Origin of the sequence: Enterobacter quasiroggenkampii, assembly GCF_043972695.1 — a bacterium.
GTDB classification, from domain to species: Bacteria; Pseudomonadota; Gammaproteobacteria; order Enterobacterales; family Enterobacteriaceae; genus Enterobacter; species Enterobacter quasiroggenkampii.
Window position 1 is genome coordinate 2,007,696 of the sequence record NZ_CP143745.1, and the last position, 461,373, is coordinate 2,469,068.

General features: G+C 56.4%; 436 protein-coding genes, 4 tRNA genes, 1 pseudogene, 1 CRISPR repeat array and 1 riboswitch (1 of these 443 cut by a window edge). Of the genes and pseudogenes, 240 read left to right on the top strand and 201 right to left on the bottom strand.

The window, feature by feature from the left end:
• From glnQ to rhtA, 5 genes are all read right to left on the bottom strand, one after another.
• Positions 1–414, bottom strand: the 5' portion of a protein-coding gene (gene glnQ / locus V1572_RS09590; protein ID WP_023292945.1) for a glutamine ABC transporter ATP-binding protein GlnQ. Its footprint begins 309 nt before the window's first position; the window shows 414 of its 723 coding nt (coding positions 1–414); the start codon lies at positions 412–414; the stop codon falls past the left edge of the window.
• Complete coding sequence (gene glnP / locus V1572_RS09595) at positions 411–1,070, bottom strand: glutamine ABC transporter permease GlnP (protein ID WP_003858462.1); 660 nt, start codon at positions 1,068–1,070, stop codon at positions 411–413. Before glnP ends, glnQ begins: the two co-directional genes overlap by 4 nt.
• Before the next feature lie 93 nt (positions 1,071–1,163).
• Entirely contained in the window at positions 1,164–1,907 is a 744-nt protein-coding gene (gene glnH, locus V1572_RS09600; RefSeq protein ID WP_023310880.1) for a glutamine ABC transporter substrate-binding protein GlnH, read from the bottom strand.
• A 362-nt stretch (positions 1,908–2,269) separates the two neighbouring features.
• Positions 2,270–2,773: a DNA starvation/stationary phase protection protein Dps gene (gene dps, locus V1572_RS09605; RefSeq protein WP_008501171.1), complete on the bottom strand. Its 504-nt coding sequence runs from the start codon at positions 2,771–2,773 to the stop codon at positions 2,270–2,272.
• A gap of 299 nt (positions 2,774–3,072) precedes the next feature.
• Positions 3,073–3,960, bottom strand: a complete 888-nt coding sequence (gene rhtA, locus V1572_RS09610) for a threonine/homoserine exporter RhtA (RefSeq protein WP_008501172.1) — start codon at positions 3,958–3,960, stop codon at positions 3,073–3,075.
• 354 nt (positions 3,961–4,314) lie between these two features.
• On the opposite strand from rhtA, the gene ompX reads away from it, so the two are divergent.
• Positions 4,315–4,833, top strand: coding sequence for an outer membrane protein OmpX (gene ompX, locus V1572_RS09615; protein ID WP_395299898.1), 519 nt, complete (start codon positions 4,315–4,317; stop codon positions 4,831–4,833).
• A 515-nt stretch (positions 4,834–5,348) separates the two neighbouring features.
• Here ompX and V1572_RS09620 read toward each other — a convergent pair.
• Positions 5,349–6,932, bottom strand: coding sequence for a phosphoethanolamine transferase (locus V1572_RS09620; protein WP_063621229.1), 1,584 nt, complete (start codon positions 6,930–6,932; stop codon positions 5,349–5,351).
• A gap of 283 nt (positions 6,933–7,215) precedes the next feature.
• Positions 7,216–7,344: a manganase accumulation protein MntS gene (gene mntS, locus V1572_RS09625; protein ID WP_008501175.1), complete on the bottom strand. Its 129-nt coding sequence runs from the start codon at positions 7,342–7,344 to the stop codon at positions 7,216–7,218.
• Between the two features lie 183 nt (positions 7,345–7,527).
• On the opposite strand from mntS, the gene mntR reads away from it, so the two are divergent.
• The 6 genes from mntR to V1572_RS09655 all read left to right on the top strand — a co-directional run bounded on the left by mntR (position 7,528) and on the right by V1572_RS09655 (position 14,542).
• Positions 7,528–8,001, top strand: a complete 474-nt coding sequence (gene mntR, locus V1572_RS09630; protein WP_008501176.1) for a manganese-binding transcriptional regulator MntR — start codon at positions 7,528–7,530, stop codon at positions 7,999–8,001.
• Positions 7,998–9,107: an anion transporter gene (locus V1572_RS09635; RefSeq protein WP_395299899.1), complete on the top strand. Its 1,110-nt coding sequence runs from the start codon at positions 7,998–8,000 to the stop codon at positions 9,105–9,107. The genes mntR and V1572_RS09635 overlap by 4 nt, the downstream gene beginning before the upstream one ends.
• 101 nt (positions 9,108–9,208) lie before the next feature.
• The gene (locus tag V1572_RS09640) at positions 9,209–10,303 is read left to right on the top strand and encodes an HlyD family secretion protein (RefSeq protein WP_048222160.1); all 1,095 of its coding nucleotides are present in this window, start codon (positions 9,209–9,211) and stop codon (positions 10,301–10,303) included.
• A complete protein-coding gene (locus tag V1572_RS09645) occupies positions 10,300–11,871 on the top strand; it encodes a DHA2 family efflux MFS transporter permease subunit (RefSeq protein ID WP_048027030.1) in 1,572 nt (523 codons plus the stop codon). The genes V1572_RS09640 and V1572_RS09645 overlap by 4 nt, the downstream gene beginning before the upstream one ends.
• Positions 11,871–13,394: an efflux transporter outer membrane subunit gene (locus V1572_RS09650; protein WP_395299900.1), complete on the top strand. Its 1,524-nt coding sequence runs from the start codon at positions 11,871–11,873 to the stop codon at positions 13,392–13,394. Before V1572_RS09645 ends, V1572_RS09650 begins: the two co-directional genes overlap by 1 nt.
• A gap of 107 nt (positions 13,395–13,501) precedes the next feature.
• On the top strand, positions 13,502–14,542 hold the full coding sequence (locus V1572_RS09655) for an aldo/keto reductase (protein WP_395299901.1): 1,041 nt from the start codon (positions 13,502–13,504) through the stop codon (positions 14,540–14,542).
• A gap of 114 nt (positions 14,543–14,656) precedes the next feature.
• Here V1572_RS09655 and V1572_RS09660 read toward each other — a convergent pair whose 3' ends face one another.
• Entirely contained in the window at positions 14,657–15,760 is a 1,104-nt protein-coding gene (locus tag V1572_RS09660) for a succinylglutamate desuccinylase/aspartoacylase family protein (protein WP_395299902.1), read from the bottom strand.
• A gap of 299 nt (positions 15,761–16,059) precedes the next feature.
• On the opposite strand from V1572_RS09660, the gene V1572_RS09665 reads away from it, so the two are divergent.
• Genes V1572_RS09665 through V1572_RS09675 form a run of 3 tightly spaced genes read left to right on the top strand, consistent with a single transcriptional unit; the run spans position 16,060 to position 19,542 of the window.
• On the top strand, positions 16,060–17,436 hold the full coding sequence (locus V1572_RS09665; protein ID WP_196346024.1) for a glycoside hydrolase family 1 protein: 1,377 nt from the start codon (positions 16,060–16,062) through the stop codon (positions 17,434–17,436).
• Between the two features lie 51 nt (positions 17,437–17,487).
• Positions 17,488–18,810 carry a PTS sugar transporter subunit IIC gene (locus V1572_RS09670; RefSeq protein ID WP_395299903.1) on the top strand — a complete coding sequence of 441 codons (1,323 nt, stop codon included), beginning with the start codon at positions 17,488–17,490 and terminating at the stop codon, positions 18,808–18,810.
• A gap of 15 nt (positions 18,811–18,825) precedes the next feature.
• The gene (locus V1572_RS09675; protein WP_395299904.1) at positions 18,826–19,542 is read left to right on the top strand and encodes a GntR family transcriptional regulator; all 717 of its coding nucleotides are present in this window, start codon (positions 18,826–18,828) and stop codon (positions 19,540–19,542) included.
• Between the two features lie 46 nt (positions 19,543–19,588).
• Here V1572_RS09675 and ldtB read toward each other — a convergent pair whose 3' ends face one another.
• Positions 19,589–20,509 (bottom strand): L,D-transpeptidase, encoded by a 921-nt coding sequence (gene ldtB / locus V1572_RS09680; protein WP_032649383.1) that lies wholly within the window; start codon positions 20,507–20,509, stop codon positions 19,589–19,591.
• Between the two features lie 222 nt (positions 20,510–20,731).
• Between ldtB and V1572_RS09685 the strand changes: the two genes are divergently transcribed.
• Positions 20,732–22,327, top strand: coding sequence for an ABC-F family ATPase (locus V1572_RS09685; protein WP_032656351.1), 1,596 nt, complete (start codon positions 20,732–20,734; stop codon positions 22,325–22,327).
• A gap of 83 nt (positions 22,328–22,410) precedes the next feature.
• Here V1572_RS09685 and V1572_RS09690 read toward each other — a convergent pair whose 3' ends face one another.
• Together V1572_RS09690 and V1572_RS09695 are read right to left on the bottom strand one after the other, a co-directional pair.
• Positions 22,411–24,774 carry a TIM-barrel domain-containing protein gene (locus V1572_RS09690; RefSeq protein ID WP_395299905.1) on the bottom strand — a complete coding sequence of 788 codons (2,364 nt, stop codon included), beginning with the start codon at positions 24,772–24,774 and terminating at the stop codon, positions 22,411–22,413.
• Positions 24,775–24,791: 17 nt separating this feature from the next.
• Entirely contained in the window at positions 24,792–26,093 is a 1,302-nt protein-coding gene (locus V1572_RS09695; protein WP_045909413.1) for an MFS transporter, read from the bottom strand.
• Positions 26,094–26,381: 288 nt separating this feature from the next.
• Between V1572_RS09695 and V1572_RS09700 the strand changes: the two genes are divergently transcribed.
• Positions 26,382–27,455 carry a LacI family DNA-binding transcriptional regulator gene (locus V1572_RS09700; protein ID WP_045909412.1) on the top strand — a complete coding sequence of 358 codons (1,074 nt, stop codon included), beginning with the start codon at positions 26,382–26,384 and terminating at the stop codon, positions 27,453–27,455.
• Here V1572_RS09700 and V1572_RS09705 read toward each other — a convergent pair.
• From V1572_RS09705 to V1572_RS09720, 4 genes are all read right to left on the bottom strand, one after another.
• Positions 27,452–28,708: a DUF1479 domain-containing protein gene (locus tag V1572_RS09705; RefSeq protein WP_395299906.1), complete on the bottom strand. Its 1,257-nt coding sequence runs from the start codon at positions 28,706–28,708 to the stop codon at positions 27,452–27,454. The genes V1572_RS09700 and V1572_RS09705 overlap by 4 nt on opposite strands.
• Positions 28,709–28,857: 149 nt before the next feature.
• Positions 28,858–29,673, bottom strand: coding sequence for a Cof-type HAD-IIB family hydrolase (locus tag V1572_RS09710; RefSeq protein ID WP_115874571.1), 816 nt, complete (start codon positions 29,671–29,673; stop codon positions 28,858–28,860).
• Between the two features lie 167 nt (positions 29,674–29,840).
• Positions 29,841–32,273, bottom strand: a complete 2,433-nt coding sequence (locus tag V1572_RS09715; RefSeq protein ID WP_395299907.1) for a formate C-acetyltransferase/glycerol dehydratase family glycyl radical enzyme — start codon at positions 32,271–32,273, stop codon at positions 29,841–29,843.
• A 4-nt stretch (positions 32,274–32,277) separates the two neighbouring features.
• Positions 32,278–33,177 (bottom strand): glycyl-radical enzyme activating protein, encoded by a 900-nt coding sequence (locus V1572_RS09720; protein ID WP_048222177.1) that lies wholly within the window; start codon positions 33,175–33,177, stop codon positions 32,278–32,280.
• 128 nt (positions 33,178–33,305) lie between these two features.
• On the opposite strand from V1572_RS09720, the gene fsa reads away from it, so the two are divergent.
• On the top strand, positions 33,306–33,968 hold the full coding sequence (fsa, locus tag V1572_RS09725) for a fructose-6-phosphate aldolase (RefSeq protein ID WP_023326972.1): 663 nt from the start codon (positions 33,306–33,308) through the stop codon (positions 33,966–33,968).
• Between the two features lie 98 nt (positions 33,969–34,066).
• Here the strand turns inward: fsa and moeB are convergent, their stop codons facing one another.
• Complete coding sequence (gene moeB, locus V1572_RS09730) at positions 34,067–34,819, bottom strand: molybdopterin-synthase adenylyltransferase MoeB (RefSeq protein WP_395299908.1); 753 nt, start codon at positions 34,817–34,819, stop codon at positions 34,067–34,069.
• 1 nt (position 34,820) lies between these two features.
• Positions 34,821–36,053, bottom strand: a complete 1,233-nt coding sequence (gene moeA / locus V1572_RS09735) for a molybdopterin molybdotransferase MoeA (RefSeq protein ID WP_395299909.1) — start codon at positions 36,051–36,053, stop codon at positions 34,821–34,823.
• Between the two features lie 187 nt (positions 36,054–36,240).
• Here moeA and iaaA point away from each other — a divergent pair, with 187 nt between their 5' ends.
• Genes iaaA through gsiD form a run of 5 tightly spaced genes read left to right on the top strand, consistent with a single transcriptional unit; the run spans position 36,241 to position 42,463 of the window.
• Positions 36,241–37,179 carry a beta-aspartyl-peptidase gene (gene iaaA, locus V1572_RS09740; RefSeq protein WP_048027619.1) on the top strand — a complete coding sequence of 313 codons (939 nt, stop codon included), beginning with the start codon at positions 36,241–36,243 and terminating at the stop codon, positions 37,177–37,179.
• An 11-nt stretch (positions 37,180–37,190) separates the two neighbouring features.
• The gene (gsiA, locus tag V1572_RS09745) at positions 37,191–39,062 is read left to right on the top strand and encodes a glutathione ABC transporter ATP-binding protein GsiA (protein ID WP_395299910.1); all 1,872 of its coding nucleotides are present in this window, start codon (positions 37,191–37,193) and stop codon (positions 39,060–39,062) included.
• A 23-nt stretch (positions 39,063–39,085) separates the two neighbouring features.
• On the top strand, positions 39,086–40,624 hold the full coding sequence (gene gsiB / locus V1572_RS09750) for a glutathione ABC transporter substrate-binding protein GsiB (protein WP_023292928.1): 1,539 nt from the start codon (positions 39,086–39,088) through the stop codon (positions 40,622–40,624).
• 5 nt (positions 40,625–40,629) lie between these two features.
• Positions 40,630–41,550, top strand: a complete 921-nt coding sequence (gene gsiC, locus V1572_RS09755; protein WP_008501201.1) for a glutathione ABC transporter permease GsiC — start codon at positions 40,630–40,632, stop codon at positions 41,548–41,550.
• Between the two features lies 1 nt (position 41,551).
• Positions 41,552–42,463: a glutathione ABC transporter permease GsiD gene (gsiD, locus tag V1572_RS09760; RefSeq protein WP_021240948.1), complete on the top strand. Its 912-nt coding sequence runs from the start codon at positions 41,552–41,554 to the stop codon at positions 42,461–42,463.
• A gap of 63 nt (positions 42,464–42,526) precedes the next feature.
• Here the strand turns inward: gsiD and rimO are convergent, their stop codons facing one another.
• The gene (gene rimO / locus V1572_RS09765) at positions 42,527–43,852 is read right to left on the bottom strand and encodes a 30S ribosomal protein S12 methylthiotransferase RimO (RefSeq protein WP_008501203.1); all 1,326 of its coding nucleotides are present in this window, start codon (positions 43,850–43,852) and stop codon (positions 42,527–42,529) included.
• Positions 43,853–44,068: 216 nt separating this feature from the next.
• Here rimO and bssR point away from each other — a divergent pair, with 216 nt between their 5' ends.
• Together bssR and V1572_RS09775 are read left to right on the top strand one after the other, a co-directional pair.
• Positions 44,069–44,452 carry a biofilm formation regulator BssR gene (gene bssR, locus V1572_RS09770; RefSeq protein WP_395299911.1) on the top strand — a complete coding sequence of 128 codons (384 nt, stop codon included), beginning with the start codon at positions 44,069–44,071 and terminating at the stop codon, positions 44,450–44,452.
• A 106-nt stretch (positions 44,453–44,558) separates the two neighbouring features.
• Positions 44,559–45,677, top strand: a complete 1,119-nt coding sequence (locus V1572_RS09775; protein WP_048222190.1) for a PQQ-dependent sugar dehydrogenase — start codon at positions 44,559–44,561, stop codon at positions 45,675–45,677.
• On the opposite strand, the gene V1572_RS09780 is transcribed toward V1572_RS09775, so the two are convergent.
• On the bottom strand, positions 45,678–46,304 hold the full coding sequence (locus tag V1572_RS09780) for a glutathione S-transferase family protein (RefSeq protein ID WP_023326978.1): 627 nt from the start codon (positions 46,302–46,304) through the stop codon (positions 45,678–45,680). It abuts the gene before it with no gap.
• Positions 46,305–46,545: 241 nt separating this feature from the next.
• Between V1572_RS09780 and dacC the strand changes: the two genes are divergently transcribed.
• Positions 46,546–47,751 carry a serine-type D-Ala-D-Ala carboxypeptidase gene (gene dacC, locus V1572_RS09785; protein WP_395299912.1) on the top strand — a complete coding sequence of 402 codons (1,206 nt, stop codon included), beginning with the start codon at positions 46,546–46,548 and terminating at the stop codon, positions 47,749–47,751.
• An 87-nt stretch (positions 47,752–47,838) separates the two neighbouring features.
• On the opposite strand, the gene deoR is transcribed toward dacC, so the two are convergent.
• From deoR to V1572_RS09800, 3 genes are all read right to left on the bottom strand, one after another.
• Entirely contained in the window at positions 47,839–48,597 is a 759-nt protein-coding gene (gene deoR / locus V1572_RS09790) for a DNA-binding transcriptional repressor DeoR (RefSeq protein WP_008503427.1), read from the bottom strand.
• Between the two features lie 67 nt (positions 48,598–48,664).
• Positions 48,665–49,273 carry an undecaprenyl-diphosphate phosphatase gene (gene ybjG, locus V1572_RS09795; protein ID WP_069719551.1) on the bottom strand — a complete coding sequence of 203 codons (609 nt, stop codon included), beginning with the start codon at positions 49,271–49,273 and terminating at the stop codon, positions 48,665–48,667.
• Between the two features lie 7 nt (positions 49,274–49,280).
• Positions 49,281–50,009, bottom strand: coding sequence for a phosphatase PAP2 family protein (locus tag V1572_RS09800; RefSeq protein ID WP_045908450.1), 729 nt, complete (start codon positions 50,007–50,009; stop codon positions 49,281–49,283).
• A gap of 168 nt (positions 50,010–50,177) precedes the next feature.
• On the opposite strand from V1572_RS09800, the gene V1572_RS09805 reads away from it, so the two are divergent.
• Positions 50,178–51,410, top strand: a complete 1,233-nt coding sequence (locus tag V1572_RS09805; RefSeq protein ID WP_021240942.1) for an MFS transporter — start codon at positions 50,178–50,180, stop codon at positions 51,408–51,410.
• 59 nt (positions 51,411–51,469) lie between these two features.
• On the opposite strand, the gene V1572_RS09810 is transcribed toward V1572_RS09805, so the two are convergent.
• Both V1572_RS09810 and V1572_RS09815 read right to left on the bottom strand, forming a co-directional pair.
• The gene (locus V1572_RS09810) at positions 51,470–52,282 is read right to left on the bottom strand and encodes a Cof-type HAD-IIB family hydrolase (protein ID WP_395299913.1); all 813 of its coding nucleotides are present in this window, start codon (positions 52,280–52,282) and stop codon (positions 51,470–51,472) included.
• Positions 52,272–53,486, bottom strand: coding sequence for an MFS transporter (locus tag V1572_RS09815; protein WP_048222198.1), 1,215 nt, complete (start codon positions 53,484–53,486; stop codon positions 52,272–52,274). Before V1572_RS09815 ends, V1572_RS09810 begins: the two co-directional genes overlap by 11 nt.
• An 81-nt stretch (positions 53,487–53,567) precedes the next feature.
• Here V1572_RS09815 and V1572_RS09820 point away from each other — a divergent pair, with 81 nt between their 5' ends.
• On the top strand, positions 53,568–54,113 hold the full coding sequence (locus V1572_RS09820) for a TetR/AcrR family transcriptional regulator (RefSeq protein ID WP_045908446.1): 546 nt from the start codon (positions 53,568–53,570) through the stop codon (positions 54,111–54,113).
• On the opposite strand, the gene V1572_RS09825 is transcribed toward V1572_RS09820, so the two are convergent.
• From V1572_RS09825 to V1572_RS09845, 5 genes are all read right to left on the bottom strand, one after another.
• Positions 54,110–54,880, bottom strand: coding sequence for an SDR family NAD(P)-dependent oxidoreductase (locus V1572_RS09825; RefSeq protein WP_395299914.1), 771 nt, complete (start codon positions 54,878–54,880; stop codon positions 54,110–54,112). The genes V1572_RS09820 and V1572_RS09825 overlap by 4 nt on opposite strands.
• Before the next feature lie 118 nt (positions 54,881–54,998).
• Complete coding sequence (gene arsC / locus V1572_RS09830) at positions 54,999–55,430, bottom strand: glutaredoxin-dependent arsenate reductase (RefSeq protein WP_045908444.1); 432 nt, start codon at positions 55,428–55,430, stop codon at positions 54,999–55,001.
• Positions 55,431–55,442: 12 nt separating this feature from the next.
• Positions 55,443–56,732 (bottom strand): arsenic transporter, encoded by a 1,290-nt coding sequence (locus tag V1572_RS09835; protein WP_063621266.1) that lies wholly within the window; start codon positions 56,730–56,732, stop codon positions 55,443–55,445.
• A gap of 40 nt (positions 56,733–56,772) precedes the next feature.
• Positions 56,773–57,093 (bottom strand): metalloregulator ArsR/SmtB family transcription factor, encoded by a 321-nt coding sequence (locus tag V1572_RS09840; RefSeq protein WP_395299915.1) that lies wholly within the window; start codon positions 57,091–57,093, stop codon positions 56,773–56,775.
• Between the two features lie 254 nt (positions 57,094–57,347).
• On the bottom strand, positions 57,348–59,033 hold the full coding sequence (locus tag V1572_RS09845; RefSeq protein ID WP_014169303.1) for an aspartate:alanine antiporter: 1,686 nt from the start codon (positions 59,031–59,033) through the stop codon (positions 57,348–57,350).
• A 273-nt stretch (positions 59,034–59,306) separates the two neighbouring features.
• Here V1572_RS09845 and V1572_RS09850 point away from each other — a divergent pair, with 273 nt between their 5' ends.
• Complete coding sequence (locus tag V1572_RS09850) at positions 59,307–59,681, top strand: inner membrane protein YbjM (protein ID WP_048222222.1); 375 nt, start codon at positions 59,307–59,309, stop codon at positions 59,679–59,681.
• A gap of 30 nt (positions 59,682–59,711) precedes the next feature.
• Here the strand turns inward: V1572_RS09850 and V1572_RS09855 are convergent, their stop codons facing one another.
• Positions 59,712–59,981, bottom strand: coding sequence for a GrxA family glutaredoxin (locus V1572_RS09855; RefSeq protein ID WP_006809455.1), 270 nt, complete (start codon positions 59,979–59,981; stop codon positions 59,712–59,714).
• A 184-nt stretch (positions 59,982–60,165) separates the two neighbouring features.
• Here V1572_RS09855 and nfsA point away from each other — a divergent pair, with 184 nt between their 5' ends.
• From nfsA to rlmC, 9 genes are all read left to right on the top strand, one after another.
• On the top strand, positions 60,166–60,888 hold the full coding sequence (gene nfsA / locus V1572_RS09860; RefSeq protein WP_395299916.1) for a nitroreductase NfsA: 723 nt from the start codon (positions 60,166–60,168) through the stop codon (positions 60,886–60,888).
• Positions 60,889–60,957: 69 nt separating this feature from the next.
• Complete coding sequence (gene rimK / locus V1572_RS09865; protein ID WP_045908436.1) at positions 60,958–61,860, top strand: 30S ribosomal protein S6--L-glutamate ligase; 903 nt, start codon at positions 60,958–60,960, stop codon at positions 61,858–61,860.
• A gap of 63 nt (positions 61,861–61,923) precedes the next feature.
• Positions 61,924–62,400, top strand: a complete 477-nt coding sequence (locus V1572_RS09870; RefSeq protein WP_003858385.1) for a YbjN domain-containing protein — start codon at positions 61,924–61,926, stop codon at positions 62,398–62,400.
• Positions 62,401–62,751: 351 nt separating this feature from the next.
• Positions 62,752–63,864, top strand: coding sequence for a spermidine/putrescine ABC transporter substrate-binding protein PotF (gene potF, locus V1572_RS09875; RefSeq protein WP_045908435.1), 1,113 nt, complete (start codon positions 62,752–62,754; stop codon positions 63,862–63,864).
• A 143-nt stretch (positions 63,865–64,007) separates the two neighbouring features.
• Complete coding sequence (gene potG, locus V1572_RS09880; protein WP_021240929.1) at positions 64,008–65,141, top strand: putrescine ABC transporter ATP-binding subunit PotG; 1,134 nt, start codon at positions 64,008–64,010, stop codon at positions 65,139–65,141.
• A gap of 10 nt (positions 65,142–65,151) precedes the next feature.
• Positions 65,152–66,105: a putrescine ABC transporter permease PotH gene (gene potH / locus V1572_RS09885; protein ID WP_024907854.1), complete on the top strand. Its 954-nt coding sequence runs from the start codon at positions 65,152–65,154 to the stop codon at positions 66,103–66,105.
• The gene (gene potI / locus V1572_RS09890; RefSeq protein ID WP_008503447.1) at positions 66,102–66,947 is read left to right on the top strand and encodes a putrescine ABC transporter permease PotI; all 846 of its coding nucleotides are present in this window, start codon (positions 66,102–66,104) and stop codon (positions 66,945–66,947) included. Before potH ends, potI begins: the two co-directional genes overlap by 4 nt.
• Positions 66,948–67,012: 65 nt before the next feature.
• Entirely contained in the window at positions 67,013–67,486 is a 474-nt protein-coding gene (locus V1572_RS09895) for a YbjO family protein (RefSeq protein WP_045908434.1), read from the top strand.
• A 40-nt stretch (positions 67,487–67,526) separates the two neighbouring features.
• The gene (gene rlmC / locus V1572_RS09900) at positions 67,527–68,657 is read left to right on the top strand and encodes a 23S rRNA (uracil(747)-C(5))-methyltransferase RlmC (RefSeq protein ID WP_395299917.1); all 1,131 of its coding nucleotides are present in this window, start codon (positions 67,527–67,529) and stop codon (positions 68,655–68,657) included.
• A gap of 90 nt (positions 68,658–68,747) precedes the next feature.
• On the opposite strand, the gene V1572_RS09905 is transcribed toward rlmC, so the two are convergent.
• Entirely contained in the window at positions 68,748–69,197 is a 450-nt protein-coding gene (locus V1572_RS09905; protein WP_045908432.1) for a hypothetical protein, read from the bottom strand.
• Between the two features lie 116 nt (positions 69,198–69,313).
• On the opposite strand from V1572_RS09905, the gene V1572_RS09910 reads away from it, so the two are divergent.
• A complete protein-coding gene (locus tag V1572_RS09910) occupies positions 69,314–70,021 on the top strand; it encodes a response regulator transcription factor (RefSeq protein ID WP_025912904.1) in 708 nt (235 codons plus the stop codon).
• Positions 70,005–71,474 (top strand): sensor histidine kinase, encoded by a 1,470-nt coding sequence (locus V1572_RS09915; RefSeq protein WP_395299918.1) that lies wholly within the window; start codon positions 70,005–70,007, stop codon positions 71,472–71,474. Before V1572_RS09910 ends, V1572_RS09915 begins: the two co-directional genes overlap by 17 nt.
• A gap of 86 nt (positions 71,475–71,560) precedes the next feature.
• On the opposite strand, the gene artJ is transcribed toward V1572_RS09915, so the two are convergent.
• From artJ to V1572_RS09945, 6 genes are all read right to left on the bottom strand, one after another.
• On the bottom strand, positions 71,561–72,292 hold the full coding sequence (artJ, locus tag V1572_RS09920) for an arginine ABC transporter substrate-binding protein ArtJ (protein ID WP_021240923.1): 732 nt from the start codon (positions 72,290–72,292) through the stop codon (positions 71,561–71,563).
• A 173-nt stretch (positions 72,293–72,465) separates the two neighbouring features.
• Positions 72,466–73,134, bottom strand: coding sequence for an arginine ABC transporter permease ArtM (artM, locus tag V1572_RS09925; RefSeq protein WP_023310940.1), 669 nt, complete (start codon positions 73,132–73,134; stop codon positions 72,466–72,468).
• Positions 73,134–73,850 (bottom strand): arginine ABC transporter permease ArtQ, encoded by a 717-nt coding sequence (artQ, locus tag V1572_RS09930; RefSeq protein WP_025756069.1) that lies wholly within the window; start codon positions 73,848–73,850, stop codon positions 73,134–73,136. Before artQ ends, artM begins: the two co-directional genes overlap by 1 nt.
• Positions 73,851–73,856: 6 nt before the next feature.
• A complete protein-coding gene (gene artI / locus V1572_RS09935) occupies positions 73,857–74,588 on the bottom strand; it encodes an arginine ABC transporter substrate-binding protein ArtI (protein WP_008500032.1) in 732 nt (243 codons plus the stop codon).
• 19 nt (positions 74,589–74,607) lie between these two features.
• Complete coding sequence (gene artP, locus V1572_RS09940) at positions 74,608–75,336, bottom strand: arginine ABC transporter ATP-binding protein ArtP (protein ID WP_008500030.1); 729 nt, start codon at positions 75,334–75,336, stop codon at positions 74,608–74,610.
• Positions 75,337–75,562: 226 nt separating this feature from the next.
• On the bottom strand, positions 75,563–76,081 hold the full coding sequence (locus V1572_RS09945) for a lipoprotein (RefSeq protein ID WP_395299919.1): 519 nt from the start codon (positions 76,079–76,081) through the stop codon (positions 75,563–75,565).
• Between the two features lie 97 nt (positions 76,082–76,178).
• Between V1572_RS09945 and V1572_RS09950 the strand changes: the two genes are divergently transcribed.
• The 3 genes from V1572_RS09950 (at position 76,179) to V1572_RS09960 (ending at position 78,226) form a co-directional block, all read left to right on the top strand.
• A complete protein-coding gene (locus V1572_RS09950) occupies positions 76,179–76,502 on the top strand; it encodes a heavy metal-binding domain-containing protein (protein WP_023310944.1) in 324 nt (107 codons plus the stop codon).
• The gene (locus V1572_RS09955) at positions 76,499–77,329 is read left to right on the top strand and encodes an N-acetylmuramoyl-L-alanine amidase (protein WP_395299920.1); all 831 of its coding nucleotides are present in this window, start codon (positions 76,499–76,501) and stop codon (positions 77,327–77,329) included. The genes V1572_RS09950 and V1572_RS09955 overlap by 4 nt, the downstream gene beginning before the upstream one ends.
• 273 nt (positions 77,330–77,602) lie before the next feature.
• The gene (locus tag V1572_RS09960) at positions 77,603–78,226 is read left to right on the top strand and encodes a helix-turn-helix domain-containing protein (protein ID WP_045908427.1); all 624 of its coding nucleotides are present in this window, start codon (positions 77,603–77,605) and stop codon (positions 78,224–78,226) included.
• Here V1572_RS09960 and V1572_RS09965 read toward each other — a convergent pair whose 3' ends face one another.
• Positions 78,227–78,859 (bottom strand): hypothetical protein, encoded by a 633-nt coding sequence (locus tag V1572_RS09965; protein ID WP_069719538.1) that lies wholly within the window; start codon positions 78,857–78,859, stop codon positions 78,227–78,229.
• The gene (locus tag V1572_RS09970; RefSeq protein ID WP_262790402.1) at positions 78,859–80,424 is read right to left on the bottom strand and encodes an ExeA family protein; all 1,566 of its coding nucleotides are present in this window, start codon (positions 80,422–80,424) and stop codon (positions 78,859–78,861) included. Before V1572_RS09970 ends, V1572_RS09965 begins: the two co-directional genes overlap by 1 nt.
• A 21-nt stretch (positions 80,425–80,445) precedes the next feature.
• On the opposite strand from V1572_RS09970, the gene V1572_RS09975 reads away from it, so the two are divergent.
• The 16 genes from V1572_RS09975 to V1572_RS10050 all read left to right on the top strand — a co-directional run bounded on the left by V1572_RS09975 (position 80,446) and on the right by V1572_RS10050 (position 96,981).
• Complete coding sequence (locus V1572_RS09975) at positions 80,446–80,775, top strand: hypothetical protein (protein WP_395299921.1); 330 nt, start codon at positions 80,446–80,448, stop codon at positions 80,773–80,775.
• Positions 80,726–81,457 carry a type II secretion system protein GspC gene (gene gspC / locus V1572_RS09980; protein WP_048027121.1) on the top strand — a complete coding sequence of 244 codons (732 nt, stop codon included), beginning with the start codon at positions 80,726–80,728 and terminating at the stop codon, positions 81,455–81,457. The genes V1572_RS09975 and gspC overlap by 50 nt, the downstream gene beginning before the upstream one ends.
• Before the next feature lie 13 nt (positions 81,458–81,470).
• Positions 81,471–83,393 carry a type II secretion system secretin GspD gene (gene gspD / locus V1572_RS09985; RefSeq protein WP_045908423.1) on the top strand — a complete coding sequence of 641 codons (1,923 nt, stop codon included), beginning with the start codon at positions 81,471–81,473 and terminating at the stop codon, positions 83,391–83,393.
• 15 nt (positions 83,394–83,408) lie between these two features.
• Positions 83,409–84,887 carry a type II secretion system ATPase GspE gene (gene gspE, locus V1572_RS09990; RefSeq protein WP_048027124.1) on the top strand — a complete coding sequence of 493 codons (1,479 nt, stop codon included), beginning with the start codon at positions 83,409–83,411 and terminating at the stop codon, positions 84,885–84,887.
• The gene (gene gspF, locus V1572_RS09995) at positions 84,887–86,095 is read left to right on the top strand and encodes a type II secretion system inner membrane protein GspF (RefSeq protein ID WP_395299922.1); all 1,209 of its coding nucleotides are present in this window, start codon (positions 84,887–84,889) and stop codon (positions 86,093–86,095) included. Before gspE ends, gspF begins: the two co-directional genes overlap by 1 nt.
• A gap of 3 nt (positions 86,096–86,098) precedes the next feature.
• A complete protein-coding gene (gene gspG / locus V1572_RS10000) occupies positions 86,099–86,548 on the top strand; it encodes a type II secretion system major pseudopilin GspG (RefSeq protein WP_008500018.1) in 450 nt (149 codons plus the stop codon).
• A complete protein-coding gene (gene gspH / locus V1572_RS10005; RefSeq protein ID WP_048027127.1) occupies positions 86,548–87,033 on the top strand; it encodes a type II secretion system minor pseudopilin GspH in 486 nt (161 codons plus the stop codon). Before gspG ends, gspH begins: the two co-directional genes overlap by 1 nt.
• Entirely contained in the window at positions 87,026–87,409 is a 384-nt protein-coding gene (gene gspI / locus V1572_RS10010; protein WP_048222258.1) for a type II secretion system minor pseudopilin GspI, read from the top strand. The genes gspH and gspI overlap by 8 nt, the downstream gene beginning before the upstream one ends.
• Positions 87,406–88,035, top strand: coding sequence for a type II secretion system minor pseudopilin GspJ (gspJ, locus tag V1572_RS10015; protein ID WP_069719530.1), 630 nt, complete (start codon positions 87,406–87,408; stop codon positions 88,033–88,035). Before gspI ends, gspJ begins: the two co-directional genes overlap by 4 nt.
• Positions 88,032–89,042, top strand: coding sequence for a type II secretion system minor pseudopilin GspK (gspK, locus tag V1572_RS10020; protein ID WP_069719529.1), 1,011 nt, complete (start codon positions 88,032–88,034; stop codon positions 89,040–89,042). The genes gspJ and gspK overlap by 4 nt, the downstream gene beginning before the upstream one ends.
• Before the next feature lie 15 nt (positions 89,043–89,057).
• The gene (gspL, locus tag V1572_RS10025; protein ID WP_196346056.1) at positions 89,058–90,200 is read left to right on the top strand and encodes a type II secretion system protein GspL; all 1,143 of its coding nucleotides are present in this window, start codon (positions 89,058–89,060) and stop codon (positions 90,198–90,200) included.
• Positions 90,197–90,682 carry a type II secretion system protein GspM gene (gene gspM / locus V1572_RS10030; RefSeq protein WP_045908415.1) on the top strand — a complete coding sequence of 162 codons (486 nt, stop codon included), beginning with the start codon at positions 90,197–90,199 and terminating at the stop codon, positions 90,680–90,682. Before gspL ends, gspM begins: the two co-directional genes overlap by 4 nt.
• Positions 90,679–91,476: a prepilin peptidase gene (locus V1572_RS10035; RefSeq protein WP_111966995.1), complete on the top strand. Its 798-nt coding sequence runs from the start codon at positions 90,679–90,681 to the stop codon at positions 91,474–91,476. Before gspM ends, V1572_RS10035 begins: the two co-directional genes overlap by 4 nt.
• 258 nt (positions 91,477–91,734) lie before the next feature.
• Positions 91,735–94,449, top strand: coding sequence for a glycosyl hydrolase family 18 protein (locus tag V1572_RS10040; RefSeq protein WP_069719526.1), 2,715 nt, complete (start codon positions 91,735–91,737; stop codon positions 94,447–94,449).
• A gap of 135 nt (positions 94,450–94,584) precedes the next feature.
• Entirely contained in the window at positions 94,585–95,019 is a 435-nt protein-coding gene (iagB, locus tag V1572_RS10045; protein ID WP_048027141.1) for a type III secretion system invasion protein IagB, read from the top strand.
• Between the two features lie 150 nt (positions 95,020–95,169).
• Entirely contained in the window at positions 95,170–96,981 is a 1,812-nt protein-coding gene (locus V1572_RS10050; protein ID WP_395299923.1) for a glycoside hydrolase family 19 protein, read from the top strand.
• A gap of 113 nt (positions 96,982–97,094) precedes the next feature.
• Here V1572_RS10050 and V1572_RS10055 read toward each other — a convergent pair whose 3' ends face one another.
• From V1572_RS10055 to poxB, 4 genes are all read right to left on the bottom strand, one after another.
• Complete coding sequence (locus V1572_RS10055; RefSeq protein ID WP_032649241.1) at positions 97,095–98,108, bottom strand: NAD-dependent epimerase/dehydratase family protein; 1,014 nt, start codon at positions 98,106–98,108, stop codon at positions 97,095–97,097.
• 92 nt (positions 98,109–98,200) lie between these two features.
• Positions 98,201–99,637, bottom strand: a complete 1,437-nt coding sequence (locus V1572_RS10060) for a DUF2867 domain-containing protein (RefSeq protein ID WP_395299924.1) — start codon at positions 99,635–99,637, stop codon at positions 98,201–98,203.
• 10 nt (positions 99,638–99,647) lie between these two features.
• Positions 99,648–100,649, bottom strand: coding sequence for a low-specificity L-threonine aldolase (ltaE, locus tag V1572_RS10065; RefSeq protein WP_045908408.1), 1,002 nt, complete (start codon positions 100,647–100,649; stop codon positions 99,648–99,650).
• Positions 100,650–100,687: 38 nt separating this feature from the next.
• Positions 100,688–102,406, bottom strand: a complete 1,719-nt coding sequence (gene poxB / locus V1572_RS10070; RefSeq protein WP_023343670.1) for a ubiquinone-dependent pyruvate dehydrogenase — start codon at positions 102,404–102,406, stop codon at positions 100,688–100,690.
• 151 nt (positions 102,407–102,557) lie between these two features.
• Between poxB and V1572_RS10075 the strand changes: the two genes are divergently transcribed.
• On the top strand, positions 102,558–102,992 hold the full coding sequence (locus V1572_RS10075) for a DoxX family protein (RefSeq protein WP_045908406.1): 435 nt from the start codon (positions 102,558–102,560) through the stop codon (positions 102,990–102,992).
• A gap of 163 nt (positions 102,993–103,155) precedes the next feature.
• Positions 103,156–103,724: direct repeats of the CRISPR family, unit length 28 nt; unit sequence GTTCACTGCCGTACAGGCAGCTTAGAAA.
• 146 nt (positions 103,725–103,870) lie between these two features.
• Here the strand turns inward: V1572_RS10075 and hcr are convergent.
• The 4 genes from hcr to aqpZ all read right to left on the bottom strand — a co-directional run bounded on the left by hcr (position 103,871) and on the right by aqpZ (position 108,412).
• Positions 103,871–104,839 carry an NADH oxidoreductase gene (gene hcr, locus V1572_RS10080; protein ID WP_395299925.1) on the bottom strand — a complete coding sequence of 323 codons (969 nt, stop codon included), beginning with the start codon at positions 104,837–104,839 and terminating at the stop codon, positions 103,871–103,873.
• A 10-nt stretch (positions 104,840–104,849) separates the two neighbouring features.
• Complete coding sequence (gene hcp, locus V1572_RS10085; RefSeq protein WP_395299926.1) at positions 104,850–106,502, bottom strand: hydroxylamine reductase; 1,653 nt, start codon at positions 106,500–106,502, stop codon at positions 104,850–104,852.
• Between the two features lie 144 nt (positions 106,503–106,646).
• Positions 106,647–107,546, bottom strand: a complete 900-nt coding sequence (locus tag V1572_RS10090) for a lysine exporter LysO family protein (RefSeq protein ID WP_045908403.1) — start codon at positions 107,544–107,546, stop codon at positions 106,647–106,649.
• 170 nt (positions 107,547–107,716) lie between these two features.
• Complete coding sequence (aqpZ, locus tag V1572_RS10095) at positions 107,717–108,412, bottom strand: aquaporin Z (RefSeq protein ID WP_395299927.1); 696 nt, start codon at positions 108,410–108,412, stop codon at positions 107,717–107,719.
• Between the two features lie 290 nt (positions 108,413–108,702).
• Between aqpZ and V1572_RS10100 the strand changes: the two genes are divergently transcribed.
• The gene (locus tag V1572_RS10100) at positions 108,703–110,361 is read left to right on the top strand and encodes an ATP-dependent endonuclease (RefSeq protein ID WP_048222285.1); all 1,659 of its coding nucleotides are present in this window, start codon (positions 108,703–108,705) and stop codon (positions 110,359–110,361) included.
• Here the strand turns inward: V1572_RS10100 and V1572_RS10105 are convergent.
• On the bottom strand, positions 110,358–111,314 hold the full coding sequence (locus V1572_RS10105) for a VirK/YbjX family protein (protein ID WP_395299928.1): 957 nt from the start codon (positions 111,312–111,314) through the stop codon (positions 110,358–110,360). The two genes, V1572_RS10100 and V1572_RS10105, sit on opposite strands and share 4 nt — an antisense overlap.
• Before the next feature lie 159 nt (positions 111,315–111,473).
• Between V1572_RS10105 and macA the strand changes: the two genes are divergently transcribed.
• Together macA and macB are read left to right on the top strand one after the other, a co-directional pair.
• On the top strand, positions 111,474–112,589 hold the full coding sequence (gene macA / locus V1572_RS10110) for a macrolide transporter subunit MacA (protein ID WP_045908400.1): 1,116 nt from the start codon (positions 111,474–111,476) through the stop codon (positions 112,587–112,589).
• Positions 112,586–114,526, top strand: a complete 1,941-nt coding sequence (gene macB, locus V1572_RS10115) for a macrolide ABC transporter ATP-binding protein/permease MacB (protein ID WP_045908399.1) — start codon at positions 112,586–112,588, stop codon at positions 114,524–114,526. Before macA ends, macB begins: the two co-directional genes overlap by 4 nt.
• Before the next feature lie 70 nt (positions 114,527–114,596).
• Here macB and cspD read toward each other — a convergent pair whose 3' ends face one another.
• Positions 114,597–114,818 carry a cold shock-like protein CspD gene (gene cspD, locus V1572_RS10120; protein WP_008499993.1) on the bottom strand — a complete coding sequence of 74 codons (222 nt, stop codon included), beginning with the start codon at positions 114,816–114,818 and terminating at the stop codon, positions 114,597–114,599.
• A 267-nt stretch (positions 114,819–115,085) separates the two neighbouring features.
• On the opposite strand from cspD, the gene clpS reads away from it, so the two are divergent.
• The 3 genes from clpS to V1572_RS10135 all read left to right on the top strand — a co-directional run bounded on the left by clpS (position 115,086) and on the right by V1572_RS10135 (position 118,580).
• On the top strand, positions 115,086–115,406 hold the full coding sequence (gene clpS, locus V1572_RS10125) for an ATP-dependent Clp protease adapter ClpS (protein WP_006174393.1): 321 nt from the start codon (positions 115,086–115,088) through the stop codon (positions 115,404–115,406).
• Between the two features lie 27 nt (positions 115,407–115,433).
• Positions 115,434–117,713, top strand: a complete 2,280-nt coding sequence (clpA, locus tag V1572_RS10130) for an ATP-dependent Clp protease ATP-binding subunit ClpA (RefSeq protein WP_014831269.1) — start codon at positions 115,434–115,436, stop codon at positions 117,711–117,713.
• A gap of 417 nt (positions 117,714–118,130) precedes the next feature.
• Complete coding sequence (locus V1572_RS10135; protein ID WP_032674456.1) at positions 118,131–118,580, top strand: hypothetical protein; 450 nt, start codon at positions 118,131–118,133, stop codon at positions 118,578–118,580.
• A gap of 71 nt (positions 118,581–118,651) precedes the next feature.
• Here the strand turns inward: V1572_RS10135 and infA are convergent, their stop codons facing one another.
• The 5 genes from infA to trxB form a co-directional block, all read right to left on the bottom strand.
• Entirely contained in the window at positions 118,652–118,870 is a 219-nt protein-coding gene (gene infA / locus V1572_RS10140; protein ID WP_002211347.1) for a translation initiation factor IF-1, read from the bottom strand.
• Positions 118,871–119,154: 284 nt separating this feature from the next.
• Positions 119,155–119,859, bottom strand: a complete 705-nt coding sequence (gene aat / locus V1572_RS10145) for a leucyl/phenylalanyl-tRNA--protein transferase (RefSeq protein ID WP_045908398.1) — start codon at positions 119,857–119,859, stop codon at positions 119,155–119,157.
• A 45-nt stretch (positions 119,860–119,904) separates the two neighbouring features.
• Entirely contained in the window at positions 119,905–121,626 is a 1,722-nt protein-coding gene (gene cydC / locus V1572_RS10150) for a heme ABC transporter ATP-binding protein/permease CydC (protein ID WP_262820475.1), read from the bottom strand.
• Complete coding sequence (gene cydD / locus V1572_RS10155; protein WP_395299929.1) at positions 121,626–123,392, bottom strand: heme ABC transporter permease/ATP-binding protein CydD; 1,767 nt, start codon at positions 123,390–123,392, stop codon at positions 121,626–121,628. Before cydD ends, cydC begins: the two co-directional genes overlap by 1 nt.
• Positions 123,393–123,506: 114 nt before the next feature.
• Positions 123,507–124,475 carry a thioredoxin-disulfide reductase gene (gene trxB / locus V1572_RS10160; RefSeq protein ID WP_032638969.1) on the bottom strand — a complete coding sequence of 323 codons (969 nt, stop codon included), beginning with the start codon at positions 124,473–124,475 and terminating at the stop codon, positions 123,507–123,509.
• A 544-nt stretch (positions 124,476–125,019) separates the two neighbouring features.
• Here trxB and lrp point away from each other — a divergent pair.
• The 10 genes from lrp to V1572_RS10210 all read left to right on the top strand — a co-directional run bounded on the left by lrp (position 125,020) and on the right by V1572_RS10210 (position 139,044).
• Positions 125,020–125,514 carry a leucine-responsive transcriptional regulator Lrp gene (gene lrp, locus V1572_RS10165; protein WP_000228469.1) on the top strand — a complete coding sequence of 165 codons (495 nt, stop codon included), beginning with the start codon at positions 125,020–125,022 and terminating at the stop codon, positions 125,512–125,514.
• A 135-nt stretch (positions 125,515–125,649) separates the two neighbouring features.
• Positions 125,650–129,336: a DNA translocase FtsK 4TM domain-containing protein gene (locus tag V1572_RS10170; RefSeq protein ID WP_395299930.1), complete on the top strand. Its 3,687-nt coding sequence runs from the start codon at positions 125,650–125,652 to the stop codon at positions 129,334–129,336.
• 128 nt (positions 129,337–129,464) lie between these two features.
• A complete protein-coding gene (lolA, locus tag V1572_RS10175) occupies positions 129,465–130,079 on the top strand; it encodes an outer membrane lipoprotein chaperone LolA (RefSeq protein ID WP_024907806.1) in 615 nt (204 codons plus the stop codon).
• 9 nt (positions 130,080–130,088) lie between these two features.
• On the top strand, positions 130,089–131,432 hold the full coding sequence (rarA, locus tag V1572_RS10180; protein ID WP_008499984.1) for a replication-associated recombination protein RarA: 1,344 nt from the start codon (positions 130,089–130,091) through the stop codon (positions 131,430–131,432).
• Between the two features lie 92 nt (positions 131,433–131,524).
• Positions 131,525–132,817, top strand: a complete 1,293-nt coding sequence (serS, locus tag V1572_RS10185; protein WP_045908394.1) for a serine--tRNA ligase — start codon at positions 131,525–131,527, stop codon at positions 132,815–132,817.
• 210 nt (positions 132,818–133,027) lie between these two features.
• Positions 133,028–135,472 (top strand): dimethylsulfoxide reductase subunit A, encoded by a 2,445-nt coding sequence (dmsA, locus tag V1572_RS10190; protein WP_395299931.1) that lies wholly within the window; start codon positions 133,028–133,030, stop codon positions 135,470–135,472.
• Between the two features lie 10 nt (positions 135,473–135,482).
• Entirely contained in the window at positions 135,483–136,100 is a 618-nt protein-coding gene (locus V1572_RS10195; protein ID WP_021240882.1) for a DMSO/selenate family reductase complex B subunit, read from the top strand.
• A 1-nt stretch (position 136,101) separates the two neighbouring features.
• Positions 136,102–136,965 carry a dimethyl sulfoxide reductase anchor subunit family protein gene (locus tag V1572_RS10200; RefSeq protein ID WP_048027192.1) on the top strand — a complete coding sequence of 288 codons (864 nt, stop codon included), beginning with the start codon at positions 136,102–136,104 and terminating at the stop codon, positions 136,963–136,965.
• A gap of 276 nt (positions 136,966–137,241) precedes the next feature.
• A complete protein-coding gene (locus tag V1572_RS10205; RefSeq protein WP_008499979.1) occupies positions 137,242–138,390 on the top strand; it encodes an MFS transporter in 1,149 nt (382 codons plus the stop codon).
• A 123-nt stretch (positions 138,391–138,513) separates the two neighbouring features.
• The gene (locus V1572_RS10210) at positions 138,514–139,044 is read left to right on the top strand and encodes an anti-virulence regulator CigR family protein (RefSeq protein WP_048027194.1); all 531 of its coding nucleotides are present in this window, start codon (positions 138,514–138,516) and stop codon (positions 139,042–139,044) included.
• Between the two features lie 36 nt (positions 139,045–139,080).
• On the opposite strand, the gene pflA is transcribed toward V1572_RS10210, so the two are convergent.
• From pflA to ycaO, 4 genes are all read right to left on the bottom strand, one after another.
• A complete protein-coding gene (gene pflA, locus V1572_RS10215) occupies positions 139,081–139,821 on the bottom strand; it encodes a pyruvate formate lyase 1-activating protein (RefSeq protein ID WP_008499976.1) in 741 nt (246 codons plus the stop codon).
• A gap of 203 nt (positions 139,822–140,024) precedes the next feature.
• On the bottom strand, positions 140,025–142,307 hold the full coding sequence (pflB, locus tag V1572_RS10220; protein WP_023310992.1) for a formate C-acetyltransferase: 2,283 nt from the start codon (positions 142,305–142,307) through the stop codon (positions 140,025–140,027).
• 51 nt (positions 142,308–142,358) lie between these two features.
• The gene (focA, locus tag V1572_RS10225) at positions 142,359–143,216 is read right to left on the bottom strand and encodes a formate transporter FocA (RefSeq protein WP_008499974.1); all 858 of its coding nucleotides are present in this window, start codon (positions 143,214–143,216) and stop codon (positions 142,359–142,361) included.
• 406 nt (positions 143,217–143,622) lie between these two features.
• Positions 143,623–145,383: a 30S ribosomal protein S12 methylthiotransferase accessory factor YcaO gene (gene ycaO / locus V1572_RS10230; RefSeq protein WP_045417297.1), complete on the bottom strand. Its 1,761-nt coding sequence runs from the start codon at positions 145,381–145,383 to the stop codon at positions 143,623–143,625.
• 127 nt (positions 145,384–145,510) lie between these two features.
• Here ycaO and V1572_RS10235 point away from each other — a divergent pair, with 127 nt between their 5' ends.
• From V1572_RS10235 to V1572_RS10295, 13 genes are all read left to right on the top strand, one after another.
• The gene (locus tag V1572_RS10235) at positions 145,511–146,203 is read left to right on the top strand and encodes a DUF421 domain-containing protein (RefSeq protein ID WP_045908389.1); all 693 of its coding nucleotides are present in this window, start codon (positions 145,511–145,513) and stop codon (positions 146,201–146,203) included.
• A 162-nt stretch (positions 146,204–146,365) separates the two neighbouring features.
• The gene (gene serC, locus V1572_RS10240) at positions 146,366–147,454 is read left to right on the top strand and encodes a 3-phosphoserine/phosphohydroxythreonine transaminase (protein ID WP_045908388.1); all 1,089 of its coding nucleotides are present in this window, start codon (positions 146,366–146,368) and stop codon (positions 147,452–147,454) included.
• Positions 147,455–147,523: 69 nt separating this feature from the next.
• Positions 147,524–148,807: a 3-phosphoshikimate 1-carboxyvinyltransferase gene (gene aroA / locus V1572_RS10245; RefSeq protein WP_045908387.1), complete on the top strand. Its 1,284-nt coding sequence runs from the start codon at positions 147,524–147,526 to the stop codon at positions 148,805–148,807.
• A 184-nt stretch (positions 148,808–148,991) separates the two neighbouring features.
• Positions 148,992–149,675, top strand: a complete 684-nt coding sequence (gene cmk / locus V1572_RS10250; RefSeq protein WP_024907794.1) for a (d)CMP kinase — start codon at positions 148,992–148,994, stop codon at positions 149,673–149,675.
• A 111-nt stretch (positions 149,676–149,786) separates the two neighbouring features.
• On the top strand, positions 149,787–151,460 hold the full coding sequence (gene rpsA, locus V1572_RS10255; RefSeq protein ID WP_008499966.1) for a 30S ribosomal protein S1: 1,674 nt from the start codon (positions 149,787–149,789) through the stop codon (positions 151,458–151,460).
• Positions 151,461–151,630: 170 nt separating this feature from the next.
• Positions 151,631–151,918 (top strand): integration host factor subunit beta, encoded by a 288-nt coding sequence (ihfB, locus tag V1572_RS10260; RefSeq protein WP_008499965.1) that lies wholly within the window; start codon positions 151,631–151,633, stop codon positions 151,916–151,918.
• Between the two features lie 214 nt (positions 151,919–152,132).
• A complete protein-coding gene (locus V1572_RS10265; protein WP_395299932.1) occupies positions 152,133–154,397 on the top strand; it encodes a ComEC family protein in 2,265 nt (754 codons plus the stop codon).
• 35 nt (positions 154,398–154,432) lie between these two features.
• Positions 154,433–156,181 carry a lipid A ABC transporter ATP-binding protein/permease MsbA gene (gene msbA / locus V1572_RS10270; protein ID WP_045908385.1) on the top strand — a complete coding sequence of 583 codons (1,749 nt, stop codon included), beginning with the start codon at positions 154,433–154,435 and terminating at the stop codon, positions 156,179–156,181.
• Positions 156,178–157,155 (top strand): tetraacyldisaccharide 4'-kinase, encoded by a 978-nt coding sequence (lpxK, locus tag V1572_RS10275; RefSeq protein ID WP_111966982.1) that lies wholly within the window; start codon positions 156,178–156,180, stop codon positions 157,153–157,155. Before msbA ends, lpxK begins: the two co-directional genes overlap by 4 nt.
• A gap of 44 nt (positions 157,156–157,199) precedes the next feature.
• Positions 157,200–158,429: a winged helix-turn-helix domain-containing protein gene (locus tag V1572_RS10280; protein ID WP_069719502.1), complete on the top strand. Its 1,230-nt coding sequence runs from the start codon at positions 157,200–157,202 to the stop codon at positions 158,427–158,429.
• 45 nt (positions 158,430–158,474) lie between these two features.
• Positions 158,475–158,657, top strand: a complete 183-nt coding sequence (ycaR, locus tag V1572_RS10285) for a protein YcaR (RefSeq protein ID WP_006174474.1) — start codon at positions 158,475–158,477, stop codon at positions 158,655–158,657.
• Complete coding sequence (kdsB, locus tag V1572_RS10290) at positions 158,654–159,400, top strand: 3-deoxy-manno-octulosonate cytidylyltransferase (protein WP_008499959.1); 747 nt, start codon at positions 158,654–158,656, stop codon at positions 159,398–159,400. Before ycaR ends, kdsB begins: the two co-directional genes overlap by 4 nt.
• Before the next feature lie 142 nt (positions 159,401–159,542).
• On the top strand, positions 159,543–160,436 hold the full coding sequence (locus V1572_RS10295; protein WP_196352643.1) for a YcbJ family phosphotransferase: 894 nt from the start codon (positions 159,543–159,545) through the stop codon (positions 160,434–160,436).
• Here the strand turns inward: V1572_RS10295 and elyC are convergent.
• The gene (gene elyC / locus V1572_RS10300) at positions 160,413–161,192 is read right to left on the bottom strand and encodes an envelope biogenesis factor ElyC (protein ID WP_048027210.1); all 780 of its coding nucleotides are present in this window, start codon (positions 161,190–161,192) and stop codon (positions 160,413–160,415) included. The genes V1572_RS10295 and elyC overlap by 24 nt on opposite strands.
• A 124-nt stretch (positions 161,193–161,316) precedes the next feature.
• On the opposite strand from elyC, the gene cmoM reads away from it, so the two are divergent.
• The 7 genes from cmoM to V1572_RS10335 all read left to right on the top strand — a co-directional run bounded on the left by cmoM (position 161,317) and on the right by V1572_RS10335 (position 171,954).
• Positions 161,317–162,096 carry a tRNA uridine 5-oxyacetic acid(34) methyltransferase CmoM gene (gene cmoM, locus V1572_RS10305; RefSeq protein WP_032649174.1) on the top strand — a complete coding sequence of 260 codons (780 nt, stop codon included), beginning with the start codon at positions 161,317–161,319 and terminating at the stop codon, positions 162,094–162,096.
• A gap of 3 nt (positions 162,097–162,099) precedes the next feature.
• Positions 162,100–163,422 (top strand): chromosome partition protein MukF, encoded by a 1,323-nt coding sequence (gene mukF, locus V1572_RS10310; protein WP_008499955.1) that lies wholly within the window; start codon positions 162,100–162,102, stop codon positions 163,420–163,422.
• Positions 163,403–164,107 carry a chromosome partition protein MukE gene (gene mukE, locus V1572_RS10315; RefSeq protein WP_008499954.1) on the top strand — a complete coding sequence of 235 codons (705 nt, stop codon included), beginning with the start codon at positions 163,403–163,405 and terminating at the stop codon, positions 164,105–164,107. The genes mukF and mukE overlap by 20 nt, the downstream gene beginning before the upstream one ends.
• On the top strand, positions 164,107–168,558 hold the full coding sequence (gene mukB / locus V1572_RS10320; RefSeq protein ID WP_063621312.1) for a chromosome partition protein MukB: 4,452 nt from the start codon (positions 164,107–164,109) through the stop codon (positions 168,556–168,558). The genes mukE and mukB overlap by 1 nt, the downstream gene beginning before the upstream one ends.
• Before the next feature lie 178 nt (positions 168,559–168,736).
• Entirely contained in the window at positions 168,737–170,560 is a 1,824-nt protein-coding gene (gene ldtD / locus V1572_RS10325; protein ID WP_262796044.1) for a L,D-transpeptidase, read from the top strand.
• A 174-nt stretch (positions 170,561–170,734) separates the two neighbouring features.
• Positions 170,735–171,286, top strand: coding sequence for a YcbK family protein (locus V1572_RS10330; RefSeq protein WP_014169403.1), 552 nt, complete (start codon positions 170,735–170,737; stop codon positions 171,284–171,286).
• A 20-nt stretch (positions 171,287–171,306) separates the two neighbouring features.
• Positions 171,307–171,954, top strand: coding sequence for an MBL fold metallo-hydrolase (locus V1572_RS10335; RefSeq protein ID WP_008499950.1), 648 nt, complete (start codon positions 171,307–171,309; stop codon positions 171,952–171,954).
• A 48-nt stretch (positions 171,955–172,002) separates the two neighbouring features.
• Here V1572_RS10335 and aspC read toward each other — a convergent pair whose 3' ends face one another.
• The 4 genes from aspC to pncB form a co-directional block, all read right to left on the bottom strand.
• Positions 172,003–173,193: an aspartate transaminase gene (gene aspC, locus V1572_RS10340; RefSeq protein WP_045908377.1), complete on the bottom strand. Its 1,191-nt coding sequence runs from the start codon at positions 173,191–173,193 to the stop codon at positions 172,003–172,005.
• Between the two features lie 184 nt (positions 173,194–173,377).
• Complete coding sequence (gene ompF / locus V1572_RS10345) at positions 173,378–174,436, bottom strand: porin OmpF (RefSeq protein ID WP_045908376.1); 1,059 nt, start codon at positions 174,434–174,436, stop codon at positions 173,378–173,380.
• 605 nt (positions 174,437–175,041) lie between these two features.
• Positions 175,042–176,442 (bottom strand): asparagine--tRNA ligase, encoded by a 1,401-nt coding sequence (gene asnS, locus V1572_RS10350; protein WP_395299933.1) that lies wholly within the window; start codon positions 176,440–176,442, stop codon positions 175,042–175,044.
• A gap of 166 nt (positions 176,443–176,608) precedes the next feature.
• The gene (pncB, locus tag V1572_RS10355) at positions 176,609–177,811 is read right to left on the bottom strand and encodes a nicotinate phosphoribosyltransferase (RefSeq protein ID WP_048027215.1); all 1,203 of its coding nucleotides are present in this window, start codon (positions 177,809–177,811) and stop codon (positions 176,609–176,611) included.
• A 254-nt stretch (positions 177,812–178,065) separates the two neighbouring features.
• On the opposite strand from pncB, the gene pepN reads away from it, so the two are divergent.
• Entirely contained in the window at positions 178,066–180,678 is a 2,613-nt protein-coding gene (pepN, locus tag V1572_RS10360; RefSeq protein WP_048027217.1) for an aminopeptidase N, read from the top strand.
• Positions 180,679–180,784: 106 nt separating this feature from the next.
• Here pepN and ssuB read toward each other — a convergent pair whose 3' ends face one another.
• The 5 genes from ssuB to ssuE are packed head-to-tail and all read right to left on the bottom strand — an operon-like array spanning position 180,785 to position 185,025.
• Complete coding sequence (gene ssuB, locus V1572_RS10365; protein WP_045908373.1) at positions 180,785–181,555, bottom strand: aliphatic sulfonates ABC transporter ATP-binding protein; 771 nt, start codon at positions 181,553–181,555, stop codon at positions 180,785–180,787.
• The gene (ssuC, locus tag V1572_RS10370) at positions 181,552–182,343 is read right to left on the bottom strand and encodes an aliphatic sulfonate ABC transporter permease SsuC (RefSeq protein ID WP_023311016.1); all 792 of its coding nucleotides are present in this window, start codon (positions 182,341–182,343) and stop codon (positions 181,552–181,554) included. Before ssuC ends, ssuB begins: the two co-directional genes overlap by 4 nt.
• Before the next feature lie 9 nt (positions 182,344–182,352).
• Entirely contained in the window at positions 182,353–183,498 is a 1,146-nt protein-coding gene (ssuD, locus tag V1572_RS10375) for an FMNH2-dependent alkanesulfonate monooxygenase (protein ID WP_045908372.1), read from the bottom strand.
• The gene (locus V1572_RS10380) at positions 183,495–184,457 is read right to left on the bottom strand and encodes a sulfonate ABC transporter substrate-binding protein (protein WP_196346081.1); all 963 of its coding nucleotides are present in this window, start codon (positions 184,455–184,457) and stop codon (positions 183,495–183,497) included. Before V1572_RS10380 ends, ssuD begins: the two co-directional genes overlap by 4 nt.
• Positions 184,450–185,025: an NADPH-dependent FMN reductase gene (gene ssuE, locus V1572_RS10385; protein WP_008499940.1), complete on the bottom strand. Its 576-nt coding sequence runs from the start codon at positions 185,023–185,025 to the stop codon at positions 184,450–184,452. The genes V1572_RS10380 and ssuE overlap by 8 nt, the downstream gene beginning before the upstream one ends.
• A gap of 248 nt (positions 185,026–185,273) precedes the next feature.
• Between ssuE and pyrD the strand changes: the two genes are divergently transcribed.
• Together pyrD and zapC are read left to right on the top strand one after the other, a co-directional pair.
• On the top strand, positions 185,274–186,284 hold the full coding sequence (gene pyrD / locus V1572_RS10390) for a quinone-dependent dihydroorotate dehydrogenase (RefSeq protein ID WP_023618346.1): 1,011 nt from the start codon (positions 185,274–185,276) through the stop codon (positions 186,282–186,284).
• A 166-nt stretch (positions 186,285–186,450) separates the two neighbouring features.
• Positions 186,451–186,993 (top strand): cell division protein ZapC, encoded by a 543-nt coding sequence (zapC, locus tag V1572_RS10395; RefSeq protein ID WP_032651189.1) that lies wholly within the window; start codon positions 186,451–186,453, stop codon positions 186,991–186,993.
• Here the strand turns inward: zapC and V1572_RS10400 are convergent.
• Positions 186,990–188,099 (bottom strand): YcbX family protein, encoded by a 1,110-nt coding sequence (locus tag V1572_RS10400; RefSeq protein ID WP_045908369.1) that lies wholly within the window; start codon positions 188,097–188,099, stop codon positions 186,990–186,992. The genes zapC and V1572_RS10400 overlap by 4 nt on opposite strands.
• Positions 188,100–188,197: 98 nt before the next feature.
• On the opposite strand from V1572_RS10400, the gene rlmKL reads away from it, so the two are divergent.
• The 6 genes from rlmKL (at position 188,198) to rmf (ending at position 196,124) form a co-directional block, all read left to right on the top strand.
• Positions 188,198–190,306, top strand: a complete 2,109-nt coding sequence (rlmKL, locus tag V1572_RS10405; RefSeq protein WP_229225638.1) for a bifunctional 23S rRNA (guanine(2069)-N(7))-methyltransferase RlmK/23S rRNA (guanine(2445)-N(2))-methyltransferase RlmL — start codon at positions 188,198–188,200, stop codon at positions 190,304–190,306.
• 12 nt (positions 190,307–190,318) lie between these two features.
• On the top strand, positions 190,319–192,226 hold the full coding sequence (locus tag V1572_RS10410) for an ABC transporter ATP-binding protein (protein WP_196364796.1): 1,908 nt from the start codon (positions 190,319–190,321) through the stop codon (positions 192,224–192,226).
• A gap of 13 nt (positions 192,227–192,239) precedes the next feature.
• Positions 192,240–193,493: a membrane integrity-associated transporter subunit PqiA gene (gene pqiA / locus V1572_RS10415; RefSeq protein WP_008499934.1), complete on the top strand. Its 1,254-nt coding sequence runs from the start codon at positions 192,240–192,242 to the stop codon at positions 193,491–193,493.
• 4 nt (positions 193,494–193,497) lie between these two features.
• A complete protein-coding gene (pqiB, locus tag V1572_RS10420) occupies positions 193,498–195,138 on the top strand; it encodes an intermembrane transport protein PqiB (protein WP_024907768.1) in 1,641 nt (546 codons plus the stop codon).
• Entirely contained in the window at positions 195,135–195,701 is a 567-nt protein-coding gene (gene pqiC / locus V1572_RS10425; RefSeq protein WP_045908366.1) for a membrane integrity-associated transporter subunit PqiC, read from the top strand. The genes pqiB and pqiC overlap by 4 nt, the downstream gene beginning before the upstream one ends.
• A 255-nt stretch (positions 195,702–195,956) precedes the next feature.
• Positions 195,957–196,124 (top strand): ribosome modulation factor, encoded by a 168-nt coding sequence (gene rmf / locus V1572_RS10430; protein WP_013097261.1) that lies wholly within the window; start codon positions 195,957–195,959, stop codon positions 196,122–196,124.
• Between the two features lie 71 nt (positions 196,125–196,195).
• On the opposite strand, the gene fabA is transcribed toward rmf, so the two are convergent.
• Together fabA and V1572_RS10440 are read right to left on the bottom strand one after the other, a co-directional pair.
• A complete protein-coding gene (fabA, locus tag V1572_RS10435) occupies positions 196,196–196,714 on the bottom strand; it encodes a 3-hydroxyacyl-[acyl-carrier-protein] dehydratase FabA (RefSeq protein WP_008499931.1) in 519 nt (172 codons plus the stop codon).
• Between the two features lie 68 nt (positions 196,715–196,782).
• On the bottom strand, positions 196,783–198,543 hold the full coding sequence (locus V1572_RS10440; protein ID WP_196352640.1) for a Lon protease family protein: 1,761 nt from the start codon (positions 198,541–198,543) through the stop codon (positions 196,783–196,785).
• Positions 198,544–198,729: 186 nt separating this feature from the next.
• Between V1572_RS10440 and matP the strand changes: the two genes are divergently transcribed.
• Positions 198,730–199,182, top strand: a complete 453-nt coding sequence (gene matP, locus V1572_RS10445; RefSeq protein ID WP_008499929.1) for a macrodomain Ter protein MatP — start codon at positions 198,730–198,732, stop codon at positions 199,180–199,182.
• Positions 199,183–199,248: 66 nt separating this feature from the next.
• Here matP and ompA read toward each other — a convergent pair whose 3' ends face one another.
• Entirely contained in the window at positions 199,249–200,304 is a 1,056-nt protein-coding gene (gene ompA, locus V1572_RS10450; RefSeq protein ID WP_008499928.1) for a porin OmpA, read from the bottom strand.
• Positions 200,305–200,658: 354 nt separating this feature from the next.
• Positions 200,659–201,168: an SOS-induced cell division inhibitor SulA gene (sulA, locus tag V1572_RS10455; RefSeq protein WP_032637628.1), complete on the bottom strand. Its 510-nt coding sequence runs from the start codon at positions 201,166–201,168 to the stop codon at positions 200,659–200,661.
• A gap of 217 nt (positions 201,169–201,385) precedes the next feature.
• On the opposite strand from sulA, the gene V1572_RS10460 reads away from it, so the two are divergent.
• Positions 201,386–202,012 carry a TfoX/Sxy family DNA transformation protein gene (locus V1572_RS10460; protein WP_023618860.1) on the top strand — a complete coding sequence of 209 codons (627 nt, stop codon included), beginning with the start codon at positions 201,386–201,388 and terminating at the stop codon, positions 202,010–202,012.
• Here V1572_RS10460 and yccS read toward each other — a convergent pair.
• Both yccS and V1572_RS10470 read right to left on the bottom strand, forming a co-directional pair.
• Entirely contained in the window at positions 201,969–204,131 is a 2,163-nt protein-coding gene (yccS, locus tag V1572_RS10465) for a YccS family putative transporter (RefSeq protein ID WP_111966972.1), read from the bottom strand. The genes V1572_RS10460 and yccS overlap by 44 nt on opposite strands.
• A gap of 19 nt (positions 204,132–204,150) precedes the next feature.
• Positions 204,151–204,597, bottom strand: coding sequence for a YccF domain-containing protein (locus V1572_RS10470; RefSeq protein ID WP_023343701.1), 447 nt, complete (start codon positions 204,595–204,597; stop codon positions 204,151–204,153).
• A gap of 123 nt (positions 204,598–204,720) precedes the next feature.
• On the opposite strand from V1572_RS10470, the gene helD reads away from it, so the two are divergent.
• The gene (gene helD, locus V1572_RS10475; protein WP_395299934.1) at positions 204,721–206,775 is read left to right on the top strand and encodes a DNA helicase IV; all 2,055 of its coding nucleotides are present in this window, start codon (positions 204,721–204,723) and stop codon (positions 206,773–206,775) included.
• Between the two features lie 59 nt (positions 206,776–206,834).
• On the opposite strand, the gene mgsA is transcribed toward helD, so the two are convergent.
• Complete coding sequence (mgsA, locus tag V1572_RS10480) at positions 206,835–207,293, bottom strand: methylglyoxal synthase (RefSeq protein WP_008499922.1); 459 nt, start codon at positions 207,291–207,293, stop codon at positions 206,835–206,837.
• Between the two features lie 80 nt (positions 207,294–207,373).
• Positions 207,374–208,036 (bottom strand): curli synthesis inhibitor, encoded by a 663-nt coding sequence (csgI, locus tag V1572_RS10485; protein ID WP_045908361.1) that lies wholly within the window; start codon positions 208,034–208,036, stop codon positions 207,374–207,376.
• Positions 208,037–208,209: 173 nt separating this feature from the next.
• Between csgI and V1572_RS10490 the strand changes: the two genes are divergently transcribed.
• A complete protein-coding gene (locus tag V1572_RS10490; RefSeq protein ID WP_008499920.1) occupies positions 208,210–208,623 on the top strand; it encodes a CoA-binding protein in 414 nt (137 codons plus the stop codon).
• A 37-nt stretch (positions 208,624–208,660) separates the two neighbouring features.
• Here V1572_RS10490 and hspQ read toward each other — a convergent pair whose 3' ends face one another.
• Both hspQ and rlmI read right to left on the bottom strand, forming a co-directional pair.
• A complete protein-coding gene (gene hspQ / locus V1572_RS10495; RefSeq protein WP_008499919.1) occupies positions 208,661–208,978 on the bottom strand; it encodes a heat shock protein HspQ in 318 nt (105 codons plus the stop codon).
• Positions 208,979–209,038: 60 nt separating this feature from the next.
• Entirely contained in the window at positions 209,039–210,229 is a 1,191-nt protein-coding gene (gene rlmI / locus V1572_RS10500) for a 23S rRNA (cytosine(1962)-C(5))-methyltransferase RlmI (protein WP_045908360.1), read from the bottom strand.
• Positions 210,230–210,398: 169 nt separating this feature from the next.
• Here rlmI and V1572_RS10505 point away from each other — a divergent pair, with 169 nt between their 5' ends.
• Positions 210,399–211,208, top strand: a complete 810-nt coding sequence (locus tag V1572_RS10505; RefSeq protein WP_048027254.1) for a DUF4225 domain-containing protein — start codon at positions 210,399–210,401, stop codon at positions 211,206–211,208.
• Here V1572_RS10505 and V1572_RS10510 read toward each other — a convergent pair.
• Positions 211,205–211,519: a hypothetical protein gene (locus V1572_RS10510; protein WP_047071946.1), complete on the bottom strand. Its 315-nt coding sequence runs from the start codon at positions 211,517–211,519 to the stop codon at positions 211,205–211,207. The two genes, V1572_RS10505 and V1572_RS10510, sit on opposite strands and share 4 nt — an antisense overlap.
• 201 nt (positions 211,520–211,720) lie before the next feature.
• Here V1572_RS10510 and V1572_RS10515 point away from each other — a divergent pair, with 201 nt between their 5' ends.
• From V1572_RS10515 to yccX, 3 genes are read left to right on the top strand one after another with little or no spacing between them, the layout of a single operon-like run.
• On the top strand, positions 211,721–212,278 hold the full coding sequence (locus V1572_RS10515; RefSeq protein WP_395299935.1) for a kinase inhibitor: 558 nt from the start codon (positions 211,721–211,723) through the stop codon (positions 212,276–212,278).
• A 10-nt stretch (positions 212,279–212,288) separates the two neighbouring features.
• Positions 212,289–213,077 carry an AraC family transcriptional regulator gene (locus tag V1572_RS10520; RefSeq protein ID WP_262801897.1) on the top strand — a complete coding sequence of 263 codons (789 nt, stop codon included), beginning with the start codon at positions 212,289–212,291 and terminating at the stop codon, positions 213,075–213,077.
• 11 nt (positions 213,078–213,088) lie between these two features.
• Positions 213,089–213,370: an acylphosphatase gene (gene yccX, locus V1572_RS10525; RefSeq protein WP_196346086.1), complete on the top strand. Its 282-nt coding sequence runs from the start codon at positions 213,089–213,091 to the stop codon at positions 213,368–213,370.
• On the opposite strand, the gene tusE is transcribed toward yccX, so the two are convergent.
• The 6 genes from tusE to V1572_RS10555 all read right to left on the bottom strand — a co-directional run bounded on the left by tusE (position 213,367) and on the right by V1572_RS10555 (position 219,583).
• Positions 213,367–213,696, bottom strand: a complete 330-nt coding sequence (gene tusE / locus V1572_RS10530) for a sulfurtransferase TusE (protein ID WP_008499913.1) — start codon at positions 213,694–213,696, stop codon at positions 213,367–213,369. The genes yccX and tusE overlap by 4 nt on opposite strands.
• A 68-nt stretch (positions 213,697–213,764) precedes the next feature.
• Complete coding sequence (locus V1572_RS10535) at positions 213,765–214,316, bottom strand: LuxR C-terminal-related transcriptional regulator (protein WP_023617861.1); 552 nt, start codon at positions 214,314–214,316, stop codon at positions 213,765–213,767.
• A 10-nt stretch (positions 214,317–214,326) separates the two neighbouring features.
• The gene (locus V1572_RS10540) at positions 214,327–215,484 is read right to left on the bottom strand and encodes a CfaE/CblD family pilus tip adhesin (protein WP_395299936.1); all 1,158 of its coding nucleotides are present in this window, start codon (positions 215,482–215,484) and stop codon (positions 214,327–214,329) included.
• A 1-nt stretch (position 215,485) separates the two neighbouring features.
• Positions 215,486–218,203 carry a TcfC E-set like domain-containing protein gene (locus tag V1572_RS10545; protein WP_395299937.1) on the bottom strand — a complete coding sequence of 906 codons (2,718 nt, stop codon included), beginning with the start codon at positions 218,201–218,203 and terminating at the stop codon, positions 215,486–215,488.
• 72 nt (positions 218,204–218,275) lie between these two features.
• A complete protein-coding gene (locus V1572_RS10550) occupies positions 218,276–218,782 on the bottom strand; it encodes a CS1 type fimbrial major subunit (RefSeq protein ID WP_045908356.1) in 507 nt (168 codons plus the stop codon).
• Positions 218,783–218,857: 75 nt separating this feature from the next.
• Positions 218,858–219,583, bottom strand: a complete 726-nt coding sequence (locus V1572_RS10555) for a fimbrial protein (protein ID WP_231597078.1) — start codon at positions 219,581–219,583, stop codon at positions 218,858–218,860.
• 327 nt (positions 219,584–219,910) lie between these two features.
• On the opposite strand from V1572_RS10555, the gene V1572_RS10560 reads away from it, so the two are divergent.
• On the top strand, positions 219,911–220,666 hold the full coding sequence (locus V1572_RS10560) for a transcriptional regulator (RefSeq protein ID WP_395299938.1): 756 nt from the start codon (positions 219,911–219,913) through the stop codon (positions 220,664–220,666).
• On the top strand, positions 220,663–221,139 hold the full coding sequence (locus V1572_RS10565; protein WP_069719488.1) for a hypothetical protein: 477 nt from the start codon (positions 220,663–220,665) through the stop codon (positions 221,137–221,139). Before V1572_RS10560 ends, V1572_RS10565 begins: the two co-directional genes overlap by 4 nt.
• Positions 221,140–221,193: 54 nt before the next feature.
• Here the strand turns inward: V1572_RS10565 and yccA are convergent, their stop codons facing one another.
• Entirely contained in the window at positions 221,194–221,853 is a 660-nt protein-coding gene (gene yccA, locus V1572_RS10570; protein WP_021240844.1) for an FtsH protease modulator YccA, read from the bottom strand.
• A 270-nt stretch (positions 221,854–222,123) separates the two neighbouring features.
• Here yccA and V1572_RS10575 point away from each other — a divergent pair, with 270 nt between their 5' ends.
• Both V1572_RS10575 and V1572_RS10580 read left to right on the top strand, forming a co-directional pair.
• A complete protein-coding gene (locus V1572_RS10575) occupies positions 222,124–223,752 on the top strand; it encodes an ABC transporter substrate-binding protein (RefSeq protein ID WP_395299939.1) in 1,629 nt (542 codons plus the stop codon).
• A 130-nt stretch (positions 223,753–223,882) separates the two neighbouring features.
• A tRNA-Ser gene (locus tag V1572_RS10580) sits at positions 223,883–223,970 on the top strand.
• Between the two features lie 64 nt (positions 223,971–224,034).
• Here the strand turns inward: V1572_RS10580 and V1572_RS10585 are convergent.
• Entirely contained in the window at positions 224,035–224,439 is a 405-nt protein-coding gene (locus V1572_RS10585) for a GNAT family N-acetyltransferase (RefSeq protein ID WP_048027271.1), read from the bottom strand.
• A 314-nt stretch (positions 224,440–224,753) separates the two neighbouring features.
• Between V1572_RS10585 and V1572_RS10590 the strand changes: the two genes are divergently transcribed.
• Positions 224,754–225,011 (top strand): YjhX family toxin, encoded by a 258-nt coding sequence (locus V1572_RS10590; RefSeq protein WP_021240841.1) that lies wholly within the window; start codon positions 224,754–224,756, stop codon positions 225,009–225,011.
• 106 nt (positions 225,012–225,117) lie between these two features.
• Here the strand turns inward: V1572_RS10590 and V1572_RS10595 are convergent, their stop codons facing one another.
• From V1572_RS10595 to V1572_RS10615, 5 genes are all read right to left on the bottom strand, one after another.
• Positions 225,118–225,954 (bottom strand): alpha/beta fold hydrolase, encoded by an 837-nt coding sequence (locus V1572_RS10595; RefSeq protein WP_045908349.1) that lies wholly within the window; start codon positions 225,952–225,954, stop codon positions 225,118–225,120.
• Positions 225,955–226,109: 155 nt separating this feature from the next.
• Complete coding sequence (locus tag V1572_RS10600; RefSeq protein WP_008499867.1) at positions 226,110–226,328, bottom strand: acyl carrier protein; 219 nt, start codon at positions 226,326–226,328, stop codon at positions 226,110–226,112.
• A gap of 17 nt (positions 226,329–226,345) precedes the next feature.
• Positions 226,346–227,779 (bottom strand): AMP-binding protein, encoded by a 1,434-nt coding sequence (locus V1572_RS10605; protein ID WP_395299940.1) that lies wholly within the window; start codon positions 227,777–227,779, stop codon positions 226,346–226,348.
• Positions 227,776–228,894, bottom strand: a complete 1,119-nt coding sequence (locus V1572_RS10610) for an MBOAT family O-acyltransferase (protein ID WP_196365005.1) — start codon at positions 228,892–228,894, stop codon at positions 227,776–227,778. Before V1572_RS10610 ends, V1572_RS10605 begins: the two co-directional genes overlap by 4 nt.
• Positions 228,895–229,022: 128 nt before the next feature.
• Positions 229,023–230,159, bottom strand: coding sequence for a D-alanyl-lipoteichoic acid biosynthesis protein DltD (locus V1572_RS10615; protein ID WP_045908346.1), 1,137 nt, complete (start codon positions 230,157–230,159; stop codon positions 229,023–229,025).
• A 278-nt stretch (positions 230,160–230,437) separates the two neighbouring features.
• Between V1572_RS10615 and V1572_RS10620 the strand changes: the two genes are divergently transcribed.
• Positions 230,438–230,525 (top strand) — tRNA-Ser (locus tag V1572_RS10620).
• A gap of 69 nt (positions 230,526–230,594) precedes the next feature.
• Here the strand turns inward: V1572_RS10620 and V1572_RS10625 are convergent.
• On the bottom strand, positions 230,595–231,476 hold the full coding sequence (locus tag V1572_RS10625) for an AraC family transcriptional regulator (protein WP_048222395.1): 882 nt from the start codon (positions 231,474–231,476) through the stop codon (positions 230,595–230,597).
• A gap of 228 nt (positions 231,477–231,704) precedes the next feature.
• Here V1572_RS10625 and V1572_RS10630 point away from each other — a divergent pair, with 228 nt between their 5' ends.
• From V1572_RS10630 to V1572_RS10645, 4 genes are read left to right on the top strand one after another with little or no spacing between them, the layout of a single operon-like run.
• Positions 231,705–233,543, top strand: a complete 1,839-nt coding sequence (locus tag V1572_RS10630; protein WP_395299941.1) for a DUF2264 domain-containing protein — start codon at positions 231,705–231,707, stop codon at positions 233,541–233,543.
• Positions 233,540–234,820: an oligosaccharide MFS transporter gene (locus V1572_RS10635; RefSeq protein ID WP_063621329.1), complete on the top strand. Its 1,281-nt coding sequence runs from the start codon at positions 233,540–233,542 to the stop codon at positions 234,818–234,820. Before V1572_RS10630 ends, V1572_RS10635 begins: the two co-directional genes overlap by 4 nt.
• A gap of 13 nt (positions 234,821–234,833) precedes the next feature.
• On the top strand, positions 234,834–236,024 hold the full coding sequence (locus tag V1572_RS10640; RefSeq protein WP_334762597.1) for a glycoside hydrolase family 88 protein: 1,191 nt from the start codon (positions 234,834–234,836) through the stop codon (positions 236,022–236,024).
• Between the two features lie 22 nt (positions 236,025–236,046).
• A complete protein-coding gene (locus tag V1572_RS10645) occupies positions 236,047–236,646 on the top strand; it encodes a DJ-1/PfpI family protein (RefSeq protein WP_126534784.1) in 600 nt (199 codons plus the stop codon).
• Between the two features lie 123 nt (positions 236,647–236,769).
• On the opposite strand, the gene V1572_RS10650 is transcribed toward V1572_RS10645, so the two are convergent.
• From V1572_RS10650 to hpxO, 3 genes are read right to left on the bottom strand one after another with little or no spacing between them, the layout of a single operon-like run.
• Positions 236,770–237,705 (bottom strand): PDR/VanB family oxidoreductase, encoded by a 936-nt coding sequence (locus V1572_RS10650; RefSeq protein ID WP_395299942.1) that lies wholly within the window; start codon positions 237,703–237,705, stop codon positions 236,770–236,772.
• Positions 237,706–237,716: 11 nt separating this feature from the next.
• Positions 237,717–238,754: a molybdenum cofactor-independent xanthine hydroxylase subunit HpxD gene (gene hpxD / locus V1572_RS10655; RefSeq protein ID WP_395299943.1), complete on the bottom strand. Its 1,038-nt coding sequence runs from the start codon at positions 238,752–238,754 to the stop codon at positions 237,717–237,719.
• A gap of 14 nt (positions 238,755–238,768) precedes the next feature.
• On the bottom strand, positions 238,769–239,923 hold the full coding sequence (hpxO, locus tag V1572_RS10660; protein WP_395299944.1) for an FAD-dependent urate hydroxylase HpxO: 1,155 nt from the start codon (positions 239,921–239,923) through the stop codon (positions 238,769–238,771).
• A gap of 239 nt (positions 239,924–240,162) precedes the next feature.
• On the opposite strand from hpxO, the gene uraD reads away from it, so the two are divergent.
• Both uraD and uraH read left to right on the top strand, forming a co-directional pair.
• Positions 240,163–240,663: a 2-oxo-4-hydroxy-4-carboxy-5-ureidoimidazoline decarboxylase gene (gene uraD, locus V1572_RS10665; protein ID WP_395299945.1), complete on the top strand. Its 501-nt coding sequence runs from the start codon at positions 240,163–240,165 to the stop codon at positions 240,661–240,663.
• Positions 240,660–240,983: a hydroxyisourate hydrolase gene (gene uraH, locus V1572_RS10670; protein WP_063621334.1), complete on the top strand. Its 324-nt coding sequence runs from the start codon at positions 240,660–240,662 to the stop codon at positions 240,981–240,983. Before uraD ends, uraH begins: the two co-directional genes overlap by 4 nt.
• Here uraH and guaD read toward each other — a convergent pair.
• Together guaD and V1572_RS10680 are read right to left on the bottom strand one after the other, a co-directional pair.
• Positions 240,963–242,282, bottom strand: a complete 1,320-nt coding sequence (guaD, locus tag V1572_RS10675; RefSeq protein ID WP_069719478.1) for a guanine deaminase — start codon at positions 242,280–242,282, stop codon at positions 240,963–240,965. The two genes, uraH and guaD, sit on opposite strands and share 21 nt — an antisense overlap.
• 100 nt (positions 242,283–242,382) lie before the next feature.
• Positions 242,383–243,879 carry an NCS1 family nucleobase:cation symporter-1 gene (locus V1572_RS10680; RefSeq protein WP_008499855.1) on the bottom strand — a complete coding sequence of 499 codons (1,497 nt, stop codon included), beginning with the start codon at positions 243,877–243,879 and terminating at the stop codon, positions 242,383–242,385.
• Between the two features lie 144 nt (positions 243,880–244,023).
• Between V1572_RS10680 and V1572_RS10685 the strand changes: the two genes are divergently transcribed.
• The 3 genes and pseudogenes from V1572_RS10685 (at position 244,024) to puuE (ending at position 246,429) form a co-directional block, all read left to right on the top strand.
• The gene (locus V1572_RS10685; RefSeq protein ID WP_048222414.1) at positions 244,024–244,740 is read left to right on the top strand and encodes a GntR family transcriptional regulator; all 717 of its coding nucleotides are present in this window, start codon (positions 244,024–244,026) and stop codon (positions 244,738–244,740) included.
• Positions 244,740–245,609: pseudogene (locus tag V1572_RS10690) on the top strand (aspartate/glutamate racemase family protein); the annotation flags it as partial. The gene V1572_RS10685 and the pseudogene V1572_RS10690, both read left to right, overlap by 1 nt.
• Positions 245,530–246,429 (top strand): allantoinase PuuE, encoded by a 900-nt coding sequence (gene puuE, locus V1572_RS10695; RefSeq protein WP_395299986.1) that lies wholly within the window; start codon positions 245,530–245,532, stop codon positions 246,427–246,429. The pseudogene V1572_RS10690 and the gene puuE, both read left to right, overlap by 80 nt.
• A gap of 115 nt (positions 246,430–246,544) precedes the next feature.
• Here the strand turns inward: puuE and hpxZ are convergent, their stop codons facing one another.
• The 4 genes from hpxZ to hpxW are packed head-to-tail and all read right to left on the bottom strand — an operon-like array spanning position 246,545 to position 250,104.
• Positions 246,545–246,931 carry an oxalurate catabolism protein HpxZ gene (gene hpxZ, locus V1572_RS10700; protein ID WP_395299946.1) on the bottom strand — a complete coding sequence of 129 codons (387 nt, stop codon included), beginning with the start codon at positions 246,929–246,931 and terminating at the stop codon, positions 246,545–246,547.
• Positions 246,928–248,325 (bottom strand): AtzE family amidohydrolase, encoded by a 1,398-nt coding sequence (locus V1572_RS10705; RefSeq protein ID WP_252077332.1) that lies wholly within the window; start codon positions 248,323–248,325, stop codon positions 246,928–246,930. Before V1572_RS10705 ends, hpxZ begins: the two co-directional genes overlap by 4 nt.
• Positions 248,322–248,510, bottom strand: a complete 189-nt coding sequence (hpxX, locus tag V1572_RS10710) for an oxalurate catabolism protein HpxX (protein ID WP_008499849.1) — start codon at positions 248,508–248,510, stop codon at positions 248,322–248,324. Before hpxX ends, V1572_RS10705 begins: the two co-directional genes overlap by 4 nt.
• Before the next feature lie 10 nt (positions 248,511–248,520).
• Positions 248,521–250,104 carry an oxamate amidohydrolase gene (gene hpxW, locus V1572_RS10715; protein ID WP_395299947.1) on the bottom strand — a complete coding sequence of 528 codons (1,584 nt, stop codon included), beginning with the start codon at positions 250,102–250,104 and terminating at the stop codon, positions 248,521–248,523.
• 144 nt (positions 250,105–250,248) lie between these two features.
• On the opposite strand from hpxW, the gene hpxU reads away from it, so the two are divergent.
• The 7 genes from hpxU (at position 250,249) to hpxK (ending at position 256,597) form a co-directional block, all read left to right on the top strand.
• On the top strand, positions 250,249–251,088 hold the full coding sequence (gene hpxU, locus V1572_RS10720) for a MurR/RpiR family transcriptional regulator HpxU (protein WP_048027314.1): 840 nt from the start codon (positions 250,249–250,251) through the stop codon (positions 251,086–251,088).
• Between the two features lie 192 nt (positions 251,089–251,280).
• The gene (locus V1572_RS10725; RefSeq protein WP_008499846.1) at positions 251,281–252,063 is read left to right on the top strand and encodes a transporter substrate-binding domain-containing protein; all 783 of its coding nucleotides are present in this window, start codon (positions 251,281–251,283) and stop codon (positions 252,061–252,063) included.
• A 4-nt stretch (positions 252,064–252,067) separates the two neighbouring features.
• Positions 252,068–252,733, top strand: coding sequence for an amino acid ABC transporter permease (locus V1572_RS10730; protein ID WP_395299948.1), 666 nt, complete (start codon positions 252,068–252,070; stop codon positions 252,731–252,733).
• Positions 252,733–253,389: an amino acid ABC transporter permease gene (locus tag V1572_RS10735; RefSeq protein WP_071882588.1), complete on the top strand. Its 657-nt coding sequence runs from the start codon at positions 252,733–252,735 to the stop codon at positions 253,387–253,389. The genes V1572_RS10730 and V1572_RS10735 overlap by 1 nt, the downstream gene beginning before the upstream one ends.
• A complete protein-coding gene (locus V1572_RS10740) occupies positions 253,370–254,107 on the top strand; it encodes an amino acid ABC transporter ATP-binding protein (protein ID WP_023327069.1) in 738 nt (245 codons plus the stop codon). The genes V1572_RS10735 and V1572_RS10740 overlap by 20 nt, the downstream gene beginning before the upstream one ends.
• A 13-nt stretch (positions 254,108–254,120) precedes the next feature.
• Positions 254,121–255,362 (top strand): alanine--glyoxylate aminotransferase family protein, encoded by a 1,242-nt coding sequence (locus V1572_RS10745; RefSeq protein WP_048027317.1) that lies wholly within the window; start codon positions 254,121–254,123, stop codon positions 255,360–255,362.
• The gene (gene hpxK / locus V1572_RS10750; RefSeq protein WP_262779572.1) at positions 255,359–256,597 is read left to right on the top strand and encodes an allantoate amidohydrolase; all 1,239 of its coding nucleotides are present in this window, start codon (positions 255,359–255,361) and stop codon (positions 256,595–256,597) included. Before V1572_RS10745 ends, hpxK begins: the two co-directional genes overlap by 4 nt.
• Here hpxK and V1572_RS10755 read toward each other — a convergent pair.
• The 5 genes from V1572_RS10755 to V1572_RS10775 all read right to left on the bottom strand — a co-directional run bounded on the left by V1572_RS10755 (position 256,594) and on the right by V1572_RS10775 (position 263,918).
• Positions 256,594–257,844 carry an MFS transporter gene (locus tag V1572_RS10755; RefSeq protein ID WP_048027321.1) on the bottom strand — a complete coding sequence of 417 codons (1,251 nt, stop codon included), beginning with the start codon at positions 257,842–257,844 and terminating at the stop codon, positions 256,594–256,596. The genes hpxK and V1572_RS10755 overlap by 4 nt on opposite strands.
• Positions 257,845–257,892: 48 nt before the next feature.
• Positions 257,893–259,449 carry an MFS transporter gene (locus V1572_RS10760; protein ID WP_395299949.1) on the bottom strand — a complete coding sequence of 519 codons (1,557 nt, stop codon included), beginning with the start codon at positions 259,447–259,449 and terminating at the stop codon, positions 257,893–257,895.
• Between the two features lie 39 nt (positions 259,450–259,488).
• The gene (locus V1572_RS10765) at positions 259,489–260,853 is read right to left on the bottom strand and encodes a glycoside hydrolase family 28 protein (protein ID WP_395299950.1); all 1,365 of its coding nucleotides are present in this window, start codon (positions 260,851–260,853) and stop codon (positions 259,489–259,491) included.
• Positions 260,854–261,073: 220 nt separating this feature from the next.
• Complete coding sequence (locus V1572_RS10770; RefSeq protein ID WP_395299951.1) at positions 261,074–262,753, bottom strand: hypothetical protein; 1,680 nt, start codon at positions 262,751–262,753, stop codon at positions 261,074–261,076.
• A 163-nt stretch (positions 262,754–262,916) separates the two neighbouring features.
• Complete coding sequence (locus tag V1572_RS10775; protein ID WP_395299952.1) at positions 262,917–263,918, bottom strand: magnesium transporter; 1,002 nt, start codon at positions 263,916–263,918, stop codon at positions 262,917–262,919.
• A 60-nt stretch (positions 263,919–263,978) separates the two neighbouring features.
• Positions 263,979–264,148: riboswitch (M-box (ykoK) riboswitch) on the bottom strand.
• A gap of 159 nt (positions 264,149–264,307) precedes the next feature.
• Between V1572_RS10775 and V1572_RS10780 the strand changes: the two genes are divergently transcribed.
• A complete protein-coding gene (locus V1572_RS10780; RefSeq protein ID WP_048222448.1) occupies positions 264,308–264,811 on the top strand; it encodes a DedA family protein in 504 nt (167 codons plus the stop codon).
• A gap of 1 nt (position 264,812) precedes the next feature.
• On the opposite strand, the gene V1572_RS10785 is transcribed toward V1572_RS10780, so the two are convergent.
• The gene (locus V1572_RS10785) at positions 264,813–265,562 is read right to left on the bottom strand and encodes an SDR family oxidoreductase (protein WP_395299953.1); all 750 of its coding nucleotides are present in this window, start codon (positions 265,560–265,562) and stop codon (positions 264,813–264,815) included.
• Between the two features lie 100 nt (positions 265,563–265,662).
• Here V1572_RS10785 and V1572_RS10790 point away from each other — a divergent pair, with 100 nt between their 5' ends.
• Complete coding sequence (locus V1572_RS10790) at positions 265,663–266,022, top strand: helix-turn-helix domain-containing protein (protein ID WP_063621345.1); 360 nt, start codon at positions 265,663–265,665, stop codon at positions 266,020–266,022.
• A 1-nt stretch (position 266,023) separates the two neighbouring features.
• On the opposite strand, the gene V1572_RS10795 is transcribed toward V1572_RS10790, so the two are convergent.
• Positions 266,024–266,818 (bottom strand): SDR family NAD(P)-dependent oxidoreductase, encoded by a 795-nt coding sequence (locus tag V1572_RS10795; protein ID WP_395299954.1) that lies wholly within the window; start codon positions 266,816–266,818, stop codon positions 266,024–266,026.
• 124 nt (positions 266,819–266,942) lie between these two features.
• On the bottom strand, positions 266,943–267,386 hold the full coding sequence (locus V1572_RS10800; protein ID WP_063621346.1) for a winged helix-turn-helix transcriptional regulator: 444 nt from the start codon (positions 267,384–267,386) through the stop codon (positions 266,943–266,945).
• A gap of 152 nt (positions 267,387–267,538) precedes the next feature.
• Between V1572_RS10800 and agp the strand changes: the two genes are divergently transcribed.
• Positions 267,539–268,780: a bifunctional glucose-1-phosphatase/inositol phosphatase gene (agp, locus tag V1572_RS10805; protein ID WP_104948910.1), complete on the top strand. Its 1,242-nt coding sequence runs from the start codon at positions 267,539–267,541 to the stop codon at positions 268,778–268,780.
• Positions 268,781–268,815: 35 nt separating this feature from the next.
• On the opposite strand, the gene V1572_RS10810 is transcribed toward agp, so the two are convergent.
• Both V1572_RS10810 and wrbA read right to left on the bottom strand, forming a co-directional pair.
• Positions 268,816–269,043, bottom strand: coding sequence for a YccJ family protein (locus tag V1572_RS10810; RefSeq protein ID WP_008499832.1), 228 nt, complete (start codon positions 269,041–269,043; stop codon positions 268,816–268,818).
• Between the two features lie 20 nt (positions 269,044–269,063).
• Positions 269,064–269,660 carry an NAD(P)H:quinone oxidoreductase gene (gene wrbA / locus V1572_RS10815; RefSeq protein ID WP_008499831.1) on the bottom strand — a complete coding sequence of 199 codons (597 nt, stop codon included), beginning with the start codon at positions 269,658–269,660 and terminating at the stop codon, positions 269,064–269,066.
• A gap of 391 nt (positions 269,661–270,051) precedes the next feature.
• On the opposite strand from wrbA, the gene V1572_RS10820 reads away from it, so the two are divergent.
• Complete coding sequence (locus V1572_RS10820; protein ID WP_023311077.1) at positions 270,052–270,222, top strand: general stress protein; 171 nt, start codon at positions 270,052–270,054, stop codon at positions 270,220–270,222.
• A 117-nt stretch (positions 270,223–270,339) separates the two neighbouring features.
• The gene (locus tag V1572_RS10825) at positions 270,340–271,260 is read left to right on the top strand and encodes a DMT family transporter (RefSeq protein ID WP_395299955.1); all 921 of its coding nucleotides are present in this window, start codon (positions 270,340–270,342) and stop codon (positions 271,258–271,260) included.
• Positions 271,261–271,366: 106 nt separating this feature from the next.
• Here V1572_RS10825 and rutG read toward each other — a convergent pair whose 3' ends face one another.
• From rutG to V1572_RS10870, 9 genes are all read right to left on the bottom strand, one after another.
• Positions 271,367–272,689 carry a pyrimidine utilization transport protein G gene (gene rutG / locus V1572_RS10830; RefSeq protein ID WP_395299956.1) on the bottom strand — a complete coding sequence of 441 codons (1,323 nt, stop codon included), beginning with the start codon at positions 272,687–272,689 and terminating at the stop codon, positions 271,367–271,369.
• A 21-nt stretch (positions 272,690–272,710) separates the two neighbouring features.
• Positions 272,711–273,205: an NADH-dependent FMN reductase RutF gene (rutF, locus tag V1572_RS10835; RefSeq protein ID WP_023327078.1), complete on the bottom strand. Its 495-nt coding sequence runs from the start codon at positions 273,203–273,205 to the stop codon at positions 272,711–272,713.
• Between the two features lie 9 nt (positions 273,206–273,214).
• Positions 273,215–273,805 carry a malonic semialdehyde reductase gene (locus V1572_RS10840; RefSeq protein WP_395299957.1) on the bottom strand — a complete coding sequence of 197 codons (591 nt, stop codon included), beginning with the start codon at positions 273,803–273,805 and terminating at the stop codon, positions 273,215–273,217.
• Positions 273,806–273,814: 9 nt separating this feature from the next.
• The gene (gene rutD / locus V1572_RS10845) at positions 273,815–274,615 is read right to left on the bottom strand and encodes a pyrimidine utilization protein D (protein ID WP_395299958.1); all 801 of its coding nucleotides are present in this window, start codon (positions 274,613–274,615) and stop codon (positions 273,815–273,817) included.
• A gap of 7 nt (positions 274,616–274,622) precedes the next feature.
• Positions 274,623–275,009, bottom strand: a complete 387-nt coding sequence (gene rutC / locus V1572_RS10850) for a pyrimidine utilization protein C (protein ID WP_008499822.1) — start codon at positions 275,007–275,009, stop codon at positions 274,623–274,625.
• An 11-nt stretch (positions 275,010–275,020) separates the two neighbouring features.
• On the bottom strand, positions 275,021–275,710 hold the full coding sequence (gene rutB, locus V1572_RS10855; protein WP_045908308.1) for a pyrimidine utilization protein B: 690 nt from the start codon (positions 275,708–275,710) through the stop codon (positions 275,021–275,023).
• Positions 275,710–276,801, bottom strand: coding sequence for a pyrimidine utilization protein A (rutA, locus tag V1572_RS10860; RefSeq protein WP_023617762.1), 1,092 nt, complete (start codon positions 276,799–276,801; stop codon positions 275,710–275,712). Before rutA ends, rutB begins: the two co-directional genes overlap by 1 nt.
• Before the next feature lie 317 nt (positions 276,802–277,118).
• Complete coding sequence (locus V1572_RS10865; protein WP_395299959.1) at positions 277,119–277,736, bottom strand: hypothetical protein; 618 nt, start codon at positions 277,734–277,736, stop codon at positions 277,119–277,121.
• A gap of 178 nt (positions 277,737–277,914) precedes the next feature.
• Complete coding sequence (locus tag V1572_RS10870; protein WP_395299960.1) at positions 277,915–279,432, bottom strand: hypothetical protein; 1,518 nt, start codon at positions 279,430–279,432, stop codon at positions 277,915–277,917.
• 648 nt (positions 279,433–280,080) lie between these two features.
• On the opposite strand from V1572_RS10870, the gene rutR reads away from it, so the two are divergent.
• Positions 280,081–280,719, top strand: a complete 639-nt coding sequence (rutR, locus tag V1572_RS10875) for an HTH-type transcriptional regulator RutR (protein ID WP_008499819.1) — start codon at positions 280,081–280,083, stop codon at positions 280,717–280,719.
• Here rutR and V1572_RS10880 read toward each other — a convergent pair.
• Positions 280,716–281,111 (bottom strand): lysozyme inhibitor LprI family protein, encoded by a 396-nt coding sequence (locus V1572_RS10880; RefSeq protein WP_021240804.1) that lies wholly within the window; start codon positions 281,109–281,111, stop codon positions 280,716–280,718. The genes rutR and V1572_RS10880 overlap by 4 nt on opposite strands.
• 101 nt (positions 281,112–281,212) lie before the next feature.
• On the bottom strand, positions 281,213–285,175 hold the full coding sequence (putA, locus tag V1572_RS10885) for a trifunctional transcriptional regulator/proline dehydrogenase/L-glutamate gamma-semialdehyde dehydrogenase (protein WP_262810308.1): 3,963 nt from the start codon (positions 285,173–285,175) through the stop codon (positions 281,213–281,215).
• Positions 285,176–285,598: 423 nt separating this feature from the next.
• Here putA and putP point away from each other — a divergent pair, with 423 nt between their 5' ends.
• Together putP and V1572_RS10895 are read left to right on the top strand one after the other, a co-directional pair.
• Positions 285,599–287,107, top strand: a complete 1,509-nt coding sequence (putP, locus tag V1572_RS10890; RefSeq protein WP_045908304.1) for a sodium/proline symporter PutP — start codon at positions 285,599–285,601, stop codon at positions 287,105–287,107.
• Positions 287,108–287,222: 115 nt separating this feature from the next.
• On the top strand, positions 287,223–287,642 hold the full coding sequence (locus tag V1572_RS10895; RefSeq protein ID WP_045908303.1) for a DUF3574 domain-containing protein: 420 nt from the start codon (positions 287,223–287,225) through the stop codon (positions 287,640–287,642).
• A gap of 70 nt (positions 287,643–287,712) precedes the next feature.
• On the opposite strand, the gene V1572_RS10900 is transcribed toward V1572_RS10895, so the two are convergent.
• Positions 287,713–288,897, bottom strand: coding sequence for a NupC/NupG family nucleoside CNT transporter (locus tag V1572_RS10900; protein ID WP_111966927.1), 1,185 nt, complete (start codon positions 288,895–288,897; stop codon positions 287,713–287,715).
• A gap of 251 nt (positions 288,898–289,148) precedes the next feature.
• Between V1572_RS10900 and efeU the strand changes: the two genes are divergently transcribed.
• The 4 genes from efeU to phoH all read left to right on the top strand — a co-directional run bounded on the left by efeU (position 289,149) and on the right by phoH (position 293,728).
• A complete protein-coding gene (gene efeU, locus V1572_RS10905) occupies positions 289,149–289,982 on the top strand; it encodes an iron uptake transporter permease EfeU (RefSeq protein ID WP_032648962.1) in 834 nt (277 codons plus the stop codon).
• Between the two features lie 40 nt (positions 289,983–290,022).
• Positions 290,023–291,150, top strand: coding sequence for an iron uptake system protein EfeO (efeO, locus tag V1572_RS10910; RefSeq protein WP_045908300.1), 1,128 nt, complete (start codon positions 290,023–290,025; stop codon positions 291,148–291,150).
• 5 nt (positions 291,151–291,155) lie between these two features.
• Positions 291,156–292,439 (top strand): iron uptake transporter deferrochelatase/peroxidase subunit, encoded by a 1,284-nt coding sequence (gene efeB / locus V1572_RS10915; RefSeq protein WP_395299961.1) that lies wholly within the window; start codon positions 291,156–291,158, stop codon positions 292,437–292,439.
• A gap of 500 nt (positions 292,440–292,939) precedes the next feature.
• Positions 292,940–293,728, top strand: coding sequence for a phosphate starvation-inducible protein PhoH (phoH, locus tag V1572_RS10920; RefSeq protein ID WP_008503509.1), 789 nt, complete (start codon positions 292,940–292,942; stop codon positions 293,726–293,728).
• 153 nt (positions 293,729–293,881) lie between these two features.
• Here the strand turns inward: phoH and V1572_RS10925 are convergent.
• The 3 genes from V1572_RS10925 to V1572_RS10935 all read right to left on the bottom strand — a co-directional run bounded on the left by V1572_RS10925 (position 293,882) and on the right by V1572_RS10935 (position 295,675).
• Positions 293,882–293,969 (bottom strand) — tRNA-Ser (locus V1572_RS10925).
• 147 nt (positions 293,970–294,116) lie between these two features.
• Positions 294,117–294,794 (bottom strand): isochorismatase family protein, encoded by a 678-nt coding sequence (locus V1572_RS10930; RefSeq protein ID WP_048027360.1) that lies wholly within the window; start codon positions 294,792–294,794, stop codon positions 294,117–294,119.
• 20 nt (positions 294,795–294,814) lie between these two features.
• Entirely contained in the window at positions 294,815–295,675 is an 861-nt protein-coding gene (locus V1572_RS10935; protein WP_048027361.1) for a pirin family protein, read from the bottom strand.
• Positions 295,676–295,784: 109 nt separating this feature from the next.
• Here V1572_RS10935 and V1572_RS10940 point away from each other — a divergent pair, with 109 nt between their 5' ends.
• Positions 295,785–296,690: a LysR family transcriptional regulator gene (locus V1572_RS10940; RefSeq protein WP_032651284.1), complete on the top strand. Its 906-nt coding sequence runs from the start codon at positions 295,785–295,787 to the stop codon at positions 296,688–296,690.
• Between the two features lie 134 nt (positions 296,691–296,824).
• Here the strand turns inward: V1572_RS10940 and V1572_RS10945 are convergent.
• Positions 296,825–296,912, bottom strand: a tRNA-Ser gene (locus V1572_RS10945).
• A gap of 232 nt (positions 296,913–297,144) precedes the next feature.
• On the opposite strand from V1572_RS10945, the gene ghrA reads away from it, so the two are divergent.
• The 4 genes from ghrA to V1572_RS10965 all read left to right on the top strand — a co-directional run bounded on the left by ghrA (position 297,145) and on the right by V1572_RS10965 (position 300,060).
• On the top strand, positions 297,145–298,083 hold the full coding sequence (gene ghrA / locus V1572_RS10950) for a glyoxylate/hydroxypyruvate reductase GhrA (protein WP_395299962.1): 939 nt from the start codon (positions 297,145–297,147) through the stop codon (positions 298,081–298,083).
• An 84-nt stretch (positions 298,084–298,167) separates the two neighbouring features.
• A complete protein-coding gene (locus tag V1572_RS10955; RefSeq protein ID WP_008500850.1) occupies positions 298,168–298,905 on the top strand; it encodes a phosphatase in 738 nt (245 codons plus the stop codon).
• A gap of 21 nt (positions 298,906–298,926) precedes the next feature.
• On the top strand, positions 298,927–299,481 hold the full coding sequence (locus V1572_RS10960) for a molecular chaperone (RefSeq protein ID WP_045908295.1): 555 nt from the start codon (positions 298,927–298,929) through the stop codon (positions 299,479–299,481).
• 96 nt (positions 299,482–299,577) lie between these two features.
• Positions 299,578–300,060 carry a DUF1097 domain-containing protein gene (locus tag V1572_RS10965; protein WP_139125294.1) on the top strand — a complete coding sequence of 161 codons (483 nt, stop codon included), beginning with the start codon at positions 299,578–299,580 and terminating at the stop codon, positions 300,058–300,060.
• A 43-nt stretch (positions 300,061–300,103) separates the two neighbouring features.
• Here the strand turns inward: V1572_RS10965 and csgG are convergent, their stop codons facing one another.
• Genes csgG through csgD form a run of 4 tightly spaced genes read right to left on the bottom strand, consistent with a single transcriptional unit; the run spans position 300,104 to position 302,445 of the window.
• Positions 300,104–300,937: a curli production assembly/transport protein CsgG gene (csgG, locus tag V1572_RS10970; protein WP_045357119.1), complete on the bottom strand. Its 834-nt coding sequence runs from the start codon at positions 300,935–300,937 to the stop codon at positions 300,104–300,106.
• Between the two features lie 26 nt (positions 300,938–300,963).
• On the bottom strand, positions 300,964–301,377 hold the full coding sequence (csgF, locus tag V1572_RS10975; RefSeq protein WP_023311106.1) for a curli production assembly/transport protein CsgF: 414 nt from the start codon (positions 301,375–301,377) through the stop codon (positions 300,964–300,966).
• A gap of 23 nt (positions 301,378–301,400) precedes the next feature.
• Complete coding sequence (csgE, locus tag V1572_RS10980) at positions 301,401–301,790, bottom strand: curli production assembly/transport protein CsgE (RefSeq protein WP_008500845.1); 390 nt, start codon at positions 301,788–301,790, stop codon at positions 301,401–301,403.
• 4 nt (positions 301,791–301,794) lie between these two features.
• Entirely contained in the window at positions 301,795–302,445 is a 651-nt protein-coding gene (csgD, locus tag V1572_RS10985) for a biofilm master transcriptional regulator CsgD (RefSeq protein ID WP_021240790.1), read from the bottom strand.
• A 764-nt stretch (positions 302,446–303,209) separates the two neighbouring features.
• Here csgD and csgB point away from each other — a divergent pair.
• The 5 genes from csgB (at position 303,210) to ymdB (ending at position 305,682) form a co-directional block, all read left to right on the top strand.
• Positions 303,210–303,665, top strand: a complete 456-nt coding sequence (gene csgB, locus V1572_RS10990) for a curli minor subunit CsgB (protein ID WP_048027369.1) — start codon at positions 303,210–303,212, stop codon at positions 303,663–303,665.
• A 41-nt stretch (positions 303,666–303,706) separates the two neighbouring features.
• Entirely contained in the window at positions 303,707–304,159 is a 453-nt protein-coding gene (gene csgA, locus V1572_RS10995; RefSeq protein WP_008500842.1) for a curli major subunit CsgA, read from the top strand.
• Between the two features lie 61 nt (positions 304,160–304,220).
• Positions 304,221–304,553 (top strand): curli assembly chaperone CsgC, encoded by a 333-nt coding sequence (gene csgC, locus V1572_RS11000; protein WP_104948888.1) that lies wholly within the window; start codon positions 304,221–304,223, stop codon positions 304,551–304,553.
• Positions 304,554–304,713: 160 nt separating this feature from the next.
• Positions 304,714–305,034, top strand: coding sequence for a type 1 fimbrial protein (locus V1572_RS11005; RefSeq protein ID WP_325841551.1), 321 nt, complete (start codon positions 304,714–304,716; stop codon positions 305,032–305,034).
• Between the two features lie 105 nt (positions 305,035–305,139).
• Positions 305,140–305,682, top strand: coding sequence for an O-acetyl-ADP-ribose deacetylase (gene ymdB, locus V1572_RS11010; protein WP_045908290.1), 543 nt, complete (start codon positions 305,140–305,142; stop codon positions 305,680–305,682).
• Positions 305,683–305,716: 34 nt separating this feature from the next.
• Here the strand turns inward: ymdB and mdoC are convergent, their stop codons facing one another.
• Positions 305,717–306,856 (bottom strand): glucans biosynthesis protein MdoC, encoded by a 1,140-nt coding sequence (gene mdoC, locus V1572_RS11015; RefSeq protein WP_395299963.1) that lies wholly within the window; start codon positions 306,854–306,856, stop codon positions 305,717–305,719.
• Between the two features lie 254 nt (positions 306,857–307,110).
• Here mdoC and mdoG point away from each other — a divergent pair, with 254 nt between their 5' ends.
• The 3 genes from mdoG (at position 307,111) to V1572_RS11030 (ending at position 311,497) form a co-directional block, all read left to right on the top strand.
• Entirely contained in the window at positions 307,111–308,664 is a 1,554-nt protein-coding gene (mdoG, locus tag V1572_RS11020) for a glucans biosynthesis protein MdoG (protein WP_395299964.1), read from the top strand.
• Entirely contained in the window at positions 308,657–311,185 is a 2,529-nt protein-coding gene (gene mdoH, locus V1572_RS11025; RefSeq protein WP_045908288.1) for a glucans biosynthesis glucosyltransferase MdoH, read from the top strand. Before mdoG ends, mdoH begins: the two co-directional genes overlap by 8 nt.
• Positions 311,186–311,269: 84 nt before the next feature.
• A complete protein-coding gene (locus tag V1572_RS11030; protein WP_008500835.1) occupies positions 311,270–311,497 on the top strand; it encodes a YceK/YidQ family lipoprotein in 228 nt (75 codons plus the stop codon).
• A 6-nt stretch (positions 311,498–311,503) separates the two neighbouring features.
• On the opposite strand, the gene V1572_RS11035 is transcribed toward V1572_RS11030, so the two are convergent.
• The 3 genes from V1572_RS11035 to V1572_RS11045 all read right to left on the bottom strand — a co-directional run bounded on the left by V1572_RS11035 (position 311,504) and on the right by V1572_RS11045 (position 314,262).
• A complete protein-coding gene (locus V1572_RS11035) occupies positions 311,504–311,878 on the bottom strand; it encodes a MysB family protein (RefSeq protein WP_008500834.1) in 375 nt (124 codons plus the stop codon).
• Between the two features lie 96 nt (positions 311,879–311,974).
• Positions 311,975–313,192, bottom strand: a complete 1,218-nt coding sequence (gene mdtG, locus V1572_RS11040) for a multidrug efflux MFS transporter MdtG (protein WP_048222502.1) — start codon at positions 313,190–313,192, stop codon at positions 311,975–311,977.
• A gap of 143 nt (positions 313,193–313,335) precedes the next feature.
• On the bottom strand, positions 313,336–314,262 hold the full coding sequence (locus V1572_RS11045; RefSeq protein WP_045910183.1) for a Kdo(2)-lipid IV(A) acyltransferase: 927 nt from the start codon (positions 314,260–314,262) through the stop codon (positions 313,336–313,338).
• A gap of 221 nt (positions 314,263–314,483) precedes the next feature.
• On the opposite strand from V1572_RS11045, the gene V1572_RS11050 reads away from it, so the two are divergent.
• Positions 314,484–315,533, top strand: coding sequence for a rhodanese-related sulfurtransferase (locus tag V1572_RS11050; protein ID WP_008500831.1), 1,050 nt, complete (start codon positions 314,484–314,486; stop codon positions 315,531–315,533).
• A 41-nt stretch (positions 315,534–315,574) separates the two neighbouring features.
• On the opposite strand, the gene V1572_RS11055 is transcribed toward V1572_RS11050, so the two are convergent.
• The 9 genes from V1572_RS11055 to mdtH form a co-directional block, all read right to left on the bottom strand.
• Positions 315,575–316,153: a YceI family protein gene (locus V1572_RS11055; protein ID WP_045401851.1), complete on the bottom strand. Its 579-nt coding sequence runs from the start codon at positions 316,151–316,153 to the stop codon at positions 315,575–315,577.
• A 1-nt stretch (position 316,154) separates the two neighbouring features.
• Complete coding sequence (locus V1572_RS11060; RefSeq protein WP_048224381.1) at positions 316,155–316,721, bottom strand: cytochrome b; 567 nt, start codon at positions 316,719–316,721, stop codon at positions 316,155–316,157.
• Between the two features lie 207 nt (positions 316,722–316,928).
• Positions 316,929–317,042, bottom strand: coding sequence for a DUF2770 family protein (locus V1572_RS11065; RefSeq protein WP_048339068.1), 114 nt, complete (start codon positions 317,040–317,042; stop codon positions 316,929–316,931).
• A 60-nt stretch (positions 317,043–317,102) separates the two neighbouring features.
• Positions 317,103–318,221 (bottom strand): N-methyl-L-tryptophan oxidase, encoded by a 1,119-nt coding sequence (gene solA, locus V1572_RS11070; protein ID WP_395299965.1) that lies wholly within the window; start codon positions 318,219–318,221, stop codon positions 317,103–317,105.
• Positions 318,222–318,337: 116 nt separating this feature from the next.
• Positions 318,338–318,592 (bottom strand): biofilm formation regulator BssS, encoded by a 255-nt coding sequence (gene bssS, locus V1572_RS11075; protein ID WP_008500827.1) that lies wholly within the window; start codon positions 318,590–318,592, stop codon positions 318,338–318,340.
• Between the two features lie 273 nt (positions 318,593–318,865).
• Positions 318,866–319,111: a DNA damage-inducible protein I gene (dinI, locus tag V1572_RS11080; protein ID WP_008500826.1), complete on the bottom strand. Its 246-nt coding sequence runs from the start codon at positions 319,109–319,111 to the stop codon at positions 318,866–318,868.
• 74 nt (positions 319,112–319,185) lie between these two features.
• A complete protein-coding gene (gene pyrC, locus V1572_RS11085) occupies positions 319,186–320,232 on the bottom strand; it encodes a dihydroorotase (protein ID WP_395299966.1) in 1,047 nt (348 codons plus the stop codon).
• A 126-nt stretch (positions 320,233–320,358) separates the two neighbouring features.
• Entirely contained in the window at positions 320,359–320,919 is a 561-nt protein-coding gene (locus tag V1572_RS11090; protein ID WP_045910186.1) for a lipoprotein, read from the bottom strand.
• Positions 320,920–321,042: 123 nt separating this feature from the next.
• The gene (gene mdtH / locus V1572_RS11095; protein WP_063621367.1) at positions 321,043–322,251 is read right to left on the bottom strand and encodes a multidrug efflux MFS transporter MdtH; all 1,209 of its coding nucleotides are present in this window, start codon (positions 322,249–322,251) and stop codon (positions 321,043–321,045) included.
• A gap of 236 nt (positions 322,252–322,487) precedes the next feature.
• Between mdtH and rimJ the strand changes: the two genes are divergently transcribed.
• The 4 genes from rimJ to murJ all read left to right on the top strand — a co-directional run bounded on the left by rimJ (position 322,488) and on the right by murJ (position 326,323).
• Positions 322,488–323,072 (top strand): ribosomal protein S5-alanine N-acetyltransferase, encoded by a 585-nt coding sequence (gene rimJ / locus V1572_RS11100; RefSeq protein ID WP_008500822.1) that lies wholly within the window; start codon positions 322,488–322,490, stop codon positions 323,070–323,072.
• Positions 323,073–323,081: 9 nt separating this feature from the next.
• Positions 323,082–323,732, top strand: a complete 651-nt coding sequence (locus V1572_RS11105) for a YceH family protein (RefSeq protein WP_048222512.1) — start codon at positions 323,082–323,084, stop codon at positions 323,730–323,732.
• A gap of 2 nt (positions 323,733–323,734) precedes the next feature.
• Entirely contained in the window at positions 323,735–324,658 is a 924-nt protein-coding gene (locus tag V1572_RS11110; protein ID WP_248221132.1) for a Gfo/Idh/MocA family protein, read from the top strand.
• A gap of 129 nt (positions 324,659–324,787) precedes the next feature.
• Positions 324,788–326,323: a murein biosynthesis integral membrane protein MurJ gene (gene murJ / locus V1572_RS11115; protein ID WP_023311131.1), complete on the top strand. Its 1,536-nt coding sequence runs from the start codon at positions 324,788–324,790 to the stop codon at positions 326,321–326,323.
• A 59-nt stretch (positions 326,324–326,382) separates the two neighbouring features.
• On the opposite strand, the gene flgN is transcribed toward murJ, so the two are convergent.
• The 3 genes from flgN to flgA all read right to left on the bottom strand — a co-directional run bounded on the left by flgN (position 326,383) and on the right by flgA (position 327,859).
• The gene (gene flgN / locus V1572_RS11120) at positions 326,383–326,808 is read right to left on the bottom strand and encodes a flagella biosynthesis chaperone FlgN (protein WP_008500818.1); all 426 of its coding nucleotides are present in this window, start codon (positions 326,806–326,808) and stop codon (positions 326,383–326,385) included.
• A 4-nt stretch (positions 326,809–326,812) separates the two neighbouring features.
• Entirely contained in the window at positions 326,813–327,106 is a 294-nt protein-coding gene (flgM, locus tag V1572_RS11125; protein ID WP_008500817.1) for a flagellar biosynthesis anti-sigma factor FlgM, read from the bottom strand.
• Positions 327,107–327,199: 93 nt separating this feature from the next.
• Positions 327,200–327,859, bottom strand: coding sequence for a flagellar basal body P-ring formation chaperone FlgA (flgA, locus tag V1572_RS11130; protein WP_008500816.1), 660 nt, complete (start codon positions 327,857–327,859; stop codon positions 327,200–327,202).
• Between the two features lie 157 nt (positions 327,860–328,016).
• Between flgA and flgB the strand changes: the two genes are divergently transcribed.
• The 11 genes from flgB (at position 328,017) to flgL (ending at position 337,871) form a co-directional block, all read left to right on the top strand.
• Positions 328,017–328,433 (top strand): flagellar basal body rod protein FlgB, encoded by a 417-nt coding sequence (gene flgB, locus V1572_RS11135; protein WP_008500815.1) that lies wholly within the window; start codon positions 328,017–328,019, stop codon positions 328,431–328,433.
• 3 nt (positions 328,434–328,436) lie between these two features.
• Positions 328,437–328,841, top strand: coding sequence for a flagellar basal body rod protein FlgC (gene flgC / locus V1572_RS11140; RefSeq protein ID WP_008500814.1), 405 nt, complete (start codon positions 328,437–328,439; stop codon positions 328,839–328,841).
• Between the two features lie 11 nt (positions 328,842–328,852).
• Positions 328,853–329,563 carry a flagellar hook assembly protein FlgD gene (flgD, locus tag V1572_RS11145; RefSeq protein ID WP_032650840.1) on the top strand — a complete coding sequence of 237 codons (711 nt, stop codon included), beginning with the start codon at positions 328,853–328,855 and terminating at the stop codon, positions 329,561–329,563.
• Positions 329,564–329,589: 26 nt separating this feature from the next.
• Positions 329,590–330,798 (top strand): flagellar hook protein FlgE, encoded by a 1,209-nt coding sequence (flgE, locus tag V1572_RS11150; RefSeq protein WP_008500812.1) that lies wholly within the window; start codon positions 329,590–329,592, stop codon positions 330,796–330,798.
• 20 nt (positions 330,799–330,818) lie between these two features.
• Complete coding sequence (locus V1572_RS11155; protein ID WP_008500811.1) at positions 330,819–331,574, top strand: flagellar basal body rod protein FlgF; 756 nt, start codon at positions 330,819–330,821, stop codon at positions 331,572–331,574.
• A gap of 11 nt (positions 331,575–331,585) precedes the next feature.
• Positions 331,586–332,368, top strand: a complete 783-nt coding sequence (gene flgG / locus V1572_RS11160; protein WP_008500810.1) for a flagellar basal-body rod protein FlgG — start codon at positions 331,586–331,588, stop codon at positions 332,366–332,368.
• A gap of 57 nt (positions 332,369–332,425) precedes the next feature.
• Positions 332,426–333,124, top strand: coding sequence for a flagellar basal body L-ring protein FlgH (gene flgH / locus V1572_RS11165; RefSeq protein WP_032666985.1), 699 nt, complete (start codon positions 332,426–332,428; stop codon positions 333,122–333,124).
• 12 nt (positions 333,125–333,136) lie between these two features.
• A complete protein-coding gene (locus tag V1572_RS11170; protein WP_029740346.1) occupies positions 333,137–334,234 on the top strand; it encodes a flagellar basal body P-ring protein FlgI in 1,098 nt (365 codons plus the stop codon).
• Positions 334,234–335,187 (top strand): flagellar assembly peptidoglycan hydrolase FlgJ, encoded by a 954-nt coding sequence (flgJ, locus tag V1572_RS11175; protein ID WP_021240767.1) that lies wholly within the window; start codon positions 334,234–334,236, stop codon positions 335,185–335,187. Before V1572_RS11170 ends, flgJ begins: the two co-directional genes overlap by 1 nt.
• Before the next feature lie 75 nt (positions 335,188–335,262).
• Entirely contained in the window at positions 335,263–336,903 is a 1,641-nt protein-coding gene (flgK, locus tag V1572_RS11180) for a flagellar hook-associated protein FlgK (RefSeq protein ID WP_045910192.1), read from the top strand.
• Between the two features lie 14 nt (positions 336,904–336,917).
• On the top strand, positions 336,918–337,871 hold the full coding sequence (gene flgL, locus V1572_RS11185; RefSeq protein ID WP_048027417.1) for a flagellar hook-associated protein FlgL: 954 nt from the start codon (positions 336,918–336,920) through the stop codon (positions 337,869–337,871).
• 75 nt (positions 337,872–337,946) lie between these two features.
• On the opposite strand, the gene V1572_RS11190 is transcribed toward flgL, so the two are convergent.
• The gene (locus tag V1572_RS11190; RefSeq protein WP_395299967.1) at positions 337,947–339,161 is read right to left on the bottom strand and encodes an MFS transporter; all 1,215 of its coding nucleotides are present in this window, start codon (positions 339,159–339,161) and stop codon (positions 337,947–337,949) included.
• Between the two features lie 145 nt (positions 339,162–339,306).
• On the opposite strand from V1572_RS11190, the gene V1572_RS11195 reads away from it, so the two are divergent.
• Complete coding sequence (locus tag V1572_RS11195) at positions 339,307–340,209, top strand: LysR family transcriptional regulator (protein WP_395299968.1); 903 nt, start codon at positions 339,307–339,309, stop codon at positions 340,207–340,209.
• 48 nt (positions 340,210–340,257) lie between these two features.
• Here V1572_RS11195 and rne read toward each other — a convergent pair whose 3' ends face one another.
• Positions 340,258–343,377 carry a ribonuclease E gene (gene rne / locus V1572_RS11200; protein ID WP_395299969.1) on the bottom strand — a complete coding sequence of 1,040 codons (3,120 nt, stop codon included), beginning with the start codon at positions 343,375–343,377 and terminating at the stop codon, positions 340,258–340,260.
• A gap of 572 nt (positions 343,378–343,949) precedes the next feature.
• Here rne and rluC point away from each other — a divergent pair.
• Positions 343,950–344,897: a 23S rRNA pseudouridine(955/2504/2580) synthase RluC gene (rluC, locus tag V1572_RS11205; protein ID WP_252073556.1), complete on the top strand. Its 948-nt coding sequence runs from the start codon at positions 343,950–343,952 to the stop codon at positions 344,895–344,897.
• 79 nt (positions 344,898–344,976) lie between these two features.
• On the opposite strand, the gene V1572_RS11210 is transcribed toward rluC, so the two are convergent.
• Positions 344,977–345,561: a Maf family protein gene (locus V1572_RS11210; RefSeq protein WP_069719450.1), complete on the bottom strand. Its 585-nt coding sequence runs from the start codon at positions 345,559–345,561 to the stop codon at positions 344,977–344,979.
• A gap of 140 nt (positions 345,562–345,701) precedes the next feature.
• On the opposite strand from V1572_RS11210, the gene yceD reads away from it, so the two are divergent.
• The 14 genes from yceD to ptsG all read left to right on the top strand — a co-directional run bounded on the left by yceD (position 345,702) and on the right by ptsG (position 358,027).
• Positions 345,702–346,223, top strand: coding sequence for a 23S rRNA accumulation protein YceD (gene yceD / locus V1572_RS11215; protein WP_014883375.1), 522 nt, complete (start codon positions 345,702–345,704; stop codon positions 346,221–346,223).
• A gap of 16 nt (positions 346,224–346,239) precedes the next feature.
• Entirely contained in the window at positions 346,240–346,413 is a 174-nt protein-coding gene (rpmF, locus tag V1572_RS11220; RefSeq protein WP_003857964.1) for a 50S ribosomal protein L32, read from the top strand.
• 80 nt (positions 346,414–346,493) lie between these two features.
• Complete coding sequence (plsX, locus tag V1572_RS11225) at positions 346,494–347,528, top strand: phosphate acyltransferase PlsX (protein ID WP_063621375.1); 1,035 nt, start codon at positions 346,494–346,496, stop codon at positions 347,526–347,528.
• Between the two features lie 6 nt (positions 347,529–347,534).
• A complete protein-coding gene (locus V1572_RS11230) occupies positions 347,535–348,488 on the top strand; it encodes a beta-ketoacyl-ACP synthase III (protein WP_008500797.1) in 954 nt (317 codons plus the stop codon).
• Positions 348,489–348,503: 15 nt separating this feature from the next.
• Positions 348,504–349,433: an ACP S-malonyltransferase gene (fabD, locus tag V1572_RS11235; RefSeq protein WP_395299970.1), complete on the top strand. Its 930-nt coding sequence runs from the start codon at positions 348,504–348,506 to the stop codon at positions 349,431–349,433.
• A 12-nt stretch (positions 349,434–349,445) separates the two neighbouring features.
• The gene (fabG, locus tag V1572_RS11240; protein WP_008500795.1) at positions 349,446–350,180 is read left to right on the top strand and encodes a 3-oxoacyl-ACP reductase FabG; all 735 of its coding nucleotides are present in this window, start codon (positions 349,446–349,448) and stop codon (positions 350,178–350,180) included.
• 154 nt (positions 350,181–350,334) lie between these two features.
• The gene (gene acpP / locus V1572_RS11245) at positions 350,335–350,571 is read left to right on the top strand and encodes an acyl carrier protein (protein WP_003857954.1); all 237 of its coding nucleotides are present in this window, start codon (positions 350,335–350,337) and stop codon (positions 350,569–350,571) included.
• 91 nt (positions 350,572–350,662) lie between these two features.
• Positions 350,663–351,904 (top strand): beta-ketoacyl-ACP synthase II, encoded by a 1,242-nt coding sequence (gene fabF, locus V1572_RS11250; protein WP_045910201.1) that lies wholly within the window; start codon positions 350,663–350,665, stop codon positions 351,902–351,904.
• Between the two features lie 120 nt (positions 351,905–352,024).
• Positions 352,025–352,834, top strand: coding sequence for an aminodeoxychorismate lyase (gene pabC / locus V1572_RS11255; protein WP_063621377.1), 810 nt, complete (start codon positions 352,025–352,027; stop codon positions 352,832–352,834).
• 2 nt (positions 352,835–352,836) lie between these two features.
• Entirely contained in the window at positions 352,837–353,859 is a 1,023-nt protein-coding gene (gene yceG / locus V1572_RS11260) for a cell division protein YceG (protein ID WP_395299971.1), read from the top strand.
• Entirely contained in the window at positions 353,849–354,490 is a 642-nt protein-coding gene (gene tmk, locus V1572_RS11265; protein ID WP_048027446.1) for a dTMP kinase, read from the top strand. Before yceG ends, tmk begins: the two co-directional genes overlap by 11 nt.
• Complete coding sequence (gene holB / locus V1572_RS11270; protein WP_395299972.1) at positions 354,487–355,491, top strand: DNA polymerase III subunit delta'; 1,005 nt, start codon at positions 354,487–354,489, stop codon at positions 355,489–355,491. The genes tmk and holB overlap by 4 nt, the downstream gene beginning before the upstream one ends.
• A 10-nt stretch (positions 355,492–355,501) precedes the next feature.
• Positions 355,502–356,296, top strand: coding sequence for a metal-dependent hydrolase (locus tag V1572_RS11275; protein WP_045910206.1), 795 nt, complete (start codon positions 355,502–355,504; stop codon positions 356,294–356,296).
• A gap of 297 nt (positions 356,297–356,593) precedes the next feature.
• On the top strand, positions 356,594–358,027 hold the full coding sequence (gene ptsG, locus V1572_RS11280) for a PTS glucose transporter subunit IIBC (protein WP_008500788.1): 1,434 nt from the start codon (positions 356,594–356,596) through the stop codon (positions 358,025–358,027).
• Positions 358,028–358,171: 144 nt separating this feature from the next.
• On the opposite strand, the gene fhuE is transcribed toward ptsG, so the two are convergent.
• Positions 358,172–360,361 (bottom strand): ferric-rhodotorulic acid/ferric-coprogen receptor FhuE, encoded by a 2,190-nt coding sequence (gene fhuE, locus V1572_RS11285; protein ID WP_395299117.1) that lies wholly within the window; start codon positions 360,359–360,361, stop codon positions 358,172–358,174.
• 350 nt (positions 360,362–360,711) lie between these two features.
• Between fhuE and hinT the strand changes: the two genes are divergently transcribed.
• The 8 genes from hinT to V1572_RS11325 all read left to right on the top strand — a co-directional run bounded on the left by hinT (position 360,712) and on the right by V1572_RS11325 (position 366,800).
• The gene (hinT, locus tag V1572_RS11290; RefSeq protein WP_008500786.1) at positions 360,712–361,071 is read left to right on the top strand and encodes a purine nucleoside phosphoramidase; all 360 of its coding nucleotides are present in this window, start codon (positions 360,712–360,714) and stop codon (positions 361,069–361,071) included.
• A 1-nt stretch (position 361,072) separates the two neighbouring features.
• The gene (locus V1572_RS11295; protein ID WP_045910208.1) at positions 361,073–361,447 is read left to right on the top strand and encodes a YcfL family protein; all 375 of its coding nucleotides are present in this window, start codon (positions 361,073–361,075) and stop codon (positions 361,445–361,447) included.
• 10 nt (positions 361,448–361,457) lie between these two features.
• Positions 361,458–362,105, top strand: coding sequence for a penicillin-binding protein activator LpoB (gene lpoB / locus V1572_RS11300; RefSeq protein WP_045326975.1), 648 nt, complete (start codon positions 361,458–361,460; stop codon positions 362,103–362,105).
• Positions 362,086–362,910, top strand: a complete 825-nt coding sequence (thiK, locus tag V1572_RS11305) for a thiamine kinase (protein WP_045910209.1) — start codon at positions 362,086–362,088, stop codon at positions 362,908–362,910. The genes lpoB and thiK overlap by 20 nt, the downstream gene beginning before the upstream one ends.
• An 11-nt stretch (positions 362,911–362,921) precedes the next feature.
• On the top strand, positions 362,922–363,947 hold the full coding sequence (gene nagZ / locus V1572_RS11310) for a beta-N-acetylhexosaminidase (RefSeq protein WP_262796568.1): 1,026 nt from the start codon (positions 362,922–362,924) through the stop codon (positions 363,945–363,947).
• A 34-nt stretch (positions 363,948–363,981) separates the two neighbouring features.
• Positions 363,982–364,524, top strand: coding sequence for an alpha/beta hydrolase YcfP (ycfP, locus tag V1572_RS11315; protein ID WP_008500781.1), 543 nt, complete (start codon positions 363,982–363,984; stop codon positions 364,522–364,524).
• Between the two features lie 238 nt (positions 364,525–364,762).
• Positions 364,763–366,067 (top strand): NAD(P)/FAD-dependent oxidoreductase, encoded by a 1,305-nt coding sequence (locus V1572_RS11320; protein WP_008500780.1) that lies wholly within the window; start codon positions 364,763–364,765, stop codon positions 366,065–366,067.
• 193 nt (positions 366,068–366,260) lie between these two features.
• Positions 366,261–366,800: a glycine zipper 2TM domain-containing protein gene (locus V1572_RS11325; RefSeq protein WP_008500779.1), complete on the top strand. Its 540-nt coding sequence runs from the start codon at positions 366,261–366,263 to the stop codon at positions 366,798–366,800.
• A 59-nt stretch (positions 366,801–366,859) separates the two neighbouring features.
• Here the strand turns inward: V1572_RS11325 and comR are convergent, their stop codons facing one another.
• Positions 366,860–367,495 (bottom strand): TetR family copper-responsive transcriptional repressor ComR, encoded by a 636-nt coding sequence (gene comR / locus V1572_RS11330; protein WP_028015740.1) that lies wholly within the window; start codon positions 367,493–367,495, stop codon positions 366,860–366,862.
• Positions 367,496–367,739: 244 nt separating this feature from the next.
• Between comR and bhsA the strand changes: the two genes are divergently transcribed.
• Positions 367,740–367,997, top strand: coding sequence for a multiple stress resistance protein BhsA (gene bhsA, locus V1572_RS11335; protein WP_045910210.1), 258 nt, complete (start codon positions 367,740–367,742; stop codon positions 367,995–367,997).
• Between the two features lie 75 nt (positions 367,998–368,072).
• On the opposite strand, the gene V1572_RS11340 is transcribed toward bhsA, so the two are convergent.
• The 3 genes from V1572_RS11340 to V1572_RS11350 form a co-directional block, all read right to left on the bottom strand.
• Positions 368,073–369,038, bottom strand: coding sequence for a L,D-transpeptidase family protein (locus V1572_RS11340; RefSeq protein ID WP_048027456.1), 966 nt, complete (start codon positions 369,036–369,038; stop codon positions 368,073–368,075).
• 483 nt (positions 369,039–369,521) lie between these two features.
• Positions 369,522–372,968 (bottom strand): transcription-repair coupling factor, encoded by a 3,447-nt coding sequence (mfd, locus tag V1572_RS11345; protein WP_395299118.1) that lies wholly within the window; start codon positions 372,966–372,968, stop codon positions 369,522–369,524.
• 149 nt (positions 372,969–373,117) lie between these two features.
• Positions 373,118–374,191, bottom strand: a complete 1,074-nt coding sequence (locus V1572_RS11350; RefSeq protein ID WP_395299119.1) for an acyltransferase family protein — start codon at positions 374,189–374,191, stop codon at positions 373,118–373,120.
• A 256-nt stretch (positions 374,192–374,447) separates the two neighbouring features.
• Here V1572_RS11350 and lolC point away from each other — a divergent pair, with 256 nt between their 5' ends.
• Genes lolC through cobB form a run of 5 tightly spaced genes read left to right on the top strand, consistent with a single transcriptional unit; the run spans position 374,448 to position 379,386 of the window.
• Complete coding sequence (lolC, locus tag V1572_RS11355) at positions 374,448–375,647, top strand: lipoprotein-releasing ABC transporter permease subunit LolC (protein WP_069719443.1); 1,200 nt, start codon at positions 374,448–374,450, stop codon at positions 375,645–375,647.
• Positions 375,640–376,341, top strand: coding sequence for a lipoprotein-releasing ABC transporter ATP-binding protein LolD (gene lolD / locus V1572_RS11360; RefSeq protein ID WP_008500772.1), 702 nt, complete (start codon positions 375,640–375,642; stop codon positions 376,339–376,341). The genes lolC and lolD overlap by 8 nt, the downstream gene beginning before the upstream one ends.
• A complete protein-coding gene (lolE, locus tag V1572_RS11365; RefSeq protein ID WP_045352893.1) occupies positions 376,341–377,585 on the top strand; it encodes a lipoprotein-releasing ABC transporter permease subunit LolE in 1,245 nt (414 codons plus the stop codon). The genes lolD and lolE overlap by 1 nt, the downstream gene beginning before the upstream one ends.
• Before the next feature lie 53 nt (positions 377,586–377,638).
• Entirely contained in the window at positions 377,639–378,550 is a 912-nt protein-coding gene (gene nagK / locus V1572_RS11370) for an N-acetylglucosamine kinase (protein WP_395299120.1), read from the top strand.
• Between the two features lie 14 nt (positions 378,551–378,564).
• The gene (cobB, locus tag V1572_RS11375) at positions 378,565–379,386 is read left to right on the top strand and encodes a Sir2 family NAD+-dependent deacetylase (protein WP_021240739.1); all 822 of its coding nucleotides are present in this window, start codon (positions 378,565–378,567) and stop codon (positions 379,384–379,386) included.
• A gap of 45 nt (positions 379,387–379,431) precedes the next feature.
• Here cobB and V1572_RS11380 read toward each other — a convergent pair whose 3' ends face one another.
• Positions 379,432–381,363 (bottom strand): methyl-accepting chemotaxis protein, encoded by a 1,932-nt coding sequence (locus V1572_RS11380; protein WP_126534331.1) that lies wholly within the window; start codon positions 381,361–381,363, stop codon positions 379,432–379,434.
• A gap of 237 nt (positions 381,364–381,600) precedes the next feature.
• Between V1572_RS11380 and V1572_RS11385 the strand changes: the two genes are divergently transcribed.
• The gene (locus tag V1572_RS11385; protein WP_045910215.1) at positions 381,601–382,830 is read left to right on the top strand and encodes an EAL and HDOD domain-containing protein; all 1,230 of its coding nucleotides are present in this window, start codon (positions 381,601–381,603) and stop codon (positions 382,828–382,830) included.
• Between the two features lie 47 nt (positions 382,831–382,877).
• Here V1572_RS11385 and potD read toward each other — a convergent pair whose 3' ends face one another.
• From potD to potA, 4 genes are read right to left on the bottom strand one after another with little or no spacing between them, the layout of a single operon-like run.
• The gene (gene potD, locus V1572_RS11390; RefSeq protein ID WP_063621387.1) at positions 382,878–383,912 is read right to left on the bottom strand and encodes a spermidine/putrescine ABC transporter substrate-binding protein PotD; all 1,035 of its coding nucleotides are present in this window, start codon (positions 383,910–383,912) and stop codon (positions 382,878–382,880) included.
• Positions 383,909–384,700, bottom strand: coding sequence for a spermidine/putrescine ABC transporter permease PotC (gene potC, locus V1572_RS11395; RefSeq protein ID WP_008500765.1), 792 nt, complete (start codon positions 384,698–384,700; stop codon positions 383,909–383,911). Before potC ends, potD begins: the two co-directional genes overlap by 4 nt.
• Positions 384,697–385,554, bottom strand: a complete 858-nt coding sequence (gene potB, locus V1572_RS11400) for a spermidine/putrescine ABC transporter permease PotB (protein ID WP_045910217.1) — start codon at positions 385,552–385,554, stop codon at positions 384,697–384,699. Before potB ends, potC begins: the two co-directional genes overlap by 4 nt.
• On the bottom strand, positions 385,538–386,680 hold the full coding sequence (potA, locus tag V1572_RS11405; protein WP_167213168.1) for a spermidine/putrescine ABC transporter ATP-binding protein PotA: 1,143 nt from the start codon (positions 386,678–386,680) through the stop codon (positions 385,538–385,540). The genes potB and potA overlap by 17 nt, the downstream gene beginning before the upstream one ends.
• A gap of 237 nt (positions 386,681–386,917) precedes the next feature.
• Between potA and pepT the strand changes: the two genes are divergently transcribed.
• Together pepT and V1572_RS11415 are read left to right on the top strand one after the other, a co-directional pair.
• Positions 386,918–388,141, top strand: a complete 1,224-nt coding sequence (gene pepT / locus V1572_RS11410; protein WP_126534332.1) for a peptidase T — start codon at positions 386,918–386,920, stop codon at positions 388,139–388,141.
• A gap of 99 nt (positions 388,142–388,240) precedes the next feature.
• Positions 388,241–388,732 carry an REP-associated tyrosine transposase gene (locus tag V1572_RS11415; RefSeq protein ID WP_262796096.1) on the top strand — a complete coding sequence of 164 codons (492 nt, stop codon included), beginning with the start codon at positions 388,241–388,243 and terminating at the stop codon, positions 388,730–388,732.
• A gap of 90 nt (positions 388,733–388,822) precedes the next feature.
• Here the strand turns inward: V1572_RS11415 and V1572_RS11420 are convergent, their stop codons facing one another.
• The 8 genes from V1572_RS11420 to rluE form a co-directional block, all read right to left on the bottom strand.
• Complete coding sequence (locus V1572_RS11420; RefSeq protein WP_021241031.1) at positions 388,823–389,944, bottom strand: cupin domain-containing protein; 1,122 nt, start codon at positions 389,942–389,944, stop codon at positions 388,823–388,825.
• A 91-nt stretch (positions 389,945–390,035) separates the two neighbouring features.
• On the bottom strand, positions 390,036–391,499 hold the full coding sequence (phoQ, locus tag V1572_RS11425) for a two-component system sensor histidine kinase PhoQ (RefSeq protein ID WP_045417076.1): 1,464 nt from the start codon (positions 391,497–391,499) through the stop codon (positions 390,036–390,038).
• On the bottom strand, positions 391,500–392,171 hold the full coding sequence (phoP, locus tag V1572_RS11430; RefSeq protein ID WP_024908594.1) for a two-component system response regulator PhoP: 672 nt from the start codon (positions 392,169–392,171) through the stop codon (positions 391,500–391,502).
• Between the two features lie 123 nt (positions 392,172–392,294).
• On the bottom strand, positions 392,295–393,665 hold the full coding sequence (gene purB / locus V1572_RS11435; RefSeq protein WP_045910223.1) for an adenylosuccinate lyase: 1,371 nt from the start codon (positions 393,663–393,665) through the stop codon (positions 392,295–392,297).
• A gap of 19 nt (positions 393,666–393,684) precedes the next feature.
• Positions 393,685–394,314 carry a high frequency lysogenization protein HflD gene (gene hflD / locus V1572_RS11440; protein WP_008500756.1) on the bottom strand — a complete coding sequence of 210 codons (630 nt, stop codon included), beginning with the start codon at positions 394,312–394,314 and terminating at the stop codon, positions 393,685–393,687.
• Between the two features lie 28 nt (positions 394,315–394,342).
• Complete coding sequence (mnmA, locus tag V1572_RS11445; protein WP_021241033.1) at positions 394,343–395,455, bottom strand: tRNA 2-thiouridine(34) synthase MnmA; 1,113 nt, start codon at positions 395,453–395,455, stop codon at positions 394,343–394,345.
• A 40-nt stretch (positions 395,456–395,495) separates the two neighbouring features.
• Positions 395,496–395,969: an NUDIX hydrolase gene (locus V1572_RS11450; RefSeq protein ID WP_032674552.1), complete on the bottom strand. Its 474-nt coding sequence runs from the start codon at positions 395,967–395,969 to the stop codon at positions 395,496–395,498.
• 9 nt (positions 395,970–395,978) lie between these two features.
• A complete protein-coding gene (gene rluE, locus V1572_RS11455; protein ID WP_045910226.1) occupies positions 395,979–396,632 on the bottom strand; it encodes a 23S rRNA pseudouridine(2457) synthase RluE in 654 nt (217 codons plus the stop codon).
• A 117-nt stretch (positions 396,633–396,749) separates the two neighbouring features.
• Here rluE and icd point away from each other — a divergent pair, with 117 nt between their 5' ends.
• The 3 genes from icd to V1572_RS11470 all read left to right on the top strand — a co-directional run bounded on the left by icd (position 396,750) and on the right by V1572_RS11470 (position 398,745).
• A complete protein-coding gene (gene icd / locus V1572_RS11460) occupies positions 396,750–398,000 on the top strand; it encodes an NADP-dependent isocitrate dehydrogenase (RefSeq protein ID WP_008500752.1) in 1,251 nt (416 codons plus the stop codon).
• A 77-nt stretch (positions 398,001–398,077) separates the two neighbouring features.
• Positions 398,078–398,425 (top strand): DUF1304 domain-containing protein, encoded by a 348-nt coding sequence (locus V1572_RS11465; RefSeq protein ID WP_126534335.1) that lies wholly within the window; start codon positions 398,078–398,080, stop codon positions 398,423–398,425.
• Positions 398,426–398,499: 74 nt separating this feature from the next.
• Positions 398,500–398,745, top strand: a complete 246-nt coding sequence (locus V1572_RS11470; RefSeq protein WP_248221150.1) for a DUF2543 family protein — start codon at positions 398,500–398,502, stop codon at positions 398,743–398,745.
• Between the two features lie 290 nt (positions 398,746–399,035).
• On the opposite strand, the gene V1572_RS11475 is transcribed toward V1572_RS11470, so the two are convergent.
• A complete protein-coding gene (locus tag V1572_RS11475; RefSeq protein WP_395299121.1) occupies positions 399,036–400,535 on the bottom strand; it encodes an EAL domain-containing protein in 1,500 nt (499 codons plus the stop codon).
• 236 nt (positions 400,536–400,771) lie between these two features.
• On the opposite strand from V1572_RS11475, the gene V1572_RS11480 reads away from it, so the two are divergent.
• The 3 genes from V1572_RS11480 to V1572_RS11490 all read left to right on the top strand — a co-directional run bounded on the left by V1572_RS11480 (position 400,772) and on the right by V1572_RS11490 (position 404,475).
• Positions 400,772–402,292 (top strand): EAL domain-containing protein, encoded by a 1,521-nt coding sequence (locus V1572_RS11480; RefSeq protein WP_395299122.1) that lies wholly within the window; start codon positions 400,772–400,774, stop codon positions 402,290–402,292.
• A gap of 165 nt (positions 402,293–402,457) precedes the next feature.
• Positions 402,458–403,942, top strand: coding sequence for a diguanylate cyclase (locus V1572_RS11485; RefSeq protein WP_395299123.1), 1,485 nt, complete (start codon positions 402,458–402,460; stop codon positions 403,940–403,942).
• A gap of 284 nt (positions 403,943–404,226) precedes the next feature.
• The gene (locus V1572_RS11490) at positions 404,227–404,475 is read left to right on the top strand and encodes a GlsB/YeaQ/YmgE family stress response membrane protein (protein WP_008500746.1); all 249 of its coding nucleotides are present in this window, start codon (positions 404,227–404,229) and stop codon (positions 404,473–404,475) included.
• Positions 404,476–404,604: 129 nt separating this feature from the next.
• Here the strand turns inward: V1572_RS11490 and V1572_RS11495 are convergent, their stop codons facing one another.
• The gene (locus V1572_RS11495) at positions 404,605–404,703 is read right to left on the bottom strand and encodes a YoaK family small membrane protein (protein WP_014883431.1); all 99 of its coding nucleotides are present in this window, start codon (positions 404,701–404,703) and stop codon (positions 404,605–404,607) included.
• A 45-nt stretch (positions 404,704–404,748) separates the two neighbouring features.
• Positions 404,749–405,777, bottom strand: coding sequence for a sensor domain-containing diguanylate cyclase (locus V1572_RS11500; RefSeq protein ID WP_032664129.1), 1,029 nt, complete (start codon positions 405,775–405,777; stop codon positions 404,749–404,751).
• Between the two features lie 309 nt (positions 405,778–406,086).
• Here V1572_RS11500 and V1572_RS11505 point away from each other — a divergent pair, with 309 nt between their 5' ends.
• Together V1572_RS11505 and V1572_RS11510 are read left to right on the top strand one after the other, a co-directional pair.
• Positions 406,087–406,341: a DUF333 domain-containing protein gene (locus V1572_RS11505; RefSeq protein ID WP_395299124.1), complete on the top strand. Its 255-nt coding sequence runs from the start codon at positions 406,087–406,089 to the stop codon at positions 406,339–406,341.
• An 80-nt stretch (positions 406,342–406,421) separates the two neighbouring features.
• Complete coding sequence (locus V1572_RS11510) at positions 406,422–406,727, top strand: periplasmic protein (RefSeq protein WP_045401563.1); 306 nt, start codon at positions 406,422–406,424, stop codon at positions 406,725–406,727.
• On the opposite strand, the gene V1572_RS11515 is transcribed toward V1572_RS11510, so the two are convergent.
• A complete protein-coding gene (locus V1572_RS11515) occupies positions 406,728–407,072 on the bottom strand; it encodes a DUF488 domain-containing protein (RefSeq protein WP_395299125.1) in 345 nt (114 codons plus the stop codon).
• Between the two features lie 101 nt (positions 407,073–407,173).
• Between V1572_RS11515 and V1572_RS11520 the strand changes: the two genes are divergently transcribed.
• A complete protein-coding gene (locus V1572_RS11520; RefSeq protein WP_045910233.1) occupies positions 407,174–407,881 on the top strand; it encodes a CTP synthase in 708 nt (235 codons plus the stop codon).
• A 31-nt stretch (positions 407,882–407,912) separates the two neighbouring features.
• Here the strand turns inward: V1572_RS11520 and V1572_RS11525 are convergent, their stop codons facing one another.
• Entirely contained in the window at positions 407,913–409,100 is a 1,188-nt protein-coding gene (locus V1572_RS11525; protein WP_048027504.1) for a CynX/NimT family MFS transporter, read from the bottom strand.
• A 99-nt stretch (positions 409,101–409,199) separates the two neighbouring features.
• Between V1572_RS11525 and V1572_RS11530 the strand changes: the two genes are divergently transcribed.
• Entirely contained in the window at positions 409,200–409,991 is a 792-nt protein-coding gene (locus V1572_RS11530; protein ID WP_275990994.1) for a helix-turn-helix domain-containing protein, read from the top strand.
• Here V1572_RS11530 and V1572_RS11535 read toward each other — a convergent pair.
• Positions 409,975–410,421 (bottom strand): DUF441 domain-containing protein, encoded by a 447-nt coding sequence (locus V1572_RS11535; protein ID WP_008500737.1) that lies wholly within the window; start codon positions 410,419–410,421, stop codon positions 409,975–409,977. The genes V1572_RS11530 and V1572_RS11535 overlap by 17 nt on opposite strands.
• Positions 410,422–410,566: 145 nt before the next feature.
• Between V1572_RS11535 and yoaI the strand changes: the two genes are divergently transcribed.
• Positions 410,567–410,671 (top strand): small membrane protein YoaI, encoded by a 105-nt coding sequence (gene yoaI, locus V1572_RS11540; protein WP_010430055.1) that lies wholly within the window; start codon positions 410,567–410,569, stop codon positions 410,669–410,671.
• Between the two features lie 20 nt (positions 410,672–410,691).
• Here yoaI and V1572_RS11545 read toward each other — a convergent pair whose 3' ends face one another.
• The 3 genes from V1572_RS11545 to yeaG all read right to left on the bottom strand — a co-directional run bounded on the left by V1572_RS11545 (position 410,692) and on the right by yeaG (position 414,583).
• Positions 410,692–411,192: a YbaK/prolyl-tRNA synthetase associated domain-containing protein gene (locus V1572_RS11545; RefSeq protein WP_008500735.1), complete on the bottom strand. Its 501-nt coding sequence runs from the start codon at positions 411,190–411,192 to the stop codon at positions 410,692–410,694.
• A 99-nt stretch (positions 411,193–411,291) separates the two neighbouring features.
• Entirely contained in the window at positions 411,292–412,575 is a 1,284-nt protein-coding gene (locus tag V1572_RS11550) for a YeaH/YhbH family protein (RefSeq protein WP_032651499.1), read from the bottom strand.
• Between the two features lie 73 nt (positions 412,576–412,648).
• On the bottom strand, positions 412,649–414,583 hold the full coding sequence (gene yeaG, locus V1572_RS11555) for a protein kinase YeaG (protein ID WP_008500713.1): 1,935 nt from the start codon (positions 414,581–414,583) through the stop codon (positions 412,649–412,651).
• Positions 414,584–415,013: 430 nt separating this feature from the next.
• On the opposite strand from yeaG, the gene V1572_RS11560 reads away from it, so the two are divergent.
• Positions 415,014–415,760, top strand: a complete 747-nt coding sequence (locus tag V1572_RS11560) for a MipA/OmpV family protein (RefSeq protein ID WP_045910236.1) — start codon at positions 415,014–415,016, stop codon at positions 415,758–415,760.
• Positions 415,761–415,838: 78 nt separating this feature from the next.
• Here V1572_RS11560 and V1572_RS11565 read toward each other — a convergent pair whose 3' ends face one another.
• Complete coding sequence (locus tag V1572_RS11565; RefSeq protein WP_248221155.1) at positions 415,839–416,723, bottom strand: D-hexose-6-phosphate mutarotase; 885 nt, start codon at positions 416,721–416,723, stop codon at positions 415,839–415,841.
• A gap of 72 nt (positions 416,724–416,795) precedes the next feature.
• Positions 416,796–417,791, bottom strand: a complete 996-nt coding sequence (gene gapA, locus V1572_RS11570) for a glyceraldehyde-3-phosphate dehydrogenase (protein ID WP_006809136.1) — start codon at positions 417,789–417,791, stop codon at positions 416,796–416,798.
• Between the two features lie 341 nt (positions 417,792–418,132).
• Here gapA and msrB point away from each other — a divergent pair, with 341 nt between their 5' ends.
• On the top strand, positions 418,133–418,546 hold the full coding sequence (gene msrB, locus V1572_RS11575; RefSeq protein ID WP_008500710.1) for a peptide-methionine (R)-S-oxide reductase MsrB: 414 nt from the start codon (positions 418,133–418,135) through the stop codon (positions 418,544–418,546).
• A gap of 41 nt (positions 418,547–418,587) precedes the next feature.
• Positions 418,588–418,860, top strand: coding sequence for a YeaC family protein (locus V1572_RS11580; RefSeq protein ID WP_023327144.1), 273 nt, complete (start codon positions 418,588–418,590; stop codon positions 418,858–418,860).
• 51 nt (positions 418,861–418,911) lie between these two features.
• Here the strand turns inward: V1572_RS11580 and V1572_RS11585 are convergent, their stop codons facing one another.
• From V1572_RS11585 to sppA, 4 genes are all read right to left on the bottom strand, one after another.
• Positions 418,912–420,165, bottom strand: a complete 1,254-nt coding sequence (locus V1572_RS11585; protein ID WP_395299126.1) for a glycoside hydrolase family 18 protein — start codon at positions 420,163–420,165, stop codon at positions 418,912–418,914.
• A 220-nt stretch (positions 420,166–420,385) separates the two neighbouring features.
• The gene (pncA, locus tag V1572_RS11590) at positions 420,386–421,027 is read right to left on the bottom strand and encodes a bifunctional nicotinamidase/pyrazinamidase (RefSeq protein ID WP_167212768.1); all 642 of its coding nucleotides are present in this window, start codon (positions 421,025–421,027) and stop codon (positions 420,386–420,388) included.
• A gap of 9 nt (positions 421,028–421,036) precedes the next feature.
• Positions 421,037–422,053: an asparaginase gene (gene ansA, locus V1572_RS11595; RefSeq protein WP_008500705.1), complete on the bottom strand. Its 1,017-nt coding sequence runs from the start codon at positions 422,051–422,053 to the stop codon at positions 421,037–421,039.
• Positions 422,054–422,116: 63 nt separating this feature from the next.
• A complete protein-coding gene (gene sppA, locus V1572_RS11600) occupies positions 422,117–423,973 on the bottom strand; it encodes a signal peptide peptidase SppA (RefSeq protein ID WP_045910239.1) in 1,857 nt (618 codons plus the stop codon).
• A 167-nt stretch (positions 423,974–424,140) separates the two neighbouring features.
• Between sppA and V1572_RS11605 the strand changes: the two genes are divergently transcribed.
• The 3 genes from V1572_RS11605 to V1572_RS11615 all read left to right on the top strand — a co-directional run bounded on the left by V1572_RS11605 (position 424,141) and on the right by V1572_RS11615 (position 427,770).
• A complete protein-coding gene (locus V1572_RS11605; protein WP_045910240.1) occupies positions 424,141–424,692 on the top strand; it encodes an NAD(P)H nitroreductase in 552 nt (183 codons plus the stop codon).
• Positions 424,693–424,808: 116 nt separating this feature from the next.
• Positions 424,809–425,852, top strand: coding sequence for a selenide, water dikinase SelD (selD, locus tag V1572_RS11610; protein WP_008500702.1), 1,044 nt, complete (start codon positions 424,809–424,811; stop codon positions 425,850–425,852).
• A 4-nt stretch (positions 425,853–425,856) separates the two neighbouring features.
• A complete protein-coding gene (locus tag V1572_RS11615; protein ID WP_045910241.1) occupies positions 425,857–427,770 on the top strand; it encodes a DNA topoisomerase III in 1,914 nt (637 codons plus the stop codon).
• 115 nt (positions 427,771–427,885) lie between these two features.
• Here V1572_RS11615 and gdhA read toward each other — a convergent pair whose 3' ends face one another.
• The gene (gene gdhA, locus V1572_RS11620; protein ID WP_008500700.1) at positions 427,886–429,229 is read right to left on the bottom strand and encodes an NADP-specific glutamate dehydrogenase; all 1,344 of its coding nucleotides are present in this window, start codon (positions 429,227–429,229) and stop codon (positions 427,886–427,888) included.
• Between the two features lie 229 nt (positions 429,230–429,458).
• On the opposite strand from gdhA, the gene V1572_RS11625 reads away from it, so the two are divergent.
• A complete protein-coding gene (locus V1572_RS11625) occupies positions 429,459–429,737 on the top strand; it encodes a DUF1496 domain-containing protein (RefSeq protein WP_045910243.1) in 279 nt (92 codons plus the stop codon).
• Here the strand turns inward: V1572_RS11625 and V1572_RS11630 are convergent.
• A complete protein-coding gene (locus tag V1572_RS11630) occupies positions 429,694–430,113 on the bottom strand; it encodes a pyrimidine (deoxy)nucleoside triphosphate diphosphatase (RefSeq protein ID WP_045910244.1) in 420 nt (139 codons plus the stop codon). The two genes, V1572_RS11625 and V1572_RS11630, sit on opposite strands and share 44 nt — an antisense overlap.
• 75 nt (positions 430,114–430,188) lie before the next feature.
• Here V1572_RS11630 and V1572_RS11635 point away from each other — a divergent pair, with 75 nt between their 5' ends.
• Together V1572_RS11635 and V1572_RS11640 are read left to right on the top strand one after the other, a co-directional pair.
• Entirely contained in the window at positions 430,189–430,758 is a 570-nt protein-coding gene (locus V1572_RS11635; protein WP_262805302.1) for a carboxymuconolactone decarboxylase family protein, read from the top strand.
• Positions 430,751–431,368 (top strand): CDP-alcohol phosphatidyltransferase family protein, encoded by a 618-nt coding sequence (locus V1572_RS11640; protein WP_048027512.1) that lies wholly within the window; start codon positions 430,751–430,753, stop codon positions 431,366–431,368. Before V1572_RS11635 ends, V1572_RS11640 begins: the two co-directional genes overlap by 8 nt.
• Here the strand turns inward: V1572_RS11640 and V1572_RS11645 are convergent.
• From V1572_RS11645 to xthA, 6 genes are all read right to left on the bottom strand, one after another.
• Complete coding sequence (locus V1572_RS11645) at positions 431,365–432,672, bottom strand: sulfurtransferase (protein WP_248221159.1); 1,308 nt, start codon at positions 432,670–432,672, stop codon at positions 431,365–431,367. The genes V1572_RS11640 and V1572_RS11645 overlap by 4 nt on opposite strands.
• A 73-nt stretch (positions 432,673–432,745) precedes the next feature.
• Positions 432,746–433,366 carry an ATP-binding cassette domain-containing protein gene (locus tag V1572_RS11650; protein WP_395299127.1) on the bottom strand — a complete coding sequence of 207 codons (621 nt, stop codon included), beginning with the start codon at positions 433,364–433,366 and terminating at the stop codon, positions 432,746–432,748.
• Complete coding sequence (locus V1572_RS11655) at positions 433,366–434,895, bottom strand: thiamine ABC transporter permease (protein ID WP_395299128.1); 1,530 nt, start codon at positions 434,893–434,895, stop codon at positions 433,366–433,368. The genes V1572_RS11650 and V1572_RS11655 overlap by 1 nt, the downstream gene beginning before the upstream one ends.
• Positions 434,868–436,028: an ABC transporter substrate-binding protein gene (locus V1572_RS11660; RefSeq protein ID WP_395299987.1), complete on the bottom strand. Its 1,161-nt coding sequence runs from the start codon at positions 436,026–436,028 to the stop codon at positions 434,868–434,870. Before V1572_RS11660 ends, V1572_RS11655 begins: the two co-directional genes overlap by 28 nt.
• Before the next feature lie 15 nt (positions 436,029–436,043).
• Positions 436,044–436,727: a TVP38/TMEM64 family protein gene (locus V1572_RS11665; RefSeq protein WP_395299129.1), complete on the bottom strand. Its 684-nt coding sequence runs from the start codon at positions 436,725–436,727 to the stop codon at positions 436,044–436,046.
• Between the two features lie 6 nt (positions 436,728–436,733).
• Positions 436,734–437,540 carry an exodeoxyribonuclease III gene (gene xthA / locus V1572_RS11670; protein ID WP_032667291.1) on the bottom strand — a complete coding sequence of 269 codons (807 nt, stop codon included), beginning with the start codon at positions 437,538–437,540 and terminating at the stop codon, positions 436,734–436,736.
• 433 nt (positions 437,541–437,973) lie between these two features.
• On the opposite strand from xthA, the gene V1572_RS11675 reads away from it, so the two are divergent.
• The 7 genes from V1572_RS11675 (at position 437,974) to ves (ending at position 445,685) form a co-directional block, all read left to right on the top strand.
• Positions 437,974–439,194, top strand: a complete 1,221-nt coding sequence (locus tag V1572_RS11675) for an aspartate aminotransferase family protein (RefSeq protein WP_032674580.1) — start codon at positions 437,974–437,976, stop codon at positions 439,192–439,194.
• Positions 439,191–440,225, top strand: coding sequence for an arginine N-succinyltransferase (gene astA / locus V1572_RS11680; protein WP_008500686.1), 1,035 nt, complete (start codon positions 439,191–439,193; stop codon positions 440,223–440,225). Before V1572_RS11675 ends, astA begins: the two co-directional genes overlap by 4 nt.
• Positions 440,222–441,709, top strand: coding sequence for a succinylglutamate-semialdehyde dehydrogenase (gene astD / locus V1572_RS11685; RefSeq protein ID WP_395299130.1), 1,488 nt, complete (start codon positions 440,222–440,224; stop codon positions 441,707–441,709). Before astA ends, astD begins: the two co-directional genes overlap by 4 nt.
• Complete coding sequence (astB, locus tag V1572_RS11690; protein WP_111966877.1) at positions 441,696–443,021, top strand: N-succinylarginine dihydrolase; 1,326 nt, start codon at positions 441,696–441,698, stop codon at positions 443,019–443,021. The genes astD and astB overlap by 14 nt, the downstream gene beginning before the upstream one ends.
• 10 nt (positions 443,022–443,031) lie before the next feature.
• A complete protein-coding gene (astE, locus tag V1572_RS11695; RefSeq protein WP_069719422.1) occupies positions 443,032–443,997 on the top strand; it encodes a succinylglutamate desuccinylase in 966 nt (321 codons plus the stop codon).
• Between the two features lie 338 nt (positions 443,998–444,335).
• Positions 444,336–444,830: an ATP-independent periplasmic protein-refolding chaperone Spy gene (gene spy / locus V1572_RS11700; protein WP_008500682.1), complete on the top strand. Its 495-nt coding sequence runs from the start codon at positions 444,336–444,338 to the stop codon at positions 444,828–444,830.
• Positions 444,831–445,127: 297 nt separating this feature from the next.
• Positions 445,128–445,685 (top strand): environmental stress-induced protein Ves, encoded by a 558-nt coding sequence (gene ves, locus V1572_RS11705; protein ID WP_021241069.1) that lies wholly within the window; start codon positions 445,128–445,130, stop codon positions 445,683–445,685.
• Here the strand turns inward: ves and cho are convergent.
• The gene (gene cho / locus V1572_RS11710; RefSeq protein WP_229225705.1) at positions 445,663–446,541 is read right to left on the bottom strand and encodes an excinuclease Cho; all 879 of its coding nucleotides are present in this window, start codon (positions 446,539–446,541) and stop codon (positions 445,663–445,665) included. The genes ves and cho overlap by 23 nt on opposite strands.
• A 180-nt stretch (positions 446,542–446,721) precedes the next feature.
• On the bottom strand, positions 446,722–447,546 hold the full coding sequence (nadE, locus tag V1572_RS11715) for an ammonia-dependent NAD(+) synthetase (RefSeq protein ID WP_032651538.1): 825 nt from the start codon (positions 447,544–447,546) through the stop codon (positions 446,722–446,724).
• Positions 447,547–447,767: 221 nt separating this feature from the next.
• Here nadE and osmE point away from each other — a divergent pair, with 221 nt between their 5' ends.
• The 7 genes from osmE to chbG all read left to right on the top strand — a co-directional run bounded on the left by osmE (position 447,768) and on the right by chbG (position 453,618).
• Positions 447,768–448,109: an osmotically-inducible lipoprotein OsmE gene (osmE, locus tag V1572_RS11720; protein ID WP_008500677.1), complete on the top strand. Its 342-nt coding sequence runs from the start codon at positions 447,768–447,770 to the stop codon at positions 448,107–448,109.
• 285 nt (positions 448,110–448,394) lie between these two features.
• On the top strand, positions 448,395–448,712 hold the full coding sequence (chbB, locus tag V1572_RS11725) for a PTS N,N'-diacetylchitobiose transporter subunit IIB (protein ID WP_008500676.1): 318 nt from the start codon (positions 448,395–448,397) through the stop codon (positions 448,710–448,712).
• A 79-nt stretch (positions 448,713–448,791) separates the two neighbouring features.
• Positions 448,792–450,150 carry a PTS N,N'-diacetylchitobiose transporter subunit IIC gene (gene chbC / locus V1572_RS11730; RefSeq protein WP_023311283.1) on the top strand — a complete coding sequence of 453 codons (1,359 nt, stop codon included), beginning with the start codon at positions 448,792–448,794 and terminating at the stop codon, positions 450,148–450,150.
• A gap of 46 nt (positions 450,151–450,196) precedes the next feature.
• Entirely contained in the window at positions 450,197–450,544 is a 348-nt protein-coding gene (gene chbA, locus V1572_RS11735; RefSeq protein WP_032639846.1) for a PTS N,N'-diacetylchitobiose transporter subunit IIA, read from the top strand.
• 29 nt (positions 450,545–450,573) lie between these two features.
• Positions 450,574–451,392 (top strand): transcriptional regulator ChbR, encoded by an 819-nt coding sequence (chbR, locus tag V1572_RS11740; protein WP_029740446.1) that lies wholly within the window; start codon positions 450,574–450,576, stop codon positions 451,390–451,392.
• Between the two features lie 109 nt (positions 451,393–451,501).
• On the top strand, positions 451,502–452,857 hold the full coding sequence (locus V1572_RS11745) for a 6-phospho-beta-glucosidase (RefSeq protein ID WP_045910256.1): 1,356 nt from the start codon (positions 451,502–451,504) through the stop codon (positions 452,855–452,857).
• Between the two features lie 11 nt (positions 452,858–452,868).
• Complete coding sequence (gene chbG, locus V1572_RS11750; protein ID WP_048027527.1) at positions 452,869–453,618, top strand: chitin disaccharide deacetylase; 750 nt, start codon at positions 452,869–452,871, stop codon at positions 453,616–453,618.
• An 88-nt stretch (positions 453,619–453,706) separates the two neighbouring features.
• Here the strand turns inward: chbG and katE are convergent, their stop codons facing one another.
• Entirely contained in the window at positions 453,707–455,956 is a 2,250-nt protein-coding gene (gene katE / locus V1572_RS11755; RefSeq protein WP_048027528.1) for a catalase HPII, read from the bottom strand.
• Positions 455,957–456,123: 167 nt separating this feature from the next.
• On the opposite strand from katE, the gene cedA reads away from it, so the two are divergent.
• On the top strand, positions 456,124–456,399 hold the full coding sequence (gene cedA, locus V1572_RS11760; RefSeq protein ID WP_258526576.1) for a cell division activator CedA: 276 nt from the start codon (positions 456,124–456,126) through the stop codon (positions 456,397–456,399).
• A 48-nt stretch (positions 456,400–456,447) separates the two neighbouring features.
• On the opposite strand, the gene V1572_RS11765 is transcribed toward cedA, so the two are convergent.
• From V1572_RS11765 to hxpB, 3 genes are all read right to left on the bottom strand, one after another.
• Positions 456,448–457,839 carry an L-cystine transporter gene (locus V1572_RS11765; protein ID WP_045336125.1) on the bottom strand — a complete coding sequence of 464 codons (1,392 nt, stop codon included), beginning with the start codon at positions 457,837–457,839 and terminating at the stop codon, positions 456,448–456,450.
• A gap of 127 nt (positions 457,840–457,966) precedes the next feature.
• Positions 457,967–458,557: a metal-dependent hydrolase gene (locus tag V1572_RS11770; protein WP_032644865.1), complete on the bottom strand. Its 591-nt coding sequence runs from the start codon at positions 458,555–458,557 to the stop codon at positions 457,967–457,969.
• Positions 458,558–458,658: 101 nt separating this feature from the next.
• Positions 458,659–459,330: a hexitol phosphatase HxpB gene (gene hxpB / locus V1572_RS11775; RefSeq protein ID WP_048027532.1), complete on the bottom strand. Its 672-nt coding sequence runs from the start codon at positions 459,328–459,330 to the stop codon at positions 458,659–458,661.
• A gap of 148 nt (positions 459,331–459,478) precedes the next feature.
• Between hxpB and V1572_RS11780 the strand changes: the two genes are divergently transcribed.
• Positions 459,479–460,015 (top strand): YniB family protein, encoded by a 537-nt coding sequence (locus V1572_RS11780; protein WP_048027534.1) that lies wholly within the window; start codon positions 459,479–459,481, stop codon positions 460,013–460,015.
• 36 nt (positions 460,016–460,051) lie between these two features.
• Here V1572_RS11780 and V1572_RS11785 read toward each other — a convergent pair whose 3' ends face one another.
• Entirely contained in the window at positions 460,052–460,912 is an 861-nt protein-coding gene (locus tag V1572_RS11785; protein WP_008500662.1) for a fructosamine kinase family protein, read from the bottom strand.
• Between the two features lie 105 nt (positions 460,913–461,017).
• Entirely contained in the window at positions 461,018–461,308 is a 291-nt protein-coding gene (gene ghoS, locus V1572_RS11790) for a type V toxin-antitoxin system endoribonuclease antitoxin GhoS (RefSeq protein ID WP_048027535.1), read from the bottom strand.
• Between the last annotated feature and the right edge of the window lie 65 nt (positions 461,309–461,373).

Below are 461,373 nucleotides of genomic sequence, written 5' to 3' on the forward strand. Positions count from 1 at the left end.
GGACAGCTCGGAAGGGTAGTGGTGCGCGCGTTCAGCCAGGCCGACTTTCGCCAGCAGATCTTTGGCCAGCGCTTCTGCCGCCGCTTTGTTGGCGCCGCGCACGCGCAGGGGGCCAAACATCACGTTCTCCAGCGCCGTCAGGTGCGGGAACAGGTAGAACTGCTGGAACACCATGCCCGCTTCCTGACGAATCAGACGGTCATCCACTTTCGGGTCATTCACCTTCAGACCGTCGACGATCAAATCGCCGCTGGTGATCTCTTCCAGCTTGTTGATGCAGCGCAGCAGGGTCGACTTACCGGAGCCGGATGGCCCGATAATGACCACCACTTCACCCTGCTGGATGTTCAGATCGATATTGTGCAGCACCTGGGTTGGGCCAAAGTGCTTGGAAACGTTTTTAAATTCAATCACAGGATTTTCATCCTTCTTTCAAGACGACGCAGAACGAAGCTCAGAACCAGAGTAATGATCAGGTAGACCACGGCCACCGCACTCCAGATTTCCAGCGCGCGGAAGTTGCCAGCAATGATCTCCTGCCCCTGACGGGTCAGTTCGGCCACGCCGATAACAATGAACAGCGACGTATCTTTAATGCTGATGATCCACTGGTTACCCAGCGGTGGCAGCATGCGACGCAGCGCCAGCGGCAGAATAACGTGGCGGATCGTTTCGCGACGCGAAAGGCCTAATGCCAGACCGGCTTCACTGAAACCTTTATGAATCGACAGCACCGCACCGCGGGTGATTTCCGCAATGTAGGCGCCTGAGTTGATCATAATGGTGACGACGGCTGCGCTGAACGGGTCGATGCGCAGGTCAGTGAACGCCATAGGCAGGGCGAAGTAAATGAACATGACTTGCACGACAATGGGGGTGCCGCGGATCACTTCGATGAAAACCAGTGCGATGTGGTTTGCAATCCAGCCACCGTAGGTACGGGCGAAACCGGCGACAAGACCGATAATCAACCCGCCAACCAGACCCAGGACCGAAATCCACAGGGTCATTTTAGCGCCTTCAAGCAAGAGTGGAATGGCAGGCCAGATGGCGCTCCAGTCAAACTGCATGATGTATTCCTGTATACCGTGGTGAAAAACGAAAAACGTAGGCCCGGTAAGCGGCAGCGCCACCGGGCGTTACAAACCTGAATTCAGGTGAAATTATTTAGGCTCGGTACCGAACCATTTTTTGTAGATTTCGTTATAGGTGCCGTTCTCTTTCAGCGTTTTCAGCGCGCCGTTAACTTTCGTGCGCAGGTCGTCGCTGCCTTTCGGGAACGCGATACCGTACTGCTGGGCTTCCAGAGACTCGCCAACGGCTTTGAACTTGCCGTTACCGGCTGTTTTGATGAAGTACAGGATGTTCGGCGTGTCGTGCAGAACAGCGTCAGCACGGTTGGTGCCGAGTTCCATGTACGCGTTGTCGATGTTCGGGAACTGACGCAGGTCTTTGGTTTTGATATTGGCTTTCGCGTAATCAACCGAACCGGTGCCGCTCTTCACTGCCACCACTTTGCCGTCGAGATCTTTCACGCTTTTTACGTCGTTATTATCGGCTTTGACCATCACCAGCAGGCCGCTTTTGTAGTAGCCATCAGAGAAGTCGATCGCTTTTTTACGTTCGTCGGTAATGGTGATACCCGCCAGCGCCAGATCAACGTTCTTGGTTTGCAGTGCCGGAATAATGCCGCTGAAGTCCATCGGCTTCAGGGTGTAATCCAGTTTGAGTTCTTTTGCGACGGCGGCCCACAGATCCACATCGAAACCAACGTATTTATCACCCTGTTTGAATTCAAACGGAACGAACGCCGTGTCGGTCGCCACAACCAGTTTGTCGGCAGCCTGAGAGGACACCGCAAAAGCCAGGGTAAGTGCAGCCAGTGAAACTTTTAATACAGACTTCATAGCATTTCCTTTTATATCCACGGGGCGATCCCCTGCGAGAACAGGTGGCACAATGAAAAAATCGTGCCAACTTTACAAGCTATTGTTTTGCAAAGGGGATGATGTCATGCATTGCACAATAAATGGGGCAATGAGGTCTTATTGCACCAAAGTGGAGCACTGTTTTGGTGCGCTTCGTTTGGCTCAACTGACGGGGAGATATTTAGCGTAAATTCTGACGAAAAAACAATCTTCCGTTAACGGTTGTGTGAGGTGATTATTACAATTTCTTCACTTTTGCACGTTCTCAGGCAAAAAACGTGCACCATAGATGTGCAAAACCCTCACCGAAGGGCGAGGGTTTGATAGAAAATTCGTATGAATTATTCGATGTTAGATTCGATGAACCACAGGAACTGATCCAGATCGCGGGAGGCAGCGGTGAAGATGTCTGCGGTATCTTCGTCTTTCGCTTCGCTAATCGCTTTGCGCACATCGTTCGCCACAATCGCATAGCGGTCCGCCAGCTCTTTCAGGTGATCCTGAACGGTATGGATATCCAGCGGATAGCTTTTCAGCGGGGTTTTGCTGTTGATCACCTGCGTGGTGCCCAGCGCCACGCCGCCTAACTGAACGGCACGCTCAGCCATCGTATCGAGGTGGGTAACCAGTGCTGTGCGGAAGCCATCCAGCATTTCATGAACGGCAATAAAGTTTGCACCGCGCATATTCCAGTGGGCCTGTTTGGTGATCAGCGAAAGATCGATGAACTGGATCACCTGGCGATTCAGCAACTCAATGGTCGCTTTTTTGTCGCTGTCCGATACATCGTTACGGGTATAAAGCAGATTAGACGCTTTCGTTTTCACCAGTTTAGCGGTACTCATAATCTCATATCCTCTTGATGTTTATGTCCCAGGTAATTACGGAACTAAGTATAGCACCGGATTTTTTCTCTGCGGTTTGGCTGTGCCTATCGGTTTAATAGCGAGAAGGAGGTTGAGAATTTAATTTATTGAAAATACTGGATAATTTATAAATTGATACAGATCAATCTTAATTGCTGAATGGGGAAGTTAACGCAGAGGAATATTTTGCTGGCAGGCGTGAGTGTGTAAGAAATTATAACGCCTGTGTTTCTGGCCTTTATTCTGCATGGCGTGGAAGCCATGCAGAATATATGGCCTTAGTTGATATCCACTTTCTCAACTTTTGGCTCCGGGCGCATGGTAAGCGTCGAGCCCATTGATGCCGCGATAATCGAGCAGAGCGCCAGCGTCTGGGTCAATGTCAGGGTTTCGCCGAGAAACACCATCCCGGAAATCGCGGCAAGTGCAGGCTCCATGCTCATCAGGGTGCCAAATATGCGTGTCGGCAGACGCGTCAGCGCAATCATCTCCAGAGAATAGGGGAGTGCGGTAGAGAGAATCGCGACCGCCAGACCGATGGGCATGACGGACCATTGCCAGATAGACTCTGTCGCCTGCGCCATGCCGATGGGCACAAACACGATGGCCGCAATCAGGGAACCCAACGCGACGGTCGCCGGACCGTGCTCTTCCCCTGCGCGCTGGCCGGTGAGGATATAGACAGCCCAGCAGGCACCTGCGCCCAGCGCCAGCGCTGCGCCCGTCAGATCAATCTCAGAAACGCTCTGGCCCAGCGGCAGCAGGAACCATAAGCCCAGTACGGCCAACACGACCCAGATAAAATCGACCGGACGTCGGGAGGAGAACAGCGCCACCGCCAGCGGGCCGGTAAACTCCAGCGCGACGGCAATACCCAGCGGTATCGTCTGGATGGAGAGGTAGAACAGGTAGTTCATTGCCCCCAGGGAGAGTCCATAAAACAGCAGCGGTAAACGCTGCTCCTTTTTGAAGCGCAGACGCCACGGTTTAAAAATGACCACCAGTATTGCCGTGCCCAGCACAATACGCAGGGCGGTCACCCCGGGCGCGCCAACCAGCGGAAAAAGCGATTTTGCCAGCGAGGCGCCGCTTTGAATGGACAACATGGCAATGAGTATGACGGCTACCGGCAACCAGACCGACGACGTGCGGGATAACCCAGGCATCCTTTCTCCTGTCAGCTTATGTCAAATGAGGTAAAGGTTGCAGTGTAAAGGAAATATGCGGCTACGGTTGAGGTACTGTTGAAAAAAAAGCAGGTGAAATCCGTAAAATGGTTAAGCGCTGGTGGATTTATCGCCTGTAAGATTAGGAATAATCTGGATGAATGTAACTGCGCAGACGCGCACTATGCGCATTTAGTAGTGAAAATTACATGTGATTTGAAAGAGATAGCTGATGCTGGAAACGTTCTGTTACAGGAAAGGTTTCATTAGACATCACGAATCACAAAGAGTTTCGCAAATTTTTTTGATATATTTAAAACTTACGGACTTACTTGGATCACATTTGAGGTGGTTATGAAAAAAATTGCATGTCTTTCAGCACTGGCCGCTGTACTGGCTGTTTCCGCAGGTACCGCTGTAGCTGCTACTTCTACTGTTACTGGTGGTTACGCTCAGAGCGACTATCAGGGCGTGATGAACAAAGCTAACGGTTTCAACCTGAAGTATCGTTACGAGCAGGATAACAACCCACTGGGCGTGATCGGTTCTTTCACCTACAGCGAGAAAGATCGTTCTGAAAACGGCGCATACAACAAAGGCCAGTACTACGGAATCACCGCGGGCCCAGCTTACCGTCTGAATGACTGGGCAAGCATCTACGGTGTTGTAGGTGTTGGCTACGGTAAATTCCAGCAGACCGAAAACGAAGGTCTGAACCGCACTGCAAGCAACAGCGACTACGGCTTCTCCTATGGCGCAGGCCTGCAGTTCAACCCAATCCAGGACGTTGCTCTGGACTTCTCCTATGAGCAGAGCCGTATCCGCAACGTTGACGTTGGCACCTGGATCGCGGGCGTAGGTTACCGCTTCTAATCACTTCGGTGATTAAATAAAAAATCCGCCCACTGTGGCGGATTTTTTTTTATTTTGTTCCCTCCCGCTGTGGGGAAAGGTCCCTGGTAACTTTAAACCAGAAGCGATTCAGGTTTTGAAGTGAAATGATTAACCTTCAGCGATGCTATGGTCCGGCTGTAAATCGCCGAAGCGTTTCCGTAAGGCCGGGGCGAGGCGCAGGGATGCGCCGAGAGGGCGTGGCCTGCAGGGATGCAGGCTCATGCCCGACCCGATAGCCTGAAGGAATAAGCTGAGGGTACCGCGAAGCGGCGATTTACCGCCGGGAGCCCGGGTTGCCAGGGTGGTGGCGACTGAGCCACCCTGGCACGTTCACCGGTGATGTCGTTACAGAGTAGCAAGGAACATAAAGTGAACGGAATGACCACCAGAGCCGTATGTTCCCCCTCACCCCATCCCTCTCCCTCAAAGGAGAGGGAGTCGTCCGTGCAGGCCTCAGCCCTGTAGGAGAGGACCAGGGTGAGGGCATCAGACTGCTACTTACTCTTAATATCAAAAATATCCGTACCCAGATGGTTGTAGTCAACTTTCTGTAACTTGAAGTTGGTAACGTACACTTGGGGAGCTTTCTTGTTAGAGACAAACGGGTAAGCGTTTTTTATCTGCCCGGCGGTAATCCCCGTCCACTGCGAGAAAAACTGCAGGAAATCATTCGCTGAACGACGCGCTTTAATAACGCGATGCGTTTTATCGTCACTCGACAGCACCATAAACGGCACCTGGAAGTTCTGCTGGAACTTGTCATCGTGCGCCAGGTACTGCACCTCTTTCCCGCGCTCCTTAAACGCCAGTCCGTGATCCGAGAAATAGACCAGGGAGAAGCTGTCGCCCGTATTGCGCAGCTGATCGTAGAGCTTGCTCAGCAGGTCGTCGGTTTGCGTCATGGTGTAGAGATAGCAGGAGGTCTCTTTGGACTGCACGAACTCCGCGTACTTGCCGCCGGTCCGATCGCAGGCCTGCGGGTGCGACCCCATCAGATGCAGGACGATCAGCTGAGGCTGGGTGCGCGGGGTGGCGAAGACCTGCGCCGTCATTTTCAGCAGCGCTTCGTCTTTGGTATTTTTGTCGGCTTCAAAATCGCCGTTTTTCAGGAATTGCACTTCGTCAGCCCGTTTGGCGATGCTGGCGATGGCCGTATCGTATTCGCCAATTTGCCCCTGATTCGAGAACCACCACGTCTGAAAACCTGCGCGGTTTGCCAGGGTGACGAAATTATCCTGATACTGCGGTTTGCCATCCACCACCCGGTTAAGGGTCAGGCCGAGCGATTTCTGCGTTGAGCCGCTGGCCGCGACATAATCGGTAAACAGGGTGCCTTTGACCGAACTGGCAAACGGGGTGTTATCCCAGTGGCCGCCAAACGCCCCCATTGCATCGCGACGCGCGCTTTCGCCAATCACCACCACATAGGTGTGATATTTCGGCTTAACGGCCAGCACGTTCCAGGTGTCTTTCATATTGGAAAGTTCAGCCATGCGGGCCTGTTCGTCGAGAACCTCTTTATTATTTACAACGACGTCTTTCACGAAGCGGAAAACCGGATAGCCGATGTTAATAAGTCTTAGCTTACCGTCCCAGGGAATATTCTGGATGGGGGCGACAAACGCCACGGCAACGCTGAATACCAGACAGAGTATGTCGATCTTACCCCAGGATTTTTTCTCGCCCGGCTGACGACGGATGGCGATAACGCCCAACGCGAAGATAAAGAGCCCGACCACGTAGCTGTACCACGGGAAGATCGTCAGGATCTCTGTCGACTCTTCCATATTGGTCGAGTGCAGCGCCAGCAGGGTATTAAAGTTTGGCGAGCCGTACGCCTGACCAAACGGGAAATAGAGTGCCGCAACCAGCGAACAGATGCCGATTAATGCTTTTTGCGCGCGCGGCGCGGCTCGCCACAGCACATGCAGAATGCAGGTGAAGGCCACCGCGTAGAGCAGACTAAAGGGATAACCGAGCGCAAAGTTAATCAGTAATGACTGCAAAAAGTAAAACCCCGTCCACGGGCTTAAGGCCCGGCTGCGGGTCACAACGGTATCTATCAGGGTTAAATTCATAGGTCACTATCATGGATGAAAACGCCATGTGCTCACCCTGGCGTCAAGGGTCATAACCTGCCTGACAGTGCGTGGAGAGGGAATGAGGGTCCGCTTCAGCGAGCCGCAAATTGTGCAGGGCTGCAAGAAGATAGTGCGAGCGCTAAATAATATCAACAGTTGCTAAGCAGATGTTTTGCGAAGGGGATTGCAAATCCGTAAAAAAGATCGGGAATAGGGCGGCTGGAAGCCAGTTTACAGCGAAAATGTGACGGGAAAATGAAGCGGCGTACCGCGACGCCGCTTAGTGGGAAGGTTTGTCATCCTGATGCGGTTTGCCGTTAAACATATCGCACAGCATGTTCAGCAGCATTAAGCGCACTTTAAAGGGTGAGTGGGTAAACACGGTCATGCACCTCTTGAATTCGTTCATAAGACCTCCTGATTTTTGATCCCTTCGATCCGTGAAGGGTGACTGCATTACATACAGATATAGCACAGGCTATATTGTATAGCTATGGCTATTTCGTTAATTTTTTGTGCTTGTGGAGGGATGGTTTACAATGTGCGCTCTCGATACCGGGCGCTGGAAGCGTCACCCCACTGAGGAAGTACAATGAACCGTCGCGCAGGTAAGCCAACCATTAAAAAAACGACGCAACTGGTGAATGTTGAAGAGCATGTCGAAGGTTTTCGCCAGGTCCGTGAAGCGCACCGGCGTGAACTGATTGATGATTATGTTGAACTCATTTCCGATCTGATTCGTGAGGTCGGGGAAGCGCGTCAGGTCGATATGGCCGCCAGGCTGGGGGTATCGCAGCCAACTGTCGCAAAAATGTTAAAACGTCTCGCCTCCGTGGGCCTAATCGAAATGATCCCCTGGCGCGGGGTCTTTCTGACGCCAGAAGGGGAGAAACTCGCGCAGGAGAGCCGCGAGCGCCATCAGCTTGTCGAGAATTTTTTGCTGGTGCTGGGCGTTAGCCCGGAGATTGCCCGCCGGGATGCGGAAGGAATGGAACACCACGTCAGCGAAGAGACGCTGGTGAAGTTTCGTGAGTTTACGCTTAAATATGGTCCCTCCGCTGAATGAAAATCCCTGGACTGCAGGCCCTGGCACGCGATCGTTTCTTCCATCTCTTATTACTCATTGGCGCAGGATTAAGCCTCTTTGTGCCGTTTGCGCCGCAGGCCTGGCCCGCTGCCATTGACTGGCGCACCATCATTACCCTGAGCGGCCTGATGATGCTCACCAAAGGGGTCGAGCTGAGCGGCTATTTTGACGTGCTGGGCCGTAAAATGGTGCGCCGCTTTGCCACCGAGCGCAGGCTGTCCCTGTTTATGGTGTTTTCCGCCGCGGTGCTGTCGACGTTTCTGACCAACGACGTGGCGCTGTTTATCATCGTGCCCCTCACGCTCACGCTGCGTAAGCTTTGCGAGATCCCGGTCAGCCGGCTGATCATCTTTGAAGCGCTCGCCGTTAACGCCGGTTCTCTGTTAACGCCTATCGGCAACCCGCAAAATATCCTCCTCTGGGGACGTTCCGGGCTGTCGTTCGCCGCCTTTACCTGGCAGATGGCGCCGCTGGCGCTGGTGATGATGCTGTCGCTGCTGGTGGTGTGCTGGTTTGCGTTTCCGGATAAAAAACTGCAATACCACAGCGGCACCACGGGCCCGCAGTGGCAGCCGCGTCTGGTCTGGAGCTGTCTCGGGTTATACATCGTCTTTCTGTTCGCGCTCGAGCTGAAGTATGAGCTGGCGGGTGTCCTGCTGGTCGCCGCAGGCTTTGTCGTCCTCGCGCGGCGCGTGCTGGTCAGCGTGGACTGGACGCTGCTGCTGGTCTTTATGGTGATGTTTATTGATGTGCATCTGCTTATCCAGCTTCCGGTGCTGCAAAACGTGCTCCACAGCGTCAGTACGCTGTCTCAGCCGGGACTGTGGCTGACGGCGATTGGCCTGTCGCAGTTTATCAGCAACGTGCCGTCCACCATTCTGCTACTCAACTATGTTCCGCCGAACACGCTGCTGGCCTGGGCGGTGAATATCGGCGGGTTTGGGCTGTTGCCCGGCTCGCTGGCCAACCTGATTGCTCTGCGCATGGCCAACGACCGTCGTATCTGGTGGCGCTTCCATCTCTGGTCGATACCGATGCTGGTTTGGGCCGCGGCGATCGGTTTCGGAATATTCCTTCTCATATAGTGCGCAATTTGTCAGTTTTTCCTGGCAAACGTATAGCAACGTCCTAGCTTTAGTGAACGGCATAGTGTGATGCCGCTCACTGACAGGACCGTTGCTGAACTATGGCTGAAGATCAAAATAAGCCTGCTGACGAGCAGGACAAAAATAATAATGAGCGTAAGCGCCCGGGCAAAAAACCGTTAATTATCCTCGGCATTGTCGTGGTGGTGATGGTTGTCGTGGCGCTGGTCTGGTGGTTTTTAACCCGTAACGAAGAGACGACTGACGACGCCTTTACCGACGGCGACGTGGTGACGATTGCCCCGAAAACGGCAGGCTACGTCACCGAGCTGCGGGTGCGCGATAACCAGCGCGTGAAAAAGGGCGATCTGCTGGTGGTTATCGATCCGCGGGATACCACCGCGCAGCGCGATCAGGCTCAGGCCCAGCTTGGGCTGGCTATCGCGCAGCTGCATCAGGCCCAGGCGCAGCTCGCGCTCTCCAAAGTGCAGTATCCCGCCCAGCGTGACGAAGCCAAAGCGCAGGTGCTGAAAGCGCAGGCCGATCTGGCGAACGCGCAGGCGGAGTACCGTCGCCAGCGCGGTGTCGACCCGCGGGCAACCACCCAGCAAAGCATTGATTCCGCGAACGCTCAGCTGCGCAGCGCGCAGGCGGGGCTGGCCAGCGCCCAGGCGCAGCTGGAGGTGGCAGAGCAGGTCCAGTTGCAAATCCGCCAGCAGGAAACCAACGTTGAAGCGCGCGAGCGTCAGGTCGATCAGGCGAAAGCGCAGCTGGAAACGGCCAATCTGAACCTCTCTTACACCGAAGTCCGCGCCCCGTTCGACGGGTTTGTCACCAAACGCAACGTGCAGCCCGGCACGCTGGTGCAGGCGGGAACGGCGTTGTTCTCCCTGGTTTCGCCGAACGTGTGGGTGGTGGCGAACTTCAAAGAGTCCCAGCTTGAGCGCATGAAGCCCGGCGATAAAGTCACCGTGTCGGTCGACGCGTGGCCGGATATGGCGCTTGAGGGCCACGTTGACAGCATCCAGCAGGGCAGCGGCTCGCGCTTCTCCGCCTTCCCGGCAGAAAATGCCACCGGTAACTTCGTCAAAATTGTGCAGCGCGTGCCGGTCAAAATCGTGATTGATAAGGGGCTCGATCCGAACAAACCGCTGCCGCTGGGGCTGTCGGTTGCGCCGAAGGTGACGGTGGAATGACGGATCACAGCCACGACAGCTGGAAGCCCGCCAGCAACCCGTGGGCGGTGGCGATTGTCGTCACCCTGGCGGTGTTTATGGAAATTCTGGACACCACTATCGTCAACGTGGCGCTGCCCCACGTGGCGGGTTCGCTCTCGTCCAGCTATGACGAATCCACCTGGGTGTTAACCAGCTACCTGGTCGCGAACGGCATCGTGCTGCCCATCTCGGCGTTTCTGAGCCGCGTCTTCGGCCGCAAACAGTTCTTCCTGATCTGCATCGTCATGTTTACCGTCTGCTCGTTCCTCTGCGGCATCGCCACCGAGCTGTGGCAGATCATCCTGTTCCGCGTGATGCAGGGCTTTTTTGGCGGCGGACTACAGCCCACGCAGCAGTCGGTACTGCTCGACTACTTCAAGCCGGAGGACAGGGGCAAAGCCTTTGGGCTCTCGTCCATCGCGATTATCGTTGCACCGGTCCTCGGCCCGACGCTGGGGGGCTGGATCACCGACAATTACTCCTGGCGCTGGGTGTTCTTTATCAACATCCCGGTGGGAATTGTCACGGTGCTGGCGATCTACCAGCTGCTGGAAGATCCGCCGTGGGAGAGCAAGTCAAAAGAGAAGCTGACCATCGACTGGACGGGGATCGGCCTGATTGCCCTGGGGCTGGGCTGCCTGCAGGTGATGCTTGACCGGGGGGAAGATGAGGACTGGTTCTACTCGAACTTTATTCGTACCTTCGCGGTGTTAACGCTTATCGGCATTATCGGTGCCATTTACTGGCTGGTGTATGCCAGAAAACCGGTGGTGGATCTGCACTGCATGAAGGACCGCAACTTTGCCATCTCCAGCCTGCTGATGGCGGGGATGGCGATGATTTTGTACGGCAGTTCCGTGGTGATCCCGCAGCTGGCGCAGCAGGACCTGGGCTATACCGCCACCTGGTCCGGCCTGGTGCTGTCGCCCGGGGCGGTGCTGATTGTGCTGACTATACCGCTGGTGCTGAAGCTGATGCCGGTGGTGCAGACGCGCTGGATTATTGCCTTTGGCTTTACCTGTCTGGCGGTGTCGTTCTTCTGGTCGCGCACGCTGACCCCGGATATCGACTTCGAGACGCTGGTGCTGTTCCGCAGCGCCCAGTCGCTGGGGCTGGGGTTCCTGTTTGTGCCCCTGACCACCATTGCCTTTATTTCGATTCCAAGACGGCTGAATGCCGATGCGGCAGCGCTGTTCACCATGTTCCGTAACGTCGCGGGCTCGGTCGGGATCTCGCTGTCGACGGCGGCCATCACTGAACGATCCCAGGCGCACAGCGCGCATCTGGCGTACCACGCCTCGCCGTTTAACGAGCAGTTCCAGCAGGCGATACGCGAAAGCGCCCAGGCGATCCAGAACTTCACGACCCAGGTGGGAGACCCCACCGGCATCGCCACCGGACGCCTGTACCAGACCATGATCGAGCAGTCGCGCTTTTTGGCCTACATCGACGTCTTCACCATCCTGAGCGCCGTGGCCTTGCTATTGATTCCGTTTTGTTTGTTGCTCTCGCCGGTTAAGAGCGAGGGGAGTGCAGGAGCACATTGATGATACACAGACGTTTACACCCCCTGATGATAATGATGCTGCTGGCAGGCTGCGCCGTCGGGCCGGACTATCAACCGCCCGCGCCGCCTGCCGTTACGCACTGGAACGATAAGGGCGACAGCGCGGTAAAATCGCAGACGATCTCCGCCGCGACCAACTCGCGCTGGTGGAAGACCTTCGGCTCGCCACAGCTCGACAGCCTGGTGGAACGCGCCATCGCCGGGAACCTGACGCTGCAGCAGACGGTGCTGCGCATCGCCGGCGCGCGCGAACAGATTAACCAGGCGGGCGGGGCATTTTATCCGTCGGTGAACGGCAATCTGCAGGCGACGCGCCAGCAGCTCGGGCTGGAAGGGGAGCTGAAATCCCACGGCGTGTATGACCAGGTGGATAGCATCGATCCCGCTCTCAAGGGCGCACTGGGACCGCTGACGCAGCCGATCAACCTCTACCAGGGCAGCTTCGACGCCCAGTGGGAAATCGACCTGTGGGGCAAGGTGCGTCGTCAGGTGGAAGCCGCCGAAGCGCAGCAGAAAGCGGCTATCGAGCAGCGTAACGACGCGCTGGTGTCGCTGGAGGCGGAAGTGGCGCGCGCGTGGCTCCAGCTGCGCGGGGCGCAGAGCGTTATCGCCACGCTGAACACCCAGATTAAAAGCGCGCAGCAGACGCTGGATCTGACCGAGAGCCGCCAGCGCGGTGGGCTGTCGCCGCAGATGGACGTGGAGAATGCGCGTGCACAGCTGGGTAACCTGGAGGCGCAGCTGCCGCAGTACCAGGCGCAGGCGCGTCAGGCGATGAATGGCCTGGCAATCCTCCTGGGCAAGCCGCCGGGGGCGCTGGATGCGGAATTACAAAGCGTGCAGCCGATGCCTGCGCTGCCGGATATCGTGCAGACCGGCATTCCGTCGACGCTGGCACGCCGCCGTCCGGACGTGCGTGAAGCGGAGGCGAATCTTCATGCCGCCACGGCGCAAATCGGCGTCTCGGTGGCGGAGCTGTTCCCGAGCTTTACCCTCTCCGGGCAGTTTGGCCTGCGCAACAGCGAAACCAACTGGCTGACCGACTGGAGCAGCCACTTCTACAGCTTTGGCCCGCAGGTCTCCATTCCCATCTTCCAGGGCGGTCGGCTGGTCTCCAGCGTGAAGGTGGCGCGCGCGCAGCAGGGGGCGGCGGTGCTGGACTATCGTCAGACGGTGCTCACCGCGCTTGGCGATGTCGAAAATGCGCTGGTGAGCTATCGCACAGACCAGCAGCGTGAAGCGGGTCTCGCAAAAACGATCGACGCTTTGCAAAACGCCTTTGATTTAGCCAGCGACAGCTACCGCCAGGGGATCGCCAGCTTTATCGACGTGCTGGACGCCCAGCGGCAGTTGGCGCAGGCCGAGCAGCAGCGCGCGCAGGCGCAGGTGCAAAGCGCACTCGATCTGGTGGCGCTCTACAAGGCGCTCGGCGGCGGCTGGGAGCCGTATCAGCAGGTGCAATTACCGGACTACAGCGTATTTGGCGACGCCCCGCGCGGATAAATTTTCAGAGGATTGGGCAAGAAACGGACAGGAACGCCACATTCGCGATGGCTGAGGGGCGGGTATAACTATCGGGTACCCCTTAAACGACATGCGAGGATTATCTTATGCGTTATCAAAAACTGGGCAACACCGGTCTGTTCGTTTCTGAACTGTGCCTCGGCACCATGACCTTCGGCGGTGAAGGCGGCATGTGGGGCAAGATTGGTCAGCTCCAGCAAAGCGAAGCAGAACAGCTGGTGGGCCGCGCGCTGGATGCCGGGATCAACTTTATCGATACCGCGGACGTTTACTCGGAAGGGCGTTCGGAGGAGATCACCGGCCAGGCGCTGAAAAACCTGAAAATCCCCCGCGAGAACGTGGTCGTCGCGACCAAAGTGTTCGGCGAAACCGGAACGGCAGGGGTGAACTCGCGCGGCAGCTCGCGCTATCACATCATCAGCAGCGTGAAGGAGAGCCTGCGCCGCCTGCAGCTCGATCATATCGATCTCTATCAGCTGCACGGCTTCGACCCGGCCACGCCGATTGAAGAGACGCTGTATGCGCTGGATAACCTGGTGCAGCACGGCCACGTACGCTATATCGGCGTCTCAAACTGGGCGGCGTGGCAGATTGCCAAAGCGCTGGGCATTTCCGAGCGTCTCGGGCTGGCGCGTTTCGCATCCCTCCAGGCGTATTACACCATCGCCGGACGCGATCTTGAGCGCGAGCTGGTGCCGATGATGCAGAGCGAAGGCGTCGGGCTGATGGTCTGGAGCCCGCTGGCAGGTGGCCTGCTGAGCGGAAAATATGGTCGCGACGGGCAGAGCGAAGCCGGTGGTCGTCGTCTGGAGTTTGATTTCCCGCCGGTGAACAAAGATCGCGCCTTCGACTGCGTGGACGTGATGCGCATGATCGCCGAAAGCAAGGGTGTCTCCGTCGCGCAAATCGCGCTGGCGTGGTTGCTGCACCAGAAAGCGGTGACCAGCGTCATCATTGGCGCGAAACGCGTTGAACAGCTGGACGACAACATTGCCGCCACCGGGATCCGTCTCAGCGAAGACGAGCTTCAGCAGCTGGATGCGGTGAGCGCGCTGCCGCGGGAATATCCTGGCTGGATGCTGGAGCGGCAGGGTGAGTATCGCCGTAATCAGCTCGCGCAGCAGTAACACTCCGCATCAGGTAATTTTTTAATTTGTTTGCCCCTCGTTGCAGCAGTCGGCAAAAGCTGTTTATTTCATTAAGCATGCTTTTGCCGATTCAACGATGGGCTGTGGCGGCAATCAGCAACCGTCTTTGCAGGTTGCCGCTGGATTTTGCTCAAGGACTCTTACCAGCAGGGCTCGGGGTTCTCTAACTACATCTGTTCCAATTGACAGTACTTTGCCGTCCCGTTCTGCTGAATACTTCGCGACAACATCACCGAACGCATTTCGCTGCAAGGCGACCTCTTGTCCTGCTTTTACCGTGTCGCCGGGTTTAACGAAAACTTCCGCAAACCCACCTGTGGTTGCACGTATTGAACTGATAGCATTACCAATATACGTTTTATTGCTGCTGGCGGTTGCGCCGATTTTGCCTTCAATAACCTTGTAGTGGATCAGTACATTGAGGGCACCCTCTAAGCCCCGGGCAATCATATCCTGCTGGTAAATCCTCGGTTCTCCCGTCTCGGCCGTTATCGCCGGGATACCATTTTGAATAAAGGTTGTCTCCATTGAGCCGGCTTCGCCGGGATCTTTCTTAATTTGATCGGCCGGAAAAAGTTCTGCAATCGTCCGGGCATCCGCATTGCGGTAGTCGGCATAAATGAACAGCGGATAAGCCGTTCCGGTAGACTGGGTGTGATAGTCAATCGCCAGGTCTACATTTCCCTTGTAAACCTTATTCCACATCATCCATGCCTGACGCTCAGCAGAGTTACCCGTTTCTTTTCCTGGATGTACGCGGTTGTAGTCGATCGTCTCACCACCATCGGTTGAAACAGACCATGTCCGGGAAACCCTTTCAAGACCAGAACGGTTTGGGCCAATAATACCAATAACGCTTCCTTTCATTTTGGCGGGGTCCAGTTGTTCCATTACTTTTTGGACGATGCGAACCCCATTTAGCTCATCCCCGTGGACGCCCGCCTGCAGCAGAACTTTCTTCCCGTCCGTTTTCCCTTTTGCCACCATTATGGGGACATACCATCGCTGTCCCGTTCCTGTCTCAACCCCCTCGAACATGAAGCGATGTTGTCCTGCTGTAAGGTCAGCTACATCCAGAGCCGAGATAACAGGTACTCCCTGCACCTTATCACCCGTATACACCGTTGCCGCGTGAGTCATTGAGCATGACAACGCTAAGCTAAGAGCGAATGCGATACGGCTAGTAGATATCTTCATGTGCGTCATTTTCCATTTGATAGGGTTGAGATTTTTATTTTCCGGCCAGGGCCTGGGTTCATGCTCATTAAGTTAATAATGATTTTATGAGGCCAGCCAGTGGCACGATCGGGAAATGTGATTTTGCATAGGCTAACGCTCCGGCCTCAGGAAAAGGATTTGCGCGATCCATTTTCCTGCCCGGCTTCTTCTTTCCAACATACCTCACAAAAAACGATCCTCCTCTTTGATCGTTTTTACATCTTCGCCTATATGACTAGTCATGAATTTTTAAATGACTAGTCATATAGGAAGAGAACATGAAGAATCAGCTGCCAGCCAACTTTTTATGGGGCAACTCGGTCTCCAGCATGCAGACGGAAGGGGCCTGGAACGAAGGCGGGAAGGGGATGTCGGTGTATGACATTCGTGAAGCCGGGGAGAACGTCTCCGACTGGAAAGTCGCGACCGACTCCTACCACCGCTACCGGGAAGATTTCGACCTGATGCAGGATCTGGGCATGAACTGCTACCGCTTCCAGATCTCCTGGAGCCGCGTCTGCCCGCAGGGCGACGGCCCGTTCAACGACGAAGGCATCGCATTTTATGACCGCTTTATAGACGATCTGATCGCCCGCGGCATCGAGCCGATGATCTGCCTGTACCATTTCGACATGCCGCTCGCGCTGGCGCAGGAGTACAACGGCTTTATCGATCGCCGCGTGATGGACGCCTTTGTCCGCTACGGCAAAAAGATGATCGACTGCTTTGGCGACCGCGTGAAGTACTGGCTGACCTTCAACGAGCAGAATATTTTCCATATGCCGGAAGCCTTCCGCATTTCCGGCTATATGAAAGGCGAGAAAACCCTGCGCGAGCTGTACCTGCTCCAGCACCATACGATGGTGGCGCACATGGCGCTGACCGAATACCTGCACCAGACGAAACCGGGCCAGCTGATGGGCGGCATGCTGGCGCACCAGCTGATCTACCCGGCCACCTGCAAACCGCGCGATATCTTCTGCGCCCAGCAGTATGACGAATTCCTCAACCAGAATTTGCTGCGCGTCTTTGCCGGGCAGGGCTACAGCCCGGCGGTGATGGCGGTGGTGGAGCAGGAGGGCTTTGGCGATATCTACCGCGCAGACGATCTCGCGCTGCTGGCGCGCACCCAAAACGACTATATGGCCTTCAGCTACTACGCCAGCAAAACGCTGGACAGCGATGCGATCCCGGAAGGCACGCCGGTCAACTATTATCTGCTGCACGGCGAGAAAAATAACCCCTACCTGAAAGCCACCGAGTGGAACTGGCAGATCGACCCGCTCGGTTTTCGCACCATCATTACCCGCTATTACAACGACTGGCGCCTTCCGGTGTTTCCGATTGAAAACGGCATCGGCGTGATTGAGTCCTGGGATGGGGTGAACCCGATTGAGGACACCTACCGCATCGACTACCACCGGGCGCACATCGAGGCGATGAAAGCGGCGATGTTCGAGGACGGGGCAGAGGTCATTGGCTACCTCGGCTGGGGGTTAATCGACATTCTCAGCTCCCAGGGCGACATGCGTAAGCGCTACGGCGTGGTGTACGTCAACCGGGAAAACCACGACCTGAAAGACCTGAAGCGCGTGCCGAAGAAGAGCTACGCGTGGTTAAAACAGGTTATCCATACCAACGGACGCGAGATGTAAGCCGTACGCTGCCGGGCCGTTTTTGTGACTGATTGATGGGAACACGCCGCTATGTCTGAAACAAAAATCACACCGCACATGCAGTCCTTTGTCGATAAGTTTGTCGAGTTCTCGGCGCGCCTGGCAAACCAGGTGCACCTGCGCTCCCTGCGCGACGCCTTCGCCACGGTAATGCCCATTTTCATCCTCGCCGGTCTGGCGGTGCTGGTGAATAACGTGGTGTTTCCGTGGATGTTTAAGGGCGATACGCTGGCGCATTTTCAGGTGTGGGGCGAGGCGATTATCAACGGCACGCTGAACATCGCCGCGCTGCTGCTGGCCCCGATGATTGCCTGGTCGCTGGCGCGCAACAAAGATTTCGACAATCCGGTCTCGGCAGTGGTTATCGCCGTCAGCAGTTTTATCATTATGATGCCGATGCGCTTACAGATTACGCCCGTCGGCAGCGATACCACGGTGAACGTCACCCAGGTGCTGACGTTCGCTAATATCGGCTCCACCGGGATTTTCGCCGGGGTGCTGATTGGGCTGCTTTCAACGGAAGTGTTTATCGCTATTTCTCGGCTGAAGGCGCTGCACATTTCGCTCGGGGAAAACGTGCCCCCGGCGGTGAGCAAATCCTTTACCGCGCTGATCCCAACCATTCTCACGCTTTCCCTGTTCGCGGTGCTCGCGGCGGTGCTGGCAAACGTGCTGCATACGGACCTGATCCATCTCATTACGACCTTCATCCAGCAGCCGCTGCGGCTGATTAACACCAGCCTGCCGGGGACGATTTTCATCTACAGCTTCGGCAACTTCCTGTTCACGCTCGGTATTCATCAGTCGGTGGTCAACAGCGTGGTACTGGAGCCGTTCCTGCTGATCAATACCAACGAGAACATGCTGGCCTTCGCCAACGGCCAGCCCATTCCGCACATCATCAACAACATCTTCGTGCCGACCTTTGGCATGGTGGGCGGGACGGGCAGCACGATATCGCTGCTGATCGCCATCTTTATCTTCTCCCGACAACAGTCGGCGAAGCAGGTGGCGCGTCTCTCGCTGGCGCCGGGCCTGTTTAATATCAACGAGCCGGTGATCTTTGGCCTGCCGATCGTGTTTAACCTGCCGCTGATGATCCCATTCGTGCTGCTGCCCGCGATAGGTATTTACTTTGCCTGGCTCTGTACCACGCTGGGATTCATGTCGCGCTGCGTGGTGATGATCCCGTGGACCACGCCGCCGATTCTCAGCGCCTGGCTGGCCACGGCGGGAGACTGGCGGGCGGTGGTGGTGCAGTTGGCAATCATCGTATTTGGTGTATTCTTCTACCTGCCTTTCCTCAAAATTGCCGAGCGAGTGGCCTTGAAAAACAGCGGGATAGAAAACTAACAGAAAGGAAGGACGATGGCGGCGAAGTACATCACCATAGCGCGGGAAATCAAGAAACGCATTATCAGCCAGCAGTACGCCGCCCATGAACCGCTGCCGGACCAGTTTGCGCTGGCGGCGGAGTTCAGCACCAGCCGGATGACCATCCAGCAGGCGATGCGCCAGCTGATCGTCGAAGGGCTGGTCTATACCCGCCAGGGGCAGGGGACGTTCATCCGCAAAAATTTCCTCCAGCTTTCGCAGTGGGATCTCTCCGGCAGCGACTACTTTGGCGCGACCAAAACCTGGGCGCATCTGGGTACGGTTACGAGCCAGGTGGTGCATTTCGAACTGCGCTTCCCTAACGAAAAAGAGCAGGCGTCGCTGATGATTAACGCCGATGCGCCGATCTACGACTTCATTCGCCTGCGTTTGCTGAACGGCGAACCGATGTCGCTGGATTCCACGGTGATGCCGATGAATCTGGTGCGGGGCCTGACGAAAAACCATCTTGAAGGTTCAGTGTTTCAGTACGTTCAGGAGACCCTGGGGCTGAAAATTATGGGCTCGTATCGGGTGGTGCGGGCGCTTAAGCCCAGCGCGCTGGACAGAGAGCATCTGGTCTGCGAGGAAACCGATCCGGTACTGGAGGTGGAGCAGGTCATTTACCTGGAAGATGGCACGCCGCTGGAGTATGCCCACTGTCACTATCGGTACGACCACGGCGGGATTGTGATCGTGAATAACGGGTAAAAAAAAGCGGGCCTCGAAGCCCGCTTTTTTAATGCGCGTGACGTGATTAGTTCAGACGCACCGGCATACCGGAACGGTTCTGCACGGCCTGGTCAACAATCGCTGTTTCAACGTCTGGCTGAGACGTTACCGCCTGTACCGCGCTGTTCAGCGTAACAGGAACGACTTCGTTGTTGTTGATCTGGTCTTCGCTGGTGGACAGCGGGTTGTGCACTTCGATGTAGCGGCTGCCGTCTGGCTCAGACGTCGCTTTCACCGGTTCGTTGATGAACTGCACGCGCGTACCGACCGGCACGTTTTCGAATAGGAACTTGATGTCGTCGTTACGCAGGCGCACGCAACCGTGGCTCACGCGCAGGCCGATACCGAAGTTGGCGTTGGTGCCGTGAATCGCATACAGACGGCCAATGTACAGGGCATACAGACCCATCGGGTTATCCGGGCCTGCTGGCACAACGGCTGGCAGCGGTTCGCCCGCAGCGATGTATTCCGCGTGCATTTTGGCGGTTGGCGTCCAGGTTGGGCCCGCTTTCTTACGTTCAACTTTGGTGGTCCAGTTCAGCGGGGTGTCTTTACCCAGCTGGCCGATACCGATTGGCAGCACGATCACGGTGTTGGTGCCTTTCGGGTAGTAATACAGACGCATTTCGGCGCTGTTAATTACGATACCTTCATGAACGGTATCCGGCAGGATCAGCTGCTGAGGGATATTCAGCACGGTACCTGCTTTCGGCAGGTACGGGTCAACGCCCGGGTTCGCTTCCAGCATGTTAGACAGACCCAGCTGGTACTGCGCCGCGAAATACTCCAGCGGCTGAGAGTTACCTTCAGGAACCGTCACCACCTGGTTTTGACCCACCAGACGGCTTCCGTCGGTCGGCAGGGGATACGTCACCGCAGACGCGGTCTTACAAAAACCTACTACGGCTAACGCCGCCGCAAAAAGCGCTGTTAATTTCATGTTCATGTTGTGCGAGGTATCTAAGCCATTCTGGCGATGAGTTGATAAGTCTGAATCTGTGATGGGAGCGCATTATATGTGCATTCCCGCTCACTGGGAATTCAGATGTGTACGAAATCACATTTTTTTCGATTTTGTTAAAGTTTAGTGGATGGTTGCAACGCGGGATCTCAATTCGGAATTGTGGCATAATGCCGTGTTTATCACACTTTTCGCAGGAATCTCCCCGTGTTAGTTACCAGCAACGTCACTATGCAGTTTGGCAGTAAGCCGCTGTTCGAAAACATTTCCGTCAAATTTGGCGGCGGCAACCGTTACGGCCTGATTGGTGCCAACGGTAGCGGTAAATCCACCTTTATGAAGATCCTCGGCGGCGATCTGGAGCCGACCCTCGGCAACGTGTCGCTCGATCCGAACGAACGCATCGGTAAGCTGCGTCAGGATCAGTTCGCCTTCGAAGAGTTCACCGTGCTCGACACCGTGATCATGGGGCACGCGGAGCTGTGGGAAGTGAAGCAGGAGCGCGATCGCATCTATGCGCTGGCCGAGATGAGCGAAGAAGACGGCTATAAAGTGGCCGAGCTGGAAACGCAGTACGGCGAGATGGACGGTTACTCTGCGGAAGCGCGCGCGGGCGAGCTGCTGTTGGGCGTCGGCATTCCGGTTGAACAGCATTACGGCCCGATGAGCGAAGTCGCGCCAGGCTGGAAGCTGCGTGTGCTGCTGGCTCAGGCGCTGTTCTCTAACCCGGACATCCTGCTGCTCGACGAACCGACGAACAACCTGGACATCGACACCATCCGCTGGCTGGAGCAGACGCTCAACGATCGCGACAGCACCATGATCATCATTTCGCACGACCGTCACTTCCTGAACATGGTCTGTACGCACATGGCGGATCTGGACTACGGCGAGCTGCGCGTCTATCCGGGCAACTACGACGAGTACATGACGGCGGCCACTCAGGCGCGCGAGCGTCTGCTGGCGGACAACGCCAAGAAAAAAGCGCAGATTGCCGACCTGCAGTCCTTCGTCAGCCGCTTCAGCGCTAACGCTTCTAAATCGCGTCAGGCAACCTCGCGTGCGCGTCAGATTGATAAAATCAAGCTGGAAGAGGTTAAAGCCTCCAGCCGTCAGAACCCGTTCATCCGCTTCGAGCAGGACAAGAAGCTGTTCCGTAACGCGCTGGAAGTGGAAGCCCTCACCAAAGGCTTTGATGAAGGCCCGCTGTTTAAAAACTTCAACCTGCTGCTGGAGGTGGGCGAGAAGATTGCCATTCTGGGCGCCAACGGCGTGGGTAAATCTACCATGCTGAAAACCCTGGTCGGCGAACTGCAGCCGGACAACGGCACCGTGAAATGGTCCGAGAACGCGCAAATTGGTTACTACGCGCAGGACCATGAGTACGAGTTCGAAAATGACCTGACCGTCTTTGACTGGATGAGCCAGTGGAAGCAGGAAGGCGACGACGAGCAGGCGGTGCGCAGCATTCTGGGTCGTCTGCTGTTCAGCCAGGACGACATCAAAAAGCCAGCTAAAGTGCTCTCCGGTGGTGAGAAAGGCCGCATGCTGTTCGGCAAGCTGATGATGGAAAAACCAAACATCCTGGTGATGGACGAACCGACTAACCACCTGGACATGGAATCGATCGAATCGCTGAACATGGCGCTGGAGATGTATCAGGGCACCCTGATCTTCGTCTCTCATGACCGTGAGTTCGTCAGCTCGCTGGCGACCCGCGTGATCGAAATTACGCCAGAGCGCGTGGTGGACTTCACCGGTAACTACGAAGATTACCTGCGCAGCAAAGGTATCGACGGCTAAAAAAAAGCCCGGTGGCGCTTCGCTTACCGGGCCTACGGGTGACTTTGTAGGCCGGGTAAGGCGAAGCCGCCACCCGGCAATGTTCAGAGCACCCACTCACTCCTTTCAACCCCGTTCACCCGCAGCGTACGTTTTTCCCCCGCCGGTAATGACACCTTCAGCGCTTTCCACGCCGGACGATAATCTCCCCGCGCGTTCACCTTCAGGTTGATGGTTGCGCCGTCGCACACCATTTCCCATTCCACCCACAGCGCATTGCCGTTCTGATAGCCCCAGCTTTCACCGTCGTCTTCAAACAGCAGCCCGGAGGTAGTGCCGACGCCTTTCATCGGGAACAGCTTCAGCTCGCGGGCCGTATCTTTTTCGGCACTCACATGCGTGATGCGCTCGCTCAGCGGCAGACCGGCTCCGGCGCGCACCAGCAGCGGCAGTTTTTCCAGCGGCGCATCAAGGACGATGGATTGCCCGCCTGCATACCAGGCGTGGGTGTAAAAATCATACCAGCCCGTTTCGTTATCCGGCAGCCAGACCCGGCGCTCGCGCTGCCCGGCTTCGACGACGCTGGCGACCAGCAGGTCGCGGCCCAGCAGGAAGTCATCGCACTCTTCCAAGGTCTGCGCATCGTGCTCGTGGTCGAGGAAGGTCGGGCGCAGCATCGGCTCGTCGTCGGCGTGCGCCTGCCAGAGCAGGGTATAGAGATACGGCAGCAGGCGGTAGCGCAGCTCAATCGCGCCGCGAATGGCAGGCGTGACGCCCGGATACATCCACGGCTCGTTCACCGTGTGGTCATCGTTCCACGAGTGAATGGTAAAGCGCGGGTGCATCACGCCGTTCTGCACCCAGCGCACGAACAGCTCGGCGTCCGGCTTGTCGCCGGAGAAACCGCCCACGTCATGGCCGACGTTGAACAGCCCGGACAGGCTCATGCCCAGCCCCATGCGGATGTTATAGCGCAGCGTGTCCCAGTTGGTGCGGTTGTCACCGCTCCAGGTCTGAACGTAGCGCTGCATCCCGGCGCAGCCGGAGCGGGAGATGAGATACGGGCGTTTTTCCGGCGCAAAGCGCTGCTGCGCTTCCAGCGAGGCGCGCATCATCAGCAGCGGCATCACCGGGCGAATATGCTTGATGGCGATCTCCTTGCCGAAGCCAAAGCAGCGGGCTTCCCCGTCCCACACTTCATATTCGTTGTTGTCGTTCCAGGTGGAGTCGATGCCCATCTCCAGCAGCTGCGTGGTGACGCCGTTCTGCCACCACTGCACCGTCTGCGGGTTGGTAAAGTCGAGGTGCGAGCCTTCGTCATCCCAGAAGCTGGAGCGTTCGGGTGCATCGGTTTCTGAATCGCGAATAAACAGGCCGCTCTCCGCCACTTCGCTGTAGCGCGGATGATCCTGCAGCAGGCACGGCTTGATGTTTGCGGCCAACTTCAATCCCGCGTCGTGGAACGCCTGGCTCATCACCTTCGGCTGCGGCACCTTGTCATAGTTCCAGTTGAAGACGTAGCGCTTGCCGTTGATGGAGGTATAGCCGGACGAGAGCTGGAACGAATCGCACGGAATGGCGTGCTCTTCGCACAGGCGGATGAAGTTCATCAGCTGATTCTGCGCGTCCGGCGCGTCGGTGTAGTGCATGGTCGAGCCGCTGTAGCCCAGGCTCCATTTCGGTCCGAACAGTGTCTTACCTGTGAGGCGCACGAAGGCTTTGGTGACGTCCAGCACGCGGCTGCCGGTAAAGATGTAGTAGTCGATATCGCCCGCTTCCGCCTGCCAGCGGCGATAGGCAGTATGGTAGTTGTCGATTTCGTTACCCAGATCCAGCCAGCAGCTGCTCAGGTTGTCGTAGAACAGGCCGTAGCTCACGTCGTCGCGGCGGGTAAGGGTGAACGGAATGTGCTTGTACAGCGGGTCGGTGCTGGCGGCGTTGTAGCCCATGGCGTCGAGGTTGCGCATCTCGTAGCGTTTACCGTTGCGCTGCAGATCGCCCGCTTTCTCACCCAGGCCGTAGAAACGCTCGTCCTTGCGGCGGCTCAGGTAGTGCGCCACGCCGTCGCCGTGGGCGTTCAGCAGGTAGGCGCTGGTGGGACGGTCATTGACCAGCGGCTGCCACTCGCCCGCGTCATTGCGGTAGTGCCACTCCAGCCACAGCGGCTGGTGCACGGTGACGCGCAGCTGTTCGGTTGCCACGGTTAACGTGTCGTCCTGCTGCGTCAGCGTCCAGGCCGGGCAGGTGAAGCCGCTGACATCGTCACGACGGCGACCTTCCCACGGCACGTCTTGTTCCGGGGCGATGCTCCAGGTGCGGTCCAGCGCCAGCTCGCCTTTGCGTTTGATCAGCACGCGGAACAGATTCTCTTCCAGCACATACAGGCACAGGCGGTGCTGGTTATCGACCAGCAGTTCCAGATGGTTTGCCGACTGCGTATCAACGGTCCAGTTTTTCAGGGTTTTCATATGCAATACATCCACTATCAGGCGCGCTTGGCGCGACGTTCAGCAATAAATGCTACCAGGAAGAGAGCGCCAATCAGGTCAAAGAAGCCCATGGCGATAAAGAGCGGGTTAAAGCCGATTTTGTCGGCGGTCACACCGATTAACAGCGAGAACAGGAAGCTGGCGATCCACGCCGCCGAGCCGCGCATGCCGTTGACGGTCGCCATCTGGCCTTTGTCGAACGACTCCACGACCAGGGCGCTGAGCATGCAGGAGATGATCTGGTGCCCGAAGCCGCCGATGGAGATCAGCACGATGGTGATGTACGGGTCGCGGGTAATGGCCACGATGGCCAGCGAGATCATCAGGAACGCGCCCGTCACGGAGCTGGCGACGACAGAGTTCACGCGGGAGCAGCCGAACAGGCGGGTGTACAGACGCGTCAGGTAGCCGCTCGCCACGCTGCCAAGGTCAGCGGCGAGGAACGGCAGCCAGGCAAACATCGCAATCTGCTTCAGGTCCATGCCGTGCTCTTTGGCAAGGTACAGCGGCACCCAGAAGCTCAGCACCGCCCAGGCCGGTTCCGCCATAAAGGCCGGGATGGCGATACCGTAGAAGCGTTTGTTCTTCGAGACGGTTTTCAGCGCGGTCAGGAAGGGCAGTTTGACGGCAGGCGGTTCGTTATCCTGCTTGATAAACGCCAGCTCGTCCTTGCTCAGGTTCGGGTGCTGCTCCGGATTATGGTAGAACGCCCACCACAGGATCACCCACAGCAGCGCCAGCACGCCGGTAAACATGAACGCCCCCTGCCAGCCGAACGAGGCGTGAGCGAAGTAAATGATAGGCGGAGCCAGCATCGCGCCGATAGAGAAGCCTACGCCCGCCCAGCCGGCAGCAACGGGACGCTCTGATTTCGGGAACCATTCACCAATGGTTTTGGCGTTCGCCGGGGTAGCGGCGGCTTCGGAAGCTCCCATAAAGAAGCGCAGAATCGCCAGGTGCAGCCAGCTTCCGGCGCCCGCGTGGAAAATACACATCAGCGCCCAGATCCCGGCGCAGACCATAAAACCAATCTTCAGGCCAATGACGTCAATCAGCCAGCCGCACAGGGGCTGGAAAATGGTGTAGGCAATCTGGAACGCACCGACGATCCAGGAGTATTGCTCGGTGGTGATCCCAAGGCTCTCTTTCAGTTCCGGGGCGAGGATCCCGAGCGAGTTTCGGGTGATGTAGTTAACGGTGACGCCAAGTAAGAACAGCACCAGCACGTACCAGCGCAGGTTCTTGATGACGCGACGGGTTTTGCTTGTCGCAACGGTGTTATTGATGTCCTGACTCATTTTACTCTCCACAAGACGGACGGTAAGGGCACGGAGGTTCAGGTGTCACACAGATTTTTATGCCTTTGATTTCTATCCGTTTAAACTGCTTAAGTTGGTATACAACTAGTATGGAAGTTGTGTGACAGGTTCACCTTAAGGGAGAAAATGAGCGGGCAATAGTCTATTTTGTGCAAAATTTCTCATAACTGACGTAAACACTATGGCAGGATGGCATTGATGTCAGTTATTGCCTGACAAACACGCTATGAAAATTTTTTCATTTCGCAAATGGAGCCAGATCACAAAATGGACAAAAGGCTAAAAATCACCGAAATCGCTGCCCGCACGCAGCTCTCGATCAGCACCGTGTCACGCGTGCTGGCGGGGAAAGCGAATACCAGTGAAAAAGCGCGCGCAAAGGTGCTGGCGTGCGCGCGGGAGCTGGGCGTGATGGAGGGCATGGCGGCGGGACGGTTGCTGCTCAATAGCCTGGTGGTTTTTGCTCCTCAGCGCGCCTTCGACGAGCGGTCCGACATCTTTTACTACCGCGTGATCCAGAGCGTGAGTAAAGGCCTGGCATCCCACGATGTGCGCCTGCGCTACTGCGCGCTGGAAGAGAACGACAGCGACGCCCAGCTGTTTCTGGCGCGGATGAACGAGTCGGACACCCAGGCCGCCATTCTTCTCGGTATCGACGACCCGCATATCCACGATCTGGCTGTGGATGTCGGCAAACCCTGCATGCTGATTAACTGTCGCGACCGGCACATGCGTCTGCCTGCCGTTGCGCCGGATCACCGCGCCATTGGCGAGCGGGCAGCGGAATACCTGTTCGAGATGGGACACCGTGAGGTGATGAACGTGCTGTGCTTGCGTCGCTACACCATGGAGCTGCGCCTGTCGGGGATCCGCGACGCGTGGCAGTCTCACAACCTGGCGTTCAACGACAGGCGCGATCTGCTGGTGGTGCCCAGCTTCAGCGCGCGCGAAACGGAACAGGTGGTCAGCGCCTGGCTCAGCGAAATGCAGGGCAAGGATTTGCCAACCGCGTTCCTGGTCGGCGGCGATTTTATGGCGGCGGGGACCATCAGCGCATTACAAAACCACGGATTGCGCGTGCCGCAGGACGTGTCGGTGATGAGCATTGACGGGTTTAACCTGGCGGCGATCCAGGATGTGCCGCTGACGGCCGTGCATGTTCCCCGCGATGAGCTGGGGACGGAAGCGGTACACATGCTCCAGCAGCGGCTGATGCGCCCGGACGCGCCGGTGGGGACGTTACTGCTTAACGGCACCCTGACCGTACGAGAATCGGTACGGCGGATACGTCAGGGAAAACGACGCACCGCCGTCGAGCGGGAAGGGCTGTACGACAGTTAGACCATGCCCAGCGCGCGCTTGCCGTGGATGTTGAGATCGTTCACGGTAAAGCGGTCCTGCCAGCTCTTTTCATAATCTTCGCGTGGGAAATCCCCCGGCGATGCGCCGGTCTCCAGCGCTTCCTTGACCTTCTTCGCATAGGCGAGGTTTTTCTCGCACATCGGTGCGGCGGGGATATACATCACGTTGCCCCAGCCCTGCTGATTGTCCACCGGCGCGACGGAGTGGATCACATCGCAGTGCCACCACACGGAATCGCCCGCGTCCAGTGCCGGAATGCTGGTCAGCGCCTCGATCAGCAGCGGGTGCCACTTCTCGGAAACCGGCAGCACGCGCCCCGGCGCCACGCCGCACAGCTCGTCTTCCGGCACGTCGTCCAGCAGCGGACGCAGCAGAATGTACGCCATCGCTTCCGGGATCGGCACCACGTGCAGCAGTCCCTGGCCAGGGATCATGTCCGACAGCGCGGTCCAGCCCTGGAAGGTGCGGAACACCGAGCATTTGGTGGTGTTATCGACGGTATACTCTTCCACTTCGGTACGGTGCGCGGCGTTCCACGGATCGTACTTGTCGACATTGCCGTCAAACACGCGGGCAAAGACCTGCTGATAGGCCGGCAGCAGCCAGCGCTCCAGCGCACCGGAGTCGGTATGCGCGCCCAGCCCTTTCGAGGTGGTTCCCGGCGGACGGCGGCGGATACGATCCGGATAAATCACGCTCACGTCCGGGTCAAACCACTGCTTGCCGTTGCTCTCGAACGTCCACAAGCGGTTCAGGAACGACTGCACCTGCGCCATCTCTTCGCTCTGGCGCGCCTGCATCTGCGCCTGCGACCAGTAGATCGGGTAAATCTCCGGACGGGAAGCGGTCAGGGTGCCGAAGAAGTTATCGCCTGGCCCTTTGTACACCTCGTCAAACTTGTTCAGATCGAGGTAGTCGAGCATCGACTGATCCCACGCCAGCGCCTGCTCGCGCGGGAAGTGACCTTTAATCACCGCGCAGCCGCGGCGTTTAACGGCGTCGCGCTGCGCGTCGGTAATCGTGCCGTTTTTTACATCGGTAAACGGGATCACCGGCCAGACGGATTCACCTTTATTTTTAAGCGCGTTAATTTCCGCCACGCGGGTGGCAATGCTATCGCTGAGCTTGTTGAACACCGCCTGCACGTCGCCGATCTGCGCGCGTAACTCACGTTTCAACTGACGAATTGCCGCTTTGTGATCCGCCGGCAAGGTTTCACTGGTAAAGGTCATAACTGCCTCGCATCTTTCATTCGAAAGTAAAATTGTCTACAAGTGATACTTTAAGTTAAAAATAAGTTAATGCAAGTTTAAAAACTTGACGTGTGCCACAGGACGGAAAAAGAGTGAGAGGCCGGAGCCAGGCTCCGGCGAGGAAAGGATCAGGCGTCGAACGGGGAATGGTTGTCGAGCACGGCCTGAATGACGTTCAGCGCGCCCTGATGGTTGTTGTCGTCAGTGCTGTAGCGGCTGATTTCTTTGATGCTTTCCGCCGCGTTGCCCATCGCAAAGGAATATTTCACCAGCTTCAGCATCTCGGCATCGTTGCCGCTGTCGCCAATGGCCACGCACTCTTGCGGGGAGATTTTCCAGCGCTTCAGCAGACGGCTGATGCCGTTAGCTTTGTGCAGGCCGGGGATAATCAAATCGACAAAGCCAAAGCCGCTGGTGACTGGCTTCATGATGCCGTCCAGCGAGACGTGCAGCTTATCCACCAGATTGGGGATATCGCTGTCCGGCAGGTTCAGGGAGAACTTAAATAGCACGTCGTCAATTTCACGGTAATCGCTGATGCGCTTTAAGCGGTGGTAGTGCTTTGACATCAGCGCCACGAACGCATCCGGGGCTTTATCGCTGACGTACGCGCTCTCCAGCCCGCAGGCCACGAAGTTCAGCCCTTTATCTTTCAGCAGTTCGCCAATCACGATCTGCGATTCATGGCGGGTCAGCTCGCCGTGAAAAATCTGCTCCCCGCGATCGAACACCAGCGCGCCGTTTTCCGCCACGAAGGAGATCCGATCTTTGAGCTCCGGAAAGAAGGAGATGAGCTGGTAATACTGGTTGCCGCTGGCGACAACGAATTCAATGTCGCGGGCTTTAAGCTGTTCAAACTGTGCCTGGAAGCGGTCACGATCGTACTGCTTGGCATCATCAAGAAAAGTTCCGTCCATATCGGTGACGATAACTTTAACGGTCATACTGTGCTCCTGGGTCACTGCGTTTTGAAACATTCTAATAACAAGGTGACGGGGAGCACAAATTTAATTTCGAATGAAAGTCAGAAAGCCGGGTGGCGGCTTCGCCTTACCCGGCCTACGGGGAGACTCTGTAGGCCCGGTAAGCGCAGCGCCACCGGGCGTTTTTCTTACAGCGTATGTTCAGTACGGGCGATAATATCGTCCTGCGCATCCGGCGACAGGGCGGTGAAGAACGCCGAGTAACCCGCGACGCGCACCACCAGGTCACGATACTGGTCAGGGTGTTTCTTCGCCTCCAGCAGCGTGTCGCGGGAGACAATGTTGTACTGAATATGCCAGCCCTTATGTACCTCGAAGAAGGTGCGCAGCAGCACCATCAGCTTCTGGCGATCGCTGTCGTTTTCCAGCGTTGACGGGTTCAGCTTCTGGTTCAGCAGCACACCGCCGAGAATCGCCTCGGTAGGCAGTTTACCCACGGAACCGATGACTGCCGTTGGACCCAGGTGGTCGGTACCGGAAGCCGGGCTGGCCCCTTCCGCCAGCGGCGTGTGCGCCTTACGTCCGTCCGGTGTCGCCATCGTCGCCGCGCCAAACGGCACGTTCGCGGAAATCGAGGAGGTGCCCGCGTAGTAGTTACCGCCAATCGGGCCACGGCCGTGGCGTGGGTTGTGGTACTGCTTCAGCTCTTCAATATAGGTCTGATAGGCGCGGGTCAGCAGCATATCTACGCTGTCGTCATCGTTACCGTACTTAGGCGCGCCATTGATCAGACGCTGACGCAGCTGCTCGTGGGTCAGGCCATCGAAATCATCGGCCAGCGCCGCCGCCAGCTGCTGTTGGCCAATGACGCCGTGTTCGAACACCAGCTTCTTCACCGCTGCCAGGCTGTTGCCGAGGTTGGCGATCCCCACCTGCAGGCCGGAGACCCAGTCATACTTCGCGCCGCCCTGCTTGATGCTTTTCGCGCGCTCGATGCAGTCGTCCACCAGCGCCGAGCAGAGAATATCGTGGACGTTCTCCTCGAGCATGGTGTCCACCACGTACTCAATTTCGATGGATTGGCGGGTGTAGTAGCGGATCTGGCTATCCCAGGCCGCCATCACCTCGTCGAAATTGTCGAAGTTACCGGCAGAGAGCGCTTTCTCCTGCGGCAGGAACACCTTGCCGCTGGTGGCATCGCGGCCGCCTTCCAGCGCGGCCAGCATCACGCGGGCAAAGTTGATGAAGCTCATGCCGGTGCAGCGATAGCCCCACTTGCCGCCCACCGCGGTTTCGATACAGCCAATCGCCGCGTAGTCGTAGGCGTCGTCGCGCTCAACGCCGAGCTTGATGAATTCCGGGATCACGATTTCATCGTTGTTGAACGCGGGCATCCCGAAGCCGCAGCGGATCACCTGCACGCAGGCGTCGAGGAAGTCGTTGCTCATGCCCGCGTGGTAACGCACGCTCAGGTTCGGCTGGGTGGAGCGCAGACGGCCGCAGGATTCCAGAATCGCGTAGGAGAGCGGGTTCACCGCGTCCATCGGCTCGCCGTTGACCAGCTTCTGGCCGCCGATGGTGACGTTCTGGTACAGCGGGCTGCCGGCGGAGGCTTTGGAGTGCGAGCCGGAGCGGATCTTATTCACTTCAAGCAATTTCAGCCAGCAGCTGTGCAGCAGCTCAATGGCGTGTTCGCGATCCAGGCTCTGGTTCAGCTCCACGTCCCGGCGGTAGTACGGATAGAGATACTGGTCCATACGCGCGAAGGAGACGGAGTGGCCGTTGGACTCAATCTGCAGGATCAGTTGAATGAAGTAGCACAGCTGCAGCGCCTGCCAGAAGGTTTTTGGCGGCTCGTGAGCAATCACGTCGCAGTTTTCTGCCATCGCCAGCAGCTCGTCGCGGCGGCTTTCGCGGGTTTCGGTGGAGGCCATCTCGCGCGCCAGATCGGCGAAGCGTTTGATGTGCAGGCTCACCGCTTCCAGCACGATATCAATTGCCTTCAGGAACTGATCGCCGTGCAGGTCTTCCAGCACCGTCAGGTTGATGCGCGAGCGGCGCTCGGCCACTTTGGTGCGCAGGCCGTCGAGACCTTTCTCCAGCACCAGCGGGAAGTTCACCGCCAGGTGCGCGTCGCCGGAGGTCATGTTGCCTTCGGCTTTGATGATGCCGGTTTCCAGCAGGCCTTTCTGCTCGTCGGTGAACATGCCGTAGCAGCGGTCCTGCACCGTCTGGCCGCGCCACCACGGGCAGATCTCATGCAGCACACGCTTGTTCTCTTCGCTCACCGCAAAGCCCGCGCCCGGGCGGTCCGCCAGGTCGTCAATCTCTTTCTCAATCCAGGAGACGGTGTATTCCGGGAAGATCGGCGCGGCGCGCACTTCGCTGGCCTGGTTACCGATAATCAGCTCGTCGTGTTTGATCCAGATGGTACGCTCGGCCAGGTGATGCGCCAGCGCCAGGGCGCGACGGACCGGGATCGGCTTGTCCATGTGCTGCTGGTACATTTCGGTGTAATGCTGGGCGCGCTCGGTACAGACCGGCGGCTTAACGATATGCACCAGCGCCGTTTTGTGCGCCTTAATGCGCTCGCTGAGGGTATTGAGATTCAGGGTTGTCATAAGTTTATCCTCGTAAGGTCGCGGTTAACCCTTTCTGGCAGGCGTACTGCTGCGCGAAGTCCAGCAGGGCAGGGTTATCCAGCGGTTTGTCAGGGGCAGAGTAGGGTTGGCCGAGCAGGGTGTATTTGTTCATGCCCAGCGTGTGATACGGCAGAAAATGAATATCGTCGACGCCGAGCTCATCGGCAGCGAAGTTGGTGATGGCGGTGATGGAGGCTTCATCCGCGTTGAAGCCCTGGATCAGCGGCACGCGGATGGTGATCTTTTTCCCGGCGGCGGCCAGGCGTTTCAGGTTGTCCAGGATGCGCTTAGCCGAACCGTCCGTCCACTGCTTGAGCACGTCACCGTCGACGTGCTTCAGGTCGGCGAGGAACAGATCGACGTACGGTAATGACGGCTCGATATAGTGCCACGGCACGTGAAGGCAGGTTTCGACGGCGGTGTGGATCCCCTGGTCATGGCTGGCTTTAAACAGGGCCTGCGCCAGCTCGGGGTTCATAAACGGTTCGCCGCCGGAGAGGGTGATCCCGCCGCCGCTGCGGTCGTAGAAGGGTTTGTCGCGCAGTACGGTCGCCATGATCTCCTCGACCTGCCGTTCTTCACCGCAGACGGTCAGCGCCTGCGTCGGGCAGCAGTCGGTGAGGGCATTAAGCGTCTCTTCACTTAATTTCTCACGATGAATGACCATCCCGTTCAGCGCTCGTTCGATACAGCCCGGTGCCGCCTGCTGACACAGGTCGCAGCCGTCCAGGCACAGACGCGCATCAAACAGCACGTCACGCGTGCGGGAGCGGCTTTCCGGGTTCTGGCACCAGCGACAGCCCAGCGAGCAGCCTTTCAGGAACACCACGGTACGGATACCGGGGCCATCGTGGGTAGAGTAACGCTGAATATTGAAGATCATGTTTTCGCCTCTCATCTTGCATACGAAGATTAAATTACTTTCGAATGAAAGTTATCTTGATGCAGGTCAACTCTTGAGCAGGTTTTGTCGTGATAGGGTAAGTGCAGGCTAATTTTGAGGGTGACATCATGGAACTTTATCTCGACACATCTGACGTTGCGGCAGTCAAAAAGCTGGCGCGTATCTTCCCGCTGGCGGGCGTGACCACCAACCCAAGCATCGTTGCGGCCGGTAAAACGCCGCTCGACGAACTGCTGCCCGCGCTGCACGACGCGCTGGGCGGTAAAGGCCGTCTGTTCGCGCAGGTGATGGCGACCACCGCCGAAGGGATGGTGGAAGACGCGCGTAAGCTGCGCGCTATCATTAACGATCTGGTGGTGAAAGTGCCGGTAACCGCAGAAGGGCTGGCGGCGATCAAGATGCTCAAAGCGGAAGGGATCCCGACGCTGGGTACGGCAGTATACGGTGCCGCGCAGGGGATGCTGTCCGCGCTGGCGGGGGCGGAGTATGTGGCGCCGTACGTTAACCGCGTGGACGCGCAGGGCGGGGACGGGATCCAGACCGTGGTGGAATTACAGCAGCTGCTGACGCTGCATGCCCCGCAGTCAAAAGTGCTGGCCGCGAGCTTTAAAACCCCGCGTCAGGCGCTGGACTGCCTGCTGGCTGGGTGCGAGTCCATCACGCTGCCGCTGGACGTGGCGCAGCAGTTTATTACCTCTCCGGCTGTGGATGCGGCGATTGTGAAGTTTGAGCAGGACTGGCAGGGGGCGTTTGGACGGACGTCTATCTGACGCGGTTGCCGGGTGGCGCTAACGCTTACCCGGCCTACGATTTTCTCCCTCTCCCTGTGGGAGAGGGTCGGGGTGAGGGCATCAGGCCGCAGCAGGGTTTACCCTCCGCAAACCTCACACCCCGGGTTACGCATCAGCTTCATCTCGCGGAACTGGCAGGTCATCGCGTCATACATCACGATTTTACCCGCTGCGGGCGTGCCGTAATTCGCCAGCACTTTGATCGCTTCCATTGCCTGCAATGAGCCAATCACGCCGACGAGTGGCGCCATCACGCCCGCCTCAACGCAGGTCAGCGCATTCTCGCCAAAAAGACGGCTCAGGCAGCGGTAGCAGGGTTCACCCTCGGCGTACGTGAAGACGCTGATTTGCCCCTCCATGCGGATCGCCGCGCCGGAGACCAGCGGGGTTTTGTGAGCAAAACAGCCCGCGTTGAGCTGATTACGGACGGTGACGTTATCAGTGCAGTCCAGGACCAGGTCGTGCCGGGCAATCTGCGCGGAGAGCGCGTCGTCATCCAACATTGCGTCAATCAGCGTGAACTGAACGTGGGGGTTGATGCGCGCCAGCGCAGCCCTGGCGGATTCCACTTTCGGCTGGCCCACCGACGCGTCGCTGTGCAGCGTCTGGCGCTGCAGGTTGGAGACCGATACGGTATCGAAATCCAGCAGCGTCATGCTTCCCACGCCCGCCGCGGCAAGGTACTGCGCGGCGGCGCAGCCCAGCCCGCCCAGCCCGACGACCAGCACGCTGGCCGCCTTGAGCGCTTCCTGACCTTCGAAGTCAAACCCGCGCAGCACGATCTGGCGGTTGTAGCGCATCATCTCCTGGTCGCTCAGCTCCACCGTCATGTCAGCCTCCGAACAGGTGGTTAAAGCGCTCGACCTCAACCCATTCGCCGGCTTCCACGTTGCCGCGCTCGCGCTCCAGCACGATGAAGCAGTTGCCCAGACTGAAGGAGCTGAAAATGTGCGAGCCCTGATGTCCGGTGGTGCTCACTACGAGCTCGCCGTCCGCACCGCGGGTCAGAATGCCGCGCTGGAAATCGAGACGGCCCGGTGATTTTTTCAACCGCGTGGCGGCACGCACGCGCACGCGTTCCGGCAGCGGGCTGGCCTTGTTGCCGGAAAGCTTCGCCAGCAGCGGGATCGCCAGCTGGTAGAAGGTGAGTGCCGCCGAGACCGGGTTGCCCGGCAGGCCGCAGAACCAGCTGTGTGAAAGCTTGCCAAACGCGAACGGCTTGCCCGGCTTGATCGCCAGCTTCCAGAAGGCGATTTCACCCAGCTCTTCAAGAAGGGTTTTGGTGTAATCCGCTTCGCCCACGGAGACGCCGCCGGAGCTGATGACCACGTCGGCGGATTTATCCGCCTCGATAAACGCCGCGCGCAGTTGTTCCGGATCGTCAGGAATGATGCCGAGGTTAATCACCTCGCAGCCCAGCTGCTCCAGCATCAGGTGTACCGCCAGGCGGTTGGTGTCGTAAATCTGGCCGTCCTGCAGCGGCTGGCCCGGAAGCTGCAGCTCGTCGCCGGTGGAGAAAACGGCGACGCGCACTTTACGGATTACATCGATGTCCGCGATGCCGAGCGACGCCAGCACCGGCAGCTCCGCCACCGTCAGCTTTTGCCCGGCGGCAAAGACCGTCGCGCCGAGGGTAATGTCTTCGCCCGTGCGACGGATGTTCTGGCCCGCTTTGACGCTCGCGGTAAAACGCACGCCGTCGTCGGTCTGTTCGGTCTCTTCCTGCATCACCACGGCGTCGCAGCCTGGCGGAACCGGTGCGCCGGTCATGATGCGCACGCAGGTGCCCGCAGGCCATTCGCCGCTAAACGGCTGACCCGCAAAGGCTTTACCCGCCACCGGCAGGGCGTTACCCGTCTGGAGATCCGCCAGGCGTACCGCGTAACCGTCCATCGCGGAGTTATCAAACCCCGGCACGTTAAGCGGAGAGACGATATCGCGCGCGGCAATACGGCCAAAACAGCGCACGAGGGGCAGCGTCTCAACGTCATGCAGCGGGGAAACTCGGTCAAGCATCTGCGTGAGTGCCGTCTCAAGCGGCATCAGTCCGGCGGTAAAATCCATGGTGGGCTCCTGCGGAGTAACAACGAAAGCGTCCATTATGGCAGAAAAGTGCGGCTAACTGTATGACCGAAGGGTGCACGCTTTACATCACTGTTACGTCTTTCTATATTCAAAAATCATCTGAAGTTTCGTCGACGATAATGATATTTATAGAAAAAGCCGCAAAACAGGCTAACGGGTGATGCGAATGGTTAAGGCGGTAATCGCAATTCATGGCGGGGCCGGGGCAATCACCCGTGCACAGCTCACTTCTGAGCAGGAAAAACGCTACATAGACGCGCTGTACGCCATTGTGGAAACGGGCCAGAAAATGCTGGAAGCGGGCGAGAGCGCGCTGGATGTGGTCACCGAGGCGGTGCGTCTGCTGGAAGAGTGCCCGTTATTTAATGCGGGGATCGGTTCGGTCTTTACCCGGGATGAAACGCACGAGCTGGATGCCTGCGTCATGGACGGTATCACCCTGAAAGCGGGGGCCGTGGCAGGCGTCAGCCACCTGCGTAACCCGGTGCTGGCCGCGCGTCTGGTGATGGAAGAGAGCCCGCACGTGCTGCTGACGGGCGCGGGGGCGGAGAGGTTTGCCTTCGAACACGGAATGGAGCCGGTCTCGCCTGACCTGTTTTCCACGGAAGCCCGCTATCAGCAGCTGCTGGACGCCCGTTCGGCGGGCATGACGCAGCTTGATCATACTGCGCCGCTGGATGAGCGCAGCAAAATGGGCACGGTCGGCGCGGTGGCGCTGGATAAAGCCGGGAATCTCGCGGCGGCAACCTCCACGGGCGGGATGACCAACAAGCTGCCCGGACGCGTGGGTGATAGCCCGCTGCCTGGCGCGGGTTGCTATGCCAATAACGCGACGGCGGCGGTGTCGTGTACCGGCACCGGAGAAGTGTTTATCCGCGCTCTCGCGGCCTATGACATTACCGCGCTGATGGATTACGGCGGCTTAAGCCTGAGCGAGGCCTGCGAGCGTGTGGTGATGGAAAAATTACCTGCCCTGGGCGGCATCGGCGGACTCATTGCGGTGGATCGTGAGGGCAACGTGGCCCTGCCGTTCAACAGTGAAGGCATGTACCGCGCCTGGGGCTATGCCGGCGATGAGCCGAGCACGGGGATCTATCGTGAATAAGGGGGCAGCGCGTGCCGCACAGTGAAGAGCTGGACAACCGCGAAGTGCTGGCTGTCCATCAGCTGAATATTGCGTTTCAGGAAGAGCGGCAGTTCATCCCCGCAGTACAGAATTTATCGTTTTCGCTCAGGCGGGGCGAGACGCTGGCGATTGTTGGCGAGTCCGGCTCCGGGAAATCGGTCACCGCGCTGGCGCTGATGCGCCTGCTGGAACAGACGGGCGGTCAAATCAGCAGCGAGAAAATGCTGCTGCGCCGCCGTAACCGCCAGGTCATTGATTTAAACGAGCTGAGCGGCGCGCAGATGCAGGGCGTGCGTGGGGCGGATATTGCGATGATCTTCCAGGAGCCGATGACCTCCCTGAACCCGGTGTTCCCGGTGGGGGAACAAATTGCCGAGTCCATCCGCCTGCATCAGGGGCTGAGCGGCGATGAGGCGCTCAGGGAAGCCAGACGCATGCTGGAGCTGGTACGCATTCCGGAGGCGCAGGCCATTCTGGGCCGCTATCCGCATCAGCTTTCCGGCGGCATGCGCCAGCGGGTGATGATCGCCATGGCGCTCTCGTGCCGTCCCGCGGTGCTGATTGCCGATGAGCCGACGACGGCGCTGGACGTGACGATTCAGGCGCAGATCCTGCAGCTCATCAACGTGCTGCAGCAGGAGATGGAGATGGGGGTGATCTTTATCACCCACGATATGGGCGTGGTCGCCGATATCGCCGATCGGGTACTGGTGATGCACAAGGGCTGCGCGGTCGAAACCGGCACGGTTGAGCAGATTTTTCACGCGCCCGCGCATCCCTACACCAAAGCGCTGCTGGCGGCGGTCCCGCGTCTTGGGGCGATGAACGGCAGCGATCTGCCGCGTCGTTTTCCGCTGATTTCCCTGGCGGCGTCTGAGCCGCAGGAGGAGGAGCGCGAGCAGGACACCGTGGTGCCGGGCAAGCCCATTCTGGAAGTGCGCAATCTGGTCACCCGGTTTCCGCTGCGCAGCGGCGTACTGAACCGGGTGAAGCGCGAAGTGCACGCGGTGGAAAACGTCAGCTTCGATCTGTGGCCGGGCGAAACGCTGGCGCTGGTGGGGGAGTCCGGCTGCGGTAAATCCACGACCGGGCGCGCGTTGCTCCGTCTGGTGGCATCCCAGGAGGGCAGCATTACCTTTAACGGCGAGCGCATTGATACCCTTCCGGACAGCAGGCTGCAGGCGGTGCGGCGGGATATTCAGTTTATTTTCCAGGATCCGTATGCCTCCCTCGATCCACGCCATACGGTGGGGTATTCGATCATGGAGCCGCTGCGGGTGCATAACCTGCTCGACGGCGAGGCTGCGCAGCGTCGCGTCGCCTGGCTGCTGGAGCGCGTTGGCCTGAAGCCGGAACACGCCTGGCGTTATCCGCACGAGTTTTCCGGCGGGCAGCGGCAGCGTATCTGCATCGCCCGTGCGCTGGCGCTGAACCCGAAAGTGGTGATTGCGGATGAGTCCGTCTCGGCGCTGGATGTCTCTATCCGGGCGCAAATCATCAATCTGCTGCTGGATTTACAGCGGGATATGGGGATCGCCTTCCTGTTTATCTCGCACGACATGGCGGTGGTTGAGCGCATCAGCCATCGCGTGGCGGTGATGTTTATGGGGCAAATTGTGGAAATCGGTCCGCGAAGAGTGGTGTTCGAGAACCCACAGCACCCGTATACCCGCAAGCTCATCGCGGCGGTCCCGGTCGCCGATCCGGCGCATCGTCACGGCCAGCGCGTGCTGCTGCAGGATGAAATGCCGAGCAATATTCGTAAACGCGGCGAGGCCGTGGAGCGCGTGGCGTTGCGTGAGGTCGGGCCGGGTCATTTCGTGGCTCCCCCGCGTCAGGACAATGCTTTTTCGCGGTTATAACTTTCAACAGGCAGGAGAACATAATGGTTACATTTGTAGCGCGTAGATGGTTGTTAGCCGCGAGCGTGACGGCAGCCCTGGCCGCTGCCCCCGCGTTCGCTGCCAAAGATGTGGTGGTCGCCGTCGGCTCTAACTTCACCACGCTGGATCCGTATGACGCTAACGACACGCTCTCCCAGGCGGTGGCGAAATCGTTCTACCAGGGCCTGTTTGGCCTGGATAAAGAGATGAAGCTCAAAAACGTGCTGGCGGAGGGGTACACCGTTTCGGATGACGGGCTGGTGTACACCATTAAGCTCAAAACCGGGGTGAAGTTCCAGGACGGCACCGACTTTAATGCAGACGCGGTGAAGGTTAACCTCGATCGCGCCAGCAATCCTGAGAACAGCCTTAAGCGTTATAACCTCTATAAAAACATCGCCAAAACCGAGGTGGTCGACCCGGCGACGGTAAAAATCACCCTGAAAGAGCCGTTCTCCGCGTTTATCAATATTCTGGCGCATCCGGCGACGGCAATGATTTCCCCTGCCGCGCTGAAGAAATACGGCAAGGAGATCGGCTTCCACCCGGTCGGTACCGGCCCGTACGAGCTGGTCACCTGGAATCAGACCGATTTTGTGAAGGTGAAGAAATACGCGGGATACTGGCAAAAAGGGCTGCCGAAGCTGGACACCATCACCTGGCGTCCGGTAGTGGATAACAACACCCGTGCGGCGATGCTGCAAACCGGCGAGGCGCAGTTTGCCTTCCCTGTGCCGTATGAGCAGGCCGCCATTCTGGAGAAAAACAGCAAGCTGGAGCTGGTCGCCAGCCCGTCGATCATGCAGCGCTACATCAGCATGAACGTTACGCAAAAGCCGTTCGATAACCCGAAGGTGCGCGAAGCTATTAACTATGCCATTAACCGTCAGGCGCTGGTGAAGGTCGCTTTTGCGGGCTATGCCACTCCGGCCACCGGCGTGCTGCCGCCGGCTATCGCGTATGCGCAAAGCTATCAGCCGTGGCCGTACGATCCGGCTAAAGCGCGCGAGTTGCTGAAAGAGGCGGGCTATCCGAACGGCTTTAGCACCACGCTGTGGTCGTCGCATAATCACAGTACCGCCCAGAAGGTGCTGCAGTTCACCCAGCAGCAGCTGGCGCAGGTGGGTATCAAGGCGCAGGTGACCGCGATGGATGCCGGACAGCGTGCGGCAGAGGTCGAGGGGAAAGGGCAGAAAGAGAGCGGCGTGCGGATGTTCTACACCGGCTGGTCGGCCTCGACCGGTGAAGCCGACTGGGCGCTCTCGCCGCTGTTTGCCTCGCAGAACTGGCCGCCAACCCTGTTCAATACCGCGTTCTACAGCAACCCGCAGGTGGACAAAGACCTTGCTGACGCGCTGAAAACCACCAAACCGGAGGAGAAAGCACGTCTCTACAAGGACGCGCAGGACATCATCTGGAAAGAGTCGCCGTGGGTGCCGCTGGTGGTGGAGAAACTGGTGTCAGCCCATAACAAAGCGTTGACCGGGTTCTACATCATGCCGGATACGGGCTTTAGCTTTGACGATGCGGATTTAAAATAACGCCCATGCTGAACTATGTTTGTAAACGCCTGCTGGGGCTTATCCCGACGCTGTTGATTGTGGCGGTGCTGGTGTTTTTGTTTGTCCATATGCTGCCGGGGGATCCGGCGCGTCTGGTTGCCGGGCCCGAAGCGGATGCCACGGTCATTGAGCTGGTACGTAAACAGCTGGGTCTTGACCAGCCGCTTTATATGCAGTTTCTGCACTATATTGGCAACGTTCTGCAGGGTGACTTTGGTATCTCGATGGTCTCGCGTCGTCCGGTGTCGGAGGAGATCGCCACCCGCTTTATGCCCACGTTCTGGTTAACGATAGCCAGCATGAGCTGGGCCGTGGTGTTCGGACTTGGCGCCGGGATTGTGGCGTCCGTCTGGCGTAACCGCTGGCCGGACAAGCTCGGCATGGCGCTGGCGGTGACCGGCATCTCCTTCCCGGCGTTCGCGCTGGGGATGCTGCTGATGCAGATCTTCTCCGTTGAGCTGGGCTGGCTGCCCACCGTCGGGGCCGATACCTGGAAGCATTACATTCTGCCCTCGATGACGCTGGGGGCTGCCGTGTCGGCGGTGATGGCCCGCTTTACCCGCGCCTCGTTCGTTGACGTGCTGAGCGAAGATTATATTCGCACCGCGCGGGCGAAAGGGGTCAGCGAGAAGTGGGTCATTCTCAAGCACGGGTTCCGCAATGCGATGATCCCGGTCGTGACGATGATGGGGCTTCAGTTTGGCTTCCTGCTGGGCGGCTCTATCGTGGTGGAAAAGGTCTTCAACTGGCCGGGGCTGGGACGTCTGCTGGTCGATTCCGTCGAGATGCGCGACTACCCGGTGATCCAGGCGGAAGTGCTGCTTTTCTCGCTGGAGTTTATTCTTATCAACTTAGTGGTGGACGTGCTTTACGCCGCCATTAACCCGGCCATCAGGTATAAGTAAGATGCGATTGTTGAACTGGCGACGTCAGGCCGTTTTAAACGCCATGCCGGGGCTCAAACCGGACCACATCCGCACCCCGTGGTCTGAATTCTGGCGGCGTTTCCGCCGTCAGCCGGTCGCGATGACGGCGGGGCTGTTCGTGCTGCTGCTGATTGTGGTGGCGATCGTGGCGCCGTGGGTGGCGCCGTTTGATGCGGAAAATTATTTTGACTACGACCGCCTGAACGACGGGCCCTCGATGCTCCACTGGTTCGGCGTGGATTCGCTCGGGCGGGATATCTTTAGCCGGGTACTGGTAGGGGCGCAGATCTCGCTCGCCGCCGGGGTGTTCGCGGTGCTGATCGGCGCGGCCATCGGGATCGTGCTGGGGCTGGTTGCCGGGTATTACGAAGGCTGGTGGGACCGCATCATCATGCGCATCTGCGACGTGCTGTTTGCCTTCCCCGGCATTCTGCTGGCGATTGCTGTGGTGGCGATCATGGGCAGCGGCATGGCCAACGTCATCATCGCGGTCGCGGTGTTTTCGATTCCGGCCTTTGCCCGCCTGGTGCGCGGCAACACGCTGGTGTTGAAACAGCAGACCTTTATCGAGTCGGCCCGCAGTATGGGGGCCAGCGATGCGACCATCCTCTTCAGCCATATTCTGCCGGGGACGGTGTCGTCCATCGTGGTCTATTTCACCATGCGTATCGGCGTGTCGATTATCTCGGCGGCCAGCCTGTCGTTTCTGGGGCTAGGGGCACAGCCTCCGACGCCGGAGTGGGGCGCGATGCTGAACGAGGCGAGGGCAGATATGGTGATTGCGCCGCACGTGGCGATCTTCCCGAGTCTGGCGATTTTCCTGACCGTGCTGGCGTTTAACCTGTTAGGTGACGGGCTGCGCGACGCGCTGGATCCGAGGATAAAGGGGTAGTGCAGTGAAATGTGCCGGGTGGCGGCTACGCCTTACCCGGCCTACAAAAGCGGAGTGGGGTGATTAAACCCGGCTACCCCACAGGTCATATTCGTCGGCGTTTTCAACCTTCACGCGAATAATATCACCCGGCTTAACGTTGGTTTCGCCATTCAGGTACACCGCTCCGTCGATTTCAGGGGCGTCCGCCATGCTGCGGCCAATCGCGCCTTCTTCGTCAACCTCGTCGATGATAACCATGATCTCGCGACCCACTTTCTCCTGCAGACGCTCGGCAGAGATCTGCTGCTGCAACTGCATGAAGCGGTTCCAGCGCTCCTCTTTCACCTCTTCCGGCACCTGGTCCGCCAGCTCGTTGGCGGTTGCGCCTTCCACCGGGCTGTACTTGAAGCAGCCTACGCGGTCCAGACGCGCTTCTTTCAGGAAGTCGAGCAGCATCTGGAAGTCTTCTTCGGTTTCACCCGGGAAGCCGACGATAAAGGTGGAGCGCAGGGTCAGGTCCGGGCAGATCTCACGCCACTGCTTGATGCGCGCCAGCTGGCGGTCAACGGAGCCAGGGCGCTTCATCAGCTTCAGGATACGCGGGCTCGCGTGCTGCAGCGGGATGTCCAGGTACGGCAGAATCTTGCCTTCCGCCATCAGCGGGATGACGTCGTCAACGTGCGGGTACGGGTAGACGTAGTGCAGACGCGTCCAGATACCGAGTTTAGACAGCTGTTCGCACAGGCCCACCATGCTGGTTTTCACCGGCTCGCCGTTGTGGAAGCCGGAGCGGTGCTTCACGTCCACGCCATAAGCTGAAGTGTCCTGGGAGATGACCAGCAGCTCCTTCACGCCCGCGTCAGCCAAGCGCTTAGCTTCTGCCAGCACTTCGCCGATTGGACGGCTCACCAGATCGCCACGCATGGACGGGATGATGCAGAAGGTACAGCGATGGTTACAGCCTTCGGAAATCTTCAGGTATGCGTAGTGGCGCGGCGTCAGCTTCACGCCCTGTTCCGGCACCAGGCTCAGGAACGGGTTGTGTTTGGGTTTTGGCACGTAGTGATGAACATGTTGCAGCACCTGCTCGTAGCTATGCGGGCCGGTGATCTCCAGCACCTTAGGGTGCACTTCGCGGATCTGGTCTTCTTTCGCGCCCAGACAGCCGGTCACGATCACTTTGCCGTTTTCGGTCAGCGCTTCACCGATGGCTTCCAGTGACTCCTGGACCGCGCTGTCGATAAACCCGCAGGTATTAACGATCACCATATCGGCGTTGTCGTAGCTTGGCACCACGTCATAGCCCTCGGTGCGCAGTTCGGTCAGGATGCGTTCTGAATCCACCAGGTTTTTCGGGCAGCCCAGGGAGACGAAGCCGATTTTCGGCTGGTGCGTAACATTGCTCATAGGTTAAAAATTCATCAATTATGGAGTTATCAGGGCGGGATTTTACAGCGTATCGCGGGGGATTTATACACTCTTTGCAAGGCGGATGCGTCGGGCCGAGGTTGTAACATTGTAAATAATGTTAATCAGTTAATAAAAATTGATCCCAGGCATTAAACTGTACAAAAAATGTACTTATCCTGACTATGCACCATGGCTGACAGAGGAGGAAAGAGCATGACCGTTGACAGACTAAAACGCGATCTGCTGAACAAGCTGATCAACGCCCGAATCGACCTGGCCGCGTACCTGCAGTTGAGGAAGGCAAAAGGGTATATGTCAGTCAGCGAAAGCGAACATCTGCGTGATAACCTGTTTGAACTGTGTAATTTCATGCGTGAAAAAGCACCGATCCTGAAGGCGAACGGCGGCGAAAGTGAAGAGATCGCGCTGCGCCGTGCCGCCGAAGTGCTCTCCATTGCAGGGGTGTGTCTGATGAACGGACGCCACGACTGCCCGAACTTTATCGCCGTAAACGCGGAGAAGCTTGAAAACTGCCTGACAACGCTCTCTCTATGCATCATGTGTCTGAACGAGCACAAACAGCTCGAACAGCACTGATCCCGGGGGAGGCAACTCCCCCTTCTGCTTAAGCTTTTGTAAAAGTGATAACGCGCCCGGACGCAGTGGCTAATCTTTATGCCATATGCCGATAAAGGAGCGCGTTATGCCTCGATCCTCGCTGATTTCCCTGCCTGCGTTATTTATTTCGTTTTCACTTCTTGCTGCGCCAGAGGCAGTGAAGGTCGAGGTGCTGCAAAACAGACTCGATCACCCCTGGTCCCTGGCGTTCCTGCCGGATAATGACGGGCTGCTGGTGACCCTGAAGGGCGGTCAGCTCAAACGCTGGCAGACCGGAAAAGGGCTCTCCGATCCGATTGTCGGCGTACCGAAGGTCTGGGCAAACGGTCAGGGAGGATTGCTGGATGTGGTATTGGCGCCGGATTTTGAGAAGTCGCGCCGCGTCTGGCTGAGCTACGCCGAGGCCGGGCATGACGGCAAAGCCGGAACGGCGGTGGGCTATGGCCGCCTGAGCGACGACTATTCCCGCATCGAGGGATTCCAGGTGGCGTTCCGCCAGATGCCGAAACTCTCAACCGGTAACCATTTTGGCGGGCGGCTGGTGTTCGACGGCAAAGGCTCTCTCTTTATTGGACTCGGCGAGAACAATCAGCGTCCGACGGCGCAGGATCTGGATAAATTGCAGGGCAAAGTGGTGCGCCTCACCGAAGACGGGAAAGTCCCGTCGGATAACCCCTTTGTGAACACCCCCGGTGCGCGACCCGAAATCTGGTCTTACGGCATTCGCAACCCGCAGGGGATGGCGATGAACCCTTGGAGCGACACGCTGTGGCTGAACGAGCATGGCCCGCGCGGCGGGGATGAGATCAACATTCCGGAGAAAGGTAAGAACTACGGCTGGCCGCTGGCCACGCACGGCATTAACTACAGCGGCCTGAAAATCCCGGAAGCCAAAGGCGAGCATGTTGAGGGCACCGAGAAGCCGCTGTTCGTCTGGAAAGTCTCACCCGCGGTGAGCGGCATGGCGTTTTACAACAGTGACGTCTTCCCGCAGTGGAAAAACAAGCTGTTTATCGGCGCGCTGAAGGAGAAGGACGTGATCGTGCTGAGCGTGGAGGGAAACAAGGTGACGGAGGACGGGCGCATTCTGGGCGACCGGGACCAGCGTATTCGCGACGTGCGGGTGGGGCCGGATGGGTATCTGTATGTCCTGACTGACGAGACGGACGGGCAACTGTTGAAAGTCAGCCCGTCCGGCGCGTAATCAGGTGACCGGGATCATCACGACGTTACGGTAAGCCGGGCGATCGCTCAGCTGTTTAAGCCAGCGCTCAAGATGAGGGCGTGGCGTCCACTTCAGACCCATATTGGTCAGGTTCCAGACGAAGGGTGCCACGGCGATATCGCCTGTGCCGAACGCCTCGCCGGAGAACCAGGCGTGCTTCGCCAGCTCGTCATCCATCATCGCAAACAGATTTTCGCAGGCATCCTGCGCGGCGTGAATCGCGGGATAGTCGCGTTCAGCTTCCGGCGTGCGGATAAGCCCCATCAGGATCACGCGGTGGGTTGGGGACAGCGTCTGGTTCGCCCAGTCCATCCACTTTTCGCCCTGAGCGCGCCGGGCCGGGTTTTCAACCCACAGGCGGCCCTGACCGTACTGCGCGGCGAGGTAACGGACAATGGTGTTGGACTCCCAAAGCGTCGCGTCTGTTTCATCATCGCGCAGCAGCGGCACCAGGCCGTTCGGGTTCATGGCCAGATAGTCGGCCTCTTTGTTCACGCCGAACGCCATGCCAGCCATGATTTGATTGAACGGTAAATCCAGCTCTTCCAGCGTCCAGAGCACTTTCTTAACGTTGGTCGAATTATTCCTGCCCCACAGCGTAATCATATTTACTCCCGATGAGATGTGAATCCGAGTCAGCCTTTCGCCATGGTGAGATAAACCTAACAATTACGCAACAGAAGACAAAAAAATCGTCTTAATCAAAGCGTATCTGAATGTTATTGCATAAACTTTAATAACTTTACCCTCGTTGGGTTTCTTTAACGGTTTTAGTGCGCTATTACTCATCGCTTCTTGCGACACGGTGATGTGACGTAATTTTTGAATGGACACTCGGGTGGCATTTATGACGCGTAAAATGACTTCTCTGCGCAGCCTGGCGGCAGGCTCTGCGCTTCTTTTCCTGTTTGCACCAACGCTCTACGCAGCTGAACAGGCTGCGCCCGAAGCGCCGCCCGTGGATGCGCGCGCCTGGATCCTGATGGACTACGCCAGCGGTAAAGTGCTGGCGGAAGGGAATGCGGATGAGAAACTCGATCCGGCAAGCCTGACTAAAATCATGACCAGCTATGTGGTGGGCCAGGCGCTGAAAGCGGGCAAGATCAAGCTGGACGATATGGTGACCATCGGGAAGGACGCGTGGGCGACCGGCAACCCGGCGCTGCGGGGTTCTTCCGTGATGTTCCTGAAGCCTGGCGATCAGGTTTCCGTTTCCGATCTGAATAAAGGGGTGATTATTCAGTCGGGAAATGATGCGTGTATCGCGCTGGCCGATTACGTTGCCGGCAGCCAGGATTCTTTCATTGGTTTGATGAATGGCTACGCGCAAAAGCTGGGCCTGACCAATACAACCTTTAAAACCGTTCACGGTCTGGATGCGCCGGGCCAGTTCAGCACCGCGCGCGACATGGCGCTGCTGGGGAAAGCGCTGATCCACGACGTGCCGGATGAATACGCCATCCACAAAGAGAAAGAGTTTACCTTCAACAAAATTCGCCAGCCGAACCGCAACCGCCTGCTGTGGAGCAGCAACGTCAACGTGGACGGGATGAAAACCGGCACCACGGCGGGTGCAGGCTATAACCTGGTGGCCTCCGCGACCCAGGGCGACATGCGCCTGATTTCGGTGGTGCTGGGCACCAAAACCGACCGCATTCGCTTTAACGAATCCGAAAAACTGCTGACCTGGGGCTTCCGCTTCTATGAAACCGTGACGCCGATTAAGCCGGATGCCACGTTCGTCAGCCAGCGCGTCTGGTTTGGTGACAAGAGCGAAGTGAAACTGGGCGCGGGTGAGGCGGGCTCGGTGACCATTCCGCGCGGCCAGCTGAAAAACCTGAAGGCCAGCTACACCCTGACTGACCCGCAGCTTACGGCTCCGCTGAAAAAGGGCCAGGTGGTCGGGACGATTGATTTCCAGCTTAACGGTAAATCGATTGAACAGCGTCCGCTGATTGTGATGGAAGCGGTGGAAGAGGGCGGCTTCTTCAGCCGGATGTGGGATTTCGTGATGATGAAATTCCACGGGTGGTTTGGCAGTTGGTTTAGCTAAGTTTTTTGCCGGGTGGCGGCTTCGCCTTACCCGGCCTACGTTCGAGCCGTTGTAGGCCGGGTAAGCGCAGCGCCACCCGGCATAACCTCAATACATCAACTTCACCTGCTGCGCCTTCGCGTGGGCCACAATCTCGTCGTCCGGGCGGCAATCGCTGACGATGGCATCGAACTGCGCCAGCTCGCCCATTCTTGCCGAACGTACCTTACCAAACTTGCTGTGATCGACCACCAGCACATGGTACTGCGCGGCGCTCAACGCCCAGTGCTTGACCGGTAATTCTTCCAGATTAAAGCAGGTTGCCCCCTGACGCACATTGACGCCCGCGGCAGAATAAAACGCGATATCCGGGCAGAGATTGCTGAGCGTGTCCTGCAGGTTGAGCGGCTTAAAGATCGCGTTGCTGGCGTGAAACTCACCGCCGCAGAGGATCACCCGGCACTCGGGTTTCTCCTGAAGCGCCAGAAAGGTGTTCAGGGAGTAGCACACGGCAGTGAAAGGGATGCTGCTGTCGATGGCTTCGATAATCCACGGCGTGGTGGTACCGCAGTCAAAAAACAGCGTCTGGTGCGGCTGTACCAGTGAGGCCGCAAGCCGCGCGGCTTTGCGTTTCTCCTCCACCAGGCGTGTCTTCTGGTCGCTGATCAGATAATGGCTGGCGCTGCGTGGCTCAAGCACAATATATCCGCCCAGCAGCACGACGGGCGCGCTTTCGCTGTTCAGATCCCGACGAATGGTCATCTCTGAGACGCCGAGGAGGTTGGCGGCTTCCTTAAGATGCAGCTTATCGCTGCGCTTCAGCGCCTGAAGCAGCTGAGCAATGCGGTCATCGCGACGTGTTTCCATAGTTCCTCGGGATAAAAAAGTGAACCCCCGCAGGGCGGGGGTTCAAGTGTAACCTGTCAGGTCGGGGTTAGTCACGTATCCAGCCTTTGCGGATCGGGATAGCGAAAATGGCGCGATAGAGGGTAGAGAGCCCGCTATAAAGCGCCTCACCGATAAGGCTCCACAGGATAGCCGCGCTCACGCAGCCAATCAGCCCCACCAGGAAGCCGCCCACCATATCCAGCGGCCAGTGGACGCCCAGATAAACGCGAGACCAGGCGATGGCCACCGCGACCACCATCAGCACCGCACCTGACCATAGGCGATGCCAGAACAGGAAGGCCAGCGCAAAGGTGAAGATCACCGTCCCGTGATCGCTCGGGAAAGAGTCATCCGGCGCATGGTGCAGGAAGGTATAGCCCACGTGGGCAACAAAAGGGCGGGCGTGCGGGAACACATGACCCAGTACGAAGCTCACCAGAACGCTCACGCCCAGCGCCATCGCCACTTTGATCACCAGCTGGCGCTGCGCTTTCACCTGGCTACGAGGTCCCCACAGCCAGAGGATGGCGGCCAGCGCGGGCACGATGCTGATCAGATCTTTTGCCAGAAAGGTGGCAAAGTCGATCATCCACTCGGGCGAGGCCGGGGTGGCATTGATCAGATAGAACAGCTGATAATTCAGATTCTCTAGCATAGCGTTATCACTCTTTAGCAAACCGGGTGGAAACAAGGCCGTAGACCACCACCTGAGAAAACCAGACCCACCACCCAGCCCACAGGTTGTGAGAGAAAAAATGTGCCCCGCGCATGATCTGGCCATAACCCATCACCAGACCTAACACCACGCCCAGCGCGACGAAGCTCCAGGCGAGACGCGGACGCTCGCGCCAGAAGGCAAAAAACAGCCCCATCACCATAAAGCCGCTGGAGGCATGACCGCCGGGGAAACAGCGCCCCGGACCGCTGTCTGCAGGGACGGCGCTGAACAGGGGATAAGAGACAGCCTTACCGCCATATTCCACCAGGTCCCACGGGCAGCTGTGATGGCTCATGCTTTTCAGCAGGCCCACCACCAGCGCGCCAACGCCCATCAGCAGCGCCGCCGTCACCAGCCTTGCGTTACGCTTGTAAGCGCCGTAAAACAGCGCCACGGCGCCTAAGGCGATGGCGATGTACTTCGCCAGACGATGGTTGAGCAGATCCAGCAGGTGGTCTTTCTGCAGCGGGAAGCTCTGCGTCGCCGCGTCATACCAGAAGCCGGTTACCCATCTGTCGAGCGCTTCATTGCGCGATAGCCACGTAAACACCACGGCAAGGGCTATCAGTATGAAAAGCTGATAACCATAAAAGCGGGCCGGTAAGCGGTAAAGGCGTTTTGTCTTATTTGTCTGTAACTTAGACAATTCTGAACGACTGGAGGTGAGTGCCATAATTTGGGGTCGTTGACGAGTAATGGGGCTATCATAAATCTGTCAAATTAAGGAAACCTTAAACGAAGACGATATGTGCTTTATTTCTGTTTATCCTCGATAAATCACTATCTCGGGCTGCGGCATTTCATTACACTCGTCGCGATTTTGTCATTATAAAGAGATTGCATGTTAAACCGTTCTTCTTCAGGTTCACGTCTGGGTCGTCAGGCGTTGCTTTTCCCTCTGTGTCTGGTGCTCTACGAATTTTCTACCTATATCGGTAACGATATGATCCAGCCCGGAATGCTGGCCGTGGTGGCGCAGTACAACGCCGGAATCGAGTGGGTACCGACCTCCATGACCGCCTATCTGGCCGGCGGCATGTTTTTGCAGTGGCTGTTAGGCCCGCTGTCGGATCGTATTGGCCGTCGTCCGGTGATGCTGACGGGCGTGGTGTGGTTTATCGTCACCTGCCTTGCCACGCTGCTGGCGCAAAACATTGAACAATTTACCCTGCTGCGTTTCCTGCAGGGGGTGAGCCTGTGCTTTATCGGCGCCGTGGGGTATGCCGCCATTCAGGAGTCGTTTGAAGAGGCGGTGTGTATCAAAATTACCGCGCTGATGGCGAACGTGGCGCTGATCGCTCCCTTGCTCGGGCCGCTGGTAGGCGCCGCATGGGTGCATATGGCGCCGTGGGAAGGGATGTTTGTGCTCTTTGCGGTTCTCGCCGCCATCGCGTTCTTTGGTCTGCACCGGGCAATGCCGGAAACCGCCACCCGCATCGGCGAGAAACTCTCGCTGAAAGAGCTGGGGCGGGATTACAAAGAAGTGCTGAAGAATGGCCGCTTTGTGGCGGGCGCGCTGGCGACCGGGTTCGTTAGCCTGCCGCTGCTGGCGTGGATTGCCCAGTCACCGGTCATTATCATCAGCGGTGAAAAGCTGAGCAGCTACGAGTATGGCCTGTTGCAGGTACCAATCTTTGGCGCGCTGATTATCGGTAACCTGGTGCTGGCGCGTCTGACGTCACGCCGCACCGTGCGTTCACTGATTATCATGGGCGGCTGGCCGATTGCGGCCGGGCTGATTCTGGCGGCGGTGGCGACCGTTGCGTCATCACACGCTTATCTGTGGATGACGGCAGGACTCAGCATTTACGCCTTCGGGATTGGCGTGGCGAACGCCGGGCTGGTGCGCCTGACGCTGTTTGCCAGCGAGATGAGTAAAGGTACGGTCTCCGCGGCGATGGGGATGCTGCAGATGCTGATTTTTACCGTCGGTATCGAGGTGAGCAAGCATGCCTACGCGATGGGAGGCAACGGGCTGTTCAGTCTGTTTAACCTCGCCAACGGCGTGTTGTGGGTTGGCCTGATGGTGGTGTTCCTGAAAGACAAGCGCGTCGGAAACGCCCTGCAACCTTAACTGTTTATTCCCTCTCCCTGTGGGAGAGGGTCAGGGTGAGGGCACCAGACCGCACGCGATCAATTAAACGGATCTTCCCCATCCAGCACCTTCTCAATCACATCCAGCACGCCTTCCTCGTTATTATGCGGCGCTTCAAAACGCGCCGCCGCTTTGATATGCGGTCTGGCATTCGCCATCGCAAAGCTGAACCCGGACTGGCGCAGCATCTCCACGTCGTTGCCGCTGTCGCCGAAGGCCACCACGTCGCTGTTCTCTATCCCCCAGCGCTGCTGCAGGATCCGCAGGCCGTTGGCTTTATGCACGCCGGGGATAATCAGGTCGATACTGCCGTGACCGGTGGTGACGGGCACCATGATGTCGCTGAGTTTTTCATGCAGCAGCGCCTGAATACGCGGAATTTCATCATCGGATACGTTAAGCCCGAACTTGAAGAAAATATCGTTCAGGTTGCCGAAATCGCTGACCATTTCCAGACGGTGATAGTACTTTGCCGCGATGGCCTTAAAGCCCTCGTCATAGCACTTGAGCGTGTAGGCGCTGCTCTTCCCGCAGGCGATGATCTCGATGCCCGGCACGTCGTTTAACACGTTCGCGACGGTCTCGAAATGGGCTTTCGACAGTTCACCGTTGAAGACGTCTTCACCCTCACTCACGACCCAGCCGCCGTTTTCGGCGACGAATGAAATTTCGTGCGCAATCTCCGGGAAAAAGGAGATCAGCTGGTAGTACTGGTTGCCGCTGGCGACCACGAAGCGAATGCCTTGCGCCTTCATGCGCGCGTACTGCGCCAGAAAGCGCGGGCGATTGTAGGTCTTGGCATCACTCAGGAATGTGCCATCCATGTCGACGGCGATCAGTTTAACGCTCATATCCCTTCTCCAGTGTCGTGTGTTTCGTTTCCGGCTTTGCCACCGCGCGCGCCACCAGCGCCGCGACGATCACCAACCCTAATACCACCAGCATGGCGCTGCGCAGCCCGTAGTGCTCCCCGAGGAAGCCGAGCAGCGGCGGCCCGACCAGGAAGGCGAGATAGCCGGTTGTCGCCACCACGCTGACGCGCGTCGGGGCATCCGGGCCGGTGTCGCTGGCGGCGGAGATGGTCAGCGGGAAGCCGAGGGACGCGCCCAGCCCCCAGAGGATCACCGAGACGCCGGCAATCCAGTCCACATCCACAAAGATAATCATCGCGATACCCAGCCCGCCGAGCAGGGCGCTGGCGCGCACCACCGCCACGCGGCTGTAGCGGTCGATAAACCAGCCGCCGGTGAAGCGCCCGACGGTCATCCCCAGCGTAAACCCGGCGTAGATCAGCGAGCCGGAGGTTGGGCTAAAGCCGTGACCGTCCACCATCAGCAGCGGCAGCCAGTCGTTGGCGGACCCTTCCGCGAACGCCATCGCCAGCACCACCACGCCAATCAGCATCAGCTGATAATCACGGTAGAAGGGCAGTCCTTTTTCGGCCGAATGCTGTTCATCTGAGGCGTTCTTGCCGGTGCCGTCCGGGATCGCCCGGATGCCGGTCAGAATCGGAATAATGCACACCAGCGCCGCCAGCAGGATATGCAGATTCGCGGTCATGCCGAAGGCCGTCAGCGCCATCCCCACGCCCGCCCCGGCCAGCGTGCCGAGGCTATAAAAGCCGTGCATCATCGGCAGCACGGTTTTGTTCATCTCGCGCTCGACCGCCGCCCCTTCAACGTTTATCGCCACTTCCGCCGAGCCGAAGCTGCCGCCAAACACCGTCAACCCCAGCGCAAACAGCACCGGTGAGGCAAACCACAGCGCCACGCTCAGCACCATCATCCCGAACACCGCGAAGCACATGGTGGTGCGGATCACCGCCCGCGTACCGAAGCGCTTCACCAGCCATGCGGAGCAGAGGATGCCGCTCATGGAGCCTATCGACAGGCCGAACAGCACGATGCCCATTTCCGCGGTAGAAACGGACAAAATGTCGCGAATGGCGGGGGTGCGCGTGGCCCAGGAGGCCATCAGCAGACCGGGAATAAAGAAGAACATAAACAGCGCCCACATGCGGAGCTGCAGGGCTTTACGGGGAGAGGTCAGCGTCATTGGGGTAGCACCAGAAGTACAACAATAGCGACAACACTAGCAAGTTTGTGTACATTTGTACACAAACCAGGTGAGGAATTGATGAGCAGACCACCCAACGATCCGCATCGCCGGGAGAAAATCCTGCAGGCGACGCTCGACACCATTGCTGAACACGGTATTCACGCCGTCACGCACCGTAAAATCGCCACCTGCGCGGGCGTGCCGCTGGGGTCGATGACCTACTATTTCGACGGTATGGAGCCGCTGCTGGAGGAGGCCTTCACGTGGTTTACCCGCCAGATGTCGCAGCAGTACCGGGATTTCTTTGCGGGCGTCACCGGGCCGGAAATGGCGTGCGAATCCATCACTACCCTGATCCACAGCTCGCAGGTGACCACGCCGCACAACATGGCGCTGATGTATCAGCTTTACGCCTTTATGCACCGCAGCGCGGCGCTCAAAACGGTGATGCAGGACTGGATGAAGATGAGCCAGACCACGCTGGAGCAGTGGTTCGACCCGGTCACCACCCGCGCGCTGGATGCGTTTATCGAAGGGATGACGCTGCACTACGTCACTGACCGGACGCCCTTAACCCGCGAAGAGATCCGGGCCATGGTGGGCAGGATTGCGGGCGAGAGCTAGGTTGCGCCCGCGGTCATGTTGACGGTGGTTCCCGTCATTGCGCTTGCCGCATCTGAAGCCAGAAACGCAATCGTGTCTGCTACCTGCGCCAGCGTCGGCAGGCGATGCGTCAGGGTGCTTTGCGCGGCGCCGCCGAGAAACTGCCCGACCGTAATACCCATCGCCTGCGCCTTGGCGGCGAAAATGGCGCCCACATACGAACCCGACTGCACCGCGTCGGCTATTGCGTGCGAGCGCAGACACAGCACACGAATATTTTGAGTCCCCAGCTCAGCCGCAAGCGCCCGGGTAAAGGCTTCCGTTCCCGCGCAGCCGACGATATGTCCGAGGTGGCCCGCCATCGTCATGTTTGCGGCGGGGGCGACGACGGTAATTATGGTCCCGCCATGCTCGCCGCCCATGCGGGATGACACGGCTTTCGCAATGTTAAAGTACGCGGCCAGGAAAGGGTCGAAGCCCTGACGGAATTCGCCGAGCGTTAATGCCTCAAGACGTTTGCCCTGATCGTGCATAAAGCCCGTGGCGTTGACGACGATATCAATGCGGGCAAGGTCGGGGAGCGGCGAGGACTCCTCAAGCGCATCGAAAACAAACGTGCTGGCAGAACCGCCCGCGGCGCGAATGCTGCTGGCGGCCTGCTCCAGCCTGGCGTGGGTGCGTGCGGCGAGATACACCTCCGCGCCTTCACGCGCAAGAGCGTGTGCCGCAGCGCTGCCGATGGCGCCGCTGCCGCCGAAGATGACGGCGGTTTTGTTTTTAAGACCCATGCCTGCATACCCTCACCAGACTTAACCCTCAAAAGTATGTGCCGGGTTTCGGCGGATGCAACTCAGCCGTTGGGCGGGGTATGCGGTTGGCAGATCTTACCGTGCCATTATCAATGGGTTACTTTGGCGAGATTTTTTTCCCGCTGGCGTCGACCACCGCTTCGCCATCTTCTTTCGTAAATGCCCCTTTCTGCGCATCCGGCAGAATATCTAGGACGACTTCAGACGGGCGGCACAGGCGGGTGCCCAGCGGCGTGACCACGATCGGACGGTTAATCAGAATCGGGTATTGCAACATAAACTCGATTAGCTGGTCGTCGGTGAAGCTATCTTCGGCAAGGCCGAGCTGTTCATAGGGCTCCACGTTTTTACGCAGCAGATCCCGCACCGAAATGCCCATATCGGCAATCAGGGTGGTCAGCGTATCGCGCGACGGCGGGGTTTCCAGATAGAGGATAATCTCTGGCTCCGTGCCGCTGTTGCGGATCATCTCCAGCGTGTTGCGCGAGGTGCCGCAGGCGGGGTTGTGGTAAATGGTGATGTGGCTCATATCAGTGGCTCATTACAGTGTGAAGGAGAGACGTAGCGCCAGCGCGGCGAGCGTCACAAACAGGACCGGCAGCGTCATGATGATGCCCGTCCGGAAATAGTAACCCCAGGTGATCGTCATGTTTTTCTGCGCCAGTACGTGGAGCCAGAGCAGGGTGGCGAGGCTGCCGATAGGCGTGATTTTCGGACCCAGATCGCAGCCAATCACGTTGGCGTAAATCATCGCCTCCTTAATCAACCCGGTTGCCGTGCTGCCCTCAATGGAGAGCGCGCCAATCAGCACCGTGGGCATATTGTTCATTATGGATGACAGGAACGCGGTGATGAACCCGGTACCCAGCGTGGTGGCCCACAATCCGTGCCCGGCCAGGCTATTCAGTACGCCTGTAAGAGAGTCCGTCAGCCCGGCATTGCGCAGGCCATACACCACCAGATACATCCCCAGTGAGAAGATGACGATCTGCCACGGTGCGCCGCGCAGCACTTTTCCGGTATTTATCGCATGTCCGCGTTTTGCAACGGCAAACAAAACCAGCGCGCCCGCAGTCGCAATGGCGCTGACCGGAATACCCAGCGGCTCCAGCACAAAGAAACCGACGAGAAGAAGGAGCAGCACGATCCAGCCGGTTCTGAACGTTGGAAGATCGTTTATCGCGCGTGCAGGCTCACGCAGTTTCGCCAGGTCATATTCCGGCGGAATTTCCTTACGGAAGAACAGATGGAGCATGACCAGCGTTGCGGCAATCGCAGCGACATCAACGGGAATCATCACCGAAGCGTATTCGCTGAACCCCAGCGTGAAGAAGTCTGCCGAGACAATGTTGACCAGGTTCGACACAATCAGCGGCAGGCTGGCGGTATCGGCGATAAAACCTGCCGCCATCACAAACGCCAGCGTAGCCTGCTTGCTGAACCCCAGCGCCAGCAGCATGGCAATAACGATAGGCGTCAGGATCAGCGCCGCACCGTCATTGGCAAACAGCGCTGCGACGGCTGCGCCCAGAAGGATAATCCAGGTAAACAGCAATCGCCCGCGACCGTTCCCCCAGCGGGCGACGTGCAGCGCCGCCCACTCGAAAAAGCCGGACTCATCCAGCAGCAGGCTGATGATGATGACGGCAATAAACGTTGCCGTGGCGTTCCAGACGATATTCCAGACTACCGGTATATCGTTAATGTGAATCACGCCGCTGGCCAGCGCCAGCACGGCGCCGATGGTCGCGCTCCAGCCAATACTCAGTCCTTTGGGCTGCCAGATGACCAATACCAGCGTAAACAGAAAAATTGCCCCTGCCAGAAACATCGCTTACTCCGTTATATCTGTTTTTGTGAATGTGTTTGGGTTAGCACGAACCCGGAAGCCGGTTTTTCAACTTCATGCGCGTCTCTTCCCGCAGGCAGTTCCAGCTGGTGTCGATAACGGCTGCCGCCCATGCAGGCATGTTGGGAGAGAGACGGTAATGGACCCACTTACCCTCGCGACGGTCGATCACCAGCCCGGACTCGCGGAGCAGGGCCATGTGGCGTGAGACCTTCGGCTGAGATTCGGCGGTCGCGGAGCAGAGATCGCAGACGCACAGTTCGCCCGCTTCGCGGAGCAGCATGACGATGGCGAGCCGCGTTTCGTCGGAGAGGGTTTTGAAGAGCTGAAGCGGGTGGAGCATGGGAGTTCCTGCAGGTGTAATAATTTATATATGGATAATCATATATGTTTTGACTGCAGGAGAGAAGCAGAGATGAGAGGTACGGGAATTTCAGGCAACAAAAAACCCATCAACCTTGAACCAAAACGGCGGGGTTGATGGGCTCCACAAATTGGGGACATCAAAGAAAAGCAGTGGCACTAGTTATGACTGCCCCCTGATAAAAAAGTTCTGCGCGTAACAAAAATATTTTCCACTACGCGCATTCTTAGGAGTTATCCGAGTCCTGGCCAGATGATGATAATCAGCGTACCCGCCAGTGTCAGCAGCACGTTAGCGATAGCATACGTGCCCGCATACCCCAGCGCCGGAATGTTGCTACGCGCGGTGTCGCTGATGATTTCCATCGCAGGCGCACAGGTACGCGCCCCCATCATCGCCCCGAAGAGCAGGGCGCGGTTCATGCGCAGCACGTAGGCACCGAACAGGAAGCAGATGACCACCGGTACCAGGCTGACGATAAGTCCGGAAACCAACATCTGCCAGCCGACGGCGCCAAGGCTGTGACCAATCCCGCTGCCCGCGCTTAAGCCCACGCCCGCCATAAAGACCATCAGACCGAACTCTTTCACCATGTTCAGCGCGCCCTGCGGAATGTAGCCGAAGGTCGGGTGGTTCGCTCGCAGGAAGCCCAGCATGATCCCGGCGAACAGCAGCCCGGCGGCGTTACCGATGCCGAAACTGAAGTTGCTGAACTGGAAGGTGATCATCCCGATCATCAGGCCAACGATAAAGAAGGCGCAGAAGGCCAGCAGGTCGGTGACCTGGCTGTGAATGGAGATAAAGCCGATGCGGTCGGCCACGGTTTTCACGCGGCGGGCGTCGCCGCTGACCTGCAACACGTCGCCTTTGTTGAGCACCACGTTGTCGTCGATAGGCATCTCAATCTGGCTGCGGATCACGCGGTTGAGGAAGCAGCCGTGGTCGGTCAACTTCAGCTGCGCCAGGCGGCGGCCCACGGCGTTATGGTTTTTCACCACGATCTCTTCGGTGACGATGCGCATGTCGAGCAGATCGCGGTCGAACACCTCTTTGCCGTTACGGAAGCTCGGGTCGAGACGGGCGTGGGCGTCCGGGTAACCCACCAGCGCGATGTCATCGCCCATCTGCAGCACCGCGTCGCCGTCCGGGTTCGCCAGAATGCCGTTGCGGCGGATACGTTCGATGTAGCAGCCCGTCTGGCGGTAAATCCCGAGCTCACGCAGATTTTTGCCGTCAGCCCAGGCCACCAGCTCTGGCCCGACGCGATAGGCGCGGATCACCGGGAGATAGACTTTACGTTTGGAGTCGGTATCGAGACCGCGCTCGCGTGCGATTTGCTGGGCGCTGGTCTGTAAATCCTGGTGCTGCAGTTTTGGCAGGTAGCGTGCGCCGACAATCAGGCTCACCAGACCAATCAGATAGGTCAGGGCATAGCCGAGGCTCAGGTGGTCGAGTGCGGTAGAAAGCTGCGCGCCGGCCATGCCGGAATGGCGCAGGGTATCACCGGCACCCACGAGCACAGGGGTGGAGGTCATGGAGCCTGCCAGCATACCGGCCGTTAACCCGATATCCCAGCCAAACAGTTTACCCAGCCCTAAGGCGATCAGCAGCGCGCTGCCGACCATTACCAGCGCCAGCATCAGATAATTTTTGCCGTCGCGGAAGAAAATTGAAAAAAAGTTCGGTCCTGCTTCCACGCCAACACAAAATATAAACAGCATAAAACCTAAGTTGAGCGCGTCCGTGTTAATGCTGAAGTGCTGCTGGCCTAATAATAAGGAGACGACTAAAACGCCAATGGAATTACCAAGTTGAACTGAACCCAGGCGCAATTTACCCAGGCAAAGGCCCAGCGCCAGTACCACAAATAATAACAGGATGTAATTCCCATTTAACAAGTCTGCGACGTTTATATTCACGGAGGCTAACTTCTTGTTTACCAGTAAGTTGTTGAATGAAAGGACTTTTTGGGCTACTGTTTTCTGGGTCAGGGAAAGGCGTTAACGCTCCCTGTTTCCTGCTTTATTCCCTAAAACATTAGCTGGCGTGTAGTTTAATCGTATTAGCTACTGACAGCTACTGATTATCGCATCACCCTGTGCGTACTTTGGCAAGGATTGCCGCATTGCTTTATCTGACTGGGCGTCTACCCGACGAAAGTGTATTTGATAGAGATAAGTCAGGAGGATAGTTTGAACATTAAACGAAACTGGGCGGGGGTGATCAGCTGCTTTTTGCTGTTCACGGTCGTATGCATGTCGCTTGCTTTTAACGTGAAAGGGGCATTCAGGGCATCGGGTCATCCGGAGCTGGGGCTGCTCTTTTTTACGCTGCCGGGGGCTGCTGCCAGTTTTCTCTCCCGTAAAGGGGAGGTGGTGAAGCCGCTGCTGGGTGCCATGCTGGCCGCGCCGCTCTGTTTGCTGCTGATGCGCTTGCTCTATATCTCAACGCGGAGTTTCTGGCAGGAGCTGGCATGGTTGATGAGCGCCGTATTCTGGTGCGCCCTTGGCGCGCTCTGCTACTTATTTGTGCGCAGTCTGCTTCATAACCGGCGGCACCACAAATAAAAACGCCCTCTCGGTGAGGGCGTCTTCACATTACTGGGCGGCAAACAGGCCCAGATGCTCTTTGGCGTAGGCTTCAAAGTCGGTGCAGCCGCCGATGTGTTTCTGATCGAGGAAGATCTGCGGTACGGTTTCAACCGGCTTACCGACGGTTTTCTCGAGATCCGCTTTCGTGATGCCTTCCGCGTGGATATCCACGTAGCGGAAGTTGAAGTCATCGCGCTCTTCGGTCAGTTTCTCAGCCAGCTCTTTCGCGCGTACACAGTATGGGCACCCTGGACGACCAAAAATTACTGCAAACATTTCTCTCTCCTCAAAAAACAAGCCTGACGGCGAATAAGACATATAGTGCCCGATAACCTGCCGCCATTAAAGAAGGTTTCGCCTGTCGCTTTGATACAGTCAGGCTATGTTTCGCCAATTACATCGCGCAAATCATTGCCTATACTGGCTGCAATACGTATTAAGCAAGACAAAGAGAGACAAGATGACACCCACGATTGACCTGCTCCGTTCCCACCGTTCCATTCGCCACTTCACCGATGAGCCGATTACCGAGGCGCAGCGTGCCGCGATTATTGACAGCGCCAGGGCGACCTCAAGCTCCAGCTTCCTGCAGTGCAGCTCCATTATCCGCATCACCGACCCGGCCATGCGCGAGCAGTTGGTGACGCTGACCGGCGGGCAGAAGCATGTGGCCCAGGCGCCGGAGTTCTGGGTGTTCTGCGCTGACTTCAACCGTCATCTGCAGATCTGCCCTGAGGCCGAGCTCGGCCTGGCCGAACAGCTGCTGCTGGGCGTGGTGGATACCGCGCTGATGGCGCAAAACGCCTTCACGGCGGCGGAATCGCTGGGGTTAGGCGGCGTTTACATCGGCGGTCTGCGTAATAACATTGAAAGCGTGACCGAGCTGCTGAAGCTGCCAAAACACGTGCTGCCGCTGTTTGGCCTGTGCCTCGGCTGGCCGGCGGATAACCCGGATCTGAAGCCGCGCATTCCTGCGGCGATGCTGGTGCATGAAAACCACTACCAGCCGGTCGATCAGGACGTCCTGAATCAATACGATGAAGAGCTGGCGAACTACTACCTGACGCGCGGCAGCAATAACCGTCGCGATACCTGGACTGACCATATTCGTCGCACCATCATTAAAGAAAATCGCCCGTTTATTCTTGATTATCTGCACAAACAGGGCTGGGCGACGCGATAGTCCATTTATCCTGCGCCTGCCTGCGTATATGATACGCAGGCTTTTTCCATGTCTTCAGAGAGGTGCAGGGTGAAAATTGCCATATTGTCCCGGGATGGAACGCTCTATTCATGTAAGCGCCTGAGAGAAGCGGCGGCGAAACGCGGGCATCAGGTTGAGATCCTCGACCCGATGTCCTGTTATATGAACATCGACCCGGCCGCCTCGTCGATTCACTACAAAGGCCGCAAGCTGCCGCATTTTGATGCGGTCATCCCCCGCATCGGCTCCCAGATTACCTACTACGGCACCGCCGCGCTGCGCCAGTTCGAGATGCTGGGCAGCTATCCGCTCAACGAATCCGTCGCCATTTCCCGCGCCCGCGACAAGCTGCGCTCGCTGCAGCTCCTTGCCCGTCAGGGGATCGATCTCCCCGTCACGGGGATTGCCCATTCACCGGACGACACCAGCGATCTGATCGACATGGTGGGCGGCGCCCCTTTGGTGATCAAGCTGGTGGAAGGCACCCAGGGCATTGGCGTGGTGCTGGCGGAGACGCGTCAGGCAGCGGAGAGCGTGATTGACGCCTTCCGCGGGCTGAATGCCCACATTCTGGTGCAGGAGTATATCGAAGAGGCCAAAGGGCGCGACATCCGCTGCTTCGTCGTGGGAAACGAGGTGGTGGCAGCCATTGAGCGTCAGGCCAAAGAGGGCGATTTCCGCTCTAACCTTCACCGCGGCGGCGTCGCGCGTGTAGCCGATATCAGCGACCGGGAGCGGGAAATTGCCGTGAAAGCCGCGCAAACCCTGGGGCTGGACGTGGCGGGTGTAGATCTTCTGCGGGCGACTCGCGGGCCGCTGGTCATGGAGGTGAACGCCTCGCCCGGACTGGAAGGCGTGGAAAAAACCACAGGGGTCGATATTGCGGGTAAAATGATCTTATGGATCGAGCGTCATGCGACGCCAGGCTACTGTCTGAAAACGGGTGGTTAAATGGATTACCGCGCGCTTTTTGAGTACCCTATGCGAAGTTTTTATTAAAGAGGCTGCATCGCGATGGATTTACAGGTCGTACCTACACTGGATACGTTACGTCAATGGCTTGATGATGCCGGAATTACGTTCTTCGAATGCGATTCCTGCCAGGCGCTGCATCTGCCTCATATGCAGAATTTCGACGGCATTTTCGATGCCAAAATCGATCTGATTAACGACGTGATCCTTTTCTCCGCGCTGGCCGAAGTGAAGCCCTCCGCGCTGCTGGCGCTGGCCTCCGACCTGTCGGCCATCAATGCCAGTTCTTTGACGGTGAAGGCATTTCTCGACATACAGGATGATAATCTGCCAAAACTGGTCGTTTGCCAGTCTTTATTCTCCGGGGCAGGACTGTCGTTCAAGCAGTTCGCCTGGTTTATGCGCCTGAGCGAAGAGCAAATTTCGATGGTCATGATGGAAGCCAATGCACATCATCTGCTGTATAGCGCGGAAGATGATGCAGAGAATAATGATGCATCTCCCAATTTTCTTCACTAAGCCTGTCTGACTTTTGCGCAGTCGCTGCCATGGCGGCTGCAGAAGGCCATTTTTTCTGCTGCTTTTAACCTTCCTTTAAAGAATTATTCACCTCCCTGAAGGCCGTTTCGGCTTATCACGTAGACTTAACCTGCATAAAAAATTGATAAAAGGCGTTTTTTCGTCTGGGCTATAGCCGGAGACACGGGCTACAGTTATTCTTGCGATGCTTCAAAAAGCGAGCGGAAGCTGCCGGGTAAAGAGGTTTCTTTTTATTTTGAGCAGAGCGACAAACTATGCATGATTTTTGCATATATCCAGATTGCACAGTTTTAGTTCGTTTGTTAACGAGCTTTCAGAAGGAATAACACTATGATCGCCTTGAATAAAAAATGGTTATCGGGTCTGGTTGCGGGTGCTCTGATGGCCGTCTCTGCCGGCACGCTCGCTGCGGAACAAAAAACGCTGCACGTTTATAACTGGTCTGACTATATTGCTCCGGACACGGTGGCAAATTTTGAAAAAGAGACCGGCATTAAAGTGGTCTACGACGTGTTCGATTCCAACGAAGTGCTGGAAGGAAAACTGATGGCGGGCAGCACCGGGTTTGACCTTGTGGTGCCTTCCGCAAGCTTCCTCGAGCGCCAGCTGACGGCAGGCGTCTTCCAGCCGCTGGATAAGAGCAAGTTACCGAACTGGAAAAATCTCGATCCGGAAGTGCTGAAGCTGGTGGCCAAGCATGACCCGGACAACAAATACGCGATGCCGTATCTCTGGGCGACCACCGGTATCGGCTTTAACGTCGATAAAGTGAAGGCGGCGCTGGGCCCGGACGTGAAGCTGGACAGCTGGGACGTGGTGCTGAAGCCGGAAAACCTTGAGAAGCTGAAAAGCTGCGGCGTCTCCTTCCTCGATGCGCCGGAAGAGATTTTCGCGACCGTGCTGAACTACCTGGGCAAAGACCCGAACAGCAATAAGGCGGATGATTACACCGGCCCGGCGACCGATCTGCTGCTGAAGCTGCGTCCAAATATTCGTTACTTCCACTCGTCTCAGTACATTAACGACCTGGCGAACGGCGACATCTGCGTCGCGATTGGCTGGGCAGGGGACGTATGGCAGGCGGCAAACCGCGCGAAAGAGGCGAAAAACGGCGTGAACGTCTCTTACTTCATTCCGAAGGAGGGGGCGCTGGCCTTCTTTGACGTCTTCGCGATGCCGGCTGACGCGAAAAACAAAGACGAAGCGTATCAGTTCCTCAACTACCTGATGCGTCCTGAGGTTATCGCCCACATCAGCGACCACGTTTACTATGCGAACGGTAACAAGGCCTCCGTGCCGCTGGTGAGCGAAGAGATCCGTAATAACCCGGCTATCTATCCGCCAGCGGATGTGTTCGCCAAGCTCTTCACCCTGAAAGTTCAGGATCCAAAAATTGACCGCGTGCGTACCCGCGCGTGGACCAAGGTGAAAAGCGGTAAATAACGGCGTTTGGTATTGCTGCCCGGTGGCGCTATCGCTTACCGGGCCTCTACAACCCGTAGACCGGGCAAGCGTTAGCGCCGCCCGGCGATGCGCACCCTGACGGTGCGTTTGCACCAGTTTTGATCTCTACCGGAGAACACCCCGTGAATGACGCGATCCCCCGCCCGCAGGCGAAAGTCCGTAAAGCGCTGACCCCGCTGCTTGAAATACGTAACCTCACCAAATCTTTCGATGGCCAGCATGCCGTGGACGACGTCAGCCTGACGATCTATAAAGGCGAAATTTTTGCCCTTCTGGGGGCCTCTGGCTGCGGTAAATCGACCCTGCTGCGTATGCTGGCCGGTTTTGAACAGCCCACCGCCGGGCAGATCGTGCTCGACGGCGTGGATCTCTCCAGCGTGCCGCCGTATCAGCGCCCGATCAACATGATGTTCCAGTCCTACGCGCTGTTTCCGCACATGACGGTGGAGCAGAACATCGCCTTCGGCCTGAAGCAGGACAAGCTGCCGAAAGCCGAAATTACCGCGCGCGTGGCCGAGATGCTGAGCCTGGTGCACATGCAGGAGTTCGCCAAGCGTAAGCCGCACCAGCTCTCCGGCGGCCAGCGCCAGCGCGTGGCCCTGGCCCGCAGCCTGGCAAAACGCCCGAAACTGCTGCTGCTTGACGAACCGATGGGCGCGCTGGATAAAAAGCTGCGCGACCGTATGCAGCTCGAAGTGGTCGATATCCTTGAGCGCGTGGGGGTGACCTGCGTGATGGTCACCCACGACCAGGAAGAGGCCATGACCATGGCCGGACGTATTGCGATCATGAACCGCGGTAAGTTCGTGCAGATTGGCGAGCCGGAAGAGATTTATGAGCATCCGACCACCCGCTACAGCGCGGAGTTCATCGGCTCGGTTAACGTCTTCGAAGGGCTGCTGAAAGATCGTCAGGAAGACGGTCTGGTCATCGAATCGCCGGGGCTGCAGCATCCGCTTAAGGTCGATCCGGATAACTCGGTAGTGGATAACGTGCCGGTCTACGTCGCGCTACGTCCGGAAAAGATCATGCTCTGTGAAGACCCTCCTGCTGATGGCTATAACTTTGCCGTCGGGGAAGTGGTGCACATTGCCTATCTGGGCGATCTCTCTATCTATCACGTGCGCCTGAAAAGCGGGCAGATGCTCAGCGCGCAGTTACAGAACGAACATCGCTATCGCAAGGGACAGCCGACCTGGGGCGACGAAGTGCGCCTGTGTTGGGATGCAGACAGTTGCGTTGTGCTGACGGTATAAGGAGCGGCCAATGAGTACACTTGAACCTCCAGCCCGCGTCGAAAAGCCGGGCGGCTTTGCCCACTGGCTGACGCGCATGCAGATGAAGCACGGCCGCAAGCTGGTGATCGCCATGCCGTACGTGTGGCTGATCCTGCTGTTCCTGCTGCCGTTCCTGATTGTTTTCAAGATAAGCCTGGCGGAAATGGCGCGGGCGATCCCGCCTTACACCAACCTGCTGGACTGGGCCGACGGGCAGCTGACGCTGACCTTAAACCTGGGTAACTTCCTGCAGCTCACCGACGATCCGCTCTATTTCGAAGCCTATCTGCAGTCGCTGCAGGTGGCGGCGATCTCGACGCTCTGCTGTCTGGTGATGGGCTACCCGCTGGCGTGGGCGGTGGCGCACAGCAAGCCGTCAACGCGTAACATCCTGCTGTTGCTGGTGATTTTACCGTCGTGGACCTCGTTCCTGATCCGCGTTTACGCGTGGATGGGGATCCTGAAAAACAACGGCGTGCTAAATAACTTCCTGATGTGGCTCGGGGTTATCGATCAGCCGCTGACGATCCTGCACACCAATCTCGCGGTCTATATCGGCATTGTGTACGCCTATCTGCCGTTTATGGTGCTGCCGATCTACACGGCGCTGACCCGTATCGACTACTCGCTGGTAGAAGCGTCGCTCGATCTCGGTGCCCGTCCGCTGAAAACTTTCTTCAGCGTCATTGTCCCGCTGACCAAGGGCGGGATTATCGCCGGGTCGATGCTGGTCTTTATCCCGGCGGTGGGGGAGTTTGTGATCCCGGAACTGCTCGGCGGGCCTGACAGCATCATGATTGGCCGCGTGCTGTGGCAGGAGTTCTTCAATAACCGCGACTGGCCGGTGGCCTCGGCGGTGGCGATCGTGATGTTACTGCTGCTGATCGTGCCGATCATGTGGTTCCACAAGCATCAGCAGAAACAGATGGGAGATCACGGATGAACAACTTACCGGTAGTGCGCTCCCCGTGGCGAATTGCGATCCTGGTCATCGGCTTTACCTTCCTGTATGCGCCGATGCTGATGCTGGTGATCTACTCGTTTAACAGCTCCAAGCTGGTGACGGTCTGGGCAGGCTGGTCGACGCGCTGGTACAGCGAGCTGTTCCACGATGATGCGATGATGAGCGCGGTGGGGCTGAGCCTGACCATTGCGGCGCTGGCGGCGACCATGGCGTCCGTGCTGGGCACGATCGCCGCGCTGGTGATGGTGCGCTTCGGGCGTTTTCGCGGTTCAAACGGCTTCGCCTTTATGATCACCGCTCCGCTGGTTATGCCAGACGTGATCACCGGTCTCGCGCTGCTGCTGCTGTTCGTGGCCCTGGCGCACGCCATCGGCTGGCCGGCGGACCGCGGGATGCTCACCATCTGGCTGGCGCACGTCACCTTCTGTACCGCCTATGTCGCGGTGGTGATCGCCTCACGCCTGCGCGAGCTGGATCGCTCCATTGAAGAGGCGGCGATGGATCTCGGCGCGACGCCGCTGAAGGTCTTTTTCATCATCACGCTGCCGATGATTATGCCGGCGGTGATCTCCGGCTGGCTGCTGGCGTTTACCCTGTCGCTCGACGATCTGGTTATCGCCAGCTTTGTCTCCGGCCCGGGGGCGACGACGCTGCCGATGCTGGTTTTCTCCAGCGTGCGCATGGGGGTCAACCCGGAGATCAACGCCCTGGCCTCTATCATCCTCGGCGTGGTCGGAATTGTCGGATTTATCGCCTGGTATTTGATGGCGCGCGCGGAAAAACAGCGCGTGCGCGATATCCAGCGTGCAAGACGCGGCTGAAGGATTTAAAATTTCCAGTGATGTGCCGCGCATGACGCGGCACTGTTTTTCAGGGAAGTAAAACATTGGGATTATTAAAAAAATCACGTATTACGCACGCGCGTCCTAACGTACCTGCACTGGTTCAGGTGGCGGCGCTCGCCATTATTATGATCCGCTGCCTGGACGTGCTGATGATTCTGAATACCCTGGGTGTGCGCGGCATCGGTGAATTCATTCACCGCAGCGTGCAGACGTGGAATCTGACGCTGGTCTTTTTGAGCAGTCTGGTGCTTGTGTTTATCGAGATCTACTGCGCGTTTTCGCTGGTTAAAGGGCGCAACTGGGCGCGCTGGGTCTATATGCTGACACAGATTACCGCGGCGAGCTATCTGTGGGCCGCCTCGCTGGGCTACGGCTACCCGGAGCTGTTCAGCATTGCCGGTGAATCCAAACGCGAGATCCTGCGCGCGCTGTTTATGCAAAAACTGCCGGACATGCTGGTGCTCTTTCTTCTCTTCGTTCCGGCCTCCAGTCGGCGGTTCTTCCGCCTGCAATAATGTGTATAATCGCAGCCCTCGTGATTTTTAAGGTTTTCATATGCAGTGCGCACTCTATGCCGCCGGACGCTGCCGCTCCTGTCAGTGGATAGAACAACCGGTCTCTCAACAACTCACCGCCAAAATGGCCGACCTGCAACAGCTGCTGGCAGAACACGCGGTGGGCGAGTGGTGCGCACCCGTCAGCGGCCCTGAGCAGGGTTTTCGCAATAAAGCCAAAATGGTGGTCAGCGGCAGCGTGGAAAAACCGCTGCTGGGGATGCTGCACCGCGACGGCACGCCCGAAGACTTAACCGACTGCCCGCTCTATCCCGCTTCCTTTGCGCCGGTCTTTGCCGCACTCAAGCCGTTTATTGCCCGGGCAGGGTTAACGCCCTATAACGTGGCCCGCAAGCGCGGCGAGCTGAAATACCTTCTGCTGACCGAAAGCCAGATCGACGGCGGCATGATGCTGCGCTTCGTGCTGCGCTCTGAAACTAAGCTGGCGCAGCTGCGCGCGGCGCTGCCGTGGCTGCAGGAACAGCTTCCGCAGCTTAAGGTCATTACGGCGAACATTCAGCCGGTACATATGGCGATCATGGAAGGGAAGAAAGAGATTTTCTTCACCGACCAGCACGCGCTGGCGGAGAGCTTCAACGGCGTGCCGCTGTGGATCCGCCCGCAAAGCTTCTTCCAGACCAACCCGACCGTGGCAAGCAGCCTGTACGCCACCGCCCGCGACTGGGTGCGTGCGTTGTACGTTCACCACATGTGGGATCTGTTCTGCGGCGTGGGCGGGTTTGGCCTGCACTGCGCCACGCCGGAGATGCAGCTCACCGGGATTGAGATCTCTGGCGAAGCGATTGCCTGCGCGAAGCAGTCCGCCGCCGAACTGGGGTTAACGAATCTGCACTTCCAGGCGCTCGACTCCACGCAGTTCGCGACCGGCCAGGGCAACGTGCCGGAGCTGGTGCTGGTCAACCCGCCGCGCCGCGGCATCGGCAATGCGCTGTGTGACTACCTGAGCCAGATGGCGCCGGAATACATCATCTATTCCAGCTGCAACGCGCAGACCATGGCGAAAGACATTGCGCAACTACCGGGCTATCGCGTTGAACGCGTTCAGCTTTTTGATATGTTCCCGCATACCGCGCATTATGAAGTGTTGACGTTGCTGGTGAAAACGCACTAATCCTCAACATCGCCCGGTGGCGCTGCGCTTACCGGGCCTACGATCCGGAGTAGGCCGGGTAAGGCGTAGCCGCCACCCGGCTTTGTTTGCTCAACCCAGGAATGCGACTCCCGCCTCTGTTTTAAGCCAGCGTGGCGCTTTCAACTGGTCGGCAAAATAGCCTGTCAGCTCAAAGAGCAGATCACCCATCACGCGGGCTGACTCCGGCGCAAGTACCCCCCCTATTAAGAGTTGCGTAATCTCCTCACAATAACGGCACAGTTGATCAGGCTCCGCGTTGAATGCAGGTTCTCTTTCTGGGAAAACGTCCACCGTTAATCGTTCATACAAATGCTCCGGCACAGGTTCCAGCAGCATCGGGCGGAGCAAGGCAAGACAGGTGGCGAGGCGGCCACAGAGCGCGATTTTTCTGGCAGGATCGGTTTCTTCAACCAGCGCTTCGCAGTAGCGCTGGCAGTTGTCGGCCAGATCGGTGAAATCGGTATTGTGATTAACAGGAAGTGTGAGAAGTGTGTCTGAAAAAGACGAGACGATCGACATATAAACATCCTCAGTATGTTGGTTTGTTACCTTCCAAATCTTCAACAAAATGTGAACTCTTCATCCCGGCGAAATCAGGTAAGCTTACGTCATAAGAAATGAATGAAGGCTTACCCATGAAGCAGATCCTGCTGGTGGAAGACGACCACGATATCGCGGCGCTTCTGCGACTCAATTTAGAAGACGAAGGCTACGCCATCACCCACGAGCCCGACGGGGGCAACGCCCTGCAGCGTCTTGAAGCACAGACGTGGGATGCGGTGATCCTCGACCTGATGCTGCCCAACGTGGACGGTCTGGAGATTTGCCGCCGCATCCGTCAGATGACGCGCTACCTGCCGGTGATCATCATCAGCGCCCGCAGCAGCGAAACCGACCGCATCACCGGGCTGGAAACCGGCGCCGACGACTATCTGGCAAAACCGTTCTCCGTGCAGGAGCTGATTGCGCGTATCAAAGCACTGTTTCGTCGCCAGCAGGCGATGGGGCAGGCGCAAACCGACGGACACATTCAGGCGCACGGACTGACCATCGATCCGCTGGCGCGCAGCGTGCTGCTTCACGGCCAGGTGGTGGACCTCACCCCGCGCGAGTTCGAGCTGCTCTACTTCTTTGCCCGTCATCCCGGCGAGGTGTTCTCCCGTCTGGCGCTGCTGGAGCAGGTCTGGGGCTACCAGCACGAAGGCTACGAGCACACCGTCAACACCCATATCAACCGCCTGCGCATCAAGATAGAGAAGGACGCCGCCGAGCCGGAGATCATTCGCACCGTCTGGGGCAAGGGCTACAAATTTGCGGAGCCGCAGCATGATGCGTCGCTTTAGCCTGAGCCAGCGTCTGACGCTGCTCTTCATCCTGCTGATGATGCTCTGCGCCGCCGTCGCCTGCGCGGTACAGCTCTACAGCAGCATGCAGTACGGTAACGCAATGGTGCAGCGTTTGTCGGGTGGGCTGGCGCAGCAGATCGTCCAGCGCGAACCGATTCTTGACGCGCAGGGCCGGGTCGACCGCAGCGCGCTGAAACCGCTGTTTGGCCGGCTGATGACCTTTAATCCAAGCGTTGAGCTGTACGTTATCTCTCCTGACGGCGATATCCTCGCCGATGCCGCACCGCCGGGCCATATTCAGCGGCAAAAAATCGACCTGGCGCCGGTGCAGAGCTTCCTGAGCGGCACCACCATGCCGGTACTGGGCGACGATCCGCGCAGTCAAAATCAAAAAGTCTTCAGCGCCACGCCGCTGCGGCAGGACGGCGAGCTAAAAGGCTATCTGTACATTATTTTGCAGGGGGAGGAGTCAAACGCTCTGGCGGAAATGGCCTGGCACAAGGCGCTGTGGAGTACCGTCCTGTGGTCACTGCTGTGGGTCGCGCTGTTTGGGCTGCTGGCAGGGCTGCTGGTCTGGTACTGGGTCACGCGTCCGGTCAAACAGCTTACGGTGGAGGTCGCCGGGCTGGAGCAGGACAGCATGAGCGCAATCAGGCTGCTGGCGGCACAGACGCCGGACACGGCGGCAAAAGATGAAGTGGCGATCCTGCGCAACAGCTTTATCGAGCTGGCGCGCAAAATCACCCAACAGTGGGATCGGCTGGCCGACAGCGATCGCCAGCGTCGGGAGTTTATCGCCAATATTTCGCACGATCTCCGCACGCCGCTGACCTCACTGCTGGGCTATCTCGAAACCCTGTCGCTCAAATCCGCCACCCTGACGCCGCAGGAGCACCAGCAGTATCTCGCCACCGCGCTGCGTCAGGGGCAAAAAGTCCGGCATCTTTCGCAGCAGCTGTTTGAGCTGGCGCGCCTTGAACACGGCGGTATTAAACCCCAGCGCGAGCGGTTCGCAATGGCGGAGCTGATTTCCGACGTGGCGCAGAAGTTTGAGCTCACGGCCCGCACGCGAGAGGTCAATCTGCATATTGACGTGCCGGGGCCGCTGCCGATGGTAAACGCCGATGTGTCGATGATTGAACGCGTGGTGACTAACCTGCTGGATAACGCGATGCGCCATACGCCGGGCGGCGGAGAAATTCGCCTGGCGGTGTGGCAGGAAAATGAACAGCTGCAGGTCGAAGTGTCCGACAGCGGAACGGGCGTGGATGCCTCGCTGCGCGACGATCTGTTTCAGCGGCCGTCGGCGCTCAATACCCAGGCCTCGCGGGAGAATCGCGGCGGGTTGGGGCTGTTAATCGTGAAACGGATGCTGGAGCTGCACGGGGGCGGGATCAGGCTAATGGAGTCGGTGAGCGGGGCACGGTTCAGGTTCTTTGTGCCGTTATGAGAGAGTGCCGGGCGGCGCTGCGCTTTCCCGGCCTACAAATCCCCCCGTAGGCCGGGTAAGGCGAAGCCGTCACCCGGCAAAAGACATTACTGCGGGAACCACTGCTCGCTGATTTTCTGGTACGTACCGTCCGCTTTAATCGCTTTCAGCGCGCCGTTCAGTTTTTCCAGCAGGGCTTTGTTATCCGGACGTACCGCGATGCCGAGGCCCGTGCCGAAGTACTGTGGATCGGTCACTTTCTCGGTAGCCGTGCCCAGTTGCGGGTTGGTTTTGAGCCACTCGTTCACCACGGCGGTATCGCCGAAGACGCCGTCGATACGGCCATTTTTCAGGTCGATAATCGCGTTCTGGTAGCTGTCATAGGCCACGGTCTTCACTTCAGGATGTTTGTCCTGCAGGTATTTCTGGTGCGTGGTGCCGTTTTCCATCCCGATGCGTTTGCCTTTCAGCTGATCGAAAGAGGTATACGCGCCTTTCTTCGCAATCACCACCGCCGAGTTGGCGTAGTACGGGTCGGTGAACGCCACCTGCTTGCTGCGCTCAGGCGTGATGTCCATCCCGGAGATCACCGCGTCGTATTTTTTGAACTTCAGCGACGGGATCAGGCTGTCAAAAGCATGGTTAGTAAAGGTGCAGTCGGCCTGCATCTGTTTGCACAGCGCTTTCGCCAGATCGATATCGAAACCGACGATCTGGTTGCTGGCATCCAGCGACTCAAACGGCGGATAGGTGGCGGACACGCCGAAATTGATTTTATCCGCAGCGGATGCGCCAGCGGCGAAAGTGGCGAGTAATGCGGCCAGAACTAACTTTTTCATTGTAATGCTCCCGTCTGTCTTATTGATGCGCCGTGTCTGCGGCCTGGATGTACAATGCCAGTTAATGAATTTATATGCAATAAAAATGATTAAGTATTATTTTAATCACAAAAAAAAGCGGATAACCCATCAGGTTACCCGCTCCATGAATACCGTTTTATGCATTCGCGTGGTTAATTTCTGCGCTCAAACGCCAGCGCTTTACGCTCAATCAGGCGCATCATCAGCGTCAGCAGACCGTTCACCACCAGATACACCACGCCCGCCGCGCCGAACACCATCACGTCATAGGTGCGTCCATACAGCAGCTGTCCGTGTCCCATCACTTCCATCAGGGTGATGGTGTAGGCCAGCGAGGTGCTTTTGAACACCAGCACCACTTCGTTGGAATAGGAGGAGAGCGCGCGCTTAAAGGCGTACGGCAGCAGGATTGCCAGCGTGTCTTTCTTGCTCATGCCCAGCGCCCCGCAGGACTGCCACTGGCCTTCCGGGATGGCGCGGATCGCCCCGTAGAACAGCTGGGTGGTATAGGCCGCGCTGTTCAGCGAAAGGGCAATCAGGGCACACAGCCACGGCTCAGAAAGCAGATGCCAGATAACCGGATACTCCTGCAGCGACGGGAACTGGCCCGGGCCGTAGTAAATCAGGAAGATCTGCACCAGCAGCGGCGTACCGGTAAACAGGGTGATGTACCCGCGCACAATCCACACCAGCACCGGCGTTTTCAGCGTCAGGATGATGGTGAAGATGAGCGCCAGGATCAGCGCCACGATAATGGACGCCACGGTCAGCGTCAGGCTGGTGTGCAGCCCTTTCATCAACTCGGGAAAGTATTCAAGCATCAGCCTGGTCTCCGTTCAAAGCGCGTCGCTCGCAGGTCAATACGCTTGAGGATGTACTGACTGAGCAACGTGATCACCAGGTAGATCGCCGCCGCCACAATGTACCAGGTAAACGGCTCCTGGGTACGGGTGGCGATGCTTTTGGTTTGCAGCATCAAATCGTTAACGCTAATCAGGCTCACCAGCGCGGTATCTTTCAGCAGCACCAGCCACTGGTTGCCGAGCCCCGGCAGGGCATGGCGCCACATCTGCGGCATCACCAGACGGAAAAAGATGGCGGATTTCGATAACCCTAACGCCTGACCCGATTCCCATTGTCCCTGCGGCACGGCTTTCAGCGCACCGCGCAGGGTTTGCGACGCGTACGCGGAGTAGAGCAGGGAGAGGGCAATCACGCCGCACAGGAACGGGCTGACGTCGAAATTTTCAATCTGCATCTGCACCGGGATCTGCGCAAAGCCGAGATTAAGGGTGAAGCCGTCCGACAGCGTGAGCAGCAGCTGTGAGGAGCCGAAATAGATAAACAGGACCACCAGAATTTCCGGTAGCCCACGCAGCACGGTGACCAGCGCGGAGCCTGTCCAGGCGACGGGGAACCATTTCGCGGATTCCCACACCGCAAAGAACATCGCCAGCACGAGGCCGATAATCAGTGCGCAAACGGCAAGGCCGACGGTCATCCCGGCGGCGCTTGCTAAAGGAAAAATTTCATTCATCAGGAATTACTTCTGGAACCATTTTTTGTAGATGGTTTCGTAGGTGCCGTCTTTCTTCACTTTTTCCAGCGCAGCGTTGAATTTCTGCTGCAGCTCAGTGTTGCCCTGACGAACGGCAATCCCCAGACCGGTACCGAAGTAATCCTTATCGGTCACTTTGTCGCCCACTGGCGCCAGCTTGTCGTTGGCTTTCAGCCACTCGGTCACCACCGCGGTATCACCAAATACGCCGTCGATACGGCCATTTTGCAGATCCAGCTTCGCGTTCTGGTAGCTGTCATACGGAACGGTGGTGATTTCCGGATGCTTATCCATGATGAATTTCTGGTGCGTGGTGCCGTTCTGCACGCCCACTTTTTTGCCTTTCAGCTGATCGACAGAGGTGAATTTACCTTTCTGACCAATGAACAGGGCGGAGTTGTCGTAGTAAGGGGTAGTGAACAGCACCTGCTTTTCACGCTCGGGGGTGATGTCCATACCGGCCATCACGGCGTCGATACGGCGGAACTTCAGGCTTGGGATCAAGCTGTCGAACGCCTGGTTGCTGAAGGTACAGGTTGCATCGATCTCTTTACACAGGGCGTTAGCCAGGTCCACGTCGAAGCCCACAATTTTGTTATTCGCATCAATGGACTCAAACGGAGGGTAAGAGGCTTCCGTTGCGAAACGAATGGTCTGGGCTGCGGTAGCAGAAAGGGTAACGCCAGCAAGCAGCACGGCAAGTAATACTTTTTTCATTATATTTCCCCTGACACAATCAATGAGATAAATAGTTTTTGAAGGCATCGGTTTGCGGGTTAGCGAAGCAGCTCGCATCACCTTGCTCAACGATATACCCATTTTCCATGTAGACCACACGGCTGGCGGTTTTGCGCGCCACTTCCACTTCGTGGGTGACGATAACCTGCGTAATGTTGGTTTCCGCCAGCTCGCGAATGATGCTCACGATCTGGGCGGTGATTTCCGGATCCAGCGCCGCCGTCGGTTCATCAAACAGCAGCACCGCGGGTTCCATCATCAGCGCACGGGCAATGGCCACGCGCTGCTGCTGACCACCGGACAGGTGCAGCGGGTAGCGGTCGCTGTAGGGCTTAAGGCGCAGACGCTCCAGCAGCTTTTCGGCACGCGCAATCGCCTGATCCTTGCTTAACCCCAGCACGCGGCACGGGGCTTCAATCAGGTTCTGCAGCACGGTCAGGTGCGGCCAGAGATTGTATTGCTGGAAGACCATGCCGACGTTTTGACGCAGTTCGCGAATCGCCTTATCAGACGGCGTCTTCGCGAAATCAAAATGGTTACCGGCAATCGCCAGCGTACCTGAACGGGGCATCTCAAGCAGATTAAGAACACGCAGAAGGGAGCTTTTACCTGCACCGCTTGGGCCAAGCAAAACCAGCGTTTCGCCTTCCGGGCAGTTTAGCGTGATGTCAAACAGCGCCTGGTGTGCGCCGTAGAAGCAGTTAATGCCGTTTAGTTTAATACTCATCGGGGCAGTCTTTACTCATCCAGGCAATCTATAGCAATTGAGGCCGCAGATAGTACCGTTGACAGAATAGTTATGCAATATTTCTGCGTTAAAAGTTAAATATAACCCGTATTTACTCTTAAACATAGCACAAAATAGCGAACGGCAAGGTCGACGAGTATAAATGTCGGCATTCCGCAAGAAATGCCGGACATTTTACGGGGGTAACATTTTTATCATTGATGAATCAGCGGTTCTCAATCGACTGGCGAAGCGTGCCTGCCGGGGCATGAACGCTGCCGCCCACGTAGCGTACGTCGTCCACCGCCCAGCACTGTCCTTCACGGATCATCAGCACTTCGTCCTGCCAGGTTTGGGTGCCCTGCGTCAGCTTCACGCGCAGTGGAATATTACGGGCATCCGTGTTCGGGATGGTTGACGCGCTGGCCACTTCGGCGCTGTCCGGTACCGTGGTGCGACTGGAGAACGGATCGGATTTCAGCAGCGCGTTGTGCTGCGGATCGCGGGTGGCATCATTAAGCAGTTTTGCCAGACCATCGCTCAGATACGGGCGCAGGCCGGTGAGATCGTTGCTGCGGTGCTGGATGCGATAATCATAGAACTGCTGCGCCACGGTGTCCGGGCCGCCCTCAATGCAGGGGCCGCTGCGGGTACCAATATCCTTAAAGGCAGGCGTGACCGTGGTGGTACAGGCGCTGAGCACCAGCGCGCAGGGCACCAAAAGTGTTAAAGCTGAATAGCGCATGTTGATTTCCTTATTTATTAACTATCCTTTCAATCATAGCGTAACGAACCGATAATGCTGTGCCTAAGGCATTGAACGCTAAAGAAGGAGAGAAACCATGCAGTTTTCAACAACGCCAACCCTGGAAGGGCAGACAATTACCGAGTACTGCGGCGTGGTCACCGGCGAAGCGATTCTCGGCGCCAATATCTTCCGTGACTTTTTTGCCGGTATCCGCGATATCGTGGGTGGCCGCTCGGGTGCATACGAAAAAGAGCTGCGCAAAGCCCGCGAAATCGCCTTCAAAGAGCTCGGCGAGCAGGCGGAAGCCCTCGGCGCGGATGCGGTCGTGGGGATTGATATCGACTACGAAACGGTCGGTAAAGATGCCAGCATGCTGATGGTGAGCGTAAGCGGTACGGCGGTGAAAACCCTGCGATGACGCGTTTGTTTGCCACCCTCCTGCTGGCGCTGCTGCTGGCAGGATGCGTCACGGAAAAGGGGATTGTTGATAAAGGTGCCTACGAGCTGGATACGCGTCATCAGGCGCAGGCGGCTTACCCGCGCATCAAGGTGCTGGTGATCCACTACACCGCGGATGATTTTGACAGCTCGCTGGCCACGCTGACGGATAAAAACGTCAGCTCTCACTATTTGATCCCTGCCAGCCCCCCGGCGGCGGACGGCAAGCCGCGCATCTGGCAGCTGGTTCCCGAGAGCGAGCTGGCCTGGCATGCGGGTATCAGCTTCTGGCGCGGCACGAATCGCATCAACGATACCTCTGTCGGCATTGAGCTCGAGAACCGCGGCTGGCAAATGCGCGACGGCGTGAAAACGTTTACTCCGTTTGCGCCTGCGCAGATTGCGGCGCTGGTGCCGCTCGCCAAAGACATTATTACCCGCTACAACATCAGACCTGAAAATGTGGTGGCCCATTCGGATATCGCCCCGCAGCGTAAAGACGATCCCGGTCCGCTGTTTCCGTGGCAGCAGCTGGCTCAGCAGGGGATAGGTGCCTGGCCCGATCCTGCCCGCGTGGCGTTCTATATCAATGGACGGCCGCGCTATCAGGAGGTCGAACGAGAGGCGCTGCTCGATGTGCTGAAGCGCTATGGCTATGAGGTGCCGGACAACGCCACGGAACAGCAGCAGAAGAGGGTGATCTGCGCGTTTCAGATGCACTTCCGCCCCGCGCTGTGGAACGGTGTGGCTGACGTAGAAACCCTGGCCATCGCCGAGGCGCTTTTAGAGAAATACGGGCAGGGGTAGTCCTTCAGGACTGCCCCCTGACCAGGTCATATTACCTTATTTTCTATGAGATTAATCTTAAGTACATTCTCAATTCATTTTTAGTTAATTGACTTAAAAATACCCTCATTTAAGATAGACGTATAGCTTGCTAAGTAATAACAAAAAATAACACCTGCTTATTGCTCTTATTTCACTTCTTCCAGAAGTTTTTATCAGGATTATACGAATAGTTCGGTGGTTCCACCGTGGCCCCTTTTTATCTAAAATTAACATCTTAATTCGGGTATAACAATGTTAAGCATTTACGGCAGAAAATTGCGTCCGCATCATGAAATGGAAAACATTATTTCCGCAACAGAAGGATATGAAGAAAAAACGTTAAAGAAATGGCAAAAAATTACCACCGTCGACAATGAATTTATTCATGTTATCGTCAGCGGTGAAGTGGAATTTCGCCGCGAATCCGACGAGCTCTGTATGTTCACCCTGCAGGGGCAGTGCGTGTTTGGACTCTCTTCCATTTTTTATCATTCATCCCATATGTATGGCCTGGTCCGCTCGAATACCGTGGTGCGTTCGATTCCTAAAGACGCCTTTTCTCAGCTTATGACGGAGAAAGGCTTATGGCCTGAGCTTACCAAAGTGCTGGCCTGGTATATCTGCATGCTGAGCAAGCGTGATGACGTGCTGGTCGCCCGCAGCGCCTATTCTGTTGTGCGCGAGTTTTTGCTGGAGATTAATGAACTGATTGTCCATCATCAACGCGATATCAACGTTTATGATTATATTCAGGAATACACCAACCTGGCACGCAGCACCATTATCAAAATTCTCTCCGACCTGAAAAAAGGTCAATATATTGTGGTGGAAAAGGGTCGACTCCTTAACATCACCAACCTGCCTGAAAAATATTAACTATTCCAGCCGGTCTCCTTTTTCACTTAACGGAGACCGGGCATTTTCTTTATGTAATGTGCTGGCCTGAGCATTATCCTGCGTTTCGTCAACCGGCGGCGCGGGTATTTTGCCTTGCGAATAATCCTGCTCCTGTTCTTTTAACGCCTGCTTAAACAGCTCGGTTAATGAACCGTCGTCACCGTCCGTGCGGGCGGGGGCTGCATCGTCGTGCGCTTGCGTGCCGGGGAGGGTATCCCGCGAGGTATCATGCGGCACCGTGCCGTCCGGCGCCTGCTGCCAGTCGGCGTCGTCGCTGTTAATCGGCAGATCCTGCATGGCAGGGACGTCGGCCTGCACCGGCGCGGGTTTCGGGTGCGGATGCGGGAACGGCTTACTCACATACACGTAGTGCATGTCGGAAAGCTGCGTTTCAGGCTTCGCCACGTGCACTTTTTTTACCGGCTCCGGCGCAGGGTGGCGCAGTTGCCAGTAAACGTGGGCGTACAGCCCCGCCATCAGCATGACGCAGAGGCTTACTATTCCTAACAAGGCGTTAGAAACGATCTTTCTCAGGCTGGGCATGCGGTACGAAAACCAGACCGCTTCCCCGGAAACGTAGCTGCGCTGAGCCGCAAGACAGATGGTAGACATTAGGAATGCTTCTCCTGCGTTTTCGCGTCCGGCGCGGCGTGGGTGGTCTGAAGCAGCACGCTCGGCGTGGTGTTGGTGTCACGCATTAACTGCATCAGCGTATCTTCCCCGGGAATGCCGTCGACGCGCAGATGCATTTTTTGCTGGAACTCGCGGGTGCGTTTCATCATCTCCGCCGTCCAGGTTTGCGCGTGGGTTACCGGTTCGGCAAGGGCCTGGCTCAGCTGCTGGTCAAGCCAGGCCAGCTCTTTGCCGTCGCTGGCGGCGCTGATGGCGTCTTTGCCTTCCGGCGTCAGGCGGTGGAGCTGGGTATAGTTGCCGGTGGCATGCTGGTTAAACCAGTGACGGCTTACCTGCCAGGTGCGGTTGTTCATCAGCAGGTCAAGCGAGTTATCCCCGACGCGGGCGACCACGGCATAGTTAAGGTGGTTGCCGGTTTTCAGTTCACTCACCCACGGATACCCTTCCTGTGCCAGCGCATCCGGGGAAGCATTCCCCTGCTTACACATCAGGTTCACCTTCGCGGCGTTCTGGCACAGGGCATCCTCCGCCGAGGCGTCATACCCCCACATCAGATAGAGCTGGTGCATCGCATCCGGCTGGTTAACCACCTCGTTATCGATAACCGGCACCACCGGCGCCTGGACTTTTGGCGTCTGCTGTTTCCAGCTGGCAGGCACCGGCAGTTGAATCGGAAGTCTTGCACCGATCGAAGAGGTCAAATACCAGCCGCAGGCGGCGAACAGCACGGAGGCGAATAAGCCCACGGTAGCCAGGCGCTTACCGTGTTTTTTCGCGGGCAGGATCTCACCTGCCGCCAGGCGCAAATGACGCGGGCTGACCTGGGCTGCACGTTCGGTCCAGGCGGCAAGCATCGACAGGTGCGCCAGCTCGTTCAGCTTGCTGATATTCCCTTTGGTCAGGGCATGCATTTTACGCACCCGCGCAGGGGTTAACGGCGCGTGCTCACACCCGTGCGCTTCACACTGCGCCTGAACGTAGCTGAGAAACTCCCGGCAGGTAAGGGGACGCAGGATGTGACAGGTATGCGCATATTCACGCAGTTCAGGCTGCTGCATCAGCGCGGTATCCCGATCCGCTGGCCCCATCAGCACGACGGACAGGCGAAACTCCAGCTCCTGCGCACGCGTCAGCAGCAGAGCCAGCACCTCCCGACAGGTCTCTTTCATGGCATCGGTATGGCTAATCACCAGCACTTTCGTCCTGCTTTTCCCTCCCTGCCACTGGTGCAGGATGGTATCCACCGCCTGAAGGCGGTTTTTGCTCTCTTTCGTTCCCGGGTTGAGTTTATACAGCAGGCTACTGGCACTCAGTTTTGGAAACGCATTGATAGCAATAACGCCAGGGGAAGTGGATTTCAGGGCGTCGCTGAACTGGCCCAGCAGCGGGGCATCGTCAGCAAAGAGCCCAATAATCCCCGCCTGTTGGGTTTTCTCTTTCAGCAGGTTGAAAATATCCTGATGATACGGCACGAAGAAATCGCCCGAGGCGCGGGTGATTTTTCGAAAAGGCGGGTGATTAAATTTAAAATGACTCTGATACATAGCGACTTACCGTCTCTGGACATGAATAGCAATGGTCCGGAAAAGTACGGCAAGGCTGCATCATGGTCAATTTACGGACAGGGTAAAAATAACCTGTTGGCTACCTCTAACACCGCTCTTTTTGACGGTCAATCTTTTTCTTTATCAAAGTTAACGGCGAAGCAGGTGGTCGATTTTCAGGCCGCTAATTACTATTTATGCCACATATTGGCGCAGCATGATGCTGCTTATTTTCGCTTTGCTAAAGGCCAGATGAATAATGAGGTTCTCACTTCTTTCACGGTGGATAACGCCCTGTATTATGTTTGTATTGCTGATTTTTTGCGGTCAGCAAGGCTACGTCATTTTTAAAGATTATAAAAAAGTGACGAATAAGCTGGCGAACGCAGCGGCGAAACCGCAAAAAAGACGTCAGGAAGAAAAGGCTTTTTCACTTTTCACCGCCGCCGTGCGTCAGGATAGCCTGCCTGCGGCCGCGAAAGCCCCGCTCGCCGCCGAAATTGAGGGGATCGTCCGCAGCGACGATGCCTGGCTCTCCTTCGCCGTGATCAAAACGCCGGGGGGACAGAAGAGCTATCGCGAAGGCGAGGCGCTGACCGGTTTTAACGATGCCTTTATTCAGGAAATTAACAAAGACAATGTGGTGGTTAATTACGAAGGTGCTACGCAGGTACTGGCGTTAAATAAACCTGATTATTTTAAGGGCGGCGTAGACAGCGGTCCGGTAACCAAATCGACGAAAGATGCAGGTGCGGAAAGCGTGCATCTGGATGATTATCTGGTGTTAAAACCACTTATCGAAAAGGGCCAACTGGAAGGCTACAACATTAATCCAAGGAATGCCTCTGCCTTCTACAGCCATTCCGGGCTGGAAAAAGGCGATGTGGCGGTAAAAGTCAATTCTGTCGATATGACCGATGCAGCAAAGGCAAAAAATATTATTGCCAACTGGTCGAAAATGAAAGAAGCGGAGGTCGTCGTCAGACGTCACGCTCACCTTGAAAATATTCGGGTCAATGTTCTAAACAATTAACAAGTGTACAGACATGAAGAAATTTCCTTGGGCGTGCGTGGCGCTGACCGCATTGTCGTTATATTCCAGTTCGCTGCTTGCAGCTAACTTTAGCGCCAGCTTTAAAAATACCGATATCCGCGAGTTTATTGATACGGTAGGCCGCAATCTGAACAAAACCATTCTGGTCGATCCGTCCGTTCAGGGCACGGTGTCGGTCAGAACCTATAACGTTCTGACGGAAGATGAGTATTACCAGTTCTTCCTGAGCGTGCTGGACCTGTACGGCCTGTCGGTGATCCCGATGGATAACGGCATGGTCAAGGTGGTGCGCTCAAGCATTGCCCGCACCGCCGGTGCGCCGCTGGCCGACGGTAAAAATCCGGGCAAAGGCGACGAAATCATCACCCGCGTCGTGCGCATGGAAAACGTGCCGGTGCGCGAGCTGGCCCCGCTGCTGCGCCAGCTCAACGATGCCACCGGCATCGGGAACGTGGTGCACTTCGAGCCGTCCAACGTGCTGCTGTTGACCGGTAAAGCCTCGGTGGTCAATCGCCTGGTGGATCTGGTTCAACGCGTGGACAAAGACGGTATTCAGCGCCGCGAGATTGTGCCGCTGCGCTTTGCGTCCGCTAAAGAGCTCTCCGACATGTTGAACAACCTCAACAATGAAGAGCAGAAGGGGCAGAACGCGCCGCAGCTGGCCACCAAAGTGGTGGCAGATGACGAAACCAACAGCCTGGTGATCAGCGGCTCGGAAGACGCGCGCATGCGTACCCGCTCCCTGATCCATCAGCTGGATCGCGAGCAAAATAACGAGGGGAATACCCGCGTCTTCTATCTCAAGTATGCCAGCGCCACCAAGGTGGTTCCGGTCCTGACCGGCATTGGCGAGCAGCTGAAGGATAAGGCGGGCGCGCCGAAGTCGAAAGCCGCGCCTGCGTCCAGCGATCTGAACATTACCGCCGACGAGGCAACCAACTCGCTGGTGATTACCGCCCAGCCTAACGTGATGAACTCTCTGGAGAAGGTGATCGACAAGCTCGACATCCGTCGTCCACAGGTGCTGGTGGAAGCCATCATCGCGGAAGTGCAGGACGGTAACGGCCTGGATCTCGGCGTGCAGTGGACCAGCAAGCACGGCGGCGTACAGTTCGGCTCAACCGGCCTGCCTATCAGCCAGATTAAAAACGGCACCATGAAGGGGGCGAGCTTCACTGGCCTGGCGACCGGCTTCTTTAACGGCGACTTCGGTGCCCTGATGACCGCGCTCTCCACCGACGGCAAGAACGACATTCTCTCCACCCCAAGCGTGGTCACGCTGGATAACAAAGAAGCGTCGTTCAACGTCGGGCAGGATGTGCCGGTGCTCTCCGGCTCGCAGACTACCAGCGGCGACAACGTCTTTAACTCCGTTGAGCGTAAGACGGTCGGTACCAAGCTGAAAATTGTGCCGCAGATCAACGATGGCGACATGATCCACCTGAAGATTGAGCAGGAAGTCTCCAGCGTCGACAACAGCGCGACGGAGGACGCCAGCCTCGGCCCAACCTTCAACACCCGCACCATCAACAACGAAGTGATGGTACACAGCGGCCAGACGGTGGTGCTTGGCGGCCTGATGGAAAACGTCACCAAGCAGTCGGTTTCCAAAGTGCCGCTGCTCGGCGATATCCCGCTGGTTGGTCAGCTGTTCCGCTACACCTCGCAGGATACCTCGAAGCGCAATCTGATGGTGTTTATCCATACCACCGTCCTGCGCGACGACGATAACTTCAGCGCGGCGTCGAAAGAGAAATATGACCAGATCCGCGCCCGCCAGCAGCAGCGCGTGGAGGAGAAGAAGCTTGGTATTATTGAACCGTCCGACAGCGCGGTGCTGCCAGCCTTCCCGTCGGCCAGCGCCGCGCCGGCCACGACCCGCGCCAGCACGTCGCGCAATCCGTTTAAAAACTAAGGCGGAGGGCGCAACGTGGATGAACTTAGTAAAACGCTCTGCAGCAGCAGTTACGCAAAGGATAACGGCGTCCTGTTTTACAACAACGACGTCTACATTCGCGAGGATGCTCCCGCGTTTGCCCTGCTGGAGATGCGCCGGGTACTGGGACGCCCCTTCGAGCCGACGATCCTCGCCCCTGAGGCCTTTGAGGAGATGCTGGCCAAAATCTGGCAGCAGAGCAGCGGCGTCTCCCAGCAGCTGGTGGACGATATGGACGCGGATATCGACCTGATGGCGTTAACCGAGGAGATCCCGGATAACGAAGATCTGCTCGATAACGACGAAAACTCGCCGGTGATCCGCCTGATCAACGCCATTCTCGGCGAGGCGGTGAAGGACGGCGCGTCGGATATCCACATTGAAACATTCGAACGGACGCTGAGCATTCGCTTCCGCGTTGACGGCGTCCTGCGCCCGGTTCTCCAGCCTGCGCGCAAGCTCGCGCCGCTGCTGGTGTCGCGCATCAAGGTCATGTCAAAACTCGACATCGCCGAAAAACGTCTGCCGCAGGATGGTCGTATCTCCCTGCGCATTGGCCGCAAGGCCATCGACGTGCGCGTCTCGACCATTCCGTCCCAGTACGGCGAGCGCGTGGTGATGCGCCTGCTCGATAAAAGTAACCTCAAGCCCGACATCAACAAGCTGGGCCTGATTGATGAAGAGCTGGAGAAGTTAAAAGGGCTGATTGACCGCCCGCACGGCATCATCCTGGTCACCGGGCCCACGGGCTCCGGGAAAAGTACCACCCTGTACGCCATTCTCTCGGCGCTGAACGGCCATGAACGCAACATTCTGACCGTCGAAGACCCGATTGAATACGAGCTGGAAGGGGTGGGGCAGACCCAGGTGAACCCGCGCGTGGACATGACCTTTGCCCGCGGGCTGCGCGCCATCCTGCGTCAGGACCCGGACGTGGTGATGATCGGGGAGATTCGCGACGGCGAAACCGCGCAAATTGCGGTGCAGGCCTCGCTCACCGGTCACCTGGTCATGTCTACGCTGCACACCAACAGCGCCGCCGGTGCCATCACCCGTCTGCGGGATATGGGGCTGGAGTCGTTTTTAATCGGTTCATCGTTGCTCGGTGTCATTGCCCAGCGTCTGGTGCGTCGGCTGTGTACGCACTGCCGCACCACCAGTCCGCTGGACGCCAATGAAAAAGCGCTGTTCAGCTTCATGGAGACGCCGCCGAAAGCGATCTATCGCGCGGTGGGCTGCGAGCATTGCCGCCAGAGCGGCTATCAGGGACGTGCGGGTATTCATGAATTCCTGGTGGTGGACACCGCCATGCGTCGCGCCATCCATGAAGATAAAGATGAGATGTCCATCGAAACGCAGCTCTTTAAGCAGGCCTATAGCCTGCGCGAAAACGGGCTGCTGAAGGTGATCAGCGGCGTCACCTCTCTGGAAGAGGTGATGCGCGTCACCGCCGAGCGTGGAGGGGATGAGTAATGGCCCTCTACGCATGGACGGCAACGGATGCGGCGGGCAAAACCCGACGCGGCACACTGCAGGCCGAAGGGCAAAAGCAGGTTCGCCAGACGTTACGTGAGCAAAAGCTGATGCCCGTCAGCATCTCCGAAACGCGCGAGGCGGCGGCGTCCGGGAAAGCGAAAACCGGGGCGAAGCTCTCCACGCCGGTGCTGTCGATGTTTACCCGTCAGCTCTCCACGCTGGTCAACGCCGCACTGCCGCTGGAGAGCGCGCTGAAGGCGATCTCGAAGCAGACGGAGGACAAAAAGCTGGCGGCGATGGTGGTGGAGATCCGCGAGAAGGTGGTGGAAGGGCATACGCTGTTCGACGCCTTCAGCCAGTTCCCGCGCACCTTCGACAAGCTCTACTGCACGCTGGTGATGGCCGGTGAAAAAACCGGCCACCTCGGCGACGTGCTGGAGAAGCTGGCGGAGTACAACGAGCAGCGCCAGAAGATGAAGAGCAAGCTGACGCAGGCGATGGTCTACCCGATCACCCTGACGGTGGTGGCCATCGCGGTCATTAGCATTTTGCTGGTGGCGGTGGTGCCGCAGGTGATCGAGCAGTTCACCCACATGAAGCAGCAGTTGCCGATCACCACCCGCACGCTGATTGCGGTGAGCGATTTCCTGCAGGCGTACGGCATCTATATTGTCGGGATCCTGACCGGTGGGGTTATCGGCTTTAAGACCTGGCTCAGAAACGCTAAAAACCGCTTTCGCTGGCACAACTGGCTGGTGAATGGCTCGCCGATTAAAAAGCTGGTGTGCGCCATCAACAGCGCCCGCTATATTCGCACGCTCAGCATCCTGCAGGCGAGCAGCGTGCCGCTGCTCGAAGGGATGTATATCGCGATGGACGGTATCGAAAACCTCTACGCCCGGCAGGTGCTGGAGCAGGCGGCGGATACCGTGCGCCAGGGGGCATCGCTCTATGCCGCGCTGGAGCAGGCGAAATTATTCCCGCCCACCATGCTGTACATGATTGCCTCCGGTGAAGAGAGCGGCGAATTAGGCAACTTAATGGACCGCGCGGCGGAAAACCAGGAGTCGGCGCTACAGCATCGTATTACGTTAACGCTGTCGGTATTTGAACCGGCGCTGGTGGTCTCCATGGCGACGATTGTTTTATTCATCGTGCTGTCAATATTACAGCCGCTTCTGCAACTTAATAATATGGTAGGTTAAATCATGGCTATAAAAACAAAACGTCTGGCTCGCCAGGCGGGGTTCACCTTGCTCGAATTAATGGTGGTGATCGTTATTCTCGGCGTTTTAGCGAGTATGGTGGTGCCAAATTTAATGGGTAATAAAGAAAAAGCGGACGCGCAAAAGGCGACCAGCGATATTGTTGCGCTCGAAGGCTCGCTGGATATGTATAAGCTCGATAACCACCGCTACCCGACCACCGAGCAGGGCCTGCAGGCGCTGGTGACCAAACCTGAGATCGCGCCCATTCCCAACGGCTACCGCGCCGACGGCTATATTCGCCGCCTGCCGCAGGACCCGTGGGGCAACGATTATCTGCTCGTCAGCCCGGGTGAACACGGCGCCGTAGACGTCTTCTCTGCCGGTCCTGATGGCGAAGCCAATACCGCAGACGATATTACGAACTGGTCTCTGGATAAGAAAGAGAAATAATGAAGCGTCAACGCGGCTTTACGTTGCTGGAAATTATTCTGGCGCTGGTGATATTTGCCAGCTGCGCCATGATGGTTGTATCAACAATACCCTCACGCAGCGGTGCGGATATATTTGGTCAGCAATTAAAAGCCCTCGTTGATTATGGTTCAGACCGCGCGGTAATGGACGGAAATATTGTCGGGCTGGTCATCACTACCGATAACTATCAGCTGGTCACGCTCGACGATAAAAACGGCGAACGTCGCTGGGTGCCATTATCCGCAGGCCGTATTACCACGAAGGGCGATTTCCCGGAAGAGATGCACGTATCGCTTTCGCCTCAGCGTCTGGCGGCGACCGTCGAGGCCGACCCCCAGATCCTCTTTCTGCCGGACGGCGAGATTGGCCGTTTTACGCTGACGCTGCAAAGTTACGACAAACAGCATCACTTCCGCGTGGTGTCGCAGGGCGCTGCCCCGGTATCGGTAGAAAACGATGACTAAAGGCAAGGTTAAGCAAAACGGGATGACGCTCCTGGAGGTGATGGTGGCACTGGTCATTTTCTCCACCGCCGCGCTGGCGCTGATGAATTCCGTCTCCCTGAACGTACGCTTCACCCACGGGCTGGCCGAAACGCTGCAGGCCAGCTGGGTTGCGGAAAATCAGCTGGCAGAAGCCCAGCTTGGTAAAGCCGATTTTCCCGATGCCGAGGAGCAGGGGACGGAAATTATGGGGGGACGCAGCTGGTACTGGCACAAGCAGCGGGTGAAAACCGCCAATAGCGGCTGGGCCAATGCCATCCGCGTTTACGCCGAAGGTGATGAAAGCCAGCCGGTCATTTCGCTTCAGATTATCGGGCCGGGAGAAGAGAGCAAGTGAAGACGATCCGACGCCAGCGCGGTTTTACCCTGCTGGAGATCATGATTGCGCTGACCATTTTCGCGGTCATCAGCACCCTGGCCTGGCAAATTCTGGACGGCGCGATGCGCACCAGTTCAGCCACGGATGCCAGTGCGGCAAAGCTCAACCAGCTTCAGCGTGCCTGGAGCCTGATGGAGCGCGATTTTTTCCAGCTGCAGGCGCGGGCGCCGCGCAACGAGCCGGATCTGTTTTTGCAGGATGGTGATGCGGTTGAATTCACCACGCTGAACGGCGTGAGCGGCACGGTCCAGCTGGAGCGCGTGCGCTGGCGGCTGGAAGAGGGGCGCCTGTATCGCGACGTCTGGCCGGTGATTGACAGCCCGGCAGACGTCAAACCCGATGAAGTGCCGATTGTCAGCGAGGTGAAATCGATGCAGTGGCGGTTTTATCGCCAGGGCTGGCAAAAAAGCTGGGGTGAGTCCGCCCATCTGCCAGACGGCGTGGAGCTCACGCTGACCATGGAAAATGGTGAGACCTGGCGCTGGGTGTTTACCACGCCGGGAGACATGCCGGAAGCGGCGGCACCAGCGGCTGAAAATGCACCCGCCCCGCAACCTGCGCCTGCGCCGGACGTGAAGCCATGAGCCGGATACATCAACAACGCGGCGTTGCCCTGCTGGTTGTGCTGATCCTGTTGGTCATGATGTCGGCCCTGGCGGCCAAAATCAGCCAGCAGTTCTGCCGTAATTTGCAGAAAACCCACTATCAGATGAGCCAGCAGCAGCTGCGCTGGGCAATGCAGGCGCAGGAAAAGGTGGTGAAAGATCGCCTGCAGAGCGACGCCAGCGGCGAGAGCAAACCGCTCGACCCGGAGGGCGACTGGCACCAGCCGCTGGAGACGCAGGGTGAAGACTATACGGTGGTCAGTCAGGTCGAGGACGCGCAGGACTGCTTCAACGTCAATAACCTGCTGGCCGCAGACAAAGTGGCTCAGGATCAAACTGCGTCAGCCGTGCCGGAAAAGCCGCGAAAAGAGAAGATTGTCGAGCAGATCCTGACGGACGGCGGCGTCAGCCAGACGACGGCGGAAGAGGTCTATCAGCAACTGATGGATTATCTCGACGGCGACACCACAACGGTGAAAGAGGGCGCGGAGACGGACGCCTGGGCTGGCGTGGTGCCGGCGCGTCAGCCAGCGAATCAGATGATGCGCACCCTTGCCGAGATAAAGCTGCTGCCGGCGTTTCCTGCTGCGGCGTACCCGAAGGTGAGCAAGCTGTTATGCGCGCTGCCGGACTCCGCCAGCAAGGTGGATGTCAATACCCTGACGCCGGAGCAGGCTCCCTTACTGGCAGCCCTGTTCCCGGGAAAACTGACCGCGGACGATGCCGTTCGCCTGATTGCGTCGCGGCCGGAGACCGGCTGGGAAAGTATGGAAGTCTTCAGCAAAGCGCTGGAACAGGCCTTCCCGCAGCTTAAGGACGATCTCCCGCAGGTGGCTGAGGTTCTCTCCATCAACAGCCGGTATTTCCGCGTCAACTATACCGGCAATACCGATGAGTTAACGCTTCGCGTGGTGAGCCAGCTTCAGGTGAATAACGAAGCCGGTGAAATTGTGACGTGGCAACGTCGTTACCGAATGATTGAATAAGAAAAGTAGAACGCTATGAAACAGGTCCTTTTTGTTCGTCCCGACAGCCGTGAGGACGGGAAAATCATGTGGTGTGAGTCGGGAAGCGAACAGGTTACAACCCTGGACACCCCGCAGGCGCTGCATACCCTTGCCGATCATCCGCTGGCCGCGCGCGTCTGTCTGCTGCTGCCCGCCAGCGAGATGATCTTCCGCCACTTTACGCTGCCGAAGAAAGTCGCGTCGCAGGCGACCGCCTTCTCGTGGATGGCGGAGGAGACCCTGATCGGCGAGGTGGACGATCTCCACTGGACGGTGCTGAACAAAAAAGGCGCCGAGGTGGACGCCGTGGCGATAGATACCGCCCGCCTGCAGCAGTGGCTGACCCGCTTTCACGAGGCGGGCCTGAAGGTGATTCAGGCCCTGCCGGACGCCTGGCTGCTGCCGGTGACGGCGGGCGGAAGCACGCTGGTCGCGCAGGAGGAGAACTACTGGCTGCGCTTATCCCCGCATACCGCCTGTAACGTTGAGGCGGGCCTCTTGCCGCTGCTGATGCAAAAAGCCGGAGACGGCGAGGTGCGTTGCTACGGGGAGATCCCGCCGGGCGTTGACGTTGACGAACCGCTGGCGGGTGAACATCCACTGGTGCTGATCCAGCCCCAGTGGCAGGCGTGCCGCGTCAACCTGCTGCACGGTGCGTTCAGCGCGAAGGCGACCAGCGCGAGGGCGGCGAAAGGGATGAAGGCCGCCGTCGCGGCGATGGGGCTTCTCTCTCTGGGCCTGCTGCTCGGCCCCCGCATCGCCCTGGCGTGGATGCTGGTCGATCAGGAAAATCAGGTCCAGCAGGAGATGGTCCAGCTCTATCAGCACCATTTTCCTAGCATGCGCCAGCAGACCAACATCAAGTACCACTTCGGGCAGAACATCAAGAAGCAGCCTAAGGGCATTTTTTTGCAGATGGACGAGCTGGAAAAAATCCGTCAGTCCGTTCCGTCAATGGAAATTACGCTGCTTGAATATGACGACACGCAGGGGGGCCTGACGTTAAGCGTGAGTGCGCAAAACGAGCAGGCGTTACAGGACTTCATTCATCAGGCCAGCGCGAATTTTGATTTTACGTTACAGCCTATTTCAAAGGACGCGCCGTATACGGCCATGATTACAGGGAAATATAAATGAAAGGGCGAATTGCACAGCTTAAATCTCGTTATCAACAATACAGCGTCAGAGAACAACGCATTTTAAAAATAGCGGCGGGAGCCTTATTCGGCGCCGTCATCTATTACGCGGGGGTAATACCCCTGGATAACATGATAAAAAATAGCCAGGCGACGCTGGCGCGACAAACTGAAACGGTAAACTGGATGAAAACAGAAATTGATAAAAACCATCTGCCGGTGCTACAGGTGAAAACCGATAATCCACGCAGCGTGGTGGAGAATAGTGCGCATGAAATTAACCTGACCTTGACCGATATTCGCCAGGACGGTCAGACCCTGGCCTTTGTGGTGAACCGGGTCAACGTCTATGAATTAAAAAACTGGCTGCGTGAGATGAACCTCGCCTCCGGTGTCAGGCTGGAGAAAATAAACCTCACGCCGGTGGATCACCTGAGCGACGTGAAGGCCGAAATCCAGCTGACCTGGAAAAAAGTGGCATGAACGGGCTGATGCTCATCAGGGAGAGTTATCCCGTCGGGTTTGCCGCGATGAGCGGCGTGCTCGGCGCGATCCTGGGGAGCTTTCTCGGCGTCGTGGTGGACCGCGTGCCGGGGATGGTGATGGAGGAGGCGTGCCGCAGCAACCTGCTTTTCCCGGCATCGCATTGTCCCGTCTGCCAGCATGCGCTGCGCGCCTGGGAGAATATCCCGCTGCTGAGCTGGCTGGCGCTGCGGGGACGCTGCCGCTGCTGTCAGTCGGCGATTCCGCTGCGGTTATTTTTACTCGAACTGGTGATGGCGCTGTTCTTTGGCGTCACCGCCTGGTGGATACCGGGCTTAGCATCCCTTTTCTCGCTGTGGGTGCTGGCGGCCTTTCTGCTGCCGCTGGCGATGATTGATAGACAGCACCAGCTGCTGCCCGACTGCCTGACGCAGCCGCTGCTGTGGGCCGGGCTGCTGTTCCACGCCTTCAGCCACGGACTGCCCCTGCGTGATGCGCTGCTGGGCGCGGTGGCGGGCTATCTTTCGCTCTGGCTGGTGTACTGGGCGTTTCGTCTGCTCACCCGCCGGGAAGGGCTGGGCTACGGCGATTTTAAGCTGCTGGCGGCGCTGGGCGCCTGGTGCGGCTGGCAGGCGCTGCCTGAGATTGAATTAATTGCCGCATTAAGCGGCATCGTGGGTTATTTGCTTTTAAATAAATTAAATAAAAATAACCTCACCATCGCTTTCGGACCTTATCTGGCTTTTGCTGGAATAGCACTCTATACCAGCCAGTTATTTGCGCTCACATATTAAATAACCGGGTCAAGTTTTTTTATCAATTTTTTCGACGGGGAAAGAGAAGGACGATCTTTTATCCTCAGTGTATCGTAAAAGGCATAAGCTACACGGAGTTTTAGCTTGTATCTTTTAATGGAGGAATACAACGCGTCTTTAAGGTTTGGGTAACGGCTGTCTGCGTATTTAAAAAACGCACTATGTGAATAATATTCCATGTTTTAAAGGAAGACATGGGTCAATTACGTTTACGAATAAATTTATCAGGAAATAAAAATGAAATTTATTAAGCCTAAATATCTGGCGCTCTTTATTGCAGCGGCAACCGGTTCTGCATTCGCAGCTGCGCCAGGTGCACCGACCATCGGCTACGGCAATGACAAATTTGCGCTGGTGGAAGTGGATCAGGCCGCGCAGGATTACAACAGCCTCGTCAAGGTGCATAACGACGGCGTGGATGTGAAAGTCGAGTGGAACGTGTGGAGCGGCGACGCGCCAACCTCTGCAAAAGTGCTGCTCGATGGTCAAACCGTGTGGACCGGTGCAGCCGGTGCAAGCGGCTCAGCCACCTTTAAGGTGAAAAAAGGCGGACGTTATCAGGAACAGGTGGAAGCCTGTAACGCCAGCGGCTGTACCAAAAGCGCCAGCAAGCTGATCATCGTGGCGGACACCGACGGCAGCCATCTGCTGCCGCTGAACGCACCGCTGCAGGAGAACAACAAAACGTTCGCCAAACATCCTGATAAAGTGGTTGCGGCGTACTTCCCTGAATGGGGCGTTTACGATCGTAACTTCCCGGTTGATAAAATCCCGGCTGCAAACCTTAACCACATCCTCTATGGCTTCATTCCAATCTGTGGCGGCGACGGCATTAACGACGGCCTGAAAACCGTTGAGGGCGGCAACAGCTTCTCCGTGCTGCAGCGCGACTGCGCCGGACGTCCGGACTTTACCGTGGCCATCCATGACCCGTGGGCTGCTCTGCAAAAACCGCAGGCGGGCGTCGCCGACTGGGACGACCCGTACAAAGGGAACTTTGGCCAGCTGATGGCGCTGAAAAAAGCGCATCCTGACCTGAAAGTGCTGCCATCCATCGGCGGCTGGACCCTGTCCGACCCGTTCTACCACATGGGCGACCCGGCAATCCGCTCTCGCTTCGTGGCCTCCGTGAAGGAGTTCCTGCAGACCTGGAAATTCTTTGACGGCGTGGACATCGACTGGGAATTCCCGGGCGGCGGCGGCGTGACTGAAACCAAAGGCAACCCGCAGCAGGATAAAGCCACCTACACGGCGCTGATTCACGATCTGCGTACCATGCTGAACGAGCTCTCCGCGCAGACGGGTCGTACCTATGAGCTGACCAGCGCCGTGGGTGCAGGCCGCGACAAGATCGAAGACGTGGATTACACCACCGCTCAGCGCGACCTCGACCATATCTTCCTGATGAGCTACGACTTCTACGGCGGCTGGAGCAACACCGAGCTGGGCCACCAGGCCGCGCTGCGCGCGCCGTCATGGCGTCCGGACACGAACTACACCACCGAGAACGGCGTGGACGCGCTGCTTGCTCAGGGCGTACAGCCAGGCAAGATCGTGGTGGGTGCGGGAATGTATGGCCGCGGCTGGACTGGCGTGCATGGCTACACCGGCGACAATCCGTTCACCGGTACCGCAACCGGCATGGTGAAAGGCACCTGGGAACCGGGCGTAGTGGACTATCGTCAGATTATGAACGAGTACAAAGGCAAGCCAGGCTGGGAATCCGGCTACGATGCGACTGCCGAAGCGCCGTACGTCTTCAATAAGGCAACGGGGGATCTGATCTCCTATGAAGATGCACGCTCTACCACGGCAAAAGGGAAGTACGTGCTGTCGAAAAACCTGGGCGGCCTCTTCGCCTGGTCTATCGACTCCGATACCGGCGACATCCTGAACGCGATGAACGAAAGCCTGATGGGCGGCTCTGCGCCAGTTGATCCGGTCGTGACCAACCATGCGCCGGTTGCCACCGCGGTTGACCAGACGGTAACCGGTCCGGCTACCGTGACCCTGGACGGTTCGGCTTCAACCGATCCAGACGGTGATGCCATCACCTACAAATGGACCCAGATCTCTGGCCCATCGGTGACCCTCACCAACAGCACCAAAGCGAAGGCTTCCTTCAACGTGGCGGCCGTCACCAGCAACCAGACGCTGGCGTTCCGACTGACCGTGACCGACGCGAAGGGGCTGAGCAACTCCGCTGATGTTCAGGTCGTTAACAAAGCGCCAAAAGCGAACCAGGCGCCGGTGATTAACCCAATGCAGAACGTCACCCTGCAGGCAGGCGAAACCTATGCCCTGCACGCGCAGGCGGCGGATCCAGACGGTGATGCGCTGACCTACGCCTGGAGCGTACCGGCTGATATGCACGCGACCGGTACCGATAGCGCGAACGTGAACATCACCGCGCCTGAGGTGAGCTCTGAGTCGTCCTATACCCTGAGCGTGGTGGTGAGCGATGGCAAGACCAGCGTTCAGTCCAACGTCCAGGTCGTGGTCACACCAAAACCGGCTGACGAAGTGACGCCTCCGGCAGAAGACGTCACCCCGCCTGCGGATGAAGTGACGCCACCGTCAGACGAGGTGACCCCGCCGTCTGATGAAGGTACGGCGACCGGCAGCTGCGATAAGCCTGTTGACGCCAACGCCAGCAAATATCCGGCGTGGGAATCCAGCAAAATTTACAACACGGGCGATACCGTCAGCTTCGACCATCTGGTGTGGAAAGCGAAATACTGGACGCAGGGCAACCAGCCTGACTTCGGCGTGGACGCATGGGAAATGGTAAGCAACGTGAAGATGAACTGGCGCTCTGACCTGGCATACAACGGCGGCGAAACCACGACCTACCAGGGTAACGTTTACCGCGCGAAATGGTGGACACAGGGTGATAACCCGGCCAACAGCGACGTATGGGTGAAAGAAGGCGCATCAACCGATTGCAAATAACCTTCTGAACCGTGAATTGCGGGAATGATATCAACCCGCAATGGTTGGTCACACCCCACTTCGGGTGTGACCAACACTTCAGAATGATCGCTAATTATGAGCAGGAAGAGGTTCAGTATTTAAGAGCAGGTGCTCATGAAACGCGTGATTTTATTTTTACTGCTGTTTAGTCAAAGCGTATTTGCGAACTGTTGGGATAACGCCGGACATTATTATCACGTCGATCCGTGGCTGTTATATGCGATTGCCAAAGTGGAATCCGGAATGAATCCCTACGCGGTAGGCTGGAACCACGACGGCACGCGTGACGTCGGGTTGATGCAGATTAATAGCTCGCACTTCAGCGAGTTAGAGCGTCAGGGGATTGATGAGAACCAGCTTATGACTGAGCCCTGTACCTCCATTATGGTCGGCGCGTCCATCCTGTCCGGGATGATAAAAGTGTATGGCTATAACTGGGAAGCGGTAGGCGCCTATAACGCCGGGTTGAAAAAAGAAAATTATCCGCAGCGCATGCGTTATGCCCATAAAGTGTGGGCGAAGTATCAGCAAATAAAGTCGGGTAAATAACGATAGCGTCATTTTTGTTTTTTGAAGAATTCCTTTTGGTGTTCTTCAGAAAATGAAAAAGAACCACACTCTCAGGCTTATTTATTAAGGGAGTAATACATAAGCCGGGAATGTACTCACCCTAGTTGCTTAAATACAGGATTATTTGAAATGACGAAAAGGACATTACTGAGCGTTCTCGTGGCGGGAGCATGCATTGCACCCTTTATGGCGCAGGCTGCATCACTGCAGGCGGCCAGCAGCGAGCCGTACACCATGAAAGCCAGCGATCTGGCGAAAAAGGAAAAAGAGCTGACCAATTTCCCGCTGATGGTTTCGGTGAAAGACACCATTGCGACTCTGGACAACAGCCTCGTTGAGCAGATTGAGCCAGGTCGTGCGTCGAACCCTGACAACGTCAAGCGCGTGGAAGGGATCGTGAAGGCCAGCGACTGGGAATATCTCTTCCCGCTGCGCGCTCAGTCTTACACCTACAGTAACTTCCTGAAGGCTGTTGGTAAATTCCCGGCACTGTGTAAGACCTATAACGATGGTCGCGACAGCGACGCCATTTGCCGCAAAGAGCTGGCGACCATGTTTGCCCACTTTGCGCAGGAAACCGGCGGTCATGAAAGCTGGCGTCCGGAAGCCGAATGGCGTCAGGCCCTGGTTCACGTTCGTGAAATGGGCTGGACTGAAGGCCAGAAAGGCGGCTATAACGGCGAATGTAACCCTGACATCTGGCAGGGGCAGACCTGGCCATGCGGTAAGGACAAAGACGGCGACTTCGTAAGCTACTTTGGCCGCGGCGCGAAGCAGCTGTCTTACAACTACAACTACGGTCCGTTCTCGGAAGCGATGTTTGGCACCGTCCGCACCCTGCTCGACAAGCCTGAGCTGGTGGCGGATACCTGGCTGAACCTGGCGAGTGCGATCTTCTTCTTCGCCTATCCGCAGCCGCCAAAACCAAGCATGCTGCAGGTTATCGATGGCACCTGGCAGCCAAACGATCACGATAAAGCCAACGGCCTGGTTCCTGGCTTCGGCGTGACCACCCAGATCATCAACGGTGGCGTAGAGTGCGGCGGTCCGACCGAGATTGCCCAGTCTGAAAACCGCATCAAGTACTACAAAGAGTTCGCGAACTACCTGAAAGTGCCAGTTCCGGCGAATGAAGTGCTGGGCTGCGCCAACATGAAGCAGTTCGATGAAGGCGGCTCCGGCGCGCTGAAGATCTACTGGGAGCAGGACTGGGGATGGAGTCCGGATACGCCGGACGGTAAGACCTACTCCTGCCAGCTGGTGGGTTACCAGACGCCGTTCAGCGCGTTCAAAGAGGGTGACTACACCAACTGCGTTAAGAAGTTCTATAACGTGAACATCATTAACGATGACGGCTCGGCAGTGACCCCAGGCGAAGACAAAACTCCGGCAGACACCAAGCCGCCAGCGGATACCACGCCAGCGGAAGATACCACCCCTGTTGAACCGGCAACCGTGAATCACGCTCCTGTGGCGCAGATTGCGGGCCCAATCGGGGCAGTTGAAGCGGGTGCGCAGGTTTCCCTGAGCGCGGAAGGCTCCACAGACGCCGACGGTAACAAGCTGACCTACACCTGGCGTTCCCAGGATGGCCAGACCGTGACCGGTCAGGACAAAGCGGTGGTGACCTTCAAGGCACCAGAGTCTGCAACGGCTCAGCAGTACGAAATCGGCCTGACCGTCAGCGATGGCGAACTGACCAGCACCACGTCCTACCTGCTGAACGTGAAAGCGAAAGCCACGTCTAAGGACGAAGGCACTTCCGGCTCTTACGCCGCGTGGAGCGCGAACAGCAAGTACAACGCAGGTGATATCGTGAACAACCACGGTAAACTGTTCCAGTGCAAACCGTTCCCGTACAGCGGCTGGTGTAACAACTCTCCGGCATACTACGAACCAGGCGCTGGCCTGGCGTGGGCAGATGCCTGGACAGCTCTGTAAAAGCAAACGGCAACCCTCGGGTTGCCGTTTTCGTACATGAGGCTAATGGGGCGAGGGGGCAGTACGGAGCAGTTGTAGGCCCGGTAAGGCGAAGCCGCCACCGGGCAAAAAGGCTAGCGATGAAGCTTCCCGTGATCCCGTAACCACGCCGCCGTGCGCATAATCCCTTCATCCAGCGTAACAACCGGTTTATACCCCAGCTCATTCTCCGCCCGCGAAATATCCAGCGTGAAGTCAAAGTTGAGTTTAGAGACGCCGTAATGCGTCAGCGCAGGCTCTTTGGCTGTTTTACTGCCAAAGCGCTCCATGCTGCGGGCAATCATATCCAGCATGGGATAGGGAACAGAACGGATACGGCAGTCGATCTGCAGCTCGTCGATCAGCCGCTGCACAATGCTGCGCAGCGTGCAGGGTTCGCCATTAGTGATGTTATAGGCGCGACCGGAGATCAGCTTATCGCAGTCCGGCTGGCTGGCCAGCCACATGGCGTGAACGGCATTTTCGTAATAGGTCATATCCACCAGCGCATCGCCGCCGCGCGGCAGCAGCACGCTGCCGTAGTGGTGCATCATCTGCGCCAGACGGGGAATAAATACCTTGTCGTGCGGCCCGAACAGGCTCTGCGGACGCAGGACCGTAAAGCGGGTATGCGGGTTTGACTGCGCCAGCAGGTCAATGACCTCTTCGCTGGCCGCCTTGCTGCGGGCAAATTCACAGGCAAAGCGGGCAGGGCGGAAATCTTCCTGCACGTCGCGATGGTGGTGATAGTCGAAATAGAGTGACGGTGAAGAGATATGAATAAAGTTACGCACGCCCCAGGCAACGGCCCATTCACCCAGACGGCGGGTGGCCCGCACGTTGGCCAGATCGAAGGCTTCCTGGGTCCCCCACGGGGAGGTAAAACTGGAACAGTGCCATAGCGTGTCGATACCGGCGAGCATCACTTTCGCCTGCGAGGAGACGAGCTCCGTCAGGTCGGCATGGACGAACTCTGCGCCCATTTTTTGCAGCAGTTTACCCATCGCTTCGTTGCGACCGGTAGCCCTGACGCTGATGCCTTTATTGCGCAGAAATTCGACCGCATTTCGGCCTAAGCCGCTGGTCGCCCCGGTAACCAGTACCTTCATAGCTATCCACTGTGTTGAAAAGAATTTCGTGCGCATTCTTTCGTGAATTACGGCGCTATGCAATGGGAAAGGTGAAAGAAAGAGAGTTTTATTTAGATCTTTTCCGTCTTTTGTTCTGCCCGTTGTGCAATGCGTTTCGCCATGCCCCGGAAGATAAACAGGTGGGCAGGGATCATCAACAGCCAGTAGAACAGACCCGGCATTCCATGCGGATGCCACCATGCGCGGACGTCCAGTTCACGATGATCGCCTTTGTCTTTCAGGGTAAAGCAGAGTCGGCCCAGCCCCGGGGCTTTCATGCCGAACAGCAGCGCCAGCTGTTTTTCCGGCTCGACAATAATCACCTTCCAGCTGTCAACCGCGTCACCCACCTCAAGATACGGGCGTGCCGGGCGGCCTTTTGCCAGCCGGTGGCCCACCAGCAGGTCCAGTGCCCCGCGCGTTTGCCAGAGGAGATTACCGAAGAAATACCGTTCTTTGCCGCCAATCTGGTTCACCACCTCCCACAGCGCGGCCAGGCTGGCGCCGGTTTTCATCGTACAGCCCGCCTGTTTCGGGTAATAACCATACTCCGGCCGCCAGCGGGCAAAGGCCTGGGCGTCGTAACCCCAGTCGCTGGAGTTCACCAGCTTTTCTTCTTCCTTGAGCGTGTTGCGCACGGCATCGTCAAAGCGGATCAGGTCCTGAGGAATTAAGGCGCGCAGCGCGCGATCGTCGGCCAGTAAATCATGCTTCAGCCCCTGAATAAGCGCTTTGGCGGTCGTCGGCGGCACCGAGGTGATGACATTCAAAAACCACACCGAAATCCAGCGGGTCGGGAAGGGAATGGGGATCAGCCAGCGGCGGCGTCCGCTGACGCGCATGAAATGTTCGAACTGCTCCTGATAGCTCAGCACGTCCGGGCCTGCCGCCTCGAGCACGCGGTGTTGCTCCGCCGGATGATCCAGCAGGGCCACCAGATAATGCAGCAGGTTCTCCAGCGCAATCGGCGTGGTGCGCGAACGGACCCAGCGCGGCGGCGTGAGCACCGGCAGGTTGTAGACCATATCGCGCATCACTTCGAAGGCGGCAGAGCCTGCGCCGACGATGATCCCGGCGCGCAGTTCGGTGACGGGGATATTTGCCCCCCGCAGGATGTCCGCCGTCAGCTGGCGGGCGCGCAGGTGATCGGACTGCTCGTGTTCAGGCGCCTGGAGTGAACTGAGAAAAATCACCTGCTTCACTGGGGTTTGCAGCAGGGCATCGCGGACATTCATCGCCACCTGACGCTCGTGGGCGATAAAATCCCCGCCTTCGCCCATGCTGTGCACCAGGTAGTAAAGGGTGTCGACCCCGTCCAGTAGCGTGGGAAGTGACTTCGGCCAGTTGAGGTCAACGTTGTGACAGGTAACGCCCGCTAAACTGAGTTTTTGCAGGCGTTCGGTGTTGCGTGCCGCAGCCAGCACCTGGTGCCCCTGCTGGCTTAACGCCGCGGTGAGATGCTGACCGATATACCCGCTGGCGCCGAGCACCAGAATGCGTTGCGGCACGTGATGCTCCTTATCGCTGTAAAAACGCCTGCCAGTGTTTCACCACGTCGGTCAGCTGCTCGCGGCTGACGTCGAGATGCGTGACCAGACGCACGACAGGCGAGGCGTTGATCAGCACGCCACGTGCTTTCATAAATTCACCCAGCGCAGCGGCGTGGTCATCGCCCACGCGAACGAACAGCATGTTAGTGTCGTGGCGCATCACGTCGGCGCCAATTTCACGCAGCTGCGCCGCCATCCACGCGGCGTTGTCGTGATCGTCCTTCAGGCGCGCCACGTTATTTTTCAGGGCATACAGCCCCGCAGCTGCCAGAATACCCGCCTGACGCATACCGCCGCCGGTCATTTTGCGCCAGCGGTTGGCACGCTTGATGTAGTCCGCATTGCCGACGAGTAGCGAACCCACTGGGGTGCCCAGCCCTTTAGAGAGGCAGATGGTGAACGAGTCGCAGTATTGTGTAATCTCTTTCAGCTCGCAGCCGTACGCCACCACGGCGTTGAAGATGCGCGCGCCGTCCACGTGCAGGCCCAGCCTGCGTTCGCGGGTAAACTCCCATGCGGCTTTCAGGTATTCGCGCGGCAGCACTTTGCCGTTGTGGGTGTTTTCAAGGCTGAGCAGCCTGGTGCGGGCAAAGTGAATATCGTCGGCTTTGATTTTCGCCGCGACCTTATCAAGGGGCAGGGTGCCGTCCGGCGCGGCGTCAATCGGCTGCGGCTGAATGCTGCCGAGCACCGCGGCACCGCCGGCTTCGTAGAGGTAGTTATGCGCGCCCTGGCCGACAATGTACTCTTCACCGCGCTCGCAGTGGCTGAGCAGCGCCACCAGGTTGGCCTGCGTGCCGGTGGGCAGGAACAGGGCGGCCTCTTTTCCGCTCAGCTCTGCGGCATAGCGCTGCAGTTCGTTTACCGTCGGGTCGTCGCCGTAGACGTCGTCCCCGACCGGGGCGGCCATCATCTCTTCGAGCATGGCGCGACTCGGGCGGGTAACGGTATCACTGCGTAAATCAATCATGGCATGTCCTTATATTTAAAAAGGCGATGCCAGATGTTTTACCTGAGCCAGTTGGTTTTTGCCAGTTCGATCACCTCGTCACCGCGACCGCTGATGATGGCGCGCAGCATGTACAGGCTAAAGCCTTTGGCCTGCTCAAGCTTGATCTGCGGCGGGATCGCCAGCTCCTCTTTGGCGACGACCACATCCACCAGTACCGGGCCGTCGATGGAGAAGGCGCGCTGCAGGGCTTCATCCACCTCGGAGGCTTTCTCCACGCGGATGCCGGTGATGCCGCAGGCCTCGGCGATGCGGGCAAAGTTGGTGTCGTGTAGCTCGGTGCCGTCCGTCAGATAGCCGCCGGCCTTCATCTCCATCGCCACGAAGCCCAGCACGCTGTTGTTGAAGACCACGATTTTCAGCGGAAGCTTCATCTGCACCACCGACAGGAAATCGCCCATCAGCATGCTGAACCCGCCGTCGCCGCACATCGCCACCACCTGGCGCTCCGGCGCTGTCGCTTTTGCGCCCAGTGCCTGCGGCATGGCGTTGGCCATCGAGCCGTGGTTGAACGAGCCGAGCAGACGGCGCTTGCCGTTCATTTTCAGGTAGCGTGCCGCCCAGACGGTTGGCGTGCCTACGTCGCAGGTGAAAATGGCATCGTCGTCCGCGAAATGGCTGATCTGCTGCGCCAGATACTGCGGGTGAATGGCTTTGTCGCTCGGTTTGGCGAGATCGTCCAGACCCTTGCGGGCATCGCGATAGTCGCTTAGCGCTTTATCGAGGAACTTGCGATCGGTTTTCTCTTCCAGCAGCGGCAGCAGGGCGGCAAGGGTGGATTTGATGTCGCCCACCAGCGCCATATCGACCTTGCTGTGCGCGCCGATGCTGGCCGGGTTGATATCAATCTGAATGATTTTGGCATCCGTCGGGTAGAACGCGCGGTACGGGAACTGGGTGCCGAGCAGGATCAGCGTGTCGGCGTTCATCATGGTGTGGAAGCCGGAAGAAAAACCGATCAGTCCGGTCATGCCCACGTCGTACGGGTTATCGTATTCGACGTGCTCTTTGCCGCGCAGGGCGTGGACGATCGGCGCTTTCAGCTTACCGGCAAATTCCAGCAGCTCCTTGTGCGCGCCCGCGCAGCCGCTGCCGCACATCAGGGCGATATTGCTGGCGTAACGCAGCAGTTGCGCCAGCTTTTTCAGCTCCTCCTCGGCTGGCGTCACCACCGGCTGCGGCGCGTGATACCAGTGGGTGCTGGCCCCTTCTGGCGCAGCCTTGAGGGCCACGTCGCCCGGAATAACGACCACCGAAACGCCGCGATTTAGCACGGCCTTGCGCATGGCGATCGCCAGAACCTGCGGGATCTGCTCCGGGGATGAAACCAGTTCGCAATAGTGGCTGCATTCACGGAACAGCTCCTGCGGATGCGTCTCCTGAAAATAGCCGCTGCCGATTTCGGACGAGGGGATGTGGGCGGCAATCGCCAGCACCGGCACGTGATTGCGGTGGCAGTCGAAGAGACCGTTGATCAGGTGCAGGTTACCTGGCCCGCAGGATCCGGCGCAGACGGCCAGTTCACCGGTAAGCTGCGCTTCAGCACCTGCGGCGAACGCGGCAACCTCTTCATGGCGGGTCGGCATCCATTCGATGGTCTTCATCTTGTTAAGGCTGTCGCTGAGTCCGTTCAGGGAATCGCCGGTGACGCCCCAGATACGTTTTACGCCAGCCTGTTCGAGCGTTTTCGCTATATATGCAGCCACGGTTTGTTTCATGGTTGTCCGTCTCCTTTTTGTGATAACGCTTACAAGCTTAGAAGAAAGTCTCCGTATTGCCCGTCAAATCCCCCCAATTAAAAGGCGCTTTTCACGCGCAATTATTCGGCATAATCTGGTGATACCTCAGTGAAAACAGGAATCATTTCAAATGGTTAAATCATTGTTAATTGCTGTTAATGAAAAGCTATCGTGCGACGATCTTGGCAAACTCTTGTTACGACTTGCCGTCGGCGGGCTGATGCTCTTTCACGGTTTGCATAAGCTGTTTGGTGGGGTGGGCTTTATCAGCGGCATGCTGGTGGAGAAAGGGCTGCCGGGGTTTATTGCCTACGGCGTGTTGATTGGCGAAGTGGTGGCGCCGATCCTGATTATTGTCGGGCTCTTTACGCGCCCGGCCGCGCTGGTGTTGGCGTTTACGATGATCGTGGCATGGCTGATGGTGGGAATGGGGGAAACGCTCGCCCTTGATAAGGTTGGGGCATGGGCGATTGAAAGCCTGGTGTACTTCTTTATCGGCTCGCTGGCGGTGGCGTTTTTAGGCGCAGGGCGGTTTGCGCTGGGAAAAGCGCCTGCGTGGCGGTAGGGGTTGGAATCTGTTCCGAGGGAAGGGGTCTACGGACCCTTTTTATTGGTGAGTTTTAACTTGTTGATTTCACAACGGTGAATTGTAGGTGGTGAAAAAGGAGTTACGGAGAATTTTAGGGGGATTTCTTTATATCACAAGAAGATAGGTGTAGATTGTTCCAGTTCACTGCCGTACAGGCAGCTTAGAAAAATGGCAGCTACCGAATGAACAGCAATATAAAGTTCACTGCCGTACAGGCAGCTTAGAAACGTAAAAGACGCCGTAATGTCTCGCAAAATGCGTTCACTGCCGTACAGGCAGCTTAGAAAACCCAGATATTCTGGGCGCTGGACACGAGAATGTTCACTGCCGTACAGGCAGCTTAGAAAAGGAAGTAATCAAGAGCCCGGAAAAGCTGGAAGTTCACTGCCGTACAGGCAGCTTAGAAAGGAAACCCGGTATCGTTTAACGCCGTGTTAACGTTCACTGCCGTACAGGCAGCTTAGAAAGTGAGTGGCTTGCCAGCCTAACCGCTTCCGCCGTTCACTGCCGTACAGGCAGCTTAGAAAACGAAACGAAAGTCTATAACCGGCGCATCGCTGTTCACTGCCGTACAGGCAGCTTAGAAATGACGGTTCGGTCTCCCGGCCATCGTTCTGACGTTCACTGCCGTTCAGGCTGCTTGGAAAGTTCCGTTCGTCGCGATAAGGCCAAGAGGATTTGTTCACTGCCGTACAGGCAGCGTAGAAAGCACTTCAGCCGGGTAAGCGTCGGTGGTTAGGGTCGAATGCCGAACAGGCAGTAGGCACAACGTAGGCCGGGTAAACGTAGTGCCACCCGGCAAAAAAGCCCGGTGGCGCTGACGCTTACCGGGCCTACGAACGAACGTTTATCGTTTATGCGAGAACCAAATCCCCCTGCGGATGGCACGAGCATGCCAGCACGTAACCCTCGGCAATTTCCGCGTCGGACAACGTCATGGTGCTGTTGACGGTGTACTCCCCGGAAACCACCTTCGTTTTACAGCAGCCGCACACCCCGGCACGGCAGGCCGCCGCCACCGGCACGTGGTTGCTTTCCAGCGCCTCCAGCAGCGTGGTCCCCACGCGGCCAAAGAAGGTCTGCGCAGGCTGCAGTTTGGTAAACGTAATCCCGCTGGTTGCTGCTTCCGCCACCGGCGTGAAGAACTGCTCTTTGAAGAAACGGGTCACGCCGAGCGCTTTCACGTCTTCTTCCACGATAGCCATGTACGGCGCCGGGCCGCAGGTCATCACGGTGCGGTTCGCGATATCCGGCACGCTTTGCAGCAGCTCGCGGCTCAGGCGACCGGGAATAAAACCGTGCGTCGCGTGATGTTCCGCTACCAGCGTCACCGGGTAGTTGTGCCACTCCTCGGCAAAAATGACATCGTCCGGAGAGCGCACGCTGAAGATCACCTGCACGTCGGCCTGCGGGCGGTTTTTTGCCAGCCAGCGGCGCATTGACATAATCGGCGTCACGCCACAGCCTGCCGCCAGCAGCAGGAATTTCTCTTCCGCTTTGTCGTCACAGGTGAATTCACCCTGCGCATCGGACAGCCAGATATAATCCCCGCGCTTCACGTCCCGGGTCAGCCATTCTGAACCGGCTCCGCCTTCAATGCGACGGACGGTAAGCGTGATGTACTCGCTCACGCCCGGCGTGGAAGAAAGGGTGTAGGCGCGCAGGGTGTCTGCCGAATGGCGAACGCTAACCAGCGCATACTGACCCGCACGGTACGGATAGTAGTCGTGGCACAGCAGCGACAGCGTCCACACATCCGGCGTCTCCTGATGGATGTGATGAACCTGCATGCGCCACGGGCAGTGTGAGGTTGGCATGGTCATGAGTTACTCCTTACGCGCTCAGCAGCTGCTTCATATCGTCTTCAACGTTGGTCACGGAGCGCAGACCGAATTTTTCATTGAGCACCGCCAGCAGGTCCGGCGTCAGGAAGCCTGGCGCGGTCGGGCCAGTCACGATGTTAGTCACGCCCAGAGAGAGCAGGGTCAGCAGGATGACAATCGCTTTCTGCTCAAACCACGAGAGCACCAGTGACAGCGGCAGGTCGTTCACGCCGCAGCCCAGTTTCTCCGCCAGGGTAACGGCCAGAATGATGGCCGAATAAGCATCGTTGCACTGGCCCGCATCGATCAGGCGCGGCAGGCCTTCGATGTCGCCGAAGTCCAGCTTGTTGAAACGGTATTTGCCACACGCCAGGGTCAGGATCAGGCAGTCTTCCGGCACGCGGGTGGCGAAATCGGTAAAGTAGTTACGCTCGCCGCGCGCGCCGTCGCAGCCGCCGACGAGGAAGATGTGGCGCAGCTTTTCACGGCTGACGAGATCGATCAGCGAATCGGCGGCACCGAGCAGGGTTTCACGACCGAAGCCGACGGTGATCAGGTGCGGGATCTCGCTGTACGGGAAGCCTGCCATCTGCTGCGCCTGGGCGATAACCGGACCGAAATCGTCACCTTCAAGATGACTCACGCCCGGCCAGCCGACGATGCTGCGGGTCCAGATGCGGTCGTCATACGCGCCCACGGTCGGGTCGATGATGCAGTTAGAGGTCATCACGATAGGGCCAGGGAAGCGGGCAAATTCCACCTGCTGGTTCTGCCAGCCGCTGCCGTAGTTACCGATCAGGTGCTTAAACTTACGCAGCTCCGGATAGCCGTGCGCCGGCAGCATTTCACCGTGGGTATAGACGTTAACGCCGGTGCCTTCGGTCTGCTTCAGCAGGTTGTAGAGATCTTTCAGGTCATGACCGGAGATCAGGATACATTTACCCTCGGTCGCTTTGACGTTGACCTGCGTTGGGGTCGGATGGCCGTAGGTGCTGGTTTCACCGGCGTCCAGAATGCTCATCACCCTGAAGTTCATCTGCCCGATTTCCATCGAGCATGCCAGCAGCGCGTTCATATCGGCAGGCCAGGTGCCCAGCCACGCCATGATTTTATGGTATTGCGCGTAAATGTCGTTGTCGTATTGACCGAGCACATGCGCGTGCTCCATATAGGCTGCCGCGCCTTTCAGGCCGTACAGGCACAGCAGGCGAAGGCCGAGAATGTTCTCGCCAATCGCCGCTTTGTCTTTATTCGGCGTGAATTCTGCCGCCTGACGCTGCAGCTCGCCCAGATCGTCACTCACCAGCTGAAGGTCTGACATCGGGTTTTCCACGCGGGCGCAGGCATCCGCCTTCAGACACTGCGCTTTCAGCGCTTCACGCAGGGCAATGGCTTCGCGGGCATAGCCAACAATGCGCGGAGAGTCGAAGTTAACGTTGGTTAGCGTGGAGAAGAAGGCGCGCGGGGCGAAGCTGTCGACGTAGTGGTCGATGATGCCATATTCGCGGGCTTTAAACGCCCATGCGGAAAGGCCTTGCAGGGCCGCAATCAGCAGGTCCTGAAGGTCAGATGTTTCTGCGGTTTTGCCGCACATACCCTGTGCATAAGAGCAGCCATTGCCTGCCGGGGTACGGATGGTTTGTTCACATTGCACACAAAACATAATCACACCTGTTAAAGTTATATTTAATATACATGTTTAAGGTTATGCCTGTGCCAGAACGGTGAAAAGGGCTTTTTACTACAAAATAGAGGGAGATTGATTTAGCGCAATTTTGGCGGCAGGAACCCTACCGCCAAAGAAGTATCAGGCCGAGAAGACGGCCATCAGAACCGGAACCAGCAGGCTTAAAATAAAGCCGTGAACGATGGCGGCGGGCACCATCTCCAGCCCGCCAGAGCGTTGTAACACTGGCAGGGTAAAGTCCATCGACGTCGCGCCGCACAGGCCCAGCGCGGTAGAGCGGCTGCGGCGAACCAGTCCTGGGATCAGCATAATGGCGAGCAGTTCACGCGCCAGATCGTTAAAGAAGGCGGCGCTGCCAATCACCGGACCGAATGATTCGGTCAGCAAAATACCGGAGAGGGAATACCAGCCAAAACCTGACGCCATCGCGAGGCCGGTTTTCAGCGGCAGGTCGAGAATAAAAGCGTTAATCACGCCCGCCACCATGGAACTGGCGATAACAATGACCGCGACCATCATTCCCCGACGGTTCAGAACAATTTGCTTCAGCGTCATGCCATTATTTCGCAGCTGGATACCGATCAGGAACAGCAGGAAGATCAGCGTATATTCACTGGCCTCTGTTGCGTGCTGTAAAAACGCCCAGCCGGTCAGCCCAAGCAGAAAACCGAGCACCACGACGCCGCACAGTTTTAATGATTCCAGCGCCATCGCAATTCGGGAAGGCAGCTTTTCCTGATGATGATGGTTTTTCCACGGAACGGTGCGCTCAAGCCAGAATAATGCGGCGATATTACACAGCAAAATAACCACCACGGTGACCACCGAATAATGCAGGATGGAAAGCAAATTCGTCGCCAGATTATCCAGGAAGGCCAGGCTTATCCCCATAAAGAAAAGAATGACGTAAACAATCCAGCTGAGAAAACGGTTGATGAGCCGTAATGCGGATTCTCTGTGCAGCGGAATAAGGTAGCCCACAATCAGGGGCAGCAGAATAATGAGGAGTCCTGAAAACATGAACAGCCGGTCCTTTTGAGTATCTGTTGAGCGCCAGAGACACTACCCAATAAAGGCTGTCAGGTAAAGGAGCAATAAAAAAGCCGGGTGGCGGCTGCGCCTTACCCGGCCTACAAGTGCACTTTCACGTAGGTCGGGTAAGCGTTAGCGCCGCCCGACACCGCGCGCAATTAATCGCGTTTTTCCAGCAGGGTGCGGTACAGCACGCCACCCAGGATACCGCCGATAATCGGCATGACCCAGAACAGCCACAGCTGCTCAAGCGCCCAGCCCCCCTGGAAGATGGCGACGGCGGTACTGCGCGCCGGGTTAACGGAGGTGTTGGTGACCGGAATCGAAATCAGGTGAATAAGGGTCAGCGCCAGACCAATCGCAATAGGGGCAAAGCCTGCTGGCGCGTGTTTATAGGTTGCGCCGTGGATCACCAGCAGGAAGCCTGCGGTCAGCACAATTTCAATCACGATGGCTGACAGCATGGAATAACCGCCCGGAGAATGCTCGCCGAAGCCGTTAGAGGCGAAGCCGCTGGCCGCCGCGTCGAACCCGGCTTTACCGCTGGCAATCACGTACAGAACGCCCGCTGCGATAATACCGCCAACCACCTGGGCGACAATATAACCAATCACCTCTTTCGCCGGAAAACGACCGCCGGCCCATAAACCTAACGTTACTGCCGGGTTAAAATGACCGCCGGAAATATGCCCCACGGCAAAGGCCATGGTTAATACGGTTAAACCAAATGCCAGCGCGACGCCGACAAAACCGATACCTAATTCCGGGAATGCTGCTGCCAGAACGGCGCTACCGCAGCCACCAAATACCAGCCAGAATGTACCAAAGCATTCTGCAGCCAATTTTCTAAACATAACCACCTCAAATAATTTTCCGCACGCTTTCCCGCGCGCGGGATATATCGCCATAAAGGGATGACGACTCAAAGAGTCCGTATTTTAAAAACCAACAACACCCCTTCGCCACTTAAATAAATTCGATTAATTTGATTTAAGGCAATGTGATGTCAATCCTTGTTCAAATCAGCGGTAAATAGAGCATAGACCAATTCTCGCCACGGTGAATGTTGTGCTGTCGTGACAGGGCGCCTCCCGCTATACTGCTGATAACTTAAAGGAAAAAGTGTTCATTGCGCGGGGGATTTATGCTTCTCGAACGTGTGGAAATTGTCGGGTTTCGCGGTATTAACCGCCTGTCGCTGCAGCTGGAACAGAACAACGTCCTGATCGGCGAGAACGCGTGGGGTAAGTCCAGCCTGCTGGATGCGCTGACGTTACTGCTTTCGCCCGAAGACGATCTGTATCACTTCGTTCGCGATGATTTCTGGTTCCCGCCCGGCGACGTGACGGGGCGCGAGAAGCACCTGCATATCATCCTGACGTTCCGCGAATCCGAGCCCGGACGGCATCGGGTGCGTCGCTTCCGCCCGCTGTCACCCTGCTGGGTGCCGTGCGATGACGGCTTCCACCGGATTTTCTATCGGCTGGAGGGTGAAATGGCGGAAAACGAGGGCGTGTTGACCCTGCGTGATTTTCTTGATGAGAAAGCCAGTCCGATCCCGCTGGACAATATCGACGATCTGGCCCGCCACCTGATCCGCCTGACGCCGGTGTTGCGCCTGCGCGACGCGCGTTTTATGCGGCGTATACGTAACGGTACCGTCCCGAATATGCCGGAAGTGGAAGTCACCGCCCGCGAGCTGGATTTTCTGGCAAGAGAGCTGGTGTCGCGTCCGCAAAATCTGACCGATGGTCAAATTCGTCAGGGGCTGTCCGCGATGGTACAGCTTCTGGAGCACTATTTTTCCGAGCAGGGGACGTCGGAGTCGCGCCATCGCCTGATGCGCCGCCGCTCTCATGACGAGCAGCGCAGCTGGCGCTACCTCGATATCATTAACCGGATGATTGACCGGCCCGGCGGTCGTACCCATCGTGTGATTTTGCTGGGGCTGTTTTCAACGCTACTGCAGGCCAAAGGCACTGTTCGTCTTGACCGGGACGCCCGGCCGCTGCTGCTGGTGGAAGACCCGGAAACGCGCCTGCATCCCATCATGCTCTCCGTGGCATGGCATCTGCTGAACCTGCTGCCGCTCCAGCGCATTACGACCACCAATTCCGGTGAGTTATTATCGCTAACGCCGGTAGAGCACGTCTGTCGTCTGGTGCGTGAATCTTCCCGCGTCTCCGCCTTCCGCTTAGGTCCGGGGGGATTGAACGCGGAAGACGGGCGGCGCATCGCGTTTCATATTCGCTTTAACCGCGCGTCGTCGCTCTTTGCCCGCTGCTGGCTGCTGGTGGAAGGAGAGACGGAAACCTGGGTCATCAACGAACTGGCGCGCCAGTGCGGCCACCATTTTGATGCGGAAGGCATTAAGGTGATTGAATTTGCCCAGTCGGGATTAAAGCCGCTGATAAAATTTGCCCGCCGGATGGGGATCGAGTGGCACGTTCTGGTCGACGGTGATGAGGCGGGCAAAAAATATGCCTCCACCGTACGCAGCCTGCTGAATAACGAGCGAGAAGAAGAGCGCGACCATTTAACCATGCTGCCCGCCATGGACATGGAGCACTTTATGTATCGTCAGGGGTTCGACGACGTATTCCACCGAATTGCCATGGTGCCGGTCGATGTCCCGATGAACATGCGGCGCGTGATCGCCAAAGCTATTCATCGTTCTTCAAAACCGGATTTAGCCATTGAAGTGGCGACGGAAGCGGGGAGACGGGGCGTGGAGGCGGTGCCGACCCTGCTGCGGAAGATGTTCTCCCGCGTGCTATGGCTGGCACGCGGGAGAGCGGATTAACGTTGAGTCGCCTGGTTCACCTGCTGAATCAGGCTATCCAGCAGCGCGTAGCGGCGGCGATATTCGGAACGCTTTTTGCTCGCGATCTCTTCCATCGGTTTGCGCGGCATGACGAGGGGCAGCATAAAGTTGCCGCTATCCTGCTTTTCACCGCCGATGGAGATCCAGAAACTGTCGTAATCGGCCAACAGTTTCCCCTCTTTTTTCTTGCGGTAGCGCCAGCTGCGATAAATATGGGTGTCGTTACTGACGGCGACAATCTGTTCTACCGGGAAGGCGGTGCCGAGCGTCATGGCGGCTTCGACCAGCAGACGTTTCGGGAACAGACCATGGCAGGCCTTCGTCGCGCCCTGGATCAGCTCATGGGGAACGTGGGCTTTTGCGCCCTGCAGGCCGCCGATAAACAGCGTCGATTTTCCCTCAAACTGGCACAGGGTGAAGGTCATCTCGGCCAGCACCGTATTCTGATGGTCGCAGAAGGCGAGGGTGGCTTCCCCTTCTTTATCCAGAAACGCATCGGCGCACAGGCGGACGGTAAATTGCTCTTCATCTTTACCGGTTAAGGTGAGCAGCGTGAAGCCCTTTTTCGACAGATAGCCCGAGAGCAGCGATGCCGGCATATGGCGGCTCATCGTTTGATAGTGCCAGTTAAGGGACTCAAGGACCTGCTGGCGATTCATATTCACCGTCAGCCAGGGGCGATGCAGACGGCACGGCAGTCCTGGCTGTACCTGCAGCATTTGCATCAGGCTCGGCTGTTTTGCAAGGCTCGTCAACAGGCGAGCGGTACTTACAGGCGTCGCCAGCGAACGTAGCATGAATTTACGTCGATAGGCGGGGTTTTGCCACGCCAGCCCTGGCGTGAGCTTACCGGAAGCCAGATGACTGAAGAGCTGCCAACCCGATGCAGGCTGTGGCAGGTTTGAAAAAGGTGTATCGACGATGGAAGACATGTTAGATCCTGCTTCTTGATGAAGATTTCCATTTCAGCAGGCGAACGTTCAACGTCTCGTAAACAAATTGTGACGATTTCGGAGAACAGGGGTTTCGTTGAGGAGTCGTTTAGATAGAATCAGCATTTATCATTGCCAGAACATTTATTTGGAATATTTATGAACCTCAAGGGAAAACGCAGAACGCTGTTTCTGCTGCTGGCGGTCGTGGTGTTAGCCGGTGGATACTGGCTATGGCAGGTGCTGAATGCGCCAGTGCCGCAGTATCAGACGCTGATTGTTCGCCCGGGCGAACTGCAGCAAAACGTCCTCGCGACGGGCAAGCTTGATGCCCTGCGCAAGGTTGACGTCGGCGCGCAGGTCAGCGGTCAGCTGAAAACGCTGTCGGTTGAGATTGGCGATAAGGTGAAAAAAGGCCAGCTGCTCGGCGTGATCGATCCTGAACAGGCTGAGAACCAGATCCGCGAGGTGGAAGCCACGCTGATGGAGCTGCGCGCGCAGCGTGCGCAGGCGCAGGCAGAGCGTAACCTGGCCCAGGTGACGCTGACCCGTCAGCAGGCGCTGGCCAAAACCCAGGCGATCTCGAAGCAGGATTTAGACACGGCCACCACGGAACTGGCGGTGAAGCAGGCGCAGATTGGCACGATTGACGCGCAAATCAAACGTAACCAGGCCTCGCTGGATACGGCAAAAACCAACCTCGACTACACCCAGATCGTGGCGCCGATGGCCGGTGAGGTCACTCAGATCACCACGCTGCAGGGGCAGACGGTGATTGCCGCGCAGCAGGCGCCAAACATTCTGACGTTGGCGGACATGAGCACCATGCTGGTCAAAGCCCAGGTCTCCGAGGCGGATGTGATCCATCTGAAGCCGGGGCAGAACGCCTGGTTTACGGTGCTGGGCGACCCGCAGACGCGCTACGAAGGCGTGCTGAAGGACATTCTGCCGACGCCGGAAAAAGTGAACGATGCCATCTTCTACTATGCCCGTTTTGAAGTGCCGAACCCGAAGGGCGTGCTGCGTCTCGACATGACCGCGCAGGTGCATATTCAGCTGACTGGTCTGAAGAACGTGCTGACCATTCCGCTCTCTGCGCTGGGTGAATCCGCCGGGGAAAGCCGCTATAAAGTGAAAGTGCTGCGCAACGGCGAAACGCGCGAGCGCGAAGTGGTGATTGGCGCGCGCAATGACACCGACGTGGTGGTGGTGAAAGGGCTGGAAGAGGGTGAGGAGGTTGTTGTCAGTGAAAGCCTGCCCGGAGCCGCGAAATGACGGCATTGCTTGAGCTGAAGGACATTCGCCGCAGCTATCCGTCGGGCGATGGGCCGGTGGAGGTGCTGAAGGGCATCTCCCTGCGCGTGGAAGCGGGCGAGATGGTGGCGATTGTCGGGGCATCGGGTTCCGGTAAATCGACGCTGATGAACATTCTCGGCTGTCTGGATAAGCCGACCAGCGGGACCTATCGCGTGGCCGGAACGGATATCTCCACGCTGGATGGCGACGCGCTGGCGAAGCTGCGCCGGGAGCACTTCGGTTTTATCTTCCAGCGTTACCATCTGCTTTCTCACCTCAATGCCGCGCAGAACGTGGAAGTTCCGGCGGTCTATGCGGGCGTCGAGCGGAAAAAACGGCTCGAACGCGCGCAGATGCTGCTGACGCGCCTGGGGCTGGCGGAGCGGGTGGAGTACCAGCCCTCGCAGCTGTCCGGCGGCCAGCAGCAGCGCGTGAGTATTGCCCGCGCCCTGATGAACGGCGGGCAGGTGATCCTCGCGGATGAGCCAACCGGCGCACTCGACAGCCATTCCGGCGAAGAGGTGATGGCGATCCTGCACCAGCTACGCGATCAGGGGCATACGGTCATTATCGTGACCCACGATCCGCAGGTGGCGGCGCAGGCGGAGCGAATCATTGAGATCCATGACGGCGAGCTGGTCAGCAACCCGCCGCCGCGTGAGTCCAGGGCTGCGGCGCCGAAAGAAGTGCTTCCGGCATCAACCGGCTGGGGACAGTTTTCCAGCGGCTTTCGTGAAGCACTGACCATGGCCTGGCTGGCAATGGCGGCCAATAAAATGCGTACCCTGCTGACCATGCTCGGCATCATCATCGGTATTGCCTCGGTGGTGTCGATTGTGGTGGTGGGCGATGCGGCCAAGCAGCTGGTGCTGGCCGATATCCGCGCAATCGGCACCAATACCATTGACGTCTATCCCGGCAAAGACTTCGGGGACGACGAGCCGCAGTATCAGCAGGCGCTGAAATACGACGATCTGGCGGCCATTCAGAAGCAGCCGTGGGTCAACTCCGCCACGCCTGCGGTGTCGCAGAATCTGCGCCTGCGGGTGGGCAATGTTGACGTGGCTGCCAGCGCGAACGGCGTCAGCGGGGATTATTTCAACGTCTACGGCATGACCTTCAGCGAAGGTGCCACCTTCAACGCCGAGCAACTGGCGGGCAGGGCGCAGGTGGTGGTGCTGGACGCGAATTCGCGCAGACAGCTCTTCCCCAATAAAGCCAACGTGGTGGGCGAAGTGATCCTGGTCGGCAACATGCCTGCCACGGTCATCGGTGTGGCGGAAGAGAAACAGTCGATGTTTGGCAGCAGCAAGATCCTGCGCGTCTGGCTGCCCTATACCACCATCTCCGGGCGGATTATGGGGCAGTCCTGGCTCAACTCCATCACCGTGCGCGTGAAGGAGGGCTACGACAGCGCGCTGGCCGAGCAGCAGCTGGAGCGGCTGTTAACCCTGCGCCACGGGAAGAAGGATTTCTTCACCTGGAATATGGACGGCCTCTTGAAAACGGCGGAAAAGACCACACGTACTCTTCAGCTGTTCCTCACGCTGGTGGCGGTGATTTCGCTGGTCGTCGGCGGCATCGGGGTGATGAACATCATGCTGGTGTCGGTAACCGAGCGAACCCGGGAGATTGGCATCCGCATGGCGGTCGGGGCCAGAGCCAGCGACGTGCTGCAGCAGTTTTTGATTGAAGCCGTGCTGGTGTGTCTGGTCGGCGGTGCGATGGGGATTGCGCTCTCGATGATGATCGCCTTCGCGCTCCAGCTCTTTTTACCCGGCTGGGAGATTGGCTTCTCGCCGGTGGCCATTATTACCGCATTCTTGTGTTCGACCTTTACCGGCATTTTGTTTGGCTGGTTGCCCGCCCGCAACGCGGCGCGGCTGGATCCGGTGGATGCGCTGGCTCGGGAATAACCCGAAAATAAAAATGCCAGCCGATCGGGCTGGCATTTTGACTGCGGGATGTACACAATAAAACAGAGAGCTATGCAACCGTCTCTGCTTCAATGGGGACGATAAGGCTTGCATGATTGCCTTTTGGTCCCTGGTGGACATCGAACCGGACGGACTGCCCGGCTTTGAGCGTTCTGTAACCATCCATCTGAATGGTGGAATAGTGAGCGAAGATATCCTCGCCGCCGCCTTCGGGGCAGATGAAGCCAAACCCTTTGGCGTTGTTGAACCACTTAACAGTACCCATTTCCATGCTTCGACATCCTTCGTAAATCTTATAAGTTAAGATGGAATGAACCGGTGGTGGAGTGGGGGCTGTTCAAAACCTCGCCATCTCACGCTTGTACAATTTAGAGAAACGAAAGAAGTCGTCAAGCGTTTGGCGCTGGAGATGGGACAATAATCAACCAAAGTTTGAAGCAGTTAACGCTATTGCAACAGTTTGTGACAGACATCGCGGATGACAGTAATAGATGATTGTTATCTAACATCTGAGGTAGATTCAAAGTGGTTATGCAAAATGGGTAAGACCAACGACTGGCTGGATTTTGACCAGCTGGCGGAAGACAAAGTGCGTGACGCGCTAAAACCGCCATCTATGTATAAAGTTATGTTAATGAACGATGATTACACGCCGATGGAATTTGTTATTGACGTGCTACAAAAGTTCTTTTCTTATGATGTAGAACGTGCAACGCAACTGATGCTTACCGTTCATTATCGTGGCAAAGCTATCTGCGGCATCTTCACTGCCGAAGTGGCGGAAACCAAAGTGGCGATGGTGAACGACTATGCGAGGGAGAACGAGCATCCGTTGCTGTGTACGCTGGAAAAGGCCTGATAAGGCATAAAATTGGGGGAGGTGCCTATGCTCAATCAAGAACTGGAACTCAGTTTAAACATGGCTTTCGCCAGAGCGCGTGAGCACCGACATGAGTTTATGACCGTCGAGCATTTACTGCTCGCACTGCTTAGCAACCCATCTGCCCGCGAAGCGCTGGAAGCCTGCTCCGTGGATCTGGTGGCGCTACGTCAGGAACTCGAAGCCTTCATCGAACAAACCACACCGGTGCTGCCAGCCAGTGAAGAGGAGCGCGACACGCAGCCGACGCTCAGCTTCCAGCGTGTGCTGCAGCGCGCGGTATTCCACGTCCAGTCTTCCGGACGTAGCGAAGTGACTGGCGCAAACGTCTTAGTCGCCATCTTCAGCGAGCAGGAGTCACAGGCTGCCTATCTGCTGCGCAAACACGAAGTCAGCCGCCTCGATGTGGTTAACTTTATCTCTCACGGAACGCGCAAAGACGAGCCTAACCAGGCATCGGATTCCAGCAATCAGGTCAATAACAATGAAGAGCAAGCAGGCGGGGAGGATCGTATGGAAAACTTCACCACCAACCTTAATCAGCTTGCTCGCGTTGGCGGTATCGACCCGCTGATTGGTCGCGATAAAGAGCTGGAGCGCGCGATCCAGGTGCTGTGCCGTCGCCGCAAGAACAACCCGCTGCTGGTGGGGGAATCTGGCGTGGGTAAAACCGCGATTGCCGAAGGGCTTGCCTGGCGCATTGTGCAGGGCGACGTGCCGGAAGTGATTGCCGACTGCACCATCTACTCGCTGGATATCGGCTCGCTGCTGGCGGGCACGAAATACCGCGGTGATTTTGAAAAACGCTTCAAGGCGCTGTTAAAACAGCTGGAGCAGGACACCAACAGCATCCTGTTTATCGATGAGATTCACACCATCATCGGCGCGGGTGCGGCTTCCGGCGGCCAGGTGGATGCGGCTAACCTGATCAAACCGCTGCTCTCCAGCGGCAAGATCCGCGTGATTGGCTCCACCACCTACCAGGAGTTCAGCAACATCTTTGAGAAAGACCGTGCGCTGGCGCGCCGCTTCCAGAAAATCGACGTGACCGAACCGTCCGTCGAGGAAACGGTGCAGATCATCAACGGCCTGAAGCCGAAGTACGAAGCGCACCACGACGTGCGTTATACCGCGAAAGCGGTGCGTGCGGCGGTGGAGCTGGCGGTGAAATACATCAACGACCGTCATCTGCCGGATAAGGCGATTGACGTGATTGATGAGGCAGGGGCACGTGCGCGTCTTATGCCGGCCAGCAAGCGTAAGAAAACCGTTAACGTGGCGGATATTGAGTCCGTGGTGGCCCGCATCGCGCGTATCCCTGAGAAAAGCGTCTCTCAGAGCGACCGCGACACGCTGCGCACCCTCGGCAATCGCCTGAAAATGCTGGTCTTTGGTCAGGATAAAGCCATTGAGGCCTTAACCGAAGCGATCAAGATGGCCCGTGCCGGGCTGGGGCATGAGCACAAGCCTGTCGGTTCCTTCCTGTTTGCCGGCCCGACCGGCGTGGGGAAAACCGAGGTAACGGTTCAGCTCTCCAAAGCGCTGGGCATCGAGCTGCTGCGCTTTGATATGTCCGAGTATATGGAGCGTCACACCGTCAGCCGTTTGATCGGTGCGCCTCCGGGATACGTGGGCTTTGACCAGGGCGGCCTGCTCACCGACGCGGTGATCAAGCATCCGCACGCGGTACTGCTGCTCGATGAAATCGAGAAAGCGCACCCGGACGTGTTCAACATCCTGCTGCAGGTGATGGACAACGGGACGCTGACCGACAACAACGGGCGCAAAGCGGACTTCCGTAACGTGGTGCTGGTGATGACCACCAACGCCGGGGTACGTGAAACCGAGCGTAAATCTATCGGCCTGATCCACCAGGATAACAGCACCGATGCGATGGAGGAGATCAAGAAGATCTTCACGCCGGAGTTCCGTAACCGTCTGGACAACATCATCTGGTTCGATCACCTGTCTACCGAGGTGATCCATCAGGTCGTGGACAAGTTCATCGTCGAGCTGCAGGTTCAGCTGGATCAGAAAGGCGTGTCGCTGGAAGTAAGCCAGGAGGCGCGCAACTGGCTGGCCGAGAAAGGCTACGACCGTGCGATGGGCGCCCGTCCGATGGCGCGTGTGATTCAGGACAACCTGAAGAAACCGCTGGCGAACGAGCTGCTGTTTGGCTCGCTGGTGGACGGCGGCCAGGTGACCGTGGCGCTGGACCAGGCGAAGAACGAACTGACGTACGATTTCCAGAGTGCGGCGAAGCACAAGCCGGAAGCGGCTCATTGATTTCTTACGTAGGTCTTAAAAACCGGGCAATAGCCCGGTTTTTTTATGTCTGCTTTTCTCCCTCTCCCTGTGGGAGAGGGTTGGGGTGAGGGCAACAGACCGCAGAGGAATTTTGCGAGGCGCTTTCCAGTTTCGTACGATGTTGGTTGCTGGATAAATCCACAGTAATAAAATGGCGGCGCACCTGCAAAATCAGGTGCCGGGATTGGCGTCCTGAAAGTGTGTGAGCAGCAGTAATGCTGCAGGCTTCGTTCGCCCTCAGGAAAAGGGTATAATTCTGCATCTGGCGGGCGAATCGGAAGCTTCTATTGAAGCGCCAGTAGCACACACACTGGTACGCCAATTCCTTTTCGTCCGCCGCCAGCAAATTGGCGTTTACTGCGGTGGTAAATTCAAAGTGTGTGAAGGAATTACCCAATGAATACAGAAAACAATTTCGCCCATTTATACAGCGAACTCTCCCTCAATCCCGATCTTCCTACCTTGGCCGAGCGCTGCAACCTGCTCACCGAAATCCTGCTGGATTGCAAATCACTCCCACAAACGCAGCCCGTATGTCTTTGCCTCGCGGCTTATCTGGAAGAGGTAAAATCCGGCCTCACAGAATCCATGCGTGATTTTCAGATAGTGGAATTTGAGGATGAATCGGAACAACCGCGACAAAAGGAGTGGCTGCTAGAAGATACAGAAACAAAGTGTGATTACTGCCGGGCGTTGAATCATGTGTTGCTGGTATCGCATTTTGACCGCGATATGCTGCCGCACCTGACGGGATTACTCCATGACATGGCTCATTCTATGGCGGGGGATTTAATCGCTCCTGCACAACCGTGGATGACAATACTTCTTCCGACGCAGCAACACTAACGCCACAAATAAAAAAGGCCGGGATTAACCCGACCTTTTAAATATTCATCTGCCATTACAGGCGAAAACAATTAGCGACTACGGAAGACAATGCGGCCTTTGCTCAGGTCGTACGGGGTCAGTTCAACAGTCACTTTGTCGCCCGTCAAAATGCGGATGTAGTTTTTGCGCATTTTACCGGAGATGTGCGCAGTTACCACGTGACCGTTTTCCAGCTCTACGCGAAACATGGTATTAGGCAACGTATCAAGTACGGTACCCTGCATTTCAATATTGTCTTCTTTGGCCATCTAATCCTCTGGGGTATCACTACCAAGTTTTGAACCGGCAAGATAATGCCGAAATTCATCAATTAAGTAAAGAATTGCGCGATTAAAACGCAGCAAAACAGTTTCGGCGCATTGCCCAAGCGTCACGGTACAACCGAACAGGAAGCGCATTCGTAAAGGGGAGACAACAGGATAAACGTCAGGACGTTATCTGAAGCGAGGGTCCCAAACGGCGGCGGGGCAACAGGCAGAAGCTACTCTGCGGCATAATTATAACACCCTCACAAAAAATATGCGGAAAACATTTAGGCATTGGGCATAAAGAGCGTTCTCGGTATCCAGAAGTCGCGGGGGAGCTTCTCCTGACGACTGGCATCCAGATGCTCGATGTACTGGCGTCTCGGGATCTCAACGGCGCCGAGAGAAGCCGTGTGCTCGTTGAGCACCTGACAATCGATCAGGCGTCCACCGCGCTGGGCAAACGCCTGGCTGAAGACCAGCAGCGCCGTTTTCGAGGCATTCACCGCGCGGGAGAACATCGACTCACCGCAAAACAGCGTCCCCTGCGCCACGCCATACATGCCGCCGACGAGGGCTCCACCGTCCCAAACCTCGATGGAGTGAGCGTAGCCAAGTTCATGAAGCTGGTGGTAGGCGGTAATGATATCGCGGGTTATCCATGTTCCCTCAAAGCGGTCTTCGGCACAGCCTTCAATGACCTGTCCAAAGGCGTGGTTCAGGGTGACGCGGTAGGGGGATTTCGCATGGAAACGCTTCATGCTGCGGCTCAGGTGAAACTGCTCTGGCCACAGCACGGCACGCGGATCGGGAGACCACCATAAAATGGGGTCGCCGGGAGAAAACCAGGGGAAGATTCCGCGCTGGTACGCCATCAATAACCGCGCAGGGCTGAGGTCACCGCCAAGGGCCAGCAGCCCATTGGGCTCACGCAGCGCCCCTTCCGGAGAAGGGAACGCGATATTATGACGAGAAAGCTGGACCAGGCGCATGACAGCAAAACTCCAGTACGCGAGTGAGGACGCTACAAATATAGTCTACAGACGCTGTTTAAACTGGTAGTAGCGACCCTGTTTCGCCAACAGCTCTGCGTGACTACCTTGCTCAATAATGTGTCCGTTGTCCATCACAATTATCCGATCAAAACTCGCCAGTCCACGCAGGCGGTGCGTGACCATCAGGACGGTTTTACCGGTCATGACATTGGCCAGCAAATCAAGGATTTGGCTCTCGGTCGTGGCATCCAGCCCTTCGGTGGGCTCGTCAAGCAGCATCAGCGGCGCATCGTGCAGCAGCGCGCGCGCAATCGCCAGGCGGCGCAGTTCACCGCCGGAGAGTTGACGGCCGCCTTCGCCCAGCCAGCTGTTCAATCCCTCGTCCTCAAGCAGCTTATGCAGACCGACCTGTTCCAGCATGGCGCGAAGCGCATCATCCGTGGCCTCTGGGGCTGCCAGCAGCAGGTTATCGCGCAGGGTGGCGCTGAACAGATGCACGCGCTGCGGAACGACGCTGACCGTTTTGCGCAGAGCCTGCTCGCTGAAATCAGTCAGCGACGTGTTATTAAAACGAATCTGGCCGCGCTGCGGATCCCAGGCGCGGGTCAGCAGCTGCAGCAGCGTCGATTTACCGCAGCCGGTACGGCCGAGGATCGCAATCCGCTGACCGGCATTAACAGAAAGGGTAATACCGTCCAGCGCGTTCTGCGCCTGTTTGTCGTAGGCGAAAGTGACATCTTCCAGCGTCAGCGCAACCTGCTCAGGTACAGCTGTCTGCCCGGCACTGAACGTGACTTCAGGTTTCTGCTCGGCAATCTGCGTGATGCGCAGGGCAGAAGCGATGACCTGCCCCAGATGCTGGAAGGCGCCCGTCACCGGGGCCAGCGCTTCAAACGCGGCCAGCGCACAGAAGACGAAAAGGGCAATAAGCGGACCCGGCTGTGTATTTCCCCCGATATCGCCGGATGCCAGCCACAGCATGGCTATCACCGCCACGCCGCCGATCAGCATCATCAGCGCCTGAGAGAAGGCCGTCAGTTCCGACTGGCGGCGCTGAGCCTCATGCCAGTTCAGCTCCGTGCTTTCCATCCGCGCGCGGTAGCGCTTGCTGGCACCAAAAATGGTCAGCTCCGCCTGCCCCTGAAGCCAGGCGGTCAGCTGCTGACGGTAGTCCCCGCGCAGGCGCGTCAGGTTCTCCCCGGTGGATTTCCCGGCGCGGTAAAACAGCGGCGGCAGAATGATAAGCGTCAGCAGCATGATCCCACCCAGCGTCAGCGCAACGGGGACATCCAGAACAGACAGCCCCAGCGTGACCACCACAATCACCACAAACGCGCCCACGATTGGGGAAATCACCCGCAGGTAAAGGTGATCCAGCGTGTCGACATCCGCCACCACGCGGTTAAGCAATTCGCCCTGACGAAAACGCGCCAGCCCGGCAGGGGAGAGGGGCAGCAGTTTGCTAAAGGTATAGATACGCAGGTGCTGCAGCACGCGAAAAGTGGCGTCGTGGCTGACCAGCCGTTCGAAATAGCGTCCGGCAGTACGGGTGATGGCGGTACCGCGAACCCCGGCAGCCGGAAGCATGTAGTTGAAGCTGTATAAACCGGCGAACCCCGCGACGGCCGAGGCCGACAGGAACCAGCCGGAAAGCGTGAGCAGGCCGATGCTGGCGAGCAGCGTGACAATAGCCAGCACAATACCCAGCGTCAGCATCCATTTGTGGCGTTTATAGAGCGCCAGGTAAGGTAGCAGAGCGCGCATCAGATATCCTCCTGACGGTTCGCCAGCAGGGTAGCAAAAGGCCCCTGGGCGGCAACGAGAGAGGCGTAATCGCCTTGCTCAACAATACGGCCGTTTTCCATGACCCAGATCTGGTCCCAGTCGGCAATCCCTTCCAGCTGGTGGGTGACCATCAGTGTGGTTTGCTGCAGGGAGGCGGCGTTAAGCGCTTCCATTACGCGCTGCTCGCTGTGTGCGTCAAGGCTGGCAGCAGGCTCGTCCAGCAGCATCAACTGGCATGGGTTGAGCAGCGCGCGGGCAACGGCTACACGCTGCGCCTGCCCGACCGACAGCCCGGCGGACTGGTCGCCGACAACGGTATCCACCCCTTGCGGCAGCAGCGGCAGAAACTCGCTGACCCAGGCACGGTCGAGAACCGATTGCAGTTCATCTTCTCGCGCGTCCGGGCGCGCCAGAAGCACATTTTCGCGCAGCGTAGATGCCGGGAGCTGGGGATTTTGGCCTACCCAGCTGAGCTGTTTACGCCAGGCGTCAGGGTCGAGGTTGCGCAGTTCGGTTTTGTTGATACGCAGTGAACCGGTGTAGGCCATAAAACCGGACAACGCGTTCAGCAGAGAACTTTTCCCGGAACCGCTGATGCCGACAAGGACCACGCGTTGTCCGGCAGGTAAGGTAAAGTTCAGCGGACCGGCGAGCACTTTGCCTTCGGGCGACAGAATGGAAAAGTCCTGCGCTTCAATGGTCACCGGATCTTTCGCATTCAGCGTCACGTCACCGCGCTCCGGGTGGGCCAGCGGCGTTTCCAGGAACGTTTTAAGGCTATCGGCGGCGCCAACCGCCTGAGCTTTGGCGTGATAGAAAGTTCCCAGATCGCGAAGCGGCTGGAAAAATTCCGGCGCCAGGATCAGCGCCAGGAAACCGGCGGAAAGGGTCACCGCCGTGCCGTAATGGCCGAAATCCAGCGCACCGAGGTAGGAGAAGCCGAAGTAGACCGCCACAAGGGCAATCGACAGCGAGGTGAAGAATTCCAGAACGCCTGAAGACAGGAAGGCGAGGCGTAGTACTTCCATGGTGCGCTGACGGAAGTCCTGTGACGCCAGGCGAATATTTTCGGTTTCCGCTTCACCGCGGCCAAAAATGCGCAATGTCTCCATACCACGCAGACGATCGAGGAAATGACCGCTTAAGCGACCCAGTGCGAGGAAGTTACGGCGGTTAGCATCCGCAGCCCCCATCCCGACCAGCGCCATAAACAGCGGGATCAGCGGGGCGGTGCCCATCAGAATCAGCGCCGCCATCCAGTTCACCGGGAAGATGGCGATCACGATCAGCAGCGGAACGAAGACGGCAAGGGCCATCTGCGGCAGATAGCGCGCGTAGTAGTCATGCATATCGTCAATCTGCTCAAGGATCAGCGTCGCCCAGCTACCGGCCGGTTTACCCTGGATCCACGCGGGCCCGGCTTCCTGAAGCCTGTCGAGCACCTGACGGCGGATCTCGTAGCGGATGTGCTGTCCGGCGTGAAAACCGACACGCTCACGCAGCCACACCACCCAGGCGCGCAGGATAAAAATCAGGATCAGGACAATAAAGGGCAGCAGGAGCGCTTCGCGTGGAATGTTCTCCATGATCATGTGATTAAGAATGCGGGCCAGCAGCCATGCCTGGGCAACAATCAACAGACCGCTGACGAAACCCAAAAGACGGGAAATCATAAGCCAGCGGCGGGAAAGAACGCTTTGCTGTTTCAGCCAGCGTGTTAACTCTTGTTGACGGGTTTTTTCCATTGCGTACTTTGCAGGTGACGTTATTAGAAGTTGGGCAGCGCAATGTTACAACGGGGAGACAATAAAGGCGACTTATCGCCGCCTTTATTTACGTTTGTTACTGACTTGTAAAGATTATTTACCTTGTTCAGCCAGTCCATCGAGGTAGCGTTCAGCGTCCAGCGCGGCCATACAGCCGGTGCCCGCAGAGGTGATCGCCTGACGATAAATATGGTCCATCACGTCGCCAGCCGCGAATACGCCCGGGATGCTGGTTTGAGTCGCATTACCGTGAATGCCGGACTGCACTTTGATGTAGCCGTTTTCCAGCTCAAGCTGACCGTCGAAGATCGCGGTGTTCGGGCTGTGACCGATCGCCACAAACAGACCCGCCACTTCCAGCGTTTCGACGTTATCGGTGTTCTGGGTATCACGGATACGCAGACCGGCAACGCCCATCTGGTCTCCCGTCACCTCTTCCAGGGTACGGTTGGTGTGCAGCACGATGTTGCCGCTCGCCACTTTGTCCATCAGACGTTTGATCAGGATCTTCTCCGCGCGGAAGGTCTCGCGGCGGTGGATCAGGTGTACTTCAGAGGCAATGTTCGCCAGATACAGCGCTTCTTCCACAGCGGTGTTGCCGCCGCCGATGACCGCGACCTTCTGATTGCGATAGAAGAAACCGTCGCAGGTGGCGCAGGCAGAAACCCCGCGGCCTTTAAACGCTTCTTCGGACGGCAGACCGAGATAGCGGGCAGAGGCACCGGTTGCAATGATCAGCGCGTCACAGGTGTATTCACCGCTGTCACCCGTCAGGCGGAACGGACGGTTCTGCAGGTCGACCTTATTGATGTGATCGAACAGAATTTCGGTTTCGAATTTAGCGGCATGCTCGTGCATACGCTCCATCAGCAGCGGCCCGGTCAGGTCGTTCGGGTCGCCTGGCCAGTTTTCCACTTCGGTGGTGGTGGTCAGCTGACCGCCTTTTTCCATGCCGGTGATTAATACCGGGTGCAGGTTAGCGCGTGCAGCATAGACCGCCGCGGTATATCCCGCAGGTCCAGAACCAAGGATTAGCAGCTTACTGTGTTTGGCCGTGCCCATGAGATCCCCATTGTTGTTGGCAGACATTTGGCTGGATTGTAGGGAATTTGTTGCCGTAAAAAAAGAGCGCAGCAATTTTGATATCAATCTGTGTAATAGCCATGGACGATGAATCGCGCGCGATAACATCACGCTTTCTCCAGAAAAGCGGTCGTTTGTAAGGCAATAAAATGAGGATTAATACCCTGCCGCAATGAATATCCGGCATGTTGTACTAAAAAACGATGTTTTGCTTTGACAATCCCCTGCGCTTTTGCGAAAACATTCAAGGAAGAAAAAAAACCGCGTTAACCGTATGCCGCATAGGCATGCACGTAAATGCCATTTTTACCGGGTCAGTGAAATCTACGCATGGCGTGGACAGACGCCATACGTGATGTCGGTGACTGCCTTCGGGCAACGGTCTTCTTACCAACAGAACCCGAATCCGCATCGCGTCTATTACATAATCAGGCGATGTGATGACTAACGGGTACAGGCTCTGAACAGTGATGTGCACAGGGTCCAGGCAGGAGTAGGGAAGGAATACAGAGAGACAATAATAATGGTAGATAGCAAGAAGCGCCCTGGCAAAGATCTCGACCGTATCGATCGTAACATTCTTAATGAATTGCAAAAGGATGGGCGTATTTCCAACGTCGAGCTTTCAAAACGTGTGGGACTTTCCCCGACGCCGTGCCTTGAGCGTGTGCGCCGACTGGAAAGACAGGGTTTTATTCAGGGCTATACGGCTCTGCTGAACCCGCATTATCTGGATGCCTCACTTCTGGTATTTGTTGAGATTACTCTGAATCGTGGTGCGCCGGATGTGTTTGAGCAATTTAACGCCGCTGTACAAAAACTTGAAGAAATTCAAGAGTGTCATCTGGTGTCCGGTGATTTCGACTACCTGTTGAAAACCCGTGTGCCTGATATGTCCGCCTACCGTAAGCTGCTGGGGGAAACCCTGTTGCGTCTGCCGGGCGTGAACGACACCCGTACATACGTGGTGATGGAAGAGGTCAAACAGAGCAATCGTCTGGTTATTAAGACGCGCTAACACGGAACAGGTGCAAAATCAGCGTAGTTTGATTACACTCCTGTTAATCCATACAGCAACAGTGCCGGGGAGTCCCGGCGCTGTTGTCCGTTTTAGCAAACAGGCAGGATATGCCTGATACCTGGAGAGCCTTTCTTGAGCCAGGAATACACTGAAGACAAAGAAGTCACACTATCGAAGCTAAGCAGCGGACGTCGTCTCCTCGAGGCTTTGCTGATTGTTATTGCCCTTTTTGCCGTCTGGCTGATGGCAGCCTTACTCAGTTTCAACCCCTCGGATCCCAGCTGGTCACAAACTGCATGGCATGAGCCTATCCATAATTTAGGCGGTGTCCCCGGTGCCTGGCTTGCGGACACGCTGTTCTTCATTTTCGGTGTGATGGCCTACACCCTTCCCGTCATTATCATTGGCGGATGCTGGTTTGCGTGGCGTCATCGTCAGAACGATGATTACATCGACTATTTCGCCGTCTCGCTGCGCCTGATTGGCGCGCTGGCGCTGATCCTCACCTCTTGCGGGCTGGCGGCGATTAACGCCGATGATATCTGGTACTTCGCCTCTGGCGGGGTGATCGGCAGCTTATTAAGTTCTGCGCTCCAGCCGATGCTGCACAGCAGCGGCGGCACGCTGGCGCTGCTGTGCATCTGGGCCGCCGGGCTGACGCTGTTTACCGGCTGGTCCTGGGTGAGCATTGCCGAGAAAATTGGCAGCTTTATCCTCACCATTCTGACTTTTGCCAGCAATCGTACCCGCCGTGACGATACGTGGGTGGATGAAGACGAATACGAAGATGAAGAGGAAGATGACGCGCCTGTGCAGCGTCGCGAGTCTCGTCGTGCCCGAATTCTGCGCGGCGCGCTGGCGCGTCGCCAGCGTGTGGCCGAGAAATTTGCCAACCCACTGGGCCGTAAAACCGATGCGGCGCTCTTCTCCGGTAAACGCATGGATGAAGACGAGCAGGTGGCGTATCGCGCTGCGGGTGTCGCCGTCGATCCTGACGATGTGCTCTTCTCCGGCAGCCGGGCCACTCCCGGGGACTTTGACGAATACGACCCGCTGTTAAACGGCCACTCGGTCACCGAACCGGTAGCAGCCGCGGCCGCTGCGACGACTGCAGCCCAGGCTTATGCCGCGCCTGTCGACGCCGTGATGCCATCCGCGCCTGTCCCGCCACCGGAATCCGTTATTCAGCAGCCTCAGGTTGAGTGGCAGACTGCGCCGGGTGTTCACACGCCAGAGCCCGTCATTGCGCCTGAACCTGAAAGCTACATCCCCATGCAGCAGGAACAGTGGCAGCAGCCTTATCAGCCGCCGCAGCCTGAGTATGAACCGCAGCAATATCAGCAGCCAGCGGCTCAATCGTATCAGGAATATGTGCCTGAACCGGTTGAACCTGTGCAGCCTTACGTTGCACCGCAGCCTGAACCTGAGCCTGAAATCGTGGAAGAGGTGAAGCCTGCCCGTCCACCGCTGTACTATTTTGAAGAAGTCGAGGAGCGCCGTGCGCGTGAACGCGAACAACTGGCCGCCTGGTATCAGCCTGTGCCTGAACCGGTGCAGGAGCCGGTTACGAAAGCGCCTTCTGTTTCTGTGCCACCTGTCGACCCGACGCCTGCTGTTGCACCCGTAGCGGAAAGCGTGAAGCAGGCTACCGCGGCGGCGACCGTGGCTGCCCCCGTCTTTAGCCTGGCAACCGGGGGGGCACCTCGTCCTCAGGTGAAAGAGGGGATTGGTCCGCAGTTGCCTCGCCCTAACCGCGTCCGCGTGCCCACCCGCCGTGAGCTTGCTTCTTATGGCATCAAGCTGCCTTCCCAGCGTATGGCTGAAGAAAAAGCCCGCGAGTCTGAGTACGACGATGATACTGATGAAATGCAGCAGGACGAGCTGGCCCGCCAGTTCGCTGCGCAGCAGAATCAGCGCTACGGTGAAGAGTATCAGCACGATGAACCGGCGCTGGAAGACGACGATGACGCCGCAGAAGCGGAACTGGCGCGTCAGTTTGCCGCCACCCAGCAGCAGCGCTATTCCGGTGAACAACCGGCTGGTGCAAATCCGTTCTCGCTGTCGGACTTTGAATTCTCGCCGATGAAAGATCTGGTGGATGATGGCCCAAGCGAGCCTTTATTTACCCCGAGCGTGATGCCGGAAGCTGAGCCTGTGCGCCAGTCACCGGCACCACAGGCCTATGCGCAGCCGCAACAGCCCGTTCAGCAGCCGTATACACAGCCGCAGCAGCCACCACAGCCACCACAGTTCCAGCAGCCTGCGCCTCAGCCTCAGGAGAGCCTGATTCACCCGCTGCTGATGCGTAACGGTGACAGCCGTCCGCTGCAGCGTCCAAGCACGCCGCTGCCGTCTCTGGATCTGTTAACGCCGCCGCCGTCAGAAGTAGAACCGGTTGATACCTTCGCGCTGGAGCAGATGGCGCGTCTGGTGGAGGCCCGTCTGGCTGACTTCCGTATCAAGGCGGATGTGGTGAACTACTCACCGGGTCCTGTGATCACCCGTTTTGAACTGAACCTGGCGCCGGGCGTAAAAGCCGCGCGTATTTCCAACCTCTCCCGCGACCTGGCGCGTTCGCTATCGACCGTGGCGGTGCGCGTGGTGGAAGTGATACCGGGTAAACCTTACGTTGGTCTTGAGCTGCCGAACAAAAAACGTCAGACCGTCTACCTGCGTGAAGTGCTGGATAACACCAAGTTCCGCGATAACCCCTCCCCGCTGACCGTGGTGCTGGGTAAAGATATCGCTGGCGATCCGGTGGTGGCAGACCTCGCAAAAATGCCTCACCTGCTGGTCGCGGGTACTACCGGTTCCGGTAAGTCCGTCGGTGTGAACGCCATGATCCTCAGCATGCTCTATAAAGCGCAGCCGGAAGATGTGCGTTTCATCATGATTGACCCGAAAATGCTCGAACTGTCGGTCTATGAAGGTATTCCTCATCTGCTGACCGAAGTGGTCACCGACATGAAAGACGCCGCCAACGCTCTGCGCTGGAGCGTGAATGAGATGGAGCGTCGCTACAAGCTGATGTCTGCGTTGGGCGTACGTAACCTGGCCGGTTATAACGAGAAAATCGCCGAAGCGGCACGTATGGGACGTCCGATTCCGGATCCGTACTGGAAGCCGGGTGACAGCATGGATGCCCAGCATCCGGTGCTGGAAAAACTGCCTTATATCGTGGTGCTGGTCGATGAATTCGCTGACCTGATGATGACCGTCGGTAAGAAAGTGGAAGAGCTGATTGCCCGCCTGGCGCAGAAAGCGCGTGCGGCCGGTATTCACCTTGTGCTGGCGACTCAGCGTCCTTCCGTGGACGTCATCACCGGTCTGATTAAAGCGAACATTCCGACGCGTATCGCCTTTACCGTATCCAGTAAAATTGACTCGCGTACTATTCTTGACCAGGGCGGTGCAGAATCGCTGCTGGGTATGGGTGACATGCTCTATTCCGGTCCGAACTCTACCTCTCCTGTGCGTGTTCACGGCGCGTTCGTGCGCGACCAGGAAGTGCACGCGGTTGTGCAGGACTGGAAAGCGCGCGGTCGTCCGCAATACGTCGATGGCATCACCAGCGACACGGAAAGCGAAGGCGGCGGCGGTGGCTTTGACGGCGGTGAAGAGCTGGATCCGTTATTCGATCAGGCGGTTAACTTCGTTACCGAAAAACGTAAAGCATCTATCTCCGGCGTACAGCGTCAGTTCCGCATCGGCTATAACCGCGCTGCGCGCATCATCGAGCAGATGGAAGCGCAGGGCATTGTGAGCGAGCAGGGGCATAACGGTAACCGCGAGGTGCTTGCACCGCCACCGTTTGATTAACCTTCCGCAATTGCAAAGAAGGGTAAATCAGCCAAAATTAAGCATTTTCTTCTGTCGCCTGCCTTCGGGCAGGTCCAGAATAGAAGACGGAAACCCCCTATCGGGAAGACGTATTTTAAGGAATAACAATGAAAAAAATCGCCATCGCCTGTGCATTACTCACCAGTTTTGTCGCCAGCAGCGTCTGGGCTGATGCAGCCAGCGACCTTAAAAGCCGACTGGATAAAGTAAGCAGCTTCCACGCCAGCTTCACGCAAAAAGTGACGGACGGCAGCGGCAACGCGGTGCAGGAAGGTCAGGGAGATTTGTGGGTTAAACGCCCCAATCTGTTTAACTGGCACATGACCCAGCCGGATGAGAGCATTCTGGTCTCTGACGGTAAAACCTTATGGTTCTTCAACCCGTTCGTTGAGCAGGCCACGGCGACCTGGCTGAAGGATGCGACCAGCAATACGCCGTTTATGCTGATTGCCCGTAACCAGGCCAGCGACTGGCAGCAGTACAATATTAAACAGACAGGTGACGAATTTGTCCTGACCCCGAAAGGCAGCAACGGCAACCTGAAGCAGTTCACCATCAATGTCAGCACCAACGGTACCATTAATCAGTTCGGCGCGGTTGAGCAGGACGATCAGCGCAGCAGCTATCAGCTCAAGTCTCAGCAGAACGGCGCCGTTGATGCATCGAAATTCACCTTTACCCCGCCGAAGGGCGTAACGGTGGACGACCAACGCAATAAGTAAGAGGCGTGAGTGGGCAATCTGTCGCTCGATTTTTCAGATAACGCGTTTCAACCTCTGGCCGCACGTATGCGGCCAGAAAATTTAGCGCAGTACATCGGCCAGCAGCACCTGCTGGCTGCCGGTAAGCCCTTGCCGCGCGCCATTGAGGCGGGGCATTTGCACTCCATGATCCTTTGGGGGCCACCCGGCACCGGTAAAACGACCCTCGCTGAAGTGATTGCCCGCTATGCCAACGCAGACGTCGAACGTATCTCGGCGGTGACGTCCGGCGTGAAAGAGATCCGCGAAGCGATCGAGCGTGCGCGGCAGAACCGCAATGCCGGGCGGCGCACTATTCTCTTTGTAGACGAAGTCCACCGCTTCAACAAGAGCCAGCAGGATGCCTTCCTGCCGCATATTGAAGACGGCACGATCTTCTTCATCGGCGCGACCACCGAAAACCCGTCGTTTGAGCTGAACTCGGCGCTGCTTTCCCGCGCGCGCGTTTACCTGCTCAAGTCGCTGACGACCGAGGATATCGAAAAGGTTCTTACTCAGGCGATGGACGACAAATCGCGCGGCTACGGGGGACAGGATATCGTTCTGCCTGACGAGACGCGTCGTGCGATTGCGGAACTGGTTAACGGCGATGCGCGTCGGGCGCTGAACACGCTGGAGATGATGGCCGATATGGCCGAAGTCGACGATGCCGGCAAGCGGGTGCTGAAGCCGGAACTGCTCACCGAAATTGCCGGGGAACGCAGTGCGCGGTTCGATAATAAAGGTGACCGTTTTTACGATCTCATTTCGGCCCTGCATAAGTCCGTGCGCGGCAGCGCGCCGGATGCGGCACTGTACTGGTACGCGCGTATTATCACTGCGGGCGGCGATCCGTTATACGTCGCGCGCCGCTGTCTGGCGATTGCCTCAGAAGATGTCGGCAATGCCGATCCTCGCGCCATGCAGGTCGCGCTATCGGCCTGGGATTGTTTCACCCGGGTTGGACCTGCGGAAGGCGAGCGTGCCATTGCGCAGGCGATTGTCTATCTGGCCTGTGCGCCGAAAAGCAATGCCGTTTATACCGCGTTTAAGGCCGCGATGTCTGACGCACGCGAACGCCCGGACTACGATGTACCGGTTCATCTGCGTAATGCGCCGACCAAACTGATGAAAGAGATGGGGTATGGGCAGGAGTACCGCTACGCTCATGATGAACCCAATGCCTACGCCGCCGGGGAGGAATATTTCCCGCAGGAGATGGCACAAACGCGCTATTATCACCCCACAAACAGAGGTCTTGAAGGCAAGATTGGTGAAAAGCTCACCTGGCTCGCCGGACAGGATCAAAATAGCCCTATAAAACGCTACCGTTAGTTCAGTCGTTGCGGTAATGTTGGCAATTGTATCCTTGTGACCGCAGGCTGTGGTCACATTTCCTATTTTAATTCGATAAGCACAGGATAAGCATGCTCGATCCCAATCTGCTGCGTAATGAGCCAGACGCAGTCGCTGAAAAACTGGCACGCCGGGGCTTTAAGCTGGATGTAGATAAGCTGCGCGCTCTTGAAGAGCGTCGTAAAGTTCTGCAGGTACAAACTGAAAATCTGCAGGCAGAGCGTAACTCTCGATCGAAATCCATCGGCCAGGCGAAAGCGCGCGGGGAAGATATTGAGCCATTACGCCTGGAAGTGAACAAGCTGGGTGAAGAACTGGATCAGGCGAAAGCGGAGCTGGATGTTCTTCAGGCCGAAATTCGTGATATTGCCCTGGCTATCCCGAATATTCCTGACGACAGCGTGCCTGTCGGCAAAGATGAAAACGACAACGTTGAAGTGAAACGCTGGGGTACGCCTCGTGAGTTTGACTTCGAGGTGCGCGATCACGTGACGCTGGGCGAAATGCACGCGGGCCTGGATTTTGCGGCAGCGGTTAAGCTGACCGGTTCTCGCTTCGTGGTGATGAAAGGCCAGATTGCCCATCTGCACCGCGCGCTGGCGCAGTTCATGCTGGATCTGCACACCGAGCAGCATGGCTACAGCGAAACCTACGTGCCGTATCTGGTCAACCACGATACGCTGTACGGTACGGGCCAGCTGCCGAAATTTGCCGGCGATCTGTTCCATACCCGTCCGCTGGACGAAGAAGCAGACAGCAGCAACTACGCGCTGATCCCAACCGCGGAAGTGCCGCTGACTAACCTCGTGCGTGATGAGATCATCGACGAAGACGATCTGCCAATCAAACTGACGGCGCACTCTCCGTGCTTCCGTTCTGAAGCCGGTTCTTACGGTCGCGACACGCGCGGTCTGATCCGTATGCACCAGTTCGACAAGGTTGAGATGGTGCAGATCGTCCGTCCTGAAGAGTCCATGGACGCGCTGGAAGAGATGACCGGCCACGCGGAGAAAGTGCTGGAGCTGCTGGGTCTGCCATACCGTCGTATGGCGCTGTGCACCGGTGATATGGGCTTTGGCGCCTGCAAAACCTTCGATCTGGAAGTGTGGGTGCCTGCGCAGAACACCTACCGTGAAATCTCCTCCTGCTCTAACGTCTGGGATTTCCAGGCGCGCCGCATGCAGGCACGCTGCCGCAGCAAATCTGACAAGAAAACCCGTCTGGTGCATACCCTGAACGGTTCTGGTCTGGCTGTGGGCCGTACCTTGGTTGCCGTGCTGGAAAACTACCAGCAGGCAGACGGTCGTATCGAGATCCCTGAAGTGCTGCGTCCATACATGAAAGGCCTGCAGTACATCGGTTAATATTTGCCTTAAAACAAAAAAGCGCCTCAGGGCGCTTTTTTTATGCCTTTGATTTGATACGACGCAATAACCCCTCCCTCTAAAGTAGTAATACTCCTCCGAATGAAAGTCAGCATAAAACGCTGATAACGAAAAAATTCGTTATATATAAAACTACATAGCGGTTTGCGCCGCCTCTCTTTTCTTTGTGAGCAACCAAAGTGAGTCTCTATGAAAATCAACGCGCCTGAAGCATTAATGGCTGCCGAGGTCACTCGCCGTGGGTTGATGAAAACCACGGCCATAGGCGGCCTGGCCGTAGCCAGCAGTGCCTTCTCGCTCCCCTTTACCCGTCTGGCGTCGGCGGCAGAGGCTCTGTCTCCGGCCACTTCGCCGGAAAAAGTGGTGTGGAGTGCCTGTACCGTCAACTGCGGTAGCCGTTGTCCGCTGCGTATGCATGTGGTGGACGGTGAAATTAAATATGTCGAAACCGACAATACTGGTGACGATAACTACGAAGGGTTACATCAGGTCCGTGCCTGCCTGCGTGGTCGTTCCATGCGTCGTCGCGTCTATAATCCGGACCGCCTGAAATACCCGATGAAGCGCGTCGGTAAGCGTGGGGAAGGGAAATTCGAGCGGATTAGCTGGGACGAAGCCTACGATATCATCGCCACCAACATGCAGCGTTTGATTAAAGAGTACGGTAACGAATCTATCTACCTGAACTACGGTACCGGGACGCTTGGCGGCACGCTGACCCGCTCCTGGCCACCGGGAAAAACGCTGGTGGCGCGCCTGATGAACTGCTGCGGCGGTTATCTCAATCACTATGGCGACTACTCCTCTGCGCAGATCGCGGCAGGACTGAACTACACCTACGGCGGCTGGGCTGACGGCAACAGCCCGTCCGATATCGAAAACAGTAAGCTGGTCGTGCTGTTCGGTAACAACCCGGGTGAAACCCGCATGAGCGGTGGCGGGGTGACCTACTACCTCGAACAGGCACGCGCCAAATCCAATGCCCGCATGATCATCATCGATCCGCGCTATACCGACACCGGTGCCGGACGTGAAGACGAGTGGATCCCAATCCGTCCGGGTACCGATGCCGCGCTGGTCTCCGCGCTCGCGTGGGTGATGATCACCGAAAACCTTGTTGATCAGCCTTTCCTGGATAAATACTGCGTCGGCTATGACGAGAAAACGCTGCCCGCCAGCGCGCCGGCAAACGGTCACTACAAAGCGTATATTCTCGGACAGGGCAGCGACGGCGTGGCGAAAACGCCGGAGTGGGCCTCCACCATCACCGGCATCCCGGCAGAGCGTATCGTTCAGCTGGCGCGTGAGATTGGCTCAGCTAAACCGGCCTATATCAGCCAGGGCTGGGGTCCGCAGCGTCATGCGAACGGCGAAATCGCGACCCGTGCCATCTCCATGCTCTCCATTCTGACCGGCAACGTCGGCATTCACGGCGGTAACACCGGCGCGCGTGAAGGTTCATATGAAGTGCCCTTCGAACGTATGCCGACGCTGGATAACCCGGTTCAGACCAGCATCTCCATGTTTATGTGGACCGATGCGATTGAACGCGGCCCGGAAATGACCGCTCTGCGCGATGGCGTGCGCGGCAAGGATAAGCTGGACGTGCCGATCAAGATGATCTGGAACTATGCCGGTAACTGTCTCATCAACCAGCACTCTGAAATCAACCGCACCCATGAAATCCTGCAGGACGACAAGAAGTGTGAGATGATTGTGGTGATCGACTGCCACATGACCTCCTCGGCAAAATATGCCGATATCTTGCTGCCGGACTGCACCGCCTCTGAGCAGATGGATTTCGCGCTGGACGCCTCCTGCGGCAACATGTCCTACGTGATCTTTACCGACCAGGTGATTAAACCGCGCTTTGAGTGCAAAACCATTTATGAGATGACCTCTGAGCTGGCGAAACGTCTTGGCGTTGAGCAGCAGTTTACCGAGGGACGTACTCAGGAAGGGTGGATGCGCCATCTGCATGAACTCTCCCGTAAGGCGATTCCTGACCTGCCGGACTTTGATACCTTCCGCAAGCAGGGGATGTACAAACAGCGCGATCCGGAAGGGCACCACGTGGCGTACAAAGCGTTCCGTGAAGATCCGCAGGCGAACCCGCTGACCACGCCGTCGGGCAAAATCGAAATCTACTCCGAAGCGCTGGCAAACATTGCGTCAACCTGGGAGCTGCCGGAAGGGGACGTCATCGATCCACTGCCGATCTACACGCCGGGCTTTGAAAACTATAACGATCCGCTGACGGCGAAATTCCCGCTGCAGCTGACCGGCTTCCACTATAAAGCGCGTGTTCACTCTACCTACGGTAACGTCGACGTGCTGAAGGCCGCCTGCCGCCAGGAGATGTGGATCAACCCGATGGACGCGAAAGCGCGCGGCATCAGCAATGGCGATCGCGTGCGTATCTTCAACGGTCGCGGCGAGGTGCATATTGAAGCCAAAGTCACCCCACGCATGATGCCCGGCGTGGTGGCGTTAGGGGAAGGGGCCTGGTACAGCCCGGATGCCAACCGCATCGACCAGGCGGGCAGTATTAACGTACTGACCACACAGCGTCCGTCGCCGCTGGCGAAGGGTAACCCATCCCACACAAACCTTGTCCAGGTTGAAAAGGTTTAAGGAGTAACCGATGACAACTCAGTATGGATTTTTTATTGATTCCAGCCGTTGTACCGGGTGCAAAACCTGCGAGCTGGCCTGCAAAGATTACAAAGACCTGACGCCGGACGTGAGCTTCCGTCGCATCTATGAATACGCCGGGGGCGACTGGCAGGAAGATAACGGCGTCTGGCATCAGAACGTCTTTGCGTATTACCTGTCGATTGCCTGTAACCACTGTGAAGATCCTGCCTGCACGAAGGTTTGTCCGAGCGGAGCGATGCACAAGCGCGAAGATGGCTTTGTGGTGGTGGATGAAGATGTCTGCATTGGCTGTCGCTACTGCCATATGGCCTGTCCGTACGGCGCACCGCAGTATAATGCCGCTAAAGGCCACATGACCAAATGCGATGGTTGCCACACCCGCGTAGCGGATGGCAAAAAGCCGATTTGCGTCGAGTCCTGTCCGCTGCGCGCGCTGGACTTCGGCCCGATTGAAGAGCTGCGTCAGAAACACGGTCAGCTCGCCGCCGTGGCACCGCTGCCGTCTGCGCACTTCACGAAGCCAAGTATTGTGATTAAACCTAACGCCAACAGCCGTCCTACAGGTGACACCACCGGCTACCTGGCAAACCCGAAGGAGGTGTGAGATGGGAAGTGGATGGCATGAATGGCCGCTGATGATCTTCACGGTCTTTGGTCAGTGCGTGGCGGGCGGCTTCATTGTTCTCGCGCTGGCGTTGTTGAAAGGTCAGCTCAATGCTGAACAGCAGCAGCGTTTAGTGTTGAGCATGTTTGGCCTGTGGGTGCTAATGGGGATTGGCTTTATCGCCTCAACGCTGCACCTGGGCTCGCCGATGCGCGCGTTTAACTCTCTGAACCGCGTGGGGGCCTCATCACTGAGTAACGAGATTGCCAGTGGCGCAATTTTCTTTGCCGTCGGTGGGCTAGGCTGGCTGCTGGCCGCTATGAAGAAGTTGCCTGCGGGTTTGCGCAGCCTGTGGCTGATCCTGACCATGGTGCTGGGCGTGGTGTTCGTGTGGATGATGGTGCGTGTCTATAACACCATTGATACCGTCCCCACCTGGTACAGCGTCTGGACGCCAATGAGTTTCTTCCTGACGATGTTTATCGGCGGGCCGCTGTTGGGCTACCTGCTGCTGCGCGTGGCGGGTGTCGACGGATGGGCTATGCGTTTGCTGCCCGCTGTTTCGCTTCTGGCGCTGGTAGTGAGTGCGATGGTCGCTCTGATGCAGGGTTCTGAACTGGCAACCATTCACAGCTCTATCCAGCAGGCCTCTGCCCTGGTGCCGGACTACGGTGCGCTGATGGCCTGGCGTATCGTCCTGCTGGTTGCTGCGCTGGTATTCTGGATTGCTCCTCAGCTCAAAGGCTATCAGCCTGCGCTGCCACTGTTGTCACTGGCTTTTGTGCTGGTACTGGCGGGTGAACTGATTGGTCGCGGCGTGTTCTACGGGTTGCATATGACTGTAGGTATGGCTATCGCCAGTTAACGTTGTATTTGGTTATACCAAGCCGGGCCTGAGTGCCCGGCTTTTTCTTTTTTCGATCATGAAATTTTTCGACTGTCGTTTTGTTTTAATTTTGCCCATTAATAAATGAAAACAGAGACATAATTAATATCTATAGCAGGCGTGGCATTAGCAGGATAAGTTTTTTAAATCGACAGGGAACATATTGTGCGAGGCGGCTAAATCAGTGGATTGACTTTGTTTTTGCCAGTGGCATGATGCGCACGAAATCTGAACTTCCTCACGGCTTTTTAATCCATGACCACCTATACCCGGCCAGTGCTGCTGTTGCTCTGTGGCCTGCTTCTGTTGACCCTGGCGATCGCAGTGTTAAATACGCTCGTCCCGCTGTGGCTCGCCCATGAAAACTTACCGACCTGGCAGGTGGGTATGGTCAGCTCATCCTTTTTTACCGGGAACCTGCTGGGTACGCTGGTGACCGGGAGCCTGATCAAGCGCTTTGGCTTTAACCGTAGCTATTATCTGGCTTCGCTGATTTTCGCTGCCGGGTGTGCGGGGTTGGGCCTGATGGTCGGCTTCTGGAGCTGGATGGCATGGCGCTTTATCGCCGGTGTCGGCTGCGCGATGATTTGGGTGGTCGTTGAAAGTGCGCTGATGTGCAGCGGCACCTCCCGCAACCGCGGTCGCCTGCTGGCTGCCTACATGATGGTTTACTATGTCGGCACCGTGCTGGGACAACTGATGGTGAGCAAGCTGCCAACTGACCTGATGAGCGTTCTGCCGTGGGTAACGGGCATGGTGCTGGCCGCGATCCTGCCGCTGCTCTTTACGCGCATTGTGAACCAGAACAGCGAACACCAGGAAGCAACCCACGTCTGGCCAATGCTGAGACTGCGTCAGGCGCGTCTGGGCGTTAACGGCTGCATTATCTCGGGGATTGTCCTCGGCTCGCTCTATGGCCTGATGCCACTCTATCTTAACCATCAGGGCGTCAGCGACTCCGGAATTGGCTTCTGGATGGCGGTGATGGTGAGTGCGGGTATTGTGGGACAATGGCCAATTGGCCGCCTGGCGGACCGCTTTGGACGTCTGCTGGTGCTGCGCGTTCAGGTCTTCGTGGTGATCATGGGCTGTCTTGCTATGCTCAGCAACGCCGCGATGGCGCCTGCGCTGTTCATTCTCGGGGCTGCTGGCTTTACGCTCTATCCCGTCGCGATGGCCTGGGCCTGTGAGAAAGTTGAGCATCACCAGCTGGTGGCAATGAACCAGGCGCTGTTACTGAGCTATACCATCGGCAGCCTGTTAGGGCCGACGTTTACCGCGATGCTGATGCAGAATTACTCCGACAATTTGCTGTTTATCATGATCGCCAGCGTGTCGTTTATTTATCTGTTAATGCTGCTGCGTAAAGCGGGCGAACATCCAACGCCGGTGGCACATGCCTGATGAATTAAAAGCCTGTCGATGACGGGCTTTTTTGTCCCCATCACAACTCAGAGTTTTACTTATTGTTTGTTTATTGCGCCGGACGATAATTCAGGTGAGTCCTACCACAATAAGGCAGCAATCATGTCTATTCGTCGTTTTTCCACTACCGCACTGGCCGTAGTGTTGTCTTTAACGTTTGCAACGGCTCCGGTCATGGCTAATCCTGGCAACGGGAATGGCAATGGTCACGGAAACGGAGGCGGACAGGGTAACAGCGGCAATCATGGTAACGGGAATTCTGGTAACGCCGGTAACCATGGTAATAAACAAAATAACGGTCAGGATAACCCTGGTAAATCGGATAAGAACTTCAAAAACAGCAAAGATGTCGGTAATGACGTTGATGCTCGCGTGAGCTTCGATCATGCCCGCCATCTGGCCGTGAATTACGGCTTAACGGGCTATAAGTCTCTGCCTCCGGGGATCGCAAAAAACCTGGCGCGCGGTAAACCACTGCCTCCGGGTATTGCGAAGAAGGCCGTGCCGGCCTCAATGCTGGACCAGCTTCCTTCCTATCCCGGCTATGAATGGCGCGTAGTGGGTGACGACCTGGTCTTAATTGCGCTGAGTACTGCCATTGTGACGTCCGTTATTAACGGCGTCTTTAAATAGAATATAAAAAGGCCCGGTTTTTACCGGGCCTTTTCTTTAATACATCACTTTGTGACCGTACTGTTCAAGAATACCTTTGACGCGTTCCATCGTCTCTTTTTTCGGCGGCTTCACGCCATCGAGCTTGTACTCTTCACCCATGGCCACCCATTTATGTTTACCCAGCTCGTGATAGGGCAGAAGCTCGATTTTCTCGACGTTGCCCATGTCGCGGGTGAATTCCCCCAGGCGGTGCGCGGAGTCGTCGTCATCTGACCAGCCTGGTACCACCACGTAGCGGATCCAGGTTTTGATGCCTTTATCGGCAATGTATTTGGCAAACTCCAGCGTGCGGTGGTTGGAGACGCCCACCAGGTTCTGGTGGATCTCATCGTTCATCTGTTTGAGATCGAGCATCACCAGATCGGTCACCTCGAGCAGTTCATCAATTACCGGATCGTAGCGACGTACAAAGCCATTGGTATCCAGGCAGGTATGAATGCCTTCTTTGTGGCAGGCGCGGAACCAGTCGCGGACAAATTCAGCCTGAAGAATGGCTTCACCGCCGGATGCGGTCACACCGCCACCTGAAGCGTTCATAAAGTGGCGATAGGTCACCACCTCTTTCATCAGATCGTCGACGGTGACTTCTTTACCGCCGTGCGTGTCCCAGGTGTCGCGATTATGACAGTACAGGCAGCGCATCAGGCAGCCCTGGAAAAAGGTGATAAAGCGGATACCCGGGCCATCGACGGTGCCACAGGATTCAAAGGAGTGAATACGACCAATAGTTGACATTGCGGTGATATCTCCATCATCGGCCCGTCCCGGGCCTGTGTATGCACAGCTCAAAGCCGGCTGTGTTAAGTCTGTTTTGGCTGTTATCCATTCAGTATAGATAGCGGACAAAAGAGACTGAGGTGGAGAGGGTGCTAAAAAGGCCCCACTGACGTGGAGCCTTTATTGTACGCTTGTTAACGCGTGATTTCAGTCAATTCCACTTACATGGACTGAGTGAAAGTACGGGTGATAACGTCCTGCTGCTGTTCTTTAGTCAGGGAGTTAAAACGTACTGCGTAGCCAGATACGCGGATGGTCAGCTGAGGATATTTCTCAGGATGTTCCATCGCGTCGAGCAGCATTTCACGGTTCATGACGTTCACGTTCAGGTGCTGACCACCTTCGATGGACGCTTCGTGGTGGAAGTAACCATCCATCAGACCCGCGAGGTTAGTTTTACGCACTTCGTCGTCTTTACCCAGCGCGTTTGGCACGATAGAGAAGGTGTAAGAGATACCATCTTTCGCGTAAGCAAACGGCAGTTTAGCAACGGAAGTCAGAGAGGCAACCGCACCTTTCTGGTCACGACCGTGCATTGGGTTCGCACCTGGGCCGAATGGCGCGCCAGCACGACGACCGTCTGGGGTGTTACCGGTTTTCTTACCATACACAACGTTAGAGGTGATGGTCAGAACAGACTGAGTCGGGATAGCGTTACGGTAGGTAGTCAGTTTCTGAATTTTCTTCATGAAACGTTCTACCAGGTCAACCGCCATGTCATCAACGCGAGAATCGTTGTTACCAAACTGCGGATATTCGCCTTCGATTTCGAAGTCGATAGCCAGACCGTCTTCGTCACGAATTGGTTTAACTTTCGCATATTTGATTGCAGACAGGGAGTCAGCAGCAACGGACAGACCTGCGATACCACACGCCATGGTGCGGATAACGTCACGGTCGTGCAGCGCCATCAGAGAAGCTTCGTAGCTGTACTTGTCGTGCATGTAGTGGATAACGTTCAGCGCAGTGACGTACTGTTTCGCCAGCCAGTCCATGAAGTGATCCATGCGGTCCATCACTTCGTCGAAGTTCAGAACGTCGCCTTTGATCGGCTCAGACTTAGGACCAACCTGCATTTTCAGTTTTTCATCAACGCCGCCGTTGATAGCGTACAGCATGGTTTTCGCCAGGTTTGCACGCGCACCGAAGAACTGCATTTGTTTACCAACAACCATTGGGCTTACGCAGCAAGCGATAGCGTAATCGTCGTTGTTGAAGTCCGGACGCATCAGGTCATCGTTCTCGTACTGCAGAGAAGAGGTGTCGATGGACACTTTAGCGGCGAATTTCTTGAAGTTCAGAGGCAGTTTTTCAGACCACAGAACGGTGATGTTCGGCTCCGGAGAAGGACCCATGGTGTACAGGGTGTTCAGGAAGCGGAAGCTGTTTTTGGTCACCAGAGTACGGCCGTCAACGCCCATACCGCCGATGGATTCAGTTGCCCAGATTGGGTCACCGGAGAACAGCTCATCGTATTCAGGCGTACGCAGGAAGCGAACCATACGCAGTTTCATGACCAGGTGGTCAATCATTTCCTGAGCGTCTTGCTCGGTGATTTTGCCTGCTTTCAGGTCACGTTCGATGTAAGCATCCAGGAAGGTGGATACGCGACCGAAGGACATCGCAGCACCGTTCTGAGACTTAACTGCGGCCAGGTAGCCGAAGTAGGTCCACTGGATAGCTTCCTGAGCGTTGGTAGCAGGACCAGAGATATCGCAGCCGTATTTAGCCGCCATCTCTTTGATCTGACCCAGCGCGCGGTGCTGTTCAGCGATCTCTTCACGCAGACGGATAGTCGCTTCCAGGTTTACGCCGTTTTCCAGATCGGACTGCAGGGAAACAAACTGCGCGTACTTGTCTTTCATCAGGAAGTCGATACCGTACAGCGCAACGCGACGGTAGTCACCGATGATACGACCACGGCCATACGCATCTGGCAGACCAGTCAGAACGCCAGATTTACGGCAGTTCAGAATGTCTTTGGTGTAAACATCGAATACGCCCTGGTTGTGGGTTTTGCGGTATTCGGTGAAGATTTTTTTCAGCATTGGGTCCAGCTCGCGGTTATACGCTTTGCAGGAACCTTCAACCATTTTAATACCACCGAACGGGATGATTGCGCGTTTCAGTGGTGCTTCAGTCTGCAGACCAACGATTTTCTCAAGGGCTTTGTTGATATAGCCAGCATCGTGAGAAGTGATGGTGGAAGCAACGGAGGTGTCAAAATCAACTGGCGCGTGAGTGCGGTTTTCCAGTTTAACGCCTTCCATTACGCTGTCCCACAGCTTGGTGGTCGCGTCAGTTGCGCCAGCCAGGAAGGATTCGTCACCTTCATACGGGGTATAGTTTTTCTGAATGAAGTCACGTACGTTTACCTCATTCTGCCAGTCACCTTTCGCAAAACCTTCCCAGGCTGTGGCTAACTTTTCATTAAGCTCGGACATGTAACACCTACCTTCTTAAGTGGATTTTTTATTTACTGCCTGAGAAAACCATCAATGATGATCGTCGCCACGCAGGTAAATGACCCAGTATGTCAACCCAACTAACAGACCCCCACCGATAATGTTCCCGATAGTGACAGGGATCAGGTTATCAGTAATGAAATTCATAATAGTCAGGTGAGAGAAACTTTCCGGGGATGAACCAACTGCGGTCCAGAACTCCGGGCTCGCAAAGTCGCGGATAACAATGCCCATTGGGATCATGAACATATTCGCGATACTGTGCTCAAAGCCGCTGGCAACAAACATCGCAACCGGCAGAACCATAATTAAGGCTTTGTCCATCAGGCTACGACCCGAGTAGCTCATCCATACAGCCAGGCAGACCATCAGGTTAGCGAGGATGCCGAGAGCAACGGCTTCGATAAATGTGTGGTGCATTTTGTGGTCGGCGGTTTGCAGGACGTTAAGGCCCCAGCCACCGTTGGCGGTCATGTACTCGCCAGAAAGCCACATCAACAAAACAAAGAGCAGACAGCCAACCAGGTTACCCACGTAAACATTAAGCCAGTTACGTGCCAGCTGACCCCAGGTAATTCTTCCGCTGGCCTTTGCCACGACAATCAGCACCGTTGAGGTGAAGAGGTCGGCGCCGCAAATGACGCAAAGAATCAGACCCAGTGAGAAACAAATGCCGCCAATCAGTTTGGCCATGCCGAAAGGCATTCCGGCAGTACCGGTGGTGGCGGTGATGTAGAAGACGAAAGCGATAGAGATGAACACACCAGCCGTGATCGCCAGATAGAACGTCTTCATCGGGTGTTTCGTTGCTTTATAGACACCTGCTTCTTCGGCAACTTTGGCCATCGCAGCAGGGAGTAAAAGATCAAAAGGGTTGTCAGCTTTCACACTAACTCTCTCTTTATTAAGTCGGCGACGAGATACTAACAAAGCATTATAGAAGAGAAATTGATATAGATCATATCTCGCCTGGCTTATAGGCCCGCAGTGTGTATGGATTTACAGCAAATGCGGAGTAAGTATTTGATTATCCGTATAAAAATAAATTTTAAAAGTTATGAAAAGAGTTGAATTTTTTCGTTCGGCCACCTCTTTATCAGTTAATTAATATGGAGTATTAACCATAAAAAGTAACAGTAAAGCCCAGATCAATATTATTATATTTACCCGTGTTTAACTTTATTATTACAATCAACAATCATTGCCGAAGAAAATAAAAAACGGGGCAATGAAATTGCCCCGTAATATAGCCCAGACGATTGAATACGCCTACTGCTGGTAATGTTATATGCGCTTATTTTGACCAGTAAGCAGCTTTTGCTTTCTGCAGCTTTTCGTAGGCCTTCAGCAGTGACTGATGCGCCGGGAAGGCTTTCAGATCGCTATCAACAGCCTGCAGGCCATAGAACGGCGCTTCGCCGCTCAGGGCCGCGCTGGCTGCTTCAACGGCCTCAGCCCCGTACATACGCACGAAAGCATTCAGGTATTGCAGCGGTTCGCGATCCTCTTCCTGTGCAAGCAGCAGCAGGGTTTGCAGGCAACGGTAATAATTGGTGCGCTCGGCAGAGAAGACCGACTGGTTGAACTCCATGGTCCACTCGGTCCAGGCCAGGGCCTGATCCAGATCGCCACCCGCCAGAGCCAGCATTGCTTTCAGTTCACCGATACGCAGGGTATACCAGCCGTTATCTTTACCGGTCGCCAGACCCAGGAGTTCGCGTACGCGGGTGAAGTCATCGTGGCCTTCTTCGTCCAGTTGGGCGATCAGGTTCAGGTAATCTTCTTTCTCCCATTCACTGCCCGGCAGAGCCAGCAGCGTTTCGCGCAGATGGGCGCCCATGCTGTTGTTTGCCAGCCACAGGTCTTCCGCTGGATAGATATCAGACATGCCAGGCACGATGATGCGGCACGCGTAAACGCCCAGGTGCTCGTAATCGGCAATGTACACTTCCTGGTCTTCCGCGTTGAAGATCGCCATCAGCGTGGCGAACTCTTCTTCCGTGGTACCGGCGAAGCTCCAGTCCACGAACGGATAGTCCGCGTCCTGCTTGAACATATCCCAGGAAATTAAGCCGCTGGAATCGATGAAGTGGGTTTCGAGGTTGGTATGCTCGGCCACTTCTTCATCGTCAAACGTTGGCGGCGTAAACACGTCGAGATCTTTCAGGCTACGGCCCTGCAGCAGCTCAGTGACGGTACGCTCCAGCGCCACGCCGAAGTCCGGGTGCGCGCCGAAGGAGGCGAAGCAGGTACCGTTGGTCGGGTTAAACAGCACGACGCAGATCACCGGATACTTGCCGCCCAGCGAGCCGTCATACGCGAAGATTGGGAAACCTTCTGCTTCCAGTTTGGCGATGGATTCCACCACGCCCGGGTAGCGCGCCAGCACGTCTGCCGGAATTTCAGGCAGGCTGATGGATTCGGCAATAATGCGGTTTTTGATGTGACGCTCGAAGACTTCAGACAGACCCTGCACGCGCGCTTCATTGCGGGTGTTACCGGCGGACATGCCGTTAGACACATACAGGTTGCCGACGATGTTCATCGGGATATAGACGGTCTGCTCGTCAGACTGACGGGTAAAGGGCAGGGCGCAAATACCGCGATCGTCGTTTCCGGACTGCAGATCGATCAGCATGCTGGCGGTCAGTTCGTTTTCCGGATCGTAGAAAGCACGCAGACGCGCGTCGAGAATACCTTCCGGCAGTTCGTCGTCTTCCGTCAGTGGGAACCATTTTTCGTTCGGATAGTGAACGAACGGGCCGTTGGCGATGGTTTCGCCCAGCCAGAAGTCAGCGAAGAAATAGTTGGTGGACAGACGCTCAAAATACTCACCCAGCGCGGAGGCCAGTGCCGCTTTTTTCGTCGCGCCTTTACCGTTGGTAAAGCACAGGGCACAGTCTTTATCGCGAATATGCACGGACCAGACATGAGGCACCGGATTGAGCCAGGAGGCTTCTTCGATGTTAAAACCCAGGTCGGTCAGTTTCTGCTGGAAGCGAGCGATGGAATCTTCCAGAGCGGCGTCTTTGCCGGGGATAAACGTTTGAGTCATGGCGTTCACTTTTATCGTACGTAAAGCGCGCAATGATACGGGTTTTGCGTGACGGGTGCTATCTTCGGCGAAAATAAATGCCTGAGCTATGCTTACAGTCAGTAACCTACTGTTAAGGCATAGAAAAATGAAAGCGTTTGATCTCCAGCGGATGGCGTTTGATAAAGTCCCTCCAGAGTTTTTAGGCGAAGTCGCGCTTCGCAGCCTGTATACCTTCGTCCTCGTGTTCCTGTTTCTCAAAATTACGGGCCGCCGTGGCGTAAGGCAGATGTCGCTCTTTGAAGTATTGATTATCCTGACGCTGGGTTCCGCGGCGGGGGATGTCGCCTTCTATGATGATGTGCCGATGGTGCCGGTCTTCATCGTTTTTGTCTCCCTGGCGCTGCTTTACCGGCTTGTCATGTGGCTGATGTCGAAAAGTGAAAAGCTGGAAGATCTGCTTGAAGGGAAGCCGGTCGTTATCGTCGAGGACGGTCAGTTGGCCTGGGAAAACGTTCAGAGCGCCAATATGACCGAGTTTGAGTTCTTTATGGAGCTACGCCTCAACAGCGTGGAACAGCTCGGGCAGGTGCGTCTGGCGATCATGGAAACCAACGGGCAGATTAGCGTCTATTACTATTCTGACGATGAGGTGAGGCCGGGACTGTGCATCCTGCCGGATATGCTGATCGAGCGTTTCAGAACCGTACCTGAGTCAGGCGAGTACGCCTGCGTGAGATGTAGCCATGTCGTCGCGATGCAGCCGGGGGATCGTCAATTATGCCCCCGCTGTGCAAATCCGGAATGGACGAAGGTTAGCCGGGCTAAACGCATCACCTGACAGCCATTTTGTCGGTTTTGTCCTGGCGAGGCGGCAGATTGTTTTGTGTGACGTGGGGCACATTTCACGGGTCATAAGTTTTAGACATTGCGGCGCGTGTCACTGAATGATAAAACCGATATCCACAGTTATAACTTATGGCTTTTAGCGTGGTGAGGGGAAATGGCTCAAGTCTTTAATTTCAGTTCAGGTCCGGCAATGTTACCGGCAGACGTGCTTAAACAGGCTCAACAGGAACTTTGTGACTGGAACGGTCTGGGAACGTCGGTGATGGAAATCAGCCACCGGGGTAAAGAGTTTATTCAGGTGGCGGAAGAGGCAGAAAAGGATTTTCGCGATCTGCTGAATATTCCCTCGAACTACAAAGTATTGTTCTGTCACGGCGGCGGGCGCGGCCAGTTTGCGGGCGTACCGCTGAACATCCTGGGCGATAAAACGACGGCAGACTACGTTGACGCAGGCTACTGGGCGGCCAGTGCGGTGAAAGAAGCGCACAAATACTGCACGCCGAATGTGATCGACGCCAAAGTGACTGTTGACGGCCTGCGCGCCGTGAAGCCAATGAGCGAGTGGCAGCTTTCTGATAACGCCGCGTATCTGCACTACTGCCCGAACGAAACCATTGACGGCATTGCCATCGACGAGACGCCAAACTTCGGCAGCGATGTCGTGGTTGCCGCTGACTTCTCCTCCACCATTCTGTCTGCGCCAATTGACGTCAGCCGTTATGGCGTGATCTACGCGGGCGCACAGAAAAATATCGGCCCTGCAGGCCTGACGATTGTTATCGTGCGTGAAGATCTGCTGGGTAAAGCGCATACATCCTGCCCGTCGATTCTTGATTACACCGTGCTGAACGACAACGATTCTATGTTCAACACCCCACCGACGTTTGCCTGGTACCTCTCCGGCCTGGTCTTCAAATGGCTGAAGCAAAACGGCGGCGTGGCGCAGATGGACAAAGTGAATCAGCAGAAAGCCGAACTGCTGTATGGCGTGATCGACAAGAGCGATTTCTACCGCAACGATGTGGCGAAAGCTAACCGTTCCCGCATGAACGTGCCGTTCCAGCTGGCGGACAGCAACCTGGATAAAGTGTTCCTGGAAGAGTCCTTCGCGGCAGGCTTGCACGCGCTCAAAGGTCACCGTGTCGTGGGCGGCATGCGTGCCTCCATCTATAACGCGATGCCGCTGGAAGGCGTTAAAGCTCTGACCGATTTCATGATCGACTTCGAACGTCGCCACGGTTAATTGCGCTGTTTTCACCCCCGTAGCCCTGCTGCGGGGTTTTTATTATGTTGAGTTGAGAGTTAAGTTTTCATGGAATCCCTGACGTTACAACCTATCGCGCGGGTAGATGGCACCATTAATCTGCCTGGTTCAAAAAGTGTCTCGAACCGCGCTCTGCTGCTGGCAGCACTGGCAAACGGCACCACCGTCCTTACAAACCTGCTGGACAGCGATGACGTGCGCCATATGCTCAATGCGCTGAAAGCGTTGGGCGTTCATTACACTCTCTCCGACGATCGCACCCGCTGCGAAGTGACCGGCAACGGCGGCGCGCTGCAGACGGGTGAAGAGCTTGAGCTGTTTCTGGGCAACGCGGGTACCGCGATGCGTCCGCTGGCGGCGGCTCTGTGTCTTGGGCGCAACAACATTGTGCTGACCGGTGAGCCGCGCATGAAAGAGCGTCCGATTGGTCATCTGGTGGATGCCCTGCGTCAGGGCGGCGCGCAGATTGAGTATCTGGAGCAGGAAAATTATCCGCCACTGCGTCTGCGCGGGGGCTTTACCGGCGGTCACGTCGAGGTTGACGGCAGCGTTTCCAGCCAGTTCCTGACCGCGCTGCTGATGACCGCGCCGCTGGCACCGCAGGATACGGTAATTACGATTAAAGGCGAGCTGGTCTCCAAACCGTATATCGATATCACGCTGCACCTGATGAAAACCTTCGGCGTCGAGGTGGAAAACCAGTCTTATCAGCGCTTCGTAGTACGTGGGGCGCAGCAGTACCAGTCGCCGGGCAGCTATCTTGTTGAAGGCGACGCCTCGTCGGCTTCTTACTTCCTGGCGGCGGGCGCCATCAAAGGCGGTACCGTGAAGGTGACTGGTATTGGCCGCAACAGCGTGCAGGGCGATATCCGTTTTGCGGACGTGCTGGAGAAAATGGGCGCGGTTGTGACCTGGGGCGATGACTTCATCTCCTGTACCCGCGGCGAGCTGAAGGCCATCGACATGGACATGAACCATATTCCGGATGCGGCGATGACCATTGCCACAGCGGCGCTGTTTGCAAAAGGCACCACCACGCTGCGTAATATCTACAACTGGCGCGTAAAAGAAACCGACCGACTGTTCGCGATGGCGACTGAGCTGCGTAAGGTCGGCGCTGAGGTGGAAGAGGGCGAAGACTACATTCGCGTCACGCCTCCTGCAAAACTGCAGGTTGCCGAGATCGGAACCTACAACGATCACCGTATGGCGATGTGCTTCTCGCTGGTGGCGTTGTCAGACACGCCTGTCACCATTCTTGATCCAAAATGTACGGCGAAAACGTTCCCGGACTACTTCGAACAGCTGGCACGCATTAGCACGCTGGCCTGATAACGCCTGCCGCATCACCCGATGCGGCATTTCCTTACGCTTCCTGACGAACACATCCGTTCATTTCTTCTACACTCTGCTTCAATCAATCCGTAATTTGCACGCAAAGGTAACAGTTGCGCACGTTGACGCGTATAATGCGCGGCGTTCATGTAAACGGTATGCCTTATTTAAGGAGAAAAAGATGACGGCAATTGCCCCGGTAATCACCATTGATGGGCCGAGTGGCGCAGGGAAAGGGACTCTGTGCAAAGCGATGGCGGAAGCATTGCAATGGCATCTTTTAGATTCGGGAGCAATCTATCGCGTGCTGGCTCTGGCTGCGCTGCATCATCATGTGGACGTGGCGTCTGAAGAAGCGCTGGTTCCGCTGGCTGCACATCTTGATGTGCGTTTCGTGTCGACCGATGGCAACCTGGAAGTCATCCTTGAAGGGGAAGACGTGAGCGGGGAAATTCGTACTCAGGAAGTGGCGAATGCGGCCTCCCAGGTAGCAGCCTTCCCGCGCGTTCGTGAGGCATTGTTACGTCGTCAGCGCGCGTTTCGTGAAGCACCGGGCTTGATCGCAGACGGACGCGATATGGGAACCGTGGTATTCCCTGATGCACCTGTGAAAATTTTCCTTGACGCCTCTTCGGAAGAACGTGCTCAACGCCGCATGCTTCAGTTGCAGGAAAAGGGGTTTAGTGTTAACTTTGATCGCCTTTTATCCGAGATAAAAGAGCGCGATGACCGCGATCGTAACCGCGCCGTCGCCCCACTTGTTCCAGCAGAAGATGCATTAGTTCTGGATTCAACCAGTTTAACTATTGAGCAAGTGATTGAAAAAGCGCTACAATATGCGCGCCAAAAACTGGCACTCGCGTAATCGCGACCGATTTAGCAGTACCCCCGCTGCAAGGGATTGACGGCGGGTATGTGAAACAACCCCATCCGGCACGGAGCCAGGTGGACGTTAATATTAACCTGAAGATTAAACATGACTGAATCTTTTGCTCAACTGTTTGAAGAATCCTTAAAAGAAATCGAAACCCGCCCGGGTTCCATCGTTCGCGGTGTTGTTGTTGCTATCGACAAAGACGTAGTACTGGTTGACGCCGGTCTGAAATCTGAGTCCGCCATTCCGGCAGAGCAGTTCAAAAACGCCCAGGGCGAGCTGGAAATCCAGGTTGGCGACGAAGTTGACGTTGCTCTGGACGCAGTAGAAGACGGCTTCGGTGAAACCCTGCTTTCTCGTGAGAAAGCGAAACGTCACGAAGCATGGATCACGCTGGAAAAAGCTTACGAAGAAGCTGAAACTGTGGTCGGTGTTATCAACGGCAAAGTTAAAGGTGGCTTCACTGTTGAGCTGAATGGTATTCGTGCGTTCCTGCCAGGTTCTCTGGTAGACGTTCGTCCAGTTCGTGACACCCTGCACCTGGAAGGTAAAGAGCTTGAGTTCAAAGTAATCAAGCTGGACCAGAAGCGTAACAACGTTGTTGTTTCCCGTCGTGCCGTTATCGAATCCGAAAACAGCGCAGAACGCGATCAGCTGCTGGAAAACCTGCAGGAAGGCATGGAAGTCAAAGGTATCGTTAAGAACCTCACTGACTACGGCGCATTCGTTGACCTGGGCGGCGTTGATGGCCTGCTGCACATCACCGACATGGCGTGGAAACGCGTTAAGCACCCAAGCGAAATCGTGAACGTGGGCGACGAAATCACTGTTAAAGTGCTGAAGTTCGACCGCGAGCGTACTCGTGTATCCCTCGGCCTGAAACAGCTGGGCGAAGATCCATGGGTAGCTATCGCTAAGCGTTACCCAGAAGGTACTAAACTGACTGGTCGCGTAACCAACCTGACTGACTACGGCTGCTTCGTTGAAATCGAAGAAGGCGTTGAAGGTCTGGTGCACGTTTCCGAAATGGACTGGACCAACAAAAACATCCACCCATCCAAAGTTGTTAACGTTGGTGATGTAGTGGAAGTGATGGTTCTGGATATCGACGAAGAACGTCGTCGTATCTCCCTGGGCCTGAAGCAGTGCAAAAACAACCCATGGCAGCAGTTCGCGGAAACCCACAACAAGGGTGACCGTGTTGAAGGTAAAATCAAGTCTATCACTGACTTCGGTATCTTCATCGGCCTGGACGGCGGCATCGATGGCTTGGTTCACCTGTCTGACATCTCCTGGAACGTTGCAGGCGAAGAAGCAGTTCGTGAATACAAAAAAGGCGACGAAATCGCTGCAGTTGTTCTGCAGGTTGACGCAGAGCGTGAGCGTATCTCCCTGGGCGTTAAACAGCTCGCAGAAGATCCGTTCAACAACTGGGTTGCACTGAACAAGAAAGGCGCAATCGTAAACGGTAAAGTGACTGCAGTTGACGCTAAAGGCGCAACCGTAGAACTGGCTGACGGCGTTGAAGGTTACCTGCGCGCTTCTGAAGCTTCCCGTGACCGCGTTGAAGATGCCACTCTGGTTCTGAACGTAGGCGACGACGTTGAAGCTAAGTTCACCGGTGTTGACCGTAAGAACCGTGCAATCAGCCTGTCTGTTCGTGCTAAAGACGAAGCTGATGAGAAAGATGCAATCGCAACTGTTAACAAACAGGAAGATGCAAACTTCTCTAACAACGCAATGGCTGAAGCTTTCAAAGCAGCTAAAGGCGAGTAATATCAGGTTCTCAGCATCATGTGCGCTGTAATGCATTTACAGCGTGAAGGATGAGGAGCAAACTTGACAGATTACAGGATTCGTCCTGTAATCAATAACAAAGGGCGGCTACGGCCGCCCTTGTTTAATGAGCTGTTCAGCTAATTGGTTTGAAAGGAACCGGAGGAATCATGACCAAGTCAGAATTGATTGAAAGACTTGCCAGTCAGCAACCGCATATCCCTGCCAAAGCAGTGGAAGATGCCGTAAAAGAGATGCTGGAGCATATGGCCTCCACTCTTGCCCAGGGCGAGCGCATTGAAATCCGCGGTTTCGGTAGTTTTTCTCTGCACTATCGTGCTCCACGTACCGGGCGTAACCCGAAAACTGGCGATAAAGTCGAGCTGGAAGGTAAGTACGTTCCACACTTTAAGCCGGGTAAAGAACTGCGCGATCGCGCCAATATTTACGGCAACTGAGTTTAGCCAGCCGGTTAAACTGGGTTCGAAAGAAAGCACCTGCGGGTGCTTTTTTTGTACCCGTCGCTTTCTTTCTGAAGGTGCCCCGCATTTTCCGTTTCGTTTTCTGCAACCCGTAAAATACCTTGCTGCGCTTGCTGTAAATCGCATCCTTCACACCTGACGACCCGCTCAACCTGCTTGCATACTGCCACCCTGAAACAGGGAGGTAGCAATGGGAATTCCCGCGCTTAGTGTCTGCGCCATGCTGGCGATAGTTCCGTTACTCTGGTTACCTGAATTGCCGTCACCTTACGCCGTGTGGGTCATGGTGGCTGGCGGGATAGTGCTTGCTGCATGGCAAAACCGTCGAGTGAAGTATGCTGGTATCACGCTGTTATTTTGTGCGTGGGGCATTCTGGCCGCGCAAGAGAGCGTCTGGCCGATGCAGCATTTAACAACGGGGGCCGTGCAGGCTGAGGTAGAGCTCACCGCGACCGACGGCGCCACTTTGCATCAGGGAAACATTCGCAGCGTCGATGGCAAGCGCTGGTGGGCCTCCACCGGCGTAACGCTGTATGGCAATTATCTGCCGCAGAAAGCCTGTGCCGGTCAGCGCTGGACCATGACGCTCAGGCTCAGGCCTGCACACGGCGAACTGAACGACGGCGGTTATGATGCTCAGCGCAGCGCTTTTGCCCGACATCAAACGTTGAGCGGGCGCTTCACCCGTGCGGAACTCGTCGACGGGCGCTGCAGCCTGCGAGCGCAATATCTGCTGTCGCTGGAAAACCGACTTTCTGCTTATCCATGGGGAGCGGTTATCCTGGGCCTTGGGATGGGGGAACGCCTGGATGTACCGCGGGAAATAAAAGATCTGATGCGGGAAACCGGCACGCTGCATTTGATGGCGATTTCGGGTCTGCATATCGCACTGGCAGCCTCTCTCGTCTGGTTACTTGCACGTGGACTCCAGTTTTTATTACCCAGCCATCGGGTCCACTGGCAAATGCCTCTCCTTGCCGGGTTAATCTTTGCTGCTTTCTACGCCTGGCTTACCGGCCTGCAACCGCCTGCGCTGCGGACGGTCATCGCACTTGCTGTGCTTGCCATGTTGCGGATCGCTGGCCGTCAATGGTCGCCCTGGCAGGTATGGGGGTGCTGTATCGCGGCGATACTGTTAAACGATCCGTTAGCCGTACTTTCGCAGAGTCTGGCTTTGTCAGCCTTTGCCGTCGCCGCGCTGATTTTTTGGTTTCAGTGGCTGCCGCTTCCTGACTGGCAGTGGGCAAGACGTATACAGCCGCTAGTGAACCTGATTTATCTGCAGGTCGGCATGTTGCTTCTGCTCATGCCGTTACAGGTTCTGATTTTCCATGGCTTCAGCCTCTCATCCCTGGTCGCGAATCTCTTTGCCGTGCCCCTGGTAACGTTTGTCTCCGTCCCGCTGATCCTGCTCGGTATGCTGCTCCATCTGCTACCGCTGGCAGCGGTTGAAAGTGCCATCTGGTTTGCTGCCGATAAGTCGCTTGCGGGACTCTTCTGGCTACTGATGCGCCTGCCTGATGGCTGGCAGAATGTCGATCAACGCTGGCAAACTATGGCATTACTGCCGTGGTTGATCATCATTGCCTGGCGTTTTCGTGCCTGGAAAACTGTTCCTGCCGTTTGTCTTGCAGGCAGCGTCTTACTGACGTTTCCTCTCTGGCGAGAGGCAAAAAGCGAGAGCTGGACGCTGCATATGCTGGATGTGGGGCAGGGGCTGGCCATGGTCATTGAAAGGCAGGGAAAAGCCATTCTTTATGATACCGGGCTCGCCTGGCCGGACGGAGACAGCGCGCAGCGGTTAATTATTCCCTGGCTTCGCTGGCATCACCTGCGGCCAGACGGGGTGATTCTCAGTCATGAACACCTCGACCATGCAGGAGGCCTCATTTCGTTGCAAAAAGCATGGCCGGATATATGGATAAGAAGCCCGTTGCGCAGGACGGGACACCATCCCTGTTTTCGTGGGCAGAAATGGGAATGGCAGGGGTTAACCTTCACCGTCCACTGGCCCCCTGAAAATTACCCGGCCCAGGGGAATAACCGTTCCTGCGTGGTAAAGGTGGACGACGGGGAGCAAAGTGTTCTGTTAACAGGAGATATTGAAGCGCAAGCGGAACAGGCTATGCTTAGCCATTACTGGCGTTATATGACGTCCACGCTGATACAGGTGCCCCATCATGGCAGCAATACCTCGTCTTCATTGCCGCTGGTACAGCGGGTGGGAGGACAGATTGCCCTGGATTCCGCGGCCCGCTATAACGCATGGCATTTCCCGTCAGCAAAAGTTGTCCGACGCTATCGAAAAGAGGGGTATATCTGGCACGATACCCCTCATTCAGGACAAATATCGGTGACATTCTCGCAACATCACTGGCAAATCCGGCGCTTGCGAGAGCAAATTTTACCACGTTGGTATCATCAGTGGTTTGGCGCGCCCGTCGATAACGGGTAGAATATGCGGCTATTTCAACAATGCTGGTTTTTTGAATGCATAACGACAAAGATCTCTCCACGTGGCAAACGTTCCGCCGACTCTGGCCGATGATTGCCCCTTTTAAAGCAGGCTTGATCGTGGCGGGTGTAGCGTTAATCCTCAACGCAGCCAGCGATACTTTTATGCTATCGCTTCTTAAACCGTTACTGGATGACGGTTTTGGTAAAACGGATCGCTCAGTGCTGCTATGGATGCCTCTGGTGGTTATCGGACTGATGATCTTACGCGGTATCACCAGCTATATCTCAAGCTACTGCATTTCCTGGGTATCCGGGAAAGTGGTGATGACCATGCGCCGTCGACTGTTCAGTCACATGATGGGCATGCCGGTTGCGTTCTTTGACAAGCAGTCAACCGGGACGCTGCTGTCGCGTATTACCTACGACTCCGAGCAGGTTGCTTCTTCCTCTTCCAGCGCGCTGATTACCGTTGTGCGCGAGGGCGCGTCGATCATCGGTCTGTTCGTGATGATGTTCTACTACAGCTGGCAGCTGTCGCTTATCCTTATCGTTCTGGCACCGGTGGTTTCCATTGCTATCCGCGTCGTGTCAAAGCGCTTCCGCAATATCAGTAAGAATATGCAGAACACGATGGGGCAGGTGACCACCAGCGCAGAGCAGATGCTGAAAGGGCATAAAGAAGTGCTGATTTTTGGTGGTCAGGACGTCGAAACCAAACGCTTTGATAAAGTCAGCAACAAAATGCGTCTGCAGGGGATGAAAATGGTCTCGGCCTCTTCCATCTCTGACCCGATTATTCAGCTGATTGCTTCGCTGGCACTGGCGTTCGTCCTGTATGCAGCAAGCTTCCCGAGCGTCATGGAGACGCTGACGGCGGGTACCATTACCGTGGTCTTTTCCTCAATGATTGCCCTGATGCGTCCGCTGAAGTCACTGACGAACGTAAACGCCCAGTTCCAGCGTGGGATGGCCGCCTGCCAGACCCTGTTCAGCATTCTGGATTCCGAACAGGAAAAAGATGAAGGTAAACGCGTCATTGAGCGCGCGAACGGCGACGTTGAGTTCCGCAATGTGACCTTTACCTATCCTGGCCGCGAAACACCGGCTCTGCGCAATATCAACCTGACCATTCCGGCGGGGAAAACCGTTGCGCTGGTAGGCCGTTCTGGCTCGGGGAAATCGACCATTGCCAGCCTGATCACCCGTTTCTACGACATTGACGAAGGTGAAATTCTGTTAGACGGCCACGACCTGCGGGAGTATACCCTGCAGTCGCTGCGTAATCAGGTAGCGCTGGTCTCTCAGAACGTGCACCTGTTCAACGATACCGTGGCAAACAATATTGCCTATGCGCGTACTGAAGAGTACAGCCGCGAGCAGATTGAGAACGCCGCGCGTATGGCTTACGCGATGGACTTTATCAACAAGATGGATAACGGTCTGGATACCATCATCGGTGAGAACGGCGTACTGCTCTCCGGTGGGCAGCGTCAGCGTATCGCCATTGCCCGTGCGCTGTTGCGCGACAGCCCGATCCTGATCCTGGACGAAGCGACCTCTGCGCTGGATACGGAATCTGAACGCGCGATTCAGTCCGCGCTGGATGAGCTGCAAAAGAACCGTACCTCGCTGGTGATTGCGCACCGTCTGTCGACTATCGAGCAGGCTGATGAAATCGTCGTGGTTGAGGACGGTATCATTGTTGAGCGTGGAAGCCATGCTGACCTGCTGGAACACCGCGGCGTTTACGCTCAGCTTCATAAGATGCAGTTCGGCGAATGATTGCACGCATCTGGTCCGGTGAATCCCCGCTGTGGCTGCTGCTTTTGCCGCTCTCCTGGCTCTACGGCCTGGTGAGCGGCATCATCCGCCTGCTTTATCGTCTGGGGGTGAAGCGGGCCTGGCGCGCGCCGGTGCCGGTTGTGGTTGTCGGTAATCTTACGGCGGGCGGCAACGGCAAAACGCCGGTGGTGATCTGGCTGGTAGAGCAGTTACAAAAACGCGGTATACGCCCGGGCGTGGTATCGCGCGGATATGGTGGTCAAGCGGCGCATTACCCGCTGTTGCTGACGGCGGAAACCACGACGGCTGAAGCGGGTGATGAACCGGTATTGATTTTCCAGCGTACCGGCGTACCGGTCGCGGTTTCCCCGGTGCGCAGCGATGCCGTACAGGCACTGCTTGCCGAACACGCGGTACAAATCATCATCACTGACGATGGTCTGCAGCATTACGCCCTGGCGCGTGATAAAGAGATTGTGGTCATCGACGGCGTTCGCCGTTTTGGTAACGGCTGGTGGTTACCTGCCGGGCCCATGCGCGAACGCGCTTCACGTCTGAAGTCTGTGGATGCGGTGATCGTGAACGGGGGTGAGGCGAAAACGGGTGAAATCCCGATGCACCTGCAGCCGGGCCTGGCGATCAACCTGGTGACGGGGGAACGCCGGTCGGTTTCAGAGTTGCCTTCACTGGTAGCGATGGCGGGCATTGGTCATCCGCCGCGCTTCTTCGCGACGCTGGAACAGTGTGGTGCCCGGCTGGAAAAACGCGTTCCGCTGGCCGACCATCAGGCGCTGGTGGAAGGGCAGGTAGACGCCCTGACCGCACCCGGGCAGTCGCTGATCATGACCGAAAAAGATGCGGTGAAATGCCGCGCCTTTGCGAAAGATAACTGGTGGTATCTGCCGGTTGACGCCGAACTCAGCGGTGAGCAGCCGGAACATTTGCTCAAGGAACTGATTGCGTTGGTGCACTAAAGGCTTACGCGGTTCTGGTGGCGCTTTGACTGACAGGAAAACGCATGTCTCTACCGCAACTCTCGCTTTCAGCCGCACGTAATCTCCACCTGGCCGCGCAGGGGCTGCTCAAAAAGCCCCGCCGCCGCGCGCAGCCTGCCGATATCCTCTCTACCGTACAGCGCATGTCGCTCCTCCAGATCGACACCATTAATATTGTGGCCCGCAGCCCTTACCTGGTGCTGTTTAGCCGCCTGGGGAGTTATCCTTCCCAGTGGCTGGATGAGGCGCTCAGCAAGGGGGAGTTGATGGAGTATTGGGCGCATGAAGCCTGCTTCCTTCCTCGCAGCGATTTTGCCCTGGTGCGTCACCGTATGCTTGCGCCGGAAAAGATGGGCTGGAAATACCGACAGGCCTGGATGCAGGAACATGCGGCTGAAATAGAGCAGCTCATCGCGCATATTCAGGAAAACGGTCCTGTACGCTCTGCCGATTTTGAACACCCGCGCAAGGGGGCAAGCGGCTGGTGGGAGTGGAAGCCGCACAAACGTCATCTCGAAGGGTTATTTACCTCTGGGAAAGTCATGGTGATTGAGCGGCGTAACTTTCAGCGCGTCTACGATCTGACGCATCGCGTGATGCCGCACTGGGACGACGAGCGCGACCTGCTTACCCAGGAGGCGGCCGAGGCCATTATGCTGGAGAACAGCGCCCGCAGTCTGGGGATTTTTCGCGCGCAGTGGCTGGCAGATTATTATCGCCTGCGCCAGCCCGTGCTGAAACCGCTGCTGGACATGTGGCAACACGAGCAGCGCGTTATTCCCGTTACCGTGGAAACGCTGGGCGAAATGTGGCTGCATGCGGATCTCCTTCCGTTATTGCCTCAGGCTCTGGAGGGGAAACTTCAGGCAACCCACAGCGCGGTATTGTCGCCGTTCGACCCGGTCGTCTGGGACAGAAAACGCGCCGAGCAGCTCTTTGATTTTAGCTACCGGCTGGAATGTTATACCCCGGCCCCAAAGCGCCAGTATGGCTACTTTGTTTTACCGCTGCTGCATAAAGGACAGCTGGTCGGGCGCATGGATGCCAAAATGCACCGCAAGACCGGCACGCTTGAAATCATTGCGCTTTATCTGCAAGAGGGCGTCAGGGTGACGGCGAGCCTGGAAAAAGGATTAACGTCCGCCATTAGTGAATTCGCGCGTTGGCAGGGGGCCGACGACGTGACGCTGGGCCGGGTACCTGATGGATTGTTTACATCCTGTCGAAGTGGCTGGGAAACAGGCACGTCCTGAAAAGGGAATGTGTTAAGCTTTAGCGATTACCCATACGGAGGAACTATGGATCACCGTTTACTTGAAATTATTGCCTGCCCGGTATGCAACGGCAAACTTTACTACAGCCAGGACAAACAAGAGCTCATTTGCAAGCTGGACAGTCTGGCTTTCCCGCTGCGTGACGGTATTCCGGTATTGCTGGAAAATGAAGCCCGTTCCCTGGTGGCAGAAGAGAGCAAGCCATGAGTTTTGTCGTCATTATTCCTGCGCGTTATGCCTCAACGCGTCTGCCGGGTAAACCGCTGGTGGATATTAACGGCAAGCCGATGATTGTGCATGTCCTCGAGCGCGCGCGTGAATCGGGTGCTGACCGCGTGATTGTTGCCACCGACCATCCGGATGTCGCTCGTGCGGTTGAGGCCGCAGGCGGAGAGGTGTGCATGACTCGCGCCGATCACCAGTCCGGCACCGAACGTCTGGCGGAAGTGGTTGAGAAATGCGGTTTCAGTGATGATACGGTCATCGTAAACGTGCAGGGTGACGAGCCGATGATCCCCGCGGTCATTATCCGTCAGGTGGCCGAAAACCTGGCGCAGCGTCAGGTCGGAATGGCGACGCTGGCAGTACCCATTCATCATGCAGAAGAAGCGTTTAACCCGAATGCGGTGAAGGTCGTCATGGATGCGGAAGGCTATGCGCTCTATTTCTCCCGCGCCACGATCCCGTGGGATCGCGATCGCTTTGCGCTCTCTAAAGAGACCATCGGTGATACCTTCCTGCGTCATATTGGGATCTACGGCTATCGCGCTGGCTTTATTCGCCGCTATGTGGCCTGGGCGCCGAGCCCGCTGGAGCATATCGAAATGCTGGAGCAGCTTCGCGTGCTCTGGTACGGCGAGAAAATTCACGTTGCCGTTGCTGAGGAAGTACCCGGCACGGGCGTAGACACCCCTGAAGATCTTGAGCGCGTTCGCGCCGAATTGCGTTAATCTTACCGGCATCTCTCCGCAGGGAGGGATGCACTCTCCGCTTTATTTTTCACTTTCTTTTTCCTGATTGATCTCTTCCGGGTGACATCTTCATTAAGGACGCTCATTATAAAAGCAGTAGTCTTAATGGGGGTAATCTCATATGGAACAGCTGCGTGCCGAACTTAGCCATCTGCTGGGTGAAAAGTTAAGCCGGGTCGAATGCGTGAGTGAAAAAGCCGATACCGCGCTCTGGTCGCTTTACGACAGTCAGGGTAACCCGATGCCGCTAATGGCAAGAAGTTTCACGTCACCCGGCGTTGCCAGGCAGCTTGCATGGAAAATGTCGATGCTGGCGCGGGAGGGAACCGTGCGTATGCCGACGGTGTATGGCGTGATGACCCATGAGGAACACCCCGGCCCGGACGTACTGCTGATTGAACGTTTACTCGGTGTGCCCGTTGAAGCGCCCGCGCGAACGCCGGAACGCTGGGAGCAACTGAAAGACCAGATTGTCGAGGCGCTGCTGGCCTGGCACCGTCAGGATAGCCGTGGACTTGTCGGACCGGTTGACAGCACCCAGGAAAACCTCTGGCCGCTGTGGTACCGCCAGCGGGTTGAAGTGCTGTGGGGAACGCTTAACCAGTTCAACAATACCGGTTTAACCATGCAGGACAAACGTATCCTGTTTCGCACCCGGGAGTGCTTACCGGCCTTGTTCGACGGTTTTAATGACAACTGCGTGCTGATCCACGGCAATTTTACCCTGCGCAGCATGCTCAAAGACGCCCGCAGCGATCAGCTTCTGGCAATGGTGGGGCCGGGCATCATGCTCTGGGCACCGCGCGAATATGAGTTGTTCAGGCTCAGCGACAGCGGGGCGGCGGAAGGCTTACTGTGGCATTACCTCCAACGCGCCCCCGTTGCGGAAGCGTTTCTCTGGCGACGTTGGCTCTACCTGCTCTGGGACGAAGTCGCGCAGCTGGTGAACACCGGACGATTCAATCGCGCAAACTTCGATCTGGCAACAAAATCACTCTTGCCCTGGCTCGCCTGAGGATCCTTTCAGCCACTGCCAGAGGCGTCCGAGCGTCTCGTAGCCGACGCGGTCGCTATGCATCAGCCACACCGGGGAGGGGATCGCCCGTTCCCACGGGTTGAGCGGTGCGTCGATGGCCATCTGGTTTGCCGGTGCGGGAAGCGGGTGCAGGCCTTGCTTCTCAAAGAAAATCATCGCGCGCGGCAGGTGCGAGGCGGAGGTCACCAGCAGGAACGGGGCATCGCCAATCGCCTGCTTCACTGCAGCAGCCTCTTCTTCGGTGTCTTTCGGGCTGTCCAGCGTGATGATTGAGGAACGCGGCACGCCGAGAGATTCCGCGACCCTGGCGCCCGCTTCAGCCGTACTCACCGGGTTCGTTTTCGCCGCCGCGCCGGTGAAGATCATTTTTGATCCCGGATTCGCCAGCCACAGGCGAATACCTTCGTTCAGCCGTGGCAGGCTGTTGTTGATCAGGTTTGAGCTCGGAGCCCAGTCAGGATCCCAGGTATATCCACCGCCCAGCACCACGATGTACGACACTTTCTGATTTCCCTGCCATGTTGGGTACCTGTTCTCGATGGGGCGTAACAGGCCATCCGCGACCGGTTGCAGGCTCAACAGCAGCAAGACCAGCCAGCCGAGCGTGATAAGCGTTTTGCCACTCTTCTGAAAGCGACTGAACCACACCAGCGCCAGCCCCAGCGCGATGATGATGAGCAGCAGCGGAAGGGGAAGCATCATCCCTCCAATGTATTTCTTAAGGGTAAAAAGCATCCTTTTTGGTTCCTTTTTTGACCATATAGCAGGTGATTGCCGGTGATATTACACCAGAGAGGTTCATTCTCCGCGCGGGTGTGACAAAATAGCGGTTTTGCAGTTAGCGAGTGGAACTCTCCCAATGCGGGATCGCAATTTTGATGACATCGCGGAAAAATTTTCGCGCAACATTTATGGCACCACGAAGGGGCAGCTCCGTCAGACGATCCTCTGGCAGGATCTGGACACCATTCTGGCTACGTTCGGCGGCCAAACGTTGCGCGTGCTGGACGCCGGTGGTGGTGAAGGGCAGACGGCCATAAAAATGGCTGAACGCGGTCATCACGTCACGCTTTGCGATCTTTCTGCTGAAATGGTCGCCCGCGCGACGCGTGCGGCAGAAGAGAAAGGTGTGAGCGACAACATGCATTTTATACAATGCGCCGCTCAGGACATCGCACAGCATTTGGAAACCCAGGTTGATCTGATATTGTTTCATGCGGTGCTGGAGTGGGTTGCCGATCCGCAAAGCGTGTTACAAACCCTGTGGTCGATGTTGCGCCCGGGCGGCACGCTGTCGCTGATGTTCTACAATGCTAACGGCTTCCTGATGCACAACATGGTTGCGGGAAACTTCGACTATGTTCAGGTCGGGATGCCCAAAAAGAAAAAGCGCACGCTTTCCCCGGACTATCCGCGCGATCCACAGCAGGTTTATGGCTGGCTGGAAGCGATTGGCTGGCAGATTGTCGGGAAGACGGGCGTCAGGGTGTTTCATGATTATCTGCGTGAAAAACACAAACAGCGTGACTGTTTTGACACCTTAACAGAATTGGAAACGCGGTATTGCCGTCAGGAGCCTTTTGTCAGCCTTGGCCGCTATATTCACGTCACCGCGCACAAGCCGCAGATGCAAGGATAACCTATGAGTGAATTTTCCCAGACAGTCCCCGAACTGGTTGCCTGGGCCAGGAAAAACGATTTCTCCATCTCGCTGCCGGTAGACAGACTTTCATTCCTGCTGGCGGTCGCCACGCTGAACGGCGAGCGGCTGGATGGTGAAATGAGCGAGGGTGAACTGGTGGATGCGTTCCGCCACGTCAGTGATGCGTTTGAGCAAACCAGCGAAACCATTAGCGTCCGTGCCAACAACGCGATCAACGATATGGTGCGTCAACGTCTGCTGAACCGCTTTACCAGCGAGCAGGCGGAAGGAAACGCCATCTATCGCCTGACGCCACTGGGCATCGGCATCACCGATTATTATATCCGCCAGCGTGAATTTTCCACGCTGCGTCTTTCCATGCAGCTGTCGATCGTGGCGGGTGAGCTTAAGCGCGCCGCCGATGCGGCAGATGAAGACGGTGACGAATTCCACTGGCACCGAAACGTCTATGCACCGCTGAAATATTCGGTGGCGGAAATCTTCGACAGTATCGATCTGACCCAGCGCCTGATGGACGAACAGCAGCAGCAGGTGAAAGACGATATCGCACAGCTGCTGAATAAAGACTGGCGAGCGGCCATCTCCAGCTGTGAACTTCTGCTGTCAGAAACCTCCGGTACGCTGCGTGAGCTGCAGGATACGCTGGAAGCCGCAGGGGATAAGCTGCAGGCGAACCTGCTGCGTATCCAGGACGCGACGCTGGCGCACGACGATCTGCACTTTATCGACCGTCTGGTGTTCGACCTGCAGAGCAAACTGGACCGTATTATCAGCTGGGGCCAGCAGTCGATCGACCTGTGGATTGGCTATGACCGACACGTGCATAAATTTATCCGTACCGCGATCGATATGGATAAAAACCGCGTCTTTGCCCAGCGTCTGCGCCAGTCGGTGCAGACCTATTTCGATGCGCCGTGGGCGCTGACCTACGCCAATGCCGATCGTCTGCTGGATATGCGCGACGAAGAGATGGCGCTGCGCGATGAAGAGGTGACCGGTGAACTGCCGCCGGATCTGGAATATGAAGAATTTAACGAAATTCGCGAGCAGCTTGCGGCGATGATCGAAGAACAGCTCGCGGTCTATAAAACCAGACAAGCTCCGCTGGATCTTGGACTCGTGGTGCGCGACTATCTGGCGCAATATCCGCGCGCGCGCCACTTCGACGTTGCCCGCATTGTGGTAGACCAGGCGGTTCGCCTGGGTATCGCGCAAGCAGACTTCACCGGACTGCCGCCGAAGTGGCAGCCAATTAACGATTACGGAGCCAAGGTACAGGCGCATGTCATTGACAAATATTGAACAAGTGATGCCGGTTAAGCTGGCACAGGCGCTGGCGAATCCGTTATTTCCGGCGCTGGACAGCCAGCTGCGTGCCGGTCGTCACATTGGCTTAGACGAGCTGGATAATCACGCCTTTTTGATGGACTTCCAGGAGTACCTGGAAGAGTTTTACGCACGCTACAACGTGGAGCTTATCCGCGCGCCGGAAGGGTTTTTCTACCTGCGCCCGCGCTCCACGACGCTGATCCCGCGTTCCGTGCTCTCCGAGCTGGATATGATGGTCGGCAAAATTCTTTGCTACCTCTACCTCAGCCCGGAACGTCTGGCGAATGAAGGGATCTTCACCCAGCAGGAGCTTTACGACGAGCTGTTGACGCTGGCAGATGAGAGCAAGCTGCTCAAGCTGGTGAACAACCGCTCCACGGGGTCGGATCTTGACCGTCAGAAATTACAGGAAAAGGTTCGCTCTTCCCTGAACCGTCTGCGTCGTCTGGGGATGGTCTGGTTTATGGGTCACGACAGCAGCAAATTCCGCATTACGGAATCTGTCTTCCGCTTCGGCGCCGACGTGCGTGCGGGCGATGACGCGCGTGAAGCGCAGCTTCGCATGATCCGCGACGGTGAAGCGATGCCGGTGGAAAACCATTTGCAGCTCAATGATGAGCATGAAGAGAATCTGCCGGATAGCGGGGAGGAAGAGTAATGATTGAACGCGGTAAATTTCGCTCACTGACGCTGATTAACTGGAACGGCTTCTTTGCCCGAACGTTCGATCTGGATGAGCTGGTGACGACGCTCTCCGGCGGTAACGGTGCGGGTAAATCCACCACCATGGCGGCCTTTGTCACGGCGCTGATCCCTGACCTGACGCTGCTTCACTTCCGTAACACCACCGAAGCGGGGGCCACAAGCGGCTCCCGTGATAAAGGTCTGCACGGGAAGCTGAAGGCCGGCGTCTGTTATTCGGTTCTGGACGTCATTAACTCCCGCCATCAGCGCGTGGTGGTGGGCGTACGCCTGCAGCAGGTTGCCGGTCGCGATCGTAAAGTCGATATTAAACCGTTCGCCATCCAGGGGCTGCCAACGTCCATGCAGCCAACGGCGCTGCTGACGGAAACCCTGAACGAACGCCAGGCGCGCGTGCTGACGCTCCAGGAGCTGAAAGATAAGCTCGAAGCGATCGAAGGCGTGCAGTTCAAGCAGTTCAACTCGATTACCGACTACCACTCGTTAATGTTCGATCTGGGCGTGGTGGCGCGTCGTCTGCGCACGGCATCAGACCGCAGCAAATACTATCGCCTGATTGAAGCGTCTCTGTACGGCGGTATCTCCAGCGCGATTACCCGCTCCCTGCGCGATTACCTGCTGCCGGAAAACAGCGGCGTGCGTAAGGCCTTCCAGGATATGGAAGCGGCGCTGCGTGAAAACCGCATGACGCTGGAAGCGATTCGCGTGACCCAGTCTGACCGTGACCTGTTTAAACACCTGATCAGTGAAGCCACCAACTACGTGGCGGCGGACTACATGCGCCACGCTAACGAGCGCCGCGTCCACCTCGATCAGGCATTAGAATATCGCCGCGAGCTGTTTACCTCCCGTAAACAGCTGGTGGCCGAGCAGTACAAGCACGTCGAAATGGCGCGCGAGCTCGGTGAGCACAACGGTGCCGAGGGCGACCTGGAAGCCGATTACCAGGCCGCCAGCGATCACCTGAACCTGGTGCAAACTGCGCTCCGTCAGCAGGAAAAAATCGAGCGCTATGAAGCGGACCTCGACGAGCTGCAGATCCGTCTCGAAGAGCAAAATGAAGTGGTGGCCGAAGCCGCCGAGATGCAGGAAGAGAACGAAGCCCGCGCCGAAGCGGCCGAGCTGGAAGTGGATGAGCTGAAAAGCCAGCTTGCCGATTACCAGCAGGCGCTGGACGTGCAGCAGACGCGTGCGATCCAGTACACCCAGGCACTGCAGGCATTACAGCGCGCGAAAGAGCTGTGCCATCTGCCTGACCTGACGCCGGAAAGCGCCGACGAGTGGCTGGATACCTTCCAGGCCAAAGAGCAGGAAGCCACTGAGAAACTGCTGTCCCTCGAACAGAAAATGAGCGTTGCGCAAACGGCGCACAGCCAGTTTGAGCAGGCCTATCAGCTGGTCGTAGCGATTAACGGCCCGCTGGCGCGTAACGAAGCCTGGGACGTTGCCCGTGAACTGCTGCGCGACGGCGTGAACCAGCGCCATCTGGCCGAGCAGGTTCAGCCGCTGCGTATGCGTCTGAACGAGCTGGAACAGCGCCTGCGCGAGCAGCAGGAAGCCGAGCGTCTGCTGGCGGAATTCTGCAAACGTCAGGGCAAAAATTACGATTTTGACGAGCTTGAGGCCCTGCATCAGGAACTCGAGGCGCGTATCGCTGCGCTTTCAGACACGGTCTCCAGCGCCAGCGAACAGCGTATGACCCTGCGTCAGGAGCTGGAACAGCTGCAGTCCCGTTCGCAAGCGCTTCTGCAGCGTGCACCGGTCTGGCTGGCGGCCCAGAGTAGCCTTAACCAGCTCAGCGAACAGTGCGGCGAGCAGTTTGAATCCAGTCAGGAAGTGACCGAATACCTGCAGCAGCTGCTGGAGCGCGAGCGCGAAGCCATTGTTGAGCGTGATGAAGTCGGCACGCGCAAGCGTGAAGTCGACGAAGAAATTGAACGCTTAAGCCAGCCGGGCGGTGCGGAAGACCCGCGTCTCAATGCCCTGGCGGAGCGTTTTGGCGGCGTGCTGCTGTCCGAGATTTACGATGATGTCGGTCTGGACGATGCGCCATACTTCTCCGCGCTGTACGGTCCATCCCGTAATGCGATTGTGGTGCCGGATCTGTCGCTGATTTCTGAACAGCTTGCCGGCCTGGAAGATTGTCCGGAAGATCTTTACCTGATCGAAGGGGATCCGCAGTCGTTCGATGACAGCGTATTCAGCGTCGACGAACTGGAAAAAGCGGTGGTGGTGAAAATCGCTGACCGTCAGTGGCGTTACTCCCGCTTCCCGGAGCTGCCGCTGTTTGGCCGCGCTGCGCGCGAAAGCCGCATCGAAAGCCTGCACGCCGAGCGTGAAACGCTGTCTGAACGTTTTGCGACCCTGTCGTTTGACGTGCAGAAAACCCAGCGCCTGCATCAGGCGTTTAGCCGCTTTATCGGCAGCCATCTGGCCGTGGCCTTTGAAGCTGACCCGGAAGCGGAAATTCGCAAGCTCAATACCCGTCGCGGCGAGCTGGAGCGGGCGATTGCCAGTCATGAAAGCGACAACCAGCAGAGCCGCGTCCAGTTCGAGCAGGCGAAAGAGGGCGTCGCGGCCCTTAACCGTATTCTGCCGCGCCTGAATCTGCTGGCGGATGACACGCTGGCCGATCGCGTGGACGAGATCCAGGAGCGCCTGGATGAAGCGCAGGAAGCCGCGCGCTTCGTGCAGCAGCACGGCAATCAGCTGGCGAAGCTGGAGCCGGTTGTCTCTGTCCTGCAGAGTGACCCGGAACAGTTTGAGCAGTTGAAAGAAGACTATGCCTGGTCGCAGCAGGTGCAGCGCGAGGCGCGTCAGCAGGCGTTCGCCCTGACGGAGGTGGTGCAGCGTCGCGCCCACTTCGGCTACTCCGATTCGGCAGAAATGCTGAGCGGTAACAGCGATCTGAATGAAAAGCTGCGTCAGCGCCTTGAGCAGGCGGAAGCGGAACGTACCCGCGCCCGCGAGGCAATGCGCAGCCATTCCGCTCAGCTGAACCAGTACAACCAGGTGCTGGCCTCGCTGAAAAGCTCCTTCGATACCAAGAAAGAGCTGTTAAACGACCTGCAGAAAGAGCTTCAGGACATCGGCGTTCGTGCCGACAGCGGGGCAGAAGAGCGCGCGCGCATTCGTCGTGACGAGCTGCATGCTCAGCTGAGCAACAACCGTGCGCGTCGCAATCAGCTGGAAAAAGCGCTGACCTTCTGCGAAGCAGAAATGGATAACCTGACCCGTCGCCTGCGCAAGCTGGAGCGCGACTACTTTGAGATGCGCGAGCAGGTCGTGACCGCGAAGGCGGGCTGGTGCGCGGTGATGCGCATGGTGAAAGACAATAACGTTGAGCGTCGCCTGCACCGTCGCGAGCTGGCATATCTTTCTGCCGATGAGCTGCGTTCCATGTCGGATAAGGCGTTGGGTGCTCTGCGTCTGGCGGTGGCGGATAACGAACACCTGCGCGATGTTCTGCGCATGTCCGAAGATCCGAAACGTCCTGAACGTAAAATCCAGTTCTTCGTGGCGGTTTACCAGCACCTGCGCGAACGTATTCGTCAGGACATCATTCGTACTGACGATCCGGTCGAGGCTATCGAACAGATGGAAATCGAACTGGGTCGTCTGACGGAAGAGCTGACCTCCCGCGAGCAGAAGCTGGCGATCAGCTCCCGCAGCGTGGCGAACATCATCCGTAAAACCATTCAGCGCGAGCAGAACCGTATCCGCCAGCTCAACCAGGGTCTGCAGAGCGTGTCGTTTGGCCAGGTGAACAGCGTGCGCCTCAACGTTAACGTGCGCGAAGCGCATGCCACCCTGCTGGAAGTGCTGTCTGAGCAGCACGAACAGCATCAGGATCTGTTCAACAGTAACCGTCTGACCTTCTCTGAAGCGCTGGCGAAACTGTATCAGCGCCTGAACCCGCAGATTGATATGGGCCAGCGTACGCCGCAAACCATCGGTGAAGAGCTGCTGGATTACCGTAACTACCTCGAAATGGAGGTAGAGGTAAACCGTGGTTCAGACGGCTGGCTGCGTGCGGAATCCGGAGCGCTCTCAACCGGTGAAGCGATCGGTACCGGTATGTCAATTCTGGTGATGGTGGTACAGAGCTGGGAAGACGAAGCGCGCCGCCTGCGCGGCAAAGATATCTCCCCATGCCGACTGCTGTTCCTGGATGAGGCTGCGCGTCTTGATGCGCGCTCCATTGCCACGCTGTTTGAGCTTTGTGAACGTCTCGATATGCAGCTCATCATTGCGGCACCGGAGAACATCAGTCCTGAAAAAGGGACAACCTACAAGCTGGTGCGTAAAGTGTTCCAGAACAGCGAACACGTCCACGTTGTGGGGCTGCGTGGCTTTGCGCCGCAGCCGCCAGAGTCACTGCCAGAAACCACGGCGGACGCTTCCTGACGCGTTTTCCGATCCGAAGCGGCGCCCTGGCGCCGCTTTTTTTTTAAACTTAACTTGTGCTTAGGGCTGCGTTATCTTTAAACTTCTTTACATAAGGTAAGGCAACAGCTTAGCCGTCTACCTATAATGAAAGAAAGCCCCAACGTGATGGGCATGTCGTGAAAACAGGGGGCAAGGGATGTTGCTTAAGAAAGAATGTGGTCGTCAGCTGTCGGCGCTTAGTTTATGCCTGGCAGTGATGTTTGCTCCACTGTTAACCGCCCAGGCCGACGAGCCTGAAATTGTGCCGACTGACAGCTCGGCAACGACAGGCGCGCAGCCTACGTCGTTGTCCCAGCCGCTGGAACAGTCTCCGGCGACGGCTATCATGGCCGGTATTAAGCCGCTGCCGGAAGGCATCGATGCCGAATCGCTCAGCCAGCAGCTGCAGTCAGGGCTGCCGTCAGGCTACACGCCGGTCTATATCAGTCAGCTCACGCTCCTCTATGCTGCCCGCGATATGAAACCGATGTGGGAAAACCGCGATGCCGTGCGCGCCTTCCAGCAGCAGCTGGCGGAGGTCGCGATTGCAGGGTTTCAGCCACAGTTTACAAAGTGGGTTGAGCTGTTAACCGATCCTGCCGTGTCCGGTCAGGCACGGGACGTCGTGCTTTCCGATGCCATGATGGGCTATCTGCAGTTTGTGGCGGGTATTCCGGTCAATGGCAACCGCTGGCTGTATAGCGATAAGCCGTATAAGCTGGCGACGCCGGCGCTGTCGGTGATTAACCAGTGGCAGTTAGCCCTGGATAACGGCGAACTGCCGCGCTTTATTGCCAGCCTCGCACCAGCGCATCCACAATATGCCACTCTGCACGAGTCGCTTCTCGCGCTGGTGGGCGACTCGCGTCCATGGCCGCAGATGCGCGGCACCGCGACGCTGCGTCCGGGGCAGTGGAGCAGCGATGTGCCTGCTCTGCGTGAGATCCTGACGCGCTCCGGTCTTCTTGATGGCGGGCCACATATCGCTCTGCCTGGTGACGATCCACAAAACGGGGCGGTCAGTCCGTCAGCGCCCGTGAAAGAGAAAAAAGCGATTGCCGTCAACAATAAACCCGCAGCATACGATCGCGAGCTGGTTGCGGCAGTGAAGCAATTCCAGGCCGCTCAGGGACTGGGAGCCGATGGCGTCATTGGCCAGACGACACGAGACTGGCTGAACGTATCGCCTGCGCAGCGGGCTGGGGTGCTGGCGCTCAATATCCAGCGTTTGCGCCTGCTGCCTGGAACCCTCTCTACCGGGATTATGGTTAACATTCCGGCGTATTCACTGGTCTATTACCAGGACGGTAGCGAAAAACTGGCGTCACGCGTGATTGTCGGGCGTCCGGATCGCAAAACGCCGATGATGAGCAGCGCGTTGAATAACGTGGTGGTTAACCCGCCGTGGAACGTGCCACCGACGCTGGCGCGTAAAGACATTCTGCCGAAGGTCTGGAACGATCCGGGTTATCTGGAACGTCATGGTTATACGGTGATGCGTGGCTGGAACAGTAAAGAGGCCATCGATCCTTATATGGTCGACTGGTCGACAATCACGGCTTCTAACCTACCGTTCCGTTTCCAGCAGGCTCCGGGGGCGCATAACTCTTTAGGGCGTTACAAATTCAATATGCCGAGTTCTGACGCTATCTATCTGCACGATACGCCGAACCACAATCTGTTCCAGAAAGATACGCGCGCGCTGAGTTCTGGCTGCGTGCGCGTGAACAAAGCCTCGGAGCTGGCCAATATGCTGCTGCAGGACGCGGGCTGGAACGATACGCGCATTTCGGATGCCCTGAAGCAGGGAGATACGCGTTACGTTAATATCCGACACAATATTCCGGTCAATCTTTACTATCTGACGGCGTTTGTTGGCGAAGACGGGCGGACTCAGTACCGTACAGATATTTACAATTATGATCTCACCGCGCGATCCGGCGCACAAATTTTGCCAAAAGCGGAACAATTAATCAGGTAAATGAAGCAGTTCGGGAAAAATGATTGTCGTAAGTTAGGGTGAATAAGGGGCTATATCGCTGCAAGCCGCGTATTCACTGGGGTTGGGCGCCTTGACGTACCCGGTTTTGCCAGTTAAGGTGCCCTTCGTGCGCTAAGCATATTACGATTTCTTTTACCTGTAGACCTGATTATCATGGACAAATTTGACGCTAATCGCCGCAAACTGCTGGCGTTAGGTGGTGTTGCGCTTGGCGCAGCGGCCATCTTGCCGACGCCAGCATTTGCCACCCTCTCGACACCTCGTCCGCGAGTTTTAACGCTCAACAATCTTCATACCGGTGAGTCGTTAAAAGCGGAGTTCTTCGATGGCAGAGGCTATATTCAGGATGAATTAGCAAGACTTAACCATTTTTTCCGTGATTTCCGCGCGAATAAAATTAAAGCCATCGACCCAGGACTGTTTGATCAGCTTTTCCGCCTTCAGGGCCTGCTGGGTACCAGCAAGCCGGTGCAGCTTATTTCTGGTTATCGCTCGGTTGATACCAATAATGAACTGCGCGCCCACAGTCGCGGGGTAGCGAAAAAAAGCTATCACACGAAGGGCCAGGCAATGGATTTCCATATTGAGGGCGTTTCGTTAGCCAATATTCGCAAAGCTGCGTTATCTATGCGCGCAGGTGGTGTAGGATATTACCCCAGCAGCAACTTTGTGCATATTGATACCGGTCCGGTTCGGCACTGGTAATAACGAAACACAGGAGCAGTATGAACTATCGTATTATTCCGGTTACCGCGTTCTCCCAGAATTGTTCACTCATCTGGTGCGAACAGACTAAACTGGCCGCGCTTGTTGATCCCGGCGGTGACGCTGAGAAGATCAAGCAGGAAGTCGCCGACAGCGGCGTGACGCTCATGCAGATTTTACTGACGCATGGTCACCTCGACCATGTGGGCGCAGCGGCTGAACTGGCTGAACACTACGGCGTGCCGATTGTCGGTCCGGAAAAAGAAGATGAGTTCTGGCTGCAGGGGTTACCTGCCCAAAGCCGCATGTTTGGCCTTGATGAGTGTCAGCCTCTGACGCCCGATCGCTGGCTGAATGAAGGAGAGCGCGTTAGCATAGGGAATGTGACTTTACAGGTGTTGCATTGTCCTGGGCATACGCCAGGCCATATCGTCTTCTTTGATGACCAGTCCCGTCTGCTGATCTCCGGCGATGTGATTTTCAAAGGTGGCGTAGGACGCAGCGATTTTCCGCGCGGCGATCACGGACAGCTGATTCAGTCGATTAAACAGAAGTTATTGCCGCTGGGTGATGATGTGACGTTTATCCCTGGGCACGGTCCGATGTCGACGCTGGGCTATGAACGGCTCCATAATCCGTTCCTTCAGGATGAAATGCCTGTCTGGTAACCCGCATAAAAAAAGCCTGCATAATGCAGGCTTTTTTATAGGCGCAAATTACAGTACGGCGACAATCGCTTCGCACAGCGGCGCCATGTTGTCAGGCGTCATGCCTGCAACGTTCACGCGGCCAGACGCCACGGCGTACACGCCGAACTCTTCACGCAGACGCAGAACCTGCTCTTTGGTCAGGCCGCTGAAAGAGAACATGCCGTTCTGTTTGATGATAAAGCTGAAGTCGCGATCCGCGCCTTTCTCCGCCAGGGTGTTCACAAACAGCAGGCGCATGCGCTGAATACGCTGACGCATATCGTTCAGCTCTTGTTCCCAGATGGCGCGCAGCGCATCGTTGCTCAGGATAGTCGCAACAACAGATGCACCGTGTGCCGGTGGGTTAGAGTAGTTAGCGCGGATAACGGATTTCATCTGACTGAACGCGCGATCGACGGTCTCATCGTTAGCCGCAACCAGCGTACAGGCACCTACACGCTCATTGTACAGACCAAAGTTCTTGGAATAGGAACTGGCAACGATCAGCTCCTGATGCACGGCAGCGAACGCGCGCAGGCCTTCAGCATCTTCTTCCAGACCACGGGCGAAGCCCTGGTAGGCAAAGTCAAACAGCGGCAGCCAGCCTTTCTCTACGGACAGCTTCGCCAGGTGTTCCCACTGCTCAAGCGTTGGATCGATACCGGTTGGGTTGTGGCAGCAGCCGTGGAACAGCACCACGTCACCCGCTTGCGCTTCGTTCAGGCTTGCCAGCAGGCCGTCAAAGTCCAGAGAGTGGTTTGCTGCGTCGTAGTAGGCGTATTCACGCACTTCCAGACCCGCAGAGTTAAACACGCTCTTGTGGTTCGGCCAGCTTGGATTGCTTACCCAGACACGCTTCACAGAGGTGTTTTTCGCAAGGAAATCCGCCGCCACGCGCAGCGCGCCGGTACCGCCCGGGGTCTGAGCTGTACGGGCACGTTTGTCACTCACAATTGCGCTGCCTTTACCGAACAGCAGCTCCTGGGTGCAGCGACCAAATTCAGGGATACCATCAATACCGAGGTAGTTTTTGGTGGTTTCGTTTTCCAGCAGATACTGCTCAGCTTTCTTAACGCTGGTCAGTACCGGAGTTTTGCCGGTTTCATCTTTATATACACCAATACCCAGGTTGATTTTGCCAGGGCGGTCGTCGGCACGAAACAGATCGGCCAGGCCCAGAATCGGGTCGGCAGGAGCGGCGGTAATGTTCTCAAACATGACGAAGTTCCATTGTGATTACAGAAGTGAAATCCGCTATCAGGTTAACGGTAGATTTACAAAATGCCAACCGTTTGCGACGAAAAGCGTGCGGCTTTTCAAAAGTCGCCATTATTTTCTGTCAGGCATAAAAAAACAGGGCCGAAGCCCTGTTCATTAAGCATATAACAAAGTGGTGTACTGATTAGAACTGGTAAACGAGACCCAGTGCTACGATGTCATCGTTGCTGAGACCCAGTTTGTTGTCATCTTTCAGCTGGTTGATCTGGTAGTCAACATAGGTGGACATGTTTTTGTTGAAGTAGTAAGTCGCGCCAATGTCGATGTAGTTGATGAAATCTTCATCACCAATGCCTTCTACGTCTTTCGCTTTAGATTTGTAGTAAGCGATGGATGGACGCAGACCGAAGTCGAACTGATACTGAGCGACAACAGAGAAGTCCTGAGATTTGTTAGCGAAACCGCTGCTGCCCAAACGTGCGGCGTTGTGCATTTCGCCGTACAGCGCTGCCAGGTAAATGTTGTTTGCGTCATACTTCAGGCCAGTTGCCCACTGCTCAGCTTTATCGCCTTTACCCCAGGCCAGAGTCTGCTGGTTGTTGGTACGGTCAGCTGCGCCGTAAGCACCTACAACGCCAAAGCCTTCGAAATCATAGCTGACTGAAGTTGCCCAGCCGTCACCGTTAGAACGTACTGCATCAGCACGGTCATTTTTGCCCAGGTACTGAACGCCAAAGTTCAGACCGTCAACCAGGCCGAAGAAGCCGCTGTTACGGTAAGTCGCCAGACCACCATTACGGCTGGAGAAGAAGTTATCGCTCTTGCCAGTGTCGCCACCGAACTCTGGCAGCATATCGGTGATGCCGATTGCATCATACACCAGGCCATAGTTACGACCGTAGTCGAAGGAGCCTGCATCACCGAATTTCAGACCTGCGAACGCCAGACGGGTTTTGTTACCGGTCTGAGCATCGGCGCCTTCAGAGTTGTTACCCTGGAAGTTGTATTCCCATTGACCATAACCGGTCAGCTGGTCGTTAATTTTTGTTTCGCCTTTGAAGCCCAGACGAGCATAGGTCTGGTCGCCATCGTTGCTGTCATCATCAGAGAAGTAATGCAGACCAACTGCTTTCCCGTAAAGATCCAGTTTATTAGCGTCTTTGTTATAGATTTCTGCAGCGTTCGCTGCACCGGCTACCAGCAGGGCAGGGATTACCACTGCCAGAATATTGCGCTTCATCATTATTTATTACCCTCATTGGTTTTTTTATGACACTCGCCACTGCCGTCAATAAATTCTGTCAATAAATATTTCCGGAACTATTGATGAGAGTTTGGTGTCTTTATGTATCTGACAGGCATCTTTCCATTCGCCGAAGCGTTTCGCTAGCCTGAAAGTGCTACAATTCTCAAGATTAGGTAACCAAAAGAAAATATGTGTAACTAAATATGTATTTTTGGGAACTTTGTGAACCACCTCAAACTTCAGAGCGCCCTGGCGAATTAAGCGACAGGACATATCCTATATATATGAATTCCTTATGATTAATTTGGATAAAGGCATTTCATATAAATAGACGCTAAACGACTCGTTTTTTCTTATGGCGCCGAAAAGCCTTCTGGACGGCTGTAAAGCTGATTGAAATTTGTGCTATCGCTTGAGAATGTAATAATCGCAATAAGAATGGGGGTTATTTTTTGTGGCTGGATATTTCGTGGAAATAAAACGTAACAACCAGGGATTGTGACGGGGTGATGGTTTAAAGAAGCTGACTTTGCGCTGACGAAAACTGACAATGCAGAATAAAATAATGGCCAGCATAAGCTGGCCATTTTAGTCTTTACTGATTAGAAGCTGGCGTTACGTGGTGTACGTGGGAACGGAATCACGTCACGAACGTTCTGCACACCGGTCACGTAGGCGATCAGACGCTCGAAGCCCAGACCAAAACCAGCGTGCGGTACGGTACCGTAACGACGCAGATCGCGGTACCAGCTGTAGTCCGCAGGGTTGAGACCCATCTCTTCCATACGCGCGTCCAGCACGTCAAGACGCTCTTCACGCTGTGAACCACCGATGATTTCACCGATGCCCGGCGCCAGGACGTCCATCGCCGCCACGGTTTTACCGTCTTCGTTAAGGCGCATATAGAAGGCCTTAATGTCTTTCGGATAGTTTTTAACGACAACCGGCGCTTTGAAATGATTCTCGGCCAGATAGCGCTCGTGCTCAGACGCCAGGTCTACGCCCCAGTAAACCGGGTTCTCGAACTTCTCACCGCATTTCTCGAGGATCGCCACCGCATCGGTGTAGTCCACCTGCGCAAAATCGGCAGAGACGAAGCGCTCCAGACGAGCTACTGCGTCGCTGTCTACGCGCTCGGCGAAGAATTTCATGTCGTCCGGACGCTCTTCCAGCACCGCTTTGAAGACATACTTCAGCATCGCTTCCGCCAGACCCGCGACATCGTCCAGGTTGGCGAACGCCACTTCAGGCTCCAGCATCCAGAATTCCGCCAGGTGACGGCTGGTGTTGGAGTTTTCGGCACGGAAGGTAGGGCCAAAGGTGTAGATTTTAGACAGCGCGCAGGCGTACGTTTCGCCGTTGAGCTGACCGGATACGGTCAGGAAGGCCTCTTTACCAAAGAAGTCTTTGTCATAGTCCACTTTACCTTCCGGGGTGCGCGGCAGGTTTTCGAGATCCAGCGTTGAGACGCGGAACATCTCACCGGCGCCTTCCGTATCGGACGCGGTGATCAGCGGGGTAGACACCCAGAAATAACCCTGCTCATCGAAGAAACGATGCAGCGCCTGCGCCAGCGTATGACGTACGCGAGCAACCGCACCAATCAGGTTGGTACGTGGACGCAGGTGCGCCACTTCACGCAGATACTCAATGCTGTGACGTTTAGCCGCCATCGGATAGGTATCCGGATCTTCAACCCAGCCGGTGACTTCAATGGCAGAAGCCTGAATTTCGAAACTCTGACCTTGACCCGGGGATGCCACGACCACGCCGGTGACAATAACGGAACAGCCCGTCGTCAGGTGCAGAACGTCATCATTGTAATTGGGCAGAGAATTATTAATGACGGCCTGTACAGGATCAAAGCAGGAACCGTCATAGACGGCAAGGAAGGAGATGCCAGCTTTAGAATCTCGGCGGGTACGCACCCATCCGCGCACGGTGACTTCCTGGTCAACGGCGACACGGCCCTGGAGTACGTCGGCTACAGGCACAACGCTCATAATATTCTCTCTGTTAATAGTCGGAAAAAATAAACACTTGTCCACCCTTATGGGGGGATATCTATGTTACCTGCCATCCGCTATCAGACAAGTAAATTTCGCAGTCAAAAGAGAAGAATTGAGAAATAAATAAGAAGAGGGGAGCCATGAAGGCTCCCTTAAGCGCTTAACTGGCTTTTTTGATCTGGGGAAGATCGAAGGCTTTGCGCAATGCGCGGACAAACGCCTTGTCATGGCAGATGGTTTTGCCCGGGCTGTCGGAGAGTTTCGCCACCGGCTTGCCGTTACATTCCACCAGCTTTATCACGATATTCAGAGGTTTTACCTGAGGAATGTCGCAGGTTAACCGGGTACCAATCCCAAAGCTCAGGTTCACTCTGGCGTTGAAATGGCGATAGAGTTCGACGGCTTTCGCCAGATCGAGGTTATCGGAGAAGACCAGCACCTTGCTCATCGGGTCAATGCCCAGTTTCTCGTAATGGGCAATGGCCTTCTCGCCCCACTCAATCGGATCCCCTGAATCGTGGCGTAGTCCCTGATAACGCTCCGCAAATTCAGGTCCAAAGTCGCGCAGGAAGGCATCCATCGTAATACAGTCGGTGAGGGCGATCCCGAGTTGATTCGGGTACTCCTCAAGCCATGCAGCCAGTGCCGCGCGCTGGCTGTTTGCCAGGTCAGGACTGATCTGCTGATGCGCCTGGAACCACTCGTGTGCCTGGGTACCCATTGGCGTCAGGTTGAGGCGACGGGCCAGATCGTAGTTACTGGTGCCCACGAACCATGGCTCCTGTTGCAGACGTTTAACGATGGCCTCCTGGACGTCGCGCGAAAAACGGCGACGGGTGCCAAAGTCCATCAGGCGGAAGCGGGACATGTCCAGCCCTGCGGTCAGCGTGGAGAAGTCAGCGAGCTTATTTTCCAGCGAGGCAACCGCCTGCGCTACGCCCGTTTCCGGTGAGCGATAGCGGTGAGCCAGTTCACTGATCACCGCCAGAAGCGGCACTTCCCACATGATCACTTCCCGCCACGGACCTTCAAGGCGAATATCCAGCTTGCCGTTATCGTTAACCACGGTGACCTGCTCCGGTCTATAGCGGAAATCGCGCAGCCAGTTCAGGTAGTCGGCTTTGAAGAAAGGCAGGCCAGAAAGCCACTGATATTCCTCGTCCTGCAGCGTCAGATGCTGCATAGCATTGACCTGTTCACGAATGGCGTCTGCGTAGATACCGAGCAAGTCGTCGCCACGGCAGCGGAATTCCGCCGCGACATGAACGTCATAGTAATGGTGGAAAACGGCTTGCTGCATATGCAGTTTATACGCGTCGGTATCCAGCAACGTATGCAGAACTGGAGAAGCGAATTGAGTCATAGGTGCGCAGTAGCATCCTCTCACAGGAGCGTTTAGTACAATAAACAACTCCGGAGTATACCTTGTTTAGTGATTTATTGAACCCCGATCACAACATAAGCGCGTTTTATGGTCGAGGGCATTTTGTGCCCCGTGTTATACAAATGTAGCAAAAAAAGGTGTTGACCCTGAAAAGATGAACATTCTGCATAGCGCGTTTTGCGCAACAGGAATATATTGAAACGTTACTCGACAAACGATGCATAAGGTTTTCTATGACACAACAGCCACAAGCCAAATACCGCCACGACTACCGTGCGCCGGATTATCTGATTAGCGAAATCGATCTGACTTTTGACCTGGATGCCACTAAAACCGTTGTCACGGCGGTGAGTCAGGTGACGCGCCACAGCGCAACTGCCGTGCCGCTGCGTCTGGATGGCGAAGACCTGACGCTGGTCTCCCTGCATATTAATGATGAAGCCTGGTCGGACTATAAAGAAGAAAACAACCAGCTGGTCATCGACAACCTGCCGGATCAGTTTACGCTGCGCATCGTGAATGAAATCAGCCCGGCCGCCAATACCGCGCTGGAAGGGCTGTACCAGTCTGGCGTGGCGCTGTGTACCCAGTGTGAAGCGGAAGGGTTCCGCCACATTACCTGGTATCTCGACCGCCCGGATGTCCTGGCGCGCTTCACCACCAAGATCATCGCCGATAAAACCCTGTATCCCTTCCTGCTCTCCAACGGCAACCGCGTAGGTGAAGGCGAGCTGGAGAATGGCCGTCACTGGGTTCAGTGGCAGGATCCGTTCCCAAAACCGTGCTACCTGTTTGCGCTGGTGGCGGGCGATTTCGACGTGCTGCGCGACACCTTCAAAACGCGCTCAGGCCGCGAGGTGGCGCTGGAGCTGTTTGTTGACCGTGGTAACCTGGACCGCGCGCCGTGGGCGATGACCTCGCTCATCAACTCCATGAAGTGGGACGAAGAGCGCTTCGGCCTCGAATATGACCTCGACATCTATATGATCGTCGCCGTTGATTTCTTCAACATGGGCGCAATGGAAAACAAAGGCCTGAACGTCTTTAACTCCAAATACGTGCTGGCGCGCACCGATACTGCCACCGATAAAGATTATCTCGATATCGAACGCGTCATCGGCCACGAATATTTCCACAACTGGACCGGTAACCGCGTCACCTGCCGCGACTGGTTCCAACTGAGCCTGAAAGAGGGCCTGACCGTCTTCCGTGACCAGGAGTTCAGCTCCGATCTGGGGTCACGCGCGGTGAACCGCATCAACAACGTGCGTACCATGCGCGGCCTGCAGTTTGCGGAAGATGCCAGCCCAATGGCGCATCCAATCCGCCCGGATAAAGTCATCGAAATGAACAACTTCTACACCCTGACGGTGTATGAGAAAGGCGCTGAAATTATCCGCATGATCCACACTCTGCTGGGTGAAGAGAACTTCCAGAAAGGGATGCAGCTCTACTTCGAGCGTCATGACGGCAGCGCGGCCACCTGCGACGATTTTGTGCAGGCAATGGAAGATGCCTCTAATGTCGATCTTTCCCACTTCCGCCGCTGGTACAGCCAGGCCGGTACGCCGATTGTTACCGTCAAAGACGATTACAATCCAGAAACCGAGCAGTACACCCTGACCATCAGCCAGCGCACGCCGCCGACGGCAGAGCAGGAAGAGAAATACCCGCTGCATATTCCGTTCAGCATTGAGCTGTACGATAACGAAGGCAAAGTGATCCCATTGCAGAAGGGCGGTCACCCGGTACACCACGTGCTGAACGTGACCCAGGCCGAGCAGACCTTTATCTTCGATAACGTCTACTTCCAGCCGGTGCCTGCGCTGCTGTGTGAATTCTCCGCGCCGGTGAAGCTGGAGTACAAGTGGAGCGATCAGCAACTGACGTTCCTAATGCGTCACGCGCGTAACGACTTCTCCCGCTGGGATGCCGCACAAAGCCTGCTGGCGACCTACATCAAGCTCAACGTAAACCGTCATCAGCAGGGCCAGCCGCTGTCGCTGCCTGTTCACGTAGCTGACGCGTTCCGCGCGGTCCTGCTGGATGAGAAAATTGACCCGGCGCTCGCCGCTGAAATTCTGACCCTGCCGACAGCAACGGAAATCGCGGAGTTGTTCGAGATTATCGATCCGATCGCGATCGTGGCGGTGCGTGAAGCGCTGACCCGTACGCTGGCTGCTGAGCTGGCGGACGAGTTCCTCGCCATTTATAACGCCAACAAGCTTGACGCTTATCACGTTGAGCACGCGGACATCGGTAAACGTTCTCTGCGCAACACCTGCCTGCGCTATCTGGCGTTTGGTGAAACCGAGCTGGCGAACACCCTGGTGAGCAAGCAGTATCACGAAGCGGATAACATGACCGACGCGCTGGCCGCGCTGGGCGCAAGCGTTGCCGCCGAACTACCATGCCGCGATGCGCTGATGCAGGAGTACGACGACAAGTGGCATCAGGATGGCCTGGTGATGGACAAGTGGTTCATCCTGCAGGCGACCAGCCCGGCGGCCGATGCGCTCAGCAACGTGCGCAGCCTGCTGAAGCATCGCTCCTTTACCCTGAGCAACCCAAACCGCGTGCGTTCGCTGATTGGCGCGTTTGCCAGCAGCAACCCGGCCGCGTTCCACGCCGAAGACGGCAGCGGTTATCAGTTCATGGTGGAAATGCTGACCGAGCTGAACAGCCGTAACCCGCAGGTGGCGTCGCGTCTGATTGAGCCGCTGATCCGTCTGAAACGCTACGATGCGAAGCGTCAGGCGAAGATGCGTGCCGCGCTTGAGCAGCTGAAAGGGCTGGAAAACCTGTCTGGCGATCTGTACGAGAAGATTGCTAAAGCCTTAGCGTGATGTAGAAAAAAAAGCCCGGTGGGCAGGTAAACGCAAAACGGCAACCTCGGTTGCCGTTTTTAGTGTTTCCTTCCTCTCCCCGTGGGAGAGGGCCGGAGTGAGGGTGTCAGACATTAGCCTTAACTCGCCGCAACTCCGTTTCCCCTCGCTTCATCACCCGATCCAATACCTCAGCCTCCAGCTCCGCCAGTCTTGCCGAACCCACGCGACGAGGCCGCGGAAGATCCACCGTCAGATCCAGACCGATTTTCCCTTCCTCTATTAACAGCACCCGGTCGGCCATTGCGACGGCTTCACTCACGTCATGCGTCACCAGCAGTACCGTAAAGCCGTGCGCCTGCCAGAGGGATTCAATCAAATCCTGCATTTCGATTCGCGTCAGGGCGTCGAGCGCGCCCAGCGGTTCATCGAGCAACAGCAGGCCCGGACGGTGAATTAACGCCCGCGCCAGCGCCACGCGCTGCTTCTGTCCACCCGAAAGGGCAGCAGGCCACTCATCGGCGCGATTTTCCAGCCCAACGGCGGCCAGCGCCTGGCGGGCTTCATCCCGCCAGCTGCCCTTAAGGCCGAGCCCGACATTATCGATAACCGTTTTCCACGGCAGCAGCCGCGCGTCCTGGAACATCATGCGGGTATCGTCCTGAATATTCGCAAGCGGCGTTGTCCCTGCCAGAATGTCGCCGCCGTTGGGGGCTTCCAGTCCGGCCAGCAGCCGTAGCAGCGTACTCTTGCCGCCGCCGCTGCGTCCGACAACGGCCACAAACTGTCCGGCGGGAATATGCAGATCCAGCCCGTTAAGAATGGTGTTTTCGCCGTAGCGTTTGGTGACGCCGTTCAGCAGTAACGGGGTCCCCTGATTCAGTCGTGCCGTATTCATGCTTTCGCCTCCTGAAGGGTATAGGCCGGGTTCCAGCGCAGCCAGCTGCGCTCCAGCCACTGGGCGCTGACGTCAGCGAGTTTGCCGAGCAGGGCATAAAGAATAATGGCAACCACCACCACGTCCGTTTGCAGGAATTCACGGGCGTTCATCGCCAGGTAGCCAATCCCGGAGTTAGCTGAGATGGTTTCCGCCACAATCAGCGTCAGCCACATCAGGCCGAGCGCAAAACGCACGCCGACCATAATGGAGGGCAGGGCGCCCGGCAGAATCACATGAATAAAGAGGGAAAAACCCGATAAGCCGTAGCTGCGCGCCATCTCCACCAGACCACGATCGATATTGCGGATGCCGTGCCAGGTATTGATGTAAATCGGGAAGAGCGTGCCCAGTGCCACGAGGAAGATCTTGGCACTCTCATCAATTCCAAACCACAAAATGACCAGCGGGATCAGCGCCAGATGCGGCACATTACGCAGCATCTGGATGGAGGTATCCAGCAGCCGTTCACCCCAGCGTGAAAGGCCGCTGATCAGGCCCAGGACCAGCCCGATACTGCCGCCGATGGAAAACCCGATCACGGCGCGCCAGGAGCTGATCGCCAGGTGCTGCCACAGTTCTCCGCTAACGCTCAGCGACCAGAACGCTTCTACAACGCCCTCCGGAGAGGGCAGAATGCGGCTCGACAGCCAGCCGGTAGACGATGCGAGCTGCCAGAGCGCCACAATGCCGACGGGTAAAAACCACGGTGCGGCGCGCAGCAGCCATTTTTGTGAGGTGGCAGACATGGTCACTCCTTAGCTCTGTGCGGCTTTGCGTGGAATGAATTCGTTCGCCACGGCTTCGCCCTGAAGCTGGAGCCGCTGCGGCTGTGGCACCTCCGGAATGGCGACATCCAGGTGCGGGAACAGCAGTTCGCCCACCTTGTACGCCTCTTCCAGATGCGGATAACCGGAGAGAATAAAGCTGTCGATGCCCAGTTCGGCGTATTCATTGATACGCGCGGCCACGGTCGGGCCATCGCCGACCAGCGCTGTGCCTGCACCGCCGCGCACCAGACCGACGCCCGCCCACAGGTTCGGGCTGATCTCCAGGTTCTCGCGCTTGCCGTTGTGCAGGGACGCCATCCGGTGCTGCCCGACGGAGTCGGTTTTGGCAAATGCGGCCTGGGCTCTGGCGATCGTTTCATCATCCAGATGGGAGATCAGGCGGTCCGCCGCCTGCCAGGCTTCTTCATTGGTCTCGCGCACAATCACATGCAGACGGATACCGAAGCGCACCTTGCGGCCATGGGCGGCCGCCTTCGCGCGAACCTGGGCAATTTTTTCTTTTACCAGTTCAGGCGGTTCGCCCCAGGTCAGATAGAGATCGACCTGCTCTGCTGCCAGATCCTGCGCCACATCCGACGACCCGCCAAAATAGAGCGGCGGGCGCGGCTGCTGCACCGGCGGAAAGTAGAGCTTCGCGTCGCGAACGTGAATATGCTTGCCTTCAAAGGTAACGGTTTCCCCTTCCAGCAGGCGTCGCCAGACGCGGGTGAACTCGGCGGAGGCCTCATAGCGTTCGGTGTGGTCGAGGAACACGCCGTCGCCCGCCAGCTCCTGCGGATCGCTGCCCGTCACCAGGTTAAACAAGGCGCGGCCGTTGGACAGTCGGTCCAGCGTTGCCGCCTGACGTGCCGCCACGGTAGGAGAGACCACGCTCGGGCGTAACGCGACCAGGAATTTCAGACGCTGGGTGACTGGGATCATCGACGCGGCGACCAGCCACGCATCTTCACATGACCGTCCGGTTGGGATCAGCACCCCGGTGAAACCGATTCGGTCTGCTGCCTGAGCAATCTGCTGCAGGTAGCCATGGTCAACCGGGCGTGAACCCTCTTCTGTGCCAAGATAGTGTCCATCACCGTGGGTGGGTAAAAACCAGAAAAGATTCAGACTCATGATTTAGCTCCTTCTTTGCCTGCGGGTTGCCAGATGCGTTCGCGAATAGTGACCTGTTTTGGAACCAGGTGGTTTTGATAGAAGAGGTCGGCCGTTTGCTGCTGAAGCGCGGCGACGTGCGCGTCAACGGGCGTAATGGTGGTCGGCGGACGGTGGTTGAGATAGCTCGCGATCACCGGCTCAGGTAAGCCCATGGTTTTCGCCAGCAGGGCAATGCTCTCCTGACGTTGGCTCTGAGTCAGGGCATCGGCCTGGGTAAAGGTATCCAGCACGCCCTGAATAAATGCGCCGTTCTTTTCCGCATAAGGGCGCGCGGCCAGATAGAACGAGCCGGTTTGCTTCAGCGTGGTACCGTCTTTCAGCACGCGAACGCCGCCCTGCAGCAATGCGGCGGAGTAGTACGGATCCCAGATGGCCCAGGCATCAACGTTCTTCTGCTGGAACGCGGCGCGCGCGTCGGCAGGCGTCAGGTAAACAGGCTGAATGTCAGTGAATTTGAGCCCGGCCTCTTGCAGGGCACGCAGCAACAGGTTGTGTGAGCTGGAACCTTTCTGGAATGCGACCTTATGGCCTTTGAGATCGGCGACGCTTTTGATATCGCTGTTTTCAGGCACCAGGATCACCTCGGCTTTCGGCTTGGGCGGCTCAACGCCTACATAGACGAGGTCCGCTCCCGCCGCCTGGGCAAATATCGGCGGAATATCGCCCGTGCTGCCGAGATCGATACTGCCCACGTTAAGGGCCTCCAGCATCTGCGGGCCGGCAGGGAACTCCACCCAGGAGAATTTGGTGTCCGGGAAGCGTTTTTCCAGAAGCTGGTGGCTTTTTGCCAGCACCATGCTGACGCTGCCTTTCTGATAGCCGATACGTAAGCTTTCCGGAGCCGTTTCTGCGGCATGGGCCAGCGAGGTAAATGCCATCAAACCTGCCAGTCCGATGCGGGTTAAGGTTTTAAACATGGGCGACTCCTTGAGGCTGACCAAACGCCGGGGCCTGGATATCCCGGCGATGCAGGGCATGCCAGAAGGTTTCCAGAGCGTTATCGAGGCGGGTTTGCAGGTTGGGCGTAAAGTGGGGTTTGTGCTGATAGTCGATAACCTGTGAGTCATCGGCGAAAACGCCGTGGAGGATCTCCTGCGCTTTCAGCGCGTTCAGCACCGGCTTCAGGGCGTAATCCACGGCCAGTAAATGGGCAACCGTACCGCCCGTTGCCAGCGGCAGCACCACCTTTCCGTCCAGCGCGCGTTCCGGAAGCAGATCGAGCAGGGTTTTCAGCGCCCCGGAAAAAGAGGCTTTATAAATGGGCGTTGCCACGATCAGGCCGTCCGCGCCGTTAAGTTGCTCAATGAGGGTTTTCAGGGCGGGGCTGTCGAAACGGGCGTAGAGCAAATCTTCAGGTTCGAAGTTATGCAGGTTCCAGTGGCACACTTCCACATCCAGAGCATTCAGTTTTTCACGGGCATATTCCAGCAGGGCGCTGGAGCGTGACGGGAATCGTGGACTTCCGGCCAGGGTAATGACGCGCATACTTCCTCCTTATAACTAATTGTTTGCTTTTATCTAACATTCATAACAATTTTAAGGAGTGTGACACCGCGCGTTTATTCCACTAAATGATTTATCTGCAATTAAAATGCGAAAAAGTGCATAAGAAACAGGCGGGGAGGTAAACGATTGCGTTTTGCGCTGATTTTTTGCCGCAGGTCAATTCCCTTTCGCGCCGGGATCGCCCATAATCCCCTCCCGGTTTGCACACCGGGAATCCAGGAGAGTTCATGTACTACCCCTTCGTTCGTAAAGCCCTTTTCCAGCTCGACCCTGAGCGCGCTCATGAATTGACATTCCAGCAATTACGTCGTATTACCGGAACGCCTCTGGCCGCGCTGGTGCGCCAGCATGTGCCGGTAAAACCTGTGCAGTGCATGGGGCTGACCTTTAAAAATCCGCTGGGTCTGGCGGCCGGTCTGGACAAAAACGGCGAGTGCATTGATGCCCTGGGCGCGATGGGCTTTGGCTCCATTGAAATCGGCACCGTTACCCCGCGCCCGCAGCCGGGAAATGACAAGCCGCGCCTGTTCCGACTGGTGGAAGCCGAAGGGCTGATCAACCGCATGGGCTTCAATAACCACGGTGTTGATCACCTCGTTGAGAACGTTAAAAAAGCCCACTTTGACGGCATTCTGGGCATCAATATCGGCAAAAATAAAGACACGCCGGTCGAGCAGGGTAAAGATGACTATCTGATTTGTATGGAAAAAGTCTACGCCTATGCCGGTTATATTGCGGTGAATATTTCTTCCCCCAATACCCCGGGGCTGCGATCCTTACAATATGGTGAGGCGCTGGACGATCTTCTGAGTGCCATTAAAAATAAACAAAATGAACTCCAGTCGATCCACCATAAATATGTTCCGGTCGCGGTTAAGATCGCGCCGGATCTTTCTGCCGAAGAATTGATCCAGGTTGCCGACAGTTTAGTTCGTCATAATATTGATGGTGTGATTGCGACCAATACCACCCTCGATCGCTCCCTCGTGCAGGGAATGAAAAACTGTGACGAAGCGGGTGGATTAAGCGGCCGTCCTGTGCAATTAAAAAGCACCGAAATTATTCGTGCTCTGTCTGCGGAATTAAATGGCCGTCTGCCGATTATTGGCGTCGGTGGCATTGACTCGGTGATTGCTGCGCGCGAGAAGATGGCAGCGGGTGCGTCACTGGTGCAAATCTATTCCGGCTTTATTTTTAAAGGGCCGCCGCTGATTAAAGAAATCGTTACGCATATCTAATCTTTTCTCCTAATCAGACAACCAGGGCTTTATTTCCAGCCCTGGTTGTTTTATATTCCGTCACTGTTGCTTATTTAGACATTATAGTCTTTTATTAATGGTGTTATAAACGAAGCGGCGATCAGGACATTTTTAGTACAGGACGTTTCGGGGACGGGAGAGAAACATGCGAATTAAACCTGACGATAACTGGCGCTGGTATTTTTGCGACGAGCATGACCGAATGATGCTCGACTTAGCCAATGGCATGTTGTTTCGCTCTCGTTTTGCCCGCCGAATGTTAACCCCGGACGCCTTTTCCCCGTCAGGCTTTTGCGTTGATGACGCTGCGCTGTATTTCTCCTTTGAGGAAAAATGTCGCGATCTGGTGCTCTCGAAAGAGCAGCGTGCCGAGCTGGTATTAAATGCGCTGGTGGCTATCCGTTTCCTGAAACCGCAAATGCCAAAGAGCTGGCATTTCCTGCCGCACGGCATGAACTGGACCCCGGCAACGGGTGATGCGGCCAGCGTCAATCTGAGCGATACCGCAGAAGAGGTGAGCCTGCTGGTGGTGGAGCCCGGCGAAAATGCCGCGCTCTGTTTGCTGGCCCAGCCCGGCGTGACGATTGCCGGGCGGACAATGCAGCTTGGGGATGCCATTAAGGTTATGAACGACAGGCTGAAGCCCCAGCTTCGCGTGGATGCCTTCAGCCTCGAGCAGGCGGTTTAAGCTTCCAGCTGTACGGACGTTTTCGGGACGCAGCTACAGCACAGAATTGTGCCGTCATTTCCAATTGCCGATTTTTTCAACGCACTCACTTCGCCATCCACCAGCCTGATGCGGCAGCATCCGCAAATTCCCGCGCGACAGGAATAGGGGATGCGGATCCCTGCTTGTTCCAGCTGCTCAAGCAATACCTGCTGGTTATTACCCCGGATCACGTTGCCCTGCCAGTGAATCTCTACCGCAGCGGCGACGTTTGTCTCAACGTCGACAAACTCCTCTTCCTGACCCGAGCCGTACACCCTTGCTGGCCCACGGGCGAGCACTTCTACCTCATCACCGACGCGGATCGCGCCGCTGGAGCGCGGGATCAGGTTCTGGCCGAAATCGACATCACCGTTATCCTGCGCGGTGCGGAATGACTGCAGCGTCTTCAACGGTTCGCCGGAAGGGTGCTTCTGGCCTTTCTCCGGGCTGACCGTCGTGAAAATGCAGCGGCTGCACGGCTTCACCACGTCAAAAATGACGCTGCCAATGCGGATCACTTTCCAGGTATCTTCGTCCCAGGCCTCTGCACCCGTCACCACCAGGTTCGGACGGAACTGTTCCATCTGAACGCTGGCTTTGCAGCGGCCTTGTAGATCACGCAGCGAGGCTTCGTTGGTCAGCAGGAACGGGAAGCCATCGGCGAAGGAGAGGGGAACGGCGTCGTGGCGCTTCACGCGACGCGTCAGTTCAGGCCCAACCCAGCGCAGCTGCACGTCACGGGAAAAGAAGCCGCTCAGCCAGCGGTTAATCTCATCCGGGGCGATGCGCGCGGTAAAATGGTTACCCCACACTTCCGTTGGCGCATCGACGGGCGCAAAATCAGCAAAGCGAATCACCGCGCTGGAACCGTCCGGCGCGGTAAGGTGCAAACCGTCGTGAAGCGGGGAAGGGGTAAAGCGAACCATCTGAGGGAACTGGCGTGCGGTAATGAACGTACCGTCAGGCTCGGTGACCATAAAAATACGATCGAAGGCAAATCCGCTCATGTCGGCCAGCGCGTGAGAGACGCCGATGCCGCGCATGGATTTCACCGGATGAATAAAAAGCCTGGATAACGTCGCCACTGCACACTCCCTCGAATGAAAATAAGCCTTCAACTTTATGACATACACGCCATATTAGCTATAATGCGCGACAATTTTCTAAGAGTAAAAGTGACGATATGAATTCTCTGTTTGCCAGTACGGCCCGTGGGCTGGAAGAGCTGTTAAAAACTGAACTGGAAAGCCTGGGCGCGCAAGAGTGCCAGGTGGTTCAGGGTGGTGTCCATTTTGAGGGCGACACGCGGCTTATTTACCAGAGCCTGATGTGGAGCCGCCTGGCGTCGCGCATCATGCTGCCGATGAAGGAGTGCAAGGTCTATAGCGACCTTGATCTCTATACCGGCGTACAGATGATCGACTGGACAGAGATCTTCACCCCGAATGCCACCTTTGCGGTGCATTTCAACGGCGTGAACGACGAGATCCGCAACAGCCAGTACGGTGCCCTGCGCGTAAAAGACGCCATTGTGGACTGCTTCACGCGTAAAAATAAGGAACGTCCCAACGTCGATCGTGAAAACCCCGATCTGCGTATTAACGTCTGGCTGAACGGCGACACGGCAAGCATCTCCCTCGATCTGAGCGGCGCGGGCCTGCACCTGCGCGGCTACCGCGATCGTACCGGCATGGCACCCATCAAAGAGACCCTGGCGGCCGCGATTGTGATGCGCTCCGGCTGGCAGCCGGGCACGCCGCTGCTCGACCCGATGTGCGGTTCCGGTACCCTGTTGATTGAAGCGGCCATGCTGGCCACCGACCGCGCGCCGGGACTGCACCGCGCCCAGTGGGGCTTCAAGGGCTGGGCGCAGCACGATGAAGCGCTCTGGAAAGAGGTCAAAGACGACGCGCAGACCCGCGCGCGGAAGGGGCTGGCGGAATATACCTCTCATTTCTACGGCTCCGATAGCGACCCTCGCGTCATTGAGCGTGCGCGCAGCAACGCCCGCCGTGCCGGTATCGGCGAGCTGGTCACCTTTGAAGTGAAAGACGTGGCGAACCTGACCAACCCGCTGCCAAAAGGCCCGTACGGTACCGTCATCAGCAACCCGCCATACGGCGAACGTCTCGATAGCGAACCGGCGCTGATTGCCCTGCACAGCCTGCTGGGCCGCAATATGAAGGACCACTTCGGCGGCTGGAACCTGTCTCTGTTCAGCGCCTCGCCGGAACTGCTGAGCTGCCTGCAGCTGCGCGCCGATCGCCAGTTTAAAGCGAAAAACGGCCCGCTGGACTGCGTGCAGAAAAACTACCATCTGGCGGAGAAGGCGGCCGACAGCAAGCCGTCCGGCGTGGCGGAAGATTACGCCAACCGCCTGCGCAAGAACCTGAAGAAATTTGAGAAGTGGGCGAAGCAGGAGGGCATTGAATGCTATCGACTGTACGATGCCGACCTGCCGGAGTACAACGTGGCGGTTGACCGCTACGCGGACTGGGTGGTGATTCAGGAATATGCGCCGCCGAAAACCATTGATGCACAAAAAGCGCGTCAGCGCATGCTGGACGTCATTGCCGCCACCATCGCCGTGCTGGGTATTGCGCCAAACAAGCTGGTGCTGAAAACGCGTGAACGTCAGAAAGGCAAAAATCAGTACCAGAAGATGGGCGAGAAGGGCGACTTTATCGAAGTGGGCGAATACAACGCGCGCCTGTGGGTCAACCTGACCGACTATCTGGATACCGGTCTGTTCCTCGACCACCGTATCGCTCGACGCATGCTGGGCCAGATGAGTAAAGGCAAGGACTTCCTGAATCTCTTCTCCTATACCGGCAGCGCCAGCGTGCATGCCGGTCTGGGCGGCGCGCGCAGCACCACCACGGTGGATATGTCCCGTACCTATCTGGAATGGGCGGAGCGCAACCTGCGTCTTAACGGCTTAACCGGACGTCAGCATCGCCTGATGCAGGCTGACGTGCTGGGCTGGCTGCGCGATACCGACGAGCAGTTTGATCTGATCTTTATCGATCCGCCGACCTTCTCCAACTCCAAGCGTATGGAAGATAGCTTTGATGTACAACGCGATCACTTGCGCCTGATGACCGACCTGAAGCGTCTGCTGCGCAAAGGCGGCACCATTATGTTCTCGAACAACAAACGCGGCTTCCGTATGGATCATGACGGCTTAGCAGCCCTGGGACTGAAAGCACAAGAAATCAGCCAAAAAACGCTGTCTCAGGACTTTGCCCGTAACCGTCAAATTCATAACTGCTGGTTGATTACCGCGGTCTGAAAGGAAAAATAAATGTCTTTAATTAGTATGCACGGCGCGTGGCTCTCCTTCAGCGACTCACCGCTTCTCGACAATGCAGAATTGCACATCGAAGATAACGAGCGCGTCTGTCTGGTGGGCCGTAACGGCGCGGGTAAATCCACGCTGATGAAAATCCTTAACCGTGAACAGGGGCTGGATGACGGGCGTATTGTTTACGAGCAGGATCTGATTGTCTCCCGCCTGCAGCAGGATCCACCGCGTCACGTGACCGGCAGCGTTTACGATTTCGTGGCGGAAGGGATCTCCGAGCAGGCTGAATACCTGAAGCGCTATCACGAGATTTCGCATCTGGTGATGACCGATCCGAGCGACAAAAACCTCAACGAACTGGCGAAAGTGCAGGAGATGCTCGATCACCACGGTCTGTGGCAGCTTGAAAACCGCATTAATGAAGTGCTGGCACAGCTCGGCCTGGAACCCGATATGGAGCTGTCGGCGCTCTCCGGCGGCTGGCTGCGTAAAGCGGCCCTGGGTCGCGCGCTGGTCAGCGGGCCGAAGGTGCTGCTGCTGGACGAACCGACCAACCACCTGGATATCGAAGCGATCGACTGGCTGGAAGGTTTCCTGAAAACCTTCAGCGGCACCATCATCTTTATCTCACACGACCGTTCGTTTATCCGCAATATGGCGACGCGCATTGTCGACCTCGACCGCGGCAAGCTGGTCACCTATCCCGGCGATTACGATACGTATCTACTGGAGAAAGAAGAAAACCTGCGCGTGGAAGAGCTGCAGAATGCCGAGTTCGACCGCAAGCTGGCGCAGGAAGAGGTCTGGATCCGCCAGGGCATCAAAGCCCGCCGTACCCGTAACGAAGGCCGCGTGCGCGCTCTGAAGGCGATGCGTCGCGAGCGCAGCGAACGCCGTGAAGTGATGGGCAGCGCCAAAATGCAGGTGGAAGAGGCGTCCCGTTCCGGCAAGATTGTTTTTGAAATGGAAAACGTCAACTATCAGGTTGACGGTAAAGTGCTGGTGAACGATTTCTCCGCGCAGGTCCAGCGCGGCGACAAAATCGCCCTGATTGGCCCGAACGGCTGCGGTAAAACCACGCTGCTGAAGCTGATGCTGGGCCAGCTGCAGGCCGACAGCGGACGCATTCACTGCGGGACCAAGCTGGAGGTCGCCTACTTCGACCAGCACCGCGCGGAACTGGATCCGGACCGCACGGTGATGGACAACCTCGCCGAAGGTAAGCAGGAAGTGATGGTGAACGGCAAGCCGCGCCACGTGCTGGGCTACCTGCAGGACTTCCTGTTCCATCCGAAACGCGCCATGACGCCGGTGCGCGCGCTGTCCGGCGGTGAGCGAAACCGCCTTCTGCTGGCGCGCCTGTTCCTGAAGCCAAGCAACCTGCTGATCCTCGATGAACCGACTAACGACCTGGATGTCGAAACGCTGGAATTACTCGAAGAGCTGATTGACGGCTATCAGGGCACCGTGATGCTGGTCAGCCACGATCGTCAGTTCGTTGATAACACCGTGACCGAGTGCTGGATCTTCGAAGGTGAAGGGCGAATTGGTCAATATGTCGGCGGTTATCACGATGCAAAAGGGCAACAGGCACAGTCGCTGGCGACGAAGCAGTCAAAGCCCAAAATAAGTGCTGAACCTGCTGTAACAAAAGCAGAAACTGTCAAGAAAACCTCGGCTAAACTAAGCTATAACCTGCAGCGCGAACTGGAGGGGCTACCGCAGCGTCTTGAAGAGCTGGAGGCCGCGCTTGAGGATCTGCAAACTCAGGTTGCTGATGCGTCATTCTTTACTCAATCGCATGACTATACTCAGAAAGTACTGTCAGAACTGTCCGCGGCTGAAAAAGCCCTGGAAGAAGCATTTGAGCGCTGGGAGTACCTTGAGTCTCTGAAAAACGGCGCATAAACAGGGATAACATATGTGTGACCAGCACCATGCCGACAGGCATATTTTATGCTCGCAATGCGATATGCTCGTGGCGTTGCCAGAGCTTGGTCACGGACATAAAGCCCTGTGTCCACGTTGCGGTGCGACGTTGACAACCGAGTGGGACGCGCCGCGGCAGCGTCCCACTGCTTACGCTCTGGCAGCCTTATTTATGCTGCTGCTCTCCAATCTCTTCCCCTTCATCTATATGAAGGTGGGGGGGATCACCAGCCAGGTGGATTTGCTTGAAATCCCGGGCGTGATGTTCTCGGAAGATTACGCCAGCCTGGGGACCTTTTTTCTCCTGTTTGTCCAGATAGTCCCGGCTTTTTGCCTGGTCGTCATCCTTTTGCTGGTGAACCGCGTCAGGATGCCGGCACCGCTGAAAATCCGACTGGCGCGTATTCTTTTTCAGCTCAAAAGCTGGGGGATGGCCGAGATCTTTCTGGCGGGGATTCTGGTCAGCTTCGTGAAGCTGATGGCGTACGGCGACGTGGGGATTGGCAGCAGCTTTATTCCCTGGTGTCTGTACTGCGTTCTGCAGCTGCGCGCCTTCCAGTGTGTGGACAGGCGTTGGGCGTGGGACGATATCGCGCCAGCGCCGACGCTTGCTCAGACGGTGAAGGTCGGGGTGCCCGGCATTCGCCAGGGGCTTCGCTCGTGTCCGTGCTGTACCGCCGTGCTGCCCGCCGATCTCGACGTCTGTCCGCGCTGCGAAACAAAGGGGCACGTACGCCGTAAAAATAGCCTGCAGTGGACGATGGCGCTGCTGGTCACGTCCGTCATGCTGTATCTGCCAGCCAATATTCTGCCAATCATGATCACCGATTTGCTCGGTGACAAAATGCCCTCGACGATCCTCGCCGGGGTGATACTGCTCTGGGGCGAAGGTTCCTATCCGGTCGCTGGCGTCATCTTTATCGCCAGTATTATGGTGCCCACCTTAAAAATGATCGCCATCGCCTGGCTCTGTTGGGATGCGAAAGGTCATGGGAAACGCGATAGCGAACGCATGCACCTGATTTATGAAGTGGTCGAGTTTGTCGGACGCTGGTCAATGATTGACGTGTTTGTCATCGCCGTTCTCTCTGCGCTGGTGCGGATGGGCGGTTTGATGAGTATTTATCCTGCGATGGGGGCTTTAATGTTTGCACTGGTCGTGATCATGACCATGTTTGCGGCCATGACCTTCGACCCTCGTTTATCGTGGGATCGTGAGCCTGAATCAAGCCATGAGGAAGAGTAAGAGCATGGAAAATAAGAGTGGAGAGGCGAAAGTGCAGAAGGTCAAAAACTGGTCTCCGGTGTGGATTTTTCCCATCGTGACTGCGCTGATCGGTGCCTGGATCCTGTTTTATCATTACAGTCATCAGGGACCGGAAGTGACGCTGATAACCACCAATGCCGAGGGGATTGAGGGCGGTAAAACGACCATCAAAAGCCGTAGCGTGGATGTGGGCGTGGTCGAAAGCGCAACCCTGACGGACGATTTAACCCATGTGGAGATTAAGGCGCGCCTTAATGCCGGCATGGAAAAACTGCTGCACGGCGATTCCGTTTTCTGGGTCGTTAAGCCGCAGGTGGGGCGTGAAGGGATCAGCGGCTTAGGGACGCTGCTTTCGGGCGCCTACATTGAGCTGCAGCCCGGCGCTAAGGGTAACCAGCCAGCTAAATACCAGCTCCTGGACTCACCGCCGCTTGCGCCGCCTGATGCCAAGGGTATCCGCGTGATCCTCGACAGTAAAAAAGCAGGTCAGCTCACGGCGGGCGACCCGGTTCTGTTCCGCGGCTACCGCGTCGGGTCGGTTGAGAAAAGCACGTTTGATCCACAGAAACGCGCGATCAGCTATCAGCTCTTCATCAATGCGCCAAACGATCGCCTGGTCACCAGCAATGTCCGTTTCTGGAAAGACAGCGGGATCGCGGTGGATCTGACCTCGGCAGGCATGCGCGTTGAAATGGGGTCGCTGACCACGCTGTTTGGCGGCGGCGTGAGTTTTGATGTGCCGGAGGGCCTTGATTTGGGCCAGCCGGTTGCAGAGAACACCGCTTTCCGTCTCTTTGACGATCAAAAAAGCATTCAGGATGCGCTCTATACCGATCACGTTGACTTCCTGATGTTCTTTAAAGACTCCGTTCGCGGCCTGCAGCCGGGGGCGCCTGTTGAGTTCCGCGGTATTCGCCTCGGTACGGTTGGGCAAGTGCCGTTCTTCGTCCCGGGTCTGAGCCAGATGCTGGATGATGACTATCGCATTCCGGTGCTGATCCGCATTGAGCCGGAGCGTCTGCTAAACCAGATTGGCGAAAATCAGGATATTGCAGCCCATATCTCTCAGTTGATGGAACGCGGTTTGCGCGGGTCGCTGAAAACCGGCAACCTGGTCACCGGTGCGCTGTATGTGGATATGGACTTCTACCCGAAAGCACCGCCGATTACCGGTATCCGTGAATTCGGTGGCTATAAGATCATCCCAACGGTGAGCAGCGGCCTGGCGCAGATCCAGCAGCGTCTGATGGAGACGCTGGATAAGATCAACAATCTGCCACTGAATCCGATGATTGAAGCGGCGACCGGGTCGTTACATCAGAGTCAGGAGACAATGCAGCGCCTGCAAACCACGCTGGATAACATCAACAAGATCACGGCGAGCCAGAGCATGCAGCAGCTGCCGCAGGACATGCAGAAAACGCTGCGTGAGCTGAACCGCAGTATGCAGGGCTTCCAGCCGGGCTCAGCAGCCTATAACAAGATGGTGGCAGATATGCAGCGTCTTGATCAGGTCCTGCGTGAACTGCAGCCTGTTCTGAAAACGCTCAACGAGAAGAGCAACGCGCTGGTGTTCGAAGCGAAAGATAAAAAGGATCCTGAGCCGAAGAGGGCAAAAGAATGAAAAAGTGGCTATTGATGGTTGGCGCTCTGCTGTTAACGGCGTGCAGTTCAGGGGTAGAGAATAAAAGCTACTATCAGCTGCCTGTGGCGACCCACAGCGGCGGGCAAAGCACGGCGAGTCAGGGAAACCGCCAGCTGTGGGTTGAGCAGGTTGCCGTGCCGGATTATCTGGCAGGAAACGGCGTGGTCTATCAGACCAGCGACGTTAAATATGTGATTGCGACCAACAACTTGTGGGCCAGTCCGCTGGATCAGCAACTGCGCAACACGCTGGTGGCCAATCTGGGTAGCCAGCTTCCGGGCTGGGTTGTCGCGTCGCAGCCGCTGGGTAACGATCAGGATACGCTGAACGTCACCGTAACGGGCTTCCACGGCCGCTATGACGGTGCAGTGGTGATCAGCGGGGAGTGGTTGCTGAATCATCAGGGGCAGCTGATTAAGCGTCCTTTCCATCTGGAGCTGAAGCAGCAGAAGGATGGCTATGACGAAATGGTGAAAGTCCTGGCTCAGGGTTGGGCGCAGGAGTCGGCCAGTATCGCGAGAGAGATTTCCCGGCTGCCATAAGTAAAATTCATCATCAAAAACCGCAATCGGTCTGTTGCTGATTGCGGTTTTTTTTCGTTTTCACTTCAGGTTGTTACTTGTGCCACGTCACAATTTTTGTACAAATGATCTTCCAGGTAGCTCACAAATATGACACCCGTATGAATTTTGAACATTGACGATGCGACTAATTCGGGGTATTCGTTATCTGTGCCTGTGCAGATAGTGCAGACACTGTTTTCTTTCCACCAGACAAAAGAATGAGGGAAACGAGGCATGAAGAGACAGAAACGAGATCGCCTGGAACGGGCTCATCAACGTGGTTATCAGGCCGGCATCGCTGGACGTTCTAAAGAAATGTGTCCTTATCAGACGATAAATCAAAGGTCACAATGGCTTGGAGGCTGGCGAGAAGCCATCGGCGACAGGGCACTCATAGCCTGATAACGTCTCTTTTAAAAAAGAAACCTCCGCAATGCGGAGGTTTCGCCTTTCCGGGGGTGCAAAAAGCACGATCAGAACGCGGACGTGTCCTGGAACAGGCCAACCTTCAGGTCGCTTGCGCTATAGATCAGACGACCGTCGACCAGCACTTCGCCATCTGCCAGGCCCATAATCAGGCGGCGGTTAACGATGCGCTTGAAGTGAATACGATAGGTCACTTTCTTCGCTGTAGGCAGAACCTGGCCGGTGAATTTTACTTCGCCTACGCCCAGCGCGCGGCCTTTACCTTCACCACCCAGCCAGCCCAGATAGAAGCCAACCAGCTGCCACATCGCATCCAGACCCAGACAGCCAGGCATTACCGGATCGCCGATAAAGTGGCAACCGAAGAACCACAGGTCCGGGTTGATATCGAGTTCTGCTTCTACGTAACCCTTATCGAAGTTGCCGCCGGTTTCGGTCATTTTCACGACACGGTCCATCATCAGCATGTTCGGGGCCGGTAACTGTGGGCCTTTCGCGCCAAACAGTTCACCGCGACCAGAGGCAAGAAGATCTTCTTTTGTATAGGATTCGCGTTTATCTACCATGTTCTCAGTAAGCCTTATTTTAGTGAAGGACGCAGGATAGCTAACACGTGTACGCTGAACAAGTCCGATCAGTTCGAACTAAACCAGCCCAGCCAGCGTAACGGCCATGGATAACGATGACGAGCATCCTGCTGTGTCGCCTGAGCAATACGTTCCTGGATAGTCTGCATCAGGGTGGTTTGCCCTTCGCCATCCCATACCAGGTTTGTCAGTAAGGGTAGTGCATCCTCAATCCCTTCGATGGCCCAGATAGCGAACTGCTCTTGTTCAACCGCATCCAGGATCTCCTGACTGAGGCTTAAATGGCGTGCGTTGGGAGCCGGAATAATCACACCCTGCTTGCCGTTTAAACCGCGCTGCTGACAGATAGAGAAGAAACCTTCAATTTTCTCGTTGAGGCCACCCACAGGCTGTGCACGACCAAATTGATCCACCGAACCGGTGATCGCAATGTTCTGATTGATAGGCACTTCCGCCAGGGCGCTGATTAAGGCGCACAGTTCAGCCATAGAGGCGCTATCGCCATCCACTTCGCTGTAGGACTGCTCAAACGTCAGCGAGGCGGAGAAGGGGATCTGTTGCTCAAGCTGCAGTTCAGACATCAAAAACGCCTGCATGATCATCATGCCTTTGGCGTGAATGTTTCCGCCCAGCTCGGCTTTGCGTTCGATATCGGTAAATTCACCATCGCCAATATGCACAACGCAGCTGATACGGGATGGCTCCCCGAACGCGCGCGGATGGCCAGGAAATTCAATCACCGACAGGGCGTTAATCTGACCGACGCGTTCGCCTTCGGTTTCCACCAGAATTTGTTCCAGCAGAATTTCATCCTGCATACGGTCAGCAAGATAGCCTTCTCGCCACTCTCGTTGAGCCAGCATCTGGGTGAGTTGTTCTCCGGTGAACGCACCGTTACCGCTAATCACACCCACTTCACGCAGCTGCTTGCCGATCCAGAGCGGGCAGAGTGGCAGCGTTTCCTGGTCACCGGTATAGCGCACCGCTTCGCGGATCAGGCCTGGCCACGCGTCAGCCGCAGGCGTTGGCAGCGCAAATCGTTCGGCAACGGCCATCACCCACTGACACCACTGCGCCATATCGTCGGCATCGGCAATCTGGATATTGTCTTCGTATTCGCTATATACCGCCTGCTCAGCCAGTTCCGGCTCCATTTCCTGGAAATCCGCCAGCGATTCACGATCGCCCGTCAGCACGACGGTTAACGACAGCGGCATAGACGGAACAGAGACGGGCAGAGGACGGGACTCATCGTAGCCGACCCAGTCGAAACGCTGCTGGTGCACGATGGTTTTCAGACGCATCCACAGCAGCGGCTGCGAGAGCAGGGTACGCAGTGAGATAATCAGAACACCGCCATTTGCGCGATGTACCAGCCCCGGCTGCAGCGAAAGCTCGCCGTTAAACTGGCGCAGACAACCAAAGAGTTGTTCTGCCTCGACCCAGTTCGCGGTAATCACCTCGCCCTTGGCGGCAAAACGACCGTCGGCCTGTGCCGCCGGTTCGAAAGTGACATCATGTCCCGTAATACGATACTGGCCGCCAAAAACGGCATTCGCTTCCGGCTTTAACTGACGCACGGCATCCCCGAACAACGTCAGGTATTCCGCTTCTTCCGGGGCTTTGAGCAGCATAAAAGGCGCAGTTGCCCATGGGCTTAATACCTGCTCCAGCGCGTAATGCAAACGGGGCTGCGTATCGCTAAGGATGAATTCGTGTTCTTTTGCGAGATCTGGCTGTGCAAACAGTTCCTGATAACTTTCGGTATCCGGAACAAGGTCACGCCATGCAAGTTTCGTAATGGTCAAAGTTGATGTTTTTTAGTCAGATGTAAAAGCGTGGAGTATACCGTAAGCGGGGGGCTGTACCCAAGCAGGATTGGGGATTTCGACAGGGTGATTGGCTGCATTCACTCACAGGATATGATTTCTTTTCAGCAGATTGCTAAAAAACTGATATTCTGAACAGAGTTACGTGGTAACACTGAGATCGCAATGAAATATCAACAACTGGAAAATCTCGAAAGCGGCTGGAAATGGAAGTACCTGGTCAAAAAGCACCGTGAAGGGGAGCTGATCACCTGCTACATCGAAGCCAGCGCTGCACAAGAAGCCGTGGATATTTTGCTGACCCTCGAAAATGAACCGGTACAGGTTAACGGCTGGATTGAGAAACACATCAATCCAGCCTTGTTAAACCGGATGAAGCAAACTATCCGTGCGCGACGCAAACGGCATTTTAATGCTGAGCATCAGCACACACGCAAAAAATCAATCGACCTGGAATTTGTTGTCTGGCAGCGCCTGGCCGGGCTGGCGCAACGACGGGGCAAAACGCTGTCGGAAACCATCGTGCAGCTGATTGAGGATGCAGAACATAAAGAGAAATACGCCAACCAGATGTCGACACTGAAGAACGACCTTCAGGCGCTGTTGGGTAAAAAGTAGATTTTTTTACTTTTCTTCAGACAATAAAAAACCCCGCATTGCGGGGTTTTTTTATAAGACGATAACTTATGCCGCTGGCTGAGTTACAACGTCTTTGATGCCTTTAACTTCGATCTCTACGCGACGATCTGGAGCCAGGCAGTCGATCAGTGCAGCGCGAGCTTTCACGTTGTCACAGGTGTTGCCAGTAACTGGGTTAGATTCGCCCATACCACGTGGGGAGATCTTGTTAGCTGGGATACCTTTAGAGATCAGGTAATCAACAACAGACTGAGCACGTTTCTCAGACAGTTTCTGGTTGTAAGCGTCAGAACCGATACGGTCGGTGAAGCCCAGAACCACTACAGAACCGTCTTTAGGATCCAGGTTGCTCAGCTGGGTGTACAGCTGATCCAGTGCCTGCTGGCCTTCTGGTTTCAGAGTCGCTTTGTTGAAGTTGAACAGAACGTCAGACTTCAGAGTGAAGTGCTTGGTCTGTACTTCTGGAGCTGGAGCCGGCGCTGGAGCAACAACTGGTGCTGCTTCTTCCTGCTGGCCGAAACGGTAGGAAACACCTACGCTCAGCATGCCGTTGTCTGGACGAACACCAACGGTGTTGCCGTCGCCGATGTTGTTAACCCACTGGTATTCCAGACGGGTAGCGATGTCACGGGTCATAGCCCACTCAACGCCACCAGCGAATACTGGGGAAACACCGGTGTCATGGTCGTCGCCAGCGATGCTGTTGCTGGAGTCAGCGCGCCATACCATGCCGCCCAGACGGGTGTACACGTCCAGATCGTCAGTTACTGGGTAACCCAGTTTAGCGGTCAGCTGAACGCCCTGTGCTTTGAAAGCGCCGTTTACGGTGTCGCCTTTGTATGGCATACGACCTAACCAGTCGTAACCCATTTCAAAACCAACATACGGGTTAACCTGATAGCCACCGAACGCACCTGCACCAAGCTGGCTCTCGTGAGTTGGGCCATCATTGTTCAGGCTGCTGTTGTACCAGCCAGTGTCGTGGAACTGAGACCAGCCCAGTTTACCACCTGCATACCAGGTATTATCTTTCGGAGCGGCCTGCGCTACGGTAGCGAAGCCAGCCAGTGCCACTGCAATCGCGATAGCTGTCTTTTTCATTTTTTGCGCCTCGTTATCATCCAAAATTCGCCATGAAAGTCTCAAGAGAGAATCACGGTTAAATCCTTCACCGGGGGGCGTGGTCAAATATAAATCTACCGATATCTTCGGCTTAGGCCGAGCACCCCTGGCGATGTAAAGTCTACAACGTAGCTGAAAACTTACAAGTGTGAAGTCCGTCAGGCATATGAAAAAAAAAGTTCCGTATACCGATTATTTAACATTTTTCGAACGAATTTTGTGCAATAAAATGAAGGAGAACCGCACCAGACAAGCCTTGCCGCAATTTTGAGGTCGGGAACTAAAACCTCATCTTGCGGTCAAAAAAAATTCCAGGAAAAATCTTAATTTCACTCAATGATACAAATTTGAGTGAATTTTTAGCCCAGAAAGTTGTCCTCTGCGGTAAGAATCCGATCGAACCGGACGCATAATGAACCCGATCGCATTCCCTTCTTCAGCAGCTTCAGTCAGGCGGAAATGTTCCTCTTCCGTCAACTCTTCCGGTAACCAGCCAATCACCACGCTGTAATTCCCTGTGCGTAACGCGCGGATCATCGACTCAACGGTATCGCAAGGCGAGAGCTGATTAATCTGCATGACCTTGGTCAGCGGCAGGCCAGCGGACTGAACCCACTCGCGGCTCAGCTTTTGCTGTGGCGTGAGCCAAAGCTGCCAGCGCGATTGCTGACCGAGCTGTTGTAATAACGGCAGTAAAAGAAGTTGCGTTAACAAGGGCTGGTCTTCACGATAAACCACTTCACTGATAAGCCCTGTGGAAACACGCTCGACGGAATTCTGCGCGACATTGCCTGCGGCAGAAGAGAGAGAGATTGCGCGATTTGCATAGCCTGAAGTGTGCATATTCATTCCAGCCCTGTAGTTACTGTATGGATATACAGTAACCCCTGTATGCCCAAAGATCAACCTCATTTTCGGAAAGCGACTCGCAAAATTCATTCAATCTTGATGCCCCTCGAAAAATCATCTTGCTCAACGACGATAAGTTGCCTATTTTCCTGCTAACGGATCCGCTAGTAAGAAATTTTGTTGTTAGTCTATGATTCTGAAGGGAAATATCATGAAAAAGATATCTTATGAACGGATTTATAAATCCCAGGAATACCTGTCCCCGTTGGGCGAGATTCATCATCGCGCGCTGTTTGGCGGCTACACCCTGGCGGTGGATGATGCGGTCTTTGCCATGGTGTCCGATGGCGAACTTTATCTTCGTGCGTGTGAGGAGAGTGCAAAATACTGTGTAAAAAACGCCTCCTCCTTTTTGACGTTGATGAAGCGAGGCCGCCCGGTGCTGCTCAACTATTATCGTGTGGATGACGGATTATGGCAGGACAGGGAGCGGTTGCTTCAGCTCTCCTCGTTTGCGCTCAGTGCGGCAAGGAAAGAGCGCTACCAGCGTCACCAACGAAACCGTCTTAAGGATCTGCCGAACCTGACCTTTCAGCTTGAAGTCTTGCTCTTTGAAGCCGGTATCACCAATGAAGAAACGCTGCGGGCGCTGGGCGCCAGAGCGAGTTGGCTGAAGATGCGGGCTAAGAATAAAGCACTCAGTATTAAAGTTCTCTTTGCGCTGGAAGGGGCTATCGAAGGGCTGCATGAGGCGGCACTCCCGGCAGGCATCCGCCGGGAGCTGACGGAGTGGTTTAATGCGCTGCCTGAGCCACAGGAGAGTCGTTCCTCCAGGTAGCGATGTGCTGTTGCAGCCGGCAAATTTCAGGCAGCAGAGCGATAAGCAGGCCTATCTGCTGAAGAACCAGCGGCGCTTTGCTGTCGTTTCCCGGGTCAAGGTGCGCAATGCGTTGAGCCAGTTCATCCAGAGCCTGTTGCACACGCGGTTCATCGGCTGGGCGGTGATGCAGTGCATCATCGACATAGCAGACGGCGTCATCAAGGAGGTTGAGAATTCCCGGGTTGGTGAGCTTCTCACGGTGGGCCCCCAGCGTCGAAATATAGCTGGTGAACGTATGGTTAAGGCAAAGCAGGCGAAACGCGGTTTCACGAATCTCTGCCGTGGCGCGTGGCTCCGTTGACATATTAGAGACAACGGAGGCCAGTTCAGCATCACTGTTATGCGCGTCGCGACGTGCTATCCGGTAAGCCAGACGGTTATCGCGGCCCTGGTGATACTGCTCCAGAATAGCGTCAAGGTAACGACAGTTGGCATTCATCGCCCTGTCTACCACGCGCGGCAAATTGCGAAAACGCCAGTCCGGCCAGATAAAGCTGACCGCGGCCCAGGCGATCGCGCAGCCAATCAGCGTATCAATCACGCGGGGCAGGGCGACTTCAAACCCTTCACCCAACAGATTAAAGCAGAGCAGCACCAGCAGCGTGATGAACATGGTGGCATGGGCGTACTGCACGTTGCGAAACGCGAAAAACAGCACGCCAGTGATCACGATCAGAATCAGTTGCCCTTCGACGGAAGGCACGAAATAGAGCACCGGCAGGCCGATTGCGACGCCGACCAGCGTGCCGATAATGCGCAGCGCAAGACGGTGTCGGGTGGCGTTATAGTTCGGCTGACAGACGAACAGGCTGGTCAGCAGGATCCAGTAGCCATGATGCAGCCCGGTTATCTGGATAAAGGCATACCCCACGCACAGCACCAGCGACATTCTCACCGCGTGGCGGAAGAGAGCCGACTCCGGGGTAAAGTTGCGGCTCAGGCGAAGCCACATATCGCTAAAACCGTGCACGCTGTCATCAGCAAGCTGATTGTCCACTTCACTGCCCGGAAGCGCCATCGCCTGCTCGGACTCAATGGTCGCCAGCTGCGCGTCAATCGCCCGCAGGTTGTTCAGCAGAAAGCCCAGCGCTTTGATGTGTTCCGGTGACGTTCCGCTGGCCTGAACGCGGTCGAGCGCCGCGTCAAGATGACTGAAGACGCGTTCAAAACGTGGGTCATGCTGATAGGGCGTGCGCAGCAGAATGGAGCGCGAGAGCTGCTGGCACGCCTGGGACTGCATGGACAGCAGGCGCTGGAAGCGGAACATCACGTCGCTATAGCGGAACTTCTCGCGCAGGGCGGCATACTGCACGTGCGAGGAGCTGGCACGTTCATGAATGTCCTGGGCGGCAAAATAGTAGTGCAAGGTTCTTCGCGTTCCGCGCTGACCACGATCGCCACGCAGACGGGTCAGCAGAGAGGCTTTTGTCTGGTTGAGGGTGGCAACCAGCTGGCCATTAGCCAGCGCCAGATCGTAGAGCGGCGCCTGGCTTTCTTCCTCGATATCCGGGTCGAACAGCCGGGATTTCAGTTCCAGATAGTGGGCTAGCTGCTCAAAGCTGCGGGCAAGGTTGTCCTGCAGAGGGCGAACCGGGAAGAGCAGATGACCGGTTAAGGTCAGCAGGTTATACCAGATGGCACCGAGCAACAGCAGAACCGGCTGCTGGTACCACTGGTCGTAGAGGGATGCGCCCAGCATGGTGTAGATGGCGATCAGCAGGGCGCCAAATGCGATAGTGGCATAGCGCTGCCCAAGGCCGCCCAACAAAATAAACCCGCTGGTTGAGAGCGTCAGACCCAGGGCAAACAGCCAGGGCCAGGGGAAAAGTAACTCAACGGACGCTGAAGCAATAAAAAAGCAGACGAGCGTAATGACCAGGTTACGTAAACGTCCGGCCAGACGATCGTCCAGGTCCGCCAGCGCCCCGGCCACGACGCCCAGCGTGAGTGGGATGGTGAGCTTGACATCATTCAGCCACCAGGGCAGGGCAACCGTGCCGCAAAGCGCGATAAATATCCTGACGTTATAAAGCCAGGTGCTGTTCCAGGTATAACGGCGAAGCAGTGGGCTTAGCATAAACGCGGCCAGTCCTTAGTTACTGAAAACGACGACGCGCATTGGCTTCACGCGCCGCCTGGGCCACTTCGACCGGAACAACCCTGCGCCCGACGGGCCAAAGGGCGATCGCGGCGATCTTAAAGTTCGCGATCCCCACCGGAATACCAATAATCGTGATGCACTGCGCAATACCGGCAAAAATATGCATGATGCAGAGCCACCACCCGAAGAAAATCAGCCACAGAATGTTCAGCAGGGTTCCGCCCGTATTCATCAGGGCGTTTTTGTTCTCCGGATTCAGCTCGTCAACGTGGATGGCTTCATTCCCGTAGGGGACGAAGGAGAGTTTTGTGATTTCCCAGCAGGAGCGGGTCAGGGGGAGCGTAAAAATCAGGACGATGCTCACCAGCGTGGCAAAAAGCCAGGAAAGGGTGGTGGCAAAACCGCCCAGCACAAAATTCAACACATTCAGAACGGTACGCATAAACCCTCACTTCCTTTCGATAAAATTAACGCCCAATGATTGTAACGTTTTTTTAGGCTGGAGCACCTTAAAACTGGCAGTTACACTGTCAGGTAAATTATCTCTTCGTGGATTTGGCGGAACATGGAACTGAAAGCAACGTCGTTAGGCAAACGTCTGGCGCAACACCCATACGACCGGGTGGTTCTCCTTAATGCCGGGGTGAAAGTCTCCGGAGAACGCCACGAATACCTTATTCCGTTTAATCAGCTTCTGGCTATCCACTGCAAACGCGGGCTGGTGTGGGGCGAACTGGAGTTCGTACTGCCTGACGATAAAGTCGTGCGTCTTCACGGCACCGAGTGGGCAGAAACCCAGCGTTTTCATCATCACCTGAACGCGCTCTGGCAGCGGTGGAGTCAGGATATGAGCGTGATTGCCGCCGGGGTGCTTCAGAAGGTGCTGGACGATATCGCGCAAAGCAACGCGCAGCATTCGTGGCTCACCCGTCAGCAGACCGCCGGGCTACAGCAAAAAATCCGGCAGGCACTCTCGGCGCTGCCGATCTCCGTGACGCGTCTCGAGGAGTTTGACAACTGTCGCGACGCCTGGCGCCAGTGCCAGGCCTGGTTGAATGATAAGGATAAAAGCCGGCTCGCCCATAATAAGGCCTGGACGGACGCCATGCTCACCCAATACGCCGACTTTTTCAGTACGGTGGAGTCTTCGCCGCTCAACCCGGCCCAGGCGCGCGCGGTGGTTAACGGCGAGCAGTCGCTGCTGGTGCTGGCGGGGGCCGGTAGCGGTAAAACGTCGGTGCTGGTGGCCCGTGCCGGCTGGCTACTGACGACCGGGGAAGCGGTCGCCGATCAAATTCTGCTTCTGGCCTTTGGTCGCAAGGCGGCCCAGGAGATGGACGAACGGATCCAGGAACGTCTGCATACCCGGGATATCACGGCCAGAACCTTCCATGCCCTTGCCCTGTATATTATTCAGCAGGGCAGTAAAAAAGTGCCTGCTATCAGTAAGCTGGAAAACGACGCGCAGGCGCGTCAGGCGCTGTTTATCAAAACGTGGCGCCAGCAGTGCAGTGAGAAAAAGGCGCAGGCGAAAGGATGGCGTCAGTGGCTCGAGGAGGAGCTCAACTGGGACGTGCCGGAAGGCAGCTTCTGGCAGGATGACAAACTGGCGCGTCGGCTGGGTTCACGGCTTGACCGCTGGGTCAGCCTGATGCGAATGCACGGTGGAACGCAGGCAGAGATGATTGAAAGCGCGCCGGAGGCGATCCGCGATCTGTTTTCGAAGCGGGTCAAGCTGATGGCGCCGCTGCTGAAGGCCTGGAAAACCGCGCTAAAAGCGGAAAATGCCGTCGATTTTTCCGGCCTGATCCATCAGGCCATCATCATTCTTGAGAAGGGGCGTTTTGTCAGCCCGTGGAAGCATATTCTGGTGGATGAGTTCCAGGACATCTCTCCGCAGCGCGCAGCATTGCTCTCAGCGCTGCGGGCGCAAAATAAGCATACCTCGCTGTTTGCGGTGGGGGATGACTGGCAGGCCATCTATCGCTTCAGCGGGGCACAGCTTTCGCTGACGACCGCATTCCACCACTATTTTGGCGAAGGCGATCGCAGCGATCTGGACACGACCTACCGCTTCAATTCACGGATTGGTGAAATCGCCAACCGCTTTATCCAGCAGAACCCGCATCAGCTGGCAAAACCGCTCAATAGCCTGCGGCCAGGGGATAAAAAAGCCGTGACCCTGCTGGCGGACGATCAGCTGGAACCGCTGCTGGACAAGCTCAGCGGTTACGCGAAGCCCGATGAGCGTATCCTGGTGCTGGCGCGTTACCATCACCTCAAACCCGAGGCGCTGGAAAAGGCGGCCACCCGCTGGCCGAAGCTGCAGCTTGAATTTATGACGATTCACGCCAGCAAAGGGCAGCAGGCCGACTATGTGATTGTCATGGGGCTGAAAGAGGGCAGCGACGGTTTCCCGGCTCCGGCCCGCGAGTCGGTCATGGAGCAGGCCTTGCTGCCGGTGCCGGAAGACTTCCCGGATGCCGAAGAGCGGCGTTTGCTGTATGTGGCCATGACCCGCGCGCGCCATCGCGTGTGGCTGCTGTTCAATAAAGAGGAGCCATCCGTGTTTGTCGATATTTTGAAGAGTATTGATGTGCCGGTGGCGCGGAAGCCTTAACGAAGACGGGCAAGGATGGGTAGGCCGGGTAAGGCGTAGCCGCCACCCGGCAAAAAAAGCTACTTCAATCTCTCTGAAAGATAACGCTGATAGTCCGGAATAAGGATATCTACCGGTGAGTTAAACTGCGGCGATTCGATGATGAAATCCGCCGTCGAGAGGTTTGTCGCCACCGGAATATTCCACACCGTCGCCAGACGCAGCAGGGCTTTGACATCCGGGTCGTGCGGAACCGCGTTTAGCGGATCCCAGAAGAAGATCAGCACATCAATCTTCCCTTCGGAGATCTGCGCGCCGACCTGCTGATCGCCACCCATCGGGCCGCTCAGCATGGCGTTCACCTCCAGACCCGTTTCGCGCTGGATCAGGTTACCGGTAGTGCCGGTTGCCGACAGGGCGTGCTTTTCCAGCAAAGACTGATGGCGGCGAACCCAGTTAAGCAGCATTTGTTTACAGTGATCGTGCGCCACCAGAGCAATGTGTTTGCGTTCCGGGAGCGTGCGTGTTGTCAGTTCCATAATCATATCCATCAGGTTAACTGCCTACACGATGACGGGAACCGTTTGACGCTGCAAGAGAAAGGCGTAAAAAATGTGGCTTATGATGAAGGTTGTTGTTTTGCCCACTGTAAAAATCGGGCCCGCGTGTCGGCATCGGCCTGCTGGAACCAGAATTTAAGGCGTTGTTCCGTCAGGGTCTGGGACTGGGGAGGAATGACGTCCAGTTCTGAGACGCCGGAAAGCAGCGTACTGTCGTCAGCCATCATGGTGGCAAACTGAGGAAGCGACGCGCGTTTACCCGCTTTGTTATAGGTCTGCGTCGCGGCCTCGTAGTCCGGACCTTTCGGTGAGGTCGTCAGCGCCAGAATATCCAGCTTCACCGGAATCGGCATCGCATCCCCGTCCAGCAGTTCAATGCGGGGTGAAGCGTCGAAGGCCGCCGATTCCTTCTCGGTTTCAAGACGAGGCAGTGTAATGTTAACCTGACTGATTTGCCGGGTATTAAAGCTGACAATCAGCGGCGGGGAGATATACATCCTTTGCTCGTGATTCGCCAGACCGATCGATTTTTCCACCCGGAATACCAGCTGATGCGGCCCGTTATCCAATTCGATGCTGTCCGCACCGCGCAATAAGGAACTGGAGACCTTTTTTCCGTCCAGTACCAGGAGATCAATATCGGTAGAGAGCCGGAGCGTGGTAGCAAAAACGCAGACCGGCATCACTAACGCAATCAGAGCAGTGGCAATACCGGTTTTCATAGAAGGCTCCCGTCAGAAATCCTGTCGCCGCATTAATGTATCTAAATTTTTCGAGAATCATGTTTACTAACATATAGACATATTTCGCCGTTTTGCCCTCATGCGTCGGTATGGGATGGATGGTTGAGATGTGCGGTTTGGCGTACACTTTTAAAAAAGCCAGGAGAAAAACCATGAAAGAGAACGATATTGCCGAGATTCTGACATCCACGCGTACCATTGCGCTGGTGGGCGCGAGCGATAAACCCGATCGTCCAAGCTATCGGGTGATGAAATACCTTCTCGATCAGGGCTACCACGTCATCCCGGTCTCGCCAAAAGTGGCGGGGAAAACCTTACTGGGCCAGCAGGGTTATGCCACGCTCGCTGACGTGCCGGAAAAAATTGATATGGTTGATGTCTTCCGAAACTCCGAGGCCGCGTGGGAAGTGGCGCAGGACGCTATTGCCGTCGGGGCGAAAACGCTGTGGATGCAGCTGGGCGTGATTAACGAGCAGGCTGCGGTGCTGGCGCGGGATGCGGGGTTAAACGTCGTCATGGATCGCTGTCCGGCGATCGATATCCCCCGTCTGGGGCTGGCGAAATAATAAAAAAAAGCCCGTTCATCGGGCTTTTTTTACACGCTTAGTTCCGCAGGCGCGGAGCCTGTAACTGTTTGCGGATAGTCTGAGCAAGTTCATCCATAGTGGGTTGCTCCGGATGCTCTTCCTGCAGCTCGCTGCTTAGCTGCGCTTCAGCAAGATAGGTGTGAACGGGTTGTCCATCATCCCCCTCCATCACCACATGGTACCAGGGCGCGGCGCGAAGCTCTGCGTTCACCGCCAGCTCGTCTGCTGACGGTTCATCAAGGGAATACTCCGGGTCGATATCCACGACCACACCCAAATACCCGAGCAAAGTGTGGCGGACCTGCTGGCCGATACCGAATTTGCTGGCAATCATAGTCACCTCCCGGGAAATACGACTTACACGTTATGTGCGGGCAATATTTCTCTTTTCAAGTTACATGACGCGACAGGCAAACCCTTTCAGATACAGTCCTTCCGGGTAGGTAGCAATCACGGGGTGATCGGCTGCCTGACGGAACTGCTCTATAAATTGTACATCACGGCCAGCATCTATTGCGGCATCGGCGATGATTTTCTGAAATAAATCTGTGGTCATCAGGCCGGAGCAGGAGAAGGTGAGCAGAACTCCGCCCGGGTTCAGCAGCTGGATGGCCAGCATGTTGATATCTTTATACCCACGGCAGGCGCCCATCAGTTGGCTTTTGTTTTCCACAAACTTTGGCGGATCCATCACGATGACGTCGAACTTCTCGCCCTGGTCGCGGTATTTACGCAGCAGCTTGAAGACGTCGTCGCGTATAAATTCGGCTTTGCTCAGATCCAGTTTGTTCAGCTCGACGTTTTGTTTTGCCACGTCCAGCGCTTCCTGTGAGGTATCCACGCTGACCACCTGGGCACAGCCGCCCATCAGCGCCGAAACGGCGAAACCACCGGTGTAGGAGAAGCAGTTGAGCACGCGTTTGTCGGCAACGTACTGACGCGTAGCCAGACGACTGTCGCGCTGGTCGAGGTAATAACCCGTTTTGTGCCCGCCCTGAATATCCACCAGCAGCTTCATGCCGTGCTCTTCAATCGGCAGCAGGGCAGGCGGCAGTTCACCTGTGACCGGACCCTGCGTCAGCTCCATGCCCTCTTTTTTGCGCACCGCCACATCGCTGCGGTCGTAAATGGCGCACTGCGGGAACAGCGTTTGCAGGGCGCTAATCAGCGCAGCGCGCTGGTATTCCGCCCCGGCGCTCAGAAGCTGTAGCACCAGGAAGTTACCGAAGCGATCGATGGTCACGCCCGGCAGACCGTCAGATTCACCGGCAATCAGGCGGTAGCTGTCCAGCCCGTCGCGTTTTGCCAGCCACTCACGCCACTGCTGCGCCTGCTGCAGACGACGCACGAAGAAGTCGATGTCGATGGTTTCGTCTTTATCGAAGGTCCAGACGCGGGCACGGATCTGGGACGCTGGCGAGTAGGCGCCTCGCGCTAACCATTTCCCCTGGTGGTCCACGATATCAATGGTTTCACCGAGGCTGGCTTTGCCTTCCATACGGGCAACCGCGCCGGAAAAGACCCAGGGATGACGGCGCAGTAATGATTTCTCGCGCCCTTTGGCTAACACTAAACGTACACTCATAATTTGCTGTTCTGTCGATTTCAGGGAAATGGCGCGTAGAGTAGCACATCAAAACGGATCAGAGCTTGTTGAAATCATTTTCTGTTGTTCCTGATCGCGTCGCACATAAAATAATCAAAGCGATGGAGTAATTAAGCTCGTTACCGTTAAAAAGCCGGAGGGAATCAAAATGGATATTGCGTTACTAAATAAGGGAAGAAACAGGGCATGGTCTGAGACCATGGTTAATCTGGAGGCGCGTAAGCTCGTTGATACAGCCAACCAGTTATCAGCCTTCTACCTTCAGGACGGGCTTTGTCGTATCAAGTTTGTAGAAGAAATAAAACAGGTCGTTGAAAAGGAGTTTGCAACAGCGCGTCGTGCCAGAACAGATGAAGAATGTATGGTTTGCATCAAGAATCTTCGAGCTGAAACGGAAAATCTTCGTGAGCAAGAGCATCTGCTAAGAACCCGCGCCGCGCAGCTTTATGCAAAAGTCGAGTTTGTCAGGGAAAATAATAAAATTGTCGGATATGTCATTTCGGCAGTGAATGTTGTGCTATCAGGCGTCGTTTTGTTTGGTGGATTTGTGATGTTATCCACTATGGGGCCGATAGGCATGTTTGCAGGAGCTGTCCTTATTGCTGATGGAATTAACGGGTTGACCCGGGAAGTACTCAACTTTGATCTACCAGCAGGACAAAAACCTTCACAGGGAATGATTGCTGATACCGTTATGGAAACAGCTCAGTTTATGGGGTTCAGTCCCAACTCAGGATTGGCTTTTTATAACGGTGTTACTCTTGGTGCCAGTGTCTATAGTATCGCTGGACTAGCCCGAAAAACGGGAGCGTGGAGATTGTTTCGATGGCTTCCACACGATTACTATCGCAAAGTCAGTACGATGGGCGCGCCTAAACTCACGATGAAGATTGTCGGATATGGCGTTAAAGCCAAGGTCATTTTTGATCTGATAACAACAGATAACGGAACCCGTTAATCTCTGGTGCTTTTTCGGTAACGCCAGGATTTATACGACAGTACAGGAGGCTGTGCGAGAGTCATAATGCTTACCCCTATGATAATCGCCAGCCCCCACGCCAATGCTTTGAGAGGTGAACTGAAAACGACAAGTATAATCAGGATCGTGAAGCATACACTGGCTACCCAAAGTAAGGTATTAAATCGACGGGCGAGATCGTAAATCGCCTCTTCAAGCGTTCCACCGTATCTCTCAACGTTATTTTTTATCTTCTGCAAGTCAGACAGTGTGAAACCAGAACGCAACAGAGCTTCATCAGTGACATTCATATCGTTTTCCTTTCACGCAAAAAATCCCATTTACTGTTTATACACGTACATACTCACGGTGCGTAGAGTAGCACATTCAGCAAGGCGCAATCATCTGCGGATGCCGTTGAGCGTTTCGGCACAAAATCAAATCGCTTAGGCACATTGAGGCATTGTTGCGTGCTTTATCTTAGGGCTTCCGGTTCAGCAAAGGAAATACCCATGAAAAAGCGCAGTGTCATCACAATAGCCGCTCTGACGGCAATGAGTTTTCAGGTTTTCGCAGCAACGTCTTTCAGCATGACCAGCCGGGATATTTCCGGCGATCGGCGGTTAACGTTACCGCAGGTGTTTGAGGGATTTGGCTGCCACGGTGGGAATACCTCACCGCAGCTGGTGTGGGAAAATCCGCCTGCGGGTACGAAAAGTTTTGCCATTACGGTCTATGACCCGGATGCGCCTACCGGCAGCGGCTGGTGGCACTGGACCGTAGCCAACATTCCCGCGAAGACAATGACGCTGCCCGCTGGTGCCGGTAACCCAAATGGCGAAAAATTACCTGCTGGCGCTGTGCAGGGGCGTAATGATTTCGGTTATTCTGGATTCGGCGGCGCATGTCCCCCTACCGGGGACAAGCCTCACCGCTATCAGATGACCGTCTGGGCGCTGGACGTGGATAAACTGCCCATCGACAAAAATGCCAGCGGCGCGCTGGTCGGTTTTATGCTCAATAGTCACGTTCTGGCAAAGGCTCAGTTAACAGCAACCTACAGCAGATAAGGATGGCGGGGTGCAGGAGTTCCATTTTCGACATAAACATCTCACGGCGGGTGAAGTGAGTGCCAGCAAAATGCATCGCCTGCACCAGGTTAAGCTCTTTTTCCCGGCGATTTGCCATATCACTCACGGCAGTAAGGTGATTGTGCAGGACGATAACCGCCTGGTGGCCACCCGGGATGAACTCATCATTATCCCTGCCAATACGGCAATGGAGATCATCAATCAGCCTGCAAACGGTCTGTTTCACTCGGACTTGCTGATGTTATCGCCGGAAATCGTTGCCGAGTTTAAAGCGCATTACCTGAAATCCTGGCCGCGCATGACGTTACATTCGCTCTGTGCTCCGCTGAGCGAGGGGCTGGCGTTTATGTGGGATAACCTGCTGCACGCCGTGCGTCAGGAGTTACCGGAGGCGTTGCAAAAACATCAGGCCTTCGGTCTGTTGCTGGCATTGCTGCATGACGGCGTGGCAGGTCCGCTGCTTATTGAGCGAAACAATAACCTGACCGAGCAGGTGCGACAGTTCATCATGCTGTCGCCCGCCAGAGCCTGGACCGCGCAGGATGTCGCCAGCCGTCTCGCATTAAGCGTGCCGACGCTGCGCAGGCGGTTACGCGAGGAGTCACAGAGTTTTCGCCAGATTGTGGAGGAGGTGAGGATGGGCGTTGCGCTGTCACAGTTACAGTCAACCCGATTACCGATCGGCGAAATCGCATTACAATGTGGGTATCTGTCCAGCTCTCGTTTCACCGCCCGTTTTCGGCAACACTACGGCTGTTTGCCGAAAACGCTACGTTAAGGAGAAGAAGAATGTCAAAAGTCTGCACTATTGCCTGGGTTCACGGCCTCGTTCAGGGCGTCGGGTTCCGCTACAGCACCCAGCGCGAGGCTGTTCAGCTTGGGCTAACGGGATACGCGCGCAACATGGATGACGGCAGCGTTGAGGTGGTCGCCTGCGGCGAAGCGGAGCAGGTCGACAAGCTGGTGGCGTGGCTAAAGGCGGGCGGGCCGCGCAGCGCGCGGGTTGATAAGGTGCTAACGGAACCGCATCAACCCGGCCGGGAGTACGTTAACTTCGGTATTCGCTACTAAATGCACTTCACCGGTTTAGGCAGGCCGGCAATTTTGGTGGCCTGTTTTGCCGGGCCTTTCGGGAACAGACGATAGAGATAGCGGCTGTTGCCTTTCTCTTCACCGAACTTATTGGCCATCGCCTTGACCAGCATGCGGATGGCCGGAGAGGTGTTGAATTCAAGGTAGAACTCGCGGACAAAACGCACCACTTCCCAGTGTTCGGGGGAGAGGGTAATGCCTTCGTTTTCCGCAATTTTCTCCGCCAGCGGTTCGCTCCAGAGCGTCGTATCTTTCAGATAGCCTTCGCTATCGGTCTCAATTTCCTGGCCTGCAAAAATGAACATAATCTTCTGTCGTAGGTGAAAAATCGGCGACAGTGTAGCAAAAAAGCGGGCTCAGGATAAACCGTGACCTACAGGAGCAGCTGAAGCAGGTTGTTGGCATTGAGCTTCTTCAGCGCGTTGCATTTATGGGTTGAAACCTGTTTCTCCGACATGTGCGTCACGATGGCAATGTGGCGGACCGGCAACCCGGTCAGCATCAGATCGAGCACGTTGAATTCAGGAACGGTCAGGCAACAGTCCAGGCTTCGAACGCGACGCGGCTCTTTTGCCAGCAAATACGCCGCATCGGCAACGGCGATCCTGTCGTCGATGATATAAAGCGTTAGCGTACCGAAACGCTTGCGTAAATGCGTCGCCAGCGCCCACCCCTTTTCGTTGCAGACCAGATAAAGGCTGCCTTTCCAGCGGGCGGCTTCCAGCCTGAGCAAAATGTTGATCAGCGCCTGATGCGTCGCCGCCACGGAAAAACGGCAGCGGACGACCACCACGCGACGGGTAAGCAGCGTTGGCTGCCACTGTACGGTATCGCTTATGACCTCTGGCTGGACGCCCCGACGCAGCAGCGCATAGCGCAACCCTTCGGCGTAAAATCGATTATTGTCGAGAATGGCGTAACTCACGGTGACCTCGTTATAACGTGCTGGGCGTATAGATAACGCGCAGCGTGCCGGTATAGTCGCCTGCGTTTTTGCTGCTGGCGGCAAACGCAGGGGTTTTCAGGATAATAGGGGCAGGAATGCACAGTACGCTTTCGCGTCCGCCCGGCAGCACGACCTGACGCAGAAACTGCGGATCGTTAGTGCCCTGCCAGACCAGGGTTTTACCGTTCGCGACCGTTTCGGTTGCGCCTGTGATGGGATTAGTGACGGAGACCCGATAATCGAGTCGATCCCGCGCGTCGGTCTGGCTTCCACCGCGCCGCCTGATAGAAAACGCCCCTTCGGCACGCCCCTCTGAGGGAAGCCCGTCATCCTCAAAGCGCAGATAGGCGCGGGTGCTGGTGCTGTTTTTGCCGTCGTACAGGCACATATCCAGCGTGTTTTCCCCCTGGATCTCGCTGCCCCCGGGGCGCCCCGGGAAGTTGGTCAGGTTGAGGTTAACGATGGGCGTGGAGTGCGGAAAGGCCGGCAGATAGATCTGCTGGTTTCCTGGGTCGACTACCTCAATGCGAATATTGGCCTGCCATTTGGCGATGGTGAGATAGCCAGGACAGCCGACATTCACGTCATTGAAGTTCCCGCCGCAGTCGGCGCTTCCCCACTGGCGCAGGTTCTGCTTCAGCGTGGCGGTCCAGATCCCCGGCAGGGCGAGCTTATCCAGTTCGCTTTTCACGATATAGAAATCGAAGTAGGGCTCTCTGTTCCAGGCTGAGACGTCGACCGTTCCTCCTGTCACGAAGCTGGCGAAAGTAAACACTTTATTGTTGATAAACATGTAGTGATCGCCATACACCTTGATATCCACCGTCTTGCTGGTGAGGGCATGCGTAAAACGCAAGTTGATGGCATAAGGCGCAGCTGGGTTCGCCGAGAACCAGACCGGGGCGTTCATGCAGGCGCCGTTCGTGGTGTCAGTCCGGGACTCACAGGTCAGGGTGTTACGCCCCCACTTTTGCGGATCGGCGGGGTCATAACCACCCGATTCATGAAACCAGATGTCAAAACGCGCAGGCGGTGCCATACGATCGAAGCTGATCCCAACGCTGGAGTTTCGTCCCGCGGGAGCGCCCGCCAGCGTCTGGCCGGCCCACAGGCTTAATAACAGTAAAATAAAGAGGCACTTAATCACATCATTTCCCTTTAGTGAGGCTATCGGTATTCATGGCTGTCGGGCCAGCAGGGACCGACCGTCCGGCCAGCATCAGCTGCGCCTGCTGCTGGACAGCATCCGGCAGGGCGGAGAAGGTTAATTCCTTACAGGGAATCGAACCGACGTAACGCACGACGTCGCGCATACTCTTCACGTTCAGCGCGCACTGATAAAATTGCTGCTGACGCACCAGGTAGAGGTTATGCAGCAGGGCGTCGCTTTGCGCGCTAAACCCGCCGTTGCCAAGGTCGCTCCAGCCGTTCACGTTCAGCGGCACGCCGCCGATAAACGGCGAATGGTGCTCGTCGGTTAACTGGCCAAGCCAGGTGTAGCTTGCGGTCGTTTGCACGTCCCGGCGCAGCAGTTTGCCTGGCACCATAAACAGCGTTCTGCTGCCTGACCCTTGCGTGATTTCACTGCTGGCTCCCCGGGAGACGTCCAGCGATTCGTTAATCGTCAACGTCGTCTGCTGATAGCCCGGTACCGCGAAGAGGGCGCGGCTATTGCCCGGAATGTCTGCGCTCCCGCTGTTATCCAGCGACACGGCGACGCGCGGATCCTGAGCATCTTCCGGCGTCGCCACGTTCACCGCGACGGCGGAAGCAGGGCGACCGTCGCTCCAGCGGCCCAGCCACAGGCCAGAGCGGGACAGCGCGAGCGTTGAGCTGTAGTTGCCGCTGCTGCTCAGCGTATGGCGACGATCCTGACGATCCCAGGCGTCGCTGACGGTCAGGCTTCCGTTGCCATATCGTCCTCCCTGGCGCGTATAGGCTGAGGTATTCAGCGAGTCGCTGTTAATGCCCGACGCGCTGAGGCCGTACTCATTTTCACCGCGGGCATCGGCATACCAGTTATGCGCCACGCTGTAGCTCAGCTGGTTTTTTTCACGCTGCTGGTGCTGCCATGTCGCGCCCAGAGAGGTGTAGCTTGAGGCATCACCCTGACGGTTATGCGCCATGGACAGGCTCACGCTCAGGTAGCCGCCTTTATCCCTGCCGTCGCGGGCGTCATCGTTACGCATAAACAGGTTAATGCTGCTGTTAATGTTCAGGCCTCGGGTGCTAAAGGCATTGCTCAGGCCAGCCTGCCAGGCCCGCGTGCGCGAGCGGGTCATATAGACCGATTCCCACGGCAGACCCGCATCGTGGCGATTGTCACTGTTCGGCAGTTCCCGGCGTGAAACGTACCGGCCTTCGTTGCGGTTATCTGAATACCCCAGGCTCGCATACCAGGCGCCGACCGGGACGGAGAACATCACCGAGAGGGTGCGATAACAGCCATTCACGGCGTCAAATCCCGCGCTTTGGGTGTTGCAGTTTTCAACGGATAACGCGTTGCGATAGACGCTCAAAGAAAAACCGTCGTTGTAGCTGATTTGCTGAATATTGCCGCGCTGGCCTTCGCTGCCGTAGAGGTAGCTAAACCGGGTACTCAGCACGCCATCGATCGGGCCCGCGTTGAAGCCCCGGCTCCAGTCGAGCGCGTTCTCCAGGAAACGCTGGTTTTTCTTGAACGTTGCGCCGCTGGTCAGCGCCAGCGTCGGGGTCACGGGCAGACGAACGCCCGCCTGCGCAACCGCGCGGCGTTCTTCGTTTTGATCGCTGTTGTCGGTTTCGCCCGCCTGCAGGAACCACTCGACGCGGTCAAATGGCGTAATGCCGGTTCGGGTAAACGGCACCTGCTCGGTGCGCGTCAGCCGGTTATTTTCATAGATGGAGAGCGTCACGGTGTAGCTCCCGTCCGGGAACGAACGCGTGTCCAGGGTTTGCGCCCCGGCATTCAGATAGAAGCTCGCCAGTAGCTGATTTCCCCGGCGGGCATCGATACGCGCATCATGGGAAAGCAGCACGGTAACAGGGGTTCCCTTCGACTGCTGAACCGGGTTCATCCATGCTCGTGTTGAACCCGTGCGCAGGCCGCGAATTTTGCCCAGCGGCAGCTGGCTGAGGTTGATATTTCCGCCCGCGTTACTGAACAGATCGCGGGTATCCATCTCACCTAACTGGACATAGTACTGACGCAGGATATCCTGGCGGAACCAGGCGTTGTTGACGGTGACCTCCTGCTGCTGCTGGTGCCGTGAACGCTGCCCCAGCCAGGTCCAGTCGAGATTCACATAGCCGTCATGGGTGAGCGCCAGCGCGCCGTTGCCCTGCACGGTTGCCGACTGATAATCCCTGTCGGCCACGAAGTTAATGTTCTGCTGATGGATCAGCGCATTTTCGGTGCCCTGAGTGGGCTGATACCATTGATTCTCTGCCGTCTGCTTAGGTAGATATTTCTTGTCCAGGAATAGGTTAATGCGGGCGTTATTCTCGTCATAAATAATGGCCGCGCGGTCGGTATTGATGTAATCACAGCCCGTTGCGGAGCCGTTACTGCTGCAGGCCAGGTTGCCGTTACGGGCAAGCGGAACGGCCAGCGCGGCAGACACGGTGGCAACGAGGGATGGGTCGTCATTAAACCGGCGTTTGATGGCCGCTACCACGGTTTCAGGTGCGACAAAGCTGACCGTTTCAAGCGTGATATCCGTTTCAAAAAGGCCCAGCGCCTCGCCGTAGAGGTTCACCTCTGTCCACAGGCGCTGCGTCTTCGCCAGGTCTTCAAAACCTGGCGGGACGGCCATCCCTGCGCAGGCGAGTTGGATGGAAGCGGGTAACAAAGCAACAAAGAGGAGGGTATTTCTGTGAAACGCCATGAACGAGCCTCGACATCATCCTGACGTCAGAGGGTGAGCACCCTCTGACGTTATTCCTTAGGTGCTGTGGTGTTACGCACCGCCTTCCGTGGTCGTCGCCTGCGTCAGCATCAGGCTGACAACGCCGCTGTACTGACCGGTTTTCAGAATGCCTTTGGTGGTCTGGGAAATGGTCAGCGGTAGTACCGCTGAACCGTTTTCAATGCTGCCCGGGAACAGTTCGGCGCCGGTATATTCCACATCTGCGGTAGAGAGGGTTTTATCACCCAGAATCACCGTCATTGGGATGGTCTCAGCACCGTCGGCATTCGCCAGCTTCGCGGCGCTTACCAGACGGACTTTTACGTTGCTGGTCGCGGAGTTAGACCACACCTTGGTATTCAGACGGTAGCTTTCCAGGCCACGGCCAGGCAGGTACTGCATATCGATGCTTGCCGGCAGCGGCGTGTTATCGGCCTGGGTCATATCCAGCTGTGAATCAACGCTGGCGTTGACGGTAATATCTTTTTGAATCGCCAGCGCGTTAACGGACGTGGTCATCGCGGCAACAATCATCAGAGGTTTAAAATACTTACGCATTGATATCTCCATATTTACAAATGAGCACCCTGGCTCTTTAAACAAACCCTTTGGGGTCTTTACGGTAACGTCGTGTTATTGCACGACGGGTAAATCAGCTTCTTCAGCGGTTTTATTCAGCCAGTTGAAGTAGCGGAATTTATATTTCTGGCCTTGTGCCTTCGCGAGCGTTTTTAATTTCCGTTCGGTATCCGGATAAATCGTCGCGTCTTCTTTAATCCATCTGCACGACGAATCCGCATCACAAATACCGATCTCTCTCAGCGGCACGCGCAACGTGCCGTTGTTTTTTAACGTTCCCCTCTGAGGGTCAATCGACAGAGAAACCACGCTTTTTTCCGGTGCGAGATGGATCAGGGCGCCCCAGATTACATTGACGCCCAGTCTTGCCGTCGCAGCAGGGCTTTCTGCCTTGCCCGGAATAATGCTGTCAGGCTGCTTGACCCCTTCAAAATAGACGCGCCAGGTCGTCTCTTTTTCCGGGGGCGTAAGCGATACCAGGCGAACCACGCGCATTGCGCCTGCCGCAAGGGCGAATTTTTCCGGCGTGACAACAACGCCACCCTCTTTCCACGACGCCACATCAATCTCTTTTTCCAGGGCCGTGCCGGGATTAAGAATTTTCTTTTGCCTCACCCGAATGAACTGAATATCATCCGTTTTTGACGCCACCTTAATTTGCGCCGCACCGGACTTATCCACGTTAAGTTCCATGGGATACACGCTCATATTGGCCAGTGCCATTTCCGGGAAAAATGGCAATGACAGCGCGGCGACATAAAAGGCGGTTGTGACGCTCACTCTTTTTTTCTGTTTCACGATCAAGTCTGCCTGCTCTGAGTTTAAAGGCGGCGCGTTAACACCAGGACACCGTCTGCTTTCGTATCGCTTCAGGGCAGGGAAACTTTAACCAGAACAGCGGCTTGTGAAAATTTGTATTAATTAACTCGTTATATACAGTTTTTTATCCTGATTTTCTGGCTTTAAGGTTGTATAGTTAAGCGAAAATACCGCGACCAGGGATGGAGAGAAAATTCCTTCTGATGAAAAAATAAGCAAGTCAGGAGGGGGTTTTCATGTCGATGTACCAGGGATTAAAAAGCATGCGGTAACAGCCGAGAATAAAAGATGTTTTTTATATGCAATAATTCGTTGTTATTTGATCCTGAAGCACATGCAATAAGTCTTGTTGGGCAACCGGAATCTGTATTAACGCTTTCGGCCCCCGCCGTTCGCCTTTTACAGGAATTTATTAAGCACAAAGGGCACGACCTGAGTCGGGAGGAATTGATTACCCGCGTGTGGGAGGAGTTTGGCTTTACGCCATCGGGAAATAATCTCAATAAAGCGGTGAGCGAATTACGTAAAAGCTTCCAGGCACTGGGAGAGGGGTACGAATTTATCGTAACCGTACCCCGTTATGGGTTTCGTTTTGAGGCCGATGTGATTTTTCAGCCCGGAGAGTGTATTCAACCCGCCGAACCGCAGCCTCCGTCTGCAGCGAAAGTGGAAAAGCCACAACGCGCTTCCCTGAAAAGGTGGGGGATGCCGGCCGTATTGATTATTGCTGCATTGGGGGCGAGCTTCTACTTTAGCCGGCAGCAGGGGATATTCGTTCCGGCGAAACTCATGCCGGTTAAGGAGAAAATCGCGCATTGTCGTCTCTGGATTATCAACGATCACGGAAGACCGCTGGTGTTATCGAAATTAGCGGCGCAGCTGGCGGCCAATAACGTGGCGTGCGAACGTGAGGAGTACGACATTTATTATTTCAGCGCCCGTTTTTCTATTGCCGCCGCAGATGAGGTGTTCATTGGCGCCTGCCCGGTCAGTCAATCCAGCCTGTGCAAAACCATCCGTTATAAAAGCGGGGCACAAAAATGAAAATAAAACTTCTTTTTGGGCTGGGTGGTGCATTGGTCGGCAGTGCCCTGGCGCTGTTTTACTATTCCGGCTGTGTGTTTAAAAAGGATGTGCTGGCCTGCAGCACCGAATTTAACTTTACGCGCAATGAGGGAAAATCCAGCGAAGTGAAGGTCAATACCGTTGCCCAGTTCTATTTTCATCGGGACGGTACCGGAGTGACCACCTATAAAGGCGCGGCAAGGGCTGACGGGCAAAATCTGATCGTTGACAGGGACGTGGACTTTACCTGGCAGCAGCGGGACGATGATAACGTCATTGTGTTGAGCTACACCGAAACCTGGCGTCGACACAACGACAATACGCCCGACGCCCAGTGGGGGAGCTTTGCCAGTCCGACCGCACGCTACTATCTCACCATCTCTGAACTCTCGCCTTCCGTGTGGCTGATTCAGGACCGGCGCTATCCCACCTACATTTGCCGGGGTGAGTAGGGCATAAAAAAAAGGAGAATGCCGGGGCATTCTCCTTTTTCATATCCGTTGTGCTTAATCGCGGCTGGCGAAGCCCAGGATGCTCAGCAGGCTGACGAAGATGTTGTACAGCGACACATACAGGCTCACGGTAGCGCGGATATAGTTCGTCTCACCGCCGCGAATGATGTTGCTGGTTTCAAACAGGATCGCGCCGGAAGAGATCAGAATAAACACGGCGCTGATCGCCAGGTGCAGAGCAGGCAGCTGCAGGAAGATGTTGGCCACCATACCCACCAGCACCACCACAACACCCGCCATCAGCATGCCGCCGAGGAAGGACATGTCCTTACGCGTGGTCAGCACGTAGGCCGAGCAGCAGAAGAACACCAGCGCGGTGCCGCCCAGCGCCATACCAATCACATCGCCCATTCCGGCGGACAGATACGCGTTCAGGATTGGCCCCAGGATGTAGCCCAGGAAGCCGGTGAAGGCAAACGCGGACAGAATACCGACCGGTTTGTCAGCGGTTTTGTAGGTCAGGAACATCAAACCATACATACCCACCAGGGTCAGGATCAGCCCCGGAGACGGCAGCATCAGCACGGTGCTGGCGGTGGCGGTGATCGCGGAAAACGCCAGCGTCAGGCTGAGCATGAAATAGGTATTGCGCAGCACCTTGTGGGTGCTGAGTAGCGATGTGCGGTCGCGTGAGGAAGTAATTATACGATCCATGAGTCACTCTCTTATGACAGATGTAATTAACGGAAAGAATAGGAAACGGCGCGTCACTCTCAAAGTGGTTTTACCCATCTTTACTCAGCAGGTTAGCGCGGGAGCTGGTTGTTTCTTCTGCATAAATACGTTTCACCAGTATGAACAGCGGTTTGACGCGATTAATCAGATCAACCTCTTATAGGTTACTGAAAATTATTGCGTTATTACCATAAGGCCGCTAAGAGTTATTTCCGGATCGTCACAAAAACAGACAATAAGGCGAATGAAATGAAACCACAAACACGCACGCGCTTTACGCTCTCTTTACTTACCGCCGGGATCCTGTGCGCCAGCACGGCAGCCTGGGCGGCTAACGTGCCGGCAGGAACGCAGCTGGCCGATAAGCAGGAACTGGTCAGGAACAACGGTAATGAGCCCGCTTCGCTCGACCCGCATAAAGTCGAAAGCGACGTCGAATTCAATATTATCAGTGATTTATTCGACGGGCTGGTCAGCGTTTCCCCGTCGGGTGAAGTTCAGCCACGGCTGGCGGAAAAATGGGAGAACAAGGACAACACCGTCTGGACGTTCCATTTGCGTCCAGGCATCACCTGGAGCGACGGCACTGCGATTACCGCGGAAGATGTGGTCTGGAGCTGGCAGCGTCTGGTTGATCCTAAAACCGCTTCACCGTACGCCAGCTATCCAGGCAACATGCACATCGTAAATGGTGCGGATATCGCCCAGGGGAAAAAAGCGCCCGATACGCTGGGCGTGAAAGCCATTAACGACACCACGCTGGAAGTGACATTGACGCAGCCTAACGCGGCGTTCCTCGCGATGCTGGCGCACCCGTCGCTGGTGCCGGTGGATAAAGTGCTGATTGGCCGCTTTGGCGACAAGTGGACCAAGCCTGAACATATCGTCACCAGTGGGGCCTATAAGCTATCCCAGTGGGTGGTCAACGAACGCATCGTGGCGGAGCGCAACCCGCGCTACTGGGATAATGACCATACCGTGATTAACAAGGTGACCTATCTGCCTATCACCTCCGAGGCCGCGGATGTGAACCGCTATAAAGCGGGTGAAATTGATATTGTCTACACGGTGCCGATCAACCAGTTCGCGCAGCTCAAGAAAACCCTGGGCAGCCAGCTCGATGTCTCCCCGCAGCTGGCGACCTATTACTACGAATTCAATACCACCCGGCCGCCGTTCAACGACGCCCGCGTGCGTAAGGCGCTGAACATGGCGCTCGATAAAGACATCATTGCCGGGAAAGTCTTAGGGCAGGGGCAGCGCCCGGCGTGGCTCATCAGCCAGCCGGATATCGGCGGCGTTAAGCTCCAGAACCCGGATTACGCCAGCTGGCCGCTGGACAAACGCATCGCTGAGGCGAAAAAACTGCTCAACGAGGCCGGGTACAACGAAAGCCACCCTCTGAGCTTTAACCTGCTCTATAACACTTCTGAATCGCACCAGCGTATCGCGATTGCGGCCAGCTCTATGTGGAAGAAAAACCTCGGCGTGGAGGCGAAGCTGCAAAATCAGGAGTGGAAAACCATGCTGGATACCATGCATACCCACAACTTTGACGCGGTGCGTTACGCGTGGATTGCCGATTACGACGATGCGGCGACCTTCCTGAACACCTTCCGCACCGGCGACAGCGAAAACACCAGCCAGTACAGCAATCCGGAATATGACCAGGCGCTGGTGAATGCCGCAAAAGCCAAAACAACGGAAGAGCGGGGTAAGTTCTACCAGCAGGCGGAAGATCTGCTGGGACGCGATGTGCCCGCCATTCCGGTTTATCACTACGTCCGAACGCACCTGGTTAAACCGTGGGTGGGCGGATTTACGCCGGATAAGCTGGGGTACTATTACACGAAAGACATGTACATCAAAAAACACTAGGCCTGTGCTGATAAAATCGTCGATGTGTTGTCAGTTCAACCGATTAAACACGTTTTGACTATTTTTACAGCGAACGATTGCCGGCACTCTTTACAGCAAGCGGTGAGGTGTTTATAGTTCGCCTCACTCAGGAAGTGTGGCCGAGCGGTTGAAGGCACCGGTCTTGAAAACCGGCGACCCGAAAGGGTTCCAGAGTTCGAATCTCTGCGCTTCCGCCAGATATAAACCCCAGGTTACTTGTTAACCTGGGGTTTTTCTTTTGCCTTAACGCAGGTTTGTTCTTCACCAGATTCTGGCCATTCCTTCGCTTGCCGGGCGAACGAGCGTAAAACCAAATTTAGTATAAAGCTCAGGCACATCGGCCATTAAGCAAACGTACGCTCCTTTACAGGCGTGGTTATCCAGCCAGGCAACAAGCGTTTCCATAATGACTCTGCCCAGTCCTTTCCCCTGATGAAGCGGATCAACCGCGACGTCGACGATATCAAAATTCAACGCACCATCCCCTACGATGCGCCCCATACCGACCGGTTTTCCCTGAAACACTATATGCATGCCATAGCAGCTGCCGGGCAGCGCTTTTCGGGCGGCCTCCAGCGGGCGAGGGCTAAGACCCGAGATTTCGCGCAGCCGGCAAAACGCTTCTGCAGTGGGGACGGTTTCAACCACGGTATAGTTATCAGGCATAAGAAGAGCTCCAGTCGGTGTTCAGTAAAGGGCTTCAGTCTGGCAGTAAAATTGACGAAAGACGATTTTACGGACCGATCCCGTTCACACTTTTAACCTCCCGCTATTCCCCTGTAAAAAACAGGCGTTATCATTCACCACGTAAATACCTTTTTACCGCTTACCGAGGCTTTGATGCTGGAGAATGTTTTCATCAGATAATCAGCTTCCCGCCCATCTCAGGACGGACTGGTTATCGCTGCGCTTAAACCTTACGCACGCACCTGCGGGTGTGGGCTCGTTTTTACGCATGATGATTACACAGGTTTTCCAGTATGAATTTATCCCGTCAGGAACAACGTACCTTACACGTTCTCGCCAAAGGTGGACGTATTGTGCACGTCCGCGACAGTTCTGGCCGCGTCACGTCCGTTGAGTGCTATACCCGTGAAGGGCTGGTGCTGAGCGACTGCACGCTCAGCGTCTTCAAAAAACTCCGCACCAAAAAGCTGATCCGATCCGTGAACGGGCAACCTTATCGGATCAACACCACCGGGCTGAACAACGTTCGCGCCCAGCTGGATAATCGCTAAGCAGAATAAACAACGCCACCCTCGGGTGGCGTTCATGCATTGAATGGAATATCGTAGCGGAATGTAGGCCGGGTAAGCGCAGCGCCACCCGGCAAGAAACGCAGCGTTATGAGCGAATAAAAGCCAGAATGTCCGCGTTGATAGTATCCGCATGGGTGGTATGCATCCCGTGCGGGAAGCCCGGATAAATTTTCAGCACGCTGTTCGCCAGCAGCTTGTCCTGGAGAAGGGCGGCATTTTTATACGGAACAACCTGATCGTCATCGCCCTGCAACACCAGAACGGGAACCGTGATGGTTTTCAAATCTTCCGTCTGGTCGGTCTCTGAAAACGCCTTAATCCCCTCATAGTGGGCTTTGGCGCTTCCGATCATACCCTGTCGCCACCAGTTCTGGATCGTACCCTGCGAAACCTCGGCGCCATCGCGATTAAAACCGTAGAAAGGACCGCTGGCAACGTCGAGATAAAACTGGGCGCGGTTAGCCGCCAGCGCTTTGCGGAAGCCGTCGAAGACCTCGATGGGCGTTCCGCCGGGATTCGTCTCCGTTTTGACCATCAGAGGCGGGACGGCGCTGACGAGCACCGCTTTCGCGACGCGCCCCTGCGGTTGTCCATACCGCGCAACATAGCGGGCGACCTGGCCGCCGCCGGTGGAGTGACCGACGTGCACGGCATTGTGCAGATCCAGGCTTTCAACCACGGCTGACGCATCGGCCGCATAATGATCCATATCGTGGCCTTCACTCACCTGGTCCGATCGTCCATGTCCGCGGCGATCGATAGCGATAACGCGATAGCCTTCTGCAAGGAAGAAGAGCATCTGGTTATCCCAGTCATCGGCACTCAACGGCCAGCCGTGGTGGAAGACAATGGGCTGGGCCTCTTTTGGGCCCCAGTCTTTGTAGTAAATATTGACGCCGTCTTTCGTGGTTACGAATGCCATACCGCAGACTCCTCTGTTAAGAACAACACGACCCCTAAAGTGTAGGAGAAATCTCAAAAGCGGTTGGTTTAATCCCGGTGAAGGATATTCATTTTGCGTCTGGGCTCTGGCGCGATGCGCCAGAGCCTTCAGGACAGGATTAACAGCAGGGGCGTTTAGCGGTTTTCTTCAATATAGCGGGCCAGGTCCGCCGGGGTTTTCAGCACCGTCGCCACGTCTGTCGGCGGGATCATGCAGCCGTAAACGTCCTGCACTTCCAGAACCATATCGACCGCCAGGATGGAGTCGAGAATGTCGGATTCAATCAGTTCATCGTGAAAGCCCACCTTGCGGGATAACACTTTTTCGAACAGGGCGAGAATTTCTTGTTCCATAATTTTTCCTGGGGTCATTAATTTGTGCGGGCGTAAGCGTCCAGCAACTTGCGGTCAATTTTGCCGTTAGGATTCAGCGGCAAAGCGTCTTTTACGATAATTTGTGAAGGCACCATATAGTGGGGAACCACCTTCGACAGCGAGGTTTTGATGGTATCCGGCGCCAGCTCCGTCACGCAGAACGCGGCAATGCGCAGCACGCTGCCGCAGGATTTCATCAGCGGCAGAACCACCGCTTCGTTGATGCCGGACATCGCCAGCAGGCGGTTTTCGATCTCGTTAATTTCAATACGGTAGCCATTCAGTTTGACCTGGCTGTCGTTGCGGCCCTGACAGTAGATGAGCCCCGCTTCATAACCCAGATCGCCGGTCCGGTAGCCGCGAAACGCCTCGTTTTCCCGATGAAGTAATTTCGCCGCGTTCTCCTGCGGCAGGCCGAGGTAGCCGCGCATGACATTTTTCCCCCAGATGATCAGCTCGCCTTCAGCGGAAATTTCCATTCTGCTCTCAGGCATCATGACCCCCACCGGCAGCACGGCGCTGTCGCTGTTGAGGATCGCATCCGTGATCTCGACGACGGTTGTTGCGATGGTCGCTTCCGTTGGGCCATAGGAATTAATAATTTTGGCCTGCGGGAAACGGCGGCGCAGCTGTTTGACCAGCGCTTTATTCAACACTTCACCAATAAAGATAAAGACGCTCAGCGCAGGCAAATACTCGCTGTTGAACTGCGGGGAAAGCAGCTGCTGATACGCAAAAGAGGGGGTGGAAACCCAGGCGGAGACGGCGTTGCTTTTCAGTCGCTCCAGCCAGTTCTCTTTATGAATATCGTCTTTGGCGTTCAGCACGATGTGTCCACCCATCGCCAGATTCGCCAGCAAAGGGATCAGGGAGAGGTCAAAACTGAACACCGCGTGGTTCATCAGCACCGGTTTTTCCGGCAGCGAAAAGTCCTGGCTGACCCATTTCATGAAGTGCCACACGCTTTCACGCCCAATCTGCACCCCTTTAGGCTTGCCGGTGCTGCCTGAGGTAAACATGATATAGGCCAGATCCTGCTCCTCCAGCACCTTGCCCGGTTCACCGGTGGCGATGAACTGCCGGGTCACGACGTCGTAATAGTAAGGGGCGCTGGCCAGATGGCAGATCTCCCGCAGGCGCTCCTGCGGGTAAATGCAGTCCACCGGAATGTACGGAATGTTGTGTAGCAGGCAGCTATAAATCGCCACGGCGAACTCGGCCTGCTGGTGTCCGTACAAGACGACCGGCATACCGGCAACAGGCTGACAACCCTGATAGCGCTGTGCCCAGTCCGTCACGGCAGCGGAAAGCTGCAGCCAGCTTAAGGCTTCGTCGCTGCCGCTGATGGCCAACTGCTGCGGGGAGGCGGGATCGTATAATGCCGCACGCAAGAAATTCTGCAGTTCCTGAAGATCGGAGTGATTTTTCATAGAGGTGACATTCCACTAAAGATGTAAAGGGAGCCCGCGGCGCTTCCCAGCGTCAGAATGCGTCCCAAAAACGCAACAGCCGGATACTGCAACCCGCGGTGTAACGCCGGGCTGCGTTTGGCTGACCACAGCAGCATGTTGTGAGCGACAGAGATGGCGCCAAACAGCGCGCCGCTGATGACGTAATGGCGTTCCAGGCCATTCCATGCCCCCATGCAAAACAGGGTGCAAAAAATACCGATATTTTGCGCCAGCGTTTTGTTCTGACGGAAAAAGTTGAACTTCATTAGGTTCATATAAACGGGCATAAAGACCACATCGCGCAGCCATTCAGACAGGCTAATGTGGAAGCGGCGCCAGAAGTCCTGCGGATTCTTTGCCAGAAGCGGCATATTGAAGTTTGCCGGAATATTCAACCCAAACAGGCGGCCCGCACCGATGGCCATATTGCTGTAGCCCGCAAAATCAAAGTAGAGGTAGGCGCTATAGGCAATCGACATCACCACGCCCACGGTCAGCGTAAACGGCTTATGGCTCCAGGGCTGCACGACAAGTGAATCAACCAGCATGGCAAACAGGAACTTCTGGACAATGCCGGTAATGATTTGCTCCAGCGCCACTAAAAACTGTTCGCGATTAAGGGCAAAGACGGGCTTGCTGACGTCGCTCATCCATGTCCGCCAGCGATACATTGGGCCCGCCAGAATAATAAAGGGCATAAACAGATAGCAGAAATAATGCAGGAAATTCTGTCCTTCTTTTTTACTGCGATAGAGCAGCACGTCCACCGCGCGGAACGTCATAAAAGAGAGGCCGATCATGCCGAGATGATGATTAAGATGCAATTTCACCAAAAATAAAGGCAGCAGCGTTAACACAATCGCCTGCCAGGTTTTTAACCATCCTTTTTCTTTTAACGCGGCGACAAGGTAAAAACTGAAAAAAACGACCGCGGGAACACGGTAATCACCCTGAAAAATATAGCCCCAGCCTAATGCGGCGAGGACGGATAACGCCGATAAATACGTCAGGCGATGACGTAATACGCGATTGACCAGCGCAAACGCCAGGGCGGATGAAAATAAATAGACAAAAAACATGCCTGAGCTATACATCATTCGGCCTCAGAACTTTTGATATTCAAAATGCAGCTGCATACTCATGCTGTCATCGACAGAGGTCCACGCGACGATGGTGATCGCCAGCAGGAGATAAAGGAAAAAAAGACGGATCGCGATTTTCATTATTTAAAGCTCTGTGCAATAAAGCGAATCATAGGAACCCAGGCCAGCTCGGAAGGGTGCAAACGATCCCAGTTCCAGCCATTCTGATAAGGCATGGCGTACATATCTAAATAGGGGATCTGGTTCGCTTCCAGAATGGTTTGAATTTGCTTATCAACCGGGCGGAAGGTATCGGTGTTGTAAAGCGCCCAGGGGTTAACCGGGTCGACGATAGCAATCACCTGCACGTGACGGTCTTTCAGCAGCTGGACGGTTTTTCTGAACGCGGCGATTTGCGCAGGTACGACCGGCGTGTCATCCCACTGCTGTCGCGTACCGTCCTCCTCGTAAATCGTTTTGTCCATCCACAGGGTGGCCGCGCTCTGCTGGCGTTTTTTATTTAACTCGCGGGCATTCGCCAGCTCTTTATCCCAGTCTGGGGCTATATGGGTGGTTGGCTGCGGCGGCCACGGCTGTACCGTCCGGGGCGTAACGTTGAGCAGCGCCAGCCAGTCGTTTTTTATCAGGGTGCAGACGTTGGCAAACTGGAAACTCACCTCGTCCCATATCAGATCGGGGTGCCAGCCAAAGACACGCATTTGACCAAAGGTTAAATGGCTTATTTCTTTACTATCAATATGTTTTAAATAATTGACTAATATTGGGCGCGCCTGCGGATCCTTCATCAAAGGATTAAAAATAGAGCCCGGGAAATTATCGGCGTAGATAGCGGGTGGCAGACCTTTTGAGTAAAAGCTGTCGGGTGCCAGAAGCAAAACAACTTTACTGTTTGCGTTAAGGCTATTTTTAAAACGTGAGAACAGTAAAAACTGCGTTTCGTCATCGACAAACGCATCGCCATACGCCACGACGGGTTTGTGTAATTGCTTATTAAAATAATTATAGACAGCGTAATGTTCATCTTCTGAGGTCGCTACCTCAGACGCACCAATGAAGAATATCGCATTCCCTTCTAAGGCATGAGAAATAGTGGCAATTTTTTCCGCTTGTTCTTTAGGCGTCCCCGCCATTGATTTAATCAGCGGCTGGAAGGCGAGCGGTGGATCGAAGCTCGTCACCAGCGGGTGAATACAAAGGAACAAAATGGCCAGGGTTGCCATCAGGATATGTAAGCAAAGCGTATTCTTGATTTTCATCATCAACCCGTAACACTGCATGGCAGTAATGTCTAAAATCTGCGGGAATTCAGATTTATAACAATTACACTACAAATGACCGTCTATTTTTGTGGCATTCTATACCAGAGCGATTTAAAAGGATGAGCGTTGCTATGTTACGGTATGTACAAGGTCGTGGAGAGTGACGTGAGGTCAGCGTGCGGGTGACTTTTTGCGCAGTCAAACGCGTGTGGGGAAAAATAGAAAAATTCCTGCTTTACAAGGCGCTAATAGATGTTTATAGTGCGCCTCACTTTGGAAGCGTGGCCGAGCGGTTGAAGGCACCGGTCTTGAAAACCGGCGACCCGAAAGGGTTCTAGAGTTCGAATCTCTACGCTTCCGCCAAATTCGAAACCCAGGTCGTTATGCGACCTGGGTTTTTTTGTGCATAAAATCCCCGGCCAGGCTGGAGGTTCAGCAAACCTGTCCAAAATCGCCCTGAGAGAGAATCCTGGTGCAGCGGATACTGCGCCGATACTGCAGTGGCGTCTGACGCATCATCTTTTTAAAGCAGGTAATGAAATAGGTCACCTCGCTAAACCCGACTGCCAGGGCAATAGCGTCAACAGGCTCATCGCTGTACCGTAACAGTTCGCAGCTGCTTTTTATTCGCCGGGTCAGCAAATATTCGTGGATGGTACCGCCGGTCTGCTGGCGGAAAATTCGTGAGGTATAGCTGCGTGAAAGCCCCAGGTCGTGAGCTAACTGGTCGAGCGAAAACTTGCTGGCATAGTGGGCTTCGACCCAGCTCATAATCCGCGAGGCGACGGTCTGCTGGCGCGGCGGGTAGGGCTGCGGCTGCTCGGGCAGAAACGTCATGAGCTGCATCATCAGAAAGGCCACCTCGCAGGCCTCGGTCTGCTCGTTGCCCTCCAGGCGCTGAAACTGTTCAAGGATCCGCTCGATAAACGCCGCGTGATTGCTGAGATCGTAAATCTGTGCTGGCAGATTGCTGGCGGCCAGCGCGGCGAACCGGGCCTGATGGCGCGGGAAGGCGCCGAGCGCACTTTCGACGACCGATTGCTCAATGTGCATGGTCGTGCGGTGATAGGGGTTCTTATCGCTATGATCGACCTGCACTTTGTGCAAACGGAAGGGCGGGAAGATAAAGAGTCGCCCCGGACGGGCGGTGTAGTGCTGGTTATCCACCACCACGATGCCGTAGCCGCTGGAGATATAGAGCAATTCAACGCATTGATGCCAGTGGTAGTAAATCGCACTGGTGGTGTACATGCGGTTAAAAGAAATGGCCTGCCGATCGAGCGTAATGCGTTCCAGTAGTTGCGTTTCACCCATATTACCTCCAGAACAACAGATTTAAATTTTTAGGCCATCATTTGTAATTTATCCCCCTCGCGTTCGACAAAATCCAGAAAAAATGAAATGGCGGTTTAATTTTGTGAGTCTGCTCACTCAGCGCCAGGAATAAAAGCAGTTACTCTTCATTCAGACGTCGCACTCATGGCTTTAAAAAGCCTAATAACAATAACTTATCTCTACCCTCGTGTAATGCGGGAGGACCCTGTGCAACCTGAAAATATTCATCTGGATAATCCACTGACAAGCCGGGAAGAGGTGCTACGGCTGGTCAACGACATGCTGAACGCGGTGGCGCCCTGGTTTAAAAAAGACGCCAGCCGCATTGATTTAGCGAACTTTACCGCTCACTACGGTCAGCAGGTGGCGAGCATGGAAACGTTTTCCCGCCTGCTGTGGGGCGTGACGCCGCTGTTGGCTGGCGGCAGCGAGCCGCAGCACTTCTCATTCTATTTACAGGCGATAAAAAACGGCACCGATCCGCAGCATGCCGATTACTGGGGCGATGTCGGGCCTTACGATCAGCGAATCGTCGAGATGGCAGCCTACGGGCTGCTGCTGGCGCTGGCGGGTGAAACCGTACTGGCACACTTCACTGAGACGGAGAAAGAGCATTTATGGCGCTGGCTAAAGCAGTGCGAGACCCAGGAAATCCCCGATAACAACTGGCACTTCTTCCCGATTCTGGTGCAGGTCGGCTTCCATTATTGCGGCATGCCGACCAACCCGCAGGCGCTGGAAGATCATTTTGCTGCCATGGAGCACTACTACCTCGGCGATGGCTGGTATTCCGATGGTCCGGGACGGCCGCGCGACTATTACATCTCGATGGGCTTCCATTTCTATGGCCTGATTTACGCGAAGCTCATGGCCAGGATCGATCCACAGCGCTGTGCAACGCTGCGTGACCGGGCCGCGCGTTTCTCCTCTGACTTCATCCATTTCTTTGCCGAAGACGGCGCGGCGATCCCGTTTGGCCGTAGCCTGACCTACCGCTTTGCCGAGGCGGCATTCTGGAGTGCGGCGGCCTTCGCCGGGCTGGAAGTCTTTTCGCCCGGCGTGATGAAGGGCATCGTCCTGCGTCATCTGCGCTGGTGGCTGAAGCAGCCGATATTCGACCGCGACGGCGTACTGAGCGTCGGTTACAGCTATCCGAACCTGGCGATGGCGGAAGACTACAACGCGCCGGGGTCGCCGTACTGGGGCCTGAAGACCCTGCTGGTGCTGGCATTAGATGAGGGCGATGCCTTCTGGCAGGCGGCTGAGCTGCCGCTGCCGCCGTTGCCCGCGCAGCACACGATAGCCCACGCGGATCAGGTGGTGGTACATCAGGCCGACCACCTGTGGATGCTGACGTCCGGCCAGCTGGAGCTGAACAACTTCGTGAACACCGAAGCGAAATACTGCAAATTTGCCTATTCCACCCGCTTTGGCTTCACCATCGAACGCGGCCGCTACGGCCTGAACCATGCCGCGCCCGATTCGATGATGCTGCTGGCCGAAAAGGACAACTACTGGCGTGGCCGTCGCGAATGTCAGCACGTGGTCACCGCTGACGGCACTATTTATAGCCGCTGGCTGCCGTGGCACGACGTGGTGATTGATAGCTGGCTGCTGGCGCTGGGCGACTGGCAACTGCGCGTTCATCGTATCAATACCCGGCGCGCGCTGGACTGCGCGGAAGGCGGCTTTAGCCTGGCAAACCGCCCGCAGCCGCAGGTACACGAGAGTGACGGCGCCTGCTGGTTACGCAATGCCCGGGATGTCTCAGCCATTTTCTGTTTACATCCGCACGCCCGCCGCGGCGAGACGGTGGTGACGCCGCCAAACAGTAATCTGCTGTTCGCCGAGCGCGCGGCGGTGCCGGTGCTGCGCGGCGAGCTCGACCCCGGTACGCATGTGTTAATCAGCGCGGTGTGGGCGGGAAATGCCGCCGACTTCGATCCGCAACGCTGCCCGCAGGCCTTCATTAGCGATGACGCGGTACGCTTCGTGACGGCACGACAAGAAACGACGCTCCTTCTGGCTCCGGAGGCATCGCTATGAGCACATCATCGTCCGTACGCGCCGCTCAGTACAAAATGAGTACCTTTATTTTCCTTTACTTCTTCACGTGGTCATCCAGCTTTGGCCTGTACGCCCTGTGGCTGAGCCAGAAAGTGGGCCTTGATAGCGTCACCATCGGCAGCGTGTTCGCTATAAATGGCGTCTTCGCGGTGGTCCTGAAGCCGGTGTACGGCTACATCATGGACAAAATCGGCATGAGCAAGTGGCTGCTCTATTTTGTCTGCGCCATTTCTGCGCTGATGGCGCCGTTTTTTGCGCTGGTTTACCAGCCGCTGCTGCAAAGCCATGCGATGGCGGGGATTATCATCGGCGCGCTGTATCTGAGCCTGGGCTGGTACGCCGGCGTGGCGGCGTCTGAATCTTACGCCGACCGCTTTAGCCGCCTGTACGGGCTGGAGTTTGGCCGCATCAGAATGTGGGGCTCACTGGGCTGGGCGATGGCGGCGTCGGTCTCCGGGCTGTTGTTTAACGTCACCCCGCTGGCCAACTTTCTCCTCAGCAGCGGTACCTCGGTACTGATGCTGCTGGTGCTGATTAGCCTCAAAATCGGCGATGAGCAGCTGCGCAATAACAGCGTCATTTCCGCTAATAAGATCGTCTTCGCCGATGTGCTGATGCTCCTGAAAAACCGCAAATTCTGGATGTTCAGCCTCTATGTCGCCGGAGTAGCGTGGATGATGTTTATCGCCGAACAGCAGTTCCCGCGCTACTTCGTCTCGTTCTTCGCCACCAAAGAGCAGGGGAATGCCTGGTACGGCTACCTGAGTACCGTCCAGTCGGGGATGGAGTTCGTGATGATGATGTTTATCCCGTGGCTGGTGAACCACTACGGCGCTAAGCGTGGCCTGCTGTTCTGCGGCTGCGTGGTCGGGGCACGGCTGATCGCCTCCGGGCTGACCAGTGACCCGATTGTTATCTCCATCATCAAACCGTTTTATGGCGTCGAGATCGCGCTGCTGCTCATCTCCGTCTTCAAATACATCGCCGAACATTTCCATCGTCGGGTTAACGCCACGATGTACCTGCTGGGCTACCAGGCAATGATTTACGTGGGTTCGATTGTGGTCGCCCCACCTGCCGGCTATCTGTACGACAAGATTGGCTTTGAGCATACCTATCTGCTGATGGGCAGCTGCGCCCTGGTATTTACGCTGATTTCCGCCTTTACGCTGTCGCGCTGCCAGTCGACGCGCGATGACTCACGATCCTTTGCTCCGGCTTTAGATACCGCCCCGGTTGAACCGGCCAAACATTAATTCAGGAGTTGTTATGACCAAATCTGTTATCACCGAAGCGTTGCGGCCGATCGAACTGCATCAGGTCGATCGCCTGGCACTGAGCCAGAAGCTGGAAGCGGCGTTAGCCCGCGTCACGCGCAAGCTCGACAACAATATTGTCGCCTTCGGCGATAAGTTCCCCGGTGAGGCCTGTGAGAAGGGGGTCTGGCCGCGCACCGATAACGTGGAATGGACCACCAGCTTTTGGCCTGGCCAGCTGTGGCTGGCGTGGGAGATGACTGGCAAAGCGCATTATCGCGAAGCCGCCGAACGCTATTTACCGTCGTTCGCCCGGCGTATTGAGCAGCGCATCGATACCGCAACGCACGATCTCGGGTTCCTCTATTCGCTCTCCTGCATCAGCGCATGGCGCCTCACCGGCAACGAGGCCGCTCGCCAGTCGGCGCTGCTGGCAGCCGAGCGCCTGATGGAACGTTTTAACCCGACGGCCAACATTATTCAGGCGTGGGGTGATTTAAACGACCCGGAGCAGCAGGGGAGAATGATCATCGACTGCAACATGAACCTGCCGCTGCTGTACTGGGCCAGCGAACAGACCGGGGATCCGCGCTATGCGAAGGCGGCGACGGCTCATGCCGGACAGGCCGCGAACTATATCGTGCGTGAAGATGCCTCGACTTATCACACTTACTATATGGATGTGCAGACGGGTGAGCCGCGCTTTGGCAACACCCATCAGGGCTACAGCGATACCTCGTGCTGGTCGCGCGGCCAGGCATGGGGCATTTACGGCTTTCTGCTCAGCTATCAGCACACCGGCGATAAGCAGATGGTGGAGCTGTCCCGCAGCCTGGCGCATTACTTCCTCAACCGTCTGCCGGAAGATGATGTTTGCCACTGGGATTTGGCGCTGCTCGGTACCGACGCCGTGCGCGACAGTTCAGCGGCGGCGATTGCCGCCTGTGGCCTGCTGGAGCTGGTCAAGGCGCTGCCGACGCTCGATGCAAACCGTGCGTATTATGAAGAGATGGCGCTGCGTATTGCGCTGTCGCTGACCGATAACTACCTTGCTCACGACGACGATCCGACCGAAGGGCTGCTGCAGCACTCGGTTTATCATATGGGCAGCGGTAAGGGCGTCGATCAGTGCTGTAGCTGGGGAGACTATTTCTATCTTGAACTGCTGGCGCGGCTGCGACAGATTTGGCACCCGTACTGGTAACCCTTAAGCAATGGAGAGCAAAATGAAAAGCGTAGCCGTGCTATTAGCCCCTGGTTTTGAAGAGGGGGAAGCGATTGTCACTATCGATATCCTGCGCCGCCTGAATATTACGGTGCAGACGATTGCCTGCGGCGAGAGTCGCGAAGTGGTGAGCTATCACGCCATCCCTATGGTGGCGGACAGTACTCTGCAGGCCAGTCTCGACCGGACCTTTGACGCCGTGGTGTTACCGGGCGGCCCGCAAGGCAGCGTTAACCTGGCGAAAAGCGCGGAGGTCATTGCCTTCGTCCGCCGCCACGATGAAGCGGGCAAATATATCTGCCCGATTTGTTCCGCCGCCGCCCGCGTGCTGGGCGGCAATGGACTGCTGAAGGGGCGTCGCTATGTCTGTTCCGGCGATCTGTGGAAAACAGTCAGCGATGGCATCTACGTCGATGCCGACGTGGTGGAAGACGGCAATCTGCTGAGCGGCCGTGGGCTGGGTAAAGTGTTTGATTTCGCCTTTACCCTGGCGGCGCGATTGCAGGGCGATGACGCGTTGGCGCGCGAGCAGGCCAGCCATATTGATTATGCGTGGCAGGATAGCAAGCCCGTTTACGGGCTGGCAAAGCGCGATTTGTAAGTTTCGCCCGGCGGCGCTACGCTTGCACGGGCCTACAATGAATAGTGCAATATATTGATATTGTTACGGATTATAGGCCGGGTAAGCGCAGCGCCACCCGGCAAGAAAGCGTGTGCAGACGGTTTACAGCCCAATCACCAGCTCCCCGGAATGGCTCCGCGAGCAGCACAGCGCCACCTGCTGGTCCGTTGCGCTTTTTTCCGCCTCCGACTGCACGCTATCCCGGTGATCCACCACGCCGTCAATCACCGGCGTCAGGCAGGCTCCGCAGATCCCCATCTCACAGGAAAGCGGGACCGCCACGCCATTTTCCTGCAGCACCTGGGCGATGGTTTTATCCGCAGGCACCGGCCAGCGCTCCCCGGTGGAGGCCAGCTTGACCGTGAAGATCTCCCCGGTTTCACCGCCTGCGGCGGGCGCAACGGGCTGAAACGCCTCGCTATGAAGATGGGCGTCAGCCCATCCCTTTGCCGTGGCGACCTCATGCACTTTTTCCATAAAACCTGCCGGACCACAGACCCAGGCGTGAAGGCCCGATTCGGCCGCCGGGAGATGTTCCGCCAGCGCGGTGCGCGGGCTGGCGGTATGAATGATACACTCATCGCACAGCGAGAGTTCGCGCGTAAACGCCGCGCTTTCCCGGTTCCTGACGTAGTAGTGCAGCGTGAACGGCGTTCCGGTCGCCTTCAGCTGCAGGGCCATCGCATAAAGCGGCGTTATGCCAATTCCCGCCGCCAGGAGTAAAACCCGCTCTGCCTGCTGAAGCGGAAACAGGTTGCGCGGGGCCGATATCATCAGCTTCTGCCCGGGACGCAGCGTCTCGTGAACATAGCGCGACCCGCCGCGTGAGGCGGTTTCTCGCCCCACGCAGATCAGGTAGCTCTCACCGCCACACGCTCCGGTCAGGGAATACTGGCGAACCACGCCGCAGGGCAGATGAACATCAATGTGTGCGCCGGGCTGCCACGGTGGCAGCGCTTCGCCGTCTTCCGCCACCAGCCTGACGGCGAGGCTTTTGTCGCCCTCGCGCCACAACCCGTCAACAATCACGCTCAGCATATCGGCCTCCGTCATACCAGGAAAAACTCGCCAAAGCCCATCTTCTTCAGTCCCCGACGGTAGGCAATCGAGCTTTTATCTGCGGGGATATGCGCTTCCAGGGTCAGGTCCAGCGGCAGGCGTTCCGGACGCTGGGTTTCCACCATCAGACGGTCCTCTTCAAAAATCCGCAGATTGAAAGCATGCACATCCTCCACCGGAATATGCAGGTCAAAATTGCGGGCGATAGGGGCGAACATGCGGGTCACGCGCGATGACACCGGCGATGCGGCGTTCATAATGACCAGTCTCGACTCACCCGGAAAATGAATCGTCAGGGTGGCGGTGAACGGCAGGTGCATCTCAAAATGGCGTAACCACTGGAACCCTTCCGGAGCCTGCACGGGGGAGCTGGCGGGATAGTTGCTCACGGAGCTCCAGTAATCCGCCACGAAGCCAAACGGCGTCTCCTGAGGCTGATAGTGGGGCACCAGCGGGTTATTCGGGTCCGCAAAAGTATCAGTGTGGATCCAGGCAAAGTGCGCCACGTCCAGAAAACCCTCTACCTGACGTCCGGCAAAGCCGTTGACCTCAAACGCCGGGCAGTTAATCTGCTGAAATCCGTCGTCATCCCAGTGCGGCATGGTGGGCAGCGGCGCGGGGTTTTCCGGATCAAACGCCAGGCAGGTCCAGATGAGCCCGAACCGCTCCTCCACGGCGTAGTTAATCAGGTTCAGCTTCGCCGGAACGGGCTGGTCGGGGCTGGAGGGAATACGGTTGCAACGCCCGCCCTCCCCAAAGCGTAAGCCATGATAGGGGCAGATAATCCCGTGCTCGTCGTGAAAGCCGAGCGTCAGCGGCACGCCGCGGTGCGGGCAAACGTCACGGGCGACCACGACCTGGTCGTTAATGCGGTAAATCACCAGCTGCTCATCCAGTAGCGTCGCTTTGACCGGCGCCGGACCGACGTCGCAGGCGAGCGCGACCGGATGCCAGCATTTCGCCAGACGCAGCCAGTCCTCTGGCTCAAACGTACAGTGGGCGGGTGGAGTCGGTTCTCTTTTCATCATTATCCCTCTTACATTCAGCCTAACGGGCCGCCCTGAATGGTCTCGCACAGACCGTTGATGATGCGCTCTCCGGTCTCCTCTCGAAGCTCCTGATACCAGGCCTGCGTCAACGCCATGTCTTTGCCGTGGGTGACGTCGCAGCGCTTACGTGCCTTCAGCACCAGGTCGCGCACCCGGTCGCAGCGCAGCGCCTCGTACTGCCGAAGCGCCAGCGTGATGTTGTGGTTTTCACGCAGGCATTCCCCCAGCACCACGGCGTCTTCCATCGCTGCGCAGCCGCCCTGGCCGATATCCGGCGTGGTGCTGTGCCCGGCATCGCCCAGCAGCGCGACGTTGCCGCGTACCAGGCTGTCGAACGGCTCAATGTCGTGGATTTCAATCCGGTTGGTGGTTTCAGGATCCAGCGCCGCGATAAGCTTCTGCACCGGCGGCGCCCAGCCGCGGAAGTAGCCCGTGAGATCGGCGCGCAGGGTAGTGCGATCCTCCGCCAGACCCGCAGGGAGCGGCACGTCAAAGAAGAAGTAGAAGCGTCCACCGGAGACGGGCATCAGCGACACGCGTTTGCCTTCGCCAACGAAGGTGGTCCACTGGTGCGCCGGGGCGATCTCCTCGTCAATCTTCACCAGCCCGTTCCAGTTCACGTAGCCCGCGTAGCGGCGCTCCGGCGTGTACCCCAGCACGTACGGGCGAACCGCCGAGTGGCTGCCGTCGGCGGCAATCAGGAAATCCCCGGCAGCTGTGCTGCCATCGGTGAAGGTGACGCTCACGCCAGCCTCGTCTTCATGGACGCGTTCGACGCGCTTGCCGAACTGCACCTTGTCGCGCCCCCAGAAGTCCAGCATTTCGCGCTGAAGCTCAGCGCGCGAGACGGGGCAGGGACGCCCGCCCGTACGCTCAACCAGCGGGGCAAGGCTAAAGCGGGTCAGGGTATCGCCGCGACGGCAATCCTTATAGGCCATAAAACGCATCGGCCCGCCCCAGGTCTCGATGATGTCGCCCATGCCGAGGTGCTGCATGCATTTCACGCCGTTCGGCCAGATGGAGATGGCCGCCCCGACGGGCCTGATCTCCTTTACGGCTTCAAACACGGTACAGTCGATGCCCGCTTTCTTCAGCGCGACGGCGGCGCTCAGGCCGCCAATACCCGCACCAATAACGATTGCTCTCATGCTTCTCTCCTTTTGCAGGGTGTAAAGACATTCAGCAATTTGCGTACCAGGCTGCAGAGTAGTGAAAACGGCGTTGTGAGGGAGATGTTTGCACTGCTAAGGTGCGCAAACGCGGTGAGCGTGCCTTTTTATGAATCAAAAATTTCCTGGTCAGCCATCCGGAATCGACTGTTTCACGTTTGTCTCAAGAGTGGCGTGGTTTGTGCACTAACCTGAAGGAGGATAATCAAGGAGAACCTATGATCGCACTGCACGACTTTAATCAGCTGCCTGAGAAAGACGCTTTTACGCTGCTTCAGCCCTGCGTGGCGATACCCGGCTGGGCCAACGCACTGGTGAGTGGGCGGCCTTATTCGAGCCGGGACGCGTTGTTCATTGCGGCGCAGGCCCTGACGCAACGCTGGGATGAAGCGGCCTTAACGCAAGCCCTGAGCGCCCATCCGCGCATCGGGGAAAAGCCCGCGGGTTCAGCGGCGGAGGCGGCACTGTCGCGCCAGGAACAGGGCGCGGTGAACGATCGCGATACCGCCCTTGCCAAGGCGCTGCGTGAAGGCAATGCACGCTACGAAGCCCGCTTTGGGCGCGTCTTTCTGATCCGCGCGAAAGGACGCAGCGGCGAGGAGATATTACAGGCCCTGCACGCGCGGCTGGAGAACAGCGACCCGCAGGAAATCCGTGCCGCGCTGGAACAGCTGCGGGAAATTACGCTGCTGCGACTGGAAGGAGTCATTCACGAATGAGCACACTCAGTACCCATATCCTCGATATTTCGACGGGCAAACCCGCAGAGGGCGTGACGGTTCATCTGCAACAGGACGGGAAGACGCTGGCCACGGGCGTGACCAACGTTCAGGGACGCATCGCCGCGTTCGTTCCCTCTCTGCCCGCGGGCCGCTATCGGCTGGTGGCGGAGATTGGGGCGTGGTTTAGCGATACCGGCCGGGAGACAATCTATCCCTGCGCGCACATTGAGTTTGTGACGGGAGAAACGGCAGACGAGCATTTCCATCTGCCGTTTGTGATTGCCCCCGGCGGGTGGTCAACCTACCGGGGCAGTTGACCACACCCGCTCGCCGTTGACCCAGGTTTCACTGATGTTGCGTTCGTCGCCGAGGGTCATCAGCACAAAGAGCTGCTCGTAGATATCCTGGCAGCGACGATTGCGCAGGCGCTGCAGCGGCGTTACGTCGGGGTCGATAACCACGAAATCCGCCTCTTTGCCTGCCGCGAAGTTGCCAATCTTATCGTCCAGCCGGAGGGCGTGCGCACCGCCCAGCGTGGCGTGATAAAACGCCTCGCTGGCGCGCAGGCGGTAGCTCTGAAGCTGGCCAACCTTGTAGGCCTCCCCCAGCGTGCGCAGCATGCTGAAGGTGGTGCCCGCCCCGACGTCGGTGCCGATGCCCATCCGTACCCTGTGCTGCCAGCAGGCGGGCAGGCGAAACAGCCCGCTGCCGAGAAACAGGTTCGAGGTGGGGCAAAACGCCACCGCCGAGCCGGTGTCATGCAGGCACTGCCACTCGCTGTGGTGCAGATGGATCGCGTGGGCAAACACGCTGCGCTCGCCGGTCAGGCCGTAGTGGTGGTACACGTCCAGATAGCGCTCATGCTCCGGCCAGAGATCGCTCACCCAGGCCACTTCGTTGGGGTTCTCGCTCAGGTGGGTCTGCAACCAGGTGTCCGGGAACTCCTCTCTGAGCAGGCTGACCGCCGCAAGCAGCTCGGGTGATGACGTCGGCGCAAAGCGCGGCGTAATCGCATAGCCCAGCCGTCCACGGTGATGCCAGCGCTGGATCAGCGCCCGGGTCTGCCGGTAGCTCTGCTTCGCGTCTTCGCTCAGGTAGTCCGGCGCGTGCCTGTCCATCATCACCTTTCCGGCGATAAGGCGCATGTTCAGGCGCAGGGCCTCGGTAAACAGCGCTTCGACCGATTCCGGATGCAGCGTGCAAAACACCAGCGCGGTGGTGGTGCCGTTGCTCACCAACTGGTTAATGAAAAATTCGGCGATCTCTTTTGCGTAGGCCTCATCGGCGAACTGGCTCTCCACCGGGAAGGTGTAGGTGGTCAGCCACTCCAGCAGCTGTTCGCCAAAGGCGCCAATCATCTCCGTTTGCGGATAATGGATGTGGGTGTCCACAAAACCGGGTAGCAGCAGCCTGCCGCGCAGGTCGGTATAGCCTTTGTGCGGGTCAAGATACTGCTCGCCCTCCTGCCACGGCATCTGTGCCAGAATTTTTCCGTGCTGGATAAACAGCAGGCCGTCCTCAAGGTAGCGCGCGTGCTGGGCAATGGCGTCTGCGCTGTCGCAGACCCGGGCAATATCAAAAAAAGCACCGCGTATCGCAGTCTGGTATTCCATCATGGTTCCTGCCTTCGTGTGTGCGTAGCGGGGGTGAGAAGGCTCAGCAAGAACGGTGCCAGAATGAACGGGCCGCAGAGATGCTGCGGCCGGAGGGAGGGAATTACTCTTTTTGCGTCGCTACGCGGGAGCCAAACGACGTTGCACCTGCCGTCTCGCGCTCTTCCCGCGCCAGCCAGCGGTAGGTGACGCCGCCGAGGAAGACGCCAATAAACCAGCTGAAGTTTGCCACCTCATGCAGGGCCGGGATAAAGCTAATGACCAGGCCTACGGCAACGGACGGGATCAGCGCCCCAATGGCTTTCGGGTTAAAGCCGTTGCGGTACCAGTATTTGCCCTTTGGCGTGTCGTCGAAAAGATCGTCAACCGACACCTTGCCGCGTTTAATCAGGTAGAAATCGGCGATCAGAATGCCGAACAGCGGGCCGATAAACGCCCCGAGCACGTCCAGGGTGTAGTGGATAAGCTCCGGCGAGTTGAACAGGTTCCACGGGGTGAGCAGGATCGAGCCAACGGCGGCAATCATGCCTCCGGTGCGGAAGCTGATTTTCTGCGGCGAGCAGTTAGAGAAATCAAACGCCGGTGAGACGAAGTTCGCCACGATGTTGATCCCGATGGTGGCGGTGATCATCGTCAGCAGGCCAATCGCCACGGCCAGATCGTTGCCCACGCGGCTGACGGTCTCAATCGGGTCGGTGATCATGCGGCCAAACAGCGACTGGGTGCCGGAGACAATCACTACGGTGACGATGGAGAACAGCAGGAAGTTAAACGGCAGCCCCCAGCGGTTGCCGCGGCGGATCTCACCCATGCTTTTGCCGTAGCGGGAGAAATCGCCAAAGTTGAGCAGCGGACCGGAGAAGTAGGAGACCACCAGCGCCGTGGCGGTGATCATCTGCCAGGTCTGCTCGCCCGCGCTCAGGGATTTGCTGGCGAGGGTAAAGGAGATGCCGTCAAAACCGGTCTTGTATACAATCCAGCCGGCGAGGGCCAGCATCACCACATAGACCGCCGGACCGGCGATATCGATAAAGCGCTTGATGGCGCTCATCCCGTGCCAGAAGACCATCGCCTGCAGGACCCACATAATGGCAAAGCAGATCCAGCCCAGATGCGACAGGCCCAGGAATGCGCCGGTAGTGAGTGAAGAGAGCGACGGCCAGAACTTCAGCGCCACCAGCATCAGGGCGTTGGCGGCGAGATAGGTCTGAATACCGTACCACGCAAAGGCAATCAGCCCGCGGATCACCGCCGGAATATTGGCCCCGAACACGCCAAACGCCTGACGGCTGATCACCGCGTAGGGCACGCCCGCCATCTGGCTCGGTTTGGCCACCAGGTTGGCGCACAGCTGCACGATGCAAATCCCCACCAGCAGGCAGAGCAGCACCTGCCAGCTTGCCAGCCCGAGCGTAAAGAAGCTCGCGGCGACAACATAACCCCCCATGCTGTGAACGTCCGACATCCAGAACGAAAAGATGTTGTACCAGCTCCAGTTCTGGTCACGCGTCGGTGCCAGATCCTCATTGCAAAGACGTGGGCTGTAAACCGCACCGGAATCAGCGGCCGTACCTTGCTGTGCGTTTTGACTGTTTGGCATGAAACCTGCTCCTGTGAATGAAAACCCGTTGAGTGGGAGTGCAAACGGTGTTGCAGGATCCAGGCCAAAATAATAAATCTTGTATGCAATATTTTATTTTTATGTATACGATTCGATAACGGAAAGTAAAATTCGGAGTGGTGAATGAACAACCTAAACGCCCTGCAGACCGCGCCAGACCTGCATGATAAAGACGAATCCATCTTCCAGGCGCTGATGACCGCGATTGTCGAACACCAACTGCTGCCGGGGAGCAAATTGCCGGAAGAGGCGCTGGCCGAGGTCTTTGGCGTGAGCCGCACGGGCATCCGCAAGGTGCTTCAACGACTCGCCGCTGTGCAAATGGTCACCCTGACGCCCAAGCGTGGTGCACACGTTGCCAGCCCGACGGTGGAAGAGGCGCGGCACATCTTCCGCACCCGCGCCCTGCTGGAGGTCGCTAACCTGCCGGACGTGCTGGCGCACTGCCAGCCGCCGCATCTTGCCGCGCTGGAGGCCATTATTCGTCAGGAGCAGCAGGCGCACGAGGCCTATGACGGCCCGGCGGCGATCCGCCACTCCGCCAATTTCCACATTCAGCTGCAGGCCATCTCCGGCAACCAGGTGCTCACTGAGATGGTGACCAGCCTGAGCCAGCGTTCTTCGCTGGTGATTGCCACCTGGGGCGCGCCGTGGCGTCAGGGCTGCCGCTGCAACGATCACGAGCAGTTGGTGGATCTGCTGCGCCAGAAGGCGCTCCAGCCGCTAAGCGATGCATTAATGCACCATTTTGAACATATCGTCGCCAGCCTCTGCTTCGAGCGGGCGGGCGAGTGCCTGCCTGATTTTGCCCGGCTGTTTGCCGGCCACAAGGAGTCGTAATGTCTGTCTGTATACAAGTGATCAACCCCAACACCAGCCTCGCCATGACGGAAACCATCGGCGCGGCAGCCCGCGCGGTGGCGGCACCGGGAACGGAGATCCTCGCGGTCTGCCCGAGCGCGGGCGTGCCGTCGATAGAAGGCCACTTTGATGAGGCCATCGCCGCCGTCGGTGTCCTGGAGCAGATCAAAAAAGGCAGGGAGCAGGGCGTGGACGGTCACGTGATCGCCTGCTTTGGCGATCCGGGCCTGCTGGCGGCGCGCGAGCTGGCGCAGGGGCCGGTAATCGGCATCGCCGAAGCCGCCATGCATATGGCGACGCTGGTCGCGACGCGCTTTTCGGTGGTCACCACGCTGCCGCGCACGCTAATCATTGCCCGACATCTGCTGCACCAGTATGGCTTTCAGGACCATTGTGCGGCGCTGCACGCCATCGACCTTCCGGTGCTGGCGCTGGAAGACGGCAGCGGTCTGGCGCAGGAGAAAGTGCGCGCGCGCTGTATACAGGCGCTGAAAGAGGATGGCTGTGGCGCCATCGTGCTGGGCTGCGGCGGCATGGCGACGCTGGCGCAGGAGCTGACCCGCGAACTGCGCGTGCCGGTGATCGACGGCGTCAGCGCGGCGGTGAAGATGGTGGAATCGCTGGTGGCGCTGGGGCTGTCGACCAGCAAGCACGGGGATCTGGCGTTCCCGGAGAACAAACCGTTAAGCGGGCATTTTCAGGCATTGAATCCATTTTAATTTTTTGGGGGTGGCAATGGGGCTTTTTGAACAGGATTATCCGCGGGATCTGCGCGGCTATGCGGGCAACCCGCCGCACGCGCGGTGGCCGAATCAGGCGCGCATCGCCGTGCAGTTTGTGCTCAATTACGAAGAAGGAGCAGAAAACCACGTTCTGCACGGCGATGCCGGATCCGAGCAGTTCCTGTCGGACATCATCGGCGCGGCCAGCTACCCGGACAAACACATGTCGATGGACTCTCTCTACGAATACGGCAGTCGCGCCGGGTTCTGGCGGATCCACAGTGAATTTCAGAAACGCGGCCTGCCGTTGACGGTCTTCGGCGTGGCGATGGCGCTGGCGCGTCACCCGGAGATAGTCGAGGCAATCAAAGCCGCGGATTACGACGTGGTCAGCCACGGCTGGCGCTGGATCCACTACCAGAATATGGACTTCAGCCAGGAGCGCGAACACCTGCACAAGGCGGTGCATGTTCTGACCGACCTGTTTGGCAAGCCGCCAACGGGCTGGTACACCGGGCGCGACAGCCCCAACACCCGCAAACTGGTGGTAGAGCACGGCGGTTTTGACTACGACAGCGACTACTACGGCGACGATTTGCCCTTCTGGACGGAAGTGGCCTGCAGCGACGGCTCCCGTAAACCGCACCTGATTGTGCCGTATACGCTGGATGCGAACGACATGCGCTTTGCGACCGCGCAGGGGTTTAACACCGCCGAGCAGTTTTATACGTATCTGAAGGACAGTTTTGACGTGTTGTACGAAGAGGGGGAAAGCGCGCCGAAGATGATGTCCATCGGCATGCACTGCCGCCTGCTGGGGCGACCGGGGCGTTTTCGCGCGCTGCAGCGGTTCCTGGATTATGTGCAGCAGCACGAGCGGGTGTGGGTCTGTACCCGCCAGCAGATTGCCGACCACTGGCGGGAGGTACATCCGTTTCAGAAGTAAGTGTGCGATGTTTTGCCGGGTGGCGGCTGCGCCTTACCCGGCCTACAGGGCCCACAAGGCATACGGGACATCGTAGGCCCGGTAAGCGCAGCGCCACCGGGCAGGTTTTTCAGCGTTACACCATCAAACTCACCTGCGCCGCCACGATGCGCCATCCGTAAGCAAACCGCACCCACGTCTGCTGCTGGCGGCCAATGCGTTCTGTGCTCTCCCGGGTAAACTCGGTGCTGCACACGGCATAATCCTCCCCGAAAGTGGTGATGGCGGTGTGGCGCAGCGTCCGCTGCAGCCCGGCGGCGGGGCGCGCCGCGCGAAAGGCGCGGATTTCATCAATTCCGTACAGGTTTTCCCCCGCCCCCAGCCGCACCGTGTTTTTGTCGTGCCAGAACAGCTCGTCCAGCACCGCAACGTTGTTGCTCACCAGCGCGTCCTCATAGCGGTAAAACGCGGCCGTCACCTCGGCAACCACCCACGGGAGGTTAATGTCATCGTGATTCATCATGCAGCTATCTCCGCCGGACGGGCATCGGTGATTCCGCTCTCCTCCAGAACCCGCGCGACGCGCAGGCAGGCCTGCTCGTTAAACGGCGCGGCAATCAGCTGCAGGCCGATGGGCGCGCCCTGCGCGGTGCGCAGCGGAACGGTGGTGACGGGCAGGCCCAAAAACGAAATTGGCTGGGTCAGCATCCCCATGCTGGCGCGAATGGGCAGCGGCTGACCGTTAATTTCCATGGTTGGCTCGCCTGCCAGCGTGGCGCTGCGCGGGGTGGCCGGGGCGATCAGCACGTCGGCCTGCGCGAATAAGGTTTTAAACGCCTGCCGGGCGTGAGCGCGAAACCGCTGGGCCTGAATGTACCAGGCGGAGGGGATCATCGCCCCGGCCAGCAGGCGTTCGCGGGAGTGCGGTTCAAAACGCGCCGGCTCCTGGCGAAGCGCGGGCAGGTACTGATTTCCCCCTTCGGCGGCGCTGATGATAAACGCCGCGGAACGCGCCAGCTCGGCGTCCGGGAACGCCAGTTCATCCTGCACGTCGAGCGCCTTCGCCACCCGCGCCACGGCCTCTCTGGCGTCCGCGTCGCACCAGGTGGTGAAGTAGCCGCCGAGTACCGCGCAGCGCAGGCCGTCAAGCCCGCGATCGAGCAGGGGGCGCGTCTGCTCCCGCGAGCTCTCTGCCTGAAAACCGTCGCTGGTGTCCCGTCCCTGCAGGGCGTCATATACGGACGCCAGGTCACACACGCGGCGGGCGAAGGGGCCGATATGATCCAGACTCGGGACAAACGGATGGCTTCCGGCGCGCGACAGGCGGCCAAAGGTGGGCTTCAGGCCGTAGATGCCGCACAGGGAGGCCGGAACGCGAATCGACCCGTTGGTGTCGGTGCCGAGTGAAAAGTGCACCAGCCCGGCAGCCACCGCGGCCGCTGACCCGCCGGACGACCCGCCCGTAATGCGCGCCAGGTCGTGCGGGTTACGCGTCGTGCCGTAGTGGCTGTTCTCGGTGGTAAAGCCGTAGGCGTAGGCGTCCATATTGACCATCCCGGTCAGCAGCCCGCCCGCGCTGCGCAGCTGGCGTACCGCAAAGCCGTCAGCCGCGGCGGCAGGGCGCTGGCTGAACAGCTCGGCCCCGACGAGGGTGGTGTGACCGGCAACGTCGAACAGGTTTTTAACCGCATAAGGCACGCCCGCCAGCGGCGGCAGGGGACGCTTTTCCCGTCGCAGGGTATCAATATTATCGGCTTCGGCGAGCATGCGTGCTTCCGTCACGGTGGTCCAGGCGTTGATCTGCGGATTTACGCGCGCAATCGCCTCCAGCGTCTGTTGGGCGATCTCGTGGGCGCTCAGCTCTCCCGCGCTCAGCGCCTGCTGGATCGCGCTGATACTCATCTCGTGTAGCGTCATGCTTTATACACTCCTGCAATCTCCAGACGGTCGTCGAGCGGCAGCGCCATCAGCGGGGCGGCCATGCTGGCAATGCGGCTGAACTGCAGCTGCAGCTCGGCGCGGCGGGCGTCATCCAGCGTCACGCCGAGTACGGTTTCCATTTGCGCCAGGTACGCCTGCCAGTCGGGTTGGTGTGTCGTCATTGTTTTCTCCTCAGAATCCGGCGGCTGTGCCGTTGCTGCGCGGGTCAAATGCCCCTTCGAACAGCCCGTTGGGGTGGCGGACAATCGCGCCTGCGTGGCCCATGGCTTCACTAAAGTCAGGAAAAAGCTCCACCTCGTGACCGAGTGCCTGCAGGCGCGCGACCGTCTCGGGTGAAAAACGCCCTTCAAGCTTTAAGGTGTCCGAGGTTTGTCCCCAGGTGCGCCCTAGCAGCCAGCGCGGGCGGGTAATGCTCTCCTGCAGGGGGACGCCCTGAACAACGTAGCGGGTAAAGAGCGCGGCCTGGGTTTGCGGCTGTCCGTCGCCACCCATCGATCCGTAGACCATCACGCGACCGTCCTTCAGACGCGCCGCCGCCGGGTTCAGGGTGTGGAACGGCTGTTTGCCCGGCGCGAGGGCCAGAAGATGGGCGGGATCGAGGCTGAAGGATGCGCCGCGGTTCTGCCAGACGATGCCGGTATCGGGCAGCACCACGCCGCTGCCGAACTCGTGATAAAGGCTCTGGATAAACGACACGGCAAGCCCGCTGCTGTCCATCACCCCCATCCACACCGTATCGCCGGGACCTTTTCCGGTTCCCCACGGCGCCGCGCGGCTGTTGTCAACCCTGTCGGCAAGCGCCTGCAGGGCGGCGGGATCCAGCAGTTGCTGAACATCGGTGTTCAGCGCGCGCGGGTCGGTGATGTGGGCATCCCGCAGGCCAAAGGCCAGCTTGGTGGCTTCCACGATGCGGTGCAGGGTGTCGGCGTCGTCGGCCTCCGCCATGTTCAGGCGATCGGTAATGCCGAGTATCGCCAGCGAGACCAGTCCCTGCGTCGGCGGGGCATGGTTAAAGATCTCTCCCTGCTGATGCTTGAGCTTCAGCGGCACGGTGCGTCGGGCGGCGTGCGCGTTGAGATCGGCCCACGTCACGGGCAGGCCCAGCGTCTCCATGCCCTGAGCCAGCACTTCCGCCAGCGGACCGCGATAAAAGCTGTCCAGACCGTCCTGCACCAGGCGCGTCAGGGTCGTGGCCATGGCGGGCTGGTAAAAGCGGCTCCCGACCTGCGGCGGCTTGCCGTCCACCAGCCAGGTTTCCGCGAAGCCGGGGACGTCCTTCAACTCGTCGAACTTGCTGGCCGTGGCGTGGGCCTGAGAGGCCGTGACCGGCGTGCCGTTTTGCGCATAGTCAATAGCGTCGGCCAGCAGGCGGGCCAGCGGCAGCGCCTTGCCGGACATCTCGCGCGAAACCGTCAGCGCCTCGTCCCAGCCGCTGACGGTTCCGGCGACGGTCAGCGCCGCACGGGGGCCTCGATGGGGGATCTGCGTGAGCCCGTTGTAGGCGGCCAGCGTCGCGCGCGATCCCGCCGCGCCGCTGGCATCGATGGCGATGGGATCGCCTTCCGGGGGCACGATAAGCCAGAAGCCATCGCCGCCCAGTCCGTTCATATGCGGATAGACCACGGCGATGGTGGCCGCCGCCGCGACCATCGCTTCGATGGCGCTGCCGCCTTCGCGCAGCACCGCCAGCGCGCTCTGGCTGGCGAGGTGGTGGGGCGCAACCGCCATACCGTGTGTGGAGACATTACTTTGCATGAAGAGTCCTCGTAACCCTGAAAGTCACAAGGTGCTGCAAAAGCTGTTCCAGTTCTGAATAAAAAGTTTCATGCCAGTTGCCGCAGAAGCTGGCATGCTTAATGAATAATGAGCATGAGATGAAACAAACGTTACAGAGGCGTTATGGAACAGCTTGATGAACGACTGAAAGCGCAATACGCGTCATTGTCGCCGCAGGAGCAGCGGGTGGCGGATTTTATTTTCGATCATTTTGACGACCTCATTAGCTACAACAGCGCCGAGCTGGCGCAGCTGAGCGGGGTGTCGAAAGCCACGGTGAGCCGTCTGTTTAAGCGTCTGGGCTATGAGAAATATAAGGACATGCGCGAAGAGCTGCGCACCCTGCGCCAGAGCGGGATGCCGCTCACCGACAATCGCGATGCGGTGCAGGGCAATACGCTGCTGGCGCGCCACTATAAGCAGGAGATGGCAAACCTGACCCAGTGGGTCAATGCCCTCGACGCGCAGCAGTTTGCCGACGCCATGGCCTGCATGGTCAGGGCGCGGCGCATCGTTATTATCGGCATGCGTAACGCCTATCCGGCGGCGCTGCACCTGCGCCAGCAGCTGCTGCAGGCGCGCGGTCAGGTGCTGGTGCTGCCGCAGCCGGGACAGAGCCTGAGCGAGGAGCTGGTGGACTTAACGCCGGACGATCTGGTGGTGATGATGGCCTTCCGCCGTCGCCCGCGCATCATTCGCCCGCTGATGCAGCAGCTTCAGAGCAGCGGTATTCCGGTGCTGCTGATGTGCGAGCCGCAGGCCCACAGCCTGTTCCCGCTGGCGAGCTGGCAGCTCTGCACCCCGCTGGACAGCGTCTCCGCCTATGACAGCTATTCGTCGGTCAACAGTCTGATCAACCTGCTGGCGAACGCCTTCCTGCATGACATTCTCGATAAAGGCCGCCCGCGCATTCACGAGATTGCCTCCCTCTACCAGCAGCTGGACGAGCTGGAACAGCGATAATGGGGCATCAGGCTGGTGCTTTGCATTAAAACAGTGCAATCAGACGGGGCGTAAAAGAGCGCCCCCTTTTCACCATTCCCCGATTTATCAGGCTTTATGACAATATCCCCCGTTTCGCCTGACCTGGCACATTAGTTGCAAAATCACATTCAAAGAATCTTTTGTTTCATGTTAACGTTACGGGGAAGCACCATGAAAAAATTGTTGATTGCACTGGCCGGGGCAGCATGCCTCTTCACACAGCTGCCGGCAAAGGCTGACCAGCTTCAGGATATTGAGAAGCGCGGCACAATTCGCATCGCCGTTCCGCAGGATTTCCCGCCGTTTGGCTCGGTGGGAACCGATCTGCAGCCGCAGGGCTATGACATCGACATGGCGCGCTATCTGGCTAAACAGATGAAGCTCAAGCTGCAGCTGGTGCCGGTGACCAGCGCCAACCGCGTGCCGTACCTGCAAACCGACAAGGTGGATCTGGTCATTTCCAGCCTCGGTAAAAACCCGGAGCGCGAGAAGGTAATCGACTTCAGCCGCGCCTACGCGCCGTTCTTCCTCGGCGTGTTTGGTCCGAAAGGGGCTGAACTGAAGGATGCCGCCGCGCTCAGCGGAAAAACCATCGGCGTGACGCGCGGGGCGGTGGAGGACATGGTGCTGACCGGCCTGGCGCCGAAAGACGCGGACGTGAAGCGCTACGAAGACAACAACACCACGCTGTCGGCATATCTGTCCGGCCAGGTGCAGTACGTGGCGACCGGCAATCTCGTGGTGGCGGCCATTTCGCGCCAGAACGCGGCGAAAGCCCCGGTGCCGAGCTTTATGCTGAAAGACTCGCCGTGCTTCATTGGCCTGAAGAAAAACGAACCGGCCCTGAAGGCAAAAGTGGACGCGCTGATCGAGCAGGGCATTAAGGACGGCACGCTGAACGGTCTGTCTGAGCAATGGCTGAAGGCCCCGCTGCCGGCAAACCTTGGCGCCTGAGCCGATGACTGAGCAACTTGATTTTTCCGCACTCTGGCCGCACTGGCCGGAGCTGTTGGCCGGGCTGCGGGTCACTATTCAACTGACGGTGATGGCCACCGTCGGCGGGCTGGCAACAGGGATTATCGGCGCGGCGATCCGCAGCGGACGCACCACCTGGTACAGCCGGATTTGGGGCGGGTATGTGGAGATCATCCGCAACACGCCGTTTGTGGTGCAACTGTTTTTCATCGTCTTCGGCCTGCCGAACCTGGGTCTGAAGATGACGGCGGGGGAAGCGGCGCTGCTGGCCATGGTGGTCAACCTGGGCGCCTACAGCACCGAAATTATTCGCGCGGGCATTCAGGTCACGCCGAAAGGGCAGTGGGAGGCCGGTCGCGTGCTGGGGCTGACCCGCCTGCAGACCTTTATCCGCGTGGTGCTGCCGCCTGCGCTGCAGCGCATTTATCCGGCGCTGGTGAGCCAGTGCATCATCGTGATGCTCGGCTCGTCGGTGGTGTCGCAGGTCTCCTATGAAGAGCTGACCTTCGCCGCCAACCTGATCCAGTCCAGAACGTTTTTAAGCTTTGAGGTCTATCTGGTGACCACCGGGATTTACTTAGCGCTGTCGATTACCCTGCGCCAGCTGATGATGGCGGCAGGACGGAAATGGCTGGGGGTGCAGGCATGATGACCACCTTTACCGACTGGGACATTATTCGCAATCTGCTGCTGGCCGGACGCTGGACGGTGCTGCTGTCGCTGGTGGCGTTCGTCGGCGGGGCGGTGGTAACGCTGCCGCTCCTGCTGCTGCGCCTGACGGGCGGGCGCACGGTGAAGCGCATTATCCGCGGCTATATTGAGCTGTTTCAGGGCACGCCGCTGCTGATGCAGCTGTTCCTGGCCTTCTTCGGCGTGGCGCTGTTCGGCATCGACGTTTCGCCGTGGACCGCCGCCTCGCTGGCGCTGACGTTCTACACCAGCGCATTTCTGCTCGATATCTGGTACGGCAGCATTCGCGCCCTGCCGAAAGGGCAGTGGGAAGCGTCGCGCTGCCTGGGGCTGACCTTCGGCCAGACCCTGTTTCGCGTGGTCGCCCCGCAGGCGCTGCGCATCGGCATTGCGCCGACGGTCGGCTTTGCCGTGCAGGTGATCAAAGGTACCGCGCTGGCGTCGATTATCGGTTTTGTCGAGCTGACCAAGGCCGGGACCATGCTGACCAACGTGACCTATCAGCCGTTTAAGGTCTTTGCGCTGGTGGCGCTGGGCTACTTTATTCTGTGTTATCCGCTGTCGCGCTACAGCCGCTATCTGGAGACGAAATTCAATGCCTCTCATCACCATTAATCAGGTGCAGAAGTACTACGGCGATAACCACGTGCTCAAGGGCGTCGATCTGGATATCGACATGGGCCAGGTGATCTCCATCATCGGGCGCAGCGGATCGGGCAAAAGCACGCTGCTGCGCTGCATTAACGGCCTGGAAGGCTATCAGGACGGCAGCATCAAGCTGGGCGGCATGACCATTACCGACCGGGATTCCCAGGCGCGTGAAATCAGCCGCTCGGTCGGGATGGTGTTCCAGAGCTTCAACCTGTTCCCGCACATGACGGCACTGGAGAACGTGATGCTCGCCCCGCGCCGGGTGCTGAAAAAAAGCGCCGCCGAATGCCGGGCGCTGGCGCAGCAGATGCTGGAGAAGGTTGGCCTTGGCGATCGTCTGGATTACTACCCGTCGAGTCTCTCCGGCGGCCAGCAGCAGCGCGTGGCTATTGCCCGCGCGCTGGCGATGTCGCCGAAAGTATTACTCTGCGACGAGATCACCTCCGCGCTTGACCCGGAGCTGGTGGGCGAAGTGCTCAAAGTGCTGGAGCAGCTGGCGGCCGAGGGGATGACGCTCATACTGGTTACCCATGAAATGAATTTTGCCCGCGAAGTGGGCGACCGCGTGGTGTTTATGCACCAGGGGAAAGTCTGGGAGCAGGGCGACAGCAAAACGCTGTTCGCCAACCCGCAGACCACGGAACTGAAGCAGTTCATCTCCTCCGTGCGCGGCCTCAACTGATAAGGACTGAACAATGGATATCGCACACTTTCCGCAAATCAACCCGCCGCAGCGTCTGCTGATGGGCCCGGGCCCGATCAACGCCGACCCGCGCGTGCTGCGCGCCATGTCGAGCCAGCTGATCGGCCAGTACGATCCGGCCATGACCCACTACATGAACGAGGTGATGGCGCTCTATCGCGGCGTATTCCGCACCGAAAACCGCTGGACGATGCTGGTGGACGGCACCTCCCGCGCGGGAATTGAAGCCATTCTGGTTTCCGCCATTCGACCGGGAGATAAGGTGCTGGTGCCGGTCTTTGGCCGCTTTGGCCACCTGCTGTGCGAAATTGCCCGCCGCTGCCGTGCAGAGGTCCATACCATCGAGGTGCCGTGGGGCGAGGTGTTTACCCCGGACCAGGTCGAGGATGCGATAAAACGTATTCGTCCGCGCCTGCTGCTGACCGTGCAGGGCGACACCTCCACCACCATGCTGCAGCCGCTCGCGGAGCTGGGCGCGATCTGCCGCCGCTACGACGTGCTGTTTTACACCGACGCGACCGCGTCGCTCGGCGGTAACGCGCTGGAGACCGACGCCTGGGGGCTGGATGCCGTCTCGGCCGGGATGCAGAAATGCCTCGGCGGCCCGTCGGGCACGTCGCCGATCACCCTGAGCGCGCGGATGGAAGAGGCGATCCGCCGCCGCAAGTGCGTGGAGGAGGGCATTCGCACTGACGCCCACCGCGATGGCGACGAGGAGATGATCTACTCCAACTACTTCGATCTCGGCATGGTGATGGACTACTGGGGGCCGGAGCGGCTGAACCACCACACCGAAGCAACTACCGCGCTGTTTGGTGCCCGCGAATGCGCGCGGCTGATCCTGCAGGAAGGGCTGGATAACGGCATCGCGCGTCATAAGCTGCACGGCGATGCGCTGCTTAAGGGGATTCAGGCGATGGGGCTGGAGACCTTCGGCGACCTGAAGCACAAGATGAACAACGTGCTGGGCGTGGTGATTCCGCAGGGCGTTAACGGCGACCAGGTGCGTAAGCTGATGCTGGAGGATTTCGGAATTGAAATCGGCACCTCGTTTGGCCCGCTGCACGGCAAAGTGTGGCGTATTGGCACCATGGGCTATAACGCGCGCAAGGACTGCGTGATGACCACCCTGAGCGCGCTGGAGTCGGTGCTGAACTACCTCAAATTTACCACCACGCAGGGGGCCGCCATGCAGGCCGCGTGGGACCACTATCGCCGCGAGACGCCGCAATGAGCCCGGCGGCAGAACGGGTGATGGTGCGCGCCGACGCGCTGGCCGCCATCAGCGAAACCCCGGATGCGCTGACAAGGGTGTATCTCTCCACGCAGCATCTGCAGGCCAACCAGCTGGTCGGGGAGTGGATGCGCCAGGCGGGCATGACCGTCTGGCAGGACAGCGTGGGCAATATCTGTGGACGCTACGAAGGCGCGCAGGAAGGAGCCCAGGCGGTGCTGCTTGGCTCGCATCTGGACACCGTACGCAACGCCGGGCGCTACGACGGCATGCTCGGGGTGCTTACCGCCATCGAAGTGGTGGATAGCCTGCACCAGCAGGGTGTGCATCTGGCGCAGGCCATAGAGATTGTCGGCTTTGGTGACGAAGAGGGAACCCGTTTTGGGATCACCCTGCTAGGCAGCCGGGGGCTGACGGGCACCTGGCCGCAGGGCTGGCTGGAGACGTGTGATGCTCAGGGCATCAGCGTGGCGCAGGCGATGGTGCAGGCGGGGCTCGATCCTGCCCGCGTGGCGCTCGCGGCACGTCATCAGGACGATTTTAGCGCCTGCCTGGAACTGCATATCGAACAGGGACCGTGTCTGGAGCAGGAAGGGCTGGCGCTGGGCGTGGTGGAAGCCATTAACGGCGCGCGCCGCCTCAACTGCCGCTTCACCGGCGAGGCCGGGCATGCGGGTACCGTGCCGATGCATCACCGCAAGGATGCCCTGGCCGCCGCCGCCGAATGGATGGTGCTGATTGAAAACACCACCCGACAGCAGGGCGGCAACCGGGTGGCGACGGTCGGTGAACTGCGCTGCCTGCCCGGTGCGGTCAACGTCATCCCCGGCGAGGTTGCGCTCTCGCTGGATATTCGCGGCCCGCAGGATGCCCCGCTTGACGCGCTGCTCGCTGAGCTGCTGGCGCAGGCGCAGGCGATTGCCGCTCGTCGCGGGCTGAGCTTCAGCGCCGAGGAGTTTTACCGGATCGCCGCCACGCCGTGCGATGCACGTTTGCAGCACCTGCTGGGCGACGCCGTGGAATCGGTGCAGGGGCGTTCGTTATCCCTGCCCAGCGGCGCCGGGCATGACACCATCGCCCTGGCGGAACGCTGGCCGGTGGGGATGCTGTTTGTGCGCTGCAGGGGCGGGGTCAGCCACCATCCGGCGGAATCGGTGATGGCTGAGGATGTCGCTCTGGCAATTGAGGCGTTTGGGCGAGCGGTAAAAAAACTGGCAGGCGATGAAACGGCTTAGGCGTTCGGCCGTGCCGCCGTTTCCGGTAGGCGCAGCGGTACCGTCATCAGGCTGGCGGCGAAATAGAGGACGGCTATCACCCACAATGTCCCTTCCACACCCAATGGCGCGACGCACACGGTGACGATGAAGGGGCCGGCGAAATTGCTTAGCCCCGAACCAAGGTTGAGACAGGAGATCGCCGCCCCTTTGTTTTCCGGCAGCAGCGAGGGGATCAGGGCGCTCAGCGGGCCAAACGCCCCCAGGCCGATGGCGTAAAGGGCGAGCGCCAGAAACAGGGCGAGGGTGCTGTGGCCAAACAGCACGGGGGCATAACACACCGCGATGGAGGCTACGCCGCATAGCGTACCGGAAAACCACATCACCGTTTTTCGCCAGCCCAGGCAATCGCCCAGCCAGCCAAACAGATAGCTGGCGAAAATATTCACAATATTGACCAGGCCCCAGACTGTTAGCCACTCGGCAATACTAAAGCCAAATTGCGGTAAATACACCGGCATCAGGATCACCAGCGAAAATTTACCGATGTCATTGATGGTTTTCACCACGACCGCCAGACGCATTTTCGGCTCTCGCACCAGGACGATAATCCCCTCCAGAAGCGCTGTTCTCAGCGGATAACCGTCCCTGAAAACGGGCCGGTCGTGGTTGAGGACCAGTGCACAAAACCCGCCGCAAAGAACAAACGCGAAGCCGCTCAACAGCGTGCCCGTTTCGCCTATGCGTGCCAGCATCATGCTGGAGTACCACGGGCCAACAATTGTCATTCCGACACCGAAGGCTATCCAGAACCAGGAGACCGCACGGCCTAAAATACGGCTTTCGCAGCGCTGGTTTATCCATACCAGAAACGAGTAGGCAAACAGCGGGTAAGCCACCCCGCGTAGTGCGTAGGTTGCGACCATGAGCGGATAGTTATTCTGGGGGAGGGCAACAAAAATAAAGGGCACCGAGCCGATAAAATAGACCACCGTCGCGATCCACATCAGCCGGCGCACCCCCAGCACGCCTGCTCCGATACCGGAAAACCAGGAGACAGCGGCAACGCACAGGCCGAAGATAGATGAGAGCAGGCTAATTTCAACAGGATCAAAGCCCCGCTGCTGCAAAAGTGAAGCCAGCCAGCTTTGTTCGATGGTCGCTCCGGTTATAAATAAAAAAACACCGATGAATCCCCAGCTAAGCTCCCGGGGTAATCCTATCCGCGCCCATATCCCTTGTTGCATCACCAGGTTATGTTCAGTCATGTTGTTCTCTTCTTCCTGCCGGGCGGGCACGGTTACCCGCCCGGAACATCAGGCAGTTTTCAGTTGTACGGTCGAACGGGATTTCATCTGGCTACGATTGACGTGACCCACCGTGTTCTGCCCCCAGCACTGCTCGTAAGGTAAGCCGGTCAGACTTTCAATCACGGCTCTGTTTTCAGCGCTGACAGCGTCTTTCTTTTCGCCACGTTTGAGGCGTGCAACCTCGTCGTTAAGGATGGCATGAGTACGGCTGTTCACCTTGAACTGGAAGGCCGACCATATCCCCCAGAGCGTGAGCACAACGGGGAGCGCAATCATGATAATCACGATCATTGTGATGGCCGTTCCCGGCTGGTGGCTCTGCCCTGAAACGAAGCCGGAGAGCTGCAACGCAACGCCAACAAGGAAGATTGACAGCGCCTGGGAGGCTTTACGCAACAGGCTCATAAAGCCAGCAAAGATCCCTTCGCGGCGGCTGCAGGTAAGGATTTCATCCACGTCCGCCACAAAGGTGTAGTTGTTCCACGGGATCGCGTAGATCCCCCCGCGCGCCAGACCCGCAATCCCTGCCGTCAGATAGAGCAGGGCCATACTGGTAGAGCCGTTTACCCATGCCGCGCCGAAAAGGAGAAAAGCCAGAAGGGCAAGTGTTGCCTGGGTGGCGAACGCGCGTGAGGGTGAGAAACGCAGCGTGAGCCAGGTTGCTACACCGACGCCAAAGAACTGCATGCCGTTGATGGTCGCCAGGAGGTTAGAGGCCACGACCGGGGAGGTCATCAGGGCGAAGACGACAAAGTAGGTGAATACCGAATTGAAGATATCCTGGGCAACTGAGCCGCCCAGATACATCCCCAGGTGCGAGCGGAAGGTTTTTATTTTCAGCGTGGACAGGAAGTCGTAGCAGATGGCGTGAACGCGGGCGAGGAGCGGCTGCTTTTCCCCCTCGTCAACGTGACGCTCGCATTGCTCTATCTCATCAAGCGAGCGTTCCCAGGTACCGAAGTAGACAAAGAACAGGACGACCATAAATGAGAGCGTGAAGATCGCGCCGGCATAAAAGAACGAATCTGCGGAGTCTGAACCAAAATAAGCCACCAGACGTCCCGGCAGAAAGGCGGCGGCAAATCCCGCCAGTTGGGCGATATACATACGGGCGCTGGTCAGCTTCGAACGCTTGCTAAAATCGGAGGTCATTTCTGCTGAGAGCGTATCGTAAGGGATAATAATCATCGAATAGACGATTTCGAACAGAATATAGACCAGCAGATAGATCCAGTAGTTAAACCCCTCTACCCACAGCAGGCTGTAGACCGACACCAGTGGAATACTGACCAACAAGAAGAAGCGGCGACGACCAAAACGACGGCCCAGCCGGGTTTTATGGAAGTTATCGGAGACATAGCCCATCAGCGGACACATGATGACGTCGACAATGCGCGCCACGGCAAACAGCGAGCCTGCTTCAATCGGCGTTAAGCCGCAGAAGGTGGTCAGGAAGAAGAGTAACCATGCGCTCACCAGCGTGAACGCGCCAGAGCCTATTACATCAGCAAGACCATAACAAACGTAGTTATGCAGCTTTATTTCACGTACTTTTTTTATCATTTTTATCCCCAGTGACGAAGTCGTCCAAAGGTTCCACCTTTATGCACAGGCGGAGTCGGTGATGAGGTTCTGAACGTTAAGCAGGACGGTTTTTTCCGCGTTCCAGCCTGCAGGCAAGGGCACCGGTCGGCAGAGGTGCGTGGCGCAGAGCCGCAGCCCGCTTACGCCGTTGGCGTAAAAAATGGGCATACCGCCAGGGTAGGGCTCTACCCCATGCGCACGGCCGGTAGACGGATTGATGTTGTAGGCGTTGTCCAGCCCCATTCCGGTGGGACGCGCGGGGTTGCACGGCGGACGAATATCGTAGAAGCCTTGTTCCTGCGAGTCGCTGAGGCATTGTTCAACGCAGAGGCCATTAAACATGACGTCGCGAATGTTGCCCGGCGTGTCGCTGTGCAGGTTAATCGCGCCTTCAGCGTGGCCTGCAAGGTTACTGAAAATGACGTTTTCGATGGTGCCAGGCTGAACCTCTGGCGCACGGTGGCGTACCGAAATATAGATAGGATCGGCTTTTCCCCAGTGACAGGGATGGCCGTGACGGCAGTCAAACAGAATATTGCTGAACACCAGCCGTTGAAAACGCCCCCCATCGCGTGAGACCAGCCCAATACCCCGGTTGGACTCAAAAATCGTGCAGTTGCTGACGGTGATGTTCTCAATATCGGCAAAGGTTTCCGTACCGATTTTGATGGCGCAGCTTTTGGAACGCACAATACAGTTGTTCACCGTTACGTTACGAATGGGCTGCTGTAGCGGCGCGGGTTTCCGGGTGGTTTTCAGGCAAATCCCGTCGTCGGCGGCGCTGAAGTAGCTGTCGCTGATATGGACGTGCTGGCAACTGTCGATATCGAGCGCATCGGTGTTGGCGAGCGCCAGGTCATTATCAATGGTGATGTTCCGGACAAAAACGTGGTTGCAGCTCACCAGGTGAGCGGTCCACATCGGCGAGTTATGCAGGGTAATATCCTGCAGGCGTACCTGTTCGCAGCCTTCAAACACCACCAGTCGCGGGCGCTGTGATTTAGGCTGGCGATAGCCCTGGTCATCCGCATCTGATGAAAACCAGTTTGCGGCGTCTCCATCAATTTTTCCTTCTCCACTCAGCGTGATGTGCTGCCCGCCACGGGCGTAAAGGAGCGCCATGTTTGACATTTCTGCGAGCGTCACCGTCTCCGTATGCTGGTAATCGGCAGGGTTTGCGCTGGCGCGCAGGCAGGCACCGGCTTCCAGATGCAGGGTAAAATGAGAGGGTAAAACCAGCGTACCGGTGAGCCAGATGCCGGGCGTCACGACCAGCGTTCCGCCCCCGGCGGAGGCTATCTCATCGATAAGCTGTTGCAGTTGCGTCGTCAGTACCGTATTGCCACTGCGGTCGAGTGGCGTATTGTCTAAAGAAATTTTCATCGTCATTCCTGTTCATCAACATGATGACCAGGATTTAACGCGTTTTTACCGTCGCCGGAGTGCGCAGAAACGGGGCTTCTTGACGTAACGGTGAAGCACTTCACGTTTGATTTCTGCAGGACAATTAATTATTGAAAATTGTCACATTTCGCGCTTTTTCAGACCGAAAGGGTGTTGCAAAAAAGAGAAATCGTGGTTGCCAGGGACGCGGGTGAGGGGGTTATGAACGCCCTCTCAGCGACGTTAATTCATGGCTCAGACTGTCAGCCAGCGCACGTACCCGCGAGGCATCAAATAACACATGCAGACCGGGTGAGGCGTCAGCGTGTTTAAGGCAGTAATCCTCCATTTCACAGGCGCATCGATAAAGCTCCTGAATATTGATATGGCTAATCTCCTGCATGCTCCAGCTGTTCTCGACCTCACGGGCATAGTGCAGCGTGAAGAACGCCTTTTGCGCATGTAAAAAGAGACGACAATAGAGGGTAAAGCCCTGCCACTCTTCATACCAGCGACGTTCAAGCGAGCGGGGAAACGCGGCGCGTTTTACGAAATGCAGTGCCGCTTCCTGCAGCGCGGCGGCAGCGTTGCCCGCCTCGTCTTTCTCCCTTGCGATACGTGACAGGCAAGCGGCGGACGTTTCTGGATCGTTGCGATCGAAGGTGATTGCCCGTTCTGAGCCGGGCAGCCAGTAATTGCGGTTTAGCTGGCCGTAAAGGCTCCACACCGCCTGGCCATAGCTTTCGGGTACCTGGCTGTGACGATGGAAAACGTGCTTGCGGACATAAATAGCGCTGTATAACACCTGTCCCGCTTGCTCAAGCAGGGAACAAAATGTCTCAAAGGTCAGCTCGTCGGGTTGCCAGCCATAGCTTTCGTGTAGCCAGTCGGTCATCAGCTGCGCTTTCGTCAGCGTTGTCCCCTCGTTGCTCAGCATTCTGCTGCAGGCCACCAGATTACATTCGCTGAGCGTCCCCATGATCCAGTGGTTATCCAGACTTTCCCAGCTCACTTTGCATACCGCGCCAGTGATGGCCGGGTTACTGCGACACCAGAGCAACCGCCCCTGGAGTTCATCAATACGTGGGAATGGAAAGATGCCCCAGCCAACTTCTTCCCCGACCAGGTCGATCTCTGTCCAGACCTCGCGCTCCCGAACCTCCAGCAGTGCGGGGTTATTAGGAAAGGATGGCCAGAAACGTTCGGGGGTGAGCTTGATCGAGACGCTGACGTTCGCCGGTAAGGGACGGATGGCCTCCAGCACGTTGCCAAGATCGTGGTTATCCGCCGGAAATACACGCAGCACCAGATGTTTATTTTCCTGCTGCATCACGCGGGAGAGGGCAGTGAAGCAGCAGCTATAAATCATGAAGCTGCGATCGTCGCGTTGTAACGGGACGGATTTTTCCGTTGATGGCTGCTCCCAGCTGGGGCGTGAGACTGGCAGCAATCCGTCGGTATTAGAAATCGCAATCATCAGGCCGCTGAGAGACGGAATGCGCTGGCAGATCTGTGAAATCTTATCCGCAAGGTAACTGCACCAGAAGTCCACGTCGAAGCGTACACCCTGGTTGGGATCAAACAGGTGCGGATGGGAAAGCAAGAGATCGGTTGGAAAGTTGAGCTCTTTGGCCTGGAGGTAAAATCGCAGCCCCTGACGTCGGCACAGCTGGCCCAGGCGGTTGAGATAAACGCAGCGCGCCCGCTGCTGGCTGGATAAGCGGTCATTGTAGTGATGTGGCGTATACCCTTTCGGTGTGGCAAGCAGATTAAAGAGGTCAGCCTGCCCGACAATGAGGGTATTGAAGCCATGGGCTACAGCCCACTCCACCAGTTCACCGGTTTTATTCCAGTCCCAGTAAGCCTGGGTATTCAGTTCTACCGCTCGCGTCTGCCACATATCCCTATCCATTCGTCCGACGAAAACAGGGTTACTATCTCGCTTTAGTTATGCCTTTCGCAAGCAGAGCAATACGTTCCGGAATTTATAAAGACGAACTGACCACTCAGTTCGTCAGTAAGGTGTGTTCAACCTCCAGTGGGAGGTTGAGGCGCGCGATCGTTCACTCCAGCCCCAGCGTATATTGCGCGATCTTAAAGTAGATAATCAGCCCGGTACCGTCGATAAGCGTCGCGATAAACGGTGCGGAGACGACCGCCGGGTCAATGCCGCAGCGCTTGAGCACCATTGGAATGACGGACGAGACAATGGCGCTCCACAGCGTAATGCAGACCAGCGTCAGGCTGACGATGAGCGTAATTTCCAGCCCTATACCCATCATCCAGGCGCGGATGCACCCGGCAAGACCCAGCGTGGCGGCAATCATCAGCGAGGTGGTCATCTCTTTACGCAGCACGCGGCCCACGTCGCGCAGACGCACTTCCCCCAGCGCCATGGCGCGCACCAGCGTGGAGGTGATCTGCGTCCCGCTGTTGCCGCCCGTGCCGATCAGCAGCGGAATGAAGAACGCCAGCGCGATGGCGGACTCCAGCGCCTCTTCAAAATGCTGAATAACCGAGCTGGTGTAGGCCTCGGCGACAAACAGCAGCAGCAGCCAGACGGAGCGTTTTTTCCACAGGCTATACGGACTGGTCTCCAGATAGGGCTTCTCCAGGGGGAGCGTCGCCCCCTGAAGCTGGGCATCTTCGGTGACGTCATCTTCCAGCAGATGGGCGATTTCGCGCTCGGTCAGGCAGCCGACGAGCTTGCCGTGGGTGACCACGGGCACCACATCCGCGCCGCCGTGCGCCAGCAGTCCGGCAACATCGGCACGTTCATCCTCCGGTTTGACCTGCAAAAACTGCGAAATCATCAGCGACTTCACCGGCTGCACCGTATCGGTGGTCTGCAGCAATTTGCGCACGGCAACCATCCCCGCCAGGCGGCCATGGTCTTCGATAAAAATATGCGACGGAATATCATCGTCTTTTAATTTTTCGAAGAATTGCTCGCGCGCCAGCGCCACGCATAATGCCATATCGAGGACGATAAAATCGGTATTCATATATTGCGCGATCGCGCTGTCATTGAATGCCTGGTTTTGGTTGTGAATAGCGTAAGACATAGTGAATTCCCTTTGAATAATAAAATCTCTCAGGGGCGAGCAAGACAGGGCATGTCGAAGAGGAGATCCCCACGTCCTGGGTTCAGCACTGTACACCGTATCCCGCGAGGGAAGTTATACTGACAAAGCCTTGATTCGACAGTGCCTGTTTTACCCTGTGTCGATTCTCTCGAACCTACCAGAGCGATAACGTGTATTTGTACAGGAGCCTCGCCATAACGAGATCGTTGTAAAACGAGAGGAATAATACGCTTATTTAACGTTGCCGCTCAGGAATTTAAAAAATGTTTAAGAACGGTTTAGGAGAATATTATTAATGGAATGTTGAGGGTTTATTTAAGGTTATTCATTTTAAATGGAGAATTAAATAATTAACGGGGGAGGGGAAAATGGCGTGGCTTGATAATCTGCTGAATCATTTTGCGCTGTATCCGGCACATCTGTTCGCGCTGTTATTTATGATGGCGCTGAGCAAGTCGACGGTGCTGATCTCCTCCGTGCTGCCGCCCGCCTCGGTCATGCTGCTGGCGGGCATTACCGTCAGCCAGGCAAGCATGCATCCTGCCCTGGCGTGGCTGGCCGTGGTGATGGGGGCAACGGCGGGTTCGGCGCTGAACTACCACTTAGGACAGCGGATGGGGCACACGCGCTGGATGACCCGCTTCACGGCAAAACACGCCGGTAAATTTCTGCGGGTGCAGCATCAGCTACAAAAAAACGGGGTGCTGGTGCTGTTCACCGCGCGCTTCCTGGCGGTATTGCGCTACATCGTGCCGCTGGCGGCAGGCATGCTCAGGCTGAACGTGGTGAAAGTTTACGGCGTGAGCCTGGCCTCTGCCGCCGTATGGGCGGCGCTGTATGTCGGCATCGTCACCGGCATCAGCGCCTTTTGAGTTACAGGCTCCCCATTCCGCCGTCCACCAGCAGTTCTGTTCCTACCGTGTAGCTCGATTCGTCGGAGGCGAGATAGAGCGCGGCTTTTGCCAGCTCCGTCGTCGAGCCCATTCTGCCCAGTGGCACCAGCTTGATGATCTCCGCCATCATTGCGTTAAGCGCCTCTTCGCTTAAGCCCGTTTTCGTAAAGGCCGGGGTTTCCACCGGACCGGGGCTCAGGCCGTTGACGCGGATCCCGCGCGGCAGCAGCTCCGCCGACAGCGTGCGCGTCAGCGACAGCAGGGCGGCCTTGCTCGCGGCATACACGCTGCTGGTGGGCAGTCCGATGCGCGCGCTCACGGAGCCGCAGAGGATCACCGACGACGGGTTATTCAGCAGCGGCAGCAGCGCCTGGATTAAAAAGAACGGTCCCTTCAGGTTGATGTTCATCAGGCGGTCCCAGGTCTCTTCCTGCCAGGCTTCCAGCGGCGCGTGCGTCACGTCGCCGGCGTTGAGAAAGACCGCGTCCAGGCGTGGCCAGCGGGCGGCGAGGGTTGCCGCCAGCGCTTTTTGCGACGCGATATCGCCCGCATCGGTTGGGATCACCCAGGCCTTATCGCCCAGAATGCGCTCTGCTTCGGCGAGGGTGTCCGGGTTGCGTCCGGTCACGGCGACGTGCGCCCCTTCGGCGATAAATGCCTGCGCGGTGGCGAGACCGATACCGCTGGTGCCGCCAGTAATCAACGTATACTTATCGGTTAAACGACCCATGTTCTTCTCCTGAAATGTCACTGGAGAAAGCACTATAGAAACGTTAGTATCGAAAGGAAACCAGGTACCAAATGGATACTAAAGAGGCAAGAGGTGTGCTATGGCTGAAATGCTGGAGGAGTGCTGTGAAAAAAAATCTGAGGCCTATACCTGCCCGATGACGCAGTTTGTAAACCTGATTTCCGGCAAATGGGCGATCCCGATCCTCTATCGTCTTATTGTGATTAACACGCCTGTCCGCTTTGGCGACCTGCTGCGGGCGGCTGCCCCCATCACCCAGAAAGAGCTGACAAAGCAGCTGCGCCTGTTTGAACAGCGCGGGCTGGTGACGCGGACGGTCTATCCGGAGATCCCGCCGCGCGTGGAGTATCAGATTACCGGGCTGGGGTTAACCCTGCAGGATGCGCTCTCGCCGCTGGCCGCCTGGATGAGCGAGTACGGCGACCAGCTTCAGCGTTAGGCTACTGTTTTACGTAGCGTGGTGCCGGGATGCCGGTGCGCGCGCTGCTAAACAGCTCAAGGCGCGCCGCTTCGTAGCGATCCCACAGGCCTACATCATGCATCGGCGGGATGGTGATCGGTTCGCCCTGATCCAGACCCGCCAGCGACGCATCCACCATATCGTCGGTGGTCATTACCGATCCTTCCGGCAGATCGTCCACCGTGACGCCTGAATGGCTCCAGATCTCCGTTGCGGTGGCGGCGGGCAGTACGGCCTGAATACGCACGTTGCTGTCGGCAAATTCTTCCTGTAGCCCACGGGTAAAGCTCAATACCCACGCCTTCGTGGCGCTGTAGAGCGCGCTGCCCGCCCGGACGTGCAGCGCCAGCACGGACGCGATATTGATCAGCGTGCCGCGATTGTTCTGTGCCAGGCGCGGCAGGATGGCGTAGGTCAGACGCATCAGCGCCGTGGTGTTTAGGGTGTTAATGGCCTGATGCTGCGCCACCTCGCCCGCGAGGAACGGTGCCATCTGCGCGGTGCCCGCGTTGTTAATCAGCGTATCAATGGCGGTATTGCTGCGCAGTTCGTCTTCCACCGCGCGGATCCCGGCTTCATCGGTGAGATCGGCCACCAGAATATCGACGGCCACGCCATAGCGTGCGCGCAGGTCGGCGGCGAGGGCTTTCAGGCGATCCTCGCGGCGGGCGACCAGGACCAGGTTAGCACCGCGCGCGGCAAGGCGATCGGCATAGACGGCACCGATCCCGGAAGAGGCACCCGTAATCAGGGCGGTGGTGATTTGCGTAGTCATCGTGCATTACCTCAGGCAAAGTGGGTTATTTGGTTTCAATATGAAACTGAATTAACTCTCGGCTATTTGGTTTTATAATGCAACCATATTGGCGATCATTTTGTGCTTTTGCCGTCGGGAACGGTCAGGAGGGGAGTTTAGCCACGATCTCTTCAGACGTCAGTTCGCGGCCATCGTCGGCGATAAGCGCCAGTTTACGCAGGGGTTTGCGCTGTTCGCTATCGACCAGCACGGTGCCGCATTCGTTTTCCGCGAACAAAAATTCATTGCCCCACTGGGACAGGGCAACCAGCACGGTTTGCAGGGCGCGTCCCTTGTCGGTCAGGACGTATTCCTGCCAGGCGCTGCCGTCGGAGGCGGGCTGAAGCCGGAGAATGCCTTCGTCCACCAGCAGCTTGAGCCGCGTGGTCAGCATGTTTTTCGCGATACCGAGGCTTTTCTGAAACTCGCCGAAGCGTTTAATCCCGCGGAGCGCGTCGCGGACGATCAGCAGCGACCACCAGTCGCCGATGATATCCAGCGAACGGGCGACGGGGCAGGTGCTCTCTTCAAGGCGGGTACGTTTCACAGCGAATTCTCCGGTGGGGTATGGTTTTATTATAAAACTAATCCGTACACACCGTAAGCACGTTAATCATCAGTTTGAGAAATGCTTCCCGGAAAATTGTGACGAATCTGTCACACTGAGCGCGACATTTTAAAACGAGTGAGGAATTAGGGATGAGAAAAGCACTACTCGCGCTGGCAGTCGCCGGTTCCATTTCAGCAACGTTTGGCGTGCAGGCGCAAGAGACGCCGGAAGGGTATCAGCTGGAGCAAGTTTTAATCATGAGTCGCCATAACCTGCGCGCGCCGCTGGCTAACAACGGCAGCGTGCTGGAGCAGTCCACGCCGAAGCAGTGGCCGGAATGGGAGGTGCCGGGCGGCCAGCTCACAACCAAAGGGGGCGTGCTGGAGGTCTATATGGGCCATTACATGCGCGAGTGGCTGGCGCAGCAGGGGATGGTGAAGACGGGAGAATGTCCACCGGCGGAGAGCGTTTACGCCTATGCTAACAGCCTGCAGCGCACCGTCGCCACCGCGCAATTCTTTATCACCGGCGCGTTCCCGGGCTGCGATGTGCCCGTGCACCATCAGGAAAAAATGGGCACCATGGATCCGACATTTAATCCGGTGATCACCGATAATTCGCCGGAATTCCGCGAAAAAGCGCTCAAGGCGATGGAGGCGGAACGGCAGAAAATGCAGCTTGGCGAAAGCTATAAGCTGCTGGAGCAGATGACGAACTACGCCGACTCGCCGTCCTGCAAAGAGAAAAAGGTCTGCTCGCTGGCGGACGCGAAAGATACCTTCAGCGCCGACTATGAAAAAGAGCCTGGCGTATCTGGGCCGCTGAAGGTGGGCAACTCGCTGGTGGATGCGTTCACGCTGCAGTATTACGAAGGCTTCCCGGCCGACCAGGTCGCCTGGGGAGAAATCAAAACCGACCAGCAGTGGCGCGTGCTGTCGAAGCTGAAGAACGGCTATCAGGACTCGCTATTTACCTCCACCGAGGTGGCGCAAAACGTGGCGAAACCGCTGGTGAAATATATCGATAAAACGCTGGTTACCGACCAGGCGAAAGCGCCGAAAATCACCCTGCTGGTGGGACATGATTCGAACATTGCTTCCCTGCTCACCGCCCTCGATTTCAAACCGTATCAGCTGCACGATCAGCAGGAACGTACCCCGATCGGCGGCAAGATTGTCTTCCAGCGCTGGCATGACAAAAATGCCAACCAGGAGCTGATGAAAATTGAGTATGTCTACCAGAGCTCAGAGCAGTTGCGCAACGCCAGCGTGCTGTCGCTGCAGTCTCCGGCACAGCGCGTGACGCTGGAGCTGAAGGGCTGCCCGGTGGATGCGAACGGCTTCTGTCCTGTTGATAAATTCAATGCGGTGATGAATAACGCGGCGAAGTAAGAGAGAGAACCCCCCGCTGCGGCGGGGGGAAACGCTTAGACGTTTTTACGTTCGATGGTTTGCTCACCCCAGAAGAGCGAGTCTTTGTCCGTTTTTTCGAAGGCGCGCACCAGCACCTCATCGTTACCTTCCTCCCAAATCTGCTCGGCCAGCTTTTCATCGTATTTCGCGACTTCAAAGATAGCTTCGGCAATCTCCGGAGAGGTGTTGCGTAAACTTGCCCATTCGCCCACGTGGTGAGCTTTGGATTCTTGAGTTGGCATGCTTGTCCTCCTGTTGGGTGTTAGCCGTTCAGTTTTTTGGCCAGACCCGCGACGTATTCACCCTGATAGCGGGCGATAGACAGTTCTTCATTGCTTGGCTGACGTGAGCCATCCCCACCGGCAATGGTGGTTGCGCCGTACGGCGTACCGCCGCGCACCTGGGAAATATCAAACAGCTCCTGCGCGCCGTAGCCAATCGGCACAATCACCATCCCGTGATGAGCAAGGGTAGTCCAGGTTGAGGTAATCGTCTGCTCCTGACCGCCGCCGGTCCCGGTAGAGCTGAATACGCTGGCGAGTTTGCCGTAGAGCGCTCCGGATGCCCAAAGGCCGCCGGTTTGATCGAGGAAGGTACGCATCTGGCCTGACATGTTGCCGAAGCGGGTCGGGGTGCCGAAGATAATGGCATCATAATCCGCCAGCTCCTGCGGGGTGGCGACCGGGGCGTTTTGCGTTTTTCCCCCGGCTTTCGCGAAGGCTTCCGCCTGCATGGTTTCCGGTACGCGTTTCACCACAACCTCTACGCCATCAACCCTGTTTGCACCTTCTGCTACCGCGTGAGCCATGGTTTCAATGTGTCCATACATGGAATAATAGAGCACCAGAACTTTTGCCATTTTGCTTCACTCCTCGTTGGTTTCTCTGACAGCGGATCGCTGCGCTCTTTTAAAGATATGTCATCACAGCCAGACTGCAAAAATGAACGCCATTTATTTGATTTATAACAACATGAGGAGAAAAATGACTTTGTAGCAAAATGATACAACTTTCCCGGTGCGGATTTTTAAAATGATAAGAAAGGCTTATGAATAGCCGTCGCGTCATCTCACCCGAAAGACTGAGATCATGTTGCAGGATATTACCTTCGGCTTGCCGGATAACCTCATTCCACTAAGCTTAGTTTCACGCGGCACAGATAAAGGCGTTGTCCTTGAGCCGCGAGGTGAAAGAATCCTCTTTTACTGAATGCAATATGATGTCTAATGTTTCACATTCTGGAGGTTAGAGATGGCAAACCATCGTGGTGGTTCAGGTAATTTCGCAGAAGACCGTGAAAGAGCATCAGAAGCAGGCCGTAAAGGTGGCCAGCATAGCGGGGGGAACTTCAAGAATGACCCGCAACGCGCATCTGAAGCTGGCAAGAAAGGGGGGAAAAACAGCCACGGCAGCAGTAAGTAACACGCCGGGTTGAACCCCTGCCGCCGGGATATCCCGGCGGTTTTTTTATTTCTGCAACATTGAACTGTAACCAAAGGCAACGCACACTACAGAATTGTTCTCATTTGCTGGTGCCGCATGTCTGTCTCACGCTTTAAATTCTCCGTAAAACCGCAGGAAGCCATCCTCATTCTCATCACCATGTTCTGGGGCGGGACGTTTCTGGCCGTTCAGTACGCGGTGACCCTTAGCGATCCGTTCTTTTTTGTTGGTCTGCGCTTTGCAACGGCGGCGATAGCCGTGGGGCTGATATCCCTTAACACGCTGCGGGGTCTGACGCTGAAAGAGCTTAAGGCGGGCGTGGCGATTGGGGTGGCGATAGCCATGGGCTACAGCCTGCAGACGTGGGGATTGCAGACCATCTCCAGCAGCAAATCCGCGTTTATCACTGCCATGTATGTGCCGCTGGTGCCGCTACTGCAATGGCTGTGCCTGGGGCGGCTGCCGGGTCTGATGTCCTGTATTGGCATCGTGCTGGCGTTTATCGGTCTGATTTTGCTGGCCGGGCCGGAAAACAACCTTCTGGCGCTGGGGCCGGGCGAGATCATCACCCTGATTGGGGCGGTTGCGATTGCGGCGGAAATTATTCTGATCAGCGCCTGGGCGGGCAAGGTGGACGTTAAGCGGGTGACGGTGGTGCAGCTCGCCACGGCCTCGCTGGTGGCCTTTGCGACCATGGTGCCGGCAGGGGAGTCCGTACCGCCGATGTCCACCGGCCTGGTCGTGGTGGCGCTGGGGCTGGGGATCTTCAGCGCCATTATCCAGGTCACCATGAACTGGGCGCAGCGTAGCGTATCGCCGACCCGGGCAACGGTCATTTACACCGGTGAACCGGTCTGGGCGGGCATTTTCGGGCGACTGGCCGGGGAACGTCTGCCGCTGCTGGCCCTGGTGGGCGCGGCGTTTATTGTCGCCGGGGTGCTGGTGAGCGAGTTGAAGTTAAAAAAACGACGTAAGGCGATTGCCGGGTTGGGCGCAGAACAAGGGGCAGATCGCTAGCAGCGTGCTGCCCGTTTTGCCCGGCGGCGCTTCGCTTGCGCGGGCCTACAACAGGCATGTAGGCCGGGTAAGCGTAGCGTCACCCGGCAAGAAAGCGACATTTATTTCAGGTGGAGGGACTGATGGCTTCTCCTTGCGTTTCATCCCCTTTCCGGCGGCTCAGCAGGGCGTTAAGCAGGATCGCGCCAAAGGTCGCCGTGCCAATCCCGCCGATCGTAAACCCGCCCAGCGTCAGGGCAAAATCGCCCGCGCCCAGCACCAGCGTAACGGCCACCATAATCAGGTTGCCGTTCTGGCTGAGATCGACCCGATGCTGCACCCAGATCCGCGCGCCGGCCACGGCGATCAGCCCAAACACCACGATTGAGGCTCCGCCGATCACCGGTGACGGAATGGTGTGGATCAGCGCGCCGAATTTCGGCGAGAAGCCGAGCAGCATCGCCATCACCGCCGCCGCGACAAAGACCAGCGTCGAATAGACTTTGGTTACCGCCATCACGCCGATATTCTCGGCATAGGTGGTGACGCCGCTGCCGCCGACTGAGCCCGAAAGCATGGTCGCCAGCCCGTCTCCGACGAACGCGCGGCCCATGTGCGGGTCCATACTGCGTCCGGTCATCCCCGCGACCGCCTTCAGGTGACCCAGGTTTTCCGCCACCAGGATCACCGCCACCGGGGCGATGAGCATCATCGCCTGGGTGTTAAAGGTGGGCGAGGTCACCTTCGGCAGGCCGAACCAGGCGGCCTGATGCAGCAGCGTAAAATCAACCGGCTTGCCGAGACCAAAAACGTTCGCCAGCAGGGCATATACCAGACAGGCGACAATCAACCCGACCAGGATCAGCAGCCGCTGGATCATGCCCCGCGTAAATACCGCCACCAGACCGATGCACAGCACGGTCACGACGGCCATCCAGCTTTCAAAGGACGAGCCGGAGACGCTTTTCACCGCGATCGGCGCAAGGTTAAGGCCGATCGCCATCACCACCGCGCCGGTGACTACGGGAGGCATCATGCGTTCGATCCAGCGCGTACCGATTTTCATCACCACCAGACCAATCAGGGTATACACCAGACCACAGGCGATGATGCCGCCGAGGGCCACGCTCAGGTTGGGGTTGATTCCCTGGCCGTTAAATCCGGTGGTGGCGATCACCACGCCGACAAAGGCGGCGCTGGATCCCAGATAGCTGGGCACGCGCCCGCCGGTGACAAAAAAGAACAGCAGGGTGCCAATACCGGACATCAGAATCGAGAGGTTGGGATCCAGTCCCATCAGCATCGGCATCAGCACCGTGGCGCCAAACATGGCGACCGCGTGCTGGACGCCCATCACCATCGTCTGCCCGAGCGGGAGGCGTTCATCCGGCGCGACCACGCCAGCGTCTGTGGAGGTCGATTTCAACTGCCAGTGGGGAAATCCGAACATGGTCTGTCTCCTTAGAGCGCCTTAACAGGCGGGTCGCATCAGCGCGTGGTAGCCGCGGTCAAACCACACCAGGCCCTGCGGCGCGGGGTGGCGAATAATCGAAACGATGTCGCAAAAAAGAATGTCGTGGGTACCGACGCTCACCACCTGGCTGATGCGGCAGTCAAACGAGGCCAGCGCATCCTCCAGACGCGGGCAGCCGGTGTCGCCCGTTTGCCAGCGGGCGGCGGCGAAGCGCTCTTCCATCGGCGTTTTGCCGCCAAACAGGTTTGAGAGCGGCTCCTGTCCGGCGCTGAGGGTATTGACGCACAGCGTGCGGTTCTCGCTGAACGTCGGCCAGACGGACGCGCCGCGGTTCAGGCACACCAGCAGGGTGGGCGGTGAATCCGTGACGCTGCACACCGCGCTGGCGGTGAAGCCTGCCATCCCCGCCGGACCGTCGGTGGTGATGATATTCACCGCCGCGCCGACGCAGGCCATGGCATCGCGAAAGGTTTGTTTATCCGGTGTCGTCATCATCGCTCCTTACGCCAGCCCGCAGGCATCGTCGAAGGTCAGGCGCGGCAGGCGGCCGTAAAGTTTGCCCGGGTCGCCGTAGCCGATGTTGATCAGCAGATTGCTTTTAAGCGTCGTGCCGGTGAAAAAGGCCTCGTCGACCTTTTGGCGGTCAAAGCCCGACATCGGGCCGGTGTCCAGCCCCAGCGCGCGACAGGCGAAAATCATGTAGGCGGCCTGCAGCGAGCTGTTGCGAAAGGCGGTCTCTTCCGCCAGCGCGGGGCTTGCGGTAAACCAGCTTCTGGCATCGCCGTGCGGGAACAGTTCAGGCAGGCGCTCGTAGAATTCACTGTCCCAGGCCACAATCGCCGTGACCGGGGCGGTGAGCGTTTTCTCCAGGTTGCCGCTGGAGAGCGCCGGGCGCAGCTTCTCTTTTCCCTCCGCGCTTCGCACAAACACAAAGCGTGCCGGGGAGCAGTTGGCGGAGGTTGGACCCCATTTCATCAGGTCGTAGATTTCGCGCAGCGTCTCGTCGCTGACGGCAATATCCTGCCAGCCGTTATGGGTGCGGGCGCCGGTGAACAGCGTTTCCAGCGCGGTAGGATTAATGGCTTCGCTCATTACAGCTCCTTATAAAGCGGGTTCATGACTGTGCAGCAGGCTGGCCAGCCCGTTAAGCAGCAGGGTGTTAAAGGTGTCCGGCTCGGTGACGTTGCAGGCATGGCCGCCCTGACGCATCACCGCGCTGTTGCTGTGCGGGATCGCTGCCTGCAGCTCAGACGAGCAGACAGAGGGCACCAGCATGTCGTCGGCGGAACAGATGATCTGTACCGGGCAGCGAATGCGCGCCGCATGGCGGCTGAAGTCAGCCTTTTTCAGGGCGCTGAGCCGGTGCAGCAGGTTGGCTTTGCCCTGGAAATGAGCCAGCGCCAGCGCTTCTTCGGCCTCCAGGCGGGGAGCGCGAGCGGCCATCCAGTCTGCCGGGTAGAGAAACAGCGGCTGCGCCTCAACCCACGCCTGCGGGCCACCGTAATGCAGCAGGCGCTCGCGGATCTGAAAGCAGCGGCGGGTATGCGCGTTGAGGGTCAACCAGCCGTTGACGCACACCAGCGCGGTGAGGGCGTCGGGCCTGTCGAGGGCCAGCTGCAGGCCGACCAGTGCCCCCAGCGCATGGCCGACAACGCTGTAGCGTGCGATCCCGGCCTCAGCCAGCGCCAGGGCCAGTTCGTCCGCCATCTGTGCCAGGCTGTAGCCTTCCGGAAGGGCGTCGGGGTTAGTGCCCGTTCCACGCTGGTCATAGCACACCACCTGATACTCCGGTTCCAGCGCGGCCAGCTGGGGCAACCAGTAGCTGCCGCTGCCGCCGAGACCGGCAATAAGGACCACCACGGGCGCACCCTCATACGGGGGCGGTGAGACGGAGAGTTTCATGGCCGCCTCACTTCGCGATGTGCGCAACGGTGGCGATCTCAACCAGCGCGTCTGGCTTCACCAGCCCGCACTGAATGCAGAACCGGGCCGGCTTATCGCCGGGGAAGAACTCGGCGTAAATCTCATTAATCGCGGCGTAGTTTTTCCAGTCGGTGATAAAGATGCTGTTGAAGGTCACATCCTCCATCGTGCCACCCGCCGTTTCGATCACGGTTTTGATCGTCTCCAGCACGTGGCGGGTTTGCGCCTTTGGGTCGTTGATAAACACCACGTTATTGTCTTTATCAAACGGCAGCGTGCCGGAGACATACACCACGCCGTCGGCGAGCGTGCCGGGGACAAACGGGGCGATGGGCGTGCTGGTGCCCGGTGGGATGATTACGGATTTCGGCATCGTGCGTCTCCTCAGGCGATACGGGCGAGCGGGGGATTCAGGGCGTCGCAGAAATCCGCAACGTTACTGACCCAGCCAAAAAAGGTTTCGATATTGAACAGGGCCGCCTTCTGGGCGAAATCCGGCCCGGCCTGATGGGTCGCGTCTTCCAGCACCACGCCGAAATACTCGAGGAAAAAGCCGTCGCGCAGGGTCGACTCCACGCAGACGTTGGTGGCAATGCCGGTGAAGACCAGGTGGCGAATGCCCCGGCTGCGCAGCAGGCTGTCGAGCGGCGTGTTGAAAAAGCCACTGTAGCGCGGTTTCGGCAGGACAATATCACCCGCCTGCGGGACCAGCTCATCCACCAGCTGATAATCCCAGCCGCCCTTCGCCAGCAGCTTGCCCTGCAGTTCGGGCCGCTTGCGCATGGTTTTCAGGGCGTTCGACTTGTGGAAGTTCGGTGAACCGGGGCCACCGGCCTCAACGTACTGGTCATCCCAGCCGTTCTGGAACCATATGATAAGCATGCCCGCTGCGCGCGCGGCGGCGACGGCAGTTTTGATATTCGCTATCACAGGCTGCGTAGCGGAGACGTCGAAGCCCGCCAGATCAAGATAACCACCGGGGCTGGCGTAGGCGTTTTGCATGTCCACCACGATCAGCGCGCTCTGCTGGGGCGTGAAGGTAATGGCTTCCGGGCGCGCGTTAAGGGTTGTCATTACGCCACCTCCTTCGTGACGGCAGGGATGTGGGCGCGGCACTGCATCAGCGGCTGGATGCGCTCGCCGAAGGTCTCCACGCCGGTGAGGAAGTCATCGAAGGTCAGCAGGACGCCTTCCGCACCGGGAACGGCCGCCACTTCATCGAGCATTCTGGCAACGCTGGCGTACGAGCCGACCAGCGTGCCCATGTTGATATTGACGGCGGAGGTCGGGTCGGCCATCTGACGAACGTTGGTATCCGCCCCGGAGCGGGTGTCCTTCTGGCTCTGCTCGGTGAGCCAGCTCAGGGCTTCCTCGTCGGCGCCGTCCTTATAGCGCTCCCATTTTGCGCGCGCGGCGTCGTCGGTTTCGTCGGCAATCACCATAAACAGCACGTAGGAGCCCACGTCGCGCCCGGTTTTGTCGGCGGCTTCTTTCATGCGCGCGGCGGTCGGGGCGAAGGCGGCTGGCGTGTTAACGCCTTTACCGAAGCAGAAGTTAAAGTCGGCGTATTTCGCCGAGAACTCCATTCCCGCGTCGCTCTGCCCGGCGCAAATCACCTTCATTGGCACCGACGGCTGCGGGCTGACGCGGCAGTCGTTCATGGTGAAGAAGTCACCCTTGAAATCGCTTTTGCCGGTACCCCACAGATCGCGCAGGACCTGCACGTACTCGGTCAGGTAGTCGTAGCGACGCGAGAAGTAATCGTCACCCGGCCAGAGCCCCATCTGCTCGTACTCGGGTTTTTGCCAGCCGGTCACCAGGTTGACGCCAAAGCGTCCGCCGGAGATGGAGTCGATGGTGGAGGCCATGCGCGCCACGATCGCCGGGGGCAGGGTGAGGGTGGCAGCGGTGGCGTAGATCTGGATCCGCGAGGTGACCGCGGCCAGTCCGGCCATCAGGGTGAAGGACTCCAGGTTGTGATCCCAGAATTCGGTTTTGCCGCCGAAGCCGCGCAGCTTGATCATCGAAAGCGCAAAGTCGAAATGGTAGTGCTCCGCTTTCTGCACGATGGCTTTATTCAGCTCAAAGGTCGGCATGTATTGCGGTGCAGTGGTCGAGATAAGCCAGCCGTTGTTGCCGATGGGTACAAATACGCCAATTTTCATCACGAACCTCTCTTCATCTCAGTGTGGGGTGAAAGTCAGACGTGGCGATGCATCCTGCATATCCTGTTCAGCCTCGTGAGAAAGGATTTGCAAAGGGGATGCCAGTTTTTAAAATGGCTTTGTTATTAATGTGTTAATCAGTGGTTGGTGAAATGAAATCAAATAAAGTGGACTAAATGGTCAAAAGAAATGCACGCAAAGCAGGCAACGGTGCGCGATGGCGGTGCAGGGGCGAGGAGGGTAATTGTAGTACGATCCCGGTGCGGGCCGGGATCGAAGGTTAGCGTTTATTGTGGCTTCACGCATAAAAACGTCTTTTATTTAGTTGCTGGTTTAGCATTAACCACTGTCTCCTTACCTTTGATAGCATTATCTAATATTTTAGAGAATAGTTGTGCGTAGGTATTTTGGTCTATGGCATTTGAACCATAAGCCATGCATAGTGAGAAGCTAGACGATAATACAAACAAAGCAGATGACATTTCATCGTCCTTATTCAGAACAACCACATCAGAAGTATCTTGAGAATCACGTTTCCCAGTAATAGATACTTTTGGTACGGTGATTGTAGCTTCTGTATTACGGATCTTTTTTAATGCTTCTGCTGCTTGAGATGGTAGAGTACAAAGTACTGGTTCGAAGTGTGCTGTATCCCCCTTCCGATACAGGACATAAGATAAATTTTTCATGGGATTGGTTAAAATCAATTTACCTTGCACTCTGCAATTGCTATCTCTGTGGTGTAAAATTCCATTAGCATCCTTATAATCATCACAATTATATGAGGCTTGATTAGTGATCGCTAAAATATCAGTTTCCTTAGGTGCCTTTGAAACGCATCCGCTTAAAATTAAACTAGCCACCACAAGAGAGGGAAGAATCAATTTGTTTGAGTTTAAGCTAATGGGTAAATAAAAAGCAAAGTGATTCGGCATGAGTTACTCCAATAAGTAAGGGTGATTAAAATAATATGTGTTTCTATTTCACATAACTATAGCGACTCAAAAAACATCTTCACTTGTACATTAGTTGTAGTTAATTAAAGGGGCTCAATCTTTATTCACCATTGAGGGGCTCTGATGGCTGAACATGTTACGGAGTTAGCCAACGTTTTTATTTCTTTGCATAAGCCTCGATTAGTCTCCACAACAACCGACCCATAGGTAATCGATAGATATCGCTATGAGCATCCCCACCTGTACCAAAGGAATTATATTGTGTAATTCCGTTTGATGTATCAATGTAATCAATAACTCTTGCCCCATTAATACCATTAAGAGGATTTGTACATTTTTCTGATGTATCACCACGGTTGCAGAGTGAAAATTTACCATGTGTTTCTGTAGCTGATGTATCTGAGGCAGTCATACAGTGAAATGTTCCCGAGTAAACTGGTTGGGTACAAGCTTTCACATAACTTTTCACTGCTCCTGCAGGGTCAGTCCATTTCGCAAATTTTACTGCTGAGTCGAATTTCGATGCTGTTAATACTAATTTAGTATTACCCAGCCTCATGTAATCTCTGTATGGCGCTCCTTCTTCACTTAACCCAGGAAAGAACCTGTTGATACTCATGGCACCCTGCAATGACACAGCTAAATTTACAGGGCTCGAGACCGTTGTGTCATTTTTTATTGATGGACTGCTAAATAGCGCTCGAGTCATAGCGCGAGCACCGAAACTATGACCTATGGCGATGACAGGAAGTTTGCTGCCTGATTCGTTCATACTCTCAGGTATAGTTTGATTGATAATTTTATTGAGCCAGATGAGACCCAGTTCGTCCGCATCGTTTGCTTTGTTTGGGTAACTGGCAACATTATCTAGCCTGGTGGACCAATATGAAGGCCAGGTAATACCAATTACGAGCGGCCTAAAAGGAAGGTTATTTTTTTCGAAGGACTTTATGACTCGTACTCTGGGGAGTAGCATGTTACTTGTGGAACTTGAAGGGTTTTCTTTAACATAATCCTGTTGTTCCAGAGAGGCTGTTATTATATTTCCAGTAATGTCATTAAAATTACGAATTGCGTCACTTTGAGACGTATTCCAACCCATGACGATGATCAGGATATGGCTATAAGCGCCACTTTTAAGATCGTGCTTGAGATTGCTTTTAAGCGCAGTAAGCCCAACGTCACTATTTTTATAAAATGAGTATAATTTAGCGTCCTTTGCTTCTTCAATAGAGCTGGAAATTTTACACGCATCCCACCCATTTATTTTTGCCAGATCGATATTTGATTCGCCTACTAATTCTTCTGATATATAGGAATTATAAACAAAGCAGTAGCTGCTAGTAATATAAGGAGTGGGTGAGTTTTCATTTATGACATTAAAATAATTTTTTATGATATGAGAAATAAACATGGATTTTCTATTGCTTTTTGTGAGTGGTTTGATTTCATTTGGTCCGCCGATAATTCTTATTGGTGATTTTTCAACGCCAATGATATATCCGGGGCTGTGAAGGGCTATACCTGAAGGATAATATAACATAGAGTGAAAGCTTCGAGTGGTTGCGCCATTGAGTTCAAGTTTTTTCTCATAAGGAGCCATTACCGTATCAGTATTGCTACAGCTGCTGGCAGCAGAACAAAACATGATGATGAAAATTTTTGATAATTTCATGTGCTTTTACCCAATCAAGTACTGTGATTTGAATTTTTTTGAATGTAATAATTTATAAGCAATAGAATCTATTTATAAAAACATCTTAATCTCACTTGAAAATAATTCAATGCCTTAAAGAATAAATGTGATTTGTTCTCATGATTCTCTCATCAAATAGTTTTCTAATCATAAAAGCACAGTGGTTTAAGTTCGAGTAGGTAACTTCATTAAACTTAGACCTGCTTAAAAACAACTCCAGTGATTTCCGGTTTGAAATGAAAATAACATTAAAACACTGAGTTTTATTTTTATAGTGGTGTTTAATTTCATGGCATTTAACTCTTTCAGGATTTTATTGATTTTACTTTGGTAGAAAAGAAAGTCTTAACACACCATTCATTCACCAAATGAATAAATGGTGTGTTAAAAAGCATCTGCCTGTTTCTAAAAAAATTTATGGTTCATATAGTTTTAGCAACCGCACCAGGCTTTAAGTGGACCGTCTAAAGGACCGAGTAGCCAGCTTTAAAGAAGGGGTAGCAACATTCGCACCTGGCCTACCATAACAGCTTTTCCTTTTCGATTTTGCACAGACACTGCAACCCAAAATGTCGAGAGAAAGCAGGGCTTTTGCTATGCTATGGCAAACCAATAAGGAGAGCGGGTATGACACAAGGCGCAGTGAAAACACCAGGTAAACGTTCGCAGGCGGTGAGCGCCAAGAAGCAGGCGATCCTCAGCGCGGCGCTGGAGACATTTTCGCAGTTTGGTATTCACGGCACGCGCCTGGAGCAGGTGGCGGAGCAGTCCGGGGTATCCAAAACCAATCTGCTCTACTATTACCCGTCGAAAGAGGCGCTGTATGTTGCGGTGATGCAGCAGATCCTCGATATCTGGCTGGCGCCGCTGAAAGCGTTCCGCGAAGAGCTGGCCCCGCTGGTGGCGATCAAAGAGTACATTCGCCTGAAGCTGGAGGTGTCGCGCGATTACCCACAGGCATCACGGCTGTTTTGTCTTGAGATGCTGCAGGGGGCGCCGCTGTTGCAGGCGGAGCTGACCGGAGATTTAAAACAGCTGGTGGACGATAAGTCGGCCATTATAGCGGGATGGGTGGCCAGCGGAAAACTGGCCCCGGTCGATCCGCATCATCTGATCTTTATGATTTGGGCCTCCACCCAGCATTACGCTGACTTTGCGGCCCAGGTCGAGGCGGTGACCGGAAAAACGCTCCAGGACGAAGCGTTTTTCCACAGCACCCTGGAAAACGTGCAGCGGATGATTATCGAAGGGATCCGCTTGCGCTAGTTCCCCGGTGGGAGAGGGCAGCTTAAGTCGCCCTCTTCACACTGCATCAGCGAGGCCAGAAACGCTTCGCGCTCCACGGTTTTCTCCGCCAGGCACTGATTCACGATCATCGGCTGAACGCTGCCACCTTCCGTCCCCGAACCGATAAACGCACAGTCCGCGTCGCGCAGGGCAATCCAGGCCTGCTGCGCCTTTTTCAGCAGCTCGCGCTGGGGAGCTTCCGCGCGCTTGACGGCGGCCTGATAGGTCTGGTTGAGTTTTTTATCGGCAGCCTGGTACTGCTGCGCGCTACAGGTATTCAGTTCAAGCTGAGTGGTCGCTTTGTCGCACTCGTCGGCCAGCGCGCTGGCGCTCAGCAGCAGTGCTGCGCCTGCGAGAAATACTCTTTTCATCATTCCCTCAGTGTAAAAAAGCCGGATGCGCTGCGCTTATCCGGCCTACGGTTGTTTTGTCGACCCGGTAAGCATAGCGCCACCGGGAAGAGTTTACACGATTAACCGATGGTCATCAGGCTGGCGTTACCGCCCGCTGCCGCGGTGTTGACGCTGAGGGAACGCTCCACGTACAGACGCTCCAGCAGCAGGTTGGTTTCCCCGCGCGCGAAGCCCTGCACCGAAACAATTGCCCCGCTGCGGGCCGCAACCTGCTCGCACAGCTCGCGCAGCTGGTCGGAATCACCGTGATAAATCACGGCATCAAATGGCTGCGTCAGCAGCACATCGGCTTTCGCGAAGTGGATACGGGCCGAGACCGCCTTCGGCAGCTGTTTGGCGAGATCGCGATGCAGCGCATCTTCCGGCCACAGCACTTCACACCCGGTGGCCATCGCGGCGGCCAGCTGTACCAGCGCGTCCTGCTCGTTATCCGCCACGCACAGAACGCGCTCGCGCGGCATCAGCGTCCAGGTATTGCGCTCGCCGGTCGGCCCCGGCAGCAGACGCTGCGTACCGGCCTGTGCCAGCTCGCCATACTGCTGCGCCACGGCACGCAGTTCAGGACGTTTTTCCGCCCAGGCGATCAGCGCTTCCAGCGGCTGGGTCAGCACGGTTTTCAGCTGCGCATCCACCGGATACTCCGCATCCTGACGCGCCAGGGTGACGCCCAGCGCGTTCTCCGGACGGTTCGCCAGCAGACGGTACAGGTAGAGCGGACCACCCGCTTTCGGGCCGGTGCCGGAGAGACCTTCACCGCCGAACGGCTGCACGCCCACGACCGCGCCCACCATGTTGCGGTTAACGTACAGGTTGCCCACTTTGGCGCTGCCGGTTACCTGCGCGATGGTCTCGTCGATACGGGTATGTACGCCGAGCGTCAGGCCATAGCCGGAGGCGTTGATCTGCTCAACCAGCTCGTTGAGGTTGTTACGGTTGTAGCGCACCACGTGCAGCACCGGACCGAAGACCTCTTTTTTCAGCTCGTCGAAGCTTGCCAGCTCGATAAGCGTAGGCGGCACAAAGGTGCCGGAACGCCACTCGCGGGCGTCTTCGCTGTTGTCTCGCACCGCTTGGAACACCGGACGGCCTTTCGCGCGCATGGCCTGAATGTGGTTTTCAATATTGGCTTTGGCTTCCGCGTCGATCACCGGCCCGATGTCGGTGGTGAGACGGCCCGGGTTGCCCATGCGACATTCGGCCATCGCGCCGCGCAGCATTTTCAGCGTGTGGTCCGCCACGTCATCCTGCAGGCACAGCACGCGCAGGGCGGAGCAGCGCTGACCGGCGCTGTCGAAGGCGGAGGCCAGAACGTCAACCACCACCTGCTCGGTGAGGGCAGAGGAGTCGACGATCATGGCGTTCATGCCGCCGGTTTCCGCGATGAGCGGCGTAGGACGACCCTGCGCATCCAGACGGGTGGCAATATTGCGCTGCAGCAGCGAGGCCACTTCGGTCGAACCGGTAAACATCACGCCGCGCACGCGGTTATCGGAGGTCAGTTTGGCGCCCACGGTTTCACCGCGGCCCGGCAGCAGCTGGACCACGCCCGCCGGTACGCCTGCTTCCAGAAGAATGTTGATGCCCTGCGCGGCAATCAGCGGGGTCTGCTCTGCCGGTTTTGCCAGCACGCTGTTGCCAGCGGCCAGGGCGGCGGCAATCTGGCCGGTGAAGATCGCCAGCGGGAAGTTCCACGGGCTGATACAGACGACCGGGCCGAGCGGGCGGTGGGTTTCGTTGTCAAAATCATCGCGCACCTGACCGGCGTAGTAGTGCAGGAAGTCGACCGCCTCGCGCACTTCGGCGATGGCGTTGCTGAAGGTTTTACCCGCTTCGCGCACCAGAATGCCGATGAGCGACTGCATCTGGTCTTCCATCAGCACCGCCGCGCGCTCCAGGATGGCGGCACGTTCCTGCGGCGGGGTGGCGAACCAGATAGGGGCGTTATTCACCGCGCTGTCCAGCGCCTGATCCACTTCCGCATCGGTGGCTTCTCGCACGTAGCCGACGATGTCTTTTGGCTCCGCCGGGTTGATGACCGGCTGCATGTCGCCGTCAGCAACGGGCTGCTCCAGCATCGGTTTGGCTTGCCACTTCTGCAGCGCGCTGTTGAGCAGGGCAGAGGAGAGGGACGCCAGACGGTGTTCGTTGGCGAGATCCAGCCCCGCCGAGTTGACGCGACCCTTGCCGTACAGCTCGCGCGGCAGGGCAATCTTCGGATGCGGCAGGCCAATCTGGCCTTCCTGCGCCGCCATCTTCTCAACGGCCTGCACCGGATCGGCGACCAGCTCGTCGAGCGGCAGCGTGGTGTCGGCGATGCGGTTAACGAAGGAGGTGTTCGCGCCGTTTTCCAGCAGACGACGCACCAGGTAGGCCAGCAGGGTTTCGTGGGTACCTACTGGGGCATAAATTCGGCACGGGCGGTTCAGCTTGCCGTCGGCCACTTTACCGGTCACCTGCTCGTACAGCGGTTCACCCATGCCGTGCAGGCACTGGAATTCGTACTGGCCCGGGTAGTAGTTCTGCCCGGCCAGGCTGTAGATTGCCGCCAGGGTATGGGCGTTGTGGGTGGCGAACTGTGGATAGATTAGGTTCGGCACGCCAAGCAGCTTTTTCGCGCAGGCGAGGTAAGAGACGTCGGTGTAGACCTTGCGGGTATAAACCGGATAGCCTTCCAGCCCTTCCATCTGGGCGCGTTTGATTTCGCTGTCCCAGTAGGCCCCTTTCACCAGGCGGATCATCAGGCGACGGCGGCTACGGCTGGCCAGGTCAATCAGGTAATCAATGACGAACGGGCAGCGCTTCTGGTAGGCCTGGATAACGAAACCGATGCCGTTCCAGCCCGCCAGCTCCGGCTCGAAGCACAGTTTTTCCAGCAGATCGAGGGAGATCTCCAGACGGTCGGCCTCTTCGGCGTCGATGTTGATGCCGATGTCATACTGGCGCGCCAGCAGGGTCAGGGACTTCAGGCGCGGGTAGAGCTCTTCCATCACCCGGTCGTACTGCGCGCGGCTGTAACGCGGGTGCAGGGCGGAGAGCTTAATCGAGATGCCCGGGCCTTCATAAATACCGCGACCGTTGGACGCTTTACCGATGGCGTGTATCGCCTGCTGGTAAGAAACCATGTAGGCCTGCGCGTCGGCGGCGGTCAGCGCCGCTTCGCCGAGCATGTCGTACGAATAGCGGAAACCTTTATCTTCCAGCTTGCGGGCGTTCGCCAGCGCTTCGGCAATGGTTTCTCCGGTCACAAACTGTTCGCCCATCAGACGCATTGCCATATCCACGCCTTTGCGGATCAGCGGCTCGCCGCTCTTGCCGATGATGCGGTTCAGTGAGCGTGACAGGTTGGCTTCGTTATGGGTGGAGACCAGTTTGCCGGTAAACAGCAGACCCCAGGTCGCGGCGTTGACGAACAGCGACGGGCTGCGGCCAATGTGCGAATGCCAGTTACCGTTGCTGATCTTGTCGCGGATCAGCGCGTCGCGGGTGGCTTTATCTGGAATACGCAGCAGCGCTTCCGCCAGGCACATCAGCGCCACGCCCTCCTGTGAGGAGAGGGAAAATTCCTGCAGCAGACCCTGAACCATCCCGGCGCGGCCGGTGGCGGTCTTCTGGTTACGCAGTTTGTCAGCCAACTGGTACGCCAGGCTGTGCGCCTGCGCGGCAACGGCTTCCGGCAGGCGAGCCTGCTCCAGCAGCATCGGCACGGCGTCGGTTTCGGCGCGACGGTACGCGCCGGTAATGGCGGCGCGGCTGACGGACTGCGGCAGGATCTGCTCGGCGAATTCCAGGAACGGCTGATGGCTCTCGTCGCCAGCGGCCGGCGCTTCCTCGCTTTCATTGGCGGCGCCGGCGAGCAGGGCAGGCAGCTCCGGCAGGCCCTCGTCGCTCTCGAGTCTTTCGAGATAGTTAAAAATCGCCTGCTTAATTAACCAGTGCGGCGTGCGGTCAATGCGGGTTGCTGCGGTCTTAATCCGTTCGCGGGTTGCGTCATCCAGCTTAACCCCCATGGTGGTCATACCCATGCCAAAGCTCCTGTTGTGCTTTCTTCGTGTTTGGTCGTTAGCGTGAAATATCCACCATGTTGCAACTTTGTGCAACCGTGTTAAATGTGACCTGGTTTGCAACCCGGGAAATGAATGAATTGTTAACGGATAGTTAGCTGGAAAAACGTGCTGCCTTTGTCCCGGGAAGCCTGTTTTTATGCGGGAGTTAACACTTTTAAAAGGTGCAACCCGTAAAAGCGTGAGCGAGTGCAACCTATAGGAAACTCGTATCAAACCGGGGATGAAATTGATGTAAATGCAGTGTTAAATCGTTTGTCAGCGGAGGGCGCATACGGCAGGATAGCGCGCCTCACCGAAACACAAGATACCGTCACCTCGTTCCGGTGATCATATAACAAGGCAACCCGGACGGTTGTCGCTCGACACTTTTGGAGAATTTGAATGGCAATTAGCACACCGATGCTGGTGACATTTCTCGTTTATATTTTTGGCATGATCCTGATAGGGTTTTTGGCGTGGCGTTCAACGAAAAACTTTGACGACTACATCCTGGGCGGACGCAGTTTAGGCCCGATGGTGACCGCACTCTCTGCGGGCGCATCGGACATGAGCGGCTGGCTGCTGATGGGTCTGCCCGGTGCGATTTTTATCTCTGGTATCTCGGAAAGCTGGATTGCCATCGGTCTGACCGTGGGCGCATGGATCAACTGGAAGCTGGTGGCAGGCCGTCTGCGCGTGCACACCGAGGCCAACAATAACGCCCTGACGCTGCCGGACTACTTCACCGGACGCTTTGAGGATAACAGCCGCGTGCTGCGTATTATCTCGGCGGTGGTGATCCTGGTGTTCTTCACCATCTACTGTGCCTCCGGCATCGTGGCCGGTGCGCGTCTGTTCGAAAGCACCTTCGGCATGAGCTACGAAACCGCCCTGTGGGCCGGTGCGGCGGCAACCATCCTCTATACCTTCGTGGGCGGCTTCCTGGCCGTCAGCTGGACCGACACCGTGCAGGCGAGCCTGATGATCTTCGCGCTGATCCTGACCCCGGTGATTGTGATTTTCACGGTTGGCGGCTTTGGCGATTCGCTGGAAGTGATCAAGCAGAAGAGCATCGAAAACGTCGACATGCTGAAAGGGCTCAACTTTGTCGCCATCGTCTCCCTGATGGGCTGGGGTCTGGGCTACTTCGGTCAGCCGCACATTCTGGCGCGCTTTATGGCGGCGGATTCTCACCACACCATCGTCCATGCGCGTCGCATCAGTATGACGTGGATGATTCTGTGTCTGGCGGGCGCGTGTGCGGTCGGCTTCTTCGGGATCGCCTACTTCAGCAATAACCCGGCGCAGGCGGGCGCGGTGAACCAGAACGCCGAGCGCGTGTTTATCGAGCTGGCGCAGATCCTGTTTAACCCGTGGATTGCCGGTATTCTGCTCTCCGCGATCCTGGCCGCGGTGATGTCCACCCTGAGCTGTCAGCTGCTGGTCTGCTCCAGTGCCATCACCGAAGACCTCTATAAGGCCTTCCTGCGCAAGGGCGCGAGCCAGAAAGAGCTGGTATGGGTAGGGCGCTTTATGGTGCTGCTGGTGGCGCTGATTGCGATTGCGCTGGCGGCCAACCCGGAAAACCGCGTGCTGGGTCTCGTGAGCTACGCGTGGGCGGGCTTTGGTGCGGCATTTGGTCCGGTAGTCCTGTTCTCCGTCATGTGGTCCCGTATGACCCGTAACGGCGCGCTGGCGGGGATGATTATCGGTGCGGTGACCGTTATCGTCTGGAAACAGTTCGCCTGGCTGGGCCTGTACGAAATCATTCCGGGCTTCATCTTCGGCAGCATCGGTATCGTGGTCTTCAGCCTGTTGGGTAAAGCGCCGTCTGCCTCCATGCAGAAACGCTTTGCGGAAGCCGACGCGCATTACCACTCCGCACCGCCGTCTAAGCTGCAGCCAGAATAATTTTCTCACGCAGTACCGTAGGCCGGGTAAGCGCAAGCGCACCCGGCTTTTTTCTTGCCAAAATCCGTCTTTTCCTGTGATATCCCTGTGCTTATAACAATGAGGATAGCGAAGCATGACAATCAAAACAGGGTTAATGGCTGCGGCATTATTGATGCTGGCGGGCTGCAACGCGCCATCGCAACACGCGGCGGTGGAAACCTGCAAAGCGGATAACCAGATGCAGCAAACCACGCTCTATTTCGGCTTAAACCGTCCTGCCGGGGCGCAGATTACCCCTAACGAGTGGCAGCAGTTTGTTGACCAGGACGTGACGCCGCGCTTTCGCGATGGCTTAACGGTATTTGATGCCCGCGGGCAGTGGCTGGGGAACGACGGAAAAGTGGCGCGTGAACCGAGCAAGGCGCTGATGCTGATCCACGGTAAAGATGCGCAGAGTGAGAAGAACATCGAAGCGTTACGCGGGATTTATAAGTCACGCTTTGCGCAGGAGTCGGTGATGCGTGTCGATCAGCCGGTGTGCGTGCAGTTTTAATGAAAACGGCGGGAATTCCCGCCGTTGTTGTTTTGCAGGCCGGGATCGCTGCGCGCCACCCGGCATTGCATCAGAGCACCAACCCCGCAAAGCTCGCTGACAGCAAACTCACCAGCGTCGCACCGTAGACCAGACGCAGCCCGAAACGCGATACCACGTTACCCTGTTGTTCGTTCAGGCCCTTAATCGCCCCGGCCACGATGCCGATGGAGGCGAAGTTAGCGAACGAGACGAGGAAGACGGATAAAATCCCCAGCCCGCGCGGGGACATCTGGTGTGCTATTTTCTGCAGCTCAATCATCGCCACAAATTCATTCGCCACCAGCTTGGTCGCCATAATGCTGCCCGCGTTTAAGGCATCGCTCAGCGGTATACCCACCAGCCATGCCAGGGGATAAAATACATAGCCCAGGATCTGCTGGAAGCTCATGCCAAATACGCTGGAGAAGAGGGCGTTAACGGCGCTAATAAGGGCGATAAAGCCAATCAGCATCGCCAGAATAATCATCGCCACCTTAAAACCGGCCAGAATATACTCGCCGAGCATCTCGAAGAAGCTCTGCGATTCATGCAGTTTTTCAAGCTTGATATCCGGCTCCGCTTCCGGGCGCGCCGGGTTGATGACGGAGAGAATAATAAAGGTGCTGAACATGTTCAGAATCAGCGCCGCGACGACAAATTTGGCATCGAGCATGGTCATATACGCCCCGACAATCGACAGGGAGACCGTCGACATGGCCGTGGCCGCCATGGTGAACAGACGACGCGAGGAGAGATCGCCCAGCACGCCTTTGTAGGCAATGAAGTTTTCCGACTGGCCGAGGATCAGCGAGCTCACCGCATTAAAGGATTCCAGCTTGCCCATGCCGTTCAGTTTGGACAGCAGCGTACCGATCACCCGAATAAAAATCGGCAGGATCCGCCAGTGCTGAAGAATACCAATCAGCGCGGAAATAAAAATAATCGGGCAAAGTACGCCGAGGAAAATGAACGCCAGCCCTTTTTCTCCCATACCGCCAAAGACGAAATTAGTCCCTTCGCCAGCAAATTTGAGCAGTGACTCAAAAAATCCCGAGACGTATTTAATCAGGAATAACCCGCTTTCGGCGTGCAGGAAAAAGAACGCCAGGGCAATTTCAATGACAATCAGCTGTAAAACAAAACGAATGCGAATTTTTCGGCGGTCAAAACTCGTAAGCCAGGCAAGCGCGAGAATAATGACCAGCGCCAGCAGGAAATGGACAATTTTAAACATAATTTATTTTCACCAGGTGTTTGAGGCGGATATTTAGCCACAGCCCTGAATCAGCGTAAATGGGCATTTTCGTTATAACTTATAAACTTTACCGTTACGTATGTAACTATTATCAGGCTCTGCGTTTACAACTCGTCATCAAAACACCGCACATTTCGCTTGTGTTTCTTTCTGCCGTAATGATAATCACTATCACAAGAATTTACCTTTCTTTGCATCAGTTGACCGCGATAAACATTTAAGGTGTCGGCATGTTTGTTCCATTTCTCATTATGTTACGTGAAGGGCTCGAAGCCGCCCTTATCGTGAGCCTCATCGCCAGTTATCTGAAGCGAACCCAGCGCGGGCGCTGGATTGGCGTCATGTGGATCGGGGTCTTCCTTGCCGCGGCGCTCTGCCTGGGTCTGGGGATCCTCATCAACGAAACCACCGGCGAGTTTCCGCAGAAAGAGCAGGAGCTGTTTGAAGGTATCGTCGCCGTGATTGCGGTGGTGATCCTCACCTGGATGGTGTTCTGGATGCGTAAAGTCTCCCGTAACGTGAAGGTGCAGCTGGAGCAGGCGGTGGATAACGCCCTACAGAAGGGGAACAACCACGGCTGGGCGCTCATTATGATGGTCTTTTTCGCCGTGGCGCGCGAAGGGCTGGAGTCTGTTTTCTTCCTGCTGGCGGCGTTTCAGCAGGATGTGGGGATCTGGCCGCCGCTGGGGGCCATGCTGGGCCTTGCCACGGCCGTGGTGCTCGGTTTCCTGCTCTACTGGGGCGGTATCCGCCTGAACCTGGGCGCCTTCTTCAAGTGGACCAGCCTGTTTATTCTGCTGGTAGCCGCGGGTCTGGCGGCAGGGGCGATTCGCGCCTTCCATGAAGCGGGCCTGTGGAACCATTTCCAGGACGTGGCGTTCGACCTCAGCAACGTTCTCTCCACGCACTCTCTGACCGGCACCCTGCTCGAAGGTATCTTCGGCTATCAGGAAACGCCGAGCGTCAGCGAAGTGGCGATGTACTTTATCTATCTGGTTCCGGCGCTGGTGCTGTTCGCAATGCCGCCGCGTACCGGCACGCAGGCGTCACGCGTTGCGCCGTAATCTTTGATTGAGTAACAACATACTTTTAAAGGGAAGAGTCATGGCAATTCAGTTCCGTCGTAGTGCGTTATGCGCAGGCATTGCCGCGCTGTTCGCTTCTGCATTTTCCGCCTGGGGCGCGGATGTTCCACAGGTTAAGGTCACCGTCAACGACAAGCAGTGTGAGCCGATGACCCTCACGGTGAACAGCGGAAAAACCCAGTTTATTATTCAGAACCACAGCCAGAAGGCGCTGGAGTGGGAGATCCTGAAAGGTGTTCTGGTGGTGGAGGAGCGCGAAAATATCGCTCCTGGCTTCAGCCAGAAGATGACCGCCAACCTGCAGCCGGGCGAGTATGAGATGACCTGCGGTCTGCTGACCAACCCGAAAGGGAAGCTTATCGTCAAAGGTGAAGCGACGGCCGATGCGGCGAAAGGCGCTGCGGTACTGAGCCTGGGCGATGCGATTACCGCGTATAAAGCGTACGTCACGAAAGAGACGGCGGATCTGGCAGCGGCAACCAAAGCCTTTACCGATGCGGTGAAGGCCGGTGATATCGAAAAAGCGAAATCCCTCTACGCGCCAACCCGTCAACATTACGAGCGTATTGAGCCGATCGCCGAGCTGTTCTCTGACCTTGATGGCAGCATTGACGCCCGTGAAGATGATTTCGAGCAGAAAGCGGCCGATCCGAAATTCACCGGTTTCCACCGTCTGGAGAAAGCCCTGTTTGGCGATAACTCTGCCAAAGGGATGGAGAAGTATGCTGACCAGCTGAACAGCGACGTGCTGGAGCTGCAAAAGCGCATCAGCGAGCTGGCCTTCCCGCCATCAAAAGTGGTGGGCGGTGCGGCCGGGCTGATTGAAGAAGTGGCCGCGAGCAAAATCAGCGGCGAAGAAGATCGCTACAGCCATACCGACCTGTGGGACTTCCAGGCTAACGTCGACGGCGCGCAGAAAATTGTTAACCTGCTGCGTCCTCAGCTGCAGAAAGAGAACGGCGAGCTGCTGGCCAAAGTGGATGCCAACTTCAAAAAAGTCGACACCATCCTGGCGAAGTATCGCACCAAAGACGGGTTTGAGACCTACGACAAGCTGACCGATGCCGACCGTAATGCGCTGAAAGGCCCGATTACCGCCCTGGCGGAAGATCTCTCCCTGCTGCGTGGCGTACTGGGTCTGGACTAAGCACGATGAATAAGCATAACGAGAGCGACGTGGCTGAGCCTTCCCGTCGCCGGTTGTTAAAAGGGGTAGGGGCGCTGGGGGGCGCGCTTGCTCTGGCTGGCGGGTGTCCGGTGGCGCACGCGGCGAAACCGCAAAGCGCGCCCGGCACGCTGTCACCTAATGCCCGCATGGAGACTCAGCCGTTTTATGGCGAGCATCAGGCCGGTATCCTGACGCCGCAGCAGGCGTCGATGATGCTGGTGGCCTTTGATTCGCTGGCCAGTGATAAAGCCGATCTGGAACGTCTGTTCCGCCTGCTGACGACGCGCATCGCGTTTCTTACCGCCGGTGGACCGGCGCCCGATACGCCGAACCCGCGTCTGCCGCCAATGGACTCCGGCATTCTGGGGCCATTCATTGCCCCGGATAACCTGACCATAACCGTTTCGCTGGGAGAATCGCTGTTTGACGCGCGCTACGGGCTGGCAAAACAGAAGCCGAAAGCGCTGCAAAAAATGACGCGCTTCCCGAATGATTCCCTGGATGCCGCCCTTTGTCACGGCGACCTGCTCCTGCAGATCTGCGCCAACACCCAGGACACGGTGATCCACGCCCTGCGCGACATCATCAAGCATACGCCGGATCTGCTGAGCGTGCGCTGGAAGCGGGAAGGGTTTATCTCTGATCACGCCGCCCGCAGCAAAGGCAAAGAAACCCCGGTGAACCTGCTGGGCTTCAAGGACGGCACGGCCAACCCGGACAGCCACGATAGCGCGCTCATGAAGGAGGTGGTGTGGGTCACTGCCGAGCAGAATGAACCGGCATGGGCGGTGGGTGGCAGCTATCAGGCGGTGCGGATTATTCAGTTCCACGTGGAGTTCTGGGACCGCACGCCGCTGAAAGAGCAGCAGACGATCTTCGGTCGTGACAAGCAAAGCGGGGCTCCGCTCGGCATGAAGAACGAGCATGATGTGCCTGACTACGCCAGCGATCCGAATGGCGATGTGATTGCGCTGGACAGCCATATTCGTCTGGCCAATCCGCGCACCAAAGAGACGCAGTCAAGCCTGATGATGCGTCGGGGATACAGCTATTCGCTCGGCGTCACCAATTCCGGTCAGCTCGATATGGGGCTGCTGTTCGTCTGCTATCAGCACGATCTGGAAAAGGGCTTCCTGACCGTGCAGAAGCGGCTCAACGGCGAAGCGCTGGAAGAGTACATTAAACCCATCGGCGGCGGCTATTTCTTTGCCCTGCCAGGCGTGCGCGACAGCAACGAGTATCTCGCTCAAGGTCTTATTGAAGCCTGATAATTGTCCCTGCGACGATTCGCAGGGACATTATTTTTTCATATGACTATCCTGCTGTTATATTTCTGTAATATTTCTATATGAGACTGATTTCAACTGTAGGGACAGTCTTAAAAGTTGCATTCAGGTAAAATAAATGTTGCATTTATGATAACTCCTGATGTACTTAAGATAAGACAGCGGTAGTTCCCGGCAGTGATGCTGAATCACTATGGAGATCGCGAATGGTTGCGTCCTGTACTGGACAAGGTAAACATAACAACCGCAGCACCCGGCGCGGAGGCTCAGACTCCGGCAGCGATTTCCTCACCACTAAATTTTCCCCCCTCCCACAAGAATCTGATTCGACCGACGTGCAGAACGGTGCGCGTAGCTGTTCCGTATCGTCATCCGATAGTGCAAGCAATGGCTTACAAGGAAGCCAACCCTCTGATGTTCGTGCGCATAATCGTGCCGACGCTGGCGCGTGTGATGAATACCAACAACTCAAGGTGCTATCCATGGGAAGACAAAAAGCAGTGATCAAAGCTCGTCGCGAAGCAAAACGTGTGCTGAGACGGGATTCACGTAGCCATAAACAGCGTGAAGAAGAATCGGTCACCTCGCTTGTGCAGATGAGTGGCGTAGAAGCAATTGGCATGGCCCGGGACAGCCGTGATAATTCTCCAATTGTGGCGCGCAATGAGGCTCAGGCGCACTACCTGAATGCTATCGAGAGTAAACAGCTCATCTTTGCAACCGGTGAAGCCGGATGCGGGAAAACCTGGATCAGTGCAGCCAAAGCGGCGGAAGCGCTGATCCATAAGGACGTGGAGAGAATCATTGTTACCCGTCCGGTACTGCAGGCTGATGAAGATCTCGGCTTCTTGCCCGGTGATATTTCGGAGAAGTTTGCCCCGTACTTCAGGCCCGTCTATGACGTGCTGGTGAAGCGGCTGGGTGCATCCTTTATGCAGTACTGCCTGCGGCCAGAGATTGGCAAGGTGGAAATCGCGCCGTTCGCCTATATGCGCGGACGTACATTTGAAAATGCGGTCGTCATTCTTGACGAGGCTCAGAACGTGACCGCTGCGCAAATGAAGATGTTTTTAACGCGCCTCGGGGAGAACGTGACGGTTATCGTTAACGGCGATATTACCCAGTGTGACCTGCCGTCCGGCGTGAAATCTGGACTGAGCGACGCCATGTCACGTTTTGAGGAAGATGAGATGATTGGGGTGGTACGCTTCACCAAAGATGACTGCGTGCGCTCGGCGCTCTGCCAGCGCACGCTGCAAGCCTATTACTGAGTTTGCTGTTGCGTTCAAGGCCCGGGAAACCGGGCTTTGTTTTTTGTGCGGACATGTCGTCGGGTGGCGCTGCGCTTACCCGACCTACAATACTGCATGCGTGCAATATGCGAAAAAAAAGCCCGCATTTTCATGCGAGCTCTTCTTTAAATATGGCGGTGAGGGGGGGATTCGAACCCCCGATACGTTGCCGTATACACACTTTCCAGGCGTGCTCCTTCAGCCACTCGGACACCTCACCATATTGTTTTGCTGCCTGACCGCTTGGGGGGCAACGGGGCGCTACTATAGGGAGTTGCGCTGACACGGTCAAGCAGATTTTCAGCTTTAGTGCCTGTTCGGTTAAGCAATAATCAGCTCCACGGTTTTTACGCCGTGGAGCAGGGGATTAACGCTGTGAATCGAGCACTTCGCTGTTTTTAACCACTTCCTGCGCTTTGCTGTAGCTTTCGATCAGAAGCTGATAAGCCGGGAAGATGTGTGTGTACACTTCCGCCCACTCCGCGGCATCTTCACGGTTCCAGGTACGCTGGATCTCAGAGGCCACCGCCGCCGTATCCATCGGGACCACACCGGCCTGCACCACGCGCGCCAGCGTGATCTCCTGCGCCATTTTGCTGTAGGTGCCGGAGGCATCAATCACCGCAAACACTTTATACCCGTCCGCCACCGCGCTGATTGACGGGAAGGCCATGCAGACGCTGGTAATGGTGCCCGCAATGATCAACGTCTTACGCCCGGTGGCTTTTACCGCCGCCACGAATTCCGGGTTATCCCAGGCGTTGATTTCGCCTTTACGGGCAACATATTGCGCATGTGGCGCGTTGGCGTGGATCTCCGGGATAAGCGGTCCGTTTGGTCCTTGTGGGACGGACGCGGTGGTGATCACCGGGATCTTCGCCAGGGTTGCGATTTTTGCCAGCGCTGCCGCACGGGCACGCAGTTCCGGCATTGGCATATCCCCAACGGTCTGGAACAGACCGCTCTGGTGATCGATAAGCAACATCACCGCATCGTTTACATCGATGGCCGGACGGGTTCCGTTAAAATTCGCAGGTGTAGACATCTTCTTCTCCTTTATTACGTTCAGATCTGGCCGAAGCGGCCGGAATTGAAATCACGAATGGCTTCGTTGATTTCGGTTTTACTGTTCATCACAAACGGGCCATAGCCCACGATCGGTTCATTCAGCGGCTCACCGGCCATCAGCAGCACTTTTGCGTCGCTGTTCGCTTCCAGGTGCAGTTTGTCGCCTTCCTGACTTAACACGACCAACTGGGCTTCACCCGCCTGAGCGGTACCGTTTACCGTGATGCTGCCTTCAAGCACGACCAGCGCCGTGCTCCAGCCTTCCGGCTGAGCGAGCGTCAGATGGCTTCCCTGGTTCAGCGCGATGTCCCAGACGTTGAGCGGCGAGAAGGTGTGCGCCGGGCCGGTCACCGTGTCGTAGCGACCGGCAATAACCCGCAGCGTTCCACCACTGTCAGGCAGCGTCACCACCGGGATGTCGGCTTTCGTGATGCTCTGGTAGCCCGGTGCGGCCATCTTGTCTTTCGCCGGCAGGTTGACCCAAAGCTGCATCATTTTGAGTTCCCCGCCTTTCTGCGAGAACGCACTGGAGTGGAACTCCTCGTGCAAAATGCCTGCGCCTGCGGTCATCCACTGCACGTCGCCGGGGCCAATGACGCCGCCTTTCCCCGTGGAGTCGCGATGCTCCACTTCACCGTCATAGACGATAGTGACCGTCTCAAAACCCCGGTGAGGGTGTTGGCCGACGCCGCGTTTCGCACCATCTGCCGGAAAGGTGTAGGGACCCGCGTAGTCCAGCAGCAGGAACGGGCTGAGCGGCTCGCCGTGGGTTTGATAAGAGAACATTGAACGGACCGGGAAACCATCGCCCACCCAGTGCTGACGAGGAGCGGTATAAACGCCAGTGATGTTTTTCATGATTAACTCCTGATGTTCTGTTGATGTAATTAGCTTATATTCAGGGTTAATATCCCGGTAGATAGTGAAAATGGCATTCACTGTTCTGAAAATAGAACGATGAGGATTTATGCAGGATCTCAATGACTTCGTCTGGTTTGTGAAGGTTGTGGAGTACGGGGGGTTTGCGGCGGCGGGAAGGGCGCTTGATTTGCCGAAGTCCAGGCTAAGCCGCCGGATTGCGCAGCTGGAAGAGCGGCTTGGCGTACGGTTGATACAGCGCACGACGCGGCAGTTTACGGTGACGGAAGTGGGGCACACTTTCTATCAGCACTGTAAGGCAATGCTGATAGAAGCAGAAGCGGCAGAGGAGGCCGTTGCTGCGCTGCAGGCTGAGCCGCGCGGCGTCGTCAGGATCACCTGTCCCGTCACGTTGCTGCACGTCCACGTGGGACCGATGCTGGCGCGGTTTATGGCGCGCTACCCCGGGATTAATCTCCAGCTTGAGGCCACCAATCGTCGGGTCGATCTTGTTGGCGAAGGTATTGATGTGGCTATCCGCGTGCGTCCGCGTCCGTTTGATGACAGCGACCTGGTGTTAAGGGTGCTGGCTGACAGGGGGCATTGCCTGGTGGCAAGTCCGCAGTTGATTGAACGTATGGGTAAACCGCGAATGCCTTCCGAGCTCAGTGAATGGCCTGGATTAAGTATGGGGGCCGGTAAACAGGTGCATAAATGGGAGCTCAGTGGTCCAGAAGGGGCGAAAGCGGAGATCCACTACGCACCGCGCTTTATTACCACCGACATGCTGGCATTGCGGGAAGCAGCGATGGCGGGCGTGGGCGTTGTACAGTTGCCGATATTGATGGTGAAGGATCAGCTTGCGTCAGGGGAACTGGTACGGGTGCTGGACGCGTGGGAACCCCGACGGGAAGTGATTCACGCGGTTTATCCTTCGCGGCGCGGCATGCTGCCGTCGGTCAGGACGCTGGTGGATTTTCTGACTGAAGAGTATGCGAAGATGGTCGAGGAGTAGCTTTTTGTAGGTCGGGTAAGCGCAGCGCCACCCGACATAAAGAGCGCAGGGAGTTTCAAGGTTCGAATCCCCCCTGCATGCGTGCAATATGCGAAAAAAAAGCCCGCATTTTCATGCGAGCTCTTCTTTAAATATGGCGGTGAGGGGGGGATTCGAACCCCCGATACGTTGCCGTATACACACTTTCCAGGCGTGCTCCTTCAGCCACTCGGACACCTCACCATATTGTCATCCCGTTGTTGACGGGACGGGCGCTAATGTAAGGAAAAGCCGAACTGCCGTCAACTCACTTTTTCAGTAATTTAGCGCGTTTAGACAAACTTCAGACAACATGATTCTTAAATGTGCTGAAAGCGTCTTTTTTATCAACAACACAGCCGTGCAATAAATTTGTTATGCTGACAACCTCGTTAAAAAACAAAATAAATCAGCGCAATAAAAGGCAGGAATGACTATGGATATACTTTTCTATCACCCCACGTTTGATACGGCCTACTGGATCGAGGCGCTCACGGCGGCATTACCCGGCGCACGCGTTCGCGAGTGGAAGCGTGGAGATAACGAACATGCTGACTATGCGCTGGTCTGGCATCCGCCAGTAGAAATGCTCCAGGGCCGTAAACTGAAGGCCGTTTTTGCCCTTGGGGCGGGCGTGGATTCCATTCTGAGCAAGCTGAAGGCGCACCCTGACATGCTGCCGGAGTCGATACCCCTTTTCCGTCTGGAAGATACCGGAATGGGGCAGCAGATGCAGGAATATGCGGTCAGCCAGGTACTGCACTGGTTCCGCCGCTTCGATGACTATCAGGCATTTAAACAGCAGGCCCACTGGGAGCCGCTGCCGGATTACCGTCGTGAAGACTTTACCATCGGCATCCTCGGTGCGGGCGTGCTGGGCTCAAAGGTGGCTGAAGCCCTCGCACCGTGGGGCTTTCCGCTGCGCTGCTGGAGCCGCAGCCGCAAAGATTATCCGGGCGTCGAGAGCTTTGCCGGCACGGATGAACTTCCGGACTTTCTGAACGGCACGCGCGTGCTGATCAACCTGCTGCCCAACACGGCGGAAACGGTCGGTATCATCAATGAAGGCTTGCTCAACCAGTTAGCCGATGAGAGCTACCTGATGAACCTGGCGCGCGGGGTGCATCTGGTTGAGTCCGATCTGCTGAAGGCGCTGGACAGCGGAAAGCTAAAAGGCGCCATGCTGGATGTCTATAGCCGTGAGCCGCTGCCGGTGGAAAGCCCGCTGTGGGCACATCCGCGCGTGGCGATGACCCCGCACGTGGCCGCCGTGACGCGTCCGGCAGAAGCGGTGGCGTACATATCCCATACCATCAGCGAAATGGAGAAGGGTAACGCGGTCACCGGCCAGGTCGACAGACAGCGCGGCTACTGAGAGAAACCCGGCGTTCGCCGGGTTTTTGCTAATATTCGCCGCTGATAACTGCTATCCTTTGGAAAAACCGCAGAGGAGAGAGAGATGTATCCCGTTGACCTGCATATGCACACCGTCGCCAGTACCCACGCGTATAGCAACCTCCATGATTATATCGCCCAGGCGAAGCTTAAGGGGATTAAGCTGTTCGCGATCACCGATCATGGCCCGGACATGGCGGATGCGCCGCACTACTGGCATTTTGTGAATATGCGGATCTGGCCACGTCTGGTGGACGGCATTGGGATACTGCGCGGCATCGAGGCGAACATCAAAAATACCGACGGTGAGATCGACTGCACCGGCCCGATGCTGACGTCTCTGGACCTTATCCTCGCCGGTTTCCACGAGCCGGTTTTTGCACCTCAGGATAAAGAGACCAACACCGCGGCGATGATTGCCACCATTGCCAGCGGCAATGTGCATATTATCAGCCACCCCGGCAACCCGAAGTACCCGATTGATATTCAGGCTGTCGCGCAGGCGGCAGCGAAGCACCGCGTGGCGCTGGAGATTAACAACTCCTCCTTTGTTCACTCGCGTAAGGGCAGTGAAGCCAACTGCCGCGAAGTGGCGGCCGCCGTCCGCGATGCGGGCGGCATGGTGGCACTGGGTTCGGATTCCCATACCGCCTTCACGCTGGGCGATTTCAGCGAGTGCCTGAAGGTGCTGAATGACGTTAACTTCCCGGAAGCGCAAATCCTGAACGTCACCCCGCGCCGCATGCTCGATTTCCTCGAATCGCGCGGCATGGAGCCGATTGCCGAATTTGCCGATCTTTAATTGTGTAATGGAATAATAAAAATGAACGAGTTTTCCATCCTTTGCCGCGTGCTGGGTACGCTCTATTATCGCCAGCCGCAAGACCCGCTGTTGGTTCCGCTTTTTACGTTAATTCGTGAAGGTAAACTGGCGGAGAACTGGCCGCTGGAACAGGATGATTTATTGGCGCGTCTGCAAAAAAGCTGCGACATGCAGCAGATTGCGACCGATTACAATGCGCTGTTCGTCGGTGAAGAGTGCCGCGTTTCGCCATACCGTTCTGCCTGGCAGGAAGGGGCGACGGAAGCGGAAGTCCGAGCTTTCCTCTCCACCCGCGGTATGCCGCTAAGCGATACGCCAGCCGATCATATCGGTACGCTGCTGCTTGCTGCCTCCTGGATCGAAGACAACGCCGGGGATGATGAGAACGAAGCCATCGAAACCTTGTTCGAAACGTACCTGCTGCCGTGGGTCGGCACATTCCTGGGTAAAGTCGAAGCCCATGCCACCTCGCCATTCTGGAGAACGCTGGCACCGCTGACCCGCGACGCGATCGCGGCGATGTGGGATGAGCTGGAAGAAGAGAATGAAGAGTGATTTAGATCACATAAATCCTGCAACTCCGCATTTCAATTTGCACATAATGTGCTTCTGATCGCATTTCTATGGTGCGCTTCTGCTAAGATGCGCGCCATGAACATATTACTTTGTATCGCAATAACGACGGGCATTCTCTCCGGACTTTGGGGATGGGTGGCCGTGTCTCTCGGATTGCTCAGCTGGGCCGGATTCCTTGGCTGTACGGCCTATTTCGCCTGTCCGCAGGGGGGCGTCAAAGGGCTCTTCATCTCAGGCTGCACGCTGATGAGCGGGGTTATCTGGGCGCTGGTGATCATGAAAGGCAGCGCGCTGGCGCCGCATCTGGAGATACTGGGGTACGTCATGACGGGCGTGGTTGCCTTCCTGATGTGCGTTCAGGCTAAGCATCTGCTGCTTTCGTTTGTGCCGGGAACCTTCATGGGAGCGTGCGCGACCTTTGCAGGGCAGGGCGACTGGAAGCTGGTGGTGCCTTCCCTGGCGCTGGGGTTGCTGTTTGGCTATGCCATGAAAAACAGCGGTCTTTGGCTGGCGTCGCGGCGGGAAAAAGCGCAAAACATCACGGCGGTGAGCGAATAAAAAAAGGCGAGATAATCATCTCGCCTTTTTTATGCGCTTCCTGTCAGGATTCCGGAGGGACTGACATATCGCGGTATTTCACCAGTATCGGGTTCTGCACGTCTGCTTTGTTTTGCAGATCCCACAGCCCGCGGTCAATACCGTCGTTGATTAAGAAGATCACGCCGGTTTCAATGGCTGACATCAGACACATCATGACCGGCTCGTTAGAGGTGTAACCAATTTCACCCTCAAGCAAACGCTGGTAATCGATGAAGCGGAATACCCCTGCCTGAACTTCATAGGACAGTATGGTTTTGCTGGTGGTCACCGAAGAGAGCACTTCGCCTGTACTGACGTTAACCACACGCAGGTTAACGGCGATTTGGTCGAGCTGATATTGGGTATCCGCACCGATACCGAAGTACCGCGCGCCCGCACCACCCGATTTAACGTTACTTTCGTAACCAATAATCGATCCTTCAATCATCACGTTTGCTGCCGCCAGAGATTCCAGAGGCGTGCGGTTATTGGCCGCGACGGTACCATTCTCCTGTGCGGCACGAATGATTTTCCGTTCATTCAACAGGTTCTGAAGACCCTGACGTTCCAGCGGAATAAACCAGTGCGAATCCTTGAGTGCGGTAACCAGCATCGCGGTGGCGCTTTGCGGCACGGCCGTGGAGAAGTTACTTGCCGGGTAAGGTTTGAATTGCCCGGTTTCATCCTGAATGTTGTATACGGAGACAAATATTTTCCCCGTTGGAGCAGGTAAATGTGTTAAATCACGATAACTCTGGGCCCGAGGCATTAATGTTGGTTTTGCAGCTTCTTTAGGTGGAGCAGTTAAACAACCGCTCAATAAGCACACTGCAACAAATATCAGGAAGCGCTGCATGATCGTTGTCCTTATTTAGCTATTGTTTAAAAGTCAGTTGAATTACTTTGAAGACCGGAAACCTGAATGGTGGATATTCTTCCGGTTTTACGATCGGTCACGTTCAGCTGAAGCTGTCCATCAGTGTTGGCGATATCAACGATAAAATCGTTGGTCACCATCCGGCCGGGTTTACCGGTATTAATGTTGGTCAATAACCCGCCTAAAATCTGCGACTGGATAGCCTGAGTGAAGTTGTCCAGGGCGGATGGGGTATCAATGCTAAAATCCTTTAAGCTTGGATCCTTATAGGAGTTTTGCGCCTGAGCCTCATTCAGCAGAAACGCACCGTTGTTAGGGTTACCGCCAAAGTTAGGGTTACGGAACTGAAACGTCATGTTTCCGGCCCAGCTTATGGGGGTGATCAGCATTATCGAAACAACTGCATATGCAATACGCATGACAGCCTCCGCATATCGGTTCGCTAGAACTCGTCTTTTGCTAAATCGCTGGTGCTTAATAGGGCTTTATCTATTTGCAGGCGATTAATAGCGTCTTCTGATTGTGCCAGTGCTAAGGCTACGTTTTTATCGAAGTCCATTTTTGTGGGGAATAAAAACGTTTGATAAATAACGTACTGATTGGCCGTTATTGTTATCCAACTTCCCCATCGTGCACTGGGCCGCTCGTTGATTGTTATATTTCCGGTATAAGTACTGTCCCATTTGTCACTGAAGGCCCGGTAAAAACTGTGCCCGACCGATGAAACAGTATGGTCTGTTAACAATCCGGGAACTTCGACCTCGACGGCCTTCAGATTCCCTGCAGCGAGCAGGAAACTCGCTGCGGCGATCCAACTCAACGTGCGTTTCATGTGATTAACGCCTGAGGTTATCGTTAGCCCACGAAACCGCCTGAGTTCGGTTTTTCACAGCTATCTTCTTGAAAAGATTATAAAGGTGCGTCTTTACCGTATTTTCGCTGATAAATAACGAACGGGCGATTTCAATATTTGAAGCACCAATGCGTAACTTATTCAGGATCTCTTTCTCACGGTGCGTGAGCAGTGCTGACTCTGAGCTGTTATAGCGATAATTTCCGGAGTGCGTAATGAGATAGCTTGCAAGCTTTTGCGAAAAATAACACTCACCGCGCAATATACCTTGCAGGCCCTCAACCACCCGGTCTTCTTCTTCCGTGACGTAGAACACGCCATTGATATGCGGCCAGCTTTCAATATCTCTGAAGGGATATTCGTCAGGTGTATTCAACAATAGCACGCGGATATTATTGTTTTTCCTGCTTAAAATATCCTGCCAGTAATGGATAAGCTTTTTATCAGCTTCCATCATATCGAACAGAATGATGCTGCCAGGGGCAATATCATCAAAAGAACGTTGAATATTATGCAATTTCCCGTTCAGTGATAAAGATTGCTTTAAATGTTGTAATAACGCTGTCGCTTGCAAAGAAGGTTTTGTGATCAACAGTAATGTATGACCATGTAAACTATGGACTTCATTATACATGATGAAACCCCACTTTTTTTGGCACCTGGCAGCTGCCCTCCTGTTAATTAGAGGACACCAGAAGTACTGACAGATGTTGCACTGCTGTGTGTAGAATCAGACCATAACCTCCACAGGGAGGTAAATATAAAACCAATTTCGTACATCTAATTTCAATCTAGCTTTTACGAAGTTTAAAGCAAGTGTTAAACATGTAACTGAATGTAAAAATCAATATTAATTTGTGAAATTAGCTTGTAATGAATGGCGAGAAATGATGAGAAAGTTGTACATATTAATAGAGGTGCACAGATTTTAAAAATCATACAAATATTTATAATTATTTGATTTATAGAGTTATTTGTTATTTTGATGAAACGATAATTAAGTATGAGTTACAGGTTGGTTCTAAGTCCAGGAATGAGCAGTGGTCTGGCTTAAGAAAACAGGTGTCGTGTCACGCACTGAGAAAAAATGTTCTTCAGCCGTTACGTTTAAACACCCCGGGAAGACCCGTGGACAGCCTTCGCCTCGCTGTACAACCCTTTCGCAAAACACCTGTAATAAAAAATATAAGCTGGCCTGAATAAAGTGTTTTTTGATGTAAATTACGACTTTGTGGTGATCTGAAAAATAAAAATAAGCCGCGCGGGTGAGATATTTAAAATGTTTCAGCGGACATACTCTTCACCGTAACGACGCGTTAACACAATACGAATCGTTTTTACAATTAACACGGTTATACGGTTATGGCGTGATTCAATAACCAGGTCCAGGGTGACAACATGAAATACACATCGTTATTTATGGTGTTTACATTACTGGGTGCGCCTGGATTTGTAACCGCAGCGAATTCAGATTTAGCCAATCCTGAATATAACTTTGCGGTTAACGAATTAAGTCTTTCATCACTCAATCAGGCAGCCATTATTGGTCAACAGGGTGTTTTCAATGACGCTCAGGTTCGCCAGGAGGGTTCAAAACTCTTGTCCATTGTTTCCCAGGACGGAGCAGGTAACAGAGCGAGAGTTGATCAATCAGGGGGTTACAATATTGCCTGGATCGATCAGAGCGGTAACGCGAATGATGCAGGTATTACGCAAGATGGATACGGTAATAGCGCGAAAATTATCCAGAAAGGGTCGGGTAATAGAGCAAATATTACGCAGTACGGTACGCAGAAAACCGCAGTTGTAGTGCAGAAACAGTCGCAAATGGCGATTAACGTTATTCAACATTAGCGCCTTCGCGACGACTTTAATCAATCCGATGGGGGTTTACCATGAAATTTCTCAAAGTGGCAGCGCTTGCAGCAATCGTAGTTTCTGGTAGTGCTATGGCGGGTTCTATTAATCAGGGCGGCTGGGGTCATGGACATGGTCATGGCGGATACAGTGGCCCAAATTCAACCCTGAATATTTATCAGGACGGTGGCGGTAACTCCGCGGTTGCTCTGCAGACAGACGCCAGAAATTCTGTGCTGAATATTACCCAGAAAGGTGGCGGTAACGGCGCTGACGTTGGTCAGGGTTCTGATGACAGTAAAATCAACCTGACCCAGAAAGGATTTGGCAACAGTGCAACACTTGATCAGTGGAACAGTAAAAAATCTGTTATGAACGTTAGCCAGTCCGGCGGCTTTAACGGTGCCCTCGTAGACCAGACTGCTTCTAACTCTACTGTCAACGTTACCCAGATCGGCTTCGGTAACCACGCGACAGCTCATCAGTACTGATACTGAAATCTGTGCTACAAAAAAACAGGGCTGATGCCCTGTTTTTTTTCGGGAGTTCATCATGAATACCTTAATTCTCCTTGCCGCGCTTTCCAGCCAGATAACCTTCAAAACGTCGCAGCAGGAAAATATGACCACCATTATTCCGCAGGTCACTCTGGCGCAGCCGTGTGATTGTCAGGTTCAGATTGTTTCCGTTCGGGAAGGGCAGGGGGGACAAAGTTCGTCCCGACAGCAAAATACCCTTTTTATACCCGCTAATCAGACGATTGATTTAATGCGCCTGAGTTTAAATATTAACGCAGGAGACACGGTAAAAATCGTTGTCACCGTCTCAGATGGAAAATCGCTTCATTTATCACAACAGTGGTCGCCAGCGGGAAGTTCGATCTAAACATTCATGGAATCAATGGCTTGTGAATGTGGCGGGTCTGCACCGTTGAGCTATGCTGATATCAGGGACCAGGTCATTATGTTCCTTAACGTGAGACTTCGTTTGTCATAATGAAGTGCGTTTACCCCTCAAGGACGATTTTCATTGAGGAGTACCTATAATGAACCACTCTTTCGCTCGACTCGTGACGGGTCTGGGCCTGACCGTTTCTGTTTTTAGCCTCCCGGTTTATTCCGCTACCATTGTGAACGGTGGCGTCATTCATTTTCGCGGTGCCATTGTTGCCGACCCCTGTGAAGTTTCGCCGCATCAGAGACAGTTTGCCTTGTCCTGCCCGGATAATAATCGTATGCAAACGCGCATGGTCAGCTATGAAGAGGCGCTTAATGGCCACGTGTCCGATTCGAACCTGGCATCGCTGCGCATGAAATACCTCAACCCTGAAAAAACGCTCGCGGTTGTCGAAATACAGTATCGATAACGCTCTCTCTTCCGCTTTGTGCGGAAGAGGATTTTTTCTGATAGTTTTTTCTCCCGGGCAGCCCTGCGATACACTTAAGAAAAAGGCGGGTTGCAGAGGGGCTTTATGAAACCGCAAATTGAAGTGATTCATGGCGATATTACGACCATGCATGTCGACGTCATCGTCAATGCCGCCAATCCCTCCCTGATGGGGGGAGGCGGTGTGGACGGGGCTATCCACCGGGCTGCCGGACCGCAGCTGCTGGAAGCCTGCAAAACCGTGCGGCAACAGCAGGGTGAGTGTCCTCCCGGTCATGCGGTCATTACGCTTGCGGGGGATCTGCCTGCCAGAGCGGTAATTCACGCCGTAGGGCCTGTCTGGCACGGTGGCGATCGGCATGAGGCGAGTATTCTGGAAGAGGCGTACCGGAACTGTCTGCGGCTGGCTGCCGACAACGGCTATAAAACAATGGCGTTTCCGGCCATCAGTACCGGTGTGTATGGCTATCCTAAGGCGGCTGCCGCGACGATCGCCGTCGAAACCGTTTACCGCTACCTGTCGCTAAAACCGATGCCTGAGAAGGTTATCTTTGTCTGTTTCGACGAAGAAACTACCCACCTTTATCAACGGTTGCTGACCCAGCGCGGGCAGGAACTGGACACCTGAAGAAAGCGCGGCGCACTCAGTGCGCCGCGGTTGTTTATGAGGCTTTTACCTGTGGTTTTCCTGAAAAGAGGAAACGCAGGAGCGGGATCCGCAGATGGATTTCATAGAGCACGATCGCAATCCCCACGACAAACACCAGACCGGTAAAGAACCCCAGCGTGTTGGAGGCGATATGCGGGGTGATATAAGCCCCGAAGAAAAGCGTTAACGGGTGATGCACCAGATAAATAAACAGCGAAGCATTGACGAAGTAGGTCACACGGCTGGACTTAAAGTTCAGCAGGCGGTGGCCGAGCGCGAATACCACGTTCACCATCCACAAACCCAGCAGCATGGTGATCACGCTTTCCGTTTCGTACATCCAGGCGTCGCCGCTGCCGTAGCGCTGATTCAGCAGATAGGCTGCGAACGCGAAGGCCGCACCTATCGCGCACCACGGTGACGGAGTGGTAAACAGTGCTTTCAGCTTCGGATAAATAAACGCCAGCGCGCCGATTAAAAAGAACGGGATGTAGAACAGCGACTGCATCACCACGAAATTAAAGAGCCCGTCGCTTAAAATCGGCGAATAGACGATAAGCAGGGTCCGTCGCACGGCAGCATAAGCGATCCCCAACAGCAAGAAGAGCACTGACAGTTTGCCCATCGTAACGTTGGCGAAAAAGGCGTCGGCTGTCGAACTCAGGTGGTGGCGCAGGCGGCTAAAAATGAACAGACTCACCGTGGTGAGCACCACCAGGACCAGCAGGAACCACAGGTGAGACACCAGCTCCCAGACCAGCGTATTGTACTTTTCATACAGCGACAGATTCGGCCAGTTCTCCGCTTTGCCTTTGACGTACTGCAGCATCATGAACTGAGGCAGCGTCAGCAGCGGAATCGCGGTCAGCATGGGGATCCCCACGCGCTCGACGCGCACCTTCCACCAGCGTTTAAGCGGGTATCGCAGAAACAGCATGTAAGAGAAATAGCCGGAGATGACAAAAAACACCTGCATACGGAAGGCGTGAATAAAGTCATTAAACAGCGTCAGCCACCAGGACGGCATCTGGCTATTCACATGCCAGGTGTGGCTGGAGTAAATCAGTGATATGTGAAAAGGGATCCCCAATAGCATCAGCCATGCCCGGATCGAGTCGAGGAAATATTCACGTTCTGTTGGTGTTGTGCTCATATAACGTTGTGCATTCTCAGACTTTTCGTCTTATCCCTAAGACTCATAATGGTTACATTCGAAAGCAACCCTACACCAAGACCGACACCCTGTCTCCAGGATAAGCACGCAAAGTGAATAATGGGTTCTTTCATTTGCTTAATCCATGAGCCAGCAGCTGAACAAAGCAGTGATAATGTTGTCGGATTGCCTGAGTTTCCATTAAAATGGATCGGATCGATATAAGCACACAAAGGGGGAAGTGCTTACTTATTATGAAACATAAACCACAGATGATGAAAATGCGTTGGTTAGGTGCTGCAGTGGTGTTATCACTGTATACCTCATCGGCACTGGCCTTTAACATCGACGATGTCGCAAAACAGGCAAAATCGATGGCGGGCAAGAGCTACGAAGCGCCGAAAAGTAACTTGCCCTCCGTTTTCCGCGATATGAAATATGCGGACTATCAGCAGATCCAGTTCAATCACGACAAAGCCTACTGGAGCAACATCAAGACCCCGTTCAAGCTTGAGTTTTATCATCAGGGTATGTATTTCGACACGCCTGTTGCCATCAATGAAGTGACGGCCACAGCGGTACGTAAGATTAAATACAGCCCGGATTACTTCAATTTTGGCAATGTGCAACACGACAAAGATACGGTGAAAGACCTGGGCTTCGCTGGCTTTAAGGTGCTTTACCCGATCAACAGCAAAGATAAAAACGACGAAATCGTCAGCATGCTTGGTGCCAGCTATTTCCGCGTGATTGGCGCGGGGCAGGTATACGGGCTTTCTGCGCGCGGACTGGCTATTGATACCGCGCTGCCATCAGGTGAAGAATTCCCACGTTTCCGTGAGTTCTGGATTGAACGTCCAAAACCAACGGACAAACGTCTGACTATCTATGCGCTGCTGGATTCTCCGCGTGCGACCGGTGCCTATCGCTTTGTGATCATGCCGGGTCGTGACACGGTGGTTGACGTGCAGTCTAAGGTTTACCTGCGTGATAAAGTGGGCAAACTGGGCGTTGCGCCGCTGACCAGTATGTTCCTGTTTGGGCCGAACCAGCCGTCACCAGCAACCAACTTCCGCCCGGAACTGCATGACTCCAACGGTCTGTCTATTCACGCCGGTAACGGAGAGTGGATCTGGCGTCCGCTGAACAACCCGAAACATCTGGCGGTGAGCAGCTTCGCAATGGAAAACCCACAAGGTTTTGGCCTGCTGCAGCGTGGTCGTCAGTTCTCCCGCTTTGAAGATCTGGACGACCGCTATGACCAGCGCCCAAGCGCCTGGGTCACGCCAAACGGTGACTGGGGTAAAGGTAAGATCGAGCTGGTAGAAATTCCAACCAACGACGAAACCAACGATAACATCGTCGCTTACTGGACGCCGGATCAGTTGCCGGAAGCCGGTAAAGAGATGAACTTCAAGTACACCATCACCTTCAGCCGCGACGAAGATAAGCTGCATGCGCCGGATAACGCGTATGTGATGCAGACTCGCCGCTCAACGGGTGATGTGAAGCAGTCTAATCTTATCCGTCAGCCTGACGGTACCGTGGCCTTTGTCGTGGACTTCACAGGCCAGGATATGAAGAAACTGTCACCGGACACTGCCGTTGCCGCTCAGGCCAGCATCGGTGAGAACGGTGAAATCGTTGAGAATACCGTGCGTTACAACCCGGTAACAAAAGGCTGGCGTCTGACCCTGCGCGTGAAAGTGAAAGATCCGAAACAGACCACTGAAATGCGTGCAGCGCTGGTCAGTAACGATCAGCCGCTGAGTGAAACCTGGAGCTATCAGCTACCTGCCAATGAATAATACATCTGAATATATTGATGCTATGCCGCTGACGGATATCGAAAAAGCGGCACTGCCTAAGAGCGACATCCGCGCGGTTCACACCGCGCTGGATGGTGAACATCGTCAGTTTTCCCGTGATGATGATACGCCGCTGGGGTCAGTAAAGGCACGTCTGGAGCAGGCCTGGCCGGACTCGCTGGCAGAAGGGCAGTTGATTAAAGACGACGAAGGGCGCGATCAGCTTCAGGCGATGCCGAAGGCCACGCGTTCCTCAATGTTTCCCGATCCATGGCGCACCAACCCGGTGGGCCGCTTCTGGGATCGCCTGCGCGGGCGTGATGTGACGCCCCGCTATCTGTCACGCCTGACGAAAGAAGAGCAGGCTTCCGAACAGAAATGGCGTACCGTGGGGACCATCCGTCGCTACATCCTGCTGCTGCTGACGCTGGCGCAGACGGTCGTCGCGACCTGGTATATGAAAACCATCCTGCCTTATCAGGGCTGGGCGTTTATCAACCCGACGGACATGATGGGCCAGGATCTCTGGGTCTCCTTCATGCAGCTGCTGCCGTACATCCTGCAGAGCGGCATCCTTCTGCTGTTCGCGGTTCTCTTCTGCTGGGTCTCGGCTGGTTTCTGGACCGCGCTGATGGGCTTCCTGCAGCTGCTGATGGGGCGTGACAAATACAGCATTTCGGCGTCAACGGTCGGGGATGAACCCCTCAATCCTGAGCACCGTACCGCGCTGATTATGCCTATCTGTAACGAAGACGTTGACCGCGTGTTTGCGGGTCTGCGTGCCACCTGGGAGTCCGTAAAGGCGACTGGCAACGCGGAGCATTTCGACGTTTACATCCTGAGCGACAGTTACAACCCGGATATCTGCGTGGCGGAACAAAAAGCGTGGATGGAGCTGATTGCGGAAGTGCAGGGCGAAGGGCAGATCTTCTACCGTCGTCGCCGCCGTCGTGTGAAGCGTAAAAGCGGTAACATCGATGACTTCTGCCGTCGCTGGGGTAATCAGTACAGCTATATGGTCGTGCTGGATGCGGACTCCGTCATGAGCGGTGACTGCCTGAGCGGTCTGGTGCGTCTGATGGAAGCCAATCCGAACGCGGGTATCATTCAGTCTTCGCCAAAAGCCTCCGGTATGGACACCCTCTATGCGCGCTGCCAGCAGTTCGCCACCCGTGTTTACGGGCCGCTGTTTACGGCGGGTCTGCACTTCTGGCAGCTGGGTGAATCGCACTACTGGGGTCACAACGCCATTATCCGCGTGAAGCCGTTCATTGAACACTGTGCGCTGGCGCCGCTGCCGGGCGAGGGTTCGTTTGCCGGTTCTATTCTGTCGCATGACTTCGTGGAAGCGGCGCTGATGCGTCGTGCTGGCTGGGGCGTCTGGATTGCCTACGACCTGCCGGGATCGTACGAAGAGCTGCCGCCGAACCTGCTGGACGAACTCAAGCGTGACCGCCGCTGGTGTCACGGTAACCTGATGAACTTCCGCCTGTTCCTGGTGAAAGGGATGCACCCGGTTCACCGTGCAGTGTTCCTGACGGGCGTGATGTCTTATCTCTCCGCACCGCTGTGGTTTATGTTCCTTGCGCTCTCTACTGCGCTGCAGGTCGTGCATGCCCTGACGGAGCCGCAATACTTCCTGCAACCGCGGCAGCTGTTCCCGGTGTGGCCACAGTGGCGCCCTGAACTGGCGATTGCGCTGTTTGCCTCCACCATGGTGCTGCTGTTCCTGCCTAAGCTGCTCAGCATCATCCTGATCTGGTGCAAAGGCTCGAAAGAGTACGGCGGTTTCTTCCGCGTGACCCTTTCACTGCTGCTGGAAGTGCTGTTCTCCGTGCTGCTGGCACCGGTGCGTATGCTGTTCCACACCGTGTTCGTGGTCAGTGCGTTCCTGGGCTGGGAAGTGGTCTGGAACTCACCGCAGCGTGATGACGACTCCACGCCGTGGAGCGAAGCCTTTATGCGCCACGGTTCTCAGCTGCTGCTGGGTCTGGTGTGGGCGGCCGGGATGGCGTGGCTGGATCTGCGCTTCCTGTTCTGGCTGGCGCCGATTGTCTTCTCGCTGATCCTGTCGCCGTTTGTCTCCGTGATCTCCAGCCGTTCGACGGTGGGGCTGCGGACCAAACGCTGGAAGCTGTTCCTGATCCCGGAAGAGTATTCCCCGCCGCAGGTGCTGGTGGACACCGATCGTTATCTCGAGCAGAACCGCAATCGCACGCTGGATGACGGCTTTATGCACGCGGTGTTTAACCCGTCATTTAACGCACTGGCAACGGCGATGGCCACCGCGCGCCACCGTGCCAGCCAGGTGCTGGAGATTGCCCGCGATCGTCACGTTGAGCAGGCGCTGAACGAGACCCCGGAAAAACTCAACCGTGACCGTCGTCTGGTCCTGTTGAGCGACCCGGTCACGATGGCGCGTCTTCACTACCGCGTGTGGTCCGCTCCGGAGAGATACTCTTCGTGGGTAAACTACTATAAAGAACTGAAGCTGAACCCGCTGGCGTTGAAGGCGAAGTAAGTGGTTAAGTAGAGCGGGTAAGCGAAGCGCCACCCGCCAGATAAAATACCGGCTTAATCGCCGGTATTTTTTTAGAGGTTACTCATGAGAATAATCATCGTCGTTCTGATGGCATGCCTGCTCAGCGGCTGCGGCAGCATCATCAGCCGCACCATTCCAGGGCAAGGCCACGGGAATCAGTATTACCCTGGCGTGAAATGGGATCTCCGTGACTCCGCATGGCGCTACCTCACCGTGCTGGATCTGCCATTCTCGCTAATTTTCGACACGCTGCTGCTGCCGATCGATGCCAGCCACGGCCCTTACGAGTAGCGTAAATTAACGCTCGTCCCACTCATCGGCTGCGGTTTGACCTTCTTCCGTATCGAGCGGTGGCTCGAGCTGAAATTCGCCCTCATCCCACTCGTGCAGGGTGTTCTCTTCCAGCCATTCCTGCCGCAGTTCGATTTCATCATAGTCACCGTCAAAGACGGCCTGCGCACCTTCACCGCTCAGGACCGGCAGACATTCCCCTTCTTCACCCTCATCGGCAAAGAATTCGGCCTGCCACATAATATCCCCATCCTGCAGAACGTATTTTTGGATATTAAGTTGTTGCACGTCAGCATCTTCTTCTTCAACGCCGGGGTTATCGGCGAGGAACTCTTCACGAGCGGCATCAATAGCTTCTTCCAGCGTGGCGTACATGGTCATTGGTGTCTCCCTGTTTTCCAGAAGGTTTCAGGGAAAGAATAGCTGAATATCTGATTCTGCAAGTATGAATACGAAAATAAGCTTCAGGCGTTCGTCTTATTCCGCCACCGGCCGTAACGCGCGGGATAAACTGAACCACGAATAGATCGCATTAAACAGCACTACGCCTGCCGTCACGATAAAGACGGCGCGAAAACCAAAGCTGGCGGAAATGCCAGCCCCGAGGAGCGGCCCGGTGACGTTACCGATGTCGCGAAATGACTGGTTATAGCTGAAAATACGCCCGGCAATCTGGTTTGTGGAGTTGTAGACCAGCAGGGTCTGAACGGCGGGCAGTAACGCGCCGTCGGCAGCGCCCAGTAAAAAGCGCAGAACACCAAGCTGCCAGGGCGAGTGCACCATCGACATGGGGATCAGCAGCAGGACAGAGATCACCAGCGCACAGATCAGAATTTTTTCCGGGCCGACGCGGTCTCCCAGTTTCCCCAGCCTCGGAGCGCTGAGCAATGCCGCCACGCCGGGCACGGAGGCGATCAGCCCGCTAATAAATGCAATATTGCTGACGTTGCCCGCCAGATCGCGAACGTACAGCGTGAGGATAGGAGCAATCGATCCGGTTGCAACCTGAATAATCAGGGTCGTCACGAACAGACTCAGCACCAGTCTGGGATTTTTGAGCGAAGTCAGCACCTCCCTGGCGTGGAGCATCTCTTTCTTCGCAACGGGCGTGAAGTTTTCCCGAATACAGAGCAGGGTGACGATAAAGCACAGGAACAGCACGCTGGCGGTGATGAAGAACACCGGGCGCAGGCCATAGCTGTCGGCCAGGAGTCCGCCGGCCAGTGGCCCCAGCAGGGCACCGCTCACGCCGCCGGTTGAGAGCGTGCCCAGCGCCCAGCCGCTCTTATGGCGAGGAATTTGTGTGGCAATCAGGGCGTTGGCATTGGGAATAAAGCCTCCCAGCAAGCCCAGCAGCGCGCGTAAAATCAGGAACTGCCAGACGTTTTGCGCCACGCCCATCAGCGCCATGATGATGGCCATCCCCAGCGCCGAGCGGAGCAGCATGATTTTTCGCCCCTTGCGGTCGGCAAGGCCACCCCAGAAGGGCGAGGCCATCGCGGAAAACAGGAACGTGATGCTGAATACCAGGCCGGACCACATATTGAGCGCGCTGTGGCCCGTCACGCCCAGCTGTTCGACGTAAAGCGGCAGGAAAGGCATGACCAGGCTAAACGCTGCACCGGTGAGAAAACAGCCAAGCCACGCAACCGTGAGGTTACGCTTCCAGTTTATGGGGGCATCTGAGGGTGACATAACAATCCGCATAATGAGGTGCTTAGCACCTGAAGCATGAAGTAATAAGCCTGCTAATTATGCGCCTGGGTTATGATTGCCGCAATGAGGGGGAGCTTTTAAAGCTAAAACAGCATGCGGCCCTGAGGGCCGCACGTTGAAAATCAATAGCGGGACGGCGTGCCTTTTGGCCGGGTTTTAAAGCGACGGTGCAGCCACATATACTGCTCCGGGGCGAGCATGATGCACTTCTCCACCACGCTGTTCATCCAGCGTGCGGTGGTTTCTGCATCGTCAAGCGGCGGTGCGAGTTCCGGCTCCAGCATCATCAGCTCGTAGCCTGAACCGTCCGGCTTACGGCGGGGAACAAAAGGCACGATGGCGGCTTTGGACATCCGCGCCAGCATCCAGGTACCGGTGGTTGTCGCGGCCTCTTCAACGGCGAAGAAGGGGACAAAAACGCTGGCCTGTGGGCCATAGTCGTGGTCGGGGGCATACCAGACCACTTCACCGGATTTCAGCGCGCGGATCATTCCCTTCAGATCTTTACGGTCGATCATGCTTTTGTTAGAGCGCATGCGGCCGTTGGTCTGGATTAAATCGATGACCGGGTTATCGTTAGGGCGATAAACGCCAATGCCGGGCGCCTGCATGCCGAACATACGCGCCCCGATTTCCAGCGTCAGAAAATGGACGCCGATCAGCAGAACGCCCGTCTGGTTGGCCTGAAGCGTATGTACCGGATCCATGCCGGTTCCCGTCACCTCACTCCAGCGAGCCATGCGTTTGTCCGGCCAGAACCACGCCATGCCGGTTTCCATAAGCCCCATCCCGACGGATTCAAAATTCTTCGCGACCATGTCGTGACGCTCTGATTCGCTCATCTGCGGAAAACACAGCTCAAGGTTGCGGTACGCGATTCTGGCGCGACGCTTCATAAACAGCTGTGCGAAACGGCCCAGAAATTTACCCAACCGAAAAATAACAGGGTAGGGAAGCTGTACCAGAAGCCATAAAAAGCCGATGCCAAGCCAGGTCAACCAATAACGGGGATGCAAAAGGGCGGCAGTAAATGTTGGTAACTGGGTCATGTCTTTCCTGTGTTCAAACGTCCTGTTTCGCTAGTGTCTCATTTTTTGAGGCGTAGCCAAAATATCTGCTTTCGAAGCGTGCACGAATACAGCAATTGTTAAGCCTGATTAATCAGGGTGTGTGAAATGTAGCGTAAATTGTGTGGATGTAAATTGGTTTTGTTTGCTATATGATGCCGACCGAATTTTCATTCTCTCTAACGATTCCAGGACTGTACACCATGCCAGTGTTACACAACCGCGTGTCGAATGAGATGTTAAAAGCGCGTATGTTGGCTGAAACCGAACCGCGCACCACCATCTCATTCTATAAATACTTCACGATCGACGATCCGCAGGCGACCCGCGATGCGCTTTATCAGGCGTTCACAGCGCTGAACGTTTTCGGCCGAGTCTACCTTGCCCGTGAAGGTATTAACGCGCAGATTAGCGTACCGGAAAGCAAAGTCAGCGCCTTCCGTGACGTACTTTATCAGTTTGACCCGGCCCTTAACGGCTTACGCCTGAACATTGCCCTGGATGATGACGGGAAATCCTTCTGGGTGCTGCGCATGAAGGTGCGTGAACGCATCGTGGCGGACGGTATCGACGATCCTGAGTTTAACCCGGCGGACGTCGGTGAATACCTGAAGGCGGCGGAAGTGAATGCGATGCTGGACGATCCGGATGCCGTGTTTATTGATATGCGTAACCACTATGAGTATGAGGTGGGGCATTTCGAGAACGCGATGGAAATCCCGGCCGATACCTTCCGCGAGCAGCTGCCGAAAGCGGTTGAGATGATGCAGGAGCATAAAGATAAAAAGATCGTTATGTACTGCACCGGCGGTATCCGCTGTGAGAAAGCCAGCGCGTGGATGAAGCACAACGGCTTTAATAAGGTCTGGCACATTGAAGGCGGCATTATCGAGTACGCTCGCCGCGCCCGTGAGCAGGGGCTGCCAGTACGCTTTATCGGGAAAAACTTTGTCTTTGACGAGCGTATGGGCGAACGTATTTCGGACGACGTCATTGCCCAGTGCCACCAGTGCGGCGCGCCGTGCGATACCCACACCAACTGCAAAAATGACGGTTGCCATCTGCTGTTCATTCAGTGCCCGGCCTGTGCCGAGAAGTTTAACGGTTGCTGTAGCGAGCTGTGCAGCGAAGAGAGCATCCTGCCGGAAGAAGAGCAGCGTCGCCGTCGCGCAGGACGTGAAAACGGCAACAAGATTTTCAATAAATCACGCGGTCGTCTGAATACCAAACTGGGTATCCCTGACCCGGAATGATAATAACGCCCGGCACGGTGAAAGTCTGCCGGGCGACATTATTACGATTTCTGCTGTACACCTTCAACGGAAATAATCAGCTCCACGTCCTGAGACGCCGGGCCTAAATCCGTTGTGATATTAAAATCTTTCAGGTGAATTTTCCCTGCCGCTTCAAAACCTGCGCGTTTACCTCCCCACGGGTCATCACCCTGACCCAGTAATTTCGCATCAAGCGTGACCGGTTTGGTTACGCCGTTAAGCGTCAGGTTGCCGGTAATATTCAGCTTATCGCCGTCTTTCTTCACCTCAGTAGAAGTGAAGGTCGCCTGCGGGAATTTCGCGACGTTGAGGAACTCCCCACTGCGCAGGTGTTTATCGCGCTCTGCGTGGTTTGTGTCGACGCTGTTCGTATTAATCGTCACATTGACTTTATCGGCCGCAGGATTTTTTTCGTCAAAGGTGAACGTGCCGTCAAAATCCTTAAAGGTACCGTACAGCCAGCTATATCCCAGGTGCTGAATACGGAAATTGACGAAAGCGTGCTGGCCCTCTTTATCAATTTTATAATCCGCCGCCACGGCGGAACCGGCGGTGAATAACAGAGAACCCAGTGCGATACCCAGCAGGTGTTTTTTCATTTTATGCTCCAGAGTCAACTGACGAGCGGCCAAGCATGCGCTTTAGCGTATCGTCTTTATCAATAAAATGGTGTTTGAGGGCGGCAAACCCGTGAAGTACGGACAGGATCACCACGCTCCAGGCAAGCCAGAGGTGAATGACCCCCGCCGTGTCGGCCTGCGCCCCGGCATCGCTCAGTGTTGCCGGAACGTCGAACAGGCCGAAGACGTTAATCGGCTTACCGTCAGCCGTCGAAATGAGATAGCCGCTAATCAGGATGCCAAACAGCAATGCATAGAGGGCAATATGCGCGGCGACGGCACTGAGGCGGGTAAATTTACTGTGGGTCTTTGGCGCAGCGGGCGGCGGAGAAATATGTCGCCAGATCACGCGGAAAACCAGCCCCAGCATCAGCAGGACACCAATGCTTTTATGCAACTCCGGCGCCTGGTGATACCAGCCATCGTAATAGCTGAGCGTGACCATCCAGAGTCCAAGTCCAAACATACCGTAGACGGCAAGAGCAAATATCCAGTGCAAACCTATGGATATTATTCCGTAGCGCCGGGAGGAGTTACGCAATTGCATCAGAATGTCCATTTTCAAATTAACCGGAAAGTAAAAATGAACGGGAAGGCGGGATATTGCAACTGAAATAATTGTCTATTGATTTTTATTTTATTTATTTCAGCAATTTTGAAAAGGATCGCTAGCGCTAATTCAATCTCTTCGTGCAAGCGAAATGGTGAGTTTCAATAAAGATAAATTAACGTCAATTATTGTCAGTAAGGCTTTTCAGTAAAATACAATGTAAACAAAATCAATAATGGCCAACAGCGCCCACAATAAGAGATAGAGCATAAAATGCTCGCGAATATTATTCATCAGAAAGTTAACGATCCTGCGCATAACGCCCCGTAATGCAGTGTGAATGAAACGGGCCCCGGGACGTCCGGTGCCCGTGGCGAATTATCCGTTAAAACGCGAGAGGGAGAAGGGCGTCAGATCAAACTGCTGTGCAATACCCTGGGCAAACTGCGCGGCGATTTCACCCAGCACGGAAGCAAACTTAAAGCCGTGGCCGCTCAGTCCGGTGATGAGCAGCGTGTTGTCATGCCCCGGCAGCGTATCAATGATAAAGTCTTCATCCGGCGTGTTGTCGTAGGTACAGGCCGCGCCATACAGCAAGCCGCCGACGCCCGGAAGAATAGTGCGCAGGAACGAGAAGGCTTCCGAACCATCCTGAGGAAAGGCGCCGAAAGGCTTACGCTCTTCAGGGGAGGTGATAGCCTGGCCCCCGTTGTGTTTACCGATTTTCAGCGCGTCTTTTTCTGACGGGAAGCCGTAGAACTGGTCGCCGTTGGGTAATTCGCCGGTGAAGGCCGGGAATTTATTCTGGACGCTGTAACGACCATCCGACTGGAACCAGGAGAAGACCTTGCGCACCGGCTGGATCGGCAGATCGGGCAGCAGGCGGGTAACCCAGGTTCCCGCGCTGACCAGCAGGCGATCCGCGGAATATTCACCGTCAAGGGTCGTTACCGTGACGCCATTATCGTCATGGGTGATGGCGTCCACCGGACAGTTGAACAGCTGCGCGCAGCCTGCCTTCTCGGCAAGCTCGATCCAGGTCTTGATCGCCGTTTCACAATGCAGCACACCAGAGTGGGCTTCAAAGAGGCCGATATAATCGTCCGGGACGCTAATTTCGGGCCAGCGCGCGCTAATGCCCGTCGCGTCCAGTTTCTCAACGTCCAGATTAAACGCTTTCGCGCTGCGTTCGACGCCGGCGAGAAATGCAGAATGGGCCGGGCCCAGGTTGATAACGCCGGTACGTTCGAAAATGCGGTCTTCAGTCTGTTTCGCCAGTTCGTCCCACAGCGTCTGGGCGCGAAGCACCAGCGGAACATAGCGCTCGCCTTCGCCATACGCATGGCGGATGAGGCGGGTATCGCCATGATGGCTGCCCTCCGCATGAGGCGGAAGATGGCTATCGATCATCAGGACCTTCAGGCCCGCCTGCGTCGCGTAATAACCGGCGGCAGAACCCACAGATCCGCTGCCAATAATGATTAAGTCGTATCTCATATGCATCTCGTAAACTGATGTTTTGTTAGCAGAGTAATTAACAACGCGGGGTTAGACAAGGGAGAAATAAATAAGGCACCGCGAGGGTGCCTGTTGAGTGAAAAGTGGGCATAAGCTTAGTGCCGTTTATACTCATTTTCCTGATAGTCGCCAGATTCTATTTTTGCAATACCTGCCTCTAAAATAGAAATAAACTGACGGGCGACGTCTGTTGTTAGCCACAGCGTCTGTCCAACTTCCGCTTCTTCACGGTTGAGTTGATTTGGGGTCTGGTAGTGCAAACGCAGCATCAGCGCATCGTAGCTATCTACGGTACTGATATCCCAGCCAACGAGTGGGTGGGTCTGGATGACTTCACTATTCTTTTCCATTATAACCCCCTTAATGCGTGTTAGAAGACAACGGCTTTGAGGTTCAATGCATGTTTTTCTGAAAGCAACTTCAGTATACCAAGTAATAAGGGTTCCGAAGGGAAAAATAAACAGGTGGCAACACATTTTTCTGCTTTTTAGGATTGTTCGAACAATAAAACACCATCTCGTTCACGATTTTTAAAGAAGATGCCGAATTAATTTGAACTTACGGGATTTTAGGCAAAAAAAAGCCGGGGCGACCCGGCAAAAAAACACAATGAGGGAGCAGTGTTAATCCGTGATGAACCAGTCGTCAGCGCTTTCCCACGTTTCCTGCAGGATTTCGCTGATGCGATCTTTATCTTCTTTTGCGGCACCAATAACGGAAAGGTTGTTTGCCGCGGCGTAACGCACCGTGACGGCACCTGCGTTGTCAGGAAAGGTATTGTTAATACGACGGGATAATTCGCCTGCCAGTGCATCAAGCGCGCCGGCAGGCAGAACGGTAGTTTTGGCTATGGTGACTTCAATACGCATAAATGCCCCCTGTGTAATATACTGTTTATTTATACAGGTATATTATCAGTTTGACAACAAGGGGCATTGATTTTTTAACGTTTTACCGTCCAGCTTACGGTTTCACCCGCCAGGAATGGGATCAGCGTGTCATCCGTCAGGGTAATGGACTCCTCAACGTGGCTCGCTTTACGCTCCAGTTCGATGAAGGTGTCATTGACCGGCAGGCCGTAGAAGCGTGGGCCGTTAAGGGAGCAGAACGCTTCGAAATGTTCCAGCGCGTTCATCTCTTCAAATACAGTTGCGTAGCTGGCAAGCGCCGTTGGGGCGTTGAAGCAGCCTGCACAGCCGCAGCTTGCCTCTTTACGATGGCGGGCGTGAGGCGCGGAATCGGTACCGAGGAACGCGCGGGAGAACCCGCTGGCGACCAGTTCACGCAGCGCCTGCTGGTGGATGTTGCGCTTGAGGATAGGCAGACAGTAGAGGTGAGGGCGCACCCCGCCCACCAGCATGTGGTTACGGTTAAACATCAGGTGTTGTGGCGTAATGGTGGCGGCGATGAGATCGTTGCCGTCACGCACGTACTCTGCCGCGTCTTTGGTGGTGATATGCTCAAAGACCACCTTCAGCGCGGGCAGGCGCTGGCGCAGAGGCTCCATTACGGTCTCGATAAAACGGGCTTCACGGTCGAAGATGTCAATGTCAGCATGCGTCACTTCACCGTGAACCAGCAGCGGCATACCCAGTTTCTGCATGCGTTCCAGAACCGGCATGATGGCATCAATGCTGGTGACGCCGTGGCTGGAGTTGGTGGTGGCATTCGCCGGGTAGAGTTTCGCTGCCGTAAACACGCCTTCGTTAAAGCCGCGCTCCACTTCGTTCGGATCCAGTGAATCGGTCAGGTAGCAGGTCATCAACGGGGTAAAATCGTGTCCCGCAGGAACGGCATCGAGGATGCGCTGACGATAGGCTATCGCGGCATCGACGGTGGTGACTGGTGGCACCAGGTTAGGCATGACAATCGCGCGGCCATAAATTTCGCTGGTATAAGGCACGACGGTTTTCAACATATCACCATCACGCAGATGAATATGCCAGTCGTCAGGGCGGCGGATTTTAAGAACCTGGGGTTGTGCAGTCATGGAAGCTCCGGCTTGTCAGGAATCAGTCATTAGGATGGCTGTTTTTGCCGGACACAAATCATAAGCGGAAACGTTTTCGTTTGCACACTTTTCCGTAAAAAAAAGGGCGCCGCAGCGCCCTTCAGGTTAATCGGTGAAAGGAATGATAATTTCACCCGGCTTAACCTCTATCCCTTTTGCGTATTTTTTCGCCAGGGCTTCACCCTTGCTTTTGTCTTCACTTAAGACGTACGCGGGCTGCTGGTTAAAGTAATTCCGCAGCGACTGATTCAGATAGGGCATCAGGGTTTGCAGTACCGGCGCCATTTTGTCCGGAGACACCTGCGCATCGACGACCTCCATCTCCTGCAGGAAAATTGCCCCTTTCTCTTTGTTGAAAACAGGGAGTGCCTTCAGCTTGAGCTTGATGTTGGCTTTCTGGTTACCAAAAAGGGAGGACATATCGAGGTCTGCATCACCGGCCAGGGTGACTTTGTTTGGCTCTTCACGTCCGATCTGGCTGGTGAGATTTGTGAGCACGATATGCGCATCGGCAAGACCCGGTACGCCAATGTCTTTCGAGAAATTGTTATGTTTTTCCAGCGCCTGATTAATTTCCTGTTCACTGACGGTATATTGTGTGAGCTGGTTACAGCCAACCAGCAGACCGCTGACAACCAATGCCGCGGCTAAAACAATTTTCTTCATAGTGTTCCTCAACGAAAAATCGGCGCTTCTGTCCTGTTACGCCAGTATGTCAGCGTGAATGGGTAGAAACCAGCAGAAAAAACTGAGAAGTGGGGCGGGAGCGGCGCCCGCCCGAGGGAAAAGTTATGCGCCTGGCTCGAGCATGCCGCTCGCGCTGCGTTTCTGGCTGAACTGCCACCACAGGGCGAGTAGCGTCATAAAGCCCACCGCGCCAAGCATCATCCACGGGAGTTCAGGTTGATTTAACGCTTTGCCGGCATCAAACAACCAGCCGCCCCCGGCGTAACCTAATGCCCCGCCGAGTGCCAGCCCCAGGCGGCTGAACCCCATATAGCTGCCGCGCGCACGCGCATCCGCAAGCGAGGCGCTCAGCGTTTCGCGGGCAGGCTCGGCGATGATCGAGCCAATATAGAATGTGCAAATCAGCGTAAACAGCTGCTGGAGCGTGTTCACCAGGCCGATCGGCATCATGCTCAGCGTCATCAGGAACAGTCCGGCCATCAGACGATGTTCCAGACGAAAACGTCGCTCGCTCCAGCGGGCAATCGGATAGAGCAGCGTTAACGACAGGCAGGCTTCGATGGCGTACATCCATTTCACCGCCGCAGGGGTACCTGCAATGTCGTTAACCATGATCGGCAGCATCAGCATGACCTGCACGGCCAGCATGTAATATCCCGTCAGGGTCAACACATAGGTGACAAAGCGCTTGTCATGCAGGACGCGACCAAGCCCTTCCCGGACCGGCGCTTTCACCGTCGACAGTTTCCACGCCGGCAGGAACAGGCCATTAAACAGCGCGCACAGAATAAAGAGTACCGCGCCAGCCGCACAGACCAGACGGAAGTCATACTGCAGCAGCCAGCTTCCCAGCAGGGCGCCGACAACCGCCCCGGCACTGTCCTGCATCATGAGAATCGAGAAGAAGCGGCCGCGGTGCTGCGGGCGAATCAGCTTTACCACCAGCGCGGTGCGGGGCGGATCGAACAGCGTGCCCCCGATACCGGAGAGGAAACAGGAGAACCAGAGCAGCCACGGCTCCTGAGCGACCGCCATCGTGGCAAAGCCTGCCGCGCGCAGCAGCATACCGGTTACGATCATCGGTTTCGCGCCAAAGCGGTCGGCGATGGCCCCGCCAAAGACGCCCAGGCCCTGCTGGACAAACTGGCGTAGCCCCAGGGCAATGCCGACCATTAATGCCGCCCAGCCCATCTGATCGACAAAGCGGATCGAAATAAGCGGAAAAACGACAAAAAAGCCGAGCACGACCAGCATGTTATCGACGAGCAGGAAATATTTACCCAGGCTCCTGGCCTGTGATACGCGGGACATTTTCCCTCCAGGGAAAATAAGATGGTGAGCACGCTAACATTCTGCGGTGTCGCCGCGTTTTTTCCCACCCCTGAACGCGACAATATTTTTTTATCAAAAGGGTGCTTTGATAGAGAGTTCTCATCGAAAAGTGTGAAAAGAGGTGAAAATGGTATGTCACTGTTTTCACAGACGGCGCAGGCGCAGGTATAGTAAAGCTAATGGGTAAGCTGAAGTGACGGGAAGGAGTGGTATCGATGTTTGGCTATCGCAGTAATGTGCCAAAAGTGCGTCTGACAACGGACAGGCTGGTCGTTCGTCTGGTGCATGAGCGTGATGCCTGGCGTCTGGCGGATTATTACGCCGAGAATCGCCAGTTTTTAAAGCCCTGGGAACCCGTTCGGGATGAGAGCCATTGTTACCCTTCCGGCTGGCAGGCGCGCCTCAGCATGATTACGGAATTTCACAAGCAGGGCAGCGCGTTTTACTTCGCGCTGCTGGATCCTGAAGAGAAAGAGATTATCGGGATCGCCAATTTTTCAAACGTGGTGCGGGGATCGTTTCACGCCTGCTACCTTGGCTACTCCATTGGCCAAAAGTGGCAGGGGCAGGGGCTGATGTACGAGGCGCTGACGGTAGCGATCCGCTATATGCAACGCACGCAGCACATCCATCGCATTATGGCGAACTATATGCCGCATAACCAGCGCAGCGGAAATCTGCTGGCGCGTTTAGGGTTCGAGAAAGAGGGTTACGCCAAAGACTATCTGCTGATAGACGGAGAGTGGCGCGACCACGTTCTGACGGCATTAACCACCCGGGACTGGACTGCAGGTCGTTAAGGAGAAAAGATGAAGTATCAGCTAAACGGTACAGAAGCGCGCGTGATTGGGTGCTTACTCGAAAAACAGGTCACCACGCCGGAGCAGTATCCGCTCTCCGTCAACGCCGTGACCATGGCCTGCAACCAGAAAACCAACCGCGAGCCGGTGATGAACCTTAGCGAACATGATGTTCAGGAGGTGCTGGACGCCCTGGTAAAACGCCACTATCTGCGCACCGTCAGCGGATTCGGCAACCGCGTGACCAAATACGAACAGCGCTTTTGTAACTCCGAATTTGGCGACCTGAAGCTGAGCAGCGCGGAAGTGGCGGTCATCACCACGCTGTTGCTGCGCGGGGCGCAAACGCCGGGAGAACTGCGCTCGCGCGCTTCCCGTATGCATGAGTTCAGCGATATGCAGGAGGTCGAGCAAACTCTGGAAGGGCTGGCTTCTCGCGAAGACGGCCCATACGTGGTGCGTCTGGCGCGCGAGCCGGGCAAACGTGAAAGCCGCTATATGCATCTGTTCAGCGGTGACGTTGATATTTCAGTTAAATCCAGCGCAACCGATCTGAATGCTGGAGATGACGATTTGGTTGCCCGCGTAGAGGCGCTGGAAGACGAGGTCGCAGGGCTGAAACAGCGTCTGGATGCCTTGCTGGCACATTTGGGAGACTGACGGTGAAAAAATTACGCGTAGGCGTGGTGGGGCTGGGCGGTATTGCACAAAAAGCCTGGCTGCCTGTTTTAGGTGCGGCGACGGACTGGACCCTGCAAGGGGCATGGTCACCCACCCGAGAAAAGGCAGAACGTATCTGCGAAACCTGGCGCATGCCGTATGCTGCCTCATTGCAGGATCTGGCCCGCGAGTGCGATGCGGTCTTTGTCCATACCTCAACGGCAACTCATTATCAGGTGGTGAGCGAACTGCTCAATTTGGGGATTCACGTCTGCGTGGACAAACCGCTGGCTGAAAATGTTCAGGATGCTGAGCGGCTGATTGAACTGGCCGCGCGTAAAAAACTGACGCTGATGGTCGGTTTCAACCGCCGCTTCGCACCGCTTTACCAGAAGCTTAAGGCACAGTCGGGCACGCTTTCCTCGCTGCGGATGGATAAACACCGCACAGACAGCATCGGGCCGAACGATCTGCGCTTCACGCTGCTGGATGACTATCTGCACGTTGTGGATACGGCGCTGTGGCTCGCCAGCGGCAATGCGCAGTTGCAAAGTGGCACGCTACTGACGAACGAGCAGGGTGAAATGGTCTACGCCGAACATCATTTCTCGATTGACCATCTGCAGGTAACCACCAGTATGCATCGTCGTGCGGGGAGCCAGCGAGAATGCGTCCAGGCCGTCACCGACGGCGCGTTGTACGACATTACCGACATGCGTGAATGGCGGGAGGAGAAGGGCAGCGGCGTGGTGACGCTACCTGCCCCTGGCTGGCAGAGCACGCTTGAACAGCGCGGTTTTGCCGGTTGCGCCCGTCACTTCATCTCCTGCGTGCAAAATCAGACGGTTCCTGAAACGTCCGGCGAGCAGGCCATCATGGCGCAGCGCGTTGTGGAAAGGCTCTGGCGCGAGGCCATGAGTGAATAACTCGCTGTAACATCTGCGGATAGTAATTCGTTGAAATCCGGGTAGACTAAGCGCCGCTTGTAGGCTTTGCCGGGTGGCGCTTACGCTTGCCCGTCCTGGAAATCCGTATGGTTCTGGAAATTCACGTTAATGAACTTATTAAAATCGCTGGCGGCCGTCAGCTCGATGACCATGTTTTCCCGCGTGCTGGGTTTTGCGCGCGACGCCATTGTGGCAAGGGTATTTGGTGCAGGGATGGCCACGGACGCCTTTTTCGTCGCGTTCAAATTACCGAACCTGCTGCGTCGTATTTTTGCGGAAGGGGCGTTTTCTCAGGCATTCGTCCCGATCCTGGCGGAATATAAAAGCAAGCAGGGCGAGGACGCAACGCGCGTCTTTGTGTCTTATGTCTCCGGCCTGCTGACGCTGGCGCTGGCGGTGGTGACCGTCCTCGGGATGCTGGCTGCGCCCTGGGTGATTATGGTGACCGCGCCCGGCTTTGCCGATACGGCCGACAAGTTTGCCCTGACCTCGCAGCTTTTGCGCATCACCTTCCCTTATATTCTGCTGATCTCGCTGGCCTCGCTGGTGGGGGCGATCCTCAACACCTGGAACCGCTTTTCTGTTCCTGCGTTTGCGCCGACGTTCCTTAACGTCAGCATGATCGGCTTTGCCCTGTTCGCCGCGCCGCACTTCAACCCGCCGGTACTGGCGCTGGCCTGGGCGGTCACCGTGGGCGGCGTGCTGCAGCTGGCGTATCAGCTGCCGCATCTGAAAAAAATCGGCATGCTGGTGCTGCCGCGCATCAACCTCAAAGATGCCGGGGCGATGCGCGTCATCAAGCAGATGGGGCCCGCCATTCTCGGCGTCTCCGTCAGCCAGATCTCGCTGATTATCAACACCATCTTTGCCTCGTTCCTGGTGTCCGGCTCGGTTTCCTGGATGTACTATGCCGACCGCCTGATGGAGTTCCCATCCGGGGTGCTGGGCGTGGCGCTGGGGACCATCCTGCTGCCGTCGCTGTCGAAAAGCTTTGCCAGCGGTAATCATGATGAGTATTGCCGCCTGATGGACTGGGGCCTGCGTCTCTGCTTCCTGCTGGCCCTGCCAAGCGCGGTGGCGCTGGGTATTCTGGCCAAACCGCTGACGGTGTCGCTCTTCCAGTATGGGAAATTCACCGCCTTCGATGCCGCCATGACCCAGCGCGCGCTGATTGCCTACTCGGTGGGACTGATGGGGCTGATCGTGGTGAAAGTGCTGGCGCCGGGCTTTTATTCGCGTCAGGACATCAAAACGCCGGTAAAAATTGCCATCGTGACGCTGATTATGACGCAGCTGATGAACCTGGCGTTTATTGGTCCGCTGAAGCATGCGGGCCTGTCATTATCGATTGGTCTGGCGGCCTGTCTGAATGCCGGGCTGCTGTACTGGCAGCTGCGCAAGCAGGATATTTTCACGCCGCAGCCGGGCTGGGGAAGTTTCCTGGTGCGTCTGATCGTTGCGGTACTGGTGATGTCTGCCGCGCTGCTTGGCATGATGTACGTGATGCCGGAATGGTCCCTGGGTACCATGCCTTATCGTCTGATGCGGCTGATGGCCGTAGTAGGCGTCGGGGTGGTGGCGTACTTTGCCACGCTCGCGGTGCTGGGTTTCAAAGTCAAAGAGTTTGCCCGCCGGACGGCATAAACACCAAAAGGGGAGTTCACCTTAGGGTGCTCCCCACTGCATAATTTGTCGCTTTAGCGTCAAATCGAAATCTTTTTCACACCCGCAATACGTGCAGTCGCTGTCTGACCATCCGCACCATACAGTCCGGTTTCTTTATGCGGTTTCAACACCTCAAGCGCCTGCTGATTACGCTCAATCTGACCTTCCAGTAGCCAGCCGTTATGCTGGTTAAGATCGCGCAGGTGCTGGGTTTTTTCGGTAATGGTCTGCCAGCGCTCAATAATATCGTCATTGGCGCTGCGCTTAGGATCCTGCTCAGCGCGTCGCTGCTGCTCCAGATAATCCAGCGTTGCCAGAAGCGAACTTTTGTCTTCAGTAATACGCTGCAGCGCGCTGCCGTTGATGTGACCGGAAGAGAGATGCTGCTGTTCAGCGTCCATTACCGTTTTCAGGTCGTTCAGGACAACCGTCATTTGATCCAGTATTTCTGACAGTCGACTCATACGGTTAGTTACTCTGTAAGAAACTCTGTGCTTCCTGAATCAGGGCGTCAGCGATTTTGCTGGTGTCCATTTTCAGCTCACCGTTACGAATAGCTGTTTTCAGCGCTTCAACACGTTCCATATTGATATCGTTGCTGCCCGGCTGCATCAGTTTTGCCTGCGCGTCGCTCAGGGTCACGCTGGTGCTGTTGGACGTTGACGGTTTTTCCAGACGCGTTTTCTGCGCCGTAGCGTCATTCGTTTCGCGAGGTTGTACAGCGCTTACCGGCTTCAGGGCTGATGTACGATCAATGCTCATAGTGTTGTCCTCATCGAGGGTTCGCGGCGTTTGCGCCTGACATCATCATTAGTGGAATATTTATCGGCACGCGCCGCGAAATCTTTAAAAAGATTATAGGTTAATCAGAATATTCCCATCAGCATCGACGGTTCCGCTCACCACCTGGCCTGAGGACATTCTGACGCGGGCGTTTTGCGCCACCGCGGCATTGTTCAACGCTTTCCCTTCACTGTTGATGCTAAAGCCATCTCCGTTGGCGACCACCATCACCTGCTGGCCTGCTTTTACCCGCCATGCCTGACGCAGCATGGAGAGCTGTATCGGCTGGCCTGGCGCGACGTCGCGCAGGCTGACGGCGTCCTGTGCCTGGTTAATATCCAGCATGGTGCGTGGCGGCAGTTGATCCAGACGGCCGCGCTTCAGCGTCACGCTGTTTGTCTGCAGCACGCTGCCGCGCGCAATAGGCACGGCAGCGACAACATAATTGCCCGTCGCCTGAACGGCAACCTGTAAATAGCGTTTTTCGTTGGCGCAGCGTGCCAGCACGTTCACATTCCCCCAAAGCTTTGTGAACCCTACCACGCTGAAGGACGGCTGGTCACACGTCGGGTACAGATTCGGTGGCGTGCGCACGGTAACGGTCACGTCATCGCTAAAGCCTGCCAGTTTTTCAGCAAAAAAAGCCGTTAGCCGATCCTGTAACCCTTCAGCTTGCGCCAGAGGGCTTAACAGCAAGAGAGCCGCCACCAGACCACGTTTTAACGTTTGCATCGCAAGTTCCACCGTTTCCAGAGTTGAACGAATTCTACCTGCAGTGGTTTTGCATCAACGGAATAAATAGCGACGCATTTTGCGCTTATTCCGTCGATAGGGGAGACCGGGTGAGATTTAAGCTGTGAACTGAAATTTTGCCATCAGCGGAGGAGACATGCTCGATAAACTCGACGCCGCGTTACGTTTTCAGCAGGAAGCGCTCAACTTACGCGCCCAGCGGCAGGAGATTTTAGCCGCCAATATCGCTAACGCCGATACCCCGGGGTATCAGGCGCGCGATATTGATTTTTCCAGTGAACTCAAAAAGGTGATGGAGCGTGGACGTGCCGAAGGAACGGGTGTTGCACTTGCCATGACATCCTCTCGCCATATTCCTGCTCAGGCGATGACCGCGCCAGCGACCGATTTACTTTATCGCATTCCCGATCAGCCCTCACTCGACGGTAACACCGTGGATATGGACCGGGAGCGTACCCAGTTTGCCGACAACAGCCTGAAATACCAGACGGGTCTGACCGTACTCGGCGGACAAATCAAAGGCATGATGAACGTCCTGCAGGGGGGGAACTGATAGATGGCCTTACTGAATATTTTTGATATCGCCGGTTCGGCGTTAACCGCACAGTCCAAACGCCTGAACGTGGCCGCCAGTAACCTGGCGAACGCCGACAGCGTCACCGGACCCGACGGCCAGCCCTATCGTGCCAAACAGGTTGTCTTTCAGGTCGATGCTGCGCCAGGCGCGGCGACGGGCGGCGTGAAGGTCTCTGATGTGGTAGAGAGCCAGGCGCCGGACAGGCTGGTGTATGAGCCGGGTAACCCGCTTGCGGATGCCAGCGGATACGTGAAGATGCCAAACGTGGATGTGGTGGGTGAGATGGTGAACTCCATGTCGGCTTCCCGTAGCTACCAGGCCAACGTCGAAGTGCTTAATACCGTGAAGAGCATGATGCTCAAAACACTCACTCTCGGCCAGTAAAGGAGACATGCATGTCCATCGCCGTAAATGTGAATGATCCTACGAACTCGGGTGTTAACAACACAAAGAGTACGACAGGTTCTAATTCCCTGACGGGGAGTAACGCCGCCGACCTTCAGGGCAGCTTTCTGACGCTGCTGGTGGCGCAGCTTAAGAACCAGGATCCCACCAACCCAATGCAGAACAACGAACTGACCACGCAGCTTGCGCAGATCAGTACCGTGAGCGGCATTGAGAAACTGAACACCACCCTCGGTTCCGTCTCTGGGCAGATTAACAGCGCCCAGTCTCTGCAGGCGGCAAGCCTGATTGGTCACGGGGTGATGATCCCGGGAACCACGATTCTGGCAGGCACCAGCACCACCGACGGCAATACCACCACGACAACCACGCCGTTTGGCGTTGAGCTCCAGCAGCCGGCTGAGAAGGTGACGGCAACGATCACGGATGCCAATAACGTGGTGGTTCGCACCATTGATATCGGCGAGCTGAAGGCGGGCGTTCACACCTTTACCTGGGATGGCAGCCTGACCGACGGCACCAAAGCACCAAACGGATCCTACAAAGTGGCAATCAGCGCCAGCAACGGGACGACCCAGCTGGTAGCGCAGCCGCTGCAGTTCGCGCTGGTCCAGGGCGTGATTAAAGGAAGCGACGGCAACAAACTGGATTTGGGAACCTCTGGTTCCACCACACTCGACGAAGTTCGGCAGATTATCTAAGCCTTAACACTTATCAGGAGTAAGTCATGGCCTTTTCTCAAGCGGTCAGCGGCCTGAATGCTGCGGCCACCAACCTGGACGTCATTGGCAACAACATCGCCAACTCCGCGACCTATGGTTTTAAATCCGGTTCTGCTTCCTTTGCAGACATGTTTGCCGGTTCCAAAGTCGGCCTGGGCGTGAAAGTTGCGGGCATCACTCAGGACTTTAGCGACGGCACCACCACCAACACCGGTCGCGGTCTGGACGTTGCCATCAGCCAGAACGGTTTCTTCCGTATGGTCGACTCCAACGGTTCCGTGTTCTATAGCCGTAACGGCCAGTTCAAGCTGGATGAAAACCGTAACCTGGTGAACATGCAGGGGATGCAGTTAACCGGTTATCCGGTTGCCGGGACGCCATCAACGGTTCAGACCGGGGCGAACCCACAGGTCATTAATATCCCAACTACGCTGATGGCCGCGAAGTCCACCACCACGGCTTCCCAGCAGATTAACCTGAATTCCACCGATACCGCGCCGACCACCGCTTTTGATCCGGCTAACCCGGACACGTACAACAAAAAAGGTACGGTGACCGTCTTTGATAGCCAGGGTAATGCGCACAACATGAACCTGTTTTATGTCAAAGATGCGACCCCAGCTAACTCCTGGAAAGTGTATGCCCAGGACGGTAGCGTCGCAGGCAGCACGGCGGCACTGGCCACCACGCTGACCTTCGATAATAACGGTACGCTGACCGGTGGTGGAAATATCAACATCACTACCGCGACTATCCCAGGTGCGACGCCAGCGACCTTCGCCATGAGTTTTGCTAACTCCATGCAGCAGAACACCGGTGCGAACAATATCGTCGCGACCAGCCAGAATGGTTTTAAACCAGGCGACCTGGTGAGCTATCAAATCAACGACGACGGCACTGTGGTCGGTAACTATTCCAACGAACAGACCCAGGTTCTGGGCCAGATCGTGCTGGCAAACTTCGCCAACAACGAAGGTCTGAAATCAGAAGGTGACAACGTCTGGTCTGCCACCCAGTCCTCCGGCGTGGCGCTGCTGGGTACTGCCGGAAGCGGTAACTTCGGCACGCTGACCAACGGTGCGCTGGAAGCCTCTAACGTCGATCTGAGTAAAGAGTTGGTGAACATGATCGTCGCGCAGCGTAACTATCAGTCTAACGCGCAGACTATCAAAACCCAGGACCAGATCCTCAACACGCTGGTTAACCTGCGTTAAGCGGCTAACAGGAAAGCGCAATGGATCACGCAATATATACCGCGATGGGCGCGGCAAGTCAGACGCTCAATCAGCAGGCCGTTACCGCCAGCAACCTGGCAAACGCCTCAACGCCGGGCTTTCGCGCGCAGCTTAATGCGCTGCGCGCGGTGCCGGTAGAAGGGCTTTCCCTGCCGACCCGAACGCTGGTGACCGCATCGACCCCAGGCGCCGATATGACGCCAGGGCAGATGGATTACACCTCACGCCCGCTGGACGTGGCTCTGCAGCAGGACGGCTGGCTGGCGGTGCAAACGGCGGACGGCAGTGAAGGCTATACCCGTAACGGGAACATTCAGGTGAGCGCGACGGGCCAACTGACGATTCAGGGGCATCCGGTGATGGGGGAAGCGGGTCCGCTGACCGTACCGGAAGGCTCTGAGCTGACTATCGCTGCGGACGGCACCATTTCGGCGCTCAACCCGGGCGACCCGGCCAATACCGTTGCGCCCGTCGGTCGTCTGAAGCTGGTTAAGGCGGAAGGCAAAGAGGTGCAGCGTGGCGACGACGGCATGTTCCGTCTGACTCAGGCGGCGCAGGCGACGCGGGGTGCCACCTTACAGGCCGATCCGAGCATCCGCGTGATGTCCGGCGTTCTGGAAGGCAGTAACGTCAAGCCGGTCGAAGCCATGACCGACATGATCGCCAGCGCCCGCCGCTTTGAAATGCAGATGAAGATCATCAGCAGCGTTGATGAAAACGCGGGCAAGGCTAACCAACTTCTGGCTATGAGCTAACAGGATTCCTTATGATCAGTTCTTTATGGATCGCGAAAACTGGCCTGGACGCCCAGCAAACCAATATGGACGTGATTGCCAACAACCTGGCAAACGTCAGCACCAATGGTTTCAAGCGTCAGCGCGCCGTTTTCGAAGATTTGCTTTATCAAACCATCCGCCAGCCGGGGGCGCAGTCTTCTGAACAGACGACGTTGCCATCGGGTCTGCAGATCGGTACCGGTGTTCGTCCGGTGGCCACCGAGCGTCTGCACAGTCAGGGCAACCTGTCTCAGACCAACAACAGCAAAGACGTGGCGATCAAAGGCCAGGGCTTCTTCCAGGTGCAGCTGCCTGACGGGACTTCCGCCTACACCCGCGACGGCTCGTTCCAGGTCGATCAGAACGGCCAGCTGGTGACGGCGGGCGGTTTCCAGGTCCAGCCTGCGATTACCATCCCGGCGAACGCCCTGAGCATCACCATCGGTCGTGACGGTGTGGTCAGCGTAACCCAGCAGGGGCAGGCCGCGCCGGTTCAGGTTGGGCAGCTTAACCTGACCACCTTCATGAACGATACCGGTCTGGAAAGCATTGGTGAGAACCTCTACACCGAGACGCAATCCTCCGGTACGCCAAATGAAAGTACCCCGGGCCTGAACGGCGCGGGCCTGCTGTATCAGGGCTATGTTGAAACCTCCAACGTGAACGTGGCGGAAGAGCTGGTGAATATGATCCAGGTCCAGCGCGCGTATGAAATTAACAGTAAAGCAGTGTCGACGACCGACCAGATGCTGCAGAAACTGACGCAACTCTAAGGTGTAGCCCGGTGCGGTAAACGCCGCGCCGGCTCCCTGTTTTCGAAGATGAAGGCAATGCAAAAAAACGCGGCGTTTCGTTATCCGATACTGACTGTTCTGGCCGTCACCCTCAGCGGGTGTGCCTGGATCCCGTCTAAACCTTTGGTCCAGGGTGCGACGACTGCCCAACCCGTTCCTGGCCCTGCGCCAGTGGTAAACGGCTCCATTTTCCAGACCGCGCAGCCGATTAATTACGGCTATCAGCCGCTGTTTGAAGATCGCCGCCCGCGTAACGTCGGCGATACATTGACCATTGTGCTGCAGGAAAACGTCAGCGCGAGCAAGAGCTCGTCGGCGAACGCCAGCCGCGATGGCAAAACGAATTTTGGCTTCGACACCGTGCCACGCTATCTCGAAGGGCTGTTCGGCAACGCGCGTGCTGATGTGAACGCGTCCGGCGGCAATACCTTTAACGGTAAAGGCGGCGCGAATGCCAGCAACACCTTCAGCGGTACGCTGACGGTGACGGTTGACCAGGTACTGGTTAACGGCAACCTACACGTTGTGGGTGAAAAACAGATCGCCATCAACCAGGGCACTGAATTCATTCGCTTCTCGGGCGTGGTTAACCCTCGCACCATCAGCGGCACCAACACCGTTCCGTCCACTCAGGTGGCGGATGCGCGCATTGAGTACGTCGGGAACGGCTATATCAATGAAGCGCAAAATATGGGTTGGCTGCAGCGCTTCTTCCTTAATTTATCGCCGATGTAAGCGAGGTGACCCATGTTTAAATCGATCTTCGCCGTGGCGCTCGCGCTGGTGGCTACCTTTGCCCAGGCTGACCGTATTCGCGATCTCACCAGCGTTCAGGGCGTGCGCGAAAACTCGCTGATTGGCTACGGCCTGGTGGTGGGGCTGGACGGTACCGGTGACCAGACGACCCAGACTCCTTTTACCACCCAAAGCCTGAACAACATGCTTTCCCAGCTCGGCATTACCGTGCCAGCGGGAACTAATATGCAGCTGAAAAACGTGGCGGCAGTAATGGTCACCGCGTCCTACCCGGCGTTTGCGCGCCAGGGACAGACCATTGACGTGGTGGTCTCCTCAATGGGTAACGCCAAAAGCCTGCGCGGCGGTACGCTGCTGATGACCCCGCTGAAAGGCGTCGACAGCCAGGTTTATGCGCTGGCGCAGGGGAACATTCTGGTCGGCGGTGCGGGAGCATCCGCAGGCGGAAGCAGCGTGCAGGTGAACCAGCTCAACGGCGGACGGATTACCAACGGGGCGATCATTGAGCGTGAACTGCCGACCCAGTTTGGCGCGGGCAACACCATCAACCTGCAGCTCAATAATGAAGACTTCACGATGGCGCAGCAGATTGCCGATACCATCAACCGCAGCCGCGGCTACGGTAATGCAACGGCACTCGATGCGCGCACCGTGCAGATCCGCACCTCCACCGGCAGCAGCAACCAGGTGCGCATGCTGGCCGATATCCAGAATATGGAAGTGAACGTTCCGGTCCAGGATGCGAAGGTGATCATCAACTCCCGTACCGGCTCGGTGGTCATGAACCGGGAAGTGTCGCTCGACAGCTGCGCCGTGGCGCAGGGGAACCTCTCCGTGACGGTAAACCGCTCCGCGAACGTGAGCCAGCCGAATACGCCATTTGGTGGCGGTCAGACGGTGGTGACGCCGCAAACGCAGATTGATATGCGCCAGAGCGGCGGGTCACTGCAAAGCGTGCGCTCCAGCGCCAACCTGAACAGCGTGGTACGTGCCCTGAATGCCCTGGGGGCAACGCCGATGGATCTGATGTCCATCCTGCAATCGATGCAAAGCGCGGGCTGCCTGCGCGCCAAACTGGAAATCATCTAATGCTGACCGATAGCAAACTGTTGACCAGTGCAGCCTGGGATGCCCAGTCGCTCAACGAACTGAAAACCAAAGCAGGAAAAGACCCGGCGGCGAATATCCGCCCGGTCGCCCGCCAGGTGGAAGGGATGTTTGTACAGATGATGCTGAAAAGCATGCGCGAAACCCTGCCGAAAGACGGGATGTTCAGCAGTGATTCAACGCGTCTCTACACCAGCATGTATGACCAGCAGATTGCGCAGCAGATGACCGCCGGGAAAGGCCTCGGACTGGCTGACATGATTGTCAAGCAGACCGAAGCCGCGCAGGGCATTCAGCCTCAGGATCAGCCGCAGCAGGTACCGATGAAGTTCGACCTGGAAACGGTGACCAGCTATCAGAACCAGGCTCTGACGCAAATGGTGCGTAAAGCCATGCCGAAAGCTACGGGCAGCGGCGATGAGCCGCTCTCCGGTGACAGCAAAGACTTCCTGGCGCAGCTTTCTCTGCCTGCGCGCCTTGCCAGCGAACAGAGCGGCGTGCCGCATCACCTGATTCTGGCGCAGGCCGCGCTGGAGTCGGGCTGGGGTCAGCGCCAGATCCGCAAGGAAAACGGCGAGCCGAGCTTCAACATCTTCGGCGTGAAGGCTACCTCCAGCTGGAAGGGGCCAACCACGGAGATCACGACCACCGAATACGAGAACGGTGCGGCGGTGAAGGTGAAAGCCAAATTCCGCGTCTACAGCTCGTATCTGGAAGCCTTGTCCGATTATGTTGGCCTGCTGAGCCGAAATCCGCGCTATACCGCCGTGACGCAGGCGGCGACGGCGGAGCAGGGCGCTCAGGCGCTGCAAAACGCGGGCTACGCGACCGACCCGAACTATGCGCGTAAGCTCACCAGCATGATCCAGCAGCTGAAATCAATGGGCGAGAAGGTCAGCAAAGCCTATAGCACAGATATTGAAAATCTGTTCTGAAAGTTCTCAAGTCCCGGTGGAGGTTGCCGATAACCTTCATCAGGACTCGTGTCTGAACGTATAAAAGGAACCCCCATGTCCAGTTTGATTAACAGCGCCATGAGTGGCCTCAGTGCTGCGCAGTCGGCACTCAATACCGTCAGTAATAATATTTCAAGCTATAACGTGGCAGGCTATACCCGCCAGACCACGGTGCTGGGCGCATCTAACAGCACGCTGACCGGCGGTGGCTGGGTGGGTAACGGGGTGTATGTCTCCGGTGTCCAGCGTGAGTATGACGCCTTCATCACCAACCAGCTGCGCGCCGCGCAGACGCAGAGCAGCGGCCTGACGACGCGCTACCAGCAGATGTCAAAAATCGACGACGTGCTCTCCGATACCACCAACTCGCTCTCCACCACGCTGCAGGACTTCTTCAAGAGTCTGCAAACGCTGGTGAGCAACGCGGAAGACCCGGCGGCACGTCAGACGGTGCTGGGTAAAGCGGGCGGTCTGGTCAATCAGTTTAAAACCAACGATCAGTATCTTCGCGACCAGGATACGCAGGTCAATACCGCGATTAGCACCAGCGTTTCTCAGATCAACAACTATGCCAAACAGATTGCCAATCTGAACGATCAGATTTCCCGTCTGACCGGCGTCGGCGCGGGCGCATCGCCTAACGATCTGCTTGATCAGCGCGATCAGCTCGTCAATGAGCTGAACAAAATCGTCGGCGTGGAAGTCTCTGTCCAGGATAGCGGCACGTTTAACATCTCTTTCGGCAATGGTTACAGCCTGGTACAGGGCAGCAAAGCCAACCAGCTGGCTGCCGTGAAGTCGAGTGCCGATCCGGCCCGTACTACCGTGGCCTATGTCGATGACGTGGCCGGGAACGTCGAGATCCCGGAAAAAATGATCACCACCGGTTCATTAGGCGGTTTACTGACTTTCCGTACGGAAGATCTGGATAAAGCCCGTAATACCCTGAACCAGATGGCGCTGGCCTTTGCCGATTCGATGAACACGCAGCATGAAGCCGGTTTTGACGCTAACGGTGATGCGGGAGGTAAGCTGTTCAACTTTGGTTCTCCGGCGGTGCTGTCCAACAGCAAGAACGGCGGATCGGCGGTTGTTACGGCCTCTGTGACGGACAGCAAACAGGTCCAGGCGACAGACTATAAGCTGCAGTTCAATGGCACTGACTGGACGATCACCCGTACATCAGACAAAACCAGCTTTACGATGAGCCCGGATGCCAGCGGCAATCTGTCGTTTGATGGCCTTAACGTCAACGTGAGCGGCACGGCAAATACCAAAGACAGCTTTACCGTGAAGCCGGTTTCCGACGTCATCATGAACATGGATCTGGCGATCAGCGACGAGTCCAAACTGGCGATGGCGTCAGTGCAGAACGGCGGCGAAAGTGATAACCGTAACGGCCAGAAACTGCTCGATCTGCAAAACGCGAAAGTCGTGGGGGGCAACAAAACCTTCAACGATGCGTATGCCTCTCTCGTCAGTACCGTGGGTAGCTCAACGGCGTCACTGAAGGTGAGCAGCCAGACGAAAGCCAACGTGGAGACGCAGTTAATCAAGCAGCAGCAGACCATCTCTGGGGTAAACCTCGACGAAGAGTATGGCAATTTGCAGCGTTATCAGCAGTATTACCTGGCGAACGCCCAGGTTCTCCAGACTGCCAGTACGCTCTTCGATGCAATTATCAACATTCGTTAAGGTTGAGGTGAACAATGCGTATTAGCACCCAGATGATGTATGAGCAGAACATGCGTGGGATCACCGATTCCCAGAGCAGATGGCTGAGCTACGGTGAGCAGATGTCCACCGGCAAGCGCGTCAACCGTCCGTCGGACGATCCTATCGCCGCGTCGCAGGCCATCGTTCTGTCACAATCGCAGTCGCAAAACAGCCAGTTCGCGCTTGCGCGTACCTTCGCCACGCAAAAAGTCTCGCTGGAAGATAACGTGTTAACTCAGGTGAACACCGCGATCTCAAGCGTGCGCGAGAAGCTCGTTTACGCCTCGAACGGCACATTAAGCGATGACGACCGTCTTTCTCTGGCGACCGATATTCAGGGGATCCGCGATCAGCTTATGAACCTGGCTAACACAACGGATGGTAATGGTCGCTTTATCTTTGCGGGATACAAAACCGAGAGCGCACCGTTTGATGCCGCGACCGGGGATTATAACGGCGGCGCTGAGGCTATCACGCAGCAGGTTGATACGGCGCGTAATATGGCCATTAGCCATACCGGGCAGCAAATTTTCGAAAGCATTACCAGTAATGCGGAACAGCTGCCGGGCGGTGGATATGGCGAGACGAACATGTTCAAAATCCTGGATTCTGCGATTGCGTCGCTGAAGACGCCGATTGAGAACGATCCGGCTGCCGCAACGGCGCAAAGCCAGGTGATTGCCAATGCGCAAATCGGCATCAAAAACGCCCAGAACAATATTCTGACGGTCGTTGCGGATGTGGGCACCAAGATGAACGAGCTGGAAAAACTCGATACGCTGGGCGATGACCGCGCGCTGGGTCAGACCAAGCAGATGAGCGACCTGGTTGATGTCGACTGGAACGAAGCGATTTCCTCTTACACCATGCAGCAGGCGGCCTTGCAGGCGTCTTATAAAGCGTTTAGCGATATGCAGGGCATGTCTCTGTTCCAGCTGAACAAATAACATCTTGACCTCTTAGAGCATGTCTTGAAACTGGGCATGTTTTACTGCCCAATCCGTCTGGATTGGGCATTTTTTTTATGCAACTTCCGCCGGTGCGGAGGCGACTCGTGCGCTTTCTATCAGACGGATGGCCAGCGCAATGACGCCACAGACGGTGGCCAGTGCGACCACACCCGTCCAGCCAGCCAGCGAGTAGATATTGCTGCCTAACGCGGAGCCCAGCGCCATCCCGATAAAGACCACCGTAAAGAGCAGGGCATTGAGACGACCACGCGCCTGCGGTTCTAGGCTGTACACCAGGTTCTGGTGGGCGACCAGGCTGGATTGCAGGCCCAGGTCGAACCCGACGGCAGAGATGGCGATCAGCATCAGCTGTCCATGAACGCCCAATGCGGGCATCAGTAACATCAGGGCGAAAGAGACGGTCACAAGGACGGCACCAAGCTGCGTGACTTTTCCTGCCCCCAGTTTGTCCGCCAGCCCCCCCGCCAGTGGGGCAGCTAACGCACCCGCGGCACCGGCAATACCGAAACCACCTGCGACGGCACTACCCAGGTGATAGCGTTCCAGCAGCATGACCGCAAGCGTTGACCAGAAGGCGCTAAAGGCAATCGACAGGAAACCCTGAGCCAGCGCCGCGCGGCGCAGTGCCGGATAACGACGCCACAGGTGCTCCATCGAACGCATCAGCGCGGGGTAGCTCAGCGTGGAGTGAATGGCAAAACGGGGAAGCACAAACCACATCATCACCCCGATGAACGCGATGCTCGCCGCCGCCAACTGGTACATGACGCGCCAGCCGAACGCTTCGCCCACCACGCCGCTTACGGTTCTGGATAATAAGATACCCATCAGCAGGCCGGTCATTACCGTGCCTACGGTTTTCCCCTGTTTACCTTCCGGTGCGAGAATGGCCGCGGCGGGGACGATATCCTGCGCCATGGTGGCGGCCATGCCGATGAGCAGGCTTGCCAGCAGAAGAGAATGGATCTGCCCGGTCAGGCTACAGCCGAGAAGAAACAGTGCTAGCGCCGCGCTTTTGAGCAGAATTAATGTCCTGCGGTCGTGGCGATCGCCCAGAGGAAGCAGGAACAGGATGCCGAGCGCGTAGCCTGCCTGCGTTAATGTTGGCACCAGGCCCATACCTTCAATGCTCAGATGCAGGTCAGCACCCATCAGCGGCAGCAGGGGCTGCGCGTAATAGATTGATGCCACGCTGAAGCCCGCCCCCAGAGCCAGCATAAAAATCACCCAGCGGCTTACAGCATGGGGAGTCGTTGTTGTGTTCATAAGTTGTTCCTCATTCGTCGTGTGCAGCTATTTTTTATCAGTACGCCTTGCGACGGTAGCGGGCCCGGTGGTAAAACGCTTATACGTTAAACGTATAACTGAAAATGCGATGAAAAGAGCTGAGCGTATAGACAGGGTAGAGCTAATGCGAACGTTTGTCCGCATTGTCGAGGCGGGTTCGCTCTCTGCGGCGGCACGGCAGCTGGCAACAACCCAGGCCACGGTAAGCCGACGGTTGCAGTCGCTTGAAACCATGCTGGGCGTGCGCCTGATGTTGCGCACCACCCACACGACGCGGCTAACGGATGACGGCGAGCGCTGCTATCAGCACGCCCGTCGGGTGATCGACAGCTGGCTGGCGCTGGAAGATGAGGTGGGGCAGACGGAAGATGAGCCGGTAGGCGTGCTGCGGGTGCGCGCCCCCCACGCGTTTGGTCAGGACCAGCTTCTGAAACCTGTAACCGAATTTTTGCAACGCTATCCCCAGCTTTCGATTGAGTGGATGCTCAACGACCGGTCGGCAGATTTTCTCGGCGACAACCTTGACTGCGCTATTCGGGTGGGTGTGGAGGTCGATCCGGCGACCGTATCCGTGCTGCTGGCGGAAGTGCCTCGCTCGGTGGTGGCCGCACCAGCGCTGCTGGCCCGCTTCCCGGCGGTGAATACGCCGGAGGATTTGCAGCAGTTTCCCTGGATAGCCATCAGCTCTTTCTACCAGCGCCACGTGGAGCTATTTCACGATGACTCGCCCGCCACCGCGCGGATTGCTATTACGCCACGCCTCAGCACCGACAGCCTGTATGTTGCACGCAATACGGCACTGACCGGGCTCGGTGTGGCGGTCGTATCAAGCTGGACGGTACAGGATGATATTCGGGAAGGGCGGCTGGTGCATTTGCTGCCGGAGTGGCAGCCAGCGGCGCTACCGGTGCATCTGGTTTATCCCTGGTCCCGTTATTATCCGGCACGCTTGCGGCGTTTTCTTGAGCTGATGCGGCAGGTCATGCCGGAGGTGACCGGAATGAGGAAGCCCGTTCAGCAGCCATAAAAAAAGCCGACCCTAAGGTCGGCTTTTTACTTTCAGCGTTGTTTGTCGTTATTCGACAGACTGTGGACGCGTCGCGGGTGCAGTCGCCTGATGCGTTGCACTGTGGCCGCCTGCAGCGCCTTTACCGTCGAAGCTGAAAGCCGGGCGAACCCAGTCGCTGTGACGCGGTGCTTCTGGCACGTAATCCGGCGCCGGAGCGCGGGTCATCGGTGCTGTCGCCACGTGGGCAGCGGCTGGCGCAGAGACAACCGGCTCAGGTTTCACTTCAGGCGCTTTCGGTTCTTCAACAACCGGTTCAACCTCAATCTCAACGTCCTGAACGATTTCTTCAGTGGTCGTTTCGACGATGGCTTCAGCGGTGTCTTCCACGGCGGCTACAGGTTCAGCTTCTTCAGCGATTTCCTCAGCCACCACCACATCTTCTTCAGCAATAAGCTGCGGTGCGGCATCAACCGGCGCGGCAATCACTTCCGGATGCGTGGTTTCGACCTCAGTTGCCTGAGGTGCTTCCGCTTCAACAACCTGAGGTTCAACCACGGTTGCCGCTTCAGTCACAACGTCTTCTACCGCTGCCGCAGGTGCAATGATCTCTTCCGCAACTGGCTGTTCTTCAACAACCTGCTCCGGACGTGCTACCGGGTAGCGGATCCAGACTTTGCCGGAAGCCATTTCTGGCGAAGCACAGGCAATGGTCAGTGGCATTGGCGACTGAGTCGGGTAACGCTCGTCACGATAGCGGCGACGGCGCTGACCGCTGACGCGCAGATGACGTGGAGAACGACGTGAACGGCGCGGCATGCCGGCGTTATCACGGTTTTCACCGTTTTCATCCTGCTCAACGTTGTTATCAACGACCGCTGGCAGGTCAACTTTTGCCAGCTGCGTGCCGGTTGCGCTCTCGCGGGTTTCAACCGCGACGATTGCTGACTCTTCGGTTGCTTCGGAGGCGAAGCGGACTTTCTGAGCAAGCTGGCGCTGCTTACGGCGCGGCATGACCTGAGTACGTTCTTCCTGCTCGCCGTCCTGCTGTTCAACAGGCTCTTCGCGGTTCAGGTTTTTGACTTCCTGCTGTGCCTGACGCTTCTCGTCGTTACGGCGACGGTTGCGTTCACGGCGCGGCTGCTGGTCGTCACGCTGTTTGCTCTTCTCAGACTCATCGCCCGCCTGCTGGCGAATTTCACGATCTTCAACATTCTGCTGCTGTTTTTCGCGACGGTTGCGACGGTTGTCTTCGCGTTGCTCACGACCTTCGTTGTTCTCAGAGCGGTTGTCACGGTTGTCACGACGCTCACTGCGGTCATTACGATCGCTACGGTCATTACGGTCGCGGCGGTTGTTCTGACGCTTACGGCGATCCTGCTGACGTTCAGGCTTGGCCGCTTTTGGCTCTTCTTTCGGCTGCTCTGGCTGAACTTCCTCACCGGCAAACATCTTCTTCAGCGCACCGAAGAAGCGGCTCAGCAGACCCGGCTGTGCCGGCTGGGCTTTCGCTGCCGTTGCTTCTGGTTTCTGCGCCGCAGGTTTGGCCGCTGGTTTTTCCAGGGCTGCTTCCGGTGGGGCTTCTGGCATGATGAAGGTGGCTAACGCAGGCTGCTCTGGCAGTTTACGCTCTGCTGGCTCTTCATCTGAAGGCAGGGCCATCTCTTCTTCGTGCAGCTTCGGCAGCAGGTAGCTGAGCGTTGACGTCTCTTCGCCTTTACGGACACGCAGCACGTGATAGTGCGGGGTTTCCATCTGATCGTTTGGCACGATGATGCAGCGAACGCCACCCTGACGCGCTTCAATGGCACTGACCGCTGCACGTTTTTCGTTCAGCAGGTAAGAGGCAATTGGCACAGGGACAATCGCGTGAACCTCTTTGGTATTCTCTTTCAGCGCTTCTTCTTCAATCAGACGCAGAATCGAGAGGGACAGCGATTCGTTATCACGCACGGTGCCGGTGCCGGAGCAGCGCGGACAAACGTGATGGCTGGACTCACCCAGCGATGGGCTCAGACGCTGGCGGGACATCTCCAGCAGGCCAAAGCGTGAGATATGGCTAATCTGGATACGCGCACGATCCTGACGCACCGCTTCGCGCAGACGGTTTTCTACCGCACGCTGGTGGCGAACAGGGGTCATGTCGATGAAGTCGATAACAATCAGACCGCCCAGGTCGCGCAGGCGGAGCTGGCGGGCGATTTCATCAGCGGCTTCAAGGTTAGTGTTGAAGGCGGTCTCTTCGATATCGCCACCGCGCGTTGCGCGAGCGGAGTTGATGTCGATAGCGGTCAGCGCTTCAGTGGTATCGATAACGATAGAACCGCCGGATGGCAGGCGCACTTCACGCTGGAAGGCGGATTCAATCTGGGATTCGATCTGATAGTGGCTGAACAGCGGGATTTCACCGGTGTACAGTTTAATTTTGCTGGTGAAATCCGGACGACCCAGCGCGGCGATGTGCTGGCGCGCCAGCTCAAGCACTTTCGGGTTATCGATCAGAATCTCACCGATGTCCTGACGCAGGTAGTCACGGAAGGCACGCACGATCACGTTGCTTTCCTGGTGGATCAGGAACGGAGCAGGGCGGCTTTCCGCTGCTTTCTGGATGGCTTCCCAGTGCTTCAGACGGAAGCTCAGGTCCCACTGCAGCGCTTCGGCGGATTTGCCGACGCCCGCGGTACGCACGATAAGCCCCATGCCATCAGGCAGTTCAAGGCTTGCCAGCGCTTCTTTCAGCTCGGTACGGTCATCACCTTCGATACGGCGAGAGATGCCACCCGCACGCGGGTTGTTAGGCATCAGCACCAGATAGCTCCCTGCCAGGCTGATAAAGGTAGTCAGTGCGGCACCTTTGTTGCCACGCTCTTCTTTATCAATCTGAACGATAACTTCCTGACCTTCACGCAGAACATCTTTGATGTTTGGTCGGCCATGGGCGTTGTAGTTTGCAGGGAAATATTCGCGGGCGATTTCTTTCAGAGGGAGGAAACCATGACGCTCAGCACCGTAATCGACAAATGCAGCTTCAAGGCTTGGTTCAATGCGGGTGATTTTACCTTTGTAAATGTTCGCTTTTTTCTGTTCGTGTCCAGGACTTTCGATATCCAGATCGTACAGGCGCTGCCCATCCACAAGGGCGACACGCAACTCTTCTTGCTGAGTTGCGTTGATTAACATTCTTTTCATCGTAACTTACTCGTTATTCTTACATTGACGACAAAGCTGCGGGCAAGGTGACGCTTTCCGGGGTATGAACCGATGGCCTCGTGTCTGTTCACGTCGCCAACCTCACGGTTGTCGCTCGCTTAAGAGGCGCAGAGTGTCGGTTGCCTGTATTTCATACGGAAACACAGCGCAATTATCAGGGGAATTGCCTGGGTAGAACTCTCCAGAGAACAATCCTTATACCGGGAAGTACTGCAACCCGCAGCCCGCTAACTGCCTGAAAGATCAATACGTCTTACGCCATTGCTGCGTGGATGATCGGTCAGACAAAATTGGTCATTCCGTCAACATCCTTACTTAACCAGGATTTAACACGGAAAACAGCCTCATTATTCCACTGCTCGCCGGGTTATAGCAAGATGACTTTTACCAATTATCACCCGGTTACTCACAGTTTCTTCACTTCAGAATGGCGATTGGTTTAATAACCACCAAATCGGTTGCGCGAAACGGGGGACAGGCCGGATAAAAGTAAATATAAGCATAGAAAAATGAGTGGCGCTAATGGCTGTCGATATTTAGAATCGCCAACCATGAAAACAGAGACTCCAGCCGTAAAAATGGTTGCCATCGCCGAAGATGAAGCGGGGCAACGTATCGATAACTTTTTGCGTACCCAGCTGAAAGGGGTGCCAAAGAGCATGATTTATCGCATCCTGCGTAAGGGCGAGGTGCGGGTTAACAAAAAACGCGTGAAGCCTGAGTATAAGCTCGAAGCCGGTGACGAAGTGCGTATTCCGCCGGTGCGCGTGGCAGAGCGCGAAGAAGAGACCGTTTCACCAAAGCTGCAGAAAGTGGCGGCCCTGAGCGATGTCATCCTTTACGAAGACGACCATATTCTGGTGCTGAATAAACCGTCAGGAACGGCAGTCCATGGCGGTAGCGGTCTGAGCTTCGGCGTGATTGAAGGGCTGCGTGCCCTGCGTCCGGAAGCGCGCTTCCTTGAGCTGGTGCACCGTCTTGACCGCGACACTTCAGGCGTACTGCTGGTGGCGAAAAAGCGTTCCGCGCTGCGTTCGCTGCATGAACAGCTGCGTGAAAAAGGGATGCAGAAAGACTATCTGGCGCTGGTGCGCGGCCAGTGGCAGTCCCATGTAAAAGTGGTGCAGGCGCCGCTGCTGAAGAACATTCTGCAAAGCGGTGAGCGTATTGTCCGCGTGAGCCAGGAAGGGAAACCGTCTGAGACGCGCTTTAAGGTTGAAGAGCGCTATGAGTTTGCCACGCTGGTGCGCTGCAGTCCGGTGACCGGTCGTACCCACCAGATCCGCGTGCATACGCAGTTTGCAGGGCACCCCATCGCCTTTGATGACCGCTATGGCGACCGCGAGTTTGATAAGCAGCTGGCGGGGACAGGACTGTCGCGTCTGTTCCTGCATGCGGCAGCGCTGAAGTTTACCCATCCGAATACCGGTGAAGTGATCCGTATTGAAGCGCCGCTGGATGAGCAGCTGAAACACTGTCTTAAGGTTTTGCGCGGCTGATTTTGTGCCGGGTGGCGCTGCGCTTACCCGGCCTACAAAACCCGTAGGCCCATGCAAGCGAAGCGCCGCTGGGCAAAAGTCACATGATCAGCGGATTACATTCTTCTCGCCGTAACATCTGACACAAGGCAATCAGCGGTAACCCCACCAGGGTGTTGGGATCGCGACCGTCCAGCTTGTCGAACAGCGCAATCCCCAATCCTTCACTTTTAAAGCTCCCCGCGCAGTTCAGCGGTCGCTCACGGCGCACATAATCCATAATCTCTTGCTCGCTGAGATGACGGAAGTGTACGTCGAACGGCTCGCACTCGGTTTGCAGATGGCCTGACGCGGAGTTATAGAGGGCCAGGCCCGTATAGAAGGTCACGATAGTACCGCGCGCACGCAGAAGCTGCTGACAGGCATTTTCCTCAGTATGGGGCTTGCCGGTGATTTCGCCGTCCAGCACGCAAACCTGATCGGAGCCTATAATCAAATGCGAAGGATAGCGTGTGGCCAGCGATTGCGCCTTCTCCTTAGCAAGACGCGTCACCAGATGGCGCGGTGACTCGCCCGGCAGTGGCGTCTCATCCACCTCTGGCGCGGCGCATTCAAACGGGATCCCGAGCTTTTCCAGTAGCATTCGGCGGTAGGGAGACGTGGAAGCAAGGACGAGATTTGGCATATTTTTATCACCAGATATAGCGTATCGATGCCAGCCATTTTAAACTACAGGCCGCAATGTGTGCGAATAATTGGCAAAAGGCAGCTCTGGTTGCCTTTTTCTTTGACTCTATGACGTTACAAAGTTAATATGCGCGCCCTATGCAAAAGGTAAAATTACCCCTGACTCTTGATCCGGTTCGTACGGCTCAAAAACGCCTCGATTACGAAGGTATCTATACTTCCGATCAGGCTGAGCGTATTGCCGAATCCGTAGTCAGTGTGGACAGTGATGTAGAATGCTCCATGTCGTTCGCTATCGACAACCAGCGTCTCGCCGTTTTAACCGGTGATGCAAAGGTGACGGTAACGCTCGAGTGTCAGCGTTGCGGGAAACCGTTTGTACAGCATGTTCACACAACGTATTGTTTCAGTCCGGTTCGTTCTGACGAACAGGCTGAAGCACTCCCGGAAGCGTATGAGCCGATTGAGGTTAACGAATTCGGTGAAATCGATCTTCTGGCTCTGGTTGAAGATGAAATCATCCTCACCTTGCCAGTGGTTCCGGTGCATGATTCTGAACACTGTGAAGTGTCCGAGGCGGACATGGTCTTTGGGGAACTGCCTGATGAAGCGCAAAAACCAAACCCATTTGCCGTATTAGCCAGCTTAAAGCGTAAGTAATTGAGGAGTAAGGTCCATGGCCGTACAACAGAATAAACCAACCCGTTCCAAACGTGGCATGCGTCGTTCCCATGACGCGCTGACTGCAGTTACCAGCCTGTCTGTAGACAAGACTTCTGGTGAGAAACACCTGCGTCACCACATCACCGCTGACGGTTTCTACCGCGGCCGCAAGGTTATCACTAAGTAATCACGCGTCAGCGTGATTAGGCTTAGTGAGGAGCTCCCCGTGCAAACGGGGAACTTACCGAACCAGGCTGCGACGATACCTTGACACGTCTAACCCTGGCGTTAGATGTCATGGGGGGAGATTTTGGCCCTTCTGTGACAGTGCCTGCAGCATTGCAGGCACTGAATTCTAATTCGCAACTCACTCTTCTTTTAGTCGGCAATCCCGACACAATCACGCCATTACTTGCAAAAGCTGACTTTGAACAACGTTCACGTCTGCAGATTATTCCTGCGCAGTCAGTTATTGCCAGTGATGCCCGACCCTCGCAGGCGATTCGTAATAGCCGCGGCAGCTCGATGCGGATAGCGCTGGAGCTGGTGAAAGAAGGTCGAGCCCAGGCTTGCGTTAGCGCGGGAAATACCGGCGCGCTGATGGGGCTGTCGAAATTATTGCTCAAACCGATTGACGGTATTGAGCGTCCGGCGCTGGTGACGGTGTTGCCGCATCAGCAGAAGGGCAAGACGGTAGTGCTCGATTTGGGCGCGAACGTCGATTGTGATAGTACAATGCTGGCTCAGTTTGCCGTCATGGGATCGGTGCTGGCAGAAGAGGTGGTCGGGATCAACACTCCCCGTGTTGCGTTACTGAACATTGGTGAAGAAGAGACCAAAGGCCTGGACAGCATTCGCGAAGCAGCTGAATTGCTCAAACAGGTTCCCTCCATCAACTATATTGGTTATCTCGAAGCCAATGAGTTGTTGACGGGTAAAACGGATGTTCTGGTGTGCGATGGCTTCACCGGGAACGTGACGTTGAAAACCATGGAAGGGGTCGTGCGGATGTTTCTTTCTCTGCTGAAATCACAGGGAGAGGGCAAAAAAAGCGCCTGGTGGCTGATTTTATTGAAGCGTTGGTTACAAAAGAGCCTGACGCGGCGATTCAGTCACCTCAACCCCGACCAGTATAATGGCGCCTGTCTGTTAGGATTGCGCGGCATCGTGATTAAGAGTCATGGCGCCGCCAATCAGCGAGCATTTGCTGTCGCGATTGAACAGGCAGTGCAGGCGGTGCAGCGACAAGTCCCTCAGCGGATTGCCGCTCGCCTGGGATCTGTATTAGCTAAAAGTGACTGAGCGTACATGTATACGAAGATTTTAGGTACCGGCAGCTACCTGCCAAAACAGGTGCGTACCAACGCCGATCTGGAAAAAATGGTAGATACGTCTGACGAGTGGATTGTCACGCGCACAGGTATCCGTGAACGTCGTATTGCCGCGCCAGACGAAACCGTGTCGACCATGGGTTACGAAGCCGCACAGCGTGCTATCGAAATGGCGGGCATTGATAAAGAACAGATCGGTTTGATCGTGGTGGCCACGACGTCTGCCACGCATGCTTTCCCAAGCGCGGCGTGCCAGGTGCAAAACATGCTCGGTATTAAGGGCTGCCCGGCGTTTGACGTCGCTGCCGCATGCGCAGGTTTTACCTATGCGCTGAGCGTAGCCGATCAGTACGTGAAGTCCGGTGCCGTTAAATATGCGCTGGTAATCGGTGCTGACGTGCTGGCGCGTACCTGCGATCCGACCGATCGCGGAACGATCATTATTTTTGGTGATGGTGCGGGTGCGGTGCTGCTGGGGCAGTCCGAAGAGCCGGGTATCATCTCTACGCATCTGCATGCTGACGGCAGCTATGGCGAACTGTTGACCCTGCCTAACGCCGATCGCGTAAATCCGGACAACTCGATTTACCTGACGATGGCAGGGAACGAGGTCTTCAAGGTGGCGGTGACTGAGCTTGCGCACATCGTTGATGAAACGCTGGAAGCGAATAACCTTGAACGCTCCGCGCTCGACTGGCTGGTGCCGCATCAGGCGAACCTGCGTATCATCAGCGCAACCGCGAAAAAGCTGGGCATGTCGATGGATAACGTTGTGGTGACGCTGGATCGTCACGGCAACACCTCTGCGGCGTCAGTACCGTGCGCATTTGATGAAGCGGTACGCGACGGGCGAATCAAACGGGGCCAGCTGGTCTTGCTTGAAGCCTTCGGTGGCGGGTTCACCTGGGGTTCCGCGCTGGTTCGTTTCTAGGATAAGGAATAAAAAATGACGCAATTTGCTTTTGTGTTCCCGGGGCAGGGCTCTCAAACCGTTGGGATGTTGTCTGAAATGGCAGCAACCTATCCGGTCATTGAAGAGACTTTCCGTGAAGCTTCTGATGCACTGGGTTATGATTTATGGGCGCTGACCCAGCAGGGTCCTGCCGAAGAGCTGAACAAAACCTGGCAGACCCAGCCCGCGCTGCTGACCGCGTCCGTTGCGCTGTGGCGTGTCTGGCAGCAGCAGGGCGGTAAAGCGCCCGCACTGCTCGCAGGACATAGCCTGGGTGAATACTCAGCGCTGGTTTGTGCCGGTGTGATCGCGTTTGCTGACGCGGTTCGTCTGGTGGAACTGCGCGGTAAATTCATGCAGGAAGCAGTGCCAGAAGGCACGGGTGGCATGTCAGCCATCATCGGTCTGGATGATGCCGCGATTGCAAAAGCGTGTGAAGAGTCTTCTGAAGGTCAGGTTGTCTCTCCGGTTAACTTCAACTCGCCGGGCCAGGTGGTTATCGCCGGTCATAAAGAAGCGGTTGAGCGTGCCGGTGCAGCCTGTAAAGCGGCGGGTGCCAAACGTGCGCTGCCGCTGCCGGTCAGCGTGCCGTCTCACTGTGCGCTGATGAAGCCCGCTGCCGAGAAACTGGCGGTTGAGCTGGAAAAAATTACGTTTAACGCACCGACGATTTCCGTTGTGAACAACGTCGATGTGAAATGCGAAACCGCGCCGGAAGCTATCCGCGACGCGCTGGTTCGCCAGCTCTACAGCCCGGTACAGTGGACCAAAACCGTTGAGTTTATGGCCTCTCAGGGCGTTGAGCATCTGTATGAAGTCGGCCCAGGGAAAGTCCTCACCGGTCTGACAAAACGTATTGTTGACACCCTGACAGCCTCGGCGATTAACGAGCCGGAAGCGATGTCAGCGGCACTCTCGCAATAAAAGAGGAATACCATGAGTTTTGAAGGAAAAATTGCCCTGGTCACTGGCGCAAGCCGCGGTATCGGGCGTGCAATTGCTGAAACACTGGTTGCGCGCGGCGCGAAGGTGATTGGGACAGCAACCAGCGAGAATGGCGCTCAGGCTATCAGTGAATATCTGGGTGCAAACGGTAAAGGTCTGGTACTGAATGTGACCGAACCTGCATCTATCGAATCTGTTCTGGAAAATATTCGCGCAGAGTTTGGCGAAGTGGATATTCTGGTAAACAACGCCGGGATCACTCGCGATAACCTGTTAATGCGAATGAAAGACGACGAGTGGAACGATATTATCGAAACCAACCTGTCATCTGTATTCCGTCTGTCAAAAGCGGTAATGCGCGCTATGATGAAAAAGCGTCATGGTCGTATTATCACTGTCGGTTCTGTGGTTGGTACCATGGGAAATGCTGGTCAGGCTAACTACGCTGCGGCGAAAGCCGGTCTGATTGGTTTCAGTAAGTCGCTGGCGCGTGAAGTCGCGTCCCGCGGTATTACGGTAAACGTTGTTGCTCCGGGCTTTATTGAAACGGACATGACGCGTGCGCTGACTGATGAGCAGCGTGCGGGTACGCTGGCGGCAGTTCCGGCGGGTCGTCTTGGCGACCCTAAAGAAATCGCCAGTGCGGTTGCATTTTTAGCCTCTGACGAAGCGGGTTACATCACTGGTGAGACCCTCCACGTCAACGGCGGGATGTATATGGTTTAACCACGATGAAAAATATTTGCGTTATTAGGGCGAATGGCCTCAAAATAACGTAAAATCGTGGTAAGAACTGCCGGGATTTAGTTGCAAATTTTTCAACATTTTATACACTACGAAAACCATCGCGAAAGCGAGTTTTGATAGGAAATTTAAGAGTATGAGCACTATCGAAGAACGCGTTAAGAAAATTATCGGCGAACAGTTGGGCGTTAAGCAGGAAGAAGTTGTGAACTCCGCTTCCTTCGTTGAAGACCTGGGCGCAGATTCTCTTGACACCGTTGAGCTGGTAATGGCTCTGGAAGAAGAGTTTGATACTGAGATTCCGGACGAAGAAGCTGAGAAGATCACCACCGTTCAGGCTGCCATTGATTACATCAACGGTCACCAGGCGTAAGTGAACATCTCCAGGCGGTCATTCGACCGCCTGAGTTTTATCTTTTTTAGTCCCACGAATCTCTTTTTTTATCCCTCCCTGGAGGACAAACGTGTCTAAGCGTCGTGTAGTTGTGACCGGACTTGGCATGTTGTCTCCTGTCGGCAATACCGTAGAGTCCACCTGGAAAGCTCTCCTTGCCGGTCAGAGCGGCATCAGCCTAATCGACCATTTCGATACTAGCGCCTATGCAACGAAATTTGCTGGCTTAGTAAAGGATTTTAACTGTGAAGAGATCATCTCGCGCAAAGAGCAGCGCAAGATGGATGCCTTCATTCAATATGGAATTGTCGCTGGCGTTCAGGCCATGCAGGATTCTGGCCTTGTGATTACGGAAGAGAACGCAACCCGTATTGGCGCCGCTATCGGCTCCGGGATTGGCGGTCTTGGCCTGATCGAGGAAAACCATACATCCCTGATGAATGGCGGCCCGCGTAAGATCAGTCCGTTCTTCGTTCCGTCCACGATTGTTAATATGGTGGCAGGTCACCTGACCATCATGTTCGGCCTGCGTGGGCCAAGCATTTCTATCGCCACCGCCTGTACGTCTGGCGTACATAACATCGGCCAGGCCGCGCGCATTATTGCGTACGGCGATGCAGATGCTATGGTTGCCGGCGGTGCTGAAAAAGCCAGTACCCCACTGGGTGTCGGCGGTTTCGGCGCGGCCCGTGCGCTCTCTACCCGCAACGATAATCCACAGGCGGCAAGCCGTCCGTGGGATAAAGACCGTGATGGCTTCGTGCTGGGTGACGGTGCGGGCATGATCGTACTGGAAGAGTACGAACACGCGAAAAAACGCGGTGCGAAAATTTATGCTGAAGTCGTTGGCTTTGGTATGAGCAGCGATGCGTATCACATGACGTCTCCTCCGGAGAACGGTGCAGGTGCTGCGCTGGCGATGGAAAACGCGATCCGTGATGCGGGTATTACCCCGGCTCAGATTGGCTACGTCAACGCGCACGGCACATCTACACCTGCAGGCGATAAAGCGGAAGCTCAGGCGGTTAAGTCTATCTTCGGCGAGTCTGCCAGCCGCGTACTGGTGAGCTCCACGAAATCCATGACCGGTCACCTGTTGGGTGCGGCGGGTGCAGTAGAGTCAATCTACTCCATCCTTGCGCTGCGCGATCAGGCTGTTCCACCAACCATCAACCTGGATAACCCGGATGAAGGTTGCGATCTGGACTTCGTTCCTCACGAAGCGCGCCAGGTTAGCGGAATGGAGTATACCCTGTGTAACTCCTTCGGCTTTGGCGGTACCAACGGTTCTCTGATCTTCAAAAAGATCTGATCCTGACGTTCCGATCGCACTAAAAAAGGTCCGCTTGCCGGACCTTTTTTATTAAGGCTAATCTTCTTGTCGACTGCATGACATCCTGCCAGACTAAACGTCCACGCATAAGGAGCCACCATGTTTTTAATCAATGGCCTTGAGCAGGACACGCTGCCTGCCAGCGACAGGGCGGTACAGTTCGGGGATGGTTGCTTTACGACGGCGCGCATTCTGGATGGCCATGTTTGCCTTCTGGAAGCGCACATGCGACGCCTGCAGCATGGCTGTGAAAAGCTCATGATCCCCTTTACGCACTGGGACACCTTACGTCAGGAAATGTGTCAGCTCGCATCGGGGAAGCACAGCGGCGTACTCAAGGTTATCATCAGCCGCGGCAGTGGTGGCCGGGGTTACAGCGCTGCATCTTGTCTCGCCCCAACGCGCATTCTTTCCGTGTCTGCTTATCCCGCGCATTACTCTCGCTGGCGAGAAGACGGCGTCACGCTGACGCTAAGCCCGGTACGACTGGGACGAAACCCGATGCTGGCCGGGATTAAGCATCTCAATCGCCTGGAACAGGTGCTCATTCGTACTCATCTTGAACAGACGGACGCCGATGAGGCGCTGGTCCTTGACAGCGAAGGGTTCATTACGGAATGCTGTGCGGCTAATTTGTTCTGGCGACAGGGCAGGAATGTGTTCACCCCCGCGCTGGATCAGGCTGGCGTGAACGGCATAATGCGCCAATTTTGTTTGCAGCAGCTGGCACACTCTGACTTTCACGTTGTCGAAGTTAACGCAAAGGAAGAGGTGCTACAGACTGCTGATGAAGTCATCATTTGCAACGCGCTGATGCCTGTTGTGCCCGTTCGCGCCTGTGGCCAGCTACGCTGGTCGTCGCGCGAGCTGTTTCAGTTTTTAGCCCCGATATGTGAGCAAACCAGATAGTCATGAAAAAAATGTTGCGCTTTGTCCTTCTCCTCATTGTTGCGCTGGGCGTTGCTGGCGGAGCAGGCGTATGGAAAGTTCGCCAGCTGGCGGACAGCAAGATCCTGGTTAAAGACGAAACGATCTTTACCCTGAAAGCGGGAACCGGCCGCCAGGCGCTTGGGGAACAGCTCTACGGTGATAAAATTATCAATCGTCCACGGGTATTCCAGTGGTTATTGCGTGTGGAGCCTGAACTGTCACATTTCAAAGCCGGTACCTATCGCTTTACGCCGGGAATGACCGTCAGAGAGATGCTGCAGCTGCTGGAAAGCGGCAAAGAAGCCCAGTTCCCTCTGCGATTTGTGGAAGGGATACGCCTGAGTGATTACCTCAAACAGCTGCGCGATGCGCCGTATATCAAACATACCCTGAAGGATGACAGCTACCAGACGGTGGCCGACGTGCTCAAGTTTGAGCATCCCGAATGGGTGGAAGGCTGGTTCTGGCCAGATACCTGGATGTACACCGCCGGCACGACCGATGTGGCGATCCTGAAGCGGGCGCACAAAAAAATGGTCGCCGCCGTGGATGCGGCCTGGGAAGGGCGAATGGAGGGTTTACCCTATAAAGATCAAAACCAGTTTGTCACCATGGCCTCGATTATCGAGAAAGAGACCGCCGTTGCCGCCGAGCGCGATCGGGTGGCGTCAGTATTTATCAACCGTCTGCGCATTGGCATGCGCCTGCAAACCGACCCTACCGTCATCTACGGCATGGGCGAGAGCTATGCCGGTAAGATCTCCAGAAAAGATCTGGAGACGCCAACGGCGTATAATACCTACGTGATTAGCGGTTTACCGCCTGGTCCGATTGCCACGCCGAGCGAAGCGTCACTGAAAGCTGCCGCGCATCCGGCGAAAACACCGTATCTCTATTTTGTGGCTGATGGAAAAGGGGGACACACCTTTAACACCAACCTTGCCAGCCACAATCGCTCTGTTCAGGACTATCTGAAGGCACTTAAGGAAAAAAATGCGCAGTAAATACATTGTGATTGAGGGACTCGAAGGGGCGGGTAAAACCACCGCCCGCAACGTGGTGGTGGATACGCTGAAATCGCTTGGCGTCGCCGACATGGTCTTCACCCGCGAGCCGGGCGGTACGCAACTTGCGGAGAAACTGCGCGGCCTGGTGCTGGACATTAAATCCGTTGGCGACGAAGTTATCACTGACAAAGCCGAAGTATTAATGTTCTACGCGGCGCGCGTACAGCTGGTTGAGACGGTGATCAAACCCGCCCTGGCCGATGGCAAGTGGGTAATCGGCGATCGTCACGATCTGTCGACTCAGGCTTATCAGGGCGGTGGACGCGGTATTGACCAGACCATGCTGGCAACGCTGCGCAATGCCGTACTGGGGGATTTTCGCCCCGACCTGACGCTCTATCTGGATGTGACCCCGGAAGTGGGTCTTAAACGCGCCCGCGCGCGCGGCGAGCTCGACCGCATTGAACAAGAGTCGTTTGATTTCTTTAACCGCACCCGTGCGCGCTATCTTGAGCTGGCCGCACAGGACAGCTCCATTCGTACCATCGATGCAACGCAATCCCTGGATGAGGTGACGCGTGACATTCAGCAAACCGTGACGCAGTGGGTGCAGGAGCAGCAGGCATGAAATGGTATCCATGGTTGCGCCCGCACTTTGAACAGCTGATCGGCAGCTATCAGGCGGGGCGGGGGCATCATGCGTTACTGATTCAGGCATTGCCGGGAATGGGCGATGATGCATTGATTTATGCCATCACCCGTTTTCTGATGTGCCAGCAGCCGGAAGGGCATAAAAGCTGCGGCAAATGCCGTGGCTGTCAGCTGATGCAGGCGGGCACACATCCTGACTACTACACGCTTGAGCCGGAGAAGGGGAAAAACGCGCTCGGTATCGATGCCGTGCGGGAAGTCAGTGAAAAATTGTACGAACACGCGCGGCTGGGCGGCGCTAAAGTAGTCTGGCTTAAAGACGCCACGCAGCTGACCGAGGCGGCAGCTAATGCCCTGCTGAAAACCCTGGAAGAGCCGCCGGTAAAAACGTGGTTTTTCCTTTCGTGCCGTGACCCGGGACGCTTGCTGGCGACGCTGCGCAGCCGCTGTCGTCTTCATCACCTTGTTGTGCCTCAGGAATCGTGGGCGCTGAGCTGGCTGGAACGAGAGGTGACAACGTCACCTGAGAGTGCGCTGTCCGCCTTGCGCCTGAGCAGCGGCGCGCCCGCAGCGGCGCTGGCATTGCTGCAACCTGACGTCTGGTCACAGCGAGAAACGCTTTGCCGGGCCGTCGAAATGGCACTCAATAACCACGACTGGCTAAGCGTATTGCCTGCGCTTAACAGCGATCAGGCCGTTGAGCGTCTGCACTGGCTGGCCTCGTTGCTGCTGGATGCCCTCAAACTTCAGCAAGGGGCAACGCTGCTGACCAACCCGGACGCGTGGACACTGGTGAATACGCTGGCGAACCGCCTCTCAGGGACGATTCTTCATGCGATGCTTCATGAAATTTGCCAGAGTCGAGAACAGCTTTTAACCGTGACGGGTCTTAATCGCGAGCTTTTACTGACCGACCAGTTACTGCGTATTGAACACTACCTGCAACCCGGCACCACACCGCCGGTTTCCCATCTCTGAGAGAGACATTATGTTTTTAGTCGACTCACACTGCCATCTTGATGGCCTGGATTATCAATCCCTGCATAAAAACGTGGATGACGTGCTGGAAAAAGCCGCCGCCCGCGATGTGAAATTCTGCCTTGCGGTAGCGACGACGCTGCCGGGCTATCGCACGATGCGCGAGCTGGTGGGCGTTCGCGATAACGTGGTGTTTTCCTGCGGCGTACACCCCCTGAACCAGGATGAAGAATATGACGTTGACGATTTGCGTCGTCTGGCGGCGGAAGAGGGCGTGGTGGCAATGGGCGAGACCGGGCTGGACTATTTCTACACGCCGGAAACCAAACCGCGCCAGCAGGCGTCCTTCCGCAACCATATTCGCATTGGCCGCGAACTGAACAAGCCGGTTATCGTCCACACCCGCGATGCGCGTGCGGATACCCTGGCGATCCTCCGGGAAGAAAACGTGACGGATTGCGGTGGCGTACTACACTGTTTCACAGAAGACAGAGAAACGGCGGGTAAACTGCTTGATTTGGGGTTTTATATCTCGTTTTCCGGGATTGTGACGTTCCGTAACGCTGAGCAGCTGCGTGATGCTGCACGTTATGTTCCGCTCGATCGCATTCTGGTAGAGACCGATTCTCCCTATCTGGCACCGGTTCCGCATCGCGGTAAAGAGAACCAGCCCGCGATGACGCGAGATGTGGCTGAGTACATGGCCGTCCTGAAGGGCGTCAGCATCGAAGAGCTGGCCCGCGTGACGACAGAAAACTTCTCCACGCTGTTCCATATTGACCCTGCCCGCCTGCAATCTGTCTGATACACCTGTTTTTTTTAGGCTCGTAATTAATAAATAAACCGAGTAAAGTTCACCGCCTCATTTGGGGCGGTGATGCTGTTTTTAGACACATCCGGACATGCTTTTTGTAAATAACTGAAAGTTTTTCGACCGTCTTAAGCTGAAACGTGATAGCCGTCAAACAAACTCAGAGGGAATTATTTTACTCTGTGTAATAAATAAAGGGCGCTTAGATGTCCTGTCCACGGCACGGTACTCCCCCCGGGCCAATGCGTGAAAGCGTAAAAAAAGCACAAATACTCAGGAGCACTCTCAATTATGTTTAAGAATGCATTTGCTAACCTGCAAAAGGTCGGTAAATCGCTGATGCTGCCAGTATCCGTACTGCCTATCGCAGGTATCCTGCTGGGTGTCGGTTCTGCTAACTTCAGCTGGCTGCCAGCCGTAGTGTCCCATGTGATGGCCGAAGCAGGCGGTTCTGTCTTTGCTAACATGCCACTGATCTTCGCGATCGGTGTGGCTCTGGGCTTCACCAATAACGACGGCGTATCTGCGCTGGCTGCAGTGGTTGCTTACGGCATCATGGTGAAAACCATGGCTGTGGTTGCGCCGCTGGTTCTGCATTTACCGGCAGAAGAGATCGCTGCGAAACACCTGGCAGACACCGGTGTTCTCGGCGGTATCATCTCCGGTGCGATTGCAGCGTATATGTTCAACCGCTTCTATCGCATCAAGCTGCCTGAGTACCTGGGCTTCTTCGCGGGCAAGCGTTTCGTTCCGATCATCTCTGGTCTGGCAGCGATTTTCACTGGCGTGATCCTGTCCTTCATCTGGCCACCAATCGGTTCCGCTATCCAGACCTTCTCTCAGTGGGCTGCTTACCAGAACCCGGTTGTGGCGTTTGGTATCTACGGCTTCATCGAGCGTTGCCTGGTGCCATTTGGTCTGCACCACATCTGGAACGTTCCATTCCAGATGCAGATTGGTGAATTCACCAACGCAGCAGGTCAGGTATTCCACGGCGATATCCCACGTTACATGGCGGGCGACCCAACTGCAGGTAAACTGTCTGGTGGCTTCCTGTTCAAAATGTACGGTCTGCCAGCAGCGGCGATTGCTATCTGGCACTCTGCGAAGCCAGAGAACCGTGCAAAAGTGGGCGGTATCATGATCTCCGCAGCGCTGACCTCGTTCCTGACCGGTATCACCGAGCCGATCGAGTTCTCCTTCATGTTCGTTGCGCCGATCCTGTACGTTATCCATGCTATTCTGGCGGGTCTGGCGTTCCCAATCTGTATTCTGCTGGGTATGCGTGACGGTACGTCCTTCTCTCACGGCCTGATCGACTTCATCGTTCTGTCCGGTAACAGCAGCAAACTGTGGCTGTTCCCAATCGTCGGTGCGTGCTATGCCGTTGTTTACTACACCATCTTCCGCGTGCTGATTAAAGCACTGGACCTGAAAACCCCAGGCCGTGAAGATGCGACAGAAGACAGCAAAGCGGGCGCGACCAGCGAAATGGCTCCTGCACTGGTTGCCGCGTTCGGTGGTAAAGAGAACATCACTAACCTGGACGCGTGTATCACTCGTCTGCGTGTGAGCGTTGCTGACGTCGCGAAAGTAGACCAGCCGGGTCTGAAAAAACTGGGTGCAGCTGGCGTAGTTGTTGCAGGTTCGGGTGTACAGGCAATCTTCGGTACTAAATCCGATAACCTGAAAACCGAAATGGATGAGTACATCCGCAACAACTAAGTTGTGACCCTGGGGAGACTAAGGCAGCCGAATGGCTGCCTTTTTTATTTGTGCTGTTTGTCATGCCCGGCGGCGCTGCGCTTACCGGGCCTACGAAATGCAAATGTAAGCCGGGTAAGGCGTAGCCGCCACCCGGCTTAACACTCAGAAGTCGTAGCTCGCGCTCACCGAGACGTTCAGCGGCGCGCCATAAACCACATAAGAGCCGACGTAATCGTAATACTCTTTGTCGAACAGGTTGTTGACGTTCGCCTGAACAGCAAAATCTTTGGTGACCTGATAACGGCTGAACAGGTTAACCAACCCGTAGCTGCCTTGCTCCGCGCGGGTACGGCCAGCCGGCGCGCCATCCACATCCGTCCACACCTTGTTTTGCCAGTTCACGCCACCGCCCACGGTCAGTTCCGGCAACATTGGCAGTTGATAACGGGTGAACAGCTTCATGGTTGTACGCGGCTGATCGGAGCTGACGGCGTTGCCATTCTTATCTTCCGCAATGTAGCGGGTCGCGCCGAAGGTCAGCTGCCAGTTATCGGTCAACGCGCCGTTCAGCTCGAACTCGATCCCTTTGCTCACTACGCCGTCCAGCGATTGGTAAATCGACTCACCGCTCGGCATATAGGTATAGGTATTGCTTGCTACGTTATCCTGCTCAATGCGGAAAATCGCCAGCGAGGTGGTAAGACGGGTATTGAACCAGTCTGCTTTCACACCGGCTTCGTAGCTTTTGCCCGTAGTGGGGTCGAGATAGCGTCCGCTGGCGTCCCGCTTGTCCTGGGGCTGGAAGATAGAGGTATAGCTGACGTAGGTCGACCAGTCTTCATTGATGTCGTAGACCAGGCCCGCGTAGGGCGTCACGTCATCTTTGGTACTTTCCAGACGGGTGTCCGGGGAGCCCGCAGGGTTATAGCGGATGTTATAGTTGGTATAACGTGCGCCGAGGATCAGATGCAGCGGATCGGCCAGCGAGAAGCGGGCGGAGGTATACGCTGAGGACTGGCGAATGTCGTCCTGGCTGTAGAGTTTCCACGGCGTCCACTGCGGGTCGGCAATGTTACCGTTCCAGTTCTTAAAGTTACCCACATCAACCATGCCGTAAACCGCGTCAGGCATTGAGTTGTCGTAATGGTTACGCTGACGACTGAAGCTGCCGCCGAACATCATTTCGTGCTGACGGCCGAAGAGATCGAAATCGCCGCGCAAGAAAGCGTCCACGGCATCCTGTTTCCGTTCGCCACGGTTCCAGCCGCCGTAGCCAACCATGCCTGCACCGGTCTCTTTATCCGGATAGCCGGACATATACATCAGCTTAGAGTCGAAGTTGGTTTCAGCATGCATGCCGTTAATGTGTGCTTCCCAGCCATTATCGAAACGCTGCGTCAGATTAGCGAAGATGCGGGTGCTGTCTTTATCAGACCTGGCCCAGTCAGGCGCGACGGTCTGGCTGCGATCGTAATGGGTTTTACTCCCGTCACTGTACCAGGTCGGGAGTCCGCCCCAGGTTGGGTCGGCGGTATGGCTTTCCTGATATTCGTATCCCACCGAGAGGGTGGTGCTGTCGGTGACGTCCGCATCCATCACGCCATAGAGGAATTTCTTTCGGTAGTGATAGTTATCCACGAAGCTGTCGTTGTCCTGATAACCTGCGATCATCCGGCCCCGTAGCTTACCTGACTCCACCAGCGGAGCCTGCAGATCCAGCACGTAGCGCTGTTTATCCCAGCTGCCGTAGCTCGCCGAAACATTGCCTTTGAATTCATTGCTGTCCGCATGCTTACGCACCATGTTGACGTACGCTGCCGGGTTGCCCGTACCGGACATCAGGCCGGTTGCACCGCGGACCACTTCGATGCGGTCATAAATCGCCGTATCGGCGGCAGTATCGCCAAAGTTCCACACTTCGCTGATGGAGGTTGGCAGGTCGTCATAGGCGTAATTACTGACGAAAAATCCGCGCGAGTAAAACACGGTACGGTCGCTGTCCTGCACCTGCGCCGTTACGCCCGTGGTGTTGGTTAACACCTGGCCGATGGACTGCAGGTTCTGATCGGCCATGCGCTGCTGGCTAATCACGCTGACGGACTGCGGGATATCGCGGGGAACCAGCAACAGCTTCGTGCCGGTGGTGGTGGTTTTGACGCTGTAATCCCGCTCCTGACTTGCGGAAGGATCCTGCGTTTGGTCAAAACCGCCATCAACAATAACGGTATCTTCGGCTGTTGATGCAGCGAAAGCGGCGGCTGGCGTCAGTGCCATAGCAATGCAGCCTGCCAGCAACGAAGGCGTTGCGACAGCCTGACGTTGCCCATCCCTGGTGTGATGAATGAAAGACATGATTAAACCCTTATGAACGATGAAGAGGGTATGCGTCAGTCCCGCGGACGCGGGCTGGCGTCGTTTTCTATGTTAAAAATGCGCATGAAAATGCAAATGCGAAATATACGCATTGCTATTAATGCTGTAAACAGATGTGTCGACCGGAACTGAAATAATGTTTCAGCCTATTAAGGCCCGCGAGCGGTCACTCTTCACTCAGCTGATGAACATTCAGGAAAGAAATCGAGGGAGGAGGTTGAAAGGACAGGAGAAACTCGCTCATACTCTTGAATTGTGTCACACCCTCATCCAGAGCGTGTGTTAACAGCGGACGCATCGCGCCTGATTAATCAAAAAAGGAATAGGTCATGGCTGAAGAAACGATTTTCAGTAAAATTATCCGTCGCGAAATTCCGTCGGATATCGTCTATCAGGATGAACTGGTAACGGCTTTTCGGGACATTTCACCTCAGGCTCCGACGCACGTCCTTATCATTCCCAATATTCTGATTCCGACCGTAAACGACGTAAAAACCGAGCATGAAGTGGCATTAGGTCGTATGCTGACGGTGGCCGCGAAAATCGCCGAACAGGAAGGGATTGCAGAAGATGGTTACCGTCTGATCATGAACTGCAACCGTCATGGCGGCCAGGAAGTTTATCATATTCACATGCATCTGCTGGGTGGACGTCCTCTGGGGCCGATGCTGGCACATAAAGGTCTTTGACATGCGTAAAGGGCGTATTGCAGCGCTGGTAATGACGATGATGATTGTGGGATGCAGCTCGCGTCCGGCGATCCCCGTGAACGATGAACAGACGCTGGTGATGGAATCCTCCGTGCTTGCCGCGGGCATCACGGCGCAACAACCCGCGCTGACCATCAGTGAAATCAATTCATCAGCTTCCTCTACGCTCTTTAATGAAAGACACGAACCCGTGACGGTCCACTACCGTTTTTTCTGGTATGACGTAAGAGGTCTCGAAATGCATCCGCTGGAGGCGCCGCGCAGCGTCACCATTCCGGCCAGATCGTCGGTAACGCTCTATGGCAGCGCCAACTATCTGGGTGCGCATAAGGTGAGACTTTATCTTTATCTCTAAGGGGTGAACCTTGATTAAAAACTTGAGCCGCTATGCGCTCGTGACAGCTTTCGCGCTGTTCCTGGCGGGGTGTGTGACCCGAACTGAACAGCCAGCGCCTGTGGAAGAGGCGAAACCGGGCACTGAACAGCCGACACAGCCAACGCAGCCGCAGCCAACCGTGCCGTCCGTACCGTCTATACCGGCACAGCCAGGCCCGATTGAGCATCCGGACCAGACGTCGCAGCCGACGCCGCGCGTGCGCCATTACGACTGGAACGGCGCAATGCAGCCCATGGTCGGCAAAATGCTGCAGGCACAGGGCGTGACGGCAGGTAGCGTGTTGCTGGTTGATAGCGTGAACAACCGTACCAACGGTTCGCTGAACGCGGGCGAAGCGACTGAAACGCTGCGCAACGCCCTGGCAAACAACGGTAAGTTTACGCTGGTCTCGGCTCAGCAGCTCGCGGTAGCCAAACAGCAACTGGGCCTGTCGCCGCAGGATAGCCTCGGCACACGCAGCAAGGCGATCGGCATTGCCCGTAACGTTGGCGCACAGTATGTGCTGTACTCTAACGCCACCGGTAACGTGAATACACCGGCCCTGCAGATGCAGCTGATGCTGGTTCAGACAGGCGAAATTATTTGGTCAGGTAAAGGTGCGGTTACGCAACAATGACAGCACGCGTGAAGAGATTCTGACGCGCTATTTTCCTCAGTACCGCCTTATCGCGCCGCAGGCCCACTCCGGGCTTGGCGGCGCGAGTTGCATTATAGCGCAGGGCGAACGACGTCTGGTCTTGCGGCAACATCACGACCCCTATGCGCCTGCCTCCCATTTCCGTCGTCAGTTTCGCGCCCTGAGGCGTCTTCCGTCAGATCTCGTGCCTGCCCCCCGTTTTTTCAGAGAGAGCTGGATGGCCGTCGACTATCTGGACGGTGACGTGAAAAGCGCGCTGCCGGACACGCCGGCGCTCGCGGCGATGCTGTATCATCTGCACCGGCAGCCACGTCTGGGATGGCGAATCACGTTATACCCGCTGCTGGAACGCTACTGGCAGCAGGCCGCGCCTGACAGACGCACCCCAGTGTGGCTGGCGCATCTCAAGCGGTTGCGTAAAACGGGCGAGCCGCAGCCGATTCGGCTCTCGCCGCTGCACATGGATGTTCATGCCGGAAATATTGTGCATACGTCAGCGGGCATCAGGCTCATCGACTGGGAATATGCCGGAGATGGCGATGTGGCGCTGGAGCTGGCTGCAGTCTGGACGGAGAGTGACGCTGCGCGGCAGACGCTGATCAGGGACTACGCCGAGGCGGCACATATCAACGCCGACGCGCTGAGGCGTCAGGTTAAACGCTGGCGGCCCTGGGTCGTCATGTTAATGGCTGGCTGGTTTGAAATGCGCTATCAGCAGTCCAGAGACAAACACTTTATTGCGCTGGCAGACGATGCCTGGCGTCAGTTACAAACGAAAGGATAAGAGAGGTGGATGTGGGTCCAGTCATGTTGGATGTAGAAGGGTTTGAACTGGATGCGGAGGAGCGTGAAATTCTGGCGCACCCGCTGGTGGGGGGGCTGATCCTGTTTACCCGCAACTATCACGATCCGGCGCAGCTGCGTGAGCTGGTGCGTCAGATCCGCGCCGCGTCGCGCAATCATCTGGTGGTCGCCGTCGATCAGGAAGGCGGCCGCGTGCAGCGTTTTCGCGAAGGGTTTACCCGCCTGCCGGCGGCCCAGTCTTTTGCCGCGCTGCTCGGCACGGAAGAGGGCGGGAAACTGGCGCAGGAGGCCGGCTGGCTGATGGCCAGCGAAATGATTGCCATGGATATCGACATCAGTTTTGCCCCGGTTCTGGACGTGGGGCATATCAGCGCCGCCATTGGCGAGCGCTCGTACCATGACGATCCGCGCATTGCGCTGGCCATGGCGACCCGGTTCATTGACGGCATGCACGATGCCGGGATGAAAACCACCGGCAAACACTTCCCGGGTCACGGGGCGGTAACGGCGGACTCACACAAAGAGACCCCGCGCGATCCGCGCCCGGAAGCGGAAATTCGCGCCAAAGATATGTCGGTGTTCAGGTCGCTTATCACTGACAACAAGCTGGATGCCATCATGCCTGCGCACGTGATTTACAGCGACGTTGACCCGCGCCCTGCCAGCGGCTCTGCGCACTGGCTGAAAACCGTTCTGCGTCAGGAGCTGGGCTTCAATGGCGTGATCTTCTCTGACGATCTGTCGATGGAAGGGGCGGCGATTATGGGCAGCTACGCTGAACGCGGTCAGGCGTCGCTGGATGCAGGTTGCGATATGATCCTGGTCTGCAATAATCGTAAAGGTGCCGTGAGCGTGCTGGATAACCTGTCGCCGATCAATGCAGAGCGTGTTACACAATTGTATCATAAAGGTTCATTTAGCCGTCAGGAGCTGATGGATTCGGCGCGCTGGAAGACGGTCAACGCCCGGCTTGAAGACCTGAATGAGCGCTGGCAGGCACATAAAGCCAGCCTGTAAACCCTCCCGGAAGGCGTAGCGTGGTGAGAAGACGATGATCATCTATTTACACGGTTTTGACTCAAACAGTCCTGGTAATCATGAGAAGGTGCTGCAGCTGCAGTTTATCGATCCGGATGTACGGTTGATCAGCTACAGCACGCGCCATCCGAAGCATGATATGCAGCATCTGCTCAAAGAGGTGGACAAGATGTTGCAGCTCAACGTCGACGATCGGCCGTTGATTTGCGGCGTGGGGCTGGGCGGCTACTGGGCAGAGCGGATTGGCTTCCTGTGTGACATCCGTCAGGTGGTATTCAATCCCAACCTTTTCCCGAACGAAAACATGGAAGGCAAAATCGACCGCCCGGAAGAGTATGTCGATATTGCGACCAAGTGCGTCAGCAATTTTCGTGAGAAAAACCGTGACCGCTGTCTGGTGATCCTGTCGCGTAACGATGAGGCGCTCAACAGCCACCGGGCTGCAGAACTTCTGCATCATTACTATGAGATCGTCTGGGACGAAGAACAGACCCACAAGTTCAAAAACATCTCCCCACACCTGCAGCGTATCAAAGCGTTTAAAACGCTGGGTTAATTCCTTGCCTGCAGGCGTCGAAGCCCGGCCGCGAAAGCGTGCCGGGCTTTCTTTTTGACCAGAATTGTCTACTTTTAAGCCATCAAAACTTGATGCATATCAATTTTGGTATGACCAATGCGCCTGACGTGGTATTCTCAATGCACCTGAATGGTTTCAGTGCTGTAACCTGTTGTTAATTAAGGGTTATTCTTATAACTTTTAATTAACAATTGGTTAATAATTTGAGGGGGTCACGTTGACTACGCCATTGAAAAAGATAGTGATTGTAGGCGGTGGTGCTGGCGGGCTGGAGCTGGCGACACAGTTGGGTAAGAAGCTGGGTCGCGGTAAAAAAGCCAAAATCACGCTGGTGGATCGTAACCACAGCCACCTGTGGAAACCGCTGCTGCATGAAGTGGCGACCGGCTCTCTGGACGAGGGCGTGGACGCGCTCAGCTATCTGGCACACGCGCGCAACCACCATTTCCAGTTTCAGCTGGGCTCGGTGGTGGACATCAACCGTGAAAGCAAAACCATCACTCTGGCAGAACTGCGTGATGAAAAAGGGGAGCTGTTGGTTCCTGAGCGCAAGCTGCCGTATGACACGCTGGTCATGGCGCTCGGCAGTACCTCCAACGACTTCAACACGCCGGGCGTGAAAGAGCACTGTATCTTCCTCGATAACCCGCACCAGGCGCGTCGTTTCCATCAGGAAATGCTGAACCTGTTCCTGAAGTACACCAGCAATATGGGGGCGAACGGTAAGGTAAATATCGCCATTGTCGGCGGCGGTGCGACGGGCGTTGAGCTGTCTGCGGAGCTGCACAATGCGGTGAAACAGCTGCACAGCTACGGTTACAAAGGGTTAACGAATGAAGCGCTGAACGTCACGCTGGTCGAAGCCGGTGAACGCATTCTGCCTGCGCTGCCTCCGCGTATTTCCGGTGCGGCGCACAATGAACTCACCAAGCTGGGCGTGCGGGTGCTGACGCAGACCATGGTGACCAGCGCCGACGAAGGCGGCCTGCACACCAAAGACGGCGAGTATATCAAAGCGGATCTGATGGTCTGGGCGGCCGGTATCAAAGCGCCTGACTTTATGAAAGATATCGGCGGCCTGGAAACCAACCGCATTAACCAGCTGGTCACGGAGCCAACGCTGCAAACCACGCGTGACCCTGAAATCTTTGCTATCGGTGACTGCGCCTCCTGCGCCCGTCCTGAGGGTGGATTCGTGCCGCCGCGCGCGCAGGCCGCACACCAGATGGCAAGCCTGGTCCTGCACAACATTCTGGCGCAGTACAAAGGCAAGCCAATGAAGGCCTATGTCTACAAAGACCATGGTTCTCTGGTGTCTCTGTCAAACTTCTCTACTGTCGGCAGCCTGATGGGTAACCTGATGCGCGGCTCGATGATGGTAGAAGGGCGCATTGCCCGCTTCGTGTATATCTCCCTCTACCGTATGCACCAGATTGCGCTGCACGGCTACTTCAAAACCGGGCTAATGATGCTGGTGGGCAGAATCAACCGCGTGATCCGTCCGCGTCTGAAGCTGCACTAATCTTTCACTCCCTCCGGGCTCTCCGGAGGGAGTTTTTAGCATTTCATGCTGTAGATCACAGATTGAGTGCTTAAGAGTTCTCCTAAATACAATATATCTCCTCTGAACGTTCCTTTTTTCATCCTTTATCTGATTGGCGAAGCCGTGCCTCCATTGCAAAATTGTTACCAATAGCAACAAAGGAGGAAGTCCCGTGAATAAATCAATGTTGGCGGGTATAGGGATTGGCGTCGCGGCTGCGTTAGGTGTGGCTGCCGTTGCCAGTCTCAACGTATTAGATCGCGGCCCGCAGTATGCGCAGGTGGTTTCTGCTACACCGATTAAAGAAACGGTAAAAACGCCTCGTCAGGAGTGCCGTAACGTCTCCGTGACGCATCGTCGTCCGGTGCAGGATGAAAACCGTATCGCCGGTTCTGTTCTGGGCGCGGTAGCGGGTGGCGTGATTGGTCACCAGTTTGGCGGCGGCCGGGGTAAAGATGTGGCGACCGTGGTCGGCGCGCTGGGTGGCGGCTATGCCGGTAACCAGGTGCAGGGCGCGATGCAGGATAACGATACCTACACCACGACTCAGCAACGCTGCAAAACCGTCTATGACAAGTCGGAAAAAATGCTGGGCTATGACGTGACGTACAAAATTGGCGATCAGCAGGGCAAAATCCGCATGGACAAAGACCCTGGCACGCAAATTCCACTGGATGGAAATGGTCAGCTGGTTCTGAATAACAAAGTGTAAAAAAGATGTTCTCTGAATTTAGCTCCTCATGCGCTCAGGCTGAGGAGCTTTTTTTTGCTTTAGATTTTGAGTAGCTCAGGCCACAGCCGCAGCGTGGTTTCGCTAATATTCTGCAGTTTTTCCAGCGTTGCCCCTTCACGGGCGCTGATCGACATCCCCTGCAAAATACAGCTCAGGTATTGTGCCAGCAGTTGGGGGTTGCACTGCGCAGGGATTTCACCGCGCTGCTGGCGCTGTGCCAGAAAGGCGCTCAGCGTCTCCTCCTGCATCGCATGACGCGATTTCACCGTATTGGCAATCTCTTTCGAGGACGCCGCCAGGGTGGCAGAGGTGTTAATCATAAAGCAGCCCGCAGGCGTATCTTTACTGGTGAAGCAGGTCGCGACGGCGGTGAAGTAATCCCGAAGCGCCTGTTCGACGCTTTTCTCTTCACAAAATAGCTGGGCTTCATGTTTCGCCGCAAAACGCGAAATATATCTGTCCAGCACCGCCCTGAATAGCCCCTCTTTATTGGTAAATTCGGCATACAGCGTCGGCGCTTTGGCTCCAGTAGCTTCTACCAGATCGGAAAGCGAGGTTGCTTCATACCCATGTTGCCAGAAGAGAGTCATGGCCTTATCAAGCGCTGCATCCCTGTCAAACACTTTTGGTCGGCCACGGCTTTTCTTCGCACAACTCGTGACGTCGGTTGTCATGTGCCGTTGGTCCTCTGTTGGTTTGGTGAATAACCATTATAAAAATAAACGCAACCCACCACCAGTGCTGAATGCTTAAAAATATATTAATCATATCTATATGAAAAATAACGACTTTAAAATTAAGTTAATGGTCGTTATAAAATTATGTTGACGCGTGACCTGGATCACATTTATGATTTACCTATCGATCGTTAACTAAATAGATAACGACCTCCAAATTCATCTGCTAAAGGTAAACATCATGAAAAACGTAAAAACCCTCATCGCTGCTGCTGTTCTGAGTTCACTTTCTTTCGCAAGCTTTGCGGCTGTACAAGTACAGTCCACCCCGGTCGATCAGCATAAAGTCGGGACGATCTCTGCGTCTGCCGGTACTAACCTGGGTTCACTGGAAGATCAGCTGGCACAAAAAGCGGAAGAGATGGGTGCTAAATCTTACCGCATCACCTCTGTGACCGGTCCTAACACCCTGCACGGCACCGCCGTCATCTACAAATAAGCCGGGCATAAACCCTCATTTATGCCACTGCAATAAAAAACGCCCTGCTGAGCAGGGCGTTTTTTTATTTATGATTTACATCGATTGCTGGATTACATCATGATGCCGGGTGACATCGGTCGGCATGCCTGAGCGGGCTTCCATTGCGCGCTCCATCACCACGCTGTTGGTATTCGCATTCGTTTTGAAGCTCACCATTGCGGCATTCAGGTTAATGGGCAGCGTCTGCGGGTCATCGCCAATGTTTTTCGATAGCGGCTGGTGAATTTCGACCAGCCGCACGCCGCCCGGCTCCTCAGAAACCTTAATCGGCGTATTGATGATATTCACTTTGGTACCCGGCGTAACAACGTTAAACAGCGTTTTGATATCGTCATCGCGCAGACGAATACAGCCGGAGCTGACGCGCATGCCGATGCCAAAGTCCGCGTTCGTTCCGTGCAGCAGGTAAACGCCACCGTAGGCCGCCAGGCGGATCGCGTGGTGACCCATCGGGTTATCCGGGCCTGCCGGCACCACGGCTGGAAGATCGATGCCCTGAGCTTTATAACGGGCACGAATATTGGCCGTCGGGGTCCAGGTTGGATTCGCGCGTTTATCCGAGACGGTGGTGACCATCGTCGGCGTCAGGGTGTCGCCGCCCAGCTGACCAATACCAATCGGGTAAACGGTCACCTCATTTTTACCCGGCGGGTAATAGTACAGACGTAGCTCCGCCAGGTTTATCACGATCCCCTCGCGCGGGGCGTCCGGCAGGATCGTCTGTAACGGGATAGTCAACACGCTGCCCGCTCGCGGAACGTACGGGTCGACGCCGGGGTTCGCCTGCAGCAGAGCCAGAAAACCGACGTTATATTTTTTGGCAATGGCTTCCAGCGAACCGCCATTATTTTCAACCACATGAAAGCGGTTTTCACCCACCACCTTGCTGCCGGGCGGAGGAAGGGGCCAGGTATTTGCGCGAGCAGGAAGCGCCACCGCGACGGTGGCTGCCAGCGCAAACAGGGTTAACCAGCGAGTAAAACGCGAAAAGGTCATCATCACCATAATCCATGCAAATGATAAGGTTATTGTTTTATAAGGCGTTAATGATAATTATGGCGAATGGGTGTGTCGGGAAGATCGGGTGAAGTGCAAAGAGTTTGTAAATTGTCCCCCCGTAGCGCTGGGCTAACAGGGGAAGGGATCCCCATAAAATAATGCCTGCACGGACGACCCCCTCTCCTTTGAGGGAGAGGGCTGGGGTGAGGGGGAACATACGACTCTGGTGGTCATTCCGTTCACTTTATGTCCCTTAGTACTCTGTAACGACATGACCTGTGAACGTGCCAGGGTGGCTCAGTCGCCACCACCCTGGCGACCCGGGCTCCCGGCGGTAAATCGCCGCTACGCGGTCAGGAAACGCCTCAGCGATTTACAGCCGGACCAGGGTGTCGCTGTAAGCTATTCATTTTCCGGAAGCAACTTTCATCGCTTCCGGTTAATAAACTACATGAAATTCCTTAGTTAAGAGGGGAATGGAGGTCAGGCGATCGCGTTCTCTTCCAGCTGGCGCATAAAGTTACGCACCCAGTCCATGCGGGTTTTGCGCTCCGTCAGTTCCTGGGTGAATTTCAGACGCGTTGGGCCATCCAGACGGAAATGCTGCGGCTGTTTTTGCAGCAGGCCGATGAGCCACATCGGGTTGACGTGGTTCTTCTCCGCGAACTCAATCACGCCGCCTTTTTCGTTGCCTTCAAGCTTGCGAATGCCCAGTTTCTGCGCCTGCTGGCGCAGGCGAGCGATATCCAGCAGATTTCGCGCCGCATCGGGCAGCAGACCAAAGCGGTCGATCAGCTCAACCTTAATCTCTTCCAGCTCGTTTTCCGTCTTCGCACTGGCGATGCGCTTGTAGAACGACAGTCGGGTATTCACATCCGGAATGAAATCGTCCGGCAGCAGGGAAGGCATACGCAACTCGACCTCGGTCTGCTGGCTGGTGAGATCTTCCAGCGACGGCTCGCGCCCGGCCTTCAGGGCATCAACCGCGTTTTCCAGCAGTTCCATATAGAGCGAGAAGCCGATGGTCTCCATCGAGCCGCTCTGGTCCTCACCCAGCAGTTCACCGGCACCGCGGATCTCGAGATCGTGCGTGGCCAGTGCGAAGCCTGCACCGAGGTCTTCCAGAGAGGCGATGGCTTCCAGACGCTTTTGCGCGTCGGTGGTCATCGCTTTTGGATGCGGCGTCAGCAGCCAGGCGTAAGCCTGATGGTGCGAACGCCCGACGCGGCCGCGCAGCTGGTGAAGTTGCGCCAGGCCAAAGTGATCCGCACGTTCAATGATGATGGTGTTCGCGGTCGGAATGTCGATCCCGGTTTCGATGATGGTGGTGCACACCAGCACGTTAAAGCGCTGGTGGTGGAAGTCGTTCATCACCCGTTCCAGCTCGCGCTCGCGCATCTGCCCGTGACCGATAGCGATGCGCGCCTCCGGCACCAGCTCCGCCAGCCTGTCGGCCGCTTTCTGGATGTTTTCCACGTCGTTGTACAGGTAATAGACCTGACCCCCGCGCAGCACTTCACGCAGAATGGCCTCACGCACCACCAGATTATCGTACTCGCGGACGAAGGTTTTCACCGCCAGACGGCGCGCCGGCGGCGTGGCGATAATCGACAGATCGCGCATGCCGCTCATCGCCATGTTCAGGGTTCTCGGGATCGGCGTTGCGGTCAGGGTCAGGATGTCGACGTCGGCACGCATCGCTTTGATGCGCTCTTTATGGCGCACCCCGAAGCGGTGCTCTTCGTCGACAATCAGCAGCCCCAAATCTTTCCACTTCACGTCGCTTTGCAGCAGCTTATGGGTGCCGATCAGAATATCGATCTTGCCTTCGCTTGCCTGCTCCAGGATCTGCGTCTGCTCTTTGGTGCTGCGAAAACGCGACAGCATCTCGATGCGTACCGGCCAGTTGGCGAAGCGGTCGCGGAAGTTGTCGAAGTGCTGCTGAGCGAGCAGGGTGGTCGGCACCAGCACCGCCACCTGCTTGTTGTTTTCCACCGCAAGGAAAGCGGCGCGCATCGCCACTTCGGTTTTACCGAAGCCGACGTCGCCGCAGACTAAGCGGTCCATTGCCAGCGGCTGGCACATGTCGCTCAGCACGGCGTTAATAGCCTGAGCCTGATCCGGCGTGGTTTCAAACGGGAAGCTGTCACAGAACAGCTGGTACTGTTCCTTATCATGCTTAAACGCGAAGCCCTCTTTGGCCGCGCGCTGGGCGTAGATATCCAGCAACTCGGCGGCCACGTCGCGCACTTTTTCCGCGGCTTTCTGGCGCGCGCGCGCCCAGGCATCGCCGCCCAGCTTGTGCAGCGGCGCGTTCTCTTCGGCCCCGCCCGCGTAGCGGCTGATCAGATGCAGGGACGACACCGGGACATACAGTTTGGCGTCGTTAGCGTAGGTCAGCATCAGGTATTCACCTTTAATGCCGCCCGCCTCCAGTGTGGTCATCCCCTGATAGCGTCCAACGCCATGCTCCAGGTGAACAATCGGCTGGCCCGGGTGCAGCTCGGCCAGGTTACGGATCAGCGTGTCCGGGTTGATGGTTCGACGGCTGTCCTGCCGACGGCGCGCGACGCGCTCACCCAGCAGGTCGCTTTCGCAAATCAGCGCCAGGTTGTTGAGCGTGTCGATAAAACCGTGCTCGGCGGCGCCAATCATCAGGTAACGACCGTTTCCGGTCGCTTCGCTCAGGCGCAGGATGCGCTTCGGCGCCACCTTAATGCGCCCCAGCAGCTCACCTAACGCTTCGCGGCGGCCTTCACTCTCAACGGAGAACACCACCGGGCCGGTAAACGACTCCAGAAACTTGCGCAGATTATCCAGCGGGGATTTCTGCTGCGCCTGTACGGCCAGGTCCGGCAGCGTCCGGAAGGCGAGGTTGGTGTTGGCGGCCTTATCGGCAAGCGAATCGGTTTTCAGCTGCATGCGCGGCCAGCGCTTCAGCTCGGCGTTGAGCTCGTCGGTACGCAGCCACAGCGCTTCCGGCGGCAGCAGCGGACGCATCGGGTCAACGCCCCGGTTTTCGAAGCGAGCGCGGGTTTCGCTTTCAAAGCGGCTGGCGCTGGCGTCGATATCCCCGGTGTTAACAATCAGGGTATTCGCCGGGAAGTAGCTGAACAGGGCAGGGAGCGGCTCGCTGAAGAACAGCGGCTGCCAGTATTCGATCCCGGCAGGCAGCGTGCCTTTACTGACCTGCTGATAAATATGTTCCGCGTCGCGCTTCACTTCGAACTTATCGCGCCACTGGCTACGGAACAGTTCGATAGCGGTTTTGTCCGTCGGGAACTCATGTGCGGGCAGTAAATTGATGGACTCCACTTCCTCCAGCGTGCGCTGCGTGTCGGCGTCAAAGACGCGCAGGCTGTCGATTTCATCATCGAAAAAGTCCAGACGATACGGCTGGTCGCTGCCCATCGGGTAAAGGTCGAGCAGCGCGCCGCGGGTCGCGTATTCCCCGTGCTCCATCACCTGGTCGACGTGGCGATAGCCGGCACCGTCAAGCTGCGCGCGCAGGGCATCACGGGACAGGCGCTGGCCTTTTTTCATCACCAGCGCGTGGCCGTGCAGGTAGCTGTGCGGACAGACGCGCTGCATCAGGGTATTCACCGGCACAATCAGCACGCCGCGCTGCATGGTCGGGAGTTGATAGAGCGCCGATAGGCGCGAGGAGATGATCTCCTGGTGCGGAGAGAAGCTGTCATAGGGCAGCGTTTCCCAGTCGGCCAGGCTGAACACCAGATTATCGGTGAACTGGCGAATTTCATCGTGCAGGCGCAGGGCGTTTTGCATATCCGGGGCAACCAGGATCACCGGGCCAGGATGACGCTCGGCGATTTCCGCTACCAGCGTGGCGCACGCTGCGCCCGTGAGTTCACCCAGCTGGCGCTGGTCGCCCGCTTTGACAGGCAAGGAATAACGATAGTGTTCAGGCATGGCTATGTCAGAGTCTCTTATGGATATACCAACAGTATTGGGGCATATCACTGATACGCAATGTCTTTATTATCCTCGATCGTTTTACATAAGCAAATCGTAACCGCACGGCGGGATTATACGCCCCCGGAAGGGGGGCGGTGAGGGCATTAACGGGTGGTGGGTGACAGCGTGAGCGGTGAAGGCGGAGAGAAGAAAATGTCTCCAAACAGCGCGGTGGAGATCTTACGCACCCCTAGTCCGGCAAGGGTACAGATCAGCAGGCTGGCAAACGGATAGACAAGAATTAGGGATAGCTCGGCCCAGACCGGCCAGTAAGCGGCATTCATCTCGCCGATCAGGAACAGGCTGAAGGCCTCAATGAGGATGCGGTGGGTGGTATAAATCGCAATGGTATTGGAGCCAATCACGTTCAGCAGGTTGTCAGGGTGAACGGCATAGCGCTGCTCAAAGCTGTAGAACAGCTTCATGATCAGCACAATAGACAGCAATGAGAGCAGCAGCGGAACGTTAGCAAACCACAGCACCACGGAGACGGCGGCGAAAGCGCCGGTTGTCAGCCAGCTGCGGCGCAGGCTGAGGTTTTTCATCCACGTCATCAGCGCTGCGCCATACCACGCCCCGAGGCTGTAGTAGATCATGTTGCGTACCACGCTGTTCATTCCCCACCACGGCAGCGGCAGGAAGTTGATCGCGATGCTTGCCAGCGCCAGCAGCCCCAGCATCGGCAGCTTCCAGCGGCTCAACAGTTTACACAGCGTGAAGTACACAACCAGGGCATACAGATACCACAGACTGGTGCTGGCGGTGAGCATGCCTCGCACAAATCCCGGGAGCGAGTCGGCGTAGGCCGCGTTCGACGAGGTGGCAAGCTCGCGATCGGGGGCCAGCCAGGCATTCAGGTGGGTCAGCGCCTGCCATTGCAGGACGCCCCACAGCGCCAGCACCCAGACAATGCTCCAGATCCGTTTGTCGAGACTGGTTCGCCAGTCCACCTCATCAATATAACGACGGATCAGATAGCCGGAGATAAAGAAAAAGACCGGCATACGGAAGGGGGCGAGGTAGAGATTAAAATAGACCCAGCATTTGGCGAGAAGGCCGGAGAGCGGGTGTTGCAGCCCGATCAGGTGCGGATAAAACGTGATAACCGAATGATAGATAACCACCAGGCAGATACACAGCCCTTTTATCTGGTTAATCCATAATGCTTTTTGCTTCATTGTTCGCAACTACCTTATTGCCATAGACGAACGAACAATTGTTGTTAAACGAAACCGGGCTGTAATGGGTAACAGTCTGTATCAGGAGGTTTTTCGGAAAAGGTGGAGGTTGCGAGGGGCGGTTTCAGACATTAGTACCCTGATTTATCTGAATTTTTCGGAAAAATGATTACCAAAGCTTACGGTTTCAGTCATTTACGCTTAACGGATTCGCTTATATACTCGTGGGTCTGCTATCAGCAAACAGACGGACTTCATGTATCAACCTGTCGCACTCTTCATAGGCTTACGCTACATGCGTGGGCGCGCCGCGGACCGCTTCGGTCGCTTTGTCTCCTGGCTTTCGACTATTGGCATTACGCTTGGCGTGATGGCACTGGTGACGGTGCTTTCCGTCATGAATGGCTTTGAGCGCGAGCTGCAAAACAACATCCTGGGGCTGATGCCGCAGGCCGTTCTCTCATCGACTAACGGTTCGGTTAACCCACAGCAGCTGCCGGAAAGCGCGGCGAAGTTACAGGGCGTCACGCGCGTTGCGCCGTTGACCACAGGTGACGTGGTGCTGCAAAGCGCCCGCAGCGTGGCGGTCGGCGTGATGCTGGGTATCGACCCGGCACAAAAAGATCCGCTGACGCCGTATCTCGTTAACGTGAAGCAGACCGACCTGGAAGCCGGGAAATACAACGTGATTCTGGGTGAGCAGCTTGCCGGCCAGCTTGGCGTCAACCGTGGCGACCAACTGCGCGTGATGGTCCCTTCCGCCAGCCAGTTTACGCCGATGGGGCGCCTGCCAAGCCAGCGCCTGTTCAACGTAATTGGTACCTTTGCCGCCAACAGCGAAGTCGATGGCTACCAGATGCTGGTTAACATCCAGGACGCGTCACGCCTGATGCGCTACCCGGCCGGAAATATCACCGGCTGGCGCCTGTGGCTTGACGCGCCGCTGAAGGTGGATACCCTCAGCCAGCAAAAACTGCCGGACGGCACCAAATGGCAGGACTGGCGCGAGCGCAAAGGCGAGCTGTTCCAGGCCGTGCGGATGGAGAAAAACATGATGGGGCTGCTGCTGAGCCTGATCGTCGCCGTGGCGGCATTTAACATCATCACCTCGCTGGGGCTGATGGTGATGGAGAAGCAGGGCGAGGTCGCTATCCTGCAAACCCAGGGGCTGACGCCGCGCCAGATCATGGCCGTGTTTATGGTGCAGGGCGCCAGCGCCGGTATCATCGGTGCGCTGCTCGGTGCCGTGCTGGGGGCACTGCTTGCCAGCCAGCTCAACAACTTAATGCCGATTATCGGCGCGCTGCTCGACGGCGCAGCGCTGCCGGTGGCTATCGAGCCGCTGCAGGTGATCGGTATTGCGCTGGCCGCGATGGCCATTGCGCTGCTTTCAACGCTTTATCCTTCCTGGCGCGCCGCCGCCACTCAACCCGCTGAGGCTTTACGTTATGAATAAGATCCTGTTGCAATGCGACAACCTGTCCAAACGCTATCAGGAAGGCACTGTGCAAACCGACGTGCTGCACAATGTGAGCTTTAGCGTGGGCGAAGGCGAGATGATGGCGATTGTCGGCAGCTCCGGCTCCGGTAAAAGTACCTTATTACATTTGCTGGGCGGGCTGGATACCCCAACCAACGGCGACGTGATTTTCTCTGGCCAGCCGATGAGCAAAATGTCCTCGGCGGCGAAGGCCGAGCTGCGCAACCGCGAGCTGGGCTTTATCTACCAGTTCCACCACCTGCTGCCGGATTTCACGGCGCTGGAAAACGTGGCGATGCCGCTGCTGATTGGCAAAAAGAAACCCGCAGAAATTAACGCCCGCGCCAGCGACATGCTGAAAGCGGTAGGGCTGGGCCATCGCGGTAACCACCGTCCGTCGGAGCTGTCCGGCGGCGAACGCCAGCGCGTGGCGATTGCCCGTGCGCTGGTCAACAACCCGCGTCTGGTGCTGGCGGATGAGCCCACCGGTAACCTGGACGCCCGCAATGCGGACAGTATTTTCCAGCTGCTGGGCGAGCTGAACGCCTCACAGGGTACCGCGTTTCTGGTGGTGACCCACGATCTGCAGCTGGCAAAACGCATGGGGCGCCAGCTTGAGATGCGCGACGGTCATCTGAACGCGGAACTGACCCTGATGGGAGCAGAGTAATGGCGTCACCGTTATCGTTACTCATCGGTTTACGTTTTAGCCGCGGCCGCCGCCGCGGCGGCATGGTGTCGCTGATCTCCGTCATCTCGACCATCGGTATTGCGCTGGGTGTGGCGGTGCTGATTGTCGGCCTGAGCGCCATGAACGGTTTCGAGCGCGAGCTGAATAACCGCATTCTGGCGGTGGTGCCGCACGGGGAGATCGAACCGGTTAACCAGCCGTGGACGAACTGGAGCGATGCGCTCACCAAAGTTGAAAAAGTGCCGGGCATCGCCGCGGCCGCGCCCTACATTAACTTTACCGGGCTGGTGGAGAGCGGGGTAAACCTGCGCGCCATTCAGGTGAAAGGGGTGAATCCGGCGCAGGAAGCGCGTCTCAGCGCGCTGCCGAACTATGTGCAAAACGGCGCGTGGGCCAACTTCAGGGCGGGCGAGCAGCAGATCATCATGGGTAAAGGCGTTGCTGATGCCCTGAAGGTGAAGCAGGGCGACTGGGTGTCAATCATGATCCCCAACGCCAGCGCCGATCACAAACTGCAGCAGCCAAAACGCGTGCGCCTGCACGTTACCGGTATTCTTCAACTGAGCGGCCAGCTTGACCACAGCTTTGCGATGGTGCCGATGGAGGATGCGCGCCAGTATCTCGACATGGGCGACAGCGTGACGGGCATTGCGATTAAGGTGAACGACGTCTTTAACGCCAACAAACTGGTGCGCGACGCGGGCAGCGTGACTAATAACTATGTCTACATCAAAAGCTGGATCGGCACTTACGGGTATATGTACCGTGATATCCAGATGATCCGCGCCATTATGTATCTGGCGATGGTGCTGGTGATTGGCGTCGCGTGCTTTAATATCGTCTCGACGCTGGTCATGGCGGTCAAGGACAAGAGCGGCGACATCGCCGTGCTGCGTACCCTCGGCGCAAAAGACGGTCTTATTCGCGCCATCTTCGTCTGGTACGGTTTGCTGGCGGGTCTGTTCGGCAGCCTGTGCGGCGTGGTGATTGGCGTGGTGGTTTCCCTGCAGCTGACGCCGATTATCAACGGGATTGAAAAGCTTATTGGTCACCAGTTCCTGTCGGGTGATATCTATTTTATTGACTTCCTGCCGTCTGAACTGCACTGGCTGGATGTTTTTTATGTGCTGCTTACAGCACTTTTACTGAGTCTGCTGGCAAGCTGGTATCCGGCGCGTCGCGCAAGCCGAATTGATCCGGCGAGGGTATTAAGTGGCCAGTAATTACGTCATGATCTAGCGGCTTTCGGGTCGCCAGATCGAAAGAGGAATGCGTTATGTATTATGGATTTGATATTGGCGGCACCAAGATTGCGCTCGGCGTATTTGATAAAGACCTCAAACTGCAGTGGGAAACCCGCGTTCCCACGCCGCGCGACAGCTACGACGAATTTTTAAACGCCATTGCCGCGCTGGTGGCACAGGCCGATGAACGCTTTGGCGTGAAAGGCAGCGTCGGCATTGGTATTCCGGGCATGCCGGAAACCGACGACGGTACGCTTTACGCGGCCAACGTGCCTGCCGCCAGCGGTAAACCGCTGCGCGCCGATCTCTATGCTCTCCTTGAACGCGACGTGCGTTTAGATAACGATGCCAACTGCTTCGCGCTCTCTGAAGCTTGGGATGATGAATTCCGTCGCTACCCGCTGGTGATGGGGCTGATCCTCGGTACCGGCGTCGGCGGCGGAATCGTCATCAACGGTAAGCCCATCACCGGCCGCAGCTACATCACCGGCGAGTTTGGTCATATTCGCCTGCCGGTGGATGCCCTCGAGGTGGTGGGACGTGATTTTCCGCTAACCCGCTGCGGCTGTGGCCAGCACGGCTGTATTGAGAACTACCTTTCCGGCCGCGGGTTTGCATGGCTTTACGAACACTTCTATCATCAGAAACTTGAGGCCCCTCAAATCATTACCCTGTGGGAGCAAGGGGATGCGCAGGCGCGTGAGCACGTCGAGCGCTATCTGGATCTGCTGGCGGTATGTCTGGGCAATATTCTCACTATCGTCGACCCGGATCTGCTGGTGATCGGGGGAGGGCTCTCAAACTTTACCGCGATTACGGAACGGTTGTCCGGGCGTTTGCCCCGACACTTATTGCCGGTTGCCCGCGTGCCGCGTATTGAACGCGCGCGACACGGGGACGCAGGAGGCATGCGCGGAGCCGCATTCCTTCATCTCACCGATTAGTTTACGAGGTTACTATGCTGTCGCGTCGCCAGGGTCGACTCAGCCGTTTTCGCAAAAACAAACGCCGCTTGCGTGAGCGTCTGCGCCAGCGGATCTTTTTCAGAGACAGAATGATGCCAGAAGCGATGGATAAACCCAGAGTGGTGGTGCTGACCGGGGCGGGGATCTCCGCCGAGTCAGGAATTCGAACCTTCCGCGCGGCGGACGGGTTGTGGGAAGAGCACCGCGTGGAGGATGTCGCCACGCCGGAAGGCTTTGCCCGCGACCCGGATCTCGTGCAGGCGTTTTACAACGCCCGCCGTCGTCAGCTTCAGCAGCCTGACGTCGCGCCGAATGCCGCGCATCTGGCGCTGGCGAAGCTGGAAGAGGCGCTGGGCGATCGTTTTCTGCTGGTAACGCAGAATATCGACAACCTTCACGAGCGGGCCGGTAACAAGAATATCATCCATATGCACGGCGAGCTGCTCAAGGTTCGCTGCGCCTGGAGCGGTCAGGTGCTGGACTGGAAAGAGGACGTGCTGCCGGAGGATAAGTGCCACTGCTGCCAGTTCCCGTCGCGCCTGCGTCCGCACGTGGTCTGGTTCGGCGAAATGCCGCTGGGAATGGATGAGATCTACAGCGCGCTGGCGATGGCCGACGTGTTTATCGCCATCGGCACATCCGGCCATGTTTATCCGGCGGCGGGGTTTGTCCACGAAGCGCGACTGCACGGCGCACATACGGTTGAACTCAATCTTGAGCCAAGCCAGGTGGGCAGCGAGTTTGAAGAGAAACACTACGGTCTGGCAAGCACGGTTGTTCCGGAATTTGTCGACAAGCTGCTGAAAGGGCTGTAACGCGAATCGCGTGAAAAGGCACCCGCTGGACGGGTGCCTTTTTATTTAAGAATGAAAGAACGCCAGCGTCTTCTCCAGCGATTTAGCCTGCTCGTCCAGCGAGAGCGCCGCCGCTGAGATCTGCTGAACCAGTGAAGCATTCTGCTGGGTGGTGCTGTCCATCTGGTTAACGGCGGTACTGACCTGGCTAATCCCCCGATTCTGTTCGTCCAGCGCCTGAACAATGTCGTTGATGACCAGATGCACGTGCGACACCGCCTCAATCACCTGTTTCATCATTACGCCGGTCTCATTGACCAGCTCAACGCCTTTGCTGACGCGGCCTGAGGACTCGGCAATCAGCTGGGAAATTTCTTTAGCCGCGTTAGCGCTTCGCTGGGCAAGATTGCGCACTTCACCTGCGACAACTGCGAAACCGCGTCCCTGTTCGCCTGCGCGCGCCGCTTCAACGGCCGCATTCAGCGCCAGAATATTGGTCTGGAAGGCGATGCCGTCGACGATGCTGTTAATCTCACCGATCTTACGTGCGCTCTCGTCAATCTCCCCGATCACCATTACCACGTCGTTTACCAGCGTTTCGCCATGCCCGGCGAGACTCGCGGCGCGATCGGTCAGCGTGGTGGCCTTGTGGGCGTTGTCGGCGTTATTCTTCACCGTGACCGAAATCTCTTCCATGCTGGCAGCCGTTTCAACAATCGCCGCCGCCTGTTCTTCGGTACGCGAGGCGAGGTCAAGGTTGCCCGCCGAAATTTCGCTGGTCCCGCCGTGCACCGAATGGCTGGCTTCGCTGATGTTGCCGACGATGCGCTTGAGCTGCGTCTGCATGGTGTGCAGGGCATAAAAAATGCTGTGGGTATCCCCGGAACGCACCGGGATAGTGTTGTTCAGATCTCCCCGGGCGACGGCAAGGGCAATACCGGCGGCCTCGGAAGGTTCTCCCCCCACCGGACGGTCAACCTTGCGGGTAAAGATCTGGGCCATCACCAGGCTGACCGCAACGATGCTTAACACCATCAGGACGATGGCTTTCAGTAAAAATGTGCGCGCTTCGGCCATCACTTCGCTGACCGGGGTGATAATAGCCAGTTTCCACGGCGTCTGGCTGTTGCCGACGGCGATGTCCTGCCAGGTGATAAACACCTCTTCCTTCAGCAGCGGATCGTTTACCCGGGTGACATCATGACCGGCAATCTGACCCGCGTAAGGCTTGCCTGCAGCCCGTTTGTCCGGGCTGGACACCACGTTATTGCCCGCAGACAGGAGGAGGGCGTAGCCTGTGCCGTTCCACGGTTTAATTGCGCCGATCGTGGACTGCAGCGTGGCGAGCGAGAAGTCAGAGGTGACCGAGCCCAGAAACTGACCGTCACGCATGATGGGGGCGGCAATCGAGGTGAGCATCACGTCCACGCCGTTGTAGGGGTAAATATAGGGTTCGATGATCACATCTTTATGCCGCTGTTTCGGCAGCAGATAATAATCACCGCTGCCGGGCGTTTCGATGTCCGTCAGCAGGTGCAACGCCGGTTTGCCGGTGGCATCGCGGTCGACGTAGCGGGCGTAGCGCCCGGCAGGATCTTCACCGCTCTGACCGGCAAAGGCGGCATCTTTATCGTCAAACGCGTTGGGCTCAAAGGCCATCGACATGGAGAGAAACGATGGGTGAGCCGAGAGGTAGTGGATGAGCAGCTGGTTCAGGCTCTGGCGATCGGATACGCCCGCCTCACGCAGCGCCAGAGCGCTGTTGCCCATATCCCGGGCGGCAGTCAGGGCGGAATCCAGTTGTTTGCTGACCTGTAAAGCCTGTACCTCGGCTATCTGGCGGATATGTTTTTTGGCCAGCACCTCTTGCTGCGCCATCCACTGCCACATCATAAACCCGATCGTTGCCGTAAAGCCCACCGTCACGGTGAGGAAAATGGACAATCGCATCAACGTCTTGACTCTTATTTTTTGTTTTCGGACCATGGCGTCTTTCATTCTCATCTCCCGTAATGTCGTGCATGTCGGGCAGGCACACAGTACTTATCGGATATTTCGTTCTCTTTCTGTAGAGCGCCGGATATATTTAATTTAAATTCCAGAATATTAAATCCCGTTAATTAGTGTGGATGCTTTTATTTTGTGCATTCAATCAAAATAGCGCTCGATAATGCTCGTTATCATCGTGTAGAAAGAGGATGCTAATAAATATTAAGTGGTAGAGGAGGATGGGATATGTACGGATTTATCGCGCGACAACCCATTTTTAACCCAGAGATGAATACCGTGGCCTATGAGCTGCTTTTCAGAGACGGGATGACAAATCGTTTTCCGGATGTGTCGGCGGAATATGCCACGTCCAGGATGATATCCGATCAGTTTTTATGTGTGCCGTCCCAGCGCATCGCCGGGGCACATACGTCGTTTATTAATTTCCCTTCAAGGATGGTCATTGACCGCAGTGGCGAAGCGCTTGATAAAGAGAGCGTGGTGATTGAGATCCTTGAAGATGCTGTACCGGGGGCCGAACTGCTGCAGGCTGTCAGGGAGATGAATGCGCATGGCTACCAGTTTGCGCTTGATGATTTCACCCTTGCGCCAGAATGGGATGCTTTTTTACCCTATATTTCGATCCTGAAATTCGACGTCAGAAATTATACTTTAGCGCAAATTAAAGCGTATCTGAAAGCACGTAAACATCTGACCGGTCATATTAAATATCTCGCTGAAAAAGTTGAGACTAAAGAGGAATTCAACCAATACAGGGACGAGGGGTTCTCTCTGTTTCAGGGATATTTTTTCTGCCGTCCGGAGGTCATTAAATATAAACGGCTGTCGCAAAATCAGCTGGCGATTTTCCGGCTGCAAATGGAGGTCGGACGCAATAAACCTGATTTTCGAATCATCGAGTCGTTGATAAAAACGGATCTGACGCTCTCTTATAAAATCATGCGCTATATGAAGCATACGGCATTTAAACATGTCGGCGCCTGTAATTTCAGCAAGTTAACCCTGAGCGAGGTGCTCAGGTATCTTGGCGAAAATCAGCTCCGACGGTTTGTTGCCGTCGTGGTCCTCGCCAGTGCGGGTAATGACACCGTCAGCGAGCTTTACCCGCTAAGCATGATGCGTGGCAAGTTCTGCGAACTGATCGCAGAGACGATGAAAGACCCGATTCTGGCTGAAAATGCGTTCATGTGCGGCCTGTTTTCTTTGCTCGATACCCTTCTTGAGCTGCCGATGGCCGAGTTGATGAAGCAAATTGCGGTACCGCAGAGCGTGAGCAACGCGCTGTGCCATCAGGAGGGGCAGTTAGCCGACATGATCAACCTCTGTCGTTATTATGAACAGCAGCGCTGGGATGAGGCAACCCGGGTTCGTCAGGCGCTGGGTCTGTCTGATGAGGAGGTGGTGGAGGCGATGCGAAAGGCGACGATCTGGGCAGGAGAGAATGCGGTCAGTTAATTCCCCCTCACGCCGCGCAGGCGGCGTGAGGAAGAACGCGATACCGGTTAGCGGCCCGCTTTTAACTTCTGGTAATACTCTTCGTAGAGGCGGCTGGCGTCGCCGACATCGTTCTGCCATTCACCTTTGCTGATGGTTTCGGCGTCCGGGTAGAGCGACTTATCGTTAGCCACGTCTGGCTTCAGCAGCTTGCGTGCGGCCAGGTTGGGCGTCGGGTAGCCAATCGTCTCGGCAACCTGTTTCGCCACGTCAGGGCGCAGCAGGAAGTCAATCAGCTTATGCGCCCCGTCCACGTTTTTCGCGTTGGCCGGGATTGAAAGACTGTCCATCCAGAAAATCCCACCCTCTTTTGGCCAGACAACCTCAAGCGGCGTACCGGCCTGGCGGGCGACATACGCGGAGCCGTTCCACACCATCCCCAGGTTCACTTCGCCTTCCATATACGGGTTTGCCGGGTTATCGGAGTTGAATGCCGCCACGTTAGGCATCAGCTTTTTCAACTCGGTATACGCCGCTTCAATCTCTTTTGGATCCGTCGTATTGCCCGAGTAGCCCAACTTGCGCAGCGCGACCTGGAACACTTCTCGCGCGTCGTCGGTCAACAACAGGCTGCCTTTGTACTCCGGTTTCCACAGGTCGGCCCAGCTTGTCACCGATTTCGGATCGACGGCCTCGCTGTTAACGCCAATCGCGGTTGCCCCCCAGATATACGGAATGGAGTAGTCATTATTCGGGTCAAAAGGCTTGTTGAGCATCTCCGGATCGAGGTTTGAAAAATGGGTTAGCTTCGTTTTATCGATCTTCTGGATCATGCCCTCTTTGCGCATTTTGTCGACAAAGTAGGTGGAAGGAACCACCAGATCGTACGCGCCGTCTTTGTAGGTTTTGAGCTTGGCATACATGGTTTCATTCGACTCGTAGGTCGAGTAGATCACCTTGATGCCCGTCTCTTTGGTGAACTGTTCCAGCAGTCCCGGCGGCACATACTCGGTCCAGTTGTAGAAGTAGAGCGTTTTGCTGTCATCAGCGTGCGCGGCACCCATGCCAAGCACCAGCGCCGCAGCGGCGAGCATTTTTTTCATTTCATTGTCCCCTGAGATTTTGTTTTATCACGAGCAATAACCTGGCTGGCGATCACCAGAACCAGCGAAAACACCAGCAGAATGGTCGCCAGCGCGTTCACCTCAGGTGAAACGCCGACTTTCACCATCGAATAGATTTTCAACGGCAGAATTTCATAGCTCGGCCCGGTCACGAAGGAGGAGACCACCACGTCATCCATCGACAGGGTAAAGCTCAGCAGCCATCCGGCCGCCACGGCGGGCATCGCCAGCGGCAGGATGATTTTGCGCAGGATGGTCATCTCGCTGGCGCCCAGATCTTTCGCCGCCTCCAGCATGCGCACGTCGAACCCTTTCAGGCGCGCAAAGACGGTCACCACCACAAACGGCAGGCAGAAGGTGATATGGGAAAACAGCAGCGACCAGAAGCCAAGCTGAACGCCCAGCAGCATAAACAGCACCAGCAGCGAAATCGCCATCACGATGTCCGGCGACATCATCACCACAAACAGCATGCCGCTGACGAACGGTTTACCGCGAAAGCGATAGCGGTAGAGCGCCACGGCGGTCAGGGAGCCAATCAGCGTGGCGAAGGTGGCGGAGAAGATCGCCATCGTCAGCGAGTGCTGAGCGGCCTGCAGCAGGCTGTCATTGTTCATCAGCAGGCTGTACCAGTCGGTGGTAAAGCCCTGCCAGTTAATCCCAAAGCGCGAGCTGTTAAACGAGTTCACGATCAAAATAATGATCGGGATATACAGGTAAGCGTAAATGGCGGTCATAAAACCGCCGCGAAGCAGTCGACCGATCATTCGAGTTCCACCTTCTTATTCAGCAGCCGTGAGGCGCGCCAGTAGACCAGCAGCATCAGACCCATCACCACCGTCAGCGTGATGCTGGTGGCGGACCCGAACGGCCAGTCGCGGATGTTGAGGAACTGGCTCTTGATCACATTCCCAATCAGCAGGTTTTTCGCCCCGCCCATCAGGTCAGAAACGTAGAACAAGCCCATCGCCGGGAGCATCACCAGCAGACAGCCCGCGATAATGCCGGGCATGGTCAGCGGGATGATAATGCGGATAAAGGTCTGGAACCTGTTGGCACCCAGATCTTTTGCCGCTTCCAGCAGCGGTTTATCCAGCTTCTCAATGCTGGAGTAGAGGGGCATCACCATAAACGGTAGCAGGATATAGACCAGACCGATAATCACCGCGCTCGGGGTGAACATGATGCGGATCGGCGTATCGATCACTCCCAGCCACAGCAGAAATTCATTGAGGTAGCCTTTGGTGCTGAGGAAGATTTTCAGCCCGTAAATGCGAATCAGCGAGTTGGTCCAGAACGGCACAATCAGCAGAAACAACAGCAGCGGACGCACCTTTTGCGGCAGACCCGCGAGGAACCATGCGAACGGATAACCCAGCACCAGGCAGGCAATCGTGGCAATCAGCGCCATATTCAGCGAGTGCAGCAGCACGTCAAAATAGAGCGGATCGATCAGGCGCGCGTAGTTGTCCAGCGTAAAGACCAGCGAAACGAAATGGGTATCGTCGCGGGTCAGGAAGCTGGTGGCGATAATCATCAGGTTGGGTAGAAAGACAAACAACACAAGCCAACCGACGATCGTGGCAATCACCACATTCTGGAACTTACTTGTGTTCTTCATCAGCCAGTACAACCTCCCAGCTTTCTACCCAGTTGATAACCATTTTCTGGTCGAGAGAGTGGTCGAAGTCAGGGTCGTCTTCGTTAAAGAACTCGCTGACCATCACCATTTTACCGTTCTCCAGCTCGACGACAGACTCCAGCGTCATCCCTTTGTAGTTGCGCTCGCGGATATAGCCGATTAACCCTTCGGCCTCGGCATTGCCGTGGATTTCATCGACGCGCAGATCTTCCGGGCGCAGCAGAACGTTGAGCTTTTGTCCCTTTTCGACGGGGAAATTCACTGTGATGGCGCACTCCCGTCCTTCGACGCGAGCCCGCACGCGCTGGTCGTCCAGACGTTCGATCACCGTGGCGTCGAAGATATTGATTTCACCAATGAAGCTGGCGACAAACAGGTTCTTCGGCTCTTCGTAGATTTCACGTGGCGTGCCGTCCTGCTCGATTTTACCGTCACGCATCACCACGATGCGGTCGGACATGGTCAGGGCCTCTTCCTGGTCATGGGTGACGAAGACAAAGGTAATGCCGAGCTTGCGCTGCAGAGCCTTGAGTTCGTTCTGCATCTGCTTGCGCAGTTTGTAATCCAGCGCGGAGAGGGATTCATCCAGCAGGAGCAGACGCGGCTTGTTGACCACGGCGCGGGCGATGGCCACACGCTGCTGCTGGCCGCCGGAAAGCTGATGCGGTTTTCGCTGGGCGAACGTCTCAAGCTGCACCATGCGCAGGGCTTCGGTGACGCGCGGTTCGATTTCATTCGCCGGGGTTTTTTGCATCCGCAGGCCAAACGCCACGTTTTCAAACACGGTCATGTGCGGGAAGAGGGCATAGCTCTGAAAGACAGTGTTGACGTGGCGGTCTTCGGCGGGAACCTGGGTGATGTCCTGGTTTTCAAGATGGATATGGCCGTTATCGACGCTTTCCAGCCCGGCGATAAGGCGCAGTACGGTTGTTTTGCCGCAGCCGGAGGGGCCAAGCAGCGTCAGAAACTCACCGTCATTGATGGTGAGAGTGAGGTCGGAAATGACGTCCTTGCCATCAAAACTTTTACGAATTCGTTCCAGTTTCACCAGCGGTGAACGGGTTTGTGTATTCAATTTTTGCGCTGTCCCATATAGACGCCTCAGGCAGCAGACTGAAGCGGGGTTTGTGTGTAACCACCTTGGTGACTCGTAATGAGGGCGGACATTCTACGGCAATCCCCTGCAATCGCCAATCCTTGTCACTGATTCATAAGCTACATTTACTAACGCATAACGATATAAACGGAAAATATTCTCGTTTGCGGGATAAAAGTGACCTGACGCAATATTTGCGTTTTGATGCTTATTGATAATGTTGTCACAAAAAGTGAGGGTGACTGCATGGATAAATTACTTGAGCGTTTTTTACAGTACGTTTCGCTGGATACCCAATCTAAACCGGGTGTTCGCCAGGTGCCGAGCACCGAAGGCCAGTGGAAGTTATTAAACCTGCTTAAAGAGCAGCTTGACGCCATGGGGCTGGTCAACGTCACGTTAAGCGAGAAAGGCACTGTGATGGGAACGCTGCCGGCGAATGTCCCGGGTGACATTCCGGCGATTGGCTTTATCTCCCATGTCGACACCTCTCCAGATTTTAGCGGTAAACATGTGAACCCGCAGATTGTTGAAAACTACCGCGGCGGCGACATTGCGCTGGGCATAGGCGATGAAGTGCTCTCGCCCGTCATGTTCCCGGTGCTGCACCAGCTCCTGGGCCAGACGCTGATCACCACCGACGGAAAAACGCTCTTGGGGGCGGATGATAAAGCGGGGATCGCAGAAATCATGACGGCGCTGGCGGTGCTGAAGGGCAAAGATATCCCGCACGGCGATATCCGCGTGGCCTTTACGCCGGATGAAGAGGTCGGCAAGGGGGCGAAGCACTTCGACGTGGACGCCTTTAACGCGCAGTGGGCCTACACCGTTGACGGTGGCGGCGTCGGTGAGCTGGAGTATGAAAACTTCAATGCTGCCTCAGTGACGATCAAAATTGTCGGCAACAACGTTCACCCCGGTTCGGCGAAAGGCGTGATGGTGAACGCGCTGTCGCTGGCATCGCGAATTCATGCGGAAGTCCCGGCGGAAGAGAGCCCCGAACAGACCGAAGGGTATGAAGGGTTCTATCACCTGACCAGCATCAAAGGCACCGTGGACAGCGCGCAGATGCACTACATCATCCGCGATTTCGACCGTAAAGCCTTTGAGGCGCGCAAGCGTAAGATGATGGAGATCGCCAAGAAGGTGGGCAAGGGCCTGCATCCTGACTGCTATATCGAGCTCATCATCGAAGACAGCTATTACAATATGCGCGAGAAGGTGATGGCGCATCCGCATATTCTCGATATCGCCCAGCAGGCGATGCGCGGCTGCGATATTGAACCGCAGCTGAAGCCGATTCGCGGCGGCACCGACGGTTCTCAGCTGTCATTCATGGGGCTACCGTGCCCGAACCTGTTTACCGGCGGCTATAACTACCATGGCAAACATGAGTTTGTGACGCTGGAAGGAATGGAAAAGGCGGTGCAGGTGATTGTGCGGATCGCGGAGTTGACCGCGAAGCGGTAGCCGCTTTAAGCCGGATGGCGGCTACGCCTTACCCGGCCTACGTTCAAATTGTAGGCCCGGTAAGCGAAGCGCCACCGGGCAGAAAGGCAAGGAGTGCCCATGTCAAACTACCGTCGCCATTACGTCCCCGGTGGAACCTGGTTCTTCACCGTCAACCTGCAAAATCGTCAGAGCGATTTGCTTACCCGTCATATCGATAGCCTGCGTTCCGCCGTCTCAACGGTTAAGCGTACGAAGCCCTTCACCATCAACGCGTGGGTTATTCTGCCTGAACACATGCACTGTATCTGGACCCTACCGGAAGGAGACAGTGATTTTTCTGCTCGCTGGCGGGATATCAAAAAGACGTTCAGCCGCAACGTCGACATGCGCCATATCTGGCAACCACGATTCTGGGAACACACTATCCGTAACGAAGAGGACTACCGGCGGCATGTGGATTACATTTACGTCAATCCGCTGAAGCACGGCTTTGTGGGTAAAGTCAGCGACTGGCCGTTTTCAACGTTTCATCGGGACGTGGCTGAAGGGTTGTATCCGGTGGATTGGGCAGGAGAGATCGAGGATTTTGCGGCGGGAGAGCGGAAGTGAAAAGCCGGGTGGCGGCTACGCCTTACCCGGCCTACAAATGCGCGATCCCGTAGGCCCGGTAAGCGCAGCGCCACCGGGCATTAAGGCGAGTCAGTCCTCAAAGAACCAGTACCCGCTGTTGACCAGTGCGGCCAGCATCGCGAGGAAGGACGGGTCTTCCAGCGCATCGCCAAAGGTATCGGCAGTCAGCACCAGATGGCTGGCAATCGCTTCCAGTGCCGGACGGTGTGGAGAGTCCAGCTTCTCGCCGTTGACGAACACGTCCTCACCAATACGCAGCACGCGTAGTCCGCCCAGGCGCGTCAGCTTGTCGCCCTGCTGAAGCGCATCATAAATCTCGTCAGCCTGATAAGGCGGCTCCGGTGGTGCAACGTCCAGCTCATGACGCGACTGGCTGATAAACTCGCCAAACCATTGTTTGAAGTGCTCCGGCTCGTTAATCAGATCCAGCATCATGCCGCGCAGCTTATCCAGCTCTGCGGGCAGGATATCGGCCGGATGCTCGCGTGCAGGCACATCAGGGTCGCTGTAACGATAGCTGCCCAGCTCGCGCTGCAGAACATAGTCGGCAAATCCGCTGATCATCTCGCGGCCGCTTGGCGCGCGGAACCCGACGGAGTAGTTGAGGGAATTCTCCAGGGAGTAACCTTCGTGCGGGAATCCCGGTGGAATGTAGAGAATGTCACCCGGCTCCAGCTCTTCGTCGATAATCCCGTCAAACGGGTCAACCTGAAGCAGGTCCGGATGCGGGCAGTGCTGCTTCATAGGGACTTTTTCGCCCACGCGCCAGCGGCGGCGGCCCGTACCCTGAATAATAAACACGTCGTACTGGTCCAGATGCGGACCGACGCCACCGCCAGGAACGGAGAAGGAGATCATCAGATCGTCCATGCGCCAGTCGGGCAGGGCGCGGAACGGACGCATTAAGGCGGCCGTTGGCTCGTGCCAGTGGTTGACCGCCTGCACCAGCAGCGACCAGTTGTTTTCACCGAGGTGATCGTAGCTTTCGAAAGGACCGTGGCTAACCTGCCATTTCCCGTCCTGGTGGCTGACCAGACGGCTGTCGACTTCGTTTTCCATGGCCAGACCGGCCAGCTCGTCAGGCGAGATGGGGTCGACAAAATTGCTGAACCCACGTTTCAGAACGACCGGGCGTTTTTGCCAGTAACGTTCAATAAACTCGGGCCAGTTAAGCGTTAAGTGATAATCCATATTTTTTTATTCCGCAGGCTCTTACTGACTCGGATTATAACGGAAGCTCAGCCCCCCGGCTGCGAGATCCTCGCATTTTTCACATAACGGGTTAACTATCGTTCGATGTGGGCTGCTGGCGACCAAAAATGACCTCCATTCGCGCGCCGCCCAGCAAACTTTCACTGGTTTCGATTTTCCCGTCGTACTGATCGACAATCTCACGCGCGACGGCTAATCCAACGCCCTGGCCAGGACGTAGCGTATCGGCGCGTTGACCGCGATCGAACACCACATCACGTTTATTGCGCGGGATCCCCGGGCCATCATCCTCAACGATGATATGCAGTTCGTTATCCGTCTGGCGCGCCGACACTTCCACGAACTCCAGACAGTATTTGCAGGCGTTATCCAGCAGGTTACCCATCACTTCCATGAAGTCATTTTTTTCACCCACAAAGCTTATCTCTGGCGAGATATCGAGGCTGATGTTCACCCCTTTACGCTGATACACCTTGTTGAGGGCAGACGTGAGGTTATCCAGAAGCGGGGCGACCGGATGCAGCTCGCGGCTCAGCAGCGCGCTGCCGGAACGCATGCTGGCGCGGTGGAGGTAATAGCCAATTTGCTGGGAAATACGGCTGATCTGCTCCAGCATCACCGGCTCGGCATCGTCAACGCTCAGCTTCGAACTGCGCATGGAACGCAGGGTGCTTTGCATGACCGCGAGCGGGGTTTTCAGGCTGTGGGTCAGGTCGGTAAGCGTCGTACGGTATTTATCATAGCGTTCGCGTTCACTTTTCAGCAGGCGGTTGAGGTTTCGCACCAGGCTGGTGAGCTCGCGGGTGGTTTCCGGATTAAGCTTTTCGCGATGATGCTCTTCCAGCTCGCGAACCTCTTTCGCCAGTGATTCTATGGGGCGCAAGCTCCACCACGCCGCTACCCACAGCAGCGGGATCACCAGCAGCAGATTTGCCGCCAGAACGTAGATGAACCAGCTCCAGACCATATAAGAACGCTTCAGCTCGACCGGAATGGTGTCGATCACCACGATGGTCAACTGCGGCATGTTTAGCGTCGCCGGATAGAGGTTAATTGCGACGGAGTGCGTCATCTCCGTTTCGGCATCGTCGGCGCGGATCTCGTTCAGCTTTTGCTGCAGGGAGCGATCTTCACGGATCAGCGAGCTGGTGGTGTTGAGATCGGCTTCAATTTCATGAAACCCGTTGGTTTTAAGCCAGTCCGGACGAATGCTTTTGACCAGCCACGGAATGTCCCGCTGCGCCCACAGTAGCTTCCCCTTTTCGTCATAAATCAGGGCCAGCGTGGGGCTCTGCTGATTGAGGTTTTCCGGCATTTCGACGGTGATTTTATTGTCTTCCCACTTCGCCAGGGTATAAAACAGATTGCTTTCGCCACGCAGCAGGCGAAAGGTGGTTTTATCAAAGCTGACGCTGTAGCCCACCAGGGCGACCATGCCGTAGGAGAGCGACAGCACCAGCACGACGGCTGCCGTTGCCAGTAAAAAGCGCACCCGCAGCGAGAGGGGCAAAATATGGCGCAAGATCCGTCTCATTTAGCGTAATTCGAACAGGTAGCCCTGACCACGGACGGTGGTAATCACATCCTGTGGATATTGCGCCTGAATTTTCTTACGTAAACGTCCCATCAGCACGTCAATGGTATGGCTCTCACGCAGTTCAGCATCAGGATAGAGCTGGAGCATCAAGGAGTCTTTGCTCACGACCTTGCCGTTGTTGCGGATCAGCGTCTCCATGATGGTGTATTCGAAGGCGGTGAGCTTGATCACTTCATCATTGATGGATAATTCCCGGCGGGAGAGGTCGACCTGGAAAGGCGGGATGGAGATAACCTGAGATGCCAGCCCGCTGTTGCGACGAAGCAGCGCCTGCATGCGGGCCGCCACCTCTTCTATATGGAACGGCTTGGTGACGTAATCATCTGCACCCGCGCTGAGCACTTCGACCTTATCCTGCCAGCCTTCACGGGCGGTCAGCACCAGAACCGGCAGAGAAACATCGTGGCTGCGCCAGCGACGAATCAACGACAGACCGTCTTCATCAGGCAACCCTAAATCGACAATGGCGATATCCGGCAGGTGTTCATTGAGATAATAATCGGCTTCTTTTGCATCTTCAGCATCGTCCACCTGATGTCCCATCTCCTGAAGCTGAACCTTCAGGTGATGACGTAGCAATGCGTTATCCTCAACAACCAGTACGCGCATCATCTTTTCTCCCAGAATAAATAGTATGAATAGTTTAACGCTGATTATGTTGCTGTGGGGATAAACATTGAGTAAACCGGGGAAAAGCAACCCCCTTTCCGGGCGGAAAGGGGGGAGAGGAGATTACTTCAGCTCGTCAACCATGGTGATGGCGCGACCAATGTAGTTCGCCGGAGTCATGGCCTTCAGGCGGGTTTTCTCTTCTTCCGGCAGCGCCAGGCCGTCGATAAACTGCTTCATACCTTCGGCGTCAACGCGTTTGCCGCGGGTCAGCTCTTTCAGTTTTTCGTACGGCTTTTCGATGCCATAACGACGCATCACGGTCTGAATCGGCTCCGCCAGCACTTCCCAGTTGTGATCCAGTTCGTCCAGCAGACGATCGCGGTTCACTTCCAGCTTGCTCACGCCTTTCAGGGTGGACTGGTACGCAATCAGCGCGTAGCCGATGCCCACGCCCAGGTTACGCAGCACGGTGGAGTCGGTCAGGTCGCGCTGCCAGCGGGATACCGGCAGTTTGCTTGCCATATGCTGCAGCACGGCATTCGCCAGACCCAGGTTGCCTTCGGAGTTTTCGAAGTCGATCGGGTTCACTTTGTGCGGCATGGTGGAAGAGCCAATTTCACCCGCGATGGTTTTCTGTTTGAAGTGGTTCAGGGCGATGTAGCCCCACACGTCACGATCGAAGTCGATCAGGATGGTGTTGAAGCGCGCGATGCAGTCAAACAGTTCGGCGATATAGTCGTGCGGCTCAATCTGGGTGGTGTACGGGTTCCACTGAATGCCCAGAGAGGTCACGAACTCTTCGCTGAACTGGTGCCAGTCCACTTCCGGATACGCGGCGATGTGGGCGTTATAGTTACCGACCGCGCCGTTGATTTTGCCCAGAATTTCAACCTGTTCCAGCTGACGATACTGGCGCTCCATACGGTACGCGACGTTCGCCATCTCTTTACCCATCGTGGATGGGGTGGCTGGCTGGCCGTGGGTACGGGAGAGCAGCGGAATGTCGCGGTATTCCACGGACAGCGCTTTCACCGCATCGATGATTTTACGCCAGTAAGGCAGCACCACCTCTTTGCGCGCGGTAGAGAGCATCAGGGCGTGCGACAGGTTGTTGATGTCTTCAGACGTACAGGCGAAGTGGATGAACTCAGACACGGCGTGCAGCGCAGGAACGCTTTCCACTTTCTCCTTCAGGAAGTACTCGACCGCCTTCACGTCGTGGTTGGTGGTGCGCTCAATAGTTTTAATGCGCGCGGCATCTTCTTCATTGAAGTCGGCAACGATTTTATCAAGGTAATCGTTTGCCTTTTCATCAAAAGCAGGAACTTCCTTGATTGCTGCCTGGGCGGCCAGCTTTTGCAGCCAGCGTACTTCAACCTGAACACGGAACTTCAGCAAACCATATTCGCTGAAGATCCCGCGCAGCGCGCTGACTTTATCGCCGTAGCGTCCATCGACAGGGGATACGGCGGTCAGTGAGGATAATTCCATAATTCGCAACTCCGGGAGGTTAACAATGAGCAAGAATTTGTTTTGCCTGAGTGGTCAGGCGATTACGAGAAAACATTAGCTGCAGGCGGCCACCGCCAACCTGGTGCCACAGCACGGCAGCGCGGATCCCAGCCAGCAGGGACGCGCGTACTTTTGCCTGTACCTGCGGACTTTGCAGCACGGCAGGGGACCCGGTGACCTGTATACGCGGTCCCAGCGGGCTGATGACGTCAACATAAATGCCGGCCATGGCACTCAGCAGCGTGTCGGACTGCAGGTCAAAATGATCGAGCTGACGCTGTAGCCCGGCAATGCGATCGCCCAGGGTATTAAGCGCGCCTTTCGCTGCGCTCAGCTTACGCTCCAGCACCATCAGGCTCAACGTGTAGCGGGTCAGCTCTGCGTTTAACCCCTGACGGCTGCTGGCGTTAAGCACGCCAAGCAGGGTTTCAAGACCGAGACGAAGATTGGTTTCACTGCCACCGAACACGCCCAGGGTTGAACCGGGGTTGAGGTCGATAACGCTGTTGAGTGAAACGTGCAGGGCGTCAGCGTCGCAATGACCCTGATGCGCCAGCTGTTGCACCAGACGGGCTGACTGGCAAATTCCCGCCAGCGCCAGGGTGATGTCATAGTAGTTCTTCGCCACACGGTCTCCTTTATGTGTGCAATCGCTGTTAAACAGCGGGCAGCGGCAGGCGCTGTTCAATGATCCCGCCGCCCAGGCAGATTTCTCCGCTGTAGAAGACAGCAGACTGGCCCGGGGTGACGGCGGCGACCGGCTCGTCGAAGCGCACGTCAATGCGATCGTCATCGAGCGCGGTAACGGTGCAAGGAATATCGGTCTGACGGTAGCGTGTTTTCACCGTGCAGCGCAGCGTGCCTTTTAGCGGCTCACGATCGACCCAGTGCAGCTGTTGCGCGATCAGGCCAACGGACATCAGACGCGGATGGTCGTGACCCTGAGCAACAACCAGAATATTGTTTTCGACATCTTTGTCGACCACGTACCACGGATCTTCGCTACCTTCTTTCGTCCCGCCGATACCCAGGCCTTTACGCTGGCCTAAGGTGTGGTACATCAGCCCCTGATGCTGGCCAATCTCTTCCCCGTCGACGGTGACAATTTTACCCGGCTGTGCGGGCAGGTAACGTCCGAGGAAATCGCGGAATTTGCGCTCGCCGATGAAACAGATGCCGGTAGAGTCTTTTTTCTTCGCGGTGATCAGGTCCAGCTCTTCGGCGATTTTACGCACCTGCGGCTTTTCCAGCTCGCCGACGGGGAACAGGCTCTGGGCGATTTGCTCGTGGCTCAGCGTATAGAGGAAGTAGCTTTGATCTTTGTTGCCGTCCAGACCGCGCAGCAGCTGGCTTTTGCCATTTACGTCTGCGCGACGCACGTAGTGACCGGTCGCAATGTAGTCTGCGCCCAGATCTTCCGCGGCGAATTCCAGGAAGGCTTTAAATTTGATCTCTTTGTTGCACAGAATATCCGGGTTCGGCGTGCGGCCTGCTTTGTACTCTTCAAGGAACAGTTCAAACACGTTGTCCCAGTATTCTGCGGCAAAGTTAACGGTGTGCAGTTCAATGCCGAGCTTATCGCACACGGCCTGCGCATCGGCGAGATCCGCTGCGGCAGTGCAGTATTCCTCGCCATCATCTTCCTCCCAGTTCTTCATGAACAGGCCCTCCACCTTATAGCCCTGTTGCTGTAACAGGTAGGCGGAAACGGAGGAATCGACACCGCCGGACATGCCGACGATCACTTTTTTCTGGCTATTATCTGACATGGAATACTCACGACATTGAACTTCAAGGCGGCGTATTCTATCACGCCCCCCCACCATTGGCACCCTCTGTAAACGGCCAGTTAAAAGCACCGATGACATCCAGCGGCAGGCGTGCGCCTGACTGCCAGCAGCGAATGCTTTCCGCAACCAGCGGCGAGCGCAGGTTTCGCGCGTTCAGGATCTCGTCGGCGGTGACCCACAGACAGCGGTCGATATCGTCATCCTGCGGCTCAGTGGCGCACGTTTCGCTAAGCTCAACGGCAAATAAAAAACGCAGAAAGGGGGTGCTGTCGGGTGCAATCCACTGGTGCATACGGATGAAGTGCTGGGGTTCAGCGTGAATGCCGGTCTCTTCCCACAGCTCGCGTTTTGCGGCCTGAAGAAGGGTCTCATTGGCTTCAAGGTGTCCGGCTGGCTGGTTCCACAGCGCTTTGCCGTTAATGCTCTCTTCGACAACCAGGAATTTACCCCGGGCGTGGACCACGCAGGCAACCGTGACATGAGGTTTAAACATAGTGACTCCTTAAAAGGTAACGTCTCGCCATTCACCGTTTGCCAGCGTTTCCAGGGTGTAGTTACCCATAGCGTAGCGAATCAGACGCAGGGTAGGGAAGCCGACGTGCGCGGTCATGCGCCGAACCTGACGGTTGCGGCCTTCATAAAGGGTGATTTTAAGCCAGCTGGTCGGAATGGATTTGCGTTCGCGGATCGGCGGATTGCGCGGCCACAGCCACTCCGGTTCATTCACGCGTTCAATACCTGCCGGCAGGGTGGGACCGTCGTTCAGCGTGACGCCTTTGCGCAATTTATCAAGCGTTTCTTCGTCCGGCTCGCCTTCGACCTGGACGAAGTAAATTTTGCCGGTGCGTTTTCCCGGCTGCGTGAGCTTCGCCTGCAGCGCGCCGTCGTTGGTCAAGACCAGCAGGCCTTCGCTGTCCCGGTCCAGACGCCCAGCCGCGTAGACCCCCTGAACAGGGATGTAGTCCTTTAGCGTGCTGCGTCCGGCTTCGTCGGTGAACTGCGGCAAAACATCGTAAGGTTTATTGAACAGAATCACCCGCTTTGGCTGGGTTTCTTGCGGTCGTCTGGCGGCTTGTCGGGAGCTGAATCGCTCAACCCGGTGTTTTGTAAAAGAAGTTTTCTTCATGGTATTTTCAGGCGTTATCAATTGCCGCATTATAGCCTAATAACGAAGACCTTTCATGGCGTCGGACAATCAGGTACTATCGAAGGGCTCATTACAATTTATTAACATAAGATCAGTAACAACCAGAAGCGCTCGAAGGAGAGGTTAATGGAAAGCAAAGTAGTTGTTCCGGCGGAAGGTAAAAAGATCACCCTGCAAAACGGCAAGATTAACGTTCCTCACAATCCGATTATTCCGTTCATCGAAGGCGACGGTATCGGTGTAGACGTTACCCCGGCAATGCTGAAAGTGGTTGATGCCGCTGTTGAGAAAGCCTACAAAGGCGAGCGTAAAATTTCCTGGATGGAAATTTACACCGGTGAGAAATCGACGCAAGTTTATGGCCAGGACGTCTGGCTGCCAGCAGAAACGCTGGACCTGATCCGCGACTACCGCGTTGCTATTAAAGGCCCCCTGACCACCCCAGTCGGCGGCGGTATCCGTTCTCTGAACGTGGCTCTGCGTCAGGAGCTGGACCTGTACGTGTGTCTGCGTCCGGTTCGTTACTATCAGGGCACCCCAAGCCCGGTGAAGCACCCGGAACTGACCGACATGGTTATCTTCCGCGAAAACTCAGAAGACATCTACGCGGGTATCGAATGGAAAGCGGACTCTGCTGACGCAGAAAAAGTGATTAAATTCCTGCGCGAAGAGATGGGCGTGAAGAAAATTCGCTTCCCTGAGCATTGCGGTATCGGCATTAAGCCGTGCTCCGAAGAAGGGACCAAGCGTCTGGTGCGCGCGGCCATCGAATATGCGATCACCAACGACCGTGACTCAGTGACCCTGGTTCACAAAGGCAACATCATGAAGTTCACCGAAGGCGCGTTCAAAGACTGGGGCTACCAGTTGGCGAAAGAAGAGTTCGGCGGTGAGCTGATCGACGGCGGCCCATGGCAGAAGATCAAGAACCCGAACACCGGCAAAGAGATCATCATTAAAGATGTGATCGCCGATGCGTTCCTGCAGCAGATCCTGCTGCGTCCTGCGGAATACGACGTAATCGCCTGTATGAACCTGAACGGTGACTACATCTCTGACGCCCTGGCTGCACAGGTTGGCGGTATCGGTATCGCCCCTGGCGCGAACATCGGTGACGAGTGCGCCCTGTTCGAAGCAACCCACGGTACGGCACCAAAATACGCAGGTCAGGACAAAGTGAACCCAGGCTCTATCATCCTGTCCGCAGAGATGATGCTGCGTCATATGGAATGGTTCGAAGCCGCAGACCTGATCGTTAAAGGTATGGAAGGCGCGATCAACGCGAAAACCGTAACTTACGATTTTGAACGTCTGATGGAAGGCGCTAAGCTGCTGAAATGTTCAGAGTTTGGCGACGCGATTATCGCGAACATGTAATCCAGATTCTGGGTTAAACAAGAGCGGGGGCCTGAGGGTTCCCGTTTTTTTTGCCCCTGCCTGCGGGAGACAACTCGATGTTAGCCACTGTCCTTATCGCTGTCGTTGCACTCATCCATCTCTACATTCTTGTGCTGGAAATGTTCCTGTGGAATACCAAAACAGGGCACAAGGCTTTTAATCTGCGTCCTGATTTTGCGCGCGACACCCGCGTGCTGGCCGCGAATCAGGGGCTCTATAACGGTTTTCTGGCGGCAGGTCTGCTCTGGAGCCTCTGGCTCGGCGAAAAGGGGATTCAGGTAGCCATCTTCTTCCTGACCTGTGTACTGATCGCCGGACTTTTTGGCGCAGCCACCGCCAGCCGTAAAATTTTGTATGTGCAGGCCATACCCGCGCTTGCAGCGCTGCTTGCGTTACTCCTCTGAAGCAATGCTTTGGTTGAGATAACGCCTCCGATATACTCGTGACGTTACCTTTATTGACCTGAGACGAGACTGTTATGCACAACGACATCCCACTGAAATACTATGACATTGCCGACGAGTACGCGACGGAAGCCGCAGAGCAAGTCCCTGAGTCAGAGCGCGACGCGCTGGCACACTATTTCCAGCTGCTGCTCACCCGCTTAGCGAATAATGAGGAGATCAGCGAGGAAGCCCAGCAGGAGATGGCCACTGAAGCCGGGATCCGTGCGGGTCGCATTGATGATGTTGCGAACTTCCTCAATCAGTGGGGAAATGAATAGCCTGCCTTAGAAACCGTTATGCTGATGCTTTGCGATACAGCTCAGCATCACGCTATCGGACCACATGCATTTTTTCCGCAGAATAGGCGAAGTGGGTTTATCGATAAACAGCGCGAAAATAACGATTAGAAAGAACAGTACCACTGGAAAAAGTAAGGATAATTTCACGTTTTTAACCAAAATAAGAGTGTGCTTCAGGGTAATCTACCGTCTGAATATGACGACTATATGTTTTGGCGGAAAAAATGGAAACGCCTGCGTGTAAAAAAACGTGCATGGCAGGCTTCTGATTACGCGGCGACGCCGGTGAGTCGCTTCGCCAGTTCGCTCCGGGTGAGTGCTTTTGAAAAATACCATCCCTGGATCAGGGCATCGGGATATCTGTCCGCAATGAAGCGATATTGAATTTCATTTTCCACGCCCTCGAAAACAAGGGTTTTATTCAACTTCGCAAGAGCATCGCTGAAGATAACAAAAATATTTTGCTTATAATGCTCGCTGACGCCATCCACCAGCGACTTATCAATTTTAATTTCATCATATTCAAGCTGCGACAGCCGGGCCAGATTAGAATTTTGCACGCCAAAATCATCAATTGAAATTTTAACGCCAAGCGACTTCAGTTCCTGACAGAACTCCTCGAGGATACCCGCCGCGGAAACGGCTTTCTCAGAAAGCTCGACCTTCATCAGGGAAAGGGGGAGGCGATTGGCTAAGCACTCGCGACGCAAAATGTTAATAAACTGTCCATCTTCAATTTCTTTTCGCCCAACGTTGATTGAAACGATCAGCTGATGCTTAATCGCCAGCGGGGCAATTTCTGAAAGGGACTTCGCGATAATATTGCTGTAATATTTTTTATACAGACCGATTTTTTTAATTAATGGGATGAACAGCTCCGGCGAGACGTCTCCGTGCTTTTGATCGCGCCATCGCGACAGAACTTCGACACCCACGATTTTTTGATCGCGAATACGAATAATGGGCTGATAATTAACGCTGAAGGTATTCGTTATTACGGCTTTGATCAGCGTGCGTTCCAGCGAATAACGGTCTTCATAGAGACGGAAGATAAATAACGTTATCGCGACCCAGATAAAAAAGAGTATGACCACGAGAAACGTAAAGATAAACGGGGGGAGCGAGGCCAGTCCCGCATCGTGGTGTTTTACAATCACGCATAAATCCCACGAGGCGCTGCACTGTGTAATGGTCAGGGTGAACAATGTCGCATGCAGCCAGCTCCGCGGCTTCAGCTCAGGGGCGGCTGAAAAAAAGATCCGTCCAAAGTCCTTCGTGGTGGCGCTCAGAGAATAGCTTGCGGTAACCGGGGTAAATTTATCGTAAGCATAGCGGGAGGTGAAGATAATTATATTATTATAAATGGCCGCATTGCCGGTGAAAAAGTCTTTTCTGGAAAACTGCGCCAGGAGAAAACCTCTCGGCGTTTTATGCAGTTCCGCAGGAAGTGGAACGGGCGTCGCGAGTTTACCCCAAAAAGCGGTACAGACAATTTTTCCCTTTTCGATAAAACCGATATCGCTGAAATAGAGGTTATTAAGCTTTATTTGCCTGTAGCTATCAAGGCTGGCTCTATCACATCCCTGCGTCGTTATGCTTTTGAGGCCCAGCGCCACGCTTTGGGACAGATCTTCTGAATAATGTAAAAGGGTTTGGGATATTTCAAACTGTTTGGTTTTTTGCTGGCCGATGATAACCACGTTGACCGCATAAAGAGACAGGATGACCAGAAGCGTTGAAACGATCGCAACGGCAATGCGCTTTTTCATTTTCCAGTTATCCTGTCCGCTCCCTGATTTCACAAAGCTTAACACAGCCAGGGCAAGGCACAAGCCTGATAGTCACGTCGGGTGAGCAAATTTGAGCGGGTGAACTCATACGAAAGCATCAGTTTTTTAAGACAATTCTCAGCTAAGCTATTTTCATTGTGATAAGCAACGCCGGTTAAACCACGGGTTCTTCTTTCCGATCCTCCATGCTTGTTTATTCTATTAAGGAAAACATCGTGCGTAACGTGATGATCCCTGTTCTCAGTGCCTTGTTTCTTTTTCTGATCGGCATACTGATTATTAACTGGCAGTTATGGCAGATGGCGAAAATGAATAACGTTCATACCGCCACGGTAAGCACCCAGAAAATAGAAAGCATTCTGGCGGAAGCCGTCAGTGCGGCCAGCACGGCGAAGCGCGTTGCGGAGCAGGGGTGTACCAGCAGCGGGCAGCTGGCGCTGGGGACAGAAGCCGCGCTAAAACCGCATCTGCGCGCCATCATGATCCAGCAGCAGGGAAAAATCATCTGTACTTCCCTTCCGGGGAATGGCGTTTTGATTGTGCATCCGGAGACGTTACCTGAACAAAAATTAATGCTGCTACCCGGTAACCGACTGGTGAACGGTATCCCGGTACTTGTCTTCCAGATGCCCATCGCCGGAGGGCGCGTCATCATCAGCGTCAGTGATGCACATTTGCAGGACGTCATCGCGAACGCATCAAACAGTGTTGACCTGGGGTTGGTTGTCGGCGACAGGATGTTTACGCGCAACGGTGAGGTGACCGGCTGGAAAGCGGCCTCGTGGGCGGGGTCACTGACGACCTCTTCGCACTTCCCCTTCAGTCTGGCCTGGCAACCGCCTGCCTTTTTTAGCCTGACGCGGCTACTGCAACAGGGATGGAGCCTGATTCTGCTGATTCTCGCGCTATCCGTGGCGGTGGGCATTTTGATCCGCCGCTACAAGGGGAAAAGTACCACCTTTGAAGACGATTTGCGTAAGGCCATTTTGCAGGGAGAGATCGTGCCTTATTACCAGCCGATCGTGAACGGCGATACCGGCGGGTTATACGGTGTTGAAGTCCTGGCTAGGTGGAAGCATCCTAAGTCAGGCTTTATCCCGCCGGACGTCTTTATCCCGATAGCTGAACGTAGCGGGTTGATTATTCCACTGACCAAAGGCTTGATGGCGAAAGTGGTCACACAGCTTAAGCCGCTCCTGCCTAAGCTGCCGGACGGGTTCCATATCGGGGTGAACATCAGCGCCAGACACATCAATGCCCCTTCTTTCATCGGTGACTGCCGAATCTTCGGCAAGGGGTTTCAGGGTAAAGCCGTGAAGCTGGTGCTTGAGGTGACCGAACGTGAACCGTTGATCGATAATCCTCATCTGGTGGAAAACCTCAATGCGCTGCATAACGCCGGTTTTGTCATAGCACTGGATGATTTTGGTACCGGGTATTCCGGGCTGTCATGTCTCAATGCACTTGCCATAGATTATATTAAAATTGATAAAAGCTTTGTTAACCGGGTATCAGAGGAGAAGGACTCAACGATCCTGCTGGACTGCGTTATTGACCTGGCGAAAAAACTATCATTGCGGATCGTGGCCGAAGGCGTAGAAACGAAAGAGCAGCTGGAGTATCTCAACCGTAATGAGATTACTCTGCTGCAGGGTTATTATTTTGGTAAGCCCGTCTCCTATATCGATTTTATTAAAGTCATTTTATCTAAGCCCAGGGAGACCGTGACGGTGTAAAACGCGGGCGTTGCTGAGCGTCAGGAATAGCGCCGGTTACCAGGCGGTGAAAAACAAAATAAAGACGAGCTTCTGTTGTATGCTTAAGTGCAATTCATTTTCCTCTTATCCTGAGCTTTGTTACAGTGACAAGAGTTGTCAGCCAGGGATATCAGGCGTGATAAGGTGGAAAAGCTCGTGCATGTGAAAAATACTTTTTACACAACAACCATTACCGTCATCATTGTCTCATTGATCATCTCGCTGGCGCTTGCTGTCCAAATTGCCACGTCCAGACAGCAGTCAATCCAGCAAATTAATACCAGCGTCGCTAACCTGAGCCATACCCTTGATGTGTATACCGAAGGGATCATGCGCCAGAGTGAAATGTTAATTACTACCGTTTCCGACATAATCGAAATTTATGGCATGACCCCGCAGCAGGCGACCAATATTCAGCACATGATCAATAATCAGGATAACCTTCTTACCCAGATTAATAATGTGGTTGTTTACAATGCTCAGGGCGATATCTTTACCGCGCTGCATGAAAGTTTTACGGGGCCACGCAAAGGCTCGGACAGAGAGTTTTTTATCTATCACAAAGAAAATAAAAATCAGGCGATTTTTATTGGGGAGCCGGTGGTAAGCAGAACCAATGGCAAATGGGTTATCACCATCAGCCGGCGCCTTGAAACCCAGACCGGGGCATTTAACGGTGTGGTGGTGGTGACGCTGGGTATCGAAAATTTTCTGGCGCTCTACGGGCAGATTAATATCGGTCACTCGGGCGTCATCGGCTTAACGACGCAATCAGGCGTGCTGCTGGTCCGGTATCCCTTTAAAAATACCTATATCGGCACGATTGTTTCTGATTCACCGCTCTTCAGGAAATATCTCAAGGTACAAAATACGGGGATAGCCAGCTCCATCTCACGGTTTGATAAAATCGAGCGCATTTATGCCTATGAGAAAAACAGACGCTACGGACTGGTCACTACCGTGGCGGTTAGCATTGATGAAGCTCTTGCCCCCTGGCGCAAGCAGGCGATTCAGCTGGCGGTACTCATTTTCGTGTTCACGGCGATACTCATCGTCGCGTCATACTTCCTCTATTCCGACCTGTCCCGTAAAACACGGGATAACAAAGCGCTGAAGATTATTGCCTCAGAAGATGCGTTGACCGGGCTGTACAATCGCCGCGTCTTTGATGAAAAAATCCTCTCGGACATCGCTCTGTGTGCCGCGCATGACGCACCGATTTCGATACTGATCGTGGACGTGGACTACTTCAAAAAATACAACGATAACTACGGCCATCCGGAAGGGGATCGGTGTCTGGCTATGCTTGGAAACAGCCTCAGGGAGAGCCTTACCCGTGATAATCAGCTTGTGGCGCGATACGGCGGAGAGGAGTTTGCGCTGATATTGCCGGATACGGATATTCAGGAGGCACTTCGTCTGGCCCAGACGATTATTCGCAATGTGTTCTCGCTGCAAATCGCCCATGCCTTTAGCCCCTTCGGCCGGGTGACGGTAAGCGTCGGGATTTCAACCGCCCGTGCCGTCGACATCGAGGGCAGCCAGCAAAATATCATTATTGCCGCAGACCAGGCCCTCTATCAGGCGAAACGCGCGGGACGTAACCGGTACGCGTTTGTTGGGGTATGAGCTAAAAAAAAGCCCACTCAGGAGTGGGCAAAAAATACTGGAAGCAATGTGAGCAATGTCGTACTGAATACCTGAGTGTTTCTCTCAACTATTCAGTGTTGAGAAAGATAATCTTTCTCAACAAAAGTTGCAACCCCACAGTTTATGTGGCCCGTTCTTTTTGTTGATGAAAAATGACGCACTCTCTCACTGTGATGCTTATCACAAATTTCCTTTCTGGAATCCTGTGCTATTCTTTTTTGTGTCGTTGATTTAATGACAAAAACCATACAGAGAGGAAAGTTATGGGAATTTTATCCTGGATTATCTTTGGGCTTATTGCGGGTATTCTGGCGAAGTGGATCATGCCGGGCAAAGATGGCGGTGGGTTTATCGTCACCGTAATACTGGGTATTGTCGGCGCGGTAGTCGGCGGCTGGATCAGTACGCTGTTCGGGTTTGGCAAGGTCGATGGCTTTAACTTCGGCAGTTTCGCCGTCGCGGTGATCGGTGCGCTGGTTGTTCTGTTTATCTACAGAAAGATCAAAAGCTAAGTTCTGAAAGCGTTGAAAAAGGCTGCCAGATGGCGGCCTTTTTACGTATTGGGTTTACCACCAGCCAAGCTGCGTGCCGGCAAACGCTGCAATGGCAACGATCAGCATAATGACGGTTGTCTTCCGCATTTATGCCCCCGGCGCCGCGTAGCCGCCAACAAAAAACCACGCTAAAAAAACCACCGCCGTTATAAATATAACGACCGGGAAGAGGATCCCTATTCTCATACCATCACCTGTTTCGGTTTCTGTAACGCCGTAGAGTGTACGGGGTTAATCCATAGTGAGAAAGCGTGTTTTGCTTTTTCCTTTCTTATCCTGATACATCGCTACATCCGCAGCGCGTAACGCGCTGTCAGGATCGGTTGCGGCAGGGTCCACTTCGATCACACCGAAGCTGGCGCCCGGATAAATAATATGAACGCTGCCGAGCCAGTATTCGCCGGCGATGCAGGCGCTGAGGCGCGTTTTGAGCAGCGTAAGCTGCGCGTTATCCCCGTCCTGGTGGGGTTGACTCAGCGACGCGACCAGAAATTCATCCCCGCCCAGACGACCAATAATATCGTCCTGCTGTTTCTCTTCGGTCAAACGCTTGCCCACTTCTATCAGGAACTGGTCGCCAGCCTCGTGGCCGTAACGATCGTTAATCAGCTTGAAATCATCCAGATCGATAAACGCGATGATGGCGTTACGCTTCAGGTGCCGGGCCAGAGAAAAGAGGGTAGTCAGATCTTCAAAAATGGCGCGACGGTTGGGTAAACCGGTAAGGGCATCCGTATAAGAGTGCGCGATGAGGGCCGCATTGGCTTCGCGAAGCTGGGTCACCAGCGACTCTTTCTGAATGGACTGGGCAATCAGCCCGGCGAAGAGCTTCAGCACCTGTTCAGCGCGCTCGCTCAGCGGCTTTCTGGCCGTGCTGGTGGCGCAGAGCGTTCCGTAAAGTGAACCATCGGCAAGATGGACAGGAATACTCATGTAGGTGGTAATGCCAAGTGCTTTTGCGGCTTCACACTCGGGCCAACGTTCAGGCACATCATTGCTGAACATCGTGTCACTATCCAGCGCGCGTTTGCACAGCGTCTCATCCCATGGGACGCTCAGCCCCTCCGGGATCGTCATCTGTTTGCTGTTGCGGGCGTAGAGGATGTGCTGCAGCCGCGCCTCGATATCCACCTTCGTCAGGTAGGTCGACTCCATGTCGGTGACAATTTCCAGCATCTCCAGCAGCTGGCGAACAAGACTTTCAAGGGATTGCTCGGTGGCAAGGGTTTCTGAAACGCGAGCGAGGATAAGGTCCGACATGACGTAGAATGACTCCCAGGCAGAAGACGTCTGCATCTGCATGTTATGCTGAGTTTTTAGGCTTCAGGCATAGTAAAACATGAATACAGAAAATTTAATATATGCAGGAAGCGGGGAGCAGGCGAGAAAAAAAGCCCCGTTGTTGAGACCGGGGCAAAGACATCTTGATTACGGAATGATGTTCTCTGGTCATATCGAGAACATGCCACACTATAGTGCTGAAAAGTGCAGTTAAAATGGAGAAATCATGGAGAACGCGGCGATGACCCGTTACCCTTAGGGTGTAATGACGTCAAAAGGATCAATGAGATGAGATTTCTGCTTCTGACGCTGGCGCTTCCCCTGGCCGCCTGCACCGCAAAAACCAAGCCACCCGATGCGCCGAAACCGCCGCACGTTATCGGTATGGCGAACCCGGCCTCCGTCTACTGCCTGGAGAAAGGTGGGGAACAGATCCCGGTTCAAAGCCCGCAGGGCGTTCGCACCGAGTGCAAATTACCGGGCGGGGAAGTGATCGATGAATGGACGCTCTATCATCGCGATCATCCGCAACCCACCAGGTGACAGACGGATACCGCCTGCGATACACTTCTCTTTAGGATTAATCTTAGCCAGTTTCTGGCGTTCGTTTCCGCGAGAGAAGTATGTTTCAGCTAAAACCGGGCAGCATGGCGATGATCGTGGGTGCCCGCACGGCGTCAGGCCGTCGCAATATTGGTAAATCTGTTGAGCTGTTTGGCCTTTGCCAGCCAGGCCTGCGTTTCGTTAACCCGGTCAACGGCGTGATGACGCAATTACCGGCCACCGCAGATCGCGCGCTTTGGCTGGTGACGGGTGATGTCTACGCCTTCGATAACCAGCACGGCTTTGCGTTTGTCCGCGCCGAACATCTGATGCCGCTCACCCCGGATGAAGCGCCGCAAATTCTGGATGAACTGACGATCGGCTGATCACAGATGGCGCAGCCAGTCGGCTAAGACCAGGGCGTGATTTTGCTCCGTGTTTTTGGCAGCAAAGAGCAGGGTGACGGCCTGCCTGCGCGCCAGCGTCGCCAGACGCGCGCCCTCGTCAGCCTGCTGCGCCAGCTCTTCCCGATAGGCCTGGCTGAAGGCGGTGAAATCAATCGTTTCGCTATGAAAGGCCTTGCGTAGTTCCGTTGAGGGCGCGAGCGCTTTACACCATTCGTCATACACGAGGTCCGTTTTCTTAACGCCGCGCGGCCACAGCCTGTCTACCAGTACCCGATAGCCGTCATCAGAGCCTGCCTGTTCGTAGACCCGTTTGCACTGAATCATGATTTCACCCTCCCAATTTAAGGTATTGTGATAATTGCAAAAGATCGGTAGTCTGAGGTTCCTTATGTTATCTGATAATACTCTGGCATAAGGAACCTTTCATGGAACACCTCCCGGTTAAAACGACGCTGCGCATTGCGCTGGTTGGCGATTACAATCCCAATGTTATTGCGCATCAGGCGATCCCGCTGGCCATTGACGACGCCGCCGCAGTGCTTGACCTCACCGCCGATTACGACTGGCTGGCCACGACGGAGCTGACAAGCTCTGAAGATCTGGTGGGCTACGATGCCATCTGGCTGGTTCCTGCCAGCCCCTACAAAAACACCGAGGCCGCTTTTATTGCCGCGCGCTACGCCCGTGAAAACAGCATCCCGTTCCTGGGCACCTGCGGCGGGTTCCAGCATGCGCTGATTGAGTATGCCCGAAACGTGCTGGGCTGGGCTGATGCGGCACACGCTGAGACGGATACCGAAGGTACCATGGTGATTGCGCCGCTGACCTGCTCGCTGGTGGAAAAAACCGATGCGATTGAACTGCGCAGGAATACATTAATTGCCAAAGCGTACGGCAAGCCGGAAATTGAAGAGGGATATCACTGTAACTATGGCGTGTCTCCAGCGTTTGCACAGGCGCTGGAGAGCGGTGATATGCATGTGACGGGCTGGGACGATCAGGGTGAAATCCGTGCCGCGGAACTGGTCACGCACCCGTTCTTCGTGATCACCTTATTCCAGCACGAGCGTGCTGCGCTGGAAGGACGTCCGGTCGTGCTGGTACAGGCGATGCTGCGCGCGGCGCGCGGATAAAAAAGGCAGACCCGAGGGTCTGCCACACTGTTCAACGGGGCGCGATCTCCCGGTCTCGCCCGGCTAAGATGCCGCAGAGGGCCATAATCACGGCGGCCAGCGCGCAGCCCAGAAGCGGGATCCGCCAGTCTCCCGCGCTATCGTGAATTTTCCCCATTAGCGGAGGGCCGCAGGCGGCGAGCAGATAGCCAATTGACTGCGCCATGCCGGACAACGCCGCCGCCTGGTGTGCAGTGCTGGCGCGCAGACCGATAAACGTCAGGCCGAGGATCATCGTTGCCCCTGTGCCAAAGCCAAACACCAGCGTCCACATCACCGCCATGCCCGGCATAAACCATAATCCCGCCGCGCTTATCGCGCACATCAGCGCCACCGCGCCTGCGATCGCCCGCTGGTCTTTCAGACGGTGGAGGATCAGCGGAACGGCGAGTCCCGGCACGGCCGTGGCCAGCTGCAACAGACCGTGCACCGAGCCAGCCTGCGCTTCGCTGTAGCCGTGGCTCAGCAGTATTGCCGGCAGCCAGCCGATGATGACGTAGTAAATCAGCGAGTTTATCCCCAAAAAGAGCGTGACCTGCCAGGCGAGGGCCGAGCGCCAGATCGCGCGGTTATGCAGCGCGCCTGCGCCCGTTACCGTTGCGACGTGTTTCTGACGCCACTGCGGTAGCCAGAGCAGCAATGCGACCAGCGGAAACGCCATCAGCATCAGCAGCGCGCCATGCCAGCCCGCACTCCCTTGTGCCAGGGGAACGATCATCGCTGAGCCAAACGCTGCCGAAACGCCCATCGTCAGGGAATAGGCGCCGGTGAGCTTCGCCACCTGGCCTGGAAAATCACGCTTAATTAATCCGGGTAACAGCACGTTCCCGAGCGCAATACCACACCCGACGATCGCCGTTCCGGTGAAAAGCAACGCGGCGGAGGGCAGCGAGCGAACGGCAATCCCGGCGCAAATCAGCAGCAGGGCGATAAACAGGCTGCGCTCCATGCCGATACGCCGGGCAACGCCTGCGGCGAGCGGCGAGACGAGGGCGAAAGCCAGCAGGGGCAGGGTGGTCAGCAGACCGGTTTGCGCCGTGCTTAAGCCATAATCAAGACGAATGGTATCAAGCAGCGGCGCTGCGCCGGTAAAGGTGACGCGAAGCGTAGTGGCAATCATCAGGATGCCTGCAATCAACAGCGCGCCGTGTTTTCCTGAGGTGCGAATAGCAGTAGTCATTATGTTCTCATACGTTCAAGCGAGCGCACACAATACCGATTTTCTCAGCGGTTGAAATCAGGCTAAAATGACAGTTTATCGCTAATATCGGACAAACTGATGATTGGTCTGGGACTGGAAGGCTACGATCCAGATAGCCAGCACGATGCGGCCGTCGCATTTCGCATTCAGGTGGTGGCGGAGGAACAGTACATTCCCCGACATCATCACCGTAAGGGGCAGTTGATTCTGGCCCTCGGCGGCGCAATCACCTGCGAAGTGGAAAATGCGATGCTGATGGTGCCGCCTCAGTATGCCGTCTGGATCCCCGGCCAGATGCCGCACAGCAACAGGGCCACGCCGGGCGCGCAGCTCTGCTTTTTGTTTATTGAGCCGGGGGCCGTCAGCCTGCCCGAGCGCTGCTGTACCCTGAAAATCTCCCCTCTGGTGCGGGAGCTGATTTTATCGCTGGCGGAAAAATCACGTGAGCAGCTCTCTCTTGCGACCACGTCGCGCCTGGTGGACGTGCTGTTTGACGAGCTGCCGCTCCAGCGTCAGGAGCATCTGCAGCTGCCCGTGTCGCCCCATCCCAAAATCAGGCTGATGAGCGAGAAGATGGCGGAGGAGCCCGCCGCCTGGCAGACGCTAACGCAGTGGGCGAGCCACTTCGCCATGAGCGAGCGCAATCTGGCGCGGCTGGTGGTGAAAGAGACCGGTCTAAGCTTCCGCCGCTGGCGTCACCAGCTGCAGCTGATTGTGGCGTTACAGCATTTAATAAGCGGGAAATCGGTGCAGCAGGTGGCCCAGTCACTGGGCTATGACTCGACCACCGCATTTATCACCATGTTCAGGAAGGGACTGGGCCAGACGCCGGCGCGTTATATGGCCAGCCTGACTACGACTTCCCTATAAAAAGCGAGACAAGGCCAGCCGCAATCAGCGGGCCGACCGGCACGCCGCGAAAGAGCGCCACGCCCAGCACGGTGCCCACCAGCAGACCCGCCACCAGCGAGGGCTGGCTGCTCATCAGCGTGACGCCGCGACCGCCCAGCCACGACACAAAAATCCCCACCGCGATCGCCACCAGCGATTTCCAGTTTACAAACGAGTGCAGCAGCGTTGAGGCGGGAAGGGTGCCGCTGGCAATCGGCGCCATCACCCCAATGGTTAAAATGATAATCCCGATGGTGAGGCCTTGTTTTTCTATCCACGGGAAAAAGGTATTTAACGGGGTCACGCGCACAATAATCAGCACCAGAATCGAGATGGCGACGGTAGTGTTATGGCTGATAAAGCCGAGCGCGGCGAGTGCCAGAAGAATGAGCAGAGTAGGGTCAAACATAGGGAATCCTTGCCAAAAAAATTGTTCTGTTTACTGTACGCGCAAACGCGGCAGAGAACAGAGTTAAAAAGATTTTGTCATTGTCATAACCTTGTCATTTACGCGGATTAAAACGAAAGCAGATATCGCAAAAGGGGTCGCCATCATGAACGATCACATGTTTGTGGAAACGCTGATTATCTCCTCATCGTTTTTCGCTATTGCCGTTATTCTCGTTGCCTCCGTGCTGTTTCTGGAACGAAAAGGCTGACAGGGCGTCAGCCATCGCAGTTACGCTTTATGGAAGGTGACGAGCTCAGGACGGGCGATGCGCAGGTAATCCTGGGTATCCATAATCACGGATTTCTCCAGCAGGCCGGCGTTAAACGCGATTTCGTCAAAGCGCTCGAACAGCAGCGGGTCGGCAACCAGTGCCAGGTCAGGATGAAAGCTAAAGGGCGGGATAGCGCCGAAAACGCAGGCGGTCAGGGCATCGACTTCGGCCGGGCTGGCGAGGGAAGCCTTTAGCCCGCCAAAATGGCTGGCAAGCTGGCTCAGGTCAGCCTGCAGGTCGGCGGCCAGAATCGCCAGAACGTGTTTTTTCACGCCGTTTCCCTTCACCTTGCAGACCAGGGCTTTGGCGCCTTGCCGCAGATCGGTTCCGCGAATTTCACTTACCGCTTCACATTTCCCGACCGCCTCATGCTCCATGACGCGAAAACGCGCGCCCTGCTCGGTAAGTAAGGTAATGAGCTGCTGGTGGGTTCCTGTTCCAATAACGTCGTCAGTCATAACGATTTTCCCGGTGATAATCCAGTATGCAGCCTTCTACATTAGCACGGGATGAACAGGGTCGAAAGAAAACAGCCAGCGGGTTCGCTGGCTGTGGGTTTATGCGTTGCTGGTAGCAGACTGCTTGTGGAACAGCTCCCTGAACACCGGATAAATGTCATCCTGGTCACGGATATGCTGCATGGCGAAATTATCGAACATCGCCTGCAGATGCTCATACTCCCGCCACAGGGTCTGGTGCGCGCGACGGGTGATTTCGATATAGCTGTAGTAACGCACGACCGGCAGAATTTTCTTCGCCAGGATCTCGTGACACAGCGGCGAGTCGTCGGCCCAGTTATCGCCATCCGACGCCTGCGCGGCATAAATATTCCACTGCGCCGGGTCGTAGCGCTCTTTGACCACTTCATCCATCAGCTTCAGCGCGCTCGAGACGATGGTGCCCCCGGTCTCCTGCGAGTAGAAGAACTCATGTTCATCCACCTCCTTCGCCTGGGTGTGGTGGCGGATATAGACTACCTCCACGTTCTTATAGGTTCTGCTCAGGAACAGATAGAGCAGGATATAAAAACGCTTCGCCATATCTTTGGTGGCCTGATCCATCGAGCCGGACACGTCCATCAGACAGAACATCACCGCCTGGCTGGAGGGCTCAGGGCGTTTTTCGTAGTTCTTGTAGCGCAGGTCGAAGGTGTCGATAAACGGTACCCGTTCGATCTTCGCCCTCAGCTCTGCAATCTCTTTACGCAGGCGCTCCTCTTCCAGCAGTTGCGCCGGTTCCGTGTTTTCTACTACCTTGAGGCTGCTCTCCAGCTCGCGCAGTTCGCGACGTTTGCCTGCCGTCATGGCCGTGCGTCGCGCCAGCGAATTCTGCAACGAACGCACCACGCTGATGTTGGCGGGCACGCCGTTGGCGGTATAACCCGCGCGGTGGGTTTTATATTCATTAAGCTGACGATGCTGATTCTTTTTCAGATTCGGCAGCGCCAGGTCTTCGAACAGCAGGTCGAGATATTCATCTTTCGAAATCTGGAAGACAAATTCGTCCTGGCCTTCACCGTCCTGGCTGGCCTGTCCCTGACCGCTTCCTGAACCACCGCCGCCGCCCTGAGGGCGCTCAATTCTGTCGTTCTGAACGAAGTGGTCATTACCTGGGTGTACGCGATGGCGCAGGCCGCCTCGCCCCTGATGAAACATCGGTTCGCTGATGTCATCGGTGGGGATGGAGACAGACTCGCCGCTGTCGACGTCGGTCACCGAGCGTTTGTTGATGGCCTCGGAGATAGACTGTTTAATTTGCGCTTTATAACGACGCAAGAAGCGCTGGCGGTTCACCGTGCTCTTGTTTTTGCCGTTAAGACGCCGGTCAATAAACCAGGTCATATACCCCCCGTACTGCATTTGCCAACTTGCATTTTTAGGCCCGGCAGGCGCTAACCGCCGCCGGGCACTTATTTTAAGACGATTTACGCACGCGCAGGTACCATTCGCAGAGCAGGCGGACCTGTTTGCGGGTGTAGCCTTTTTCCATCATACGGTCGACAAAATCGTCGTGTTTTTTCTGTTCATCGGTTGAGGTTTTGGCGTTAAACGAGATCACCGGCAGCAGTTCTTCGGTATTGGAGAACATTTTCTTCTCAATGACCGTGCGCAGTTTCTCGTAGCTGGTCCAGTTCGGATTGCGCCCGTTGTTATGCGCTCTGGCGCGCAGGACGAAGTTCACAATCTCATTACGGAAGTCTTTCGGGTTGCTGATCCCGGCAGGCTTCTCGATTTTTTCCAGCTCCGCGTTCAGGGATTCACGGTCAAACAGCTGGCCGGTATCCGGGTCGCGGTACTCCTGATCCTGGATCCAGAAGTCAGCGTAAGTGACATAACGGTCGAAAATGTTCTGCCCGTACTCTGAATAGGATTCCAGGTAGGCCGTCTGGATCTCTTTGCCAATGAACTCGGCGTATTTCGGGATCAGGTAACCTTTCAGGAACTCAAGGTAGCGTTCAGCCTGCTCCTGCGGGAACTGTTCGCGTTCAATTTGCTGCTCCAGCACATAGAACAGATGAACCGGGTTGGCCGCCACTTCCGCATGGTCGAAGTTAAAGACGCGGGAGAGGATCTTAAACGCGAAGCGCGTGGACAGACCGTTCATCCCTTCATCGACCCCGGCGTAGTCGCGGTATTCCTGATACGATTTCGCTTTCGGATCGGTATCCTTCAGGCTCTCACCGTCATACACGCGCATTTTCGAGTAGATGCTGGAGTTTTCCGGCTCTTTCAGGCGTGAAAGGATGGAGAAGCGTGACAGCGTTTCCAGGGTGCCCGGTGCACACGGCGCATGCACCAGCTCACTGTGGTTAAGCAGTTTCTCGTAAATTTTGATCTCTTCGGAGATCCGCAGGCAGTAAGGCACCTTGACGATGTACACGCGGTCAAGGAAGGCCTCATTGTTCTTGTTATTACGGAAAGTCACCCATTCAGATTCGTTCGAGTGGGCAAGAATGATCCCGTTAAACGGCAGGGCAGAGATACCTTCCGTCCCGTTGTAGTTTCCTTCCTGAGTCGCCGTCAGCAGCGGATGCAGCACCTTGATGGGCGCTTTAAACATCTCGACGAATTCCATAATCCCCTGGTTAGCCCGGCACAGTGCACCCGAGTAACCGTAGGCATCCGGGTCGTTTTGCGCGAAGTTTTCCAGCTTGCGGATGTCGACCTTACCGACCAGCGCCGAAATATCCTGGTTGTTCTCATCACCGGGTTCCGTTTTGGCGATGGCGATCTGTTCCAGGATCGACGGCCAGACTTTCACCACGCGGAATTTGGTGATGTCGCCACCAAATTCGTGCAGGCGTTTGGCCGCCCACGGCGACATGATGGTGCCGAGGTAGCGACGCGGGATGCCGTACTCTTTATCCAGAATCTGCGCATCTTCCTGCGGATTGAACAAGCACAGCGGATGGTCATTCACCGGGCTGCGCTCGCCGTTGGCGCTCAGCACATAGATAGGCACGCGCTGCATCAGCGACTTCAGGCGTTCCGCCAGCGAGGATTTACCGCCGCCCACGGGGCCGAGTAAATAGAGGATCTGTTTCTTCTCTTCCAGACCCTGAGCGGCATGCTTCAGGTAGGAGACAATCTGTTCGATGGCATCTTCCATACCATAGAACTCTTCAAACGCCGGGTATCGGGCGACCACCCGATTCGAAAAGAGACGGGAAAGCCGGGGTTCCAGGGCAGTGTCAACCATGTTTGGCTCACCAATAGCCATTAATAGCCGTTCTGCCGCATTGGCATAGGCACTGCGATCTTGCCGACAGATGGTAAGAAACTCCTGCAGTGTGAACTCTTCGTCCTTGGCAGCTTCATAGCGCTGGCGATAGTGATCGAATATATTCATGGCATGCCGTCCTTTCGTTTTTTAGCACAGGATAAGAGCCGTTCGTATGAGTAGTGGAGGCTCCCGGAAGAGAATCTCTCGCACCTCACTGCCAGAGCAGCAACCTGTGTGCCAGGTCAGACGCTAAGAACCGCAGGTGTTCAGGAAAACTCTTCTTAAATTAAAGCGTAGATGGCATTTGCAAAACTTGCATGCCCATAAAATCTACTTTCAATGACATATCAATAACTCATCCAAAAATTTCCACTCTGGTAATAAGGCAAAAGCACGTTTTTCATTCAGCGTTCATGTAAATGAAAGCAGGTTGTCATCTGATAAGTTAAAAATAATGGGTTAATCGGACTGATTAGCAGGCAAAAAATTTTGGGATGTACGGGAATGGCGGTTACACTTCACCCGCTGATTATTTGACTACAGGAAAGAATGGATTGTGACCAAACTCAAACTTCTGGCATTAGGCATCCTTGCCGCGACCGCAGTAAGCACCGCACAGGCGGAAAGTCAGTGGACGGTTGGCGCGGGTGTTGGCGTCATTAACAGCCCGTACAAACAGTATGACCGTGATGTTTACCCTGTTCCCGTTATCACCTATGAAGGGGATAACGTCTGGTTCCGTGGGCTCGGCGGCGGCTACTATCTGTGGAACGATACGGCCGATAAGCTCTCCATCATGGCCTACTACGATCCGACGCACTTCAAGCCGGGTGACAGCGACAGCCACGCGCTTCGCCAGCTCGACAAGCGTAAAAGCTCGATGATGGCCGGCCTCTCTTATGTGCATAACACCCAGTATGGCTTCCTGCGTACGGCCCTGGCAGGCGATACGCTGGATAACAGCAACGGTTTTATCTGGGACCTGGCGTGGTTGTACCGCTATACCAACGGTGCTTTGACTCTGACCCCGGGGATTGGTGTGCAGTACAACAGCGAGAACTACAACGACTACTATTATGGCGTCTCTAAAAACGAGTCCCGTCGTAGCGGTCTGAAGAGTTACAGCGCAGATGACGGCTGGGATCCGTACCTGGAGCTGACCGCGAGCTATAACTTCCTCGGCGACTGGAGCGTGTACGGTACTGGCCGTTATGAGCGTCTGAGCGATGAAGTGAAGGATAGCCCGATGGTCGACAAGTCCTGGGCAGGCATCTTCTCTGTCGGTGTGACCTACAAGTTCTGATTGTGCACTCAAAGTGTGCAATTGATGCATTAAAACGGGGCGCATGCGCCCCGTTTGCTTTAGTGTGGTGCAGTGAAATTATCGCTTAACAATGCGGATCGTCTGCCCTAAACGAGATGGCTTCTCTTCACTCGCTTTCTGCGGGGTGGTCACGCAGGCGGTTTCCACGCAGACGAACGTTTTATAACCGTCGTCAGGCACGTCGGCCATGCTGACAGACAGCGCCGGACCCGGGTTCCAGCCCACCACGTTGCTATGGTGGTGATGTACCACCTCAATGCCGCGGTTCAGGGCACCGTCGTGGATCACGCTGCATGCTTCCGGATGCAGATAGACGCGGTCGGTACGGTCAGGAAACGCCTGAACGCCGTCACTCAGCTTCCCTTCTTTGGCGTTATCGACTTTGTCGATAAAGGTATCGCCAAGGCCGCTCACCTTCACTGCGCTGATGTCACCCACGTTGAAATAGGTGTGCAGGGCGGAGGTGGTTTCGAACTCGCCATGGGCTTCCAGTTCGATTTCACAGGTTTTACCCAGCTTAAAGCGGGCGTACAAGGTGAAATCGTGCGGCCAGAGCGCGCGGGTTTCATCGTTAGCCTGCAGTTCAAAGGTCAGCACGGCGCCGTTGTCGTCTTCGTTATGCGCTTTCAGGGTCCACTGCTGGTTACGGGCAAAACCGTGAGAAGGCAAACCTGGCTGTGCGGACGGGCCGAACCACGGCCAGCAGATCGGTACGCCGCCGCGAATCGCCGCCCCTTTTTTGAAAGAGGTCGCATCGCTCAGCCACAATCCCTCTGCTTCACCTTCGGGTTTCCATGAGAGCAGGTGGGCGCCGTTCAGCGCCACGGAGGCCTTAACGCGTGGATGGTCAACGACGATAACGTCAGCACCGTCAATCTGGCGGCGGGAGAGCACAGGGGTAAGTTGTTCGACTACCGGAAGTGCAAAAATTTTATTAATCATTAAGCAATCCTCTGTCTTATAAATAAAAAAGGCGACCGAAGTCGCCTTTTTGGATCAAACACTCATCTCAACTTATTTGGAGATGTGAGCGATCAGGTCCAGTACTTTGTTAGAGTAGCCGGTTTCGTTGTCGTACCAGGATACCAGTTTAACGAAGTTGTCGTTCAGTGCGATACCTGCTTTAGCATCGAACACGGAAGTGCACACTTCGCCGTTGAAATCGGTAGAAACAACGTCGTCTTCGGTGTAACCCAGAACGCCTTTCATTGGGCCTTCGGAAGCAGCTTTGATTGCTTTCTTAATTTCTTCATAAGAAGCAGCTTTTTCCAGACGAACGGTCAGGTCAACAACGGATACGTTAGGAGTTGGAACGCGGAACGCCATACCAGTCAGTTTGCCATTCAGTTCTGGCAGTACTTTACCTACAGCTTTAGCCGCACCGGTAGAGGATGGGATGATGTTCTGAGCCGCGCCACGGCCGCCGCGCCAGTCTTTGTGAGACGGGCCATCAACGGTTTTCTGAGTAGCGGTGGTTGCGTGAACGGTAGTCATCAGACCTTCGATGATGCCGAAGTTGTCGTTGATAACTTTAGCCAGCGGTGCCAGGCAGTTGGTGGTGCAGGATGCGTTAGACACGATATCCTGGCCAGCGTAAGTTTCGAAGTTTGCACCACGAACGAACATTGGGGTGTTGTCTTTGGAAGGACCAGTCAGAACAACTTTCTTCGCACCAGCAGTGATGTGTTTACGTGCAGTTTCGTCGGTCAGGAAGATACCGGTTGCTTCAGCAACAACGTCAACACCAATTTCGTTCCATTTCAGGTTAGCTGGGTCTTTCTCAGCAGTAACGCGGATGGTTTTGCCATTTACAACCAGGTGGCCGTCTTTCACTTCAACGGTGCCGTCGAAACGACCGTGAGTTGAGTCGTACTTCAGCATGTACGCCATGTATTCAGCGTCCAGGAGATCGTTGATACCAACGATTTCGATGTCAGAACGTTTCTGAGCAGCACGGAAAACAATACGGCCGATACGGCCAAAACCGTTGATACCTACTTTGATAGTCATATATTCCACCAGCTATTTGTTAGTGAATAAAAGGTTGCCTGTAAAATTACAAAAACCTTACGCAGCGTCAAGCGGAATCGTGTCAATCATTGCGACAAATCAATCCTGTGACTAACGTTTGTGCGACTGACTCGCCTCACTTTCCCTTTGAGCTTGCAACCACATGGGGGCTGCGCCCGGAATTTTAAAGTCCTCGCAGGATAAAAATGTGAATGTGATCACAATTGCCTGACCGCCTTTTCGCGACACATAAGTTTAGATCAAAAGTGCACGCAAGGGTGTTAATGTTTTGTTAGAATGCGGGGTAAAAGATGTCTGTTTCTACAGCGAGATGTAAGCATATGTCGAATCAACGTAACCCTGACGATTTGAAAAAAAACCTCACAGAAATGCAGTTTTACGTGACGCAGAACCACGGAACGGAACCCCCGTTCACCGGGCGTTTACTGCACAACAAGCGGGACGGTGTCTACCACTGCCTGGTCTGTGATGCCCCGCTGTTTAATTCACAAACGAAATTTGATTCGGGCTGCGGCTGGCCGAGCTTTTACGAGCCGGTGAGCGATGAGGCTATCCGCTATCTGACCGACTCGTCGCACGGCATGGTGCGCACGGAAATTCGCTGTGGCAACTGCGATGCGCACCTTGGGCACGTCTTCCCGGATGGCCCTCAGCCAACGGGCGAGCGTTTCTGCGTGAATTCAGCCTCAATGAGCTTCACCGATGATGAGAATGGCGACCAGATCAAGGGTTGAAAAAACGATTCAGCAAATTATTCCTTCGAAAGGGCGGGATTGTGAATATTGAAGACATGATTAGCGGTATGACGCCGGAAATTTATCAGCGTCTGGTCACCGCCGTAGAGCTGGGAAAATGGCCCGATGGCGTCGCGCTGACCCCGGAGCAGAAAGAGAACAGCCTGCAGCTGGTGATGCTGTGGCAGGCGCGCAACAACACCGACGCGCAGCACATGACGATCGACACCCGTGGTCAGATGGTGATGAAGAGCAAGCGTGAGCTGAAAGAGGACTTCGGTATCACGCCGAAGCCGATTGCGACTTTCAAATAAGGCTCTCCCTGTAGGCCGGGTAAGCGCTAGCGCCACCCGGCTCACTACACCTTAGTGTGGGATCCCGAGCGACGCCGCCAGCTGCTTCGCTAACTGGTTTTCGTCATCCGCGCCATACTCCCAGAACATTGCTCCGGCGAGCCCTTTCTGTTTGATGTAGTCCGCTTTGATCGCCACGGATCGCGGGTTCTCATACGAAATCGCAAACAGCGCGCTGCCATCGGCACCTTTCACCGAGAGCCACGGCACATTTGCCTGGTCGTCCCAGTGTTCAGTAAAGCGTTTCTGCGGATCGTTCAGCAGCTTTTTGACGATATCGTTGTACTTCACGTAGGTATCTTTGGTCAGGTCATAGCCGAGTGACTTGAATAACCCAATCTCCTGCGGCCCGAAGTAGGGCTGAGTGGCCGGATTTTTTTGCGCATCGGGTTTCGTCCAGTCAATGCCCGTCTCCACGGCGCGTTTCGGTACGCGGCCATAGAAACCAATCCCGAGATTCATCTGCTGCGGCTTCAGCCCGGCGGCCAGATAGTTGTTCACCACAAAATCGACGCTGTATTTGTCCGCGGCGGCCACCGTCGGCCAGGTGCTGGAGTCATACAGGTTGGCGTTAAAATACTGCGTGCCGTACGCCATGTCGTAGGTCATCAGGTTGATGTAGTCGAGCAGGGGCGCAACGGCTTTCACATCCACCCAGCTTTTCGGACTTTCCGCATTCGCGCCTACCGCAATGGTCACCAGCTTTTTATGCCCGAACGCGTCGCGCATCCCCTTCAGCAGGGCGGTAAAGTTATCCCGGTCGGCGGGCTGGCTTGCCACCAGCCCCCAGGCGCCGTTGACCGGATACTCCCAGTCGAGATCGATCCCGTCCAGACCATATTTTTCGACAATCTCCTGTGCGGAGCGGATGAACACCGCGCGGCTCTCTTGGGTTGCCGCTGCGCCAGAGAAGCCACGCGCGCCCCAGCCGCCGACGGAGAGCAGGACCTTAAGATTTGGGTTTTGCTTACGCAGAGTGGGGATTAAGGCCAGATCGGACGCCACTTTTGGCGATAGCCAGATTTGATGCAGCTTCGCCGGATCTTTCAGCGCGGCGTTGGTTTCGTCTTTTTCGTCGTTATAGACCAGACCAAACGAGTAGTTCAGGTGGGTGATCTGGCGAACGTCCAGTTTATTGATATCGCCACCCGGTCCGGCGGTGACATCGCCACCCCCGTTAAAGTAGCCCACGGACATCAGGGAACTGGCGGAGGCCACTGACGCGCAAAGCAAGGGTAATGCTGCCAGCAAGGGCAAACGTTTCATACAAGTTCCTCTTTGACTTAATAAAATTAACCACGCCACGGAAAAGGTGTGGCGAAAAAACAGCCTAAAGAGAATAGCATTGCCGCTTCGCTGAGGTTGCGAGGGAGTTCACTTTATGGGAGATCGGAGGGGGGTTGCCGGGTGGCGCTGACGCTTACCCGGCCTACAAAACCAAAGAAGTAGGCCGGATAAGGCGCAGCCGCCACCCGGCTTAAAAGGCCTAGGCCTGCGTTTCCAGCCAGTCTTCGAGCGTATACAGCGTCGCGCCTTCCGCAGCCATATCCATAAACGCCTGGGCGCTGTCCTGCGGGTGAATGTTCACCCCGCGGCAGCCGTCGGTGATGACGCTGACGGTGTAGCCTAACTGAAGCGCATCCAGCACGGTGAACTTCACGCAATAGTCCGTTGCCAGCCCCAGCACAATCAGCTCCGTGATTTCGTGGTGACGTAACCACGCATCGAGAGCGGTTTTCTGACGATGCCCGTTATCAAAAAACGCGCTATAGCTGTCGATAGCCGGGTTTTCGCCTTTGTGAAACACCGCATCGATGGCCTTTTGATTCAGGAGCGGATGCAGCGCCGCGCCTTCCGTCTGCTGTATGCAGTGATCCGGCCAGAAGGTTTGCGCCAGCCCGTCGAGTTCACCCTGGGTGAAGGGCTCGACATTGTGCTGGCTGGCAAAGCTGCCGTGATTTGCCGGGTGCCAGTCCTGGCTTGCGACAACCGCTTCACCGCGGGCTTTGCACCAGTCAATCAGCGTGTTGGCCACGTCAACGGTACTGTCACCTTCGGCGACGGCCAGTGCACCGCCCGCGCAGAAATCATTTTGCAAATCGACCAGGAGCAGGGCGCGTTGCTTCATGAGACCTCCTTATTCGTCAGGCGTCAGTTCGCCGCGCAGGTTTTGCATCATCGCGCTGCGAATGGACTGAATGTCCAGATCCTGACTCAGTAAATAGTGAAGTTTAGTCAGCGTTGCCTCAACGGTCATATCGAAACCGCTGATCACCCCCGCATGCGCCAGCGCGTTGCCGGTGGCATAGCCGCCCATATTCACTTTACCGGACATACACTGGGTCAGGTTCACCACCACAATTCCACGCTCGCTGGCTTCCTGAAGCTCTTTCAGGAATTCACCGTTCTGCGGCGCATTGCCCACGCCGTAGGAGCGCAGGATCAGCGCCTTCACCGGCTGGCGCAGGAAGTTACGCACCACGTCCGCAGAGATACCCGGATAGATGGTGACCACGCCAATCGGTTGCGGAGTAATCGGATGCACAATCAGCTCGCCCGCGGTGTTCGGCGCAGGAGGGGTTCCCAGACGACGGATATGAATACCGGCCTCCAGCAGCGGCTGCAGGTTAGGTGAGGCAAAGGCGTCAAAGCCGTCGGCGTGGGCTTTGGTGGTGCGGTTACCGCGATAAAGACGATTGTTAAAGAACAACGACACTTCGTTAATCGGGTAATTCGCCGCCACGTACAGGGAGTTCAGCAGGTTGATCTGCCCGTCTGAGCGCAGTTCCGCCAGCGGAATTTGCGACCCGGTGACGATAACCGGCTTGCTCAGGTTCTCCAGCATGAAGGAGAGCGCCGAGGCGGTAAACGCCATGGTGTCGGTACCGTGCAGGATCACGAAGCCGTCGTACTGGTCGTAATGGGCTTTAATGTCATCCGCGATGTGCTGCCAGTCTTCCGGCGTCATGTCGGAGGAGTCCATCAGCGGCTCGTATTCGTGGATAGTAAAGTCAGGCATTTCCGGACGGTGGAATTCGGGCATCAGCGCAAGCTGACGCTGAAGGTGGCCGGAGACGGGGATATAGCCGTTTTCGGAGCGCTGCATACCGATGGTACCGCCAGTGTAGGCTACATAAATCGATTTCTTCTGCATGGTAGTGAGTTCTTGTTCTTCAAAAGAAAAAAATCCCCTCTTCGCGGGAAGAGGGGACGGTTTTTAACGGACGTTCGCGCAGGTCAGGCAAAACGCGTAACGACTCTGTGGATCGTTAAAGGCCGCAAGCTTATCGCTTTCCGCCTTCATCGCTTTTGCCGCCGTGGCGACCGGCGCAGGCAGGTAAGCCTGCAGCGCCTCCGGCAGCATGGCGCGTACCGAGCCGGACATGCTGTCCATGACCATATCGAAGAACGACGGTTCGTCCTGGTAATACTCGATATGCCACTGCTTCAGCTTCGCCAGTTCGGCGGCTTTCTTCACCGCGTCATCGAAGTCACCCAGGCTGTCCACCAGTCCGTTGCTCTTCGCATCCTGACCGGTCCAGACGTGGCCCTGTGCAATCTGGTCGATCTGCTCAGGCGTCTTTTTACGCGAGTCTGCGACCAGGGTGATAAAGCGTTTATAGCCGTTCTCAATGCTGAGCTGCATCATCTCAGAGACTTCCGGCGGCAGGGATTTGGTCACCGAGACATCCGCCAGCGGAGAAGTCGCTACGCCGTCGGTATGCACGCCCAGAGAATCCAGGCTGTTCTCTACGGTGTTGATCACCCCGAAGATACCAATCGAGCCGGTCAGCGTGCTTGGGTTCGCCACGATGTAGTTGGCTGGCGTGGAGATCCAGTAACCTCCGGAGGCGGCCATTCCGCCCATTGAGACGACGACCGGCTTGCCGGCGGCGCGCGCCGCGGCCAGTTCAGCGCGGATCACTTCGGAGGCGCTGACGCTACCGCCAGGGCTGTTGACCCGCAGGACAATCGCCTTCACTTTCGGATCCAGGCGCGCATCGCGGATTTGTGACGCGGTAGTATCGCCGCCCACGTTCCCCGGGGTCTCCTGACCGTCCATGATCGCACCGTTAGCAAAGACCACCGCGACGCTGTCACCGTTCTCATCCGGTTTCTTCGTCGAGTAATCATACATGCTGATGGCACTGTAATTTTTGTCCTCTTTGCTCCAGCCAAACTGTTTGCTCAGGGATTTTTCAATCTCGGCGCTGGTGCCCAGGGCATCAACCAGTTTGTTATCGAGCGCATATTTCGCGGTATCACCGTCAACCTTACGCAGGCCTGCCAGCACGCCCTGCGCGCCAGGGAACACCTGTTCAGGCGTAATCTGACGGTTCGCGGCAACGGTGCCCAGATAGTTCTGCCACAGCTCACCAATCCAGCGGCTGTCCGCTTCGCGGGCGGCAGGGGACATATCGTCGCGGATAAACGGCTCCACGGCAGATTTGTACGTACCGACGCGGAAGACGTGGGTGGTGACCTTCAGCTTATCGAGCAGCGATTTGTAGTACAGGCCGTTGGTGGCAAAGCCGTGCAGATCGACCGTACCCTGTGGGGAGAGCCAGATCTTATTGGCGAAGCTCGCCAGATAATATTGTCCCTGGCTGTAGCTGTCGCCCACGGCAATCACCGGCTTGCCGCTGTCGCGGAATTCGCGCAGCGCTTTACCGATGTACTGCATAGACGGCTGATCGCCGCCGGCAAAATCTTTCAGATCCAGCACGATGCCGGTGATGTTGCGGTCATCTTTGGCCTGACGGATGGCATCGACGATATCGAACAGGGAATTTTCCTGCAGACGGTCTGAAGTGGCGCCAAACAGCTGACGGCTGATTACGCCCAGACGGTTGCTGGCTGACGGTTTATCAACGATTACGCCGGTGATATCAAGTAACAAGGCCCCGCGAGTCGAATGCTGCGCCTGATTCGCGTTGCTGATGTGCATCCAGATACCCGCGCAAACCAGAACCAGCAGGATGAAGAAGATGTTCATCACCAGGTTGCGGACGAAGTTGAGCAGTCGCCACGTCCATTTAAAGAAACCGGCAATAATTCGCCAAAGGGTTCGCATGTATTCTCCCTAACCAGAAAATGACTGTTTCCGTCGCCACTGGACGGTAATGTTGGGTTATCGTAATGACCCAACCGCCACTTGTCAGCAGGAATCGCCTGCCAGGCTGTAACAAAATCTGCCGTCGTGTTAATTTTATGAGTAAATTTCAAGAAAGGAGTTAACCAATGGACGCACTCGAACTGCTTGTTAACCGCCGTAGCGCTTCCCGTCTGGCCGAACCTGCCCCGGCAGGCGAGCAGCTGGAGAACATTCTGCGGGCCGGCATGCGTGCCCCCGATCATGGCACACTGCAGCCGTGGCACTTCTTTGTAATTGAAGGCGAAGGACGCGATCGTTTCAGCCAGCTGCTGGAGCAGGGGGCGCTGGCCGCAGGGCAGGATGAGAAGGGGATCGACAAGGCGCGTAATGCCCCGTTCCGCGCCCCGATGATCATCGCCGTCGTGGCAAAATGTCAGGCGGGCCATAAGGTGCCGGTCTGGGAGCAGGAAATGTCCGCGGGCTGTGCGGTGATGGCGATGCAAATGGCCGCCGTCGCGCAAGGCTTCAACGGTATCTGGCGCACCGGTGCGCTGACCGAAAGCCCGGCGGTCCGTGACGGTTTTGGCTGCGGTGAGCATGACAAAATTGTCGGTTTCCTCTACCTCGGCACCCCGCAGCTTAAAGCCTCCAGCACCATCAGCGTGCCGGACACCACGCCTTTCGTCAGCCGCTTCTGATAACGCACGCTAAACTGTCTGGATTCTGAGCATCTGCCGCAGAATTCAGACAGTCATACTTACCTCTTTATGGAATGAGCGCTACCATAGCGCGATTGAGATGACAGGAGACGTCCATGAGCGAGCAAACCATTCGTTTAACGCAGTACAGCCACGGAGCCGGTTGCGGTTGTAAAATTTCCCCGAAAGTGCTGGAGACCATCCTGCACAGTGAACAGGCGAAGTTTGTCGACCCGAACCTGCTTGTCGGCAATGAAACGCGCGACGATGCTGCAGTTTATGACTTAGGTAACGGCACCAGCATTATCAGTACCACCGACTTCTTTATGCCGATTGTCGACAATCCGTTCGATTTCGGGCGCATTGCGGCCACCAACGCCATCAGCGATATCTTTGCCATGGGCGGTAAGCCGATTATGGCGATCGCCATTCTGGGCTGGCCGATCAACACCATCCCGCCGGAAGTGGCCCGTGAAGTGATTGATGGCGGCCGTTTCGCCTGCCAGCAGGCAGGGATTGCGCTGGCCGGTGGTCACTCTATCGATGCGCCGGAGCCTATCTTCGGCCTGGCCGTCACCGGTGTGGTGCCGACCGAACGCGTGAAGCGCAACAGCACCGCGCAGGCGGGCTGCAAGCTGTTCCTCACCAAGCCGCTGGGCATTGGCGTGCTGACCACCGCCGAGAAAAAGTCCCTACTGAAACCGGAGCACAAAGGGCTGGCAACCGAAGTCATGTGCCAGATGAACCTCGCCGGTGCGGCGTTCGCCAATATCGACGGCGTGAAGGCGATGACCGACGTGACCGGTTTTGGTCTGCTGGGGCACCTCTCCGAAGTGTGTCAGGGCGCGGGCGTGCAGGCGCAGGTCTGGTATCAGGACGTGCCGAAGCTGCCGGGCGTGGAGGAGTACATTGCTCAGGGCGCGGTCCCGGGCGGTACCCAGCGTAACTTCGCCAGCTACGGTCACCTGATGGGCGAAATGCCAGAAGAATGGCGCAACCTGCTGTGCGATCCGCAAACCTCCGGCGGCCTGCTGCTGGCGGTCACGCCGGAATCCGAAGCCGAGGTCCAGGCCACTGCCGCCGAGTTCGGCATTACCCTGACGGCGATCGGCGAGCTGGTAACCGCGCGCGGTGGCCGACCGATGATTGAGATCCGTTAATTCGATGCGGTTGTTTATTGCCGAAAAGCCGAGCCTGGCCCGTGCCATTGCCGATGTGCTGCCCAAGCCGCATCGCAAGGGCGACGGCTTTATCGAATGCGGTAACGGGCAGGTGGTCACCTGGTGTATCGGTCACCTGCTTGAGCAGGCGCAGCCGGATGTCTACGACAGCCGCTACGCCCGCTGGAATTTGAACGATCTGCCCATCGTGCCGGAAAAATGGCGCCTGCAGCCCCGGCCTTCAGTCACCAAACAGCTCAACGTGATCAAGCGCTTCCTGCATGAAGCCGAAGAAATCGTGCACGCGGGTGACCCGGACAGGGAAGGACAACTGCTGGTCGATGAGGTGCTGGACTATCTGGAGCTGGCGCCGGAAAAGCGCCAGCAGGTGCAGCGCTGTCTGATCAACGACCTCAACCCACAGGCGGTCGAGCGAGCCATTTCGCGCCTGCGCGCCAACAGCGAGTTTATTCCGCTGTGCGTCTCGGCGCTCGCGCGTGCCCGCGCCGACTGGCTGTACGGTATCAACATGACCCGCGCCTACACCATCCTCGGGCGCAACGCGGGCTATCAGGGCGTGCTCTCCGTGGGGCGCGTGCAGACGCCGGTGCTGGGGCTGGTCGTGCGTCGTGACGAAGAGATTGAGAACTTCGTCGCTAAAGATTTCTTTGAGGTGAAAGCGCATATCGTCACGCCTAAAGACGAGCGCTTTACCGCCGTCTGGCAGCCGAGCGATGCCTGCGAATCGTATCAGGATGAAGAGGGGCGTTTGCTGCACCGCCCGCTGGCGGATCATGTGGTTAATCGCATTACCGGGCAGCCGGCTATCGTTACCAGCTATAACGATAAACGGGAATCAGAACCCGCGCCGCTGCCGTTCTCGCTGTCGGCCCTACAGATTGAGGCCGCGAAGCGCTTTGGCCTCAGCGCGCAGAACGTGCTGGACATTTGCCAGAAGCTCTATGAAACCCACAAGCTAATCACCTATCCGCGTTCAGATAGCCGCTATCTGCCGGAAGAGCATTTTGCCGGTCGTCATTCAGTGATGAACGCCATTAGCGTGCATGCGCCGGATCTGCTGCCGCAGCCGGTGGTGAACCCGGACACCCATAACCGCTGCTGGGACGACAAAAAGGTGGACGCCCACCACGCGATTATCCCGACGGCGCGCGCCAGCAACGTCAATCTGACCGACAACGAAGCAAAGGTCTATAACCTGATCGCCCGCCAGTACCTGATGCAGTTCTGTCCGGACGCGGTGTTCCGCAAATGCGTGATCGAACTGGAAATCGCGAAAGGGAAATTCATTGCGAAAGCCCGTTTCCTTGCTGAAGCAGGCTGGCGCACGCTGCTGGGGAATAAAGAGCGTGACGAGGAGAACGACGGCACGCCGCTGCCCGTCGTTGCCAAAGACGATGAGCTGCTGTGTGAAAAAGGGGAAGTGGTGGAACGTCAGACTCAGCCGCCGCGCCATTTTACCGATGCGACGCTGCTGTCCGCGATGACCGGCATCGCCCGGTTCGTGCAGGATAAAGATCTGAAGAAGATCCTGCGCGCCACCGACGGTCTGGGTACGGAGGCAACCCGCGCGGGGATCATCGAGCTGCTCTTTAAGCGCGGTTTTCTTGAGAAAAAGGGGCGCTATATCCATTCGACCGAGCCGGGCCGCGCGCTGATTCATTCCCTGCCGGAGCTGGCCGCCAGGCCGGACATGACCGCGCACTGGGAGTCGGTGCTGACGCAGATCAGCGAGAAGCAGTGCCGCTATCAGGACTTTATGCAGCCGCTGGTGGGGACGCTTTACCAGCTGATCGATCAGGCGCGCAGCACGCCGGTGAAGCGCTTCAGAGGGATGGTTGCACCCGGTGGTGGCGCGAAGAAACCTTTCAAAAAGAAAAAGAGCGCGGCCGCCTCTTAACCCGTAGGCCGGGTAAGGCGAAGCCGCCACCCGGCGAAAAGCAGCTCTGCGTCCTGAAAAAAGCCCGGTGGCGCTAACGCTTACCGGGCCTACACGTTGAGAACGCAGCGAAAACTTAAATCACACCCTGCCCAATCATCGCATCCGCTACCTTCACGAACCCGGCGATATTCGCCCCGCGCACGTAATTGGTTTGCGATGCTTCACCGCCATATTCCACGCAGGCGTGGTGAATATCCAACATGATATGGTGCAGGCGCGCATCCACTTTCTCCGCCTTCCAGCCGAGACGCGCGGCGTTTTGCGCCATCTCGAGGCCGGAGGTTGCGACGCCGCCCGCGTTGGCGGCCTTGCCCGGTGCAAACAGCACGCCTGCCTCCAGGAACAGGTCCGTCGCGTCGATCGTGGTCGGCATGTTTGCCCCTTCGGCGACCGCTTTTACACCATTGCTAATTAACGTGCGCGCGGCTTCAGCATCCAGCTCGTTCTGCGTGGCGCACGGCAGGGCGATATCCACCGGCACGCCCCACGGCTGTTTACCTTCGAGGTAGGTCAGGCCAAACTCCCGGGCGTAATCCGCTACGCGTCCATCGCGGCTGGCTTTGATTTCACACAGGCGCGCCAGCTTCTCTGCCGTGAAGCCCGCTTCATCCACCACCGTTCCGCTGGAATCAGAGGCGGTCACTACGCGAGCGCCAAACTGCATCGCTTTCTCAATTGCGTACTGCGCCACGTTACCGGAGCCGGACACCGCGACGCGCATACCTTCGAAACCTAAGCCGTGACGCTTGAGCATGGCTTCGGTGAAGTAAACCAGGCCGTACCCGGTCGCTTCCGGGCGGATCAGGCTCCCGCCAAACGACAACCCTTTGCCGGTAAAGACGCAGGCGCTGTTGTTGGAGAGCTTTTTCATCATCCCGGCCATAAAGCCCACTTCACGTCCGCCCACGCCGATATCACCGGCAGGCACGTCGGTGTCAGGACCAAGATGGCGATAGAGTTCGGTCATCAGTGCCTGGCAGAAACGCATCACTTCGCCTTCGCTTTTGCCTTTCGGGTCGAAATCGCTGCCGCCTTTCCCGCCGCCCATGGGCAGCGTGGTCAGCGCGTTTTTAAAGGTCTGCTCGAAGCCGAGGAATTTCAGAATCGACAGATTCACGGACGGATGGAAACGCATGCCGCCCTTAAACGGACCGATGGCCGAGTTAAACTGTACGCGCCACGCGCGGTTAACCTGCACCTGGTTGCGATCGTCCACCCACGTCACACGGAACTGGATCACGCGCTCTGGCTCGACAAGGCGTTCAAGCAAAGACATCTGGCGATAGCGCGGGTTTTGTTCAAGGAAGGGCCACAGGGTGGTCATCACTTCACGCACGGCCTGGGCGAACTCGCTTTGGTGCGGGTCGCGCTGCTGAACATGGGCAAGGAAACTTTCCAGAGAGCGTGTCTGATCCATAGATATAAGAACCTCTTATAATAATGTTTGTATATGACTTATGCGTTTTGTGTTGTTTTTTTGACTATACCACCCGTACTGCTTTGTCTGGCAAGCAGAAATTCAGGGCGAAAGGGAAATTAATGAAATGCGCTGCGTCATAACTAAAAGCGATGACGAGATATATTAAAGGTTCCGCGCTGGTTTACCGTTATAGTCATTATCAAGGGAACAACAGGAAGATGTGTCTATGAACCGTTATCTACTGACCGCGTTATGTGTGATCTTTACCGCAGGTGCGCAGGCTGACCGCATTCGCCCGGACGTGGAAGTGAATGTGCCGCCGGAAGTGTTTAGCTCCAGCGGCCAGAATCAAACGGTGCAGCCCTGTAATCAGTGCTGCATCTATCAGAATCAGAACTACTCGGAAGGGGCCGTGGTGAAAGCGGAGGGCGTTCTGCTGCAGTGCCAGCGCGACGAGCGCGTTATTGGCACGAACCCGCTGGTCTGGCGTCGCGTAAAACAATAAACGCTTCCAGAAGGGGGATATCCGCGGGGGCTAAGGCGTAGCCAAACGCCTCTTCCGGCGTACACCACGCCAGCTCGCTGTGGTAGTGCGCCGTGAGCTCGCCGCTAAACGCAGGAACGTGCCAGGCGTGCAGGTTGATTAACCGCTGCGAGACTACACGCTGGTGGCTGGCCACGTATTGCGCAGGGCGTGCTTCAATACCTAACTCTTCACGCAGCTCGCGGATAAGCGCCTCGGGCTGGGTTTCTCCCGCCTCGACTTTGCCGCCTGCAAATTCCCACATGCCCGGCTGGTCGGCGTGGGCAGGGCGCTGTGCCAGTAAAATTTTGTCGTCTTTTTCGATGATGGCGGCAACGACATCGAGTGTTTTCAGCATGGTCGTCAATAATTGATAGCGAAAAAAGACATATTATCGTGCCCTTTCTCAGAGTCCAGCTATCAGGAGAATCAGGTGAAAGAGACTACCGCCTGGGTTGCCCCTATCGAATCCCTTCCCGCCAGCCTTAAACCCATTACCGTGATGCAGAAAAAGCATTTTGGCGCCGTGCTGAATCCCACGCGCTGGTGGGGGCGCATGCCGCGTCTGTTCTGGCTGGTGGCGCTGTTCGTCGGTTTTCTGGAGCGTCGTCGCGCGCGCCTGACGCCCGTGCTTCGTTCGCTGCTCATGACGCGGGTGTCCCAGCTCTGCCACTGCGCTTTCTGTATTGATGCCAACAGCCTGCGGCTGGCCGAGCGCTGCGGGGCGCTGGATAAGGTGCAGGCCGTGAGCGACTGGCAGGGTTCCGCCTTGTTCACGGAGCAGGAGCGCGCGGCGCTGGCCTACGCCGAGGCGGTGACCGCCACGCCGCCCCGGACGGATGAGGCCATCAGAACGGCGCTGAAGCGCCATTTTACGGATGACGCCATCACCGAGATGACGGCGCTCATTGCCTTTCAGAATCTCTCTGCCCGCTTTAATGCCGCGCTGGATATTCCGGCGCAGGGGCTGTGCGCCACCTTTAACGAGACGCCTCATGCTTGATCGCCACCTTCATCCGCAGATAAAACCGGCGCTGAATCGTCTGGTCTCCGTGCTGGACCGACCGGGAATAACGCCCGACGGATTAACCCTGACCGGGTTTGCCATCGGCGTGCTGGCGCTGCCGTTTCTGGCCCTTGGCTGGTATCCGGCGGCGCTGGCCGTCATCGTGCTGAACCGCCTGCTGGACGGTCTGGATGGGGCGCTGGCGCGCCGCAGAGGGCTGACCGATGCGGGGGGATTTCTCGATATTGCGCTCGATTTTCTGTTCTACGCCCTGGTGCCGTTTGGCTTTGCGCTGGCAGCACCCGTTGAGAATGCGCTGGCCGCGGCCTGGCTGTTGTTTGCGTTTATCGGGACCGGCAGCAGTTTTCTGGCGTTTGCGGCGCTGGCCGCGAAGCACGACATCGACAACCCCGGCTATGCGCACAAGTCGTTTTATTACATCGGCGGGTTAACGGAAGGGACGGAGACCCTCGCGCTGTTTGTGCTGTGCTGCCTCTTTCCGGCGCACTTTACGCTCTTCGCGTGGGTATTTGGCGCGCTGTGCTGGTTGACCACCACAACGCGCATCTGGAGCGGCTACGTGACGCTGAAGTCACTTAACCCTTAGAGCGCGCTTTCAGGCCCGCGCTCACCGGTCGTCACCGGGTTCTGCGGGTGACTGCTCCATTCGTACCAGCCGCCGTCATAGACGGCGATATTCTTCCAGCCCATCGCCCGGGCGTACATAAAGGTTTCGGACGCCCGCCAGCCGGTGCCGCAGTAAAACGCGACGTGCTGTTCCGGCAGAATATTCCAGCGCTTCCACTGGGCGGCGATGTCGTCTGCGCTGCGCATGGTGCCATCCGGGTTATGGAAATCCTCCATGTGGGTAGCATCGCTGCCCGCGTGGCCCCAGCGGGCACCGGCAATTTCACCTTTTGGCTTGATGTAGCTGTAGCCGCTGGTTTCGCCGATGAACTCCGGCCACGAGCGAATGCTGACCAGGGAGGCATCCTGACGGTGCAGCATGCCACGCGCCTGTTCCATATCCACCATCAGCTGCGGCTGACCGGGTATCGGCGCGCCAAAATCGGGGGCTGGCGTTACTTTACCGGGCGTGCCGCGCTCAACCGGCAGGCCTGCATCTGACCACGCCTTCCAGCCGCCGTCGAGAATACGCACATCCTTCACGCCCGCATACAGCATAATCTGCGCCACGCGCGCGGCGGCGTAGACGTCGCGGCCATACAAGATGACGGTGGTGTCGTGACGGATCCCGTGCTTCGCCAGCATCGCTTTCAGCTTGTCGTCGGAGACTTTATTCCACAACGGTTCGCTTTCCACCTCGTTGGTGTCGATATAGCCCGCACCGGGAATGTGGTTCAGCAGGTAAAACTTCGGTGCACCCCAGGCGGCTTCGATCACTTTCCAGTCGCCCGCCGGTGCGGCAGTCACGGGTTTACCCTGCTGGAGCCGGTGGATCCACTGTGGGTAAACCAACTGTTCAAAGTGGGGCAGGCGCTGAAGGCGGTCTGGGGTCTGCAGTGCGTCGCTGAGCAGCGAAACGTGGCGGTAACCGGCTTTCTCCAGGCGGGCTTTCACCGCCTGGTTATCGTTCTCGTCGCCATACAGGGCGATGGTCGTCGCAGGGGTAAGCTGATGCTGTTTTGCCCACAGCGCAATCTGCTCATCGCTCATGGCGCTAAGCCAGGCAGCAGCAAGGTTGAGTGCGGCGGGTTCATGCCCGGAGGGGCCGCTGAGCGTCTGCGGCCAGCCGTTATAGAAGGCGCTGGCGCGTGTGTCGACAGGCGTGCCGTGCTGTGCCTGAAGCTGAGACAGCGTGATGGCGTTGGGCATATCAGCCGCCAGCGAGGAAAAAGAAGCGAGGCCGCAGAGCAGGGCCAGCGCGGTCAGTTGAGAAACACGTTTCATCGAATAACCTGACGTCAGTAAAAGAGGGGGGCATTGTCGTCTCTCCCGAATCGGAAAACATTGCGTTAGCACATTATTGCCAGCGAGAAATCTCAATCAGCTCGCCGCCGGGTGGAATATCGTCCTCATCGTGCGTGACCAGCACCACCGGAATATTGCGCGCGCGGACGGCGTCAAACACCCATGCCCGAAATGAGGCCCGCAACGCTTTATCGAGGCGGCTGAACGGTTCATCCAGCAGCAGCGCCTGCGGCTCCGCGAGCAGGGCCCGCAGCAGGCTGACCCGTGCGCGCTCCCCGCCGGAAAGGGTGGCCGGATCGCTGGCGTAATGGTCGCTCAGCCCGGCGGAATCCAGCGCCTGCGCGACCGCTTCCCGCCGCGCGCTGCCGGCGATCCGCTCAGGCAGCGCCAGCAGCAAATTTTGCCCGACGCTGAACTGGTCGAACAGCAGCGCGTCCTGAAAGAGAATACCCAGCCCGCGGGACTCCACGGGAAGACCGTCGCAGCGACGCGCGTCGAGCCACAGTTCGCCCCGCGCCTGGAAATCGTCTGACAGCGCGCCGATCATCCAGGCAAAAAGGGTCGATTTGCCGCTGCCGGACGGCCCCATCAGGGTGACGATCTCCCCCCGGGGCACGCAAAAACTAACCTCGCGGAAAAGCGGTTCGATGGTAAGATCTTTTACCTTCAGCATTAACGTAACCCTTGTCGGTAGCGGCCCACGAGCCGGGATAGCAGGGCGGCAAGACCAAACACCGTGCCCGTGACCAGCAGTAATCCCAGCGCCCGGTTAGCAAGAATCGGGATGCTGCCCCCGCTGCTCAGCGCCACGGTTTCGGTGGTCAGCGTGGCGAAACGCCCCGCGCCCAGCCACAGCGTCGGCATGTATTGCGCCATGCTGACGGAAAAGCCGGTGGCAAAGGCCAGTAGCGCAGGGCGCACCAGCAGGGGGCATTTCACCAGGCAGAAGACTTTGGCCCGTCGCCAGCCGAGGGTTCTGGCGGTGAGGAGCAGACGGGGATCGATCCGGCGCCAGGCGGGTTGCAGCACCAGCAGCGTCCACGGCAAGACCCACAGGAGGTGGCTCCAGAGCACGGCGGCGTAGTGCCCGTCGATGCCCAAGTGCAACGCAATCGCATACTGGCCGGTGACGAGCGGGAGGGCCGGAAGGGCGAGCGGTAACCATACCCACAGCGCGCCGCGCTGCGGACCCCATTCCAGCCAGAGTAAGCCGACGACCAGGGCAATCAGGGCTGAAAGCAGACCGAATGACACGCTGGTTCCCACCGGGCCAACGTCTTCCCGTTGCGCCAGCATCAGCAGCACCGCGGCGCACAGCACGCCGCAGGTGGGCAGGAACCCGCTCAGTGCTCGCTCAGGCAGGGCGAGTTGAGACCGGGGACGCGTTCCGGAGAAGTTCGCAAGCGTGCGAACCCATGCCTTCCAGATACCGTATCCCAGAGCGGCAAGCGCGGCCAGCAGCAGAAGGAGAATCAGGCACAGCAGCGTCCCTTTTGCCTGCTGTTGCGCGTCGCCCTGGCTCAGCCACTGCCAGGCCAGCACGGCCAGGGTAGGCGGGTTGCCCGGCCCGAGAACGATCGCCACATCGACGACCGACAGCGACCACGCCAGCACCGCCAGCATTACTGCCCCGAGGACAGGGGCGATAGCCGGAAGGATCAGCCAGCTGAGCGTCTGAAAACGCCCGTAGCCGAACGTCTGCAGGACGATTTTCTGCTGCGCGAGCCGTTTTTCCGGCAGCACGGCATAAATGGCCCACAGGACAAACGCGCTCTCTTTGACCGCGAGCGTCAGCCCCAGCCCGGCGCCGTAGCGGTCAAACGGTGGGGAACAGACGGTGCAGACCTGATAAAACAGACCGCCCTCGGCAAACAGCAGTAATGCGCCGGTGGCGAACGCCACATGGGGGATCGCCAGCAGCCACGGCAGGCGGGTTGTGAGACGTCGCCAGCGTTTCCCGGGCCAGACAAGGCTGACGAGGAGAAGGGCAATCAGCAACGCCCCCAGCGTGGCGATGAGCGTTGAGACCAGCGTGGCAATGGTTGCCTGAGGCAACTGCGGATCGTTCAGCAGCCGCTGCCAGTTTGTCACCGAAAACGCCGGGGCAAGCAGCATGGCGCCGGCGGGCAGGAGCGGCAGATAAATCACCGCCATCGCCAGCCAGACAAGCCTGCTCAGCGGGTGCCGTAACGACGCAGCCATTCCTGCTCCAGCGCATTTACCCAGGCGGACTGGGGCTCTGCAAGCACCTTCGGCAGCCCCTGCGGCGTGTGGGCCAGCAGCTGTCTGGCTTCATCTTCAGGCAGCGTTGTGGCATCCAGCACGCTCGGATCGCCCCAGATGACCGGGTCAGCTTTGCGGATCTGCGCCTGCGGTGAAAGCAGGAAATTGGCGACCACTTTCGCCCCTGCGCTGGCGCTGGCATTGGCCGGAATCGCCACAAAATGGACGTTGCCAATCGTTCCGCCGTGGAAACCAAAGCTGTAGCTGTCGGCGGGCAGTTCGCCGCTCGCCACTTTTTGCTGCGCATGTGCGGGGTTAAAGGTCAGGGACAGGTTAAGGCTGCCGCTGGCAAGCAGGGCATCCATTCGTGCAGGAGAAGGGGGGAAATCTTTCCCTTCGCGCCACAGCAGCGGGTGGAGTTTGTCCAGATAATCCCAGAGCGGCGCCGTCACCTCGGCAAAGGTGCTATCGGGGGCCTTTTGCAGCGCGTCCGGGTGAGCGGTCAGCGTCAGCAGCAACTGCTCAAGAAATGCCGTGCCGGTAAAATCTGGCGGGCGAGGATAGCTGATCTTGCCCGGATGCTGCTGCGCGTAAGCCAGCAGCGCCTGAGGATCCACAGGCGGCGTCGGCATGCTGGCCTTGCGGGCGATAAAGGTCAGCTGCGCGCTGCCCCACGGCGATTCCGCGCCGTCTGTGGGAATCGCAAAATCCTCCGTAACCGGTTTGCGGGTATCGACATAGCGCCAGTTGGGTAACGTCTGCGCCCATCCGGTCTGCAGCAGGTTTGCCTCTTTCAGCGTGCGGAAGTTCTCGCCGTTAACCCACAGCAGGTCGACGGAGCCGTTGGTCTTACGCCCCGCGGCGGCTTCGGTCTGAATACGTTTTACCGCGTCGGCGGCATCCGCCAGCGGGACAATTTTAAGGGTAATGGCATAGTGCGTTTGCATCTCACCGCTGACCCACTCCAGATAGCGGTTGACCGCCGGATCGCCGCCCCAGGCGTTAAACCAGACGGTCTGGCCTTTAGCCTGTTGCTGAATGGCCTGCCAGCCGTCGGCGGCAAATAGGGGGGCTGCCAGCAGCAGACCGGTCAGAAACGTGCAAAAACGCACACGGCGCATAATGCCTCACTTTTTAGCAGACGGGAGAAAACGGGAAAACAGCTGGCGGGTGACCAGCGGTAATAACCCCAGTAGTGTAAAGGCGAATACCATGCCCGGCGACAAAATATCGCGCAGCGAGGTCACTTTTCCCAGCTCGCGCCCGGCGTTCAGAAAGATAATCGTGGCGGGCAGCATGGCGACCTGGCTCACCCACCAGTAGCGAAATACCCCAATCCGGGTTAGCCCCATCAGCAAATTCACCAGAAAAAACGGGAACAGCGGCATCAGGCGCAGGGCAAAAAGAAAGTTCGCGCCGTCGCGTGCCATGCCGGTATTCACCGTACCCATCTGTCGGGCAAACCGCCGTTGCACCCAGTCGCGCAAAAGATAGCGGCTGGCGAGCATCGCCAGCGTGGCCCCAAGCGTGGAGGCAAAGGAGACCAGCACGGTGCCTTCCCACAGGCTAAACAACGTCCCGCCCAGCAGGGTCAGGATCGCCGCGCCGGGGATCGAGAGGGCGGAGACCGCCACATAGACCGCAAAGAAGATCAGCGCGCTGCGCAGCGGCGCGTGGTCGACATAGGAGAGTAATGCCTGCTGGTGCGTTTTAATCCCTTCCAGGGAGAGGATTCCCGGGGGAAGCATGACAAACGTCAACATAAATGCGCCCAGAAGGGCGCACAGGAAGAGTGTTTTTGGAATGTTCACGCGTCATTACAGCTTGAATTTAGCCCACACTGGCGCGTGGTCAGACGGTTTTTCCATGCTGCGGATGTCGTAGTCGATCCCGGTTTCGATGCAGCGCTCGGCCAGCGGTGTACTGGCGAGCAGAAGATCGATACGCAGGCCGCGGTTGTCGTCAAAGCCTTTAGAGCGATAGTCAAACCAGGAGAAGCGATCCTGCGTTTCCGGGTTGGCATTGCGGAAGGTATCCACCAGGCCCCAGCCCAGCAGGCGCTCCATCCACTCACGCTCTTCCGGCAGGAAGGAGCATTTGCCGGTGCGCAGCCAGCGTTTGCGGTTCTCTTCGCCAATACCGATATCGAGATCCGTCGGGCTGATATTCATGTCGCCCATGATCAGCACCGGATTCTCTTTTTTGAGTTCGGTGGTCAGGTAGTCCTGCAGATCCTGATAAAACTTCGCTTTCGCCGGGAATTTGGTTTCATGGTCACGGCTCTCACCCTGCGGGAAATAGCCGTTGATGACCGTGATATTACCGATCGCAGAAGGGACTTCCGCCATGATAATACGACGCTGCGCTTCTTCACCGTCGCCCGGGAAGCCGCGACGCACGGAAACCGGCGGCGCTTTGGTGAGCAGCGCGACGCCATAGTGACCTTTCTGGCCGTGATAAAAGACGTTGTAGCCGAGTTTCGCCACCTCTTCGAGGGGGAACATGTCGTCGTGAACCTTTGTCTCCTGCAGGCCGATCACATCTGGCTGATGTTGCTCAACGATAGCTTCAAGCTGATGAGGGCGGGCACGCAGGCCGTTGATATTAAAAGAGACAAATTTCATAGTCGCTGCCAGTGCAAGGTGAATAGTGCAAGGATGGTAGCAGAATTTGCGTCAACTGTTACCGGCTTCGACCAATAACTGCAACAGATAATGCCGGTGGTGCAATATTTGCACCATTCTGACGCGCTTCGCCCCCAAACAGGGCGTAAATGGCCGATAAATTTCGCGAGCGATCACAATTCCAGAATTATATTTGGCCTGTGCATACTCTTTCTGATTTTCATGCGGCAAAGCGCCGCTTGTCGTAAAAATATTCACTTTTTATGCATTAATAGTGAATAACTCCATATTGTAACTCATTGATATTCTGTTACATCAACCCGTTTATGCATTTTTATCGCTGGCTGGCACGAAGGCTGCAATCTACATTCACAGTGCAAACACTCAATTATTTAACATTCAAATAACCTTTTATTTACCGGATGAGGTCGCTATGTCTCTGTCAATTACGCGTGAAAATTTCGATGAATGGATGATGCCGGTTTACGCTCCGGCGGCTTTTATTCCGGTTCGTGGGGAAGGCTCGCGCCTGTGGGATCAGCAGGGTAAAGAGTATATCGACTTTGCAGGTGGGATTGCGGTGAACGCGCTGGGTCATGCGCACCCGGCGCTGCGTCAGGCGCTGAACGATCAGGCGGCGAAGTTCTGGCATACCGGCAACGGCTTCACCAACGAGCCCGCGCTGCGCCTGGCCAAAAAACTGATCGACGCGACGTTTGCGGAGAAGGTCTTTTTCTGTAACTCGGGGGCGGAAGCCAACGAGGCGGCGCTGAAGCTGGCGCGCAAATATGCGCACGATAAATTTGGAACCCACAAGAGCGGTATCGTGGCGTTCAAAAATGCCTTCCACGGACGCACGCTCTTTACCGTCAGCGCAGGCGGGCAGCCCTCCTACTCGCAGGATTTCGCACCGCTGCCGCCGGATATCCGTCACGGTATTTATAACGATTTGCAGTCTGCCAGCGAGCTGATTAACGACACCACCTGTGCGGTGATCGTCGAGCCGATGCAGGGTGAGGGTGGCGTGCTTCCGGCGAAAAAGGAATTCCTGCAGGGGCTGCGCGAGCTGTGCGATCGTCACAACGCGGTGCTGATTTTCGACGAAGTGCAGACCGGCGTGGGCCGCACCGGCGAGCTGTATGCCTATATGCACTACGGCGTGACGCCGGACGTGCTGTCGACCGCCAAAGCGCTGGGCGGCGGCTTCCCGATTGGCGCGACGCTGACCACTGATAAATTCGCCAGCGTGATGACCGTCGGCACCCACGGCACCACCTACGGCGGCAACCCGCTGGCCACCGCCGTCGCCGGACAGGTGCTCGACATCATTAACACCCCTGAGGTGCTGAAGGGCGTTAAGCAGCGCCACGACTGGTTTGTTGAGCGCCTGAATGCCATCAACAGCAAGGTTGGCCTGTTTAAAGAAATTCGCGGCCTGGGGCTGTTAATTGGCTGTGAGCTCACCGCTGAGTTTGCCGGAAAAGCTAAACTTATTTCACAGGAAGCGGCAAAAGTGGGCGTGATGGTGCTGATTGCCGGTGCTAACGTCGTGCGTTTTGCTCCCGCGCTGATTGTCAGCGAGGAAGAGGTGCAAACCGGTTTGGACCGCTTTGCGCTGGCGTGTGAAAAAGTGAAATCCGGGGTGTCATCATGATGGTCATCCGTCCCGTTGAGCGCGGCGATCTCGCCGGGCTCATGCAGCTTGCCGGTAAGACGGGAGGCGGGCTGACCTCGCTTCCTGCTGATGAAAAAACGCTGTCGGCGCGCATTGAGCGCGCCCTGCAAACCTGGCAGGGGACGTTGCCAAAAAGCGAACAGGGGTATGTGTTCGTGCTGGAAGACACCGACACGGGAACCGTGGCCGGGATCTGCGCCATTGAAGTGGCCGTCGGGCTGAACGACCCGTGGTACAACTACCGCGTGGGTACCATGGTTCACGCCTCGAAAGAGCTGAACGTCTATAACGCGCTGCCCACGCTGTTTCTCTGCAATGACCACACGGGCGCCAGCGAGCTTTGCACGCTGTTTCTCGATCCGGCGTGGCGCAAAGAGGGCAACGGCTATCTGCTCTCCAAATCGCGCTTTATGTTTATGGCCGCCTTCCGCGATCGCTTTAACGAAAAAGTGGTTGCGGAGATGCGCGGCGTGATCGACGACACCGGCTACTCACCGTTCTGGGAGAGCCTGGGAGAGCGTTTCTTCTCGATGGAGTTCAGCCGGGCAGACTATCTTTGCGGCACCGGTCAGAAGGCCTTTATTGCCGAACTGATGCCGAAGCATCCTATCTATACCCATTTCCTCAGCCCGGAAGCGCAGGCGGTGATCGGCGAAGTGCATCCGCAAACTGCACCCGCCCGCGCGGTGCTGGAGAAAGAAGGCTTCCGCTACCGCAACTATGTCGACATCTTTGACGGAGGGCCTACGCTTGAGTGCGATATCGACCGCGTGCGCGCGATCCGTAAGAGCCGGCTGGTTGAGGTCTCTGAAGGCCAGCCCGCGCCGGGCGACTGGCCGGCGTGCCTGGTGGCGAACGAAAATTATGCCAACTTCCGCGCCATGCTGGTGCGGACCAACCCGAAATGTGAACGTCTGGTGCTGACGGCTGCAGAACTGGATGCCCTGAAATGTAACGCCGGCGATAAGGTTCGCCTGGTGCGTCTCTGCCCTGAGGAGAAAACAGCATGACATTATGGATTAACGGTGACTGGGTCACGGGCGAAGGCGAACAGCGCGTAAAGACCAATCCGGTAGGAAAAGAGGCGCTCTGGAAGGGGAATGACGCCAGCGCTGCGCAGGTGGAAAAAGCCTGCCATGCCGCTCGCCGCGCGTTTCCGGCGTGGGCAAAACAGCCTTTCGCGGTGCGCCAGGAAATTGTTGAAAAGTTTGCCGGGCTGCTGGAGGCAAACAAGGCCGAGTTGACGCGCATCATCGCGTCAGAAACCAGTAAACCGCGCTGGGAAGCGGCAACCGAAGTGACGGCAATGATCAACAAAATCGCCATTTCGGTGAAGGCTTACCACACCCGTACCGGCGAACAGCACACCGAGATGCCGGACGGCGCGGCCACGCTGCGCCACCGTCCGCACGGCGTGCTGGCGGTGTTTGGTCCGTACAACTTCCCGGGGCATCTGCCGAATGGCCACATTGTGCCCGCGCTGCTGGCGGGCAATACCGTGATTTTCAAGCCGAGCGAGCTCACCCCATTAACCGGCGAGGCGGTGGTTAAGCTGTGGGAACAGGCTGGCCTGCCGCCGGGCGTGCTGAATCTGGTGCAGGGCGGACGCGAAACCGGCCAGGCGCTGAGCGCGCTAAGCGATATCGACGGCCTGCTGTTTACCGGCAGCGCCGGGACGGGCTATCAGCTGCATCGCCAGCTGGCGGGGCAGCCGGAAAAAATCCTTGCTCTCGAGATGGGCGGCAACAACCCGCTGATTGTGGAAGACCCTGACGATATCGACGCCGCGGTGCACCTGACGATTCAGTCCGCCTTTATTACCGCCGGACAGCGCTGCACCTGCGCCCGCCGCCTGCTGGTGAAACGGGGCGCGCAGGGGGATGCGTTCCTCAAACGTCTGGTTGAGGTGAGCGCGCGTCTGGTGCCAGCCGCGTGGGATGCCGATCCGCAGCCGTTTATCGGCGGGCTGATTTCCGAGCAGGCCGCGCTGAACGTGCTGAAGGCCTGGCAGGACCACGTCGCGCGCGGCGCGAAAACCCTGCTCGAACCGAAACAGGTTCAGCCGGGTGCCTCGCTCCTGACGCCGGGCATCGTTGAGATGAGCGGCGCGAGCAACGTGCCGGATGAAGAGGTCTTTGGCCCGCTGCTGTGCGTCTGGCGCTACGACGATTTTGATGCGGCGATTGCGATGGCGAATAACACCCGCTACGGCCTGTCTAGCGGTCTGATTTCGCCGCATCGCGAGAAGTTTGATCGGCTGCTGCTGGAAGCGCGCGCCGGGATTGTGAACTGGAATAAACCGCTGACCGGGGCCGCGAGCACCGCGCCGTTTGGCGGCGTGGGCGCATCGGGCAACCATCGCGCCAGCGCGTGGTATGCCGCCGATTACTGTGCCTGGCCGATGGCGAGCCTGGAAACCCCGGCGCTGACGCTGCCGGAGACGCTTAATCCGGGGCTGGACTTTACCGGAGGGGATCGTCATGAAAGCGCGTGAAGTCAACTTTGACGGGCTGGTGGGGCTGACCCACCACTATGCCGGTCTCTCTTTTGGTAATGAAGCCTCGACGAAGCACCGTTTTCAGGTCTCCAATCCGAAGCTGGCGGCGAAGCAGGGGCTGCTGAAGATGAAAGCGCTGGCGGATGCCGGTTTCCCGCAGGCGGTGATCCCGCCGCAGGAGCGTCCGAACGTGGCGGTGCTGCGTCAGCTCGGCTTTAGCGGCACCGATGAGCAGGTGGTCGAAAAAGCGGGTACGCAGACGCCGCACCTGCTCTCGGCGGCAAGCTCGGCCTCTTCGATGTGGGTCGCCAACGCGGCAACTGTCGCGCCGTCCGCCGATACGCTGGATGGCAAAGTCCACCTGACGGTGGCGAACCTGAATAACAAGTTTCACCGCGCCACCGAAGCGGAAACCACCGAGCGCGTGCTGCGCGCTATTTTCAACCAGGACGCCCATTTCGCGGTGCATCAGGCCCTGCCGCAGGTGGCGATGTTTGGCGACGAAGGCGCGGCCAATCATAACCGCCTGGGGGGCGATTATGGCGAGCCGGGCCTGCAGCTGTTTATCTACGGACGCGAAGAGGGGGGCCACGCTGCGCCAACCCGTTATCCTGCGCGTCAGACGCTGGCGGCCAGCCAGGCCGTTGCCCGCCTGAACCAGGTCAATCCTTCCCAGGTGATTTTCGCCCAGCAGAACCCGCATGTGATCGACCAGGGCGTGTTCCACAACGACGTGATTGCCGTTTCCAACCGCCAGGTGCTGTTCTGCCACGAGCAGGCGTTTGCCCATCAGGAAAAGCTGCTCGCCACGCTGCATGAGCGCGTACGCGGCTTTACGCCCATTCAGGTGCCAACGGCGGCGGTAAGCGTGCAGGACGCGGTCGAAACGTATCTGTTCAATAGCCAGCTGCTGAGCCGCGATGACGGCAGCATGATGCTGGTTCTGCCGCAGGAGTCCCGGGATCATCAGGGCGTATGGCGCTACCTGACCGAACTGGTGAAGGCCGATAACCCGATTGACGAACTGCGCGTATTTGACCTGCGCGAAAGTATGGCCAACGGCGGTGGTCCAGCCTGTTTACGTCTGCGCGTGGTCTTGACTCAGGACGAAATGCAGGCGGTTAATCCGGCGGTCATGATGAACGATACGCTCTTTACGCGCCTGAATGACTGGGTCGATCGCTACTATCGCGACCGGCTAACGCAGGCCGATCTGGTTGACCCGCAGCTTCTGCGTGAAGGACGCGAGGCGCTGGACGCGTTATCGACAATCCTGCAACTGGGATCGGTTTATCCGTTCCAGCGCTAAAGGAGTGGATATGGAAAATTTACTGGCGCTGACCCTGGCCGATGAAACGCCGGAACAGAAAGAGGGGGACGGTCCCTCATTTCGCTGGCGGTGGCTGGGGCGCGGGGTGCTTGAGCTGACGCCGACAGCAAAAAGCGATCTGTCGCTGCTGCTTTCAACGGGCATTCACGGGAATGAAACGGCACCGGTTGAGATTGTCGATCTGCTGCTGCGCGCGCTGTATCGCAATGAGATTGCCCTGACGTGCCGCATGCTGGTGGTGCTCGGCAATCCGCCTGCGCTGGCGGAAAACAAACGGTATCTGGTGAGCGACATTAACCGCATGTTCGGCGGGCGCTGGTCGCAGTTTCCGCAGAGTGACGAAACGGCGCGGGCAGCGTGGCTGGAGAACGTCGTGACCGCGTTTTTTGCCGCTGCGGGACCGGCGCGCTGGCATCTGGATCTGCATACGGCCATCCGCGCGTCCTACCATGTTCGCTTCGGCGTGCTGCCGCAACGCAATCAGCCGTGGGAGGAAGATTTTCTGAGCTGGCTGGGAGACGCCGGGCTGGAGGCGCTGGTGTTTCACCAGTCGCCGGGCGGAACCTTTACGCACTTCACCTGTGAGCACTTTGGTGCGTTGTCCTGTACGCTGGAGCTGGGGAAAGCGCTGCCGTTTGGGCAAAACGATCTCTCTCGCTTTGCACCCACGCATCTCGCCCTGCGGGCGCTGCTGGGAGGAAAGGCTCCCGAGCCTACGCATCAGCCCGTCGAGCGGTACCGGGTCGTCCAGCAGATCACGCGCCGCAGCGATGCCTTCCTGCTCCATATGGCCGCGCATACCCTGAACTTCACGCCGTTCCGCAAAGGGGCGCTGCTGGCCGAGGATGGCGAGGAGCGTTATGAGGTGCAGAAAACCACCGAGTATGTTTTATTTCCTAATCCCACCGTGGCGTTTGGCCTGCGTGCCGGACTGATGCTGGAAAAAATATCCTGAACCTTTCCCCTCTCTTCATCCGGGAGGGGAAGTAAAATACCCTTTCTAAGCAATTAAAGCGCCTGTCCGTGTTTTGCAGAATATTCCTGGTGAATTGCTTTATTATTCACCTTCACTCCGTTATACTTTTTTTAAATCGCTTTAAAATCATCGCATTGAATATTTTTTGTTGCAACTCTCCACGCTTTTTCCTTATTTCCTCCACATTTGGCGAAAATTTGTTTTTTACACTTTCATTGTTTTACCGTTGCTCTGACTAATTGACGATAAACCCCGTAAAGTTAATCTCGTCAACACGGCATAGCGCCGAAGAATAACTGAAAGAAAGGAAATAAATTATGCGTAAGTTTACTGCACTGTTTGTTGCTTCTACCCTGGCTCTGGGCGCTACCAGCATGGCGTTCGCCGCAGATACTGCGACCACAACCGCTGCCGCGCCTGCTGAAGGCAAAATGATGATGCATCATAAAGGCCCGGGTATGCACAACGAGATGATGATGTTTAAGGATCTCAACCTGACGGATGCGCAGAAACAGCAGATCCGCGATATCCGGAAAAGCGAACGCGACCAGATGAAACGTCCGCCGCTGGAAGAGCGTCGTGCAATGCATGACATCATCGCCAGCGACAGCTTCGACAAGGCAAAAGCCGAAGCGCAGATCGACAAAATGGCCGAGCAGCACAAAGCCCGCATGCTGGCTCACCTGGAAACCCAGAATAAGATCTACAACATTCTGACCCCGGAACAGAAAAAACAATTTAATGCGAATTTTGAGAAGCGTCTGACAGAACGTCCGGCGATGGAAGGTAAAATGCCAGCACCAACCGAATAATCGGTTCACTCTCTTAAGACCGCCGGGATCCTGTCCACAAAAGCGCAAACGCTGTGGACAGGACCGGCGGTTTTTCTTTCCTGCCCTCTTGTCTGCCGCCGCCAGCGCGGTATGCTCCTGTAGTCGCATCAGAGAATGTTTGTAGAGTCATGGCGTTAGCATTTTTATTAACGTTCCGCTAAGGCCTGCCCGCTCTGCTGCCGATACTGTGTCTGTGAATACCTAACGATAACAAACAAGACAGCAACGATAGCAATATCCTTGCCCTGGCACGGGTTGTGCCATTCAGGAGTGGTGATGGAGTTCTTTGATATCCGTAAAATGCCGGTCAGCCTGTGGCGCAATGGTGCGGGTGAAACGCGTGAGATTTGTTGTTTCCCTCCCGCGACGCGTGATTTTCACTGGCGTGCCAGTATCGCGACTATCGCCAGCAACGGCGAATTCTCCTCTTTTCCCGGCGTCGATCGGGTGATTACCTTGCTGGAAGGCGGGGAGGTGACGCTGGATGCCGGTCAGGCGTTCTTCCATACCCTGAAGCACCATCAGCCCTATAGCTTTGCCGGCGACCTGCCGGTGAAAGCGCTGCTGTCCGATGGGCGGATGGCGATGGACTTCAACATCATGACCCGTCGCGACTGTTGCCGGGCGAAGGTGCGCGTGGCTGACCGTACCTTTACCACCTTTGGCACACGCGGGGGCGTGGTGTTTGTGTTAAGCGGGGCGTGGCAGCTGGGTGATAAATTGCTGACGGCCGATCAGGGCGCCAGCTGGGAGGAGGGTACCCATACGCTGCGTCTGCTGGAGGCTCAGGGTACCTTATTGTTCAGCGAAATCACGTGGCTGCCAGGCCATTGAGTTCAATGATCTCAAACTTACCGGACAGCACAGGTTTACAGAGAATTTTGTAGCCATCGTGGTCAAATCCGGCGGGCGTGCGCAGCAGGGTTGCCGCGTCGCTGATATCGTCGACAGCGCCCAGCCAGAGCCAGTTATTGACGATGTGGTACTGGGTCATCGCGTCACCCACTTCTTTGAGCGCAACGGCGCTTTCCCAGGGCCAGCACTTCACGCTGATGGCCCCCAGACCGGAGAGGAGCCGTGCGTGGTGCGCCTCAACGCTCTCTTTCCCACAGCAGGCACCGGCACAGCGCTTCAGCGCGGATCGAAAACAGGCGCGTCCGCGCGTGGTCGCCTCCAGGCCCAAAAGGCTGTAGCAAAGCTGGAGCTCGTCCGCCAGCGTCTGCAGCGCCTGAAGTGCGGCACGTTTATTGGCGAACAGTCCGTAGAGATTCGGGGCATGAGAAAAATCGACGTCGCGCGCGTAGACGACCTGTGGCTTGCCTTCGTTGATCTGCAGGGAGCAGAGCTGACGGTTGCGGCGCAGGCGCTTGTTGAACAGCGGCTGTTGTTCTTTTATCAACCGCGCCTCCAGCAACAGCGCGCCCATTTCTCCCGCCGTCTGGAACCAGGTAATGCGTCGCGACTGGCGCAGCATGGCGGCCTCGTCCGGCGTACGCAGATGGGATAATACCCGACTGCGAATGTTAACGCTCTTGCCGATGTAGAGCGGCAGGGTGTCGCTTTCGCCGTGAAAGATGTACACGCCCGGCTGTTTAGGCAATGCTTCAAGCCAGGGGCGAAGGTGCTCGGGATATTCGTAGATAGCCGCCGCTTCAAACTCAAGACGCGGGGCGGATTGACGCCTGCTCACATACTGCTCCATATACTGTTCAGGTATACAGTGTAGCAGGAGTGTGGTGGTTAAAAAAGAGCCGGGTGGCGGCGACGCCTTACCCGGCCAGGACGTGCGGCCTGATGCCCTCACCCCAACCCTCTCCCACGGGAGAGGGCGCAAACACAAAAAACGGTAACCTGGGTTACCGTTTTGCCTTTATTTCCAGAAGTCGTCAAACACCGTAATCGGTGGGCGACGCTTGTGCTCGGTTTTCAGATACCAGCCTTCGATGATCTTCGCAGTGCCTTCATCCAGCTTTTTGCCTTCCAGATAATCATCAATGTTGTCGTAGGTGACGCCAAGGGCCGCTTCATCCGGCAGGGAAGGGCGATCATCCTCCAGATCGGCTGTCGGCGCTTTCTTATACAGATGCTCAGGGCAGCCCAGCGCGGCAAGCAGCTGCTTGCCCTGACGCTTGTTCAGGCGGAAGATTGGGTTAATGTCGGTGCCGCCGTCGCCATATTTGGTGAAGAAGCCGGTGATCGCTTCGGCCGCATGGTCGGTACCGACCACGACGCCTTTGGTCATCCCGGCGATGCTGTACTGCGCTTTCATGCGCTCGCGTGCCTTTTCATTGCCGCGAACGAAATCGCTCAGCTCAATGCCCGCTTCGCGTAACGCCTGCTCGCTTGCCAGCACCGAGCCTTTAATATTCACGGTCAGCACGCGGTCAGGCTGAATGAAGGCGATGGCATCCTGGCAATCCTGCTCGTCTGCCTGTACGCCGTAAGGAAGGCGCACAGCGATAAACTGCAGCGTCTCATCGCCCGTCTCTTCGCGAAGCTCTGAAATTGCCATCTGGCAGAGCTTGCCGGTCAGCGTTGAATCCTGGCCGCCGCTGATGCCCAGCACCAGAGATTTCAGGAAAGAGTTCTTCTTTAAATACGCTTTTAAAAAATCCACGCTGCGGCGGATCTCTTCATGTGCATCTACCGCAGGCTTCGCGCCCAGCGCCTGGATAATCTCTTGTTGCAGAGTCATCACGCTCTCCATAAACAGAATGTGTTAACTGTTAAAACTAACCCTTTGGGCGAGAAACGACAAGGATCACAGTTTCGAGTGCGCTATTTTGCGCCGATTTAGCAGCTTATCGTTGTTTTATTAGAATTTTCCGAAATTCGTCTGGCGTAACGCACAAAGTTGAACAATAGTACTTTTTATCCCATGCTTAGATAACACGCTGATAAACAAGAGGACGGAATATGAACAAGAACGTAGCAGGAATTCTTAGCGCAGCGGCGGTACTGACTATGCTGGCAGGGTGTACGGCTTACGATCGCACCAAGGATCAGTTTACGCAGCCCGTAGTAAAAGACGTTAAAAAGGGGATGACCCGTTCGCAGGTGGCTGCGATTGCCGGTAAACCTTCTTCTGAAGTCACCATGATTCATGCGAAAGGGACCTGCCAGACCTATATCCTGGGTCAACGTGATGGTAAGGCAGAAACCTACTTCGTCGCCCTGGATGATACCGGTCATGTGATCAACTCCGGCTATCAGACCTGTGCTGAATACGACACCGATCCGCAGGCACCTAAGGCGTAGTCACCCTGCTTGCCTGAGGATGTTAACAAACCGGCCCCGGGGCCGGTTTTTTTTATGCATCAGAAAATCTTATTTCTTTTCGCGAATTATTTGCCCGAAATGTGAGGGTAGTCAACAAGCCAGGTCAATGAGAGACAATTCTAGTCTATCCAGAATTATCCCCTGTCTGTACCATTGCGTATACTCACTCCAACGATAAACAACAGTACGCAAACTACCTGTCTGCCGGGACAGCGAGTCGAGTGATAGCGCGATGGCAGGTAGTCATACAAGAGGGAAATCACGATGGAAAAGAAACATATCTACCTGTTCTGCTCAGCGGGCATGTCAACCTCGCTTCTGGTCTCAAAGATGCGTGCGCAGGCTGAAAAGTATGAAGTCCCTGTGGTGATCGAAGCGTTCCCAGAGACGCTGGCGGGCGAAAAAGGTCAGACAGCCGATGTTGTTTTACTGGGACCGCAAATTGCTTATATGTTGCCCGAAATTCAACGACTGTTACCGAATAAACCGGTCGAAGTGATCGACTCGGGGCTGTACGGCAAGATTGATGGTTTAGGTGTTCTTAAAGCTGCTGTGGCAGCCATTAAAAAAGCTGCTAATTAATTTTTATTTTTCCCGTCAAAGAGTTATTTCACACACAATACGCCGTAACATGCGTTACGGCATTTAAGGGTATTTTCCTATGAGTAAAGTCATCGCTTCACTTGAAAAGGTACTCCTTCCTTTTGCTGTTAAAATAGGAAAGCAGCCTCACGTTAATGCCATCAAAAACGGCTTTATTAAATTAATGCCGTTGACGTTGGCCGGGGCCATGTTCGTTTTAATTAACAACGTTTTTCTGAGCTTTGGTGAAGGTTCCTTCTTTTATTCATTAGGAATTCGGTTAGACGCTTCCACTATTGAAACCCTTAATGGTTTTAAAGCCATCGGCGGCAACGTCTATAACGGTACGTTGGGAATTATGTCGCTGATGGCGCCTTTCTTTATTGGGATGGCGTTGGCAGAAGAGCGTAAGGTCGATCCGCTGGCCGCCGGGTTATTATCCGTCGCCGCCTTTATGACCGTCACGCCTTACAGCGTGGGTGAAGCCTATGCCGTTGGCGCCAACTGGCTGGGTGGGGCTAACATCATCTCCGGTATTGTTATCGGCCTGGTGGTGGCAGAGATGTTCACCTTTATCATCCGTCGAAACTGGGTGATTCGCCTGCCGGATAGCGTACCGGCTTCTGTATCCCGTTCATTTTCCGCGTTGATTCCAGGCTTCATTATTCTCTCCATCATGGGGATTATTGCCTGGGCGCTCTCTCACTGGGGCACAAACTTCCACCAGATCATCATGGACTCTATCTCTACGCCGCTGGCGTCGATGGGTGGCGTGGTCGGTTGGGCGTATGTGATTTTCACCTCTCTGCTGTGGTTCTTTGGCGTGCATGGTTCACTGGCACTGGCTGCGCTGGACAGCGGAATTATGACCCCATGGGCACTGGAAAACGTTGCACTTTATCAGCAGTACGGCTCCGTTGACGCGGCGCTGGCAGCGGGTAAAACCTTCCATGTGTGGGCGAAGCCGATGCTTGACTCCTATATCTTCCTGGGCGGTACCGGGGCGACCTTGGGTCTGATCATCGCGGTCTTTATTGTCTCTCGTCGTGCTGATTACCGTCAGGTCGCGAAGCTGGCGCTGCCATCAGGCATCTTCCAGATTAACGAACCGATCCTGTTCGGTCTGCCAATCATCATGAACCCGGTCATGTTCATTCCGTTCATCCTGATTCAGCCGCTGCTGGCCGCTATCACCCTGACGGCGTACTACATGGGCATCATTCCACCGGTTACCAACATTGCACCGTGGACCATGCCGGCGGGTCTGGGCGCCTTCTTCAACACCAACGGCAGCGTCGCGGCCTTCCTGCTGGCGATATTCAACCTCGGGATTGCCACCCTGCTGTACATGCCATTCGTGGCGATTGCGAACAAAGCCGCCACCATCATTGATGAAGAAGAGAGCGAAGAGGATATTGCCCTCTCACTGAAATTCTAAGATTGACGGCGCGGGGAAACCCGCGCCAGCCACAAGGAGCTTAAAGATGTTAGATTTGGATAGTATTGTCGCAGACGACGCCGCCGAGAACGATCTGGAAGAAGTGGTGATGGGGCTTATCATCAACTCTGGGCAGGCCCGCAGCCTGGCCTATGCCGCACTGAAGCAGGCCAAGCAGGGGGATTTCGCCGCGGCAAAAACCATGATGGAACAGTCCCGCACGGCGCTGAACGAAGCGCACCTGGTGCAGACAAAGCTGATTGAAAGCGATCAGGGCGAAGGGAAGATGAAGGTCAGCCTGGTGCTGGTTCACGCGCAGGATCACCTGATGACCTCGATGCTGGCACGTGAGCTGGTGGCGGAGCTCATTGAGCTTCACGAGAAGATGCAGTAAGTCAGACTGAGTAGCAGGAGGTCAGCACGATGGAAATTAAAACCGCACTTGAACAGCAGCTGTTTAATGGCAAAAATTTTCACGTGGTTATCTACAACAAGACGGAGAGCGCCAGTGGTCTGCATCAGCATGACTACTACGAGTTCACGATTGTTCTGACCGGTCGCTACTATCAGGAGATCAACGGTAAGCGCGTCCTGCTTGAACGAGGGGATTTCGTCTTCCTGCCGATGGGGTCTTATCACCAGAGCTTTTACGAATTTGGTGCCACCCGCATTCTGAATGTGGGCGTCAGCAGACGTTTCTTCGAGAAGCACTATCTGCCGCTGGTGCCGTTCTGCTTTGTGGCCTCTCAGGTCTATCGGGTCAAAAACGAGTTCATGACCTGGATTGAAACGGTGATCGCCTCGCTTAACTTCCGCGACAATGAATTTGATGAGTTTATTGAAACGGTGACCTTCTACGTGATGAACCGGCTGCGTCATCATCGTGAAGAGCAGCAGGTGACGGATGATATTCCGCAATGGCTACGCAGCACCGTTGAGCTGATGCACGACAAAGGCCAGTTCAGCGAAAATGCGCTGGAAAATATGGTCTCCCTGTCGGGCAAATCCCAGGAATATCTGACCCGTGCGACGCAGCGTTATTATCGTAAAACGCCCGTGCAAATTATTAATGAAATCCGCATTAATTTTGCTAAAAAACAGCTGGAAATTACCAACTATTCTGTCACCGATATTGCTTACGAGTCAGGATACAGCAGTCCCAGCCTGTTTATTAAAACCTTTAAGAAATTGACGTCATTCACACCGAACAGTTACCGGAAAAATTTGACGGTAATTAATTAACTTTCGGCGGATTACCCGCCACGAATATTGCTTTAATGGCTTGCCCAAATAGCGGGAAGAGCACGCTATACCTTGCAGGCGATTAACCTGATACGCTAAGGGAGATATTATGCAGAAGAAATTAAAAGTCGTAACCATTGGTGGCGGCAGCAGCTACACCCCGGAATTACTTGAAGGTTTCCTGAAACGTTATCATGAATTACCGGTCAGCGAATTATGGCTGGTGGACGTTGAGGAAGGTCAGGAGAAGCTGAATATTATTTTCGACCTGTGCAAGCGCATGGTGGAAAAAGCGGGCGTGCCTCTGACCGTGCATAAAACCCTCGATCGTCGTCTGGCGCTGAAAGATGCGGATTTCGTCACCACCCAGCTGCGCGTCGGCCAGCTGAAGGCACGTGAGCTGGACGAGCGTATTCCGCTGAGCCACGGGTATCTGGGGCAGGAGACTAACGGCGCGGGCGGCCTGTTTAAAGGCCTGCGTACTATCCCGGTCATTTTCGACATCGTCAAAGACGTACAGGAAATCTGCCCGAACGCGTGGGTCATTAACTTCACCAACCCGGCCGGCATGGTCACTGAAGCGGTCTATCGTCATACCGGCTTCAAACGTTTTATCGGCGTCTGCAACATTCCGATCGGCATGAAGATGTTTATCCGCGACGTGCTGGCGCTGACCGACAGCGACGATCTCTCCATCGATCTGTTCGGCCTGAACCACATGGTATTTATTAAAGATGTCATCGTGAACGGAAAATCGCGCTTTGCCGAGCTCCTCGACGGCGTAGCCTCCGGTCGTCTGACGGCGGCATCGGTGAAAAACATCTTTGACCTGCCGTTCAGCGAAGGGCTGATCCGCTCGCTGAATCTGCTGCCTTGCTCGTACCTGCTTTACTACTTCAAGCAGAAAGAGATGCTGGCCATCGAAATGGGCGAGTATTATAAGGGCGGCGCGCGTGCGCAGATCGTTCAGAAGGTTGAGAAGCAGCTGTTCGATTTGTATAAAGACCCGAACCTGAACGTCAAACCGAAAGAGCTGGAGCAGCGCGGCGGGGCCTACTACTCCGATGCGGCGTGTGAAGTGATCAACGCCATCTACAACGACAAGCAGGCGGAGCACTATGTCAACGTGCCGCACCACGGCCATGTCGACAATATTCCGGCTGACTGGGCCGTCGAAATGACCTGCATCCTGGGACGCGAGGGGGCTAAACCGCATCCTCGTATCACCCACTTCGATGACAAGGTCATGGGGCTGATCCACACCATCAAAGGCTTTGAAGTGGCGGCAAGCAACGCGGCGCTGAGCGGTGAGCTCAATGACGTGCTGCTGGCCCTGAACCTCAGCCCGCTGGTGCATTCTGACCGCGACGCGGAGCAACTGGCCAGCGAGATGATCCTGGCGCATGAAAAATGGTTGCCGAACTTTGCCGCCACGATCGAGAAGCTGAAGTTCAAACAGCAATAAGAGGACGCACAATGGAAAACCTGCTGATCGTTAATGCTGATGATTTTGGCCTCTCGAAAGGTCAGAACTACGGCATTATTGAAGCCTGTCGCCGGGGGGTTGTGACCTCTACAACGGCGCTGGTTAATGGTGAGGCGGTTGAACACGCGGCGCAGCTGAGCCGCGAGGTGCCGGAGCTGGGCGTAGGCATGCATTTTGTGCTGACGCTCGGGATGCCGCTTTCGCCAATGCCGGGCCTGACGCGCGATGGCCAGCTGGGTAAATGGATTTGGGAACTGGCGGAGCAGGGTGCTCTGCCGCTCGAAGAGATTGCCCGCGAGCTGGAGTGTCAGTTCAACCGCTTCGTTGATGTGTTTGGTCAGACGCCGACGCACATCGACAGCCATCACCACGTGCATATGATCCCGGCGATTTTCCCGCTTGTTGCCGGGTTTGCACAGCGCAAAGGCGTGGCGATGCGCGTGGATCGCGAGGTGCACGGATTGCCGGACTGTGCTGTCACCACCACTGAGGGGTTCAGCAGCGCGTTTTACGGCGACGAGATCGACGACGCGCTGTTCCTGAAGGTGCTGGATGATTCCGCCGCGCGGGGTGAACGTTCGCTGGAGGTCATGGCACATCCTGCCTTTGTCGATAACACCGTGCGTAAAAGCGCCTACTGCTGGCCGCGTCTGGCGGAGCTGGATGTGCTGACGTCGCCGTCGTTGAAATTCGCGATTGCCGAGCGCGGGTATCGGTTGGGGACGTTCGGGGATCTTTGAAATAAAGCCCGGTGGCGGCTTCGCCTTACCGGGCCTACAAAACCAATCGAATGTAGGCCGGGTAAGCGCGAGCGCCACCCGGCTTTTTTTACGCCGGAATCTGATCGATCTTGCTGCTTCGCGACCAGACACGGTGCGCGGCGAGCAAATCAAACAGCTTCGTCATAAAGGCATCGTCAACGTTATCTCCCTCGACAATCCCGTCCTCACCCTGATCGGCCACCTTCAGCTGCGCTTTGAACTGCCGCGCGTCGCCGGACAGCGCGATCGGCTTCAGGTGCTTATAGGCTTCCAGCAGATAATAGACGGCGTCGCCGTTGGTCAGCAGGCTGGCAATATCCCCGCACGGCACGATCACCGCATCGACGGTCAGTGATGGCGCACCGGCAAAGGTCGCCGCGACCGGCAGCACAGAACCATCGTTGGCCGTCACTTCACCCATGCGGGAATAGAGCAGTTTGGCATGCACGCCCTGGGTTTTCAGCGCCTGCATAATCCCCAGCACGTCGCTGGCGCGGGTTTTATCGTTCAGCAGAATGGCGACCACACGGCCTTTAATCGAGCCGCCCGGCACCGCATACAGGCTCAGCGACGGATCTTTCTTCACGCCGTTAACCTCTTTCGGCGGAGCAAGGTTACGCTGCTCGTCGGTCAGCGTAATGCCCAGGTTGTCCGCGACACTCTGGGCAAGCTGAACATCAATATGCGCCAGCTGATCAACCACGCGCTCGCGGATGTAGGTGCGCACCACTTTGCTCAGCTCGAAGCTGAAGCCGCCGATGATGTGCTGTTGCTCAATCGGCGTCTGGCTGTTCCAGAACAGGCGAGGGTGGGCGTAATACTCACCGAACGAGGGGCTGCGCTCGCGAATTTTATTGCCATCGATACGCTCCTGATACGATTCGAATCCACCGCGTTTCGGTCCGGGAGGCGTTTCACGCGGCCAGTTATCGTTGATGGAGTTCGGCTCATAGTTTGCCGGGTTGGTATCAATATCCTGACGGTGCATCCCGTCGCGCTGGAAGTTGTGATACGGGCAGGTTGGGCGGTTAATCGGAATTTCGTGGAAGTTCGGCCCGCCGAGTCGGCTAATCTGCGTATCGGTATAGGAGAAAAGGCGTCCCTGCAGGAGCGGATCGTTGGTGAAGTCCAGCCCCGGCACGATATGCCCCGGGTGGAACGCGGCCTGCTCGTTTTCGGCAAAGAAGTTATCCGGGTTACGGTTAAGCACCATTTTACCCACCAGCTGCACCGGCACCAGCTCTTCCGGGATCAGCTTCGTCGGGTCCAGAAGGTCGAAATCGAACTTAAATTCGTCCTCTTCCGGTATGAGCTGCAGGCCAAGTTCGTATTCCGGGAAGTCGCCCGCTTCAATGGATTCCCACAGCTCGCGGCGATGGAAGTCCGGATCGCGCCCGGTCAGCTTCTGCGCCTCGTCCCACACCAGCGAGGCTTTACCCGCGACAGGCTTCCAGTGGAAGCGGACAAACGTGGCTTTCCCCTCGGCATTGATCAGACGGAAGGTATGGATGCCAAACCCTTCCATGGTGCGGTAGCTGCGCGGAATGCCGCGGTCTGACATCGCCCACATCACGTTGTGTAAGGTTTCAGGCTGCAGGGAAACATAGTCCCAGAAGGTGTCGTGCGCACTTTGTCCCTGCGGTATGGCCCAGTGGGGCTCCGGTTTTACCGCATGGACAAAGTCAGGAAATTTATGCGCATCCTGAATGAAAAACACCGGCGTGTTATTGCCGACCAGATCGAAAATACCCTCTTCGGTATAAAACTTGGTGGCAAAGCCGCGGATATCCCGGACGGTATCTGCCGACCCCGCGCCACCCTGCACGGTGGAGAAACGCACAAACACCGGGGTGATTTTATCCGGGTCGGAGAGGAAATCCGCTTTGGTGATCGCTTTCAGGCTCTTGTAGGGCTGAAAGTAGCCGTGCGCAGCGGAACCGCGCGCGTGGACGATGCGTTCTGGTATCCGCTCGTGGTCAAAATGGGTGATTTTTTCCCGCAGGATAAAGTCTTCCAGCAGGGTTGGCCCGCGCGCGCCTGCGCGAAGGGAGTTTTGATCGTCAGCAATGCGTACGCCCTGATTGGTCGTGAGCGCGAAACCTTCACCGCCTTTTCGGTGTGGTTCAAGAGATTTCAGCTTCTCGTTTCCCGTGTCCGGCGATTTCATGCTTCCCGGTGCGGTAGGCTGTTCGCCCGGTGCGGAGGGGCCAGGGGAGGGGCGGTGAGAGCCGTCAGCGGGAGCGAGAGAGTCCATACCCGGTTGAGATTCTTCAGTGCCATGAATGGGTGATTGATGTGTTTTATCTTTGTTCGACATTGCACGCTTCTCCTTTATCCATTGCTAAAAACCCTATTAAGGATAGAACAATGTCGCGACATGGTTCGCGAACTAAGAGTTTTCATATGCCGTGATTAGCGAAAGGAGCCATCTCACCCACTCGGAGCGCGACGGAAGGCAGCAGGATCGGCTATCATAGAATTTTCCTGCTTCAAGAATTTGCTTTAGTGAATCCGTTGCTTATGAAACCTCTTCGTCAACAAAACCGCCAGGTTATTAGCTATGTGCCCCGCGTTGAGCCCGCGCCGCCAGACCATGCCCTGAAAGTGGAGGGCTTTCGCGATGTGTGGCAGTTACGGGGGAAATACGTGGCCTTTGTGCTGGTCGGCGAGCATTTCCGTCGCTCTCCCACCTTTACGGTGCCGGAGTCCGCACAGCGGTGGGCGATGCAAATCCGCCAGGATGAAGAGGTTGAAGAATAACAGCCATAAAAAAACCGCCATCAGGCGGTTTTTTTATTTCTAACGTGTTTAGCGGTGCGCCAGCTCGGCGTCGTCTTCACTTTCCAGAATCGCTTTGTCGGTCTGCTTCAGCCACTGGCTGGTCAGCGTACCGGCGGTCATGGAGCCGCTCACGTTCAGCGCTGTACGACCCATGTCGATCAGCGGCTCAACGGAGATCAGCAGGGCGACCAGCGTCACGGGCAGACCCAGCGCAGGCAGCACAATCAGCGCGGCGAAGGTTGCACCGCCGCCAACACCCGCAACGCCTGCGGAGCTTACGGTGACAATCCCGACCAGCGTGGCGATCCAGACCGGATCCAGCGGGTTGATGCCGACTGTAGGAGCAACCATTACCGCCAGCATCGCCGGGTACAGACCCGCACAGCCGTTCTGACCGATGGTGGCACCAAAGGAGGCAGAGAAGCTGGCGATAGATTCAGGCACGCCCAGACGACGGGTTTGCGCTTCAACGTTCAGCGGGATAGACGCGGCGCTGGAACGGCTGGTGAAGGCAAAGGTCAGTACCGGCCAGACCTTACGGAAGTACTTCAGCGGGCTGACGCCGTTCACGCCCAGCAGGATGCCGTGCACCACAAACATAATGCCAAGGCCCAGGTAAGAGGCGACAACGAAGCTGCCCAGCTTAATGATGTCCTGCAGGTTAGAGCCGGCAACCACTTTGGTCATCAGCGCCAGCACGCCGTAAGGGGTGAGCTGCATGACCAGACGGACCAGCTTCATCACCCAGCTTTGCAGGGTGTCAATTGCGGTCAGCACGCGTTCGCCTTTTGGCGCATCGTCTTTCAGCAACTTCAGCGCCGCTACGCCCAGGAACGCGGCGAAAATAACCACGCTGATGATTGAGGTTGGGCTCGCACCGGTCAGGTCAGCAAACGGGTTCTTCGGAATGAAGGAGAGCACCATCTGCGGCACGGTCAGGTCAGCCACTTTCCCAACGTAGTTGGTCTGAATCGCGGTCAGACGCGCCGTTTCAGCGGTACCCTGAACCAGACCTTCTGCAGTCAGGCCAAACAGGTTAGTGACCAGCACACCCACCAGCGCGGCAATCAGCGTGGTGAACAGCAGCGTGCCGATGGTCAGGAAACTGATTTTTCCCAACTGGGTCGCGTTATGCAGGCGGGCAACGGCGCTCAGAATAGAGGCGAAGACCAGCGGCATAACGATCATCTGCAGCAGCTGGACATAGCCGTTACCGACAATGTTGAACCACTGAATGGAATCTTTCAGAACTGGATTATCGGAGCCATAAATTGCCTGTAATGCCAGACCAAATACGACACCCATGGCCAGACCAACCAGCACCTTTTTCGCCAGGCTCCACTGTTTGTGGCGCGCCTGCGCGAGAAGCAATAGCAATACAGCGAACACAACGACGTTCGCGATGAGTGGAAAATTCATCCCCGTTCTCCTGATTTATTATCGGGTCGGTTTTTACCGATCCTGTTGGCGGAAGGTTAGCAGAAGTGTGATGTAGCGCTTATATCCAAATGGAATGGGTTATGACAAATGGGATAATTTTGTTGGTTTACTGTTCAATCTGGTGATGAATAAAGCGATTGAACTGAAATTGCAGCGAATTAATCATCTGGGAAGACCAGCGGACTGCACTGTTTTCGGGCAACGTTTGCGGCATCCAGACGGCGTAAGCAAACAGCGCCATGCACAAGACGCGCTCCAGCTGGTTCCCTTTCTGCGGTGCCAGGATGGGAAAACGGAAGCGCCAGCGGCAGGGCCACAGCAGCGGTACGCCCGCGGGCGTCAGCATATCGGCCAGAATATGGCTTAAATATCCCAGCACCATTCCCTGAATGGCATCACCGGGGACGATCCAGCTTTCGGGCACTTTTAAATAGAAAAGCGTCAGCAGGCCAAACACGGCCAGCAAGCTGTGCGTAAACCCCCGGTGGCCGAACGCGCGGGCGATGGGTTTCGATACCCACTTCAGGCGCTGTCCGAGGAACGACTTGGGATGGTCGATGTCGGGCAGCAGACAGGTCAATACGGCGGAAGGGACGATATGCCACCAGTCCCCCTGTGCCAGCACGGGGGTGAGTTCAGCGTTTTTGGCAAATACTGCGCACGCGATAGAAAAAAGCAGGTGGCCTTCCGCCGTCATGATAAAACCCACAAAACTGTCAATTCATACAGTATAGGGTTTTTATACAGTAGGCGGAAGAGGTGACGGTGTAACTGTTTGTCACAAACCGGAGGAGGGCGTTAACCGCCCTGCAGGTGGCGCGCCGTCAGTTCTGCCAGTGAATGTAGCTTCACATCGGCAAGCGCGAACCGGGGATCGTGGCGGCCTTCTTCCGCAGGCACCACAATGGAGCGCATCCGCGCGGCTTTAGAGGCCACCATGCCGTTAACGGAATCTTCCAGCGCAACGCAGTTGAGGGGATCCAGGCCGAGCTTAGCGGCACAGTCCAGATAGACCTGCGGGTGCGGCTTGCTGTAAGGCAGTTTCTCAGCGGAGGCAAGCGCGTCGAAACTGTCGCGCAGTTCAAACATGATGAGCACTTTTTCCAGCATATGCAGCGGTGACGCCGAGGCCAGGCCGACCTTCAGCCCCTGGGCTTTACACAGCGCGACTGCCTCACGAACGCCGGGCAGCAGCGGCTTGCTCTCTTCTACCAGCGAAATGGCGCGGCTGATAATGCGCGCGGTCACTTCATCACGACCTGGTCCAGCCCACGGCTGTTGGGCATACCACAGGTCAACCACCATATCGATGCGCAGGCCCAGCGTATCGGGAAGTTCATTACGGCGGCTGATATCCACGCCCAGGCTGGCCATGACGTCCAGTTCAGCGCGATCCCACAACGGTTCGGAATCGATCAGTAATCCATCCATGTCAAAAATTGCGGCAAGAATTTGGCGCGGTGTCGACATCACAACGTCTCCTTATCCAGGGTGTTCGACAGACGATAAGTGCTAAGCACACTCTGCAATTTAGCATATTGCTTTTAAAGAGCGGGCGAAATTGATGACCAGCAGGTAGACTAAGGCACAAATAACGCGTCTTTATGAAGAGGAACTGATGACGTATCAACAAGCTGGACGCATTGCGGTCTTAAAACGTATTGCTGGCTGGGTGATTTTTATTCCTGCCGTCATTTCTACGCTGATTTCTGTACTCAAATTTATGTACGATCACAGCGAAAAACAGCCGGGTATCAATGCGGTTATGCTTGATTTTGCGCATGTGATGATTGAGATGATGCGTTTCAATACGCCATTTTTGAATGTCTTCTGGTTTAACTCACCCACCCCGGATTTTCACCATCAGCTGAATATCGGCTTTTGGGTGATATACGCCCTGATCTTTGTTGCGCTGGCGCTGCAGGCCTCTGGCGCGCGAATGAGCCGTCAGACGCGCTTTTTACGCGAGGGCGTTGAGGACCAGCTCATTCTGGAGCAGGCCAAAGGCCCGGAAGGCATGAGCCGGGAGCAGATTGAATCCCGCATTGTTGTGCCGCGCCACACTATTTTCCTGCAAATCTTCCCGCTCTATATCCTTCCCGTGATGATCATTGTGGCAGGATACTTCTTCTTCTCACTGCTCGGTTTTCTGTAACCGATACGGGTGGCGGCAAGGCCACCCGTTCGCGTCTCAGGCGGCAAGCATGCGCTCAAGCGCACGCTGTGCGTTAACCAGGTGCTCCCCACCAAAAAGTATGGCGCGGTTCATCAGCGTATAAAGCTGGTACACCGGTTGACGGTCGAGGAAGCCGGGCGGCAGGGGAGAAACCGACTGATAACCGTCATATATCTGCGGCGGTTGTTCAGGGTGCAGCGGCAGCATGGCAAGGTCACACTCTCGGTCACCCCAGTAGCAGGCCGGGTCGAAGATATAGGGGCCGTTGGGCCCCAGCGCGCAGTTATCGGACCACAAATCACCGTGGAGCAGAGACGCCTGAGGCTGGTGGGAGGCCAGACGCTGCTGCACGTGCTCGACGATGGCGTCTATATTGCCAAATTCCAGCCCTTTCTCGGCGGCAAGCTCAAGCTGCCAGCCAATACGCTGCTCGGCAAAAAAGGTCGACCAGCGACGTTGCCAGGCATTGGGCTGTGGCGTGGTGGAGAGGTCATTGTCAAAATCGAGACCAAACTGCGGCTGGTCGCTCCACTGATGGAGGCGTGCTAGCTGCTGGCCAAGAATGAAAGCGTTATGGGCATCCAGCGGACGGGCGGGGAGATATTCCATGACCAGAAAACTGTAATCGCGGTCGCTACCGACGGCCAGCACCTGCGGGACCGTCACCGTTTTACTGCGCGACAACAGTTCAAGCTGATCGGCTTCGGCGGTAAATATCGGAAGCAGTTCACGTTCATCGCATTTTACGAAGAGATCGCGCCCTGCGTAGCGTAAATGCCACGCGGCGTGGATCTCTCCGCCTGGCAGTTCGTTACGCAGTTCAATTTCACCTTCACCCAGCTGCTCACTTAAAAGATGACTGATAGCCTGCCACATGTTGACTCTCCCATGTTGTCTGCCAGATCATAAAGTTAGCGCATTATTGCGGTAAAAAAATACGAACTAACGCACACCTGAGCGGTTTAATTTCATACAGGGCACTTATTGTTCTTTTTTCTGCCAGTTTTCCCAGGTGTCGACGTCAATTTCGGCTGGCTTGTCGGTCACACTTTCCACCAGACTGGCGGCCAGCGCATGAACCTCTTCTTTATTCAGGGCACCGATCAGACCAAATGCCAGGGTGCCTAAATCATGAATATTGCCCTCGTCATCCGTGAGCGTGAGGAGAAAATTAGCCCGGGTGAAGGCGTTGTTGAGCTCATTCAGCTCGGTCAGCGATGCTTCATGAAGGTTGACGGTTACGACGTAGCGGGTGATGTCACCACTGCTCATAATTCACCTCATTGTTATCATGGAAGTTTTCTTAGCATAGTCGATAGTTTGCGTTTGGCGACTCG

Bases quoted from the DNA above. Each gene is read 5' to 3' on its own strand.
- glnP (WP_003858462.1), bottom strand. From the start codon at position 1,070: ATGCAGTTTGACTGGAGCGCCATCTGGCCTGCCATTCCACTCTTGCTT.
- glnH (WP_023310880.1), bottom strand. From the start codon at position 1,907: ATGAAGTCTGTATTAAAAGTTTCACTGGCTGCACTTACCCTGGCTTTT.
- dps (WP_008501171.1), bottom strand. From the start codon at position 2,773: ATGAGTACCGCTAAACTGGTGAAAACGAAAGCGTCTAATCTGCTTTAT.
- rhtA (WP_008501172.1), bottom strand. From the start codon at position 3,960: ATGCCTGGGTTATCCCGCACGTCGTCGGTCTGGTTGCCGGTAGCCGTC.
- ompX (WP_395299898.1), top strand. From the start codon at position 4,315: ATGAAAAAAATTGCATGTCTTTCAGCACTGGCCGCTGTACTGGCTGTT.
- V1572_RS09620 (WP_063621229.1), bottom strand. From the start codon at position 6,932: ATGAATTTAACCCTGATAGATACCGTTGTGACCCGCAGCCGGGCCTTA.
- mntS (WP_008501175.1), bottom strand. From the start codon at position 7,344: ATGAACGAATTCAAGAGGTGCATGACCGTGTTTACCCACTCACCCTTT.
- mntR (WP_008501176.1), top strand. From the start codon at position 7,528: ATGAACCGTCGCGCAGGTAAGCCAACCATTAAAAAAACGACGCAACTG.
- V1572_RS09635 (WP_395299899.1), top strand. From the start codon at position 7,998: ATGAAAATCCCTGGACTGCAGGCCCTGGCACGCGATCGTTTCTTCCAT.
- V1572_RS09640 (WP_048222160.1), top strand. From the start codon at position 9,209: ATGGCTGAAGATCAAAATAAGCCTGCTGACGAGCAGGACAAAAATAAT.
- V1572_RS09645 (WP_048027030.1), top strand. From the start codon at position 10,300: ATGACGGATCACAGCCACGACAGCTGGAAGCCCGCCAGCAACCCGTGG.
- V1572_RS09650 (WP_395299900.1), top strand. From the start codon at position 11,871: ATGATACACAGACGTTTACACCCCCTGATGATAATGATGCTGCTGGCA.
- V1572_RS09655 (WP_395299901.1), top strand. From the start codon at position 13,502: ATGCGTTATCAAAAACTGGGCAACACCGGTCTGTTCGTTTCTGAACTG.
- V1572_RS09660 (WP_395299902.1), bottom strand. From the start codon at position 15,760: ATGAAGATATCTACTAGCCGTATCGCATTCGCTCTTAGCTTAGCGTTG.
- V1572_RS09665 (WP_196346024.1), top strand. From the start codon at position 16,060: ATGAAGAATCAGCTGCCAGCCAACTTTTTATGGGGCAACTCGGTCTCC.
- V1572_RS09670 (WP_395299903.1), top strand. From the start codon at position 17,488: ATGTCTGAAACAAAAATCACACCGCACATGCAGTCCTTTGTCGATAAG.
- V1572_RS09675 (WP_395299904.1), top strand. From the start codon at position 18,826: ATGGCGGCGAAGTACATCACCATAGCGCGGGAAATCAAGAAACGCATT.
- ldtB (WP_032649383.1), bottom strand. From the start codon at position 20,509: ATGAACATGAAATTAACAGCGCTTTTTGCGGCGGCGTTAGCCGTAGTA.
- V1572_RS09690 (WP_395299905.1), bottom strand. From the start codon at position 24,774: ATGAAAACCCTGAAAAACTGGACCGTTGATACGCAGTCGGCAAACCAT.
- V1572_RS09695 (WP_045909413.1), bottom strand. From the start codon at position 26,093: ATGAGTCAGGACATCAATAACACCGTTGCGACAAGCAAAACCCGTCGC.
- V1572_RS09700 (WP_045909412.1), top strand. From the start codon at position 26,382: ATGGACAAAAGGCTAAAAATCACCGAAATCGCTGCCCGCACGCAGCTC.
- V1572_RS09705 (WP_395299906.1), bottom strand. From the start codon at position 28,708: ATGACCTTTACCAGTGAAACCTTGCCGGCGGATCACAAAGCGGCAATT.
- V1572_RS09710 (WP_115874571.1), bottom strand. From the start codon at position 29,673: ATGACCGTTAAAGTTATCGTCACCGATATGGACGGAACTTTTCTTGAT.
- V1572_RS09715 (WP_395299907.1), bottom strand. From the start codon at position 32,273: ATGACAACCCTGAATCTCAATACCCTCAGCGAGCGCATTAAGGCGCAC.
- V1572_RS09720 (WP_048222177.1), bottom strand. From the start codon at position 33,177: ATGATCTTCAATATTCAGCGTTACTCTACCCACGATGGCCCCGGTATC.
- fsa (WP_023326972.1), top strand. From the start codon at position 33,306: ATGGAACTTTATCTCGACACATCTGACGTTGCGGCAGTCAAAAAGCTG.
- moeB (WP_395299908.1), bottom strand. From the start codon at position 34,819: ATGACGGTGGAGCTGAGCGACCAGGAGATGATGCGCTACAACCGCCAG.
- moeA (WP_395299909.1), bottom strand. From the start codon at position 36,053: ATGGATTTTACCGCCGGACTGATGCCGCTTGAGACGGCACTCACGCAG.
- iaaA (WP_048027619.1), top strand. From the start codon at position 36,241: ATGGTTAAGGCGGTAATCGCAATTCATGGCGGGGCCGGGGCAATCACC.
- gsiB (WP_023292928.1), top strand. From the start codon at position 39,086: ATGGTTACATTTGTAGCGCGTAGATGGTTGTTAGCCGCGAGCGTGACG.
- gsiC (WP_008501201.1), top strand. From the start codon at position 40,630: ATGCTGAACTATGTTTGTAAACGCCTGCTGGGGCTTATCCCGACGCTG.
- gsiD (WP_021240948.1), top strand. From the start codon at position 41,552: ATGCGATTGTTGAACTGGCGACGTCAGGCCGTTTTAAACGCCATGCCG.
- rimO (WP_008501203.1), bottom strand. From the start codon at position 43,852: ATGAGCAATGTTACGCACCAGCCGAAAATCGGCTTCGTCTCCCTGGGC.
- bssR (WP_395299911.1), top strand. From the start codon at position 44,069: ATGACCGTTGACAGACTAAAACGCGATCTGCTGAACAAGCTGATCAAC.
- V1572_RS09775 (WP_048222190.1), top strand. From the start codon at position 44,559: ATGCCTCGATCCTCGCTGATTTCCCTGCCTGCGTTATTTATTTCGTTT.
- V1572_RS09780 (WP_023326978.1), bottom strand. From the start codon at position 46,304: ATGATTACGCTGTGGGGCAGGAATAATTCGACCAACGTTAAGAAAGTG.
- dacC (WP_395299912.1), top strand. From the start codon at position 46,546: ATGACGCGTAAAATGACTTCTCTGCGCAGCCTGGCGGCAGGCTCTGCG.
- deoR (WP_008503427.1), bottom strand. From the start codon at position 48,597: ATGGAAACACGTCGCGATGACCGCATTGCTCAGCTGCTTCAGGCGCTG.
- ybjG (WP_069719551.1), bottom strand. From the start codon at position 49,273: ATGCTAGAGAATCTGAATTATCAGCTGTTCTATCTGATCAATGCCACC.
- V1572_RS09800 (WP_045908450.1), bottom strand. From the start codon at position 50,009: ATGGCACTCACCTCCAGTCGTTCAGAATTGTCTAAGTTACAGACAAAT.
- V1572_RS09805 (WP_021240942.1), top strand. From the start codon at position 50,178: ATGTTAAACCGTTCTTCTTCAGGTTCACGTCTGGGTCGTCAGGCGTTG.
- V1572_RS09810 (WP_395299913.1), bottom strand. From the start codon at position 52,282: ATGAGCGTTAAACTGATCGCCGTCGACATGGATGGCACATTCCTGAGT.
- V1572_RS09815 (WP_048222198.1), bottom strand. From the start codon at position 53,486: ATGACGCTGACCTCTCCCCGTAAAGCCCTGCAGCTCCGCATGTGGGCG.
- V1572_RS09820 (WP_045908446.1), top strand. From the start codon at position 53,568: ATGAGCAGACCACCCAACGATCCGCATCGCCGGGAGAAAATCCTGCAG.
- V1572_RS09825 (WP_395299914.1), bottom strand. From the start codon at position 54,880: ATGGGTCTTAAAAACAAAACCGCCGTCATCTTCGGCGGCAGCGGCGCC.
- arsC (WP_045908444.1), bottom strand. From the start codon at position 55,430: ATGAGCCACATCACCATTTACCACAACCCCGCCTGCGGCACCTCGCGC.
- V1572_RS09835 (WP_063621266.1), bottom strand. From the start codon at position 56,732: ATGTTTCTGGCAGGGGCAATTTTTCTGTTTACGCTGGTATTGGTCATC.
- V1572_RS09840 (WP_395299915.1), bottom strand. From the start codon at position 57,093: ATGCTCCACCCGCTTCAGCTCTTCAAAACCCTCTCCGACGAAACGCGG.
- V1572_RS09855 (WP_006809455.1), bottom strand. From the start codon at position 59,981: ATGTTTGCAGTAATTTTTGGTCGTCCAGGGTGCCCATACTGTGTACGC.
- nfsA (WP_395299916.1), top strand. From the start codon at position 60,166: ATGACACCCACGATTGACCTGCTCCGTTCCCACCGTTCCATTCGCCAC.
- V1572_RS09870 (WP_003858385.1), top strand. From the start codon at position 61,924: ATGGATTTACAGGTCGTACCTACACTGGATACGTTACGTCAATGGCTT.
- potF (WP_045908435.1), top strand. From the start codon at position 62,752: ATGATCGCCTTGAATAAAAAATGGTTATCGGGTCTGGTTGCGGGTGCT.
- potH (WP_024907854.1), top strand. From the start codon at position 65,152: ATGAGTACACTTGAACCTCCAGCCCGCGTCGAAAAGCCGGGCGGCTTT.
- potI (WP_008503447.1), top strand. From the start codon at position 66,102: ATGAACAACTTACCGGTAGTGCGCTCCCCGTGGCGAATTGCGATCCTG.
- rlmC (WP_395299917.1), top strand. From the start codon at position 67,527: ATGCAGTGCGCACTCTATGCCGCCGGACGCTGCCGCTCCTGTCAGTGG.
- V1572_RS09905 (WP_045908432.1), bottom strand. From the start codon at position 69,197: ATGTCGATCGTCTCGTCTTTTTCAGACACACTTCTCACACTTCCTGTT.
- V1572_RS09910 (WP_025912904.1), top strand. From the start codon at position 69,314: ATGAAGCAGATCCTGCTGGTGGAAGACGACCACGATATCGCGGCGCTT.
- V1572_RS09915 (WP_395299918.1), top strand. From the start codon at position 70,005: ATGATGCGTCGCTTTAGCCTGAGCCAGCGTCTGACGCTGCTCTTCATC.
- artJ (WP_021240923.1), bottom strand. From the start codon at position 72,292: ATGAAAAAGTTAGTTCTGGCCGCATTACTCGCCACTTTCGCCGCTGGC.
- artM (WP_023310940.1), bottom strand. From the start codon at position 73,134: ATGCTTGAATACTTTCCCGAGTTGATGAAAGGGCTGCACACCAGCCTG.
- artQ (WP_025756069.1), bottom strand. From the start codon at position 73,850: ATGAATGAAATTTTTCCTTTAGCAAGCGCCGCCGGGATGACCGTCGGC.
- artI (WP_008500032.1), bottom strand. From the start codon at position 74,588: ATGAAAAAAGTATTACTTGCCGTGCTGCTTGCTGGCGTTACCCTTTCT.
- artP (WP_008500030.1), bottom strand. From the start codon at position 75,336: ATGAGTATTAAACTAAACGGCATTAACTGCTTCTACGGCGCACACCAG.
- V1572_RS09945 (WP_395299919.1), bottom strand. From the start codon at position 76,081: ATGCGCTATTCAGCTTTAACACTTTTGGTGCCCTGCGCGCTGGTGCTC.
- V1572_RS09950 (WP_023310944.1), top strand. From the start codon at position 76,179: ATGCAGTTTTCAACAACGCCAACCCTGGAAGGGCAGACAATTACCGAG.
- V1572_RS09955 (WP_395299920.1), top strand. From the start codon at position 76,499: ATGACGCGTTTGTTTGCCACCCTCCTGCTGGCGCTGCTGCTGGCAGGA.
- V1572_RS09960 (WP_045908427.1), top strand. From the start codon at position 77,603: ATGTTAAGCATTTACGGCAGAAAATTGCGTCCGCATCATGAAATGGAA.
- V1572_RS09965 (WP_069719538.1), bottom strand. From the start codon at position 78,859: ATGTCTACCATCTGTCTTGCGGCTCAGCGCAGCTACGTTTCCGGGGAA.
- V1572_RS09970 (WP_262790402.1), bottom strand. From the start codon at position 80,424: ATGTATCAGAGTCATTTTAAATTTAATCACCCGCCTTTTCGAAAAATC.
- V1572_RS09975 (WP_395299921.1), top strand. From the start codon at position 80,446: ATGAATAGCAATGGTCCGGAAAAGTACGGCAAGGCTGCATCATGGTCA.
- gspC (WP_048027121.1), top strand. From the start codon at position 80,726: ATGTTTGTATTGCTGATTTTTTGCGGTCAGCAAGGCTACGTCATTTTT.
- gspD (WP_045908423.1), top strand. From the start codon at position 81,471: ATGAAGAAATTTCCTTGGGCGTGCGTGGCGCTGACCGCATTGTCGTTA.
- gspF (WP_395299922.1), top strand. From the start codon at position 84,887: ATGGCCCTCTACGCATGGACGGCAACGGATGCGGCGGGCAAAACCCGA.
- gspG (WP_008500018.1), top strand. From the start codon at position 86,099: ATGGCTATAAAAACAAAACGTCTGGCTCGCCAGGCGGGGTTCACCTTG.
- gspH (WP_048027127.1), top strand. From the start codon at position 86,548: ATGAAGCGTCAACGCGGCTTTACGTTGCTGGAAATTATTCTGGCGCTG.
- gspI (WP_048222258.1), top strand. From the start codon at position 87,026: ATGACTAAAGGCAAGGTTAAGCAAAACGGGATGACGCTCCTGGAGGTG.
- gspK (WP_069719529.1), top strand. From the start codon at position 88,032: ATGAGCCGGATACATCAACAACGCGGCGTTGCCCTGCTGGTTGTGCTG.
- gspL (WP_196346056.1), top strand. From the start codon at position 89,058: ATGAAACAGGTCCTTTTTGTTCGTCCCGACAGCCGTGAGGACGGGAAA.
- gspM (WP_045908415.1), top strand. From the start codon at position 90,197: ATGAAAGGGCGAATTGCACAGCTTAAATCTCGTTATCAACAATACAGC.
- V1572_RS10035 (WP_111966995.1), top strand. From the start codon at position 90,679: ATGAACGGGCTGATGCTCATCAGGGAGAGTTATCCCGTCGGGTTTGCC.
- V1572_RS10040 (WP_069719526.1), top strand. From the start codon at position 91,735: ATGAAATTTATTAAGCCTAAATATCTGGCGCTCTTTATTGCAGCGGCA.
- iagB (WP_048027141.1), top strand. From the start codon at position 94,585: ATGAAACGCGTGATTTTATTTTTACTGCTGTTTAGTCAAAGCGTATTT.
- V1572_RS10050 (WP_395299923.1), top strand. From the start codon at position 95,170: ATGACGAAAAGGACATTACTGAGCGTTCTCGTGGCGGGAGCATGCATT.
- V1572_RS10055 (WP_032649241.1), bottom strand. From the start codon at position 98,108: ATGAAGGTACTGGTTACCGGGGCGACCAGCGGCTTAGGCCGAAATGCG.
- ltaE (WP_045908408.1), bottom strand. From the start codon at position 100,649: ATGATTGATTTACGCAGTGATACCGTTACCCGCCCGAGTCGCGCCATG.
- poxB (WP_023343670.1), bottom strand. From the start codon at position 102,406: ATGAAACAAACCGTGGCTGCATATATAGCGAAAACGCTCGAACAGGCT.
- V1572_RS10075 (WP_045908406.1), top strand. From the start codon at position 102,558: ATGGTTAAATCATTGTTAATTGCTGTTAATGAAAAGCTATCGTGCGAC.
- hcr (WP_395299925.1), bottom strand. From the start codon at position 104,839: ATGACCATGCCAACCTCACACTGCCCGTGGCGCATGCAGGTTCATCAC.
- hcp (WP_395299926.1), bottom strand. From the start codon at position 106,502: ATGTTTTGTGTGCAATGTGAACAAACCATCCGTACCCCGGCAGGCAAT.
- V1572_RS10090 (WP_045908403.1), bottom strand. From the start codon at position 107,546: ATGTTTTCAGGACTCCTCATTATTCTGCTGCCCCTGATTGTGGGCTAC.
- aqpZ (WP_395299927.1), bottom strand. From the start codon at position 108,412: ATGTTTAGAAAATTGGCTGCAGAATGCTTTGGTACATTCTGGCTGGTA.
- V1572_RS10100 (WP_048222285.1), top strand. From the start codon at position 108,703: ATGCTTCTCGAACGTGTGGAAATTGTCGGGTTTCGCGGTATTAACCGC.
- V1572_RS10105 (WP_395299928.1), bottom strand. From the start codon at position 111,314: ATGTCTTCCATCGTCGATACACCTTTTTCAAACCTGCCACAGCCTGCA.
- macA (WP_045908400.1), top strand. From the start codon at position 111,474: ATGAACCTCAAGGGAAAACGCAGAACGCTGTTTCTGCTGCTGGCGGTC.
- macB (WP_045908399.1), top strand. From the start codon at position 112,586: ATGACGGCATTGCTTGAGCTGAAGGACATTCGCCGCAGCTATCCGTCG.
- cspD (WP_008499993.1), bottom strand. From the start codon at position 114,818: ATGGAAATGGGTACTGTTAAGTGGTTCAACAACGCCAAAGGGTTTGGC.
- clpS (WP_006174393.1), top strand. From the start codon at position 115,086: ATGGGTAAGACCAACGACTGGCTGGATTTTGACCAGCTGGCGGAAGAC.
- clpA (WP_014831269.1), top strand. From the start codon at position 115,434: ATGCTCAATCAAGAACTGGAACTCAGTTTAAACATGGCTTTCGCCAGA.
- V1572_RS10135 (WP_032674456.1), top strand. From the start codon at position 118,131: ATGAATACAGAAAACAATTTCGCCCATTTATACAGCGAACTCTCCCTC.
- infA (WP_002211347.1), bottom strand. From the start codon at position 118,870: ATGGCCAAAGAAGACAATATTGAAATGCAGGGTACCGTACTTGATACG.
- aat (WP_045908398.1), bottom strand. From the start codon at position 119,859: ATGCGCCTGGTCCAGCTTTCTCGTCATAATATCGCGTTCCCTTCTCCG.
- cydC (WP_262820475.1), bottom strand. From the start codon at position 121,626: ATGCGCGCTCTGCTACCTTACCTGGCGCTCTATAAACGCCACAAATGG.
- cydD (WP_395299929.1), bottom strand. From the start codon at position 123,392: ATGGAAAAAACCCGTCAACAAGAGTTAACACGCTGGCTGAAACAGCAA.
- trxB (WP_032638969.1), bottom strand. From the start codon at position 124,475: ATGGGCACGGCCAAACACAGTAAGCTGCTAATCCTTGGTTCTGGACCT.
- lrp (WP_000228469.1), top strand. From the start codon at position 125,020: ATGGTAGATAGCAAGAAGCGCCCTGGCAAAGATCTCGACCGTATCGAT.
- lolA (WP_024907806.1), top strand. From the start codon at position 129,465: ATGAAAAAAATCGCCATCGCCTGTGCATTACTCACCAGTTTTGTCGCC.
- serS (WP_045908394.1), top strand. From the start codon at position 131,525: ATGCTCGATCCCAATCTGCTGCGTAATGAGCCAGACGCAGTCGCTGAA.
- dmsA (WP_395299931.1), top strand. From the start codon at position 133,028: ATGAAAATCAACGCGCCTGAAGCATTAATGGCTGCCGAGGTCACTCGC.
- V1572_RS10195 (WP_021240882.1), top strand. From the start codon at position 135,483: ATGACAACTCAGTATGGATTTTTTATTGATTCCAGCCGTTGTACCGGG.
- V1572_RS10200 (WP_048027192.1), top strand. From the start codon at position 136,102: ATGGGAAGTGGATGGCATGAATGGCCGCTGATGATCTTCACGGTCTTT.
- V1572_RS10205 (WP_008499979.1), top strand. From the start codon at position 137,242: ATGACCACCTATACCCGGCCAGTGCTGCTGTTGCTCTGTGGCCTGCTT.
- V1572_RS10210 (WP_048027194.1), top strand. From the start codon at position 138,514: ATGTCTATTCGTCGTTTTTCCACTACCGCACTGGCCGTAGTGTTGTCT.
- pflA (WP_008499976.1), bottom strand. From the start codon at position 139,821: ATGTCAACTATTGGTCGTATTCACTCCTTTGAATCCTGTGGCACCGTC.
- pflB (WP_023310992.1), bottom strand. From the start codon at position 142,307: ATGTCCGAGCTTAATGAAAAGTTAGCCACAGCCTGGGAAGGTTTTGCG.
- ycaO (WP_045417297.1), bottom strand. From the start codon at position 145,383: ATGACTCAAACGTTTATCCCCGGCAAAGACGCCGCTCTGGAAGATTCC.
- V1572_RS10235 (WP_045908389.1), top strand. From the start codon at position 145,511: ATGAAAGCGTTTGATCTCCAGCGGATGGCGTTTGATAAAGTCCCTCCA.
- serC (WP_045908388.1), top strand. From the start codon at position 146,366: ATGGCTCAAGTCTTTAATTTCAGTTCAGGTCCGGCAATGTTACCGGCA.
- aroA (WP_045908387.1), top strand. From the start codon at position 147,524: ATGGAATCCCTGACGTTACAACCTATCGCGCGGGTAGATGGCACCATT.
- cmk (WP_024907794.1), top strand. From the start codon at position 148,992: ATGACGGCAATTGCCCCGGTAATCACCATTGATGGGCCGAGTGGCGCA.
- rpsA (WP_008499966.1), top strand. From the start codon at position 149,787: ATGACTGAATCTTTTGCTCAACTGTTTGAAGAATCCTTAAAAGAAATC.
- ihfB (WP_008499965.1), top strand. From the start codon at position 151,631: ATGACCAAGTCAGAATTGATTGAAAGACTTGCCAGTCAGCAACCGCAT.
- V1572_RS10265 (WP_395299932.1), top strand. From the start codon at position 152,133: ATGGGAATTCCCGCGCTTAGTGTCTGCGCCATGCTGGCGATAGTTCCG.
- msbA (WP_045908385.1), top strand. From the start codon at position 154,433: ATGCATAACGACAAAGATCTCTCCACGTGGCAAACGTTCCGCCGACTC.
- lpxK (WP_111966982.1), top strand. From the start codon at position 156,178: ATGATTGCACGCATCTGGTCCGGTGAATCCCCGCTGTGGCTGCTGCTT.
- V1572_RS10280 (WP_069719502.1), top strand. From the start codon at position 157,200: ATGTCTCTACCGCAACTCTCGCTTTCAGCCGCACGTAATCTCCACCTG.
- ycaR (WP_006174474.1), top strand. From the start codon at position 158,475: ATGGATCACCGTTTACTTGAAATTATTGCCTGCCCGGTATGCAACGGC.
- kdsB (WP_008499959.1), top strand. From the start codon at position 158,654: ATGAGTTTTGTCGTCATTATTCCTGCGCGTTATGCCTCAACGCGTCTG.
- V1572_RS10295 (WP_196352643.1), top strand. From the start codon at position 159,543: ATGGAACAGCTGCGTGCCGAACTTAGCCATCTGCTGGGTGAAAAGTTA.
- elyC (WP_048027210.1), bottom strand. From the start codon at position 161,192: ATGCTTTTTACCCTTAAGAAATACATTGGAGGGATGATGCTTCCCCTT.
- cmoM (WP_032649174.1), top strand. From the start codon at position 161,317: ATGCGGGATCGCAATTTTGATGACATCGCGGAAAAATTTTCGCGCAAC.
- mukF (WP_008499955.1), top strand. From the start codon at position 162,100: ATGAGTGAATTTTCCCAGACAGTCCCCGAACTGGTTGCCTGGGCCAGG.
- mukE (WP_008499954.1), top strand. From the start codon at position 163,403: ATGTCATTGACAAATATTGAACAAGTGATGCCGGTTAAGCTGGCACAG.
- mukB (WP_063621312.1), top strand. From the start codon at position 164,107: ATGATTGAACGCGGTAAATTTCGCTCACTGACGCTGATTAACTGGAAC.
- ldtD (WP_262796044.1), top strand. From the start codon at position 168,737: ATGTTGCTTAAGAAAGAATGTGGTCGTCAGCTGTCGGCGCTTAGTTTA.
- V1572_RS10330 (WP_014169403.1), top strand. From the start codon at position 170,735: ATGGACAAATTTGACGCTAATCGCCGCAAACTGCTGGCGTTAGGTGGT.
- V1572_RS10335 (WP_008499950.1), top strand. From the start codon at position 171,307: ATGAACTATCGTATTATTCCGGTTACCGCGTTCTCCCAGAATTGTTCA.
- aspC (WP_045908377.1), bottom strand. From the start codon at position 173,193: ATGTTTGAGAACATTACCGCCGCTCCTGCCGACCCGATTCTGGGCCTG.
- ompF (WP_045908376.1), bottom strand. From the start codon at position 174,436: ATGATGAAGCGCAATATTCTGGCAGTGGTAATCCCTGCCCTGCTGGTA.
- asnS (WP_395299933.1), bottom strand. From the start codon at position 176,442: ATGAGCGTTGTGCCTGTAGCCGACGTACTCCAGGGCCGTGTCGCCGTT.
- pncB (WP_048027215.1), bottom strand. From the start codon at position 177,811: ATGACTCAATTCGCTTCTCCAGTTCTGCATACGTTGCTGGATACCGAC.
- pepN (WP_048027217.1), top strand. From the start codon at position 178,066: ATGACACAACAGCCACAAGCCAAATACCGCCACGACTACCGTGCGCCG.
- ssuB (WP_045908373.1), bottom strand. From the start codon at position 181,555: ATGAATACGGCACGACTGAATCAGGGGACCCCGTTACTGCTGAACGGC.
- ssuC (WP_023311016.1), bottom strand. From the start codon at position 182,343: ATGTCTGCCACCTCACAAAAATGGCTGCTGCGCGCCGCACCGTGGTTT.
- ssuD (WP_045908372.1), bottom strand. From the start codon at position 183,498: ATGAGTCTGAATCTTTTCTGGTTTTTACCCACCCACGGTGATGGACAC.
- V1572_RS10380 (WP_196346081.1), bottom strand. From the start codon at position 184,457: ATGTTTAAAACCTTAACCCGCATCGGACTGGCAGGTTTGATGGCATTT.
- ssuE (WP_008499940.1), bottom strand. From the start codon at position 185,025: ATGCGCGTCATTACCCTGGCCGGAAGTCCACGATTCCCGTCACGCTCC.
- pyrD (WP_023618346.1), top strand. From the start codon at position 185,274: ATGTACTACCCCTTCGTTCGTAAAGCCCTTTTCCAGCTCGACCCTGAG.
- zapC (WP_032651189.1), top strand. From the start codon at position 186,451: ATGCGAATTAAACCTGACGATAACTGGCGCTGGTATTTTTGCGACGAG.
- rlmKL (WP_229225638.1), top strand. From the start codon at position 188,198: ATGAATTCTCTGTTTGCCAGTACGGCCCGTGGGCTGGAAGAGCTGTTA.
- V1572_RS10410 (WP_196364796.1), top strand. From the start codon at position 190,319: ATGTCTTTAATTAGTATGCACGGCGCGTGGCTCTCCTTCAGCGACTCA.
- pqiA (WP_008499934.1), top strand. From the start codon at position 192,240: ATGTGTGACCAGCACCATGCCGACAGGCATATTTTATGCTCGCAATGC.
- pqiB (WP_024907768.1), top strand. From the start codon at position 193,498: ATGGAAAATAAGAGTGGAGAGGCGAAAGTGCAGAAGGTCAAAAACTGG.
- pqiC (WP_045908366.1), top strand. From the start codon at position 195,135: ATGAAAAAGTGGCTATTGATGGTTGGCGCTCTGCTGTTAACGGCGTGC.
- rmf (WP_013097261.1), top strand. From the start codon at position 195,957: ATGAAGAGACAGAAACGAGATCGCCTGGAACGGGCTCATCAACGTGGT.
- fabA (WP_008499931.1), bottom strand. From the start codon at position 196,714: ATGGTAGATAAACGCGAATCCTATACAAAAGAAGATCTTCTTGCCTCT.
- matP (WP_008499929.1), top strand. From the start codon at position 198,730: ATGAAATATCAACAACTGGAAAATCTCGAAAGCGGCTGGAAATGGAAG.
- ompA (WP_008499928.1), bottom strand. From the start codon at position 200,304: ATGAAAAAGACAGCTATCGCGATTGCAGTGGCACTGGCTGGCTTCGCT.
- sulA (WP_032637628.1), bottom strand. From the start codon at position 201,168: ATGCACACTTCAGGCTATGCAAATCGCGCAATCTCTCTCTCTTCTGCC.
- V1572_RS10460 (WP_023618860.1), top strand. From the start codon at position 201,386: ATGAAAAAGATATCTTATGAACGGATTTATAAATCCCAGGAATACCTG.
- yccS (WP_111966972.1), bottom strand. From the start codon at position 204,131: ATGCTAAGCCCACTGCTTCGCCGTTATACCTGGAACAGCACCTGGCTT.
- V1572_RS10470 (WP_023343701.1), bottom strand. From the start codon at position 204,597: ATGCGTACCGTTCTGAATGTGTTGAATTTTGTGCTGGGCGGTTTTGCC.
- helD (WP_395299934.1), top strand. From the start codon at position 204,721: ATGGAACTGAAAGCAACGTCGTTAGGCAAACGTCTGGCGCAACACCCA.
- mgsA (WP_008499922.1), bottom strand. From the start codon at position 207,293: ATGGAACTGACAACACGCACGCTCCCGGAACGCAAACACATTGCTCTG.
- csgI (WP_045908361.1), bottom strand. From the start codon at position 208,036: ATGAAAACCGGTATTGCCACTGCTCTGATTGCGTTAGTGATGCCGGTC.
- V1572_RS10490 (WP_008499920.1), top strand. From the start codon at position 208,210: ATGAAAGAGAACGATATTGCCGAGATTCTGACATCCACGCGTACCATT.
- hspQ (WP_008499919.1), bottom strand. From the start codon at position 208,978: ATGATTGCCAGCAAATTCGGTATCGGCCAGCAGGTCCGCCACACTTTG.
- rlmI (WP_045908360.1), bottom strand. From the start codon at position 210,229: ATGAGTGTACGTTTAGTGTTAGCCAAAGGGCGCGAGAAATCATTACTG.
- V1572_RS10505 (WP_048027254.1), top strand. From the start codon at position 210,399: ATGGATATTGCGTTACTAAATAAGGGAAGAAACAGGGCATGGTCTGAG.
- V1572_RS10510 (WP_047071946.1), bottom strand. From the start codon at position 211,519: ATGAATGTCACTGATGAAGCTCTGTTGCGTTCTGGTTTCACACTGTCT.
- V1572_RS10515 (WP_395299935.1), top strand. From the start codon at position 211,721: ATGAAAAAGCGCAGTGTCATCACAATAGCCGCTCTGACGGCAATGAGT.
- yccX (WP_196346086.1), top strand. From the start codon at position 213,089: ATGTCAAAAGTCTGCACTATTGCCTGGGTTCACGGCCTCGTTCAGGGC.
- tusE (WP_008499913.1), bottom strand. From the start codon at position 213,696: ATGTTCATTTTTGCAGGCCAGGAAATTGAGACCGATAGCGAAGGCTAT.
- V1572_RS10545 (WP_395299937.1), bottom strand. From the start codon at position 218,203: ATGGCGTTTCACAGAAATACCCTCCTCTTTGTTGCTTTGTTACCCGCT.
- V1572_RS10550 (WP_045908356.1), bottom strand. From the start codon at position 218,782: ATGCGTAAGTATTTTAAACCTCTGATGATTGTTGCCGCGATGACCACG.
- V1572_RS10560 (WP_395299938.1), top strand. From the start codon at position 219,911: ATGTTTTTTATATGCAATAATTCGTTGTTATTTGATCCTGAAGCACAT.
- V1572_RS10565 (WP_069719488.1), top strand. From the start codon at position 220,663: ATGAAAATAAAACTTCTTTTTGGGCTGGGTGGTGCATTGGTCGGCAGT.
- yccA (WP_021240844.1), bottom strand. From the start codon at position 221,853: ATGGATCGTATAATTACTTCCTCACGCGACCGCACATCGCTACTCAGC.
- V1572_RS10575 (WP_395299939.1), top strand. From the start codon at position 222,124: ATGAAACCACAAACACGCACGCGCTTTACGCTCTCTTTACTTACCGCC.
- V1572_RS10585 (WP_048027271.1), bottom strand. From the start codon at position 224,439: ATGCCTGATAACTATACCGTGGTTGAAACCGTCCCCACTGCAGAAGCG.
- V1572_RS10590 (WP_021240841.1), top strand. From the start codon at position 224,754: ATGAATTTATCCCGTCAGGAACAACGTACCTTACACGTTCTCGCCAAA.
- V1572_RS10595 (WP_045908349.1), bottom strand. From the start codon at position 225,954: ATGGCATTCGTAACCACGAAAGACGGCGTCAATATTTACTACAAAGAC.
- V1572_RS10600 (WP_008499867.1), bottom strand. From the start codon at position 226,328: ATGGAACAAGAAATTCTCGCCCTGTTCGAAAAAGTGTTATCCCGCAAG.
- V1572_RS10605 (WP_395299940.1), bottom strand. From the start codon at position 227,779: ATGAAAAATCACTCCGATCTTCAGGAACTGCAGAATTTCTTGCGTGCG.
- V1572_RS10610 (WP_196365005.1), bottom strand. From the start codon at position 228,894: ATGTATAGCTCAGGCATGTTTTTTGTCTATTTATTTTCATCCGCCCTG.
- V1572_RS10615 (WP_045908346.1), bottom strand. From the start codon at position 230,159: ATGAAAATCAAGAATACGCTTTGCTTACATATCCTGATGGCAACCCTG.
- V1572_RS10625 (WP_048222395.1), bottom strand. From the start codon at position 231,476: ATGGGTGAAACGCAACTACTGGAACGCATTACGCTCGATCGGCAGGCC.
- V1572_RS10635 (WP_063621329.1), top strand. From the start codon at position 233,540: ATGAGCACATCATCGTCCGTACGCGCCGCTCAGTACAAAATGAGTACC.
- V1572_RS10640 (WP_334762597.1), top strand. From the start codon at position 234,834: ATGACCAAATCTGTTATCACCGAAGCGTTGCGGCCGATCGAACTGCAT.
- V1572_RS10645 (WP_126534784.1), top strand. From the start codon at position 236,047: ATGAAAAGCGTAGCCGTGCTATTAGCCCCTGGTTTTGAAGAGGGGGAA.
- V1572_RS10650 (WP_395299942.1), bottom strand. From the start codon at position 237,705: ATGCTGAGCGTGATTGTTGACGGGTTGTGGCGCGAGGGCGACAAAAGC.
- hpxD (WP_395299943.1), bottom strand. From the start codon at position 238,754: ATGATGAAAAGAGAACCGACTCCACCCGCCCACTGTACGTTTGAGCCA.
- hpxO (WP_395299944.1), bottom strand. From the start codon at position 239,923: ATGAGAGCAATCGTTATTGGTGCGGGTATTGGCGGCCTGAGCGCCGCC.
- uraD (WP_395299945.1), top strand. From the start codon at position 240,163: ATGATCGCACTGCACGACTTTAATCAGCTGCCTGAGAAAGACGCTTTT.
- uraH (WP_063621334.1), top strand. From the start codon at position 240,660: ATGAGCACACTCAGTACCCATATCCTCGATATTTCGACGGGCAAACCC.
- guaD (WP_069719478.1), bottom strand. From the start codon at position 242,282: ATGATGGAATACCAGACTGCGATACGCGGTGCTTTTTTTGATATTGCC.
- V1572_RS10680 (WP_008499855.1), bottom strand. From the start codon at position 243,879: ATGCCAAACAGTCAAAACGCACAGCAAGGTACGGCCGCTGATTCCGGT.
- V1572_RS10685 (WP_048222414.1), top strand. From the start codon at position 244,024: ATGAACAACCTAAACGCCCTGCAGACCGCGCCAGACCTGCATGATAAA.
- hpxZ (WP_395299946.1), bottom strand. From the start codon at position 246,931: ATGATGAATCACGATGACATTAACCTCCCGTGGGTGGTTGCCGAGGTG.
- V1572_RS10705 (WP_252077332.1), bottom strand. From the start codon at position 248,325: ATGACGCTACACGAGATGAGTATCAGCGCGATCCAGCAGGCGCTGAGC.
- hpxX (WP_008499849.1), bottom strand. From the start codon at position 248,510: ATGACGACACACCAACCCGACTGGCAGGCGTACCTGGCGCAAATGGAA.
- hpxW (WP_395299947.1), bottom strand. From the start codon at position 250,104: ATGCAAAGTAATGTCTCCACACACGGTATGGCGGTTGCGCCCCACCAC.
- hpxU (WP_048027314.1), top strand. From the start codon at position 250,249: ATGGAACAGCTTGATGAACGACTGAAAGCGCAATACGCGTCATTGTCG.
- V1572_RS10725 (WP_008499846.1), top strand. From the start codon at position 251,281: ATGAAAAAATTGTTGATTGCACTGGCCGGGGCAGCATGCCTCTTCACA.
- V1572_RS10730 (WP_395299948.1), top strand. From the start codon at position 252,068: ATGACTGAGCAACTTGATTTTTCCGCACTCTGGCCGCACTGGCCGGAG.
- V1572_RS10735 (WP_071882588.1), top strand. From the start codon at position 252,733: ATGACCACCTTTACCGACTGGGACATTATTCGCAATCTGCTGCTGGCC.
- V1572_RS10740 (WP_023327069.1), top strand. From the start codon at position 253,370: ATGCCTCTCATCACCATTAATCAGGTGCAGAAGTACTACGGCGATAAC.
- V1572_RS10745 (WP_048027317.1), top strand. From the start codon at position 254,121: ATGGATATCGCACACTTTCCGCAAATCAACCCGCCGCAGCGTCTGCTG.
- hpxK (WP_262779572.1), top strand. From the start codon at position 255,359: ATGAGCCCGGCGGCAGAACGGGTGATGGTGCGCGCCGACGCGCTGGCC.
- V1572_RS10755 (WP_048027321.1), bottom strand. From the start codon at position 257,844: ATGACTGAACATAACCTGGTGATGCAACAAGGGATATGGGCGCGGATA.
- V1572_RS10760 (WP_395299949.1), bottom strand. From the start codon at position 259,449: ATGATAAAAAAAGTACGTGAAATAAAGCTGCATAACTACGTTTGTTAT.
- V1572_RS10765 (WP_395299950.1), bottom strand. From the start codon at position 260,853: ATGAAAATTTCTTTAGACAATACGCCACTCGACCGCAGTGGCAATACG.
- V1572_RS10770 (WP_395299951.1), bottom strand. From the start codon at position 262,753: ATGTGGCAGACGCGAGCGGTAGAACTGAATACCCAGGCTTACTGGGAC.
- V1572_RS10775 (WP_395299952.1), bottom strand. From the start codon at position 263,918: ATGTCTTACGCTATTCACAACCAAAACCAGGCATTCAATGACAGCGCG.
- V1572_RS10780 (WP_048222448.1), top strand. From the start codon at position 264,308: ATGGCGTGGCTTGATAATCTGCTGAATCATTTTGCGCTGTATCCGGCA.
- V1572_RS10785 (WP_395299953.1), bottom strand. From the start codon at position 265,562: ATGGGTCGTTTAACCGATAAGTATACGTTGATTACTGGCGGCACCAGC.
- V1572_RS10790 (WP_063621345.1), top strand. From the start codon at position 265,663: ATGGCTGAAATGCTGGAGGAGTGCTGTGAAAAAAAATCTGAGGCCTAT.
- V1572_RS10795 (WP_395299954.1), bottom strand. From the start codon at position 266,818: ATGACTACGCAAATCACCACCGCCCTGATTACGGGTGCCTCTTCCGGG.
- agp (WP_104948910.1), top strand. From the start codon at position 267,539: ATGAGAAAAGCACTACTCGCGCTGGCAGTCGCCGGTTCCATTTCAGCA.
- V1572_RS10810 (WP_008499832.1), bottom strand. From the start codon at position 269,043: ATGCCAACTCAAGAATCCAAAGCTCACCACGTGGGCGAATGGGCAAGT.
- wrbA (WP_008499831.1), bottom strand. From the start codon at position 269,660: ATGGCAAAAGTTCTGGTGCTCTATTATTCCATGTATGGACACATTGAA.
- V1572_RS10820 (WP_023311077.1), top strand. From the start codon at position 270,052: ATGGCAAACCATCGTGGTGGTTCAGGTAATTTCGCAGAAGACCGTGAA.
- V1572_RS10825 (WP_395299955.1), top strand. From the start codon at position 270,340: ATGTCTGTCTCACGCTTTAAATTCTCCGTAAAACCGCAGGAAGCCATC.
- rutG (WP_395299956.1), bottom strand. From the start codon at position 272,689: ATGTTCGGATTTCCCCACTGGCAGTTGAAATCGACCTCCACAGACGCT.
- rutF (WP_023327078.1), bottom strand. From the start codon at position 273,205: ATGACGACACCGGATAAACAAACCTTTCGCGATGCCATGGCCTGCGTC.
- V1572_RS10840 (WP_395299957.1), bottom strand. From the start codon at position 273,805: ATGAGCGAAGCCATTAATCCTACCGCGCTGGAAACGCTGTTCACCGGC.
- rutD (WP_395299958.1), bottom strand. From the start codon at position 274,615: ATGAAACTCTCCGTCTCACCGCCCCCGTATGAGGGTGCGCCCGTGGTG.
- rutC (WP_008499822.1), bottom strand. From the start codon at position 275,009: ATGCCGAAATCCGTAATCATCCCACCGGGCACCAGCACGCCCATCGCC.
- rutB (WP_045908308.1), bottom strand. From the start codon at position 275,710: ATGACAACCCTTAACGCGCGCCCGGAAGCCATTACCTTCACGCCCCAG.
- rutA (WP_023617762.1), bottom strand. From the start codon at position 276,801: ATGAAAATTGGCGTATTTGTACCCATCGGCAACAACGGCTGGCTTATC.
- V1572_RS10865 (WP_395299959.1), bottom strand. From the start codon at position 277,736: ATGCCGAATCACTTTGCTTTTTATTTACCCATTAGCTTAAACTCAAAC.
- V1572_RS10870 (WP_395299960.1), bottom strand. From the start codon at position 279,432: ATGAAATTATCAAAAATTTTCATCATCATGTTTTGTTCTGCTGCCAGC.
- rutR (WP_008499819.1), top strand. From the start codon at position 280,081: ATGACACAAGGCGCAGTGAAAACACCAGGTAAACGTTCGCAGGCGGTG.
- V1572_RS10880 (WP_021240804.1), bottom strand. From the start codon at position 281,111: ATGAAAAGAGTATTTCTCGCAGGCGCAGCACTGCTGCTGAGCGCCAGC.
- putA (WP_262810308.1), bottom strand. From the start codon at position 285,175: ATGGGTATGACCACCATGGGGGTTAAGCTGGATGACGCAACCCGCGAA.
- putP (WP_045908304.1), top strand. From the start codon at position 285,599: ATGGCAATTAGCACACCGATGCTGGTGACATTTCTCGTTTATATTTTT.
- V1572_RS10895 (WP_045908303.1), top strand. From the start codon at position 287,223: ATGACAATCAAAACAGGGTTAATGGCTGCGGCATTATTGATGCTGGCG.
- V1572_RS10900 (WP_111966927.1), bottom strand. From the start codon at position 288,897: ATGTTTAAAATTGTCCATTTCCTGCTGGCGCTGGTCATTATTCTCGCG.
- efeU (WP_032648962.1), top strand. From the start codon at position 289,149: ATGTTTGTTCCATTTCTCATTATGTTACGTGAAGGGCTCGAAGCCGCC.
- efeO (WP_045908300.1), top strand. From the start codon at position 290,023: ATGGCAATTCAGTTCCGTCGTAGTGCGTTATGCGCAGGCATTGCCGCG.
- efeB (WP_395299961.1), top strand. From the start codon at position 291,156: ATGAATAAGCATAACGAGAGCGACGTGGCTGAGCCTTCCCGTCGCCGG.
- phoH (WP_008503509.1), top strand. From the start codon at position 292,940: ATGGGAAGACAAAAAGCAGTGATCAAAGCTCGTCGCGAAGCAAAACGT.
- V1572_RS10930 (WP_048027360.1), bottom strand. From the start codon at position 294,794: ATGTCTACACCTGCGAATTTTAACGGAACCCGTCCGGCCATCGATGTA.
- V1572_RS10935 (WP_048027361.1), bottom strand. From the start codon at position 295,675: ATGAAAAACATCACTGGCGTTTATACCGCTCCTCGTCAGCACTGGGTG.
- V1572_RS10940 (WP_032651284.1), top strand. From the start codon at position 295,785: ATGCAGGATCTCAATGACTTCGTCTGGTTTGTGAAGGTTGTGGAGTAC.
- ghrA (WP_395299962.1), top strand. From the start codon at position 297,145: ATGGATATACTTTTCTATCACCCCACGTTTGATACGGCCTACTGGATC.
- V1572_RS10955 (WP_008500850.1), top strand. From the start codon at position 298,168: ATGTATCCCGTTGACCTGCATATGCACACCGTCGCCAGTACCCACGCG.
- V1572_RS10960 (WP_045908295.1), top strand. From the start codon at position 298,927: ATGAACGAGTTTTCCATCCTTTGCCGCGTGCTGGGTACGCTCTATTAT.
- V1572_RS10965 (WP_139125294.1), top strand. From the start codon at position 299,578: ATGAACATATTACTTTGTATCGCAATAACGACGGGCATTCTCTCCGGA.
- csgG (WP_045357119.1), bottom strand. From the start codon at position 300,937: ATGCAGCGCTTCCTGATATTTGTTGCAGTGTGCTTATTGAGCGGTTGT.
- csgF (WP_023311106.1), bottom strand. From the start codon at position 301,377: ATGCGTATTGCATATGCAGTTGTTTCGATAATGCTGATCACCCCCATA.
- csgE (WP_008500845.1), bottom strand. From the start codon at position 301,790: ATGAAACGCACGTTGAGTTGGATCGCCGCAGCGAGTTTCCTGCTCGCT.
- csgD (WP_021240790.1), bottom strand. From the start codon at position 302,445: ATGTATAATGAAGTCCATAGTTTACATGGTCATACATTACTGTTGATC.
- csgB (WP_048027369.1), top strand. From the start codon at position 303,210: ATGAAATACACATCGTTATTTATGGTGTTTACATTACTGGGTGCGCCT.
- csgA (WP_008500842.1), top strand. From the start codon at position 303,707: ATGAAATTTCTCAAAGTGGCAGCGCTTGCAGCAATCGTAGTTTCTGGT.
- csgC (WP_104948888.1), top strand. From the start codon at position 304,221: ATGAATACCTTAATTCTCCTTGCCGCGCTTTCCAGCCAGATAACCTTC.
- V1572_RS11005 (WP_325841551.1), top strand. From the start codon at position 304,714: ATGAACCACTCTTTCGCTCGACTCGTGACGGGTCTGGGCCTGACCGTT.
- ymdB (WP_045908290.1), top strand. From the start codon at position 305,140: ATGAAACCGCAAATTGAAGTGATTCATGGCGATATTACGACCATGCAT.
- mdoC (WP_395299963.1), bottom strand. From the start codon at position 306,856: ATGAGCACAACACCAACAGAACGTGAATATTTCCTCGACTCGATCCGG.
- mdoG (WP_395299964.1), top strand. From the start codon at position 307,111: ATGAAACATAAACCACAGATGATGAAAATGCGTTGGTTAGGTGCTGCA.
- mdoH (WP_045908288.1), top strand. From the start codon at position 308,657: ATGAATAATACATCTGAATATATTGATGCTATGCCGCTGACGGATATC.
- V1572_RS11030 (WP_008500835.1), top strand. From the start codon at position 311,270: ATGAGAATAATCATCGTCGTTCTGATGGCATGCCTGCTCAGCGGCTGC.
- V1572_RS11035 (WP_008500834.1), bottom strand. From the start codon at position 311,878: ATGACCATGTACGCCACGCTGGAAGAAGCTATTGATGCCGCTCGTGAA.
- mdtG (WP_048222502.1), bottom strand. From the start codon at position 313,192: ATGTCACCCTCAGATGCCCCCATAAACTGGAAGCGTAACCTCACGGTT.
- V1572_RS11045 (WP_045910183.1), bottom strand. From the start codon at position 314,262: ATGACCCAGTTACCAACATTTACTGCCGCCCTTTTGCATCCCCGTTAT.
- V1572_RS11050 (WP_008500831.1), top strand. From the start codon at position 314,484: ATGCCAGTGTTACACAACCGCGTGTCGAATGAGATGTTAAAAGCGCGT.
- V1572_RS11055 (WP_045401851.1), bottom strand. From the start codon at position 316,153: ATGAAAAAACACCTGCTGGGTATCGCACTGGGTTCTCTGTTATTCACC.
- V1572_RS11060 (WP_048224381.1), bottom strand. From the start codon at position 316,721: ATGCAATTGCGTAACTCCTCCCGGCGCTACGGAATAATATCCATAGGT.
- V1572_RS11065 (WP_048339068.1), bottom strand. From the start codon at position 317,042: ATGCGCAGGATCGTTAACTTTCTGATGAATAATATTCGCGAGCATTTT.
- solA (WP_395299965.1), bottom strand. From the start codon at position 318,221: ATGAGATACGACTTAATCATTATTGGCAGCGGATCTGTGGGTTCTGCC.
- bssS (WP_008500827.1), bottom strand. From the start codon at position 318,592: ATGGAAAAGAATAGTGAAGTCATCCAGACCCACCCACTCGTTGGCTGG.
- dinI (WP_008500826.1), bottom strand. From the start codon at position 319,111: ATGCGTATTGAAGTCACCATAGCCAAAACTACCGTTCTGCCTGCCGGC.
- pyrC (WP_395299966.1), bottom strand. From the start codon at position 320,232: ATGACTGCACAACCCCAGGTTCTTAAAATCCGCCGCCCTGACGACTGG.
- V1572_RS11090 (WP_045910186.1), bottom strand. From the start codon at position 320,919: ATGAAGAAAATTGTTTTAGCCGCGGCATTGGTTGTCAGCGGTCTGCTG.
- mdtH (WP_063621367.1), bottom strand. From the start codon at position 322,251: ATGTCCCGCGTATCACAGGCCAGGAGCCTGGGTAAATATTTCCTGCTC.
- rimJ (WP_008500822.1), top strand. From the start codon at position 322,488: ATGTTTGGCTATCGCAGTAATGTGCCAAAAGTGCGTCTGACAACGGAC.
- V1572_RS11105 (WP_048222512.1), top strand. From the start codon at position 323,082: ATGAAGTATCAGCTAAACGGTACAGAAGCGCGCGTGATTGGGTGCTTA.
- murJ (WP_023311131.1), top strand. From the start codon at position 324,788: ATGAACTTATTAAAATCGCTGGCGGCCGTCAGCTCGATGACCATGTTT.
- flgN (WP_008500818.1), bottom strand. From the start codon at position 326,808: ATGAGTCGACTGTCAGAAATACTGGATCAAATGACGGTTGTCCTGAAC.
- flgM (WP_008500817.1), bottom strand. From the start codon at position 327,106: ATGAGCATTGATCGTACATCAGCCCTGAAGCCGGTAAGCGCTGTACAA.
- flgA (WP_008500816.1), bottom strand. From the start codon at position 327,859: ATGCAAACGTTAAAACGTGGTCTGGTGGCGGCTCTCTTGCTGTTAAGC.
- flgB (WP_008500815.1), top strand. From the start codon at position 328,017: ATGCTCGATAAACTCGACGCCGCGTTACGTTTTCAGCAGGAAGCGCTC.
- flgC (WP_008500814.1), top strand. From the start codon at position 328,437: ATGGCCTTACTGAATATTTTTGATATCGCCGGTTCGGCGTTAACCGCA.
- flgD (WP_032650840.1), top strand. From the start codon at position 328,853: ATGTCCATCGCCGTAAATGTGAATGATCCTACGAACTCGGGTGTTAAC.
- flgE (WP_008500812.1), top strand. From the start codon at position 329,590: ATGGCCTTTTCTCAAGCGGTCAGCGGCCTGAATGCTGCGGCCACCAAC.
- V1572_RS11155 (WP_008500811.1), top strand. From the start codon at position 330,819: ATGGATCACGCAATATATACCGCGATGGGCGCGGCAAGTCAGACGCTC.
- flgG (WP_008500810.1), top strand. From the start codon at position 331,586: ATGATCAGTTCTTTATGGATCGCGAAAACTGGCCTGGACGCCCAGCAA.
- flgH (WP_032666985.1), top strand. From the start codon at position 332,426: ATGCAAAAAAACGCGGCGTTTCGTTATCCGATACTGACTGTTCTGGCC.
- V1572_RS11170 (WP_029740346.1), top strand. From the start codon at position 333,137: ATGTTTAAATCGATCTTCGCCGTGGCGCTCGCGCTGGTGGCTACCTTT.
- flgJ (WP_021240767.1), top strand. From the start codon at position 334,234: ATGCTGACCGATAGCAAACTGTTGACCAGTGCAGCCTGGGATGCCCAG.
- flgK (WP_045910192.1), top strand. From the start codon at position 335,263: ATGTCCAGTTTGATTAACAGCGCCATGAGTGGCCTCAGTGCTGCGCAG.
- flgL (WP_048027417.1), top strand. From the start codon at position 336,918: ATGCGTATTAGCACCCAGATGATGTATGAGCAGAACATGCGTGGGATC.
- V1572_RS11190 (WP_395299967.1), bottom strand. From the start codon at position 339,161: ATGAACACAACAACGACTCCCCATGCTGTAAGCCGCTGGGTGATTTTT.
- V1572_RS11195 (WP_395299968.1), top strand. From the start codon at position 339,307: ATGCGAACGTTTGTCCGCATTGTCGAGGCGGGTTCGCTCTCTGCGGCG.
- rne (WP_395299969.1), bottom strand. From the start codon at position 343,377: ATGAAAAGAATGTTAATCAACGCAACTCAGCAAGAAGAGTTGCGTGTC.
- rluC (WP_252073556.1), top strand. From the start codon at position 343,950: ATGAAAACAGAGACTCCAGCCGTAAAAATGGTTGCCATCGCCGAAGAT.
- V1572_RS11210 (WP_069719450.1), bottom strand. From the start codon at position 345,561: ATGCCAAATCTCGTCCTTGCTTCCACGTCTCCCTACCGCCGAATGCTA.
- yceD (WP_014883375.1), top strand. From the start codon at position 345,702: ATGCAAAAGGTAAAATTACCCCTGACTCTTGATCCGGTTCGTACGGCT.
- rpmF (WP_003857964.1), top strand. From the start codon at position 346,240: ATGGCCGTACAACAGAATAAACCAACCCGTTCCAAACGTGGCATGCGT.
- V1572_RS11230 (WP_008500797.1), top strand. From the start codon at position 347,535: ATGTATACGAAGATTTTAGGTACCGGCAGCTACCTGCCAAAACAGGTG.
- fabD (WP_395299970.1), top strand. From the start codon at position 348,504: ATGACGCAATTTGCTTTTGTGTTCCCGGGGCAGGGCTCTCAAACCGTT.
- fabG (WP_008500795.1), top strand. From the start codon at position 349,446: ATGAGTTTTGAAGGAAAAATTGCCCTGGTCACTGGCGCAAGCCGCGGT.
- acpP (WP_003857954.1), top strand. From the start codon at position 350,335: ATGAGCACTATCGAAGAACGCGTTAAGAAAATTATCGGCGAACAGTTG.
- pabC (WP_063621377.1), top strand. From the start codon at position 352,025: ATGTTTTTAATCAATGGCCTTGAGCAGGACACGCTGCCTGCCAGCGAC.
- yceG (WP_395299971.1), top strand. From the start codon at position 352,837: ATGAAAAAAATGTTGCGCTTTGTCCTTCTCCTCATTGTTGCGCTGGGC.
- tmk (WP_048027446.1), top strand. From the start codon at position 353,849: ATGCGCAGTAAATACATTGTGATTGAGGGACTCGAAGGGGCGGGTAAA.
- holB (WP_395299972.1), top strand. From the start codon at position 354,487: ATGAAATGGTATCCATGGTTGCGCCCGCACTTTGAACAGCTGATCGGC.
- V1572_RS11275 (WP_045910206.1), top strand. From the start codon at position 355,502: ATGTTTTTAGTCGACTCACACTGCCATCTTGATGGCCTGGATTATCAA.
- ptsG (WP_008500788.1), top strand. From the start codon at position 356,594: ATGTTTAAGAATGCATTTGCTAACCTGCAAAAGGTCGGTAAATCGCTG.
- fhuE (WP_395299117.1), bottom strand. From the start codon at position 360,361: ATGTCTTTCATTCATCACACCAGGGATGGGCAACGTCAGGCTGTCGCA.
- hinT (WP_008500786.1), top strand. From the start codon at position 360,712: ATGGCTGAAGAAACGATTTTCAGTAAAATTATCCGTCGCGAAATTCCG.
- V1572_RS11295 (WP_045910208.1), top strand. From the start codon at position 361,073: ATGCGTAAAGGGCGTATTGCAGCGCTGGTAATGACGATGATGATTGTG.
- ycfP (WP_008500781.1), top strand. From the start codon at position 363,982: ATGATCATCTATTTACACGGTTTTGACTCAAACAGTCCTGGTAATCAT.
- comR (WP_028015740.1), bottom strand. From the start codon at position 367,495: ATGACAACCGACGTCACGAGTTGTGCGAAGAAAAGCCGTGGCCGACCA.
- bhsA (WP_045910210.1), top strand. From the start codon at position 367,740: ATGAAAAACGTAAAAACCCTCATCGCTGCTGCTGTTCTGAGTTCACTT.
- V1572_RS11340 (WP_048027456.1), bottom strand. From the start codon at position 369,038: ATGATGACCTTTTCGCGTTTTACTCGCTGGTTAACCCTGTTTGCGCTG.
- mfd (WP_395299118.1), bottom strand. From the start codon at position 372,968: ATGCCTGAACACTATCGTTATTCCTTGCCTGTCAAAGCGGGCGACCAG.
- V1572_RS11350 (WP_395299119.1), bottom strand. From the start codon at position 374,191: ATGAAGCAAAAAGCATTATGGATTAACCAGATAAAAGGGCTGTGTATC.
- lolC (WP_069719443.1), top strand. From the start codon at position 374,448: ATGTATCAACCTGTCGCACTCTTCATAGGCTTACGCTACATGCGTGGG.
- lolD (WP_008500772.1), top strand. From the start codon at position 375,640: ATGAATAAGATCCTGTTGCAATGCGACAACCTGTCCAAACGCTATCAG.
- lolE (WP_045352893.1), top strand. From the start codon at position 376,341: ATGGCGTCACCGTTATCGTTACTCATCGGTTTACGTTTTAGCCGCGGC.
- nagK (WP_395299120.1), top strand. From the start codon at position 377,639: ATGTATTATGGATTTGATATTGGCGGCACCAAGATTGCGCTCGGCGTA.
- cobB (WP_021240739.1), top strand. From the start codon at position 378,565: ATGCTGTCGCGTCGCCAGGGTCGACTCAGCCGTTTTCGCAAAAACAAA.
- V1572_RS11380 (WP_126534331.1), bottom strand. From the start codon at position 381,363: ATGAAAGACGCCATGGTCCGAAAACAAAAAATAAGAGTCAAGACGTTG.
- V1572_RS11385 (WP_045910215.1), top strand. From the start codon at position 381,601: ATGTACGGATTTATCGCGCGACAACCCATTTTTAACCCAGAGATGAAT.
- potD (WP_063621387.1), bottom strand. From the start codon at position 383,912: ATGAAAAAAATGCTCGCCGCTGCGGCGCTGGTGCTTGGCATGGGTGCC.
- potC (WP_008500765.1), bottom strand. From the start codon at position 384,700: ATGATCGGTCGACTGCTTCGCGGCGGTTTTATGACCGCCATTTACGCT.
- potB (WP_045910217.1), bottom strand. From the start codon at position 385,554: ATGAAGAACACAAGTAAGTTCCAGAATGTGGTGATTGCCACGATCGTC.
- pepT (WP_126534332.1), top strand. From the start codon at position 386,918: ATGGATAAATTACTTGAGCGTTTTTTACAGTACGTTTCGCTGGATACC.
- V1572_RS11415 (WP_262796096.1), top strand. From the start codon at position 388,241: ATGTCAAACTACCGTCGCCATTACGTCCCCGGTGGAACCTGGTTCTTC.
- V1572_RS11420 (WP_021241031.1), bottom strand. From the start codon at position 389,944: ATGGATTATCACTTAACGCTTAACTGGCCCGAGTTTATTGAACGTTAC.
- phoQ (WP_045417076.1), bottom strand. From the start codon at position 391,499: ATGAGACGGATCTTGCGCCATATTTTGCCCCTCTCGCTGCGGGTGCGC.
- phoP (WP_024908594.1), bottom strand. From the start codon at position 392,171: ATGCGCGTACTGGTTGTTGAGGATAACGCATTGCTACGTCATCACCTG.
- purB (WP_045910223.1), bottom strand. From the start codon at position 393,665: ATGGAATTATCCTCACTGACCGCCGTATCCCCTGTCGATGGACGCTAC.
- mnmA (WP_021241033.1), bottom strand. From the start codon at position 395,455: ATGTCAGATAATAGCCAGAAAAAAGTGATCGTCGGCATGTCCGGCGGT.
- V1572_RS11450 (WP_032674552.1), bottom strand. From the start codon at position 395,969: ATGTTTAAACCTCATGTCACGGTTGCCTGCGTGGTCCACGCCCGGGGT.
- rluE (WP_045910226.1), bottom strand. From the start codon at position 396,632: ATGCGGCAATTGATAACGCCTGAAAATACCATGAAGAAAACTTCTTTT.
- icd (WP_008500752.1), top strand. From the start codon at position 396,750: ATGGAAAGCAAAGTAGTTGTTCCGGCGGAAGGTAAAAAGATCACCCTG.
- V1572_RS11465 (WP_126534335.1), top strand. From the start codon at position 398,078: ATGTTAGCCACTGTCCTTATCGCTGTCGTTGCACTCATCCATCTCTAC.
- V1572_RS11470 (WP_248221150.1), top strand. From the start codon at position 398,500: ATGCACAACGACATCCCACTGAAATACTATGACATTGCCGACGAGTAC.
- V1572_RS11475 (WP_395299121.1), bottom strand. From the start codon at position 400,535: ATGAAAAAGCGCATTGCCGTTGCGATCGTTTCAACGCTTCTGGTCATC.
- V1572_RS11490 (WP_008500746.1), top strand. From the start codon at position 404,227: ATGGGAATTTTATCCTGGATTATCTTTGGGCTTATTGCGGGTATTCTG.
- V1572_RS11495 (WP_014883431.1), bottom strand. From the start codon at position 404,703: ATGAGAATAGGGATCCTCTTCCCGGTCGTTATATTTATAACGGCGGTG.
- V1572_RS11500 (WP_032664129.1), bottom strand. From the start codon at position 405,777: ATGTCGGACCTTATCCTCGCTCGCGTTTCAGAAACCCTTGCCACCGAG.
- V1572_RS11505 (WP_395299124.1), top strand. From the start codon at position 406,087: ATGAGATTTCTGCTTCTGACGCTGGCGCTTCCCCTGGCCGCCTGCACC.
- V1572_RS11510 (WP_045401563.1), top strand. From the start codon at position 406,422: ATGTTTCAGCTAAAACCGGGCAGCATGGCGATGATCGTGGGTGCCCGC.
- V1572_RS11515 (WP_395299125.1), bottom strand. From the start codon at position 407,072: ATGATTCAGTGCAAACGGGTCTACGAACAGGCAGGCTCTGATGACGGC.
- V1572_RS11520 (WP_045910233.1), top strand. From the start codon at position 407,174: ATGGAACACCTCCCGGTTAAAACGACGCTGCGCATTGCGCTGGTTGGC.
- V1572_RS11525 (WP_048027504.1), bottom strand. From the start codon at position 409,100: ATGACTACTGCTATTCGCACCTCAGGAAAACACGGCGCGCTGTTGATT.
- V1572_RS11530 (WP_275990994.1), top strand. From the start codon at position 409,200: ATGATTGGTCTGGGACTGGAAGGCTACGATCCAGATAGCCAGCACGAT.
- V1572_RS11535 (WP_008500737.1), bottom strand. From the start codon at position 410,421: ATGTTTGACCCTACTCTGCTCATTCTTCTGGCACTCGCCGCGCTCGGC.
- yoaI (WP_010430055.1), top strand. From the start codon at position 410,567: ATGAACGATCACATGTTTGTGGAAACGCTGATTATCTCCTCATCGTTT.
- V1572_RS11545 (WP_008500735.1), bottom strand. From the start codon at position 411,192: ATGACTGACGACGTTATTGGAACAGGAACCCACCAGCAGCTCATTACC.
- V1572_RS11550 (WP_032651499.1), bottom strand. From the start codon at position 412,575: ATGACCTGGTTTATTGACCGGCGTCTTAACGGCAAAAACAAGAGCACG.
- yeaG (WP_008500713.1), bottom strand. From the start codon at position 414,583: ATGAATATATTCGATCACTATCGCCAGCGCTATGAAGCTGCCAAGGAC.
- V1572_RS11565 (WP_248221155.1), bottom strand. From the start codon at position 416,723: ATGATTAATAAAATTTTTGCACTTCCGGTAGTCGAACAACTTACCCCT.
- gapA (WP_006809136.1), bottom strand. From the start codon at position 417,791: ATGACTATCAAAGTAGGTATCAACGGTTTTGGCCGTATCGGCCGTATT.
- msrB (WP_008500710.1), top strand. From the start codon at position 418,133: ATGTCGAATCAACGTAACCCTGACGATTTGAAAAAAAACCTCACAGAA.
- V1572_RS11585 (WP_395299126.1), bottom strand. From the start codon at position 420,165: ATGAAACGTTTGCCCTTGCTGGCAGCATTACCCTTGCTTTGCGCGTCA.
- pncA (WP_167212768.1), bottom strand. From the start codon at position 421,027: ATGAAGCAACGCGCCCTGCTCCTGGTCGATTTGCAAAATGATTTCTGC.
- ansA (WP_008500705.1), bottom strand. From the start codon at position 422,053: ATGCAGAAGAAATCGATTTATGTAGCCTACACTGGCGGTACCATCGGT.
- sppA (WP_045910239.1), bottom strand. From the start codon at position 423,973: ATGCGAACCCTTTGGCGAATTATTGCCGGTTTCTTTAAATGGACGTGG.
- V1572_RS11605 (WP_045910240.1), top strand. From the start codon at position 424,141: ATGGACGCACTCGAACTGCTTGTTAACCGCCGTAGCGCTTCCCGTCTG.
- selD (WP_008500702.1), top strand. From the start codon at position 424,809: ATGAGCGAGCAAACCATTCGTTTAACGCAGTACAGCCACGGAGCCGGT.
- V1572_RS11615 (WP_045910241.1), top strand. From the start codon at position 425,857: ATGCGGTTGTTTATTGCCGAAAAGCCGAGCCTGGCCCGTGCCATTGCC.
- gdhA (WP_008500700.1), bottom strand. From the start codon at position 429,229: ATGGATCAGACACGCTCTCTGGAAAGTTTCCTTGCCCATGTTCAGCAG.
- V1572_RS11625 (WP_045910243.1), top strand. From the start codon at position 429,459: ATGAACCGTTATCTACTGACCGCGTTATGTGTGATCTTTACCGCAGGT.
- V1572_RS11630 (WP_045910244.1), bottom strand. From the start codon at position 430,113: ATGCTGAAAACACTCGATGTCGTTGCCGCCATCATCGAAAAAGACGAC.
- V1572_RS11640 (WP_048027512.1), top strand. From the start codon at position 430,751: ATGCTTGATCGCCACCTTCATCCGCAGATAAAACCGGCGCTGAATCGT.
- V1572_RS11645 (WP_248221159.1), bottom strand. From the start codon at position 432,672: ATGAAACGTGTTTCTCAACTGACCGCGCTGGCCCTGCTCTGCGGCCTC.
- V1572_RS11650 (WP_395299127.1), bottom strand. From the start codon at position 433,366: ATGCTGAAGGTAAAAGATCTTACCATCGAACCGCTTTTCCGCGAGGTT.
- V1572_RS11655 (WP_395299128.1), bottom strand. From the start codon at position 434,895: ATGGCTGCGTCGTTACGGCACCCGCTGAGCAGGCTTGTCTGGCTGGCG.
- xthA (WP_032667291.1), bottom strand. From the start codon at position 437,540: ATGAAATTTGTCTCTTTTAATATCAACGGCCTGCGTGCCCGCCCTCAT.
- V1572_RS11675 (WP_032674580.1), top strand. From the start codon at position 437,974: ATGTCTCTGTCAATTACGCGTGAAAATTTCGATGAATGGATGATGCCG.
- astA (WP_008500686.1), top strand. From the start codon at position 439,191: ATGATGGTCATCCGTCCCGTTGAGCGCGGCGATCTCGCCGGGCTCATG.
- astD (WP_395299130.1), top strand. From the start codon at position 440,222: ATGACATTATGGATTAACGGTGACTGGGTCACGGGCGAAGGCGAACAG.
- astB (WP_111966877.1), top strand. From the start codon at position 441,696: ATGAAAGCGCGTGAAGTCAACTTTGACGGGCTGGTGGGGCTGACCCAC.
- astE (WP_069719422.1), top strand. From the start codon at position 443,032: ATGGAAAATTTACTGGCGCTGACCCTGGCCGATGAAACGCCGGAACAG.
- spy (WP_008500682.1), top strand. From the start codon at position 444,336: ATGCGTAAGTTTACTGCACTGTTTGTTGCTTCTACCCTGGCTCTGGGC.
- ves (WP_021241069.1), top strand. From the start codon at position 445,128: ATGGAGTTCTTTGATATCCGTAAAATGCCGGTCAGCCTGTGGCGCAAT.
- nadE (WP_032651538.1), bottom strand. From the start codon at position 447,546: ATGACTCTGCAACAAGAGATTATCCAGGCGCTGGGCGCGAAGCCTGCG.
- osmE (WP_008500677.1), top strand. From the start codon at position 447,768: ATGAACAAGAACGTAGCAGGAATTCTTAGCGCAGCGGCGGTACTGACT.
- chbB (WP_008500676.1), top strand. From the start codon at position 448,395: ATGGAAAAGAAACATATCTACCTGTTCTGCTCAGCGGGCATGTCAACC.
- chbC (WP_023311283.1), top strand. From the start codon at position 448,792: ATGAGTAAAGTCATCGCTTCACTTGAAAAGGTACTCCTTCCTTTTGCT.
- chbA (WP_032639846.1), top strand. From the start codon at position 450,197: ATGTTAGATTTGGATAGTATTGTCGCAGACGACGCCGCCGAGAACGAT.
- chbR (WP_029740446.1), top strand. From the start codon at position 450,574: ATGGAAATTAAAACCGCACTTGAACAGCAGCTGTTTAATGGCAAAAAT.
- V1572_RS11745 (WP_045910256.1), top strand. From the start codon at position 451,502: ATGCAGAAGAAATTAAAAGTCGTAACCATTGGTGGCGGCAGCAGCTAC.
- chbG (WP_048027527.1), top strand. From the start codon at position 452,869: ATGGAAAACCTGCTGATCGTTAATGCTGATGATTTTGGCCTCTCGAAA.
- katE (WP_048027528.1), bottom strand. From the start codon at position 455,956: ATGTCGAACAAAGATAAAACACATCAATCACCCATTCATGGCACTGAA.
- V1572_RS11765 (WP_045336125.1), bottom strand. From the start codon at position 457,839: ATGAATTTTCCACTCATCGCGAACGTCGTTGTGTTCGCTGTATTGCTA.
- V1572_RS11770 (WP_032644865.1), bottom strand. From the start codon at position 458,557: ATGACGGCGGAAGGCCACCTGCTTTTTTCTATCGCGTGCGCAGTATTT.
- hxpB (WP_048027532.1), bottom strand. From the start codon at position 459,330: ATGTCGACACCGCGCCAAATTCTTGCCGCAATTTTTGACATGGATGGA.
- V1572_RS11780 (WP_048027534.1), top strand. From the start codon at position 459,479: ATGACGTATCAACAAGCTGGACGCATTGCGGTCTTAAAACGTATTGCT.
- V1572_RS11785 (WP_008500662.1), bottom strand. From the start codon at position 460,912: ATGTGGCAGGCTATCAGTCATCTTTTAAGTGAGCAGCTGGGTGAAGGT.
- ghoS (WP_048027535.1), bottom strand. From the start codon at position 461,308: ATGAGCAGTGGTGACATCACCCGCTACGTCGTAACCGTCAACCTTCAT.